At 62.1% G+C, this 347883-nt stretch carries 311 protein-coding genes and 12 pseudogenes (1 of these 323 cut by a window edge); 146 read left to right on the top strand and 177 right to left on the bottom strand.

The window, feature by feature from the left end; all coding sequences use genetic code 11:
- The 5 genes from K6N12_RS02400 to K6N12_RS02380 all read right to left on the bottom strand — a co-directional run.
- A partial coding sequence (locus K6N12_RS02400; protein WP_246645361.1) for a molybdopterin-dependent oxidoreductase occupies nt 1–470 on the bottom strand: 470 nt, incomplete at its 3' end.
- 190 nt (nt 471–660) lie between these two features.
- Entirely contained in the window at nt 661–1332 is a 672-nt protein-coding gene (locus K6N12_RS02395; protein WP_183778248.1) for a DUF938 domain-containing protein, read from the bottom strand.
- Between the two features lie 254 nt (nt 1333–1586).
- Entirely contained in the window at nt 1587–2687 is a 1101-nt protein-coding gene (locus K6N12_RS02390) for a D-TA family PLP-dependent enzyme (RefSeq protein WP_183778250.1), read from the bottom strand.
- On the bottom strand, nt 2688–4163 hold the full coding sequence (locus K6N12_RS02385; RefSeq protein WP_097629739.1) for a M81 family metallopeptidase: 1476 nt from the start codon (nt 4161–4163) through the stop codon (nt 2688–2690).
- A 30-nt stretch (nt 4164–4193) separates the two neighbouring features.
- Nucleotides 4194–4676, bottom strand: a complete 483-nt coding sequence (locus tag K6N12_RS02380) for a hypothetical protein (RefSeq protein ID WP_183778252.1) — start codon at nt 4674–4676, stop codon at nt 4194–4196.
- 111 nt (nt 4677–4787) lie between these two features.
- On the opposite strand from K6N12_RS02380, the gene K6N12_RS02375 reads away from it, so the two are divergent.
- The 5 genes from K6N12_RS02375 (at nt 4788) to K6N12_RS02355 (ending at nt 9571) form a co-directional block, all read left to right on the top strand.
- The gene (locus K6N12_RS02375; RefSeq protein ID WP_054184612.1) at nt 4788–5177 is read left to right on the top strand and encodes a RidA family protein; all 390 of its coding nucleotides are present in this window, start codon (nt 4788–4790) and stop codon (nt 5175–5177) included.
- A 21-nt stretch (nt 5178–5198) separates the two neighbouring features.
- The gene (locus tag K6N12_RS02370; RefSeq protein ID WP_097629737.1) at nt 5199–6062 is read left to right on the top strand and encodes a MurR/RpiR family transcriptional regulator; all 864 of its coding nucleotides are present in this window, start codon (nt 5199–5201) and stop codon (nt 6060–6062) included.
- 25 nt (nt 6063–6087) lie between these two features.
- Entirely contained in the window at nt 6088–6864 is a 777-nt protein-coding gene (locus tag K6N12_RS02365; protein ID WP_183778254.1) for an SDR family oxidoreductase, read from the top strand.
- A gap of 205 nt (nt 6865–7069) precedes the next feature.
- Nucleotides 7070–8293 (top strand): MFS transporter, encoded by a 1224-nt coding sequence (locus K6N12_RS02360; protein ID WP_183778256.1) that lies wholly within the window; start codon nt 7070–7072, stop codon nt 8291–8293.
- Between the two features lie 75 nt (nt 8294–8368).
- The gene (locus K6N12_RS02355; protein ID WP_097629734.1) at nt 8369–9571 is read left to right on the top strand and encodes an ROK family transcriptional regulator; all 1203 of its coding nucleotides are present in this window, start codon (nt 8369–8371) and stop codon (nt 9569–9571) included.
- A 13-nt stretch (nt 9572–9584) separates the two neighbouring features.
- On the opposite strand, the gene K6N12_RS02350 is transcribed toward K6N12_RS02355, so the two are convergent.
- On the bottom strand, nt 9585–10607 hold the full coding sequence (locus K6N12_RS02350; RefSeq protein WP_183778258.1) for an SAM-dependent methyltransferase: 1023 nt from the start codon (nt 10605–10607) through the stop codon (nt 9585–9587).
- A gap of 304 nt (nt 10608–10911) precedes the next feature.
- On the opposite strand from K6N12_RS02350, the gene K6N12_RS02345 reads away from it, so the two are divergent.
- On the top strand, nt 10912–11580 hold the full coding sequence (locus K6N12_RS02345; protein ID WP_183778260.1) for a haloacid dehalogenase type II: 669 nt from the start codon (nt 10912–10914) through the stop codon (nt 11578–11580).
- Nucleotides 11581–11754: 174 nt separating this feature from the next.
- On the opposite strand, the gene K6N12_RS02340 is transcribed toward K6N12_RS02345, so the two are convergent.
- The 6 genes from K6N12_RS02340 to K6N12_RS02315 are packed head-to-tail and all read right to left on the bottom strand — an operon-like array spanning nt 11755 to nt 19174.
- Nucleotides 11755–13776, bottom strand: coding sequence for a beta-N-acetylhexosaminidase (locus tag K6N12_RS02340; protein WP_222148660.1), 2022 nt, complete (start codon nt 13774–13776; stop codon nt 11755–11757).
- Nucleotides 13777–13828: 52 nt separating this feature from the next.
- Nucleotides 13829–14773, bottom strand: a complete 945-nt coding sequence (locus tag K6N12_RS02335; protein ID WP_131710797.1) for an ABC transporter ATP-binding protein — start codon at nt 14771–14773, stop codon at nt 13829–13831.
- A complete protein-coding gene (locus K6N12_RS02330; protein WP_131710796.1) occupies nt 14770–15585 on the bottom strand; it encodes an ABC transporter ATP-binding protein in 816 nt (271 codons plus the stop codon). The genes K6N12_RS02335 and K6N12_RS02330 overlap by 4 nt, the downstream gene beginning before the upstream one ends.
- A complete protein-coding gene (locus tag K6N12_RS02325) occupies nt 15582–16484 on the bottom strand; it encodes an ABC transporter permease (protein ID WP_097629729.1) in 903 nt (300 codons plus the stop codon). The genes K6N12_RS02330 and K6N12_RS02325 overlap by 4 nt, the downstream gene beginning before the upstream one ends.
- Nucleotides 16484–17464, bottom strand: a complete 981-nt coding sequence (locus tag K6N12_RS02320; protein WP_097629728.1) for an ABC transporter permease — start codon at nt 17462–17464, stop codon at nt 16484–16486. The genes K6N12_RS02325 and K6N12_RS02320 overlap by 1 nt, the downstream gene beginning before the upstream one ends.
- Before the next feature lie 18 nt (nt 17465–17482).
- On the bottom strand, nt 17483–19174 hold the full coding sequence (locus tag K6N12_RS02315; RefSeq protein WP_246645359.1) for an ABC transporter substrate-binding protein: 1692 nt from the start codon (nt 19172–19174) through the stop codon (nt 17483–17485).
- A gap of 337 nt (nt 19175–19511) precedes the next feature.
- On the opposite strand from K6N12_RS02315, the gene K6N12_RS02310 reads away from it, so the two are divergent.
- The 3 genes from K6N12_RS02310 (at nt 19512) to K6N12_RS02300 (ending at nt 25574) form a co-directional block, all read left to right on the top strand.
- Nucleotides 19512–20420, top strand: a complete 909-nt coding sequence (locus K6N12_RS02310) for a flagellin N-terminal helical domain-containing protein (RefSeq protein WP_097629742.1) — start codon at nt 19512–19514, stop codon at nt 20418–20420.
- A gap of 211 nt (nt 20421–20631) precedes the next feature.
- Nucleotides 20632–22170, top strand: a complete 1539-nt coding sequence (locus tag K6N12_RS02305; RefSeq protein WP_222148659.1) for a DHA2 family efflux MFS transporter permease subunit — start codon at nt 20632–20634, stop codon at nt 22168–22170.
- A gap of 101 nt (nt 22171–22271) precedes the next feature.
- Complete coding sequence (locus K6N12_RS02300; RefSeq protein WP_222148658.1) at nt 22272–25574, top strand: cellobiose phosphorylase; 3303 nt, start codon at nt 22272–22274, stop codon at nt 25572–25574.
- Between the two features lie 4 nt (nt 25575–25578).
- Here the strand turns inward: K6N12_RS02300 and K6N12_RS02295 are convergent, their stop codons facing one another.
- The 5 genes from K6N12_RS02295 to K6N12_RS02275 form a co-directional block, all read right to left on the bottom strand.
- Nucleotides 25579–26325, bottom strand: a complete 747-nt coding sequence (locus tag K6N12_RS02295) for a FadR/GntR family transcriptional regulator (RefSeq protein ID WP_183778267.1) — start codon at nt 26323–26325, stop codon at nt 25579–25581.
- A gap of 178 nt (nt 26326–26503) precedes the next feature.
- Nucleotides 26504–27268, bottom strand: a complete 765-nt coding sequence (kduD, locus tag K6N12_RS02290) for a 2-dehydro-3-deoxy-D-gluconate 5-dehydrogenase KduD (protein WP_343228856.1) — start codon at nt 27266–27268, stop codon at nt 26504–26506.
- Nucleotides 27265–28101, bottom strand: a complete 837-nt coding sequence (gene kduI / locus K6N12_RS02285; protein WP_097629723.1) for a 5-dehydro-4-deoxy-D-glucuronate isomerase — start codon at nt 28099–28101, stop codon at nt 27265–27267. Before kduI ends, kduD begins: the two co-directional genes overlap by 4 nt.
- Before the next feature lie 605 nt (nt 28102–28706).
- The gene (locus tag K6N12_RS02280) at nt 28707–28853 is read right to left on the bottom strand and encodes a DUF1127 domain-containing protein (RefSeq protein ID WP_011428254.1); all 147 of its coding nucleotides are present in this window, start codon (nt 28851–28853) and stop codon (nt 28707–28709) included.
- Between the two features lie 189 nt (nt 28854–29042).
- Nucleotides 29043–30023, bottom strand: a complete 981-nt coding sequence (locus K6N12_RS02275; protein WP_131710790.1) for a 3'-5' exonuclease — start codon at nt 30021–30023, stop codon at nt 29043–29045.
- Between the two features lie 115 nt (nt 30024–30138).
- On the opposite strand from K6N12_RS02275, the gene K6N12_RS02270 reads away from it, so the two are divergent.
- Together K6N12_RS02270 and K6N12_RS02265 are read left to right on the top strand one after the other, a co-directional pair.
- Nucleotides 30139–31407 (top strand): flavin monoamine oxidase family protein, encoded by a 1269-nt coding sequence (locus tag K6N12_RS02270; RefSeq protein WP_222148657.1) that lies wholly within the window; start codon nt 30139–30141, stop codon nt 31405–31407.
- Between the two features lie 227 nt (nt 31408–31634).
- Nucleotides 31635–32666 carry an aldo/keto reductase gene (locus tag K6N12_RS02265; protein WP_097629720.1) on the top strand — a complete coding sequence of 344 codons (1032 nt, stop codon included), beginning with the start codon at nt 31635–31637 and terminating at the stop codon, nt 32664–32666.
- A gap of 98 nt (nt 32667–32764) precedes the next feature.
- Here K6N12_RS02265 and K6N12_RS02260 read toward each other — a convergent pair whose 3' ends face one another.
- Nucleotides 32765–34549 (bottom strand): trimethylamine N-oxide permease, encoded by a 1785-nt coding sequence (locus tag K6N12_RS02260; protein WP_097629719.1) that lies wholly within the window; start codon nt 34547–34549, stop codon nt 32765–32767.
- A gap of 252 nt (nt 34550–34801) precedes the next feature.
- On the opposite strand from K6N12_RS02260, the gene K6N12_RS02255 reads away from it, so the two are divergent.
- The 4 genes from K6N12_RS02255 (at nt 34802) to K6N12_RS02240 (ending at nt 38650) form a co-directional block, all read left to right on the top strand.
- The gene (locus K6N12_RS02255; RefSeq protein ID WP_183778271.1) at nt 34802–37171 is read left to right on the top strand and encodes a trimethylamine N-oxide demethylase; all 2370 of its coding nucleotides are present in this window, start codon (nt 34802–34804) and stop codon (nt 37169–37171) included.
- A gap of 294 nt (nt 37172–37465) precedes the next feature.
- Nucleotides 37466–37675: a cold-shock protein gene (locus K6N12_RS02250; RefSeq protein WP_003548109.1), complete on the top strand. Its 210-nt coding sequence runs from the start codon at nt 37466–37468 to the stop codon at nt 37673–37675.
- A gap of 225 nt (nt 37676–37900) precedes the next feature.
- Complete coding sequence (locus K6N12_RS02245) at nt 37901–38125, top strand: hypothetical protein (protein WP_097629716.1); 225 nt, start codon at nt 37901–37903, stop codon at nt 38123–38125.
- Between the two features lie 144 nt (nt 38126–38269).
- Nucleotides 38270–38650 (top strand): DUF6481 family protein, encoded by a 381-nt coding sequence (locus K6N12_RS02240; RefSeq protein WP_183778273.1) that lies wholly within the window; start codon nt 38270–38272, stop codon nt 38648–38650.
- A gap of 41 nt (nt 38651–38691) precedes the next feature.
- Here K6N12_RS02240 and minE read toward each other — a convergent pair whose 3' ends face one another.
- From minE to K6N12_RS02180, 12 genes and pseudogenes are all read right to left on the bottom strand, one after another.
- Nucleotides 38692–38952: a cell division topological specificity factor MinE gene (minE, locus tag K6N12_RS02235; protein WP_097629714.1), complete on the bottom strand. Its 261-nt coding sequence runs from the start codon at nt 38950–38952 to the stop codon at nt 38692–38694.
- A complete protein-coding gene (gene minD / locus K6N12_RS02230; RefSeq protein ID WP_003594851.1) occupies nt 38949–39764 on the bottom strand; it encodes a septum site-determining protein MinD in 816 nt (271 codons plus the stop codon). The genes minE and minD overlap by 4 nt, the downstream gene beginning before the upstream one ends.
- 77 nt (nt 39765–39841) lie before the next feature.
- The gene (gene minC, locus K6N12_RS02225) at nt 39842–40564 is read right to left on the bottom strand and encodes a septum site-determining protein MinC (RefSeq protein WP_183778275.1); all 723 of its coding nucleotides are present in this window, start codon (nt 40562–40564) and stop codon (nt 39842–39844) included.
- 210 nt (nt 40565–40774) lie between these two features.
- On the bottom strand, nt 40775–41377 hold the full coding sequence (locus K6N12_RS34615) for a methyl-accepting chemotaxis protein (RefSeq protein WP_097629712.1): 603 nt from the start codon (nt 41375–41377) through the stop codon (nt 40775–40777).
- Nucleotides 41378–41503: 126 nt separating this feature from the next.
- The gene (locus K6N12_RS02215; RefSeq protein WP_183778277.1) at nt 41504–42841 is read right to left on the bottom strand and encodes an NAD(P)-binding domain-containing protein; all 1338 of its coding nucleotides are present in this window, start codon (nt 42839–42841) and stop codon (nt 41504–41506) included.
- A gap of 50 nt (nt 42842–42891) precedes the next feature.
- A complete protein-coding gene (locus K6N12_RS02210) occupies nt 42892–43932 on the bottom strand; it encodes a heme-dependent oxidative N-demethylase family protein (RefSeq protein ID WP_018448675.1) in 1041 nt (346 codons plus the stop codon).
- Nucleotides 43933–43963: 31 nt separating this feature from the next.
- Nucleotides 43964–44929: a PDR/VanB family oxidoreductase gene (locus tag K6N12_RS02205; RefSeq protein ID WP_183778279.1), complete on the bottom strand. Its 966-nt coding sequence runs from the start codon at nt 44927–44929 to the stop codon at nt 43964–43966.
- Entirely contained in the window at nt 44926–45531 is a 606-nt protein-coding gene (locus K6N12_RS02200; RefSeq protein WP_183854420.1) for a dimethylamine monooxygenase subunit DmmA family protein, read from the bottom strand. The genes K6N12_RS02205 and K6N12_RS02200 overlap by 4 nt, the downstream gene beginning before the upstream one ends.
- Nucleotides 45532–45542: 11 nt before the next feature.
- Nucleotides 45543–46676, bottom strand: a complete 1134-nt coding sequence (locus tag K6N12_RS02195; protein ID WP_222148656.1) for an aminomethyl transferase family protein — start codon at nt 46674–46676, stop codon at nt 45543–45545.
- 114 nt (nt 46677–46790) lie between these two features.
- A pseudogene (gene purU, locus K6N12_RS34990) lies at nt 46791–46877 on the bottom strand (formyltetrahydrofolate deformylase); the annotation flags it as partial.
- Nucleotides 46878–46932: 55 nt separating this feature from the next.
- Nucleotides 46933–47895 (bottom strand): helix-turn-helix transcriptional regulator, encoded by a 963-nt coding sequence (locus K6N12_RS02185; protein ID WP_222148655.1) that lies wholly within the window; start codon nt 47893–47895, stop codon nt 46933–46935.
- Nucleotides 47896–47940: 45 nt separating this feature from the next.
- Entirely contained in the window at nt 47941–48528 is a 588-nt protein-coding gene (locus K6N12_RS02180; RefSeq protein ID WP_097629706.1) for a TetR/AcrR family transcriptional regulator, read from the bottom strand.
- A gap of 98 nt (nt 48529–48626) precedes the next feature.
- On the opposite strand from K6N12_RS02180, the gene K6N12_RS02175 reads away from it, so the two are divergent.
- The 5 genes from K6N12_RS02175 to K6N12_RS02160 all read left to right on the top strand — a co-directional run bounded on the left by K6N12_RS02175 (nt 48627) and on the right by K6N12_RS02160 (nt 54690).
- Nucleotides 48627–49742 (top strand): efflux RND transporter periplasmic adaptor subunit, encoded by a 1116-nt coding sequence (locus K6N12_RS02175; RefSeq protein WP_222148654.1) that lies wholly within the window; start codon nt 48627–48629, stop codon nt 49740–49742.
- Nucleotides 49742–52852 carry an efflux RND transporter permease subunit gene (locus K6N12_RS02170; protein WP_222148653.1) on the top strand — a complete coding sequence of 1037 codons (3111 nt, stop codon included), beginning with the start codon at nt 49742–49744 and terminating at the stop codon, nt 52850–52852. Before K6N12_RS02175 ends, K6N12_RS02170 begins: the two co-directional genes overlap by 1 nt.
- 18 nt (nt 52853–52870) lie before the next feature.
- Entirely contained in the window at nt 52871–53272 is a 402-nt protein-coding gene (locus K6N12_RS34775) for a TetR/AcrR family transcriptional regulator (RefSeq protein ID WP_343228855.1), read from the top strand.
- The gene (locus K6N12_RS34770; protein ID WP_343228854.1) at nt 53236–53505 is read left to right on the top strand and encodes a hypothetical protein; all 270 of its coding nucleotides are present in this window, start codon (nt 53236–53238) and stop codon (nt 53503–53505) included. The genes K6N12_RS34775 and K6N12_RS34770 overlap by 37 nt, the downstream gene beginning before the upstream one ends.
- A gap of 363 nt (nt 53506–53868) precedes the next feature.
- Nucleotides 53869–54690, top strand: a complete 822-nt coding sequence (locus K6N12_RS02160) for an oxidoreductase (protein WP_097629702.1) — start codon at nt 53869–53871, stop codon at nt 54688–54690.
- Between the two features lie 118 nt (nt 54691–54808).
- Here K6N12_RS02160 and purU (K6N12_RS02155) read toward each other — a convergent pair whose 3' ends face one another.
- From purU (K6N12_RS02155) to K6N12_RS02125, 7 genes are all read right to left on the bottom strand, one after another.
- Nucleotides 54809–55693 (bottom strand): formyltetrahydrofolate deformylase, encoded by an 885-nt coding sequence (gene purU / locus K6N12_RS02155; RefSeq protein ID WP_131710783.1) that lies wholly within the window; start codon nt 55691–55693, stop codon nt 54809–54811.
- A 96-nt stretch (nt 55694–55789) separates the two neighbouring features.
- Complete coding sequence (gene glnT, locus K6N12_RS02150; RefSeq protein ID WP_222148652.1) at nt 55790–57097, bottom strand: type III glutamate--ammonia ligase; 1308 nt, start codon at nt 57095–57097, stop codon at nt 55790–55792.
- 80 nt (nt 57098–57177) lie between these two features.
- A complete protein-coding gene (locus tag K6N12_RS02145; protein WP_097625746.1) occupies nt 57178–58506 on the bottom strand; it encodes an FMN-binding glutamate synthase family protein in 1329 nt (442 codons plus the stop codon).
- Nucleotides 58507–58520: 14 nt separating this feature from the next.
- A complete protein-coding gene (locus K6N12_RS02140; RefSeq protein WP_054184585.1) occupies nt 58521–59207 on the bottom strand; it encodes a GltB/FmdC/FwdC-like GXGXG domain-containing protein in 687 nt (228 codons plus the stop codon).
- 68 nt (nt 59208–59275) lie between these two features.
- Nucleotides 59276–60181, bottom strand: a complete 906-nt coding sequence (locus tag K6N12_RS02135; RefSeq protein ID WP_222148651.1) for a class II glutamine amidotransferase — start codon at nt 60179–60181, stop codon at nt 59276–59278.
- 89 nt (nt 60182–60270) lie between these two features.
- A complete protein-coding gene (locus K6N12_RS02130; protein WP_245500015.1) occupies nt 60271–60996 on the bottom strand; it encodes a helix-turn-helix domain-containing protein in 726 nt (241 codons plus the stop codon).
- Nucleotides 60997–61025: 29 nt separating this feature from the next.
- Nucleotides 61026–61985, bottom strand: coding sequence for a GlxA family transcriptional regulator (locus K6N12_RS02125; RefSeq protein WP_222148650.1), 960 nt, complete (start codon nt 61983–61985; stop codon nt 61026–61028).
- Between the two features lie 87 nt (nt 61986–62072).
- On the opposite strand from K6N12_RS02125, the gene K6N12_RS02120 reads away from it, so the two are divergent.
- The 5 genes from K6N12_RS02120 to K6N12_RS02100 all read left to right on the top strand — a co-directional run bounded on the left by K6N12_RS02120 (nt 62073) and on the right by K6N12_RS02100 (nt 68701).
- The gene (locus K6N12_RS02120; protein WP_222148649.1) at nt 62073–63323 is read left to right on the top strand and encodes a sarcosine oxidase subunit beta family protein; all 1251 of its coding nucleotides are present in this window, start codon (nt 62073–62075) and stop codon (nt 63321–63323) included.
- 11 nt (nt 63324–63334) lie between these two features.
- Complete coding sequence (locus K6N12_RS02115; protein ID WP_097625742.1) at nt 63335–63616, top strand: sarcosine oxidase subunit delta; 282 nt, start codon at nt 63335–63337, stop codon at nt 63614–63616.
- Nucleotides 63613–66570, top strand: a complete 2958-nt coding sequence (locus K6N12_RS02110; protein ID WP_222148648.1) for a sarcosine oxidase subunit alpha family protein — start codon at nt 63613–63615, stop codon at nt 66568–66570. The genes K6N12_RS02115 and K6N12_RS02110 overlap by 4 nt, the downstream gene beginning before the upstream one ends.
- Entirely contained in the window at nt 66563–67108 is a 546-nt protein-coding gene (locus tag K6N12_RS02105; RefSeq protein WP_183777799.1) for a sarcosine oxidase subunit gamma, read from the top strand. The genes K6N12_RS02110 and K6N12_RS02105 overlap by 8 nt, the downstream gene beginning before the upstream one ends.
- A gap of 462 nt (nt 67109–67570) precedes the next feature.
- Entirely contained in the window at nt 67571–68701 is a 1131-nt protein-coding gene (locus K6N12_RS02100; protein ID WP_222148647.1) for a T4 RnlA family RNA ligase, read from the top strand.
- A 293-nt stretch (nt 68702–68994) separates the two neighbouring features.
- Here K6N12_RS02100 and K6N12_RS02095 read toward each other — a convergent pair.
- Nucleotides 68995–69528, bottom strand: a pseudogene (locus K6N12_RS02095) (AAA-type ATPase lid domain-containing protein); the annotation flags it as partial.
- Between K6N12_RS02095 and K6N12_RS02090 the strand changes: the two are divergent.
- Nucleotides 69519–69692 (top strand): annotated as a pseudogene (locus K6N12_RS02090) (RtcB family protein); the annotation flags it as partial. The pseudogenes K6N12_RS02095 and K6N12_RS02090 sit on opposite strands and share 10 nt — an antisense overlap.
- A 75-nt stretch (nt 69693–69767) precedes the next feature.
- On the opposite strand, the pseudogene K6N12_RS02085 reads toward K6N12_RS02090, so the two are convergent.
- Nucleotides 69768–71079: pseudogene (locus K6N12_RS02085) on the bottom strand (TadA family conjugal transfer-associated ATPase).
- A gap of 472 nt (nt 71080–71551) precedes the next feature.
- Here K6N12_RS02085 and K6N12_RS02080 point away from each other — a divergent pair.
- The 11 genes from K6N12_RS02080 to K6N12_RS02030 are packed head-to-tail and all read left to right on the top strand — an operon-like array spanning nt 71552 to nt 81854.
- Nucleotides 71552–71755, top strand: a complete 204-nt coding sequence (locus tag K6N12_RS02080; RefSeq protein WP_003563674.1) for a hypothetical protein — start codon at nt 71552–71554, stop codon at nt 71753–71755.
- A gap of 13 nt (nt 71756–71768) precedes the next feature.
- Complete coding sequence (locus tag K6N12_RS02075) at nt 71769–72332, top strand: A24 family peptidase (RefSeq protein WP_222148646.1); 564 nt, start codon at nt 71769–71771, stop codon at nt 72330–72332.
- A gap of 5 nt (nt 72333–72337) precedes the next feature.
- Nucleotides 72338–73135: a TadE/TadG family type IV pilus assembly protein gene (locus tag K6N12_RS02070; RefSeq protein WP_097625735.1), complete on the top strand. Its 798-nt coding sequence runs from the start codon at nt 72338–72340 to the stop codon at nt 73133–73135.
- Nucleotides 73132–74775: a TadE/TadG family type IV pilus assembly protein gene (locus K6N12_RS02065; RefSeq protein WP_131710773.1), complete on the top strand. Its 1644-nt coding sequence runs from the start codon at nt 73132–73134 to the stop codon at nt 74773–74775. Before K6N12_RS02070 ends, K6N12_RS02065 begins: the two co-directional genes overlap by 4 nt.
- Nucleotides 74747–75427: a TadE/TadG family type IV pilus assembly protein gene (locus tag K6N12_RS02060; protein WP_222148645.1), complete on the top strand. Its 681-nt coding sequence runs from the start codon at nt 74747–74749 to the stop codon at nt 75425–75427. The genes K6N12_RS02065 and K6N12_RS02060 overlap by 29 nt, the downstream gene beginning before the upstream one ends.
- A 1-nt stretch (nt 75428) precedes the next feature.
- Nucleotides 75429–76346, top strand: coding sequence for a hypothetical protein (locus K6N12_RS02055; protein WP_222148644.1), 918 nt, complete (start codon nt 75429–75431; stop codon nt 76344–76346).
- On the top strand, nt 76343–77281 hold the full coding sequence (gene cpaB, locus K6N12_RS02050; RefSeq protein WP_183854778.1) for a Flp pilus assembly protein CpaB: 939 nt from the start codon (nt 76343–76345) through the stop codon (nt 77279–77281). Before K6N12_RS02055 ends, cpaB begins: the two co-directional genes overlap by 4 nt.
- A 20-nt stretch (nt 77282–77301) precedes the next feature.
- Nucleotides 77302–79200, top strand: a complete 1899-nt coding sequence (locus tag K6N12_RS02045) for a TadA family conjugal transfer-associated ATPase (RefSeq protein ID WP_097625730.1) — start codon at nt 77302–77304, stop codon at nt 79198–79200.
- Between the two features lie 10 nt (nt 79201–79210).
- Nucleotides 79211–80074: a type II secretion system F family protein gene (locus K6N12_RS02040; protein ID WP_049735009.1), complete on the top strand. Its 864-nt coding sequence runs from the start codon at nt 79211–79213 to the stop codon at nt 80072–80074.
- Nucleotides 80074–80976 carry a type II secretion system F family protein gene (locus tag K6N12_RS02035; protein WP_183854776.1) on the top strand — a complete coding sequence of 301 codons (903 nt, stop codon included), beginning with the start codon at nt 80074–80076 and terminating at the stop codon, nt 80974–80976. Before K6N12_RS02040 ends, K6N12_RS02035 begins: the two co-directional genes overlap by 1 nt.
- 2 nt (nt 80977–80978) lie before the next feature.
- The gene (locus tag K6N12_RS02030; RefSeq protein WP_183777805.1) at nt 80979–81854 is read left to right on the top strand and encodes an FHA domain-containing protein; all 876 of its coding nucleotides are present in this window, start codon (nt 80979–80981) and stop codon (nt 81852–81854) included.
- A gap of 183 nt (nt 81855–82037) precedes the next feature.
- Here the strand turns inward: K6N12_RS02030 and arsK are convergent, their stop codons facing one another.
- The 7 genes from arsK to K6N12_RS01995 are packed head-to-tail and all read right to left on the bottom strand — an operon-like array spanning nt 82038 to nt 86736.
- Nucleotides 82038–83243 (bottom strand): arsenite efflux MFS transporter ArsK, encoded by a 1206-nt coding sequence (gene arsK, locus K6N12_RS02025; protein ID WP_183777806.1) that lies wholly within the window; start codon nt 83241–83243, stop codon nt 82038–82040.
- Nucleotides 83240–83965: an arsenical resistance protein ArsH gene (gene arsH, locus K6N12_RS02020; protein ID WP_165503883.1), complete on the bottom strand. Its 726-nt coding sequence runs from the start codon at nt 83963–83965 to the stop codon at nt 83240–83242. Before arsH ends, arsK begins: the two co-directional genes overlap by 4 nt.
- Nucleotides 83940–84362: an arsenate reductase (glutaredoxin) gene (gene arsC / locus K6N12_RS02015; protein ID WP_097625723.1), complete on the bottom strand. Its 423-nt coding sequence runs from the start codon at nt 84360–84362 to the stop codon at nt 83940–83942. Before arsC ends, arsH begins: the two co-directional genes overlap by 26 nt.
- A 4-nt stretch (nt 84363–84366) precedes the next feature.
- Nucleotides 84367–85407, bottom strand: a complete 1041-nt coding sequence (gene arsB / locus K6N12_RS02010) for an ACR3 family arsenite efflux transporter (RefSeq protein WP_222148643.1) — start codon at nt 85405–85407, stop codon at nt 84367–84369.
- A gap of 5 nt (nt 85408–85412) precedes the next feature.
- On the bottom strand, nt 85413–85856 hold the full coding sequence (gene arsN2 / locus K6N12_RS02005) for an arsenic resistance N-acetyltransferase ArsN2 (protein ID WP_131710761.1): 444 nt from the start codon (nt 85854–85856) through the stop codon (nt 85413–85415).
- Nucleotides 85853–86383, bottom strand: coding sequence for an arsenate reductase ArsC (locus tag K6N12_RS02000; protein ID WP_183777808.1), 531 nt, complete (start codon nt 86381–86383; stop codon nt 85853–85855). The genes arsN2 and K6N12_RS02000 overlap by 4 nt, the downstream gene beginning before the upstream one ends.
- On the bottom strand, nt 86380–86736 hold the full coding sequence (locus tag K6N12_RS01995) for an ArsR/SmtB family transcription factor (protein WP_131710759.1): 357 nt from the start codon (nt 86734–86736) through the stop codon (nt 86380–86382). The genes K6N12_RS02000 and K6N12_RS01995 overlap by 4 nt, the downstream gene beginning before the upstream one ends.
- 41 nt (nt 86737–86777) lie before the next feature.
- Here K6N12_RS01995 and K6N12_RS01990 point away from each other — a divergent pair, with 41 nt between their 5' ends.
- From K6N12_RS01990 to K6N12_RS01980, 3 genes and pseudogenes are all read left to right on the top strand, one after another.
- On the top strand, nt 86778–87299 hold the full coding sequence (locus tag K6N12_RS01990) for a DUF6428 family protein (protein WP_222148642.1): 522 nt from the start codon (nt 86778–86780) through the stop codon (nt 87297–87299).
- Nucleotides 87300–87537: 238 nt separating this feature from the next.
- Nucleotides 87538–87796: pseudogene (locus tag K6N12_RS01985) on the top strand (FHA domain-containing protein); the annotation flags it as partial.
- 149 nt (nt 87797–87945) lie between these two features.
- Complete coding sequence (locus K6N12_RS01980; RefSeq protein WP_097625717.1) at nt 87946–89727, top strand: adenylate/guanylate cyclase domain-containing protein; 1782 nt, start codon at nt 87946–87948, stop codon at nt 89725–89727.
- Nucleotides 89728–89927: 200 nt separating this feature from the next.
- Here the strand turns inward: K6N12_RS01980 and K6N12_RS01975 are convergent, their stop codons facing one another.
- Nucleotides 89928–91856, bottom strand: coding sequence for an adenylate/guanylate cyclase domain-containing protein (locus K6N12_RS01975; protein WP_222148671.1), 1929 nt, complete (start codon nt 91854–91856; stop codon nt 89928–89930).
- 297 nt (nt 91857–92153) lie between these two features.
- On the opposite strand from K6N12_RS01975, the gene K6N12_RS01970 reads away from it, so the two are divergent.
- Complete coding sequence (locus K6N12_RS01970) at nt 92154–92924, top strand: SDR family NAD(P)-dependent oxidoreductase (protein ID WP_097625715.1); 771 nt, start codon at nt 92154–92156, stop codon at nt 92922–92924.
- Nucleotides 92925–93276: 352 nt separating this feature from the next.
- Here the strand turns inward: K6N12_RS01970 and K6N12_RS01965 are convergent, their stop codons facing one another.
- Both K6N12_RS01965 and K6N12_RS01960 read right to left on the bottom strand, forming a co-directional pair.
- Nucleotides 93277–94443, bottom strand: a complete 1167-nt coding sequence (locus tag K6N12_RS01965) for a sulfite oxidase (RefSeq protein WP_222148641.1) — start codon at nt 94441–94443, stop codon at nt 93277–93279.
- Nucleotides 94444–95330: 887 nt separating this feature from the next.
- Complete coding sequence (locus K6N12_RS01960; RefSeq protein WP_222148640.1) at nt 95331–96215, bottom strand: LysR family transcriptional regulator; 885 nt, start codon at nt 96213–96215, stop codon at nt 95331–95333.
- Between the two features lie 126 nt (nt 96216–96341).
- On the opposite strand from K6N12_RS01960, the gene K6N12_RS01955 reads away from it, so the two are divergent.
- Nucleotides 96342–96527: a 4-oxalocrotonate tautomerase gene (locus K6N12_RS01955; RefSeq protein WP_003594927.1), complete on the top strand. Its 186-nt coding sequence runs from the start codon at nt 96342–96344 to the stop codon at nt 96525–96527.
- A gap of 221 nt (nt 96528–96748) precedes the next feature.
- On the opposite strand, the gene K6N12_RS01950 is transcribed toward K6N12_RS01955, so the two are convergent.
- Nucleotides 96749–97657, bottom strand: a complete 909-nt coding sequence (locus K6N12_RS01950) for a LysR family transcriptional regulator (protein ID WP_183854762.1) — start codon at nt 97655–97657, stop codon at nt 96749–96751.
- Nucleotides 97658–97808: 151 nt separating this feature from the next.
- On the opposite strand from K6N12_RS01950, the gene K6N12_RS01945 reads away from it, so the two are divergent.
- Together K6N12_RS01945 and K6N12_RS01940 are read left to right on the top strand one after the other, a co-directional pair.
- Entirely contained in the window at nt 97809–99299 is a 1491-nt protein-coding gene (locus K6N12_RS01945; protein ID WP_222148639.1) for a GMC family oxidoreductase, read from the top strand.
- Nucleotides 99300–99337: 38 nt separating this feature from the next.
- Entirely contained in the window at nt 99338–101842 is a 2505-nt protein-coding gene (locus K6N12_RS01940; RefSeq protein WP_246645358.1) for a CoA transferase, read from the top strand.
- A gap of 167 nt (nt 101843–102009) precedes the next feature.
- Here K6N12_RS01940 and K6N12_RS01935 read toward each other — a convergent pair whose 3' ends face one another.
- Nucleotides 102010–102201 carry a DUF6494 family protein gene (locus tag K6N12_RS01935; protein ID WP_097625710.1) on the bottom strand — a complete coding sequence of 64 codons (192 nt, stop codon included), beginning with the start codon at nt 102199–102201 and terminating at the stop codon, nt 102010–102012.
- A gap of 331 nt (nt 102202–102532) precedes the next feature.
- On the opposite strand from K6N12_RS01935, the gene K6N12_RS01930 reads away from it, so the two are divergent.
- The gene (locus K6N12_RS01930; RefSeq protein ID WP_183777818.1) at nt 102533–104305 is read left to right on the top strand and encodes an adenylate/guanylate cyclase domain-containing protein; all 1773 of its coding nucleotides are present in this window, start codon (nt 102533–102535) and stop codon (nt 104303–104305) included.
- A gap of 76 nt (nt 104306–104381) precedes the next feature.
- Here the strand turns inward: K6N12_RS01930 and K6N12_RS01925 are convergent, their stop codons facing one another.
- Nucleotides 104382–106085: an adenylate/guanylate cyclase domain-containing protein gene (locus K6N12_RS01925; protein ID WP_222148637.1), complete on the bottom strand. Its 1704-nt coding sequence runs from the start codon at nt 106083–106085 to the stop codon at nt 104382–104384.
- A 489-nt stretch (nt 106086–106574) separates the two neighbouring features.
- Here K6N12_RS01925 and K6N12_RS01920 point away from each other — a divergent pair, with 489 nt between their 5' ends.
- From K6N12_RS01920 to K6N12_RS01910, 3 genes are read left to right on the top strand one after another with little or no spacing between them, the layout of a single operon-like run.
- Entirely contained in the window at nt 106575–106889 is a 315-nt protein-coding gene (locus K6N12_RS01920) for an ArsR/SmtB family transcription factor (RefSeq protein ID WP_012555415.1), read from the top strand.
- Nucleotides 106886–107245: an SRPBCC family protein gene (locus tag K6N12_RS01915; protein ID WP_183777820.1), complete on the top strand. Its 360-nt coding sequence runs from the start codon at nt 106886–106888 to the stop codon at nt 107243–107245. The genes K6N12_RS01920 and K6N12_RS01915 overlap by 4 nt, the downstream gene beginning before the upstream one ends.
- Nucleotides 107246–107288: 43 nt before the next feature.
- Entirely contained in the window at nt 107289–107900 is a 612-nt protein-coding gene (locus tag K6N12_RS01910) for an ATP-dependent Clp protease proteolytic subunit (protein WP_088940766.1), read from the top strand.
- Nucleotides 107901–108049: 149 nt separating this feature from the next.
- On the opposite strand, the gene K6N12_RS01905 is transcribed toward K6N12_RS01910, so the two are convergent.
- From K6N12_RS01905 to K6N12_RS01875, 7 genes are all read right to left on the bottom strand, one after another.
- On the bottom strand, nt 108050–108361 hold the full coding sequence (locus K6N12_RS01905; RefSeq protein WP_183778300.1) for a DUF982 domain-containing protein: 312 nt from the start codon (nt 108359–108361) through the stop codon (nt 108050–108052).
- Between the two features lie 228 nt (nt 108362–108589).
- Nucleotides 108590–110995, bottom strand: coding sequence for a protein kinase domain-containing protein (locus K6N12_RS01900; protein ID WP_222148636.1), 2406 nt, complete (start codon nt 110993–110995; stop codon nt 108590–108592).
- A 44-nt stretch (nt 110996–111039) separates the two neighbouring features.
- Nucleotides 111040–112221 carry a serpin family protein gene (locus K6N12_RS01895; protein WP_222148635.1) on the bottom strand — a complete coding sequence of 394 codons (1182 nt, stop codon included), beginning with the start codon at nt 112219–112221 and terminating at the stop codon, nt 111040–111042.
- Between the two features lie 14 nt (nt 112222–112235).
- Complete coding sequence (locus K6N12_RS01890) at nt 112236–114764, bottom strand: trypsin-like serine protease (protein ID WP_222148634.1); 2529 nt, start codon at nt 114762–114764, stop codon at nt 112236–112238.
- Nucleotides 114761–116377: a caspase family protein gene (locus K6N12_RS01885; RefSeq protein ID WP_222148633.1), complete on the bottom strand. Its 1617-nt coding sequence runs from the start codon at nt 116375–116377 to the stop codon at nt 114761–114763. The genes K6N12_RS01890 and K6N12_RS01885 overlap by 4 nt, the downstream gene beginning before the upstream one ends.
- Nucleotides 116378–116399: 22 nt before the next feature.
- A complete protein-coding gene (locus K6N12_RS01880; protein WP_183854750.1) occupies nt 116400–118331 on the bottom strand; it encodes a DUF4384 domain-containing protein in 1932 nt (643 codons plus the stop codon).
- A gap of 211 nt (nt 118332–118542) precedes the next feature.
- Nucleotides 118543–118920: a hypothetical protein gene (locus tag K6N12_RS01875; protein WP_097625702.1), complete on the bottom strand. Its 378-nt coding sequence runs from the start codon at nt 118918–118920 to the stop codon at nt 118543–118545.
- Nucleotides 118921–119470: 550 nt separating this feature from the next.
- Here K6N12_RS01875 and K6N12_RS01870 point away from each other — a divergent pair.
- Nucleotides 119471–119990: pseudogene (locus tag K6N12_RS01870) on the top strand (HupE/UreJ family protein); the annotation flags it as partial.
- A 106-nt stretch (nt 119991–120096) separates the two neighbouring features.
- Here K6N12_RS01870 and K6N12_RS01865 read toward each other — a convergent pair.
- Nucleotides 120097–120602: pseudogene (locus tag K6N12_RS01865) on the bottom strand (hypothetical protein); the annotation flags it as partial.
- Nucleotides 120603–120788: 186 nt separating this feature from the next.
- The gene (locus K6N12_RS01860; RefSeq protein ID WP_054183992.1) at nt 120789–121379 is read right to left on the bottom strand and encodes a hypothetical protein; all 591 of its coding nucleotides are present in this window, start codon (nt 121377–121379) and stop codon (nt 120789–120791) included.
- 180 nt (nt 121380–121559) lie between these two features.
- Here K6N12_RS01860 and K6N12_RS01855 point away from each other — a divergent pair, with 180 nt between their 5' ends.
- A complete protein-coding gene (locus K6N12_RS01855; RefSeq protein WP_222148632.1) occupies nt 121560–123164 on the top strand; it encodes an NHL repeat-containing protein in 1605 nt (534 codons plus the stop codon).
- 224 nt (nt 123165–123388) lie between these two features.
- On the opposite strand, the pseudogene K6N12_RS33945 reads toward K6N12_RS01855, so the two are convergent.
- From K6N12_RS33945 to K6N12_RS01830, 5 genes and pseudogenes are all read right to left on the bottom strand, one after another.
- Nucleotides 123389–123738: pseudogene (locus tag K6N12_RS33945) on the bottom strand (methyltransferase family protein); the annotation flags it as partial.
- Between the two features lie 19 nt (nt 123739–123757).
- Complete coding sequence (locus K6N12_RS33940) at nt 123758–124420, bottom strand: tail fiber domain-containing protein (protein WP_246645357.1); 663 nt, start codon at nt 124418–124420, stop codon at nt 123758–123760.
- A 24-nt stretch (nt 124421–124444) separates the two neighbouring features.
- The gene (locus K6N12_RS01840) at nt 124445–127027 is read right to left on the bottom strand and encodes a caspase family protein (RefSeq protein ID WP_222148631.1); all 2583 of its coding nucleotides are present in this window, start codon (nt 127025–127027) and stop codon (nt 124445–124447) included.
- A 245-nt stretch (nt 127028–127272) separates the two neighbouring features.
- The gene (locus tag K6N12_RS01835) at nt 127273–128550 is read right to left on the bottom strand and encodes an L-fuconate dehydratase (RefSeq protein WP_183777831.1); all 1278 of its coding nucleotides are present in this window, start codon (nt 128548–128550) and stop codon (nt 127273–127275) included.
- Nucleotides 128551–128630: 80 nt separating this feature from the next.
- A complete protein-coding gene (locus tag K6N12_RS01830; RefSeq protein WP_097625697.1) occupies nt 128631–129365 on the bottom strand; it encodes an SDR family oxidoreductase in 735 nt (244 codons plus the stop codon).
- Nucleotides 129366–129668: 303 nt separating this feature from the next.
- On the opposite strand from K6N12_RS01830, the gene K6N12_RS01825 reads away from it, so the two are divergent.
- The 3 genes from K6N12_RS01825 to K6N12_RS01815 all read left to right on the top strand — a co-directional run bounded on the left by K6N12_RS01825 (nt 129669) and on the right by K6N12_RS01815 (nt 132136).
- Nucleotides 129669–130454 (top strand): IclR family transcriptional regulator, encoded by a 786-nt coding sequence (locus K6N12_RS01825; protein WP_097625696.1) that lies wholly within the window; start codon nt 129669–129671, stop codon nt 130452–130454.
- Nucleotides 130455–130692: 238 nt separating this feature from the next.
- The gene (locus K6N12_RS01820) at nt 130693–131529 is read left to right on the top strand and encodes an amidohydrolase family protein (RefSeq protein ID WP_097625695.1); all 837 of its coding nucleotides are present in this window, start codon (nt 130693–130695) and stop codon (nt 131527–131529) included.
- A gap of 202 nt (nt 131530–131731) precedes the next feature.
- The gene (locus tag K6N12_RS01815) at nt 131732–132136 is read left to right on the top strand and encodes a helix-turn-helix domain-containing protein (protein WP_097625694.1); all 405 of its coding nucleotides are present in this window, start codon (nt 131732–131734) and stop codon (nt 132134–132136) included.
- 112 nt (nt 132137–132248) lie between these two features.
- Here K6N12_RS01815 and K6N12_RS01810 read toward each other — a convergent pair whose 3' ends face one another.
- The 13 genes from K6N12_RS01810 to K6N12_RS01750 form a co-directional block, all read right to left on the bottom strand.
- Nucleotides 132249–132515 carry a hypothetical protein gene (locus K6N12_RS01810; RefSeq protein ID WP_003594963.1) on the bottom strand — a complete coding sequence of 89 codons (267 nt, stop codon included), beginning with the start codon at nt 132513–132515 and terminating at the stop codon, nt 132249–132251.
- Nucleotides 132516–132580: 65 nt separating this feature from the next.
- Nucleotides 132581–133324, bottom strand: a complete 744-nt coding sequence (locus K6N12_RS01805) for a TfuA-like protein (protein ID WP_222148630.1) — start codon at nt 133322–133324, stop codon at nt 132581–132583.
- The gene (locus K6N12_RS01800; protein WP_222148629.1) at nt 133321–134583 is read right to left on the bottom strand and encodes a YcaO-like family protein; all 1263 of its coding nucleotides are present in this window, start codon (nt 134581–134583) and stop codon (nt 133321–133323) included. Before K6N12_RS01800 ends, K6N12_RS01805 begins: the two co-directional genes overlap by 4 nt.
- A 13-nt stretch (nt 134584–134596) precedes the next feature.
- Nucleotides 134597–134740 carry a hypothetical protein gene (locus tag K6N12_RS01795; RefSeq protein ID WP_164918697.1) on the bottom strand — a complete coding sequence of 48 codons (144 nt, stop codon included), beginning with the start codon at nt 134738–134740 and terminating at the stop codon, nt 134597–134599.
- A gap of 104 nt (nt 134741–134844) precedes the next feature.
- Nucleotides 134845–136797, bottom strand: coding sequence for an AfsR/SARP family transcriptional regulator (locus K6N12_RS01790; RefSeq protein ID WP_222148628.1), 1953 nt, complete (start codon nt 136795–136797; stop codon nt 134845–134847).
- 246 nt (nt 136798–137043) lie between these two features.
- On the bottom strand, nt 137044–137940 hold the full coding sequence (gene nadC, locus K6N12_RS01785) for a carboxylating nicotinate-nucleotide diphosphorylase (protein WP_222148627.1): 897 nt from the start codon (nt 137938–137940) through the stop codon (nt 137044–137046).
- A 1-nt stretch (nt 137941) separates the two neighbouring features.
- Nucleotides 137942–139501, bottom strand: a complete 1560-nt coding sequence (locus tag K6N12_RS01780; RefSeq protein WP_222148626.1) for an L-aspartate oxidase — start codon at nt 139499–139501, stop codon at nt 137942–137944.
- Complete coding sequence (nadA, locus tag K6N12_RS01775; RefSeq protein ID WP_131710745.1) at nt 139498–140469, bottom strand: quinolinate synthase NadA; 972 nt, start codon at nt 140467–140469, stop codon at nt 139498–139500. Before nadA ends, K6N12_RS01780 begins: the two co-directional genes overlap by 4 nt.
- Before the next feature lie 69 nt (nt 140470–140538).
- Nucleotides 140539–141468, bottom strand: a complete 930-nt coding sequence (locus K6N12_RS01770; protein WP_210298596.1) for an NUDIX hydrolase — start codon at nt 141466–141468, stop codon at nt 140539–140541.
- A gap of 367 nt (nt 141469–141835) precedes the next feature.
- A complete protein-coding gene (locus tag K6N12_RS01765) occupies nt 141836–142648 on the bottom strand; it encodes a 3-methyl-2-oxobutanoate hydroxymethyltransferase (RefSeq protein WP_222148625.1) in 813 nt (270 codons plus the stop codon).
- A 42-nt stretch (nt 142649–142690) separates the two neighbouring features.
- On the bottom strand, nt 142691–143914 hold the full coding sequence (locus tag K6N12_RS01760; RefSeq protein WP_222148624.1) for an NAD(P)/FAD-dependent oxidoreductase: 1224 nt from the start codon (nt 143912–143914) through the stop codon (nt 142691–142693).
- 11 nt (nt 143915–143925) lie between these two features.
- Nucleotides 143926–144240: a MocE family 2Fe-2S type ferredoxin gene (locus K6N12_RS01755; RefSeq protein ID WP_012555387.1), complete on the bottom strand. Its 315-nt coding sequence runs from the start codon at nt 144238–144240 to the stop codon at nt 143926–143928.
- Nucleotides 144241–144261: 21 nt separating this feature from the next.
- Nucleotides 144262–145350 (bottom strand): fatty acid desaturase family protein, encoded by a 1089-nt coding sequence (locus tag K6N12_RS01750; protein WP_222148669.1) that lies wholly within the window; start codon nt 145348–145350, stop codon nt 144262–144264.
- Nucleotides 145351–145482: 132 nt separating this feature from the next.
- Here K6N12_RS01750 and K6N12_RS01745 point away from each other — a divergent pair, with 132 nt between their 5' ends.
- Together K6N12_RS01745 and K6N12_RS01740 are read left to right on the top strand one after the other, a co-directional pair.
- A complete protein-coding gene (locus K6N12_RS01745) occupies nt 145483–146511 on the top strand; it encodes a LacI family DNA-binding transcriptional regulator (RefSeq protein ID WP_183777841.1) in 1029 nt (342 codons plus the stop codon).
- Nucleotides 146512–146675: 164 nt separating this feature from the next.
- Nucleotides 146676–147488, top strand: a complete 813-nt coding sequence (locus K6N12_RS01740) for a TIM barrel protein (RefSeq protein ID WP_183777842.1) — start codon at nt 146676–146678, stop codon at nt 147486–147488.
- A gap of 58 nt (nt 147489–147546) precedes the next feature.
- On the opposite strand, the gene cobM is transcribed toward K6N12_RS01740, so the two are convergent.
- Together cobM and cbiE are read right to left on the bottom strand one after the other, a co-directional pair.
- Complete coding sequence (gene cobM, locus K6N12_RS01735) at nt 147547–148305, bottom strand: precorrin-4 C(11)-methyltransferase (protein ID WP_183777843.1); 759 nt, start codon at nt 148303–148305, stop codon at nt 147547–147549.
- A 4-nt stretch (nt 148306–148309) separates the two neighbouring features.
- The gene (gene cbiE / locus K6N12_RS01730) at nt 148310–149542 is read right to left on the bottom strand and encodes a precorrin-6y C5,15-methyltransferase (decarboxylating) subunit CbiE (protein ID WP_183777844.1); all 1233 of its coding nucleotides are present in this window, start codon (nt 149540–149542) and stop codon (nt 148310–148312) included.
- On the opposite strand from cbiE, the gene K6N12_RS01725 reads away from it, so the two are divergent.
- Nucleotides 149541–150311 carry a cobalt-precorrin-6A reductase gene (locus K6N12_RS01725; protein WP_222148623.1) on the top strand — a complete coding sequence of 257 codons (771 nt, stop codon included), beginning with the start codon at nt 149541–149543 and terminating at the stop codon, nt 150309–150311. The two genes, cbiE and K6N12_RS01725, sit on opposite strands and share 2 nt — an antisense overlap.
- Here the strand turns inward: K6N12_RS01725 and K6N12_RS01720 are convergent.
- From K6N12_RS01720 to cobF, 5 genes are all read right to left on the bottom strand, one after another.
- Nucleotides 150275–151039 (bottom strand): precorrin-3B C(17)-methyltransferase, encoded by a 765-nt coding sequence (locus K6N12_RS01720; RefSeq protein ID WP_183777846.1) that lies wholly within the window; start codon nt 151037–151039, stop codon nt 150275–150277. The genes K6N12_RS01725 and K6N12_RS01720 overlap by 37 nt on opposite strands.
- Nucleotides 151036–151767, bottom strand: coding sequence for a precorrin-2 C(20)-methyltransferase (locus tag K6N12_RS01715; protein WP_097625678.1), 732 nt, complete (start codon nt 151765–151767; stop codon nt 151036–151038). The genes K6N12_RS01720 and K6N12_RS01715 overlap by 4 nt, the downstream gene beginning before the upstream one ends.
- Nucleotides 151764–152396, bottom strand: coding sequence for a precorrin-8X methylmutase (locus tag K6N12_RS01710; RefSeq protein WP_183777847.1), 633 nt, complete (start codon nt 152394–152396; stop codon nt 151764–151766). Before K6N12_RS01710 ends, K6N12_RS01715 begins: the two co-directional genes overlap by 4 nt.
- Before the next feature lie 2 nt (nt 152397–152398).
- Nucleotides 152399–153781 carry a precorrin-3B synthase gene (gene cobG / locus K6N12_RS01705; protein ID WP_183777848.1) on the bottom strand — a complete coding sequence of 461 codons (1383 nt, stop codon included), beginning with the start codon at nt 153779–153781 and terminating at the stop codon, nt 152399–152401.
- Between the two features lie 73 nt (nt 153782–153854).
- Entirely contained in the window at nt 153855–154619 is a 765-nt protein-coding gene (cobF, locus tag K6N12_RS01700) for a precorrin-6A synthase (deacetylating) (protein ID WP_222148622.1), read from the bottom strand.
- A gap of 201 nt (nt 154620–154820) precedes the next feature.
- Here cobF and repA point away from each other — a divergent pair, with 201 nt between their 5' ends.
- From repA to K6N12_RS01680, 4 genes are all read left to right on the top strand, one after another.
- A complete protein-coding gene (gene repA / locus K6N12_RS01695) occupies nt 154821–156017 on the top strand; it encodes a plasmid partitioning protein RepA (protein ID WP_183777850.1) in 1197 nt (398 codons plus the stop codon).
- On the top strand, nt 156014–157009 hold the full coding sequence (gene repB / locus K6N12_RS01690; protein WP_183777851.1) for a plasmid partitioning protein RepB: 996 nt from the start codon (nt 156014–156016) through the stop codon (nt 157007–157009). Before repA ends, repB begins: the two co-directional genes overlap by 4 nt.
- Nucleotides 157010–157163: 154 nt before the next feature.
- Nucleotides 157164–158378 carry a plasmid replication protein RepC gene (gene repC, locus K6N12_RS01685; RefSeq protein ID WP_183777852.1) on the top strand — a complete coding sequence of 405 codons (1215 nt, stop codon included), beginning with the start codon at nt 157164–157166 and terminating at the stop codon, nt 158376–158378.
- A 181-nt stretch (nt 158379–158559) separates the two neighbouring features.
- Nucleotides 158560–159693, top strand: coding sequence for an RHE_PE00001 family protein (locus tag K6N12_RS01680; protein WP_183777853.1), 1134 nt, complete (start codon nt 158560–158562; stop codon nt 159691–159693).
- Nucleotides 159694–159834: 141 nt separating this feature from the next.
- Here the strand turns inward: K6N12_RS01680 and K6N12_RS01675 are convergent, their stop codons facing one another.
- From K6N12_RS01675 to K6N12_RS01665, 3 genes are read right to left on the bottom strand one after another with little or no spacing between them, the layout of a single operon-like run.
- The gene (locus tag K6N12_RS01675) at nt 159835–160545 is read right to left on the bottom strand and encodes a Bax inhibitor-1/YccA family protein (protein WP_097625671.1); all 711 of its coding nucleotides are present in this window, start codon (nt 160543–160545) and stop codon (nt 159835–159837) included.
- 20 nt (nt 160546–160565) lie between these two features.
- Entirely contained in the window at nt 160566–161333 is a 768-nt protein-coding gene (locus tag K6N12_RS01670) for an anti-sigma factor family protein (protein ID WP_097625670.1), read from the bottom strand.
- Nucleotides 161320–161859: a sigma-70 family RNA polymerase sigma factor gene (locus K6N12_RS01665; protein ID WP_183777854.1), complete on the bottom strand. Its 540-nt coding sequence runs from the start codon at nt 161857–161859 to the stop codon at nt 161320–161322. Before K6N12_RS01665 ends, K6N12_RS01670 begins: the two co-directional genes overlap by 14 nt.
- Nucleotides 161860–162013: 154 nt before the next feature.
- On the opposite strand from K6N12_RS01665, the gene K6N12_RS01660 reads away from it, so the two are divergent.
- A complete protein-coding gene (locus K6N12_RS01660; RefSeq protein ID WP_183777855.1) occupies nt 162014–162295 on the top strand; it encodes a hypothetical protein in 282 nt (93 codons plus the stop codon).
- A gap of 28 nt (nt 162296–162323) precedes the next feature.
- Here the strand turns inward: K6N12_RS01660 and cueR are convergent, their stop codons facing one another.
- From cueR to K6N12_RS01635, 5 genes are all read right to left on the bottom strand, one after another.
- Nucleotides 162324–162713, bottom strand: a complete 390-nt coding sequence (gene cueR, locus K6N12_RS01655) for a Cu(I)-responsive transcriptional regulator (protein ID WP_097625667.1) — start codon at nt 162711–162713, stop codon at nt 162324–162326.
- 9 nt (nt 162714–162722) lie between these two features.
- Nucleotides 162723–165248, bottom strand: coding sequence for a heavy metal translocating P-type ATPase (locus K6N12_RS01650; RefSeq protein ID WP_222148621.1), 2526 nt, complete (start codon nt 165246–165248; stop codon nt 162723–162725).
- Nucleotides 165249–165367: 119 nt separating this feature from the next.
- A complete protein-coding gene (gene treY, locus K6N12_RS01645) occupies nt 165368–167977 on the bottom strand; it encodes a malto-oligosyltrehalose synthase (protein WP_222148620.1) in 2610 nt (869 codons plus the stop codon).
- A 162-nt stretch (nt 167978–168139) separates the two neighbouring features.
- Nucleotides 168140–170221: a penicillin-binding protein 1C gene (gene pbpC, locus K6N12_RS01640; protein WP_222134853.1), complete on the bottom strand. Its 2082-nt coding sequence runs from the start codon at nt 170219–170221 to the stop codon at nt 168140–168142.
- Complete coding sequence (locus tag K6N12_RS01635) at nt 170218–175686, bottom strand: alpha-2-macroglobulin family protein (RefSeq protein ID WP_222148619.1); 5469 nt, start codon at nt 175684–175686, stop codon at nt 170218–170220. The genes pbpC and K6N12_RS01635 overlap by 4 nt, the downstream gene beginning before the upstream one ends.
- A 199-nt stretch (nt 175687–175885) precedes the next feature.
- Between K6N12_RS01635 and msrA the strand changes: the two genes are divergently transcribed.
- The 4 genes from msrA to K6N12_RS01615 all read left to right on the top strand — a co-directional run bounded on the left by msrA (nt 175886) and on the right by K6N12_RS01615 (nt 180030).
- Nucleotides 175886–176587: a peptide-methionine (S)-S-oxide reductase MsrA gene (gene msrA / locus K6N12_RS01630; protein ID WP_222148618.1), complete on the top strand. Its 702-nt coding sequence runs from the start codon at nt 175886–175888 to the stop codon at nt 176585–176587.
- A gap of 668 nt (nt 176588–177255) precedes the next feature.
- Nucleotides 177256–177702 (top strand): hypothetical protein, encoded by a 447-nt coding sequence (locus tag K6N12_RS01625; RefSeq protein WP_097625660.1) that lies wholly within the window; start codon nt 177256–177258, stop codon nt 177700–177702.
- A complete protein-coding gene (locus K6N12_RS01620) occupies nt 177703–178929 on the top strand; it encodes an HlyD family secretion protein (protein WP_222148617.1) in 1227 nt (408 codons plus the stop codon).
- 660 nt (nt 178930–179589) lie between these two features.
- Nucleotides 179590–180030: a response regulator gene (locus K6N12_RS01615; RefSeq protein WP_183777862.1), complete on the top strand. Its 441-nt coding sequence runs from the start codon at nt 179590–179592 to the stop codon at nt 180028–180030.
- A 23-nt stretch (nt 180031–180053) separates the two neighbouring features.
- Here the strand turns inward: K6N12_RS01615 and K6N12_RS01610 are convergent, their stop codons facing one another.
- Nucleotides 180054–180791: a TetR/AcrR family transcriptional regulator gene (locus K6N12_RS01610; RefSeq protein WP_183777863.1), complete on the bottom strand. Its 738-nt coding sequence runs from the start codon at nt 180789–180791 to the stop codon at nt 180054–180056.
- Nucleotides 180792–180961: 170 nt separating this feature from the next.
- Between K6N12_RS01610 and K6N12_RS01605 the strand changes: the two genes are divergently transcribed.
- Nucleotides 180962–182161 carry a multidrug effflux MFS transporter gene (locus K6N12_RS01605; protein WP_222148616.1) on the top strand — a complete coding sequence of 400 codons (1200 nt, stop codon included), beginning with the start codon at nt 180962–180964 and terminating at the stop codon, nt 182159–182161.
- 140 nt (nt 182162–182301) lie between these two features.
- Nucleotides 182302–183594: an MFS transporter gene (locus K6N12_RS01600; RefSeq protein WP_097625655.1), complete on the top strand. Its 1293-nt coding sequence runs from the start codon at nt 182302–182304 to the stop codon at nt 183592–183594.
- Between the two features lie 6 nt (nt 183595–183600).
- Here K6N12_RS01600 and K6N12_RS01595 read toward each other — a convergent pair whose 3' ends face one another.
- The 5 genes from K6N12_RS01595 to K6N12_RS01575 all read right to left on the bottom strand — a co-directional run bounded on the left by K6N12_RS01595 (nt 183601) and on the right by K6N12_RS01575 (nt 190523).
- Entirely contained in the window at nt 183601–184638 is a 1038-nt protein-coding gene (locus tag K6N12_RS01595; protein WP_222148615.1) for a LacI family DNA-binding transcriptional regulator, read from the bottom strand.
- Between the two features lie 201 nt (nt 184639–184839).
- A complete protein-coding gene (locus tag K6N12_RS01590) occupies nt 184840–185880 on the bottom strand; it encodes a LacI family DNA-binding transcriptional regulator (RefSeq protein WP_222148614.1) in 1041 nt (346 codons plus the stop codon).
- 150 nt (nt 185881–186030) lie between these two features.
- Nucleotides 186031–186348, bottom strand: a complete 318-nt coding sequence (locus tag K6N12_RS01585; protein WP_097625652.1) for a hypothetical protein — start codon at nt 186346–186348, stop codon at nt 186031–186033.
- A 95-nt stretch (nt 186349–186443) separates the two neighbouring features.
- Nucleotides 186444–188342 carry an ABC transporter ATP-binding protein gene (locus tag K6N12_RS01580; RefSeq protein ID WP_183854720.1) on the bottom strand — a complete coding sequence of 633 codons (1899 nt, stop codon included), beginning with the start codon at nt 188340–188342 and terminating at the stop codon, nt 186444–186446.
- Nucleotides 188343–188561: 219 nt separating this feature from the next.
- Nucleotides 188562–190523 (bottom strand): ABC transporter ATP-binding protein, encoded by a 1962-nt coding sequence (locus K6N12_RS01575; RefSeq protein WP_183854718.1) that lies wholly within the window; start codon nt 190521–190523, stop codon nt 188562–188564.
- A 122-nt stretch (nt 190524–190645) separates the two neighbouring features.
- Between K6N12_RS01575 and K6N12_RS01570 the strand changes: the two genes are divergently transcribed.
- The 3 genes from K6N12_RS01570 to K6N12_RS01560 all read left to right on the top strand — a co-directional run bounded on the left by K6N12_RS01570 (nt 190646) and on the right by K6N12_RS01560 (nt 194965).
- Complete coding sequence (locus K6N12_RS01570; protein ID WP_183777869.1) at nt 190646–191263, top strand: flavodoxin family protein; 618 nt, start codon at nt 190646–190648, stop codon at nt 191261–191263.
- A gap of 297 nt (nt 191264–191560) precedes the next feature.
- Nucleotides 191561–192967, top strand: coding sequence for an FAD/NAD(P)-binding protein (locus K6N12_RS01565; RefSeq protein WP_222148613.1), 1407 nt, complete (start codon nt 191561–191563; stop codon nt 192965–192967).
- Nucleotides 192968–193036: 69 nt separating this feature from the next.
- A complete protein-coding gene (locus tag K6N12_RS01560) occupies nt 193037–194965 on the top strand; it encodes a hybrid sensor histidine kinase/response regulator (RefSeq protein WP_183854714.1) in 1929 nt (642 codons plus the stop codon).
- Nucleotides 194966–195037: 72 nt separating this feature from the next.
- Here the strand turns inward: K6N12_RS01560 and K6N12_RS01555 are convergent, their stop codons facing one another.
- The 6 genes from K6N12_RS01555 to cyoA all read right to left on the bottom strand — a co-directional run bounded on the left by K6N12_RS01555 (nt 195038) and on the right by cyoA (nt 201385).
- Nucleotides 195038–196207, bottom strand: a complete 1170-nt coding sequence (locus K6N12_RS01555) for an acyltransferase family protein (RefSeq protein WP_183777872.1) — start codon at nt 196205–196207, stop codon at nt 195038–195040.
- Nucleotides 196208–196316: 109 nt separating this feature from the next.
- Nucleotides 196317–197075, bottom strand: coding sequence for an SURF1 family protein (locus K6N12_RS01550; protein ID WP_183777873.1), 759 nt, complete (start codon nt 197073–197075; stop codon nt 196317–196319).
- Nucleotides 197076–197121: 46 nt separating this feature from the next.
- Nucleotides 197122–197523, bottom strand: a complete 402-nt coding sequence (gene cyoD, locus K6N12_RS01545) for a cytochrome o ubiquinol oxidase subunit IV (RefSeq protein ID WP_183777874.1) — start codon at nt 197521–197523, stop codon at nt 197122–197124.
- Nucleotides 197520–198140: a cytochrome o ubiquinol oxidase subunit III gene (cyoC, locus tag K6N12_RS01540; RefSeq protein ID WP_097625753.1), complete on the bottom strand. Its 621-nt coding sequence runs from the start codon at nt 198138–198140 to the stop codon at nt 197520–197522. Before cyoC ends, cyoD begins: the two co-directional genes overlap by 4 nt.
- A gap of 5 nt (nt 198141–198145) precedes the next feature.
- Complete coding sequence (gene cyoB / locus K6N12_RS01535; RefSeq protein ID WP_183777875.1) at nt 198146–200149, bottom strand: cytochrome o ubiquinol oxidase subunit I; 2004 nt, start codon at nt 200147–200149, stop codon at nt 198146–198148.
- A 42-nt stretch (nt 200150–200191) separates the two neighbouring features.
- On the bottom strand, nt 200192–201385 hold the full coding sequence (cyoA, locus tag K6N12_RS01530; RefSeq protein ID WP_183777876.1) for a ubiquinol oxidase subunit II: 1194 nt from the start codon (nt 201383–201385) through the stop codon (nt 200192–200194).
- A 378-nt stretch (nt 201386–201763) separates the two neighbouring features.
- On the opposite strand from cyoA, the gene K6N12_RS01525 reads away from it, so the two are divergent.
- Both K6N12_RS01525 and K6N12_RS01520 read left to right on the top strand, forming a co-directional pair.
- Nucleotides 201764–203095: an MFS transporter gene (locus K6N12_RS01525; RefSeq protein ID WP_183777877.1), complete on the top strand. Its 1332-nt coding sequence runs from the start codon at nt 201764–201766 to the stop codon at nt 203093–203095.
- 80 nt (nt 203096–203175) lie between these two features.
- Nucleotides 203176–203703, top strand: coding sequence for a dienelactone hydrolase family protein (locus K6N12_RS01520; RefSeq protein ID WP_246645367.1), 528 nt, complete (start codon nt 203176–203178; stop codon nt 203701–203703).
- A gap of 615 nt (nt 203704–204318) precedes the next feature.
- Here K6N12_RS01520 and K6N12_RS01515 read toward each other — a convergent pair.
- From K6N12_RS01515 to K6N12_RS01455, 13 genes are all read right to left on the bottom strand, one after another.
- Nucleotides 204319–204786, bottom strand: a complete 468-nt coding sequence (locus K6N12_RS01515; RefSeq protein WP_003563501.1) for a cyclic nucleotide-binding domain-containing protein — start codon at nt 204784–204786, stop codon at nt 204319–204321.
- Nucleotides 204787–204884: 98 nt separating this feature from the next.
- On the bottom strand, nt 204885–207599 hold the full coding sequence (locus K6N12_RS01510; protein ID WP_183777879.1) for an ABC transporter ATP-binding protein: 2715 nt from the start codon (nt 207597–207599) through the stop codon (nt 204885–204887).
- Nucleotides 207600–207977: 378 nt separating this feature from the next.
- A complete protein-coding gene (locus tag K6N12_RS01505) occupies nt 207978–208430 on the bottom strand; it encodes an EVE domain-containing protein (protein ID WP_222148612.1) in 453 nt (150 codons plus the stop codon).
- A 3-nt stretch (nt 208431–208433) separates the two neighbouring features.
- Complete coding sequence (locus K6N12_RS01500; RefSeq protein ID WP_183777881.1) at nt 208434–208808, bottom strand: VOC family protein; 375 nt, start codon at nt 208806–208808, stop codon at nt 208434–208436.
- A 66-nt stretch (nt 208809–208874) separates the two neighbouring features.
- On the bottom strand, nt 208875–209570 hold the full coding sequence (locus K6N12_RS01495) for a helix-turn-helix transcriptional regulator (protein WP_222148611.1): 696 nt from the start codon (nt 209568–209570) through the stop codon (nt 208875–208877).
- A 111-nt stretch (nt 209571–209681) separates the two neighbouring features.
- On the bottom strand, nt 209682–210830 hold the full coding sequence (locus K6N12_RS01490; protein ID WP_097625637.1) for a glycosyltransferase family protein: 1149 nt from the start codon (nt 210828–210830) through the stop codon (nt 209682–209684).
- Nucleotides 210827–212071, bottom strand: a complete 1245-nt coding sequence (locus K6N12_RS01485; protein ID WP_222148610.1) for a glycosyltransferase — start codon at nt 212069–212071, stop codon at nt 210827–210829. The genes K6N12_RS01490 and K6N12_RS01485 overlap by 4 nt, the downstream gene beginning before the upstream one ends.
- A gap of 9 nt (nt 212072–212080) precedes the next feature.
- Nucleotides 212081–213286 carry a glycosyltransferase family protein gene (locus K6N12_RS01480; RefSeq protein WP_097625635.1) on the bottom strand — a complete coding sequence of 402 codons (1206 nt, stop codon included), beginning with the start codon at nt 213284–213286 and terminating at the stop codon, nt 212081–212083.
- Between the two features lie 97 nt (nt 213287–213383).
- Nucleotides 213384–214556, bottom strand: a complete 1173-nt coding sequence (locus K6N12_RS01475; RefSeq protein ID WP_183777885.1) for an ABC transporter permease — start codon at nt 214554–214556, stop codon at nt 213384–213386.
- Nucleotides 214556–215554, bottom strand: a complete 999-nt coding sequence (locus K6N12_RS01470; RefSeq protein WP_088940698.1) for an ABC transporter permease — start codon at nt 215552–215554, stop codon at nt 214556–214558. Before K6N12_RS01470 ends, K6N12_RS01475 begins: the two co-directional genes overlap by 1 nt.
- Before the next feature lie 3 nt (nt 215555–215557).
- A complete protein-coding gene (locus K6N12_RS01465) occupies nt 215558–217465 on the bottom strand; it encodes an ABC transporter substrate-binding protein (protein ID WP_183777887.1) in 1908 nt (635 codons plus the stop codon).
- Nucleotides 217459–219354 (bottom strand): ABC transporter ATP-binding protein, encoded by a 1896-nt coding sequence (locus tag K6N12_RS01460; RefSeq protein WP_222148609.1) that lies wholly within the window; start codon nt 219352–219354, stop codon nt 217459–217461. The genes K6N12_RS01465 and K6N12_RS01460 overlap by 7 nt, the downstream gene beginning before the upstream one ends.
- Before the next feature lie 154 nt (nt 219355–219508).
- Complete coding sequence (locus K6N12_RS01455) at nt 219509–220852, bottom strand: adenylate/guanylate cyclase domain-containing protein (protein WP_222148608.1); 1344 nt, start codon at nt 220850–220852, stop codon at nt 219509–219511.
- A gap of 577 nt (nt 220853–221429) precedes the next feature.
- Between K6N12_RS01455 and K6N12_RS01450 the strand changes: the two genes are divergently transcribed.
- Complete coding sequence (locus K6N12_RS01450) at nt 221430–222767, top strand: nucleotide sugar dehydrogenase (protein WP_222148607.1); 1338 nt, start codon at nt 221430–221432, stop codon at nt 222765–222767.
- Here K6N12_RS01450 and K6N12_RS01445 read toward each other — a convergent pair.
- Complete coding sequence (locus K6N12_RS01445) at nt 222757–223932, bottom strand: DUF3095 domain-containing protein (protein WP_183854695.1); 1176 nt, start codon at nt 223930–223932, stop codon at nt 222757–222759. The genes K6N12_RS01450 and K6N12_RS01445 overlap by 11 nt on opposite strands.
- A gap of 124 nt (nt 223933–224056) precedes the next feature.
- Between K6N12_RS01445 and K6N12_RS01440 the strand changes: the two genes are divergently transcribed.
- The 10 genes from K6N12_RS01440 to K6N12_RS01395 all read left to right on the top strand — a co-directional run bounded on the left by K6N12_RS01440 (nt 224057) and on the right by K6N12_RS01395 (nt 232364).
- Nucleotides 224057–224536 carry a class I SAM-dependent methyltransferase gene (locus K6N12_RS01440; RefSeq protein WP_222148606.1) on the top strand — a complete coding sequence of 160 codons (480 nt, stop codon included), beginning with the start codon at nt 224057–224059 and terminating at the stop codon, nt 224534–224536.
- A gap of 293 nt (nt 224537–224829) precedes the next feature.
- Nucleotides 224830–225276, top strand: a complete 447-nt coding sequence (locus K6N12_RS01435) for a DUF805 domain-containing protein (protein WP_131710720.1) — start codon at nt 224830–224832, stop codon at nt 225274–225276.
- Nucleotides 225277–225433: 157 nt separating this feature from the next.
- Nucleotides 225434–225685 (top strand): DUF805 domain-containing protein, encoded by a 252-nt coding sequence (locus tag K6N12_RS33935; protein WP_222148605.1) that lies wholly within the window; start codon nt 225434–225436, stop codon nt 225683–225685.
- Entirely contained in the window at nt 225672–226115 is a 444-nt protein-coding gene (locus K6N12_RS01425) for a DUF805 domain-containing protein (protein WP_222148604.1), read from the top strand. The genes K6N12_RS33935 and K6N12_RS01425 overlap by 14 nt, the downstream gene beginning before the upstream one ends.
- Nucleotides 226116–226118: 3 nt before the next feature.
- Entirely contained in the window at nt 226119–226874 is a 756-nt protein-coding gene (locus tag K6N12_RS01420) for a hypothetical protein (protein ID WP_131710719.1), read from the top strand.
- On the top strand, nt 226867–228132 hold the full coding sequence (locus tag K6N12_RS01415) for a hypothetical protein (RefSeq protein WP_222148603.1): 1266 nt from the start codon (nt 226867–226869) through the stop codon (nt 228130–228132). The genes K6N12_RS01420 and K6N12_RS01415 overlap by 8 nt, the downstream gene beginning before the upstream one ends.
- Nucleotides 228119–229075: an AAA family ATPase gene (locus K6N12_RS01410; protein ID WP_222148602.1), complete on the top strand. Its 957-nt coding sequence runs from the start codon at nt 228119–228121 to the stop codon at nt 229073–229075. Before K6N12_RS01415 ends, K6N12_RS01410 begins: the two co-directional genes overlap by 14 nt.
- Complete coding sequence (locus K6N12_RS01405; protein ID WP_183777897.1) at nt 229076–230395, top strand: DUF58 domain-containing protein; 1320 nt, start codon at nt 229076–229078, stop codon at nt 230393–230395.
- Nucleotides 230395–231471, top strand: coding sequence for a stage II sporulation protein M (locus K6N12_RS01400; protein WP_222148668.1), 1077 nt, complete (start codon nt 230395–230397; stop codon nt 231469–231471). Before K6N12_RS01405 ends, K6N12_RS01400 begins: the two co-directional genes overlap by 1 nt.
- Nucleotides 231468–232364: an RDD family protein gene (locus K6N12_RS01395; RefSeq protein WP_183777899.1), complete on the top strand. Its 897-nt coding sequence runs from the start codon at nt 231468–231470 to the stop codon at nt 232362–232364. Before K6N12_RS01400 ends, K6N12_RS01395 begins: the two co-directional genes overlap by 4 nt.
- A gap of 163 nt (nt 232365–232527) precedes the next feature.
- Here the strand turns inward: K6N12_RS01395 and K6N12_RS01390 are convergent, their stop codons facing one another.
- Nucleotides 232528–233421, bottom strand: coding sequence for a LysR family transcriptional regulator (locus K6N12_RS01390; RefSeq protein ID WP_222148601.1), 894 nt, complete (start codon nt 233419–233421; stop codon nt 232528–232530).
- Nucleotides 233422–233490: 69 nt separating this feature from the next.
- Here K6N12_RS01390 and K6N12_RS01385 point away from each other — a divergent pair, with 69 nt between their 5' ends.
- Nucleotides 233491–234462 carry a quinone oxidoreductase family protein gene (locus tag K6N12_RS01385; RefSeq protein WP_222148600.1) on the top strand — a complete coding sequence of 324 codons (972 nt, stop codon included), beginning with the start codon at nt 233491–233493 and terminating at the stop codon, nt 234460–234462.
- A 35-nt stretch (nt 234463–234497) separates the two neighbouring features.
- On the opposite strand, the gene K6N12_RS01380 is transcribed toward K6N12_RS01385, so the two are convergent.
- Nucleotides 234498–235376 (bottom strand): FkbM family methyltransferase, encoded by an 879-nt coding sequence (locus tag K6N12_RS01380; protein ID WP_222148599.1) that lies wholly within the window; start codon nt 235374–235376, stop codon nt 234498–234500.
- Entirely contained in the window at nt 235376–237094 is a 1719-nt protein-coding gene (locus K6N12_RS01375; RefSeq protein WP_183777903.1) for an adenylate/guanylate cyclase domain-containing protein, read from the bottom strand. Before K6N12_RS01375 ends, K6N12_RS01380 begins: the two co-directional genes overlap by 1 nt.
- Before the next feature lie 180 nt (nt 237095–237274).
- Here K6N12_RS01375 and K6N12_RS01370 point away from each other — a divergent pair, with 180 nt between their 5' ends.
- Complete coding sequence (locus K6N12_RS01370; RefSeq protein WP_183777904.1) at nt 237275–238369, top strand: glycosyltransferase family 4 protein; 1095 nt, start codon at nt 237275–237277, stop codon at nt 238367–238369.
- Entirely contained in the window at nt 238366–239118 is a 753-nt protein-coding gene (locus tag K6N12_RS01365) for a polysaccharide deacetylase family protein (protein WP_222148598.1), read from the top strand. The genes K6N12_RS01370 and K6N12_RS01365 overlap by 4 nt, the downstream gene beginning before the upstream one ends.
- Nucleotides 239119–239151: 33 nt before the next feature.
- On the opposite strand, the pseudogene K6N12_RS01360 reads toward K6N12_RS01365, so the two are convergent.
- The 3 genes and pseudogenes from K6N12_RS01360 to K6N12_RS01350 form a co-directional block, all read right to left on the bottom strand.
- Nucleotides 239152–240044: pseudogene (locus tag K6N12_RS01360) on the bottom strand (alpha/beta fold hydrolase).
- Nucleotides 240041–240415 carry a GFA family protein gene (locus tag K6N12_RS01355; RefSeq protein ID WP_222148597.1) on the bottom strand — a complete coding sequence of 125 codons (375 nt, stop codon included), beginning with the start codon at nt 240413–240415 and terminating at the stop codon, nt 240041–240043. The pseudogene K6N12_RS01360 and the gene K6N12_RS01355 overlap by 4 nt, the downstream one beginning before the upstream one ends.
- A gap of 116 nt (nt 240416–240531) precedes the next feature.
- Nucleotides 240532–241362, bottom strand: coding sequence for an MBL fold metallo-hydrolase (locus K6N12_RS01350; RefSeq protein WP_222148596.1), 831 nt, complete (start codon nt 241360–241362; stop codon nt 240532–240534).
- Nucleotides 241363–241859: 497 nt separating this feature from the next.
- On the opposite strand from K6N12_RS01350, the gene K6N12_RS01345 reads away from it, so the two are divergent.
- The gene (locus K6N12_RS01345) at nt 241860–242528 is read left to right on the top strand and encodes a GntR family transcriptional regulator (RefSeq protein WP_054184068.1); all 669 of its coding nucleotides are present in this window, start codon (nt 241860–241862) and stop codon (nt 242526–242528) included.
- 38 nt (nt 242529–242566) lie between these two features.
- Nucleotides 242567–243241 carry a GntR family transcriptional regulator gene (locus K6N12_RS01340; protein ID WP_012555316.1) on the top strand — a complete coding sequence of 225 codons (675 nt, stop codon included), beginning with the start codon at nt 242567–242569 and terminating at the stop codon, nt 243239–243241.
- Nucleotides 243242–243266: 25 nt separating this feature from the next.
- On the opposite strand, the gene K6N12_RS01335 is transcribed toward K6N12_RS01340, so the two are convergent.
- Complete coding sequence (locus K6N12_RS01335; protein WP_222134874.1) at nt 243267–245162, bottom strand: bifunctional sugar phosphate isomerase/epimerase/4-hydroxyphenylpyruvate dioxygenase family protein; 1896 nt, start codon at nt 245160–245162, stop codon at nt 243267–243269.
- A 220-nt stretch (nt 245163–245382) separates the two neighbouring features.
- On the opposite strand from K6N12_RS01335, the gene K6N12_RS01330 reads away from it, so the two are divergent.
- From K6N12_RS01330 to K6N12_RS01300, 7 genes are all read left to right on the top strand, one after another.
- A complete protein-coding gene (locus tag K6N12_RS01330; protein ID WP_183777912.1) occupies nt 245383–246213 on the top strand; it encodes a transporter substrate-binding domain-containing protein in 831 nt (276 codons plus the stop codon).
- Nucleotides 246214–246520: 307 nt separating this feature from the next.
- Nucleotides 246521–246970, top strand: coding sequence for a type II 3-dehydroquinate dehydratase (locus K6N12_RS01325; protein WP_097625750.1), 450 nt, complete (start codon nt 246521–246523; stop codon nt 246968–246970).
- Nucleotides 246967–247635 carry an amino acid ABC transporter permease gene (locus K6N12_RS01320; RefSeq protein WP_012555312.1) on the top strand — a complete coding sequence of 223 codons (669 nt, stop codon included), beginning with the start codon at nt 246967–246969 and terminating at the stop codon, nt 247633–247635. Before K6N12_RS01325 ends, K6N12_RS01320 begins: the two co-directional genes overlap by 4 nt.
- 9 nt (nt 247636–247644) lie before the next feature.
- Entirely contained in the window at nt 247645–248286 is a 642-nt protein-coding gene (locus K6N12_RS01315) for an amino acid ABC transporter permease (protein WP_222148595.1), read from the top strand.
- A 56-nt stretch (nt 248287–248342) separates the two neighbouring features.
- Entirely contained in the window at nt 248343–249107 is a 765-nt protein-coding gene (locus K6N12_RS01310; protein WP_281424295.1) for an amino acid ABC transporter ATP-binding protein, read from the top strand.
- A gap of 42 nt (nt 249108–249149) precedes the next feature.
- Nucleotides 249150–250217: a Gfo/Idh/MocA family protein gene (locus K6N12_RS01305; RefSeq protein ID WP_183854675.1), complete on the top strand. Its 1068-nt coding sequence runs from the start codon at nt 249150–249152 to the stop codon at nt 250215–250217.
- A 4-nt stretch (nt 250218–250221) separates the two neighbouring features.
- Nucleotides 250222–251052, top strand: coding sequence for a shikimate dehydrogenase family protein (locus tag K6N12_RS01300; RefSeq protein ID WP_183777916.1), 831 nt, complete (start codon nt 250222–250224; stop codon nt 251050–251052).
- 18 nt (nt 251053–251070) lie between these two features.
- Here the strand turns inward: K6N12_RS01300 and K6N12_RS01295 are convergent, their stop codons facing one another.
- From K6N12_RS01295 to pcaD, 5 genes are all read right to left on the bottom strand, one after another.
- Nucleotides 251071–252117: a 3-carboxy-cis,cis-muconate cycloisomerase gene (locus tag K6N12_RS01295; RefSeq protein ID WP_222148594.1), complete on the bottom strand. Its 1047-nt coding sequence runs from the start codon at nt 252115–252117 to the stop codon at nt 251071–251073.
- A 195-nt stretch (nt 252118–252312) separates the two neighbouring features.
- Nucleotides 252313–252924: a protocatechuate 3,4-dioxygenase subunit alpha gene (gene pcaG, locus K6N12_RS01290; protein ID WP_131711581.1), complete on the bottom strand. Its 612-nt coding sequence runs from the start codon at nt 252922–252924 to the stop codon at nt 252313–252315.
- Between the two features lie 2 nt (nt 252925–252926).
- Entirely contained in the window at nt 252927–253676 is a 750-nt protein-coding gene (pcaH, locus tag K6N12_RS01285; RefSeq protein WP_222148593.1) for a protocatechuate 3,4-dioxygenase subunit beta, read from the bottom strand.
- 9 nt (nt 253677–253685) lie between these two features.
- A complete protein-coding gene (gene pcaC / locus K6N12_RS01280; RefSeq protein WP_183777918.1) occupies nt 253686–254087 on the bottom strand; it encodes a 4-carboxymuconolactone decarboxylase in 402 nt (133 codons plus the stop codon).
- Entirely contained in the window at nt 254084–254887 is an 804-nt protein-coding gene (pcaD, locus tag K6N12_RS01275; RefSeq protein WP_222148592.1) for a 3-oxoadipate enol-lactonase, read from the bottom strand. Before pcaD ends, pcaC begins: the two co-directional genes overlap by 4 nt.
- Nucleotides 254888–255291: 404 nt before the next feature.
- Between pcaD and pcaQ the strand changes: the two genes are divergently transcribed.
- The 3 genes from pcaQ (at nt 255292) to K6N12_RS01260 (ending at nt 257474) form a co-directional block, all read left to right on the top strand.
- A complete protein-coding gene (pcaQ, locus tag K6N12_RS01270) occupies nt 255292–256209 on the top strand; it encodes a pca operon transcription factor PcaQ (protein ID WP_222148591.1) in 918 nt (305 codons plus the stop codon).
- Between the two features lie 72 nt (nt 256210–256281).
- Nucleotides 256282–256806 (top strand): MbcA/ParS/Xre antitoxin family protein, encoded by a 525-nt coding sequence (locus tag K6N12_RS01265; protein WP_222148590.1) that lies wholly within the window; start codon nt 256282–256284, stop codon nt 256804–256806.
- Nucleotides 256803–257474, top strand: a complete 672-nt coding sequence (locus K6N12_RS01260) for an RES family NAD+ phosphorylase (protein WP_222148589.1) — start codon at nt 256803–256805, stop codon at nt 257472–257474. The genes K6N12_RS01265 and K6N12_RS01260 overlap by 4 nt, the downstream gene beginning before the upstream one ends.
- On the opposite strand, the gene K6N12_RS01255 is transcribed toward K6N12_RS01260, so the two are convergent.
- Nucleotides 257471–258109: an alpha/beta hydrolase family protein gene (locus K6N12_RS01255; RefSeq protein WP_222148588.1), complete on the bottom strand. Its 639-nt coding sequence runs from the start codon at nt 258107–258109 to the stop codon at nt 257471–257473. The genes K6N12_RS01260 and K6N12_RS01255 overlap by 4 nt on opposite strands.
- A 70-nt stretch (nt 258110–258179) precedes the next feature.
- Between K6N12_RS01255 and K6N12_RS01250 the strand changes: the two genes are divergently transcribed.
- Nucleotides 258180–258362, top strand: coding sequence for a hypothetical protein (locus K6N12_RS01250; protein ID WP_222148587.1), 183 nt, complete (start codon nt 258180–258182; stop codon nt 258360–258362).
- A 471-nt stretch (nt 258363–258833) separates the two neighbouring features.
- Nucleotides 258834–259535: a DUF899 family protein gene (locus tag K6N12_RS01245; RefSeq protein WP_222148586.1), complete on the top strand. Its 702-nt coding sequence runs from the start codon at nt 258834–258836 to the stop codon at nt 259533–259535.
- A gap of 12 nt (nt 259536–259547) precedes the next feature.
- Here K6N12_RS01245 and K6N12_RS01240 read toward each other — a convergent pair whose 3' ends face one another.
- The 6 genes from K6N12_RS01240 to hutI form a co-directional block, all read right to left on the bottom strand.
- Nucleotides 259548–260177 carry a J domain-containing protein gene (locus K6N12_RS01240; protein WP_183777926.1) on the bottom strand — a complete coding sequence of 210 codons (630 nt, stop codon included), beginning with the start codon at nt 260175–260177 and terminating at the stop codon, nt 259548–259550.
- Nucleotides 260178–260353: 176 nt separating this feature from the next.
- On the bottom strand, nt 260354–260929 hold the full coding sequence (locus tag K6N12_RS01235; protein WP_222148585.1) for a HutD/Ves family protein: 576 nt from the start codon (nt 260927–260929) through the stop codon (nt 260354–260356).
- Between the two features lie 5 nt (nt 260930–260934).
- Nucleotides 260935–262608 carry a urocanate hydratase gene (gene hutU, locus K6N12_RS01230; protein ID WP_183854660.1) on the bottom strand — a complete coding sequence of 558 codons (1674 nt, stop codon included), beginning with the start codon at nt 262606–262608 and terminating at the stop codon, nt 260935–260937.
- Nucleotides 262609–262632: 24 nt separating this feature from the next.
- Entirely contained in the window at nt 262633–263439 is an 807-nt protein-coding gene (gene hutG, locus K6N12_RS01225; protein WP_183777929.1) for an N-formylglutamate deformylase, read from the bottom strand.
- A 156-nt stretch (nt 263440–263595) separates the two neighbouring features.
- On the bottom strand, nt 263596–265131 hold the full coding sequence (gene hutH, locus K6N12_RS01220) for a histidine ammonia-lyase (protein WP_183777930.1): 1536 nt from the start codon (nt 265129–265131) through the stop codon (nt 263596–263598).
- The gene (gene hutI / locus K6N12_RS01215) at nt 265128–266390 is read right to left on the bottom strand and encodes an imidazolonepropionase (protein ID WP_183777931.1); all 1263 of its coding nucleotides are present in this window, start codon (nt 266388–266390) and stop codon (nt 265128–265130) included. The genes hutH and hutI overlap by 4 nt, the downstream gene beginning before the upstream one ends.
- Before the next feature lie 122 nt (nt 266391–266512).
- On the opposite strand from hutI, the gene K6N12_RS01210 reads away from it, so the two are divergent.
- Nucleotides 266513–267859: a formimidoylglutamate deiminase gene (locus tag K6N12_RS01210; protein ID WP_183777932.1), complete on the top strand. Its 1347-nt coding sequence runs from the start codon at nt 266513–266515 to the stop codon at nt 267857–267859.
- A gap of 60 nt (nt 267860–267919) precedes the next feature.
- Nucleotides 267920–268642 (top strand): histidine utilization transcriptional repressor HutC, encoded by a 723-nt coding sequence (gene hutC, locus K6N12_RS01205; RefSeq protein WP_183777933.1) that lies wholly within the window; start codon nt 267920–267922, stop codon nt 268640–268642.
- A gap of 38 nt (nt 268643–268680) precedes the next feature.
- On the opposite strand, the gene hutC (K6N12_RS01200) is transcribed toward hutC (K6N12_RS01205), so the two are convergent.
- On the bottom strand, nt 268681–269436 hold the full coding sequence (hutC, locus tag K6N12_RS01200) for a histidine utilization transcriptional repressor HutC (RefSeq protein ID WP_183777934.1): 756 nt from the start codon (nt 269434–269436) through the stop codon (nt 268681–268683).
- Between the two features lie 194 nt (nt 269437–269630).
- On the opposite strand from hutC (K6N12_RS01200), the gene K6N12_RS01195 reads away from it, so the two are divergent.
- The 5 genes from K6N12_RS01195 to K6N12_RS01175 all read left to right on the top strand — a co-directional run bounded on the left by K6N12_RS01195 (nt 269631) and on the right by K6N12_RS01175 (nt 274311).
- Complete coding sequence (locus K6N12_RS01195) at nt 269631–270473, top strand: transporter substrate-binding domain-containing protein (RefSeq protein WP_183777935.1); 843 nt, start codon at nt 269631–269633, stop codon at nt 270471–270473.
- Between the two features lie 105 nt (nt 270474–270578).
- Nucleotides 270579–271304: an ABC transporter permease gene (locus K6N12_RS01190; RefSeq protein WP_183777936.1), complete on the top strand. Its 726-nt coding sequence runs from the start codon at nt 270579–270581 to the stop codon at nt 271302–271304.
- A gap of 10 nt (nt 271305–271314) precedes the next feature.
- Nucleotides 271315–272019: an ABC transporter permease gene (locus tag K6N12_RS01185; protein ID WP_097625545.1), complete on the top strand. Its 705-nt coding sequence runs from the start codon at nt 271315–271317 to the stop codon at nt 272017–272019.
- A gap of 25 nt (nt 272020–272044) precedes the next feature.
- Entirely contained in the window at nt 272045–272821 is a 777-nt protein-coding gene (locus tag K6N12_RS01180) for an ABC transporter ATP-binding protein (RefSeq protein WP_003595156.1), read from the top strand.
- Nucleotides 272818–274311, top strand: coding sequence for an HAL/PAL/TAL family ammonia-lyase (locus tag K6N12_RS01175; protein WP_183777937.1), 1494 nt, complete (start codon nt 272818–272820; stop codon nt 274309–274311). Before K6N12_RS01180 ends, K6N12_RS01175 begins: the two co-directional genes overlap by 4 nt.
- A gap of 12 nt (nt 274312–274323) precedes the next feature.
- Here K6N12_RS01175 and K6N12_RS01170 read toward each other — a convergent pair whose 3' ends face one another.
- Nucleotides 274324–274866, bottom strand: coding sequence for a hypothetical protein (locus tag K6N12_RS01170; RefSeq protein WP_183777938.1), 543 nt, complete (start codon nt 274864–274866; stop codon nt 274324–274326).
- Nucleotides 274867–275024: 158 nt separating this feature from the next.
- On the opposite strand from K6N12_RS01170, the gene K6N12_RS01165 reads away from it, so the two are divergent.
- Nucleotides 275025–275762, top strand: coding sequence for a phosphatase PAP2 family protein (locus K6N12_RS01165; RefSeq protein ID WP_183777939.1), 738 nt, complete (start codon nt 275025–275027; stop codon nt 275760–275762).
- A 56-nt stretch (nt 275763–275818) separates the two neighbouring features.
- On the opposite strand, the gene K6N12_RS01160 is transcribed toward K6N12_RS01165, so the two are convergent.
- Genes K6N12_RS01160 through K6N12_RS01140 form a run of 5 tightly spaced genes read right to left on the bottom strand, consistent with a single transcriptional unit; the run spans nt 275819 to nt 279370 of the window.
- Nucleotides 275819–278380, bottom strand: a complete 2562-nt coding sequence (locus tag K6N12_RS01160) for a GcvT family protein (RefSeq protein WP_183777940.1) — start codon at nt 278378–278380, stop codon at nt 275819–275821.
- Between the two features lie 12 nt (nt 278381–278392).
- A complete protein-coding gene (locus K6N12_RS01155) occupies nt 278393–278524 on the bottom strand; it encodes a hypothetical protein (RefSeq protein ID WP_222148666.1) in 132 nt (43 codons plus the stop codon).
- A gap of 12 nt (nt 278525–278536) precedes the next feature.
- A complete protein-coding gene (locus K6N12_RS01150) occupies nt 278537–278776 on the bottom strand; it encodes a hypothetical protein (protein WP_097625540.1) in 240 nt (79 codons plus the stop codon).
- A gap of 9 nt (nt 278777–278785) precedes the next feature.
- The gene (locus K6N12_RS01145) at nt 278786–279046 is read right to left on the bottom strand and encodes a hypothetical protein (protein WP_088940643.1); all 261 of its coding nucleotides are present in this window, start codon (nt 279044–279046) and stop codon (nt 278786–278788) included.
- A gap of 3 nt (nt 279047–279049) precedes the next feature.
- Entirely contained in the window at nt 279050–279370 is a 321-nt protein-coding gene (locus K6N12_RS01140; protein ID WP_183777943.1) for a helix-turn-helix transcriptional regulator, read from the bottom strand.
- 441 nt (nt 279371–279811) lie between these two features.
- Here K6N12_RS01140 and K6N12_RS01135 point away from each other — a divergent pair, with 441 nt between their 5' ends.
- Nucleotides 279812–280873, top strand: a complete 1062-nt coding sequence (locus tag K6N12_RS01135; protein ID WP_183777944.1) for a class I SAM-dependent methyltransferase — start codon at nt 279812–279814, stop codon at nt 280871–280873.
- A gap of 18 nt (nt 280874–280891) precedes the next feature.
- On the opposite strand, the gene K6N12_RS01130 is transcribed toward K6N12_RS01135, so the two are convergent.
- The gene (locus K6N12_RS01130) at nt 280892–281734 is read right to left on the bottom strand and encodes an AraC family transcriptional regulator (protein WP_131711579.1); all 843 of its coding nucleotides are present in this window, start codon (nt 281732–281734) and stop codon (nt 280892–280894) included.
- A gap of 245 nt (nt 281735–281979) precedes the next feature.
- Between K6N12_RS01130 and melA (K6N12_RS01125) the strand changes: the two genes are divergently transcribed.
- The 6 genes from melA (K6N12_RS01125) to melA (K6N12_RS01100) all read left to right on the top strand — a co-directional run bounded on the left by melA (K6N12_RS01125) (nt 281980) and on the right by melA (K6N12_RS01100) (nt 291050).
- Nucleotides 281980–283446 (top strand): alpha-glucosidase/alpha-galactosidase, encoded by a 1467-nt coding sequence (gene melA, locus K6N12_RS01125; protein ID WP_183777945.1) that lies wholly within the window; start codon nt 281980–281982, stop codon nt 283444–283446.
- A gap of 124 nt (nt 283447–283570) precedes the next feature.
- The gene (locus K6N12_RS01120) at nt 283571–285658 is read left to right on the top strand and encodes an ABC transporter substrate-binding protein (protein ID WP_183778308.1); all 2088 of its coding nucleotides are present in this window, start codon (nt 283571–283573) and stop codon (nt 285656–285658) included.
- Between the two features lie 172 nt (nt 285659–285830).
- Nucleotides 285831–286838, top strand: coding sequence for an ABC transporter permease (locus K6N12_RS01115; protein ID WP_183777946.1), 1008 nt, complete (start codon nt 285831–285833; stop codon nt 286836–286838).
- A gap of 1 nt (nt 286839) precedes the next feature.
- Complete coding sequence (locus tag K6N12_RS01110; protein ID WP_183777947.1) at nt 286840–287979, top strand: ABC transporter permease; 1140 nt, start codon at nt 286840–286842, stop codon at nt 287977–287979.
- Between the two features lie 10 nt (nt 287980–287989).
- Nucleotides 287990–289657: an ABC transporter ATP-binding protein gene (locus K6N12_RS01105; RefSeq protein WP_222148584.1), complete on the top strand. Its 1668-nt coding sequence runs from the start codon at nt 287990–287992 to the stop codon at nt 289655–289657.
- Between the two features lie 22 nt (nt 289658–289679).
- Nucleotides 289680–291050, top strand: coding sequence for an alpha-glucosidase/alpha-galactosidase (gene melA / locus K6N12_RS01100; protein WP_222148583.1), 1371 nt, complete (start codon nt 289680–289682; stop codon nt 291048–291050).
- A gap of 90 nt (nt 291051–291140) precedes the next feature.
- Here melA (K6N12_RS01100) and K6N12_RS01095 read toward each other — a convergent pair whose 3' ends face one another.
- Complete coding sequence (locus K6N12_RS01095; protein WP_183777950.1) at nt 291141–291968, bottom strand: DUF4274 domain-containing protein; 828 nt, start codon at nt 291966–291968, stop codon at nt 291141–291143.
- Between the two features lie 416 nt (nt 291969–292384).
- Between K6N12_RS01095 and K6N12_RS01090 the strand changes: the two genes are divergently transcribed.
- The 4 genes and pseudogenes from K6N12_RS01090 (at nt 292385) to K6N12_RS01075 (ending at nt 297885) form a co-directional block, all read left to right on the top strand.
- The gene (locus K6N12_RS01090) at nt 292385–294346 is read left to right on the top strand and encodes an elongation factor G (RefSeq protein ID WP_222148582.1); all 1962 of its coding nucleotides are present in this window, start codon (nt 292385–292387) and stop codon (nt 294344–294346) included.
- A gap of 228 nt (nt 294347–294574) precedes the next feature.
- Nucleotides 294575–296692, top strand: a complete 2118-nt coding sequence (locus K6N12_RS01085; protein ID WP_222148581.1) for a carboxy terminal-processing peptidase — start codon at nt 294575–294577, stop codon at nt 296690–296692.
- A 137-nt stretch (nt 296693–296829) separates the two neighbouring features.
- Nucleotides 296830–296988 (top strand): annotated as a pseudogene (locus K6N12_RS01080) (type II toxin-antitoxin system TacA family antitoxin); the annotation flags it as partial.
- A gap of 150 nt (nt 296989–297138) precedes the next feature.
- On the top strand, nt 297139–297885 hold the full coding sequence (locus tag K6N12_RS01075; RefSeq protein ID WP_183854631.1) for a hypothetical protein: 747 nt from the start codon (nt 297139–297141) through the stop codon (nt 297883–297885).
- A 69-nt stretch (nt 297886–297954) separates the two neighbouring features.
- Here K6N12_RS01075 and K6N12_RS01070 read toward each other — a convergent pair whose 3' ends face one another.
- The 7 genes from K6N12_RS01070 to K6N12_RS01040 all read right to left on the bottom strand — a co-directional run bounded on the left by K6N12_RS01070 (nt 297955) and on the right by K6N12_RS01040 (nt 306481).
- Entirely contained in the window at nt 297955–298767 is an 813-nt protein-coding gene (locus K6N12_RS01070) for an ABC transporter ATP-binding protein (RefSeq protein WP_183854629.1), read from the bottom strand.
- Nucleotides 298764–299753, bottom strand: a complete 990-nt coding sequence (locus tag K6N12_RS01065) for an ABC transporter ATP-binding protein (protein WP_097625512.1) — start codon at nt 299751–299753, stop codon at nt 298764–298766. Before K6N12_RS01065 ends, K6N12_RS01070 begins: the two co-directional genes overlap by 4 nt.
- Before the next feature lies 1 nt (nt 299754).
- Nucleotides 299755–300612, bottom strand: a complete 858-nt coding sequence (locus tag K6N12_RS01060; protein WP_222148579.1) for an ABC transporter permease — start codon at nt 300610–300612, stop codon at nt 299755–299757.
- A 3-nt stretch (nt 300613–300615) separates the two neighbouring features.
- Entirely contained in the window at nt 300616–301620 is a 1005-nt protein-coding gene (locus K6N12_RS01055; RefSeq protein ID WP_131711530.1) for an ABC transporter permease, read from the bottom strand.
- Between the two features lie 119 nt (nt 301621–301739).
- On the bottom strand, nt 301740–303644 hold the full coding sequence (locus K6N12_RS01050) for an ABC transporter substrate-binding protein (RefSeq protein WP_222148578.1): 1905 nt from the start codon (nt 303642–303644) through the stop codon (nt 301740–301742).
- Nucleotides 303645–303838: 194 nt separating this feature from the next.
- Entirely contained in the window at nt 303839–305347 is a 1509-nt protein-coding gene (gene arfA / locus K6N12_RS01045; protein ID WP_097625508.1) for an arabinosylfuranosidase ArfA, read from the bottom strand.
- A gap of 210 nt (nt 305348–305557) precedes the next feature.
- On the bottom strand, nt 305558–306481 hold the full coding sequence (locus K6N12_RS01040; RefSeq protein ID WP_097625507.1) for an ArsR/SmtB family transcription factor: 924 nt from the start codon (nt 306479–306481) through the stop codon (nt 305558–305560).
- A 144-nt stretch (nt 306482–306625) separates the two neighbouring features.
- Here K6N12_RS01040 and K6N12_RS01035 point away from each other — a divergent pair.
- A pseudogene (locus K6N12_RS01035) lies at nt 306626–306943 on the top strand (alkaline phosphatase family protein); the annotation flags it as partial.
- A 48-nt stretch (nt 306944–306991) separates the two neighbouring features.
- On the opposite strand, the gene K6N12_RS01030 reads toward K6N12_RS01035, so the two are convergent.
- Nucleotides 306992–307750, bottom strand: a complete 759-nt coding sequence (locus K6N12_RS01030) for an IclR family transcriptional regulator (RefSeq protein WP_183777960.1) — start codon at nt 307748–307750, stop codon at nt 306992–306994.
- 153 nt (nt 307751–307903) lie between these two features.
- On the opposite strand from K6N12_RS01030, the gene K6N12_RS01025 reads away from it, so the two are divergent.
- From K6N12_RS01025 to ligD, 12 genes are all read left to right on the top strand, one after another.
- The gene (locus K6N12_RS01025) at nt 307904–308611 is read left to right on the top strand and encodes a 3-oxoacid CoA-transferase subunit A (RefSeq protein WP_183777961.1); all 708 of its coding nucleotides are present in this window, start codon (nt 307904–307906) and stop codon (nt 308609–308611) included.
- The gene (locus tag K6N12_RS01020) at nt 308608–309297 is read left to right on the top strand and encodes a CoA transferase subunit B (protein WP_183777962.1); all 690 of its coding nucleotides are present in this window, start codon (nt 308608–308610) and stop codon (nt 309295–309297) included. Before K6N12_RS01025 ends, K6N12_RS01020 begins: the two co-directional genes overlap by 4 nt.
- Before the next feature lie 10 nt (nt 309298–309307).
- Nucleotides 309308–310513 (top strand): 3-oxoadipyl-CoA thiolase, encoded by a 1206-nt coding sequence (gene pcaF, locus K6N12_RS01015; RefSeq protein ID WP_183777964.1) that lies wholly within the window; start codon nt 309308–309310, stop codon nt 310511–310513.
- A gap of 40 nt (nt 310514–310553) precedes the next feature.
- Nucleotides 310554–311036 carry a GNAT family N-acetyltransferase gene (locus K6N12_RS01010; protein WP_183777966.1) on the top strand — a complete coding sequence of 161 codons (483 nt, stop codon included), beginning with the start codon at nt 310554–310556 and terminating at the stop codon, nt 311034–311036.
- A gap of 128 nt (nt 311037–311164) precedes the next feature.
- Complete coding sequence (locus K6N12_RS01005; RefSeq protein ID WP_183777968.1) at nt 311165–312379, top strand: MFS transporter; 1215 nt, start codon at nt 311165–311167, stop codon at nt 312377–312379.
- 234 nt (nt 312380–312613) lie between these two features.
- Nucleotides 312614–313738, top strand: coding sequence for a hypothetical protein (locus K6N12_RS01000; RefSeq protein ID WP_183777970.1), 1125 nt, complete (start codon nt 312614–312616; stop codon nt 313736–313738).
- Between the two features lie 290 nt (nt 313739–314028).
- Nucleotides 314029–315102, top strand: coding sequence for a hypothetical protein (locus K6N12_RS33930; RefSeq protein ID WP_246645355.1), 1074 nt, complete (start codon nt 314029–314031; stop codon nt 315100–315102).
- Nucleotides 315103–315116: 14 nt separating this feature from the next.
- On the top strand, nt 315117–315527 hold the full coding sequence (locus K6N12_RS00990) for a hypothetical protein (protein ID WP_183778323.1): 411 nt from the start codon (nt 315117–315119) through the stop codon (nt 315525–315527).
- Between the two features lie 179 nt (nt 315528–315706).
- On the top strand, nt 315707–316501 hold the full coding sequence (locus K6N12_RS00985; protein WP_183777972.1) for an SDR family NAD(P)-dependent oxidoreductase: 795 nt from the start codon (nt 315707–315709) through the stop codon (nt 316499–316501).
- Between the two features lie 102 nt (nt 316502–316603).
- The gene (glgX, locus tag K6N12_RS00980; protein ID WP_183777974.1) at nt 316604–318760 is read left to right on the top strand and encodes a glycogen debranching protein GlgX; all 2157 of its coding nucleotides are present in this window, start codon (nt 316604–316606) and stop codon (nt 318758–318760) included.
- A 15-nt stretch (nt 318761–318775) separates the two neighbouring features.
- Entirely contained in the window at nt 318776–319780 is a 1005-nt protein-coding gene (locus K6N12_RS00975) for a DNA topoisomerase IB (RefSeq protein ID WP_097625498.1), read from the top strand.
- Nucleotides 319777–320655, top strand: coding sequence for a non-homologous end-joining DNA ligase (gene ligD / locus K6N12_RS00970; RefSeq protein WP_222148577.1), 879 nt, complete (start codon nt 319777–319779; stop codon nt 320653–320655). The genes K6N12_RS00975 and ligD overlap by 4 nt, the downstream gene beginning before the upstream one ends.
- Nucleotides 320656–320667: 12 nt before the next feature.
- Here the strand turns inward: ligD and K6N12_RS00965 are convergent.
- The 3 genes and pseudogenes from K6N12_RS00965 to K6N12_RS00955 all read right to left on the bottom strand — a co-directional run bounded on the left by K6N12_RS00965 (nt 320668) and on the right by K6N12_RS00955 (nt 322060).
- Nucleotides 320668–321393, bottom strand: a pseudogene (locus K6N12_RS00965) (glutathione S-transferase).
- Between the two features lie 6 nt (nt 321394–321399).
- On the bottom strand, nt 321400–321690 hold the full coding sequence (locus K6N12_RS00960; RefSeq protein WP_097625495.1) for a DUF3175 domain-containing protein: 291 nt from the start codon (nt 321688–321690) through the stop codon (nt 321400–321402).
- 55 nt (nt 321691–321745) lie between these two features.
- Nucleotides 321746–322060, bottom strand: coding sequence for a plasmid stabilization protein (locus tag K6N12_RS00955; RefSeq protein ID WP_131711522.1), 315 nt, complete (start codon nt 322058–322060; stop codon nt 321746–321748).
- A 156-nt stretch (nt 322061–322216) separates the two neighbouring features.
- Here K6N12_RS00955 and K6N12_RS00950 point away from each other — a divergent pair, with 156 nt between their 5' ends.
- Complete coding sequence (locus K6N12_RS00950) at nt 322217–322597, top strand: hypothetical protein (protein ID WP_183777978.1); 381 nt, start codon at nt 322217–322219, stop codon at nt 322595–322597.
- Nucleotides 322598–322634: 37 nt separating this feature from the next.
- Here the strand turns inward: K6N12_RS00950 and K6N12_RS00945 are convergent, their stop codons facing one another.
- The 4 genes from K6N12_RS00945 to K6N12_RS00930 form a co-directional block, all read right to left on the bottom strand.
- A complete protein-coding gene (locus tag K6N12_RS00945) occupies nt 322635–322808 on the bottom strand; it encodes a hypothetical protein (protein ID WP_165503953.1) in 174 nt (57 codons plus the stop codon).
- A gap of 11 nt (nt 322809–322819) precedes the next feature.
- Nucleotides 322820–323002: a hypothetical protein gene (locus K6N12_RS00940; RefSeq protein ID WP_183777980.1), complete on the bottom strand. Its 183-nt coding sequence runs from the start codon at nt 323000–323002 to the stop codon at nt 322820–322822.
- A gap of 139 nt (nt 323003–323141) precedes the next feature.
- On the bottom strand, nt 323142–323396 hold the full coding sequence (locus tag K6N12_RS00935) for a DUF2934 domain-containing protein (RefSeq protein WP_003574663.1): 255 nt from the start codon (nt 323394–323396) through the stop codon (nt 323142–323144).
- A gap of 142 nt (nt 323397–323538) precedes the next feature.
- Entirely contained in the window at nt 323539–324180 is a 642-nt protein-coding gene (locus tag K6N12_RS00930; protein ID WP_246645354.1) for a UdgX family uracil-DNA binding protein, read from the bottom strand.
- 161 nt (nt 324181–324341) lie between these two features.
- On the opposite strand from K6N12_RS00930, the gene K6N12_RS00925 reads away from it, so the two are divergent.
- The 5 genes from K6N12_RS00925 to K6N12_RS00905 all read left to right on the top strand — a co-directional run bounded on the left by K6N12_RS00925 (nt 324342) and on the right by K6N12_RS00905 (nt 328338).
- Nucleotides 324342–325805, top strand: a complete 1464-nt coding sequence (locus tag K6N12_RS00925; protein WP_183778314.1) for a phospholipase D-like domain-containing protein — start codon at nt 324342–324344, stop codon at nt 325803–325805.
- 180 nt (nt 325806–325985) lie between these two features.
- Nucleotides 325986–326801, top strand: coding sequence for an endonuclease/exonuclease/phosphatase family protein (locus tag K6N12_RS00920; RefSeq protein ID WP_183777982.1), 816 nt, complete (start codon nt 325986–325988; stop codon nt 326799–326801).
- Nucleotides 326802–327036: 235 nt separating this feature from the next.
- Complete coding sequence (locus K6N12_RS00915; RefSeq protein ID WP_222148665.1) at nt 327037–327342, top strand: hypothetical protein; 306 nt, start codon at nt 327037–327039, stop codon at nt 327340–327342.
- Between the two features lie 149 nt (nt 327343–327491).
- Nucleotides 327492–327875, top strand: a complete 384-nt coding sequence (locus tag K6N12_RS00910) for an EF-hand domain-containing protein (protein ID WP_183777986.1) — start codon at nt 327492–327494, stop codon at nt 327873–327875.
- Nucleotides 327876–327969: 94 nt separating this feature from the next.
- Entirely contained in the window at nt 327970–328338 is a 369-nt protein-coding gene (locus tag K6N12_RS00905; protein WP_183777987.1) for a hypothetical protein, read from the top strand.
- Between the two features lie 188 nt (nt 328339–328526).
- Here the strand turns inward: K6N12_RS00905 and K6N12_RS00900 are convergent, their stop codons facing one another.
- The 7 genes from K6N12_RS00900 to K6N12_RS00870 form a co-directional block, all read right to left on the bottom strand.
- Nucleotides 328527–328814 carry a copper-binding protein gene (locus K6N12_RS00900; protein WP_183777989.1) on the bottom strand — a complete coding sequence of 96 codons (288 nt, stop codon included), beginning with the start codon at nt 328812–328814 and terminating at the stop codon, nt 328527–328529.
- Nucleotides 328815–328828: 14 nt separating this feature from the next.
- On the bottom strand, nt 328829–329317 hold the full coding sequence (locus K6N12_RS00895; protein ID WP_183777991.1) for a cupredoxin domain-containing protein: 489 nt from the start codon (nt 329315–329317) through the stop codon (nt 328829–328831).
- Nucleotides 329318–329351: 34 nt separating this feature from the next.
- The gene (locus K6N12_RS00890) at nt 329352–330698 is read right to left on the bottom strand and encodes a multicopper oxidase family protein (protein WP_183777993.1); all 1347 of its coding nucleotides are present in this window, start codon (nt 330696–330698) and stop codon (nt 329352–329354) included.
- Between the two features lie 14 nt (nt 330699–330712).
- Nucleotides 330713–332176, bottom strand: coding sequence for a TolC family protein (locus K6N12_RS00885; protein ID WP_183777996.1), 1464 nt, complete (start codon nt 332174–332176; stop codon nt 330713–330715).
- Entirely contained in the window at nt 332173–332400 is a 228-nt protein-coding gene (locus K6N12_RS00880) for a hypothetical protein (protein ID WP_183777998.1), read from the bottom strand. The genes K6N12_RS00885 and K6N12_RS00880 overlap by 4 nt, the downstream gene beginning before the upstream one ends.
- Before the next feature lie 92 nt (nt 332401–332492).
- Nucleotides 332493–332891, bottom strand: coding sequence for a hypothetical protein (locus K6N12_RS00875; RefSeq protein ID WP_183778316.1), 399 nt, complete (start codon nt 332889–332891; stop codon nt 332493–332495).
- A 124-nt stretch (nt 332892–333015) separates the two neighbouring features.
- On the bottom strand, nt 333016–333519 hold the full coding sequence (locus K6N12_RS00870; RefSeq protein ID WP_222148664.1) for a cytochrome b: 504 nt from the start codon (nt 333517–333519) through the stop codon (nt 333016–333018).
- Nucleotides 333520–333712: 193 nt separating this feature from the next.
- On the opposite strand from K6N12_RS00870, the gene K6N12_RS00865 reads away from it, so the two are divergent.
- Complete coding sequence (locus K6N12_RS00865; RefSeq protein WP_222148576.1) at nt 333713–334252, top strand: cytochrome c; 540 nt, start codon at nt 333713–333715, stop codon at nt 334250–334252.
- 65 nt (nt 334253–334317) lie between these two features.
- Here the strand turns inward: K6N12_RS00865 and K6N12_RS00860 are convergent, their stop codons facing one another.
- Both K6N12_RS00860 and K6N12_RS00855 read right to left on the bottom strand, forming a co-directional pair.
- Complete coding sequence (locus K6N12_RS00860) at nt 334318–334887, bottom strand: hypothetical protein (RefSeq protein ID WP_183778004.1); 570 nt, start codon at nt 334885–334887, stop codon at nt 334318–334320.
- Nucleotides 334888–335205: 318 nt separating this feature from the next.
- Nucleotides 335206–335703, bottom strand: coding sequence for a DUF995 domain-containing protein (locus K6N12_RS00855; RefSeq protein WP_183854606.1), 498 nt, complete (start codon nt 335701–335703; stop codon nt 335206–335208).
- A gap of 218 nt (nt 335704–335921) precedes the next feature.
- Between K6N12_RS00855 and K6N12_RS00850 the strand changes: the two genes are divergently transcribed.
- The 7 genes from K6N12_RS00850 to pepT all read left to right on the top strand — a co-directional run bounded on the left by K6N12_RS00850 (nt 335922) and on the right by pepT (nt 343497).
- Complete coding sequence (locus K6N12_RS00850; protein WP_049732927.1) at nt 335922–336644, top strand: FadR/GntR family transcriptional regulator; 723 nt, start codon at nt 335922–335924, stop codon at nt 336642–336644.
- Entirely contained in the window at nt 336641–337813 is a 1173-nt protein-coding gene (locus K6N12_RS00845; protein ID WP_183778008.1) for a PLP-dependent transferase, read from the top strand. The genes K6N12_RS00850 and K6N12_RS00845 overlap by 4 nt, the downstream gene beginning before the upstream one ends.
- Before the next feature lie 30 nt (nt 337814–337843).
- The gene (locus K6N12_RS00840) at nt 337844–339103 is read left to right on the top strand and encodes an ABC transporter substrate-binding protein (RefSeq protein ID WP_012555219.1); all 1260 of its coding nucleotides are present in this window, start codon (nt 337844–337846) and stop codon (nt 339101–339103) included.
- Between the two features lie 233 nt (nt 339104–339336).
- Nucleotides 339337–340272, top strand: coding sequence for a carbohydrate ABC transporter permease (locus tag K6N12_RS00835; RefSeq protein WP_183778009.1), 936 nt, complete (start codon nt 339337–339339; stop codon nt 340270–340272).
- 4 nt (nt 340273–340276) lie between these two features.
- The gene (locus K6N12_RS00830) at nt 340277–341107 is read left to right on the top strand and encodes a carbohydrate ABC transporter permease (RefSeq protein ID WP_097625486.1); all 831 of its coding nucleotides are present in this window, start codon (nt 340277–340279) and stop codon (nt 341105–341107) included.
- A 4-nt stretch (nt 341108–341111) separates the two neighbouring features.
- On the top strand, nt 341112–342170 hold the full coding sequence (locus K6N12_RS00825; RefSeq protein WP_097625485.1) for an ABC transporter ATP-binding protein: 1059 nt from the start codon (nt 341112–341114) through the stop codon (nt 342168–342170).
- Nucleotides 342171–342264: 94 nt separating this feature from the next.
- Complete coding sequence (gene pepT, locus K6N12_RS00820) at nt 342265–343497, top strand: peptidase T (protein WP_183854604.1); 1233 nt, start codon at nt 342265–342267, stop codon at nt 343495–343497.
- Between the two features lie 40 nt (nt 343498–343537).
- Here pepT and K6N12_RS00815 read toward each other — a convergent pair whose 3' ends face one another.
- The 5 genes from K6N12_RS00815 to K6N12_RS00795 all read right to left on the bottom strand — a co-directional run.
- Nucleotides 343538–344404 (bottom strand): cell wall hydrolase, encoded by an 867-nt coding sequence (locus tag K6N12_RS00815; protein WP_183778015.1) that lies wholly within the window; start codon nt 344402–344404, stop codon nt 343538–343540.
- 156 nt (nt 344405–344560) lie between these two features.
- On the bottom strand, nt 344561–345601 hold the full coding sequence (locus K6N12_RS00810; RefSeq protein WP_222148575.1) for a sulfate/molybdate ABC transporter ATP-binding protein: 1041 nt from the start codon (nt 345599–345601) through the stop codon (nt 344561–344563).
- A 10-nt stretch (nt 345602–345611) separates the two neighbouring features.
- Nucleotides 345612–346484 carry a sulfate ABC transporter permease subunit CysW gene (gene cysW, locus K6N12_RS00805; RefSeq protein WP_222148574.1) on the bottom strand — a complete coding sequence of 291 codons (873 nt, stop codon included), beginning with the start codon at nt 346482–346484 and terminating at the stop codon, nt 345612–345614.
- Nucleotides 346474–347331, bottom strand: coding sequence for a sulfate ABC transporter permease subunit CysT (gene cysT, locus K6N12_RS00800; RefSeq protein ID WP_097625482.1), 858 nt, complete (start codon nt 347329–347331; stop codon nt 346474–346476). The genes cysW and cysT overlap by 11 nt, the downstream gene beginning before the upstream one ends.
- Before the next feature lie 8 nt (nt 347332–347339).
- Nucleotides 347340–347883 carry the 3' portion of a sulfate ABC transporter substrate-binding protein gene (locus K6N12_RS00795; RefSeq protein WP_183778023.1) on the bottom strand. It continues 482 nt past the right edge of the window, so the window shows 544 of its 1026 coding nt (coding positions 483–1026); the start codon falls outside the window, past its right edge — the gene reads right to left on this strand; its stop codon occupies nt 347340–347342.

Genomic DNA, 347883 nt, shown 5'->3' with positions numbered 1-347883 from the left:
AAAGCGATGGGGCCCGGAGAAGCCGTTTTCTTGCTCGTGTCGACGACGCCGCTGTCTGCGCCTACGAGCAGAACCTCACGTGCGGTTCGCTTAACGCCCGCCATTTCTAAAATCTCGCGCAGAGGAACACCTGTCCACGCGGCATTGCCGACGGCTCCGTTCTGCCACTGCAAACCCTCCTTCGGCGGCACATAGTAGACGCGCCCGTTCCCTGCGCACTCAACGACGGCAGTCAAAGTCGTGCTCCGCATCGCCTTGATGCTGTCGAGGTCAAGTTCGATCGGCCGCTCCACCGCCCCGCTAACGCGCAATCTCCAGTCTCGGGCATCGAGGTCCGGCGACGGGAAATGGTTTCGCACGAAGAACAGCTCGGTTGGGATCAGCCAATCGGAGAGCGACGCAAACGGAAACTCGATATTCTCAGGGGATTTCTGTCGAACTATTAGGCTGGGCCGCTCTGGTGTCGGCATCGTCCTCGTCTCCCTTCCAAGAGGTCGCGCGAATTCCGGTGCGATCACACCGCCCCTCGCAGTGCATCTGTCGCATTCCGCCTTCGACCGCATTCTAGCAAATACCGCAAGTTCCTCGGATCAACCTCGAACGGCAGCAAGTGCCCGAATGCTGCAATAGGCCCACTCTCTGTCGCGCCCCGCTTACCGTTCACGCAATACCGCTGGAGAAGACCAGCAACATATTGTTGGTAGGCATCTCGATCGTCTCGCGGAGACTAAGTCCAGCGGCCTCACCCACTTTTTCAAGATCAGCCATATCACGCACCCCCCAGGATGGGTTGCGCTCCCTTAGAGCCGCATCGAAAGCAGCGTTCGAGGGGGCGTTGTGTGCCCCGTCGCGCATGAATGGGCCGTAGAGAAGAAGAAGCCCACCAGCGTGAAGCAAACGGCCAGCTCCTGCGAACAATCCTAAGCTTGCCCCCCATGGCGCGATATGGATCATATTGATCGACACGATGGCGTCAAAATGCCCCGTTTGTTCGACGCCCCATTGTCCCGAGCACACATCAATATCCCGCGGTGCCAGCACATTCTTCAGTCCTGCAAATTTGATCCAGCTAGACGTGCTGGTGCGGGCGTCGGCATCCGGATCGCTCGGCTGCCAAGTGAGGTCGGGCATTGCTCCCGCAAAACACACGGCGTGCTCGCCGGTCCCACATCCAATCTCCAGCACGACGCCATGAGTTGGAAGGACACGTTTTAGGACCGCGAGGATCGGCACCGAATTTCGCGCAACGGAAGGTGAGAACATGCGCTGGTCGGCGCTTACGTCGCGCTGTTCCAGCGCGACAGACGAACGGTCCTTCTTCTCTGGGGGCATTGGCCTTTCCCCTTTGGGCGATGTCTCCCACCCTATAGCTGAAATGATGAGACTGAAACCAAGAATTTCGGACTTACGAAGGGGGCGTCGACTCACCTGTCCACCTATCCTAGGCGCAATGAAGTCATCCCGCAGCGCGCACGTTTTTGCGATATCAGCAACTGCATCCTTGCTGATACCGAGATCGCCAACAAGTCACGAATACAGCGCCCTGCGCCGCTCAGAGGCATTTCGCCCTCAACCGCAGCCGCCCCCTACCAAACCAGCCCGCGGGCCGCGACTTCCTCGACCCGAGTCACCACCCCACCCCGATGAAACACCATCGTATCGAACAGGTTGGAAACCACGCAGGTGTGGTTCGGGACGATGAAGAGCTTCTCGCCAATCTGCGGCCGGGGGCCGATGCAGTTTGCAAGATCGATCACGCCGTGTTCTTCCGAGAGGCTGGTGATGCGCGCTTGGGGATAGCCGACGATCAGGCCGTAATCGCTGAACCCCTGGAGGTCCGAGGTCAGCGCCTTCGAGCCGGCGTCGATGACGGCGCGGTCGGCGGTCGGGCGGGAGACGACGGTGGCGAGCACGTGCATGGCGCAATCGTCCTCGCTGCAATGGCCCATGCGCACCATCTGGCGGTCGTTATAGATATAGGTGCCGGCGCGGTGTTCGGTGGCGGAGGTGACGAGATGCGCCTCGAACAGGCTCGGCGTTCCGCCATTGCTGACGATCGGGCAGGCGATGCCGTCGGATTGCAGGAGGTCCAGCGTCTCGGTGATGAAAGCTTCGACGGCGGCCGCCGCTTGCGGCTTGGGATAGGTGACGATGCCGCCGAAGGTGAGGCCATCGGCAGCGGCGATGCGCCGGGCGAGCGCGACGGCTTCCTCCGGTGTCTGCACGCCGCAGCGGCCGCCGCCGGTGTCGCATTCCACCAGCACCGTCAGCGCCTTGTGGCCGGAGAAATGCGCGGCGAGCCCGTCGACCGTCGTTTCGCTGTCGGCGACGACCTTCAGCCCCGGGATTTTCTCGTTCAGCTTTGCCAGGCGCTCGAGCTTCTGCTGTCCGAGAATATTGAAGGTGATCAGGATATCGCCGAAGCCGGCAGCGGCGAAGACCTCGGCCTCCGTGACCTTCTGACAATTGATGCCCTTGGCGCCGGCGGCGACCTGGGCGACGGCGAGCGCCGGGATCTTGTGCGTCTTGATATGCGGGCGGAAGTTCAGGCCGTGCTCATCCATATAGGATTGAACGCGGGCGATGTTGGCAGCCACCCGGTCCTCATCGATCACCGGGCGCGGCGTCGAGAGATCGGCGATCCTGTCGCCTGCCTTGGCGACGACGGCAAAGCTGGCATCAGGCATCTAGGCGGCTCCGCGTTCTCTTCTATGTGGATCGGCGACGATCGGCCATATCGTCTTCGGCGCCCGCCGATACGGCGTCGTCGCCGGATTATTGGGATAGGGCGTTCCGGCGGAGCAGTAAAGGATCTCGGCGGCGATCCTGGAGAAGGAGGCGAAGAAGTGATTGGTGGATTTGATCACCAGGATCTTCTGCTTCTCGGGATCGATGCCCATCACCGAAAACAGGCTGGGATCGAAGCTCTGGGCGCGCGTCGAATTGAGGATGATGTCGATGCCGTCGAGCACGATATGGGCGGCATCGCCGAAGGGGGCGAGGCTCTCGCCGAACTGCATCTCGGCATTTTTCACCAGCCTGACGACCTTGACCGTGCCGTCGATCGGATTGCCGGTGCCGGGCGCCGACTTGGCGCCGAAGCGCAGCGGAATTTCCGCCCCCTCGCCCGCCGCAAAACAGATCTGCACCGCCATCGGATCCCAAATGGTGCCGATCGCGGCACTCGTGACGCCGCGGGCCATCAACTCGGCGAGGATGACGGTCGCGTCGCCGGCCGTGCCGCCGCCCGGATTGTCCCAGACATCGGCAATGACGACCGGCCATGCGGTCGCAGCCATCGCGCGCGCGACGGCTTCCTTCTCGTCGATCTGCGGCACCATGAAAGTGCCACGTTTCGAAAACAGTTCGAGGCCGAGGTCGCGCGCCAGGGCGGCGCCCTTTTCCGGCTTGTTGTCGGTGACAACCAGCAGCTTCGTTCCCATTTCGGGAACGTCGCCGACCATGAAGCCGTGGATCACTGAGATCGACAGGATATCGGGATCATCCTTCTCGATCCGCATGATCTTGTCGACGAAGGAGCGCATCGGCTCGCGCGAGGTCGGGAAGACGTCGATCATCCGGCAGTCGAACACCGAGATCACAGGCTTGACCCGGCCTTCCAGCGTGTCGACGGCGATGCGCCAGAGATCCTCGGCGCGGTCGACGAAGTCCGTATGCGGAAACTCCTTGAAATAGACGGCGAAATCGAGGGCGGCGACGCGTTTGGCCGTCAGGTGGCTGTGCGGATCGAGCTCGGCGCAGATGAGAACATCGGGACCGACGATCTCACGCATGCGCTGGAGAAGATCGCCTTCCGTATCCTCATATCCGGCCGCCACCATGGCGCCATGCAGACCCATGACGACGGCATCGACCGGCATTGCTGCTCTCAACTGGTCGAGGATTTCATCGCGCAATTCCTCATAGGTCGCCCGGTTGACGAGGCCGGCAGGATCGGCCCAGGTGGCGGTTCCCTCGATCAGCTGCCAACCTTTTTCTTTGGTGACGCGCCTGCCGACGGTGATCGGCGCGGTGCAGAGCGTCGGCGTTTCCGGATGCTCGCCGGGCGGCGCATAAAGCGAGGCTTCGAATGCGCGGCGATCCACGCAGATCGGGGAGAAAGTATTGGTCTCGGTCGCCAATGCCGCCGTGAAAATGCGCAAGAAAGTGGCCTTCGTGTTGTCGGCCCCGCGTCACCCCATCGGGTTCGGCAGGTAGCCGGTGAAACCTGAGATCTTCCAGCGCCCCTGGTGCAGCCGGCAATAATAGAGCGTCTGCCATTGCAGGACGTCGCGGGTGCCGTCAGCCTTGGTAATGCTGCCGTCGAATTTCTTGCGCACCAGCGCCATCTCGCCTTCGATCTCGATATCCTCGAGCGTCGTCGTGGTGAAGATCGCCGTGCGCGCATCTTCTGCGAGGCGCTGCTCGGCAAAATCCTTCGCCTGTCTCAGCCATTCCTGGCGATAGGCCGACAGCGTCGGAAAGGCCAGGCGCCACCTGTCGGGGCTGACCTGCTTCTGGGCGTCGATGCCGATGAAACCCTCTTCGACGAAATCATGCTCGACCTTCGACCAGTCGGCGGCGAGAAAAGCATCGATATCGCGCGGAACGAGCATTTCCCAGATCGCCTGCCGGGCGCTGTCGGAGGGGAAGGGATTCTGGAAAGGGTCGCGCATATTAGCCCCGGATTGAAATTCTTTTCATAATCCATGTTTTTCACTGGTCAAATTCTGCTTTCTATGGTCATTTGTCAACTTATCAAGAAAATAATTTGCAAGGACTTCAGCATGCCCATCAAGCGCTATGGCACTGTTCAAACGGGGGCCGGCGGCAAGGCGCTGCCCTTCGCGCGTGCGGTCGAGGCTGACGGATGGCTCTATGTTTCCGGCCAGGTTGCAATGGAAGATGGCGAGATCATCGACGGCAACATCATCGCCCAGACCCACAAGACGATCGCCAACGTGCTGGCGATTCTCGATGAGGCCGGATACGGCGTCGAGGATGTCGTGCGCGTCGGCGTATGGCTCGATGATCCGCGCGACTTCTGGACCTTCAACAAGATCTATCAGGAGTATTTCGGCGAACATCCGCCGGCGCGCGCCTGTGTGCAATCGTCGATGATGGTCGATTGCAAGGTTGAGATCGACTGCGTGGCCTATAAGAAGAAGGGTGCATAGAGAATAAGGGCGGGAGCGGCTTTGGATATCTTTTCGACATTGCAGGAAGACAAGGGCCGGCTCTCTCCCTCCGAAAGCCGCATCGCCGAGATCATCGTCAACGATTTCGAGTTCGCCGTGAATGCCTCGATCATCGAGCTGGCCGAACGCGCCGAGGTATCGCCACCGACCGTCACCCGCTTTTGCCGGCGGCTGGGCTGCGAGAGCTTTTCCGATTTCAAGGTGCAGCTCGCCCGCACCGCCCATATCGGCGTGCGCTATCTGAAGCCAGAATCGAAAAGCACCGATCCGGCCGATGTCGCCCAGGATATCATCACCAAGGCGCAGAATGCGCTGTTTCTGCTGCACCGGTCGCTCGATCTGGCCGCGATCGAAGCCGCCGTTTCGTTTATCGCCAAGGCCGATATGATCTACGCCTTCGGCTCGGGCGGCAATTCGTCGATGATTGCCGACGAGCTGCAGAACCGCCTCTTCCGTCTCGGGCTTCGCATCACCGCCAGTTCCGATCACAGCATGCAGCTGATGATGGCGGCTGCGGCCCGGCCGGGCGATGTGCTGATCGGCTCGTCCTTCTCGGGGCGCAATCTGGAGCTGGTGCGGGCCTTCGAGCTTGCCCGCGGCGCCAAGGTGAAGACGATCGCGCTGACCCAAACGGCAAGCCCGGTTGCCAAGGCGGCCGAAATCGTCGTGCCGATCGACCTGCCCGAAGGCAACAACATCTATCGCCCGACTTCGACGCGCATCGCCTACATCGCAACGGTCGATATCCTGTCGAGCTTGGTCGCCTACGCCGTTCAGCCGAAGGCGACGACCACGCTGCGGCGTATCAAGCAGCAGCTCGTCATCCACCGCGACGGCGACGACCGGCAATTGCTTGGAGATTGAGGCTCATGAACGGGAGCGACGGAAAATGACCCAGTCGATAGCCATCGTCACCGGCGCGGCCGGCGATATCGGCGCGGCGATTGCCGCCCGCCTCGCCGATGACCATGATGTCGTGCTGCTCGCCGATATCGATGCCGCGGCGGCGGCGGCCGTCGCTTCGAAGCTCGGCCCGGCCGATCGCTTCGTCGCTGCCGGCTGTGATGTGACCAGCGAGGCGAGCATAGCGGAATTGGTCAGCCGCGCCGCCGAGGCCGGCGTGGTGCGAACCGTGGTCAACAATGCCGGTGCGGCGCGGGCCACCAGCCTGCACGAGACGACGCCGGAGATCTGGCGGGCGGACAATGCCCTCAATCTCGAAGCCGCCTTCCTGTGTTTCCGCGCCTTCGAACCGATGCTGAAGGCGTCGAAGGGCTCCGTCGTCAACATCGCCTCGGTCAACGGCATGAATGTCTTCGGGCACCCGGCCTATAGCGCCGCCAAGGCCGGCCTGCTGCATTTCACCCGGCTGGTCGCCGTCGAATACGGCAAGTTCGGCATCCGCTCGAATGCGGTCGCGCCCGGCACGGTGAAGACGCAGGCCTGGGAGAAACGCGCCGCCGCCAATCCGAATGTTTTCGAGGAAGCGCGCCGCTGGTATCCGCTGCAGCGGGTCGTCGATCCCCGGGATGTCGCCAATGCCGTTGGCTTCCTGGCCGGTCCGCTCGCCGCCGCCATTACGGGCGTCTGCCTGCCCGTCGATTGCGGCCTCACCGCCGGCCAGGCCGAACTGGCGCGGACCTTCTCGCAATCGGAGCATTATTGAAATTCAGGGCTGCGATCTCCGAGCCGAAACGACAGCATGTCGCGCAAAAGTGGGCCGCGGTTTTGCGGCAACGACATGCGGAAAAACAAAGAGCTAAAGCGCGACAAGCGAATCTGACAGATTGAGACGCGCTTTAGCATGACATGACCTTCCGGACTGCCCGCCGCGGCTGCGCCTGCCGATTTCCCTGACGATTGATGACTCCATGAGCCGCCTCTTTCCTGATGTCTTTCGCAATCCGGCGATCCGCGCCAGCATGATCGCCATTTTCACCTTCGGGATGGCGGGGGCGATGACCGCACCCTATCGTTCGATCGTCGGCATCCGCGAACTGGGCTTGAGCGACAGTCTCTATTCCTTCCTGGCCTTCGCCTCGGCGGCGGTAAACGTCGTCATTAGCGTTCTGCTCGGCAACCTCGCTGATCGGCTCGGCGAGTATCGTTCGGCGATGATCGGCGCCTGCATTTTCGGCATCGTCGGTTACGGCATGGTCTATGCCTTTCCAAGTGCGGCGATCTTCGCCATCAGCGGGCTGCTGCCGCTGCCGATCTTCGGAGCGCTGAATTCGCTGCTGTTTGCCAATGCGCGCGCCGCGATGCAGGGCATGAACCGCAATGACATGGTGACGGCCAACTCGGGCGTGCGCGCCATGATCTCGCTCTCCTGGGTATTGATTCCGGGCATTACCGGCCTTGTGCTCTCCGGTGCGTCGAGCATGCTGCCGGCCTATCTCTTCGCCGCCATCGCCTGCCTTCTGTGCCAGGGCATCATCCTCTTCGCGCTGCCGAAACGGGCCGGAGCGAAAATGGCCGCGGCTCATCACCTCACCTATTTCGGCGCGCTCAGGCAGGTGGTTTCGCCGCGGATTTCGGCGCATATCGCAGGCGTGGCGCTGATCACCAGCACCCTGCATCTGAACGACGCGCTTCTGCCGCTGATCGCGACCGGCGCCGCCCATGGCCGGCTCAGCGATGTCGGTATTCTGGTCGGAATCGTCGCCCTGCTGGAGGTCGTCTTCATCATCGTCTGGTCGCGGATTGCGCGGAAGACCGGCCAGATGACGGCGCTTGCCGCCGGCACCATCATCTATGCCTTATTCCTCAGCCTTCTCGGCCTTGCCTCCGAGCCATGGCATCTTTATGCGCTGACCTTGCTCGCCGGCATCGGTGCTGCGGCGATCATCAGCTTTCCGATCACCTATCTGCAGGATCTCATCGCCGATCGGCCGGGGCTCGGCAGCGCGCTGATCTCCGTCAATATCTTCGCGAGTGCAGGGATCGGCGCATTGGTTTTTGCCGCCGGCACTTGGGCGACCGGTTATTCCGGAACCGCCATGCTGAGCGCCGTAACCGGCCTCTCGGGCATCGCCATCCTCGGCCTCCTGCAGCGGCGCAATGCCGTTGCGCCCGCCGATGCCGAGGTTCAATAGACCTGACGAAGAATGTGGCTTTCATCACTATCGGTCTTATGACAAGGGTGAGGCACCATTTCCTTTGAAGGCGACATGAAGGCGATCTCCGGCACCAATCTCGAGCAGGCCAAGTCTCACAACCGGCGTGTGGTGATCGAGGCCGTGCGGACCAACGGTCCCTTGTCGCGTGCGGCGATCGCCCGGATGACGGCGCTGACCGCCCAGACCGTGTCGAATATCGTTGAGGAATTGGAACGGTCGCATCTGCTCGTTCCGGCCGAGGCGCAAAAGCTGGCGCGGGGACAGCCGATCATTCCCTATTCCATCAATCCCGCCGGCGCCTATTCGATCGGTCTCGAGCTTGGCCGCCAGCGCGCCAGCGGGGTTCTGACGGATCTCTCCGGCGCCGTCCGCGCCCGTATCGAGCGCCCTATCGAACATCCCGATCCGCAGCGGGCGATGCCGGTTCTGCAATCGATTGTCGAGGACATTCAGCAGGCCTTCACATTCGACCGAAACCGGCTGCTCGGCGTCGGCATGGCCCTGCCCGGCCGCTATGCCGACGGCGGCATCACCTCTCTCAGCCCGCAGAACCTGCCGGGCTGGCAGGATTTTCCGGTCGGGCATGAGCTGGAACAGCGGGTCAAGGTACCGGTGCTCGTCGAAAACGACGCAACAGCAGCCGCGATCGGCGAGCGCCTTCACGGCGTCGCGCGCGGTTTGAGCAGCTTCGTCTATTTGTTTCTTGCCGGCGGCGGCGGCATCGGCGCCGGCATGTTCCTCGACGGCCATCTCTACAAAGGCAGCCGCAACAATGCCGGCGAGATCGGCCATATCATCGTCGAGCCGCACGGCAAGCTCTGCAGTTGCGGTAAGCGCGGCTGCCTCGACCGCTACATCTCGCCGACCGTCGCTTACGAATTCATGGGCATTGCCAACGCCGAGGAACTGTCTTCAGACGATCTCGACACGCTGATCGCTGAGGGCGGCGAAGGTCTGGATGCCTGGCTCGATCAGGCCGTCCAGCCGCTGCGGCAGACGCTCGACTTCCTCGAACTTGCCTTCGATCCGCAGACCATCGTGCTCGGCGGCAGCATATCGACATCGCTGATGCGCCGGCTGGCCGAACGGCTGGAGCCGCTGCACGTTCCGATCGATCCCAACCGGACGCGTAGTCTGCCCCGTGTGATGATCGGCATGACCGGCAAGGACACGGCCATCCTCGGCGCCGCCGCCCTGCCGATCTTTTCCGAAACCAATCCGCGCTTCGACGTTCTGCAAAAGCCGGTCGGCTAAGCGACGGTCGCGGCTATTCAAACAGAATGAGACTTGCCGGCGTTGGCGGCATCGGTTTGACTGTGACGCCGGCAAGACCGGCCAGTCTTGCCATCTCGCTCAGCTCATTTCGCGTATAGGCCTGGCCCGCCGGCGTGCTGGCGAGCATCTCCCAGGAGAAGGCCGCCGGGAAAGGCGGCGACACCCGATCTTCGTTCGGCACGAAATCGACCGCGACGATCCTGCCGCCCTCTACAAGGCTCGCGATGATCTTTCGCAGCAGCCCTGCGCATGTCGGCAGATCGAAGTGGTGCAGGAAATTCGGCAGCAGGACGAGATCGTAATCCGTGCCCCAGTCGACATCGAATGCACTGCCGGCGATCGTCCGATACCTGTCAGCGACGCCCGCTCTTTCCGCATTCTGCCGCGACAGCTCCAGGACCGCGGCCCAATCGACGGCGACGATCTCCGCCGACGGAAGGGCCTTTGCAATTTCGATCCCAAACAAGCCCGGACCTGCCGCAATGTCTAAAACCTTTTTGAAGGGCTTTCCCAAGCCAGAGATTTCGTCAGCCAGTAATTTGGCGCTGAGGCCGGTAAAGGAGCCCATGCCGCGCGCAAACTTCAACCAGACGGGATTGTCCGGCGACATGTTCGCGAGCCCGGGCGAACCGCCGTTTCGCACGACGGCGGCCGGATCGCGCAGGAAATTATCCAGTATTTCGGGTGCGGCGACGAACTCGACTGCGGAGCCCATATAGCCCGGAGAATTGCGATCGAGGAACATTCTGGTCGCCGGGGTCATCCGGTACTCTCCGCTCTCCTTTGTCAGGAAACCGTGGACCACGAGGTAGTCGCAGAGGATGCGCACCCCCCGCTCCGCAGCACTTGTTGCCGATGCCAGCAAGGCTGCCGTTTTGCCCTTGCCGATATGGGTAAAGAGATCGAGCTCGATGGCCGCCCTGATCGCTGCCGTCTTGCGGCAGGCAAACAGTGCATCGACCACGAGTTCGGGTGACACGACGCCAGCATCGGCGTCTTCGGCGATCGTTTCCATGGTATCCCCCAACAGCCCTCGATCGGTCTTGCCTGGCAGCGCCAGCCGCGGGAATTATGCGTGCATTCGCATATTCTACAATACTTACCGCGTTAACCCGATCGGGTGCCCCAACGGCCGACCGTCACCGACAGTCAGGGCCGGAGATTCACTGTCCATCGCAATCAAAAACGCATTCGGACCTGCAAATTCAGAATTTCCTGCTCAAGACGTCGGGGAATTCAGCCTTCTCAGCGACCGACGCTGACCTATGCTTTCTCTCGAAGCAGACGGCTTTCCCGAAGCCAAATCAAGGACGAAGCGCATGGCTATTTTCCGCCCGAAATACATCACGTTCGACTGCCACGGCACGCTGATCAACTTTCAGATGGCGGAGGCCGCACGCGACCTTTATGGTGACCGCATGAACGAGCAGAAGATGCTCGAGTTCATCAAGGACTTCTCCGCATACCGACTCGATGAAGTCATCGGGGATTGGAAGCCCTATGCCGACGTGGTCCATAACGCGCTCTCAAGAACCTGCAAACGCAACGGCATCGACTTCAGGGACGAAGACGCAAGGCTCGTATACGAACGCGTACCGACCTGGGGACCGCACGCCGACGTTCCGGCTGGTCTTGCCAAGGTCGCCAAGGAAATTCCGCTTGTCATCCTTTCGAACGCCATGAACGCGCAGATCATGTCCAACGTCGGAAAGCTCGGCGCCCCCTTCTACGCAGTTTATACCGCCGAAGACGCTGGTGCCTACAAGCCGCATTTCCGCGCCTTCGAATATATGCTGGACATGCTCGGCTGCGGTCCGGAAGACATACTCCATTGCTCCTCCTCGTTCCGCTACGATCTGATGAGCGCCCATGACCTCGGGATCAAGAACAAGGTTTGGGTCAATCGCGGTCATGAGCCGGCCAATCCCTATTACGGCTACACCGAGATCGCCGATATCTCGGAATTGCCAAGTGTCGTCGGGCTCTAACGAGGGCCGAACCTATCTCGTCTCGCAGCTCAATTTGCAAGCCATGGAAGGCGCGCTTCAGCAGGCCGTCGCGAACTGACCGCCGGGATTGACCAATAGTTCAGCGTCGTCGTGCGCGCACCTTTCTCGGCGCGCGCGACGATCCTCAAATTCCATGGCGGTGCCAGGCCCGGTTTACGACTCCTGCAACCCATAGAGCAGCGGCATCAGCCCGGCCAGCGCCTTGAAGCGCTCCCATGACTTCGCCGACGGCTTCGTCCAGCCGGTTTCGGCAAGCCCGGAAAGACGCGGGAAAACGAGGCGGTCGAAAACGGCGCGATCCGTCATCGGCTCGGACCAGATGCAGGCCTGGATGCCGAGGAGCTTGCCTTTCTGCGCGGCTGTCCAGCCACCGACCGGATCGAAATTATAGAGTTTTTCCGCGTCCGACGTTCCCGCCCAGCTGGCGCCCGGCTCATCCCAATCGGGCCTCAGCGCCATGTCGAGGTAATAGACCTGGCCGGGGCAGACGACCATGTCATAGCCGCGTTCGGCAAGTTCGGCCGAGACTTCGACATTGCGCCAGCTGCAGAGATAGCTCTTCGCTTTGTCGATGACATCGCCGTGGGCCGCCTCTTCCCATCCGCCGGTGATGCAGCCCTTGCTCGCCAGGAAGCGCTGGACCCGCTCCAGGAATTCCGCCTGCAGGATGGCCGCGCCCGAGCCGTGGATATCGTCGGCGCCATGGGTATTGGTCACGACGTTCAGCCGCTTGGCATGGGCGTCGGCAACCGCGTCGCCGGCGACAGCGCGCAGCCGGTCGAGCGCTGCCGGCGAGCCGGACCACGCGCCGAGCGGCACTTCGTCGGCGCCGAGATGGATTGTCTTGAATGGAAAGAGCTCGATGAGTTCGGTCAGGATGGTCTCGACGATCTCGTAGGTCTTCTCGAGGGCGGGATTGATGCAATTGTCGGGAAAGCCCTGAACCGAATAATAGCTGCCGACCTCGGCCGGATCGCGCAGTTCGGGTATCGCCTGCTGCATGGCGTAGCAATGGCCGGGCATGTCGATCTCCGGCACGATCTCGACGCCGAAGCTCTTTGCCTCAGCCACAATCTCGCGGATGACCGATTTGGGATAGCAGCCGCCTGTGCGGGCCGGGCTCGAACCGAGGAGTGGCGGCACCGCAAGGCCGTGGCCGCGCCAGGCGCCGACCGCGGTCAGCGCCGGATAGGCGTCGATCTCGACGCGCCAGGCCTCGTCGTCGGAAAGGTGCCAGTGGAAGCGGTTGAGCTTGTTCCAGGCAAGCACCGCGATCAGCTTCTTGACCTCGGCCGCGCCGTAGAACTGGCGGGCGACATCGAGATGCAGTCCGCGCCAGCCCATCGCCGGCTCGTCGACGATCTCGCCGGATGCCGGAAACTGGAAGACGCCGGGATGCAGCCTTGCACCGCGCCAAATCTGGCCGAGGGTGACGAGGCCGTAGAGAAAGCCGGTCCGGCTGCTCGCCTCGACCGTCAGCCTCTCCTCGTCAAAGCTCAGCCGATAGGCCTCGGGGGCGAAGCCGGCGGCATCCTTCAGGGCGACGGGCACGGCACCTTCCGCTTCGGTGCGCACGATGCCTTCGACGGCGAAGAGATGGTCCACCAGTGCCGCGAAGCTCTGCGCTGCCGCCTCCCCTTCGGCGCTCTGCGCCCGCGGGGCAAAACCGGCCGGCAATGGACTGCGCGCGGCGACCGCCACATGGTTCGGCCAGGGAATGATCGACACCTGAACCGGCGCATTGACGGGAACCGGATAGATCTCGGCGCCTCGCTTCAGGGCCGCGTTGCTGACCGAAGAGCGCGTCGGCTCGATGCCGAGCACGATGGTGCCGCCGTCGGAAAGCGCGAGATAGGCGCTTGTCGCGCCGTCCGTCCAATGGCGGAACTGCCAGCTCAGCGCGTAGACCGAGATCGTCCAGGTCTCGCCGGCGGCGAGAACGAAATCGGCCGGGGGCTGGAATTCGGTGAAATTGGAGAGCCGCTTTGAGACCGTGGCGCCTTCGACCCGTCCGGCCGGATCGACCCGGCCCGGACCGCTGATGCAAAGCGAGAAGCCCGAAATCGGCGCGCTGCCGAGGTTCTTGAGACGCAGAACATAGGAGAACTCCTTGCCGTCGGCCGGCGGGTTCCAAAGGGTTTCAAGCCGCAGGGTTTTCGGTCGCGGTGTGGACATGGTCACTCTTTCCTTTTGAACATTGGCCTCTTGAGAAGCGGGCGTTTGAAAATCAGCTCTTGGGCAGTCTGGCATTGGAAACGCCGAGCGCGCGGATGAAGTGGTTGGGGCCGACCTGCTCGATGTCAGCCGATTCAGGGCGGCTCAGCGACCGCACCTTTTCCGCCTGTTCGAGGAAACGCGCGCTTCCGCCGGTCACGAACGGCCTGCTGCCGTCCGGAACGGCGGACAGCAGCAGCCTGGTATAGGGATGGCGCGGGTCGGAAAGAACGCTTTCGGTGTCGCCCCATTCGACCATCTGGCCGGCAAACATCACGACAATCTCCTCGGCCACATGCGCCGCCGTTGCGATATCGTGGGTGATATAGAGCATGGCGAGATCGTTTTCCCGTTTCACCCTGGCGAGCAGATCGAGAATATCCTTGCGGATGGAAACGTCGAGCATCGAGGTCGGCTCGTCAGCGACCAGCACGCTCGGTGCGACGGCTAACGCCCGGGCGATGTTGACACGCTGGCGTTGCCCGCCCGAAAGTTCATGCGGGAATTTCTGCCGGGTCACTTCGGGTTCCAGCCCGACGCTTGCGAGCAGCCGGGTAATCTCCTGGGCGAGATCGGCCTTCACGCCGCTCTGCCGATGCAGTTGCAGCGGCCGCGCCAGATGATGGCTGACGGTGAAGGCCGGGTTGAGCGACGAGAATGGATCCTGGAAGACCATCTGCACTTCCCGGCGGTAACTGCGTTCAGCCCCAGCCTCGCCGCGGGCGGTCAGCTCCTGCCCGCGGAAAAACAGCCTGCCGCCGGTCGGCTTGTCCAGCCGCGCGATGATGCGGGCACAGGTCGTCTTGCCGCAGCCGGATTCGCCGACGAGCGCCAATGCCCGGCCGGGAAAAAGCGAGAAGGACACGCCTTTCAGCGCCCGCACCGGGCCGAAATCGCGCTTGATATCCTCGAGCCGGATCACCGCTTCGGCGATAACGGGATTTGCCTCCGCTTTCATGCCACGACTCCCGATAGATGCCGATTGTCCGGAAGCTGCGGAATGGCATTCCATAGCTTCTGCGTATATTCGTGCTTCGGCGCATGAGCGACCTGGCTGACATCGCCCACTTCGACGAGCTCGCCCTTCAGCATGACGCCGATGCGCCGGCAGAGCTGTGCCATCAGATGCAGGTCGTGGGTGATGAAGAGCACGGAGAAGCCGTAGCTGCGCTGCAGGTCGACGACCTGTTCGAGGATTTCCCGCTGCACGACGACGTCGAGCGCCGTCGTCGGCTCGTCCATGATGATCAGTTCCGGTCTCAGCGCTAGGCAGATCGCGATGACGATGCGCTGGCGCATGCCGCCGGAGAACTGGTGCGGGTAATCGCCGAGGCGATGGGTGGAAATGCCGACGAGGCGGAACATCTCCTCGGCCCGTGCCCGGGATTCCGCCTGCGAGCAGCCGGTATGCCGGCGCAGAACGTCGTGGAACTGCGCCTCGACCCGCATCAGCGGATTAAGCGAATTCATCGCGCTCTGGAAGACCATTCCGATGCGCTTCCAGCGGATTGTCTGCAACTCGCGTTCCGGCAGCTTCAAAAGATCCTGCCCGGTGAGCCGGATGCTGCCGCCGCTGATCCAGGCGGGCGCCTTGGAAAGACGGGTGATGGCATAGGCGATCGTGCTCTTGCCGCAGCCGGATTCACCGGCAAGCCCGAAGATCTCGCCGCGGCCGATGGTGAAGGAGACGTCCTTCACGGCGCGGAATTCTCCCTTGTCGACGAGGTAATCGACATTGAGTTTTTCGATTTCCAGAAGATTGTCGCTCATCGGCCAAGCTCCAGTTCCCTGTTGCGGGCGCGGTTGAGGCGGAACCAGCGGCTCAGCGCCGGGCCGGAGCGGAGCTGCGGATTGGCGATCTCGTCGAAGGTGAAATTCAACAGCGCAAGGCCAAGGCCGGTCAGGGCGATGCCGAGTGCGGGCACCCCGATGTCCCACCAGGCGCCGACCATGATCGCGGAGGAATTCTGGGCGTTGTAGAGCATCGTGCCCCAGGAAACTTTCAGCGGATCGCCGAAGCCGAGATATTCGAGCGTCGTCTGGGCAACGATGGCGTAGATGATGCTGCCGACGAGGTTGATGCCGATCAGCGTCGTCAGGTTCGGCAGGATCTCCACGAAGATGATGCGCCAGGCCGGCTCGCCGATCATCTTCGAAGCGGTGACGAAATCGCGATTGCGCAGCGCCATCGTCTGCGACCGGGTCATGCGGGCGCCCCAGGGCCAGGAGGTCAGCGCGATGATCGTCATGATCGTCATCGGCCCCACCGTGCCGGCGAAGGAGGCGAGCAGGATGAGAAGCGGCATGTTCGGGATGACGAGCACGGCATTGGTCGCAAGGTCGAGACAGGCATCCGTTCTGCCTCCGGCATAACCGGCGACCAGCCCGATCGCCGTACCGAGAACGGTGATGGCAATGCCGGTGGCAAAGCCGACGGAAAGGGAGCTGCGGGCGCCCCAGACGAATTGGCGATAGACGTCCCGCCCCATTTTGGTGGTGCCGAGAACATGTTCGATCGACGGCGGCTGATGCGAGCGTCCGACACGCGCTCCGGGCTCTCCGGGAGCGACGAGCGGCGCAAACAGCGCCATCAGCCACAGGGCGGCGATGATGATCAGGCCGGCGAGCGCCTTCTTCTGCTTGAGGATCGGCCACAGCGTAAAGCTCATCACGCCGCCTCCCGCAATCTCGGATCGACAAAGCCGTAGATGATGTCGACGAGGAAGTTGGCGCCAAGGGTCGCAAGCGTCATCAGCAGCAGCTGCCCTTGGATAACAGGGTAATCGCGGGCGATGCTCGCGGTATAGAGCGTCAGCCCCAGGCCGGGATAGTTGAAGACGATCTCCGTGACGATCGAGCCGCCGAAGACGGCGCCGAGCATCAGCGCCAGATTGGTCAGAACAGGAAGCATCGCATTGCGCGCGCCATAGCCGAACATCACGGTGAGGTGGCTAAGCCCCTTGGCGCGGCCCATGGTCACATAATCCTCGCCGAGCACCGAGATCATCGACGATCGCATCGTCGTCTGGAACTCGCCGATCAGAAACGGCGAAAGCGTCAGCACCGGCAGGATCGCATGGGCGAAAACGCTGCCGATAAAGGTGAAATTGAAGGCGGGATCGAGATTGGGATCGTAGGCATAGCCCACTGGAAACCAGCGCAGCGAGACCGCGAAGACGAAAAGCGTCGTCAGCGCCACGATGACCGGCGGCACCGAAATCATGATCACCGAGAGCGGCGAGACGATCGTGTCGAAACGCCCGCCGCGGCGCCAGGCCGACACAGCGCCGAGCACGACACCGACACAGAGGGAAAAGACAATCGCTGTGGTGACAAGGAAGATGGTCCAGAGCGTCGAGCGGCCGAGCACCTGGACGACGGTCTGGGGGTAATATTTCACGGAGACGCCGAGATCGAGGGTCACGAGCCCCTTCAGATAATCGACGAATTGCCAAAGCATCGGCTGGTCGACCGCGCCGAAGCGCGCCTTGATCGCCTCGACGGCCGCCGGCGTTGCCCGCGGACCGAGCTGGGCAACCATGGCATCGACCGGGCTCCCCGGCATCAGCCGGGGAAGGATGAAGTTCACCACGATGGCAAAGGCCAGCGCGACCGCATAGACGCCGAGGCGCCGGCTCGAAATGCGCATTTCAGTCCCTCGCTGGGTTTAGCTGACCGGCTTGAGACGCAGCAGATGCATCAGGCGCATGCGGTTGTTGTCGTGATCCTCGGGATTCATCACCGGATCCTTATCTGTGACCCAGCCGGTGAAGCGCTTGCTGGAGAACTGATACCAGGTCGGCCCGTTGAAGACGGGCACGACGGGGAAGTCGTCGGCGATCAGCAGCTGAATGTCGTTGAAGATCTTCTTGTGGTCGTCGTCCGACGTCGCCTGCAGGTATTGATCGAAAAGCGTGTCCAGTTTCGGGTTCGAATAGCGCGAGGGGGCGCCGGTGATGCGTCCGCCATAGGCAGTCGACAGGCTCTGGTAGTAGCCGCGGAACGGCGTTGCGCCGTCGGCGCGGGAGTTCATGACGACCTCGAAGCTGCCGTCGATGATCTCTTTGCGCCATTGTTCATATTCAGGCGTGGCGACCGACGCATTGATGCCGGCGGCGCGCAGGCCTTCGACCGCGATCTGGACCGCATCGATCCAGTCCGTCCAGCCGTTCGGAACAATGATCGGGAAGGCGATCGGCTTGCCGCTCGGCGTCGTGCGGAAGCCGTCAGCACCCTTCTTGTAGCCAGCATCGTCGAGAATCTTACCGGCCTTCTCGGTGTCGAAGCCCATGAAGGCGTCCTTGCCGCCCTCGGCATCCTTGTTGCGCCAGCTTTCGAAGCGCGGCGGCAGGCCGGTCGCATGCTCGTTGACGACGGGATAGCCGAAGCCGGCAATATCGACCATGGACTTGCGATCCATGGCGAGGCTGAAGGCATGGCGGAAGTTCAGGTCCTTATAGGCTTCGAGGTTGCCTTCATTGCCGCTCTTGAAGTTCATCTGGAAAGCGACGGTTTCGGCCGGCGGCTGCCAATAGCCGTTATGGTCGGCATCGAGTGAGACGAAGGTCTTGTCGATCTGTGGAATGAAGGATCCGATCCAGTCCATATTGCCCTCCGGCAGGATGGCGAGCATCTGGTCGTTGCCGGAGATCTGCGGCAGTCTCAAGCAATCGACATGCAGCGAGGCGGCATCCCAATAGTTCGGGTTGCGGCACTGCTCGTAGACCTGCGGCGTGAAGCGGCGCAGCTCGGTCATCGGGCCGGAACCGACCGGCTTCTCGTTCTTGAAGGCAACAGGATCGGAAACGTCCTTCCAGATATGCTCGGGAACGATCGCGAGGTCCGCCAGCGTTTCCGGGAAATCGGAGTTGACGGCCTTGAGATCGATCTTCACCTCGGTCGCCGACGGCGTCTCGACGGAGGCGACGGTCTCGCCGACGCCGACCGTGTCGAGGGCGGCGTTCTTCAGCATCAGGTCGATCGTATATTTCACATCGGCCGAGGTCAGCGGCTGGCCGTCAGACCATTTCACACCGGGTCGCAGGGTGTAGGTGACCGATTTCATGTCCTCGGAGAATTTATAGCCGGTCGCCAGACGGAAGACGGGCTTGCCGCCATCCTCGGCATTGAAGATGACCAGCGGCTCGTAGATGAAATCCATCGTGCTCTGCCGGCGGCCGGCAAGATCGAACGGATTGAAATTTTGAACCCAGCTGGTCTGCTCCTCGATGTGCATCGTCAGCACCGATTCAGCGGCCGCACTGCCCGCCCCGAAAGCGACGAGCGCCGTCAGCGCGGTTGCCGCTGCCCAGCCGGCGTGCACGGAAATGCTGTGAAACATGCGTTTGCTCGATCTCATTCCAACGTTCCCTCGTTATTTATTTTTGAAGTCAATCAAATTGATTTAATATTGATAGTCAGTTTCCCGCCTTTGCGTCAATTGCCGATCTCAAATTTTTGCAGGCGGCAGCCTGAGCCGTTTTCGCAGGCATTGAGAGGCGCAATTTCATGGTGAACAAAAAAACAAGGGCCGGGCTCGCCGCGTTAACGATTAAGGTACTTTTAAGTACGATAATTAATCCAACGATGGCGAATTGATCGGAAACTCCAGGTCGATAAGCATGAGGCTGCTCGCCACGGCCGGGATGTTTCCCCGGGTTTCACCATATGCAACCACCGAAACAGGCGAATTTCCGATGACGAGCATCAATACCAACAACTCCGCGATGGCTGCCCTTCAGACGCTGCGCAGCATCAATTCCAATCTCGAAACGACACAGAACAGCGTCTCCACGGGCTATCGGGTCGATACTGCATCCGACAATGCCGCCTACTGGTCGATCGCCACCACGATGCGCTCTGACAACAAGGCGCTGTCTGCTGTCTCCGATGCGCTCGGCCTCGGTGCGGCAAAGGTCGATACGGCTTACACGGCAATGGACAGCGCGATCGACGTCGTCGACGAGATCAAAGCCAAGCTGGTGGCAGCGACCGAAGACGGTGTCGACAAATCAAAGGTCCAGGAAGAAATCAGCCAGTTGCAAGAGCAGCTGATGAGCATTGCCCAGTCGGCGTCGTTCTCGGGCGAGAACTGGGTCGCCGGTGCCGACGGCACGAAGAACGTCGTATCCTCCTTCGTTCGCGACGGCTCCGGCGCCGTTTCCGTCAAGATGACGGATTACGTTCTGGATACCAGCTCCGCCGGCAATGTGCTGTTCGGCATGAGCAGCGGTTCGATCGAAACCTCGACGGGTATCCTCGGAACGGCCGATGCAAACGGCGATTCCGTCTACTCGCTCGACATTACCAACTTTACCACCGGTCAGATCCAGTCAGCGCTGTCGACCATCGAATCGGCGCTGTCGGCGATGACATCGGCCGGTGCACAACTGGGTTCGATCTCGACACGCATCGATCTGCAGGAAGACTTCGTCGGAGCGCTGTCGGATTCGATCGACTCGGGCGTCGGCCGGCTGGTCGATGCCGATATGGAGGAGGAATCGAGCAAGCTGTCCGCCCTGCAGACGCAACAGCAGCTGGCGATCCAGTCGCTGTCGATTGCCAATTCCTCGTCGCAGAACATCCTGTCGCTCTTCCGCGGCTAGTCGCAATCAAAGACGCAAAGGGAGCCCGGCGCATAAAACGCCCGGCTCACCCCCGCCGATCAACGATCGAGCCTGGCCTTCCCGGTCAGGCTCGATCGCATTTGGGACCCCTCTTGCCCCGACATGCCGGTTGACATGTCGATCGTCTCCACAGCAAACATGATCGATCTTCTCAACCGCGGCAGAATTGCCGCGCGCGCGGGACCATCGCATGGAACGAGTTGAGCCTGCCCATCCCGATGCAAGGCCCGCCATCGTCTGGCTCGGCTTCCTCGCCATGTGCATCGGCATGTTCATGGCGATCCTCGACGTTCAGGTGGTGGCGACGTCGCTGCCGACCATCCAGTCGGCGCTGGGTATCGATCCGGATCAGATGAGTTGGATACAGACGGCCTATCTGATTGCCGAGGTGGTGGCGATCCCGCTCACCGGCCTGCTGACGCGGCTTCTGACCATGCGGTGGCTGTTCGTTACCGCCATCGGCCTGTTCGTGACGGCTTCCGCCGGCTGCGCGGCCAGCGGCAGCTTCGGCGAGCTGGTCGCCTGGCGGGTGCTGCAGGGTTTTTCCGGCGGAACCCTGATCCCCTCGGTGTTTTCGGCCGTTTTCATCCTGTTCCCGAACGAGCGGCAGGCGCTGGCGACGACGATTGCCGGCGTGCTGGCGGTGCTGGCGCCAACGGTCGGGCCGATCGTCGGCGGGTGGCTGACCGAGACCTATTCCTGGCATTGGCTGTTCCTGATCAACATCCTTCCGGGCATTGCCTCGGCAATCCTGGCGGCATTCTTCCTGCCGCGGCAGCCGGCCGACCCGTCCGAACTCAGGCATCTCGACGGTCTGTCGCTTCTCCTGATGGCGACCGCGCTGACGACGCTGGAACTCAGCCTGAAAGAGGCGCCGACCAGCGGCTGGACCTCGGCCTATGTGCTGAGCCTGCTGGCGATCTGTCTTGTCTCGGGCGGTGTGTTCATCGCTCGCACGCTCAGCCGGCGCTGGCCGATTGTCGATCTGGGCAATTTCGCCGATCGCAATTTTCTCGTCGGCTCGACCTTAAGCTTCGTGCTCGGCATCGGCCTGTTCGGCTCGGTCTATCTGATGCCGGTGTTTCTCGCTTTCGTCAGAGGCCACGACGCGCTGGAAATCGGCATGACGATGCTGGTCACCGGCATCGCCCAGCTGGTGACGGCGCCGATCGCGGTCGCGCTGGAGAAGCGCATGGATGCACGGCTGCTGTCGGCCGCCGGTTTCGCGCTGTTTGCGATCGGCGTCGGCATGAGCGCCTTTCAGGATCCGCGTTCGGATTACGATGCGATGTTCTGGCCGCAGATCGTGCGCGGCGTCGCCATCATGTTCTGCCTGCTGCCGCCGACGCGGCTGGCACTCGGCACGCTGCCGGCCGATCGCATTCCCGATGCGAGCGGGCCTTTCAATCTGATGCGCAATCTCGGCGGCGCCATCGGCATCGCGCTGATCGACACTATCATCTACACGCGCTCCGAACCGCTGGGCCAGGGCCTCTGGGCGCGTCTGCGGGCCGGCGACATCGATGCCGCCACATTCATCGGCGCACCTCTTCAGGCCATATCGGGCCACAATGGGGAATTCGATGCGGATACCGCGGCGCTGCTCGATCCGCTGGTCCAGACCGCGGCCAGCGTCCAGGCGATCAACGAAGCCTGGATGGTCGTCGCCATCCTCACCGGCTGCGCCCTGCTCTGCGTGCCCTTCGCCAGGCGGCCGGCGTCAACGTGACACATGGCGATATGTTGCCGATCGGTCGGCCGCCGGTAAGATTTCTCTCAATCTTTTTGCGTCATCCTTCGATTCCCCTCTGATCAATCGACGAGATCTCAATGGCCCCGAACCTTGACCGCAGCTTTCAAATGCCCCGACGCGAAGATCTCGGCCTGTTCACGATCAGCAACGGCTCCGGCCTGTCGATATCGGCGCTGCCGAACGGCACGCTGTTTGCCATCGAATATGCCGACGACAAGGGCTCGGTGCAGATCAATCAGATCCAGGGTTCGCCGCTCATCGGCGGCATCGGCCGCCTTTATCTGCGCATCGGCGGCGCTCGGCCTGATGTCGTCGAGATTGTCGGCCCGCGTGCCAATGGCAGCTTCGGATACGATGCGACGAGCTTCTCTTGGAACGGCAAGACAGGCGATATCGGTTATGACGTCCGGCTCGAACTCCATCCCTCCGAAACGGCATGGTTCTGGCGCACCTCCCTCCGGCATCCGGAAAAGAAAACCCTGCCGGCGGATCTGGTGCTGATCCAGGATGTCGGCCTTGGTGATCGCGGCTTCCTGATGAACAGCGAAGCCTATGCCTCGCAATATGTCGATCATCATATCGCCGATCATCCGGCATTCGGGCCCGTGGTGATGAACCGGCAAAATCTCAAACAGGGTGGCGCCCGCAGTCCCTGGCTCGCCCAGGGCTGCCTCGACGGGACGGCGGCCTATGCCACGGATGCAATCCAGCTGGTGCAGGCGAAAGACCGCCTCGGCGATCGGCTGGTCGGCCCCTTCGGCGCCAGCCTGCCGAGCGAACGGCGGCAGCAGGAAACGGCCTGCCCGGCCATTCAATCGAAACCGCTCGCCATTTCCGCAAGCGGTGCTGGTGCGACGTTCTTTGCGGTGTTTGCCGCCGATCATCCCGAGGCGTCGAGCGATGCCGATCTTGCGCGGCTCGACGGGCTTGCAGCTGCGGAAAGAGTTGCCGCCGGTCTCGAAGAGGTGACGCCGGTCCGCAGCCTGTTGCAGGACGCGTCGCTGTTGGAGGTCGAAGCGCTCGACAAAAAGGCGATCGGCCGGCTCTATCCAGAGCGGAGCCTGGAAGAGCGCGCCGGCGGAAAGCTGCTGTCGTTCTTCACGCGGGACGGCGTCCTTAACCGCCACGTCGTGCTGCGCGAGAAAGAGCTTTTGGTGGCCCGCCGTCACGGCGCGATCGTCCGAAGCGGTGAGAATATGCTGCTCGACGATTCCACCCTTGCCGCCACCTGCTGGATGCAGGGCATTTTCGCCGCGCAGCTGACGATCGGCAATACCTCGTTCCACAAGCTCTTTTCTGTCTCCCGCGACCCCTATAACCTCACGCGCGCCAGCGGGCTGCGCATCATGGCGGATATCGGGGCGGGTTGGCAGTTGCTTGCGGTGCCGTCCGCATTCGAAATGGGGCTCAACGACTGCCGCTGGATCTACCAATGTTCGGAACGCACGATCACCGTTGCGGCGGTCGCCTCCGGCGAGGATGCGGCCATGCAATGGACCGTCTCCGTTGAGGGCAAGCCGTGCCGCTTCCTGGTGTTCGGTCATGTCGTCCTCGGCGAGCGCGAATATGACGCGGGCGGGCAGATCGCGGTCGATGCCGCACGCAAACGCATCGCCTTCCGGCCGGATCCGGCCTGGCTCTGGGGCGAGCGTTATCCCGATGCTGGCTATTGGCTGGTGAGTTCGACGCCAGATGCCATCGAGGAGATCGGCGGCGACGAACTGCTCTATACCGATGGCATTGCACGCCACGGCGCCTTCGTCGCTCTGTGCTCCCGGCCGACCCAGGCCTTCTCGTTCGCCGTGGTCGGCTCGATGACGAATGCTGAAGAAGCCGAGCGGCTGGCGCAGCGTTATGAGGCTGGCGTCACCGATGCAGCCATGCTCGCGCCGGCCTCGAAATTCTGGCGGAACGCCGTTCGTGGTTTGACGATCGATAGCCCTTCGCCGGACCTGGCCGCGCAGACGACGCTGCTGCCCTGGCTCGCGCATGACGCCATCGTGCATCTGAGCGTTCCGCACGGCCTCGAGCAATATACCGGTGCCGCCTGGGGCACACGCGACGCCTGTCAGGGGCCGATCGAATTCCTGCTCGCCTATGAGCATGACCGCGAAGCCAAGGAGGTGGTGAAAACGGTCTTCAGCGAGCAGTACCTTGAGAAGGGCGACTGGCCGCAATGGTTCATGCTGGAGCCCTATGCCAATATCCGGGCGGGCGACAGCCATGGCGACGTGATCGTCTGGCCGTTGAAGGCGCTCTGCGACTATATCGAAGCGACCGGCGATCTCGCCATTCTTGGCGAGAAGGTCTCCTGGCGCGACGAAAAGACCATGCAGAAGGCGCCGAAGGCCGACAGCATCGCGATCCATGTCGACAAGCTGCTCGATACCGTCCGCGGCCAGTTCATCCCGGGAACGCATCTGATCCGTTATGGCGAGGGGGACTGGAACGATTCCCTGCAGCCGGCCGATCCGCATCTGCGCGACTGGATGGTCAGCAGCTGGACCGTCGCCCTGCTTTACGAACAGATCGTCCGTTATTCCGCGATCCTGCGCCGACTCGGCCATGGGAAAAAGGCCAGAAATAACAAGGCAAAATCGCTGAGGAAAATCGCAACGGCGATGCGGCGGGATTTCAACCGCCATCTCGTGCGAGACGGTATCGTTGCCGGTTACGGCATTTTCGATCCCGCCCATGATGGGGTCGAATTGCTGCTGCACCCGAGCGACCGGCGCACCGGTCTCTCCTACTCGCTGATTGCGATGACGCAGGCGATGCTCGGCGGGCTGTTTTCGCCGGATCAGCGACGCGATCATATGAAGCTGATCGAAGAGCATCTGCTCTTCCCAGACGGCGTGCGGCTGATGGAGAAGCCGGCGACCTATGCCGGCGGTCCTGAGACGCTGTTTCGCCGGGCGGAATCCTCGTCCTTCTTCGGCCGCGAGATCGGGCTGATGTATGTGCATGCGCATCTGCGCTATTGCGAGACGCTTGCTTTGGACGGCGAGGCGGATGAACTCTGGAAGGCGATTTCCGTCGTCAACCCTATCGCGGTCACCACGGCCCTGCCGCAGGCGTCGTTGCGCCAGCGCAATACCTATTTCAGCAGCAGCGACGCGGCCTTCCATGACCGCTATGAGGCGGCGGCGCAATGGGCGCGGGTCAAGGCCGGAAAGGTCGCGGTCGACGGCGGCTGGCGCATCTATTCGAGCGGGCCCGGGCTCTATGCCAGGAGCTTCGTCGAAAATATCCTCGGCTTCAAACGACGCTTCGGCCGGCGCAGACGCAAACCGTTGCTGCCCGAGGCTCACGCTTCCGTCGAGCTGCGGACGGATCACGCAGGCTGGCGGCGGCTGATGAAGGCGAATCCAAAGGTCTAATACTTCAAGAGGAAGTGCTGGCGTCGCGCAGTTCTTCGAAGCGGGCGGCGCTCTTCGACAGGTGAGTTCGAATAGCGCGGCGGGCGGCGGCTTCCTCGCCGTCGCGGATCGCCGCGAATATCGCATGGTGCTCCCGGCGCATGCGGGCCGCATGGCGCTTGCGCTCGGCCGCCTTCATCTTGTCCAGGCGCGCCCATTGCCGCGGCACCATGAGGTCGCCGAATGTATCGAAGAGGCGGCCGTAATAGGAGTTCTGCGTCGCGACCAGGATCGACCGGTGGAAGGCGTAATCCTCCTGCGCGCCGTATCCGCCCTCCTCCAGCGCCTTGTCGAGCGCATCGAGCCGATCCTGCATGCGGTCGAGATCCTCGGGCGTGCGCCGCAGCGCGGCAAGACCGGCGGCTTCGTATTCGACCCCCATGCGCAGTTCCAGCACCCGCAATATCTCGTCGATCGACTGCAGGTCGTTGGGAATGATCGAGAAGGATCGCGGATTGGGATCGTTCGAAACGAAAGCTCCAAGCCCCTGCCGCGTGGTGATCAGGCCCTTGGCGCGCAGCGTAGCGAGCGCCTCGCGGACGATCGTCCGGCTCACGCCGGTCGTCCGCATGATCGCCTGTTCGGTCGGCAGGCGCTGGCCGGGCTTCAGATCGCCGGACTCGATCTGCGCCATCAACGTATCGGCAAGGCCGCTGCGCAGGTTCGACGGCTGGCGAATGGTGTTGAAGACCGCGTTGTCCCTGTCCGTCATTTGTGTCGAATCCTGCCCTCGATGCGGCTGCGCTGGCCTCATGTCCTTTTGCTAACGCATGCCGGCAGGAAAGGCAAAACGACCTCGATAACGGCAGCTCTATGCGACAGCGCCGCGCGTCTCTTCAGGCGCGCGGCGCTTAGTACTTTGAATTATGCAGTCATCGTTCTGGGACAGATCACCGCGCCAGCCAGCCGCCATCGACGGGCAGCACCGTTCCATGCACATAATCGGAGGCCGAGGATGCCAGGAACACGGCGGCCCCTCCAAGTTCGGCAGGCGTTCCCCAGCGCCCGGCCGGAATGCGCGAAAGAATCGCGGCGTTGCGGTCGGCATCCTCGCGTAGCGCCGTGGTGTTGTTGGTGACGAAATAACCGGGCGCGATGGCGTTGACGTTGACGCCCTTGCCGGCCCATTCGCAGGCAAGCAGCTTGGTCAGGCCGGCAAGGCCGCTTTTCGAGGCGGTATAGGACGGGATGCGGATGCCGCCCTGGAAGGAGAGCAGCGAGGCGATATTGATGATCTTGCCCCTGCCCTTCTCGACCATGTGGAGGCCGGCCGCCTGCGATAGGAAGAAGGCCGTCTTCAGGTTGACGTCGATTACCGCGTCCCAGTCTTCCTCGGTGAAGTCGAGCGCATCGGCGCGTCGGATGATCCCGGCATTGTTGACGAGGATGTCGAGGCCGCCGAAGGTCTGGATGGCCTCGGCGACGATACCCTTGACCGGTTCGATGGTGCCGAGATCGGCCTTGACGACATGAAAGCGGCTTCCCGCCTGCTTCACCAGCGCCTCGGTTTCCTCCATCGAGGATCGCCCGACCGCGACGATCGAGGCGCCGGCCTCGGCAAACGCTGCCGCGATGGCCTGGCCGATGCCGGTATTGGCGCCGGTGACGACGGCAGTCCTGCCTGTGAGGTCGAAGGGATTTGCCACGGCGCTCACCTCAGATCCGCAATGGCGATGTGATCCATGTCGGTGAAGCTCTTATTGTCGCCTGCCATTGCCCAGATGAAGCTGTAATTCTTGGTGCCGGCGCCGGAATGGATCGACCAGGGCGGCGAGATGACCGCCTGCTCGTTGGCGACCAGCATATGCCGGGTCTGCTGCGGCTCGCCCATGAAATGGAAAACGCGCTGCTCGGCTTCCAGATCGAAATAGAGATAGGCTTCCATGCGGCGGTCATGCGTATGGGCCGGCATGGTGTTCCAGACGCTTCCGGCTTCGATCATGGTGAAGCCGAGGGTGAGCTGGCAGGACTGGCAAACCTCGGGATGGATGAACTGGTAGATCGACCGCTTGTTGGCCGTCGCGGCGTCGCCGGGTGTCAGGTGGCGGGCCTTTTCGCGGGTGAGCAATACCGTCGGATGTGTCTGATGAGCCGGCGTCGAGACCAGATAGAACTTGGCCGGATTGGCGGCATCCACGCTCTCGAACCGCACGTCCTTGGCGCCCTTGCCGGCATAGAGGCAATCATATTTGGCAAGATCGTAGCTCGTGCCGTCGACGATGATGCGGCCGGCGCCGCCGATGTTCAGCGCGCCGAGTTCACGCTCGGCGAGAAAGGTTTCCTGGCCGATCGCCGTCGGCGCCGTCAGCGGCAATCCATCCGCCAGCGGTGTGGCGCCGCCGATGACCATGCGGTCGTAATGGGAATAAGTCAGCCGGATCTCGCCGCCCGCAAAGACGGTTTCCACCAGAAAGTGACGCCGCAGCGTCTCGGTGTCGTAATTGCGCACGGCCTCGGGATGGGAGGCGTGCCTCACGTCGATCTGCATGTCAAAATTCCTTCAGTTGCGTTGTCGTCAAGCGTCGTGCTCCAGCGAAGCCGGATCCGTTCGGCGATCCGTTTCGCTCGGAAGTGAACCGAATGGTTACATAGTTGTACGACAAATTCGGAGTCAATATGTTTCTGCAGCACGCAGCCACAACCGGCGGCGATCTCGGAAATCACCAGCAAAATCAGGGATAAACAGGAAAGAGCCACCATCGCCCGATAACGGATGGCGAGCCGCGGTTTTCGGCGCTATTGACCAAAAACGAAAAAGCCTGCCGCGGGAGGAGGTGCGGCAGGCTTTCGAAAAAAACCGAACGACAGCTGGGAGGAGGAGTGCTGCCGTTCCCGCAGACGACCCTGGGAGGAGGATGGGGCGCCTGCATCTCGAAGGGATGCGGGAGGAGGTGCATCGCTTCGATAGAAATAATCATACTTATTTCTTGCTTAGTTGGTAGGCATTTCTTTGCAGGGCAGCTATGCGTTATGCGAAAAGCGGGCGGCTTGATCACGCGGTGCAGGCCCGACTGAAGCACAAAAGCAAAGCGCCCGCTTCTGAAGAAAGCAGGCGCCGGCCAAACTCTTAATAAATGCTCAGTCTACAGGCCGTTAGCGGGCGATGGCAGCGCGCGCGACGTTGCGGATGTCGCCGCGGCCGATGCCGAGGTCGTCCAGTTCGCGCGTGGACATACGGCCCAGTTCAGCGACCGTCTGACGGTACTTGCGCCAGTTATTGAAAGAGCGTGCTACGTTCATGATGATCCCCTTTCCGCGGGCTTTCGAAGCCTAGCTGCCAGTCCTTGGCGCTTCGTTCGCTTCGATGAGAGGTATATAGTACGAGCCCTTCGATAGTTGCAGCGCCAATGCATCACTGCACCTATGCGACATTTGCATGGGTCGGCATATTTGGGTGTATTTTCGATCAGGGTCCGAACCGCTTCGCGGTCAGAGTTTGAAGCGGTCGAAGGCCGTCAGCCGCACGACTGGCGGCTCCGCCTCTTTCCACCGGTAAATTTCCGAGCGCAGATAGGAAAGCTCGTCGTCGAGATCGTCTTCGCCGACTTCGATCCACCAGGACTTCAGCCGGCCGTCGCTGCCATCCGACCAGCGATAACCCCTCGCCTTCAGATGGTCCTTCATCTCGAACGGGCTGTGTTCGGCGAAGATGCGAATACGCGAGCGCTGGCTGGCGCGGTAAAGCTCGGCGAACGGGCTTTCACCGTCGCCCTGCTCCCGATCGAGGATTTCCAGCAGCGCGTGGCAGTCGTCCACCGCGCGATGGCCGTCATGAAAATAACCGGCCTGGCCGACGAGATAGCCGAGCTTGGTGCCTTCGAAGCCGCGGGCGCTCCAGTCGATCTCCGACACCGAGCACGCCCAGGCCTTGCCGGCGAAAATCCTTGAGAAGGCCTCGCAGAACGGCCGGTCGAAACCGGCATTGTGGGCGATGATCAGATCGGCCGGCTCGATCAGGGCGCTCAACGGCCTTATATCGATGACCTGGCCTTCTACCATCGCATCGGTGATCCCCGTCAGCCGGGTAACCTCCGGCGGTATCGGCCGCGACGGCTGTTGCAGGCCGCCATAAATGCCGACGATATCGCCGATCGCGCCGTCATCGTCGAATGTGAAGGCGACGGCGCCGATTTCGATGATCTCGTCGTTGCGGTGGTTGAGACCTGTTGTTTCCGTATCGAGAATGACGCCAAGCCGCGAAAATTCCGGCCGTCTGACCGTTGCGATCGGCCGGGCTGTCAGTTTCCGCAGGACGCGGTAGTTGCCGCTTTCTTCAAGCGTACGCGCCATGTCCTCATCGGAACTGGCGGCCGGCTGCGACGTCGGCCGGCGCGAGGGAGCGCGCGCCCTGGCGACTGCCGGCGACGGCTTGGCAAACATGTCGAGTTGCGAATCTCTCTGCACGCTCATCGAACCTGTATGTCACGCAGACGCGGTTTAATCCATCGCGCGCGGCTCTATCCCCAGCCCTTGCCTTTCCTGGACATGCAAGCTTAGCTGAGCGCGAGCAGCCAAAGGAAAAGCCATGCCCGGTGACAATGCTACGAGTGTCGAACAGGACGTCGTCATCATCGGCGCCGGCGCCGGCGGCGTTGCCGCCGCCCGGCGTCTGCAGGCGATCCGTCCGGATCTGTCGATCCTGCTTCTGGAGGCCGGCGACCGTCTCGGCGGCAGGGCCTGGTCGGTCGGACTGCCGGGAGCATCCGACATCGCGCTCGATCTCGGCTGCGGCTGGCTGCACGGCGCGCGAACCAATGCCTGGACCGGTATTGCCGACGAGGTCGGATTGAGGGTCGACCGCACACCGGCGCCCTGGAACGGCGGCCGGCGGCTGCAGCGCGACGATGCGGTAACCCAGGCCGCGCAACAGGCGATCGGCGCCTATTTCGACCGGCTCGACAGTCATGAAGGCGATGACACAAATCTGGCCGCGATGCTCGAACCCGGCAATTCCTGGAACGGCCAGATCCGGGCGATCGGCACCTATATCACCGGCGCCGAGCTGGAACGCTCGTCGGTCGTCGACTACACGAGATACGACCCCGGCCCTGGCCCCGATTGGCGGGTGCGCGAGGGCTATGGAACATTGATCTCCCGTTACGGCAGGCCGGTGCCGGTAAGGCTTGGCGTCGAGGTCACGCGCATCGACCACCGCCATGCCCACCGTATCGACATGGAGACGAGCCAGGGTGGGCTCAGCGCCCGTGCGGTGCTGGTGACTGTTTCCACTAATGTCCTTGCCGCCGGCAAGATCGCCTTCGACCCTCCCTTGCCTGAGAAGATCGAGGCGGCGGCGCGCCTGCCGCTCGGGCTCGCCGACAAGCTCTTCCTCGGGCTTGCAACACCGGAGGCGCTGCCGGCCGATACCCATATGCTCGGCTCTATCAGCCGTGCTGCCACCGGCACCTATCAACTCCGGCCGCTCGGCGCTCCTGTCGTCGAGGCTTATTTTGCCGGCGACCTCGCCCATGATCTCGAGCGTGAGGGCAGCGAGGCCGCCTTTTCCTTCGCCGGGGATGAACTGGCGGCACAATTCGGCGCAGATATCCGCAAGCAATTGTCGGTCGCGGCGATCTCGGCCTGGGCCGCGGCACCCCATATCGGCGGCTCCTATTCCTATGCCGAGCCGGGCGCCTCCGATCTGCGCGGGGTCCTCGCAGCACCGCATGATGAACGGATCTTCTTTGCCGGCGAAGCCTGTTCGCGTTCGCGTTATTCGACGGCGCACGGCGCCTACGAGACCGGCGTTGCCGCAGCCGATTTGATCGCCGGTTCGTTTTCGACAAAAGCGTAAGCCGCAGTCCGCGACGGCCTGCGGGAATATCTTTTCCCACTTGTGGCACGGGCGGGATTGGTTATGCTGCCCTCGCCCCTGCGCCAGATTGAGCCCAGGGCGCCAGACGTCATCCGGCGGCACGCGGCCGCCTCAAGCTCGATATTGTCATTAGATTGCGGAAGCCCCGGCTTCTACCCAAGGCGATTTTGCGCGTCGGCTGCGGGCATCCGCATGAGGAGGAAGAAATGGATTATCGCAAGCTCGGTCCCAGCGGGACCGTCGTCACCGCCTATTGCCTGGGCACCATGACCTTCGGCGCGGAGGCCGACGAAGCGTCCTCGCACAAGCTGCTCGACGATTATTTCGCCTGGGGCGGCAATTTCATCGATACCGCCGATGTCTATAGTGCCGGCAAGTCGGAAGAGATCATCGGACGCTGGTTGAAGGCCCGACCGACCGAAGCCCGCCAGGCGCTCGTCGCCACTAAGGGCCGCTTTCCGATGGGCGACGGACCGAACGATATCGGCCTGTCTCGCCGGCATCTCGGCCAGGCGCTCGACGATTCTCTGCGCCGCCTCGGCCTCGAGCAGATCGATCTCTACCAGATGCATGCCTGGGACGCGCTGACGCCGATCGAGGAGACGCTGCGCTTCCTTGACGATGCGGTTTCCTCAGGCAAGATCGGCTATTACGGCTTTTCCAACTATGTCGGCTGGCATATCGCCAAGGCCTCGGAGATCGCCAAGGCGCGCGGTTATACGCGCCCCGTGACGCTGCAGCCGCAATATAACCTGCTGGTGCGCGACATCGAGCTTGAAATCGTCGCCGCCTGCCAGGACGCCGGCATGGGGCTGTTGCCCTGGTCGCCGCTTGGCGGCGGCTGGCTGACCGGCAAATACAAGCGCGACGAGATGCCGACCGGCGCCACCCGTCTCGGCGAAAATCCCAATCGTGGCGGCGAATCCTATGCGCCGCGCAATGCGATGGAACGAACCTGGGCGATCATCGCCGTTGTCGAGGAAATCGCTAAGGCGCACGGCGTCAGCATGGCGCAGGTGGCGCTCGCCTGGACGGCGGCACAGCCGGCAATCACCTCGGTGATCCTCGGCGCCCGCACGCCGGAGCAACTGGCCGACAATCTCGGCGCCATGAAGCTCAAGCTCTCCGATGATGACATGACGAGGCTCAACGAGGTCAGCGCCCCGCGGCCCTTCGACTATCCCTATGGCAAGGGCGGCATCAACCAGCGCCATCGCAAAATCGAAGGCGGCCGCTGAGCTTCGGTCCATAAGCAACAAGCTGTCTCAGATCTGCAGCCACCAACGCAAAAAGCCGCCATGTTTTTTCATGGCGGCTTTTCTGCTTGGGAGACGATTTAGGCCGGAAGCTGGAAGATCACGTTGGCGATCAGGACGATTGCCAGGCCGCCGGCGAGTGCCAGATAGGGCAGCATGCCGGCTTTCTTGACGCCGAGATCCTGGCCGACGAGGCCGAGATCCTCCATTGCGCCTGCCGGGAATTTGCCGCCGTCGCGCACATAGTGGCGATAGGCGAAGACCGGCAGGATCAAGGCGGCGAAGATGAAGCCGACCCAGAGTGCGTTGGAATAACCCCAGACCTTGGCGCCGGCGCCGAGGAACAGCGCGTTGACGAAGGCAAGCACGGTGTTGAGGCCGATCAGCCAGGTCGGCGCCTTCCATGGGCGTTCGATATGGCCGGAATCCATCCGGTGGATCCAGCCGGAATTGAGGTTCAGGAAGTTGAAGATGATGTAGCCGACATTCGAGACGGCGAGCACGAAGAAGTAACCGCCGGTATCCGAGGCGATGGCCAGCAGGAAGAGGTTGAAGGCGAAATCGGTCCACATCGCCCGTGTCGGCGCACCGTTTTCGTTGACGTGGTCGAGATATTTCGGCAGCCACCCGTCCTTCGAGCCCTGGTAGAGCGTGCGCGAGGAACCGGCCATCGCCGTCATGATGGCGAGGAAGAGCGCCATGATCATCAGCACGACGAGCAGCTGGGTGATCACCCGGCCGGCGCCGATCAGGCCGCCGAGCGCTTCGGCAACGCCGGTGCCGTCGACGATGCCGGGCGCGAGCATGCCCGCATGACCGAGAACGCCCTGGAAGGCGAAGGGCACGAGGAAGAAGAACAGGCAGCAGGCAAGGCCGGAATAGAAGATCGCCTTGAAAGTGTCGGTCTTCGGGTTTTTGAGTTCGCGGGTGTAGCAGACGGCGGTCTCGAAGCCGTAGGTCGACCAGGCGGCGATATAGAGGCCGCCGAGGAAGAGCGTCCAGCCGCCGTTGCTCCAGCTGCCGTCGGCGCCGGAATAGGCGGCCGTCGGCGGCACGAGGCCGGTGACGTTGGCGGCAAGGATATGACCGCTGACGATCGGGTAAAGGCCGATGATGAGCAGCGGCACCAGCACGATGATCGCCAGCCACTTTTGCACGCTGGCGGTTTCGGAGATGCCGCGATGCTGGATCGCGAAGATGATCAGCATCAGGATGCCGCCGATGAAGAAGGTGGCATTGACGTTGGCGGTGGCGAGGAAGGGAATGCTGAAGCTGACGAGCGACCAGCTGCGGATCCACGGCGTCAGCGCGGCGACGCCGTCGGTGCTCAGCAACGCCTTGACGGCGTCATCGGGCGTCGTGCCGGCATGGGCAGCAATATATTCGGCGACGCGGGGGCTATCGGCCGTGATGGACGCGGCATGCGCGGAGATCCAGTCGAGGACCATCTGCGAATCTGCCGCCGGAATCGGGAAGAATGCATTAAGAATATAACCGGCGGCGATGGCGCAGCCGAGCGACAGCACGGGCGACCAGGCAAACCAGTTGCACCAGACCGACAGCGGCGCGATGAACTTCGAATAACGCAGCCATGCGGTGGCGCCATAGACCGAGGCGCCGCCGGATTTGTTGGCGAACATGCCGGCGATTTCGGCGTAGGTGAAGGATTGCAGGAAACCCATCACCATCGAAATGATCCAGACGACGAAGGCGAGCTTGCCCGTCGTGCCTGCAATGCCGCCGATGGAGAAGAGAACGAGCGGTGGCACGCCCGCCGCCACCCAGAATGCGCCCTTCCAGTCGAGCGCGCGTACAAGCTTACCTTCGGTGCCGGATGGAATCCCGGCCTCCACAACGTCTGTCATCGGTGAAATTCCCCATTCGATTTGTTCCCGGACGTATCTTTGTACGTCTCCCTGAACGTGTCTCCCTGACAGTCTCAAGCCCGCCCGGATGATTTTGGCGATCCGTGTCCCGACGGATTCCCGAGTCTCGACCCTTTATGCATAGTGAAGATATTTTCTTTCTAGTCAACTCGACTTTACTTTCCCTCGCCATTTTGTAACCTGTATGGGTGGGCGCCGAGGGGCATCCCGATCCTCCCCAATGAGGGCAGAATGCGAGAACTTCATCCTGTTATGACGGGCCTGCGGCCCGCGGCTCCGAGCCTCGTGCGTTATCCCGGCATCCCTGCCCTGCCGGAGGGGACGGAACGCTACAGAGCAAAGGGCGGCGGATCGGTCGTCGTGCGTGTCGAGTCCGGAGATGGCGTCAGCGTTATCGACAGCGAGGGCGGACAGGTTTGCGAGATCTCCTTCCTCGATGAGAAAGGCCGTTTCCTGGCGGCAGGCCTCGGAACAACATTCAGCAATTCAGCCGACGGGTTAAAGGCCATTCTTCAAGAAGAGGATGAAAGTGCCGCCCGCACGCGCGCAGCGCTTGAGCGGCGCGGCGCCGATCTTGCGGCGGCTGGAGCGCTCAGCATTTTCGGGACGGGATCGAGCCCGGGCAACCGGGCGGATTTCACTGTTGCCATGAAGGGACTGCTGATCGTCGCAGCCCCCGCCGGTGCGATGTCTCCGGAGGCGCAGGATACGGCGACGCCGATCGAGGTGAGGATCAAGCGCAGCCTGCTGATCCGCGATTATGCCTCCGCCCTGCCGGAACCGGCCGCCGACCCCATCGAGGATATCCGCATCCGGGCGGCGACCGCCGCAGCCTATTTCGTGCGTGCCGGCGAATTCATCCAGATCATTGATGTTTATGGACGCCAATGCACCGATTTCCAGGCTTTCGCCGCCCGCAAGGTCGACAAGGGCCTCGATCTCGCGCTGGATTCCACGGTGACCCGCACGCTGCTCAGCCGCAGCTATCCGATGCCCGGCCTGCCCTCCAAGGCCTTCGACCGCGACTTTGAGCCGCTGGTTGAGATCGTCCAGGATACGGTCGGGCGCCACGATGCCTTCGCGACCGCCTGCAATTCGCGCTATTACGATGACATGGGGTATCCCGGCCACGTCAACTGCACGGACAATTTCAACGCGGTGCTGGCGCCTTACGGCATTGCCGGCCGCAAGGGCTGGGAAGCGCTGAATTATTTCTACAACACCAATATCGACCACAACAACCAGCTCTACCTCGACGAGCCCTGGTCGCGCCCAGGCGATTACGTGCTGATGCGGGCGCTGACTGATCTCGTCTGCGTCTCTTCGTCCTGCCCCGACGACATCGACGCGGCGAACGGCTGGGATCCGACGGATATCCACGTCCGCACTTTTTCCGGAAAAGAGAAATTCTCACGAGCGGTGGCCTATCGCATGACCCCAGACGCCGACGCCGAATTGACGCGCGAAACCGCCTTCCATCCCCGTCTCTCCGCCTTGACGCGGGACTATGCCGAATATCGCGGCTACTGGCTGCCGAACCGCTTTTCCGCCGAAGGGCCGGTCGAGGAGTATTGGGCCTGCCGTGAGCGCGCCGCCGTCATCGACCTCTCGCCATTGCGGAAGTTCGAGGTGACGGGGCCGGATGCAGAGGAGCTCCTGCAGTACTGCCTGACGCGCGACGTGCGCAAACTGTCGACCGGCCAGGTCGTCTATTCCGCCATGTGCTATGAAAACGGCGGCATGATCGATGACGGCACGCTTTTCCGGCTCGGCGATAAGAATTTCCGCTGGATCGGTGGCGATGATTTCAGCGGCGTATGGCTGCGTCAGCAGGCCGAGAAAAAGGGCTTCAAGGCCTGGGTCCGCTCGTCGACCGATCAGATGCACAATATCGCCCTGCAGGGCCCGAAGAGCCGCGATATCCTGAAGGACATGATCTGGACGGCGCCGCGCCAACCGACGATCGGCGAACTCGAATGGTTCCGCTTCACCGTCGGCCGCATCGGCGGTTTCGAGGGCGCCCCGGTCGTCGTCTCGCGCACGGGTTATACCGGCGAGCTCGGCTACGAAATCTTCTGTCATCCGAAGGATGCGCTGACGGTGTTCGACGCCGTCTGGGAAGCAGGGCAGCCGCACGGGTTGAAGCCGATGGGCTTGGAGGCGCTCGACATGGTCCGCATCGAGGCGGGCCTGATTTTTGCCCATCACGAATTCACCGACCAGACGGACCCGTTCGAGGCCGGCATCGGCTTCACCGTGCCGCTGAAATCCAAGCAGGATGATTTCATCGGCCGCGAAGCGCTGATCCGGCGCAAGGAGCATCCGCGCCATCTGCTCGTCGGCCTCGACATTAAGGCCAACGAGGCCGTCGGCCATGGCGATTGCATCCATATCGGTCGGGCCCAGATCGGCGTCGTCACCAGCGCCACCCGCTCGCCGATCCTAGGCAAGACGATCGCGCTCGCCCGCATCGACGTGATGCATGCAAACCCCGGCACCGAGGTCGAAATCGGCAAGCTCGACGGTCACCAGAAACGCCTGCCGGCGACGATCGTGCCGCTGTCGCATTATGATCCGCAGAAGACGCGCCCGCGCTCGTAACGCATGCATTGGTGACGCCGATCCGTTCCGGGCCTTGCCGATGACGCGTCACGCACCGGCGACAATGTAAAGCGGCGGCGATGCAACCTTTTAGAGAATATAGTGTTTCAAAAAACTGAAAGTTGACAAATTCGGGTTGAGTGATTATACCGGCATTGTCGATATTGCTTGTTTGACTTTTGTTATCGCACGCCGACAACGTGCCCTGGACGAACTTCCCTCTTCAAAATCGAGATTATCATCCGTCGTGCATTCCGCACGTGCGGCCTGTCAATTGCTATGAAAGGGTTTGTTATGACCACTGGCACAGTTAAATGGTTCAATTCCACCAAGGGCTTCGGCTTCATCCAGCCTGATGACGGCGGCGCTGACGCCTTCGTTCACATCTCTGCCGTCGAGCGCGCCGGCATGCGTGAAATCGTCGAAGGCCAGAAGATCGGCTACGAGCTTGAGCGCGATAACAAGTCGGGCAAAATGTCCGCTTGCAATCTTCAAGCTGCCTGAAATTGATATCGGCTTTCCTTTGACCACGGATGTACTGGCACTGTTGAAAGCGTGATACCGGCGAGGTCAGGCAAATTGCCTGGCCTTTTTGCTGCGCTCGAGCGGGCCACTGCACCATTCCTTAAATCGGAATCGATCTAAGGAATTATGCAGCAAGTCAAAGTGTTCCAGCGTCCTTTGCACGTCTTGAGACGGGCGGCGCTGTCACGAAAATCCAGGACTGATATGACAGACACACACAGCAAATCGCGCCAGCGGGCGGAAATCGCCTTTGGAAACGTACAGTCGCAATTCCTGGCGCGCAGCCGCGCGGTCGAAGAGATCGATCAGACCGTGCGCGCCCGCGAGGAAAAGACCTTGAGATTGCGCGAAGCCCGTGAGGCCAAGGAATTGCAGGATCGCTTGATGGCGGCCGCCGGCACAGCCGTGAAGCGAAAAAAGAAAAAGTGATTCAAGATCTAGATGATTTCAAGCCGGATTGGCATAATAGCATTCGGATCCCAATCGAATACATAGAGCATAGGGTCATGCGAAAGCCGCACAGTTTTCGGCAATCATGCTCTAACGTCGCAGCCAAACAGTCAGGTAACAGAATTGAAAAACGCCAGAAACAATGAGCTTTCCGATCGTCGCAGCGCCGCTGCCGAAGCAAAGGCCGCTCTCCTCAATGCGTATCGTGACGCCAAGGATAAGGCTGAGCCGACTCGGCTGGCAAAGCAAGCGGAGCGTCAGGCCGTCGCTGCCGCCAGGGAAGAACGCCGCGCCGAGCGCGAACGGGTAAAGCGTGAGGAAGTGGAGCAGGCGAAAGCCGCGGAAGCAGAACGCCAGGCCGCCGCGGAGGCTGCAGCACGCGCCGACGCCGACGCGCGCGAAGCAGCTGACAAGGACCGGATCGCTCGCGTCATTGCCGACGAAGCCGCCCGGAAGGCCGCACGCGACCTGCGTTACGCCAATCGGAAAGCCAGAAAGTCGTGACTGTCAGCGCTGCCTGTCGTCATAACAGGCAGCGCCCTCTTTCAAGCGGCCTGCACGGCTGCGTTCAGCGGGATTTCGACATCGATCTCGAGCGTCGAGACGAATTCGTTGCGATCGATCGTCACCTGCACCTTGTCATGATCGAGTTCGACATGCTTGGCGATCACCGCAAGGATTTCTTCGCGCAGCAGCGTGACCAGGTCCGACCCGGCCGAGGAACGTTCGTGGGCAAGAAGCACCTGTAGGCGTTCGCGAGCGGCCGGTGCGGTTCTCTGCTTGTTGAAAAGACGGAAAATACTCATGCCGCCCTCCGTCCGAAGATCTTGCCGAAAATATTGCGCTTTTCCTCAGGGATCGCCATCGGCACCAATTCGCCGGCGAGCCGGCGGGCGGCATCGAAATAGGCCATCGCAGCCGGGCTGCGGCTTTCTGCCAGCGTGACCGGCGCACCGATATTGGAGGCGCGCAGGACGTCCATGCTTTCAGGCACGATGCCGAGCAGCGGGATGGACAGGATTTCCAGCACGTCATCCACCTTGAGCATGTCGCCGCGCTCGGCGCGGTTGGCGTCGTAACGGGTGAGAAGCAGGTGCTTTTCCATCCGCTCGCCGCGTTCGGCCTTGGCGGTCTTGGCATCGAGCAGGCCGATGATGCGATCGGAATCGCGCACCGACGAGACTTCGGGATTGGTGACGACGACGGCAACATCGGCATGGCGCATGGCAAGCGTTGCGCCGCGCTCGATCCCGGCCGGGCTGTCGCAGATGATCCAGTCGAAATAGCGCTTCAGGTCGTTGATGACCCGTTCCACGCCCTCGGCCGTGAGATTGTCCTTGTCGCGCGTCTGCGAGGCCGGCAGCAGGAACAGCGTCTCCAGCCGCTTGTCGCGGATCAGCGCCTGGGTGAGCTTGGCGTCGCCCTGGATGACATTGATCAGGTCGTAGACGACCCGGCGCTCGGCGCCCATGACCAGGTCGAGATTGCGCAAGCCGACGTCGAAATCGACGACGACGACTTTTTCATTGCGTTGCGCCAGCGCCGCTCCCAATGCGGCGGTCGAGGTCGTCTTTCCGACCCCGCCCTTCCCTGACGTGACGACGATCACTTTCCCCATGTCTCTCTCCTTTGCCGCAGTAATTCGAAGTGTCTCAGCATCCTTCACGCGTTTCTCAAAGCCGCGCGGCGCTGTCGTCAGGTCATTTTTTCCGCCATGATCGCATCTTCTTCGAGCCAGAGCTGAACAGCCTGTCCACGAAGATTGGCGGCCATGTCTTCCGCCATTTTGTAAACGCCGTCGATTGCGACCAGCTCGGCTTCCAGCTTGCGGCAAAAGATCCGCGCCGATGCGTTGCCGATGGACCCCGCCATGGCGCGGCCACGCAGCGCCCCATAGATATGGACCGACCCGCCGGCGATGACCTCGGCGCCGGAGGCGACCGATCCGATGACCGTGACGTCGCCTTCCGGGAAGATCACCGATTGCCCGGAGCGCACCGGCTCCCTGATGACGATCGATTGCGTCGTTGCCGGGCGGATCGCGGCGACTTCAGGTTTCACCGGCGAACCGGCAGGCTCATTGGCCTGAACCTCGATGTCTGAAGCGGAGCGGCCGCCTTTGAGCGCCGGCGGCATGCCCGCGCCGAGAATGGAAGGCCGTGCGCCCTCGATGCCCATGATGCTGACATTGCGCTTGGCCAGTTCGGCAATCAGCTCTTTCAGCTGCGGCCGGTCGATTTGCAGGTCCGTCAGATCGAGCACAACAGGCCGTCCGAGGAAGAAGCCGGCCGAACGCGCGGCCAGATCGTCGAGCCTCGCCAACCAATCATCGAAAGGAAGGTCCGGAGACAACATGACGGCCAGAAAGGAGCGGCCCTTGATGCGGATAGAGCGAGCGTCTGTTAGCACTTTGGTCATCTATGTGAAGAAATCGTTGACCATATCTACCGCTGCTATGGTTAACAAAAGGTTAACGCGACCTTAATATTAGCGGCAATGACAAGCGTTTTTTCAACCGCGAAATTGAAGCAAGTCATTGAAAATACGTGGTCATATTTGATATGGCCGCACGGTTAACAACTGCGTTTTCGACCTGAGCCGTAAATATTTCCTTGCTAGCGGAAACGCTCAGCCTTCGGCCTTGCGTTGCGCCTCGGAAATGGCGCGCGCGGCCTCTTCGGAGGAGTTGGCAAGCATGCGCATCTCGGCGGCAAGCACGGCAAAGCCCGATCCGGCGGTGCCGGCGCGGGCTGCTTCGATGCCGGCATTGACGGCAAGCAGCTTCAGGTAGCGCAGCGATTGCAGGATCTCGTTGGTCTTCGAAGCGGTGACGCGCATGTCGGCGGTCCGCTCGTCGATTCGCTGATAGAGCGATTCGATGTTGATGATGCTGCCTTCGAGGTAGAGAAGCTCGCCCTTGGGGTCCCATATGCCGCCGCCGGTCTCCGTCACCCAGATCAGATGGCCCATCGCATGGCGGATGCGGTATTCCATCGTCCAGTCCGCGCGCTTCTCCAGCGCCCGGCCGACGATTTCGTCCATCAAGGGAACGTCTTCCTCGTACATGATCGAGGTGAAGGTCCGCGCACGGTTGCCGATGATGTCGTCGGCGGGGTAGCCGAAAATGCGCTCGATGCCGTTGGTCATCTCAAGCATCGTATAGTTTTCATCGGCACGGCAGCGATAGAGAAAACCGCTCATGCGTCCGAGGATGCTCGTTTGAAAATCCATGAGGGCCACGTTCGAAGAGAAGAGTTGCGGATGGATTTATGTCGGCTCGTTTAAAAAGGCGCCGGCCATACTATGCCGGACGAAAATGTACGAACACCTTCGTCCGGCCAAGCACTCGCCGTCCGATCAGTTGCGCAGATATTCCTCCTTGGAATCGTCTAGCGCCTCGACCCAGGGCGTGTGGTGCGTCGGCGACATGTTGCCGGTCATCAGCGATCGATAGGCGTGGTCGCGGAAGCCCATGATATTGTCCGCCTTGTGGTGTTCCCACTCCATGAAGGTCCGGTTGGTGCCTTCGATGTCGAAGGAGGGATAATCGGTCTCGGCAAGCAGTTCCTTCACATAGTCGCCCTGATACCAGATCATCTGCTCGGCATCCTCAAGCGTCTCTTCGCGGGCCCGCCACATGTCGAAATTGGCCTTCAGCTCCTCTTCCGGCGGCAGGGTGATGCGGCCCATCATCACGTCGCGTGCCCACCAGGCCTGTACGTCGAACATGTTGAAGGTATAGAATTGGTCCTGCATGCCGATATAGAAGAGCTGCGGGTTCTTATCGAAGATCACCCCCTTGTAGAGGCTGTCGGCCCAGAGGCGGTTGGCGGTCTTCAGCCGGAGATCGTCGGGCAGGAAGGGGAAATGGTGCTGGTAGCCGGTGCAGAGGATCAGCGCGTCGACCTCCTTGCTCGATCCGTCGAGGAAATACGCCGTGCGGTTTTCAAGCCGGGTCAGCAGCGGCCGTTCCTCGAAATTCTCAGGCCATTTGAAGCCCATCGGCTTCGAGCGGTAGCTCGTCGTCACCGACTTTGCGCCGTATTTCCAGCATTGCGAGCCGATGTCTTCGGCCGAATAGCTGCGGCCGACGATGAGGATATCCTTGCCCTTGAACTCCAGCGCGTCGCGGAAATCATGGGCATGCAGGACGCGGCCGTTGAAGGTCTTCACGCCCTCGAAATAGGGCACGTTCGGCGTCGAGAAGTGGCCTGATGCCACGACGACATAGTCGAATTCCTCGTCATACATCCGGTCCTCGACGCGGTTATGCGCCGTCACCGTGAATTTCTCCGTCTGATCGTCGAAGCGAACCATGCGCACCGGCGTGCTGAAGCGCACCCAATGGCGGACATTGGCCTTTTCGACGCGGCCCTTGATATAATCCCAGAGCACGGCGCGCGGCGGATAGGAAGCGATCGGCTTGCCGAAATGCTCCTCGAAGGAATAATCGGCGAATTCGAGGCATTCCTTCGGGCCGTTCGACCAGAGATAACGATACATGCTGCCATGCACCGGCTCGCCATATTCGTCGAGCCCGGTGCGCCAGGTATAGTTCCAGAGCCCGCCCCAGTCCGACTGCTTTTCGAAGCAGACGATCTCCGGGATCTCGGCGCCCTTCTGGGCAGCCGATTGAAAGGCGCGCAGCTGCGCCAGCCCGGAAGGACCGGCACCGATGACGGCTACTCTTGTCATGAAGCATTCCCCTCTTGATTATATCGTTTTATCTCGCACATCGCTGCGCCTCAGTCCGGATAGATGCCGGGGCTGGTCGGCGCCCCGTCGTCATATTTGGAAAGCCAGTCGATCGTCGTCTCGCGGAAGCGGGTGAGGCCCTTGTAGTCGATGAGCTCGGGCGGCAGCGTCTTCAGCACGCGCGGAAAGCGGCGCGCCCATTTCGGCACGGTGACGAGCTCTTCCATGTTCATCAGGTAGCAGCGGATGACGAAGAGGATGGCGTTCGAGCGCGGCAGGCGCCAGAGGCTTTGCAGCTCGACGCGAAGATGCACCTTCTCGCCGACATTCTCCGGCGTCACCGTCGTGCGGTCCGGACCCCATTTGTGATAATTCTCCGGGCTGGTGTCGAGCCGCGGATTGATCGTCATCGTCCAGTTGAAGCGTCGTGTCGGCTTGCCCTGCTGCAGGTTCAGCAGGAATTTCAGCGCACGGTCGAAGACGCCGATCTGGTGGGCGAGCGGCACCGGCCCGTGCCATTCCATGAAGTTCATGCCGATATCGAAATCGAGCGACCAGTCGGCCTGCGTCGTCACCATGCCGGCGTCCATCCAGAGATTGCTGTCGCGCTGGTCGACGATGCAGAAGTCGCCCTGGGCCTGGCGGGTGATATATTCGAAGGGCTCATAGGGCAGCGTCGAGGCATCGCCGAAGGTGAAGCTGTCGTCGATGCCGAGCGGGCGGTTGATCCAGCGCCACTGGTCGCCGTTGCGGATCAGCGTGAAATGATCGGGATACCCTGCCGCCTGCTCTTCCATCAGCAATTCGAGCGTGTCCCACTGCGCGCTCATCATATGAGGCAGCGCCTGGTAGCGCAGCGGATCTTCCTTCAGGACCAGGGCCCGGTCGTGCATCTCGGCGACATAATGCTCGTCGACGTCGATCAGGCTTTCGTAGACGGTTCCCGCCCGGCCGTGCACATGAGGCTCCATGTTGACCGAATACATGTATTCGTCGCGGTCGAAGGGAAACGGGAAACGCCGGATGTTTTCGGGGCTGTTCCGGTAGCTGAAATCGTTCCGGAAGGTTTCCTGCTTGAAGACGATTGCCATGTCCGGTCTCCTTGTTCCGCTTCCGATGCCGCTAAAGATCAAGATGCAGCGTGTTTCCCTCGAAGCGGGAAACGCAGATCATCACCTTGCGGCCGGATGCTTTTTCTTCGCTCGTCAAATAGACGTCATGGTGCAGCAGCTTGCCGTCGCAAGTGACGACCCCGGTCTCGCATTGACCGCAGGCGCCGCCGCGACAGAGGAAGGGCGCGTCGACGCCCGCCGCCTCGATCGCCTCCAGCATGCTTTCGTGATGGCCGACCTTCACGGTCTTGCCGGACCGCAGGAGCTCGATCGCGAAGGGCTTGCCGGGCAGTGACGACAGGAACCGTTCCGAATGCAGGTTCTGTTCCGGCCAGCCGGCGTTGAGGCCGGTTTTCAGCACGCCGTCGATCATGCCGGACGGGCCGCAGACATAAAGATGCGTGCCGAGCGGCTGGGTGCCCAGCAGGCGCGTCAGGGGGATGGCGTCGCCTTCGGCGTCGCAATAGATCTTGATCCGATGTCCGCCATAGCGCTCGACAAGTTGCTGCCAATAGGCGCCGCGGTCGCGCGTGCGGATGGCATAATGCAGCTCGAAATTGGCGCCCTCGCGGGAAAACTGCTCCATCATCGCGATGAAGGGGGTGATGCCGATGCCGCCGGCGATCAGAAGGTGCTTGCGCCCGCGCCAGTCAGGCTGGAACAGGTTGACGGGATAGCTGACCTTCAGCTCGTCGCCTTCGCTGAGCTTCTCATGCATGAAGGTGGAGCCGCCGCGCGAATCCTCGACATGCAGCACGCTGATCTCATAGGCTGCGCAATCATGCGGCGGCGACATCAGCGAATAGGCGTTGCGGCGCATATGGCCGCCATCGTTCATCAAAACGATGACGTGCGCGCCGCCGGAGAAATAAGGCATCAGCTTGCCGTCAAGGCGCTCGAAACGGAAGCGCTTGACGCGCTCGGCGATCGGCGTGATCCGCGTCACGCGGACAGGAATTTCAGTGCCACCGCTCAAAGGAACAACTCCTCCGGATCAGGCGCGCTGCCCGGTTCTTCCGCATCGATATTGACGCCCTGGAAGGCGGCGAGCCGACGCGAATAATGGTCGCGCACCAGAAGCGGCAGCCCGCAATGGCTGCAGGCAAAGGGGCTGGTGGTGACGTCGTCGGTAATGCCCTTGCAATGGACGCATTGCACACGCCGGGCCAGCGAACCGCGATGCTCGGTGATGACGGACGCATGGTCCATGCCGTAGTCGAGGCCGACAAGCATCGCCTGGCCGATGAAACCTTCCGTGCCCGAGATATAGAGCCGCGTGCCCATATGAGCGGTGGCGAGCGAACCCTTCAGCCGGAAGAGCAGTGTGGCGATCGTCGGCGCCGTGAAGAACATGTCGGCGCCGAGGCGGCGCAGCGCCTCGTCGAGGCCGGACCCTTGAGAGCCGCGGGCGACATAGAGGATTTCGCTGCGGGCAAGCGCCGTTTCGTCAAGCGCCGGCTGCTGATCGAGGAGAGCCTTGGCGCCCTCCCCTTCGAGCGCGAAAATGTGCCGCCGGGCGCGCGGCTGGATGGTCAGGCCCGTGTAGACTGGTCGGCTCTTGATGCCTGCAACGAGCATTCGCGTGCTCCTTAACCTACGGCGGTCCTCTTCTTCTTCTCCGGATCGTCGAAGGGGAGCGTATGGGCGGTGGCGCCTGCCATCACGGTCTTGCCGCGGACTTCGAGTTTCGTCCCATGCACTGCCTTGTCAACGTCCAGACGAGCAATCGCCATGGATTTCTGCGTCAGCGACGAATAGCTCGGGCAGGTAATGACGCCGACCTTTTTGCCGTCGGCAAAGACTTCGTCGCCGAGATCGGCCGGTCCGTCGGCATCGATCAGCATGCCAAAGATCTTGAAGCGTTCCTTGCCCTTCAGGCGAGCATGTTCCTCGGCGCCACGGAAGCCCGTCTTGCCGGGGCTGACGGTAAAGTCGAGGCCGAGTTCCCAGAGGCTGTCGCCGGGCGGCTGATCGGCGAAGGGATACATCTGCGAATTGTCATAGGGATAGAAGAGCAGGTAGCTTTCCACCCGCAGCATGTCGAGAACGGAGAAGCAGCAGGGAATGATGCCCATCTCCTTGCCTTCTTCGACGATCCGGTCCCAGACCATGACCGCGTCCTGGCCGCGCACGAAGATCTCGTAGCCGCGCTCGCCGGTATAACCGGTGCGCGAGATCATCACCGGCGCGCCGAACAGCGTCGTCTGCATGTGGTGGAAATATTTGAGATCGCGGATGCCAGGCACATATTTGGCAAGATAGTCGACCGCGATCGGACCCTGCAGCGACAGGTCGTGCAGGTCGTCGTCGAACAGCACGGCGCAATTGCGGCCCGCTGCCTGCTTGACGACCTCTTCATGCCCGGAGCCGGAGCCATGCACCAGCATCCAGGAATTCGGGCCGGTGCGATAGACGATGCAGTCGTCGGTGAAGTGGCCGCGGTCGTTCAGCATGGTCGCATAGACCGAGCGGCCGGGATAAATCTTCGTCAGGTCGCGGGTGGTGATGGCGTCGAGCACGGCGATGGCGTGCGGGCCGACCAGATGCACCTTTTTCAGGCCCGAGACATCCATGATGCCGGCCTTGGTGCGGATGGCGACATGCTCTTCCGACATGTCCTTGTCGTAGGTCCAGGCGGTTCCCATACCGCTCCAGTCCTCGAGCTTCGATCCCAGAGCGCGGTGCCGATCCGCCAAGACGGAGAAACGCCATGATAATGCCATTACCGTTCCCTCTTATTTCCTCTACGGAATATTTATTTCTTGACTATATAAGTCTTTCGCGCCGTGGCAAGCCCGTCCGACATGCATTTCCCCAAAACTTCTGTAGCCGCCGGGATCGGCGGTGACGTAATGCGCGGTTGCCCCGATCAGCTTGACGCCGCGGCCGTAGGCCTGCTTGTAAGGGTTGGCGCTCGAAGCTGAGAGCATTCCCGGACTTCTACGCCACATGGAGAAACTCAGGTCAGCTGGCTTCAGATTAGGTTTCCCGCGGACTTTCACCGTAGACCGACCCGTATAGTGCAGAAAAGCGGCCGGGGTGGACGAAACCCCATTTCAGGCAGATATCCCTGATGCTCTGCAGGTTCGACCGATCCAGAAGGTCTTTTCTGGCGGCGCGTAGTCTTAGGGTTCTCAGGTAGCTGCCCGGTGTCGCGCCTTTGAAAGTCCGGAAGCCGGTTTCCAAGGAGCGAACCGAGACGTTGGCGGATCGAGCGATCATCCCGATCGTGATCGGCGCAGCAATATTTGCGTGCATGAAATCGATTGCCCGGCGAACGTGCCGTGGAGCGGGTGTAAACGCAGCCTGTTCCAGTCGCTGAGCGTAGCGATGCGGCACCAGTCTGATCAGTAAATCAGCGAGAGCCTGGGTGAGGTTGGCCATGGCTATCGGCGAATGAAGCAAGATACCGTCGCCGAGCATGCCGGAGATTATCGTCTCGACAAGGTTCTTGACGAGATATCCTGAGGGGGTCGATCCCTCAACGAGGGGTGACAGGTCCAGCGATCCGACAAGGGGGGCTTCGAACAGCTGCCCGAACGTCTGGCAAATCTGACCCCAATCCAGGAAGAGTTTCTGCGACCGATGCAGCGTCCCCCGCACCAGGAAGCGATCCGCCTCGCGACTTTGGCCAAGCAGTATCTGGCCCGGTGACGCTGTTATCGTGGTTTGCCGTCGCGTCATGCCGGAGAGACCTTCGCGCGGCACGTGAATGGTAAGCCATTCCGGTGTCTCTGCGGTTGCCCAGAGGTTCCACTCCCCGTTGCATTCCAGATCGGCAACCGTCACCGCACCCTGAGATCGTGCATCGGCGGACCAACGAAAGCCACCAACCCGATGATCAGGCGATGCGTCGAAGTGGGCTGGTCCGAGGAAGGTCTCCTGCATTCCGTCGAAGTCGGCGCCGGACCATCGTGGAGTGCGTGCGGTGTTATGGATCATGAGAGTTTGGTGAACTCATAGGCGAGAGGCTTGAGAAGCGCGATCTCATTCTTCGTCTGCACCGCCCGCAATGCGCTTGACGGCACCGGTCGCGGTTTCGAGCACACGCTCCGACATCTCTTGATCGGTCATGATGCGGGAGATGGTCACAGCGCCCACCATCAAGGACAGGATGACCATCGCCTTGTCATAGGGTTTCGAGCCGGCCGACGCGGGGATTAATTCGTCGAGAATCTGAAGATGGGCTTCAATGCCGTTCTGGAATGGAAGGCGTACCTCTTCGCTCTGACGCGCCGCGTCGGAGCCCAGTGCTGCCAAAGGGCAACCATCCCCTTTCTCCTCCCGGTGGCCGGGGGAAAGATATAGGTCGACAACCGCTTCAAGCGGATCCGGACTTCCGGCGGCAACTCTCGACCATCTGCGGACCGCGCTTTCCATGGCTCGCCCCGATGCCAGCGCCACAAGATCGTCCTTCGATTCGAACTGCTTATAGAATCCGCCTTGCGTGAGGCCGGCTCCTTTCATCAGGTCCTTCAATCCGATGCCGTCGAAGCCATGCTCCCGAAAAAGCCGGCTTGCGACATTGATCACGGTTTCACGATTGGCCTCGGCCTGAGCGCGACTGACTCTCATAGCGATCTCCAATTAGATTTCATTTGACATCTATATGCCAATTAGAGTTAGATCGCAATCTAAATAAATAGCTGCGCCCGTCAATAAGGCTTACTGATATGAACCGCAAAATCCTCCTCGCCTCTTTCTGCCTTCTGGCGGCTGCAGGCGCCACGGCATTCGTCTTTGTCGGGGCCTCCTCAGAAAAAAGCCCGCAAGCCGCCGATCCACGAATGGCAGCGCCATTCGTCAAACTGGTCGAGGCAAAGAAGCCGGAGACAGCCGAGCGCAGCTTCACGGGCACGATCGCCGCGCGGGTGCAAAGTAACCTTGGTTTTCGTGTGCCCGGCAAGATTGTGCAGCGTTATGTGGACGTCGGGGTGCATGTCAAGGCCGGGCAGCCGCTGATGCGCATCGACGAGACCGATCTGCGTCTCGCGCTGACTGCGAAACGAAACGCGGTCGCTGCCGCTGGGGCGGTGCTGACCCAGGCGCAGGCAGACGAGAGACGCTACGCCGCCTTGGTGAAAAACGGATTGGCGGCGACGCCGCAGCGCTACGAGCAGGCCAAGGCAGCGCTCGACACCGCCACCGCGCAGCTTGCCGCGGCGGAAGCGGACGCCAAGGTCGCGGAAAACGAAACGGTCTATTCCGTCCTGGTTGCCGATACCGATGGAACGGTCGTCGAAACGCTGGGCGAGCCGGGGCAGGTCGTGACGGCGGGGCAAACCGTGGTCCGGCTCGCACAGGCCGGCCCGCGTGAAGCGCTGGTATGGCTTCCGGAATTCCTCAGGCCGCAGCTCGGCGATATCGCCGATGCCAGTCTCTACGGAAACGAAAGCCGGCAGGACAAGGCGCAGCTTCGCCAGATCTCCGACGCTGCCGATCCGCAAACCCGCACCTACGAGGCGCGTTGGGTTCTGGATGGCGCTGCAGCGTCGGCGCCGCTGGGCGCGACGGTAACGATCAGGATCGCCAACGGCAGTGGCCAATCGCATGCCGCGGTGCCGGTCGGCGCCGTGTTGGACGATGGCAGCCGCACCGGCGTCTGGGTTTTCGATCAGACATCGTCGACCGTCCACTTCCGGCACGTGAAAATCGAACGGATGGGTGAGGAGGTCGCGGTGGTTTCCAGCGTCAAAGCAGGCGAGCCGGTCGTCGCTCTCGGCGCCCATCTGCTGCAGGACGGCGCCAGCGTGCGCACCAAGGTTGAACAGGCAGAGGCGGCAAACTGATGAACTTCAATCTTTCCGCGCTCGCCGTTCGCGAGCGGGCCGTCACCCTGTTCTTCATCGTTCTGCTGGCCGCCGCCGGCGCCTATGCATTTGTCAAGCTCGGGCGCGCCGAAGACCCCTCCTTCACCATCAAAACCCTGACCGTGACAGCGGTGTGGCCGGGCGCGACAGCGCGTGAAATGCAGGATCTGGTCGCCGAGCCGCTCGAGAAGCGTCTCCAGGAACTCACCTGGTACGATCGTGTCGAGACGACAACGCGGCCCGGCTACGCCTTTTTGACCGTCACTTTGAAGGACAGTACGCCGGCCACGGCCGTCGAGGAGGAATTCTATCAGGCCCGGAAGAAGCTCGGAGACGAGGCCGGCAACCTGCCCAGGGGCGTGCTCGGTCCCTTTGTCAACGACGAGTACTCCGATGTCAGCTTCGGGCTTTATGCCCTGAAGGCCAAGGGCATGCCGATGCGCGAGCTTGTGCGCCAGGCCGAGGTGATCCGCCAGGATCTTCTGCATGTTCCTGGAGTCAAGAAGATCAACATCCTCGGAGAGCGGCCCGAACAGATCTTTGTCGAATTCTCCTATGCCAAGCTCGCAACACTCGGCATTTCGGCCCAAGACATCGCGGCCGCCTTGCAGCGGCAAAACACCCTGACGCCGGCGGGGTCGATCGATACGCGTGGGCCCCAGGTGTTCATTCGCTTCGACGGCGCCTATGACAGCATCCAGGCGATATCAGACACGCCGATCGTTGCGGCCGGGCGGACGTTAAAGCTCTCGGATTTTGCCGACGTGCGGCGCGGGTATCAAGATCCGGCCACCTATCTCATTCGCCATGACGGCGAGCCGGCGATCATGCTGGCTGCTGTGATGCAGCAGGGCTGGAACGGTCTGGACCTCGGCAAGGCGCTGGAAGAAAGATCCGCCGCGATTGCAAAGACCTTGCCGCTCGGCATGACGCTTGCCAAGGTCAGCGACCAGGCCGTCAACATCGAGGAAGCCGTCGGCGAGTTCATGCTGAAATTCGCCATGGCGCTCGGCGTCGTGTTGTTCGTCAGCCTTGTCAGCCTCGGCTGGCGTGTCGGCATCGTCGTGGCTCTGGCCGTTCCTCTCACCCTTGCCGTCGTCTTCCTCATCATGCTGGAGACCGGCCGGTTCTTCGATCGCATCACCCTTGGTGCGCTCATCCTGGCGCTCGGCCTTCTGGTCGACGACGCCATCATCGCCATCGAAGTGATGGTGGTGAAGATGGAAGAGGGGATGGATCGCATCAAGGCGGCTGCCTATGCCTGGACCCATACCGCGGCCCCGATGCTGTCGGGCACGCTCGTGACGATCATCGGGCTGATGCCGGTCGGCTTTGCCAGGTCGACCGCCGGCGAATATGCCGGCAACATCTTCTGGGTCGTCGGCTTTGCCCTGATCGTCTCCTGGATTGTCGCGGTGGTCTTCACGCCCTATCTCGGCGTCAAGATGCTGCCGGCGATCAAGCCGGTCGAAGGTGGCCATTACGCTATCTACAACACCCTGAATTACAGGCGCCTGCGGCGGCTGATCGAGTTGACCGTGCGCCACAAGTTCCTCACTTGTGCGGTGGTCGGCATCGCCATGGGGGCCTCCGTCGTTGGAATGGGATCGGTGAAAAAGCAGTTCTTCCCGACGTCGGACCGTCCCGAAGTCCTCGTCGAAGTCCGCATGCCCGAAGGCACCAGCATCGAGACGACGACGGCGACCGTTGCGAAGCTCGAAGGGTGGCTGCAGAAACAGCCGGAGGCAAAGACCGTGACCAGCTATGTCGGCCAGGGCGCTCCCCGCTTCTTCTTTGCCATGGCGCCGGAATTGCCGGATCCGTCTTTCGCCAAGATCGTCGTGCTGACCCCCGACGCCCACACACGCGAAGTCTTGAAGCTTCGGCTGCGCGCGGCCGTTTCCGACGGGCTCGCGCCTGAAGCCTATGTCCGCGTCACGCAGCTGGTCTTCGGTCCTTACACGCCGTTTCCGGTCGAATTCCGGATCGCCGGCCCGGATCCTGAGCAGCTGTACCAGATTTCCGACAAAGCCCTCGAGATCATGAAGAGCGTGCCGGATGTGCGCCAGGCAAACCGCGATTGGGGCAACCGCACGCCGGTGCTGCGCTTCGTTCCCGACCAGGATCGGTTGGGCCTAATCGGCCTGTCGCCGGCCGAGGCAGGTCAGCAACTGCAATTGCTGCTGAGCGGAATTCCGGTCACGGAGGTTCGCGAGAATATCCGCAACGTGCCTGTCGTTGCCCGCAGTGCCGGCGGCAACCGGCTTGACCCTTCACGATTGGCAGACTTCTCGCTGATGAGCCGGGATGGGCGGCAGATTCCGCTGGATCAGATCGGCCACTCGGAAATCCGCTTTGAAGAACCGATCCTGAAACGCCGCGATCGCACGCCGGTCATCACGATCCGCTCCGATATCAACGAGGCGTCACAACCGCCCGAAGTATCAGAGCAGATTCTCAAGGCGCTTCAGCCGCTGATCGCCTCGCTTCCCGTGGGATATCGGATCGAGATGGGCGGGAACATCGAGGAATCGCTCAAGGCCAATAACGCCCTGGTGAAAATCTTCCCGACGATGATTGCCGCCATGCTGATCGTTATCGTGCTGCAGGTTCGTAGCCTGTCGACGATGACCATGGTCATGCTGACGGGGCCACTCGGTCTTGCCGGCGCGGTCCCGGTCCTGCTGCTCTTCGACAAACCCTTCGGCTTCAATGCCATTCTCGGATTGATCGGGCTGGCCGGAATCCTGATGCGCAACACCCTGATCCTGACGGAACAGATCAAGGAGAATAAGGCCGCCGGTCTCGACGATTATCACGCCGTTATCGAGGCGACAGTGCAGCGGACGCGCCCGGTGATCCTGACCGCCCTTGCCGCCGTGCTTGCCTTCATTCCTCTGACGCACTCGGTGTTCTGGGGATCGATGGCATACACGCTGATCGGCGGAACGGCGGTCGGCACGGTGATGATCCTGCTCTTCCTTCCCGCTCTCTACGCCACCTGGTTCCGCATCAAGCCGACGAAAAACGAGAGCCATGAAAATTCATCGAAGGAGGTGGAGTTACCGACGGCAATTGCTGCCGAGTGATATTCTCCGGAGGCGGCGATGACTTTTGCGGATCCGATAGCAGGTGATCTCGAGCAGTCACGGACGCGGATTCTCGAGGTGGCGGAAAGATATTTTCGGCGGATCGGCTATCATAAGACGTCGGTCGCCGACATCGCCGCCGAACTCGGCATGAGCCGCGCCAATATCTATCGCTTCTTTTCCTCGAGGACAGCGATCAACAGTTCCGTCTGCGGACTTGTGGTCAAAGAGGTTGCTGAAATCGCTCTGGCGATTGCACGATCGGATGCGCCGGCGAGCAAAAGGCTGGCTGATCTTTTGGTCGCCATTCACCGGCACAGCACGAGAAGGCTTGCGGAGGACAGACCGATGCACGAGCTGCTCGTCGCCGCCATGGATGGAAGTTGGCAACGATCAGCGCGCATAATGAGCAGATCCTAGCAATCCTCAAAGCCCTTGTCCGCGAGGGTCTGCAGACAGGAGAGTTCAATGTCGAAGACGTTGACGAAGCCGCGCGCGGCATCATCACCGCCTTCCTGCCGTTCTTCCATCCGCTTCTGGTTGAGCAGCGCGTCCAGGAGGGTGATGCCGCCGCAGTCAGCCTCCACGCCCAAATCCGCTTCATCATGAAAGCGCTCGGCACAGCGGACCTCGAGACGTCCCTGAAGGCGTGAAACCCTGCGTGACGGGCTTTGGGACGAAATGGTCGCGCGAAACCGAGCGGGGACCGCCGCTCCGAAATCCTGACCTCGTTGAGGCTCATGCTGCTCCGAGCCGTAATGTCGGCGGGCCGTCCGGCTCGGCGCCATGCCCTTGCGCGCTTGGAGGCGCGATCATCGGAAAAAATCTCCGTAAAGCAAAAAAACACTTGATTTTATATTTCGATTGACATCTAAAGCACGAATAGATGGCGATCGAAATCTTACGTGCTGAAATGCCAGGTTCTGAGGAACTGCCCCTTGGCGACAGGGGTGAAAGTTCCAACCTACTGTTGAAGTACGTCATCAACCAGTCGCGCCAAAAGCCAAGGAGCATGCATGTCCCAAAACAGAGTTGTCGTTATCACCGGAGCATCCTCCGGAATAGGTGAAGCGTCAGCCCGCCTTCTCGCACAACACGGCTTCCAGGTCTTTGGGGGCGTACGCAACCCTAACCGTGTCAACGCCATTCCCGGTGTGCGCTATGGGACTGTCGACGTGACCGATGACGTCTCGGTTTCAAATTTTGTTCAATGGGTTTTGTCCGAGGCAGGCAAGATTGACATCCTGGTCAACAATGCCGGCGTTTCGCTGGTCGGCCCTGTCGAGAACACGTCGCCTTCCGAAGCGCAAACGGTATTCGATGCCAATGTTTTCGGCCCTTTGCGCATGATCCGCGCTGCCTTGCCCTCCATGCGCGCCGCCCGCAGCGGGCTGATCATCAATATCAGCTCGGTCCTCGGATTCCTGCCGGCACCGTTCATGGGAATATATGCGAGCAGCAAGCATGCGCTCGAAGGATTGTCGGAGTCGCTGGATCATGAGATTCGTGAGTTCAACGTGCGCGTCGTGCTGGTTGAGCCGACCTTCACAAACACCAAACTCGATGTAAACGCGGCACAGACCGAGGCACCCTTGGGAGCCTACGCAGCGCAGGCGGACGCGACCATCAAGACGGTGCAGGCCCAGATCAAAACCGCGCCGTCGCCTGTAAAGGTTGCGGAGAAGATATTGGCGGCAATCAACGGACCATACAAAATGCGTCAACCGGCCGGCGGCCAGGCGACGCTTCTAAGCCGGTTGCGCAGGTTCATGCCGGCAAACGCGGTCGACAGCAGCCTGCGCAAGACGTTCGGCTTCGGAAAGCGTACTGCGTCCTAAGTCTTGCCCAAACTTGCGGATGTCGTCGGCCGGCCTCCTTTACCAAGCTCGAAAAGTTCAGCGCGCCCGAGCGACTGGCGGAATAGGCTTGCATAAATTTTCGGCTGGCCGGCGGCGCTCAACCCATGCGTTCGGAAGCGTAGCTGCCGGGGCTTGCCGGGAAGACCACGGTTCTATTGCCGTTGATAAAGGTGCGATGGTGGATATGGGCGTGGATGGCGCGGGCCAGCACCTGGCTTTCGACGTCGCGGCCGATCGAGACGTAGTCGTCGGGCGACTGCGCATGGGTAATGCGCGCCGTATCCTGCTCGATGATCGGGCCTTCGTCGAGGTCGGCGGTGACGTAATGGGCGGTGGCGCCGATCAGTTTGACGCCGCGGCCATAGGCCTGCTTGTAGGGGTTGGCGCCCTTGAAGCTCGGCAGGAAGGAATGGTGGATGTTGATGATCTTGCCCGACATCTTCTGGCACATCTCGTCCGACAGGATCTGCATGTAGCGGGCAAGCACGATCAGTTCGGTGCCGGTCTGCTCGGCCACCTCCATGATATGGGCTTCGGCCTGCACCTTGTTGGCCTTGGTGACCGGAATATGGTGGAAGGGGATGTCGTGGTTGACCACGACCTTCTGGTAGTCGAAATGGTTGGAGACGACGCCGACGATGTCGATCGGCAGCGCGCCGATCTTCCAGCGGTAGAGCAGGTCATTGAGACAATGGCCGAAGCGCGACACCATCAACAGCACCTTCATGCGGCTTTCGCTGTCGTGGAATTCGTATTCCATCGAAAAGGGCGCGGCGACGGCGGCAAAATCGGCGCCGATCTCTGAGCCGGAAAGACCTTCTTCGGAGATGAAGGAGACGCGCATGAAGAACTTGCCGGTATCGAGATCGTCGAACTGCGAGCTGTCGATGATGTTGCAGCCCTTTTCCGCCAGATAGCTCGAAATCGCCGCAACGATGCCGCGCGTGGATGTGCAGGATACGGTCAGTACGATGTTTTTCATGCTGTCTCTTCCTTCGAGATCAGGTGCCGAGGATGCGATCACGCCGAAGCTTGTCGCTCCGGCATGTCGGCGGTCTTAAAGACATCCGTCGGCCGCTCAGATGTCGAGCGTGCTGTCGCGTTCCCATTGGGTGAAATGCGAGCAGTAGGCATTCCATTCCCGATGCTTCAGCTTCAGATAGGCGGCGGAAAATTCCGCCCCCATCGCCTGCTTCAGGCCCTCGTCGTCATCATAGGCGCGTAGCGCATCGAGAAGGTTGAGCGGCAGGCGCGGCGCGTCCTTCACCAGATGGCCCTCGGCATACATGTCGATATCGTAGTGCCGGCCGGGGTCTGCCTGGCTGCGGATGCCGTCGAGGCCGGCGGCGATGATGATCGCCTGCAGCAGGTAGGGATTGACCGCCCCATCAGGCAGGCGCAGCTCGAAACGTCCCGGTCCCGGAACGCGCACCATGTGGGTGCGGTTGTTGCCCGTCCAGGTGACGGTGTTCGGCGACCAGGTAGCGCCCGATGTGGTGCGCGGCGCGTTGATGCGCTTGTAGGAATTGACCGTCGGATTGGTAACCGCGGCAAGTGCGGAGGCATGCTTCATGATGCCGCCGAGGAAGGTCTTGCCCTGAGCAGAGAGCCCGAAAGCCATCTCCTTGTCCGCGAAGGCGTTGACTTTGCCATCGAGGTCCCAGACCGAGATATGGGCGTGGCAGCCGTTTCCGGTCAGTCCCTTGAAGGGCTTCGGCATGAAGGTAGCGCGAAGCCCGTGCTTTTCGGCGACCGACTTGACCATGAACTTGAAGAAGGAGTGCTTGTCCGCCGTCTTCAGAACATCGTCATATTCCCAGTTCATCTCGAACTGGCCGTTCGCATCCTCGTGGTCGTTCTGATAGGGCTTCCAGCCGAGTTCGAGCATATAGTCGCAGATCTCGGCGATGACGTCGTAGCGGCGCATCACCGCCTGCTGATCGTAGCAGGGCTTTTCGGCGGTATCGTACTGATCCGAGATCACTGAGCCATCGGCGGAAATGAGAAAGAATTCCGGCTCGACGCCGGTTTTGACCCGCAGCCCTTCTTGCGCAGCCTCAGCGACCAGTCTTTTCAGCAGCACACGCGGCGCCTGTTCGACCGGCTGATCGTCCATGACGCAGTCGGCCGCGACCCATGCGACGTCCTTCTTCCATGGGAGCTGGATGACGGAGGAGGCATCGGGAACCGCGAACAGGTCGGGATGGGCGGGCGTCAGGTCGAGCCAGGTGGCAAAGCCCGCAAAGCCGGCGCCATCTTTCTGCATATCGGCAATGGCTTCGGCGGGGACCAGCTTGGCGCGTTGGCCGCCGAACAGGTCGGTATAGCTGATCATGAAATATTTGATGCCTTTGTCTCTGGCAAAAGCAGCAAGGTCCAGTGTCATTCTCGTTCCCCTTTGGATTTCTTGGAGACACCTTGGTTATGGATACGGAACGGCCGGGACGTTTGCCCGGCCGGTAGAAATCAAAAGCCCCCTTTGCCGGGGATCCAGTTGGTGCCGGCGAGCGGCACTTGCGCCATGGCGGATGCCTCGATCGTCAGTGCGACGAGGTCTTCCGGCTCGAGGTTGTGCAGATGGTTCTTGCCGCAGGCCCGCGCAATCGTCTGCGCCTCGAGCGTCATCACCTTGAGGTAGTTGGCAAGGCGGCGGCCGGCCGCAACCGGGTCGAGGCGCTTTGCGAGCTCCGGATCCTGGGTGGTGATCCCGGCCGGATCCTTGCCTTCATGCCAGTCGTCATAGGCGCCGGCTGTCGTGCCGAGTTTCTGATATTCCTCTTCCCAGTGCGGATCGTTGTCGCCGATGGCGACAAGTGCCGCCGTGCCGATCGCGACTGCATCGGCGCCGAGCGCCAGCGCCTTGGCGACGTCGGCGCCGGAACGGATGCCGCCCGAAACGATCAGCTGCACCTTCCGATGCATGCCGAGTTCCTGCAGCGCTTGGACGGCCGGGCGAATGCAGGCAAGTGTCGGCATGCCGACATTCTCGATGAAGACGTCCTGGGTGGCCGCGGTGCCGCCCTGCATGCCGTCGAGCACGACGACGTCGGCGCCCGCCTTCACGGCAAGGGCGGTGTCGTAATAGGGACGCGCGCCGCCGATCTTGACGTAGATCGGCTTTTCCCAATCGGTGATCTCGCGCAGCTCCATGATCTTGATTTCAAGATCGTCGGGGCCGGTCCAGTCGGGATGGCGGCAGGCCGAGCGCTGGTCGATACCCTTCGGCAGGTTGCGCATATTGGCGACGCGGTCGGAGATCTTCTGACCGAGCAGCATGCCGCCGCCGCCGGGCTTGGCGCCCTGGCCGACCACGACTTCGATCGCATCGGCGCGGCGCAAATCCTTCGGGTTCATGCCGTAGCGCGACGGCAGGTACTGATAGACCAGCGTCTGCGAATGGCCGCGTTCCTCATCGGTCATGCCGCCGTCGCCAGTCGTGGTCGAGGTGCCTGATATCGTCGCGCCGCGGCCGAGCGCTTCCTTGGCATTGCCGGAAAGCGCGCCGAAGCTCATGCCGGCAATGGTGATCGGCGTCTTGAGCGTGATCGGCTTCTTGGCGAAACGCGAGCCGAGCACCACCGTCGTGTCGCACTTCTCGCGATAACCTTCGAGCGGATAGCGCGAGATCGAGGCGCCGAGAAACAGCAGATCGTCGAAATGCGGAACCTTGCGCTTGGTGCCGGCGCCGCGGATGTCATAGATCCCGGTCGCGGCCGCCCGGCGGATTTCGGCGAGCGTATAATCGTCGAAGGTCGCGGACTTGCGGGGCGGGGTATAGGGGTTGTGATAGCTCATGGGGATCCCTCGCCTCAATACGCGTCGGCGTTGTCGATGTTGAAATTGTAGAGCTTGCGGGCCGAGCCGTAGCGCTTGAACTCTTCGGGCCTGACGTCGGTCACCCCTGCGCGCTCGAGCAGCTCGGCAAGCTTCTCCAGATGCTCCCGCCGCATCTCTTTCTCGATGCAATCGGAGCCGAGGCTCTTGACCTCGCCGCGGACGAAAAGCTTGGCTTCGTAGAGCGAATCCCCCAGCGCATCCCCGGCGTCGCCGAGCACGACGAGATGGCCGGACTGGCCCATGAAGGCCGACATGTGGCCGATGCTGCCGTGAACGACGATGTCGATGCCCTTCATCGAAATGCCGCAGCGCGAGGCCGCATTGCCCTTGATGACGAGCAGGCCGCCGCGGCCGGTGGCGCCGGCATACTGGCTGGCGTCGCCTTCGATGACGACGGTGCCGGACATCATGTTTTCGGCAACGCCCGGACCGGCCGAACCATGAACCGTCACCCTGCCGCCATCATTCATGCCGGCGCAGTAATAACCGACCGATCCTCTGACGGAGACCGTGACGGGGCTGTCGATGCCGACAGCGACGGCATGGCTGCCGCGCGGGTTGATGACTTCGAATTCGGTGTCGTTGGCGCCTTTCGAAAGGGCGTGCAGGGCGCTGTTCAACTCGCGAAGCGGGGTGTTGGAAAGGTCGAATATGGGCATTGAATCCTCGTTGGAATCCTCGTTTGTCTGGGAGACGGTTTCAGCCGTCTCCTGTTTTCAGGCGCCCCTCAGGCGGCCTTGTCGTGATCCCAGAAATAAACGGTCGCCGGCTCCGGCTCCCAGACACGGGCATTCTCGATGCCGGGAAGGTTGACCAGCGCGCGGTATTCCGAGCCGAAGGCGACATATTGGTCGGTCTCGGCCATGACGGCGGGCTTGCAGGCGATCGGGTCGCGCACCACGCCGAAGCCGGATTTGGTGCCGACGACGAAGGTGAAGAAGCCGTCGAGATCGTCGAGCGCGCCAGTCAGCGCCTGGCCGAGATCCTTGCCCTTGGCCATTTCGGCCGTCAGATAGGCGGCGGCGACTTCGGAATCGTTCTGCGTCTCGAAGGTCATGCCTTCGCGGATGAGTTCGCGGCGCAGATTGTTGTGGTTGGAGAGCGAGCCGTTGTGCACGAGGCACTGGTCGGCGCCGGTCGAGAACGGATGGGCGCCGAGCGTGGTGACGGCGGATTCGGTCGCCATGCGGGTATGGCCGATGCCGTGGGTGCCGCCCATGGCGCGGACGTCGAACCGCTTCACGACGTCTTTCGGAAGGCCGATTTCCTTGTAGATCTCGACGCTTTCGCCCGACCCCATCAGACGGACCGCCGGACGGATCTCTTCGAGCGCCTTGCGCACGGTTCCAAGCTTGGAGGCATCAAGCTCGATGACCGCATGCGTGCTCTTGATCGATACCTCGGCTTTGATGCCGGCCTTCTCGAGGTCGGCGGCGAGGCCTTCGAAGTCCGCGCTGGGATTGGCGGACTGGATGGTGATCTTCGCCCTGCCCTCGGCAGCACCGCCATAGATCGCGATGCCGGCCGAATCCGGTCCGCGATCCGTCATGGTGATCAGCATATCCGAGAGCAGATTTCCCAGCTGAGATTCAAGGCTCTTGTCCTTGAGGAACAGTCCAACAATGCCGCACATAGCGCGTGCCTCCGTTCATGTTGAGAAAGGAGTAGCAGGTCTGTTTCAGAGCATCAACTGGGAAGAATAAATTTTTCTTTTAAGGCAAGTCAGCTTCTGGAGTTCTGTTGGGGATAACTGATGATCGAGAGGTACTTGCTCGGCAGCTTCACCAGCTGTTCCGGCCCATGCGGCGCATCGGCATCGAAGAACAGGCTGTCGCCCGGCTGCATCTGGAAAAGCTGGTCGCCGTGGCGGTAGATAACCTCGCCTTCGAGCATATAGAGAAACTCCATGCCTTCGTGCTGGAACGTCGGGAAGACGTCGGAATCGGCGGTCAGTGTGATGAGATAGGGCTCGACGATGACGCCACTGGTATTATTGTCGATATGGCCGAGCAGATTATATTGATGGCCGGCCCGCGTGCCGCGCCGTTCGAGCTCGATACCCTGCCCCGCCTTGACGAAGACGGCGTTGCGCGGCTCCTCATAGCGGCGGAAGAAAGCGGTCATCGGCACGCCGAGCGCCCGTGACAGCGATTGCAGTGTCGTCAGCGAGGGCGAGATGTTGCCGTTTTCGATCTTCGACAGCATGCCGAGCGAAATGCCGGTCGCGGCCGCGAGATCGGTGACGGTGATGCCGAGTTTTTTGCGGTAGGCGCGCACCTCATGGCCGATCGCCATTTCGAGGTTGTTTTCCTTCGGTTCCCGAACTGCGTGCGGATCCTGGGAAAAGGGCGTGCGTCCGCCATGCGCCTCGTCCGGTTGAGTTGCCGCTTCACGCTTGGTTTTCATGCTGCCGCCTTCGCTTTTGACCGAGGCCAACCCTATCGTCATAGTGAAATTTTCTCAACCGTGAAGAAAACCTATTCCCGCCGCGCCTCGCGCGGAGCGATGCCATAGGCGGCGCGGAACATCCGGGAAAAATGGCTGAGATTGGAAAAGCCGGTGGCGACCGCGATCTCCGAGACGGAAAGCGGGCTCTGTTTCAGCAGGCGATGGGCATGCTGCAGCCTGATCCGATGGTATTGATCGAGAAAGGTGGTGCCGAGATGGGCTGAGAAGAGCCGGTCGAGATGGCGGGTGGTGACGCCGGCGATGCGTGCCATGGCGGCGCGGCCGAGCGGCATCTCGATCGTCTCCTCCATGCGTTCGAGAACGCTGAGCAGCCCGGGATGATGGACGCCGTAGCGCTCGGCCAGCGAGGCGCGCTGGGGGGCGGCAGGCTCGTTGACCTCGGTGTGAAGATACCAGTCGCTGACGCGTCGGGCGAAGTCCGGTCCCATGCGCTCGGCGATCAGCACATGCATCATGTCGAGCGGTGCGATGCCGCCGCCGCAGGTGATGCGGTTGCCGTCGATCATGAAGCGCGCCTGGTGTGGCGTGAGGTCCGGGAAGGCCTCGAGAAGGGCGGCGGCATGTTCCCAATGGATGGTAAAATCGCGGCCGGCAAGCAGTCCGGCGGCCGCCATCAGATAGGGCCCTCCCGAAATGCCGCCGATCCTGACACCTTCGCGCGACAGCTGCCTCAGGCAGGCAAGCACGCCGGGATAACGCCAGTCGCGCGGCAAGCCGCCGGCGCAGACGAAGGCCGTGCCGAGGCCGGAACCCCTTGCCGGAAGCGGTTCGGCCGGCACGCTGACGCCCGAGGACGAGAGCACCGGCGCGCCGTCCGGCGAGAAGACCGACAGGCGATAGATCTCTCGTCCGGCCAAAAGGTTTGCCGCTCTGAGCGGCTCGGTCGCCGAGGCATAGGACATCAGCGCAAATCCCGGGATCAGGATGAAGCCGATCTCCTGGACATTTCTATTATCGGATGAGGACATGTCTCTTTTCTAACCATTCATGTCCTAATTGCGCAAGTCGCGCGTCGCCTTTCTGGCATCATGCGGTCGTTCCATTCGGATTGACCCATGCGCTACTCCGCTCTTTCGATTTTCCTCAACGGCCTTCGCGGCAACAAAAGCTGGGCGCCCGCCTGGCGCGACCCGGCGCCGAAGCCGCATTATGATATCGTCATTGTCGGCGGCGGCGGTCACGGCCTTGCCACCGCCTATTACCTCGCCAAGGAATTCGGCATCACCAATGTCGCCGTGCTCGAAAAGGGCTATCTCGGCTCCGGCAATATCGGCCGGAATACCACGATCATCCGCTCGAACTATTTGCTTCCCGGCAACAATCCCTTCTACGAGCTGTCGATGAAGCTTTGGGAAGGGCTGGAGCAGGACTTCAATTTCAACGCCATGGTCTCGCAGCGCGGCGTGCTCAACCTCTTCCATTCCGATGCGCAGCGCGATGCCTATACGCGCCGCGGCAACGCCATGCGGCTGCACGGTGTCGATGCCGAGCTTCTCGATAGGCAGGCGGTGCGCACAAAACTGCCCTTCCTCGATTTCGACAATGCGCGTTTCCCGGTGATGGGCGCCCTGTTCCAGCCGCGTGGCGGCACGGTGCGCCACGATGCGGTCGCCTGGGGTTATGCGCGCGGCGCCGACAGCCGCGGCGTCGACATCATCACCCAGTGCGAGGTCACCGGCATCCGCACCGAAAACGGTCAGGTCACCGGCGTCGAGACCAGCAGGGGCTTCATCGGCTGCGCCAAGCTGGCGCTGGCGGCGGCCGGCAATTCCACCGTCGTCGCCGATATGGCGGGCCTCCGTCTGCCGATCGAAAGCCATGTGCTGCAGGCCTTCGTCTCCGAAGGGTTGAAGCCGTTCATCGACAATGTCGTCACCTTCGGCGCCGGACATTTCTACGTCTCGCAGTCCGACAAGGGCGGCCTTGTTTTCGGCGGCGATATCGACGGCTATAATTCCTATGCCCAGCGCGGCAATCTGGCGACCGTCGAACATGTCGCCGAAGCCGGCGTGGCGATGATCCCTTCGCTGTCGCGGGTGCGTTATCTCCGTTCCTGGGGCGGGGTGATGGACATGAGCATGGACGGCTCGCCGATCATCGACCGCACCCATATCGACAATCTCTATCTCAACGCCGGCTGGTGCTACGGCGGCTTCAAGGCAACGCCCGCCTCCGGCTTCTGCTACGCCCATCTGATCGCCCGCAACACGCCGCATCAGACGGCCCGCGCCTTCCGGCTCGACCGTTTCGCCCGCGGCTATCCGATCGACGAAAAGGGCGTCGGCGCCCAGCCCAATCTGCACTGAGGACACTCAACATGGCGAGCCTGATTTCCTGTCCCCATTGCGGCGCTCGGCCCAAGGAGGAATTCTCGATCCGCGGCGATGCGAGCCTTGTCAGGCCGGCGCCGGATGCCGGGGCGGATGCCTGGTTCGACTATGTCTATCTGCGCGACAATCCGCGTGGCCGCCACAGCGAATATTGGCACCACTCCTCCGGATGCCGCCGCTGGCTGATCGTCGAACGCGATACCATTACCCATAAGGTCCATCACGTCAGGGATGCCGCACTTTCCAAGCTCGGCGGAGAACCGGCATGACGAGCTTCCGTCTTTCCTCCGGCGGCCGGATCGACCGCGCCACGACACTCGGTTTCAGTTTCGACGGCAAGGCGCTGGAAGGCCATCCGGGCGATACGCTCGCCTCGGCGCTGCTTGCCAACGGCATCCAGCTCGTCGGCCGCAGCTTCAAATATCACCGCCCGCGCGGCATCCTGACGGCGGGTGCGGCCGAACCGAACGCGCTGGTGACGACAGGCAGCGGCGGGCGCACCGAACCGAATTCGCGCGCGACCATGATCGAGCTCTACGAGGGGCTGACGGCAAAGAGCCAGAACCGCTGGCCTTCGCTCGGCTTCGATATCGGCGCGGTCAACGGCCTGCTCTCGCCCTTCCTCAGCGCCGGTTTCTACTACAAGACCTTCATGTGGCCGGCGTTGCTCTGGGAAAAGCTCTACGAGCCGGTGATCCGCAAGGCGGCCGGCCTCGGCAGAGCTTCCTATGAGGCCGATCCCGATATTTATGAGAAATGCTGGGCGCACTGCGATCTGCTGGTGATCGGCGCCGGCCCCGCCGGTCTTGCCGCAGCACTGACCGCCGGCCGCGCCGGAGCGCGCGTCATCCTTGCCGACGAAGGCGCCGAACTCGGCGGCAGCCTGCTTTCCGAGAGCGGCGCTGTCGAGAGCAAGCCGGCGGACACGCTTCCCGCTGAGCTGCTGGCCGAGCTCGAAGGGCTGGCGAATGTGCGCCGCCTGCCGCGCATGACCGTCTTCGGCTGGTACGACGACAATGTCTTCGGCGCCGTCGAACGTGTGCAGAAGCATGTGGCGCTGCCCGATCCGGACCGCCCGGTCGAACGCTTGTGGCGCATCGTCGCCCGTCAGGCAATCCTGGCGACGGGCGCCGAGGAGCGGCCGCTGGTCTTCGGCGGCAACGATATTCCGGGCGTGATGATGGCGGGCGCCATGCGCAGCTATCTCAACCGGCAGGCTGTCGCGCCGGGCAGAAGTACGGTGGTCTTTACCACCAATGATGCCGGTTACCGCACCGCCGCCGATCTTGAGGCCGCCGGCCTCGCCATCACGGCGATCGTCGACAGCCGCGCGGACGGGGGAAAGACCTGGCAGGGTCGCGCCGACGTGCTGAGGGGCGCCCGGATCGTTGATGCCCATGGCGGCCAGCGCCTCAACGGCGTCAGCGTCGAAACCGCAAGCGGCACCCGCCGCATCGAAGCCGATGCGCTGGCCATGTCGGGCGGCTGGAGTCCGGTCATCCACCTTGCCTGCCATCGCGGCGCAAAGCCGCAATGGTCGGACGAGGCCGCGGCGTTTCTGCCGCCGGCTGCGCAGGAAGGCCTTGCCGTTGCCGGCTCGGCTGCCGGTCTTGTCGAAACCGCTGCCTGCCTTGGCGATGGTGCGGCAAAGGCGGCTGCCGCCCTGAAGGCGATCGGCTTTGCGGCGGCGGAACCGGCCTTTGCCGCCGCCTCGGAAGCGGCGCGAGGCTCAAAGCCCCTCTGGTCAGTCAAGGGCTCGAAGGGCAAGGCCTTCGTCGATTATCAGAACGACGTCCATCTCAAGGATCTCGGCCTCGCGGTGCGAGAAGGCTACGGCCATGTCGAGCTCGCCAAGCGTTACACGACATCAGGCATGGCGACCGATCAGGGCAAGCTTTCCAACATCAACGCTATCGGCATTCTGGCCGAGGCGCGCGGCGTTTCGCCCGCCGAAGTGGGAACGACGACCTTCCGGCCTTTCTATACGCCGGTCTCCTTCGGCGCTCTGACCGGGGCATCGCGCGGCAAGGATTTCCAGCCGGCGCGCAAATCGCCGCTGCACGGCTGGGCTCAGAAGAACGGCGCGGTCTTCGTTGAAACCGGCCTCTGGTATCGTTCCTCCTGGTTCCCGCGAGCCGGCGAGGCGACATGGCGCGACAGCGTCGATCGCGAAGTGCTGAATATCCGCAAAAATGCCGGCCTCTGCGACGTCTCGACCCTCGGCAAGATCGAAATCTTCGGCAAGGATGCCGCGATCTTCCTCGACCGGGTCTATTGCAACGGCTTCGCCAAGCTTGCCGTCGGCAAGGCGCGTTACGGCATCATGCTGCGCGAGGACGGCTTTATCTATGACGACGGCACCACCAGCCGCTTCAGCGACGAGCATTTCTTCATGACGACGACGACGGCGCTTGCCGCCGGGGTGCTCACCCATCTCGAATTCTGCGCCCAGACGATCTGGCCGGAGCTCGACGTCTGCTTCGCCTCCTCCACCGATCAATGGGCGCAGATGGCCGTTGCCGGGCCGAAGTCCCGCGCCATCCTTTCCGAGATCGTCGACGAGGATATCTCCGATGCCGCCTTCCCCTTCATGAGCGCCCGCAAGGTGTCGCTATTCGCAGGCCGTCTCGAGGGCCGGCTGTTCCGGATTTCCTTCTCCGGCGAACTCGCCTACGAATTGGCCGTGCCGGCCGGCTACGGCGAGAGCGTTGCCGACGCCATCATGGCGGCCGGGGAAAAACATGGCATCTGCGCCTACGGCGCCGAAGCGCTCGGCGTCCTGCGCATCGAAAAGGGCCATGTCACCCATGCCGAGATCAACGGCACGGTCACCCCGGGCGATCTCGGTTTCGGCCGCATGGTGTCATCGACCAAGCCGGATTTCATCGGCAAGGCGATGCTTGCCCGTGACGGCCTGCAGGATCCCGAGCGCCCGCGCCTTGTCGGCGTCAAGCCGCTCAACCCGGCAAGTGGCTTCCGCACCGGCTCGCATATCCTTGCCGAAGGCGCTGCGGCGACGCTCGAAAACGACCAGGGTTACGTTACATCGAGCGCCTTCTCGCCGAGCCTCGGCCATACGATCGGCCTGGCGCTGGTCCGGCGCGGGCCGGAGCGCATCGGCGAAAAGATGACGGTCTGGAACGGGCTGCGCAATGAATTCACCGATGCGGTGCTCTGCCATCCTGTCTTCATCGATCCCGAAAACGAGAAGCTCCATGCCTGATCTTCCCCAGCACAAACCGGTTCTTGCCGGAACGGTATATAGTGGCATTTCCGGAGCAGGCATCCGGCTGGAGGCCCTGCCGGAAGGCCATCTCCTGCACGTGCTCGGCACGATCGAGTCGGCGGCACTTGCCGCGGAATTGGCCAAAGCCGGCTTTACCAATAGTTCGATCCGCAAAGCCGGCTTCCGCCAATGGTTCGTCGCCGGCAACGAGCCGCTTTCCCCCGCCAGCCTTGCCGCCCTTGCGGCAGTACTCGCGGGAAAAGCCGTCGTCATGGACCAGAGCCACGGACGCGTGCGCATCGGCATATCAGGCCGCTCCTCGCGGCTGCTTCTCTCAAAAGGCACCGCCATCGATCTCGATCCCGCCGTTTTCCCGGAAGGCAGTTCGGCGATGACCATGATGGGTCACATCTCCGTACAGATCGTCCGCACCGGCGATGACAGCTTCGAACTCACCGTTCTGCGCAGCTTCGCCGAAAGCCTCTGGGACGAACTCAGGCATATGGCGGCGAGCGCTGAAAAGGAAGGCGCGTGAGGGCCGTGCCGGCACAAGATCGACGATTAGGGGAATAGCTGGAAGGCTCAACTTTCCGGCGCGGTGGCACCCAGCCGTTGACCGTCGAGCCAACACGAGAATTCGCTACAGCGGAGAGGATGGCGGCGAAATTTTTAGGGACTGACGATGGAGCAGATGGCAAGCGGTGCCCCAATCACACTTCGTGGCAGCCTAGATAATGCCGCGAGATGAATTCTTTGAGCATGATTGATCGAACCGTTATCTCGAATCGGATTCACGCTTCAACGCGGGGATCGCGAACGCCAGTAGCGAAATCATTGGCAAAGGCTGTGTTGGGTCCGAACCCAATGGCGTTGCACCCATCAGAGCGGACAATCAAATCTGTTAGTAAATCGCGTTTGACGGCGTGGAACGGCTGAACAATTGATAAATTCAGCCAAAAATAATTCTGAAGGCGATAAAAGAGGGTGCTGTGAAAAGATGAACGACCCGATACACCCTGCACGCCAAATCCCGTTTCCCGACCTTATCGCTGGCTTGAAGCGAGCCCAAGGGCTCGGCCATGTCCATCGCCGTCAGAACGCAACCGGTACTTTGCAGCTCTACATCTATACCCCCCGGTGCGTATATGAGGATGGTTGGGATCAGTTTTCGCTGATCGCTCGCGGTCTCATTGTGGACGAGGGCGCTGGTCGGGTCGTTGCTACGCCGTTTCCGAAGTTTTTCAATGTCGACGAGCGGCATGGCAAAGTACCCGATCTGCCGTTTGAGGCGTTCGAAAAGCTCGATGGTAGTCTGATAATCATGTTCAATGATGCTGGCCGTTGGCACGCAGCCACCAAAGGCGCGTTCGACTCCGAACAGGCCCTATGGGCTCAAGCACGCTTGGATGCCCACGATCTCTCAGGTCTGTCGCCGGATACGACATATCTGTTCGAGGCGGTATATCCGGAAAACAGAATGGTCGTGCGATATGCGGAGCCTGCCATGGTGATGTTGGCGGCCTACCACGCTTCAGGTCTTGAAGTAACCTACGACGAGGTTCGAACGACCAGCCAAGCGTTGGGATGGCGTGCGGCCGAACGCCATGAGTTCGGGAATATGGCGGACATGATGCTCCATACTGCAACGCTCCCACGCGACAACGAGGGATTTGTCGTTAGATTCACAAATGGCTTGCGCCTCAAACTCAAAGGCTCCGAGTACCGTCGTATCCATGCGTTGATCTCACGCTGCACGCCATTGGCAATCTGGGAAGCAATGGCCGCAGGGGACGATATGGCCGCGATTCGTCGTGATCTGCCGGAAGAGTTTTGGAGCGATTTTGACAACATCGTACTCCTCCTGACGAAGGAATACGCGGCGATGGAAAGGAAGGTCGCTGAACTGGCAGCATCTGTCGCCCATCTTTCCGATAAAGAGTTGGGATTGTCGCTCAATTCACTGCCTGCTGACGTGGGTCCTTACGTTTTTGGCTTGCGAAAAGCAGGTGCAATCGTAGGCAAGTCCCGAGACGCGTTGATGCGTTCCATCAGACCCACTGGCAACGTGTTGCCAGGTTACCAGCCGTCATATGCCATGGGGCGTGTGATTGATGAGGCAACATCGTAGATTTGCAGCGTACAGTAGCTCTGGCGTGAATGCAGGATTGGAGAAGGTCTCGGCTGAGAGGTTCCTTCCGCTGTGACATTGAAGCAATAATGCGTTAAATAGCGGCATCAGTGGAACGTGTGCTTTGCTTCAGAAGGTTTTCGATAGGTGAACCTCACGCCCAGACTTTCTGGTCGTGAAAACCTCCAATGTACTCTCCATGGAGAAACTCCCGTTGCTCGTCCATGGAAAGCCGATCACAGATTAGCCCAGACAGGGCAACGTGGGAGTGAAACACCGGTTACCACAAGCCTTTATCCGGCTTTCCGAATGTCCTCGAATCTGAGACTGAAGCGCGCGAGATATTTACTCAGGCGGTCGGCGTCGTTGCTGCTCTTTTTCTCAAGTCGCGTGATCGCAAACAAGGCTCTGCCCGCAGCACTTGCCGTGGCATGTTGACGGCAGGTATGAAGAACAGCGGCAAGCTGGGCTGCGTCAAAGTGATCGAGGCGAGTAGCAGCTTCTGCACCCAGCACGTCTTCGATGATTAGGTCCATCTTGCCGTCGTCACTCGAACCGCGCCAAAACGCATTCAGCCGTCGGACTTCATCATCGACGACGTCAATCGTGATGCGTCCATGCGGCGCGAGGGTCGCCATGCGGGTCACCGAAGCCGACAGGTCGCGAAAGTTGGCACTCCAGACTGCTTGCGGGCCAGTTGCGAAACTAAGATAGCGTTCGCGTGCTTCCTTGTTGAACGTAACATTTTCGCCTTCTCGTTCCAGATAGCGCCTGAGCTCGAAGTCGAGATTGGGCTCTATGTCCTCCTTGCGCTCGCGCAGGGCCGGCCGATGTGTCGGAACTGCCGAGTGCCTACAAGAGCGCTGCGAACGTGCGGGCGCAGATCGAGCACTACGGTCTCGCCGAAGTGGTCGACGAGGTGATCCCCTACGGGAGCATCATGGCCGGCGACTGGCAGCAGAATGCGCCCTGGCGTAAAAAGCGCCGGTAAACAACCGGGGAAGGCAAACACGCTTGCCTTCCCTTCCCTCGAAGGCACCAGATTCCGAACGTCTGCCAATAGGCTTCAAGCCGTTTCCCGCGCGGCAGGCGTCATCCATTCGGCGCGCTCTGCACCTTGCAGCTCTTCCACCGCATCGGCGGCAAAGCTCGGCACGACACCGGTCCACAGCAGTGCGCCATCGGGATTGGAATGTCCGTCGCCCTCGAGCTTGTAGATGCTCTCGACGATATACTGGCCGTCCTCGTTGAGGCCCTTGATCTCGGAAATCTCGATCACCCGGCGTCGTCCGGTGCGCTTGAAACGGGCGATTTGCACGACGACGTCGACGGCAGAGGCGATCTGGGCGCGCAGCGGTCGGAGCGGCATGTCGATATCCGACATCAGCGCCAGCGTTTCCAGCCGGTGCAGGGCGTCGTAGGGCGTGTTGGCATGCACCGTCGACAGGCTGCCGCTATGGCCCGAGGTCATCGCCTGGATCATATCGAGCGCCTCGCCGCCGCGGCACTCGCCGACGATGATGCGGTCGGGCCGCATGCGCAGCGACGAGCGGAACAGGTCGCGGATGCTGGCGCCGCCGCGGCCGAAACGGTCGGGCTTCGTGACTTCGAGATAGACCACGTGTTCCTTACGGATCTGCAGTTCCGAGGTGTCCTCGATGACGATGATGCGCTCGTGATCGGCAAAGGCTTCCGACAGCGCGTTCAGCATCGTCGTCTTGCCGGTGCCGGTGCCGCCGGAGATGATGACGTTCTTCTGCAGCCCGACGGCCGCCTGCAGCAGCGTCAGCGACTGCTCGGTCAGACTGCCCTGGGTGACGAGATCGCGAATGCTGCGATGTTCCTTCAAAAAGCGGCGGATGGAGATGCAGAGCCCGGTGCGGGCAGCCGGCGGCTGGATCATCTGCACGCGCGAACCATCCGGCAGGCGCGCCTCGACGCTCGGCTCCTCCGGCGTCAGCCGTTTGCCGGAGAATTGCGCGATGCTGCGCGCGGCCGATTCCAGATCCTCGCGGCTGGCGAACCGCGTGTCGGCGCGTTCGAGCTTGCCGCGCCGTTCGACGAAGATATCGGATGTCCCGTTGATCAGGATTTCGGAAACGCTCGGATCGTCGAGCAGGAAGCGGATCGGACCCAAGAGCTTGTCCAGCGCCCGGGTCAGGACCTGGAAGGTCGCCTGTTCGGCGGCGTCGTCGGAAACGGCCTTCATCAGAGCGGCATCCCCACCAGAACCGTGCTCATGCCGAACAATGTCGCCATCATTTGAACTGCGGTTGGAAAGAACATCATCAATGGAATGAGGACCAATGCAAGTATCAGGATGCTGCTCATCGTTTCCATGGTTCGTTTCTCCGGAACGACTGAAGGGCGAGGCCCATAATGTCGGTGAAGCTTAATCCAGATCGCCAAGCAACGCCATGGTCGCGTCCCGCGCGAGCGGCCGATAGGACGTGCGCCGTGTCGTCTATTCTATCGCCTTGAAAGAATTGACCAATTATGGGGCAGTCGGAGACAGTTGGCAAAGCCGCCGCCAAGTTGCTTCTTCGGGGTAAAACTATAACGTCTTCAGTCGGTTAGTTTAAAATTACCGCCGTCAACTCCGTTTCATCAAGAGAGGCCTCCAAGACAATTGGAACCCTTCGTTCCGTTTGCTTGACGGAGGGCTGGCCTTGGGCGCACTCTTGGGTCTTAATGGTGTTGCTCAACAAGCGTTGGCCGCCGGGGAAGAAAAGCTGAAGCAGAACATATCATTGGAACGAGCAACGTGCTGGTTCGGATCGATGCCGTATGCTTGGTAATCTTCTCTCAGGTCTTCGATCCGAAACAAACCTAGGAACGAGGAATACGCAGATGTTTGGAAAACTCAAGACTCTCGCAATTGCACTTCACCAGGACGAGCGCGGCGACATGGCCCAGATCGTCCTCGCCGTCGCCCTGATCGTCATTCCGCTGATGCTGCTTCTGCTCGCATTCGGCAAACAGATCGGCGAATGGTTCAACGAAAAGAACACGGCGCTCTCGGATGCCGAGAGAATTCCCGAGCCGGGTCAATAAGCGGGCCGGGATCATGGATACGACCTATGATCTGACCCTGATGCCTGCGGCGGCGGCTCTTGCCGTCGCCTGCGCCACGACCGCGGCGGTGCTCGATCACCGCCAGGGTCACATCCCGAACGCCGTGACCTATCCCTGCCTGCTTGCCGGCTTCATGCTGGCGGCAGCCGGCGGAGATCTCGCAGGGATCGGCCTTGCCTTTGCCGGCCTCATTGCGGCCGGCATGATCTTCATCATCGCCTTCGCAGCCGGCAGCTGCGGCGGCGGCGATGTCAAGCTGATGGCGGCGCTCGGCGCCATTCTCGGCCTCTGGCCCGCCATCGATGTGACGCTCGCAGCGCTGATGGTCGGCGGCGTGATCGCCCTGTTCTCAATGGCGCGGCGTGTTCAGTGGAGCGTGCTGGCTAGGAACGTCGGACTGTTCGCTTTGCTTCTGCCTGCCGGTTTCCGCGATGCCGCTTCGGTGCTGAAGCCGCGCGAGACACATCATACCGTCCGCTTCGGCGTTGCCGCCGCTCTCGGACTTTTCTGGTGCCTGTTCATGCCCGATTTCACCCCTCTTTCACTCGTGAGGTAACGGCAATGCGCGCGGAACTCGAACGCCCCCTCTTCGACGGTGCCTTCTGGAGTTCGATCCTGCACTCGCGGACCTTCTGGATCCCTGAGGATCACGGCGCGCTCTTCGGCACCTTTGCGATCGCGATGATCCTGCTTGCCTCGATGCTGCTGCTGCCGCGGCTTTCCGCCCGCCGGCGCCGCATATCGGAGCTGCACGGCGATATCTCCGGCAGCACGACGATGATGGATTTCGTGCTCGTCACGCCGGTCTTCGTCTTCTTCATGTTCGTGGTCTTTCAGTTCGCGATCCTGGCGAAAAACCACCTCTTCACCCATTATGCCGCCTATGCGGCAGCCCGCAGCGCCCGCGTTTATTTCTGCCCGGCCCTGCCGATCACCATCCGGAGCTTCATTGACGTCAAGACCTGCGATGACGATGCCGCGCCAGGGAAAGCCGATCTTGCCGCCCGCCTGGCGCTGATCCCGGCTGCCCCCTACGACCAGCTGAAATGCGTCGGCGCCTGCCAGCCGCCGGAAGAGGCGCTGAAAAGCCTTGCCGATGCCTCCGGTCTTTCGAAGAACTGGCGGGCGATGCGCAACCAGGCCCGCTACATGTTCGACCCGCAAAACGTCACCGTGACGGTCGATCGCGCGCCGATGGCGCTCTATGCCGCCATCAACCGTTCGCCGCATGTGCCGGTGACCGCCAAGGTCGAAGCGCGCTTCCTGCTGCTCGAATATGCCGGCTGGGTCTTTGCCCGCGGCCAGAGGAAAGACGGCCGCTACTACACGATCTCGAAGGCGGAGGTGAACCTGCTATGACACCGACCCTCATCAAGCGCCTGCACCGCGACGAACGCGGCTTCCTGTCGCCGATCATTCTCTACATGACGATCGCGCTCGCGTTGATGATCGTCTGGATCCTGAACACGGGACAGATGATCTACGACAAGCAGCGTACCCAGGACACGGCCGACGCCGCCGCGCTCGTCCATGCCGATTGGGAAGCCCGCTATCTCAACATCATGGCGATGAACAACGTCGCCTCCTCGCAGGCCACCGTCGTCATGGCGACCTCGGTCGCCTTCCAGCTGACCACGGCGGAACTGGCCCTGCGCTCGACCGCCATTCTGGCGAAACTCGCCGAATACTCCTTCACCGAGGGCTTCGGCCCGGCGTCCCTTCTGCCGCCGATGCCGCCGATGCCCTATTGCCCTGGTTGGCAGAAGGTCCCGATCGTCGGCGGCATCATTTACGGCGCTTGCCTGGCGTTTCAAGGGTTCCGGGCGACGGAAGCCACCATCGCCATCGCATATACGGTGAAAGCACAGATCGATTATGATCCCTGGGGCCTGATCAACAAGTCCAGCGACATCATCGACGGCATGAACGATCTCAACGACTACCTCGTCGAGAGCTTTCCGCAGCGCGTCGGCAACGAAGCCCTGCATCTGGTGCGCTTGAACAAGTCGGATCATGTCGTCTTCCATCCGCCGTGCGAATCCTGCAACGACGCCGGAGAAGGTGCCGGCGGCAACCTGCCGGTCGATCGCGACGGCGTCAATCCTGCCGCGGCCTATGCTGAAATGTGCCTTGCGATGAGCAGGGGTACGGAGGGGCAGGACCCGTTCCTGATGCGCGGCGAATTCGCCAATCGCGGCTTCCCCAACGGCAAGGGTCCGCTGACCGCAGGCGGCGTCGACGGCAGCCATATCCGCGACTTTGTCAACCACGAAAGCGGCATCGACAGCACGCTGGTGAATTTCTACATCTTTTACGAAGCCTTCGGCCCGGCCTATCTGAGCAAGGTGCCGTTCAAGGCGATCGTCGAACAATATGCCGGCGATCTCAGCTGGCTGGAAGAAGCAGCGCTCGATGTCAGCTTCTGGCTGGCGGATAAGGTCTTCGGTGTCGGCTTCGGCGTCACCAACCCCTTCCAGCTGCCGATCGACGTGCCGCCGCGCTATTCGGACTCACAGACAAAAGACGAGAACGATTTCACCCGCAAGTTCGACATGATCTGGAACCAGGTCTGCGGGCCGGCCGGTGGGGCGATCTCTGTGGCGGGTGCCGCCCTGCCGGTCATCTCCTTCCCCAAGCCTTACTGGCTGAAGGGCCGTATCCCCTTCAACTTCACGCCCTTCGGCGGCGAGCAGCTCGACGACTACCAGACGCTGGCGATCGTTTCGCGTGCCCCGCGAGCCCGGCTGCAGATCCGCATCTTCAAGGACAAGACGCCGTCCGCCTATGCGCTCGCGCAGAGCTGGGTTCATAATTACACGGCCTTCGATCTCTATACGCAGGACTGGCTTGCATCGCTGGCGCCCGCCACGCTCGCCGACAATACCGGCGAGGTTTCGAACACCATCAAGCAGAGCCCGGCCGCCGATAGTTTCACCGGCCTGACCCGCGTCTTCGACCAGGGAGGAGCCAATGCCTGGGCTGCCGTCAACACACATTGAGACGACCGGCGGCGCTCCGGCCGGTGGCCTGATGATGCGGCTGCACCGCGACAGCCGCGGCCTGGCCTCGATCGAATTCGTGCTCGCCGCACCGGTCATCCTGCTGATCGTGATCTTCATGATCCATGCCAACAGGATCTCGACCAAGAAGGTGGGCACCATGCTGGCCATGCGCAACGCCGCCTTCGCCGAGGCGAACGGGCTGGACTGCACGTCGGATTTCTCGAATGTCTTCCCGCTCCCGGCCTTGCCGGCGCTGCCCGGGCGCGACGCCATGAGCTGCTCGCGCACGCCCTCGCACGAAGGCGGCGGCGAGCCGCAGCGCACCTTCGTCTGGGACGACGTCCAGAACACGCTGACAAGCGACGGCCGCGACTTCGGCGATATGGTCGGCGACCTCGCCAATGAAAAACCGCAGCTGGTCACCGCGACGGCCGACCGCGTCTACAAGTTCAGGGATTCCGACGATCTCGACACGATCAGGAGCCTCCGCTGGAAGGACGCCTTCACGGTGGATGACGCAACGCTCTTTGCCTCGCACAACAACGACACCACGCGCCGCGGCTACGACCCGACGCTGCGCCGGGAAATCCGCGATGTGGCCGACGATTCCGGCGATCTGTTCGACGGCGTCTTTCCGGGAGCGAAATAAGATGAGACAGGGCGCGCGCATCTCCGTTCATCTGTTGGCCACCGCTTTCGGTATCGGGCTTGTCGCCATGGTCGCGGTCACGCCGGGCCGCGCCGAGGTCTACAAGGATTTCCGGGCGACGCTGAATTCGACGTTGGCGGGCATTCTCGGCGCGCCGGAGCGGGCGCCGCGCGATCTGGTCATCAACGGCCAACCGCTCGAATTCACGCCCTACCAGAGCGATCGCAGCATTTCCGAGATCACCGACGAATGGCTGCGGGTGCTGGCCGTCAATACCCGCCCTGCCCTGCCGAAAAGCAACGACAGGGAAGAGCTGACGGCCGTCATCGCCGCCAATATGCTCATCGTCCCGAAAACCAGCCGCATCCGCGACGATCTCGCCGTGGTGGTCCGCTTCTTCGATGGCGACGGTGAGGCAGCGCTCGATTATCTCCGACGGCAGGACCCGGCCAATCCTTCGGCAAGGGCGCCGATCCCCGGCGTGTCGATTATGATCCGCCGCCCCACCGGTGCGCCGGTGACCGAGGTGCTGATGACCCGCTTCGAGGACGTGGCGTCGTCGCTGCCGGCCTTTGCAGCACCCGCCGATGCCGGCAAGCTGCCGCCGTCGCTGCGTCCGCCGGCCGGCGTCGAGGTGCTGAGCGATATCGGCGACCGCGACAAGGGCCATACGTCGCGCACGGTCGTCTCGAAAGGCTCGCTGTCTGCGGTGCGCTGGGCCGATGCGCGCGCCGAGCTTCTCACCCGTGACGGCTTCACCATCGAGGCGCCGCCGGCTCAGCGCGGCGGGGTCACTGCCCTTTACGGCCGGCGCGGCAGCGTCGAGGCCAATGTTCTCTACACCAGCAGCAAGAGCGACGGCCGGACCGTCGAGGTCATTCAAATCAGGCAACCCTTCGTCGAAGGAACAACACCATGAACTGGAAGCTCATCGCGGCCGTCATCGTCGGGCTCATCACCGGCGTTCTGCTCTACTTCTGGACCGAGAGCGTCAAGAATGAGCAGGTTGCCTATGCCTTCATGCGGCTCCAGCCGGACCGGAAGGTGACGCGAGGTCAGGCGATCACGCCTGACATGCTCGCCGAACCGGTCATGCTGCCGGAAAGTTTCGGGGCGCTTGCCAAGCTTGCCGTTCCTGCTGCCAGCGCTTACCAGGAATGGCTGAAGGACAGGACGGCCGCCGCCGACATTCCGGCCGGCTCGGTGCTGCTTTTCCAGTACTTCGACGATAATGACGGCGGACGCCTGACGACGATGATTGCGCCCGGCAAACGGGCGCTCACCCTTCCCGTCAACGCGGCCGCGGCCGTCGGCCATTTCGTCGAGCCGGGCAGCTATGTCGATATTCTCGGCACGGTCGATGAGCCGGTCGAACCTGTCGCACCGGCCGCCGCGACCCAACCGGGAACCCCCGGCCAGGCTCCGGCCGTTCCCGGACAGGCGCCTGTTGCAACCGGGCAGCCGCAGGCTCCGGCCCAGCCGCACTCGCCGGTCGAGCAGATGCTGAAGAATTACCTCACCCAATATCCGGGCGCCGACGAGAATGATGTCAACGCCTACCGCAAGCAGGCGCAGGATTATAAGCTCGGCATCAGTTCGCGCACCCGCGTCGTCACCCGCACCTTCCTGCAGAATGTCAAAGTGCTGGCCGTCGGCGCCGCGACGACGGCGGAAGGCGCGGTCACCAAGGCCAACAGCACCTATAACAACGTCACCGTCGAAGTGACGCCGGCGGAAGCGGAGATGCTGATTTTTGCCATGGGCCAGTCGAACGGCAGCCTGAACCTCGTGCTGCGCAATCCGGCCGACAATACCGTCGAGGAACTGCCGAGCATCAACTGGACGCGTATGTGAGCGTTGCGGGGGAATAAGCCATGCTGTTGAAGATTTCCTATGAGGACGGCAGCGGCCGGGAGGTGATCCCGCTCTCGGCAAACGAGACCTATTTCGTCGGCGAAAGCAGTACGCTGACGCTGCCGGCTGGCGCCGGGGTTGTGCGGCTGCGCGGCAGCCACGTCTCCTCGCCGCAATTCGTGCTGCGCAAATCCGGCCAGGGCTGGTCGGTGCAGCATCATGGCCGCAACCCGACGCGGGTCGACGATCAGCCGCTGCGGGCCGGTACGCCGGTTGCGGTCTCGGCCGGCATGTCGATCTGGGTGCCGAACGTCACGATCGAACTGGTCGAACCGGCCGCGGCGGCCGAGGCGGTGACGCAGTTTCCGGACCAGGAGCGGGTGCTGGCGCTGCAGATGGAGATACATGAGCGACTGCTAAAAGACACGCAATATGACCGTCTGGTCAAATCCTCCGATTTCGGCCGCGAGGACACGCGCAACCGCATCCGCGAACGGCTCGACATGTTCATCAAGGAGGCCCTCGACGCCGCCCCGCAGGATCTGGTCATCCTGGTCATCAAGAACGCTGTCTACCGCTGGCTGGCAAAACGCATTGCCCGCACCGGGCGGCGCGATGCCTCGTCGACGGCCGCCAGCCTGTCGCGCGAGGAGCAGGACAACCGCCGCCTGTTCGATGTCGGCAAGGCGCTGATTTCGGCACTGCAGCTGAAGCTGAACTTCGAATCCACCCGCGCCGACTTCGCCCAGCTCGACACGCGCTTCAGCGCCGCCTTCCAGTCCCGCCAGGCGCTGTTCAATGCCGGCGACCGCTACGAGATCGCCCATATGCACCTGCGCTCCAACATCGAGGAGTTGATGTATCGCTGGGGCACGATCTCGGAGCTGATGGATCTCGACGTCATCTCGGAAATCATGGTGACGCGCTACGACGAGATCTATGTCGAAAAATTCGGCCTGCTGGAACGCTATCCCTTCGCCTTCGCCAATGAGCGGCAGCTGATGAAGGTGATCGAGCGCATCGCCGTCGATTCCAACCGCTCGATCAACGAGAGCGAGGCGATGGCCGACTTCCGCATGCCCGACGGTTCGCGCGTCAACGCCGTCATTCCGCCGCTGGCGGTCAAGGGCGCTTGCCTGACCATCCGCAAATTTGGCGGCAAATCTCGGCTCGACATCTCCAAGCTGGTGACGGCCGGCGCGCTCAGCGAGCCGATGCGCGCCTTCCTCGAGGCGGCGGTGCGGGCCCGCAAGAACATCGTCGTTTCCGGCGGCACCGGCTCCGGCAAGACGACGCTCTTGAACAGCCTGTCGCAGTTCATCCCGATCGGCGAGCGCGTCGTTGCGGTCGAGGATACGTCGGAACTGCAGCTCGACGGCATCCATGTGGTCTATCTGCAATCGCGGCCGAAAACGGCAGAGTCCGAAACCAGCGTCACCATCCGCGATCTGGTGCGCAACGCGCTGCGCATGCGCCCCGACCGCATCATCGTCGGCGAGTGCCGCGGCGCCGAGGCGATCGACATGCTGCAGGCGATGAACACCGGCCATGCCGGCTCGATGACGACGGCGCATGCCAATACGCCGCAGGACATGATGACCCGCCTGGAGGTGATGGTGCTGCAGGGCCAGAGCTCGCTGCCGGTGATGGCGATCCGCCAGCAGATCGTCGCCGCCGTCGAGCTCGTCGTGCAGCTGAACCGCCTGGAAAGCGGGCGGCGCGCGGTGACCGAAATATCCGAGGTGATCGGCATCGATCCGGATACCGGCCTCGTCATCGTCGAGCCGATCTTCCATCTCGTCGGCCGCGCCGGCGGCCAGGCGGTGCATGCCTTCACCGGCTATCTGCCGAGCTTCGTCGCCGAACTCGTCGAGTTCGGCGAAGACGGTGAAATCGAAAAACTCGATATGTTCGTCTGAGAGAAAAGCCATGGATATCAGCATTCTGCAGATTTTTACGGTCGCCCTCGGGGCGGTGACGGCGGGGTTGCTCGTCTGGGGCGCGCCGGTGCGCTGGCCCGCACCGCTTTTGCGCGCCACCGAACGCGATATCGCGCTCGCCAGCGAGGCGGCGCAGGTCTTTGGCCGCGATGCCGTGCCGCCCTATACGATGATCCTCGCCTACGGCATCACGGCAATCGTCGTCTTCCTGTTGATCTCGCTGATCTTCGGGCCGATCTTCGGCATCGTCATCGCCATTCCCGTCGCCTTCTTCCTGCCGAAGGCGGTCATCCGCTATTTCCTGCAGCGGCGCTGGCTGCAGATCGAATCGCAGCTTCCCTATGCCGTCGACCAGATCGTCTCGGCGGTGCGCACCGGCAAGCCGCTCGCCGTCGCCGTCAATGCGGTGGCCGACACCGGCCAGATGCCGGCCTCGCGCGAGTTCGAGCGCATCGCCCGCGAACAGAAGCTCGGCATCGGCCTGGTCGAGGCGCTCGACCGCCACGGCCGCACCGTGCCGAGCCTGCACTTCAAGATGGTCGATGCGGCCCTCGGCCTCTTTGCCCGCCAGGGCGGCGATATTTCCGAGCCGCTGACCGAGATGTCGAAATCCTTCAAGGAGATCTGGAAGCTCGATCAGAAGATCACCACCTCGTCGTCGCAGGCGCGCATGAACTTCCGCGTCGTCAACGGCGGCGCGCTGTTCATGATCCTGATGATCTTCTTCGGCCAGCCGGAGCTGATCGACAAGGTGTTCGGCAACGCCATCGGCATCGTCATCGCCATCGTCGGCGCCATTCTCTATGCCACCGGTTTCTTCTGGATGCGCTCGATGATGAAGGTGTCGGTCTGATGTCGGCGATCCCTCTTGGCCCCCTTGCCATCGTCTTTGCCGGCATCGCCGCCGCCCTCTTCGTCTGGTGGATCGGCGATCTGCTCGGTAGCATCCAGGTGGTGCGCCGCTCCCGCGGCGGCGACGGCCCGCCGCCCAATATCGTCGACAGCGTCGGCATGCGCACGCCGGTCGAATTCGTGCTGCTGCATTTCGAGCCGTGGCTGGCCGACTACGGCGCCCAGCTGGAGCAGAAGCTGATCTATGGCGGCCGGCCCTTCGGCGGCGTCACCGGGCGGGAATATATCGCGCTGCTCGTCGTCATGAGCCTCTTCGGCTTCATCCTGCTCGGGGTGCTGTTCGGCATTGCCAGCGGCAGCATCATCGGCGGGCTGGTCGCCGGGCTGATCCTCGGGCTGATCCCCGCCATCTATTTCTGGGTAGTCGCCGACGACAAGATGCAGGACCGCAAGGAGCGCATTTCGCGCGAATTTCCCTATTTCCTCGATCTCGTCGTCATGACCCAGCAGGCGCAGGCGACCCTGCCGGAAAGCCTGAGGCTTTATGCCGAGGCTGCACCCGGCACGGTGATGAGCGAAGAGATCGACCAGACGCTGAAGGACGTGGCGCTCGGCACCGGCATGGTCGAGGCGCTGCAGCGCCTGGAGCGAAGGATGACCGCCGAGGAGGTCGTCCGCGTCATCCGCGCGGTGATCCAGGGCGAGGTCGAGGGCAGCAACCGTGTCGAGCTGCTGCGCGAACACGCGCGCGACCTTCGTTTCCGCCGCTGGGAAAAAGCCGACAGGGCCAGTGAAAAGCTGAAAGCCAAGATCGTCATGCCGGCGATGATGATCGTCGTGTCGATCCTGCTTCTGGTGCTGGCGCCGGCAATTGTCGAGATGATGTCGAGTGGGATGTTTTGATCATGGCCTTTTCCTTCTTCCGCGGAAACAAACCAAGCCTGCTGCAGACCGGCCCCGGCGGCCAGAGCCGCAGCCATGCGCTCGACCGGCCCGAAATGTCGATCGGCCGGGCTTCGAACGCCGATATCGTCGTCGACGATCCCTTCTTGGCGCCTATCCATGCGCGCATCGAAAAGCAGACCGACGGCGGCTTCATCATCCGCCGCATGGGGCTGAACCCGATCATGCTGCGCGGCGAGGCGCTGCTGCAGACGGCCTCGCTGAAATCCGGCGACAGCTTTCGTCTCGGCAAGGATGTCGAATTCCAGTTTCTGGAGAAGGCGCCCGCCAAGGAGGCGCCGAAGAAGGAGGCGGCCAAGACTGGTGACGACAAGCCGAAGAAGCCGCTCTTCAAGCAGCCGGCCTTCCTCGCCGGCATGGGTCTCGCCTATCTCGCCATTGTCGGCGTCATCGGCTACGTCATCCTGTCGGACAGCGGCAGCACCGAGGGTGGGCCGACGGCCGAGCGCATCAACGCCGAAGCCGCCCGCATCCCGACCTGCATCAAGAATGCGCGGCGCATGCGCCAGGTCTCCGAAGCAAGCTTCAACGGCGCCGTCGGCGGCCGCGTCGGCCGCGATGGCGACGCCACCTATGCCGCGCTTTCGCTGGCAGCCGAGCCATCGGACGACGCGGCACTGGCAAAGGCTGCCGAACCGATCATCGAGGCGTACAAACGCACCGCACTTGCCGCGCTCGCCTCGGAAAGCCGCGGCAACAAGACGCTGGCGCTGAGCCTGTACCAGCAGACCTACGATCTGGTTCCCGACATCAACTGCCCGGCGGCGCGCTTTGCGCTGCAGCGGCGGGCGGCCGTGAAACCGCCGGCGCGGCGATGAGCACGGTCCTGCCGGCTGCACTAAAGCGCGTCACGATCTTTCAGATACGCTTCCTATCGCACACTTTTACGCGACATGCTTTAACATGCACGCCACAGCGGTGGAGCGCGCCGACCTCGGTGCCCATGCTCGACCAAGTCCGATTGATTTGCCGATGAGGTCGTCCGAGCGGGACTGGAGATTTCATCCTGCGCTGACGGCAGTGCGGCCTGTCCGCTGCATGACCAGGATCAATCCGAACATGACGATCGCCAGGCAGCTTAGCGTTGCACAGATAGCCAGCGATGCCGGAATGCCGATCTGAGCCATTGCCAGCGCCAGGACGAACGGCGCAATCGCGGACAGGATCAAGCGGGCCGCCATCATCTGACCCTGCCGCTTGCCATAGCCGTCACTGCCGAACAAATGCAACGGCAGCGTACCGGTGACGATGCTCAGCAAGCCGTTACCCATGCCAAAGATCATCGCGAATATCATGGCGCCCGGCACGGACGGTGCCAGAAGCAGCAGGATTAGCATGCCGCCGGGTATTAGAAGAGCCGCGAACAAGGCCAGATGCAGCGCCGCAAGATTCTTGCCGAAGATCATGTTGATGAGACGGCTGGCGACCTGGGAGGGCCCGAACAGCGTCCCGACCAAGGCAGCCGTGGTGCCGAGGCCGAGGCCAGACAGCAGTGGCACCATATGAACCAGCACCGCCGAGCTGGAAAGCGACATCAGCGAGAACCCCGCTACCATCAACAGGAACCCCAGGCGACGACGCTCTGATGGCAGGATACCCTCGACGCGCGGCGGGGCAATTTTTGCTGTTTTCCGTTGCACTGCTGCGCCGTGAGAAAGCCACGCATGGATCGGCAGGCAGATGAACAGGTTGAGGGCGGCAAATATCACATACACATTCTGCCAGGACATCTGCGCCTGCAGCACTGCCGTGATCGGCCAGAACATTGTCGAGGCGAACCCCGCAATCAGCGTGAGGTAGGCGATGCTGCGCGATGCCACTTCCGGCCGGAGCTGCACGAGAAACGCGAACGCCGCGCCGTACTGCACCAGATTGGCTGCGACCTCGATCGCGATCAGGGCGGCGACAAAGGACGTTCTCCCCGGCGCGTAGGCGCAGGCGAGCAAGGCTGCGGCGGCGACGGCCGAGCCTATGGTCATCACCCGCCCGGCACCAATGCGATCAAAAAGGCCGCCAAGCCACGGCGCCGTCAGCCCGCCGATCAGCAGCGCGACCGAGAGGGCGCCGAAGATCCATTCGGTCGACCACGCGAAATGGGTCGCCATATCAGGCGCCAGAATACTGAAGCTGTAGTAGAGCGTGCCGTAGCCGATATTTTGCGTGATGCCGAGGGCAACGATGGCAGTGACTGGGATCCGCCCGCTCATATGGATTTCAGTCTCGTGCGCTGCTCCAGCTTTTCCGCTTCTTCCTTGCGCTCGCTGTAGCGATCCGTGAGATAGGCAGAGGCGTCCCGGGTCAGCAGGGTGAATTTCACCAGCTCCTCGCAGACGTCCACGACGCGATCGTAATATGACGAGGGCTTCATGCGGCCGTCCGTATCGAATTCCTGAAAGGCTTTCGCCACCGAGGACTGATTGGGGATGGTAATCATGCGCATCCAACGGCCGAGGACACGAAGCTGGTTGATCGCGTTGAACGACTGCGAGCCGCCCGACACCTGCATCACCGCCAGCGTCTTGCCCTGGGTCGGCCGCACCGATCCGACCGAAAGCGGGATCCAGTCGATCTGTGCCTTCATGATGCCCGTCATGGCGCCGTGCCGTTCCGGACTGACCCAGACCTGGCCTTCCGACCAGGCAGAGAGATCACGCAATTCCTGTACTTTGGGATGGTTGACCGGTTCCGCGTCTGGAAGTGGCAGGCCAGCGGGATCGAAAATCTTCACTTCGCACCCGAAATGCTTCAGTAGCCGGGCGGCTTCATGAGCCAGCAGGCGGCTATATGATACAGCCCGCAGCGAGCCGTAGAGGATCAGAATGCGCGGCTTGTGGCTAGAAAACGCCGGACGCAATGCGTCGAGATTCGGCTGGCGCAGATGATCGAGGGATGCGCCAGGCAAGTCAGACAATGCGCCTGCCCTCGGCATCGAGAACTTGCTCGCCATCTTCCTTGGTGAACGCCCCCTTGTGGGTGGCCGGCAGAATGTCGAGCACCAGTTCGGAAGGACGCGACAGCCGTGTGCCGATGGGTGTGATCACGAAAGGCCGGTTGATCAGGATCGGGTTTTCAAGCATGGCATCAAGCAGCTGATCGTCGGTCAGCTTCGGATCATCGAGGCCAAGTTCCGCATAAGGCGTGCCCTTCTCGCGGATCGCCTCACGCACGGTAAGGCCGGCATCCGCAATCATTCTGACGAGCTGGTCGCGGCTGGGCGGTGCCTTCACATACTCGATGACTGTGGGCTGAATGCCGGCATTGCGGATCATCTCAAGCGTGTTGCGCGACGTGCCGCAGTCGGGGTTGTGATAAATTGTGACGTCCATGATGTTAGACCCTTTTGATGGTGGTGGCGCTGGTCTGGACGGCGCCGCCGCGCTCATACCAGCCCTTGCTGCGGTTGACGATCCAGACGACCGACAGCATCACCGGCACTTCGATGAGGACGCCGACAACGGTGGCAACCGCCGCCCCGGAGTTGAAGCCGAACAGGCTGATGGCCGCAGCCACCGCCAGTTCGAAAAAGTTGGAGGCGCCGATCAGCGCCGAAGGCCCGGCGACACAGTGCTCCTCCCCGCTCATGCGGTTGAGCAGGTAGGCGAGGCCCGAATTGAAGTAGACCTGGATCAGAATCGGCACGGCCAGCAGCGCAATGACCGCCGGCTGTGCGATGATCTGTTCGCCCTGGAAGCCGAACAGCAGAACCAGGGTTGCGAGAAGTGCCAAAAGGGACACCGGCTGCAGCTTGGCGCCGAGACGGTCGGCGTCGGTCAGACGGCGCAGCATCTGCGCGACGATCACCGGCAGGACGATGTAGAGCAGGACCGACAGGATCAGCGTGTCCCACGGCACCGTAATGGCGGAGAGACCGAGCAACAGGCCAACGATCGGTGCGAAGGCAACGACCATGATGGTGTCGTTCAGCGCCACCTGAGAGAGCGTGAAGTGCGGCTCGCCTTTGGTCAGGTTCGACCACACGAAGACCATCGCGGTGCACGGCGCGGCCGCAAGAATGATCAGCCCGGCAATGTAGCTATCGATCTGGTCAGCCGGCAGGTAAGGCCGAAACAGATAGCCGACGAACAGCCAGCCGAGCAGCGCCATCGAGAACGGCTTGACGGCCCAGTTGATGAAGAGCGTGACGCCGATCCCGCGCCAATGGCGCCCGACCTGGCTCAGTGACGCAAAGTCGACTTTCAGCAGCATTGGAATGATCATCAGCCAGATCAGCACTGCGACCGGCAGATTGACCTTGGCGACTTCGGCTGCGCCGATCGCCTGGAAGACGCTGGGCAGGACATGACCGAGAGCGACGCCGACGACAATGCACAGGAAGACCCAGATCGTGAGGTAACGTTCAAAACTAGACATGGATTTTACCCTTGGACTATCTTGGCCAGCAGCGCCGCCGAAGCCGGGCACAGGCTTGCAGCCTGGCGGGTTTGCAGGATCGCCGCAGGAGCCGTCGCACGATCCACCTTGGCGAAACCGAAGCGCTCGAAAAACGAGGTTGCCGAATCCGTCAGCAAATAGACCGTGTTGGCACCGCCACGCGCAGCCTGGGTAAGCAACTGCCGGGTGATGGCTTCGCCATAACCGTGCCCGCGCTGCTGTGGCAGGACCACCAGCGAACGCAGGAGCGCGCAGCTGCCGTAGTCTTCCAGGCCCCCATAGCCGACGGTCGCGTTCCGATCCGTGAACCGGAAGAAGCTGCGGCCGTCTTCGTCGAGGTCATCGATTGGAAGTTTGGCAGCCTGCAGGGCCGTCCGCAGATCCTCATCTGCGCCGCTCACCGGTCTTCGATCCAGCTCCCAGCTCATGCGACGTCGCCCCGGCTACTGGTCGTGCCCTCCATCGTGCCGATGGCGCGCAGCTGTGTTTCAAGCGCCAGCTTGTCAATTGATGCGAGCGGAAGGCTCACGAATGCGACAATGCGGTTCTTGAGGAAACGCGCGGCTTGTGAGAAGGCCTGGCCTTTCTCGATCAGCGTACCTTCGACGGCCGCCGGATCCTCGATACCCCAGTGCGCCGTCATCGGGTGGCCGATCCACACGGGGCATGCCTCGCCCGCGGCGTTGTCGCAGACGGTGAAGATGAAATCCATCTGCGGCGCGCCGGCTTCGGCAAACTCGTCCCAGCTCTTCGAACTGAACCCGGTGCTTTCGTAGCCAAGGGCGCGCAGCGTATCCAGCGCCAACGGGTGGACTTCACCTTTGGGCCGGCTTCCCGCCGAGTAGGCGTTGAAGCGACCCTTGCCTTCGCGGTTGAGGATGGATTCGGCCAGGATCGAGCGGGCGGAATTGCCCGTGCAGAGGAAAAGGACGTTATAAACGCGATCGGCGGTCATAGCAGGTTTTCTTTCGGAGCTGGGGCGCAGCAAGCGGCGACTTCGGCGACCGGCGCGCAGATCTCGGGATGGCCGCCGCAGCAGTCTTCCATCAAGAAGCGGATGAGCGCGCCGAGGCCTTCGTAGTTGGCGGTGTAGATGATCGAGCGGGATTCCCGCTGTTGGTTGATAAGTCCTGCTCGCTCCAGTTCCTTCAGATGGAACGAGACGTTGGAGGCGGAAACCTCCGCCTTCTCAGCGACGGCGCCGGCAGGCATCCCATTCGGCCCGGCGACGACAAGCATGCGGACGATGTGCAGCCGGGTTTCCTGCGACAGTGCCGCAAATGACATGAGGGCTTGACGTTCTTCCATATTTCTACAATCCTTGAAATATTGAAACAGGAGTAGCCGAAATGAATGCGATCGACAAGCCCCTTCTCGAGACCGACATCAGCCTGGGTCACCTCCTTGAGACGATCGACGGCGTCCGTGAACTGCCGCTGATCTTCTCCTATGACGGCCGACCGGTGAAATCCGGTTACCATGTAACTGAGGTCAAGGCCGGGCAGTTCGCCGCGCTTGACTGCGGTGCCAACCCCGAAGCCTGGTCGGAAATCTTCGTGCAGCTTTGGGATGTCGACGAGGAAAATCGTACGCACATGGCGGCCGGCAAGTTTGCGGCGATCATTCGCAAGGTGTCGGAGCACGTACTGCTCGATGGTTCTGCCAAGCTGACCTTCGAAGTCAGCGACGGCATCCGGCCGATGCAGCTTTATTGTGCCTCGATGCCGACCGTGCAGGGCGGTGCTCTGCATGTCGAGCTGACGCCGCGTCCGGCAAGCTGCAAACCCCGCGACCGATGGCTGAAAGAAGAAAACCGCAAGTCATCTGCCTGCTGTGGCCCGTCAACGGCACAAAGCGCCTGCTGCGGCTAAGCCGCCGTTGTCGGAAGATCCGGCGACTAAGCCGGCAAGTTCACGGGGAGAAAAGCAGTCGCTACGGAGGGCCGCTCGCCGGCACCGGGGCGCGGTGCGTTGCAGGGCTGTTGTATGGCTGGCCGAGAGGCCTCGTTTCCCCACCACGCATTGCGGCAGTCGCACAGGTTTGGTTTGCCAGCGCTTAGGGCTTGGTGCATGCCGGGAAGCTGGCGAGCGGCATTGTCTCTATCAAGCGGTTGCGCTCGATGGCGATGCAGCCTATGCGGCGGCCGAGCCGTCGGACGACGCCGCGCTGGCAAAGGCACTCGAACCGATCGTCGAGGCGTACAAACGCACCGCACTTGCAGCACTCGCCTCGGAAAACCGCGGCAACAAACGCTGGCGCAGACGCTTTACCAGCAGACCTATGATCTGGTTCTCGACATCAACTGCCCGGCGGCGCGCGCTTTGCGCTGCAGCGGCGGGCGGCTGTGAAGCCGCCTGCCAAGCGTTGACAGCCGGTCTCGTGTCGCTGCTCGGGACCTCGCGCGCCGCTGACCACTGTCGGCCTAAGCAGATGTTGCCACCAAATCCCAAGCGGTAGAGCTTGACCTCGGCGCAAGTGAAAAACGCGGCATGCTCGCACACCGTTTGGAGTCGGTGTATGATCTCCGCCGAAGGGAGATGGGGGGTGCCAACGGGTCAGGCCAAACGCAGGCTTTGCGCTATTTTCGCCGCCGATGTGGCTGGCTATAGCCGCCTTGTGGGTATTGATGAGGAGGGCACCCTTTCCCGGCTGACCATGCATCGCCGCGACGTTCTTGATCCGGTTATCCTGAGGAATGGCGGCGGTATTGTCAAAACCACTGGTGATGGATTGCTCGCACAGTTCGCGAGCGTCATTGATGCAGTTCGATGCGCGGTCGAAGTGCAAACTCTTATGGCCAGTCGCAACGCCAGCGAGGCCGAGGGTATGCGCATGGATTTCCGTATCGGCATCAATGTCGGAGATATCCTGGAGCAAGATGGTGACATTTTCGGTGACGGCGTCAACATCACCGCACGGCTCGAAGGCATAGCCGAACCCGGCGGTATCTGCGTTTCGGCCCGCGTGCGGGACGATGCGGCGGGGAAAGTTGACTATGCCTTCGACGATATGGGTGAGCAGGCACTGAAGAACATCGAGCATCCGGTCCGCGCTTTTAGGGTGCGGGTTGTGAACCCTCCCACAGTCGGCCCATCCGGGCAGGCCACGTCACTCGGCAAACCGTCGATTGCTGTTCTGCCATTCCAGAACATGAGCGGCGACCCGGAACAGGAGTATTTTGGTGATGGCATAACCGAAGACATCATCACCGCCTTGTCGAAGGCGCGAGGCGTCCTCGTCATCGCGCGCAATTCGACCTTCGCTTTCAAGGGCAAGGCAGTGAGCAGCCGTCAGGTCGCTCGTGAACTTGGCGTTCGCTACGTCCTGGGAGGCAGCGTTCGCAAGGCAGGGGATCGTCTACGGGTCACTGGTCACCTTGCTGACGCGACCAGCGACAACCACATTTGGGCGGAGCACTACGATCGGCCTATCTCCGACATCTTTGCGCTGCAGGACGAGATCACCGCCAATGTTGCCGCAGCGATTGAGCCACAGCTCTACGCCGCCGAGAACCTTCGCCTGCAGAGCAAGCCGCCGGAGAGCCTCGACGCCTGGGGCTGTGTCGTGCGAGCAATGCCCTATATCTGGACATGGGTTTCGCAAAAAGACGACACGGGGATAGCACTGCTGAAGCGGGCTATCGAACTTGACCCCGGTTATGCGCGGGCGCGTAGTCTGCTCGCTTGGATTTTCGCCACGCGGGTTGCACTCGGCAATATGGATTTCGAGCGCGGCGTATCTGACGGATTGATTCTTGCCCAACGGGCGATCGACCTCGATCCAGACGATCCCTGGGGACATCTGGCCGCCGCCTATATCTTTACCTTTACGCGGCGCTTCGGCCCAGCAGTTGAAGAACTCAATGAATCTTTGCAACGCAACCCGTGCTTCGCACTGGCGCGCGTCATTTTGGCCGTCACCTACGCTTATGCAGGGCTTGCGGAAGAGGGTTATCGCCAGCTGGAAATCGCGAGTCGACTGAGCCCCCGCGACTTCGCGCAGCCCGCGAATTTATCGATCGAAGGCCTATGCCATCTGATCGCGGGCCGCTACGCCGACGCGGTTACTGCCGAGCGGCGTGCTGTTCAACTACGGCCCGACTTCGGTACTGCCTGGCGGACGCTGACGGCAGCCGCGGGCCTCACTGGTGATTTGGAAGTTGCACGACAGGGTCTCGCCGAGTGCAAGCGCCTGCAGCCAAACCTCAGCATCGCCTGGGTCGAGAAATACCACCCGCTAATCCGAGCGGAGGACCGCGCCAGATACATCGAGGGCTTGCGACTGGCGGGCCTGGAGTAAGTCAGGCTCGGCGATTATTGGGGCGCGGCATCCTCCAACGTCCTCATGCTTGAGGTGCGCAGCCCGAAAGGGCGAAGCCTCGAAGCAAGCAGCAACGCTGCTTCTTGCGTGTATCAACGCCTGACCCGCCCTCCATTCGAGGCCCTGTGGGACACCTCAGGATGGGGCTCTCTTGGAGTGGCGCGCGTTGCAGAGCTGTTTTATGGCTGGCCGAGAGGCTTCGCCTTCGCCTCGCATTCCAGCAGCCGCACCGGTTTGGCGAGGTTTGCCAGTGCCTCGGGCCTGGCGCATGCCGGGAAGCCGGCGAGCGGCATTGTCTCTATGAAGCGGTTGCGCTCGATTGCGCTGAGGCCGGGTTCGTTGATCATGCTTTCGACGGTCACCTCGGGGTGCTGTTTGAGAGCTTCCGTGGCCGAAGCCTTCGCCTCGTCGGCTCGGCCCAGCGCCGCAAGCGAGCTGCTGCGCACCACCCAGGTCCATCTCTGGTAGTTGTTGGGCGTCATGCGCTCCAGCATCGTCACCGCGTCCTGATACCGCCCCGCCATGAAATAGGCAGGTGCGAAGAAATTGGACGCCCACATCGGATAGTTCGGGTCGAGCCGCATAACCTTGTCGACCATTTGAGCACCGCGTTCCGGCTCGTTGAAGCGGGCGGCAAAGCCGCTGTAAAAGGTCAGGATTTCGGACGAGCCCGGAGCCAGGCGAAGGGCCGTGTCGAATTCGGACTTGGCGCGGCCCATGTCGCCCTTGTTGGCAAGGCTCATGCCGAACACCGCATGGGCTTCGGCGTCGCTCGGATCAAGCCGCACGGCGCGTTCGGCCACATCGGCGGCCAGCTTGCGGTTGCCCTCGGGATCGGCGCCGAACACGCCCATCAGATCATGAGCGTGGTAAAGCTCTACCCAGGCCCGCGCCAGCCCGGGGTCCAGCGCGACAGCGCGGTTGAGAAAGGTGATCGCCTCCTCGTCATCGGCTTTGGTGAGCTTTTCGATCTTCTCGGAGCCGAGCAGATAATAATCATAGGCATTCAGGTTTTCAGGCCGTTTGCGTTTGGCGGCGGCCCGCCCGGCCTCTTGAATCAGCCCTACGCCGCCGCCGAGGCGGTTGGCGACCTGCTCGGCGATTTCGGTTTGAACGGCGAACACGTCCTCGGCGGGCCGATCCCAATTCTCCGACCAAAGATGATGGCCGGTTTTTGCATCGATCAACTGTGCGGTGATCCGCACCCGGCCGCTCTGCCGCTGGATCGAGCCTTCCAAGACGAAGCCGACATGGAGCGCAGTTGCGACCTGGCGGGCATCCACCGGCTTGCCTTTGTAAACTTCCGTCGAATTCCGCGCCACCACCTCGAATTCGGGAAACCGCGCGAGGTCGGTGATGATGTCCTCGGTCAGGCCATCGGCCAGACGCCCGCTCGCCTCGTCGCCGCCGAAATTGTCGAAGGGCAGCACCGCCACCGACGGCTTGCCGCTCTGAGGTTCGGGCTGGAGAAACCACCAGGCGGCCCCGCCGCCTGCAAGAGCCAGCGCCACGATCGCTGCCGCAGCCATCCTGGTCCAGCGCGGCATCATGGCGCGGAGCGGGCGACGCGCCCGTTTGCCGTCGAGCCTCAGCCGATACATCCGCACCGGGCGGCTGATGTTCTTGACCTGCTGCTCGCCGGCGAAATCGAGCGGCCAGTCGAGTTTGCCCTGGAGATGATCGTATGCCGTGCCTGACACCACCACCCCGCCAGGCTCGGCCAAATGCTCCAGCCGCGCGGCGACATTCACCCCATCGCCATAGAGATCGCCATCCACCAGGGCGACATCGCCGAGATTGATGCCGACGCGGAAGATGATGCGCTCCGGCTGCGGCAGCTCGGCGTTGCGCGCCGCCACGGCATTTTGAAACTCCGCGGCGCAGGCAACCGCATCCACCACGCTGTCGAAGGCGACGAGCGCGCCGTCGCCCATCAGCTTGATAATGGTGCCATGGCGCGCAGAGATAGCGGGATTGATCAGCTCGGCGCGGATCGCCTTCAGCCGCTTGATGGTGCCGGCTTCATCGGCCTCCATCGCTTTGGAGTAACCGACCATATCCGCCGCGAGGATCGCCAGCAGCTTCCGGTCGAGCGCGGGGGTGCCCATCATCGTTGCCTTGCATGACCATGCAATCGTGCCGGCAGTCTACACCCATCGAAGCGCCGCAACTAGCAAAGCTGCCAAAACGGCATGTCTGCTTGTGGGCGAAGCCGGCAGCGATTGGGTTTGTTGCGCCTGATGTCGGCACACCCGCCTCGTCCTTCGAGGCCCCTGCGGGGCGCGTCAGGATGAGGGCTCTCTTGAACCCTGGCGCTGCATTCTCCGACCCCCGTGATTTGTGGAATATCTGGCATCCGCCCGGCGACCCTGTCATAAATTGATGTCATCGAGGGAGGCACGATCATGCAGAAGAATGCGCCGGACTTCAGCCTTGAGGGCAAGGTGACTTTGGTGACGGGAGCGAGCCGTGGGATCGGTCGAGCTTGCGCGCTTGCCTGTGCCGCAGCGGGCTCCGATATTGTTCTGGGGGTCCGCGATGTCGCGGCGTCGGCGGGACTGGTTGCCGAACTCGAGGGGCTGGGACGAAAAATTCTCGCTGTTGAACTGGATATTCCCAACAAGGCCCATATCGCCCAAGCCGTCGATGCAGCGCTTGGTACATTCGGCCGGATCGACGTCCTCATCAACAATGTCGGTGTGGCTCCCGGCAATCTTGCGGAACTCGTTGAGGAGAAGGACCTTGACGAGATCCTCGATGTCAACATCAAGGGCACCTTTCTGATGACGCAGGCAGTGGGGCGTCAGATGATCAAGCGCAATGGCGGCCGGATCATCAACATCAGCTCACAGGCCGGCACCGTGGCGCTGCGCGGCGAGGCCATCTATTGCATGAGCAAGGCGGCAATCAATCACCTGACGCGCTGCCTTGCCGCCGAATGGGCAGCCTATAATATCACCGTGAACACCGTATCGCCGACCTTCATCCACACCGATGGTACAGCACCTTTTCTCTCCGATGCCGACAATCGCAAAGCGACGCTCGATCACATTCCACTCGGCCGGATCGGTGAAACCGATGATGTGGTGGGTGCCGTCGTCTTCCTGGCATCGCCGGCTGCGAGCCTGATTACCGGCGCCAACCTGCTGGTGGACGGTGGATGGTCCGTCGCCTGAGGCCGAGGCTGCTGTGGTGCAAGTCTTATCCGGACGATAACGACAATTTCCCAGATTGGGATCACCTTCCATCACCGGCAAATGCGATGGCTATCCGCGATTTCTATCGGTATGACCTGGAGAACAATGGGTGTGCCCGCTTCGGGCACTTTCCGCCGAGACAATTCGTCGCTTTCGGCCCAAGGAAGCCATCCAAGGTTGGATCACTTAAAGACTGCTTCGCGCCTAAAAGCGGAAGTTCGTCCCGCGCACGCGAAATACGCTTGCTCGACAGCAATGACGAAATGACCCCATGTTCGGCATGAGGTCAAATCGGTCCTCCTTGAGGTGTATGGCCGGCTCGTAGACCTTCTCAAGCAATGCCGATGCGGCGCGTGACCTGGCCGTTGCTTTCCCAGTAAGTATGTTTCTTGGTAATCCAGGGATCATCCATGGCAGGCTGGATTTGTCCCGCCATGTCAGTGGCGCGCGAGGTGACCGTGTGCTCGCCCTTTGATGGGTCTTTCCAGTCGAGATACCACACCTTCCAAGCGAATTCAGCTTCTTCACCATGGTCGATCGTCGCTTCAAGCCATGGGCCATCATCAACCTTCACTTCGACCTTGGCGATTGGAGCGCCCCACGCTGCACCGCTGATCCGGTATCCGCCATCGCTACGCGTCACTCTGGCAGGCGCGGACTTCAGCAATGCACGGCCGACCGAGGTCTCGGCCCACACGGTCTCACCATTGTGCTCTTCTTCGCGGATGGTGACATAGTCTCGTCCCATCAACAGACTCATGAAGCGCGTGTTGCGTATCTCGATGCGCTTGAGCCACTTGACGTTGGCTATGCCATACCAGCCGGGTGCGATGAGCCGCACCGGGGAACCGTTGGGTGGCGGCAGGGCGACCCCATTCATCTCGTAGCAGAGGATGTTATTGGGGCTCATCGCATCGGCGAGCGACATGCTGCGGGCGAAATTCTGATGCATCTTGACGTCGCGATTATCGTCCTTGAGAGCGATGTCGCCGACATCAGTGCCCCAAAAAACAACTTCGATGCCGTTTTCCTTCACGCCTGCCTCTTCAAGTATGGCGGCGAGCGGTGTGCCAGCCCAGCGGGCATTGCCAATGCCGCCGGTAAAAAATGGAAAACCGTGATTGCCCGAACATTCCACCGTGAAAACCACCTCCTGGCGCGGCCGTGCCTTGAGGTCGGCAAGCGACAGGCTTAGAGGCTTCTTCACTAACCCTTCGATTTCCAGTTTCCAGGCATTCGCATCAATGGTTGGCCGATCAAAATGGGCGATGCTGAAGAACTTCTCATTTGGTGTCACCCATGAATCCATATCCTCCCAGACAAGCTGGCTCTGGATGACCGCCGGAACGGGATTGGGCTGCGGCTGGTCTAGCCACGGGATCACGGTCTCACCCGCCCGGCTTGGAAAGGCTTGGGCAAACTGTGAAGTGAAGACCGCCAGTGCGGCGACGGCTGCGCTGCCTTGAACGATGAATTCGCGGCGTGCAAGATCATACATGATGGTTTCTCCTCCAGTGTGAAAGGCTGATTTCTCCTCCAGGCATAAAAGTCACAGCGGCCGGAATCGCACAAAGGAGAGGCCGGCCGAGGCGGGCAGTCTTGAGAGCGCTCGGAACGAGGCGAGTTAGAAGCACGCCATGTCTTAAGGCGGCGCCTCCCGCTCTCAGTCGCTGGCTCCATCAGGTCCCAGCCAGCGACCTGCAAACGTACGCCTTATGTGCGTTCGTGGCGAGGGCAAACATCAGGATTCGCTAATGAACGCCCGATAGCTACAGTCAAAGATAGACGTATCCGCCGATAGCGGTCTTGCCGTTCGGTGAGAGAACGCTCGTTTGTTGCTAAACTTCCCGACCGGGAAGACGACCGACGGTATGAGCACCAGCTATTCTGGAGAGCCGCCTGGTTACATCACCGATCTCGCCACCACTCGCCCCTGCGCCGCAGCACACTGCAAGACGCCCTCCCGCGCGCAGCGGGTTCATTCTTCGGCCACAAATCGGTCACCCCTCGAGCGAGAGCCACATCCGCTTCTGGCGCGTAAAGCGGAAATTGCCCGCAGCCGTCTGTGGCGTGTAGTGGCCATAGCCCCGCAATGCCACTTGATCCCGAATCTCGAAATGATGCCGCCCCGGTGTATGCGGCATTCCGCTTTCCCGTTCCGCTCTCACCCTTCGGATCGTTCACGCAATTCGGCGGTAATCCGGAAGATGCCGCCGCCGGACGTGCTCCAGCGAATAACTTCCTGCCGGCACTGTCTCGAAGGCAAATGTCCACGAAGCCGTGCGCCGACAGCGCCTCGAGATCAGAAAAGATCGACTTGTAGGCTGAGAGCGCGAGCTTATAGGCCTCCGCACTGTAACGGCCGTCGGCCTCGACCGAGCTTCACTAGCCAAACCGTTCCACCAGGAAATCGATCACCGTCCGCAGCATCGCTGTCGGCCGGCGGTTCGGCGCGTAGACGAGGGACATCGGAACAGGCTTGTAGGACCATTCCGGCAGCACCTGCTCGAGCCGTCCCTCGGCGATATCGGTGGCGAGCAGCAGTTCCGGCTGGAGAACGATTCCTGCGCCGCTGAGCGCGGCCATGCGAAGGGCTGCCCCCTGGTTGGTGGAGAATTTTCCGGAGATTAACACGTCACGCAGTTCGCCTCCCGGCCCGACCAGATGCCAGCGATCCTGCATACGCCAATAGGAATGGCCGAGGCAGAGATGGTTGGTCAGTGCCTCGGGCGAAGCCGGCCGGCCATGGCGGGCAAGGTAATCCGGCGAAGCAGCGAGAATCCGCCGGTAGGGCGTGAGCGGGCGGGCGACCAGGCTGTCGTCGGAGAGCGGGCCGATGTGGATGCCGAGTTCGAAGCCCTCGCCGACGAGGTCATGGACATTGTTGTCGAGCGACAGCTCGATGCTGACGTCGGGATAGGCGTTCTGGTAATCGATCAGCGCCGGCACCAGGATCTGCGTCCCGAAGCTGACGGGTGCCACCACGCGAAGCCGGCCGCGCGGCGCCGATTGCAGCTCGCTCGCCGAAGCCTCGGCCAGCGCCACTTCGGACAGCGCGCGTTTGCAGCGCTCGTAATAGAGCTGGCCGACCTCCGTCAGTTGATGGCGGCGCGTGGTGCGATGGATCAGCTTCGCCCCGAGCCGGGTCTCGATGGTCTTGATGTGCTTGGCGACCATGGCAGGCGACACTTGCGCGATCTCCGCGGCGGCCGCGAAACTGCCGTTGTCGATGACCCGGACGAACATCGCCATGCCGGCCAGCTTGTCCATGATTGCCTACCTGTTGGTTTTGAATGACGATACCCAGAGCCTATTTATCAACCTCAGCATTTGCAACATGGTGGTCATGCCCGCGCCAAAGGCGACGGACATTGCCAACATGACCAAGGAGAAAACATGCCTATTCTTCACCTGCAGATGCATCCCGGCCGCACCGACGATCAGAAACGCGCCTTCGCCCGCGAAGCGACCAAGGCCGCCGTCGAAACGCTGGCATGCCCGCCGGAATCGGTGGAAATCCTGATAACGGAGATCGCCAAGGATTCCTGGGCGGTCGGCGGCAAGTTGAAATCCGAGGCTTGATTGACGACCCGCAGCATCGAAGGCTCGAGCTGCGGGACGCCGCCATGCTATTGGACAGGGAGCCGGCACGCGGCTTCCGTGTTGACCGCGTCGGGCGACCGGTTGACCTACTGGCTGCTGCGAATCCACCGCCCGCAAGCTGGGGGCACCTGGCTTCGCCCGGACTTAGGCTTTCGGCGCATCTGAGCCATGGCGGAGTTATCCCCTAAGCGGACATTTAGCTACGGTCGCTTGAAGTGATATGTCAAGCCCGCTGTCAGTGCCGCCAGCAGCCTGGCACCAATGCGCGAGTTGAAGAAGGCGGCCGGTCCTACGAGGTAATAGCCCCTGTCAGAGACGAGAGGTTCGTCGTCCAGTGTGACTAACAGTCCATTGGCGAGCAACTCATCGATGACACCCTTCCATCCGAGCGCTATGCCGTGGCCCATGAGCGTCTCGTGGATTGCGATGCCGTGATTTGTCACCTCAATTCCACCGTCGATGACGGCGGAGCCCGGAGCACGCGCCTCGCGCCAGTCTTGCCAGCTGAACCACCTTTGATCGCGGTCCTCCAAGTGAATAAGCGGACCATTCTCAAGTAGCGCTGATCGTGGCTGGTCCAGCAGTCGACAGGCGAGTGACGGCGCGGCGACTGGCACTACCACTTCCGGCATGAGCAGGTGACTTGTCTGGCCCGCCCAGTGTCCATCACCAAAGAGAATGGCACAATCGACATCATTGAGGGGAATGTCGCTGTCGCGTTCCGCCGTCGTCACCCTGACAGCAAGGTCGGGTTCGCTCTGCTTCAACTTCGAGAGCCTGGGCATCAGCCAGAACATTGCGATACCGGGATAGGTCGAGAGAGTAAGGCCGGGTTTGCGGGCTTTCTGCCGCAAGGCACCCGTAGCACGAGAGATATCCTCTAGTGCAACGGATATTCGGTTGTAATACGCCATACCCTCAGGCGTCGGGGTCGCAACCGTGGCATTGCGGTCGAACAGCCTTAGACCGATATCTTTCTCCAATGTCTGAATCTGATGGCTGACTGCCGGTTGGCCAACATTCATTTCGCTGGCAGCCTTCGTGAAGCTGCGCAGGCGCACGCAGCTTTCGAACACTCGGAGCGCTTTTAGAGGCGGGAGGTCTCGCATTGTTTATGCTCCAATCCGGGGACCGGCTACTTTAACAAACTCATCGAAAAAAGTAATGACCCCATGAAACTTTCCGGCCTTTTCGGAGGTGGCCGTTTCGTGCGATCCAGAGCGCATGGAGAGACGCGTTTGCGACGGCAGGATGGGAAGAATGGACGACCGGACTTTCGATTACATCGTCATTGGCGGCGGCACTGCCGGATGCCTGCTCGCCAACCGCTTGAGCCGCGATCCGTCGCGCCGCGTCCTCCTTCTGGAAGCAGGCAAGAAGGACAACTATCCCTGGATACACATCCCCGTCGGCTATCTTTATTGCATCGGCAATCCGCGCACCGACTGGCTCTACAAAACGGCTCCCGATCCGGGTCTGAACGGCCGTTCACTGCGCTATCCCAGAGGCAAGACGCTTGGTGGAAGCTCATCGATCAATGGAATGATCTATATGCGGGGACAGGCACGGGACTACGATGCCTGGGCTGCAGAAACTGGAGACGCCAGCTGGTCATGGGATCAGGTTCTGCCCTATTTCAAGGCCCATGAAGACCATTACCGCATGGATGGCGGCGCGGACCCCGAAACGGGCGGCAACAGCCGATTTTCCGACACGCATGGTCACGGTGGTGAATGGCGGATCGAAATGCAGCGCCTTCGCTGGGATGTGCTGGAGGCCTTTGCCGATGCTGCAGGTGAAGCAGGGTTTCCAAGAACCGACGATTTCAACAGCGGCGACAACGAGGGTGTCGGATATTTCGAAGTCAATCAGCGATCCGGCTGGCGCTGGAATGCCTCCAAGGCTTTCCTACGCCCCGTACGCAAACGGGCCAATCTGACGATCCTGACCGAGGCGCATGTCGAACGTCTTGTGATCGATGCCAAGGCAGCCGGAAGGAAGGTCTGCAAAGGTGTGACGGTTCGTCATCGCGGGCAAAAGGTCGAGTATGCGTCCCGCCGTGACGTCATCCTCTCGGCGGGAGCCGTCGGCTCTCCACAAATCCTGCAACTGTCCGGCATCGGGCCGGGTGCGCTGCTGCGCAAGTCGCAGCTGGGTGCCTTTACCCGGTCCGATCCGTCTCAAGCGCATGCTAATGTGGAATACCATGTGCAGCCATTGAGCCTCGATGCCTTTGGAGAACCGTTGCATGGATTTCCGGCCCTGACCGCCAGTGTCTGCAATCTCAATCCCACGAGCCGCGGCAGCGTTCGGATCACCTCAGCACGGATGGAAGACGCTCCGGAGATCGCGCCCAATTATCTGGCGACGGCAGAGGACCGGAAGGTGGCCGTGGACAGCCTGAGACAGGTTCGCGTCATCGCCAGCATGCCAGCACTACAAAAATATAGGCCGCAGGAATGGAAGCCCGGACCGCAATTCCAGGATTATGACGAACTGGTCAAGCTCGCGGGTGACATTGCCAACACGATCTTCCACCCTGTGGGTACGGCGAAAATGGGCTCGGACAGCGATCCGATGGCCGTCGTGGACAACCGTCTGAAGGTACGCGGTATCGACGGACTACGCGTGGTCGATGCCAGCGTCATGCCCACCATCGTCAGTGGCAACACCAATTCGCCGACACTGATGATCGCCGAGAAGGCGGCGTCCATGATCCTGGAGGACGCCCGCAAAGTGGTGGCGTCCTGAAACTCGGCCCTGTTTGCATAATGAAGCGAGACAAAACCATGAACCGTCAAGCGCTGCCCTTCCACGGCATCAAGGTCGTCGATTTCGGCCAGTATATTGCAGGTCCCGCCGTTGCCATGATTTTTGGTGATTTCGGCGCGACGGTCGTTCACGTCGATCCACTGTCCGGTCCGCTGTGGGACAATCCGGCGAACGCGACATTGAACCGAAACAAGCTTCTCGTGAAGCTCGACCTCAAGTCCGATGAGGGCCGTCAGCAGGCGCTGGCGCTGGTGGCTGAGGCCGATGTGGTCATCGAAAATTTCAGGCCCGGCGTGATGAAGCGGCTCGGAATCGACTTCACCGCCTTGCGTGCGGCGAGACCCGATCTGATCACCGTGTCGATCCCAGGGTTCGCATCCGACGACGAGCTGCGGCGCGACTGGCGTGCGTTCGAGGCGGTCATTGCAGCCTCATCCGGCGTCTTTACCGACATGGGGCTGAACCGCGTACTTATGGGCGTGAACCCGTCGTTCTCTCCCCTCCCGCTCTCATCGGCCTACGGAACGATGATCGCTGTTTCGGCAGCCGCCATGGCGCTGCAGGCCCGACAGGGTACCGGCAGAGGCGACCATATTGAAGTCCCGCTGGCGAGCGCCGTGATGGAGGGGCTAACCTACAACTCCATCAAGATCGAGGACTATCCACTCCGCTACCAAACGCAGCGCGAGCAGGAGATCGAACGCCGCCGGGCTGCTGGGCTGGCGATGGATGTGTCGTATGACGATCTCCAGGCCTTTCTCGATCCGTTTTACCGGAGCTACCCATGCAAGGACGGTCGAAGCTTCTACGTCGTCTGCCCGAGCCACAAGCAGCATGCCAAACGCTGTCTCAAAACCCTCGGCATCTATGACGAACTAATCGCCGAAGGTCTACGGGAAGAACCGGACACCTATCTGCCAGTTGACGAATGGACTTCAGACGTGTCGCTGGGCGTGTATCCCCTACCGAAATACTGGGCCGACAAGATCACGGCTAGAATGAAGGGCGTCTTCGTGACGCGGACGGCGGCGGAATGGGAAATAATATTTGGCGAGGGCCAGTTTCCGGGCGCACCGCATCGATGGCTTAAAGAGTGGATCGGCGATGAGCATGCCAAAGCGGCCGGACTGATGATCGAAGTCGACGACCCGGTCTATGGCCGCATGACGCAGCCGGGGCCGATGGCGTGGCTTGAGGAAAGCGGTGAAGCGATGCTGACACCGTCCCCGCGCCGGGATGTTGCGTTTCCTGCGGCGCTGGCGGCATTGAGGGACATCGAGCCGACCCATCCGGACCCAATGCCAGTACCTGCTGATAAAGCGGGCTGGTTGGAAGGTGTCAGGGTACTCGACCTTTGCAACGTGATTGCAGGGCCGCACTCGGTCTCCTATCTCTCGCGTTTTGGTGCCGACGTCATCAAGATCGATCCCGCTACGCCGTTCTTCGATTGCTGGAACACGGTGATCTTCGGCATGACCCACATGCGGGGAAAGCAATCGGTTCTTCTGGATATAGGCTCAGCCGACGGCCGCAAGGTATTCGAAGCGCTTGTCCGGTCCGTGGACATCATCGTGTGGAACGCGACAGACCGGCAGGTAAAGTCCATGGGACTGGACGCCGAAGGCCTCCGCAGTCTCAACCCCGATGCCATTTTTTGCCAGCTTGATTGCTTTGGCGGCGTGCGTCGCGGGCCGCGCACCGATTACCTCGGCTATGACGATCTCGTGCAGGCGGCAACGGGCATCATGTTGCGTTTCGGCGGCTCGATGCAGACGCCGGAAGAACATGCCCATGTCGGCACAATCGACGTGATGTGTGGTTTCGGTGCGGCGCTCGCGGTTGCTGCGGCCCTCTACCAGAAGCGCAAGTCCGGGAAGGCTGGACGAGCGCGGACGTCGCTCTCCGCACTCAGCGCTCTCGCCCAGATGCCGTTTTGTTACGATTATGCCGGACGAGCGGAGTTCAACGAACCGTCCGGACCTGCAGCACGCGGCTATGATGCCTTGCATCAGCTCTACCAGGCAAAGGATGCCTGGATCGTGATTGCCGCCTCACGGAAAGACCTGACCCGTTTTCAGCATGTGGCCGGGCTCGAAATGCTACCTGGCCTGCCGAGCGGCGAATGGGAACGAACGCTTGAGACCGTCATTCCGACCGTTTCTGCGGCCATATGGATCGAGCGCTTCCATGCCGCAGATATCGGCGCGTCGATCTGTAATAACATTGAGACAATTCGCGCCTCGTCGACCCGGTCAGCTGACGGTCAGCCGGGAATTGATCGCGGCACTTACTCCTTCTCGACCTACAAAGACCATCCAAGCGGTCATGTGGTCACGTATCTCGATCCCTATGGTGTCAGACCGGCGGATGCAAAAGTCTTTGCGTTGCCGCCAGCAGAAAAGTACGGAGGGTCGACGCGACAGATATTGTTGGCACTGGGCTATAGCGAAACAGACATTGGCCAGTTGTTCGCAAGCGGGGACGTCAGCGAGAGCTGGAGCCGGGAATATCTTCCGAGCTGAACGGAGCATCAGTAATGCTCACCACTTGTTTGTATGACCAGTTCTGGCCGCTTGTGGCGCGAAGGGGAAAACCGCAGTCGGTCCAGAGCGGCCATGCTTCGATTGCGCGCGGGCGTGGGCCATGAACTTGGGGCAGCCGGACGGTTCGCACGATCGCTTCGCCCGGCCTACGGAAGTTCAATTTCGCCGTCCACCACGTGGTTGAGGCCGGTGCCTTCCGCCGTTAGCGTCATGCGGACCTTCAACGTCTTGCCATCGAACTGCCCCTTGCGCACCGTCTCCTCGATCTTGCGCTGCGAGGTGACGCCGACTTCCTTCAGGAACTTGCGGATCGACATGTTGAAGGCGTCTTCGCTCATGGCGGAACTCCTCTGTGTGCGGAAGGGATGTTAATGGAAGGTAAATCGTCAAGGAAGCAGCAATGACGCCACATGCCCCAGAATCTGACGTAAAAAATTTCGGCTACCTAGATGGGCGTTAGGGGCCGCTTCGGGTCGAGGCGCGACATTTGCGACATCAGTGGCAAGGCGACAGCGACAGTTGACCGCTCCCGGCCCGAAAGCAGACATCGTCGACGGACACGCTGTAGGTCGCAAATGCACCAGAGAACTTGATCTCAGCCGAGATCGCTCTGGGCAGAAGTTCCCCTGTCTCTGTCTTCCTGCTATCGTGGAGATGGGGGACGGCTCTATGAGCGAGAATCGCAAGCTGGCCGCAATTCTGGCCGCGGACGTAGTCGGATACAGCCGGCTCGCCAGCGAGGACGAAGATCGCACCCTGGCAAGGTTGCGGGCACTGCGCAGCGACCTGATCGATCCAACCATCGCAGTGCACAACGGCCGTGTCATCAAGCGCACTGGTGACGGAGCGCTGGTCGAATTCCGCAGCGTTGTCGATGCCGTGCGCTGCGCCATCGAGGTGCAGAACGGCATGGTCGAGCGCAACGCCGGCGTTCAGCAGGATCGGCGCATCGAGTTCCGGATCGGCATCCATCTGGGGGACGTCGTAGAGGAATTCGATGGCGACCTGATGGGCGACGGCGTCAACATCGCCTCGCGTCTCGAGGGTATCGCGGCCCCCGGCGCTATTTGCCTGTCCGAGGACGCCTATCGCCAAGTCAGGGCGAGACTCGATCTCTCCGTCAGCGATCTCGGCAACACGCAACTCAAGAACATTGCCGAGCCGATCCGGATCTATTCGCTCCAGGTCGGCACCGCCGCGGAGGTAAAGCCAGGAGTGCCCGCCGCCGCCGTTGCTCGTGCGCCGGCCGCATTGCCGTTGGACCTCTCGATTGCCGTGCTGCCATTCGTCAACATGAGCGGCGATGCCGAGCAGGAGTACTTCGCTGACGGCATCTCGGAAGACATCATCACAGCTCTATCGAAGCTGTCGCAGCTGTTTGTCATCGCTCGCAACTCGTCGTTTACCTTCAAGGGCCGGAATGTGAACGTGCAGGAAGTGGGCGACAGTCTCAAAGTGCGCTACGTGCTGGAAGGAAGCGTTCGCAAATCCGGCAACAAGGTGAGGATCACCGCGCAGCTGATTGATGCCACCACCGGCGGGCATCAGTGGGCGGAGCGTTTCGATCGCGACCTGACCGATATCTTCGCAGTGCAGGATGACGTCACGCAGCAGATCGTCGGCGCTCTGGAACTCAAGCTGACGGCCGGGGACCACCTGCGGCTCGCGACCGAGCAGACGCAAAATCTGGAAGCCTATGACTGCTTCCTGCGGGGCCGTGAACACATGTGGCAGCTGACGAGAGAGCAGAACATTCAGGGCCGGCAATTGCTGCAGCGCGCCGTCGATCTGGACCCGAAATTCGCCCCGGCGCACGCGTTCCTCGCCGTCACGCACGGGCTGGCCTACGTTAACCAGTGGAGCCGATCGCCGTCGAAATCGCTGGAACAGGCGACCGAGGCTGCGACGCTGGCGGTGGCGCTCGACGATCGGTATCCGTACGCACATTGGGCGCTGGCCGTCGTCAACTTGTACCTGCGACGACTTGACGTGGCCATCCGCGAGGCTGAACGCGCGATTGCGCTTGCTCCCAATCTTGTCGAGGGCCACGAGAGCCTCGGAAACGCGCTGCACTATGCGGGCAGATCCGACGAGGCCCTCGTCTGCTTCGAGCGGGCGATCGCCCTGAATCCATATTATCCAGACATTTTTCTGCACTTCCATGCGCAGGCGATGTTCCAGTTGGGCAGGTACGAGGAGGCCGTTGTCTTCCTGAAGCGACGACTAGTCCGCAATCCAGCCACCGACATCTCACGTGTGTTGCTGGCGGCGAGCTATGGTCACTTGGGCTGCTTGGCGGAGGCTCGCGGGCAGTGGGAGGAAGTCTTCCGGATCAATCCCGATTATTCCCTGGAGCACAGGCGCAAAGTGCTGCCCTACAAGAACCCCGCCGATTTCGAGCGCATTGTGGATGGACTGCGCAAAGCTGGCCTCACCGAGTGATTGCATTCCATCGCCGGCAGTCGTCCCACAGCTTCCGGAGGCTCCACAAAATCCAATGCCTGAGAGACGTCCCGCATCACTCAGGCAGGCCGGCCTTTCGGAAGCCGTCGACAAAGTGGTCTCGTACAGATGCATCGCGCAGCGGCTGGGAGCTGAGCCAATGGCCGATCGTGAAATGAGGGTGGGCGATCAGGAACAATTCTGCTTCTCGCCGCGCCTCCTCACCGTGGCCCAACTGCGCAAGCGCAGCAGCCAGGAATTTGCGTGAGTTGGTACGATACGTGTCTTTCCTGCGGAGCGTAGCGGTTGCCGCCTCATAGTCACGCGCGGCGTATTGCGCCTGCCCAAGATGGCAAAGATACCAGCAGGGTGGGTAGGGATTGAGCCGCAGAGCTTTTTCGATCTGCGCCAGTCCTTCGGCAACCCTGCCGTCCAGCACTGAGATATCAGACATGGCGGCCCAGGTGTCGGCGTGGTTGGGGTCCAGCTCCAGGGCCTTTGCGAAGGCGGCCTCCGATTCCACCCATCGCCGCTCATAGGCCAGAATGGTCCCCAGAACGTAACGGCAGCCGGCATCGTTTGGATCCAGCTCGACCGCCTTCTGCGCCGATGTCGTCGCCATCTCACGGTTAGGATCTTCGGGCTCGCCGAAATGAGTCCAGGCAAGCCAACGGTTATAGGCGAGCAGACCGAGCGCCTCGGCATAGGATGGCTCGAGCTTAACCGCGCGCTGGAGCAGCATATAGGCCTCACGCTCGGTTTGCGGCGACTCTTCCGTCAGGAGGCGGGCGCGCACACACAGGTCGTAGGCCTCAAAGTTCTTCGGCCGATTGCGCGGCGTCGGGATGGTCAGCCGGCCGACGAGGGCTTCGACAATCTTGGCGTTGACTTCATCCTGCAATTCGAAAACATCTTCCACCGTCCTGTCGAACCTCTCGGCCCACAAGTGCCCGCCGTCAGCCGTGTCGACCAGTTGGGCGTTGATGCGGACACGGCCCATTGCGCGTCTGGCGCTCCCCTCCAGGACGTAGCGGACGCCGAGTTCCTGGGCGACCAGCTTTACGTTGACCGGCTTGCCCTTGTAGCCGTAGACGGAATTGCGCGCGATGACGAACAGGCCGGCCGTACGGGAAAGGTCGGTAATCAGGTCTTCAGTCAAGCCGTCGACGAAAGGCGCGTCAGCTTCATTCCCACTCATGTTCGTGAACGGCAATACAGCGATCGACGGACAGTCGGGCAGCGGCAATATGCTTTCCAGCGCATCCGGCCAATGCCACACGTGGACGGGGCGAGTCAGGTTCTTCAGGTAGCGTTCGCCTGCGTCGAAGAACCGGTCGCCGATCTTGCCGACGATCTCGTCGTGAACGCCGGCTGAAATGCAGATACCTCCCGGCGCGGCCTGCGTCTCCAAGCGCGCCGCGACATTTACCCCGTCGCCGAGGACGTCTGAACCATCGTCAATGACATCTCCCAGATTGACACCTACACGTAAAAGTAGTCGTCGATCTCCGGAAGCCCCGACAGTCGTGATGGCCCGCTGCATTTCCAGCGCTGCTTCGACCGCGTCCACCGCGCTGCCGAATTCGATCAGGAAGCCGTCGCCCATGACCTTGAAGATGCGACCGTTGTGGCGCGTCACAGCCGGCTCGATAACGCCAGAACGGAGTTCCCTGAGGTTCGCCAGCGTTGCGACTTCATCAGCCTCCATCAGGCGTGAATATCCCACCACATCGGCAACGACGATGGCAGCGAGACGACGCTGAAGAAATTGATCTGTCATGTGAGGACAAGCCCAACGACCAAATTAGCAAGTTATTGTTCAACTGCGGGTGAGTCAACAAGCCGCAAGAGGTAATGTCCAAGCGGTCTCCACCTCCATTGACTCGGTAGCCTTCTTTGTGACTGGCGGCGTCGAGGTGGACGACACGGAAATCTGTACCACGGAAAGCAGACGGTTCTTGAATGTCTGTTGATGGGGTCGAGCGGGGCTTCGGCGGAAGTGCCCAGTTCTGTTCGCGAAATGGCACCGGGGGAGACCCGAACTGCACTGCGCTAAGCCTGCATTTCTGGCTAGCTCTCCAGACGCGGCCAGTCTCCTTCGGCCCCAACTCGGACATACGTCGCTTATGAACTGACGTCCGCTGTGGGCGCAAACGTGATGTCCAAGGCGGGTTTGCCCCTCGACTGACGAGCTATCTTCGCAGCGACACCAGAAAGCCGCCACGAAAAGAAGCTTGCAAATCAGATAAGTGTATGCTTATGTGTCGGCATGATCGAGAATGACTTTTTCCGGGCTTTGGCAGACCCGACCCGCCGCGCGATCTTTGAGAAGCTGGCGGCAGGGAGCATGAACGCCAGCGCCTTGCGCAACGGCATGGAGATCAGCCAGCCGGCAATGTCGCAACACCTTGCGGTTCTGCGGAGTGCAAAGCTCGTGAGGGAACAACGGCAGGGGCGTTTCGTGAACTACGAAGTCGATCCGGAGGGGCTGGCTCTGATCGCTCAATGGCTGGCGAAGTATCGCGCCTATTGGCCCGACCGCATCGCAGCTCTTAAGGTCTTGCTGAAGGACATGGATCAATGAACAAACAAAAGATCGAGGAGCAGGATAGCGGCGTCGAGCTGGAATTTGACTTGGGCGATCCGCCGCACAAGGTCTGGCGCGCGCTCAGTATTCCCGAATTTCGGGAAAGGTGGTTGCCAAAGGAGGCATTGGCCGATTCCGATGCGATCGCCGTCACCCCCGGCCAAGAAGTCCGCTACAAGCTGCGCGACGACAGCCCACCATTCCTTGAAAGCACCGTGACGTTCACGATCACCCCGAATGCCACGGGCGGAACCTGCCTTCGGATCGTCCACGTACTGACGGATGCAAGACTCGATGGAATGACAAGAGCGCCGGCGAACAGCAACAGTCCGCCCCTCATGCTCGCCGCCTGACGCGGCGAGCCTCACCCTAAAAATCTGGAAGTGGAGGTCGCCGATGCGCGAAGCGATGCAGCTCGTCCCTATGGTCGTAGAACAGTCCAGCCGGGGAGAACGATCATTCGATATTTATTCCCGGCTTCTGCGCGAGCGGATTGTCTTCCTCAATGGCGAGGTGAACGACACCGTTTCGGCCCTCGTCTGCGCACAGCTCCTGTTTCTGGAAGCAGAAAACCCCAAAAAGCCGATCTACCTCTATATCAATTCGCCGGGCGGCGTCGTGACCAGCGGCCTCGCCATGTACGACACCATGCGCTACATCCGCGCGCCGGTTCACACGCTCTGCATGGGCACGGCTCGCTCCATGGGATCGTTTCTCCTGATGGCGGGCGAGCCGGGCGAGCGGGCCGCCCTGCCAAATGCAAGCATCCTGATCCACCAGCCATCAGGCGGCTTTCAGGGGCAGGCGACCGATATGCAAATTCACGCCGAGGAAATCCTGAAAACAAAGCAGCGTATGACGCGGCTTTACGCCGAACATTGCGGGCGCTCCTATGAGGATTTTGAACGCGCCATGGACCGCGACCGCTTCATGACGTCGCAAGAAGCATTGGAATGGGGCTTGATCGACAAGATCATGCAGATCCGCGAAGCCCCGGCCGATCAGTAAGGGATATGGCCTTGGTGTCGCTAAAATCGCTGGAGATAATGAAAGTCGTACCGTGTGGCCCCCTCATCCGCCCTACGGGCCGGCGACAACGGTGATGAATCCATCCTTGGATGTCGGCTGCTGGCGCAAACGTGAGGTCCCAATCGGGGCTATCTTTGCGCCTTCGACGGCAGGTCCGGTCGTCGCGCTGCCACACCCTGCGGGACCAGACAGAGAGCGGCGATACCGGCCTCTTCGGCCGCGCGCAGAAGCGCTTCGCGGAATTGTTCCGGGGCAATTTTGCCGCTGATGGCGTCGACGCAGGCTTTCACGGCAGCCACATATTCTTCGCCGTCATCGAAAGGCCAGTCGTTCATCAGGAGACGCGCCGCGTCTCCAAGCGTCCATACGATCTTGCGAGATGCCCGACCTCGCAAAGCAAAACCGACCGGCGTGAATGTTGCTGATGTGTTCCAGCACATTATCCTCGACCCCTCAAGGCGGGAATACTGCAATCCCCACTTTTTATATACGCGCATTTTATGAAAGTTGGAATTGAAATTTCGTGAAGCGTACCGCTTGAGCGCGAGGCTGCCGAATGAGGAAAAAGGGCGCCCTGCAACCTCATTTTCAAACGCTGCGTCGACACGTGTTGCACCGATTGAGGCATGCGGGATTTCTTCCCTTTCGATCTCCACCCGTCGGTTCAGTCACCGCAATTCGGCGGTGACCCGGAAGATGCCGCCGGCCGATGCGTCGGAGCAGACGACAAAGGTCGACCCTTCCTGCGCCATGAAGGCGACGTTGCCGCCGGCTTCGCAGGGGGTGGCGCTCCATTGCAGGAGGATGTCGCCATTGTCGGGCAGTTTTTCCGTTTCCATCTTTGTCGCACTGGCCATCCATTCGGTTGCCGACGGCAGGTGAACGGGGGCGTTCAGCTGTTTCGACAGCCAGGCGGTATAGTTCTGCGCCACGGCAAGCGGCACGTCGTCAGCCGGCTGCTCGGGGTTGTCGGCATAGGCCTGTGCCGAGGCGGGATCGGAGTTGGCGGTGTAATAGGCCGCCATCTCGGCGCGGGTGACGGCCTTTGCCTGCATGCAGAAGGATTTTTCGACCTTCACGGCGCCATTGGCGACGCCGAGCATGCCGCCGAGCTCCTTCATCGAGGCGGTCATCAGCCGGACATTCTCCAGCGAATAACTTCCTGCCGGCACTTGCTCGAAGGCAAGGGTCGGCGAAACCGGGCAGAAGCCGCGCGCCGACAGCGCCTCGAGATCGGCAAGGATCGGTTTGTACGCGACGACGGCGAGCTTATAGGCCTCGGCGCTATAGCGGCCATCGGCCTCGCCGATTTTCGGCGCGAGTGCGGCAAGCGTTGGATCGGCCGCGCCGGCGCGGGTGGCGATCGAGGCGTTGAGATCGGCGACCTTCAGCTTCAGCGCCGTCGCCTCGTCCTTTGCCGCCATGACGTCGGCGATGAGGGCGTCGAAAAGTTTGGCGGCGTCGCCATAGCCCGAGGTCGCCGCCGGCATCTGCCATTGCTCGGCCTTGGCCTTGGCATCGGTCATCAGGCCGCTCGCCTTGGCGACGTCGGGGCTATCGCCGGCGCCGATGCGATTGACGGTTTCGCGTTTTGCCGCCGCGTTCTTTTCGGCTGCCGCCAGCGCGGTCAGCGCCTTGGCAAGATCGTCGAAAGCGGTTTTCGATGCGTCGTAATTGTCGATGGCGCCGTGCATCTGCTTGGCGGCGGCACTCTCGGCGGCAGTCTTCATCCGGGCGTCGGCCTCCGCAAAGCTCGGCGCCTTGTCGCCGCCGGCAGCCGAGGCTGACGCTTTCGCCTTCTCGGCATTCTCCTTCGAAATGGCGATCAGCGCATTGCCGAGATTGATGGCGGCAGTTTGATAGCCCGGAAGGGCCTTTTCATAGTCTTCATCCTTGAGCAGCGCATCGGCGGAGGTCAGAGCCGCCGCACCGGTGTCGTAGGAAAGCTTGGCCTGGTCGCTGGCCGGGCGTTCCGGCGCCTTGGCGGCGATCGCCTTCTGTTTGCGGCTTTCGGCTTCCTTCTTCCAGGTGCTGACATCAGCGACGAGTTTCGGATCCGGGCGGAGCAATTTCGGGATCGTGACGACGCCGACGCCGATGCAGATCAACAGCAGCGCTGCGATCATCGAAATTTTGACAGGCGTCCATTTTTTCGGCTTCGGCACCTCCGGCTGCTGCGGCATGCCGCCGCGCGGATCCCAGGACATCGGCTGAATGCCTGTCGTCACCCTCGTGTATTCGCCGAGCGCATCGGCGCCGGTGCGCGGGCGCTGGGCCGGGTCGCGGCTCAGCATCCTTTCGATCAGGCTTGCAAGACCCTCGGGAAAGCCGGGGATCAGCACGTCGAGCCGGGGAAAGATGTTGGAGGGATCGAGATGGATGTTCTTCCAGCTCTGCTCGCGCTGGTGCTCGTCTTCCCAGACCATGACGCTGTCGAAGACGCTATTATAGGTCTGGCGCGGCAGGAAGAGCTTGTAGGCGATCATGCCCATTGCATAGATGTCGAGGGCCGTTGAGGCCGAGAAGGTGCCGCTGGCATAGATCTCCGGCGCGCCGAACTCCGGCACATAGGGCGGGATGATGTGCTCGCCGATCTTCGAGATCAGGTGCAGATTGCCGATCCGGACCGACAGGCCGGAATAGTCCTCGGAAACATAGATGCACTGGTCCGTCAGGGCATTATGAGCGTAACCGGCGCCGTGCAGCGTCGCCAGGCCCTCGAGGATGTGGCGGCCGATTTCGGCGGCGCGCTCATAGGCCACCATTTCGGTTTCGTCGAGATACTGGTGCAGCGTCTTCGACGGCCGCTTCTCGACGATATAGAAATTGTCATCTTCCGGCGACGGCGGGATCAGATCCTCGATTTCGACGAAGCGCCGTGCGGTCAAGGATTTCGCCTCGTTGATGGAGGTCCAGACCCGCTCGAAACGCGCCTTGTCCAATTTCAGCGCCACATCGGGGGCGACGATGAAGACCGCATGATCCATCCGCTTGTCCTGGGCGGGATAGACGATGAACTCGTTCTCATAGACCGGCTCGCCGATCGTGTAGCGGGCGATCAGATCACTTCTCATGCACATGTCCCCCTGCAATCATTGGCATTCCATGAAACCGCATTTTATTCGCCTGCCAGAAGCGGATCGCCGATCAGACCTGCGGCGAGCACCAGGCCGGTTCTTGTATCCCTGAGCGCGAAGGCAAAACGGGCATCGGCGACGACGCGAACGAGTTTCGGATCGATGCTGCGTTCGGTGATTGCTGCCGTGGCTGCCGCCGCCTCCGTGCCGTTTTCGTCGAGCTTGATCATCGTCTTCTGAAGAACGCGCGACAAGCGAATGTTTTCCTTGGTGAAACCCGGGAAAGCCGCATCCTTGGCCTTCCCGGCCGCCAGGCCCATCTGATTGAGCACCGGCATCAAATCACGCCCGTCGCTCAGGGAAAAGCGGGGAAGGAAGATTTCACCCTTGGCAGGTTCGAATTTTTCCCCCTGCAGCCAGGAGGTCAAGGCATTCAGGTCGGCTCCGCCGACCCCCTTGCCGGAGCGCGCCGCCACCACGACCATGCTGTAGCTTTCGCCCGCATAGGCAAGATCGACGGCGGCGAATTTCTCGTCGAAGCGGAATTTTTGCCCATCGCCTGTAAGATGCATCATCGGCACCGAAATCGTCGAACCGTCCGGCCGCTTAAAGGGGCTTGCCGGGCTTTCTTTCTCGAAGGAGGTCTTCCAGCGCGCCTTGAAGGAGAGTGCGCCCAGGCTGACGAAGCCGCCGCCGGGCGGCGCGTCGAGCATGAGGGGAATGGCGCCCCGCGTCGTCTCTTTGACCCAGCCATTGATATGCTCGACCGAGGCCGGTCCGTCGAGATCTTCGATCGAAGGTTTGATCCGGTGGGTGGCGAGCATGGAAAGCGCGTCGGGGGCGAGCGCCAGCTTGTCGTCGAAGACGATGGCAACCGCCGTCGCCAGAGGCGCATCCGCGGCTGCCGGCTTCTCCGGGCTCATGGCGGCAAGCACCGTTTCCGGCCCCTTCACCTCGCTGCCGAAGCCGAGGCCCTTGGCGATTGCGGCCTTGCCTTCGGCGGAGGCGCCGAGGCTGGCAAGGCCGAGGGCTGCGGCAAGGCTTGCCGGCGACACCATGATATTGGCGGCCCCCTCCTTTGCCAGCGTGCGGTCGATCAGTTCGGCGGCAAGCCCCGCCTGCGCGGCGAGCATCGCCTTGCGGTCGCCGGAGTTGTCGGCATGGGCTGGGGCAAGCGTCAGCAGCGAAGCGGCAAGGCCCGCCAGCAGAGTGGATTTCGGCATGGGTTCCCTCCTCTTCAGCGGATGCGGTAGAATTTGGAATCGAACGACCACTTGCCCTGGGCGCCGGTCTCGTCGTCGCCGACGATCCTCAATGTTCGGGCGAGATCGTAGACATAGTTGAAGGCGGCGCGCTGGCCGACGAGCGGCGTCGGCACATCCGGCAGGTCGAGCACTTCGATCGGCTTGTCGCTGAGAATGGCGACGACCATGCCGACGCCGGCCGGCCCCTCCACCACATATTCGAAGCCGGTATAGGGATTGCGCGCATCCGGCACGACGACCGGACGGGCCGGATCGAGCCGGTTGTCGCCGCTCTTGGCGGTCGGTTTCAGCCCCATCGAGCGCTTGTTCGGGTAAAGCTGGGTCAGCTTGCCGGAGGCGTCGATATCGACGAGGATCAGGTAACCGGACTTCTTCGTGGAGACGCGCATCGCCACCTTGTCGCCGATGCCGACCGAGGTGCCGGGCAGCACGTCGACGGCGACGCCCGCCTCATTGTCCGTCTTCAGCGTATTCTCGACGGCGGCGACCGGGGTTTTCGCCTCCTCGCCGGTGATGACATCGCGGCCGAGCGCATCCGGCTGGCCATAAAATTGCGGCACCGGCGTGAAGCGGCAATCCTGCGCATGCGTCCGGCAATATTCGTCGGATTTGCGCCTTACATAATCGAGCAGGGCGGCGTTGCTGACATTCGGCTTGTCGGCGGCCCGCGCCACGCCATCCTGCACACCTTCGATGAAGCGGCGGGTGAAGACGCCGACGGGCGGCCTGGCCTCGCGGTCGACGAGCGCCCATTGGCCTGAGTTGACCGCCGACCAGACCATGGCGTTTTCGCCGCCGAAGGAGAATTTCGCCTCCTTGCCGGATTTGTTCGGCGGTTCGAGCTCGGCCAGCGCCGGGCCGAGGCAGCGCACGGAGCCGGAGGGGGCGGCCACCGCGCTGCGGCTGCCGGGCCCGACATGGCAGGCGTCGATCAACAGCGTGACGCGGCGGTCCTTGAGGCTGTTCAGCCGCGCGGCGATTTCCGTTTCGCGGATCTGGTTGGTGACGGTCACCTTGCCGGCCTCGCGCACCAGCTTGGCGTCGGCTGCGACAAGCGTCGGGCTGGTTGTTTCGTCGGCGCCCATTTCCTCCGAGCCCTGGCCGCTGAAATAGAGGAAGACCCGGCTTCCAGGCGTCGACTGGCGCACCAGCCAGTCGTCGATTTCGGCAAGGATCGCCTCGCGGGTGGCCTTGCGATTGGTCAGCGTGTGAATCTGTTCCAGGCGGTAGGCGAGCGTCTTCACCAGGAAGAGCTGCATCGCCTTGACGTCGCTGGCGGAGCCGGTGAGTTTTGCCTCGCGCATCTCGTAATCGTCGATGCCGATCAGCAGCACGCGGTCGCCGGGGGAGCCTTGGATGCCGGGTGCCTGGAGAGCGGGTGCCTCGGCAACAGGTGGCTGGACAGCGGGTTCTTCGGTGGCAGGCTTGGTGGTCGGCGCGGTATTGTCGGCGGGCGTTTCGCTCGTGGCGGCAGGAGCGGTATCGCCGGCGGGCGGGGTGGTGATGGCGAGGTTCGCCAGTTTCTGGCCGGATTGTCTGAGCTTGCTCCCGGGACCGGTGGTGGTCGAGGCGACCTGATCGGCGGCCGGCGTTTCGACATTCGGCACGTCGCCATCGGTCTTAGCGGCGATCCAGTCGCGGAAGGCGGCGACGCGGGTATAGACGCCGTAGTGCTCGGCCTCGGCGCAGCCGGCACCCCAGCTGACGATGCCGAGCTGGATCCAGCTCTTGTCCGGGCGCTGGGCCACCAACGGCCCGCCGCTGTCGCCCTGGCAGGCATCCTTGCCGCCTTCGGCATAACCGGCGCAGACATTGCGTTCGTCGATCGGGTTCATCCGCATCGAGCTGTCGCGATAGGCGGCACGGCAATCCTCGCGCGGGACTATCGGCAGCTCGACTTCCTGCAACTCGGTCGGCAGGTATTTGTCGTCCCAGCCGTGATCGGCCTTGGTGTAGCCCCAGCCGGTGACGACAGCCTTATGGCCGGCCGCCTCCACCTCGTCATCGGAGGCCGAGGCGAGGACCGCCGGCCTGGAGACGGCGGGTTCGGCAAGTTTGATCAGGGCGATATCGTTGGCAAAGACCTTGCGATCGAAATCCTCGTGAATGACGACGTCTTCGACGGCAAGGCCGGGTTTATCCGGCCCGTCGACCGAGATGACCTTGTCGATCTTCGACTTGCCCTCGACGATCAGCAGATCGCGGGCGAAGAGATCCTGCTTGCCGGAGCGGCCGCTGGTGACGCAGTGGGCGGCGGTCAGGATCCAGCGCGGCGCAATCAGCGAGCCGCCGCAGTGGCCGCCGAAGCGGCCGCGCTGTTCGGGATCGGGCGCCAGAATTTTTACCTGCCAGGGCCATTGGCCCTTCTTTGCCGCCTGGCCGCCGATGACGCGGCCGCCATCCTCGCCGGCAAAATCGGTATCCTGCTGCGCAAGGACCGGTGAGGCCAGCAGAAGCATGACGGCCGCAACGTTGAGGATGCTGCTGATCGACGCGCTCATAGCTTGGCTCCGGCGGAGGTATAGAGGACGGAAAATCCGACGCGGGCGCCCTCGGGCAGGACATCGCCGAGCCGCCTGGCGATATTGCCGGCGGTGCGGCGCCTGTCGTTCTGCTTCAGGAATTCGACGAGTTCGGGCATCGGGGTTTCGGAGGTGACGGCGACGAGCAGATCGGTGCCGAAGGGGGCGACGACCGACAGATCGAGGTCGAAATTCGCAGGCATCTCAGCCTCGGCATCTTTCTCGCCGGGATAGAGGAACTGCACGGTTCCATCGCCGGTGACGTCGAAGAGCATCAGCTTGCGGCCGGCTAGATCGGAGACCGTGACGCCGACGCGCTCGCCCTCGCGGTGGACGGTGTCGGACGGCGTGACGCGCACGGTCTGCGGATTGACCTCCGACAGCCGCTTCAGCGTGTCGAGCGCGGCCATCCGGTCGACGACGAAAGGCATGTCGCCGGCGCCGATGCCGGAGGCGACGACATCGCCGCCGGCAATCGCCTCGTGCTTTTCGGGATCGAAGACCAGTTCGGCATTGGCACCATCCGTCAGCTTGAACGGCGTGACGGCCGGCTCGATGCCCTGCAGCACCGCTTCGGCCCCGAGGGCGGCAATGCTGATCGGCGCGGGCTCGACGGGCGGCGGAGCGTTCGATTTCTCCGCCGCCGCCTGCGCCCCTGCCCCCTGGTAATCATAGACGACGGCGCGGTCGAGATCGGTTCCGGGCGGGCTTTGGGTGAAGATATTCTGCCGCTGGTCGGTGAACTGATAGACCGCCTGGCGCACATATTCGAAGAGTTCGCGGCGGCTGACGGCGCCGTCGCCGTTGCGGTCGGCCGCCCCTTCGAAGGCGCGGGCGGTGGCATAACTCAGCGCGCCGCGTTTCTGCGGGATGCCGGGAATGGAGATTTCGGGCGATTTGGTGTTGTCGTCAACGGCGGCGAGGAAGGTCAGCCGCTTGAAATCGAAGCCGGTGGAGAGCGCGTCCGCCGTCGTCGAGATCGGCGCGAGGTCGTCCTCCTCGATCGTATAGGACGGCGCCTGGCGCCAAGTGATCTCGGCGCCGCGCGGATCGACATCGCGGGTCATGCCGCCGGCATGGCAGGTATCGGCGATGAAGACGACATCGGCGCCCTTGGCCTCCAGTTTGTGGATCAGCACCTTGAACTCGTCGCCGAAGATGCGCTCGCGCGATCCGGGCAGGCGGGTATCGAAGCCGGCGAGCACATAGACCTCGTCGCGGCCGCTCGGTTTCGAGCCCTTGACGCGCTCCGGCTCGCTCGAGCCGTGACCGGCGATGCCGAGAACGACAAGATCGCCGGTCCCTGCCCGTTCCGTCACGGCTTCGATCGCATGGAAGATGCCTTGGCGGTCGGCCTCGCCGTTTTTCAACAGCGTCATGTCCTCGACGCCGACCGAACGCAGGGAAAGGGAAAGGTCCTCGGCATCGGCGACTGCGCCGTGCAGCGGCGGAACGTTGCGGTAAAGGTCTATGCCGATCAGGACTGCCCGGACGGCGCCGCGCTCCGGCGCCTCGATGGTTTTTGCCAGGGTCTCTGTCGCCGCCAGACTGAGGAGGGCGAATGCGGCGGCCATGGAAACGGATGCGGACATGGCCAAACTCCCCTCGCCCCAGCTATTCGCGGCGCCATTCGACGCGGCGGTTCAGCGCGTCGACATCGTCTTCGGTGAGGTTTGCCGTTGCCGTCACATCCACCGGCTCGGAGGCGCCCCGGCCTTCGGCGTCGATCGAGGCATCGATGCCGTGGCTCTTCAGGAAATCGGCCACCGCCTGGGCGCGGCGTTCGGAGAGCTTCTGATTATAGTCGTCGCCGCCGCGCCGGTCGGTGTGGCCGATCAGGATGATGCGGCCGGGCTTCTGCTCCTTCAGCGCCTCCAGCAATTCCTCGGCGGCCTCGGTGCCGATCGAGGTGAAGCTCGACTTGTCGAAGTCGAAGGTGATCGGCACGGGAATGGACACCGGCACGATGCCGCGGACATTTTCGGAATAGATGCCGCCGAGCACGCCGCTGCGGTGATCCTTCTCGGCCGGCACGAAGCTGCCTTCAGGGTTGTCGCTCGTCGGGTTGGCGGCCAGGATGCGGGCCTGGGCGGCACGCTGGATGAGGTCGGAGATCGTGTCGGCCGGCGGCGCCTTGGGGGTGCGGGTCTCGTTCTTGATGATCTCGATTGCCTGCTGGTAATCGGCGGCGGCATCGGCAAAGCGGCGGGCGGAGAAATAGATCTCGCCGAGCGTGGCGGAGGCCTGCCAGAGCACCTGCGGACTGTCGGCGGCGACCAGCAGCGGCTCGTAATCGGCGACCGGCTGGTTGGCGGCCATCATCTCCTGGGCGGCGGCGAGCCTGAGGGCTGCAACGCGGCGCTGGGCATTGACCTGGAACTGGCCGCATTCGGCGCTGACGGCGATCGCATCGGCCTCGGAGGCGGCGGCATTGATATCCTTGGCGGCGACGGCGGTGTTCAGCTTGTCGAGAAGGGCGGTGCAGGCAGGTGTATCGGCATTCGCCACTTCGATATCCTCGCCGGCCTGGCTGGGTTCGGCCGAGCGGCCGAGGTTGAGCTGCGGCATCTTGATGCTGAAGCCGCCGGGAAGTTTGAATTGCGGCATCTTCAGCTGCGGCATCGGCAGCTTCGGCATTTTCGTCTGGGACGTCTGGGCTGGCTGCTTATACTGCGTTGGCCGGGTGGACGAGGTGGTGTCGGCGGGGCCGATCAACTGCAGCTCGTCGGCGGCAAGCTCCTGGCCGGGCGCCAGATTGGTGACGATCTTGTATTTCTTCGGCGGCTGTTGTGCGGCCTGCTCCACAGGCTTCGGCGCGACCGGTTTTGGCGCTGCCTTCGGTTTGTCGACCGTTTCCGGCTTCTTGGCGGCTTCCTGTTTGATCACCGGTTTCGGCTTCGGAGCGGCTGCCGGTTTCGGCGGCTTGGCTGCCTGTTCGACCGGTTTTGCTGCGGGGGCGGCTGCGACGGGCGGGGCGGCCACGGGCGGCAGAGCCGCCGGGCTGTCGACCGTCGTCAGCATCAGCGTCTTGCTGCTGATCTTGGTGCCGAGGCTGCGGGCCTCTTCCAGGCTGCGGGACACGGCATCCATGCCGCCGTCGACCGAGCGGAACATGCCGCTGCCGCTGCCGCCGAGATCGGCGAAGATGGTCAGCGGCTTGGAGGAATAGAAGACCTTGATCTGCTCCTGACCCACGGGGCCGGAGACCTGCAGCCGGGCGCCGCTGGCCGGATCCGGCACCTGCACGCGCTTGCCGGGGCCGACGAGGGCATCGGTCTGATATTTGTTCGGGAAAAGCTTGATGACGGAACCGTTCGGCGAGACGTTCAGTACCGTGACATAGCTGTTCTCAGTCGACTGGATGAACAGGCCGACGACTTCGCCGATGGCGTATTTGGCCTCGGCGCGATCGAAGGTGATGCTGACAGGGCCGGTCTGTGCCGGCGCCTCGGTCAGTGTGCGTTCGTTCTGCGCCTCGACGGCGGGAACCACCGCAAAGAACGAGAGGAAGGTGGCTGCGGCTAGGATGGCTTTGCGGTGCGACATGGGAAAACCTCCTCTTCGAACAATCTCACACTGTGTTGAAGATGAGAATAGCACCGACCGGCGAAATTGGGATGGCTTTGCCTGTCTTGCTTGAGGGAGGGTTACAAATTATTTGGAGCCGCGAAGAAACCGTCCCGGAAAAGACGTGCGCAAGACTCTGGATCGGCAATATCAGCCGCCGGATCTCGTCTTTTCGACTTTGGACCTGCGTTTAGTTCTTGGGTTTCTGCCCGGCTGATTTCAAAATCGAGATCAGGTCGCTCATCCCTTCGGGCGAGGAATTATAGAGCCAGAGAATATCCGGATTATCGACCGTGAATTCCTTGCCGGGGCCCGAGCCCATGTCGCGGCCGGGCGAGGTCGCGTCCGGGAGTTTGCCTTGACCGGGTGTCAGCCCCTTGGCGCTTTCGTGTTCTGCGATGATCGCAGTGGCTGCGGCAAAGGCCTTTTCGTCATGCTGGCGCAGCGCCGCAAGCGCGGGGTTGCGCGCCGCCAGCGCATCCTCGGCCGGGCCGGCATGGCCAAGCTGAGGCATCTGCAGCGCCAGCAGCAGGCCGATCGACAGGGGTATGAGCCGGGATTTCGTCATCGTCGTCACATCCGTCTTATGGGCGCTACCGCGCGCGACATGCTTGCGGACAATAGGCAGAGGCCGGAAAGATGGCAACGGCGCTCAGTGCCAATCGGTTGGGAGGGGTGAAATAGGCTTGGGAGCGTCCGCGGGACAGATCGCACATTCTGCTGGCGCCGGCTGTGGCCGGCGTCATCGCAGACAAGCACATCGGATCGGAACGATGTTCGCAGGGATAGCATTCTCCCGCGGATTAGTCGGTGTCATCAGGTAAAATTTTCTAATCAAAATTGTCGTCTAGCTTATCCCCCGGCTTCTTAACAATATAGCTGGAAGGAAGCAGGTGAGGCCGGCAACCAAAGGGCACGGTTGGCGCGCCGTTGCGACGGCAACAGGCCCGAGTTCCAGGCTTTGATTTGTATCAAGGACACGAGAGGGCTCGCCAGTCCATGTAATCGTAGAAATGTTTGGCTTTTACATAATTCCGGGGGAGGAAAATATGATGAAGTCCCGTTTCATGGCTATTGCAGCGGCTTCGCTTGCGGCGTCGTTCATTGCTCCGGCAGGCTACCTGCTCTTCGTGCTTGCGCTCATCCTGCTAATCCGAAACCGCTGGATGCTGCTCAAGACCATCACGGCGTTTACGATCGCCCACAGCATCACACTGGCTGGAAGCGTCGCTTGGATATTTCAGCCTGCCCCAAAGGCCGGTGGAAGCCACGATCGCGCTCAGCATTGCGTTTGTGGCGCGCGAACTGGTCAAGACGGAACCGGGCGGGAGGCGGCTGTCCGAGAGCTATCCCTGGCTCGTGGCCTTCGCGTTCGGACTGCTGCACGGCTTCGGCTTCGCCGGCGCATTGAAGGAAACCGGCCTGCCGCAATCGGACGTGCCGCTGAGCCTCTTGACGTTCAATCTGGGCGTTGAGGCGGGGCAGCTCATCTTCGTTGCGGCGATCCTGGTCCTGTTCAGGATCGGAGCCGCTCTGGTCGCCTTGCCGCTGGCGCCGACCCGCCGGCTCGGCGCCTACGCGATCGGCACGGCGTCAATGTTGTGGCTCGTTCCCAGGATCGCCGGTCTCGGGATATGAGAGATGGCGCGGAACAAGGATCGGCTGGAAACCTGCCGCGCTTTAGCTCTTCGTTTTGATGCATGTCGTTATCCCGGAACCGCTGCACACTTCCGGGCGACATGCATTAGAAGTGTATCACCAGCCCCAACATCGGGCCCTGCTGGACGACGTCGAAGACAAAGTCGTCGTTGCTGTAATCCACCCCGAGCGCGCGGTACCCGGCAACGGCCGAGACGTTGTCGGCGAACCGGTAGCCGATCGCAGCGGCAACGTCCCAATCGAGGTCAGCGCCGCCGGCGCCGACGAGTCCCCAGCCGGTCAGGTAGACCTCCGGGGTAATGGCGTAAGTGCCCTTGAAGCCGACCAAGCCGTCCACCCAGGTTGCGTTATCCGTTCTGGAGCGCCCGTCCAGAATGCCGCCGTGGAAGGAAAGCTCGCTTTCCACGGACCAGACACGCAGGCCGCCGACGACATCCAGCCGCGCGGAACTGTCTTCGAAACGGCATAACCGGCGCCGAGGAAGCCTGCGAAGGTCTTACTCGAGAGCTCGACATCGGTTGCCAGAAACCCTTTCGGGGTACCGGCTTGACCCGAAATCTTCGTGTACATCACATCGCCAACAATGCTGTAGTTCGCCAAACAATTTTCGAGACGCCGTATCATAGCGTGCTGTCGGGCTACAGGTTTCCTGATTTTTCCTGGTTTTGCACTATCTTCGACAATCGAAGGGGCGCGTTACTTGACCGAGGCGCCGGTCGATCCTGCGGGCTCCTTTTGCGCCAACCGAATGCTTCAATCCGTTGCTTTGGCGCCGGGTCAGAGGATCTTCAATTGCTGCAGGCTGAGGCGCAGATCCCGCAGCATTTCGCCGAAGATCTCCTCGATCGTTCCCGTCGACCAGACGACCATGGTGCCATAGGGCGAGCGCTTGCGCTGCATGAAGCCGGCGGTCTCGAAATCGATCAGCGTCTTGCGGCAGGTCTCGCTCGACATCACCGCCACCAGGAACCGGGCGAGATTGGACTGGTCGATGGCGCCTGATTTCTCCGCCCAGTTCTGGATCAGCCGCGGCTTGGTGTCGGCGGTGAACATCGAGGCGAGCGCGCGATCCTGCGACAGCCCCAGGCGCTGCAGCTTGGCCGGATCGCGGGTCAGCGAAACCACGTAATCATTGTGCAGATCGGCGAAGCGCTCGATATCCTCGGCCGTGTTGATGCCGAAGACCTTCATCGAGTAGAGAAATTCGGCCATCAGATAGGTCGGCTCGGAGCGCAGTTGCGCCAGATGCTTGTCATCGGTGCTTTGCGAGGCGGCGCAGACGCGATCGGAGAAGCCTATCCTTGCGGCGCGCACCTGCTCCAGCAGGCTGATATCGAGCGCCAGTTCGTCACCGTTCCATTCCAGCATAAGCATTTCCCGCCAGCAAATCTTCGAGACGATGTTCTTGTACTATCGCCGGCGCCAATCTCCAAATCGTTTGGAAAGCAACGGCTTGCTGACAAGGCGCATCTATCTTACCATTTCGAAGACTTGACGGTCAGAGAAGGCCGAGCCGGCCTGACATCGTCCTGTTCGGGGGTCGAGGACATGCGTAGTTTTGGGTCGCATATTCTGATTGCCGCGGCACTTGCGGTCGCCTCGCCGGTTTTTGCCGAAGACACGACGATTATAGAGCTTCGCAGCGGCGATGGCGGCCGCTCGGTTGGCATTATTTCCGCCAGTGAGGAAGTCGAGGCATCGGGACCTGCGGCGATCACCGTCGGCGACGACGGCACCATCTATATTCTCGACCAGAACAATGGCCGCGTGATCGCCATCGACGCCGAGCGCTCGCAGGCCGAGCCCGAAATCCTGCCGCTGCCGGAAAATGCCAGCCCGGAAGATCTGGCCGTCGTCCACAACGAACTCTACCTCTGGTCGGAGGGTGTCGTGCCCCTCGAACGCTCCACCGAGGCCGATGGAAGGTCGCAGACGCTGCGCGCCGTCGATGGCGGCGATGCCGACGATTACACCCGCTCGGTCTTTGCCTCGATGGGCTCGGTGCCGCCGGGGCCGCTGAACAGCATCGTCGATGAGATCGGGCGCAGCACCAGCCGGCCGGCGCCCCGCCCGCCGGTCATTCAATATGTGCCGAGCCGTGGGCTCGGCGATATTGTCGCCGAAGTCTCGGCTGCAAACGACAAGGCGGAGATCCTGCTGCGGCGCAGCAGCTCGGAGGAGAATTTCCTGTCGCTGCCGCTGACTGCCGAGGGCCGCATCGGCACCGTCGAACTTCTCGACATCGACACGACGGGCAGGCCCTATGCGCTGGTCGAACTCGTTCCCGCCGATCAGCCAGAGCGCACCGGCATGCTGGTGGTGCGCTTTACGCCCAACGGGGCGATCGACCGGGTCTACGACCTGCCGATCGACCCCGGCACGGTCTTTTCCCGGCGTTTCGTGGCGATCGGTCCGCGCGGCGACGTGCTCTATCTCAAATCGCAGGAAAGCCGGGCGCAGGTGCTGCGGCTCGACGGCCGCGACCCTGGCCGAAAGCTTGCCGTCGCGCGGCCGGCAAAACCGCTCAATGCCGGCAAGCCGGGCAAGGCGCCGAAACTGGCGATCGTGCCGAAGTCGCGCAGCGACGTCATCGAGCGGGCGATCGGCTTCGAGACACTGAACTGGCTGGTGACGTCATCAGCCTACGGCAAGGACCCAGGCCCCGGCTGCATCAACATGAACCGGCTGCGCCGGCCGATCTACCTGATCGGCAAGCGCGGCCAAACGGTGAAGGGCGTTCCTTATTGCTGGGGCTGCAAGACCCGGCTCGAGGATTTCATGGACGGCGTCGAAAAGGGCCAGACCGCCGGCAATGTCTGCACCAAGAGTGCGCCGCAAACCAATATTCTCGGCGTCGACTGTTCCGGTTTCGTCAGCGACGCCTGGGGCCTGAAGATGCATGTCTCGACGCGCGCCATCCCGGGCATCACCAAACGCGTCGCCGACCCCTGGTCGATGCGGCCGGGCGACGCGCTGAACAAGCCCGGCTCGCATGTGCTGTTGTTCATGCGCTTCACCGACGACCGCAAGGTCGAGGTGATGGAGGCCTCGCCCAACGCCTGCAAGGGCCGCGTCTGCCGCAACACCTATTCGCTCGGCAGCCTCTTGATGCGCGGCTACCAGCCGGTGCGCTTCAAGGGGCTGGATGGGTGAACGGCGGGAGCGTCGCCACTCCATCCTCCGTTACACCAGGCCTTGAGCCGAGCATCCACATGGCACCACCAGCAGCTGCGGCATAGGTCCTCGGGTCAAGCCCGAGGACGACGGAGAGTGGGGGATGCGCTTCCGCCAAACTCAACCTGGTCAGGAGCAATGCCAGGCAAAACGCGAAGCATTCCGTGAAAAGCTGAGCCGCTCCGCGTCCTTTGCAGGTATTTTCAGACGCGCGGCGCGGTCGGCGCCAGCCGCCGTTTCGCCATCGCCAGAAGCCCATTTGCGGCGACAGTCTCGGCGTAGTCCCGATAGGCGGGATCCTCGCTCAGCATGCGCTCTTCGGCCCGCGCGCGCAGCAGATAGATCAGACTGACGATCGCCAGCATGCCTGCCCGCGCCAATCCTTCGGCAAGACCGCTGGCGACGAAGCTCGGGGTCGCAAACAGCGACCAGGAAATGTTCTTCGAGACATAGGCCGGATGTTTGATGAAGCGGTAAGGGCCTGAGGTGATGATGCCGCGATGGGTCGAGTTGGAAATCGCGGCCCGAAGGCAATGGTCGCCCAGACGTAGATCTGGGCGAAATATCGATGATCATATAACAGGCAGGACGGTACCTTGCGAAGTTACCGATTTTCTCTGTTGTCGGCGGTTCCCGGCATCAACGGAGAGTGCGATGGCTGCATCACGAGATTCCGATGTAGCCAGTGAAATACCGTCGTCTATAGACATCATTTTGATATCGAGCTTCGCGTAATTCACCATGTAGTATCCTGACGCCGTCTGCATAACCGCCTCAGGCCTGATCAGAAGGAGATCTTGAGCCATGGTACCGATAAAAAGCGGGCCACCCCATACATATCTGAATATGTAAACTGGAATTCCTGAAGGCGAAGTACCTATCCGGCGAATTTCCGTTTTCAAGCGACGATCTGAGCCATCCCAACCTCCAGAAGGACCGCCGCCGGAGTCGCCACTGTCGCTTGATGAAGAGCCGCCCATACCAGAAGAGTTACTTGCGCTGGAACCGGATCCTGAATCGTTGCCCGAACGGCCGAATGCCGTTTCGTTGCGAGGCGCGGCTACCTTTTTGACGGTTGGTGTTCGTTTCACCGTCGACTGTTTGTTGACTGCCGGCTCTTCGCTGGCGAATAGTGTCCTAGCGCCGGGATCGAAGATGCAACTCTGTAATATTGCGCCTGAGCCTGCGATGATTGTCGTGCACATGAGAACACGGATGATTGGATTACTATTCATGTAGGGCGCCCCCATGTCGCCTTTTTAGAAGAGATCGTACCTCGGATTTCGCTTGACCCATGTCGCTTTGGCGAGCTTGACGAGCCTGTCATCCAGCGACTTTGACTTGGAAATTGCTTTTTGCTCCTGAGCATCTAGCTCGGCGACAAAGCTTGCCTCTGCTTTCTTCTTCGCAGCGGTAGGTAGAGCCTTGAGTCCTGCTAGAGCTTGATTCTTCGGATCGCCTGTTCTCGGCATGTTGACGGCAGTTGCGAGCGCAAAATAGCGCGCCGCGGTTGCCATGCTCTCCGGGTCTTCAACCTCGTCCTTTGCGAGTCTGGCGCGGTCGAGCGCCCCCCAGTAATCACCGCGTTCGGCGCCCATCTCCAGCCACTTCACCGCTTCCGCTTGGTCGACGGCAACGCCGATGCCGTCTCTGTACATGCGCCCGAGGTTGGTCGGAGCATAAGGTTGCCCACCTTCCGCTGCTTTGGTGAAAAGCTCCAGCGCTTTGCCGAGATCCTGAGGCACGGCTTTTCCGAACCGGTAAACCAACGCTAGATTATTCATAGAATAGATATCGTTGCGTTCGAGGCCTGCCTCGTAGAAGCGAATGCCGCGCTCTGGATCGGCGGGAACGTTGACTCCATTGAGGAAAATATAGCCAAGCTCGTTCATCGCAAACGTATGGCCGAGATCGGCTGATTGCAGCATCAGCTTGAGACCTTGCTGGGTATCGGCCTTGATCCCGCGTCCGTAGAAGAGGCTCTTGCCATAAGCATATAGTGCGTAAGGGTCGTTCTTCTTGGCCCCTGCCTGGACAATTTCGGTCGCTTTCGCGGGGTCGGCTGGTACAGAGGCTCCCACGATATATAGGCTGGCAAGTTGCTCGATCGCCCGAACATGCCCGGCATCCATCGCCTTCTTGATCGTGGCGAACGCCGTCTTGGTATCACGGTTGGCGAGCTGGGCGCGGCCGAGCTGGTAGACGAAGCGGGCAACCTCGGGATAGGCCTTCACCGCTTCCGTGCAGGCAGGCAGGGCCACATTCGGGTCGATCTCGTTCGGCAGCTTGCCTGCGGTCACGCCCTGCAGGTCGAGGGGTGCGGCGGCTGATGTGTCGCAGGCGTCGAGCACCGGCTTGAAGGTGACGGTCGCTGCCGGCAGGTTGTCATTGGCCGCCTGCAGCGTCAGGGCGAAAGGCTGGTTCTCCGTGCCGATCTGCGGCTCGTAGGAAAGGCCCGGAATGTCGGCTGCCTCAAGCACATGGCCGAGCCCGATCACCCGGTCTCCGGCCCGCAGCGTGCCCTTGTCGGGCAAGGCTGCGACCTTGAAGGTCATTTCGGCGGCCGATGCCGGAACGACCGGCAGGCTTGTCTTGACGGGGCCGACGCCGATCGGCGTGTCGACGTCGCGCGGCAGCGTTTTCAGATAGGCATCGGCGTCGGCAAGCCGCACCTGCTTTTGCTGCTCGAGCTGGGCGAGCTTGGCCCCGGCATCCGCCGAGACGGTGATCGCGACGACGCCCTGCGTCGCCTGACCATAGGGATCGCTGACGGTGTAACCGATCAGGCCGACGGTTCCGGCGCTAACGCCTGAGGAATCATAGGTGAGTGCCGTGAGCGCCGCGGCCGGCATCTTGGCGCCCTGCTCGACCGGCTTGCCGTCGAAGCTGAGCTTGCCGGTCTGCGGAAGCTGGTTGAGGGTGACGAGCAGCGCCGAGCCGGTCTCGTCATGCGGCGGAGCGATCGGCAGCTTGGTGGCGGCAGCCCCTTCCGGCACGCTCACCTGCTGCATCGGCTCGACGCTCGGCGGCGGCGGCGCCGGAATGAAATAGAAGCTGTCCATCAGCGAGGAGTTTTCCCAGGGGACCTGCTTGCCGCCGGTCATGGCGATCACGTCGCGGCGCACATCGGTCAGCACCTGGCGGATTTCCTTGTTGGGTTCGCTGGCGCGTTTGATGAAGGATTCGGAATAGGGGCTGAGCGCCCCGGTGCCGTCGAGCGCCACCTGGCCCGGTTCGGTGGAGAAGGCGATCAGGCTGCCGAGATCGCTGTCGATGCGCGCAAGGCCGCGGGTGGCGCCGACCGGCTCCAGTTTTTCTGCCATCCAGAATTTCTGGGCGTTGAAGGGATTGTTGCGGCAGGCATCGAGGAAGATCAGTTGCACCCGCGAATTCTGCTTGAGGTGATTGAGGATGAGGTCGAGCGGCATGGTCTGAGTCTCGACGTCATAGGGTGTCTCGAGCGTCGCATCGACCGGCACGAGGAAATTCTGCCCGCCGACCTGGATGCCGTGGCCGGAATAATAGATCAGGCCGGCCTCAGCATTGCTGGTCGAACGCAGGAAGCGGCGCACTGTATCCTCGAGCCCGATGCGGTCGACATTGACGCCGATCGTCACGTCGAAGCCGGCCGCCCGCAGCGTGGTCGCGACCTCTTCGACATCATTGGCGGGATTGGGAAGCGAGGGCAGTGTCTTATAGACCGAGTTGCCGATGACCAGGGCGACGCGGCGTCCGTTCTCACCTTCGGTGATGGCGGCACGTGCCGTGCCGATCGACAGCAGCATTGCCGCAGCAATCAGCAGATAGGCGCACAGTCTCTTGACGTAGTGAAACTTGGGCATGGCTCGATCGCAAACATTCTATTGTTTAAGTTCAATAAAATTTGCTGGCCTGCTGGTGCTGGGCCCCCTCCGCATTCACCCTTTGAAAATATTCCTCACTGCTAAAAAAAGCAAGCTTCGCCCGCCTCCAAGTGAATTGGAGCAGTCCCGTCAGATTGGAAGCCCATCGGCGTCAGGAAAGACTGTCGAAAACAGGAAATTATCCTGCGGCCGACCGCGGATACGTCGGCGCTGGCGAAGTTTTCTTAGCTTGGAAACGTATAGTTGCTGATCGAGGCCGGTTTCATCTCGATCGAGAAGCCCGGCTGAGTGGGCGGCATATAGGCGGCGTTCTCGATCCGGCAGGGGTCGAGGAAGTGTTCGTGCAGGTGATCGACATATTCGATGACGCGGCCTTCCTTGGTTCCGGAGACGGCGATGTAGTCGATCATCGACAAATGCTGGACATATTCGCAAAGCCCGACACCGCCGGCATGCGGCCAGACCGGCAGGCCGAACTTGGCGGCGATCAGCAGCACGGAGAGAACTTCGTTCAGCCCGCCCATCCGGCAGGAATCGATCTGGACGATGTCGATCGCGCCCTCGGCGATGAACTGCTTGAACATGATACGGTTCTGGCACATCTCGCCGGTCGCGACCTTCACCGGTGCGATCGCCTGGCGGATCTTGCGGTGGCCGGCGACATCGTCGGGGCTGGTCGGTTCCTCGATGAAGAAGGGCTTGGCCGGGGCAAGCGCCTTGACCCAGTCGATCGCCTGGCCAACATCCCAGACCTGGTTGGCGTCGATCATCAGGTAACGATCGGGACCGATCACCTCGCGGGCGATCCGGAGGCGGCGGATATCGTCGTCCAGGTCGCGGCCGACCTTCATCTTGATATGGTTGAAGCCGGCATCGATCGCCTCCCGGCAAAGGCGGCGCAGTTTCTCGTCTTCATAGCCGAGCCAGCCGGCCGAGGTGGTGTAGCAGGCATAACCCTCCTTTTCGAGGATGGCGATGCGTTCGGCCTTGCCGGTTTCGGCGCGCTTCAGGATCTCGACCGCCTCCTCACGCGTCAGCACGTCGGTGAGATAGCGGTAGTCGACGATATCGGCGATCGCCTCCGGCGACATCTCGGCGACAAGGCGCCAGACCGGTTTTCCCGCCTGTTTGGCAAGCAGGTCCCAGACGGCGTTGACGACGGCGCCGGTCGCCAGATGAATGGCACCCTTCTCCGGGCCGATCCAGCGCAACTGGCTGTCGCTGGTCAGATGCCGCCAGAATTTGCCGGGATGGGCGAGCACCTCGGCAAGCTCGGCGCCGACGACGAGATGGCGCATCGCTTCGATCGCCATGCAGCAGATGTCGTTGCCGCGGCCGATGGTGAAGGTCAGGCCGTGGCCGGCAAGATCGGGCGTATCCGTATCGAGAATGACATAGGCGGCCGAATAATCCGGATCGGGGTTCATCGCATCCGACCCATCCAGACTTTGCGACGTGGGGAAGCGGAGATCGAAGACACGAAGGTCGGTGATGCGGGTCATGGTGTATTCTCCGTTAACGCGGTCGGCTGCCGGCGGGGCCGGATTGGCCGGCTGCGTGCCGGCCACATCGCTGAATGGGCTCAGATCGTCCAGCCGCCGTCGATGGCGATCGCCTGGCCCGAGGTGTAGGTGGCGCCGGCAAGATAGACCGCGAGATCGGCGATCTCCTCGGGCGAGCCGAGCCGGCCCATCGGCTGGCGGGCGATGAAGGCGGCGCGGGCGGCGTCATAATCGCCCTGCGCGCGCATGCGGTCCTGCAGCGACGGGCTCTCCACCGTGCCGGGGCAGATGGCGTTGCAGCGGATGCCTTCGGCGACATAATCGGCGGCGACGGATTTGGTCAGCCCGATGACGGCGGCCTTGGTGACGCCGTAGGCGAAACGGTTCGGCACGCCCTTGATGCTGGAGGCGACCGAGGCCATGTTGATGATCGACCCGTCCTTGCGCTCCAGCATGCCGGGCAGCACGGCGCGGATCGTGCGAATCATCGCCTTGACGTTGAGGTCGAGGGCAAATTCGAAATCGGCATCCTTCATCTCCAGGATCGAGCCGGCATGAACGAAGCCGGCGCAGTTGAACAGCACGTCGACAGCGCCGATCTCGGCGACCAGAGCCTTGACCGCATCCTCTTCAAGCACGTTCAGCTGATGGGTGGAAACGCCGGTTTCCGCAGCTAAGGTCGCCAACGCCTCGGTATTGATGTCGGTCGCGTGGACCTTGGCGCCGGCCGCGGCAAAGGCTGTCGCCGTTGCACGGCCAATGCCCTGGCCGGCGGCGGTGATGAGAACGGTCTTGCCGGAAAGTCTGTTTGTCATGTCACGGGGCCTTTTCTGGAATTGTCTGCGCGGAACGATGGAATGCGTTTTGTCTGACGAAGGCGGGCTCACCCTTTCCCATTTTGCGCGCTGTGACCGCTCTGCGGCAAGAGAGTGCTGGCCGCCTGCCGCCTGGTTTCGTTTCGGAAGCGCGCGAGATCTCACCGGATGTCAAGCTGCGTCTTCAGCTATGATTTGTCTGTTTATAGACAAACAGACGATTAGCCAAGGGTCAAGCGCAAACTTTTCCTTTTCCGGCTGCTCTTCTGCGTATATGCAGAGTGATATTCACAGGAGGAAGGAATGGAGACCGAGGAGTCAGACCGCTATCGCGCTCCGGCGCTCGACAAGGGCCTCGATATCCTGGAATTGCTCGCCGGCGTCGACAGCGGCCTCACCCAGGCCGATATCGCCAAGCGGCTCGATCGCAGCCCCAACGAATTCTACCGCATGCTCGACCGCCTGGTGCGCCGCGGTTACGTCACCCGGCTGGACGGCGACCGCTATTCGCTGACGCTGAAGCTGTTCGGCCTGGCGCAATTGCATACGCCGGTCCGCCGGCTTGCATCCTATGCGACGCCGCTGATGCGCGATCTCGCCCAGCGCACGCGCCAGGCCAATCACCTCGCCGTCTTCGACCGCGGCGCGGCTGTCGTTATTGCCCAGCAGGAGGCGCCGGACTATTGGGGCTTCTCGATCCGCATCGGCGCCCATATCAGCCTGTTCGACACCGGATCGGGGCATGTGCTGCTCGCCTTCCGCAGCGCGGAGGAGCGGGAGATGATGATCTCGGAACATGTACGCAGCCGCGCGGAGATCGAACTCGGGCCCGATTTTTACGATCGTCTCGACCAGATCCGCGAGCGCGGCTACGAGATGATGGCAAGCGCCCAGACATCAGGCGTCTACAATCTTTCCGCGCCCGTTCTCGGGCCGGACGGGCGCTGTATCGCCGCCCTCACCTGCCCCTTCATCGCGCTTGTCAATGCACCCACCGCGCCGGATATCAGCCAGGCGACCATGCTGGTGCAAAAGGCGGCCAACCAGCTGTCGCTGCTGGCCGGTGCCGACGTCGCCAATTCTGGCTGACGGGTTACTGCGAGAGCGGCCCCTCATTCCGCCTGCCGCCACCTTCTCCCCGTAAACGGAGCGAAAGGGAATAGCCGCAACCCCTCCGTTCGACACGAATGTCTCGCATGGCACGTCCCCGCGCCCCGTTTACGGGGAGAGGGTTAGAGTGAGGGGCAGCTATGGGCCGGCAATTTTTATTTGAACAATCCATTCACCAGGGATAGCTTGCGCACAGCCTGTCCTGGAGGAGAAAAGCGTGCTCATCGACACCCATCTGCACATTATCGATCGCTCAGCGCTACCCTATCCCTGGCTTTCCCAGGTGGCCGATCTCGATCACGATTTTCTCTATGAGACCTACGCGGCCGAGGCGCGGCGCTGCGGCATCACTACGGTGCTGCATATGGAGGTCGACGTCGATCCCGCCGCCATGCAGGCCGAGACCGACCATATCGCCGGCATCGCCAAAAAGACAGGCAGCCTGATTGCCGGCGCCATCGTCTCCTGCCGGCCGGAGGAAGAAGGCTTTGCCGCCTATCTCGAGCGGCAGAAGGCCGATCCCTTCGTCAAGGGATTCCGCCGCGTGCTGCATGTCGTGCCCGACGACGTGTCGGAAGGTGCTTTGTTTCGCGAAAACATCCGCCGCATCGGCGGCAGCGGCCTGACCTTCGACCTTTGCACATTGCCGCACCAGGCGGGCCGCGTCACAGCCCTCGTCGATCTGGCGCCGGATGTGCAGTTCGTGCTCGACCATTGCGGCGTGCCCGATATCCGCTCCGATGCCTACGAGCCGTGGAAGGCCGGCATCTCGGAGATCGCCCGGCGACCGAATGTCGTCTGCAAAGTCTCCGGCGTCGTTGCCTATGCCGACGCCGAGACATGGACGGCGCAGACGCTCCGGCCCTATATCGAGCATGTCATAGCAAGCTTCGGCTGGGATCGCGTCGTCTGGGGCAGCGATTGGCCGGTGTGCACGCTCGGCGGCGGCCTTTCCACCTGGGTTGCCGCGACCCATGCCGTGCTGTCCGGCAGCAGCGAGGCGGAGCGCTCCGGGCTGCTTTTCGCCAATGCCCAGCGCCTCTGGTCGCTTTGACGTCACAAAATCACATGATGTGCTGTGGCTTGCAAAAGTGCTACTCTGGCATGTCTTTTGCTTCTGTAAGGATGAAGCGACGCAGTGTATCGGTTTGGGACGACTTACCGCCGGGCAATTGCTAGCTTTAGCCATCTCAGGTAAAAGTTGTCAGACACGGATTTGGCGAATAACTTCAGTCCGTGTCCTCAGGAGGGAAAAAATGAAAGAAGAACCGCATTCCGTCGACGTTCACGTCGGAAAGACTATCCGTATTCAGCGTCTATTGAGGAAAGTATCTCAGACGGAACTGGGCGACCGCGTCGGCGTGACGTTCCAGCAGATCCAGAAATACGAAAAGGGTTCCAACCGCGTTTCCGCCAGCATGCTGGTTGAAATCGCCGGCGCGCTGAAGGTCGACGTCAGGACATTTTTCGACGATCTGTCGGCCCCCGATACGGCCAACGACAACCCGGCTCCTAGCGAGGAATTCATTATCTCGCGCGAAGGCGTGCTTCTCAATGCGGCGTTCTTTTCGATCAAGAACGAAGCTCTTCGCAAGAAGATCCTGAAGCTCGTCCAGGCGATTGCCCACACCGAACAGGTGGAAGGCGAAGCAGCCGAATAAACCAGGTCTCCTTCACGCGAATCCACTGGGCCGCATGAGGATAAATAGCGATCGGGATCAATTCGACCGGGATCGATGGTGATCGACCGGGATTGATATCCATTGATCCGGATTAATGGCGATCGATCAGGATCAGATTCTCGCTGGCGTCCTTCATTGCGATCTTGGCTTTGCTGCCGAGCAGTTTCTCGAGATTGACGTCTAGTTCCCTGTCGGGATCTATGCCGTCCCAATCGATCACGACCTGCAGCAGCGCCATGTTCGTCAGGTGCATCAGATTACGCAGCTGAAGCTTTTCAGCCTCCTCCTTGGCTGCCGACAGCAGCCGGAAGATCCTTGCGTATTCGCTGCCTGTACCTTCGTTGCGTTGTTCAAACATCGTTCCCGCCCCTTTGGCCGTGAAACCGTACGATTCCATTACCAATGCATCTTCCGCGGTGACCGTTATTCGAGCGTTACAGCAACTGCATTGCGCGTGACTTCGGCGTGCAGCAGCTCCCAGTGCGAGGTCGCGGCAAAGCGCCAGTCACGGTTGACGGGCAAGAATTCGTCCCGGCGCAGCCAATCCAGCACCAGTCGGGCGTCGTTGCGCTTGCGTTCGACACGATGCTGGCGGACCGCGGCGAGGATCTGGTCGCGGCGCGGCTTGCGGAAATGGCACTCGTCGACGACCTTGGCATAGGTGCGCTCGGAAAAATGCAGGAAACGGCCGGCAAGCAGCAGTTTCTTGCGCTCGCTGGACGAGATCTCACCACTGGTCAGAAGCGCCTCGATCGTCGGCTCGAAATCGACCCAAGGCACGGAGAGCGGCAGCCAGCCGAGCGCCTGCGGCGCGTGCACCAGCGCGACGGCCTCATCGTCGAGCAGCCGCCCGGCCTCGTAATCTTCGAAGATCGAGCCGAGCCCGACCATGCCGAAAGGCGCGCATTCGGCCGCCCGCAGCGCGCCCATGCTGGCGCCGCCGGCAACGGCGACATCGTGCTCGAGCGCGAACAGAATTTCCTTGTGCCAGACCGAAGGCAGATCGCCGAAATATCCGTCGACGAGACCGATGGCGGTGGCGCCGCCGTGAACGGCCTTGAGGATGTCGCCGCAGGCAGCCGGCGGCCGGAAATCGATGCGAGGGGATGTGGCTCTTGCCGCGGCGAGATCGCTGCCAAGGCTCGGACCGACGAACAGCACCTTCATGACTGGGCTCCCCTCATGGTGTTGACCGCCCGCATGCCGAGCTGGATGTACTGGCCGGAGATATCGACCTCCAGGCCCGGCACGATGACCCTGACGACGGAGACCGGCAGAGTCCGGTGCGCAAACGGCACGACGATGATCTGCTCGATGCCGGTCGCCGCCAGCCGGCCGGCGATATGGCCGATGGTTTCCTGGATCGTTGCCGGGCGGCTCTGACGCGGCTGGAAGGCGCGCATGCGGCCGCCGCCCTCGCAAAGTTCGACCACCTGCTGCATCGCCGCGCTCTGGTCGAGCCGCTGATAGACGCGCGGCGAAAAATCGTCGCGGCTGCCGGCAATTGCGGTCAGCCGGCTCTGCGCCGCTTCGGTGATGGCGCGCAGCGCGGCGCGAACGGGATCAGGATGGCAGCCGCAGCCGCCGCAAACATGGGCCCAGCGCGCATCGACGCGGTCGGAAAGATTGCCGGGCATGATGACGGCGAGAAAGGCGGGAACGCCAATATCGGTGGTCATGTCGAGGAGCAGCAGCCGCATGCCGGCGCGTGCGATCCGGTCGGTCATGACATCGATGACTGCGTCGCCGAAGGAGGCAGGATCGATGCGGCTCTCCTTCAGCCGCTCGGGCGATTTCAGCTGGGTCAGGGCCCAGGCGTCGCGCTCCACCAGTTCGCAGAGCCCGTGCAGGACGGCTTCGGATGGCGTGTTGCCGGAGGCCAGCCCATCGCTCGACTGCTCGAAACCCGGTGGCCTTTCTCCGCGATGGTCGAGGCCGACGAGCCACCAGGGCACGAAGACGCTGCTGCCGGAAAGGATATCGAGCCCGGAGCACCAGGGAATGGGTCCGCTGCCGATCTCGTCGGGCGCGCAGCGGGCGACATTGTCGAGATCGATCATGGCGGCATTTTCCGCCCGCATGCCGGCGACAGTCGCCTCCGTCAGGTCGGCGGGCGGGATTTCGGCGATCCGCGTCTCGATCGCTTCCATGGCGGCCGAGGTCATGGCGGCATCATTGTCGATGCCTTTGCCCTGGAAAACCGAGAGCGTATGGCTGTTCGGCCGCGTCGCGAATGCGACGGGGATGTTCAAAACGTCGAGCGCGGTCAGCAGGCCGACGCGCGTGATGCCGAATTCGCGCAGATGCGGCCTGATAGCTGCAAGTGTCTGAGCCGGCGTGACGGCGCGGTCATGATAATCGCTGACGCCGGCCGATGATCGTTTGAGGTCACCGGCAAGCGTTTCGAGATCGGTGAAAACAGACATCCGTTTCTGTTCCTTAGCGGAACCTCAGCGCATGCGTCAGGCTCTCGAGCGCATTGGCGGAAACGCTGAGTTCATCTTGTTTCATCGCTGCTCTCGCAGCTGCAGAGAAGCGCAGGGACTGGGTCTGAACTGCGGTGGTTTCAGCATTCGTCTTCATGTTCCATCTCCGATTGGTTGGGCAGCGCTTGCTGCCGTTAACCATCGGAGGGAAACATTGCCTGCGTCATTTAAGCGTTACAGGCTTCGTTAAAAGGCGATGCATCAGGGAAGACCGGCGAGTTGCAGGCCTTTTATCAGCGGTTCGGTGAAGGCGGGATCGCGATCGGGGACAAAATGACGGATATCCTCGCTGCGGAAATCGGGGAAGTTTTCGAGCACCGTCCTGGCATAGCTCTGGGCCTTGCCGGTCTCGCCCGCCATCGCATGCGAGGCGGCGAGCAGACGCGCCGTCGCCTGTTTGGTCTTTACCGGTTCCAGCGCGTCGATCGCCTTTTCATACTCTTCACGCATGAAATGGATGCCGCCGAGGTTCCAGTAATAATAATCCGGCGGCAGCGGGTTGAGCTTGAAGGCCGCCCGGTTGAGCTCCAGCGCGCGGTCGAAATCGCCGTCATGAGAAAGTGCGTCGGAGAAATCGGCGAGGATGTCCGCATCATTGGGATTGAGATCCTGCGCCTGCTGGAAATATTCCAGGCTTTCGTCGAAGCGGCGGCGATAAAGCGCCACAAAACCGAGTTCGCGATAAGCCCGGCCGCTGTTCGGATCGGACTGTTGCGCCTGCCGGGCAGCACCATTCGCCTCGTCGAGCAGTTCCTTGTCGCGCATGCCGCGGATCAGCCATTCCATGCCGAGCGCCCGCGACACGCCCGCATGCGCGGCCGAGAAATGCTCGTAGCGATTGAGCGAAGATTTAAACCATTTGCGCGCCTGGCGCAGGTGCTGCAGGTCGGTTTGGGCAATCAGCCGCTTGCCTTCGAGATAAAGGCGATAGGCGGAGGCCGGCGCATCGCCGATCGGCATTGCCAGTTCGTGGCGCTCGATCGTGTCGGCGAGCGAGGAGACGATCCGCCGCGTCAGATGCGCGAAGGATTCGCTGATCTTCTGCATCACCAGCGGCAGTTCCAGCGCCCAGATCACCTCCGACGTCGTCGTCCGCGTCAGCCGGCAGGTGGCAAAAACATCCTCGTCGCGGCCCTGGATGGTGACATAGACCGCATAGTCGAAACTGAGGTCGAGCGGGCCGGGCACGGCGCGCGCCGGATCGATCGAGCGGCTGAGGATTTCGAGGCTCGTATGCGCGGCGATCACCTTGAAGCCGCGCTGCTGGCTGAGGCCGATGGTGACGTCTTCGAGAAGCGCCCTGCCGACGCGCTCCATCAACGGATCGGTGAAGATGCTTTCCGGCGGCAGGATGATGATGCGCGGCTGGCCGAGCAGATTGGCGAACATGCCTGATGCAGACGGGCGCTCCGGCACGGCTGCCTGTGCGGCCGGGATCAGGCCGAGTTCGCGGGCAAGCGCCGTGGTGCTTTCCTCCGGCTCCGTATCGAAGTCGTCCTTCAGCTGGCTCTTGCACTTCAGATAGGCCTGACGGGCCGCGGCCGCATCGTTCATCCTGACATAGGTGCGCATCAGGGTGCGATAGGCCGTCTCGCTGGCAGGATCGAGTTCCAGCAGGCGCCGGGCAAACGCCACCTGCTCGTCATCCGATCCGTCTTCCGATTTTTCGATCAGCCGAGTGAGATGGGCCGAGCGCAATTCGTCGATGCGCTGGCGCTCAAAGGTCAGCCAGTCCTCGGCGCCTTGCGTCGGCGATTTGGCGCCTTCCAGCAGTTCGCCGTTCAGCATATCGCTGTCTTCGGAGGCGAGCGGCCCTTTCTGTTTCAGGATATGAACGTCGACCTCCCAGCCATCCGCGAGCCCGATATGGGTTCGGGTCGCGGCAAGCAGCGGCGGAAGATCGGCGGGAATGCTCTGCTCGATACGCGACAGCAACTGGCGCAGGCTGCCGGCGCGCTTTTCCGGCAGTTCCGATTGCCAGAGCTGCCGCCTGACGGTTTCGCGGTCGAGTTCGAGATTGGCTTCGGCGGTCAGCATGGCGAGGAGAAAATAAGACTTCTCCGGCAAGGGGAGTTCCCTCCCCGCTGCCAGTAGCCTCGGTCTTCCGAGCAGGCACAGCCTGTTCTTCGACATCTGTCCGGATGTCCGTTGCATCCCGGTCTCACCCCTGAAAGCCAAGGCGCGCAAACGCAGCCGCCGCTTAAATCATGTTAGAGCTAGAAGGGCGCCGCGCATAGCGGTTTTGCTATAAAAAGAAGAAATTTCAGCGAATATTTGCATTTTCGCCTGCCGCTCGCCAAGAAGATGCTTCGCCAACACTTGCCGATAGCATGCTGTGGGCCTTCTGTAGCGGGAGTTGTTTGAACAATCGCCAGTTTCAAGACCCAGCCGTCAAGCCGATTACAGCACGTGTGCAACCCGTTTCGGGCTCGTTTCCGTCGCGGCGGCCTCGATGAAGTCGAGGCCGATATCCAGTACCGGCGCGCTGTGCGTCAGCCAGCCGACGGAGATGAGATCGACGCCGGAGGCGGCGATTGCTCCCGCCGTTGCCGGGGTGACCCGGCCCGAAGCCTCGGTGATCGCCCGGCCGGCGACGATGGCGACGGCTTGGCGCAACTGATCCGGCGTCATGTTGTCGAGCAGAACAGCGTCGACGCCGGTCTCCATCGCTTCGCGCAGCTGATCAAGCGTATCGACTTCGACCTCGATCTTCACCAGATGGCCGACGCCGGCCCGCGCCCGGCGGATCGCCTCGGCAACGCCGCCTGAAATGGCGACGTGATTGTCCTTGATCAGTACCGCGTCATAAAGCGCGAACCGGTGGTTCATACCGCCGCCGGCCCGCACTGCATATTTTTCCAGTGCCCGGAGCCCCGGCGTCGTCTTGCGCGTGCAGGCGACAGAGGCTTTGGTGCCGCGGATGGCGGCGGCAATCTCGGCCGTCACGGTGGCGATGCCGGAGAGGTGGCCGAGGAAATTCAGCGCGGTGCGCTCGGCCGTCAGCAGGCCGCGTGACGGGCCTTCGATGGTGGCGATCGCGTCGCCGGGCTTGACCGCATCACCGTCCTGGAGATGCCGGCGCATGGTGATCTCCGGATCGACGAGGGTGAAGGCGAGTTCGGCCGCATCGAGGCCGGCGATCACGCCCGGCTGGCGGGCGGCCATGACGACCGTCGAGCGATGGTCGTTTGGGATGACCGATGCCGAAGTGATATCGCCGGCAAGACCGAGATCCTCGAGCAGGGCTGCGCGGACCAGCGGTTCGACGATCAGGCGCGGAAGCGGAACGAGGTTCATCTCAGGCACTCCTTGCAAGAGTATAGAGCGGGGCAAGGGCATAGGGCGATGTGGCACGGGCGATTTCTAGCGCTTGGGAAAGGCGCATCTGGCGCCGGTCGGCAGCGCCGAGCTTCAGCGGAAAATCGGTGCGGGCATGGGCGCCGCGCGATTCCGTCCGCAGGCTGGCAAAGACGGCGATCAGCAGCGCGACGATGGCAGGATCGGCGGCGGGGCCGTCGCCTTCGGCAAGCGGCAGCAGCGCGGCGATCGCGTCCTCAACGGCGCCGGCATTGCGCAGCACGCCGAGATGGCGTGAGACGATCGGCCGGACGAGCGATGCATCGGCTGGCACCGGCAGTCTCTCGCCGAAGAGGGTGCCGGGACGGCTCGCCGGCATGGAAGCGAGGTCGCGCGCCGCCCGCATGCCCATCACCGCCGCCTCCAGCAGCGAATTGCTGGCGAGCCGGTTGGCGCCGTGCAGGCCGGTCGAGCCCGCTTCGCCCACGACCCAGAGTCCTGGAACCGAGCTGCGGCCGTTGGCATCCGTCGCAACGCCGCCCATGTGATAGTGAACGGCCGGGCGCACTGGAATGAGGTGCTTCGCCGGATCGATGCCGGCCTCGCCGCAAAGGGCGGCGATGACGGGAAAGCGGGTGGCAAAGCGGCTGCCGAGCGCATCGCGAGCATCGAGGAAGACCCTGCCGCCGCGGGTGATTTCGGCGCTGATGGCGCGCGCCACCACGTCGCGCGGCGCAAGCTCGGCGCCCGGGGTGCGGGCCATGAAGCGTTCTCCGCGTTCGTTGACGAGCAGAGCCCCCTCACCGCGCACTGCCTCGCTGACGAGCGCCAAAGGCCTGCGACGGGAATCGAGCGCCGTCGGATGGAACTGGACGAATTCCATGTCGGCGAGATCGGCACCCGCCCTTGCGGCGAGCGCAATCCCTTGGCCGAAATTGCCCATCGGATTGGTGGTCGAATCGTAAAGCCCGCCGATCCCGCCGGTGGCAAGCACCACTTTCGACGTCGGCAGGATGGCGACGCCGTTGGCGGTCGCGCAGAGCAGGCCGGCGACACGCTCGCCATCCATCATGATCCGCCGCGCCTCAAAACCTTCGAGCACGGATATGGAAGGTATCTGCTTCAACGCCCGCACCAGCGCCGCGACGATCGCCGCCCCCGAACCATCGCCTTCGGCGTGGACGATGCGGCGGCGGCTATGGGCAGCCTCCAGCCCGAAAGAGAGTTCGCCGGCGGCATTTCGGTCGAAACGGACGCCGGCCTGCTCCAGCGCTGAGATTGCCGCCGGCGCTTCGGTGATGATGCCGGCGGCGACTGCGGGATCGCAGAGGCCGTCGCCGGCGACAAGCGTATCGGCAAGATGCAGCGCCGCGCTGTCGTCGGCGCCCATGCCGGCAGCGATGCCGCCCTGCGCCCAAGCGCTCGACGTCTCGGTGCCGAGGACGGCGCGCGTGACGATGACGGAAGGTTCCGGCGCCAGTGTCAGGGCGGTCATCAGCCCGGCAAGGCCGCTGCCGACGATCACCGTGCGGCCAGTGAGATTGTGGAGAATCTCGGTCATATCGCCAGCATCCTTTCGACGGCGCGGCGCGCCGCCACGGCAATCGCCGGATCGACGGTCACCTCGTGGCGGTTTTCCTCAAGCGCTGAACGGATATTGCCCAGGGTGATCCGCTTCATATGCGGGCAGAGATTGCAGGGGCGAATGAATTCGACCTCGGGATGATGCACGGCGACATTGTCGCTCATCGAGCATTCGGTGAGCAGCACGACGCGCGCCGGCTTCTGCCGCCCGACGTAATCCGACATGACAGCGGTGGAGCCGGCAAAATCGGCCTCGGCCACCACCTCGGGCGGGCATTCGGGATGGGCGAGCACTGTCACGCCGGGATGGTTTTCGCGCAGCTGGCGGACATCATCGGCGGTGAAGAGTTCATGCACTTCGCAATGCCCGTGCCAGGCGATGATCTCGACATCGGTCTCGCGGGCGACGTTGCGCGCCAGATATTCGTCCGGGATCATCAGCACCTTCGGCACGCCGAGCGATTCCACCACCTGTTTGGCATTGCCCGAGGTGCAGCAGATGTCGGAGGCAGCCTTCACCGCCGCCGAAGTGTTGACATAGGTGATGATGGGCACGCCGGGATGGGCCTGGCGCAAGAGCGCGATATCTTCAGGCGTGATCGAATCCGCCAGCGAGCAGCCGGCGCCAAGATCGGGGATCAGCACGGTTTTCTCGGGATTCAGCAGCTTGGCGGTCTCGGCCATGAAGTGCACGCCGGCCAGCACGATCACATCGGCATCGACCTCGATCGCCTTGCGGGCAAGCGCCAGGCTGTCGCCGACGATATCGGCGACGCCGTGGAAGATCTCCGGCGTCTGGTAATTATGCGCGAGAATGACGGCGTTGCGGCGGCGCTTGAGTTCGAGGATAGCGTCGACATCGTTCTCGAACGACATCCATTCGGCTTTGGGAATGACGCGGCTGACGCGCTCGTAGAGCGAGGATGCGGAAACAGAATGGTTCATGACCGGCTCCTTATTATGCTCTATTTGAGCATATCGTGGGCAAATAGATATTCTCACGGTGAGCATATGTCAATTGCGGGAGAGCGGTAATTTTGTTCCGGCGAGCGCCCGTTCCTCGAGCACCGTGTGGCGGAAGCGGAACAGCTTGGCCGGCCGGCCGCCGGTTTCGCTTTCCGTGCCGCCGGTTTCCTCGACGAGTTCCTGCTGTTCGATCAAGCGGCGAAAATTCTGCTTGTGCAGCGTCAGCCCCGCCAGGGCCTCGATGGTGCGCTGCAGCCGCAGAAGCGTAAAACTCTCCGGCATCAGTTCGAAGACCACCGGACGGTATTTGATCTTGGCGCGCAGTCTTGCGATCCCGGTCGCCAGAATCCGGCGGTGATCGGCAAACATCGCCCGGCCGAGATTGGCTTCGCTTGTGCATCCGGCTTCGGCAACGAGCCCCGCTTCATAAAGCAGTTCGTAGCGCTGCAGCGCCAGATCCTCGTTCCAGCCGCCGCCGTCGAGGCCGAAGGTGAAATCCGCCCGGCGATGTCGGTGGCCGCGCCTGAAAGAATCGGCATCGGCCCAGTGGCTCAGCCGCGTCATGATCTCATCCAGCACGGCCGGCCGGCCCTTCCGGTGGTCTTCCCAGGGAAAATATTCGTACCAGCCATGCCATCCCGGCCGGCCGGCGCCCGACTGCTCGTTGACGAGGCCGAGATAGCTGATCGAGATCGTCCGCCCGCCCGGGATGTCGTTGTTCCGGTCGCGGTCGGCGAAGGTATAGAGCTGCTCGAGATAGCCGACCGGGTGTTCGGTCTGCTCCTGCACCCATTCGCGCAGGCCCGATTGCAGGGTGCGGTGGCCCATTTCGAAGGGGCCCGACGGCAGCGCATTGCCGGAACGGATCGTCATCACACGCGGCTCGTCCCCCGTCACCGCGACGAGCACCGCAATCAATTCCGCATGCGCAAAGCCGATCGTCACAGGGGACCGAATACTCCGTTCCGAATGGATCATTCCTGACACAGGCTGGGATGGAAGCCAATGGAGCGCCAACGAGTTCGGGGTGTTGCCCACATCATCCAGTGGATGCTGGGGTGTTTATGTTTTTGTCTCTGGCGAAAGATGCTTTTCGCTTGCCGCTCAAGGCGTTCGTCGCTGGCGCTCCTCACCCCCTCATCTGCGCTGACCGGCATCTTCTCCCCGCTGGGGAGAAGGGGGAGCAAGCCGTACGGTGCCATTCCTACAGCAAAGGTCTCAAGAGGAGTGAGGCGCCGCCACACCCCCTTCTCCCCAGGGGGAGACGATGCCGGCAGGCAGATGAGGGGGTGAGCGAAGCGAATGCGCTGAGCGTAAGCGAGGGCAAAGAATAGGTGGGACTACTTCAACGATCCCCCGTCTCGCCGGCCAGTCCATCCAGGAAAATCTTCAATTCCGCTTCGTCGATACCGACGAGATGGCGCTTTTCCGGATAGGCGCCGGTCCGGACATCCTCGGCGAATTCGGTGAAGGCGGCGATGCGCTCTCGCTGCAGCCGGTCGTGTTCGGCGGCGAAGTTGCGATAGACCTTGGCATGGCGGGGATAGTGGTCGCGATTGGCACCGAGCACGTCGTCGGCGAAGAGATATTGGGCGTCGCAGCCGCTGCCGGCCCCCATGGAAATCATCAGCATCGAGGTGTTGCTGCTGATGGCGGCAGCGACATCCCCAGGCACGACTTCGATTTCGGCGGCGAAGGCGCCGGCCTCTTCGAGCGCCTTGGTCTGCCGCCAGATCTCGGCGGCACTTGCCGCCGTCTTGCCGACGGCGCGGAAGCCGCCGGTCCAGGTCGCCTTCGACGGGATCAGCCCGAGATGGCCGCAGACCGGGATGCCCTCGTCGCGCATGCGCCGGATCGTCTGCAGGCTTGCGGCGCAATAGACCGCATCGCCGCCGGCCTTCAGCGCTGCGAAGGCGGCACGCAGATAATCTTCAGCCGAGACAAGATCGCCATATTCGAGCCCCGGAATGGCAAAAGGCGTCGGCGCGATTTCGCGAAAGAGCGGGCCGAGCAGCGAGGGCGGCACCGAGACGATGTCGATCCCGGCTTTTTCAGCCGCTTCTGCCTCCTCCAGCGAGGTGACGCGCAGCATGGTGAGCTGGCGCTTGCCCTTTTCCGCCAGCAGATCGGCGACGGTCGCGCGCTTGTGTTTTTTCATCGTCAATTCCTGTGAGTACATCGGGTGAATATATCGGGCGGCTCAGGCGGCCAGCAGGGATTTCAGTTTGACGTCATTGGCTGCGAGCGCCGCCGGGTCGGGATGGGCGCGGGCTGCGATCAGCATTTCGGCGAGGCGGATGTCGCGCGCCACCGCATTGCCCGGGCCGATGCCGCTTGCGGCGATCAATCGGCCGTCGGCATCGAGGTGGAACAGAATGAAGGCGCCGGCCCCGAGATCGCGGCGCTGATGCGTGGCGGCGCCTTCGGCAAGGCCGGCAATTTGCAGCGTCATGTCGTATTGATCCGACCAGAACCACGGCACCGATGAAATGGCTTGCTCGAGGCCGAGCATGTTGGCCGCGGCCAATGTGCCCTGCTCCTGGGCGTTGCGCCAGGATTCGAGCCGCACTCGCCGGCCGCCATAGATCGGCAAAGGAAAGGAGCAGCAGTCGCCGGCGGCAAAAACATTCGGCGCCGAGGTCTGGAGATAGCGGTCGACGGCGATGCCGTTTTCGATCGTCAGCCCCGCTTTTTCGGCGATCTCGACATTCGGCCGGGCGCCGATGCCGACAAGGGCGAGATCGGCTTCGATCGCCTCGCCGGCCGACAACCGGATCAAGGCCTTTCCGCCTTCCTCGCTCAGGCTCTCGATCGAGACGCCGCAGCGGATATCGACGCCCTCGGCGCGGTGGCGCTCGGTCAGGAGGTGAGCGATTTCCTCAGGCACGCCGCGCTTCAGTACGCGTTCCAGCCCCTCGATGACGGTGACCTCGGCGCCGAGCAGGCGCGCCGTCGCCGCAAGTTCCAGGCCGATGAAGCCGCCGCCGATGATGGCGATATGCTTGCCGGGCTTCATCACGTCGCGCAGTGCGGCTGCATCGTGATGCGTCCGCAGCGAGCGAATATGGGCGCTACCTTCAGGCGCGCCGGGGAACGAACGCGCCGCTGCGCCCGTCGCCAGCAGAAGCTTGTCATAGGAAAGCGTCGTCCTGTCGGAAAGCGTGACGGTCCTGGATGCCGTGTCGAAATCCCTGGCTTCAAGGCCGGTCAGCAATCGGATGCCGCTGTCGGCGTATTTTTCCGACGCAGCGATGAATTTCGGATCGCCTGCATCGGCACCCGCCTTCGACAGCGGCGGCCGTTCATAGGGATGAAGGGGCTCGGCGCCGACAAGCGTTATTTCGCCGTCAAAACCCTTTTCCCGCAGGGCGAAAGCGGCGCGCGCACCGCATTCGCCGGCACCCAAGATAACGAAATGGGCCACATCAGCCTCCGTCAGAGCGAGATGAAGACGGCGCCGCCTTCGATCTTCACCGGATAGGTCTTGAGATTGACGCAGACCGGCGCGCCCTTGGCTTCGCCCGTCTTGTAGTTGAAGCGGCCGTTATGCTTCGGACATTCGATAATCTCATCCATCACGAGCCCGTCGGCGAGATGGATATGTTCATGCGTGCAGAGCCCGTCGGTCGCGAAGAATTCGTCGTCGGGGCTGCGGTAGACCGCGAAGGTGCGCCCGCCATGATCGAAGCGGATGACATCCTCTTCGTCGATCTCGTCCTTGCCGCAGACTTCGATCCAGTTTCCGCTCATCTTATCCTCCCTCGATCGTGATTATTGCGCGGCCGGAGCCAGCTCGTTGTGGAACTCTTCGCGATAGGGCCGCGCGGTGGCCGGCAATTCGCGCTTCAGGAAATAATCCTCGTTGCGCAGCTGGCGCAGGAAGGCCGGGATCATCTCGCGATAACCCGACCAGATCGACGGGTTCGGCGCCGGCAGGTCGTGCTTGATCATCGCGTGCAGCCTGGGCAGCGCATGGTAAGGCACCATCGGGAACATGTGATGTTCGACGTGGTAATTCATGTTCCAGTAGATGAAGCGGCTGACCGGGTTCATATAGACCGTGCGGCTGTTCAGCCGGTGGTCGATGACGTTGTCGGCGAGGCCGCCATGCTGCAAAAGCCCGGTCAGTACATGGTGCCAGGCGCCGTAGAGGCGCGGCAGGCCGATCAGCATCAGCGGCAGGATCGAACCCATGGCGAGTGCTGCAGCGATCGTGGCGACATAGATCGCAAGCCAGATGCGGGCGATCCGGATCGCTTTCGGCTGCTCCATCTCCGGAATGAAGGTCTTTTCCGCCGCGCTCACGACACCGAAGGCGTTGCGCAACATGTCGACGACAGCATGCCAGACATCGAGGATGCCGAAGAAATTGAGGACCAGCCGGACGAGATCGGGCGGGCGCATGACGGCGATTTCGGGATCGCGGCCAACGATAACGGTATCGGTGTGGTGGCGTGTGTGACTCCAGCGCCAGGTCACCGGATTGCGCATGATCATGAAGCAGGCGATCTGATAGACGGCGTCGTTCATCCAGCGCGTCTTGAAGGCGGTGCCGTGGCCGCATTCGTGCCAGCGGCTGTCGGAGGCCGAGCCGTAGAGCACGCCATAGGCAAGGAAGAAGGGCAACGCGACCCACGAACCCCAGAAATAGACGCCGAGCCCGGCCAGGGCCACCATGCTGCCGAGCCAGATGACGGTGTCACGGATCGCCGGGGCGTCCGAGCGCTGCATCAGCGCCTTCATCTCCTTGCGCGGAATATCCGTGTGGTACCATTGCGCTGCCGCCAGCCCCGTCTCGACAGCGGTGCGGCCGCTTTCGCCGAGCAGGTCGTAGTCCCGTTTCTTTGCCTGGATCGTCATCATCCGCCTCCCGTTATGCAATGCTTGGGAGGATAGGTTGACTTTGTAAGGCGCTCAATGCAGGCTTGATATAATCTATCAAAAGCCATCATAAATGGCTTGCATTCATGATCGAATCTATCAGGAACGCCGATGCGCCGACCCACCATCTCCGATCTCGCCCGCGCCTCGGGCGTCAGCGTTGCCACCGTCGACCGGGTGCTCAACGGTCGCCACCGCGTGCGCGAGGAAACGGCGCGGCGGGTTTATGACGCGGCCCAGTCGATCGGCTACCATGCCGTCGGCCTCATCCGGCAACGCGTCTTCGAGGATCTGCCGCAATACCGGCTGGCGTTCCTGCTGCAAAAGCCGATGCAGCCCTTCTATCAGGCTTTCGCTCGCGAGATCGAAGTGGCGGCCCGCGCCGTGACCACCGCCCGTGTCCAGATCCAGATCGACTATCCCTCCGCTTCGACACCGGCGGCGATCGTCGAGAAGCTCAGGGCTCTCGGCGCCCGCAATCAGGCCATCGCTCTGGTTGCTCCAGACTATCCTGCGGTGACGGCGGCGATTGAGGAACTGAGGGAAAGAGACATTCCCGTCTTTTCGCTGCTTTCCGACTTCGCCTCAGGGGTGCGCAATGCCTATATTGGCGTCAACAACCGCAAGGTCGGCCGCACCGCCGCCTGGGTGATTGCCAAGACTGCCCGTGTGCCGGGTAAGGTCGCCTGTTTCGTCGGCAGCCACCGTTTTCACGGACATGAGCTGCGCGAGATCGGCTTTCGTTCCTATTTTCGTGAAAACGCGCCGGAATTCGACGTCATCGATACATTGATCAACCTGGATACTCCCGAGATCACCCATGAGGCGACGCTGACGCTGCTGCAGAAGCATCCCGATCTCGTCGGCATTTACGTTTGCGGCGGCGGTATGGAGGGCGCGATCTCGGCGATCCGTGAGGAAAGTCTCGGTGGCAAGATCGCCCTCGTGGTCAACGAGTTGACGCCCGACAGCAAAGCCGGGCTTGCCGACGATATCGTCGCCATGGCGATCGGCACCCCCCTGCCCGCACTCTGCAAAGAGCTGATGGGGCTGATGATGAGTGCGATCGAAAACAGCGAAACGGCCGTTCCCGGCCAGTTCTTCCTGCCCTTCGATATCCATATCTCGGAGAACATCTAGAAATGACGGAAATCTATCATTGTGGTTGAAATTCTTTCAGCAATGAGAGCGGGGCGGCGGCGATGGCCGATGGATTGCCACGGAAATTCCGATAGAGATTCGCAGCCCCATTCACGAGAAACTGCTCCGCTTGATGTCGCGGAGACGAGGAGGATATATCCGTTATGACTTCCATCCGCTTTGCGCTCAACCATATGGCCGCGCCGTCGCTCGCTATCGATGATTTCTTCGCGCTGACAAAGTCGCTCGGCATCGACGCGGTCGAGATCCGCAACGACCTTTCCGGCAATGCCATTCTCGACGGCACCAAACCGGAGGCGATCAAGCAGGCTGCCGAGCGCCATGGACTGACGATCATCTCGATCAACGCGCTGCAGCGCTTCAACGAGTGGAATACCGCAAGGGCTGCTGAAGCGCAGGAACTGATCGATTATGCCAGCGCCTGCGGCGCCAAGGCGCTCGTCCTCGTTCCGAAGAACGACGGCACCGGCTGCGCCGACGGCGAACGCCAGGCCAATCTGCGCGAGTCCCTGACGGCGCTAAAGCCGATGCTCGATAAGGCCGGCATTATCGGCCTCGTCGAGCCGCTCGGTTTCGAGATCTGCTCACTGCGCTCGAAGACCGAGGCGGCCGAGGCAATCAAGGAACTCGGCGCGCAATCGACCTTCAAGCTCGTCCACGACACCTTCCACCATCACCTCGCCGGCGAAGCCTCGACCTTCCCTGAACTGGCCGGTCTCGTGCACATTTCCGGCGTCAGCGACCCCGCTGTATCCGTTGCCGATATGCGCGATTCCCACCGCGTGCTCGTCGATGGCGACGACCGGCTCGACAATGCCGGGCAGATCAAGGCGCTGCTGCAGGCGGGCTACAAGGGTCCGTTCTCCTTCGAGCCCTTCGCGGCCAAAGTGCATGCGGTCAAGGACCCGGCCGCAGCACTTCGCGCCAGCATGGATTATCTCACCGCGCGGGTTTGAAGCCTCAGCGAAATGTAGCGTGACGAGCGGCCGCCGGCGAGCGGCCGATCGTATCGATCTATTCGCGGCCTCTGAACCGGCGCTGATAGGCGGGGTCGTAGAGTGAACTCTCGCGAAAATCCTCTGCGGCAAGCGATGGGCCGACGAAGATGATCGCCGTGCGTTCGATTGGTTCGGCCGCAACCTTTGCCTCGATATCGGACAGCGTGCCGCGCAGGACGCGCTCGTCCGGCCAGGAGGCCTTGACGACGATGGCGACCGGGCAGTCGCCGCCGTAGAGCGGGGTCAATTCCTCCACCACCTGCTTCAGCGCATGGATCGCCAGATGGATCGCCAGCGTGGCGCCCGTCGCGCCGAATTTCGCAAGTGTTTCGTCGTTCGGCATCGGCGACGCGCGGCCGGAAACGCGGGTGAGCACCAGGCTCTGGGCCACGGCCGGGATCGTCAGCTCGCGCCCGAGCGCCGAGGCAGCGGCGGCAAAGGCCGGAACACCGGGTGTCATCGTATAGGCGATGCCGTGCTTCTCAAGCCGGCGCACCTGCTCGGCGACCGCGCTCCAGACCGAGAGATCGCCGGAATGCAGCCGGGCGACATCCTGGCCGGCGGCCGCGGCGCTGAGATATTCCGCCTCGATCTCGTCGAGCGACATCGGTGCGGTATCGACGATAAGCGCATCCGACGGGCAATATTGCAGCAGTTCCAGGGAGACGATCGAACCGGCATAGAGACAGACCGGGCACCGGGCGATGAGATCGCGGCCACGCACCGTGATGAGATCCGCAGCCCCCGGCCCCGCGCCGATGAAATGCACCGTCATTGCGTCATCCTTTCGTCCAACACCACTGCGTCACCGGCATGGCCGGCCGCCAGCCGCTCATGCCGCCGACAGGCCCCGCACGCGCTATTTCGATGCGCGTCAGCGAGCCGCCGCGTTTTGCGTGTTCTGAGAGCAGCACGGCCTCCATTTCCAGCGTCACGGCATTGGCGACGAGCCGCCCTCCCCGCTTCAGCGCGGCGATCGCGGTATCGATGACGTCGGGCGCGCTGCCGCCGCCGCCGAGGAAGATCGCGTCCGGTTCCGGCAGGCCGATCAGCGCGCGGGGTGCTTCGCCTTCGATGACGGCAAGATGCGGCACGCCGAAGGCGGATGCGTTGCGGGCAACGCGCGCGGCCCGCTCCGGCGCCTGCTCGATGGCGATCGTCTTCAGGGAGGGATCGGCCAGCATCCATTCGATACCGATCGATCCGGAGCCGGCGCCGATATCCCAGAGCAGCTGACCGTGATGCGGCGCCAGCGCCGACAGGGTCACCGCCCGGATTTCGCGTTTGGTGATCTGTCCGTCATGCTCGAACAGCGCGTCCTCGATCCCGGCGGCGAAAGGCAGAATGCGCGCCCCCTCCCCTGACGCGATTTGCAGGGCGCAGACGTTGAGAGAATCGATATCCGTGAGATCGAAATCCGCGGCCAAGGCATTTCTTTGCCGTTCGTGTGCGCCGCCCAGCGCCTCGAGCACGGTAAGCTGCGACTGACCGAAACCGGTGGCGGCAAGCAGCGCAGCCAGCTCGGCAGGCCCCTTCTCGTCTGAGGTCAGCGCGAGGATGCGCCGGCCGGCGTGCAGATGCGGCCGGATCAGGTCGATCGGCCTGCCATGCAGCGAAATTGTCGCGATGTCCTGCAGCGGCCAGCCGAGCCGCGAGGCGGCAAGGCTGAAGGCAGAGGGCGCCGGGATGGTACGCATCTCTTCCGACGCCACGTGGCGGGAAAGCGTTGCGCCGACGCCGTAGAGGAAAGGGTCGCCGGAGGCGAGCACGACGACGGGCGTGCCGCGCCTCTGGAGGATGGCATCGACCGAGCGCTCGAACGGGCTCTGCCAGGAAAGTCTTTCGCCTGATATCAGCGACGCCGCAAGCGCATGATGGCGCGCGCCGCCGAAGACGGCAGGTGCAGTGGCGATCAGCCTCTTCGCCTCTTCACCGAGCCCTTCTGGACCATCTTCGCCGATGCCGATAATAGTCAGCCAGCGCGGGCCTGCAGCAGGAGAGATATCAGACATGGGAAGACCTCGCATTCTGATCCTCGGCGGCACCGGCGAGGCGCGGCTGCTTGCCGCAGCACTGGCGATGCGGGGAAATGGCGATGTTCTTCTGTCGCTGGCCGGGCGCACCGAAAAACCGGCCGCGCAGCCGGTTCCGGTTCGCGTCGGCGGTTTCGGCGGTGCCGCGGCGCTCGCCGATTTTTTGAAAGCGGGTGGATATCACCTGCTGATCGACGCCACGCATCCCTTCGCCGAGCGCATTTCCGCCAATGCTGCCTTTGCCGCCGAGGCCAGCGGCATAGCTGCGATTGCTCTGCGCCGTCCGGAATGGCAACGCCTGCCGGGCGATTGCTGGTATGATGTGCAGAGCATACCGGCTGCAATCGAGGCGCTCGGCCCCTCCCCTCGCCGGGTCTTCCTGGCGACCGGCCGGCAGGGCGCCCATCATGCGGAGGCGGCGCCGCAGCATTTCTATCTCATCCGCAGCGTCGATCCTGTCGAGCCGCCGCCGGCGCTTGCCAATGTCGACTATGTGATTGATCGTGGCCCCTTCACGCTGGAAGGCGAATATGCCTTGCTGAAGCGCCACCGGATCGACGCCATCATTGCCAAGAACAGCGGTGGCGCCGCCACCTATGCGAAGATCGAGGCAGCCCGCCTGCTCGGCATCGAGGTGATGATGGTCGCGCGCGCGCCGGCGTCCGCAGTCAAAACGGTCGAAACTGTCGAGGCGACGCTGGCGGCGATCGATCACCTCTTCCCCCCTGCCATGAAGCGCGGGGTATAGACGAGGTCCGGCCGGCCGGGCCGCGTGACGATCCGGGTCTCGGCCGAGCCGATGATGACGCAGGTCGCCATATCGGCTATCGAGGCATCCGCCTGCGACAGCGGCTGCACTGCGATGCGTTCGTCCGGCCGTCCGGCCGCCCGGCCGAAAATGACCGGCGTCGTTGCCGGTAGATGGTCGAGCAACAGCTTGAAGGCTTCCCCGAGTTGCCACGGCCGCGCCCGGCTGATCGGGTTATAAAGAGCAATGACGAAACCCGCCCTGGCAGCCAGTTCGAGGCGGTTTTCTATTGTATTCCAAGGCTTTAGATTGTCAGAAAGCGAGATGGCGCAGAAATCGTGACCAAGCGGCGCCCCGGCTCTTGCCGCCACCGCAAGCATCGCGGTGATGCCGGGCAGGATGGTGAGATCGACGGCGCGCCAGGCTGCCGGCCCGTTCTCGATCGCCTCGCAGACGGCGGCAGCCATGGCGAAAACACCAGGGTCGCCGCCGGAGACGACGCAGACCTTGGCGCCATCGGCGGCCATCGAAAGGGCTGCCCCTGCCCTGTCGAGCTCTTCGCGATTGTCCGAGGCATGCCGCAGCTGATCGTCACGGAGCTGCAGCCTGTCGAGATAGGGTCCGTATCCGAAGAAATCGCTCGCGGCCTCGACTGCCGCCAGCGCTTCCGGCGTCATTTGTTCGGGATTGCCGGGACCGGTGCCGATTACGAAAAGCGCTCCGCTCATCGGCTGCTCTCCCATCCCGGCACCAGCACCAGCGAAAAATACGGCGCCTCGCCGTCAGATCTGTCGGCAAGCTTTTCCAGCGCCGCATTCGCCATGGTGCCGCGCTCGACATAGACGGCTTCCGCCAGCCGACCGGCGGCTTCCAAAGCCCGGCGGATTTTCGGCAGGTTGCGGCCGACCTTCATGATGACGGCGGCCTGGGTATCGGCCAGGCGGCGCGTCAGCTCGGTCTCGGCCATCGTACCGGGCAGTACGGAAAGCACATCATCGCCCTGGACGATCGGCATGCCGGCCAAGGACCAGCAGCCCGACATAGCGCTGATGCCGGGGATCACTTCGGTCGGATAGCGCTGGGAGAGCCTGACATGCAGGTGCATATAGGAACCGTAGAACAGCGGATCGCCTTCGCTGAGTACGGCGACGGTCAGCCCGGCATCGAGATGGCCAGCGACGCTTTCGGCAGAGCGATCATAGAACTGGGTGATCAGGCTCTGGTAGCGTTCGTCGTTCTTGTCGATCTCTGTGGTGACGGGATAATAGAGCGGCAGCAGCGTCACGCCGGATTTCAAGAGCGGCTCGACAATCGCCTTGCCGTTGCCGCCCCTCCCCTGCTTGGCGAAATAGGCAATGACGTCGGCGCCTTCGATGGCGCGCACGGCTTTGAGGGTCAGAAGCTCCGGGTCGCCGGGACCGGTGCCGACGCCGATAAGACGGCCGCTTGTCGTCATAGGCCCGGCCTCGCCAGCGCGTTCAGCGCCGCAGCCGTCATGGCGCTGCCGCCGAGCCGGCCGCGGACGATGGCAAAGGGCACACCGTAGGAATTCTCCGCCAGCGCATCCTTCGATTCCGCCGCGCCGACAAAGCCCACCGGCATGCCGAGGATGGCTGCGGGTTTAGGGGCGCCGTCGCGCAGCAGTTCGAGCAGATGGAAGAGCGCGGTCGGCGCATTGCCGATCGCAACGACGCTGCCGCCGAGCCGGTCGAGCCAGAGATGCATGGCGGCGGCCGATCGCGTGTTGCCGGTCTTAAGCGCCAGTTCCGGTGTGGCGGGGTCGCGCAGCGTGCAGATCACCTCGTTCAGCGCCGGCAGCCGCGCCCGGGTCACGCCCTGAGAGACCATTTCCGCGTCGCAGAAGATCGGCGCCCCGCCCTTCAGGGCTTCGCGCGCGGCGCCGACGAAATCGGCGGAAAACAGGAAATGCTCGGCCGCCTCGACCAGCCCGCAGGCATGGATCATGCGCACGGCGATGTCGGCCTCATCTTGGGTGAAGCGCGAAAGATCGGCCTCGGCGCGGATGATCGCAAAGGAACGCTCGTAGATCGCGTCGCCGCTGCGGATATAATCGTAGTCTGGCATTCTTATTCCTGTCGCAGCGCCTTCGAAACGCCGATTGCGCCAAGCCGTGTAAGGCAGGCGGCGGCCGATTCGCCAGCGTCTCTGTTGTCTTCGATGGACCGGGCGAGCCTCTCTATAGCGAAATCGATCCGACCGCCAGCGATCCGTTCATCCGGCCGATCCGCGGCAAGCCCGTTGAGGATCAGCTCGTAACCTTCAGCCGTGCCCGTCAGCGTCAGCGCCGGCCGGGCATGCGCGCAGCCCTTGGCGCAGCCGGAGAGATGCAGCGTCAGCGAACCGTCGAAGAGGGCAGGTGCTGCGGCAAGGACGCGGCGCGCCAGCGTTCGCGTCCCGTAGAAGGCGGAGCCGCAGGCGCCGGCGCCGGCACAGGCGGCGATATGCTCGCTGTTGTCGCCGGGCTGCGCGCCGAAGCCATGCCTGGCGGCAGCGATCTGCATAGCCGGCACTCTATCTTCCGCCAGGCCGATAAGAAAGAAACCGCGCTCGGGCGCCAGCCGGACGGCGGTTGCACCGTCGGTCGTGGCGAGATCAAGCAGGGCGGTCAGATCTGACGAGCGCATCTGCCCGAATTCCGGCCGGACGCCGAGCACGGTTTTGCCGGCCGCCAGTCTGTGCAGGCCGGTAAGCGGCATCTTGGCTGCGCGAGATGGGAGGGAGCGAGTGGCGCTTAGAGCGGGAAAATGTGCTTGCAGAAGCGCCGGATCGATATCCCGTGCCCGGCTGCCCTGCCCGAGAGCCGCCAACAGGCTGAGGACTTCGCCGACGGCTGAGATTGCCGCCTCGGCGGGACCGACCGCGACCGTCGTTGCCGTCGCACCATCGCCGTTGATGGCGACAAGCCAACCTGTGTCCGGTTGCGCGACGACGCGGATATCGGCGGAAAGTGCCGATAGGCCGAAGGCACCGCCGCCGTCGATGACGATCGACAGTTTCGGCGCAAGCCGCGGCGAGGCGAGCAGCGCCTGAAGCGTGCTGCGCAGGGACAGTTCCATTGCGGCGGGATCGCTCACCTCTTCCGGGTCGAGGCCGTGCAACGGCGAGATTTCGATCGTCGGGCCGTCCGGCACGGTAATGCCCGCGGCTTCGATATCGGCGGCGAGCTGTCCGACGGTCTCGGCCCGCAGCCCGCGGATCTGCAGATTGCCGCGTGCCGTGATCTCGAGAATGCCGTTTCCGTGTGCCGCGGCTGCGCGCGCCAGTGCTCTAAACTGCGGCAGCGTCAGCGCACCTCCGGCCGGCCGCAGCCGCACCAGCAGGCCGTCTCCGGTCGACATCGGTGCGGCCAGGGCGGGGCAGGCGCCGCGCGCGCGCATCTTCGCCGCAGCGCGGACTTGCAGCTCCGTCTCGGCTCTCCTGTCGACCGCCGTTATGGCCTTAGTGCTCATTCCCAATCCTCTGGGCTCTTCTTACATGATCGCAGCCGGCGCGGCAAAACATGATGGAAATGGGCGACCCCGGTTATTCCTCGAAATCCCGCCCCTTGCGCAGGAGATAGATGTCCATGATCCAGCCATGTCGCTGCCTGGCTTCGGCCCTCAGCGCCACGATGTCGGCCGCGATATCGCCGAGCCGCCCGGATCTGACGATCTCGTCCTCGGTGCCGAGATAGGCGCCCCAGAAGATCTCGGCATCGGGATCGTCGATCTTCGCAAAGGCCTGTTCACCGTCGAGCATGACAATCGTCGTGGGCGCCTGGAGCCCCGCCAGCGCCAGTCTGCGCCCCGTGCTGATCTCAATCGGCTTTCCCACCAAGTTGACCGGGATCCTGTGACTGGCGGCCAATGCCTGGATGCTGGTGATTCCGGGAATGACACTGTAGTCGAAATCCACACCGGCATCCTGCCGGGCGCGTTCGATGATGCGGATGGTGCTGTCGTAGAGGCTCGGATCGCCCCAGACGAGAAAGGCGCCGCGGCCGTCATGGGGGAGGTCGGCGATCAGTTCTTTATAGATGAGGGCGATCTCGGCATGCCACGTATCGACGCTTTGGGGGTAGCTTCTGTCGGCGGTCTGCCTTTGCGGCACCGCGAATTCTGAAATCCGGATCCCCGGCCGGGTGACATATCGTTCGCAGATGTCTCGCCGGACCTCGGCAAGCTCTTCCTTGGCCGCGCCCTTCAGCGGCACGAATATCACGTCCGCGGCGTTCATCGCGTTGATCGCCTGTATGGTGACGTGCTCGGGATTGCCCGTGCCGATGCCGATGATATGGATATGTTTCAAGCCGATACTCCCATGAGTCTCGGCGGTCTTGCCGAAAAAGCCGCCCCGCCGCAAGGGCGATGGCGAAGAGTTGGCCGCGGCCAACCGGGCCGGAATGGGCTCCTGGCCCCCATTGTTGCCGGAAATCCCGAATCGTGTCACCTTCGATACGCTTTTTGACGCTATGTTGACAGAAAAGCGCATCGAAAAGGATTGGGTGTTTTGGACAACATTAGCGTATCGACGACAGATGTGCGCATCGAGCGGCATGCGAACCAGCTTTCGCGGCAATTGAAGCTTCTCCGCGACAAGCTGTTTCCGCCGCTCTCGCAAAAGACGCTGCGGACATTTTCTTCAGGCGAGGCCGCCCAGATGATCGGCGTGTCCGACGGCTATCTTCGCCAGCTTTCCCTCGATGGCAAGGGGCCCCAGCCGGAGCTTTCTCAGAATGGCCGGCGCTCCTATACGCTCGGCCAGATCAATGAGTTGCGCCACTATATGGCGAAGCTGAAGCCGAAGGACGCGCTATCCTATCTTCCCTGGCGGCGCCCCGGCGAGAAGCTGCAGACGGTTGCCGTCACCAATTTCAAAGGCGGCTCGGCCAAGACGACGACGACGCTTTATCTGGCGCAGTATTTGGCGCTGGCGGGTTATCGGGTGCTCGCCATCGATCTCGATCCGCAGGCCTCGCTTTCGTCCATGCTGGGCGTCCAGCCCGAATTCGATCTTTCCGATGGCGATACGCTTTATGGCGCCATCCGCTACGATGCCGGCCGCAAACCGCTGAAAGACATCGTCCGCAAGACCTATTTCGACGGGCTCGATCTGGTGCCGGGCAATCTCGAACTGATGGAGTTCGAGCATGAAACGCCGCGGGCGCTCAATGATCGGCAGAAACCGGCCGAGCTGTTCTTCCGCCGCGTCGGTGTCGCCATTGCCGAGGTCGAGGCCGAGTACGACGTGGTGGTGATCGACTGCCCGCCGCAGCTCGGTTACCTGACCCTTGGCGCCGTCTGCGCGGCGACATCGCTGCTCATCACCATCCATCCGCAGATGGTCGACGTCGCCTCGATGTCGCAATTCCTGCTGATGACCTCGGATCTGCTTTCCGTCGTCCGCAAGGCCGGCGGCGATCTGCAGCACGACTTCATCAAATATGTCGTCACCCGTCACGAACCCTTCGATGCGCCGCAGTCGCAGATCGTTGCGCTGCTGCGCAGCCTGTTCGGCGACGACGTCTTGACGGCGACCATTCTCAAGTCGACGGCGATCGCCGATGCCGGTCTGACCAAGCAGACGCTGTTCGAAATCGAGAAGGGGCAGGTGCGCCGCTCGACTTACGACCGGGCGCTGGAATCGGTCAACGCCGCCAACGGCGAGGTTCTCGCCGGCATTCACAAAGCCTGGGGCCGGACATGAGCAGACGCGATCGCCTGAAAGGTCTTTTCGACGACACGGCGCAGGAGTTGGCCGCGGCCAACTACGAAGAACCGTCTTCGCGCGGTTCGGCTGGGCCTGTCCGGACGATGGCGTTGACCCTCGGGCGCATGGAGGAAGAGAGCAGGGCGATGCACGAAGCCCTGCTTTCCGGCGAACGCATCGTCGAACTCGATCCCGATCTGATCGATTCCTCCTTCGTCCGCGACCGCCTCGCCGACCAGCCGCTCGATATCGACGACGAGCTGGTGCAGTCGATCGCCGAAAACGGCCAGGAAGTGCCGGTTCTCGTTCGTCGCCATCCCGATGATGAGAGCCGCTACCAGATCGCCTACGGCCATCGCCGCCTGCAGGCCGTCAAGCTGCTCGGCCGCAAGGTGCAGGCGATCGTCCGCAGCCTTGACGATACCGATGTCGTCATCGCCCAGGGCATCGAAAATTCGGCGCGCCGCAACCTTTCCTATATTGAGCGCGCGGTCTTTGCCCTCAATCTCGAACTTAAGGGCTTTGAGCGTCCGGTCATCATGAAGGCGCTGTCGACCGACAAGACGGAGCTGTCGAAGCTGCTCTCCGTCGCCAGGGCCATCCCGGCCGAGATCGTCAGGTCGGTGGGTGCCGCGCCCGCCATCGGGCGCCGCAGATGGATGGCGCTTGCTCAGGACTGGAACGGGATGACGGCGGCGCGGCTTGCCAAGCTCATCGGCTCGGAAAAGTTCATGGGCGAGGAAAGCGACCGCCGCTTTGAACTTCTGGTGGCCGAGCTCGCCAGGAAAGAGGCGAAGCCGGAAGCCACGGAATATGACTGGAAGCCGAAGAGCGGCGGCAAGATTGCCGGCCGAATCAAGAGCGCCGGCAATTCCTTCACGATCGCGTTGAAGACCGGCGATGCGCCGGATTTCGGCGCTTACATTTCACGCCGTCTCGATGAGCTTTACGAAGCCTATCGGGCCGGCAGGTTGCAAGCAGGAGAATAGGCCGCAAAAGAAAAAAGCCTCCGAACGTTGCCGTCGCGGAAGCCTTTCTCATATCTGGACAATCTGAGAATCGCACTTCCTCGAATCACTGTCAAGCATCTTCGGCATCCTTTTGGGTGGTAGATTTCTTTTGCCTTGAAAAAAGGTGAGAGACATGGAGCCTCAATACGTATCGACGCCCTTTGGGCGCCGATCGATGACGCTTGGCATGCTGGCAAGCCAGGAAAGCGCCAGCAAGGTCGAACCGGACGCATCGGTCGATAAGTGGAAGATTTTTCGCGCGCTCTGCGAAGCAAAGGACATGGTCGGCGTATCCGATCGTGCGCTCGCCGTTCTCAACGCGCTGTTGACCTTCTATCCAAAGAACGAGATTGCCGAGGCCAACGGCTTCGTGGTCTTTCCCTCGAACGAGCAGCTATCGCTGCGCACGCATGGCATGGCCGGAACGACGCTGCGGCGGAACCTGGCGATGCTGGTGGAAGCCGGGCTGATCATCCGGCGTGACAGCCCGAACGGGAAGCGGTTCGCTCGCCGTAACGGCGAGGGCGGGCTTGGCGAGGCCTTCGGCTTCAGCCTGGCGCCGCTGCTGGCGCGTGCCGGCGAGATCGAGGCACAGGCGGCTCAGGTGCTCGCCGACAAGCTCGAATGGAAGCGTCTGCGGGAGCGGCTGACGCTCTGCCGACGCGATATCAGCAAACTCATCGAGATCGCCCTGGAAGAGGAAATCGCCGGCGAATGGATCGAGATGCAGAGGCATTTCACGCTGCTTTCGGCAAGCCTGCCGCGCCGCCCGTCGGCCGCCGAGATGGAAAGCCTGCTGACCGATCTCGAAGCCTTCCGCGAATTGATCGTCAAGACGCTGGAACTGAAGGCGAAAACAGAAAAATCAGACGCCAATGACAGCCAAAACGGTCGGCACATACATAATTCAAACCCACACCCCTTATCTGAACTTGAACCAAGCTTCGAACCGAAGCAGGGGGCAAAGCCGGAGGAAGAACCGCGGCCGTGGCGGGAGCCGCCAAAATCCTTCCCACTTGCGATGGTGCTGCAGGCCTGCCCGGAGATCGTCGCTTATGGGCCGGGCGGCGGGATCGGCAGCTGGCGGGATCTGATGGCGGCGGCCGTCATCGTCCGTTCCATGCTGGGCGTCAGCCCGAGCGCCTATCAACTGGCCTGCGATGTCATGGGGCCGGAAAACGCCGCGACGGTGATCGCCTGCATCCTGGAAAGGGGCGGCCATATCAACTCGGCCGGCGGCTATCTGCGTGATCTGACACGGCGGGCCGAGCGCGGCGAGTTCTCGCTTGGGCCGATGCTGATGGCGCTGATGCGGGCAAATGGTCCGGCAGCGAGGAAAACCGGATGAACGGCGATGAAATAGGTTCGCGCCAGTTGCGACAGCTAGAAGATATGCGGCGCGTCGCTCAGCCGTCTCGACCGCTTCCTTCCCTGACCATTCTGTTTGAAATGCGCCGTTAACCATGTCATAGATGGCGGAAGGAAACGTTTGCTTTGCTTCCATTTGTAAAAAACCGTAAAGCTTAACAATGCGCTACGAAATCGACAGTGCGATGCTTCAAACCCTGCTTCCGTCCTTTGCCGCAGCAGAGGATGCGCTGGCGCGGCTGGACGAACGGGTGGTGCGTTCACCGGTCGGCGAGGGGTTTGCCGAACGCAGTCATTTCTTCGATGCCGCCGGCGCGCTGTGGGTGGCCGGCGAACTCGTGCATGTCGAAGATCTGGTTTTGCACGATGCGCATATGGACAGCCGGGCGCCCAGCCACGAGCTGACGATCGCCCATTCCGTGCTGCGGGCCCGCCGGCGCATCTGGACCGGGGAGCCTGCCTGGGCGCTCGGAGCCTCGGGGCTTGCGACGCTGACGGCGACGCTCGGGGAAGGGGAGGGGACGGTGCCTGAAGTAAAGAGCCCCGCAGTCCCGGTCGAGACCGACGAAGAGGGCGGGGATGAGGACGGGCCGCTGGCTGCCGAGATGGCCGAGATCGATGCGCTGCTTGCCCGCTCGCAGAAGCTGCTCGACATCCATACAGGCAAGGCGCCGGCAAGCGAGACGGTCGCCGCTGCCCCGTCACGGCGCAATGACGATCCTCTCGGCTTGCTGGGTGACGACGAATGGGACGAGGAACAGCGGCTTGCCGAGTGGCGCAGCCTATTGCCATTGGCTGACAGCTTGCCGCCGGTTCTCGGCGCCATCATCCTTTTCGAAGCCTGGGAACGGATCGAGCCATTGCGGCGTCAGCATTGGCTCGGCGGTCTTCTGGTCGCAGGCCACCTGCGCGCCCGCGGCAAGGTCGCCTCGCATCTCTTTTCTTTTTACGGCGGGCTGAAGCTGGTGCGCCATGAACGTCGCCGGGCGCGCGATCGGGCGACGCGGCTGCAGGCCTTCCTGGAGGCGATGCATCTGGGGGCTGCGGCCGGGCTGAAGGAACTCGACCGGTTGTCGCTCGCCCGCACCCAGATGGAGCTGCGCTTCCGCGGCCGCCGCTCGAATAGCAGCCTGCCCGATCTTGCCGATTTCATCCTGTCGCGGCCGATGGTCTCGGCGGCAATGATTGCCCGGCATCTGCGCATTACGCCGCGGGGCGCGCTGAACCTCGTCAACGAGATCGGCATTCGTGAAATCACCGGCCGCGGCCGCTACCGCGCCTGGGGCATCATCTGAAACGAAAGCGGCCGGGTCGACGACCCGGCCACACTGGCTCTATGTTATCCATGTATTTAAAGTGAGCACCCGATCCGCCATCCTGTCACAGAGTGCAGACCAGGCGCTCTTGCGCTTCCATTGCCCCCAGAAGCGCAGTCCCTATTCCCGCTCGCCCGTGAAGTTGAGCAGAAGCTGGAAGATGTTGACGAAGTTCAGGTAGAGCGAGAGCGCACCGAAAACGGCGAGCTTCTGGTTCGATTCCTGATCGTAGTTTTCCGAATACTGTTCCTTGATGTTCTGTGTGTCGTAGGCGGTAAGGCCGACGAAGACGACGATACCGATCACCGAGACGGCGAACTGCAGCGCGGACGAACCCAGAAAGATGTTGACGATGCTGGCGATGACAACGCCGATGAGACCCATCATCAGGAACGAGCCCATGCGCGACAGGTCACGCTTCGTCACATAGCCGTATAGGCTCGTCGCGCCGAACATCGTGGCGGTGATGAAGAAAGTCCGCGCAATGCTCATCCCGGTGAAGACCAGGAAGACGGAGGCGAGCGACAGACCCATCACGGCGCAGAAGGCCCAGAAGGTGATCTGCGCGGTGCTGGCCGACATCGTCTGGATGCGAAACGAGAAGAAGAAGACGAAGGCGAGCGGCGCCAGCATCACCACCCACTTCAGCGGCGAGCCGAAGATCGGCACGTAGAGAGCTGGCGTCGAGCCAACGACGAAGGCGACGAGGCCAGTGATGACGAGACCGAGAGCCATGTAATTATAGACGCGCAGCATATGCTGGCGCAGGCCTTCGTCGAAGGCGGCCTGGGTGCCGGCCACGGCGCCGTAGCGGGAATTGATCGGGTTCATGCTGATCTCCTCGGTTTGAACTAATAGAGCGAACGGGCGAGCCGTTCGGCCGCCTGATCGAGATTGAGGCCGCTTTCGTCGGCGATCAGCGCATAGGCGACCTCGCCGATCTGCCAATAGGCGGCTTCTGCTTTCTCAAGTGCGAGATGGCTGACCGGCTTGACCTCGAATGCCCCCGGGCGAACGGCGAAAAGCGACAGCCGTTTTCCATCCGACTGCTCGATCGCCATCTCGACACTGGGGCCGAATTCGGATGGGAAGATCTGCACGTCGGCAACCTTCCAATCCGCAGGCAGTTCCGGCATCACGATGGCGGTAGCGGCGCGAATATCGTCAGCGCTGTAGGTGGTCGGCGTCTGCGGGGGCATCGATTGCCGCAGGGCCGCGGTCTGATAGGCACGGACGGCATCCTCGACATAGGCGGGTGCCGGCACCGATGCCGATACCTCGGTTGCCGAGAAAGCGCCGAAGGAATTATGTGCCACCCAGCCGGCGGTCACCAGAATGCCGACAGCGGCAATGCGCTGCATGGAATGGAAGATGCGGCCATAGGAAAGGCCACGTTCCAGCCGGCGGGCCGCATCGCGGGTCTCCGGGCGGCCAAAGGCGCTTTCGCCGGCGAGCGCCAAGCGCAGCTCGCCCTTGACGCTGAGGTCGGCCATGACCTTGGCGGCAATCGCCGGATGGTCTGAGAGATAGGATTCCACCTGGATGCGGCGGGCGACATCGAGTTCGCCATCCACATAGGCGTCGAGATCGGCATCGAGGATCGGATCAATTGCTTTCATTGCCGTCTCCTCCGATCAGTCTCAGATGCGACTTGCGCGGCGTGTTCTCCTCGAATTCGCGCAATTGCGCGCGGGCGCGGGAGATGCGCGACATCAGCGTCCCTATCGGAATGCCGAGCGCATTGGCGGCTTCCTGGTAGGAAAGGTCTTCGATTGCAACAAGATGCAGCGCCTCGCGCTGTTCCTCCGGCAGGCCGAAAAAGGCGTCGCGCACCTGCTGCAGGCGCACGGCATGTTCCTGGCCGGCCGGCAGCGACTGCTCGGCCTCGACAGCCGCCTCGTCATGGCGGCGGGTCAGCGATCGGTTCTGGCGCAGGCGGTCGATATGAGCGTTGTGCAGGATAGAGAGCAGCCAGGTGCGCAGATTGCCGCCGCTGCGGAAGCTCTTTTTCTTCTCGAGCGCACGCACCAGCGCATCATGCACCAGATCCTCCGCCTCGTCCGAATTGCGCACCAGCGAGCGAGCATAGCGCCTGAGCGCTGCAAGCTGTCCGATGACGTCGAAGGGGCGTTCTTTGCGTTCCATGATTGAGTATACGCAAGCGCGGCCGATTTTATTCCCGGCGCGGCTAAAAAAATCATGCGGGCCGAAGATGCCGTTGCCGCACCTCAAATCCGCGATTGTTTATGACAATTATATGACAGATCATGACGCCGCTGATTTGAGGGGAAAATAAAGAATGAAAGATAAGAAGCGGGTCTACGAAGCTCTCGTAGACGGCGCCATGGAAGGGCTGACGGATCAGGCGCTCTATGATTTCGTCAAAGCGCGTTGTCCAAACGCCACCAGCAAGAAGATCGTCCGGGCCTCGCTTCTCGCCTTGATCGATCCCCATCTGAGAGACCGCAATATTCTCGACGTGATCTACGCGCTTGCGATCAAACATCGGCTGGATGACGGCGAGGGAGAGGGAGCTCCATCGGCGCTGGCAGCCAATCAGAACATGCCGCAGCTTTCCTGAACAGCGCCATCTGCGTTTCCCAACATGGTCAGCCGCCGTCCGAAAGTCCTTCGAGGATCGGACAGTCCGGCCTGTCATTGCCGTGGCACGCATGCACAAGATGCTCCAGCGTGCGGCGCAGTTGCGAGAGTTCGCGGATTTTGCGGTCGATCTCGGCAAGCTTGGTCTCGGCGATATCCTTGACGTCGGCGCTTGCCCGGCTTTTGTCCTCATAGAGCGCCAGCAACTGCCGGCATTCCTCGACGGAAAAGCCGAGACCGCGCGAGCGCTGCAGGAAGCGCAGCTTGTGAATGTCGGTCGCGGCATAGTCGCGGTAGCCGTTTCCGCCCCTTTCGGGGCGGATCAGGCCGATATCCTCGTAATAGCGGATGGTCTTTGAAGGCAGGCCGGACTGCTCGGATGCTTCGCCGATATTCATCGCCATCTCCTATAATTTTGCAAAGCGCAGTCTCAGCGCATTTGAAATCACCGAGACCGATGAGAGGCTCATCGCCGCTGCCGCGATCATCGGCGATAGCAGCAGCCCGAAGATCGGATAGAGCACACCGGCTGCGACCGGCACCCCGAGCGCGTTGTAGCCGAAGGCGAAGCCGAGATTCTGGCGGATGTTGCGCATCGTCGCCTCGGCCAGCCGCCGCGCCCTGACGATGCCGGTGAGATCGCCCTTCACCAGGGTAATGCCGGCGCTTTCCATCGCCACGTCGGCGCCGGTGCCCATGGCGATGCCGACATCGGCAGCAGCGAGCGCCGGCGCGTCGTTGACGCCGTCTCCGGCCATGGCGATGACGGCGCCCTTGGAGCGCAGTTCGTCGATCAGCGCGCTCTTGCCCTCCGGCAGCATGTCGGCGCAGACCTCGTCGATCCCCAGGCTTTTTGCCACCGCCCGCGCCGTGCGCTCATTGTCGCCCGTTGCCATGATGATCTTCAGACCGCTGTCGTGCAGCGCCTTGATAGCGGCTTGAGTGGTCGGCTTGATCCGGTCGGCAACGGCGACGAGACCGGCAAGCGCGCTGTCGACCACCACGAACATCACCGTCTTGCCATCGCCGCGCAGGGCTTCGGTCTTCTCGGCAAGCGCCGAAGCATCGATGCCGAGATCGGCGAGCATCGCCGCATTGCCGAGCGCCACCATCGTGTCACCGGCAAGACCCTGAACGCCCTTGCCGGTCTTTGCCTCGAAGCCGGTGACCTCGACGAAGGCGACGCCGCGCTCCTCGGCGCCGGAAACGATCGCTTCGGCCAGCGGATGTTCGGAGCCGCGCTCCAGGCTGGCGGCCAGCGACAGCAGCCGGTTTTCGTCGGTTCCACCGAAGGCGACGATGTCGGTAAGCTTCGGCTTTCCCTCGGTCAGCGTGCCTGTTTTGTCAACGATCAGCGTATCGACCTTGGAGAAACGCTCCAGTGCTTCGGCGTCCTTGATCAGCACGCCTTCTCCAGCGCCGCGCCCCGTCGCGATCATGATCGACATCGGTGTGGCAAGACCGAGTGCGCAGGGGCAGGCGATGATCAGAACGGCGACGGCGGCCAGCAGCGCATTGGCAAGGCTCGGCTCAGGTCCGACCGCTGCCCAGACGATGAAGGCAAGGATGGCCGCGGCGACGACCGCCGGCACGAAGAAGGCCGACACCCGGTCGACCGCCCCCTGGATCGGCGCCCGCGAGCGCTGCGCCTTGGCGACCATGTCGACGATGCGCGACAGCACCGTGTCGGCGCCGACCTTCTCGGCCGACATGACGAGCGCGCCGTTCTTGTTGATCGTGCCGCCGGTCAGTCCGTCGCCTTTCGACTTCTCCACGGGCAGAGGCTCGCCTGTAATCATCGATTCGTCGACGGTCGACTGGCCCTCGAGGACGGAGCCATCCACCGGCACACGCTCGCCCGGGCGCACGCGCAGCCGGTCGCCGGTCTCAATCTCGTCCACCGGCACGTCACTCTCGCTGCCATCGGCACCAATGCGGCGTGCCGTCTTCGGCGCGAGATCGAGCAGCGCGCGGATCGCCGAACCGGTGCGCTCGCGTGCCTTCAATTCCAGCACCTGGCCGACGAATACGAGAGCGACGATGACGGCGGCCGCCTCGAAATAGATCGGCACGGCGGCGCCATGGCCGCGAAAGCTCATCGGGAAGATCCCTGGCGCGAGCGTGGCGACGAGGCTGTAGACATAGGCGGTGCCGACGCCGAGACCGATCAGCGTCCACATATTCGGGCTGCGGTTGACGACGGACGCCCATGCACGCCGGAAGAAGGGCAGGGCCGCCCACAGCACCACAGGCGTTGCCAGCAACAGCTCGATGTAACTCGCCTGCGGTTCGCCGATCGCTTCGCGGAGCGGCAGGCCGAGCATCGGTCCCATGCCGAGGGCGAGCAGCGGCAGAGCCAGGATGGCGCTGACCCAAAGCCGTCTGGTGAAGTCGACAAGTTCCGGGTTTGGGCCTTCGCCGGCTGGCGGAATGCCCATCGGCTCCAGCGCCATGCCGCATTTCGGGCAGTCGCCAGGCCGGTCGCTGACGACCTCCGGGTGCATCGGGCAGGTATAGAGCGTGTCCTTCGGCGCCGGCTTTGCCGCCGGGCGGTTGCCGTCGCGATAGGCGGAGGGATCGGCTTCGAATTTTGTCCGGCAAGCGGCCGAGCAGAAGTAGAATTTCTCGCCCTCGACTTTCAGAAAATGTTTCGCCGTCGAGCGATCGACGGTCATGCCGCAGACGGGATCCTTTGCCGTCAGGTAATCCTGCGGCGCGGCCGCAAATTTCGTCCGGCAGCCCTCGGAGCAGAAATGATAGAGACGGCCGGCGTGATCGAGCGATGACTTGCCGACCTCCGGATCAACGGTCATGCCGCAGACCGGATCGCGGGTCATGACGCCGGCAGTCTTTTCCGGGCCATGGCTGCAACAGCTGTGATTGTCATCAAGGATGTGACCGTGATGGTGATCGTGGTCGTGTTTGATATTCATGACTATCTCCTATGCCCTGGGGCAGTTGGAGATGCTTATCCACCTTCCAGCAACTGGAAGGTCAAGCGCTAATTTTGACAAGGCCCATTTTTTGAAGCTGGCGCTCTGTCGCCCGATCCTCAGATCGGGCTGATCAATCCGACCGGCTGGCTGCCGAGCAGGGCGGCGACCGCAATGCTGCCGCCGGGTTCGATCGTCTTGCCGGTCACCAGATCCGCCTTCAGCCCATGGAGAGGGGAGGGGACGGCGATCGCCGTATCCTCCCAGAATTCCGGGCCGGCAAAGAGCACGCCGGGGTCGAGCCAGCCGAACATCAGCCGGGGTGCGGCGACGATCGCGAAATTGTCCTTGTGCACCCGGGCAAACGCCAGCAGGTGCTCGCGCCGGCTGCCCGTCACTTTCAGCGGCAGATAGTCACCCCTGGCAAAGAGTGCCGGGTGCCGCTGGCGCAGCTGCAGGCCGATCGCGATGATGCGCTGCTTCAACGCGGCCGCCTGAAGCTTGGCGATCGGCCCAGCTTCAGTGAGCCAGGCGGTGAGCCGTTCATGATCGGCCGGCCGGCGGTTGTCGGGATCGACGAGGCTGAAATCGAAACCCTCGGAGCCCTGGTAGATGTCGGGAATGCCGGGCGCCGTCAGCTTGAGGAGCGTTTGCGACAGGCTGTTAAGGTAACCGGCGGCGATGAAGGGCTGCAGCACCCTTTCGAAATCCTCGAGGAAGGCGTCGTTCTCGGGTGAAATCAGCGCCGCCGCATAGGCCTTCACCGCGTCTTCGTAAGCGGCATCCTGTTCGATCCAGCCGGTGTGGAGTTTCGCCTCGCGCACCGCCTTGACCGCGTAATCGGTAAAGCGCTCGGCAAGCTCGGCCGTCTGAGCTCGGCCGAAATCCTCCGGCCAGATGCCGGCCAACGCCTGATAGAGCATCCATTCGACATTCGGCTCCGGTGCTGCTCCATCCGGCAGCTCCGTCAGCCATGGCCGGTTCATCTCACGCCAGCGCGCCACCGCCTGCGCGAAAACATCGGCGCCCTCGCTCAGCGCATAAAGCCTGGCGCGCGCATCCTCGCCGCGTTTGGTGTCATGAGTGGCGCTTGCCGACAGCCCGTGCGGCTGCAGCCGTGCCCGGTCGGCCATGCGGCGATGAAAACCCTCCGGGCCATCCGGCGCCTTGCCGGGTTCACCGCCGACTTCGTTTGCGGCAAGCAACCGGTTATAGCGATAGAACAGCGTATCCTCAGTCGCTTTCGCCATCACCGGCCCGCTCAATTGCTGAAAGCGGATGCGGAACTCATGGGCCGCATCACCGTCGACCTTGCCTTCGAGAAGCCGCAGCACATGATCAAGGGCCCGCCGATCATCGAGCCGGGCCATGGCTTGCGATGCGGTTGCGGCAAGGACGGCTGAATCCTGCCAGGCGAGCGGACCGCCGTCGCCATAGGTGCGGTAGACCGGGAAGGCGATCAGCAGCTCGGTCAGCGCCGTGGCGATCTCGTCTCTGTTTATCTCGGGAAAGATCCCCACCGCGATCGCTGCCAGCCTGCTGGTCTCGCCGGCGAAGTTGCGCTCGACCATCAGCCGCTTGGCAAGTCGCCGGCCTTCCTCGAGATCGCCGGTCTCGCCGGCGAGGCTGCGATAGGCATCATCCAATCTGCGCAGGCCGCTGCCGTCGACGAAGAGTTCGCTGAGTGCCGCGATGAATTCATATCCCGTGGTGCCCGAGACCGGCCAGCTCTCCGGCAGCGCTTCGCCGCCCCCGAGGATCTTTTCCACGACGATATAGGTGTCCGGCCCAACCGCGTCCCTGAGCCGGTCGAGATAGGCCTTGGGTTCGGCGAGCCCGTCGACATGGTCGATGCGCAGGCCCTGCACCTTGCCATGGTGCACCAGCTCGATCGTCAGCCGGTGCATGTCCTCGAACACGGAGGGATTTTCGACCCGGGTTCCCACAAGCCCGGTGACCTCGAAAAAACGGCGATAACTCAAATGCCGCGCCGCTTCCTTCCAATGGGTGAGCCGCCAGTACTGTGCCTCATGCAGGCCTTTGACGAAGTCGCGATCGGCGGAGATGTCCTCGAGCTTCTGCCTGAGCACCGCCCGGTCGCCGCCTTCGAAGAGGATGTCGCGCATGGTGCGGACAATGTCCTCGCCGGACGTTATGGCCGCAGCCTCCGCCATTCTCGTTGCCACCGGATCGTCGAGTCGGTTTGCGATCGCGCCGTAACTGCTGGGGTTGAGCGGCAGCAGCGTTTCGAAATAGGCGAAGGCGAAATTGCCGCGCGTTTCGTCGAGCACGATCCGCAGCTCGCCGGCGGCAAGTGCCGCCTCGAAATCCTGGCCGAGCTGCGGCAGGGTCAGCGGCTCGCTCCAGTCGATGTCGAAGTGGCCGGCATAGGCGCTCTGCCGGCCGAATGCCAGCACGTCGCGCCACCAGCCGTTTTCCGGCGAGGCGGCCATGTGGTTCGGAACAATATCGAGGATGAGGCCCATGCCCGCCGCGGCAAGGTTTTCCGTCAGCCGTTCGAACCCCGCCCGGCCGCCGAGCGCCGGATCGATGTCGTTGGCATCGGTGACGTCATAGCCGTGGGTCGAGCCGTTAACGGCGGTGAAGATCGGTGAGGCATAGAGGTGGCTGATGCCGAGGGTCTTGAGGTAGGGAATGAGGCCGCAGGCACGATCGAAGGTCATGCCGTTGCGGAATTGTATCCGGTAGGTCGCGGTCGGAAGTGTCATGAGGCCGTCTGACGTTGGAGGGAGACCCTTTCCAACGGTTGTACCGGGGGTTTGGTTCCCTTACAGCGCCGCGCGTCTTTTGAGACGCGCAAAGGACGCTGTAACATTTTTGAATCTACGCATCGTGCTTTCCGAAAAGCGATTCCGATTTTCGGGCCGATGCTAGTCGATGAAAACGCCCACGCTTGCGGCGCGTCCGGCCGAGTCGATAACAGTCAATTTCGAGTAGCCGCCGCCATCCGGAAGCCACTGCTGCGTGCGCCGGCGCGAGAGATCGGGCAGCGGCTTGCCGTTGGCAAGCCAACGGAAGGGGGCGCGGCCGCCCTGCAGCTTCAGCATCAGCGGCGACAGGTCGCCTGCGCCTGCCCCGAGATCGATATGAGCACCCTCGGGCGGATAGACGATCTGAGGCGCGGCTTCGCGGCCGGAGGCGACAAGCAGGCCGCTGGCATTCAGCGCAAACCGCCGCTGGCTGATCGGCAGCTCGGACTGGGCGATGCGCACGGCGCCGGCGGGCGGTCGGGGCAGCGGCGTTGTCGCGATGCCGGACTTGGCGAAACCTTCGAACAGGATGGGTGCGGCGGTGCCATAGCCGGTCAAACCAGGCACGGCGCTGTTGTCGGGCCGTCCGACCCAGACGCCGAGGACATAACGTCCGTCATAGCCGACCGACCAGGCGTCGCGATAGCCGTAGCTCGTGCCGGTCTTGTAGGCGATGCCGCGCTGCGGCGCGCCGGTGGGGGGAATGACGCCGGAAAGAATATCGGCGATATTCCAGACCGCCACCGGCTCCAAAAGCGGTTCGCCGTCGAGCTTATCAGGCGTTCCGGTGATGCCGTCGCCGAGCCTTGCCGGCTGGCCGCGATTGGCGAGCGCCGTATAGAGCTGCACCAGATCCTTCAGCGTGAGCCCAACGCCACCAAGACCGATCGCCAGCCCCGGCGTCTCGTTCGGCGGCAAAGCCGGCCGCACCTCGGCGCGGCGGAAGCGCACCAGCAGCCGCGACGGTCCGACGGCGTCGAGCAGTTTGACGGCCGGCACATTCAAGGAGAGCTGCAAGGCCTCACGGACGGTGACGTCGCCTTGATAGCTCATGTCGAAATTGCGCGGCCGGTAACCGAAGAAATCGGCCGGCCGGTCCTCGATGATCGTCTCCTGAGAGACGAGACCCTGCTCGAAGGCGAGCCCGTAGATGAAGGGCTTCAGCGTCGAGCCGGGCGAGCGGTTGACGCGCGTCATGTCGATCCAACCGGAGCGGCTGGCGTCGAAATAATCGGCGGAGCCGACCTCGCCGACGATCGCGCCGGTCTGGGCATCCGCCATCACCATGGCGAGCGAAAGCTTCGGCCCGAGTTTCATCGCCGCTGCCCGGGCGACTGCCTCCAGCCCCTGCTGCACCTGCTTCTTCAAGGTCGTCTGATGCTTGAGGACCGAAGGCTCCTTGCGCAGAGCCGCTTCGCCGACATGGGCGGCCAGTGCCGGCAATTGCATGCGCCGCGACGGGATGGCGACAATCTCGGCCCGCGCCGCTTCGCCGTCGCCGACGGCCTCAGCCACGGCGACGCGCTCAAGCACGCGCTTGCGCGCCTCATGCGCCGCCTGGAGATTGCGGTCCGGCCGGCGCCGTTCGGGCAATTGCGGCAAGGCGACGAGCAGGGCGGCCTCGGCGACGGTCAGGCGCCGCGGCTCCTTGCCGAAATAGGCAAGGCTTGCGGCGCGCACGCCTTCGAGATTGCCGCCATAGGGCGCATGGGTGAGATAGAGGTCGAGGATCTGCTCCTTCGACAGCCGCCGCTCGATCTGCACGGCGCGTGCGAGCTGCAGCAGTTTTGCCGAAAGCGATCGTCCCGCCCGCGGCTCAATGAGCCGCGCCACCTGCATCGACAGTGTCGAAGCGCCGGAAACGATGCGGCCGTTGCGGATGAATTGCAGGCTCGCGCGCCCAAGCGCCCAGGCGTCGACGCCGCCGTGATCGTAAAAACGCTGGTCTTCATAGGCGATCAGCATGCGCAGGAATTGCGGATCGACGTCGGCGACTCCAGTCTTCAGCCGCCAGCGGCCTTCCGAGGTCGCGAAGGCGCGCAGCAATTGGCCGTCGGCATCCAGCACCTCGGCGGAGACCAGGTTCGCCTTATCGAGCGGCGGCGGAAAGGCCGTGTCGGCGGCGTCGAGCGCGAAGAGGGCCGCGCCGGCAAGAAGGATGCCGGCGGCGGACCCGATCGCGATCTTGCGCCACAGCCTCATTGTTGTGCTGCCACGACCTCCATCTTGCCGGTCGCGGTACGGGCCGAAAGCTCCGGCCGGTACATGTCCTCGACGCTGGCGGCCGGATGGTCGTAGGTGCCGGGGGTGACGGCGCGCACGACATAGGCGACGTTGAATTCGCGCTCGTCGCCCTGGGCGCGGTTGAAGGCAGCGACGAAGCGGTCGTAACGGAATTCGGTATGGGCGGCCGCTATCTCGCCGATCCAATCGAAATTCGTCATCTGGGCGCTATCGACCAGGTTCGGATTGTCGATCTCGAAACCGGCCGGCAGAAGGTCGGTGACGACGATGCGCGACGGCCAGTCGTTGGTCTCGCGCACATGGATGACGACGACGTAGCGTTCGTTCTGCCTGGCTTCGCTGACATTCGCCTCTTCGCCGTCGAGCGTGTAATAGCTGCGCTCGATAATGAAGCCGTCGCCGCCGGCCGGCAGAGGCACCGTCGGGGCGGCTACGGTGGTGACGACAGCCGAGACCGCGTCGCTCGTCTGGTTGGTCAGCGTCAGCGGATGGTCGGCGAGTGCATCGCCGCTCATGCGGGCCATATAGGCGCCGGTATGGGCGGCGCCGTTGACGTCGACCTTCAACCCGTCATCGCCGCCCTGAATGGCGCGTGCGGCAAGCAGCATCCAGGTCTCTTCCTGGGTGCTCTTGTATTTGCTGCGACTCCATTCCTTGGCGACGGCCTTGGCAAGATCCGGGATGACGGGCGGCACCGGCCGGCTTTCCGCAGCGAGCGCCAGGATCGCCGCGCCATCGCGCAGGATGGTGCCGTAGTCGGTGCGCGACAGGTTCACTCGCGACACCATCGATTGCTGCGACATCTGCAGCGCGTCGACGAAGATGTTCTTCGAACGCTGGGCGTCGCCGTAGAGCGCCAGTGCGGCGGCGATATGCGCCTTGGCAAGCGGCGTCGGGAAATCGTTGATCATCGTATCGGCGTAGTAACGCAGATCGCTGATCGCCGCCTTCTTGTTGCGGGCAAGCACATAGATGGCATAGGCGATCTGGTCGCCCTGGCCCTTGATGTCGGTGGTGTAGGAGAGGGTGTTCTGCAGGTTTTCGAGCGCCTGCACGAAGGCCTTTTCCGGCACGTCATATTTCATTTCGCGGGCCCGCGTCAGGAAATCGGTGACGTAGGAATCGAGCCAGACGTCGCCCGAATCCGGTCCCCAGAGGCCGAAGCTGCCGGCCGAAGCCTGGTAGGAGAGGACGCGGTAGATCGCGTCCTGCACGCGCTTGTGCACATCGTCGTCATTTTCAATGCCGGCCTGCTTGGCCACTTCGGCGAGATAGAGCAGCGGCAGCGCCCGGCTGGTGGTCTGCTCGGCGCAGCCGAGGGGATAGCGATCGAGCGTCATCAGCAGGGCGGGAATGTCGAAGGCGGCCGAACGGGTGACGTTGACGCTGATCGAGGCGCCGGGCAGCACGCTGTCGGCAAGCAGGTTCTTGTCGACGGTGAGCTTGGCGCCGGGTTTCAGCGCCAGTACCCTGCGTTCGGTGATCGGCAGGGATGACGGACGCACCGGCACGTCGACGGTCTGGTCGAGCGAGAGGCCGGAGGAGTCGGAGAGGTTGATCGAGACGCTGCCGGCGCCCGGCTGTTTGCCGATGAGCGGCAGCGTCAGCTCGGATTTCGCCCCGGCTTCGAGACGGATCGTCTGGGCGGCGGAGGCTTGGTCGATGCCGACCGCGTCATTGCCGGTCAGCTGCAGCTTGTAGTCGCCGGCCGGTGCATCGGTGTTGGCGATGTCGAGGCGCAGATTGGCCTTGTCGCCGGGGGCGAGGAATTTCGGCAGGCTCGCGGTGACGACGATGGGATCGCGGATGATAACGTCCTTGACGCCGTGGCCGACACCGGTCTTCGACCATGCCACAGCCATCACACGCGCCGTGCCGTTGAATTGCGGAATGTCGAAGGAGACATTGGCCTTGCCTTCGGCGTCGAGCTTCACCGGTCCGGAGAAGAAGGCGACGAGCTTCTGCGTCGGCGGGCTCGCCTGCAGCGCAATGGCGCCGCCGTCGCCGCCGGTTCTAAGCTTGCCGGTCGCACCCAGCGAGCCGTCGATCAGCCGGCCATAGAGGTCGCGGATTTCCAGGCCGAGCTGACGCTGGCCGAAATACCAATCCTCCGGGTTCGGCGGTTCATAGCGCGTCAGGTTGAGAATGCCGACATCGACGGCGGCAACCGTGACATAGGCATCTTCATTGGCGCCGGCGCCCGCCACCTGCAGGCCGATGTTGAGCGGTCCGCGCGGCAGCATCTTTTCCGGCGTGTCGAGCTTGACCTGCAGCGCCCGCTGCTCGGGATCGACCTTCAGCCATTTGATGCCGATCGAACGCATCGGCATGTGGCTGTCCTGGGCGTCGCCGGGGCGGAAGAGCGTCGCGGTCACATAGGCGCCGGCCCCCCAATCCGCGGTGACGGGGATGTCGACCTCGCCGCCGGTCTCGCCCATCGTCGCATTTTGCACCGCGACCAGTTTTTCGGTTCCGGCCATGACCATCAGCTCACCGCGATAGCGCGAGGTGACTTTCAGCTTGGCGGTGTCGCCGATCTTGTAGCTGTCCTTGTCGAGGGCGATTTCCAGCCCGTCCGGTGTTTCGGTCGAGGTCGAGGCCACGAACCAGCCGGCGTCGAATTCGACGCTGGAGGTCGGGCCGTCGGCATCCGGGCTTTCCACTTCGAGGCGATAGCGGCCCCATTTCACCGGCACGGAGATCTTGCCGCCGTCCGTCGTCGCGTCGACGCCGCCATTGGCGATCTGCTCGGCGGTATAGACCGGCTCGTATTTCCATGCCGTCCCCTCGCGATACCATTGGTACTCGCGGTTGAGGCTGTAGAATTTCCAGCGCAGGCCTTTGGCCTCCTGCTTCTGTCCATCGGCATTGACGCCGATCACCGTGAAGTTGGCGATCGAATTCTCGGGCAGATCGCTGGAAAATTCCGGCTTGATGCCGATCGAAGCGCGCTCATTCTTCACCGGAAGGGTCAGCGAACGCTCGATGGCGCGGCCGCCAGCCTCCTGCATGCTGATATAGACGGTGGCGTTGAGCAGCTGCGTCGTTGCCGGCAGGTCGCCGACGGTCAGATCGGTCGAGGCTTCGCCGTTCTCGTCGAGTTCCGGCAGGCCGTCGATCGGCAGGCGCGAATCCTCGCTCGCCTCCTCGTCGGCAAGCCCGAAGAGGAAGCCCTTGTAGGCGGCGCTCTCGCGGGTCGGCTTGACGACGACATTGCCTTCAAGCGTCTGGCCGGCGGCCGGGGCGCCATAGAGATATTTGCCGGAAATATTGATTGTCGCCGGCGTATCCGGGCCGATTTCCTTGGCCTCGGTCTTGATTTCCATGTCGGTGCGATCCGGCACGAAATCGTCGACCAGGAAACTCTTGCTGGCGATCGCGCTGCCCTTGGGATCGGTATAGATGTTCATCGTCCAGGTGCCACGCATGGCATTTTCCTGGGTCGGGAAATCGATGCTGTAACCACCGAGATTGCTGGTCTGGCTGACGATCCGCCGGTCTTCGACCCCGTCGGGTCGGCTGAAGATGAAGGTGAGCGGCAGGTTCTCGATGGCGTTGCCGTCGGTGTCGCGGGCAAGCGCCTGCGCATGCACCGTCTCGCCGGCGCGGTAGATGCCGCGTTCGGTGAAGGTCAGGACGTCGATCGCGCCGGGTGCGGCGCGGCCGGTGACGCCGCGGTCGGAGAGGTCGAAGCCGGCCCGCGTCATGTCGAGGAAGACGTAGTCCGAGGTGCCGTTCTTGGCGGTTATGACGGCGGGCGTCAGCGCCGCCGTGCCGCGGATCAGGCCGGCGGTGAAGGTGGCGCGGCCGTTTTCGTCTGTGGTCGCGGTGCCGAGCACTTCGTTGTTCTTGGCGAGCAGCTGCAGCTCGACGCCCGATATCGGCTTTGCCGATGCGAGCGAACGGGTAAAGACATTGAGCCCGTCGGTACCGGCATAGGTGGTGATGCCGATATCGGAAACAAGGAACCACTGCGTCGCCTGTGAATCCCACTCCTGCGTCGGTCCGTTCGGGCCGGTTGCCGTCATGACGTAGATACCGGGCTTGCGCTCGGGCAGCGCCTCGTCGACCGGGAAGCTGGTGACGATATCCTTGTTGAGCTCGTTGGCGATGTCGATCGAACCCTGCCAGACGAGTTCGCCGTTCTGATCCTGGATGTTCTGGGCGCTATAGCCGTCGAGCTGGCTCAGGAACTGCGAATTGGTCAGCAGCGGCGCGATGGCGCGATCGCCGATGCGGTAGAGCTTGAGGTTGGCCGAGGCCAGGTTGACCGAGACGATCGGAATGCCGCGGCGTGCCGTCGAGGGCAGCACGAAGCTGTCGCCGGTGAAGCGCACCATCTGGCTGCGGTCCTTGATATAGACGTCGATGCTGACCGGTGCTTCGAGCGCCTCATCGACGGATGACGGCAAGCCGGTGCGGAAGGCGATCTTGTAGGTCTCGCCATGGGTCAGCCCCTCGACGCAAATCTGCTTGTCCTTGGTTTCGAGCGCCTTGGGGGCGGCGCCGTTCAGCGTCACGAAGGGCGTGTAGTCGGTGGTCTTGACGAGTGCCTCGGAGAAGGTGACGCAGGCCCGCGGCGTGGCGCTGTCGGCATCGACCGTGTGTTCGGTGATGCGGAATCCTTGCGTCGATTTCAGCTGCAGATAGGCCGCCTGCACATCGTCGGAGGCAACCAGCGCCAAGCTCGCCTTGTAGGCGTCGAGCGCCGGGCGGTAATTGGCGTTTCGGTCCAGGGCGTCGGCGAGGACGGCGAGCGCTTCGGCGCGCTTGGGTTTGGTGCGCGTCAGCTCGTAGCCGTTCAGCGCGTCGAGCACGGCCTGGCCGCTCGTACCGCTCTCGGCGGTGCCGAGCGAAGCTGCGGCGCGGGCGGTTTCGAGCCAAAGATCGGCGTCGTCAGGAGTGATCGACAGCGCGCCATGGAAGGACTTGAGCGCGTCGGCCAGATTGTTGGCGGTGAGGTCGAGACGGGCATTGGCGGTCAGGCTGTCAGCGCCTTGGCCCTGCTGGTCGTCGGTCAGCTCGAGATTGTCCTTGAAGTCGTGGGCCTGCTGGATCAGGTCGTTGGTCAGGAAGGTCAGGCGCGGCGCGGCGCCGAGGTCCGGCTCCTTCTGGGCGGCGGTTTCGACGATCTTGCCGGCGATGGCGCCGGGGAAGGCGTTCATCGTCTTGAAATCGGATTTCAGGAAACACCATTTCACCTTGGGATTGTAGGTGAAGGCCTTGCAGCTCTTATCGCCGATGCAGGAGGTCTTGCACTGATCGAGCGAGACGTTCTGCTCGGTGCGAAGATCGAAGCCGAAGAAATCGGCGTCCTTGATCGTCTGGATGTCGCGCTTGGTGTCCGCAGCGGCTGCGGGAAAACTGACGGCGATCATGGAAAATGCGATTGTCGCGAAAGCGAAGAACGAGCGCACGGACATAAGGTTCCCCCCGGAAATGCAGGCTCTAACCGGCGGCACTCTCCTCACTCCTCACGGGATTGTCAACTCAGGTTGTAGGCTGTTTCAACTTCACACAGACGCTTTCGTCTGGCTGTCACATCGGCGTGAGTGATCGCCTTGTGATTTGCGGCCTCTCAAGGAATAGGCAAGGATTTGGACCATCGCAGGGAGTAGCACCATGTCCATGTCTTATCGCCGCCGGAGCCTTGCCGCGCTCCTGGCCGCCACGATTTTCTCAATCGCTGCGGGTGTTGCAAGCGCGGCCGAAGACGCTGTCGTCATCCCGCCGCCCGATGTCGACGAGGCAGCCGGACCGGGCACCGAGACCGCCATTTTCGCCGGTGGCTGTTTCTGGGGTGTCCAGGGCGTTTTCCAGCACGTCAAAGGTGTCAAGAGCGCCGTCTCCGGTTATGCCGGCGGCAAGGCTGGAACGGCACGGTATGAAACCGTCAGCACCGGCTCGACAGGTCACGCCGAATCCGTCGAGGTAACGTTCGATCCGAGCAAGGTCAGCTACGGCAAGCTGCTGCAGATCTTCTTCTCGGTGGCGCACAACCCGACGCAGCTGAATTTCCAGGGGCCGGATCAGGGAACGCAGTACCGCTCTGCGCTGTTCGTCGCCGGTCCCGAGCAGCGCAAGGTCGCCGAGCGCTATATCGGTCAGCTCGATAAGGCCCATGTCTTCGCCCAGCCGATCGTCACCAAAGTATCCGACGCCACCGGCTTTTATCCGGCCGAAGCCTATCATCAGGATTTCCTGACGCTCAATCCGACCTATCCCTATATCGTCTACAATGACCTCCCGAAAATCGAGAACTTGAAGTCGCTGTTTCCGGCCGACTACCGCAGCCAACCGGTGCTCGTGAAGGCCAAGGGCTGATTGACACGACCGCTTATAGCCCAGCGTTGGCCGGAGCGGCGGTCGCAAATCTCCAACTGCGCATTGGCGGCCCAGCGATTCAGAGTGAATCGCCGCCGTCCCGTGCGGCAATGGATGCGAACGGTGCGGTTGATGAAAGGCAAACGTTATTGGTCGCAAAGTGGGGACGACGGTTCTTTATGCCGTCGGCGCCAGAGCGGCCGTAACGGCGCTGAACCCTACAGTTTGATCATGATCGGCGGGTTGCTAATTCCCTATCCGTGAAGGGCATTGAGCAGGAAATCAGGTCACATTCCAACGAACTCCCGGTTGTCGGTGCCTCGTCGGCGCTCCCAATCCCCCTGGGGACAGTCATCGTGAACCCGTATAATACAGTAACATACTCCACAACCCCGCCAACGTCTCCCTACATCAGAGAAGCAAACGTGTCTGTGTCGTGGCCTTGGGAGTGAAATGTGGACGAGGACGTGGGCGCTGCTACGCGGCAGTTTCCGGCACATGGACTTTTCGGAAGCAAAACCCGAGTTCGCCAGATGGGAGGCCTCGATAGATCCGATGCGTGGCGAGCGCCGTAGGATGTACGAAGAGTTGGTCGCGGCGCTGGCAAAAGAATTCGAAGACGCTCTCGACGACGGCGCATTTCACTCTTTTTCTCTTAGGTGGTAGCAATGGAGCAATCAGTTCATCCAGCGGCAATCGAGCACCTGCCGATTTTCATCACTCCGCCCGGACAAACGGACTACCTTTTCGTTGTCGTCGTTGTCTTTCTGCTGGTGGCCGTGCTCGCGGTTGGAAATCTGTACTTCCAATTGCACGCCCTTCCCGAACGCAGAGCCCACCGTACGAACAAGGTGCAGATGGAGATCGTGGCCGTCCTGGCGCTCATCTCACTGTTCACCCATAACCATCTTTTCTGGATTGCCGGGCTGCTTTTGGCCTTCATTCAGATTCCCGACTTCTCAACGCCGCTTTACTCAATCGCCCAGTCCCTCGGCAAACTCTCCGGCCGCCAGGCTGAAACGACAGGCGATCCTGCTCTGATAGTGGAAGATACTGGGGAAGCAGAGCCAATACCGTCACCGTCCAAGACCAGCGTACACGGAGAGGATATCTGAATGTTTGAGTTGCTTCTCTGCTCAATACTGACGATCCTCCCCGACTATCTGTTCCGGCGCTACGGTCAGGGAAAGCGGATCGGCCGCGACATCACGCTTTATACAGTGTGGTACGAACTCCGGTGGGGTATCACCGCCTGCCTTCTTCTGACCGTTTCCCTGATCACGATGATTTTCTACTTCCATCCGTCAGCCCGGACTGCCACCGCGATATTCCGAACCGTCACGATCATGCCGGAGGCAACCGGACGTGTAGAGGAAGTTTTCATCGGGCTGAACCAGAAGGTCGAGGCGGGATCGCCACTGTTCAGGCTCGATAATTCCGAACAGCAGGCGGCGCTGGAGACGGCCCGTCGGCGCGTCGCAGAAGTCGAGGCTGGAATAAAGGTGACCCAGACCGAGCTTATAGGGGTCGATGGCCAGATCAAAGAGGCGCAAGGTGCCTACCAGACGGCGGTCGACGAATACGAGATGAAGGCGCAGCTCCTGACGAACAACGCTGTCGCCAGGCGCGAGGTCGAACGCCTGGCAACGACGATCGACGGCCGCAAGGGAGCGCTGGATGCGACGGTCGCGAAAAAGCTGACCCTGGAGACACAGATCGCCGTGCAGTTGCCGGCTCAAAGAGCAAGCGCCGAAGCGGCCCTGGCGCAGGCGCAGGTCGAACTCGACAAGACCATCGTAAGGGCCGGCGTCGCGGGTACTGTGCAACAGTTTACGCTGCGTCGCGGGGACGTCGTCAATGCAATGTTGCGTCCTGCCGGGATCCTTGTGCCAGAAGGCGCTGGACAAAGCACGCTGGTCGCCGGCTTCGGCCAGATCGAAGCGCAGGTTATGAAAAAGGGGATGATCGCCGAAGCAACCTGCATCGGAAAGCCGTTTACGATCATTCCGATGGTCGTGACCGACGTGCAGGAAGTTATCGCGGCCGGACAATTGCGCGCGACGGATCAACTCATCGACGTTCAGCAGACGGCGCAGCCTGGCACCCTGACGGTCTTTCTGCAGCCACTTTATCCGGGAGGGCTCGATGGCGTGCCGCCTGGAAGCAGTTGCATCGCCAACGCCTATACCAACAATCACGACGCGCTCGCCGATCCAAACATTGGTACGGTTAGGTGGTTTGCCCTGCATATGGTCGACGCCGTTGGACTTGTACATGCGATGATTCTGCGAATTCAAGCGCTGCTCCTGCCGGTTCAGACGCTCGTTCTGTCGGGTCATTGAACGCAGACCAATACGGGGATCGTTTCATCGACGACTTCAAGAAGAGACTTGGTGTGGGCGACTCGTCGGGCAGACGGATCACCGTCGTCCGTTCGGTTGTCAATCCAAAAACGTCGGCGGCGTCCTGCGCAAAGCCAACAAGAGGAACGAACGAAAGGATGGCCACAAGAAGGAAAACCGGAACGGGAAGTGCATGTGCGGACTGGCGTTGAGGGAGGCGGACCGACATGCGCCGAAAAACTTGCTCGGCGGCCATGCAATTACGTGTATTAGAACACCACAGCGCGCATTCTTCGAAACAACATGACCCCTTCTCCGCAGGAGACTGGAGGTTCGAAATACGCCCCGAGGGCTTAAGACTACCAAAGAATTGGTATCCACCCGGCAATGCGCTTCAGATTCTGACCCCACATGGGAGAAATAATTATATCGTCCTTGTCACGCTCCCATCGAGCCGGCTGGCGTGAGATTGAGCACGATTCAGTTTTTCCCCAGCCAATTTAAGAATTTATCAACGTTAACAATACTTTAATTCCAACGAATCACGTTCCGCCGCGGAACATATTGTGGAATTGCCCGTTACCACCGTGAGTTTCGCGCGGGATAGGCTCCCGCAGCGGATCCCTCTTTAGAAGTATGGGCGTAACAAGGGGACGTATCATGGCCACCAATGTCGTGCGGCACTGGCAACGAGATGATCTCATGAAGCAGAGAGTATTGATCGTCGAAGATGAATTCCTGATCGCCCTGGATCTCGGGGCGACCGTCGAAGGCATGGGGATGCAGGTGGCGGGACTTGCGAGCGATCGCGAGCAGGCGCTGCGGCTGGCGCCGCTTGCCGATATCGCCTTCGTCGACGTCAATCTCGCCGACGGCCCGACCGGGCCGGAGATCGGCCGGCGGCTGGCGCAAGAGCACGGCATTGCAGTGGTCTTCATGACCGGCAATCCGGAAGTTATCGCCGATGGCGTCAAAGGCGCGGTCGGCGTTGTGCAGAAGCCGGTCATGCCTTCTGTCGTTCAGCAGCTGGTGAATTATCTTGCCGCACGCCGCGTCGGCATGTTCGCGGTCGTGCCCTCGCAAATGACGGTCTTTGCCTGATCAGGAGGCTGACCGAGACCCGGTCAGCCGGCTATGGCTGCAAGCTCCGGCGGCCGGCCGGCAACATCCGCGGGCCTGCCATAGGCCTTGAGAAACGTACGGACGGCATTGCGTGCCGCCCCTTCCAGTTCTTCATCGCTGGGTGTTTCGCCGAAAAGCGTCATCATCTGCAGGTCGGCATTGCCGAGCGCCACGAACTGCCGGGCGGCGACGTCGAAATCGTCGATGACGAGCGCGCCCTTATGAGCGAGCCGTGCGAGAAGCGCGGAGAGGGCAGTGGTCAGCTTGCCTGGGCCCTGCTGGCGCCAGCTTTCGAACAGGTGCGGATAGCGCTCACCTTCCGTCTGCACCAGCTTGCGCAGGAATTTTCCGTCGTGATTGCAGATGCAGTTCTTGTTGAGGCGTACGGCAAAGGCGGTGAGCCCGTCCTCCAGATTGTCGGCCTTTTCAGGGAAGCTCGACAGCACGGAGAATAGCATGGCGTTGGCGCGGGTCATGACGTCCTCGACGACGGCGACGAACAGCGTCTCTTTTTCACGGTAGTGATTGTAGATCGTCTGGCGGGAGACGCAGGCGACGGCGGCGATCTCGTCAATGCTGGCGCCGGCAAAACCCTGGCGGCAGAAGACGTCGGCGGCGGCATCGAGGATCGACATGCGCTTGGCGCATTGCCCGCGCTGCGTATGCCCACCCATCCGGATTGCCGGTGTCATGCGATCTTTCATGACAAAGAAGATAAGGCGTCTTGACGTTTTAGACAATGGCGTCTAATTTTACATCCGTGTCCAAATTTATTGACGCGTCTGTTTCAACAGAAGATATGAGCTACCGCCTCCGTCTTCGCGAGAACGATCATCATTGAACCCCTTAAGAGCACTGCGGCGGAGCGACGGTCCGGCGCCTTCGCCGCGCTTTACGAAAGATCACCCTTATGACGGCTTCCTTCTTTCGCATGGCCCTCATTCTCGGCCTTCTCTCGGCCATCGGGCCTTTCGCCATCGACATGTATCTTCCCGCGCTGCCCTCCATCGGCCAGGACCTGCATGCCGATAACAACGTCACCCAGCTGACACTTCTCGCTTTCTTCATCTCCTTTGCGCTTGCTCAGCTCGTCTACGGGCCGCTGTCGGATATGTGGGGCCGCAAGCTGCCGCTCTATCTCGGCATCGGCGTCTTCGCCGTGGCCTCGATCGGCTGCGCGCTCTCGACCGACATCGAAACGCTGATCGCCTTCCGCTTCGTCCAGGGCATCGGCGGCGCTGCCGGCATGGTCATCCCCCGCGCCATCGTCCGCGACATGCATACCGGCGTGCAGGCCGCGCGGCTGATGTCGCTGTTGATGCTGGTCTTTTCGATTTCGCCGATCCTGGCGCCGCTGACCGGCAGTGCCGTCATCGAATTCTACGGCTGGCGCGGCGTGTTCTGGGCGGTGACGATTGCCGCCTTCATCGGCCTTGTCTTGCTCGCCACCCAGCTTGAGGAAACCCGGTCGGCCAAGGAGCGCAGCGGCAGTGGCCTCAAGAGCGCCATGACGGCCTACCGGCTGCTGCTTTCCGATCGCAATTTTCTGACGCTGACCTTCATCGGTGGCCTCGGCATTTCGAGCTTCCTCGTCTATCTCGCCAACTCGCCCTTCGTGCTGATCCAGCACTACGGGCTGACGCCGACGCAATACAGCTTCGCCTTCTCGATCAACGCCGTCTCCTTCTTTGCGGTGTCGCAGGCGACCGGCTGGCTCGGCGAGCGTTTCGGCCTGGTGCGCGTCATGCGGATCGCGGTCAGCGCCTTCGCGCTTGCCATGGTCGTCATGGCCGTGGTGATGGCGGCGGGCTTCAACCAGCTGCCAGTCATGGCGAGCTTCCTGTTCATCGGCTACGGCTTTCTCGGCCTCGTCATTCCGACGAGCGCCGTGCTCGCCCTCGAGGATCACGGGGCCATCGCCGGCACTGCCTCGTCGCTGATGGGCACGCTGCATTTCGTCATCTCCGCCGTTGCCATGGTGATATCGAGCCTGTTCTTCGACGGCACCGCCGTTCCGATGGCCGCCGGCATCGCCGTCTGCGCCTTCGCAGCCTTCGTGCTGACCCAGGCAACGATCGGCCGCCGTGCCGCGGTTGCCGCCGCCGAATGATCAGGACAGGCCGCATCCGGGTTTCGGGTGCGGCCACCAATCAGGGTTGCGGCATCGGAGAAAATACCTCGCGCAATTGAATATTGACGGGCGGCGCTATCTACGTTCCGACGTAGCAATGTCATTCCGGAGAATACGCAATGGTCGATGAGAAGCGGCTGATCTCGAAAATCACCTGGAAGCTGATGCCGTTTCTCGGCATCCTTTATCTCATCGCCTATATCGACCGGCAGAATGTCAGCTTCGCCAAGCTGCAGATGGTCGATGCGCTGGGCATGAGCGAATATGCCTACGGCCTCGGCGCTTCTCTGTTCTTCATCGGTTATTTTCTTTTCGAGGTGCCGAGCAACCTCTTCCTCGACCGGCTCGGCGCTCGCGTCTGGTTCGCCCGCATCCTGGTCTCCTGGGGCATCGTCACCGTGGCGCTCGCCTTCACGCAGAACGCGACGATGTTTTATATCCTGCGCTTCCTGCTCGGTGTGTGCGAAGCCGGCTTCTTTCCGGGCGTGCTCTATCTGCTGACGCTGTGGTTTCCTTCGGTGTATCGCGGCAGGATGGTCGGGTTGTTCATGATCTTCAGCGCCATCGCCAATGCCGTCGGCGCGCCGCTCGGCGGCGTGCTGCTCGATCTCGACGGTCTCTACGGCTTTGCCGGCTGGGAGTGGGTCTTCCTGGCGACCGGTATTCCCGCTATCATCGCCGGCATCGTCACCTTCTTCTATCTTCCCGGCCGGCCGGAAAATGCGAGCTTCCTGACCGGTGAGGAAAAGGACTGGCTCGAACGCCGGCTCGCCGCGGAAAATGCCGGCATGGGCGAACATGCCGGAAACGGCTTCAAGGCGCTGATCGACCCGCGCGTCCTGCTGATGGCGCTTTGCTATATCGCCTTTCCGCTGTCGGCCTACGGGTTGAGCTATTGGCTGCCGACTATCGTCAAGGCCTTTGGTGTCAGCAACACGGTCAACGGTTTCCTCAACATCATTCCCTGGCTGCTGGTGGCGGTGGCGCTCTATGCCGTGCCGGCCATGGCCGACAAGGCGCAATCGAAGACGCCCTATATCGTCATTCCCGCCTTCATCGGCGCCGCCTGCCTGCTGCTCTCGGCGCTGATCCCGAACCACGCCCTGCAGTTCGCCTTCCTCTGCGTGGCCGCCGCCGGGATCTTCGCGCCGCAGCCGGTGTTCTGGAGCCTGCCCTCGCGCTTCCTGAAAGGTGCGGGGGCCGCCGCTGGCCTTGCCGCCATCAATTCGGTCGGCAATCTCGGCGGTTTCGTCGCCCAGAACGTCGTGCCCTGGATCAAGGATCAGAGCGGCAGCACGATCGCGCCGATGTTCTTCCTGGCCGCCTGCCTTGCCGCCGGCGCCCTCCTGGTCTTCTTCGTCACGCGTCAGCTGTCCAGCCGGGAGCCTCCGGCGGCGCCGAGCCGGGTCTGAGGGGCGTCAGCGCGAATGCGTGAAAGCATCGCTTTCCCCGGGAACGAGTTCCAGCGGCCAGATCCGGTTGCGGGCGCCCTGCGGATAGTGCTCGGCATAGGCCGGCATGCTGGCGAGCAGCGTTTCGCCGAGCTGGGCGCCGAGATCGCGCAGCGACATGCGGAAGGAGGTCAGCGACGGCTGCAGGAAATGCGTGCGCGGCTCCTCGCGGAAACCGACGACGGCAAGGTCGCGGCCGGGCACGATGCCGGCCTCGGCAAGCCGGCGGTAAAGCCCGATCGCCATCAGCTCGTGGATCAGAATGATCGCCGTCGGCCGATCTTCGATCATCAGCAGTTCGTGGCCTGCCTGATAGCCGCCCTGTTCGCTCGACTTGACGCGGATGACGAGGGCGGGGTCGAAGGCGATACCGTGGCGTTTCAGCGCCTGACGATAACTGTCGAGGAAGATGTAGCCGAGGTTGATGTCGGAGGAGGGGGCTGCCACCGCGATCCGTCGATGGCCTTTTGCGACTAGCCGGTCGACGCCGCGGGCCGCCACACCCTCGAAATCGAGATCCATCCAGGTATAGCTGCCGCCGGACGCGCTGCGGCCGAGCGCCACGAAGGGAATGCGGGCCTTTTCCAGGAGCTCGATGCGCCGGTCGGTGCGCCGCGTCGCCGAGATGATCATTGCGTCGACGAGCCGGCGCGCCACCATGCGCTTCAGATATTCGTGCGGATCCTCGTCATCGGGGCAGGGCAGCATGACCAGATCGAGCTTGTGGCGGGAAAAGACGCTCTGCAGCCCGTCGGTGACGCCGAGGAAGAAGTCGTCGCTGTTTTCGACCGTCTCGCGGCTGACCTCGAGCATCAGCCCGATGACGTTGGTCATGCCCTGGCGAAGGCTGCGGCCCGACTGGTTGGCGACATAACCGAGTTCTTCGGCAGCAGCGAGCACGCGCCGGCGCGTTTCGTCATTGACGTCGGGCTTGCCGTTCAGCGCACGCGACACGGTACCGATCGAAATATCGAGATGCTCGGCGAGCTGGCGGATTCCCTTCATCTCTGGCGATCTTCCTCCCATGCAGCGCCTAGAACGGGATGATTTTAGGCCCGGTTGGCCTAAAATCTGAATCCTGTCTACATTTAAAGAATTAGAGCATGATGTCGCCCGAAAACCGCTCACACTTTTCGGCATCCTGCTCTAGTGTCATGACCCTTCTTGCCACAGGATGACCTCTGCGAAAAGCCATGAGGGAAGAGCTTACGGTTGGAAGCTTCGGCGGATGACCAGTTCGGGAATGACGCGCTCGTAAGCCGGCGGCGAGTCCGGATTTTCCAGCCGCCGCTCCATCAGCGCGACGGCGCGTTGCGCCATGATCAGCGGGTCCTGGCGGAAGGTGGTCAGCTGATAGCTCAGCCAGGCGGATTCTGGTACGTCGTCGAAACCGGTGACGGCGACTTCCTCGGGAATGCGCAATCCTGCTTCCAGGCGCACCACATCCATCAACCCGAAGGCGATCTGGTCGTTGGCGCAGAAGACGGCGTCGGGCTTGATTGTCTGCGAAAACAACGCCCGCCCGGCGGTGACGCCGCCGTCATAATCAGAATCGCCGCCGGGGGCGACGGTGACGGATGCGCCAAGCGTCTCTGCCGTCGCCAGGAAGGCGTTTTCACGCTCGACGATGGCAGGCGTTCCGGAGTTGGAGCCAATGACCGCCAGCCGCCTCCGGCCACTGTCGTAAAAGGCGGTCGCAGCCTTCCGTGAGGCTTCGGTGTTGCCGGCGCGTACATGGTCGGCGTCGGGCTCCGACCGGCCGATGACGACGAGCGGCTGGCCGTTTCGCTGGGCGAGTTCGAGGAAACTTGCCGGCGGCGAGCCGGAGAGGATGATGATCGCCTCAGCGCGGTGACCGATCAGCATCTTCTGGGCGGCAAGCAGCTCCTCTTCCGTCTGGCCGGTGTTGACGAGGATCGGAATGCTGCCGCGGCGGATCAGCGATTTAGCAAGGGCTGCGGCCAGATGCGCGCGAAAACCGACTTCCGGCCGCGTCGCGACGATGCCGACCAGGCGGCTCTGATTGGCAAGTACGCCGCGCGCCAGATCATTGACGTGATAGCCGAGCTCTTCCGCCGCCCGCAGCACCTTTTCCCGCGTTGCCGGCGCAACGCTTGCGCCCGGCGTGAAGGTACGCGACACGGCGGAGCGCGAAACGCCCGCCCGTTGCGCTACCTGCTCGGCGCTGACAAAACGCATGCGCTCTTTTTTTGGCACTTTGCCGTCGTTCGCGGGACCATCATTCATTGGCTCTCAGCTATTGCTCGTCTCTGACAGTTGCATGACAGGCGGTGCGGCGGGCGGAATTTTTGCAGAGAAAAGCCGAGGCTGTGGAAGGCAGCCCCGGCTGAGGGTCGAGCGGTGATGACGAGTTCAACACCGCTTCAGACTTCAGATCTACTCGCAGACCCGCACGGTTTCGGCGTGGTAGCCGCCATCATAGCGGTTGCGAACATCGCGGTCTTCATACCAGCACCTCGGCTGGGGCTCGACATAGCGGGGGCTCTCTACGTAACGTGGGCCTTCATCGACGTAGCGAGGGCCACCATTCGCGATTGCGCCGCCGATCAGGCCGCCGACCACTCCTGCGGCGACGCCGCCGGCGATGATGCGGCCGGTATTATCGTGATGGTGGTGGTCACGCGCGGCAGCGGGCTGAATAGCCGATCCAACAAGGGCCGTCGCGATCAACAGGCTGCTAATAATTCTCTTCATAACGCTCTCCTCAGTGGGCACTCGCCCCGGATAAAAGGAAAATGCGGCAGCAAGGCGTTTGTTCGTTCAAACTTTGCGACAGTCGGTAACGCACGTCAGGTTGCCGATTGCGTCGCCGTCGTCTCCTCCAAGACATCTTCGGGAATATCGTCGAAAGAGGCGTAATTGAGGTTGTAGAGCCTGGAGTATAGCTTGTTGTTTTTCATCAGCTGGCGATGGTCGCCGCTCTCGATGATTTCGCCGTTCTGCAGCACGATGATGCGGTCGGCCTCGCGGATCGTCGCCAGGCGATGGGCGATGACGAGGCCGGTGCGGTTTTCGAGCAGCTTCACCAGCGCCTTCTGGATCAGCATCTCGGTATAGCTGTCGATATTGGCCGTTGCCTCGTCGAGCACCAGGATCTTGGCATCCGCCACCAGCGCGCGGGCAAAACTCAAAAGCTGGCGCTGGCCGAGCGAAAGATTGCCGCCGCGTTCGCCGAGAACGCTGTCGTAACCATCGGGCAGGCGCATGATGAATTCATGGGCGCCGACCGCCTTGGCCGCCTCAATCACCTGTTCGCGCGTCGCCTCAAGCTTGTGGTAGCGGATGTTTTCGAAGACGGTGCCGGTGAACAGAAAGGGTTCCTGCAGCACCATGGCGATCTGCGCACCAAGCGAATCCTGGGTCAGATCACGCACATCGTGGCCGCCGACCAGCACCTGGCCCTGCTGCACGTCGTAGAAGCGGTGGATCAGCGACATGCAGCTCGATTTGCCCGACCCCGTCGGCCCGACCAGCGCCACCGTCTCGCCGGGATTGACCTTGAAGCTCACATGTTTCAGCACCGGATGTTTCGGATTGTAGCCGAAGACGACATCCTTGAATTCCACCGAGCCGTCCATGTCACGCGACAGGGTCTTTGCGCCGGGCGCGTCCTTGATATCGACGGGCACATCGAGCACCTCGGTCAGCCGCTGGCCGGAGGCCATGGCGCGCTGCATCACCGAATATTGCAGGGTCAGCGAACGGATCGGGTCGAAGAAGCGCTGGATATAGAACAGGAAGGCGACAAGCACGCCGACATCGAGCGCTTGGTTGAGAACGCGGGCGCCGCCGACGACGATGACGAGCGCCATCGCCACGCCGGTCAGGCTGTCGACGATCGGCACCATCACCTGGGCATAACGCGCCGCCGTCAGATGCGTCCTGAGGTTCGCATGCGCCTTGTCGTCGTAAAGCGTGAAGTTGACGCCCTGCCGGTCCATGCTCTGGACGGCGCGCACTCCGTGGATGGCTTCGGCAAGCGCGCCATTGGCCACCGAATTGGTCTCGTGCGCGGCCATAAAGGACTTGCGGGCGAGCGGCAGCCAGAACAGCCGGACGATGAACAGCACCGGCAGCACCGAGAGCGTCAGCAGCCCCAGCTTGAAATCGAGATAGAGCATCACGAAGACGATGCCGAAGAGCAGCACGATGTCGCCGACCGAGAGAACCGAGGTTTCGAGGAATTCCTGCATCGAGTTGACGTCGCCCTGCAGGCGCGACATCAGCCGGCCCACCTCGGTCTTGTCCATGAAGGACAGCGAGACGCGCTGGAGATGCGAAAACATCGCCCTGCGTATATCGAAGAGCACGTCTTCCGCGACGCCGCCGACCAGCGTTTCCTGCGCGTAGCTTGCCGCATAATTGATTGATATGGCGACGGCGAAGGCGGCGATCGACCAGATCAGCGCCGAAGGGCTGCCGCCCGGCGACATGCCGTGATCGATGGCGTAACGGATGATCAGCGGGATCAGCAACTGCATCATCGTGAAGGTCAGGACGGCGACGACCGACCAGGCGACCTGGCGGCGATAGGGGTGAACAAAAGCCCAGATGCGCCTGACGATATTGCCGTCGAAGGCCTTGCCGAACATCTCCTCCTCGACGCGATGCGAACCGACGACTGCCCGCGGCGGGCGACGTCCATCCTCGCGAACGTCGGGACGCTCGGTTTCCAGTTCCTCGGCCATCTCATTCCTCCTGCGGCCATGACGTCGGTGGCCTGCATCTCATTGCTTTTCCTCTTCTCCCCAGCGGGGAGAAGGTGCCCGGAGGGCGGATGAGGGGGCCGCACGGCGCGCGCCCTTATTTGCCCTTCGCTTCCGCTCGGCGCACTCGTCGCTATCGCTCCTCGCCCCTCATCGCCTCGCTTTGCTCGGCACTTTTCCCCGATGGGGAGAAGAGGGGAGTCACGCGCTCAACACCTCATCGCCCGGCCGCACCTGCAGGTCGTAGAGCGCCTTGTAGCGTCCGCCAAGCGCCAGCAGCGCCGCATGCGTTCCGCGTTCGACGATCCGGCCGTCTTCGACGAACAGGATCTGATCGGCATGCATCAGCGAGCTCAGGCGATGGGCGACGATGATCGTCACCCGGTCGGCGGCATAGCGGCGCATGGCGCTGCGGATGCGCTGTTCGGTGGCCGCGTCGATCGCCGCCGTCGAATCGTCGAACACCATTACCGCCGGCTTCAGCATCAGCGCGCGGGCGATCGAAAGACGCTGCCTCTGGCCGCCGGACAGCGAAACGCCGCGCTCGCCGACGACGGTGTCGTAGCCGATGGGCAGGCCGAGCACGTAATTGTGCAACTGGGCGCTTTCGCTGGCGCGTTCGATGCGGCCTTCCTTCGCCCAGGGGTCGCCATAGGCGATATTGTTTTCGATCGTCGTGGTGAAGAGGAAGGAATCCTGCTGGACGACGGCAACCGCCCGGCGCAGCGATTGCAGCTTCGCCTTGCGGATATCCTGGCCGTCAATGGTGATCTTGCCGCCGCTAACGTCGTAGAAGCGCGGGATCAGATGGGCGATGGTCGACTTGCCGCTGCCCGGAGGCCCGACGATGCCGATCGTCTGGCCGCGCCTGGCTTCGAAGGAGACATCGTGGAGCACGGTGCGCTTTTCCGAACCGGGATAGGCGAAGCTGACATTCTCGAAGCGCAGCACGCCGTCGGTCACCGCCAAATCCCTGGCATCCGGCGCATCCTTGATCGCGATGTCGAGGTCGAGCAGGTTGAAGAGGCGTGTGCCGCAGGTGGAAGCGCGGGCGAAAGCATTGACCATCAGGCCGAGCTGACGCACCGGCATCTGCAAAATGGTCATGAAGGTCAGAAAGGAGGCAAGCGTGCCGACGGTGATCTCGCCCGACATCACCTTGCCGCCGCCGACGAAGAGCACCAGGCCCATCGCCGCGAAAAAGGAAAAGGTCATGGCGCTGGTATTGGTTACACGGATGCCGACGCGCTGATGGGCGAGCGCCAGCGCGTTTTTCGACGCCGCCTCGAATTTCGACATTTCGTGGTCCTGCGCGGCAAAGGCTCGCACGACGCGGATGCCGCCGAGGTTTTCTTCCATGATGCGGGTCAGCACCGACAACCGCTCCTGCAGGTCGAGCCAGGTGGCGCGCAGCCTGAGCTGCGTCACCGAGGAGCGCCAGCCGACAAAGGGCACGAAGGAGAGCGCCAGCAGGCCGAGCACTATATCGGTCGACAGCAGCATATAGGCGCCGATGCCGATCAGGATCGACAGCAGGATCATCCGGACGAGCGCCGTGGAAAAATACATGCGCACACCTTCGAGATCGAGCAGGCCGATGGTGATCAGGTCGCCGGAATGCACGGTGTCGTGGAAGCTGAAGGATAGCCGCTGGATCTTTTCGTAACAGGCCAGCCGCAATTCGTAGCCGATGTGATGGCCGACGGCCTCGCTGTAATAGTTCTGGATCATGGTGAAGAGGCCGCGCAGCACGCTGGCGCCGAGCAGGAGCAGCGCCGTGGTCAAAAGCGCGTCCTGCGCCACCTGGCCGGCCGCGCCGCCGCTCATCGCCATCTGCGTGTGGTCGACCGCCTGGCCGAGAAGGCGGGGGATCATCAGCTGGAAGGTGGAGGCAACAAGCGTGGCGCCGATCGCAAAGCCCGATTGCCAGGGGTGACGGAAGGCCATCATGGTGATGCGCACCAATGTGAAGAGGCCTCGGCCCCAGCCTGCCGCAGTTGCAAGCGCCATCGAAGCCGAAGGCTTCGTCGCGCGTATTAACGCATCGCTGCTCACGGTATTTTTTCCAATAGATGTGTGATCGGACGCTGGCCCGAAAAGACGGCAAATCCATGAAAGGATTGATAGCACCTTCACTTTTGCCGATTCCATTTGGGGGTTCAAGTAAAGAATTCACCAACTGGTTATTTTTACGTGAGGTCCCCTCGCATCCCGAAGGGAACAATCGGCGCGCGGGTGGGTTGCGGCAGACAACCCCGTCAGGCAATCATTTCCGGAGAGAGATCATGCCGCTGAAAGCCCTCGCTCTCAATGCAACTTTGAAATCCAGCGATGCCAAGGAGCCGTCTTCGACCGACCGGATGATCGGCCTCATCGACAAGGCGCTGTGGGCCTATGACGTCAAGACGGAGGTGCTGCGGCTTGCCGATTTCAACGTCAAGCCTGGCGTCACATCGGATGAGGGCAAAGGCGATGACTGGCCTGATATTCGCGCCAGGGTGCTCGCCGCCGATATCCTGATCATGGCGACGCCGATCTGGCTCGGCCAGCCTTCCAGCATCTGCAAACGGGCGCTGGAACGCATGGACGCCTTCCTCGACGAGACCGACGATCAGGGCCGCATGGCCTCTTACGGCAGGGTCGCGGCCGTCGCCGTCGTCGGCAACGAGGACGGCGCCCATCATGTGTCGGCCGAGATCTACCAGGCGCTGAACGACGTCGGCTTCACCATACCGGCCAATGCCGTCGCCTACTGGGTCGGCGAAGCGATGGGCTCCACCAATTTCGTCGATCTCGACAAGGTCCCGAAAGTAGTGACCAAAGCCGTCGATATGCTGGCCCGCAATACGGCACATCTGGCGGGCCTTCTAAAGGCTAAGCAATATCCGGGCGAGGGCGGCTGAAGCCGAAAAAACGCCTCGATTCTTCTAAATCCCGTTATCTTTCAATGGCTTGAATCGCCACGGCAAGAAAGCTCTTGCCATGCGTGAGATTTAGCGCTTTGATACACGACTAGTTTAATAGACTATAGACCGAGCGTGATTACTCCGCTCGGGCACTGTCGAGGCCTCCGGCTCGGACCTCGATGCTGCGGCAGATGTTCGTAAATGGCCGCATGAACCTCATCAACGCATGATCCGCTTTTATGCGTTGAAACCTCGATCGACACACGGTGCGGATGAAGCCGCAAAGGAGTTGCGATGACGGTTCAGGGACTTTTTTCCGCCAGAGCCAATGCGGCGGCACAGATATCGGCCGTGCCGCGTATCGCGATCGTCGGCCGCGGCTTTTCCGGCATGATGGCGGCCATCGCCTTGATGAAAACGCTGCGCGCGCCTTTCCATTTGCAGCTGTTCGATCCGAATTCGTCGGTCAGCGGCGGGCAGGCGCTGGCGTCAGCGCGGGCCTCGACGATCCTCAACACCCGCGTGCGCGATCTCTCGGTGTCAGTCGGCGACAATGACGATTTCAACGACTGGCTCTGCAGCAATGCCGCCTTCCGCGCCGCGGTGCCGGCCGCCATCCCCGGTTTCCGGCAGATCTTCGTGCCGAAGGAAATCTTCAGCGATTACGTCTATCAGCGTTTCTCGGAAGCGCTTGCCGCGCGCAGGGACATTACCGTCCAAGTCTGCAACGATCCGGTCGTGGCAATCCGCAGGAGCCATGGCAACCGCTTCCTGCTCGAGAGCGCCAATCCTGCCAATCCGCTATTCGATACGGTGATCCTTGCAACCGGCTACGGACTGAACGATCCCGATGCCGGGGAGCGGCAGGCTTCGCCGGTCAGGGCCCAGCGCCTCGTGGCACGGCCGCATGCAGTGCTGCTCGGCAGCGGCATCCGCGTCGTCGACCAGCTGCTGCAGCTGCGCGATTCCGGTTATGCCGGCCAGGTGACGATCATTTCCCGGCGCGGCTTCCTGCCTCAGAGCCATACGCCGAATTCAGCCGATCCGGTGTTTCCGGCCGAAGCGCTGCCCGAGAGCCTTCCCGACATCGTCCGCTTCATCCGCCAGGCCTGCCGCGAGGCTGAAGAAGAGGGTCGTAGCTGGCAATCTGTGATGAACGGCCTAAGGAAACATGCCCGCTCGCTTTGGCGATCGTTGCCGGCCCGCGACAAGCACCAGTTCAACCGGCATTTGCGGGCAATCTACGACAGCCATCGCAACCGCCTGCCGGAGGCGATGCACTTGCGCCTGGAACGCGAGCTTGCCGAAGGCCGCACGGTGCTGCGCCGCGGGCGGGCCGGCCGCCGAGGCCTGAGCGGCCTATTTTTCACGCCGGCCGGTTCCTCCGCCGAGGAGATCATCCATGCCGAGCGCATCATTGATTGCCGCTGTCAGGCGCCGGATCTTTCGGCGCCGCTGATCCAGAGCCTGTTTTCCGCCGGCCTTGCCATGCCGGACGAGCTCTCGCTCGGGCTGGCGGTGAACGCGCGCGGCGAGCCTTTTTTCGAGGACGGCTCGGCAATCGCCGGGCTGTTTGCCATCGGCCCGCTCGGCCTTGGCAGCTTGCCCGATATCGATCTCGTGCCGGAAATCGTCTCGCAGGCCTATGCCGCTGCCGAGCGGGTCGGTGAACGGTTCTATCCACAGGTCAGGGCGGTCTGAAAATTGAAGCCGCTTCGGAACCATCCGGCCGCCGCCGCGTTATACAGCGCTGGTGATCAAGAGGGGCTGATGGAAGCGCTGAATCGACAAGACCCGTCTCTTAACGACGAGGGACGCTTTCGCCTTTTGGTCGATGCCATCACCGACTACGCCATCTACATGCTCAGCCCCGAAGGCATCATCACCAGCTGGAATACCGGGGCTCAGCGTTTTAAAGGTTACAAGCCTTCCGAAATTCTCGGCGAGCATTTTTCCCGTTTCTATTCGGAAGAGGACCGCGCCGCGGGCATTCCGGAGCGCGCGCTCACCACCGCGAGGGAGCAAGGCCGGTTCGAAGGGGAGGGCTGGCGCCAGCGCAAGGACGGCAGCCGCTTCTGGGCGCATGTGATCATCGATCCGATCCGCCGTCCCTCCGGCGAACTTATCGGTTTTGCCAAGATCACGCGTGATTTGACGGAACGCCGGGCCGCTGAAAACGCAATCCGCCAGAGCGAGGAACAGTTCCGCCGGCTGGTCCAGGGCGTCTCCGACTATGCGATTTACATGCTCGATCCCGACGGTAATGTCAGTAGCTGGAATTTCGGCGCCGAGCGGATCAAGGGTTACCGGCCTGATGAAATCATCGGCCGGCATTTCTCGACCTTCTATACCCCAGAGGACCGCGCCGCCGGCGTGCCGCAGACCGCGCTGGGCATCGCCCGCGCCGAAGGGCGGTTCGAGAGGGAAGGCTGGCGCGTGCGCAAGGATGGCACTCGTTTCTGGGCGAGTATCGTCATCGACGCCATCCGCGACGATGACGGCCAGGTTCTTGGTTTCGCAAAGATCACCCGCGATATCACCGAGAAGATGGAGACTCAACGGGCGCTGGAGCAGGCACGCGAAGAGCTGTTCCAGTCGCAGAAGATGGAGGCGATCGGCCAATTGACCGGCGGTATCGCCCATGATTTCAACAATCTGCTGATGGCCGTGCTCGGCAGTCTCGAAATCCTGAAGAAACGCATGCCGCAGGATCTGTCGCTGACATCGCTTGTCGACAATGCCATGCAGGGTGCCCAGCGCGGCGCGGCGTTGACGCAACGCATGCTGGCCTTTTCCCGCCGGCAGGAACTGCATATGGAGCCGATCGACGTCTCCGGCCTGGTGCGCGGCATGATGGATATGCTGAGCCGTTCGCTCGGCCCCCTCACCAGGATCGAGACCTCCTTCCCTATCCGGCTGCCGACCATCCTTACCGATCCGAACCAGCTGGAGATGGCAATCCTCAATCTCGTCGTCAACGCCCGCGACGCCATGCCGTCCGGCGGGCGGATATTGCTTCGCGCGGCCGAGGAATCAGTGCCGCCGGGCAAGGGGCCGCTGCCGTCCGGCCGCTATGTCCGCATCGCGGTGATCGATGATGGCGAGGGCATGGATGCAAAGACGATGGAGCAGGCAATTACGCCGTTCTTCACCACGAAGGGTGTTGGCAAGGGCACCGGTCTCGGCCTTTCCATGGTGCAGGGTCTTGCCTCCCAGTCCGGAGGCCGCCTGATGCTGAAGAGCCGCCTCGGCGAAGGCACGACAGCTGAATTGTGGTTCCCGGTCGTCACGCTCGAGCAAGCGGCCGAGGTCACCGCCGACCCGGCGCAACGTGCGGAAAATACGCCACGCGGGCTGCGCATCGTCGCCGTCGATGACGATGGTCTGGTCCTGATGAATACGACGCTGATGCTGGAGGATCTCGGTCACACCGTGTTCGAGGCGATGGCAGGTCCCGAGGCGCTTGAAATCATGCGCAAGCAGCCGGTCGATCTGGTGATTTGCGACCACGCCATGCCGCGTATGACGGGTGCGGAGCTTGCCGAGGTGATCCGCGAGGAATGGCCGGAGATGCCGATCATTCTCGCAACGGGTTACGCCGAGCTCCCGGAAGGCACGCGCATTGCAAATCTGCCCCGCCTCGGCAAGCCCTTCTCGCAGGCGCAGCTCGCCGACGCGATCAGCCGGGTCGCTTCTTAGCAGTTCCAGAAAAGTGTGAAGCGGTTTTCCGTCCGGGAGTTGCGAAAAGCGAAAAAAGCTAGAGCGGCTGTGCTATGCGCGACGCTTCTGGTCGCCTCTATCCCCGTCGTGGTCGGCTCCCTCCTGGAGTTCAACCGCTGTGTCTGCCGGCGCGCTGCTCAGCAGGCGCTTCTCGGTCTCTTGCAGGTCGAGGATCGCCTGTTCGATCCGCTCAGCCGGAATGTCGCGTCCGGTGACGCGCCACCGATGATGCTGCCATAGGCCGACGAGCAGGCGTCGGCCTGGGACTTCTATCGTCTCGTGCAGGAACCATGCTCCTCCCACGGCGATGACAAGCGCGACCGCGATCAGCGACGCTTCCGGCATCAGAGATTCAAAACTCCGATGCACGAGGAACATTATCGGCACGTGGAAAAGATAGAGTGAGAAGCTGATCGTGCCTAGAAACCGCATAGGTGCAGCTGCCAGGACATGGACTGCGATGGGAGGTTGTCGAGCAACGAGCGCGACAATGACGGCTGCGGCGAAGGCGCTTTGCAGGCTCCAGAATTCGGGGGAAAAACCAAGTACGAGATGCCTGTACGTGAAGAACGCCGCCAGAAGAAAGAGCGTGAAAATTCCGGTGAGGGCGGATGGCGTCCAATTATCCCCGTAGGAATGCATCTTCCCGGTAAGGGCGCCGAAAAGAAAATAGGGGAGCTTGGAAAGGAGCATGATTCCCGGCCCCGGCAAGTCGAGCAGACCATCGACGACGACGACCACCGTGAAGCCGACGATCATCCCGCGGTAGCGCTGCGGGCGGGCCAAGCAAAGCCACAGGATCGGGAAGAGCAGATAGAATTGAATTTCGGGTGGAATTGACCAGAAAACGCCACTCGAGCCCAGAAGAAGGACATGGCGGATAAAGTCGATGCCGCCGGTGATCGGTTGGACGAAGTCTAGATTCTGCATGCCGGACAGTATCGCCACAAGCAGAACGGCAGCCAGATAAACCGGATAGATGCGGGCAAAGCGGCTGACCAGAAAATCCAGGACGTTTTCCTTGGTCACCGGGCGCGAACCGTAGAGATGGGCCATCAGAAAGCCGCTGAGGGCAAAAAACAGGCCGACCGCTTCGCTGCCCATGGTGGTCAAATGCGCGGATGCAGTTGGAAAGATAAGTCCGACATGCGCCAGAACGACCAGCAGCGCGGCGATACCGCGCAGGCCATCGAGACTGGGAATGTAATCCGGCCGGTTCATGGGCAGCTTCTAAATATTCTGTTCCGGTAAGCAGTATCGGACATCGCTTTACACGGTGTTAATCCGGTTGCGCGCAAGCGCCCGGCGCAACCGCGTGCCGGAGCTCTGACTATTGGCGGCGGCCTCTTCCGATCTCGCCGCGAAGGATAAATACCAGCAAGGCGACCGCCATCGTCGCCAGCCCGTACCAGGTGATCGCATAGACGAGATGGTTGTTGGGGAAATGGATGACGGTCAGGCCGCCGACGGGCAGACCGCCCGGATTGGAGGTTGCATCGGCATCGATGAAATAGGGCGCGACCGCGCCGACGCCGCGCTTTTCAGCGATCGCCGCGACATCGCGCGAATACCAGCGGTCGGCCGCGGCATCGTTGGATTGCAACAGCGATCCCTTCGGTTCGGTCATCCTGATCAGACCGGTAATCTCGATCGGGCCTGACAATTCGCCCGCGCGGCGCGTGGCCGGATCGCGTCTGTCCATCGGTACGAAGCCGCGATTGACGAGAATGGCAGTGCCGTCGGAAAGGGTCAGCGGCGTCATCACCCAATAACCCGGGCCGAGCGCGGTCGACGCATAGACCAGCGTCTCCTTATCGTTTGCCAATGTCCCGGTCGCACTCACCCGCCGATACTCGTCCTCGGCGGCATTGACCTTATCCCAATCGGCCTGCCCCGGCGCCGGAACCGGTGCCGCATGCACACGCTGATCGACGCGGGCGATAAGGTCGCGCTTCCAAGAGAGGCGTTGCACCTGCCAGGTGCCGAGCGCTGCGAGGGCTGCGGCAAGCAGCACCAGGCAGACGCAGAAGATTGCCCGTTTTGCCTGGGAAGGCCGTCTTTCAGGTTGGTCCGAAGGAGCCACGCTCATGGGCTGAACCGATGCCGGCGGCGCTGCCGCCGGCGCTCCGTGAACATCACGGCATGTTCTTCATCATCTCGGGGCTCATCGGCATCATATTTGTGTTGAGATGATGCATGACCCAGAGGGAACCGGAGAGCGCGATGGCGACGATGATGATGGTGAAGATCAGCGCCATCATTGTCCAGCCGCCCTCGCTGCGCGGGTTCATGTGCAGGAAGAAGACCATATGGACGACGATCTGGATGGCGCCGATGGCCATGACGAGCACCGCCGTCACCAGCGGGCTGGCGAACACGCCTGCCATGACGAGCCAGAAAGGAATGGCGGTCAGGACGACGGAGAGGGCGAAGCCCGCCATATAGCTGCGGAAGGTGCCGTGGCCGGCCTGATGGCCGTGGCTGTGGCCGTGGTGGGCCTCGTGGGCATCCTCATGTGCGGGTGCTTGCGAACTCATCCGAGAACTCCCAGGAGATAGACGAAGGAAAAGACGCCGATCCAGACGACGTCGAGGAAGTGCCAGAACATCGAAAGGCACATCAGCCGACGGCGGTTGGCTTCGACCAGCCCGTGCATCGACACCTGCACCATCAGCGTGATCAGCCAGATGATCCCGAAGGTAACGTGCAGCCCATGCGTGCCGACCAGGGTGAAGAAGGAGGAGAGGAAGGCGCTGCGCGTCGGCCCGGCGCCTTCGTGGATCAGGTGGATGAACTCATAAAGCTCAAGCCCGATGAAGGCCGCGCCGAACAGACCGGTGACAGCAAGCCAGAACAGCGTTTCCGCCTTGGCGTTGCGCTCCATCTGCAGCATGGCGAAGCCGTAGGTGATCGAGGAGAGCAGCAGCATCGAGGTGTTCAGGGCGACGATCGGCAGATCGAAGAGATCGGCCGGCGACGGGCCGGCGGCATAATTGCGACCGAGCACGCCGTGGGTGGCAAACAGCACCGCAAAAATCAGGCAGTCGCTCATCAGGTAGAGCCAGAAGCCGAGATTGGTGCTGTTCTCCGGATGATGATCTTCCGTCAGGTAGAATTCAGGCTTTTCTGATGTGTCGATGGTCTGATCGCTCATGGTCATTACACCTGCTCGGCAAGCAGGGCGGTGCGCTTGCCTTCCGTTTCGGTCACCTCTTCGGCGGGGATGTGGAAGTCGCGTCGGTAGTTGAAGGTATGGCCGATCGCCACGACCAGCAGACCGATGAAGGAGACGACGACCAGCCACCACATATACCAGATCAGGCCGAAGGCCAGCGCGACGCTGATGCCCGAGAGGATGGCGCCGGTGCCGGTATTCTTCGGCATATGGATCGGCCGGAAGCCTTCCAGCGGACGCGCATAACCACGGTTCTTCATGTCGTACCAGCTGTCATGGTCATGGACGACGGGCGTGAAGGCGAAGTTGTAATCCGGCGGCGGCGAGGCGGTCGACCATTCCAGCGTGCGGCCGTCCCAGGGATCGCCCGTATCGTCACGCAGTTCATCGCGCTTCATGAAGCTGACGACGATCTGGATCAGGAAGGCGGCGATCCCCAACGCGATCAGACCGACGCCGAAGGCGGCGATGATGAACCAGATCTGCAGCGACGGATCCTCGAACTGGCTCATGCGGCGGGTGACGCCCATCAGGCCAAGCACATAGAGCGGCATGAAGGCGAACCAGAAGCCGATCTGCCAGAACCAGAAGCTCAGCTTGCCCCAGAAGGGGTCGAGCTTGAAGCCGAAGGCCTTCGGGAACCAGTAGTTCACGCCGGCGAACATGCCGAACAGAACGCCGCCGATGATGACGTTGTGGAAATGGGCGATGAGGAACAGCGAATTGTGCAGCACGAAGTCGGCCGGCGGCACGGCAAGCATTACGCCGGTCATGCCGCCGATGACGAAGGTCACCATGAAGCCGACCGTCCACAGCATCGGCACCTCGTAGCGGATGCGGCCGCGATACATGGTGAACAGCCAGTTGAAGATCTTCGCGCCCGTCGGGATCGAGATGATCATCGTGGTGATGCCGAAGAAGGAGTTGACGGAAGCACCCGATCCCATCGTGAAGAAGTGGTGCAACCAGACGATGTAGGACAGGATCATGATCACGCAGGTGGCGTAGACCATCGAGGCGTAGCCGAAGAGGCGTTTGCCGGAGAAGGTGGCGACGACTTCGGAGAATATGCCGAAGGCCGGCAGCACCAGGATGTAGACCTCCGGATGGCCCCAGATCCAGATGAGGTTGATGTACATCATCGGGTTGCCGCCGAGATCATTGGTGAAGAAGTTCGTGCCGGCATAGCGGTCGAGCGACAACAGGGCAAGCGTTGCAGTCAGGATCGGGAAGGAGGCGACGATCAGCACGTTGGTGCAAAGCGCCGTCCAGGTGAAAACAGGCATCTTCATGAAGGTCATGCCCGGCGCGCGCATCTTGACGATGGTGGCGATCAGGTTGATGCCCGACAGCGTCGTGCCGACACCGGCCACCTGCAGGCCCCAGATATAATAATCGACGCCGACACCCGGACTGTAGGCGGCGCCCGATAGCGGCGGATAGGCGAGCCAGCCGGTCTGGGCGAATTCGCCGATGAACAGCGACAGCATGATGATGATCGCGCCGGCGGTGGTCATCCAGAAGGAGAAATTGTTGAGGAACGGGAACGAGACGTCGCGCGCGCCGATCTGCAGCGGCACAACGAAGTTCATCAGGCCGGTGACGAAGGGCATCGCCACGAAGAAGATCATGATGACGCCGTGGGCGGTGAACACCTGGTCGTAATGGTGCGGCGGCAGGTAGCCTCCGGAGCCGTTGAAGGCGATCGCCTGCTGGATGCGCATCAGGATGGCGTCGGAGAAGCCGCGCAACAGCATGATGACGGCGAGGATCACATACATGATGCCGATCTTCTTGTGATCGACGCTGCAGATCCAGTCGTTCCAGAGCGGGCCCCAGAACTTGAAATAGGTGATGGCGCCGAGCACGGCGAGACCGCCGATGACAACGCCGATGAAGGTCACGACCAGGATCGGCTCGTGATAGGGGATGGCATCGAGGGTCAACCGGCCGAAGACGAACTTCAGGAGGTCAGGATTGGAAAACATGGAACAACCCGTTCATTATGTCTTGCGACGCAAAGCGCCAGGTTAATTGTTGTTGTTGAGCTGCGCCGGCGCCGGATCGGCGCCGTTGTTCATGCCGGGCATGGAATGGCCGTCATGCCGCATGCCCGCACCGGGCGTGCTGTCCATGCCCTGCATGCCGGGCATGTCGTGCTGCATGCTGTTGCCATCGCTTGTGTTGGCCGGTTCGCTGCGCGCCGGAGCACCCGTCGCCGGCACGGTGGCGGCAGGCGCCACGATGCCTTCGTCGGCATGGCGATTGTCATATTGCAGCTTGTCGTGATTCTCGGCACTTTCCTTGCCGCCGCCGCCCGTCATGTCGATGTGCATCATCTCGTTCATGCACATCTTGCCCGGCGTGGCGCACATGTTGAGGATGGCCTCGTAGAGATCGGCATCGGCGCCGGCATAATAGCGCACCGGCTCCTTCTCGCTCGGCTTTTCGAGCTTCAGATAGGCGTCGCGGTTAAGCATGGTGCCCTGCTGCTTGACCTTGGCCACCCAGGCGTCGAAGCCTTCGCGGGTGAGGCCGTGGAACTTGAAGCGCATATGCGAGAAACCCGAGCCGCTGTAATTGGCGGAGAAGCCCTCATACTCGCCCTCTTTGTTGATGACCGCGTGCAGCTTGGTCTCCATGCCCGGCATGGCGTAGATCTGGCCGGCAAGGGCGGGGATATAGAAGGAGTTCATCACCGAGGAGGCGGTAATCTTGAAATTGATCGGCATATCCACGGGCGCGGCGAGCTCGTTGACGGTGGCGATGCCGAGTTCGGGATAGAAGAACAGCCACTTCCAGTCGAGCGCCACGACCTCGACGGTCAGCGGCTTGGTATCGGCCGGGATGGCGCGCACCGCATCGAGGCGGTCGAGCGGGCGGTAGGGATCGAGCTTATGGGTGGAAATCCAGGTGACGGCGCCGAGCGCGATGATGATCGCCAGGGGCGCAGCCCAGATGACGATTTCGAGGCGGGTCGAATGGTGCCATTCCGGCGCATAGGTTGCGGCCGTGTTGGAGTGGCGGTAGCGCCAGGCGAAGAGCAGCGTCAGGAAGATCACCGGGATGATGATCAGAAGCATCAGCACCGTCGAGATGACGATGAGATCACGCTGTTGCACGGCGATGTCGCCGGACGGCGCCATGACCACCATGTTGCATCCTGCCAGGAAAAGCAGCGGCAAGACGGATAGAAGGCGGGAAAACTTCATGAGTTTTGGCACGTCTCTAAGCTCTTGTTGTTTCGTTTGTTCCGCGACTAAAGCACTGAACCAGATCGCGACATGAGGTGTTTGGTCGCAGTGCAGCAAGCATGCCGCACTGCGGCGTAAATGCCGTTGTCCTATAGCGTTGAAATCCTGAGGAAATCCAGAAGGATTCTTTCGCCAGCGCATGTTTCAACTCAATATATCCGCAAGAACCGGCCAGGCCAGCATTTGCAGGGGAAATCACCGTCCGGATCACGCAAATTTTTCCCATCCACGCTTCATTTGCGCCGCGATGATCAACTATTTCAGTCTTGCGGACTTGATAAGCCTGCGGGTTTGATCAAGATCACGCTTGGGGCGCCTTGCCGGAAGCGCCTTAACGAGGAGGCGTTTATGGCAACAACATCGCATTACGGACCGTCGTCATCGTCGCTGGAACGCGACGCGCGGCGTATTCACGACGACAAACCGGTTTCGCCAGGCAGCATCGCCATCGGCGTGGTCATCGGCCGCATGTCGGAATTCTTCGATTTCTTCGTCTACGGCCTCGCCTCCGTCCTGGTCTTTCCACAGCTCGTCTTCCCATTTGCGCCCGACCGGCTGACGGGCACGCTCTATTCCTTCGCCATCTTCTCGCTCGCCTTCCTCGCTCGTCCCGTCGGCTCCGTCGTCTTCATGACGATTGACCGGATGTACGGGCGCGGCACCAAACTGACCATCGCGCTCTTCCTGCTCGGCGGCTCGACGGCCTCGATCGCCTTCCTGCCGGGTTACGAGGAGATCGGCGTCTGGTCGATCGCGCTCTTGGCGCTCTTCCGTCTCGGCCAGGGTTTTGCGCTCGGCGGCGCCTGGGACGGTCTTGCCTCGCTGCTGGCGCTCAATGCGCCGGCCAATCACCGCGGCTGGTATGCGATGATCCCGCAGCTCGGCGCGCCGATCGGCTTTGCGCTGGCAAGCACGCTGTTCGGTTATTTCGTCGCCAATCTTTCCAGCGAGGATTTCCTCTCCTGGGGCTGGCGTTATCCGTTCTTCGTCGCCTTCGCGATCAACGTCGTGGCGCTGTTTGCGCGTCTGCGCCTGGTCATGACCAAGGAATTCGGCACGCTGCTCGAACAGCACGAGCTCGAAGCCGCACCGATCCTCGACGTTCTGCGCGTTCACGGCCGCGACATCCTGATCGGCGCCTTCGTGCCGCTCGCCAGTTTCGCCATGTTCCACCTCGTCACCATTTTCCCGCTCGGCTGGATGAGCCTTTACGGCAACCAGCCGATCGGCGCCTTCATGGTGGTGCAGGTGGTCGGCGCCATGGTCGGCATCGTCGCCATCGTCGCGTCGGGCCTGATCGCCGACCGCATCGGCCGGCGCGCCCAGCTTGCCATCTGCGCGGTCATCATCGCCGTCTTCAGCTTCGTCGGGCCGATCCTGATCGCGTCGGGCAACAGCGGCCATGACGCCTTCGTCATCATCGGCTTCGGCGTGCTCGGCCTGTCCTTCGGCCAGGCGACCGGCTCGATCTCCTCGCGCTTCGGCCGCGGCTATCGCTACACCGGCGCTGCCTTCACCTCGGACCTCGCCTGGCTGATCGGCGCCGGCTTCGCGCCGCTGGTAGCGCTCAGCCTCTCCAGCCGCTTCGGCCTGACCTTCGTCGGCTACTACCTGCTCTCCGGCGCCATTTGCACGCTGGCCGCACTCGCCTTCAGCAGGGCACTGGAACAGCGCGAATAGTGTAAACTGCAGCAGCACGCCGGAAAGTCCGGCGTGCTGCCTCATTCTCTATGGTATCGAAGAGCGGCGCCGCCAAATTGATGAAGCACTTGTTGGTCGTGAGCGATATCCACGGCTTTCCCGAAACTTTCGCCGAACTCTTGGATGTTGGGTGCCCTGAGCACCGCTTACTACAGCTGGCCGACCTGAGCGGTCGCGCCGGTCTGCGCGGAGACGAGCTTCACCACCATCTTTTCAACGAAGACGGCATGCGGCATGCGGTTCGGGCACTTCGCGAGATGGACGGACGCACGTGCTTGGGGATCGGTTTTAGCGCCGGTGGAACTGCTTTGTGGAATGCGGTCAAAGAGGGGCTGGAGCTTCAGGCCCTGATCTGCGTGTCATCAACCAGATTGCGCTTCGAAACGTCTCCATTGCATATACCCACAATGGTAGCCTGGGGAGAACTCGATCCATATCGGCCGCCTGAAAGCTGGAACAACATTGTTCCCAAGCGTTGGAAATCCTATGCCGGCAAGCAGCACGATTTTTACCGTACCGACGCGCTGACAGCTGGATCTCCGTTACGGGCAGAGATTGCCGCTTTCATCGAAGGCCTCTTCGCATAGCGCATATCTGCGTCACTTCGGCTGACCTTAGTAGGCTACTCCGCCGGGTCGCCAGCCCCTCATCGGCCTGCCGGCACCTTTGTAGCTTCCCTTTACCCGCTATTGGCGTAGTACTGCCTATTGCAGTGGCGGATGGAAGACCGTTGCACCCTTTGGGACACCAAGCCCGTGGGAAAGCCCAGGTCTCCGTCCGCCGTTCCATTGAACCCGAACAGTCGCCGGGGCCGCTTGCGAAAGCAAAGCCCGCTTAGGCAAGGGTGGGATGAGATGGAAATGAATGAGAGCGTGATTTCAATCCGGCGCAGGTGCGCGCCTTTGCCAACGCGCTCGGCCGCGGGGCGGATCCTCGTCGCGAATCGGGCAACATGGCCTGTGCCTGTTGCGCAGGTTGCAGATCTTGGGGCAAGCCTGAGCATGACGGGAGGGTAGGGGAGCTGATCCGAAGGCGGTCTGGATTCCGCACGAAGTTGTTGAAGAAGATGGCGCGCGAACTGGTCATTTCAAGCACATCGTTTTTCGTGGTCTATCGTGTCCGCCAAAAACTCAAACATGTGGAAATATTGTGCCGTGGTCCACGGCACGCAAAAATGGCCACCGAAATCTTGATCTGCAATCTTATTGCGCCATTTGCGGCTGCTTCGCAGCTCGGGCCGCCGTCAGTTCCGCGGTGGTGTGGTTCAGGCGGTCGGCGAGCACGCGCATGATTTCAACGGCCATTTCGGGGAAGTCGCTGAGCAGCTTCAGGAAGTGTTCCTTGCTGATGCGCAGCACCTCGAGCGGCGAGGTGGCGCGCACCGTTGCCGTGCGCGAGACATCGCAGAGGATGGCGATTTCGCCGACGATGGAATTGAGTTCGACATCGGCGACCTTGATCTCGCCGGCCGGCGAGGAGACGATGATATCGGCGGTACCGGAGAGGATGACATAGGCGGCGTCGCCCACATCGCCCTGATGGAAGAGGTTCTGTCCGGCCTTGTAGGTCATGCGGTCGGAGGTGAAGGCCAAAAGCTTGAGCTTGGCTGGCGCGATCCTTGAAAAGATTGGCACGCGCCTCAGCATTTCCACTTCGTCTCTCAACAGCATGAGCGTTTCAATCCCCTGACGCAGGGTTCTTGGAACCTGGCGCCTTCAATTCCTGGCGTCCCCCCGGGAACGCCTACCATCGCCGCCCCTATAGAATATTACGATAACAGTTCCTTGAACATCCCGTTTTTCTCGGAAAGTTCGGGATAGTTTCCGGCTTCGGCCAAGCCGCCGCGGTCGAAGAGCAGGATCCGGTCGAACATCTCGGCAAGGCGCGCATTGGAGAGCACCCAGATGATCGACGGCCGCTTGCCTTCCTCGTGCAGGTCCTGGACGATGTTGCGGGTAATCTGGTCCTGAACGCGCTGGTCGAGCGCCGACAGCGGCCGGTTGAAGATGAAATAGTCCGAGCGTTTCAGCAGCGCACGGGCCAGGTTGAGCTTCTGCCGCTGCACCATGGTCAGCCGCTTGCCGCCGGAGCCGACGTCGAATTCCAGCCCGATCGACAGGACATCGTCATAAAGATCGAGCGCGTCGAAGAGTTCGCCCATGATGGCGCGGATGCGATCGGAGGCGTCGGCCTGCTGGTAGGCGATGCGGCCGAAGAGCACATTGTCCATCAGGCTTGCCGACGGGGTGAAACGCTCGGCGTCGTAGCGCTCGATCAGCTCGCCGAGATCGGCCGGGATATGCTCGTGGAACTGCTTGCGGGCGCTGACGATCTTGTCCATCAGCTCGTCGGTCAGCAGACCGAAGCGGTGACGGGGTTCGATATAGGCAAAGCTCAGCCGGATGATGGCCGAGCGTTCCTCGGGTGTGGCGTCCTCGAAGCGGCGGCTTTGCAGCTTCTGCAGCAGCGCCTGGTAGGTCGGAATGTCGTCCGCCGTCATGAACGTCAGTTGCTGGAAGAACGGATGGTCCGGCGGCAGGTCGTGGAAGAGTTCGACGGCGTTCTCTGCAATCTCCAGGCCCATGGCGTAGAGATCGGTGCTCAAGCCCGTCTCGCGGAACAGCTGCTGGAAATAGGGATGGGCGGCAAGCCGGCGATTGGTCATCAGCGGCCGCTTCATGGTGCCGAAGAGCAGGTTTTCGCCGACCGTTGCCTGGGCGTTATAGGCGTCGAAGTCGAATGGCACGACGATGCCGTCGAGCCCTTCGTCGCGCAGCCGGTCTCTCAGCGAAGCGCGCAGGGCGACGACATGGTCGCTGACTGCAACATGCACGTGGGTATTGACGGTCGAGCGCAGCGCCAGGTCGAGGATGTCCTGCGAGATCAGCACGGCGTCGAGCACCGGCCGGATGGCTTTCAGCAGATCCTCCGGCCCGCTGGCGCCGGCCGCCTGGTAATCCACCCAATCGCTGTTGAGATCGAGCGTCGGATTGCCGGCCTTCACTGCCTCGACGGAATGCCATTTATATTCGAGCGCTTCCTTCTCGTCGTAGACGGGATCGGTCATCGGCGCGTGTTTGAGGCCGTAAAGCAGATTGCTGGCGAGCGTGCCGTGGAAGAAGAAGGTATCGGCCGAGGCATAGGAGATCCGCCGGCCGGTGATTGATTCCGGCAGATCCAGCAGGTCGCGGCCGTCGATAGTGATGCGGCCGGAATCGGGCCAGACCATGCGGCCGAGCGCTTCGGCGAAGGCTTCCGCGCCGCTGCCGTTCGGGCCGACGATCGCTACCGTCTCGTTCGGCTTGATCTCGACGGAGACGTGGTCGACGAGGCGGGCGCCGCTGTCGTCGGAGAGTGAGAGATTGGTGACGACGAGCGCACTCGTTAGCGCGCCGACGGGGGCGGTGGCCAGCTCCTGGATGCGGCTGTCGATCAGCGGCTCGACGTTGAACTGCTCGTAGACCTGCTGGTACTTCACCTGCACGTCCTGGCGCATCTGGTCCCAGTCGATCAGCTCCTTCAATGGCCCGGGCAGGTCCTTGTAGGCTGATATGACGGCGACGAGCTGGCCGATGTCGAGCCGGCCCTGCAGCGCCAGATAACCGCCGATCGCGTAGAACAGGAAGGGTGTCACCTGGGCAAGGAAGTTGTTGATGAACTTCACCAGGAACTTCCACTGGTAAAGGTCGTAACGGATCGAAAAGATCCGGCCGAGCCGCGAGGCAATGTCGGCGCGCTCGAGGTTGGAGGTGTCGTTGCCGTGGATCGTGCCGATGCCGTCGACGATTTCGCCGACACGGCCGGAAAGCTCACGCGCCGTCAGCTGCCGCTGGCGGCCAAGGTCCAGCAGGCGCTTGCGCATGCGGGGAATGACGACGGCCTGCACGCCGACGATGCCGGCGGCGATCATGCCGAGCCAGAAATTCTGGACGATGATGAAGGCGAGGGCGGTGATCGCCTGGCCGCCGAGAAGGGCAGGCGAGACGAAGGCATCACCGGTGAAGCCGCCCATCGGCTCCACCTCGTCCTTGATCATCGTGGCGATCTCGGCCGATTTCACCCGCTTGAAGTGGATAGGCGGAAAACGTAAGACCCGGTCGATCAGTTCGAAGCGGATACGGCGCAGCATGCGCTCGCCGAGCCGGCCCTTATAGGTGTTGATATAGAACTTGAAGAGGCCGTTCAGCACCACCAGCGCAAGGAACACCAGGCTGAGGGCCATCAGCATCTGGAAACGGTTGAGCTGCAAGCCTTGAAAAAATTCGACATGGCCGATCAGCGGAATGTCGTAGGCGATGTGCATGAAGGTCTGCCTTGCGCCTGGACCTTCGAAACCGTCGCCCTGGATCGGTCCGTTAACGATCTGCTTCGGCAGGTCGAAAGACAGGAAATAGGGCACCATCGAGGCGGCGACGACAGCCAGAATCCACAGCTGCTGCAGCCGCGTGTTCTTCCAGATGTAGCGGGCGAGGCTTTTTTCCATGGCTAACCGTCAGCGTGCTGGGAAATTCCGGGGGCCGGGATGGGGAGCAATTCTGAGAACAGGACCATGCAGCCGGACCGCCGATATCGCAATGAAAACAAGGCGAAGAGACCGGCTGCAGAAAGGCCGATTCTCGCCGGAACTTTGCTTATATCACAGGAATTTTGGATTGCAGCGCCGTGCGTCTGAAAAGACGCGAAAAGGACACCGTAGCACTTGGAATTGCTGAATAATTTTATCCTTGAATCGATTCCGATTAACGGAAATGCGGGGCAGCAGGCGGCTCGGCGATCATCCCGAGATCGGCGCTGCGAGCAAAAGAAACCCCCGGAAAAAATCCGGGGGCTCGTCAATTGCAGATCTCAAGAGAGGTCGCGCTCAAGCCGCGACTGCTCGCAGCATGGCGTTTGCAGTGGAGCAGCTCATCGCTTCCGCGATCATGTCGGCATCCTCATCACTGATGCCGAACAAACCGAAGCGAAGCTGATAGCCCCAATTGGGGCCGACCCGTGTGAAGGCCAGCCGGTCAAGCAGGGGCTGGATCGGGGTTTCCTCTGCCGGCTGCCAATCGACATCGCGACGCCAGGGCCTGAAACCGCTTTCCATCTCCACCTGGTATGGCGCGCCGTCACGAGCCGCGCCGATCGCGGTGAAAGCCTGCAGGCGGTCCTTGCCGCCAAAGACGACGGTGGGCGAGTAGTAGATCACGCGATCCCCAGGCGTGATGCGCCTGAGGGGTGATGCCTTGCCGTGACAGACCTGCATGAAGCCGGCTTGACGGCCGATGCGGACATGCTCTGCGGAAGCGACGGCGATCCAGGCTCTGGCCATGGCTCAACCCTCCTCGGTCACGGTGTAGACGCGCAGGCGATGCCCATCGGGATCGGCGGCGACAAAGCTTCGGCCGAAATCGAGATCGGTCGGCGCCATGACGATATCAGCGCCCTTGGCCCGCCAATCGGCGTGGGTCGCATCGACGATGTCTGATGTCGCGACCTTAAAACCTATGTCGCAGCCGCCGCCCGCTGCTGCCGGCGCGGGCTCCACGCCCGCTTTGCCCCAGAGACCGAGCCCCAGGCCGGAGGGCAAGATGAACATGGCGAAGGTCGCGCTCGCCTCCACGGGCTCCTTCCCGAGCAGGCTGGTGTAGAAGCGGGCGCTTGTCGGGGCATCGGTCACGTAGAGAAGAATGCTGTTGCTGGCGGTCATAAGGCGCTCCTGTTGTTCGTTGGACAGTAGAAGCTTATGACCAGACACTGCCAATTTCTGGCAGTATCATGCGTCACGATGCGATATTCCCTGGATCTCCCGCCATTGTTTCAGCAGCGCCTGCCTGCGCTTGGGATACCGTGCGTCGAGCACCTGCGCATGAACAATTCGATCCGTGCGAAACGAGCGGAAATCCTGGCGGAGTTCGCACCAGCCGAGAAGGAGGCGCACCTGGTCGAAAAAAGCCAGCGCGAACGGCCACACCACACGCTCCGATGCCACGCCGGCCCCGTCGCTATAGGAGATCAAAAGCTTGCGTTCGGTGCGGATCGCCTTGCGCAGAAGCGCCGGATCGACCTGGTCGACAGGGAGTTTGACCCCAGGCCCCACCAGGAGGGCGGATGCATCCAGTGCGTCGCGCAGTTCGGGCGGCAGCACGGCGGCAATCCGCGCCAGCGCATTTCGCGCCGCATCGCGCAAATGATCGTCCCCTCTATCCGCCACCCATCGGGAGCCAAGGACGAGCGCTTCGATCTCCTCCGGCGGAAACATCAGCGGCGGCAGGAGAAATCCGGGTTTCAAAATATAACCGACACCCGGTTCGCCCTCGATCGCTGCGCCTTGGGCCTGAAGGCTGGCGATATCCCGATAGAGTGTGCGGATACTGACGCCGATCTCGTCAGCCAGCACCTCGCCACTGACCGGCCGGCGGTGGCGGCGCAATACCTGGAGAAGGTCGAGAAGGCGTTCGGAACGGGACATGCGGTAAGCTTATACAGGCTTGCTGCTGCCAGATACTGGCAGGATCAGATTTGCCCGGATTTGCCGAAACCGTGCGCCCACTTCTTTAGCCGCCTGCGCTCATTGAGATACTCAAGACTTCGAATTGCCGACCAGCATGGAGCGGATGATGCCGGCGGTCTTCTCAGCGCCGTCGAGATCGAGCGAGACTGCTCCGCGGCGCGGCGCGGCGAGCGCTTTTTCGACCGCCTCCTTCACATGGCCGGGCGTCAGTCCCGTTTCCGGCAGTATGTCGGCGAGATCAAGCGCCTGCAGCCGCTCGGCGCGCACCGTCTGTTCGGTTTCGCCGCCGGTGACGAAGGGGATGAGGATTGCCCGGCATTCGGTACGCAGGAGATCGCCGACCGTGTTGTAGCCTGCCTGCGAGATCGAGACCTTGGCGCCGCGCAACAGCGAGGGAAAATCCTTGCGGAAGCGGACCAACGTCACGTTTGGTGCTGCATCCTCAGACAATGCCGCGAAATCGGCTTCCGGCAGATTCGGGCCTGCTATCAGCAGCCAGCGAAGATTGCCGGGCAGGAGGGCGGCCGCGTCTTTTGCCGCGCCGATCAGCGCGGCGCCGACCGCGCCGCCGCCTGCCGATGCGATAATGTCGAAGGTTTCAGTCGGTTCCGGCGCCGGCGGCGCTGCAACGAGGCCGGTATAACGCAACCTGTCGGCGATCTCTGCCGTCAGCGGAAAAGTATCCTCAAGCCTGGTGAAATCGGGATCGCCATGGACGAGCACCGCATCGAAATGATCCTTGACCAATGCTGCCGTCTCCGCGTCGCGGCCGGCCTTGCGGTTTTCTTGCAGGATGTCGCGCACCGAGCTTAAGAGTTTCGGCCGCGGTTCGGTTTTGTCGATCGCCGCCAGCAGCGGCAGCAGTTCGAAGCGCATCTGCCGCCGGCCGAAGGGGAAGGCTTCGATGATCACGACATCGGGCCTGGCGGCATGGAAGGCCTCAAGCAGCAGATCGCGGCGGGCATTGAGGAAATCCTCACCGGCGGGGCGGCCATCGGCGTCGGCGAGGCCGGAAAAGCCGGCATTGCTGGCGACGACCGGCGGCAGGGCCACGGTCTTGACGCCGTCGCCGGGAAAACCCGGCACCGGCAGGCCGCCGGTGACCACCGTGACGTCGAAACCGTCCTTGACGAGCGCATTGGCGATGCGGCTGGCGCGGGCGATGTGGCCGATGCCGAGCAGGTGCTGGACGTAGAAAAAGATGCGCGGTGCCGTCATGACTTCTGCCATTCGGCCTCGAACAGGCCGGTGAGCTGCCGAATGCTGGAGTGATAGTCGAAATCGTCGCGCACCCGTCTTTCAGCGGCGTCGCCGAGGCGCTTGCGGAGCGCCGGGTTGCGGATCGCCGTCTCCAGCGCTTTGGCAAGCCTACCTGGATCCTCCGGCGGCACGACCAGGCCGTTTTCGCCGTCGTCCAAAAGCTCCGGCACGCCGGATACCGCCGTCGAGAGGCAGACGAGGCGCTGGCTCGAAGCCTCCACAAGCACGTTCGGCAGGCCGTCGCGGTCGCCATTGGCGGCGATCCGGCAGGCGAGCGCGAAGAGGTCGGCGCGGCGGTAGTGATCGAGCACGTCTTCCTGCGCCATGGCGCCCTTCCAGACGATGCGGTTGGAGAGTCCGAGCTCGCTGGCGAGCGCCTTCAGTTTGGCAAGCTCCTCGCCGCCGCCGATATGGTCCATGCGCCAATGAAGGTCATGGGGTAGCAGGGCGAGCGCGTGCAGCAGCACGTCATAGCCCTTCTTCTCGACGGCCCGGCCGACGCTGAGGATGAAGGCGGGATCGTCAGGGTCGCTGCCGGTTCTCTGCGAACGCTCGCCGGCAAAATGGCCGAAACGGGCAAGATCGAGACCGTGGTAACTCAGGTGCACGGCATCCTTGCGGGATGTCAGGGCGCGCATGTGCTCATAACCTGTCTTGGTGCAGGTGACGGCCCAGCGGGCGCTGCCGAGTTTTTCCTGCAGCTCCCAGTCGGGCGACGTCCAGATATCCTTGGCATGGGCCGAACAAGTCCAGGGTGTGCCAGTGAGGATGCTTGCATATTCCGTCACCGAAGCCGGCGTGTGGATGAAATGGGCATGCAGCCATTCGCCCCTATCCGGCCATTCGCGTCCCAGCACCAGCGCCTGGCCGAGACGGCGGAAGCGGTTGCGGGAGATGTCGCGCTTGAGGTCGGCGAGGAAACGTTTGATCAGGACCTTGAAGCCGGGTTTTGAGAAGCCGGCAACCAGGCCTTTCAGCACGCGGATCGGCTCCTCATGCAGATATTCCGGCAGGTAGACGACCCGCGCCCTGATCTCGTCATGCACGGGATGGCGCTTCTTGTCGGTCGGCCGGCGCATCGAAATCAGCGTCAGGTCGAAGCCGGCCTTTTCCAAGCCGAGCAGCTCCTGGGCGATGAAGGTTTCCGAAAGGCGGGGATAGCCTTTCAGCACGACGAGGATCTTGCGGCGTGGCGGCAAGGCTGTGCCCTATTCCGCGACGAGGGAAAGGTGGCTGGCGCGGCCGTCGATCCATCGCCCGACCGTCTGCGAGATGTGGTCCAGCCCTTCAAGATGCATGTTGCTGCCGCTCTTCGACGGCGGCAGGCGGGAAGGCAGACGTTTCAGAGCCTCGGACATGATGGTGGGATCGGCCGATTGTTCCGGCAGCAGCATATCGACAAGGCCGAGCGCGCTTGCCCGCTGGGCACGAAGCAGCTGTTCCTCGCGCGGCTTGACGCGCGGCACGATGAGGGCCGGTTTGTCGAAGGAAAGGATCTCGCAATAGGTGTTGTAGCCGCCCATGGCGACGACGCCGGTGGCGCCGTCGATCAGCTCTTCCATGTGGTTGTCGAACTCGATCACCTCGATATAGGGGATGGCTTCGCCCTTCTGCACCAGCTTGGCCCGCTCGGCGGCCGGCATATAGGGCCCGAGCACGACAAGCGCTTTCTGCGTCAGCGTCGGATCGGCCTCGTAGGCGTTCATCACGTCGTGCACGAGATCGGAGCCGTCGCCGCCGCCGCCTGTGGTGACCAGGAGGTAATTATCCTTGCGGGCGTTGATCGAGCTCTTGCCCTTGGAGACGCTGCGCTGCAGGAAGCCGACGAAATCCATCTTTCGGCGCAGGCTGGCCGGCACGTCGAGACCCATAAGCGGATCGTAGAAATCAGGCGGGCCATAGACCCAGACGCTGTCGTAATATTGGTCGATCTTCTGCATGATGCCGTTCCGCTTCCACTCGGCGTCGAGCAGATGCGGCGCGTCCATGATTTCGCGCAGGCCGAGCACCAGCACGGTGCCGCGGGCCTTGAGATAGGCGAGCGTATCCTCGACCTCGCCCTTCAATCCCATCGGCTCCTTGTCGACGATGAAGATGTCGGGCTGGAAGGTCTCGGCGGTGTGGCGGATGCTCGATTCGCGCATCTTCAGCGTTTCGTGCAGGTCGATATGGCTGGCAAGCGAGGTATATTCCCCGTTGCGCAGCTTGATGACGCTCGGGATCTTCACGAAGTCGACGCGCGCGCGGTAGTCGAAGGCGCCGGCGATCGTCGCGCCCGAAATGATCAGGATGTTGAGGCCGCGATAATCCTCGACCAGCGCATGGGCAATGGCGCGACAGCGCCTGAGATGGCCAAGGCCGAAGGTGTCGTGACTGTACATGAGGATGCGCGCATCTTCGAGACGTCTGGCCATGGGTGTTCCCTCCGGGGTGAACAGCATGCGTTAGTACCCCCACCGTCCGGAGGCCACGTGGCGGGGGCGGTGCCATAAGGCGCCGCCGTGTTTTCTGCTATTTGTAGGGATCTGCCGCATCACGCAAGCCGTCTCCCAGAAAGTTGAACGCCAAAATGACAAGAACAACAGGAATGATCGGATAGAGCAGCCAAGGATAAAAGGCGATGACGCTGACGCTTTTTGCCTCGGTCAGCAGAATGCCCCAGCTGGTGATCGGCGGGCGAAGGCCGAGGCCGAGGAAGGAGAGCGCGGTCTCGCCGAGGATCATGCCGGGGATCGAAATCGTCGCCGAGGCAATGAGATGCGACATGAAGCCCGGCACCAGATGCCGGCCGATGATGCGCGGCGTACTGGCGCCCATCAGCTGTGCCGCCTGGACGTAATCCTCCTCGCGCAGTGCCAGAAGCTTGGAGCGCACGGCTCGCGCCAGTCCGGTCCAGTCGATGATGCCGAGGATGACGGTAATGCCGAAATAGATGACGATCGGGCTCCAGGTCACCGGCATGATGGCGGCCAGCGCCATCCATAGCGGCAGGCTCGGCAGCGATTGCAGCACTTCGATCAGGCGCTGGACAACGAGATCGAAAATGCCGCCGCGATAACCGGCAAGGCCGCCGATGACGATGCCGAGCAGGAAGCTGATCGAAATGCCGATCAGGCCGATCGTCAGCGATATCCGCGCGCCGTAAAGAATGCGCGAGAGAACGTCGCGGCCGAGCCGGTCGGTGCCGAGCAGGAACATCTGCCCGCCGATCGCCGGGCAGACCAGATGATAGTTCGAGGCCGCAAAACCCCAGAATTTATAGGCATCGCCGCGGCAGAAAAAACGGATCGGCTGCACGTCGTTCGGCCGGTCGGTATAGACGCGGTGCAGCGTGTCGAGATCGAGCGTCATGCTGCGGCCATAGACGAAGGGGCCGACGAAATTGCCCTTGTCGAAGAAATGGACGCGCTGCGGTGGCGCATGGATGAAATCGACATTGCGCGAATGCAGGCCGTAGGGCGCCAGGAACTCGACGATCAGAATCATCGCGTAGACGGCGGCGAGAAAGATGCCGGAGATCAAGGCCAGCCTGTGCTGCTTGAACTTCCACCACATCAGCTGTTTCTGCGAAGCGAGATGGATGCGCGATTGCGCCGCCGTCATCGTTTCGGTCGCCAGCGGATCGAAGGGCGCGGTCGAGACGTAATGGGGAAGCGGCGCGCCGGGCGCGGGAAGGGGCGACATTATTTGGTGCTCCTGCCTTGCAGACGGATGCGGGGATCGAGGAAGCCGAGGGCGATGTCGGAGATCAGAACGCCGATGACGTTGAGGAAGGCGAGGAACATCAGGAAGGAGCCGGCGAGATACATGTCCTGGCTTTGCAGCGCCTTGATCAGCATCGGTCCCGTCGTCTCCAGCGACAGCACGATCGCGACGATCTCGGCGCCTGAAATGATCGACGGCAGGATCGAGCCGATATCGGCGACGAAGAAGTTGAGCGCCATGCGCAGCGGATATTTCAACAGCGCCCGCATCGGATGCAGGCCCTTGGCGCGCGCCGTCGTCACATATTGCTTCTGCATCTCGTCGAGCAGGTTGGCGCGCAGCCGCCGGATCATGCCGGCAGTCCCCGCCGTGCCGACGATGATGACGGGAATCCACAGGTGGGAGAGGATCGATCGCGCCTTCTCCCAGCTCATCGGCGCCGAGATATATTGCTGGTCCATCAGATGGCCGATCGAGATGCCGAACCAGATATTGGCGAAATACATCAGGATCAGCGCCAGCATGAAATTCGGAACGGCGATGCCGAGCAGGCCGAGGAAGGTCAGCCCGTAATCGCTCCAGCTATACTGGTGCGTGGCCGAATAGATGCCGATCGGAAAGGCGATCAGCCAGGTGAGCAAGATGGTCGTGAAGGAGACGAGGATCGTCAGCCACAGGCGCTCGCCGACCACGTCGGAAACCGGCATCTGGTATTCGAAGGAATAGCCGAAATCACCGTGCAGCATGCCGCCGACCCAGTAGAAATAGCGCACGATCTCCGGCTTGTCGAAGCCGTATTGCTGGCGCATCTCCTCGATTTCCTGGAGGTTGGCAGTCTCGCCGGAGGCGCGCAGCTCGGCGATCTGGCTCTCGAAGAAGTCGCCCGGCGGCAGCTCGATGATGGTGAAAACCAGCGCCGAAATGACGAAGAGCGTCGGCACCATGGCGGCGATGCGCCAGAGAATGTATCTGAGCACGCCTCAGGCCTCCTTGTACCAGAATGTATCCGGCATGTAGATGCCGAGATAGGAGGTGGGATCGAAGCCGTAGAGGGCTTTCTCCGGCAGGTTCTGCAGCTTGGCGGCGCAAAGGACCGGCTGCAGCGTGCTGTTGATCAGCCCGATCGAGAACACCTGCTGCGTATAGAGCGACAGCATCTTGTGCCAGATCACCTGGCGCTCCTCGAATTTCGCCGTCGAGCCCCACTGGCCGAGCAGGTCGACCAGTTCGGCCGCCTCCGGCAGGTCGGGAGCGGCGCCCTCCTGGCCGGCGGAGAGGTAATGCATGCCCCAGAGCGGCCATTGCAGCTGATCGTCCAGCGTCGGCGCCAGCCCCGAGGGCGACATGTCGGCGGTGGGAACACCATTGTCGAGGCCGTACCAGATCGACATCATGATCGAACCGCTCATGGCGCGGTTGCGGAAGACGTCGCGCTGCGACGTGCGTGTATAAAGCGCAAGGCCGATATTAGCCCAGTGATCGTGCACCAGCTCCAGCACGTCGGTATCGAGATTGCTCTCGCCGGCGGTCTCGACGGTGATCTCGGCGCGCCGCCCGTCCGGCAGCAGCCTTATGCCGTCATCGCCGCGCTTGGTCAGGCCGATCTCGTCGAGCAGCCGGTTGGCCTCGTCGGCATCGAACTTCACGAAGGCATCGGCATATTCCTGCTTGAACAGCGGGCTGTCGGGCAGGACGGTATCGGCGCTCGGCGTGCCCAAGCCGTAGAAGGCGACCATGTTGATCTCGTGCCGGTCGATCGCCAGCGACAAGGCGCGGCGCAGGCGCACGTCGCGGAAAAGGCCGCGCCATACCTCGTCGGCGCAGTTGAGGTTCGGCAGCAGCGTGATGCGCGAGCCGCGCGCCACCTTCCAGAGATTGACCTTCACCGGGAAGCGCTTCTCAGCTTCTTTCAGAAAGGTGTAGTCGTTGAAGTCGATGCCGGTCGCCTGCAGGTCGGCCTCGCCGGCACCCGCCTTGGCGGCGATGATCGACGAGGAGGAGACGTTGAGGATGAACCGGTCGAGATAGGGAAGCTGCCTGCCGGTCTCGTCGACGCGGTGGAAGAACGGGTTGCGCTCGAAGACGAACTGCTCGGCCGGCAGTGCCGTCGTGTTGCGCCAGGGATCGAGCGTCGGCAGGTTGGGATTCTCAGGCCGGTAGGAGCGGGCCATCTTGATGTGCAGGTCCTGCCATTTCTTGACGCGGTTGGTCTGCATCATCTGTTCCATCTTCGCCTGGTCGGGCTGGAACTTCTTATGGAATTGCTTGAGATAATGCGCCGGCCCGACGATGACGAGCGGGATCGGTCCTGCCAGCGTGGGCAGGAACATCGGGTTGGGTTTTTCCCAAGTGTAGCGCACCGTCAGCGGATCGAGCACCTCGAAACGCGGCAGGCTGCCGTGCGGGCGAAGCTCCAGCGCGCCGCCGCCCGGTGTCAGCTTGTCGTTCAGGATGACGTCTTCCCACCAGTAGCGGAAGTCGTCAGCCGTGAACGGCTCCCCATCGGACCATTTATGGCCTTCGCGCAGCCTGAAGGTGAAGACCGTGTCGTCTTCCGAGCTGAAATCAGCGAGGATATCCGGCTGGAACTGCAGGTGCTTGTTGTAGCCGATCAGCCGGGCATAGCCGTAGATCGTCATGAAGCGGATGTCGCGCTGGCTGCCGATGATGGTGCGCACCGTGCCGCCGTAGCTGCCGGGGGCAAGCCCCATCTCCTTCAGGTTGACGATGCGCGGGCGGGCGGGAATGCGCCCGGCCATCGGGGGCAGGCTGCCCGATGCCAGCCGCTCCTTGAGAAACTCAGGCTCGCCGGTCGGCTCCGCCCGAAGCACTGCAGGGGCGATTGCAGCGCCGACAAGGCCGCCCAGAAAGGTGCGACGCGTCACCATCCTCGCAACTCCTTGGCATCGGCGCCTTTGCGGGCGCGCACCAGATGGCCGTCGCCGAGATCGGCATAGGCAAGCTCGGCCGCGTCGTCATGCTCGGCGGTGAAGGTCACACCCCAGTTTTGCTTGTCTGCTGCGCCGTTTTCCCGGAGCGCCTTGAAATCGAGCGGCCGATCGAGATCGGGGAAGGGGACGGCGGCGAGCAGCGATTTCGTATAGGGGTGCACCGGATCGCGCAGGATGATCTCACGCGGCGCGATCTCGACGATACGGCCCTTGCACATCACGGCGATGCGGTCGGCCATGTAGTCGACGACGGCGAGATTGTGCGAGATGAACAGATATGTCAGCCCCAGTTCCTTCTGCAGGTCCTTCAACAGGTTGAGGATCTGCGCCTGGACGGAGACGTCGAGGGCCGAGACCGGCTCGTCGAGGATGATGAGCTTCGGGCCGAGGGCAAGCGCGCGGGCAATGCCGATGCGCTGACGCTGGCCGCCGGAAAAACTGTGCGGGTAACGGCTGAGGTAACGCTTGTCGAGGCCGATCGCCGCCATCAGCCCTTCGACCTTGCGCTTGTGCTCGTCACTGTCGCCGCGGTCGTGAATCTCCAGCGGTTCGCTGAGGATGTTGCGCACCGTCATGCGCGGCGAGAGCGAGGAGACCGGATCCTGGAACACCATCTGGATCTTGGTGCGCATGTCCTGCAATGCCTCGCCGCGTACCGAAAGCACGTCGATCACGTCCTTGCCGTCGTTGAACACCACCGCGCCGCCGTCGGGTGTGATGGCGCGCATCAGGATCTTGCTGAGCGTCGTCTTGCCGCAACCGGATTCGCCGACAAGGCCAAGGCATTCGCCGCGACGGATGTCGAAGCTGACGTCGTCGACGGCGTGCACGACGGCGGCTTCGTGCTTGCCGAGAAAACTGCGCTTGCGCGTCTTATAGGTTTTCGAGAGGTTGGCGACCGAAAGCAGCGTGCCTGGCGCCTCCGCCTGCAACGGCTTCTTCTTGCCGACGAGGGTTTCGAGATTGACCGGCACGTCGCGCAGCGCCTTCAGCCGCTCGCCGGGTTTCATGTCGAAATGCGGAACGGCGGCCATCAGCGCCTTCAGATAGGCATGCTGCGGATTGCGGAAGATCGCTTCGACCGGCCCGGCTTCCATGATCTCGCCGTGATAGATGACGACCACCTCGTCGGCCATGTTGGCGACGATGCCGAGATCGTGGGTGATAAGCAGCATCGCCATGCCGAGCTTGGCCTGCAGTTCGCGCAGCAATTCGAGGATCTGCGCCTGGATCGTCACGTCGAGCGCCGTCGTCGGCTCGTCGGCAATCAACAGCGCCGGCTTGCAGATCAACGCCATGGCGATCATTGCGCGCTGGCGCATGCCGCCGGACAGTTCGAACGGATACATGTCGTAGGTGCGGTGCGGATTGGTGAAGCCGACGAGGCCGAGCATTTCCTCGGTCTTCTCACGCGCTTCCTGCTTGTCGATCTCGGTATGGATCAAAAGCACTTCGCTGATCTGGTTTCCGACCGTATGCAGCGGCGAAAGCGAGGTCATCGGCTCCTGGAAGATCGTCGCCATGCGCCGGCCGCGCAGGTCGCGCATTTCCTCACTGTCGCGCGAGAGCGACAGGATATCGGTCGTGCTGCCGTCGAGCGGATCGGTGAAAAGAATGCTGCCGGAGGCCTTGGCCGGGTTGGGCAGGATGCCCATCACAGACTGGCTGATCACCGACTTGCCGGAGCCGGATTCGCCGACGAGAGCGGTAACCTTGCCCGGGAGGATGCGAAGATTGGCTTCCTTTACGACACGCAGCCGGTCGCCGAAAACCGAGAAGGAGACGTCGAGATTTTCAATACGCAACAAATCGGCTGCAGACGCCATACCAATGAAATTCCCCAGTCTTCTATGTTCCCGTTAAGGCACACTATCGTACCGCAAACGGGGTGTCTAGTTGATGACAATCAAGGGAAAACCACCACATCGCGCCGAAGTTCCCCAGGCGAGAAGCGCAGATTCATAGCAGGCGTTCGAGGCTTTACTGGATGAACTTCTCCGTGGTTGTGCGCTCGACGTGTTTCTTCGCGTCGCGGTGCAGGAGAATAACTTGCTCGGCTTCGGACAGCCCGTTCTGCACCGCCTCGCGGAAGCCATCGTCGACGTTGATCTCGGGGGCCGGCGCCCGTGGCTGCAGCACCGTCACCTTCTGGCGGATGCCGCGCAGCTTCTCTTCGCCGAGCGTCGTCCATTCGCCGCCGCAATAACCGGCAAAAGCCTGGCTCGCGACGACCTCACGGCCATATTTCTTGGTCAGGATCTGCAGCCGCTGCACCTCGTTGACGGCCGAGCCGAAGGCGGAGAAGGTCAGCCGGTCTTTCAGGCCGACATTGCCGAACATGACGTTGCCAACATGCAGGCCGATGCCGTAGCCGACCTTGCTGAGGCCCTTCGCCTCGCGGTCCTTGTTGAGCTCGGCGACCCGCGCCTGCGCCTGATGGACGGCGGAAAGCGCTGCCTCGCAGGCGATTTTCGACGGGTCCTTGTGGCGCCCGCAGGGATAGACGGCGAGGAAGCCGTCGCCGAGGAAGCTTAAGATCTCGCCGCCGTTGCGGTTGAAGGGCGCGGCGATCGCGTCGAAGAACTGGTTCAGCGTGTCGATATAGGCCTGGCGGCCTTCCTTTTCGGCATACATGGTGGATTCGCGCATGTCGCCCATGACGAGCGCGGCACGGATCGTCTCGCCGTCGCCGCGGCGGATCTGGCCGTTCAGCACCCGCTTGCCGGCATCGCCGCCGAGATAGGTGGTCAGCATGTTGTTGGCGAGCTTGCCGAGCACGGCCATCTTGGCGGCAACCGCCAGATGGTTCTGCATCCGGAGAAGCGCGTCGATCATGTCGTCGGAAAAGCCGTTATGATGGTCGGTCGACCAGGAGCCCATCATGCCCTGCACCGAGCCGTCGCCGAAGGGCTGCACGAAGGCGAGGTAATCGGTGATGGCGTCCTTGCGCAGGTCCTCGAAGATCGGAAATTCGGCCGGCCCTTCCTGCATCAGCCGGCGGCGGATGTGCTGCAGGTTGTTGTCGAGCAGGTAATAATAGGGGCTCTGCAGAAAACGGTCCGGCTTCTGCCCGGCCGGCATGCGGAAGCCCTCGATGGTGACGCCGCTGGCGCGCCGCCAGGTAAAGCTCAGCGCGTCATAAAGCGGATGCAGCATCGAAAAGGTCAGATGCACGCGCGCGATCGGCAGGCCGGCCGCCGCGATCCTTTCGCAGAAACCGCGCACGATGTTTTCAAGCTCGTCTCCGGCCAGCGAAGAGTTCGTCAGCCATTCAGCGACCCGGTCCAACAGGATGGAGGACACGCTGGATTCGATCGTGCTCATTCTCGGTATGATCCTCATAAGGCACGCCATCCCCAAGAGCCAAAAATCCCTCGGCCGGCACATTTTTATGCGCAGGTCACAAGGAAATCAGGATGTACGAGCGGTATTATTTGTCAACGATCTGCCGAAAGCCCGACAGCGGCACCCCTCTGCGCCCCTAGAAGACCGGACGGGCAGTCCTTTCACGGCAGTTTATTGTTGAAAGTCAAAATAGGGATGCTGCAAATGCGAAACAATGGGAGCGGAATTTTTTTGTGCGCTCAAGTTGCAACAAAGGATTGTGCCGGGGCATTTTGGCCACACCCGGGTAAGGATCTTTGAGCAGCCCAGGACCCTCCCCACAAGGGAGGGGCTTAGCTTGCCGCGTCGTCCTACTCAAAATTATCGCCGAGAACGCTGGGGCTGAAAGACGGCAGGCCGGTGCCGCAGGTTGGCCCTCCCCTTGTGGGGAGGGTTGGGGAAGGGTCTTGGTCGCCAACCGACGCTATTGCCGCCGGGGAGAAGAGCCCCCCGGGTTTAATTCACCGCGATCATGCATTAGATCAGCTTCCTCTTCCCCGTTCCGAAAGATCCCGCCTTGGCCATCTCCACCTTCGACACGCTTTTGCAGAAGATCGAAACCCGCAACGCCCGTGCCGGCGTCATCGGGCTCGGTTATGTCGGCCTGCCGCTGGCAATCGCGGTGGCGCGCAGCGGCTTTGCGGTCACCGGCTTCGACATCGATCCCTCCAAGATGGTGGCGCTCGATGCCCGCCGCTCTTACATCGATGCCGTCACCAATGAGGCGCTGTCGGCCGAGATCGAGGCCGGGCGCTTCCAGGCGACCACCGATTTTGCCGGTCTTGCCGAGTGCGACGTCATCATCATCTGTGTGCCGACGCCGCTCACCAAACATCGCGATCCCGATCTCTCCTTCGTCGAGGCGACGTCGCGCTCGATCGCCCAGCATCTGCGGCCCGGCCAGCTCGTCGTGCTGGAATCGACCACTTATCCCGGCACCACCGACGATATCGTCAAGGTCATCCTCGAAGGCACGGGACTGAAATCCGGCGCGGATTTTTACGTCGGCTTCTCGCCGGAGCGGGAGGATCCCGGCAATCAGCATTATCACACCGCCACCATCCCGAAGGTCGTCGCCGGCGACGGGCCCGAGGCGCTGGCCCTGATGAAGGCCTTCTACGGTGCGGCCGTGTCGACCGTCGTTCCGGTCTCCTCGAATGCGACGGCCGAGGCGGTGAAGCTCACCGAAAACATCTTCCGCTCGGTCAACATCGCCCTCGTCAACGAGTTGAAGACCGTCTATGCGGCGATGGGCATCGACGTCTGGGAGGTGATCGACGCGGCCAAGACCAAGCCCTTCGGCTACATGCCCTTCTATCCCGGCCCCGGCCTTGGCGGCCACTGCATCCCGATCGACCCCTTCTATCTCACCTGGAAATCGCGCGAATACGAGCTGCCCACCCGCTTCATCGAGCTCGCCGGCGAGATCAATTCGGCGATGCCGCGTTACGTCGTCGGCAAGCTTGCCGAAGCCCTCGATATCCGCGCCGGCAAGGCGCTGAGCCGCAGCAAGGTGCTGGTGATCGGGCTCGCCTACAAGAAGAACGTCGCCGACATAAGAGAGAGCCCATCGCTGCGGCTGATCGAGATCATCGAGGAACGCGGCGGGCGGGCCGATTATCACGACCCCTTCGTCGCCGAGATCCCGCCGACACGTGAATACCAGGCGCTGAAGGGCCGCCAATCGGTGGCGCTGACGCCTGATACTATCGCCGGCTACGATGCGGTGCTGGTCGCCACCGACCATGACAGCGTCGATTATGCGACGCTGGCAAAAAGCGCTGCGCTGATCATCGACACCCGCAACGTTTTCAACCGGCTCGGCCTTTCGGCCGATCACGTCATCAAGGCGTGACGGCAACGCCGGAAAGCGATTTTCCGGTCATCCGGCTGGCAGCCACCGCATAACCGCCTGACGCGCCGTCGATGAAATGCATATGGTCGCGCGAAATCGGCGTCGGCACGAAGCAGGTCATCAGCGCCGAGGCCTGCCGATGCAGGCCGTAGCGGGCAATACCCTTGGCGCGTGCCGCTTCCAGCAGCGTCTCGATCCGTTTCAGATGTTCGGCGTCGACGTCGACCGTCATTTTCAGCCCGTCGTCGAACTTGCGGAAATCGGAATTGCCGGCGACGTCGCGCTTGTAGCGGCGTGCGTCGAAGCGGCCGAGCGGAATGCCGAGCCGATAGCAGACCACGGTGATGGCGAGCTGCAGGAAGATGATCAGCTTCTGGCGCAAGCGCCGGCCGGCGGGGGCTGTGGCCTTGGCCTCGCGATTGATGCCGTGCAGCGAGAAGGCAAGCTCCGGGCCATCGGCCGGCACCGGATGGCTGCCGCGGTTCTGTTCGCCGGTGATCGCGACGATGCCGTTGACGAGGTCGCGGAATTCTTCGCCCGGCCGGCCTTCGCCTGGAACCGCGATGATCGAGACGATCTCGCCGTTCTGCGCATCAATCGGGCTCCAGCGGCAGGAAAGGCCGGTCAGATCCGGGCGTGTTCCGGCCGCCGCGCGCCCGACCGCGTAATGGCCGAGCTTCATCTGTCTCTCCGCCCAACTGGTGCCGCCGCCCCAAAACATCGCATAGGTGACATGCGGGCTTGCCGAGTAGCGCGCGACGCGCACGTCAAGGCCCTCGGCGCGGGTGTCGGCGACCGGAACGATGGCGACGCGCAGCATCAGGCCGAGATCCTCCTCGACCCAGATCTGCACGGCGGCAAGGGCATCGCGTGCCGTCTGCTCCAGCGAGCCCGGAAGCGCGATCAGCGCGCCGTCGCCGCCGAAGACGAAGGGATAATCGCCCTTGCCGACGGCATTCAACACAGCCGAAATGACGCTGGCGCCGGCCATGTTGACGTCCTTGTAGCGGCCGCTGGCGATTGCCTGCGTCGAGCCGACGATATCGGCAAGCGCCAGCACCCACCCATCCGGCAGCGGCCGGTAGTTTGCGGCATCGGTCACGCCCTCGAAGGCGCTGAACAACGGCACGGCGGCAAAGAATTCTTCGTCGGTCACGGTTTTCATGTCATCCAGCTTAGCACAGACCCATGTTGCCACTGCAACGCCATTTCCCATTTACGGCAATCGACTTGGCAAGGTTTCATGTGTTAGCACGCGCTCACGATATTTCATGACGGATATGGATTAGATGAGCCGCCTCGACAGCTTCATTCGCCGGTTGACGGCCCAACGCGACATTTTGAACGCGATCATCGATCTGGTCGGCGAAATCGAAGGCCCGGTGCTGGAATTCGGTCTCGGCAACGGCCGCACCTATGACCATCTGCGCGAAAATTTCCCCGGCCGCCGCATCGTCGCCTTTGACTGGGAGGTCCGCTCCTATTCGGCCTCGACACCGGCGGCGGAAGATATGGTGACCGGCAATATCCGCGAGTCCGGCCAGGCCTTCCTCGGCATCGGCGCGGCACTCGCCCACGCCGATATCGGCACCGGCCATGACGAGATCGATGCGGTGACGCTGACCTGGCTGCCGCAGCTGATGGCCGGCGTGCTCACCCCCAACGGCATCGCCGTGAGCGGCCTGCCGCTGGATCATGCCGAGCTGGTGGCGCTGCCGTTGCCGGAGGGGATCAAGGAAGGGCGGTATTTTTTGTATCGGAGGACATGAGCCGCAGCAGAAGGCGGTTGTGGCGACTGCCGTTCGACAGAAGCGAGGCGTTGCCACGATCCCCTTCTCCCCCGGGTAGGGCGTAAAGCACCACATCGTATGATCGCCCTGGCAGGTCGCGAACCAACCCATCTCGTGGTCCTCGAAGTCAAAAATCTCACTGCTCACGCTTTTCAATGCAGAAACGACGCAACTGCCTCATTGCAATTTATGCGTTTGAATTGTAGCTGGTTTCTTCGAGTCGATAGGTGAGATCGCCAAAAACTCTCAGCTGGCAGAGATGGGGCATTAAAGTGGGGTTTACAGAAGCTGCCGGCACGGTTCTGGTGCAGAAATATGCTACTTTCTTCGGAAGAGCTTCCCGCGCGGAATATTGGTGGTATGTCTTATTTTATGTTCTAGTACTGCTTGCGATGGGCATCTTGTGCAATGTAGTCGCCGGCTTTTCCGATTTCCGGGACGGAGTTCCCCCACCACTCGCCCTCCTCTTCTTCCTCGGCGGATTGATTTGGCTCGCGATGTTTTTGCCAGCGATAGCAGTTCAAGTACGCCGCTTCCATGATCGCAACATTTCCGGTTGGTGGTACCTCGCGCTGTGCATTGCTAATTTCGTTCCCTACATCGGTCTGATTGCAGTTATTGCGATCCTCGTGATCAACGTGCTTCCGGGCACCGAAGGTCCGAACAAGTTCGGGCCCGATCCGTTGCGTCCTGAAGCGCGCGCAGAGGTCTTTGCCTAAGAGCTGGGATCCTCAACTTTGTGCTAGCGCCTGTTTGAAACAACTGACTTATTGCAATTTATGCGTTTGAATTGTAGCTGGTTTTCATCTGATATTTCGGCCATTCCAAGGCGATGGTCAGTGATCGCCGCGCCAGTAAGCAGAAATGAGCATTTCAATGGCGTTTACTGAAGCCGTTCGGACGGTTTTCAAGGAGAAATATGCGACCTTCTCCGGCAGGGCTTCACGATCGGAGTTTTGGTGGTCTTATCTTCTCTATGTGCTGGGGCTGATTGCATTTGTGATTGCAATTAGTGGAACCCTCGTCGCCGCTCTTAGCGACATTGCATCTTTGTCGCTAATGATTGCCGTCCCAGTCACCTCGCTTGCAGCAAGCGGAAATGGGGGCATTTCAAATGGGGTTTACTGAAGCTGTTCGGACTGTTCTGAAGCAGAAATATGCAACCTTTTCCGGGAGGGCCTCTCGCTCGGAATATTGGTGGTTCATGCTATTCTGCGTACTGGCGCTGGTCCCGCTTGCAATTCTAGCCTTTGTGCTCGCCTACGCCACCAGTGGCGGCGGAGTCCCGTCACCGGTTAGCTATACCGTGGTCATCTGGATATTGTTCGCGCTCGCAATCCTTTTGCCAGGGATATCCCTGCAGGTTCGCCATTTCCATGACCGCAATATTTCCGGTTGGTGGTATCTCGCGCTGTTTGTCTGCGGTTATATTCCTTATGTCGGTATCGTCACGGGCCTCGTGATCTTTGTCATTTCCGTGCTTCCGGGCACCGAAGGTCCGAACAAGTTCGGTCCGGATCCGTTGCGTCCCGAAGCGCGAGCAGAGGTATTTGCCTAGAGCATGAGCAGTCGCAACGCCGGCCTGCTGGTGGCCTTGTTCCTGGCCGCCTCGGCTCCCTTTCCTCCTGCGCAAGCGCAGGACAGCACCAGTCAGCAGGCCGAGGGCGGTGATCTTCAAAGGAGCACCGCTGGGGCCGAATATACTTCGCAGTGCCAGCAGAACGGCTTGCGCTGTACGCTCATCTATGGCGACGCCTCTGCGAAAGATGCACCGGCATCGAATACGACGACATCGTCACCGCAACGCAAGCCGTTGTTTATCCCGCGCGAGCCGGTCGTCAGCGGGCCACTGGCGGTTGCCGTGGTGCTCGTCGGTCTCATCGTGGTTATTGGACTGTTGATACGCTTCGGCAATGGCGGTGTCTTGCTCTCATCGGCTCCCCGCGACATGAAGCGGCAAGGCGAGGCGCCGGAAAGCTGGCGCACGTCAGTTGCGGAGGCTGAGGGAAAGCCGAGCGATTTCCTGCAGCGCATTGCGGCCATGGCGGATCGAAGGCAGGCGCTTGTCCTCTTGCTCAGGCATTGCCTGCTGCACGCGGCGGATATTACCGGAACACGGCTTTTCCGCGCCGATACGGAACGGGCGGTTTTCGCCCGGCTGCCGAAGAATATGCCCGACCGCGAGCGGCTTGCAAATTTCCTGACTGCGGTGGAACTTGTGCATTACGGTGGCCGCAGCGTTGCGGAAAACCATTTCGGCGTCCTTCTCACGACGGCGCGCGACCTGCTTGCAACGGGCAGATTGGCCCATGCGTAAGTCGGCCCCCGTTTTAATCCTGGTTCTGGTGCTTGCGCTGGCAGCGCTGGCACTTTTTTGGCTGCCGCGGGGCAACGATTTCGACCGCTCGCCGCTCGGCAACAAGGGATTGGAATTGTGGCTGCAGGCCAAGGGAATCCCTGTCATCCGATCCGACCCGCATGTCGCCCGAGCGAGTTCGGAAATCTCGCTGCGCATCGTTCCCCTGTCGATACGCCAAGGCGAGGCTGTTGCCCCTCGGCCAGACGAGGATGATGGCCCGGCAAACCCGGCTGAGGAGGCAAGCCGATACGCCCTGCCGACGCTGATCATTTTGCCGAAATGGCGCGGCAGCGTGTCAACGGATGGTATTGCCAGCAAATCGGGACTGGTTGACCTGATCGATATCAGCGGCGAACTCGACAAGATCGGGTACTCGGATTTCGGCTTCGCCCGCAGCAAGACGGATTTTGAAGAGGCGCAAACCCAGCTGAACCCGGGCCAGCCAATCAAGATCGACCTCTATCAAGCACAGACCTTCGAGCGGTCGAGCCTCCCGAGCGGCTGCAAAGAGATTGCCGGCACGCCGTTGGGTGCGCTGCTCCTGCGCTGCGCGCAGGAGCCCAATGTCTATCTGCTTTCGGATACCGACCTGTTGAACAATCATGGATTGGCTTTGGCCGACAACGCCGTCTTTGCCGTGTCGCTGATCCAGCATCTGCGCGGCGCCGGCGAGACGCGGCCGGTCTACCTGGATACGGCCGGCCAGCCTCTGGACAGCGAAAAACCGGTGGACGAGGGCAAGTCTTATGAGCGGTCGGCCTCCGATCTCCAGCGGTTTTTCGCCTACCCGCTCTCCGTCATCTGGGGGGCGCTGCTTGTCGTCGCGGCGATCTGCTTCTGGCGGGGCGCCTATCGCTTCGGGCCGCCTTTGCGGGAGGCATCCGCAAACATCGAGCTGTCGAAGACCGCCGCGATCGATGCTACGGCGCGGCTCTTGCGCCTGTCGGGCAATGACGGGCGGATGGCCGGCCAGTTCGTGCTGCATCTGCTTGCCGACAAGGCGCAGCTGCTCTTCGGCTCCGGAGCCGGCAATCAGGCCGGCATAGCGCGGCTGTTTCAACGCCTGGCGCGACAGGACAAGGCAGCCGCGCAGGCCCTGCACGCCGTAGCCGAGGCGCTGATCGAACGCGGACATGTGATGACGCGGGCGGACCTGCACCGCAATCTCGATACATTCAGAAAATCGCTGGGGAGCTTTGACCTTGGATCTAGGTGAATTACGCAATCTTATCGCCATCGTTCGCGGCGAAATCGGCAAAGTGGTGCAGGGTCAGGATGCGATCATCGATCTCGTCCTCATCTCGATCTTTGCCGGTGGTCACTGCCTCGTCGAAGGCCCGCCCGGCACGGCCAAAACCCTGCTGGCCCGCTCGGTTTCCGCCGCCATGGCGCTGGATTATCGCCGCATCCAGTTCACGCCCGATTTGATGCCCGGCGATGTGCTCGGCGTCAATCTGTTCAACTTCCAGACCAATCAGTTCCATCTGACCAAGGGGCCGGTCTTTACCGATATCCTTCTGGCCGATGAGATCAACCGCGCCCCGCCGAAGACGCAATCGGCACTTCTCCAGGCGATGAACGAGCGGGTGGTGACGCTTGACGGGACCGATTACTCCCTGGGACCGGATTTCTTCGTGCTTGCGACGCAGAACCCGATCGAACAGCAGGGCACCTATCCTCTGCCGGAAGCTCAGCTCGACCGCTTCCTGTTCAAGCTCGTCGTCGATTTTCCCGACCGCGATACAGAAATTGCCATCCTCTCCAAACACGCCAGGCAGGCGCTGCAATCGGATATGCGCAATGCCGGCATCCGCCCGCTCGTCACCAGCGCCGCGCTTGCCGAGGGACGCGCGCTGATCGATGCGATCCATCTGGATAGCACGATCCTGACCTATGTCGTCGACCTGGTGCGCGCCACCCGCTCCGATGCCGATATTCTCTACGGCGCATCGACGCGCGCCGCCGACGCTCTTGCCTCTGCCGTGCGCGTGCGTGCGGCCTTCGAGGGCCGGGATTACGGTTTGCCGGATGATGTTCAGGCCTTGCTGGTGCCGGCGCTTCGCCATCGCATCATTCTCTCGCCTTCGGCCGAAATCGACGGCCGCACACCGGACGAGGTGCTCCGCAACATCATGAACCGCGTGGACGCGCCCCGTTAAATGCGGCCATCCCGGTATCTGATCGCGCTTGTTCTGATTTTGGCGGCGGTGACGGTTTTCGTCAGCGTGTGGTGGCACGATATGGGCTACCTCCTCATCGGCCTGTGGGTCGCGGTCGCGGCATTGACGGCAGGCGATCTGGTGATGTCGGCCCTGTCTGGCCGGATGACGGTGGAATTCGATCTGCCGCCGCAAGGCTTTGTGGGCCACACCGCCGCGTTTACACTCGCCATCCGGCCGCAGAAGGGTGCGGTGCCTCGGAGTATAGAGAGCCGCCTCGATTGCGCGCCCGAGCTTGCCATCGGCGAAAGTAGATTGGCGAGTGGCACATTGGGCGCGGGAGAAGAACAGACCAGTGCCGCCTTCGATCTTCATCTGACGCGGCGGGGACGATACGCGGTCCATGAGCTGTGGCTGAAATGGCCGTCGCGGCTGAAGCTGCTCGATATGGTCGCGCGCATGCCGGTGGGAAAAGAGATCGCCGTGCTGCCCGACATATCGCCGGTGCTGTCGGGAGCGGTCAAGACCCAGATCCTGCCGCTGGAAGCCGGCCAGAAGGATCTGCGGCTGCGCGGCGAAGGATCGGAATTCCATCAGCTGCGTGAATTTGCCAGCGGCATGGATCCGCGCAGCATCGATTGGAAACGGTCCGCCCGGATGCGCAATCTGGTCGTGCGCGAGATGCGGGCCGAAAGAAACCACCAGATCATCCTGTGCGTCGATTCCGGGCGGCTCATGGCCGAACAGCTCGGCGGCTTCACCAAGCTCGATCGCGCCATCAACGCGGCGCTGGCCATGTGCTGGGCCGCGGGACTTGCCGGCGATCTCGTCGGTTTCTACAGTTTCGACAGCCGCCCGCGCCTGTTCGTGCCGGCTCTGCCCGGAAGAGCGGCCTTTCCGCGGCTGCAGACGATGTGCGCAGAGCTTCGTTACGAGACCCAGGAGAGCAACCATACGCTGGGACTGACGCATCTGTCCGGGCGCCTGAAGCGACGGTCGCTGATCGTGATATTTTCCGATTTCGTCGACAGCATCACCGCGGAACTGATGATCGAGAACATCCAGGTGCTCGCCCGGCATCATTTCATCGTCTACATCGCCTTGCGCGATCCGACGCTGGCGAAGCTGACGGAACCCGACGAAGTGACAATGGACGCCGTCGCCCGCTCCGTGGCCGCGCGCCAGATCCTGCAGGAGAGGCGCACCGTGATGGAAAAGCTGGCGCGTCTCGGCGTACTCTGCCTCGACAGCACGCCGGAGGCACTGACTTCGGATCTCATTGCGCGTTACATCGAAATCAAATCCCGTGAGATGATATGATGGATATCGGTATTGGCGACAGGGGAGATACGGGCGGGGTGGTCAACGTCGGCGCCATCCAGGCCGATATGCTTCGCTCGGCGCGCTTCCGGGTGGAGCGTGAAGCGCACTGGCGTCAGCTTGATGACCTCGTGACACGGGCCGAAAAGGGTGGCGCGGCAGCGCTTGGTTATGACGAGGTCCGCAATCTCGCCGGCGGCTACAGGCAGGCGATGAATTCGCTGAGCGTGGCGCGCGACATTTCCCTCGACCGCGCGCTGATCGCCTATCTCGAAAGCCTCTGCGCCCGGGCCTATCTGGTCGTCTACGCGCCGCAGGAAAGCCTCGGCGGCCTGCTCACCCGCCTGCTGGTGCAGGGCATCCCGCAGGCAGTGCGCCGATCGGCGCTGCCTCTGTTCATCGGTTTCCTCGCGCTCGTTCTGGGCGCGCTTGCCGGCTACAAGCTCTGCAACAGCGACCCGAGCTGGTTCTATGCCTTTGTGCCGCCGGACCTCGCTGACCAGCGCACCCCGGACGCATCGGCAGAATACCTCCGCTCGACGATCTATGGCAATGAGGGGCATAACAGCGACAGGCTGGCCGCCTTTTCCGCCTTTCTCTTTTCCCACAACACGACCATCGCCGTGCTGATTTTCACGCTCGGCATTTTCGTGTCGCTGCCGAGCTTCATCCTGACCTTTTACAACGGCCTGATCCTGGGCGCCTTCTATGCGATGTTTGCCCGCAAGGGCTTGGGTTACGAGGTGTTCGGCTGGCTTTCGATCCACGGCGTGACCGAGCTTGCGGCCATCGCCATTGCCTGCGCCGGCGGCGCAAGGCTCGGGCTTGCCGTTCTTCTGCCGGGTGAACGAACGCGCAGGGAGGCGTTGCGCCACCAGGGACACGATGCCGTCAAGCTCGCGATCCTGGCGGCGCTGATGCTGATCGTGGCCGCCTTGATCGAAGGCTTCCTGCGCCAGCTGGTACAGGATCCGATCTGGCGCCTTACCATCGGCTGGGGCATGGGCCTCTTTTGGGTGTGCTGGCTGCTGTTTAGCGGCCGGGATAAAACCGTTTCGCGTGAGCCTGCGCGATGAACCAGGCAGTTCAGCACGGCAAACGCGTCGAACAGTTCATCCCGCCGGAGGGTGTCCCGATCACTTTCGCGATCGGCTCCATCGGCAGCCGCCTCGGTGCGCAAATCCTCGACATCATCTTCACCGGTATCCTCATCTTCATCTGCGCCTTCGTGATCGGCTTTACGGGAATCCTGCCTTCGAACGTCGAGGCGATGCTGATCGTCCTGCTGGGTTTCTTGGTGCGCACCCCCTATTACATTCTCTCGGAATTGATCTGGAACGGACGCACGCTCGGAAAAAAGATAACCGGCATCCGCGTCATCAACGCTAGCGGACGGCGACTGACGCCACACCAGGTGACCGCGCGCAACCTGATGAAAGAGGTCGAGATCTTCGGCCCGATGAGCCTTCTGGCGTCGATAGAATATCAGTCAGCGTGGGAAAACGGTTTGACGAGCATCTGGCTTCTGGTGGTCGTGATCGTTCCGCTCGCCAACCGGCGCCGGCAACGGCTTGGCGATATCATCGCCGGCACGCTGGTGATCGACAATCCCCGCTCCGTGCTTTTGTCCGATCTCGCCCTGTCCGCGCCTGCCGCCGCCGCGCAGCCGGAATTCGAATTCCTGCCCGAGCATCTCGATGTCTACGGCAAATATGAGCTGCAGACGCTGGAAGACGTGCTTCGCGACACCACAAAGAACGCCCAGAGCGAAGAAATCGTCCAGATCCTGCGCACCATTATCCGAAGGATCCGATATCCTGACACCGTCAAGCCCGGCCAGGAACTGCTCTTCCTCAATGAATTCTACCGCGCCCAGCGCGAGCATCTGGAGAGCTTGAAGCTATTCGGAACGCTGCGGGAGAATAAGTATCACGAGCATACGCGGACGGAGGCGAAGAAACTTGTTTAAGGGCCTGAATGCGCAGGCCGGAATATCGAGTATCGTCTCCTCCTAACCGGCCGGGCGCGCGCGGCTTGGCGGAGATCCGGTTCCGCTGCCTTGACGGTACCGTTCCTGCCAACGCCGCGAAGTGCAAAAGGTCGATCTCCCGCTCCTGGCCGATATCGTTGATTTACTCGGACAAATAGGGCGGGCCGGCATCAGGCTTCTTTTTGAACGCCCTCTTGAGCGCATCCAGGACGACACGAATAGACGGAACGTCCTTGATCTCCGAGTGCACGACCAGCCACAGCTCCCTTACGAGAGCATGTCCGCCCTCGATGCGCTGGAGATCTCCGGAGACTGCGAAATCGGGCAGCATGACGACACCCCCGTCAAGCCTTGCGGCCGCGACCTGAAACTCCAGAACGGATGATCGCAACGCAATTTGGCGACCGGCGGCCACTTCCTTGAGACGCAGCTGCTGCGGCGAGGAATTCATCGGTTCATCGTAGCCGATAAACGTCCATTCGGACGGCGCAACGGTTTCGAGGTAACGCTTCGAAGCGAAGAGGTCGAACGTCAGCTCCTGGAGCTTGGTGATCGAATAGTCGCCATCTTCCGGTCTAGACAGTCGTATCGCGATGTCTGTCTCGCGCCTGTTCAACGACGTAAACCGCTTCTCGCCAACAAGCGTAATCTGCACACCCGGATGATCTCGCCGGATGGCCACGATCGGTTTTGCCAGAAGCGCGCTCGAAAGAGCGGGAGGGGCGCTGATCCTCACATGGCCGCGCACTTCCGTCGCGCTGCTGCGCCCAATCTGCTCGACCGCGGCTGTCTGCAACGCGATGACAGCGGCATGCCTGGCAACCTTCTCGCCTTCCGGAGTGAGAACGACGCGACGCCCGCGGCGGTCGATGAGCTTGCGTTCCAGCGTTGCTTCAAGCGATGAGACGCGCCGGCTTATGGTTGCGTGTTCGACGCCGAGCTGCTTCGCCGCGCCGAGAAACGTTCCTGACTGCGCCAGCGCCAGAAAATGCCGCAAATCGTCCCAATCGAGGTGTGTGAATTTGTTCCCATTCATTGTGCAGCAATAGGGAATTTTCACCCGCTTGGCCAGCCGCTAGCCTGTGCGCATCATGGAGATCCAACGATGACAGATCAGATCGTAATGTTGAACGCCCCAGGCGACGTCACTCGGTTTCAGGTACAGGATCACCGCTCCGCTGCTCCCGGCCGGGGCGAGATAAAAATTCGTCATGAAGCGATCGGGACCAACTTCCTGGACATCTATCATCGGAAGGGCATCTATTCGATGCCCTCTTATCCGGCCGTGATCGGTGTTGAGGCTGCGGGTGTCGTGGCAGCGGTCGGCCCAGACGTGACCGACGTGAAAGAGGGCGACCGGGTGGCGTATGCCGGGCCGCCGGTCGGAGCCTATTGCACGACAAGGACCATTGCCGCTGAAAGAGTGATCAGGCTTCCCGACTCGGTTTCGGCGAAAACGGCTGCGAGTTCGCTGCTCAAAGGCATGACGGCCTACATGCTGCTGAAGAAGACGTGCGATGTTCGGGATGGAAGTCGTATTCTGATCCACGCGGCCGCAGGTGGGCTTGGGAGCATCCTCGTTCGTTGGGCCAAGTCGCTCAATGCCACGGTGATTGGCACCGTCAGCACGCCCGAAAAGGCGGTGCTCGCCAAGTCCTTCGGCGCGGATCATCTCATCGTCGGGCGAGGGGCCGATATCGTCGCGGAAGTCCAGCGGCTTACGAATGGCAATGGCGTTGACGTCGCCATTGACGGAATTGGCGGCGATATGCTGGTCAACAGTCTTCGTTCGGTCCGAGCCTTCGGGATGGCTGTGACCATCGGGCAAGCCGCCGGTCCGGTTCCTCCGGTTCCGGTCGAGGAGCTTCGGCCGGGCAAGTCGCTCTCTCACCCGAGCATCATGGCCTGGTGCGCCGATGTCGAAAGATACCGCGAGGCGGCGCAGGCGGCAGTTCAGGCCATGGAAGCAGGGATCGTCTGCCAGATCGCGGCCGAGTTCAGCTTGGCAGATGTTGCAAGAGCGCATATGGAAATGGAGTCGGGGCGGGCCGCAGGCAGCATTTTGCTGATGCCTTAGAGCATGGCGCGCAGAGGATGGCTCCGCAGCCGTCTCTACGGCAGAAACAGCACGTTATACTGATCGAATTCCCCCGGCAGATCCCGCACCTTCATCTCCTCCTCGCGGTCCTCGAAGAGGACGAGGCAGTCCTCGTAGTAGCCGGCGAGCATGGAGATGAAGGCTCTTGTTCCTTCGGCTCCGTAGAAGAGCGGGGTGAATTCCATATGGAGCGGCACGCGGCGGCCAAGCAGGGGCTGCATAGAGCGGCAGGCGATCGGCTCGTAGCCTTCGATATCCATCCAGACGAGGCCGATTGCTCCAGGGTCGATCGACAGGCCGGCGAGGATTTCGGACACCGGCTTCACCGGCACGCTAATCTTCCTGTCGGTCGGGCTCTGGCGGATGGCGCTGCTCTTGCCGTGATTGTTGCGGTTGAGGAAGAAGTCGATCTCGCCTTCGCTCTCGCCGGCGGCGCAATTGACGAGATGGACCTTTTCCGTCAGCCGGTTCTGGCGGATGTTGAGTTCAAGCAGCGGGAAATTGCGCGGGTCGGGCTCGATGCTGACGATCCGGGCGTAGGTACCGCTCAAGGCGAAATAGACGGTCTGGGTGCCGATATTGCCGCCGATCTCGAGCAGCGTCGCATCCTTTCTGAGGAGACCGCGCTCGCGCAGGATGACGATCAGCCGGTCGACCGCGTCGCGCTCGAAATGACCCTTTCGAAAGACCTTGCGGCCGATATAATCCGAAGGCGAAAAGGTCATCAGATGATCGCCGGCGTCGACCGTCATCGAGACGACGCGCGGGCCGATATTTTCTATCAGCAGGCGGCGGCCGAAGCGAGTGCCGAAGAAGCGCGAGGCCGAGGCATTGCGCGCCTTGCGCAGCCGGCGGCTCCAATATTTGGCGGTGAGCCAGGGCTTGCCGGGCATCAGTCTTTTCCTTCGAGCGGTTCTGCCGCTTTCTCTCTCGGAATGACATAGACTTTCAAGGGCAGGGCGCGGCCGCGCACGCTGATTTCACGGCTTTCGATGCCCGAAAGATCGGCGCCGGAGAGGCTCGCCACCGGTTCGGAGATGACGATCGCCGCTTCGAATTCCTTGGCCGCACTTTCCAGCCGGCTCGCGACGTTCACGGTATCGCCGATCGCCGTCATGCTGCGCACCCGGCCATAGCCCATCGTACCGACGACGGCCGGGCCGGTGTGGATGCCGATCGCGATGCGCAGCGGCAGCGCCAGTTCCTCGGCCAGTTCGGCGGCGAGCTTCTCGATCTCGGCGACGATCGCGGCAGCCGCCTTGAGCGCTTGGCGGCAGGCTTCCTCAGGCGCGGTGTTGAGGCCGAATAGCGCCATGGCGCCGTCGCCGATGAACTTGTCGAGCCGCCCGCCCGCCTGCTCCACCGCCTTGCCGATGATGGCGAAATAGCGGTTCAACAGGAAGACGACGTCGAAGGGCAGGCGCGTTTCCGTCAGCGTGGTGAAATGGCGGATGTCAACGAAGAGCACGGCGATCTCACGTTCGCGCCCCGGGCTGGTCTCCTGGCTGTTGGCGGGAAGGGCGGCTTCGAGCGCCGGCACGAGCAGCGGCGCGACCGCGACATCGCGGTTCGGGCGAAGCTGGCAGGCAAGCCGCACGTCCGGGCCGGCATTGATGCGCCTCAGCGTCGTCTTTTCCATCTTGTCGGGGACCGGCAGGTGCTCGTAGTCGCCGAGGATCTGCACCCGGCAGGTGGAACACTGGCCCTTGCCGCCGCAGACGGAATAATGCGGCAGGCCGCCGAGCCGGCTTGCCTCCAGCACCGAGAACCCGCGCGGCACACGGATCACCTCGCCGCCCGGATAATGCACGGCCACCTGGTCGAGGGCCTCCTTCAGCCTGCGCCGGGCGCGGGCTGCGACGACGATCAGCAGCGCGGCTGAGAAAGCGCCGTAAAGCCCGGCGCGGATCGTCGAGACCTGGCGGAGAACCTCCGGGTTCGAGGCGTAACGGGTGTTGACCGTCGCCTTATAGGGGCTGTTGGCGACCGCCTGCTGATAGGAGGGGTCGGCCAGCGTGCGACCCATTTCAACGAAACCGAGCAGCGAGAGCACCGGCACGAGGATTGCCAGCGCCAGCAGCAGCGGCGCCAGGCCGGCGTACCAGGGGCGGTAGCGCAGCCAGAAATGCAGGCCGATGCAGCCATGGATCCAGACGGCGAGGAGACCGAACGCCTGCCGGAGGCCGTTTGCCGGCGCCCGGATCCACAGCGAGCCGACGACCGTCTCGTAATCATCAATATAACCGTAGAGCTCGTGGGCGATGCGCGTGCCGATGACATGATCTATGAGAAGCAGCGGGATCAGCAGACCGAGCACGATCTGCGCCATCTCGCCCTTTGGCATGACGAGGCTGCGGCGCATATAGATGGCGCGCAGCACCAGCGCTATATGGATCAGAACCGACGAATAGAAGATGGTCGTCCCGACAGGATTGCGCCAGATCGCCATGAACAGGCGGGCAGCCTTATCGGCGGCGGAGACGGAAATCAGGCCGATCGCATGGTTCGACAGGTGCAGCAAGACGAAGATGAAAATGACCAGGCCGGAACCGAGCCTCGCCCTTCTGATCATACGCTCCGAAAAAATCCCTGTGGCCGAGACCGTCGTCATTCATTCCCGTTCTTGTCGATGCAACCGCAGGCTCATAGAGATTGAGAAAGAGGCGGAATTGCTTCCATCGCGATCACATTCCATCTGTTTATGCGCAAGTTTTAGGGAAATGGACAATAGCGGAGTTTCGCCACCGGGCATGACGGCCGGAAACACTGTGTCTTCATATGAGGGTTGTGCATGCGGGTGGCTTTTTACGCGCCGATGAAATCGCCGAACCATCCGGTGCCGTCGGGCGACCGGCTGATGGCGCGGCTGCTGATCCGGGCGCTTGAAATGGCCGGGCACGAGGTCGAGGTCGTCTCCGAATTCCGCACCCATGCCGCGACACCGGAAGCGGCAGCCGACCTCGAACCGGCGATCGGTGCCGAACTGCAGCGGCTGCGGCAAAAATGGACATCCACGCCGCGACCCGAACTCTGGTTCTGCTATCACCCGTATTACAAATCGCCCGACCCGTTCGGGCCGGTGATCTCCGCCGAATTCGCCATCCCCTATGTCACAGCCGAGGCGTCCTATGCGGCGAAACGCGATAGCACCGGCTGGGCAGGCGTGCAGAAACGCGTGGGCGAGGCGATCCTGCAGGCGGCCGTCAGTATCAGCTTCACCGAACGCGACCAGGCGGGCCTTTCGGCCGCCTTTCCGCAGGCGCGGCTTGCCGGCCTGAAACCCTTCATCGACACGGCGCTGTTCGAGAGGGTGTCGCCGGCCCCCGATCCGCTGCGGCTGATGACGGTGGCGATGATGCGGGCCGGCGACAAGATGGCAAGTTATGCCATGCTGGCAAAAGCGTTGCGGCTGATCGAAGACCGGCCCTGGACGCTTGCCGTCATCGGCGATGGCCCGATGCGGCACGAGGTGGAGGCGCTGTTTTCCGCCTTTCCCGCCCGCCGCATCGAATGGCTGGGCGAGCGGGATGCGGCCGAAATCGCCGGTCTGCTCGGGCGCGGCGGCATCTATGTCTGGCCGGGCTGCGGCGAGGCTTACGGCCTTGCCTATCTGGAAGCCCAGGCCGCCGGCCTGCCCGTCGTCGCGCAGGAGACGGCGGGGGTGCCCGCCGTGGTCGAAGCGGGGGTGACCGGCCTGCTGACGCCGGATGGTGATGTCGCCGCCTATGCCGCGGCCGTGGCTGCCCTGCTGGACGATGGGGAGAGGCGCGACGCCATGGGCCAGGCGGCGCGCCGCTTCGTGCTCGGCCAGCGCTCGCTGGCGATGGCGGCCGAGCGGCTGGACGGAATTTTGCGAGCCAATGCGGCAACAGGAGTAAGGCGATGACCGACATGACGAGCTGGGAGCCGCTGCGCCGTGAGCTCGACCGCTGGCAGGCCGCCGGCCGTGTGGCCCGCTTGTGGCTGCGCGACGACGATGCGATCGAGCCGACGCCTGATCTGGAGAGGCTGCTGGCGTTAACCGGCGAAAGCAAGGTGCCCCCGACGCTGGCCGTCATTCCTGGCCTGACGGGCGAGCCATTGGCGGCGCGGCTGGCGGCAGAGGCCGGCGTGACGGTTGCCGTGCATGGCTGGTCGCATAGCAACCATGCGGGGCCGGAGCGGAAGAAGCAGGAGCTTGGCAGTGACCGGCCGGCGGAGATTGTGCTCGGCGAGCTGGGTGACGGGTTCCGGCTGCTGCAGCGGCTCCATCCGGCCCGTTTCCTGCCGGTGCTGGTGCCGCCCTGGAACCGGATCGACGCCACCCTCATCCCGGCGCTGCCGGATCTCGGCTTCGCAGCGCTTTCGGTCTATGGGCGGGCAAGGCAGGGCGGGCCGATACCGCTTCTCAACACCCATGTCGACATCATCGACTGGCACGGCACCCGCGGCGGACGGAGCGAGGCGGAGCTGGTGGCCGAGTTGGTGGCGGAATTGCGCGACCGGTTTGCCGGCAGCGACGAACCGATCGGCGTGCTCACCCACCATCTGGTGCACGACGCCGCCGCCTGGGATTTCCTGTCGGCCTTGTTTGCCGCAACGGGACGGCATCCCGCCGTCCACTGGTCGGCGGCATCGGCACTTCTCAAGCCGTGAGGCTTGCCGGTCGATGGCCGATCAGTTGGCCGATCACCTGGAGTGAACGCGCCCGAGAAAATCTCGCATCAGTGCGGTGACTTCATCGAGATGCGTCTCGAGCAGCCAGTGTCCGCCGCCGAGCAGATGCAGTTCCGCATCCGGCAGATCGTGGAGATAGGCGCGCGCCGATTGTTCCGGCATGTAGTGGTCGTTGGGACCCCAGACGATCAAGGCCGGAGGCCGGTTTTCCCTGAGGTATGTCCGATGCTGCGGAAACCACGCCCGGTTCTCTTTCAGCCCGGCGATCAGGTCGATGGCGATTTCCTTGCGCCGCGGCGTCATCAGCGACCAGTGCAGCGTCCAGAGATCCGGCGGGATGGCGGCGGCCAGAGGCGGCGGCAGGTCGTTGAGGAATTCCTCCTTGAAGGTCTCCTTGCTGATCGCCTCGGCCAGCACCTTCCTCATCTCCGATCGCGGCAGCGACCACGTCGCCTCGATATCCGCATATTTCGGCCCGAGCGCATCCTCGTAGGGAATATCGCCGTTCTGGATGATCAGCGCCACGATGCGCCTGGGATCTTTGATGGCCAGTCGCGCACCGATGGGCGAGCCGAAACGTGGAGGTAAAGGGCGAAGCGGTCGATCTCCAGCACGTCGACGAAAGCTTCCAGCCAGGCGGCGTAGCCATCGAAGCTGTAGTCGAAATCGTCGGGCGTGCCGCTATAGCCGGCACCGGGGAAGTCCGGCGCAATCAACCGCCAGCGGTCAGCCAGGCGCGGCATGAGATTGCGGAATTCATAGGAGGAGCAGGGATATCCATGCGGCAGCAGCAAGACAGGCGCATCGCGTCTTCCGGCTTCGCGATAAAACGTCTCGACGCCGGCAACGGTGATCCGGCGATGCCGGACGAGGGCCGCCGTCGGAGCGTCTCCGGCGGCGCTCACTTTCGGTCTTCCTCAAACTGTTCGGCGCCCTCGACCGGCCGCAGCCACGCTTCCCGGCGCTTGATCCAGAGTTCGTAGCGCGGCACGAGCGGCGTCGGCGCTTCGGAGAGAATGCCAAGCTTGATTTCCGCCTCTTCGTCATTGACGGAAAACAGTCGCGAACCGCAGCTGGTGCAGAAATGCCGGCCTTGGAACGCGCCGGTTTCCCCCGCATGTTCGAATTGGCCCGCGGGCCAGATCCCATAGAAGGTGAAGGCCGAACCGCTTTCCTTTCTGCAGTCCATGCAATGGCAGATCCCAACGCGGCTGGGTTCGCCGGCAACAGAGATGCGCACCTGCCCGCATAGGCATTGTCCGGAAAGTACGGTCATGGCTGACACCCGTTTCGAGGATCTTGCGATGCCGAGAAAACGGTCCGGCTCGGGATCGGTTCCGTAGCAAGCTCAAGCGCGACCGACTGCGGCGGGCGAAAGCGGCCTGCAGCCTGTCAGATCACCACGGTCTGATTGTCGCGGGCGGCAAAGGATTCTGGGAACGCGGCCTGCGCCTGGGCTTCCATCTGCGCCAGCTGTTCGTCGGTGCGCGAGGGGGCGTGGTGGAAGAGGGCGAAGCGTTTGGCGCCGGCGATCTTTGCCAGCTCGGTGCCGTGCTGCCAGGTCGAATGGCCGAAGCCCTTGAAACGCTGCATCTCGTCTTCATTGTAGGTGCAGTCGTAGACGACGAGATCGGCGTCCTTCATCATCTCCAGCGTGACCGGGTCGTGGCTGCCGGGAATATGCTCGATATCGTAGATCAGAGCGACCGACCGGCCCTGCCATTCGATGCGGTAGCCGATGGCGCCGCCCGGATGGTTGAGCATGAAGGTCTTGATCTCGATGCCTTCGTGAGGCGTCAGCGCCTGGCCGGGATGGAAGTCGCGGAAGTTCATCGTCGCCTGACAGATATCGGTCTTCACAGGAAACCAGGGCGGGCTGATGAACTGCTCGACCATCTCACGCGTGCTCATCTTGCCGTCGAGATGGCCGGACCAGATGTTGACGTTGATCGAGGGGTAATAGATCGCCTTGAAAAAAGGCAGGCCGATGATGTGGTCGTAGTGGCAGTGGCTGAAGAACAGGTCGACATCGCTGACGCCGTCGGCGAGCAACGACAGCCCCGCCTCGCGCAGGCCGGAGCCGGCGTCGAAGATCATCCTGCGTTCTCCGCAGCGAATTTCGATGCAGGAAGTGTTACCGCCGTAGCGGTCGAATTCGGGGCCCGAAACGGGAATACTGCCGCGGACGCCCCAAAATTTTACCTGAAACAGTTCTGTCGTCATCGTTCTTCAAACCGGCCTTCCCGCACCGCCATCGTAAACATAGTTTATCCCGATGCGAAGCAGCAGAATTCCACGGGTTTGCCTGTGTCCCCTTTCATTCTCCTAACCGCTAGCGGAAGAAGAAGTAGATTTTCCTAAGCAATCGGCTTTCGCCTCGGAAAGCAACCCAGTATGGTTGGTTTTCGGTAAACGTGCTGTTGGGGCGGGGACATTTTCCCGTAATTCATGCCTATTAGATGGTTGCGCGCGATCGAAAAAACAATTGCCGCCCATCCGACCCTGATTCCGCTGTCACCCGCTTGCGCTAAAACTCTCTAGGCGGCCGAAAGGCAAGGCATGCACGGCTGCGGCGGGGCCGGATTTACATCCAGGGTCAATCTCGGCAGAAAATAGCATCCTCTGAGAAAATTGTGCACGCCGCGGCACGAATGTTTCCTTGATCGCTATCGCCGAAAAGCGATATATCTGATGATACGAAAAATATAAGAGATTCGGTAATGCTGCAGCCTGTCGTAAACGAGACCATCGCCGAGAGCAGTTACCGGCGCATTCGGGCTGACATTATTTTCGGGCGGCTGGCGCCCGCCCAAAAGCTCAAGCTGGAAAGCCTGAAGGAGTCCTACGAGACCAGCATCAGTACGCTGCGGGAGGTGCTGAACCGGCTCTCCTCCGAAGGGCTTGTCGTTGCCGAAGGACAGAAGGGGTTCGAAGTCTCCCCGGTGTCGGTTTCCGACCTCAAGGAGACGGCGGCGATGAGACTGCTCCTCGAGAGCCATGCCTTGGAGCAGTCCCTTGCGCGTGGCGACGTGGAATGGGAGGCGCCGCTGGTTGCGGCCCACTACAAACTGGCGCGGATGGAGCAGGTCATGTCATCCGGCGATACCAGCAGGGCCGAGGACTGGAAGCGTTACGACTGGGAGTTCCACCAGGCGCTGATTTCGGCCTGCGGATCGAAACTGCTGATGCAGACCCATTCGGTCATCTTCGACAAATATCTGAGATATCAGATGGTCGCCCTGTCCTACCGGGGCGATGTCGCCGCCGAAGAACATCAACAGCTTTTGGATGCGGCCTTGCGGCGGGATGCGGAGACCGCCAAGCGGGTGCTTGCCTTCCACATTCAAGGCGGGGTCGAGCATGCTTTGGCGCGGGGGACGTTGAAATGACGACGGATGCTCGCCGGGCCATAACATCAGGAAGAGCCATGCTCAAACAGATCCACGACCCGGCTGAAACGGTAAGCGATGTCGTTTTCCGGCAGATCCGCGAGGATATCATCTCGGGGGTATTGCCGCCGGGGGCGAAGATCAAGCTGGAGCAGGCAAAGGAGCGCTACTCCATCGGCATTTCGTCGCTGCGCGAAATTCTGAGCCGCCTGACCACGGAGAACCTTGTTCTGGCCGAAGGGCAGCGTGGTTTCGAAGTCAGCCCGGCTTCGCGCCGCGAGCTGCTGGAGCTTGCCGATCTGAGGATCGTTCTTGAAACGCATGCGATCGGCCTTGCATTCGCTGCGGGAAATCTCGAATGGGAAGGGCGCATCGTCGCGGCCCATCACCGCCTGGCTGCCGCGGAGCGCAAGCTGCTGGCGGGCGACACCTCGCGCACGGTCGACTGGGTTCGATATGATTGGGAGTTCCATCAGGCAATTGTCTCGGCCTGCAATTCAGAGACGTTGATGGCGACCCTGTCGTCGGTCTTCGACCGCTTTCTCCGTTATCATATGCTGGCCGAAAGCTTTCGCGGAAAACCTGTCGTCGACGACCACCGGCTGTTGTTCGAACTTTCCATTCAGCGTGACGTCGCCGGTGCGACCGAGGTGGTCAAACGGCACGTCCATAGCGGCGTCGAACATGTGCTGAAGAGCGGCCGCATTCTCTAGAGCGCATCGCTTTGAAGCCAGGAAATTAATCGACGTCTTTCGGAATTCCCTCCGGGCGCATCTGTCTTTTCAGCGCGGCGATCCGGAAAATTGCGTTCGGCGCGCCATAGCCGCGATAACCACGGCGCTCAACGATCTCGAAAAAGAAACCCTCTCCATAGGTGCCGCTGTAGAGCTGGAAATACTCGCCGTGCTCGTCCCGGTCATAGAGGATGTTCTCCGCTTTCAGCCGCTCGGTCATGACGGGATCGAGCCCGAAGCGGGCTTCGACGTCTTCGTAATAGTTCGGCGAAATATGCAGGGAACTGAAACCGCAGCTGCGAAGTTTTTCGGCGGTTGCAAAGATGTCGTCGGTCGAAAATGCCAGGTGTTGGATGCCGGAGCCGAACTTCTCGGCAATGAAATGTCCGGCCAGGGTGCGGCGGTTTTCGGCTCCGTTCATAGTGATGCGCAGCCCGCCCGACTGGTTCTCGACGACCTGGCTGCGCACCACCCCGGCTGGATCGATGATGTCGACCATCGGGGTCTTATGGGTCTCGAAGATCGACGTATAGAATAAAAGCCAGGTGAGCATTTCATCATAGCCGACCGTCTGGGCGACGTGGTCGACGCGGAGAAGGCCGGCAGACGCCGTGTCGGTGTCGTCGGTGACCGGGCGAAAGTCGATTTCGGAAAAGCGGCCGAGAGCGCTCTTGTCGTCGATCAGATAGACGATGCCGCCGCCGACGCCCCGAATGGCGGGCAGCTCGAGTTCACCCTCCGCCACCGGCTGGGCAAAGGGCTCGGCATCGAGAGCAAGCGCACGCGCAAAAGCCATTGCGGCATCGTCGACGACCAGCGCCATGGCATAGGCAAACGTTCCATGTACGGCATAGGCCGCATTGGCAAATCCCGCTTGATCGACATTGACGAGGATGCGGATCTCGCCCTGCTCGAACAGCGAGACTTTCTTGGTGCGGTGGACGGCGGTCTGTTTGAAGCCGAGGGTGCGCAGCAAGGCCACCAGTTCGACTTCATCCTGTTCGTCCGTGGCAAACTCCACGAAGCCGACGCCCTTGACGGCCGCCCGTTCCGGCATCGCCGCCCCGGTCATGCTGCCAGAGCCGAGATGGCGGCGCACCTGATCGCCGAGATAGATCAGCGAGCGGTGGCCATCGGCGGCGATCGGCCGCGACAGGCCGCCTCGAAACTGGTCGTTGAAAATCTCCAGGGAGAAATAGCCATCATAACCTGTGGCGGCGACAGCTTCGGTAAAGGCCGTGACGGGAAGGTCTCCTTCGCCAGGCATATTGCGGAAGTGGCGGCTCCAGTAGAGTAGGTCCATGTCGATCAGCGGCGCATCGGCAAGCTGGACGATAAAGATCTTCTCTTTCGGAATCGAGCGGATCGAGTTGACGTCGATCTTGCGTGACAAGGTGTGGAAACTGTCCAGGATGAGGCCGACATTCGGATGATCGGCGCGCCGCACGATCTCCCAGGCGTCGCGGTGGTCGCTGATATGGCGACCCCAGGCGAGCGCCTCGTAGCCCACCCTCAGACCACGCCGGGCGGCTCGTTCGCCGAGCTCCCGGAAATCCTCGGCCGCCCGGTCGATGCCGCCGATGGCGGCCGGCGAGACGTTCGAGCAGACCAGCACCAGATCCGTTCCAAGCTGCTGCATCACGTCGAACTTCCGTTCGGCACGGTCGAAAGTGCGGCTTCTAAGCGGCTCCGGCATGCCCTCGAAGTCGCGAAACGGCTGGAACAGCGTAATCTCCAGTCCATGGTCGCGCACCAGTTTACCAACATCGGCCGGGCTTCCGTCGAAGGCCAGGAAATCGTTCTCGAAGATTTCGACGCCGTCGAAGCCCGCCCGGGCGATCGCCTCGAGCTTCTCCGGCAGTTCGCCGCTGATCGTCACAGTCGCAATCGAGGTCTTCATGTCAAAGCCCTTTCGGCATCCACCGCCAGCTGCGAAAAATCGCTCTCACCTATTATCGCTAATCTCTTGAGGAATTCAAATAGATTGATGCATTATAAAATCTCATATGATTTTAAAAAACTCTGTTGATTTACACGTTCGTCTCTGGCAATCATTCTTCCCACAGTCAAAAGGTGAGGTGGCTGTCCGGTCGAACGACCGCCAAAGAGGAGGAAACATAATGTTCAAATCTATGCTGACGCGTCGAAACGCGATACTCGGAGCCGCGGCCCTGGTGGCTGCCGTCACCTTGGCGCAACCGGCCGCCGCCATCACGCCCGACGAAATCAAGGCCCGCGGTAAGATCATTGTCGGAATTCAAGGCGACAACCCGCCCTGGGGCTTTGTGACCAGCGGCGGTAAGCAGGACGGCCTCGACGCCGACATCGCCACGCTGTTCGCCAAGGAACTGGGCGTTTCCGTCGAGTTCGTGCCGCTCGAAGTCAACAACCGCATTCCGGCGCTGACGGCGGGGCGTGTCGACGTTCTGTTCGCGACCATGGCAATGCTGCCGGATCGCGCAAAGGCCGTGCAGTTCAGCAAGCCCTATGTGGCCAATGCCATCGTCCTGATCGGTCCCAAATCGGCGGAGATCAAGACGAATGCCGACATGGCCAAGTTCAGCGTCGGCGTCGCCAAGGGTGCAGCGCAGGATACGCAGGTGACGAAGAACGCGCCTGAGGGCACGACGATCCGGCGCTATGACGGAGACGCTGCGAGCGTTCAGGCCCTGGTTTCCGGCCAGGTCGATACGCTGGGCGGCAACATCTTCTACATGGACCGGGTGAACAAGGCGCGCCCGGGCGAATTCGAAAACAAGCTTGAATTCCAGAAGCTCTACAACGGCGCCTGCACGCGTCTCGGCGAGAAGGAAATCAATGCGGCGCTGAACAGCTTCATCGACAAGATCAAGACAAACGGCGATCTCAAGGCCGTCTACGACAAGTGGATGAAGGTGCCGGTCCCGGAATTCCCGGAAAAGCTGGAAGGCATTCCGTTCGCGGCGAACTGAGCGAGCGTCGGTTTGCGTCGGTGGCTGCCGATTGCCCCTCACCCTAACCCTCTCCCCGTAAACGGGGCGAGGGGACTTGCCTCACGAAACGCTGGTGAGGGATTGAGAGGATGCGGCATATCCCCTTCGCCCCGTTTACGGGGGTCCGAAGGACGGGTCGAGACCCGCGGCTCGACCCCGGTCGGTGGCGGCAGCCGGATGAGGGGCAGGCGGCCGTCTCCAGACGAATCTTATCCATGAAGGCTGGCAGCCATGCCCGTCAACACAACCGCCATGCTTGTGGCCCGGCCCGTTTGAGGTGCGCGACATGACCAGAACCATTTTTGTGCTCAACGGACCGAATCTCAACCTGCTGGGGGAGCGCGAGCCCGCGATCTATGGCTCGACGACGCTGGCCGATATCAGGGACAGGTGCCTGGCAAAGGCTGAGAGCCTCGGCTTTGCCGTCGACTTCCGCCAGACCAATTTCGAGGGCGAGCTTGTGGAAAGCGTGCATCAGGCCCGCAAAGAAGCCTGCGGCATCATCATCAATCCGGCCGGCTATACCTTCACCTCGATCGCCCTTCTCGATGCGCTGAAGATGTTCGATCCGCCGAAGATCGAGCTGCACATCTCGAATGTTCATGCGCGCGAAAGCATCTACCACAATTCGCTGATCTCGCGCGTCGCCACCGCCATCATGATCGGCTTCGGCGCCCGCGGTTATGAGCTTGCCATCGAAGCAATGGCCGACATGGCGGGAGCAGCGAAAGCATGAATTACAAGCTGGATTTCACCCCTGTCATCGATGGGCTGCCGAGCCTTCTGCTCGGCTGTCTCGGGACCTTCCTGCTTGCCATTTGCGGAATGCTGCTGGCGATCGTCATCGGGATCGGCGGGGTTGCCCTGCGCGATTCCGCGCTCAAACCCTTGCGGTGGCTGGTCATCGCCTTCGTCGAACTGATCCGCAACACGCCGTTCCTGGTGCAGATCTTCTTCATCTATTTCGCGCTTCCGCTCACCGGCATCCGGCTGGATCCGACGCCGACGGCGATCATCGCGCTCGGCATCAACGGCGGCGCCTACGCGATCGAGATCATTCGCGGCGGCGTCCAATCGATCCCGAAGGGGCAGATGGAAGCCGGCCTGGCGCTTGGCCTGCACAAGGCGCAGGTCTTCCGGCTGATCATCCTCAAGCCGGCATTGCGGGCGATCTATCCGTCGCTGACCAGCCAGTTCGTGCTGTTGACGCTGACCACCAGCATCGCCTCGGCGATCTCGGCCTATGAGCTGACCTCCGTTTCCCAGCGCATCGAATCGGAGAGCTTCCGGAGCTTCGAGGTCTACTTCACGGTCACGCTTTTCTATTTCGTGATTTCCTGGGTGATGATGCGCCTATTTGCGGCGTTTTCCGCCCGCTACTTCAAATATCCCGTCAAGTAGGAGGATTCCATGGGTCACGACGAGTTCGTCTTCCTCCTGATCGGTCTGAAATGGACCGTGCTTCTGTCCGCCGTCGGCTTTGTCTGCGGCTGCATTGCCGGGCTCGGCGTCGCTCTCGCCCGCGTCTCGGGCAACCCGCTCTTGGAACGCCTGACCGCCGGCTATATCGCCGTCTTCCAGGGAACACCGCTTCTGATGCAGCTTTTCGTGGTCTATTACGGCCTGGCCCTGCTCGGGCTGATGCTCGATTCCTGGGTGGCCGTCGCGATCGGCCTGACGCTGCATGCCAGCGCCTATCTCGGCGAGATCTGGCGCGGATCGATCGAAGCGGTTCCGCGCGGCCAGACGGAAGCGGCAAAGGCGCTCAGCCTCAGATACGTCTCCCGCATGAGGGATGTCATCCTGCCGCAGGCGCTGCGCATCTCGCTGCCTGCGACGATAGGCTTCCTGGTGCAGCTGATCAAAGGCACTTCGCTTGCCTCGATCGTCGGCTTCACCGAGCTGACGCGGGCCGGCAACATCATCTCCAACCAGATTTTCCAACCGCTGACGGTCTTCGGCGTCGTCGGCATCCTGTACTTCCTGATGTGCTGCCCGCTGACGATCCTTGGCGCGCACCTCGAGCGAAAGTTTGCCGCTTCCGCGCGCTGATCCGCATCCCCTTGTTCTTCGATGCGGCCTTGCCCGCCAATTGTGGAGTTCTACCGATGACCAGCCCCATTCCCGCCCAGGCCGCGGAAACCATGATCACCATGGCGCAGGTGGAAAAGTGGTACGGCTCGTTTCAAGCCCTTCACGACATCAACATGACGGTGCGCAGCGGCGAGAGGATCGTCCTGTGCGGGCCTTCCGGCAGCGGAAAATCGACGCTCATCCGCTGTATCAACCATCTCGAGACCTACCAGAAGGGCGAGATCCGGGTTGGCGGCATCGTTCTCAGCGACCAGGCCAAGACCATCGACGCCATCCGCCGGGAGGTCGGCATGGTCTTCCAGCAGTTCAATCTGTTTCCGCATCTGACCGTGCTGCAGAACTGCATGCTGGCGCCGATGAAGGCGATCGGCGTCGGCAGGGCGGAGGCCGAGGACCGGGCGCGCGGGCTGCTTGAGCGGGTCAAGATCCTGGAACAGGCCGACAAATATCCGGTCCAGCTCTCGGGAGGCCAGCAGCAGCGCGTCGCCATCGCGCGCGCGCTCTGCATGCGGCCGAAAGTGATGCTGTTCGATGAGCCGACCTCGGCGCTCGACCCGGAGATGGTCAAGGAGGTGCTGGATACGATGATCGCGCTGGCCGACGAGGGCATGACGATGATCTGCGTCACCCACGAGATGGGCTTTGCCCGCCAGGTCGCCGATCGGGTGATCTTTATGGCGAGCGGCGCGATCGTCGAGGAAGCCCCGCCCACCGAATTCTTCACAAACCCACGGCACGAGCGAACCAGAAAGTTTCTCGGAGAAATCCTGCGGAAATAAGCCGTTTCAAGGCCGACACCTCGTCAAATTCTGGAGCCGATGATGAAGCCATTGAAGATTGCAGTCATGGGAGCCGGCCTGATCGGCAGACGCCATGCCGAGCGCGTGATCTCCGAGCCCGGAACGCTTCTCTCCGCCTTGATCGATCCGTCCCCAGTCGGTCGCGATTTCGCCGGCAATGCCGGCATCCAATGGTACCCGTCGTTCCAGGACATCGGCCCCGAGGACAGGCCCGACGGCGTCATCGTGGCAACGCCGAACCAGCTTCACGTCGAGAATGCGATGGAGATTATCGCCGCCGGCATTCCCGTCCTCATCGAAAAACCGATCGCCGACGACGTCGACGCTGCCGCAGCGCTCGTGATCGCCGGCGAAAGCGCAGGGATACCGCTCCTCGTCGGTCATCATCGTCGCCACAACCCGATGATCCAGGTGGCCAAACAGATCGTCGACAGCGGCAGGCTTGGGCGGATCGTCACGGTGCACGGCACCTTCTGGGTCGCCAAGCCGGACGACTATTTCGACATCCCCTGGCGGCGGGAAGCCGGCGCCGGCCCGATCTTCGTCAACCTGATCCATGATGTCGACCTGTTCCGATTTCTGTTCGGTGAGGTCGAGGCCGTGCATGCGATGGAATCGCACGCCGTGCGCCACCACGCCGTCGAGGATACATCAGTCGTCGCATTGCGGTTCGCAAACGGCGTTCTCGCCACGCTGACCGGCAGCGATGCGGTGGCCGCACCCTGGAGCTGGGAGGCGACGACGGGCGAGAATCCTGCATTTCCCCGCTATGCCGGACATTGCTACCAGATCGGCGGCACGAAGGGTTCGCTCGGCATTCCCGATCTGACGCTTTGGACAGCGACGGCGAAACCGGATTGGCTGGAGCCGCTTGCCGAAGAGCGCGTGGCTTACGAAGCCGCCGATCCGCTTTGCCGTCAGCTCAGCCATTTTTGCGATGTCATTCGCGGCGAAGCAGCACCTCTCGTGAGCGGGCGGGAGGGCCTTGCCACCCTCAGGGTCGTCGAAGCGATCAAGAGATCGGCGCGCTCGGGGCAGATGATCCACCTCTCTGACGCCGGCGCCTGTGCCGATCCCCAGAAAGTCTAGCCACATGATCACCGGGACGACCAAACTCATCGCCCACCTCGGCTACCCCACCGAGTCCTTCAAGGCGCCTCTGATCTACAATCCCTATTTCGAGAAGAACGGCATCGATGCGGTCGTCGTGCCGATGGGCTGCAGGCCGGAAGACTATCCGGCGTTCCTGAAGCTTGTCTTCCGGCTCTCCAATATTCACGGCGCGCTCATCACCATGCCGCACAAGATTGCGACGATGGCACTGCTCGACGAAGCCTCGACCAACGCCAAAGTCGCGGGCTCGTGCAATGCGGTGCGTCTCGATCCGAACGGCAGGCTGATCGGCGACATGTTCGATGGCGAGGGCTTTGTGCGGGGAGTTCTGCGCAAGGGCAAAAAAGTCGAGGGGGCAAATGCGCTGGTCGTCGGCGCCGGCGGCGTCGGCTCGGCGATCGCGGCATCCCTAGCGAAGGCGGGCGTCGCCCATCTGGCGATCGTCGACGCCAACGAGGCGACCGCGGCGGCGCTGCTCGACCGGTTGAAGACATATTACCCCCACCTCCACGTCACGATCGGCTCTCTCGACCCGACGGGCTTCGACATCGTCGTCAACGCGACACCGCTTGGAATGCGGCGGGGTGACCCACTGCCGATCGATGTCGACCGCATCTCCCCATCGACCTTCGTCGGCGAGGTGGTGTTGAGCAAGGAGATCACCCCTTTCCTCGAGGCGGCCCGGGCGCGCGGCTGCACCTTTCAGGTCGGCACGGATATGCTGTTTGAACAAATCCCCGCCTATCTTGAATTCTTCGAATTCCCGACAACGACGGCCGACAATCTGCGGGCCATCGCCAAGCTCGGTTGATGCCCGTTTCGCGCGGCTTTAGGCAGTTCCGAGCCGCTTGATATTGCCTGTCAGTTCCCCCGCCAGCCGCAGCGAAGCGGCGGTCGCCATCGTCATTTGCGGCAGCAGCAGCCATTCGAGCGTCCAGGCGGCACCCGAGCGTTCCTGTTCATGGACGAGGGACTGGTGGATGCCCGACAGCGCCGTGGCGTTGAAGCGGGCGAGCGCGACCAGGGTTTCGGCGGCGACCGGGTTCTGCTTGTGCGCCATCGCCGACGAGGTGCCGCCGCCTGCGATTTCGATTTCGCCGCCGGCCTGGGCAAGCAGAGCGATATCCTGGCCGATCTTGCCGAGGCTGCCGGAGATCGAGACAAACAGGCCGGCGATATCGGCGATCGGCAGACGCGCGCTCTGCCATTGCCTGCAATCGGTCAGGCCAAGTTCCTGGGCGAGCGCGGCGCGGATGGCCGGGCCTTGCGGTCCGAGCTTGTCGAGGGTGCCGGCGGCGCCGCCGAACTGGACGGGGAAGCTCTGCTCGGTCAGCCGGTCGCGACAGATCTCCAGTGGCGCGCGCCACGCAGTGAGGCGGTCGCTGACGGAAATCGGGATGGCTGACTGCATGCGGGTATGACCCATCAGCCGGTTGCGGCCGAACCGGCGATCGAGCCCATCGAGCCCGGCGACGATGGCGGAAAGCCGGCCGGCAAACAGGAAGACCACCGCCTTCAAGCGGATCATCAGGCTGGTGTCGATCACATCCTGGCTGGTGGCGCCGAGATGCAGGCTTTTGGCCGCTTCCTCGCCGACTTTGGCGCGCAGCTGCTTGATAAGCTCTGGAACGACGACGCCGTCCCTTGCCGTTGCCGCACGCAGACGATGCAGATCGGCGGAGAAGGCGGCGCAGATTTCGGCGATCCGCCTTGCGGCTTCGGCGGGGATCAGGCCATGCGCGGCTTCGGCCCTCGCCAACGCAGCCTCGATGGAGAGCATGGCACGGATGTCGGCCTCGGCGGAGAAATAGGGCGCGATTTCATCGTCGCCGAGCAGGCCGGAGAGGAAGGGGTGGTCGAAGGGCGATGCGGTCATGGGTTGCTCGTTCGTGGTCGTGGCCCCCTCATCCGGCAGCCGCCACCTTCTCCCCGAGGGGAGAAGGGATTTGGAGGCAGCGCCGGCGCCTATGGGCTGTCATCTCGTATGGCACATCCCCTCTCCCCTCGGGGAGAGGGAAGGGTGAGGGGGCTACGGGCGCCGGGCTCTCCGTACAAGCCGCTGGCCAGCCCCTCAAATATCCAAAAACACCGTCTCGTTGGCACCCTGCAGATAGATGTCGAAATGGCAGGTGGCGCCGTCGCGGGTGGCGATCATGGTGGCGACCCGCTCGCGATGTTCGATGCGCTGGAGCAGCGGGTCGGCGGCGTTGGCTTCCGTCTCCTCCGGGAAGTACATGCGCGTATGCAGGCCGATATTGATGCCGCGGGCGACGATCCAAAAGGTGATGTGCGGGGCTTGTCTGCGGCCGTCCTTGAAGGGGACGCGGCCGGGCTTGATGGTTTCGAAGCTGTAGACGCCGTCTTCAGCGCGGGTTGGGCAGCGGCCCCAGCCGGTAAAATTGGGATCGGCGGCGCCGCGCATTTCCGAGGGGCTATTATAGAGGCCGGCGCTGTCGGCCTGCCAGATCTCGACGACGGCATCGCGCACCAAGGCGCCGGCGCCGTCGAGAATGCGGCCGGTGACGGTGATGCGTTCGCCAAGCGTCTTGTCGTTGACCATCGCCGTGCCGAGATCGCTGTCGTAGACACCTGTTATGTCGCAGAAATTCGGCGTCAGGCCGATATGAACATAAGGCCCTGCCGTCTGCGACGGGGTTTCCTTGAGATAACCGAGCTGCTGCATGGTCAATTGCCCTCCAGCCTGTTTTCGAACATCGTCGAGCGGCGGCCGCGCAGCACGATATCGAATTTATAGGCGCGTGAATCCATCGGGATGGTGTTGCCCCAGTCGAGCGGCGCGATCAGCTGTTCGATCGCCGCCTTGTCGGGGATGGTGCCGACGATCGGACATTTCCAGATCATCGGATCGCCCTCGAAATACATCTGGGTGATCAGGCGCTGGGCAAAGCCGTGGCCGAAAACCGAGAAGTGAATATGCGCCGGGCGCCAGTCGTTGATCCCATTCGGCCAGGGATAGGCGCCGGGCCGCACCGTGCGGAAATGGTAGCGGCCTTCCTCATCGGTGACGGCACGGCCGCAGCCGCCGAAATTCGGATCGATCGCCGCCAGATAGCTTTCCTTCTTGTGGCGGTAGCGCCCGCCGGCATTGGCCTGCCAGAATTCGACCAAGGCGCCCGCAATCGGCTTGGCGCGCTCGTCGAGCACCCGTCCATGGACGATGATGCGCTCGCCGATGGCGCTTTCGCCGGGCCGCGCATAATTCAGGATCAGGTCGTTGTCGAGCTCACCAATCATCGAATGGCCGAAGACCGGGCCCGTTGTTTCGGAGATCGTGCCGTCGAGCGAGAGCAGCGCGCGCTGGGGCGCGCGCAGCACGGAGGTTTTGTAGCCGGGGGTCAGCGCCGGCGCGTGCCAGGCACGGTCGCGGGCGAAAAAGGCGCCGGTCTCCGGCTTGCGGTTCGGTAGTTCGGACATTTCTCCCCCTCAGGCCGCCTTTTCGGCGTCCATTTGTGCAAAGGTCTGTTTGGCGATCTTGATCGCATGATTGGCGGCGGGAACGCCGGCATAGATCGCCACATGCAAGAGCGCCTCGCAGACATCCTCGCGGCTCGCACCTGTGTTGGCGGTGGCGCGCACATGCATGGCGACCTCGTCGTCCTGGCCGAGAGCAGCGAGCAGGGCGATGGTCACGATCGAGCGCTCGCGCTTGCTCAGCGCCGGCCGCGACCAGACATGGCCCCAGGCGGCTTCGGTGATCAGCTCCTGGAAGGGGCGGTCGAATTCGGTCGCCGCAGCGGCGGCGCGGTCGACATGGGCGTCGCCGAGCACGGCGCGGCGGGTCGCCATGCCCTGCCGGTAGCGCTCGGAGGAGGCGGTCTCGTTCATCGGTTGGCTTCTCCAGGAGTTGTCAGGAAGGCGCGGATGATCGCCGTCAGCGCTTCCGGCTGCTCGACGCAGGGAATGTGGGCGCAGTCTGGAATGACCTCGTAGCGGGCACCGGGGATCAGCTTCGCTGTGGAAAGCACGAGATCGGGCGGCGTCGAGCCGTCCTGGTCGCCGACGATGCAGATCGTCGGCACTGCGATCCTCTTTGCCGCTTCGGTGAAATCGGCATCGCGGATCGCTTCGCAGGCGGCGATATAACCTTCGACCGGCTGGCGCGTCAGCATGTTGCAATATCCTGAATAGGTGGTGTTTTCGGGCCGGCGGAAGGCAGGCGTGAACCAGCGCTCCATGATGGCGTCGACGATGCTGCCGATGCCGTTTTTCTCGACCGCGGCGATGCGGGCATTCCAGCTTTCCGCCGTGCCGATCTTGTGGGCGGTGTCGCTGAGGATGAGGGCGCCGACGAGATCCGGCCGGCGCTGATAGAGCGACTGGGCGATGAGGCCGCCGACGGAGAGGCCCAAGATGACGGCGTCCTTGACCGAAAGCAGATCGAGCAGGCCGGCGAGATCGGTCGCATGATCCTCGATCGACGAGGGGAGCTGGCCGACATCGGAAAGCCCGTGGCCGCGCTTGTCGTAAAGCAGCATGGCGTAATCCCCGGCAAGCCGCACGACGACATCGCGCCAGATGCGGAAATCCGTGCCGAGCGAATTGACAAAGACGATCACCGGCCGGTCGGCGGGCGCGCCGATGACCTGATAGTGGATCGTTACGTCGTTTATGCGGGCGAACTGCACGTCAATCTCCTCAATTCAGCCGGGGCGGCCCCTCATCCGGCTGCCGCCACCTTCTCCCCGCCAGCGGGGAGAAGGAGATATGCCGCACCGTCTCCGTCAACCTAAACGCCACGTTTGTCACGTCCCCTCGCCCCGCTTGCGGGGAGAGGGTTAGGGTGAGGGGCATTGGCGCCCTCCGTCATGCTCGGGTTTGACCCGAGCATCCACGCGACACCCACCGGCAGCCGCGGCATGGATCCTCGGGTCAAGCCCGAGGATGACGGAATGCGGGGGTCGCTTCTTGCCAAGCTCGCCTTTGAAGCCCATCCAACCGCACACACTCCTAATCGCAAAACTGACCGGTTGATCAGGTTAAGTAAAATGATATTTATAGGCCTTTCGATAACCCTGGAGTTATGTGAACGATGATCGACAGCCGCGTCAAGTTTCGCCACCTGCAGACCTTTGTCGAGGTGGCGCGGCAGAAGGGCGTCATGAAGGCGGCCGAATTGCTGCATGTCAGCCAGCCGGCGGTGACGAAGACGATCCGTGAGCTGGAGCAGGCGCTGGGTGTCGACGTCTTCGAACGTGACGGCCGCGGCATCAAGATTACCCGCTACGGCGAGGTCTTTCTGCGGCACGCCGGGGCGGCGCTGACGGCTTTGCGCCAGGGTCTCGATTCCGTCTCACAGGAGCAATTCGCCGACGCGCCGCCGATCCGGATCGGCGCGCTGCCGACAGTGTCGTCGCGCATCATGCCGCGGGCGATGGAACTCTTCCTCAAAGAGCGGACCTGGAGCCGGGTGAAGATCGTCACCGGCGAGAACGCCGTGCTGCTGGAGCAGCTTCGTGTCGGCGATCTCGACATCGTCGTCGGCCGTCTGGCGGGGGCCGAGAAGATGGCGGGCTTTTCCTTCGAGCATCTTTATTCCGAGCAGGTGGTGTTTGCCGTGCGCGCCGGCCATCCGCTGCTGGACGGCGGCCAATCGCCCTTTGCCGGTTTCGGCGATTACACGGTGCTGATGCCGACGCGGGGGTCGATCATCCGGCCGGTGGTCGAAAATTTCCTCATCGCCAACGGCGTCTCCAGCCTGCCGAACCAGATCGAGACGGTGTCGGATTCCTTCGGCCGAGCCTTCCTGCGCTCGAGCGACGCGATCTGGATCATTTCCAACGGCGTGGTCGCCGATGACGTCGCCGACGGGCGGCTGGCGCTGCTGCCGGTCGATACCAGCGAGACTAGAGGGCCGGTCGGGCTGACGATGCGCGCCGATGCCGTACCGTCGGTGCCGCAATCGATCCTGATGCAGACGGTCCGCGAGGCGGCCGGCGAGCTGTCCTGAGCCTCGGCTCTTTAAATCTGCTTGTGAATTGCCCAGATTTGAACTATGTCTAATTCAAGACAGGAGGCTGTTATGCAGCATGTACGACACAGGGCGCAACGGGAAAGCCTGGAGCCGCAGCGGCTGGAAACCAGCCGGTTTGCGCCGGCGAACCGCAAAAGGCTGAGTGCACCGGCCTTGCGAACCTTCCTGGCGATCGCCGATCTTTGGGGCTTGAGCGAAGAGCAGCGTCTGCTCGTGCTCGGCTACCCCTCCCGGTCGACCTATCACAGCTGGGCCAAGCAGGCGCGTGAGCATGGGGCCTTCACGCTCGATGTCGATACGCTGACCCGGATCTCCGCCGTGCTCGGTATCCATCAGGCGCTCGGCGTGCTGTTTGCCGACGAACGCGCTGGCGTTGCCTGGCTGCGCATGCCGCATCAGGCGCCGGTTTTCGGCGGGTATCCGCCACTCGATATCGTGACCAACGGAACCCAGGACGGGTTGATGACCGTGCGCCGGTTTCTCGATGGCGCAAGAGGCGGTGTCTACATGCAGCCGAATAGGCTTGACGAGGCCTTCACACCTTACGAAGACGCGGACATCGTCTTCCGGTGAGCGCGCGTTTTGCCGAAGCGCCGCGTCCCTCCTACCGGCTCATCCCATCGCAATTTCCGCCGATCGGACTTTTCGATACGGTGACGCGGGCGGCCGATCTCGAAGCCGTAATGGACCTCGTCGGCTGGACCAATGATCGCCTCGTCGCCGATCGCATCCAGCGACTTCCCGAGGATGAATGGGTTTACGGCACGCCGAATGCCAGCATCGTGATGGCGGCGTTCCTGCACGTCGCTCCCGGCGGCATGCGCTTCAACGGCCCCGATCTCGGCGCCTGGTATGCCGCCGATGCTCTGACGACAGCCGCCGCCGAGGTCGGCCATCATTTGAGGCGAGAGGCAGTCGCCCGCAGCGTGGCGACGATGGCGCGCACCTATCGAAGCTATGCGGCCACGCTGATCGGCGCCTATCTCGATATTCGCGGCGAGCAGACAATGCGGCCCGATGTCTATGACGGCGCGAGCTATGCGGCGTCGCAAGTGCTTGGTGAAGAGGTGCGATTGAGTGGCGGCGCCGGCATACTCTATGACAGCGTCCGGCTGAGGGGTGGCGTCAACATCGCCGCGCATCGGCCGCGCAACATTCGCGATGTGCTGCAGGCCGACCACTTCGAAATCACCGTTTTCGCCGCCGACCGGCGCATCGATGTCAGGAAGCTCGCGGCCTAGATCACAACACGCTCCGCCCAGGCCTTTGCCGTCTTCGCCATCGTGGCGAGGTGATCGCCAGCGGAGAAGCCGGAGATTTTCTTGCGCGGCTTCAGGTCGTGGTCGCCGTCCTCGAGCCAGAGGATTTCGATCCGGTCAGAGAGATCGTAGCCCGGCACCTCGTCCCGCGTGCCGAATTCGTCGCGCGTTCCCTGGCAGATCAGCGCGGATGTTGTCAGCCCCTTGAGGTGAGCGGTGCGCAGTTTGGTCGGCTGGCCGGGCGGATGGAAGGGATAGCCGAGGCAGAGCAGGCCGGCGATCTTGCCCCTGCCATGGAGATCGTCGGCGATCATGCTGGCGACCCGGCCGCCCATCGACTTGCCGCCGATGATCAGCGGGCCGCTGACGCCGAGTTCGGCAATCGCCGCTTCATATTCGGGATTGAGCGTTTCGGCCCGCGGCGGCGGCTTGCGGGCTCCGGTACGGCGGGCGGCCATATAGGCGAATTCGAACCTGATTACCCTGAAGCCGACGCCGGCAAGCGCTTCCGCCGCTGCTGTCATCGACGCCGAATCCATCGGCGCGCCGGCGCCATGGGCCAATAGGATGGTGAAGCGCGCATCCTGCGGCCCCTGGAGCAGAAATCTGTCGAGCATCGGCAATCCTCCATAGCGTCATCGGAACCATCTCTACGACCGTGACTTCTTGCCTGAAAGGAGACAGACAATGTCGACGAATGACGAAAACGTAAAGCCTGAGCAGCGCCGCCCCAAAGATGTCAGCACTGTTCCCGACAAGCCGGAGCCTGCCGATGCAGAATCGCTGGCGCCACCGACGGTGCAGCCGGCTGGGGCGGCCGACAAAAGCGAACGGCCGGTCGTCAACCCCGTAACCGGCGTCGCTTTTTAGGGATCGCAAAATTATGATGCCGATCGGCCCTTGAAACCGCGGCGGAGAGGGCGCATATACCAGCCCTGCCTGAAAAATGGATGCGTGGGTATCGACGTCGTCGAACCCTTTGCTGTCCGACAGGATAAGGGCGCTCCCCGCAAGGGTCGAGCGCCCTTTTTGCTTTTCAGACATGCGTTCGCGGAAGCGTTTGTGTCGATCCGGGCGACCGTGACGAACTCCCACCATACTCTATATAGCACTTCGGAATCCCGAAATTGGTTGGCGCATTGAAATCATTGCCTGTTTTTCCGCAGTGCCTCCGTGAAAAGCCCGGCGGATTTCGGAATCCCGAAGCGGCAGTCCTTCGGGATTCCGAAGTGGGATTTTTTCTTGCCGCCGTTTTTTCGCCGGCGCTGTCGATTTTCGCATCCGCCGATCGTCATCCTAACGATGTGCTGCAATCGTGCGGCAACAGAAGGAGGAAATGTCATGGATCATCAGCATCTCGTCCCCGCCGCTGTGCTTGCGGCAAAGAACGGCGTCCGCTTTCCCAATGAGAGCCAGGAATATCGCAGCGCCCGCGACGCGCTGCTCGCCGAAGAGATCGAATTGCGCCGCCATATCGAACGTGTGGCCGTCCAGCGCCGGGCGCTGCCGCCGGGCGGCGAGGTGAAGAAAGACTACCGTTTCGAAGGCGTCGACGGGCCGATCGGTTTCAGCGAACTCTTCGCCGACAAGGAAACGCTGGTCGTCTACAGCTATATGTTCGGGCCGCAGCGGGAGCGCCCGTGCCCGATGTGCACCTCGCTGCTGTCGGCCTGGGACGGCGAGGTGCCTGATATGCTGCAGCGCGTCGGGCTTGCCGTCGTCGCCCGCTCGCCGCTCGAACGGCTGCTCGCCTTCAAGAAGGAACGCGCTTGGCATCACCTGCCGCTTTATTCCGACACGACGGATGAATACAGCCGCGACTATCACGCCATCGGCAAAGACGGCAGCGATGACGCCGCCTTCAACGTCTTCACCCGGCGCGACGGCACCATCCGCCATTTCTGGAGCGGAGAGATGGGCGGGGTGACGGCCGACCCCGGCGAGGATCCGCGCGGTGCTCCGGATCTGATGCCGCTCTGGACCGTGCTGGATTCAACGCCGGAAGGCCGGGCGCCGGATTGGTATCCGAAGCTGTCCTATTGAGGTCGTGGGCCGTCAGCCAGTGGAGCGGTTTCTCGACGTTTCGATCCATTCGAGATTGGCGACCGAAGCCTCCGGCAGCGGTGACGGATCGACCTCGTAGACATAGCCGGCGAGCATGTCGGCGGCGCGTTCGGCTGCCTTGATCTTCGCCTCGGTTTCCGCGACCGCCTTGCCAATCGCTTCGATGCGGGCGCGGAACATGTGAGCGAGCACATCGCGGCCGGACTGTTTTTCGAGCCGTTCCAGATGCAGGCCGATGCGCGAGGCGTGGCGTTCCAACTCGCTCTTGCTGAACCGCGCCTTGCGCAGTTCCTCGGAAAGGCTTTCCTGCATGACGGCGACGGGATCGAAACTTCCGGGCACGCGCTCGTCGAGCACGGCGTCGGTGACGAGCTTTTCGATCATGACGAGCGCCTGCAACTCGGCGGCGTCGGCGAGTTCGACGTCATAGCCGGTATCGTCATAAACCTTGCGGCGGACGGGATCGAGAAGCAGCCCATAGGCTTTCTGCAACTTGTCGAAAGCCTCTGTATCCCCGCCCGAATCGGGGTGGGCGACCTTGGCCAGACGCCGATAGGCGGCCTTCAGCTGCGCTTCGTTCGCATCGCGTTCAACGCCGAGAATATCGTATGGATCCGTCACGCCTGCTCCCCTGCTGCCCCTGGGTATCGCGGGCAGTCTAGGTCTTCTTCTGCATCAGAAAGGCGAAGTTTAGACCGAAAGCAGGAATGACGTCCATGGCCCGAAATAGCAACGGTTCACGCGAATACCCGGGCCGTTTTTCGATTGTCCATGTTTTTCAAGCTGTTGGACCAAGATCAGCCGGCGGCGATCGAAGCGACATAACATGTCGCGTCACCATCGATTTTGAGTTCGGTTCCCGCCGCATCCGTCATCAGCAGCGCGTCGCCGACCGCAAGCCTGCCGGTCTCGTCGCCCTGCCGGAACGACAGGCTGCCGCGGTGGCAGAGCAACAAGCATGTCGACGCCGTCAGCGGCAGGGTCCTGCCGCCATCGATTTCGAGCCGCACCAGCGTGTGAACAAGCCCCGCGCGGCGGGTCATGACATTGAGATCGGTGATCGCGCCGTCCTGGAGGCTGGCCGCGACCGGGATATCCGCCGGGAAGGCGAGGGGATCGCTCGCCGTCGTCAGCAGCGCCGGCGCCCTGCCTTTGATGTCGAGCGTCATGCCGTTGCCGTTAAGGATCGCCAGCGTGCGGTCGATGCCGGGAAAGATCGAGAACGGCCCGTCCGTTGCAACAGTCGCCATGCTGACGCGCCAGTCGAAGCCGGCAAGGCCGGCATCTTCGGGCGAAACGGCGATCTCCACCGTTTCGCCGCCACCGTTTTTCCACGGCATGCGCTTGTGGTCGCCGGCGCGCAGGATCCGCATGAGGCTCAGTTCCCGAGAATGCCGGGCAGGCGCAGGCCCTTGTCCCTCGCGCAGTCGAGGGCGATGTCGTAGCCGGCATCGGCGTGGCGCATGACGCCGGTCGCCGGATCGTTCCAGAGCACCCGCTCGAGGCGCTTGGCCGCATCGTCGGTGCCATCGGCGCAGATGACGACGCCCGAATGCTGGGAGAAGCCCATGCCGACGCCGCCGCCATGATGCAGCGATACCCAGGTGGCGCCCGAGGCGGTGTTGAGCAGCGCGTTCAGCAGCGGCCAGTCGGAGACGGCGTCCGAGCCGTCCTTCATGGCTTCGGTTTCGCGGTTCGGCGAGGCGACGGAACCGGAATCGAGGTGGTCGCGGCCGATGACGATGGGGGCGGAAAGCTCGCCATTCCTGACCATTTCATTGAAGGCCAGAGCCAGGCGGTGGCGGTCGCCGAGGCCGACCCAGCAGATGCGCGCCGGCAGGCCCTGGAAGGCGATGCGCTCTCTGGCCATGTCGAGCCAGTTGTGCAGGTGGGTATTGCCGGGGGTCAGTTCCCTCACCTTGGCATCGGTCTTGTAGATATCCTCCGGGTCGCCCGACAAGGCGGCCCAGCGGAAGGGGCCGATGCCGCGGCAGAACAGCGGTCTTATATAGGCCGGCACGAAGCCCGGGAAGGCGAAGGCGTTTTCCAGGCCTTCTTCCTTGGCGACCTGGCGGATGTTGTTGCCGTAGTCGAGTGTCGGAATACCGGCGTTCCAGAAGGCGATCATCGCCTCGACATGCTCGCGCATCGAGGCGCGCGCCGCTTTTTCCACGGCCTTCGGATCGCTCTCGCGCTTGGCCTTCCATTCGGCCATCGTCCAGCCCTTCGGCAGGTAGCCGTTGATCGGGTCATGCGCCGAGGTCTGGTCGGTGACCATGTCGGGGCGGATGCCGCGGCGGACCATTTCCGGCAGGATTTCGGCGGCATTGCCGAGCAGGCCGACGGACTTGGCTTCGCCTGATTTGGTCCAGCGGTCGATCATCTCGAGCGCCTCATCAAGCGTCTCGGCCTTGGCGTCGAGATAGCGGGTGCGCAGGCGGAAATCGATCGAGTCAGGATTGCACTCGACGGCGAGGCAGCAGGCGCCGGCCATGACGGCGGCGAGCGGCTGGGCGCCGCCCATGCCGCCGAGGCCGCCAGTCAGGATCCACTTGCCCTTGAGGTTACCGCCATAATGCTGGCGGCCGGCCTCGACGAAGGTCTCGTAGGTGCCCTGCACGATGCCCTGCGTGCCGATATAGATCCACGAGCCGGCCGTCATCTGGCCGTACATGGCAAGGCCCTTCTTATCCAGCTCGTTGAAATGATCCCAGGTCGCCCAATGCGGCACGAGGTTGGAATTTGCGATCAGCACGCGCGGCGCATCCTTGTGGGTGCGGAAGACGCCGACCGGCTTGCCGGATTGGACGAGCAGCGTTTCTTCTTCCGTCAGCGTCTTCAGCGTCGCGACGATGCGGTCGAAGTCCTCCCAGGTGCGGGCAGCGCGGCCGATGCCGCCATAGACGACGAGCTCGTTCGGATTTTCCGCCACGTCGGGATCGAGATTGTTCATCAGCATGCGCAGCGGCGCTTCGGTCATCCAGCTCTTGGCATTGAGCTCGTTGCCGCGGGGCGCACGGATTTCGCGGATATTGTGGCGTGGATTGCTCATGGCGGTTCCCCTGTCGAGTGATCGTTATCGTTTCAGGCCTGGCGCGATCTGTTCGATGCGCACCAGAATGTCTTTGAGATGGACGCGAAGCCTGTCCGCTTTCGCGGTATCGTAGGCAAAGGGTGGTGCTTCGGCCTGCAGATGGGTCGATTGCGCAAGCTCCATCTGGATCGCATGCACGCCGGTCTCCGGCCTGCCATAATGGCGCGTCGTCCAGCCGCCCTTGAAGCGGCCGTTGAGCACGCTGTCGTAGCCTTCCGCGGCTTCGACGACGGTGAGCGTCGCCTGCTCGATGGCGCCGGCGCAGGTCTTGCCCATATCGGTGCCGATGTTGAAATCCGGCAGCTTGCCTTCGAAGAGGAAGGGAATGTGCGAGCGGATCGAGTGGCAATCATAGAGGACCGCCACGCCATGCATTGCTCTGACGCGCTCGATCTCGGCGGCAAGAGCGGCGTGGTAGGGCGCATGAAAATCCCGCAGCCGGGCGGCGATATCGGCCTCGTCGGGCGCCTGCCCATCCTTCCAGATCGCCTTGCCGTCGAAATCCGTCTCGGGAACGAGGCCGGTGGTGTTCTGGCCGGGATAGAGGCTGACGCCCTCTGGATCGCGGTTGGCGTCGATCACATAGCGGTGGAAGGTGGCGCGCACGGTCGTGACATCATTGAGCAGCCCGTCATAGAGCTCGTGGATGTGCCAGTCGGTATCGGCGAGAATCCGGCCGTTGTCGTTGAGGCGGTCGTAGATCTCGGGCGGGACCTCGGTGCCGGTATGGGGGAAAGCGAGGATGACGGGGGAGGTGCCCCGATGGATTTCGAAGACGGGATTGGTCATGGCAAAAACCCCTCCCCAACCCCTCCCCACAAGGGGGAGAAGCTAGAGCCAGCCGCATGGTCTGCGTTCAAGATTGAATGCAGCCGGGGCCGCAGGTTAAGCCCCTCCCCATTGTGGGGAGGGGTTGGGGAGGGGACTTTCTTCTTCACTATCATTTCAACCCTCCAAAACCGGCAGAATGCCATTCGAAACCGAAGCATTCAGTGCGCCCGTCGCCACCAGCTCGGCCGCCGCGGCGAGGTCGTTCGCCATATAGCGGTCGCTGTCGAGGCTCGGCACCTGGCTGCGGATTGCGGCGATCGCCTTCAAAAGCTCCGGGCTGGTGGCAAGCGGTGCGCGCAGCTCGACCCCTTGCGCAGCGGTCAGCGCCTCGATGCCGATGATGCCGAACAGGTTCTCGGTCATGCCGAGCAGGCGCCGGGCACCGTGGCAAGCCATCGAGACATGGTCTTCCTGATTGGCCGAGGTCGGGGTCGAATCGACCGAGGCCGGGTGCGACATTTGCTTGTTCTCCGACATCAGCGCCGCCGAGGTGACCTCGGCAATCATCAGGCCGGAGTTCAGGCCTGGCTTTTTGGCGAGGAAGGCCGGCAGGCCGTAGGAAAGTACCGGATCGACCAGCAGCGCGATGCGTCGCTGCGAGATCGCGCCGATCTCGCAGACGGCAAGGGCTATCTGATCGGCGGCGAAGGCGACGGGTTCGGCGTGGAAGTTGCCACCGGAGACAACCGAGTTGTCCGACAGCACCAGCGGATTGTCGGTGACAGCATTGGCCTCGATTTCAAGGGTGCGGGCGACTGAACGCAAGAGGTCGAGGCAGGCGCCGTCCACCTGCGGCTGGCACCGGATGCAATAGGGATCCTGTACGCGCTCGTCGCCCTCGATATGGCTCTGGCGGATGACGGAGTTTTCGAGCAGGCCGCGAAGCGCGGCTGCGGTATCGATCTGGCCCTTGTGGCCGCGCAACGTGTGGATATCGGCGTGGAAGGGCGCCGAGGACCCCATGGCTGCGTCGGTCGACATGGCGCCGGTGATGAGCGCCGACTGCGCGGCGCGATGGGCGCGGAAGAGGCCAGCGAGCGCCAGCGCCGTCGAGGTCTGTGTGCCGTTGATCAGCGCCAGGCCTTCCTTGGCGGCGAGCACGATAGGTTTCAGTCCGGCCTTTTCCAGGGCCACTGCACCGGAAAGTCGTTCGCCGGCGAAGAAGGCTTCGGCCTCGCCCATCATCACCGCCGCCATATGGGCGAGCGGGGCAAGATCGCCGGAGGCGCCGACCGAGCCCTTTTCCGGGATCAGCGGAATAACGCCCGTATCCAGCATGCCTTCGATCAGCCGCACCAGCTGCAGCCGGACGCCGGAGGCGCCGCGCCCGAGCGAAACAAGCTTCAGCGCCATGATCAGCCGGACGATATTTTCCGGAAGCGGCGCGCCGATGCCGCAGCAATGCGACAGGATGAGATTGCGCTGCAGCGTGGCGACGTCGGCGCTGTCGATCTTGATCGAGGCGAGTTTGCCGAAGCCGGTATTGATGCCGTAAACCGGCGCATTGCCGGCGGCGATCTCGGCGATGCGGGCGGCGGCCTTGGCGATGCCGGCATCGAAGGCGGGATCGAGCCTGGCCGGCGCACCGGTCCAATAGATGGTCTCGAGATCCTTGAGCGAGACGGAGCCCGGGTGGAGCGTGATGGTCATCGACCGTTCCTTTCGCCCTTGAAGACGCGTGCGTGAAGCGGATTGAAGCCGATGCGGTAGACGAGCTCGGCAAGGCTCTCGATATTCCAGACGGCGAGATCGGCGGATTTGCCGGCTTCGAGCGTGCCGGTCTCGCCGATAAGGCCGAGCGCACGGGCGCCTTCGCGGGTGGCGCCGGCGATGCATTCCTCGACGGTGAGGCCGAACAGCGTCGCCGACATGTTCATGGTCAGCAGCATCGAGGTGAGCGGCGAGGTGCCGGGATTGCAGTCGGTGGCGATCGCGATCGGCACGCCCGCCCGGCGCAACGCTTCCACCGGCGGCTTCTGTTTTTCATGGATGGCATAGAAGGCGCCGGGCAGCAGCACGGCGACGGTGCCGGCCGCGGCCATTGCGGCAACGCCCTCCTCGTCGAGATATTCCAGATGATCACAGGACAGCGCGCCATAGGCGGCAGCCAGCTTGGCGCCGCCGAGATTGGAGAGCTGCTCGGCATGCAGCTTGACCGGCAGGCCGAGCATTTTGGCCTTGTCGAAGACGCGGGCGATCTCGACTGTCGAAAAAGCGATGCCTTCGCAGAAGCCGTCGACGGCATCGGCAAGGCCGAGGTTGTACATGTCGTCGAGCCCGGGCAGCACGACATCGTCGAGATAGTCGCCGTTGCGGCCCTTGTAATCCACCGGCGTCGCATGCGCACCGAGATAGGTGGTGGCAACGCGCACCGGCCTGATATGGCCGAGCAGGCGGGCGCTCTGCAACATCTTCACTTCGCCGGTCCGGTTGAGGCCATAGCCGGATTTGATCTCGACAGTGGTCACGCCTTCGGCAAGCAGCGTATCGAGCCGCGGCAGTGCTTCGGCGACGAGTTCCTCGACCGACAGCGCATTGGTCGCCTGAACCGAGGAGACGATGCCGCCACCGGCCCGCGCGATCTCTTCGTAGGTCGCGCCTTCAAGGCGCATCTGGAATTCTCGAGCACGATTGCCGCCGTGAACGATATGGGTGTGGCAGTCGACGAGGCCGGGTGTCACCCAGCGGCCTTCGAGATCGACGATGTCGGAGCGTTCGATAGCCGATGCCGGCAGCTCGCGTTCGGCGCCTGAGAAGGCGATGCGGCCGTTTTCGATCAGAACGGCGCCCTTTTCGACGATGCCGAGCCCGGCTTTGTCAGGCGCGAGCGTCGCCAGGCGCGCATTGCGCCACAGCGCCGGCCTGACCTCGGCGGATGCGGTTCCTTCAGAAAAATTGTTCCCGGTCATCAGCTTTGCGCCTTTCCTTATGCTGAAACATGTATATACATAATAAGCAGGTGACAAGAGAAATTTTGCGCGCTCTTCTGGAAAAGAAAGATCGGCGGCGCGGCAGAAGGGGAGAAAAGGCCATGACCGTACTTCACGCGAGGACTGCTCTGACGCCGCAAGGCTGGCAGAAGGACCTGCGGCTGACGCTCGAGGCCGGGCGCATCGCCCGGCTCGAGGTGGGCGTTGCCTCCGCGCCCGGTGATGAGCGCCATGCTCTGATCGTTCCGGCCATCGGCAACCTGCACAGCCACGCCTTCCAGCGGGCGATGGCCGGTCTTGCCGAAGTGCGCGGCCCGGCAAACGACAGCTTCTGGAGCTGGCGCACGGTCATGTACAAGTTCGCTTTGGCGATGACGCCTGAACATGTCGAGGCGGTTGCCGCCAAGCTTTATGCGGAGATGCTTGAGGCTGGCTTTTCCCGCGTCGGCGAATTCCATTATCTCCATCACGACAGGGATGGCGGCACCTATGCCAATATCGCCGAGCTTGCCGAACGTATCGGTGCGGCAAGCGAAGAGACCGGGATCGGTCTGACCCTCCTGCCGGTCTTCTACGCCCATTCCGGTTTCAGCGGCGCTCAGCCGATCGACGGCCAGCGGCGATTCATCAATTCGCTCGAAAGCTTCGAAAGGCTGATGGAGGGATGTCGGGCAGTGACTGGCCGGCTCGACGGCGCCGAACTCGGTGTTGCGCCGCACAGCCTGCGCGCCGCAACACCGGAGCAATTGGCGAAGCTCGTGCCGATGGCGGGCGATGGCCCTATCCATATTCATGTCGCCGAGCAGGTGAAGGAGGTCGAGGACTGCGTCGCCTGGTCGGGCGCGCGGCCGGTCGAATGGCTGCTCGATCATATGCCAGTGGATGAGCGCTGGTGCCTGATCCATGCGACTCACATGACCGAGGACGAGACGCGGCATATGGCGAATAGCGGCGCGATCGCCGGCCTCTGCCCGATCACCGAGGCCAATCTCGGCGACGGCGCCTTTGCTGCGCCCCTTTTCCTTCAAGAGGGCGGCCGTTACGGCATCGGCTCGGATTCCAACGTGCTGATCTCCTTGCCGGAAGAATTGCGCCAGCTCGAATATTCGCAGCGCCTGGCGCTGCGCGCCCGCAATGTCGTCGCAGCACCCGGCGGTTCGACGGCGCTTTGCCTGTTCAACCAGGCGCTTGCCGGCGGCGGTGCGGCGCTGAAAGCCCCGGCCGGTATCGCCGAAGGCCATCACGCCGATCTCGTTTCGCTCGATATGTCAGCCGTTCCCTATCTCTCCGGCGATCAGATCCTCGATCACTGGCTGTTTGCCGGCGGCATTTCCATCGATTGCGTCTGGGCGCGCGGCCGCAAGCAGGTGGCGGGTGGGCGTCATGTCGGGCGCGAGGCCATCGACCGGCGGTTCCTTGCCGCGATGGGCGAATTGCTGGCTGGCTGAAAAAGCGCTTTTCATAAGCAGGCATTCGATCTAGAGCGGGAGATCAATGGGAACGTGGCGATGAACCAAAGCAGGGATCCCACCTTGCACCAGCGCATCCTCGGCGAGATCGAGGGCCGTATCGTCTCGGGCGAATGGCCGCCGGGACACCGTATTCCCTTCGAGGTCGATCTCGCTACCCAATATGACGTCTCGCGCATGACGGTGAACAAGGTGCTGACCCAGCTCGCTAAGGCCGGCCTCATCGAGCGCCGCAAGAAATCCGGCAGCTTCGTCACCCAGCCGCAGGCGCAATCGGCCGTTCTCGAAATCCACGACATCAAGGCCGAGGTGCAGTCGCTGAACCTGCCCTATTCCTACGCGGTGTCGAAGACGGCGAGCCGCAAGGCCAAGGCTGAGGACAGCCGCCGGCTGGAGCTGCCTGTGGCGTCCTCGGTCGTCGAGGTGGTCTGCATCCACAATGCCGGCACGCGGCCCTTCTGCCTGGAGGAGCGGCTGATCAGCCTTGCGACCGTACCTGAGGCCGCCGATGCCGATTTCCTGACGGTGGCGCCTGGGCCGTGGCTGCTCAACCAGGTGCCGTGGAGCACCGCCGAACACCGGATCCACGCCGTCTCCGCCAGCGCCGAGGTGGCGGCGGCCCTCGACATCGCCCGCAACACCGCCTGCCTGGTGGTCGAGCGCCGCACCTGGAGTGGCGCCGGGCCGGTGACCCATGTGCGCTTCACTTATCCCGGCGATCGCCACGCCCTGGTGGCGCGTTTCACGCCGGCGTCGCAATAGCAGTAGCCGGAGGTTCCATATACAATGTCGCGGGTGTTTTAGTCTTCGAACATCTTGCCGCTGCGCGCCTCGAGCCGGTAGCGATAGCCGGGGTAGACGAGGCGGGCTGTGGAGACCACCTGTTTTGCCGACCATGTGCGCCGGCGGATCGTCAGGCAGGGTTCGGTCTTCAGGATGGTCAGGAGCTTGCATTCCCAGGCCTGCGGCATCGCTGCCTCGACGACGTGCTCGGAGCCGCTGAGCGGGGCGGCCGCCGTCAGATAGGCGTTCGGCGTCAAGGTGGTGAAATCCTGGTCGAGATATTCGGGGGCGGCCTCCGGATGGACGAAACGGTCCTCGATCTGCACCGGAACACCGTTTTCGCTGTGCACGATCAGTGAGTGGAAGACTGCCGCGCCGATCGCAAGTTCGAGCGCGTCGGCGATCTCCGGAGAGGCCGTTTCCTGGGCGAGAACGACGACGGAGGCCTCATGGACATGGCCGCGTTCGGCGATTTCCTCGGCGATGTTGCGCACCTCGAACAGCGCCGAATAGCCCTTGCGTTCAGCGACGAAGGAGCCGACGCCCTGGATGCGGACGAGTTCGCCTTCATTGGCAAGTTCGCGCAGCGCCCGGTTGGCGGTCATCTTGCTGACGCCGAGCTCGACGACCAGCTCGTTTTCCGACGGCACGCGGTATTTCGGCGGCCATTCGCCGCTGTGGATGCGGTCGAGGATCACCTGCTTGACGCCGGCGTAAAGCGGCGTGCTATCATTTTCCGCCAGTTCGCGCTTCATCTCGCCGGAACGCTTCATTGCCTATTCCTTTTGCACGAATGGAATTCGCCACCTAAATCGACTTTCCTCTTGCATATCACAAAATATCTCATATGGTACCATATACAACCTCTCAATCGGTCCTGGACACAGAAATAGGACGGAAAGGGCAAGCCGGCGAAGATCGGCGTGGTGCCGCAAGGTCTGTTTCAACTCCAGAGGAGAATTCATCAATGAAATTCAGCACAATCCTGTTTTGCGGCGTCGCCGCTCTTTCCGCCTTCGCAGCACCCGCTTTCGCCAAGGACTGGACGAAGGCGACGATCACGCTCGAGGGCGCCTATGCGCCGTGGAACCTCACCAATGCCGACGGCACGCTCGGCGGCTTCGAGCCGGAGCTCGCCAAGGTGCTCTGCGAACGCGCCAAGATCGAATGCACGCTTGTTGCTTCCGATTGGGACGGCATGATCCCGGCGCTGAATGCCGGCAAGTTCGATGTCATCATGGACGCGCTGTCGATCACCGAAGAGCGCAAGCAGGTGATCGATTTCACCATTCCCTATGCAGCCACGCCCGCTGCCTTCGCCACCGCCAAGGACAGCCCGCTGGCGAAAGCTGCCGGCACTGGCTCCACGATCAAGATGACGCCCGGCCAGACCGGCGTGAAGGAGATCGACGCGCTGAAGGAGGCTTTCAAGGGCAAGACGATCGGCATCCAGGCGGCCACCGTCTACGCCAAGTTCGTCTATGACAATTTCGGCGATATTGCCGAGATCCGCGAGTACAAGACCGGCGCCGACCGCGACCTCGACCTGCAGAACGGCCGCATCGACCTCGGCTTCGACGACGCCGTCTATTTCGCCAATGCCTTCAAGACCGCCAACGGCGCGCTCGACTTCACCGGTCCGGAGATCGTCGGCTCGATCTGGGGCGAGGGCGAAGGCCTCGGCGTCCGCAAGGCCGATACCGATCTGCGCGACAAGTTCAGCGAGGCGATCAAGTCCGCGCTCGCCGACGGCACCGTCAAGAACCTCTCGATGAAGTGGTTCCAGGTCGACGTCAGCCCGCAGCAGTAAGCGCTTCGGCCTTTTGGCCGCAGGCGCCGGTCTCCGGCTTTGTCGCCGGAGACCGCGTGTTATTCTCGATCCAGAAAATACTGCCACGGACGGGGAACGGACGATATGGCAAGCTTGGAACTGCTTGGCTTCGGCTCGACGGGATGGGGCGCGCTGCTCATTCTCGCCACCTTGATGACGCTCGCCGTCACCGCGACGGCGTTGGCGATCGGCGCGGTGCTCGGCGCGATCGTCGCGGGGGCGAAGCTCTCCGGCAATCCCTTTCTTGTGGCGCTCGGCAATGTCTATACGACGGTGTTTCGCGGCGTGCCGGAACTGCTGATCATCTATCTCATCTATTTCGGCGGCTCCTCGGCGGTCACCGCGATCGGCAAGGCGATGGGTTTCGAGGGTTTTCTCGGCCTGCCTTCCTTTGCCGCCGGCGCGCTGGCCGTCGGCATCATTTCCGGCTCCTATCAGGCGGAGGTGTTCCGCGGCGCCTTCCTCGCCATCTCCAAGGGTGAGCTCGAGGCGGCCTCGGCGATCGGCATGCATCGCGCCATGCGCTTTCGCCGCATCATCATGCCGCAGGTGCTGCGGCTGGCCATTCCCGGCCTCGGCAATGTCTGGCAGCTCAGCCTCAAGGATTCGGCGCTGATCTCGGTCACCGGCCTTGCAGAACTGATGCGCACCAGCCAGGTGGCGGCGGGTTCGACCCGGCAATATTTCCTGTTCTTCATCGCCGGCGGCTGCCTCTATCTGATCCTGACCAGCCTTTCCGACCGCATCTTCAACGGTGCGGAACGCCGCGCCAACCGCAGCATGCCGGCATCCGCCATGGGCCAGGCGTAAGGAGGCGATGATGGATTTCACCTTTCTCGCGTCAACCATGGTTACCCTGCTCAAGGCCGTGCCGACGACGCTGATCCTGTTTTCGCTGTCGATCTTCTTCGGCGGCCTGCTGGCGCTCGTCATCGTCTCGATGCGGGTCAGCGGCAACCGCTATCTGTCCGGTTTCGCCAAGGGCTACATCTTCGTCTTCCGCGGCTCGCCGCTGTTGATCCAGATGTTCCTGGTGTTCTATGGCCTCGGCCAGTTCGGCGTCATCCGCTATTCCTTCCTCTGGCCGTTCCTGCGCGAGCCGATGGTCTGCGCCGTGCTGTCGCTGGCGCTCTGCACCGCCGGCTACACGGCTGAGATTTTTCGCGGCGGCATTCGCGCCGTTTCGCCGAAAGAGATCGAGGCGGCGCGCTCGATCGGCATGTCCGGCTTCCTGCTGGTGCGCCGCATCCTGGCGCCGATCGCCTTTCGCCATGCGCTGCCGGCCTATTCCACCGAGATCGTGCTGATGATGAAATCGACGGCGCTCGCCAGCCTCGTCACTGTCTGGGAGGTCACCGGTGTCGCCCAACGGCTGATCTCGCAGACCTACCGCACGATGGAAGTCTTCCTCTGCGCCGCGATCATCTATCTCGTGCTGAACTTCATCATCCTGCAGGGCATGGCCCTGCTCGAATATTCGCTGTCCCGACACCGCCGCGCTGCGCCGCAGCCGCTGAAGGCGTAAGCGGTTTTTGAAGATTGGAGCAATCATGCCAGGCGTTACCCGACTTTCGGTCCGCAATATCCGCAAGAGCTTCGGCACACACGAGGTCCTGCGCGGCATTTCCCTCGATGCTGAGGACGGCGATGTAATTTCGCTGCTTGGCGCCTCCGGCTCCGGCAAATCCACCTTTCTGCGCTGCATCAACATGCTCGAAACCGCAAGCGACGGCGAGATCTGGGTCGATGGCGAGCACATCGAGATGGTGCACAAGAACGGGCGTAGCAAGCCGGCGAGCCAGAAGCAGGTGGACCATATCCGCTCCGAGCTCGGCATGGTGTTCCAGTCCTTCAATCTCTGGTCCCATATGACGATCCTGCAGAACGTCATCGAGGGCCCGATCCATGTGCTGAAGCGGCCGCGCGCCGACTGTATTGCCGAGGCCGAAGCGCTGCTCGAAAAGGTCGGGATCGCCGATAAACGCCATGCCTATCCCGCCCATCTCTCCGGCGGCCAGCAGCAGCGCGCCGCAATTGCCCGCGCTTTGGCGATGAAGCCGAAGGTGATGCTCTTCGACGAGCCGACCTCGGCGCTCGATCCGGAACTCGTCGGCGAGGTGCTGCGCGTCATGCGCGCGCTTGCCGAAGAAGGCATGACCATGCTCGTCGTCACTCATGAGATGAGCTTTGCCCGCAACGTCTCCAACCGCGTCGTCTTCATGCGCGAAGGGCTGGTCGAAAGCAGCGGCAAGCCCGACGACATGTTCACCGGCGGCGCCACACCCGCCTTCCGCCAGTTCATCGGCCATTTCGGAAGCGGTCAATGACGATCACCATCGAGACTGTGCTGACCTGGCGCGGTGTCGCGCGCGTCGGGGCAGGGGAAGCGCTGGCGCTGTCGCCGGCCGCCTGGGCGCGGGTCGAGCAGGCAAGCCGCATCGTTGCGCGCATCGTCGAGACCGGCGTGCGCGCCTATGGCGTCAACACCGGCGTCGGAGCGCTCGCCGATACCGTGGTCGATCGGGCCTCGCAGAGCCTGTTGTCACGCAGCATCGTGCTCAGTCACGCCTGCGGCGTGGGACCGCTGCTGGCGGCTCGCGAAGTGCGCGCCATCATCGCCGCCCAGATCGCCAATTTTTCCCATGGCCATTCCGGTGTGCGGCGCGAGATCGTCCAGTATCTCACGGCCATGCTGGAGCATGACTGCATTCCCGACGTGCCGTCGAAGGGCTCGGCCGGTTATCTCACCCACAACGCTCACACCGCGCTCGTCCTGGTCGGCGAAGGCAGTGCCACCGTGGCCGGGCGGCGCATGAGCGGCCGCGAGGCGCTGGCGGCGATCGGCCTGCAGCCGTTGGTGCTCGGCGCCAAGGAGGGCCTGAGCCTCGTCAACGGCACGGCCTGCGCAACCGGGCTGTCAGCTATCGCGCTTTCGCGCGCCGAACCGCTGCTCGACTGGGCCGATGCCATCGCGGCCCTGACGCTTGAGGCGGCAGGCTGCCAGATCGCCGCCTTCGACGAGGCGGTGCTGGCGCTGCGCCCATCTGCCGGGATCGACAAGGTCGGAGCCAGCTTGCGCGCCCGCCTCCAGGGCAGCGGCCTCGTCGCCGCCGCCTTCGGCCGGCGCACCCAGGATGCCCTCAGCCTTCGCTCGGTGCCGCATGCCCATGGCGCCGCCCGCGATGTCTTCGACAATTCCGCCCGCATCGCCGATCAGGAACTCGCTTCCGTCACCGACAACCCGGCTGTGTCGGGCACGCCGGAGAACCCGATCGTCTCCTCCGAGGCGCATGCCGTCGCCCCGGCGCTCGGGCAGGCGGCCGATAGCCTCGCCATTGCGCTCGCGCAGATCGGTGCGATCAGCGAACGGCGCATGGACCGGCTGGTCAATCCGCTGGTGAGCGGCCTGCCGCCGTTTCTTGCGAGCGATGCCGGCAGCCATTCCGGCTTCATGATCGCCCAATATACCGCCGCCGCCCTCAGCAACGAGAACCGCCGCCTCGCCGCACCCGCGGCGATGGACGGCGGCCTGACCTCCGGCCTGCAGGAGGATTTCCTTGCGCATCCGACAGCCGCCGCCGGCAAGCTGCTCGCAGTGATCGACAATGCCGAATATATTCTGGCGATCGAGCTGATGGCGGCTGCCCAGGCGCATGATTTCCTGGCGGCGACCGCGCCGCGGGCGCCAGGTACGGATCTCGTCTATCAGGCGGTGCGGCAGCGCATCTCCCATTATGGCGACGAACGGCCGCTGAACGGCGATATCGAGGCCGCGCGCAGCCTGATCCGCGAGACCGCGCCGCCGGCGATCGTTTGAACCAGAAAATTGTCAGAACGGCTTGCTGGTGGCGGAATCCTGCTTGGGCTTTTCGCCGGCCTCGAGCCGCTTGAGGCACTCACGATACGTCGGGTAGAGCTGATCCACCCGCGACAACGGCAGCGTCCAGTCACCTTCGTCGCCGGCAAAGGTCAGCTGTACGTCAGGGGTTCCGGCAAAAGCGTTCTTGATAATCTTCTTCAGGCCGCCGCTTCCTTTGCTGGCTGGCGGCCAGAGGCGAAGCGTGGTCTTGTCGAAGAATTCGGCGGCGACGACTTTCGTCATCGAACGATCGGTCAGCGTCACCTCGGTCGTGGTGCCGGCCGGAATATCCCAGCTGTCCTTGGTGACCAGCCAGAAGGTTTCTGTGACGGTCTGGCGGAATTCCATGGTCTTGCCGAGCTCGCTGTTCCACAGCAGCCGGCAATAGGCAGGGCGCTCGCTTGAGAAGCCGACCGACCATTGTCTTGCGCCACCCATCCATTCGGTCTCGCCCAAGGCGGCGACCGGCTGCAGGACAGCCGCCATCAGAACCATCGCTGTCAGAATTTTCATCGCCGAAATCATCTCCAGGACAATCCGCTCCAGCCATAACAAAAGAAGGTTGAGCTTTTGCTACCGGCTGGCTTCGAATGCCGCAAGGGCTTGAATTTGCGGCTCACCTTGCCGATCTGGCGTAGATCGACATGAAGTGAAGGAGCGTGGCGGCGGGCATGAGCGAGGTTGAACGACGCGGATTTTTGGCGAGGCTCACCGCATATGAGCCGCTGACGCTCATCATGCTGGCATCCGTCGCGGGCGGGCTGTTCGTGCTGCAGCGGCTGACGAGCGAGGTTCTCGAAGGCGAGACGCTCCGTTTCGACGAAACGATCCTGCTGGCGTTGCGACGGCCGGGTGAGCTTGGCGTGCCGATCGGCCCCGGCTGGCTGACGCATGCCGTCGGCGACATCACCAGTCTCGGTGGCATCACCGTTCTCTCGCTAATGACCGCTCTCGTCACAGTCTATCTCTTGCTTGACCGGCGCTGGCCGATCGCGATCTTCGTCTTTTCCTCGGTACTATCAGGCTGGTTGGCAAGCACACTGCTGAAGATTCTCGTCGCCAGGCCGCGTCCAGACATCGTCCCGCATCTCGTCGAGGTCAGCGATCTCAGCTTTCCCTCCGGCCACGCCATGGTCTCGGCCGTGACCTATCTGACGCTCGGGGCACTGCTGGCCCGCACGCAGCGTTACCGTTCGACGCGGATCTTCGTCATGGCCGCCGGTGTCTTCCTGGCCGTCATCATCGGCCTGAGCCGGATTTATCTCGGCGTCCATTACCCGACTGATGTCTTCGCCGGATGGTGCGCCGGGGCCCTCTGGGCGCTCGGCTGCTGGCTGATCTCGAAACGCTTCGTTCCGAGCCGAGCCCCGGGCGATGGCCTCGAAAACGGCAATGGCGACGGTGACTAGAACATAGGCTTAGAACGACTGTGGCGCCCGAATGGGGCGCCACAAGTGCTTGAGCGCTACGTACGCGGCTTCAGATTTTCCGGGTCGTAGATAGGCTTGTAGCCGACGCCGACGACTTCCACCGGATAGGTCTCGGCAAAGTATTCGACATTCAGCTTGCGACCGACCTGGCAATGCGACCAGGGCAGGTAGGCGAGCGCAATGTTCTTGCCGACTGTCGGACCGTAAGCGATCGAGGTCGTGTAAGAGCGGCGGCCGAGTTCGTCGACCAGGACCTCCCCGGTGGCGGGATCGACGACCGGCAGGTTGCCGAGCGGATAACGCTTGACGCCCGACTTGTCGGTATTCTCCGTCATCACGAGCGTGCAGAGCATGGCCGGCTGGTGCTCACGCGCCTTGTATTCCAGATGTTTTGCCTTGCCGCGGAAATCGGCTTCCTTGACCTTTGGACGGGCGAGATCGGCTTCGATCAGGTTGTACTGGGTCAGCAGGTCGGCGTTTTGCAGGCGCAGGCTCTTTTCCATGCGGCGCGAGTTTGCATAGGTCTCGACGCCGAAGGCCATCACGCCGGTCGAGCGCAGCGCATCCCAGACGGCGAGGCCGTCTTCGTATTTCATATGCAGTTCCCAGCCCTGCTCGCCGACATAAGAGATGCGGAAGGCGGTGACCGTCTTGCCGGCGATTTCGATCGGCTTGATCGCTGCGAAGGCGAAGTTTTCCTGATCGAGACCGGCCGGATCGGCCACGACCTTCTTCAGCGTGTCGCGGGCGTTCGGACCCCAGATGCCGACCGTCACGAATTTTTCCGAGACGTCGGTGATGGTGACGTCGAGGCCGCGATCTTCGGCGACGCGCTTCATATAGTGCAGGTCGCGCGGGCCGGCATCGGCGCCGTTGACGAGACGGCAGCGGTCGGCCATGCGGAAGACGGTGAAGTCGGCGCGGACCATGCCTTCGTCGTCGAGGAAGTGGGTGTAGACGCCCTTGCCGATGTTGGCATCGCCGCCGACCTTGGCGGCGCACAGCCATTCCATCAGTTCGACATGGTCAGGTCCCTCGATATCGACCATGTGGAAGTGGCTGAGATTGACGATGCCGCAATCCTCGCTCATCGCCAGATGCTCGGCATTCGACACGCGCCAGAAATGGCGGTTGTCCCATTCGTTCTCGCGGACCGGCACGCGGTCGCCATATTTCTCCAGCAGGTGCTCGTTGGCGGCATAGCCGTGTGCACGCTCCCAACCGCCCAGTTCCATGAAGTAACCGCCCAGCTCCTTTTCGCGCTCGTAGAAGGGCGAGCGCTTGGCGTTGCGGCCGGATAGATAGGGTTCGCGGGTGTGAACGGCCGGGAAATAGATCTTCTGAGCGGCTTCGTAGCAGCGGCCTTCGATGAATTCTTCGGTCAACTGATGCGGATAGAAGCGGGCGTAGTCGATGCTGTTGTGGTCGATTTCGGTACGGCCGTCGGTCATCCAGTCGGCGATCAGCTTGCCGTAGCCCGGGCCGTCCTTGACCCAGATGGCAACGCAATACCAAAGACCCCTGACCTTCTGGCTCTCGCCGCAGGACGCGCCGCCGCCGGCGGAAACCTGCAGCAGGCCGTTGAAGGAGTGACCCTCGTTATAGCCGAGTTCGCCGAGGATCGGCGTCAGTTCCATGGCGCGCTCGAGCGGCTCGATGATCTGTTCCATCTCGAGGTCACGCTGCGACGGCGAAAGGCGGGCTTCGTGCTTTTCGAGAAGTTCGCGCGGATGGCACATGCGCGGATTGTTGGCTTCGTAATAGCCCCACTCGATCTGACCGCCCTCGGTCGTCGCCGGGTCGCCGGTATCGCGCATATAGGCAGAGTTGCCCTGGTCGCGCAGCAGCGGGAAGCCGATTTCCTTGCCGGTGCCTTCGAACTCGTTATAGGGACCGAAGAAGGTGAGCGGATGATCGACCGGCATGACCGGCAGGTCTTCGCCGACCATCTCGGCGATCAGGCGGCCCCAAAGGCCGGCGCAGACGATGACGTGGTCGGCCATGATCGTGCCGCGATGGGTGACGACGCCCTTGATGCGGCCGCCTTCGACGATCAGCGACTTGGCCGGCGTATTGCCGAACACCTGCAGCTTGCCGGCCTTTTCGGCGGCATCGACCAGCTTGCCGGCAACGGTCTGCGAGCGCGGAATGACCAGGCCGGCATCCGGATCGTAAAGGCCGCCCATCACCTGATCTTCCTCGATCAGCGGGAACTTTTCCTTGATCTCGGAAGGGCTGACATAATGGGCGCGCGTGCCGAAAGCGCGGGCCGAGGACAGCTTGCGCTTGATCTCTTCCATCCAGGCATCGTCGCCGGTGCGCGCCACTTCGAGGCCCCCGATGCGGGCGTAGTGGCCCATCTTCTCGTAGAAATCGATCGAATATTGCGTCGTCCAGACCGAGAGATAGTCGTGGCTGGTGGTGTAACAGAAGTCCGAGGCATGGGCTGTCGAGCCGATATCGGTCGGGATGCCCGACTTGTCGATGCCGACGATATCGTCCCATCCGCGCTCGACGAGATGATGCGCGATGGAGGCGCCGACGATACCGCCGAGGCCGATAATGACGACCTTTGCCTTTTCCGGAAATGCTGCCACGTGCTGTTCCTTCTACTGATCGGACGAACTAAATTTTGCCAGCCGCCCTCGACTTGCGACGCGGGCATTATGCATCAGGCTGACGACCGTCATTGGTCCTACGCCGCCGAGGACCGGCGTGATTGCGCCAGCGGCGCACGCCAGCCGCCCCGGGGATCACGGCGCTGAAATCGCCTGTAGCCGGTCGATATCGACCAGCACGATGTCGTCGGAAACAGGCTCGCGATTGTGCAGGCGGAACCAATCCATCGCTTCGCGCACGCGGTCTCCATGCGGGCCTGGATAGGCGCCAAGGCCGAGGACCCATTCGCGCACAGTCTCGCGTTCCATTCGCCCGGCCCGGTATCGGTCGCAGACGGTTTTCGCAGAGGCGACCAGATCATTGATGCTTTTCACGACGATTCCTCAGTGAACGGACGGCTCTTCATCGTCGAGAAAGGATCGAATGCCATCGCGAGCGACAGTGGCGAGGAATTCGTCGAAAGCTTCCCGGTCAGTGGCAAAGGGTTCGTCCCAGCGGATCAGATCCTCGGCCTGGGTGACGACTTCCATCGTCCAGTCTTCATTGCTGCCGGATGTGCGGAAGATATCGACGAGCACGGTGATCCCGTCATCGGTGAATTCTCCGGCCAATTCCGAGTGTTCCAGCTTTTCTTTCTTTGTCATTAGTCAGCCACCCGCGCCGGGCGGCGCGTCGTTTTCGAGATACTCTTCATATTGAACCGTTTCGGCCTCGTTGGTGTCGATCGAATTTGCGCGTTTGGCAAGGCGCACACCGGCCCCTCCACCGTTTTCCGGGATGAAAACGACGCCGCCTGCTTCCAGGGCCTGCTTCATATCCTGAAGGGTCCGGTCATAGGGCGAGCGTTTGCCCGCCTCGAAATTGGCGATCGTCGCCTTGGCGACGTTTGCGGCCGAGGAGAGATCGTCCTGCGACCAGGCCAAGAGGGCGCGCGCGGCGCGGCATTGGGCGGATGACAGGTCCGTCATGATAGCCTTGCGTCGAAAGTGTCGTGGGACGGATTATATAAAAAATGCAATCTTGCACAAGCGATGATGAGAGCATGGATGGTGAGCACGGCTGTCAGGTTCGCGATTGGCCAAGACCCCTCCCCACAAGGGGGAGGGGCTTATATGCCGCTCCCGACGCTTTTCACTTCAACGTTTCATCTGCAGAAAGGCTGATGTTTTTTGCAGGCGGATGCTGCGGGTTGGCCCTCCCCCTTGTGGCAGGGGTTGGGGAGGGCTTTACAAACCCGCCTGCACAACGCTCCGGTTGCGTCTGACAGCTACCCCGCGTGTTACTCCACCCCCCCGCATTCTTTCGACCCTTAATACTTCAGATTTATGCCCTGAAAGGGAAGGTTGATTGACTGAATATTATTAAAGTCTAATTTTTAAATTCCTGAAACACGCGCGTGGGAGGAAACAATGCGTGAGCCGGATATGCAGAAACTCGATGCACTCGTCGGCCGGCTGGTCGGTGATGTCGGCGCCGCCATGTCGGGCGCCTTGGTCGTGCTGGGCGACAAGGTGGGAATTTTCAAGGCGATGGCCGATGGGACGCCGATGAACGTCCAGCAGCTTTCGCAAAAGACCGGGGTGAAGGAGCGTTATCTTCGGGAATGGCTGAGCGCCCAGGCTGCGGCTGATTATATCGTCTATGACGAAAAAACCGATCGTTTCAGCCTGACGCCGGAGCAGGCGATGGTCTTTGCCGAGGAAAACAGCCCGGCCTTCTTCGTCGGCGCCTTCGAGGTGGTGCAATCGATGTGGATGGACGAGCCGAAGGTCGCCGACGCCTTCCGTACCGGCAAGGGCCTCGGCTGGCACGAGCACAGCACCTGCCTGTTCCGGGGAACCGAGCGCTTCTTCCGCCCGGGTTATAACAGCCATCTCGTCGCCGAATGGATACCCGCCCTGTCCGGGGTCGAGGAAAAGCTCAAGGCCGGCGCCAAAGTCGCCGATGTCGGCTGCGGCCATGGGGCCTCGACCATCCTGATGGCGCAGGCCTATCCCGCCTCCCACTTTACCGGCTTTGATTACCACGGCCCGTCGATCGATAAAGCCAAGGCGGCTGCGAAAGAGGCAGGTGTCGGTGACCGTGTGACGTTCGAGCAGAGCCGGGCGGCGGAATTTCCAGGCCGCGGCTATGATATGGTCGCGATGTTCGACTGCCTGCACGACATGGGCGATCCGGTCGGCGCCGGCCAGCATGTCAAGGAAACGCTTGGACCGAACGGCACCTGGCTGATCGTCGAGCCCTTTGCTCATGACCATCTCAAGGACAATCTCAACCCCGTCGGCCGCGTCTATTATGGCGCCTCGACGATGATCTGCACGCCGGCATCGCTCTCGCAGGAGGTGGGACTCGGGCTCGGCGCCCAGGCGGGAGAGATGAAGCTTCGCAAGGTGGCGCTCGACGCCGGCTTCACGCATTTCCGCCGCGCCACGGAAACCCCGTTCAACATGGTGTTCGAGGTGCGCGCTTGAGATAACCCCGGCTGGCGGCTATCTCAGCTTGCCGATGCTGGCATACATGCCGGTGGTGCGGAATTCCGTCGGGTTGGTGCCGTAGACTCGGCGGAAGACCTTGGAGAAATAATTCGGATCCTCGAAGCCGCACATGATGGCGACTTCCTTGACCGGCAGGAAGTCCGCTTTGGTGAGAAGCTTGACGGCGCGCTGCAGCCGCTGCTGGAGCACGAATTCGGCCGGCGGCATGCCCTCGCTCTCGGCAAAGCTGCGCGAGAAATGTGCGCGGCTGAGGCCGACGATGCCGGCAAGTTCGCTGACCGGCAACGGCTTTTCGAGATTGGCGTTGATATGGTCGATCACCGGCTGCATCAGGCTGAGTTCGGCGGCAAAGGCCGGCGAGCCGAAGACGTCGTCATAGAGCGCCATCGCCGCTTCATAGGCAATCGCCGAGGCAGCCCCCGGCGAGGTCGCGCCGGTGACGAGGCGCAGGCTGCAGTCGGCGAGGTGATCTATGGTCGAGGGCTGCAGTTTCAGCACCGGGCCGGCAGTTGATAGCACCAGCTGGTGAATGCGCAGCGTCTCCTCGCCATTCATCGAAATCCAGAAATATTCCCAGCGGTCGCCTTTCTCCAGCCAGTAGCGATGATTGTGCGGCACGAGCACCAGCAGCGTATCGCCGCCCTGAAGCCGATAATTGCGGTTCTGGTAGCGCAGCCGGCCGGTGCCGCTGATCGTGTGCTGCAGCACGGTGAAGGGCGTCTGGCCGCGCCTGCGGCCATCCCAGTCATAGGGTTCGTTCTCGCGCACTTCATAGCCGGAGCTCGTCGGCATGGCATGCAATCGCTGGCGGCCGCGGGGCAGCGAAACCGTCCTCATCGACTGTCCGTTGGCAATCAAATTCTGCAGCACAAAATTACCCCTGAAAGCATAATCCTTCTCTGGTCGGCTTGCCGATTTCGGGCATAATCCCGCTCGACAAACAGGGAAGAGACCACGGCCGAAAGAGCGGCCGGGAGGAAAACAGACGGTTTTTCGGCTTTTTCAACCGCATGCGCTAGCATGCGGCCTGATCCTTCATGGCCGTCTTTTCTGTAGCATTCGATTGGGTCGAGGTGAAGATCATGAGTTTCAAAATCGCTATCATCGGTGCGGGCAGCGTTGGTTTCACCAAGAAGCTGTTTACCGACATTTTGTGCGTTCCGGAGTTTCGCGACGTTGAATTCGCGCTGACCGATCTCAGCGAACATAATCTGGAGATGATCAAGGCGATCCTCGACCGGGTCGTCGAGGCGAACGGATTGCCGACCAAGGTGACGGCGACGACCGACCGGCGCCAGGCACTGACCGGCGCGCGCTACATCATCAGCTGCGTGCGCGTCGGCGGCCTTGAGGCCTATGCCGACGATATCAGAATCCCGCTGAAATACGGCATCGACCAGTGCGTCGGCGATACGATCTGCGCCGGCGGCATCCTCTATGGCCAGCGCAACATCCCCGTCATCCTCGACTTCTGCAAGGATATCAGAGAGGTCGCCGAGCCCGGCGCGAAATTCCTGAACTATGCCAATCCGATGGCGATGAACACCTGGGCGGCGATCGAATACGGCAAGGTCGATACCGTCGGCCTCTGCCACGGCGTCCAGCACGGCGCCGAACAGATCGCCGAGGTGCTCGGCGCCAAGTCGCTGGGTGAACTCGACTATGTCTGCTCCGGCATCAACCACCAGACCTGGTTCATAGACCTGCGCCTCAACGGCCGCAGGATCGGCAAGGACGAGCTGATCGCCGCCTTCGAGGCGCATCCGGTCTATTCGCAGCAGGAGAAGCTGCGCATCGACGTGCTGAAGCGGTTCGGCGTCTATTCCACCGAGAGCAACGGCCACCTTTCGGAGTACCTGCCCTGGTACCGCAAGCGGCCGGAGGAAATCACCCGCTGGATCGACATGTCCGACTGGATCCACGGCGAAACCGGCGGCTATCTCCGCCATTCTACCGAAACCCGCAACTGGTTCGAGACCGAATTCCCGCAATTCCTGGAATCCGCCTCAAAGCCGATCGACCCCGCCAAGCGCTCGAACGAACATGCGAGCCACATCCTCGAGGCGCTGGAGACGAACCGGGTCTATCGCGGCCATTTCAACGTCAAGAATAACGGCGTCATCACCAACCTGCCCTCCGATGCGATCATCGAATCGCCCGGCTTCGTCGACCGCTTCGGCATCAACATGGTCTCGGGCGTCACCCTGCCGGAAGCCTGTGCCGCTACCTGCATCGCCTCGATCAACGTCCAGCGCATGTCGGTGCATGCGGCGATCACAGGCGACATCGACCTGCTGAAGCTTGCCGTGCTGCACGACCCGCTGGTCGGCGCCGTCTCGACGCCCGAGGAGGTTTGGCAGATGGTCGACGAGATGGTCGTTGCCCAGGCGCGCTGGCTGCCGCAATATGCCGATGCCGTGCCGGCCGCCAAGGAGCGGCTGTCGAAATCCAAGGTGCAGACCCGCGACTGGGCGGGCGCTGCACGCCGCAACGTTCGCTCGATCGAAGAGCTGCGCGCGGAAAAGGCGGCGCTGAAACAGGCCGTCTGACATTTCGTGAAGGCTGGTCGTCATGGGTTTCCGGGAGGGAAATCCATGACACCGGGCCCGCCTTCATATCGTTCGAGGAGAAGAGAGCCGCGTGACCCGCGCTCCGGAACAAAAGGGAGAAACGATCATGAATTTCCGCAACGCAAGCATTCTGGCCGGACTGGCGCTCGGCGTCTCGGTTCTGGCGGTGAATGCCTATGCCTCCGAGGCAACCGTGCCGCCGGTGCCACCGGATTTCCCGGCCGAAGGCAAGATCAACTATGTGGCGCGCGACTCCATCCTCGAGTTCAAGGCGCTGCCCGAATATCACGAGCCCGACTGGGTCACGAAGAATTTCGTCTCCGCCGGCAAGCTGCCGCCGGTCAAGGACCGTCTGCCGAAGGAGCCGATGGTCTTCAAAACCGGCAACATGCCCGACGGCATCGGCGTCTACGGCGATACGATGCGCCACGTCATCGGCGGCCGGCCGGAAGGCTGGAACTACGGCGCCGGCCAGACGCAGGGCTGGGGCGGTATCGATATCGGCCTTTCCGAATGCCTGACGCGCACCGCGCCGCTGTTCCAGGTGAAAGCCCAGGACACCGAGCCGCTGCCGAACCTGGCCAAGAGCTGGGATTGGTCCGCCGACGGCCACAAGCTGACCATGCACCTGGTCGAAGGCGCCAAGTGGTCTGACGGTGCGCCGTTCAATGCCGACGACATCATGTTCTACTGGGATGACGAAGTCATCGATCCGAACGTCTCGCCGCTCGGCGGCGGCGCCTCGCCGGAGGCTTTCGGCGCCGGCACGACGCTGAAGAAGATCGACGATTACACCGTCGAATGGACCTTCAAGGAGGCCTTCCCGAAGCAATATCTCTACACGATGTCCTACCCGAACTTCTGCCCGGGTCCGTCGCATATCCTGAAACCCCAGCATCCGAAATATTCGAAGAACACCTACGACCAGTTCAAGAACGCCTTCCCGCCGGAATACATGAACATGCCGGTGATGGGCGCCTGGGTGCCAGTGGAATATCGCTCCGACGATATCATCGTACTGCGCCGCAACCCCTATTACTGGAAGGTCGACGAGAAGGGCAATCAGCTGCCTTATCTCAACGAGCTGCACTACAAGCTCTCGACCTGGGCCGACCGCGACGTGCAGGCGGTGGCGGGATCCGCCGACATTTCCAACCTCGAGCAGCCGGAAAACTTCGTGGCGTCGCTGAAGCGTGCCGCCGAGAAGACGGCACCCGCCCGCCTGGCCTTCGGGCCGCGCCTCATCGGCTATAACCTGCGCATGAACTTTTCCGCCAACGGCTGGGGCAGCCCGGACGAGCGCGGCCAGGCGATCCGCGAACTGAACCGCAACGAGGACTTCCGCAAGGCCGTCACCATGGCGCTCGACCGCAAGGCGATCGGCGACTCGTTGGTCAAGGGACCGTTCACGGCGATCTATCCGGGCGGGCTTTCGTCCGGCACCAGCTTCTACGACCGCAACTCCACCGTCTACTATCCCTTCGATCTCAAAGGCGCCAAGGCGGAACTCGCCAAGGCAGGGCTGAAGGATACCGACGGCGACGGCATCGTGAACTTCCCCGCCGGGACGGCCGGCGGCAAGAATGTCGAAATCGTCATGCTGATCAACAATCAGTACACGACCGACAAGAGCCTTGCCGAAGGCGTCGTCGGCCAGATGGAGAAGCTCGGGCTGAAGATCGTCCTCAACGCGCTCGACGGCGCCAAGCGTGACGATGCGCATTATGCCGGCCGCTTCGACTGGCTGATCCAGCGCAACACGACGGAACTGTCGTCGGTGGTGCAGAATACCGAGCAGCTCGCCCCCGTCGGCCCGCGCACCAGCTGGCAACATCGCGCCGGCAAGGATGACAAGCTCGATCTGATGCCCTTCGAAAACGAGCTTGTCGACGTCGTCAACAAGTTCACGACAAGCCAGAGCAACGACGAGCGCGTCGATCTGATGAAGCAATATCAGAAGATCTCGACCGAGCACGTCAACACGGTGGGCCTGACCGAATATCCGGGCGCGCTGATCATCAACAAGCGGTTCTCGAACGTGCCGCAGGGCACCCCGATCTTCATGTTCAACTGGGCTGAAGATTCGGTCATCCGTGAACGTCTGTGGGTGGCCGCCGACAAGCAGGGCAAATATGAGCTGTTCCCCGAGCAGCTGCCCGGCAAGCCCGGCGACAAGGGCCCGATCAACTGATCGATGTCATCAGGACAAAGAGCTGAGCGCGTCGCATCCGATGCGGCGCGCCGGAGAACTCCCTCCCAGCTGAAATGAACTTCCGGCCGCGCGTGGCGCGCGGCCGGATATGACCAACGAGCCGGCCGCGCCGACAAGGAGCGACTGGCGGCAAGGAAAAGCGGACCGTCCGATGTTACGATTCCTGCTCGTGCGCATAGCCTCCGCGATCCCCGTCCTCTTCATCCTGAGCGTGGTGACCTTCGCGATCATCCAGGCTCCGCCCGGCGACTACGCCGACTATATAAGATCGCAGCTGATCAACCAGGGCGGCGCTTCCTACGCCCAGGCCGACGCCCAGGCACAGGCCTACCGGGTCGAACACGGCCTGGATAAGCCGATGGTCGTGCAATACGTCAACTGGATCGGCGGCATCGTCACCCGCGGCGATTTCGGCTACAGCATGTTCTACAACAAGCCGGTCGCCGATGTCGTTGCCGAGCGGCTGCCGCGCACGCTGCTCTTGGCGCTCGTCTGCCACATCTTCGCTTCCGTGCTCGGCATCGGCTTCGGCATCTGGGCGGCGACCCGCCAATACAGCTGGATCGACAGCACGCTTTCGGCGGTTTCCTTTCTCGGCATGACGGTGCCGCGCTTCCTGATGGCGCTGATCATCGTCTATCTGCTGGTCTTCCAGTTCAACGTGTCCGAAATCGGCAGCTTCTTCTCGCCGCAATATGGCGGGGCGCCGTGGTCCTGGGCGAAATTCGTCGACCTCGTCCACCATGTCTGGCCGGTCGTGGCGATCGCCACTTTCGGCGGGCTCGCCTACAATATGCGGGTGATGCGCGGCAACCTGCTCGATACGCTGAATGCCCAATATGTCGAGACGGCCAGGGCCAAGGGGCTCTCCGGCGGGGCGGTGGTGATGCGCCACGCGGTGCCGAATGCGCTGCACCCGCTGGTGATGTATCAGGGCGTCGTGCTGCCCTACATGCTGACCGGCGAGATCGAGACCGCCATCATCTTTGCGCTACCGACCGTCGGCCCGGCGATCGTCGGCTCGATGGCGATCGGCGACGTCTATGTCACCGCCACCTTCATGCTGGTGCTGTCGGCAACGCTGATCGTCGGCAATATCATCGCCGACATGCTGCTGGCGCTGCTCGACCCGCGTGTCCGCCAATATGAAGGAGCCTGAGATGCTGGCTTTCGACTCCTCGCCGCCACCGCCGACGACGACCGAACCTTCGGTCAGCAAGCCATCGCGCGGGCATGAGAGCTATATCGCCCTGGTCTGGCGCCGGCTCAGGCGCTCCTGGACCGGCATGGCCGGGCTCATCCTCGTCGGGCTGCTGCTGCTCATGGCGATCTTTGCCGATTTCGTCGCGCCGATGGATCCGAAGGCGACCGATGTCGGCTTCGCCCCGCCGCAGGTGATGAGCTTCCACGACAAGGACGGCAATTTCGTCTTCCAGCCGCGCGTCTATGCGCTGTCGGATTCCGAGGAACTCGACCCGGTCACCTTCCAGCCGATCGTCGGAATGGATTACGACAATCCGAGGCTGCTTGGCTTCTTCGTCAAGGGCGCCGAATACAAGCTGTTCGGCCTGATCCCGGCCGACCGCCACTTCTTCGGCTCGACCGATGGCCAGCCGGTGCATTTCCTCGGCACCGACAAGTTCGGCCGTGACGTGCTGTCGCGCGCCATCATCGGCTCGCGCATCTCGCTGATGATCGCGCTGACCGTCGTCTTCATCGTCACCCTGATCGGCACGACGGTCGGCATGGTCTCCGGTTATTTCGGCGGCACCTTCGATATCTGGCTGCAGCGCTTCGTCGAGCTGGTGCTCGCCTTCCCGCAATTGCCGCTCTATCTGGCGCTGACCTCGCTGATCCCGGTGACGGCGCCGACCAATGTCTTCCTCGCCTTCGTCATCTTCGTCATGTCGGCGCTCGGCTGGGCGCAGATGTCGCGCGAGGTGCGCGGCAAGACCTTAGCACTTGCCCGCATCGATTATGTCCGGGCGGCAATGGCGGTCGGCGCCACCGACAAGCGCATTATCATGCAGCATATTTTCCCGAACGTGATGAGCCATGTCATCGTCGCGGTGACACTGCACATACCGAGCGTCGTGCTGCTCGAATCCTTCCTCGGTTTCCTCGGCTTTGCCGTCAAGCCGCCACTGATCTCCTGGGGGCTGATGCTGCAGGATACGGCGACCTATTCGGTCATCGGTTCCTATCCCTGGATTCTCTCCCCCGTCGGCTTCGTGCTCGTCACCGTCTTCGCCTTCAATGCGCTGGGCGACGGACTGCGCGACGCGGTCGATCCTTATTGAGGTGATTGATATGGCTCTTTCCCTGGTCAATTCCTTCGCCCCGCTTGTCCGCCACGACCATGACGGCCGCTTGGAAGCACCAATCATCGACGCCCGCAATGTGGCGGTAAATTTCAAGGTCGAGGACGGCATGGTCGAAGCCGTCAAGGACGTCTCCTTCCAGCTCTATCGCGGCGAGACCATCGCCATCGTCGGCGAATCCGGCTCCGGCAAATCGGTGACCGCAAGAACGGTGATGGGGCTTCTGTCGAAGCGCGCCGTCGTCTCCGGCAAATCGACGGTTTCCTATGACGGCAGCAATATTCTCAAATTCTCCGAGCGGGCCCGCCGCAAGCTGCGCGGCGACCGCATCTCGATGATCTTCCAGGAGCCGATGAGCTCGCTGAATCCGATCTATACGATCGGCAGCCAGATCGTCGAGGCGATCCGCGTGCATCGCCGCATGAGCCGCAGGGATGCGGAAAAGCGGGCGCTCGAACTGCTCGAACATGTGCAGATCCCCGACCCCGCCGCACGCATCCGGCAATATCCGCATCAGCTTTCCGGCGGCCAGCGCCAGCGCGTGATGATCGCCATGGCGCTCGCCAACGATCCGGACGTCTTGATCGCCGACGAGCCGACGACGGCGCTCGATGTCACCGTGCAGGCGCAGATCCTCAACCTGATCCGCAACCTGCAGAAGGAAATGGGGATGGCCGTCATCCTCATCACCCACGACCTGACGGTGGTGCGGCAGTTTTCCGATTACGTCTATGTGATGCAACATGGCGAAGTGCGCGAGCACAACACCACGGAAGCGCTGTTTGCCAATCCGCAGCACGCCTATACAAGGCATCTGCTTGCCTCCGAGCCGCGCGGCGAGGCCAACCCGCTGCCGGCGGGATCGGATGTCATCCTCGACGCCAAGGGCGTGCGCGTCGCCTTCATGCTGCGCCACGGTTCCTTCCTCAAGCCGGCGATGCGCGAGCTTGTCGCCGTCGACAGCCTCGATCTGACGCTGCGCCGTCACGAGACGCTCGGCCTCGTCGGTGAATCCGGCTCCGGCAAGACGACCTTCGGCCAGGCGATCCTGCGGCTGAACACGCCCGACAGCGGCGAAATCCATTTCGACCATCAGCCGATCCACGGGCTTTCCCGCGCTGAGATGCGGCCGCTACGGGCCCGCATGCAGGTGGTGTTCCAGGACCCGTTCTCCTCGCTCAACCCGCGCATGACGATCGGCCAGATCATCGAGGAAGGCCTCGTCGTCAACCGGCTGGGCGCCACCAGGGCCGAACGGCAGGACCGGGTGCGCGAGGCGCTGATTTCAGCCGGCATGCCCGGCAATATCCTGTCGCGTTTCCCGCATGAATTTTCCGGCGGCCAGCGCCAGCGCATCGCCATTGCCCGCGCCATCGCGCTGGAGCCGGAATTCATCCTGCTCGACGAGCCGACATCGGCGCTCGACCTTTCCGTCCAGGCCCAGATCATCGAACTGCTGCGCAAGCTGCAGGACGAGCGGGGTCTGAGCTACCTCTTCATTTCCCACGATCTCAAGGTCGTCCGGGCGCTTTGCCACCGCGTCATCGTCATGCAGCATGGCAAGATCGTCGAAGAGGGGCCCGTCAACGAAGTCCTATCCCATCCCAAGACCGCCTACACCGAACGGCTCGTCAAAGCCGCTTTCGAGGTAGCATGATTGCCGAATGCCGGAGGTTATAATGGCAGCAAATCCCAAGATCACATTCATCGGAGCTGGCTCCACCGTTTTCATGAAGAACATCATCGGCGACGTGTTGCAGCGTCCCGCGCTGTCGGGCGCGACGATCGCGCTGATGGATCTCAATCCGCAGCGGCTGGAGGAAAGCGCCGTCGTCGTCAACAAGCTGATCTCGACGCTCGGCGTCAAGGCCAAGGCCGAGACCTATTCCGACCAGCGCAAGGCGCTTGCCGGCGCCGATTTCGTCGTCGTCGCCTTCCAGATCGGCGGCTATGAGCCCTGCACCGTCACCGATTTCGAGGTGCCGAAGAAATACGGCCTGCGCCAGACGATCGCCGATACGCTCGGCGTCGGCGGCATCATGCGGGGCCTGCGCACCGTGCCGCATCTCTGGAAGATCTGCGAGGACATGCTCGCCGTCTGCCCCGAGGCGATCATGCTGCAATATGTCAACCCGATGGCGATCAACACCTGGGCAATCGCCGAGAAATATCCAACCATCCGCCAGGTCGGCCTCTGCCATTCGGTGCAGGGCACGGCGATGGAACTGGCCCACGATCTCGACATTCCCTACGAGGAAATTCGCTACCGCGCCGCCGGCATCAACCACATGGCCTTCTATCTCAAATTCGAGCACCGCCAGGCCGACGGCTCCTACCGCAACCTCTATCCCGATCTCTTGCGCGCCTACCGCGAGGGCAGGGCGCCGAAACCCGGCTGGAACCCGCGCTGCCCGAACAAGGTGCGCTACGAGATGCTGACGCGGCTCGGCTATTTCGTCACCGAAAGCTCGGAGCATTTCGCCGAATACACGCCCTATTTCATCAAGGAGGGCCGCGACGACCTGATCGAGAAATTCGGCATTCCGCTCGATGAGTATCCGAAACGCTGCATCGAGCAGATCGAGCGCTGGAAGGGCCAGGCGGAGGCCTATCGCAGCGCCGACAAGATCGAGGTGACGCCCTCGAAGGAATATGCCTCCTCGATCATCAACTCGGTCTGGACCGGCGAACCCTCCGTCATCTACGGCAACGTCCGCAACAATGGCTGCATCACCTCGCTGCCGGAAAATTGCGCCGCCGAAGTGCCTTGCCTGGTCGACGCCTCAGGCATCCAGCCGACCTTCATCGGCGCCCTGCCGCCGCAGCTGACCGCGCTGATCCGCACCAACATCAACGTCCAGGAACTGACGGTGCAGGCGCTGATGACGGAAAATCGCGAGCACATCTACCACGCCGCGATGATGGACCCGCACACCGCAGCCGAACTCGACCTCGACCAGATCTGGTCGCTGGTCGACGACCTGCTCGCCACCCACGGCGACTGGCTGCCGGAATGGGCCCGCACATCCAACAAAGTTAAAGCCGCCTGACCTTTTTCTCCCGGGTTAGGCGTCAAAGAGCCCCGCGGTGTGGCAACGACCGCGGGGCTTTTGCGTGTGTTGGGATGAGGCGGTTTGCTACTAGCGGGCCGCTAGTTTCTCAGTCTTCCGTTTCATTTCAGATCGCACCATCCAGAATGTCATCGGCCCGAAGTGCAAGCAGCAGATGATCATCAGCGTATATACGAACCTCGGAGGGTCAAAGACATAGATAAGTCCCCATCCCGCCGCAACGAATGCGAGGTAAAGGTACAGCGGCGTGAAAGCCGAACTGCGCAACGTCGCTATTCTTTTTCCGACGTTGAGTTGCTGCGCTGGCTGCGGCATACTTCTTGGAGGCGGATCTGCCGCCATCAGGCTTGCTGGAATTAGTCCGGAACCTGTCCCGAGCCCGGCAAAGAGCTTTTGGAGTTCTTCCGATTTAAGGGGATCTTCTTCATCTAAGATGCGAACTGCGCGGTGCCCGAACGGCGGAACCAGCGCCTCAGGTAAAGTCCAGGGAAGATTGGAAGCCCCATGGGCGCGGGCGAACTCTCGCAGGTCTTCGGCTTCTTCAACCGTCCAACTGCACACCTCTTCGCCTTCCCACAGCTCTTGGCCCCCATAGTAAATTTCCGACCGGCTATAAAAGCCCGCATTGACGCGGTCTATTAGCCGCTGCACCGTCAAGCTATCTTCATTCCTGGAGTCAGAATTTTCGAGAAGGTCGGATGGTTCTGTTCGCCAGAAATAGCTCGCGGCAGTTGCCAGATCGCAGTCCGGCTGCGTCAGGATCCACTCGAACACATCTTCAGCGAAGTCGAAGTTCAGATTTTCTGCAATGGCATGGCGAGCATCAGGAGACCGGCCGGTCAACCAATCGATCATGGCCCGTTGTTCGGCATCATAACTGTCAAATGTGTCGGCCATCGCTCTCCCTCTGGGAATGATCGATCGCCTATTAGCCTTCAAAGCAATTCTCAGCAATTGCGGGCCGTGGGACTGTTGGGTTGAGCATCTGTAACAGCCTGCCCATCTCCCGGTGTGAACCGAGCAACGCGATCGAGATTTCGATTCCCTTCAAGGCAACCTCCTCCAATTATCCTGGAAGTTTTCACCCGGTCATGGTCGTTAAGTAGCTTGGCTCGATGACCGCGCTTTTCCATCATCCATCCAGATTTGCAGAGAGCGGACGAGAAAGAACACTTCAGACCGCCCAGTTCACATGACGATAAACGCAAGTCCAGGTCAAAGCGCTGTCAAACTGAACACCTCTGGCGCCTTGCAGCGGTTCAGGGCATCCTATGATGGCTGAAATTGTGTTTATGGCAGTTGGAGGAATGCTGATGCGTTGCTTTACCGTGCTTGGACCCTCGCAGACCGGAAAATCGACAGTCGTGGAAAAGCTCGGCTCGCTGGAGGGGACGCCGAGAAAATCCAGCTCCCCTTATGGATTGAACCTCACAGAGTTCATCTTCGGAAACGAGGCGTGGTGTGCACTGGATGCGCCAGGACCCAACGAAGCGTTGGCGCATGCGCAGCACGCGCTTCTTGCCAGCGACGCCTGCATATTGTGCGTTTCATCGGCACCCGAGGAGGCTGTGCTCGCCGCGCCCTATCTCAGGATAATCGAAGCCTCGGGGACGCCTTGCATCCTCTTCGTCAACCGGATGGACGAACCGAGGGGGCGGTTGAGGGATGTGATCGCCGCGCTTCAAGACTACGCCAACCACACGCTTTTGCTTCGCCAGATCCCGATCCGCGAGGGGGACAGGATCGTCGGCAGTTGCGATCTGATTTCGGAACGGGCGTGGCGCTACCGGGAAGGCCAGACTTCGGCGCTGATCGCCATCCCCGAAAGCACTGCCGAACGTGAGCACGAAGCGCGCACCGAACTCCTGGAACATCTGTCCGAATTCGATGACTGGCTTCTCGAGGAACTGATCGAGGACCGCGAGCCACCCAGCGACGCGCTCTATGCCATTTCATCGCGGGTTCTCAGGGAAAACAGGATTATCCCGGTCCTGATCGGTGCTGCAAGTCACGGCAACGGCATGATGAGGCTGATGAAGGCGCTGCGCCACGAGGCGCCGCCGGTCGGGATTCTCAGGCAGCGTCTCGCTCATACGGGAACTGTCGATGAAGGCAAGCTGGTGGCCGTGAGCTTCCATGCCTATCATCGCCAGAATGTCGGCAAGACGGTGCTCGTGCGCGCACTTGGCGAGGGACTGCGGCAAGGCGCATCACTGGGCGGCTCCAGCCTCGGCGCCGTCCAAAATCTCGCAAACGGGCGGTCCAATTCGGCGGTTCTGCCGGCGCCGGGGGATGTCTTCGCGACCGTCAAGTCCGACCATCTGCGCGTCCCTTCGCTATTGACCCCCGGCGCGGTGATCGCCCCGCCTGAGTGGACGGAACCACCCACGCCGATGCTTGAAAGGATCCTGGTTCCGGGCAGCGAGCGCGATGAAAACAAGCTTTCCGAAACGCTGGCAAAACTTTCCGAGACGGATCGCGGCCTGAAAGTCTTGCAGGAGGAAGGCACGGGCGCTCAACTCGTCCGCGCCCAGGGGCCGGTACATCTGCGTGAACTTTGCCGAACGCTGGCGGAAGTCTTTCACATCTCCGTGACCGACCGAACGCCCAGCCCGATCTACCGCGAGACGATCACGAAACCATCGGAGGTTCATTACCGCCATCGCAAACAGACCGGTGGTGCCGGGCAATTCGCGGATGTGAAGCTGAGCATTCACCCCAACGAGCGCGGCCAGGGTTTCACCTTTGGCGAAACAGTCAAGGGCGGCGCCGTTCCGCGCAATTACTTCCCCGCCGTCGAAGCGGGCGCGCGCGAAGCGATGGAGAAAGGACCGCTAGGCTTCGAGGTCATCGATGTCGGCGTAACGCTGCAAGATGGTCAGCACCATGCCGTCGACAGTTCGGAACACGCCTTCCGGACTGCGTCGAAAATGGGGGTGCGTCAGGCGCTTGCCGAGGGATCGACCGTCTTGATGCAGCCGGTCTTCCGCAGCGAGATTCACATTCCGTCGGTCTATTCGGGCAGCCTCGTCCAGATCGTCTCTGCCCTCAACGGCCAGGTTCTCGGCTTCGACCGGGATGAAACCGCCAAGGGTTGGGACATCTTCCGGGCGCTCGTTCCGGGCGGTGCACTTGAGGAACTGGCGCGGGCGCTGCGCTCGGCGACGCAGGGCATTGGTTATTTTTCCAAGACCTTCGATCACTTCGAGGAGCTATACGGCAAGGAAGCGGACGCCATTGTGAGGGCAAAGGAGAAACCAGGCACCGCACACTGAAACGTTCGCGCCACCTCATGCTCGCGCGCAGCTATGCTGCCGGACGTCCGGTACGAGCCGTTCTCGCTGAACGATTTCGCTCCGGTACGCTTCAGTGCCTCCTGACCGATCAGCTCGGATAGTTTTGCGGCTGCCCAGACGAAGTTCCTCCCTGCTTGCCAAAAAACCACAATTGCCTCACTTAGTTCACACATCCACCCTCGGCATGAAGAATTGGATCAACGCTGCATGCGCATAGCTTACGTTTTTCTCGGTGCATTTCTTGCACTCGTACAGTCCGCCTCCGCTGAAGTCGCATCGCCGCCGGTTTTGGCGCCGCTGGAGCGACAGGCGGAAGCTGCTCAGTTGAGCGCGCAATTTCTCTCGCGCTATAGCTACAAGCCGGTTCCGCTCGACGATGCCTTGTCGGCGCGGGTCATGGATGGCTTCATCAAGTCGTTGGATCCGGACCGCATGCTTTTCCTGCAGGCCGATATCGACAAGTTCATGGCTGAGCGCAGCGAGATCGACGATGCGATCGAGCGGAAGGATTTGAAGATCCCGTTTGCGATCTTCAACGCCTATGAACAGCGCGTCGTCGACCGCATGACCTATGCGCGCAGCCTGCTGAAGCAGGATTTCGATTTCAGCGGGCAGGACAATTATTCGGTGCTGCGCGAGAAAGCGCCCTGGCCGCAGTCGCAAGCAGAAAGCGATGATCTCTGGCGCAAGCGTGTCAAGAGCGACTGGCTGCGGCTGAAGCTTGGCGGCAAGGCCGATGCGGCCATTCGCGAAACGCTCGACAAACGCTATGAAAACACGCTCGAGCGCGCTTACAAATTCAAGAGCGACGACGTTTTCCAGTCGTTCATGGACGCCTATTCGAATGCGATCGATCCGCACACGGATTATTTCGGCGCGGCCGCTTCGGCCGATTTCGATGTATCGATGAAGCTTTCGCTGTTCGGCATCGGGGCGGTGCTGCAGGAGCGCGACGACTATACGACGATCCGTGAGCTGGTGCCCGGCGGGCCGGCTGAGCTTTCCGGCAAGCTTGCGGTCGGCGACCGCATCACCGGCGTCGGTCAGGGCAAGAATGGGCCGATCAAGGAAGTGGTTGGCACGCGGCTGGATGAAGTCGTGCAGATGATCCGCGGGAAAAAAGGCTCCGTCGTGCGCCTCGACATCCTGCCGGCCGATGCCGGCGCCGATGCCACGCATCGCGTCGTCAGCCTGGTGCGCGACAAGATCAGCCTGGAAAAGCAGGCCGCCAGGAAGACCGTGCAGACCGTGAAAGTCGGCGATACCGAGCGCAAGATCGGCATCATCACCCTGCCGGTCTTCTATGAGGATTTTGAAGCCAAGGCCAAAGGCGACAAGGATTACAAAAGCGCCAGCCGCGATGTCGCCAAGCTTCTCGGCGAGTTGAAGGATGAAAAGGTCGACAGCGTTCTCGTGGACCTGCGCAACAATGGCGGCGGTTCATTGGAAGAGGCGATCGATTTGACCGGCCTCTTCATCGGCAAGGGTCCGGTCGTTCAGCAGCGCCGCAGCGACGGCAAGATCGAGGTCAAAAGCTCGGATCTTGCCGAGCCTGTCTGGTCAGGCCCGATGGGTGTCTTGATCAATCGCGGCTCTGCCTCGGCCTCGGAGATTTTTGCCGCGGCCATCCAGGATTACGGCCGCGGCGTGATCGTCGGGGAGCCGACCTTCGGTAAGGGCACGGTGCAGACGGTCGTCGATCTCGACCAGATGGTTCACAACAGCAAGCCGGAATATGGCGAGCTGAAAGTGACGATCGCCCAGTTCTTCCGGGTCAATGGCGGCACGACGCAGCTGCGCGGCGTCACCCCCGATATCAGCCTGCCGGGACTGTCTGATCCGACAAGCTTCGGCGAGACCAGCTATGACAATGCCCTGCCATGGGCGGAGATCAAGCCGGCGAAATACGCGCCCGAGGGCAATGTCACGGCCTTGCTGCCGGCATTGCAAAGCCGCCATGATGCGCGGGTCAAGGGCGATCCGGATTTCCAGCGCCTGGTGAAAGACATTGCCGATCTGAAGGCGCAGCGCGAGAAAGGCATCGTCTCCCTGAATGAAGCCGAACGCCGCAAGGAAGCGGCGGCGCGCGAGAAGCGCTTCAAGGAGCGGGCGCAGGCGAGCGATGGCGACAACCCCGCCGGGGATGATGGCCTGGAGGCGGGCGAGCGCAGCCTGAGCGCCGATATCGCCCTCGAAAACGCCCGCAAGAACGCAAAAGACGTCCTGCTCGACGAGGCCGCTGCCATTCTTGCCGACGAGGTGGGTTTGCAGGACGGCGTGCTGAATGCAGCCACGAAACCAGCGGGACAGGCGGACGGGAAATAGGCACACCGGCTGGGTGAGAGATAGCCGACAAAGCGCGTAGCGACGCCATCTTTACAGCGCTTGTAGAGATGAGCATCGTTGCGCTATGTGTCTGCTCCAGACAGGAGTTTCCCATGCCCTCCTCGCCCAGGAACAAAAGTGCGGAAGTGCTGCTTGAGCGGACCATATTCACGGTCAGCCCCGAGATCTATGCCGAATACCTTGCCCGCCTCGACGCGCCAGCAAAGCCCAATGACCGCCTGAAACGAACCATGTCGACCAAAGCGCCGTGGGATGAGCCTGCATCGCCGGGCTGACATCCGCCGCCAGCCGCGACGTCCCTTCTGACGTTCGAAATCGCAAATGAAAAATCCGATCAAAGAAATATCACCGCGTCCTCCGTGTCGGCACCTTCGAGACCATTGCCGGTATTCCGCCTAATCCTGCTCTGCGGCTGGTGCTCCTTGATGGCAGGGATTTTTCTCTGGTCAGTCCACCCGATCGCCTACTACGATTGGGACCTCACCACTGTCCTTATGTGTCTGTTGTGGTTTTCGGGTCCGCTTGTGGCTTTTGCCATTTCGGTCGGTGCCCTTATTCTGGATCAACCGGCTTCTCGCTTAATGAGGCGAGCCGTCGCTGTGCACTTCGGGATGAATCTGGTTGTTGCTCTAATGGTATGGGTGACGGATCAGTTTAGTCCCGCCATCTGGTTGTTTGTATTGCTGGCGGGCCTGGTCGATCTGCCGATCCTTGCGCTCGCGCCAGGCAGGATCGATAGCGCGCGGGCGGTCAAACTGCTGCATATGGTGGTGATATCGTCGGTTGCTGGGCCTATTGCCGGCCTATTTCTTTGGTCGGTCCTCAACATCAAGATTGTGGAATGGCGTGCACTCGCGGTCGCCGGTTCACATCCCTATTGCGTGCAGGTGCCCAAGGATTATCTCGGGCGGTACAAGGCAGTCAGCCGATGGACTGAATTGGCGGGTTTGAGGATGCAGACACCGTTTACAAACGGCGGCGGTTCCACCGACTACCAGTTCGCGTTTCACGCAGTGCTCGTGGTCAGGCAGGGTGGTGGGGACCAGTTCTACAACTGGTCCTACTTCGCCCAGAGCTTCGTCCCCGTTTCCGAGCGTGCGATAAGCGGACTCGCTCTTCTTCGCGCTGATTGTGAGCCAATCGTTGCTTTTTTCGACGAGCTTAATCGTTAGCGGTTGCCATGGAATTATAGAAAACGCCCCGAACAGGTCATGCCTACACCAAGGCGCCGTGGGATGAGCCTACATCGCCGGGCTGAAATCCGCCGCCAGCACCGCCTCCTTGAGCGCGCGCGAATAGGGATGCTGCGGATTATCCAGCACGGGGCGGGCCGGTCCGCGTTCGACGATCTCGCCCTTGCGCATGATGATGATGTTGTCGCTGACGTAGTAGGCGGTGGCGAGATCATGGGTGATGTAGATGATCGACAGGCCGAGTTCGTTTTTCAGCCGGCCGAAGAGGTTGACGATCGCCATGCGCAGCGATGCGTCGACCATCGAGACCGGTTCGTCGGCGACCAGCAGGCGCGGCTGCGGAATCAGCGCGCGGGCGATGGCGACGCGCTGGAGCTGGCCGCCGGAGAGTTCGTGGGGGAAACGGCCTTTCACTTCTTCGAGGGTGAGGCCGACATGCGTAAGCGCCGCATCGGCCATGCGCTCGGCTTCTTTCCGGTCTATGCGTTTTCCCGGGCCCGACAGATTGCGGGCCGTTTCGAACAGGTAACGGTCGACCCGCTTCAGCGGATTGAAGGCTTCGAATGGGTTTTGCAGAACCGGCTGGACCTCCTTCATGAAGGCCTTGCGTTCGGAGCGGCTATGGATCGAGACGGTTTTGCCGGAGAATTCCAGCCGCCCTTCCGTCGGTGCGGTCTGCCCGAGGATCATCGCGGCGATCGTCGATTTGCCCGAGCCGGATTCGCCGACGATCGACAGGATCTCCGGCTCCTCCCCAACTTCGAAGCTGACATCCTTGACCGCGGTGATCAGGCGCCGGCCGAGCATGCCGCCCTGGCGATAGACTTTGGTGACATGCGAGAGGTGAAGCAGAGCGGTCAAACCTGATCTCCCGTAACTGCAAAACAGGCGACGCGACGCCCCGGCTCGACGGTGACGAGCGGCGGCACCTTTTGCGAGCAGATGTCCATCCGCTTCGGACAGCGCGGGTGAAAGCGGCAGCCTTCGGGCGGCATGGCGAGGTTCGGCGGGCGCCCCTCCAGCGACGGCCTAGTTGTCGCATCGCCGATGCGCGGCAGGCTGCCGACCAGATGCTGCGTATAGGGATGCAGCGGCTTGCTGAAGAGTTTGGCGGTCGGCGCTTCCTCGACCAGACGCCCGGCATAAACGATGCCGATGCGGTCGGAAACCGTCGCGTGAACGCCCATATCATGGGTGACGAACAGAAAGGACGAACCCATCTCGCGCTGGATTTCGCGGATCATCGACAGCACGTCACGCTGAACGATGACGTCGAGCGCAGTGGTCGGTTCGTCGGCGATGATGAATTCAGGCGTCAGGATGGTGGCGAGCGCAATGGTCATGCGCTGGCGCATGCCGCCTGAGAGTTCGTGGGGATAGGCGTCGAGCAGATGCGGATCGAGCTTCAGCCGCTGCAGATGGGTTGCGACCTTCTCAAAGAAGACCGGCTTGCTGACAGCCATGTGGCGAAAGGCGAAATCGGTGAAGGAATGGCGGATCCGGCGCACCGGATTGAGCACGTTCATCGAGCCCTGCATGATATAGGACAGATGCTTCCAGCGCAGCGCCATGCGCTCCTCCGGCTTCATCGCGTAAATATCCTGCGTGCCGCCGGCGAAATGGAATTTGACGCTGCCCGAGACGACCCTGAGCGGCGGCCGGATGGCGCCGGCGATGGTTTTGATCAGCGTCGTCTTGCCACTGCTCGATTCCCCGGCAACGCCATAGACCTCGCCGCGGCCGATCGTCAGGCTGATATCGTCGACGGCGCGCACTTCGCGGTCGACGCCGAAAAGGAAGGCGCGGTAATAGGCTTTCAGGTTCTCGATTTCGACCAAAGGGTCCATGCTAACTTCCCATCCGGTTCAGCCGGCTGCGCGGATCATTGTATTCGTTCATCGACATCGACAGCAGGAAGAGCGCCAGGAACAGAATGACGATGACGGCGACGGGGGCGGCCACCCACCACCATATTCCGGCGATCAGCGCCGAATGCGCATTGGCCCAGTAGATCATCATGCCCATGGTCGGCGTCTCGATATCGGTGAAACCGAGCACCGAAAGGGTGATCTCCATGCCGATCGACCAGATCATGTTGTTCATCGTGGTGGCGAAGACGATCGGCAGCACATAGGGCAGGTGCTCCTCGACCAGGATCTTGCGCATGCTCATGCCGGAATAGACGCTCTGGGTGGTGAACGGCCTGGTCTTCAGGCCGATCGCCACCGAGCGGATGAGGCGCGCATCGTAGGACCAGCCGAGCGAAGCCATGATGACGATCAGCACCGTCCAGGTCATGCTGTCCTTCAGCACGAAATAGAACAGGATCAGCAGCGGAAATTGCGGGATGACCATGATGCTGTCGTTGATCGCCATCAGCACCCGGTCGACCGTGCCGCCGGCATAACCGGCGACGAGGCCGACGACCAGCGAGATGATGCGCGAGAGAAAGGCGACGCCGATGCCGAAATACAAGGTGTTGCGAAGGGCGGTCGTCAGCTGCCAGAAAACGTCCTGTCCGCGCGATGTCGTGCCGAGCCAATAGTCGCGGTCGGGCGGCATGTCGGGCGGCAGAAGATAGATGTCCGTCGGCGCGTAGGGCGAGAAATAGGACAGGATGATGAACCCGACGATGACGGCAAAGAGCAGCAGGCCGCAGAGAAATTCCAGGTTCTGACGTGCGAGGTCGCGGATGATGGTAAACATGGCCTATTCCACCTTGATGCGCGGGTCGATCAGCGGGCTCAGAATGTCGATGATGAAGACGGCGGCGGCGACGCCGACGATCGACAAGGCGCTGAGGCCGAGCACCAGGCTGTAATCGCCGGCATGCACCGCCGAAATCAGCAGGTTGCCGATGCCGGGATAGCCGAAGACGATTTCGGTGATGACGGTGCCGTTGAAGATCGCCCCGAGCGACATGGCAAGCCCGGTGAATTGCGGCACCATGGCGTTGCGGGCGATGTAGGAGCGAAGAATTTTCCGCTTCGGAACGCCGCCGAGCTCGGCGAAGACGACGTAATCATCGGTGATGATGTTGGACACTAGCGCCCGCATGCCGATCAGCCAGCTGCCGGCTCCCACCAGGATCAGCGACAGGGCCGGCAGGATCGAGTGTTCGAGGATATCGAGCACCAGCGCGAAGGAGAGATCCAGATTGGCGTTCATCTCGTAGCCGCCATTGATCGGCAGCACCGGCCAGAGATAGCCGAACAGGATGAGCAGCACGAAGGCCAGGATATAATAGGGAATGGGAAGCAGGGCGATGCAGACGAGGCTGACGGCCTTCAGCACCATGTTCTTCCGGTAATAGCCGGCGAGCGCGCCGAGCGCATTGCCGAGCACGAAGGTGATCAGCGTCGAGACGGTCATCAGCCCGATCGTCCAGGGCAGGGACCGCAGAATGATCGTCGAAACGGGTGTCGGAAAGGCCGACAGTGAAGGGCCGAGATCGCCGGTCGCAAGCCGCAGCCAGAAGTGCAGATATTGCTGCCAGATCGAGCCCTCCATGCCGTAGAGCTCGCGCAGCGACTGGCGCATCAGTTCGATCGCATTCGGATCGGACTGCCCCATCTGGGTGATGGCTCCTATGCTTTCTTCGACTGGATCGATCGGGGTCAGGTGGGTGACGAAGAAGGTGATGCTGACGCCAAGAAAGACGACGAGCAGAAACTGACCGAACCGCTTCAGCACAAAGATCAGATAGGGCGTCATAAGGCAGTGGTTCCTCTCTGGTTCCCTTCATCGCCGGGAAAGGATCGAAGGAAAGGATCGGCGGGCAGGGCCCGCCGACAAGGAGCCGGCGCGTGGCTAAAGCGCCGGCGTTGGGAGGATTATTTCGGTTGGGCCGGCTTCAGCTTGACCATCATCAGCCTGGAGTTGGCCCAGTTCGGCACCGGGTCGGTATAGGGGTCCTTGATCGTCGGATAACCGGTCCAATACGTCGTATCCATCGAGGTGAAGACGTTATAGGACATCAGCGGGATCGTCGGCATTTCGCGGGCAACCAGCTTCAGATAATCCTTGCCGAGCTCGATGCCCTTGGGATCGTCGGCGCTGATGCCGCGGATGATCTCGATGATCTTGTCGAGCTCCGGATTGCTCCAGCGCTGCCAGTTGCGCGGCGGCTGGTTCTCGCCCTTCTTGGCCACGAACTGCGAGTGCCAGCTGTCGAGGAAGAACGACAGGTCGGGATCGCCGCCCCATGTCTCGACGCTCCAGGCAATCGCCACCTGGAAATCGCCAGGCTGCAGTGCAACCTGCCAGAGGTTGGTCGTCGGCACGGCCTTGGCATCGATGCCGAAGGCAGCCCATTGCTGGGCGATCAGCGTGCCTGCCCGGGTGAAGACGGAGCGCGTGTCGCCCTCGACGGTCATCCGGATCCTGAACGGCTGACCATCAGGGGTCATCCATTTGCCGCCGCTCTTCTTGAAGCCTGCCTTTTGAAGCAGCTCGGCGGCTGCCTGCGGGTTCGGCTTCCACCAGCCATAGCCGAAGGCCGTGCTGATGGCCTCAGGATCGGTCGGGATCTGGTCCTTGAACTTCGGCTGCTTGCGCAGGAGATCGGCGACCTGCTGGCCGATCGTCGGGTCATAGGGCTTGATCTTCTGCTTGCCGGTGTCGATCTCGAAATCCTTCAGCCAATCCTGCATCGGCGCCTGATAGTCTTTCATGGCGATCGCCGTCGGCGGCACACCGAGTGCCGAGAGCGTCGCGGTGCCGCGATAGCTCGCCATGTCGACGGCCTTGATGTCGATCAGCAGGGCAAGCGCCCAGCGCACGTCGGGATTGTTGAAGGTCGGGTCCTGGGTATTGAAAATCACAGCCGGCAGCGTCGGATCCGGATGGGCGAAGGGGAAGCCCGGGAACCAGGTCTCGATCGACTTGGATTTCTCCTTCAGCGTGAACATGCCCTCCGGCGTATTGTCGTGGATGATATCGAGATTGTGCTCGAGCTGGGCGATGGTGCGTTTATCCGGCGGGCCGGGATCGACGTAAGTCACATATTTCGGGGCCGGCTCGCCGAAGCGGGCAAGCGACGTCTTCTGCCAGTCGTCGCGCTTCTCCCAGGTATACCACTTGCCCTGAGGGTCGTAGGCCTTGAGCTTGTAGGCGCCGAGCGAGACGGGATTGGCGAAATCGTAGCGAAGCGGATCGGCGACCTTTTCGAACACATGCTTGGGCATGATCCATGCGCCGTTCCAGCGAACGGTGAAAAGGGCGTGGAAGCGCGAATTGGGCTTCTTCAGCTTGAACACCACGGTCTGAGGATCGGTCGCCTCGACGCTTGCCACCTGCACCGAGAAGGCAGCACTCCAGACCATGCCGGGATGATCCATCTGGGTCTTGACGGTATAGACCACGTCGTCGGCCGTGAACTCGACGCCGTCGCTCCAGAAGAGCCCCTTGCGCAGTTTCACGGTCATTTCGGTAAAGTCGGCATTATATTGCGGCTTGTCGGCGGCCAGCGAATTGTCCCAGGTCGCGCCGCCAAGCCCTTGCTCGGGGTCGATATACCATAGCGTATCCATGGTCAGCTGCTGCAGACCGGTGGAGACACCGGCGCCGGCATTGACCCAGATATTGAACCAGCCGGGATTTTTGATCGTCCCTTCCGGATTTTCGACGATGAGCGTCTCCTTGCGCGGCAAGGAGGTATAGTCATCGGCTTTGGCCGCCGCCGTCAGGCCGAGTGCGGCCAGCGCGACGCCAAATGCGAGCCTCTTCAACTGTTGCATGAACTCCTCCCTAGAAAGCGACGATACGGCGGCCGCAAAGGCAGCATGGGCACGTCGCGGTTGTCGGTTTGCAGAGACGTCGGGACTTCAGGTCCAGGCCGCCTCTAGCGAACCATCCCTCCGGCCGTCTGCCTCCTCGCAGTCGAGCCGAACCTCTTCAGCCGGGGCCAATGGGCCTTACCCGGCGGCGGCTGTCATACCGACAGCCGAATGACGTTGTAGGACAGCGGCTTCAGCGCCGCCCGCAACCGTCCGTCCTCGATCTTGGCGCTGTCGGCTTTGACAGGCGCGACCGTATCTTGCCGCCCTGCCGTGTTGACGGCTTCGAGATCGCTATGGGTCATTTCCACCTGCTCGACGACGCTCGCGGCCCCAAAACCTTCCAGCCGCACATCGAGATCGAGCGCCGTGTTCGGATGGCGGTTGACGGCAAAAAAGGTCAGCGTCTTGCCATCCTCGGAATGGACCGCCGAGACGTCGAGATAGGGAACGTCGTTCTCCTCGTCGCTGTCATAGGTCGGGCCATCGACGACCAGCTGCAGCGCTGCGCCGCGGCCATATCGGGAAGCGTAGTAGAAGGGGTAATAGATCGTCTGGCGCCAGGCGGCACCGCCGTCGTCGGTCATGATCGGAGCGATGACGTTGACGAGCTGGGCGATACAGGCGATGCGCACCCGGTCGGAGCGGCGGATGAAGGTGTTCAGGATGCCGCCGACCTGCAGCACGTCTTCGAAATTATAGACGTCCTCAAGCAGATGCGGTGCATCCGGCCACTCGTCGCGTGCCAGGATCTCCTTGTCCTGCTGGTTGGAATGGTACCAGACGTTCCATTCATCGAAGGAAATACCGATCGTCTTCTTCGAGCGCTTTTTTGCCTTGATATAGTCGATTACGCCGCCGATCGTGGTGATATACCGATCGAGCTTAGTCGCGCGGGAGAGATAATTCAGCGTATTCTTCTCGCGGTTGGCGAAATACATATGCAGCGAGATATGATCGGCGCTGTCGTAGCACTGCTCGAGGACTTGAGCCTCCCAATCGGGATAGGTCTTCATATCGGAATTGGACGAGCCGCAGACCACGAGTTCCAGCGACTTGTCGAAGCCGCGCATGGCCTTGGCCGTCTCGTCCGCCAGCCGGCCATATTCATAGGCCGACTTGTGGCCGACCTGCCAGGGGCCGTCCATCTCATTGCCGAGGCACCACAATTTGACGTCGTGCGGATTGGTCCAGCCGTGCTTGCGACGCAGATCGGAATAATAGGTGCCGCCCGGATGATTACAATATTCGAGGAAATTACGGGCCGCATCCAGGCCGCGCGAGCCGAGATTGACGGCGAGCATCGGCTTGGTATTGGCCTTCTTGCACCAGTCGACGAATTCGTTGACGCCGATCTGATTGGCTTCGCGGGTGCGCCAGGCCAGGTCGAGGCGAACCGGGCGCTCCGAACGCGGGCCGACGCCGTCTTCCCAATTATAGGCGGAGACGAAATTGCCGCCGGGATAACGGCAGTAGGGCGTGTCGAGATCTCGCACCAGATCGAGCACGTCGCGGCGGAATCCGTCCTCGTCGGCCGTCGGATGTCCGGGCTCATAGATGCCCCCGTAGATCGCTCTGCCGAGATGCTCGAGAAATGAACTGTAGAGCCTGGCGTCAATGGTCGCGATGCGGAAATCGCGGTGGGCAACGACATTGGTCTTCAACGGATCCTCCCGTTTATGTATCAGAAATTTTGTTTTCTTGCCTCCAACTTGATATCAGGAATGTCGTTCTGTCAACCAACTTGCGGATTTTATCATACTAATCTGATTTTCGGAAAATATCACGTAATTTCATAATGTTAATAGACTTTCTATTTCGTAGAACTCGGAAAATCGCGTGATTTTTAAATCAGCATTTCCGATATCGATTGATCACACGTGCAGCCGCATGATGATATCGCGGCCGTGATTTCCGAAGCCGCGGCCGAAAATATTGACGCCGCCGGTATGGCCGGCATTTTCGGCGATGCCGACGCGCAGCCGGATGGAAGAGTGCTGGCCGAGTGCCAGATCGGCGAGCGTGACATTCGAGGCGGCGACGCCATCGATGAAGGTCCCGCGCGTCGAGATGCGCCAGGTCTTCATCATCCCATATTGCGAGCCTTCGAGCTTCCACCAGGCCGGCGTGAAGGCGCCGCGCTTGTCGCCGTAATCGCCTGGAGACGTCCAGGTGCCGATCGCCATGCCGTTGACCCAGAGCGTGATGTCGGAGGGCCAGTCCGCATTGGTGCCGGGCACCTCCGACGACAGCTCCAAAGAGAATTCGATAGCGCGGATATCCTTGTTCAAGACCTTGGCATTGTTGGGGAATTTATACTCGACATAACCCCTTCCGAACCACACGAGCCCGGCCTGCATACGCTGTGGATCAAGGAAATAATCGGGAACGTCGAGAGGGCCGATGACGCTTTCGCTGGAGCAAAGACCGCAGGGCGCATGCACATCGCAGCTGGTGTAGAGCCCCACCGGCATCTCGACTTCGATGATATTGTTGGCCCGTTGCGCCGCACTTTCCTCGAAGCTGATCAGGATTTCGCTATAGACCGCCGAGCAGATCTTCTGGTTCCCCTTCCGCGCCTTGGCCAGCCGGGATTCGACTAGGCCGGCCTCTTCCAAAATCTGAATGCCGGTGGCGACAGTCGATTGCGGCAGGGAAAGCGCCTGCGCGATATCATTGATATTCATCGGCCCTTTAGCGCAGAGCAGCTTGAGCATCTCGACCCGCGCCGGCGCCGAAAGCGCCCGGATTGCCTCAGTATTCTCCCCGGCCGCAATCGTTAAAAACGAACGTTCCATTATATCCCCATCGTTCCCGATGGAATGATGTATATCGAGAATTGTGATACATCAAGTGGGATGCCTGCGCCGACTGTGATAATGTGTGCGATTGGGAATTCTAGGAGGCGGGTAACGGTTTTCCCACGGATTGATGATCTGCAATCGAGCGGCGACCAGCATCTTGCCGATATCGTCTCCCATCTCGAGAAGAGCCCGGGGCGACATGCTCGTCATCGTCACCTATGACGAAAACGGCAGCTTATGGGATCACGTCGCGCCGCCGAGGCCGATCGTTGGGGCCGGGCAACCGAATTCCGGCCTTCATCATCTCGCCCTTCGCCAAGGACGACATCGTCGATCACACCCAATAACACGTCATCGATCATCCGCTTCATCACCGCGCATTACGATCTGCCGGTGCTGCCGGACGGCCAGCCGCCGATGGGTGACCTCACGGCCGCGCTCGACCTGACGCATTGACAATTGCCCCGGCGCTGACCGGGGCCGCCCCTTTTTCCGTGCTTGCCGTTACCGGCGCAGCAGCGGCCGCAACGTCGCCTGGGTTTCCTTCAGCAATGGCAGATAGCGCTCCTTCATCTCCGCCGCCGGGACGAGGGCGGCCGGGGCGCCGATATTGATTGCCGCAACCGTTTCGCCGCGGTCGTTTTCGACGGGCACGGCGATCGAGCAGAGGCCGATCTCCAGCTCCTGGTCGATGATCGCATAACCCTCGGCGCGCACGCGGCGGAATTCGGCGACGAGATCCTCAGGGTCGGTTCGGGTCTTAGGCGTATTTTGTTTCAGCTCGCTACGGGCAAGGACGGCACGCGCCTCGTTTTCGGGGAGCGCCGCGAGCAGCACGCGGCCCATCGAGGCGCAATAGGCGGGCAGGCGGCTGCCGGGGGTGAGATTGATCGACATGACCCGGCGCTGCGAGGCCCGGGCGATATAGACGATTTCGGTGCCGTCGAGCACCGAGGCCGAGGCGCTCTGGCCGGCGCCTTCCGAGAGATGATCGAGATGCGGCTGCAGCAGCGCCGGCAGCGGCGTCGCCGCGAGATAGGCATGGCCGAGCCGCAGAATCTTCGGCGTCAGGGTGAAGAACTTGCCGTCATAATCGGCATAGCCGAGCTCGGCGAGCGTCAGCAGCGAGCGGCGCACGGTGGCGCGGTCGAGCTCCGTCAGCTTCGAGGCCTCGGCAATCGACAGCCGCTGCCGCGTTTCCCCGAAAGCTTCGATGACTTTCAGGCCGCGGGCGAAGCCGCTGACAAAGTCCGTTTCGCGCATGTTCGGTCCCCTAATCGATTTACCGAATATGTGCGATATACGAACAAAAGTCAAATAACGCACAAATTTCTTGCCGCGCGTGCCGTCCCGCTTTATGCCTGACACTGGAGGACGGGAGGAACCAGTTCTCGATCAGCCAAGGAGAAATCCCGCATGGACAAGACAGTCGGGAGCACGGCCGAGGCCGTCTCCGAGATCGGCGACAGCGCGATCATCATGATCGGTGGTTTCGGCGGCTCGGGCGCGCCGATAGAGCTCATTCACGCCTTGATCGACCGCGGGCCGAAGAACCTCACCGTGATCAACAACAATGCCGGCAACGGCCGCATCGGCATCGCGGCGATGATCGATGCCGGCATGGTCAGAAAAATGATCTGCTCGTTCCCGCGTTCGTCGGATCCGCGCGCCTTCACGGACAAATATCTGGCCGGAGAAATCGAGCTTGAGCTGGTGCCGCAGGGAACGCTTGCCGAGCGCATTCGCGCCGGCGGGGCCGGCATTCCGGCTTTCTACACGCCGACGGCCTATGGCACGGAACTCGCCAACGGCAAGGTCATCGCAGAATTCGACGGCCGCCATTACGTGCAGGAACGCTGGTTGAAAGCCGATTTCGCCATCGTCAAAGCCGAGATCGGCGATAACCACGGCAATCTCACCTACAACAAGGCCGGCCGCAACTTCAATCCGCTGATGTGCATGGCCGCGGCAAAGACCATCGCCCAGGTTTCATCCATCGTGCCGGCCGGCGGCATCGATCCCGAGCATGTGGTGACACCCGGCATCTTCGTCGACCGTGTCGTCACCGTCCCCCGCCCGCAGCAGGAAGAAGAGCTCATTCGAGCCGGAGTCGCCTACCTATGACCGTCGATATTAGAGAAGACATCAAGCTCTCCAATGCGCAGATCGCCTGGCGCGCCGCTCAGGATATCGCCGACGGCGCCTATGTGAACCTCGGCATCGGCTTTCCCGAAATGGTCGCCCGCTATCAGCCGCCCGGCCGCGAAGCGATCTTCCACACGGAAAACGGCATCCTCAATTTCGGCGAGCCGCCGCCCGAGGGTGAGGAGGACTGGGACCTGATCAATGCCGGCAAGAAGGCGGTGACGCTGAAACCGGGCGCGGCCTTCTTCCACCATGCCGACAGCTTCGCCATGGTGCGCGGCGGTCATCTCGATGTCGCGATCCTCGGCGCCTATCAGGTCGCCCAGAGCGGCGATCTTGCCAACTGGCGGGTGGGCAGCAAGGGCGTGCCGGCGGTCGGCGGCGCCATGGATCTGGTGCACGGCGCCAAGCAGGTCTGCGTCATCACCGAGCACGTCACCAAGACCGGTGAGCCGAAGCTGGTGGAGAAATGCACCTTCCCGCTGACCGGTGTGGCCTGCATCACCCGCGTCTATACCAGCCATGCCGTCATCGACATCGTCGACGGGCGCTTCGTCCTGCGGGAGAAGCTGGCCGCGATGTCGCAGGAGGAATTGCAGGCGATGACAGGTGCGCTGCTGCACGTCGTAGGGCCGGTTGCCGACCTCGTCGTCCCGAAACTCTAAAGGAAAAGCCATGACCGAAGCCTTTATCTGCGACTATATCAGGACGCCGATCGGCCGCTTCGCCGGCTCGCTCGCCCCGGTGCGCGCCGACGATCTCGGCGCCATTCCGCTGAAGGCGCTGATGCAGCGGAACGGCGGTGTCGACTGGGAAGCCGTCGACGACGTGATCTTCGGCTGCGCCAACCAGGCAGGCGAGGACAACCGCAATGTCGCGCGCATGTCGGCGCTGTTGGCCGGCCTGCCGATTGCCGTTCCGGGCACGACGATCAACCGGCTTTGCGGCTCCGGCATGGATGCGGTGATCACGGCGGCGCGCGCCATTCGCGCAGGCGAGGCCGAATTGATGATCGCGGGCGGCGTCGAAAGCATGTCGCGCGCGCCATTCGTCATGCCGAAGGCCGAGACGGCCTTTTCGCGGGCGGCCGAGATTCACGACACGACGATCGGCTGGCGCTTCGTCAACCCGCTGATGAAGAAGCAGTACGGCGTCGATTCCATGCCGGAGACCGGCGAGAACGTCGCCGAGGACTATAAGGTCAGCCGCGAGGACCAGGATAGCTTTGCGGTGCGTAGCCAGGCGAAGGCCGCCGCCGCCCAGGCGAGTGGACGTCTGGCGAAGGAGATCGTCACCGTCACCATCCCGCAGCGCAAGGGCGAGCCCGTCATTGTCGACAAGGATGAGCATCCGCGCGCGACGACGATCGAGACGCTGGCAAAACTCGCCACACCTTTCAAGAAGGAAGGCGGCACGGTGACGGCCGGCAATGCCTCCGGTGTGAATGACGGGGCGGCGGCGCTGATCGTCGCTTCGGAAGCGGCGGCGCGAAAATACGGCCTGACGCCGATCGCCCGCATCCTCGGCGGCGCCTCCGCCGCCGTTCCGCCACGGGTGATGGGCGTCGGGCCGATCCCGGCCTCGCGCAAGCTGATGGCCCGGCTCGGCATGGCCCAGGAACAGTTCGACGTCATCGAACTCAACGAGGCCTTTGCCAGCCAGGGGCTGGCGGTGCTGCGGGCGCTAGGCATTGCCGATGACGATCAACGGGTCAACCGCAATGGCGGCGCGATCGCGCTCGGCCATCCGCTTGGCATGTCGGGTGCCCGCATCACCGGCACGGCGGCGCTCGAGCTTGTCGAGACCGGCGGAAAATATTCGCTGTCGACCATGTGCATCGGTGTCGGGCAAGGTATTGCGATCGCACTCGAAAGGGTCTGAGAGCGTTGCGCCCGGTGACCGGCTTCTGTAGAAATCGGGCATGCTGATCCGACTCGCAGAAAACGACGATCGAGACGCCATCTGGAGGATCATCGGCCCGACGATCCGCGCCGGTGAGACCTATGCGCTCGATCGCGATCTCTCCGAAGCCGATGCGCTCGCCTACTGGATGGGGCCGGACCGCGAGACCTTCGTCGCCGAAGAGGATGGCGTCATCCTCGGCAGCTATTACATCAAGGCCAACCAGGCCGGCGGCGGCCGGCATGTCTGCAATTGCGGTTACATGACCGATCCTGCCGCGGCCGGCCGCGGCGTTGCCCGCCGCATGCATGACCATTCCCTGCAGCACGCTCGCGCCCGCGGCTTTCGCGCCATGCAGTTCAATTTCGTCGTCAGCAGCAACCGCCGCGCCGTTGAGCTCTGGCAATCCCTCGGCTTCGAAATCGTCGGCCGCCTTCCCGGCGTTTTCCTTCATCCGAGTGAGGGTTATGTCGACGCACTGGTGATGTTTCGTACCCTATAGGACTGCACGGGAAAAAAGATGTGAGCGCGCTGTCGAAATCGCAGCAGTCCGAACGTCTTTAGATCGCGAGGAGTGCGGCGGAAGAGCCGTGTGTCGCAATCACTCTGTCGGCATGGAGGTTTGAAGCCATGGGTGTTTCCTATCGTTGGGTCATCGTTGCCGTCGGCGCGTTGATGTCGTGCGTGGCCATCGGCGCGATGTTCTCGCTGGCGATTTTCCAGGAACCGATCGCCACCGCCACCGGCTGGTCGCATGTCGGTATTGCCAGTGCGATGACGCTGAATTTCATCGTCATGGGCGTCGGCGGCTTCCTCTGGGGGGCGGCCAGCGACCGCTTCGGCCCGCGCATCGTCGTGATGATCGGCTCGGTGCTGCTCGGTCTGGCGCTGGTTCTGGCGAGCCGGGCCGAAACGCTGCTGCAGTTCCAGCTGACTTACGGCATCCTCGTTGGCCTCGCCGCCAGCGCTTTCTTCGCGCCGATGATCGCGGCAACAACCGCCTGGTTCGACGAAAACCGCGGCCTTGCCGTATCGCTCGTCTCCGCCGGCATGGGCGTTGCGCCGATGACCATCTCGCCTTTCGCACGCTGGCTGATCTCGGCCTATGAATGGCGCCCCGCCATGCTGATCATCGGCATTGCAACCTGGGTGCTGCTTGTGCCGGTGGCCCTCTTGGTTCGGCGCCCGCCGGCCGAAACCGCCGATGCCGGCACCGAGTTTGCCGCGGAGGCCGCCCGGCCACAGCTGTCGAAAGTCTTCCGGTCGCCGCAATTCATCGTACTCGGCCTGACTTTCTTTGCCTGCTGTGCGGCCCATTCCGGCCCGATCTTCCATATGGTCAACTATGCGACCATCTGCGGCGTCGCCCCGATGGCGGCTGTAAGCATCTACAGCGTCGAAGGCTTGGCGGGCCTCGGTGGCCGGCTGCTCTATGGCACCCTTGCCGACAGGATCGGCGTGAAGCCGGTGCTGGTCGCCGGACTGCTGGTGCAGGCGGGCGCTCTTGCGACCTATCTCCTCGTCAGCGAGCTGACCCAATTTTATGCGCTCGCCATCGTCTTCGGCAGCGCCTATGGCGGCGTAATGCCGCTTTATGCGGTACTGGCGCGGGAGTATTTCGGCCAGCGCATCATTGGCACCGTCCTCGGCGCGGCGACGATGCTCTCCAGCCTCGGCATGGCCTTCGGCCCTCTTATCGGCGGCTGGATCTTCGACACCTTCGCCAATTATTCCTGGCTGTTCATCGGCTCGGCGATGGTCGGCCTCGGGGCTGCGGCGATCGCTCTGGCATTCCCGCCACTCGTGCGCCAGAAGCCGCAGCCGGCCGTCGGGGTCACGTCGTGATGAAGGTTGCATTCAGGGAACTCATCTGCCCAAGGGAAATACATCGTACGGTTGCCACTTATATAAATGTGTTTCAGAGTGGTCAGAATCGCCACACAGTTTAGTCGAGAATCCGGTTGAGATGCGCGTTCCTGACGCTCTTGCTGCAGCTTTAGGCCGTATCTCGTCTGTCTGTAAAACCTGTTGGGTGATCCGGATGCTGTGTCAAAATTGAATTAAGAGCAAGTTTCACTCATGGCAAACACGTCTGCCCCCTCCGGCAATACCGATTGGACGCTGGCCGATTTTCTCAGCACCTATCGCTATTGGGCTCTCTTTTTGTCCTCGCTTCTTTTGGCGATCGGTGGACAGGGGCTCAGCACAATCCTTCCCCTGATTTCGCAAATGACCGGCAGCAGCGCTCAGACGATCGGGATCTTCTATTCCGGATCCACACTCGGCTGGGGTGTCGGCGCCTTCCTGGCGTTTGTCGTCGCGAGCCGGCATGCGCGATCGGCTTTGATTTACCCGCTGGTTATCTGCGCCGTGGTCGCCATCAGTTTTCTGCCTGCGCCGGCACTTTGGGGCTCGCCGGCGTTTCTGTTTCTATTTGGTTTGGCATTGGGCACGGTTCGGGCCGTTTTTCCGCTGGCGATCGCCATCTTCCTGGTAAGCGGGCGGCCAGGCAAAATCGACTTCGGCTGCGCTCTCACTCTCCTGTCAACGACGATCCTGATCTCGGCCGTCGCTCCGATCGGCGCTTCGTGGTTGACCGAATTCGATCCAGGTGGTCTGCCCGTCGTTTTGGGTTTCCTCGCTTGCCTGCTCCTCGCTGTCATATTGCTGCTGCCGGCCGGGCACCTAACCTTCGATGAAGCTCCGCGCCCGCGACACCGGCCGCTGACGCCGCGCCGGCGATCCCCTCTCCTGGTCGCTTTCATCCTAAGCATCCCGCCGATCCTCGGCTTTCTGATGGGGCTCGGCATCTATCTGTTTCAGGCGAATGTTTTCGACGTCACTTCCTCCCCCATCACCTTGCTTCCAGCACTTCTCGCCATCGGCATTGCTGTCGCCGTCTTTATCTATTTTGCCTTTTGGGTCTACCGTATCCACGGGGAGCTGGCGGGTGCGGCGCAGTCTCAGCGTCTGGTCACGCCGCTTGCGGCCATGCTCATCGCGGTCCTTGTGCCGCTTGGATTGGCCGTCCTGGTCATGACCCTCGGTGATCTCCTCAACGATCGCGCACGCAATGCTGGCCAAGGACCGTTGGTTTCTATTGGCTGGCTCGGGATCTGGAGCTTTGTCTTTCCACCGATCGCCATGGCGATGATCCAGAATGCCGCCAACGACAGCTATGTCGCGGGCTCCGGCACGGCTTGACAGCAATAGCGCGCGTGCAGGAGGAGCCAGTTTCAATGCACGTTGAAGTAGATACAAGGTTATGATTGCCCTTTCCTTTTTGCACCGGCTTCATATCTAACTTGGCGGAAACGGCTCGCAGGAGAGAAATTTTTGAACATCATCGGGGCGACGAGTGGGGTGATCGATAGAAAGACGATTGCTCCTATGAGAGCCCGCGCCCGCCAGCTCCCTTCTGCGACGAGCGGCGTGGGGCGGATCAGCAGCCGTCGACCTGCTGCACTGTCCCTGGCTCCATGAGGATAAACACCATGTCGCGTCCTTCATTTGCCGGTGTCGCAGCGCTATCGCTTGCGATGGCTGCCTCGTTGCCCTCTTCGATCTGCGCACAATCTCAATCGGCCCCGGCGGGCATTGAAAAGCCGTCGCCGACATCACCGCCGAAGATCGCCGTGAGCCGTGGCGGTTTTGACATGAAGATGCTCGAACCGGTCAACGGCATCGACTACCGGACATACGGCCATATCACCTACGCGATGTTCCTCGATCCGGATGGCGATCACGAGGCGATCTTCAAGACATTCGGGACGGACAAGGCTGGCTATGAGGCGGCGGGCGCCGCCTTTACTGAGCGGATGAAACAGGATCAGACCTTTGCGATGATCGAGATGTTCGGCGCTTATTTTGCCGAGGACGCGCAGGGCACCTATGCGGCGCATGGGCGCGATGTTGCCCAGTCTGTGCTGAAGCAGGCGCCGCTTCGGGAGACCGAGCCGATGCCTGAGGAAAAATTTCGGGAGATACAGGTCTATTACGGCCGCAAGGTTTCGGTGGCCGGCACGGCGCTCGCGCAGCAGGATGAGATCCTGAAGCCCTATCACATCACCTTCAATGACTTTAACATCATCGGGGCCTGGTTCTCGCGCCGGCTGGCGCTGGAGACGGCCGATGCCTCGACACCCCGGGAAAGCCCGCCGGCGAGCGCCGACGGCACCCCGACGGAGCGACCGGAATGGGGAGGTCTTTGGCGATTCACCTGGAAGACCCTTCAGCGTACCGATACGGAAATGAAGGTCGTGGACGCCAGCCGCGACATTTGCATCAAGAGCGACATGACCGCGGACACGTTGCCGCTGATGCCCAAACCCTCGGGCGTCAAATGCGTACTGATCGACAAGATCCGCTTTTACGACAGCGGTGTTCAGATGAGCGCGCAATGCGACCACGGCGGCATCGGGACGTCATGGGGGCTCTATCTGCAACCGGAACATGACGGTGAAAGTTTCACCGGCCAGATCTCCTATAACGAGGTCTACGAAGGCGACAACGACATGCCGCAGCCGACAACCGACGTTCAGGTCAAGCGGATTGGCGAGTGCCAGTGAGGAGAGCGAAAACCATGATACGCTGTGTTCTCGCCGCCGCATTCGTCCTGACCCCGGCCGCGGCTCTCGCAGAGGAGGGCGGCCTGCCTACCGGACTTTGGCGGGTCAGGATCTTCACGCCGGTTCCCACGCCCGAACTGAAGAACGATGAGCAGGTCTTCCAGATCTGCTACGACAAGACGGCCGTGAAGAGCCACATGAACCCGGTGCTGCCCAAAGCGCAGGCCGCCAAATGCAAGCTGGATTTCACCGACATGGGTGACTTGGCCTATGACGCGAGCTGCAAGGACGGCGATCACCGGCTGCGCATTTCGGAAGCTGCGGACGGCTTGTGGCGCGGGACCTACCGCTTCGTCGGAAAGAAGGACGACGTCACTCTGGAGCCAGCCGTCGAACTGAAGAAGATCGCGGATACCTGCGACTAGAATTTTGCGGCCTGCGGCGTGTATTTAGCGCGAGAAGCCGGCCTTGGTCCGAACAGGGCATTGCGCAACGATGTTAATCTCCCGCTTTCGTGCATTGCCCTTCGCCGATATCGGCTGATAGACTTCCCCAATCTGTTTCATCACCTATGTCCTTGGTTTTTCGGGAGGCTGTCTTAGCCATGGTAGAACTTGCCCAATCGCTCGCATCGATCAAACTCCCGGATCTCGCCGGCAAGGCCGTGCTGATCACCGGCGCCTCGACCGGCATCGGGGCGGCGCTTGCTCGCGCTTTTGCGGCGCAGAGCGCCAAGGTCGGCGTGCATTACAATGCCAGCCGCGAGCCGGCGGAGGCACTTGCCGAGGAGATCAGGGCTGCCGGCGGTATCGTGCATCTAATCCAGGGCGACGTATCGCGGGAAGGCGAAACCGAGCGCGTCGTCGAGGAGACGGCGAAGACCTTCGGCCATCTCGACGGACTCATCAACAATGCCGGAGGCATGCTGGGGCGCAAGCCGACGTCGGAATATACCGATGCGCATTATGCCGCGGTCATGGATCTCAACGCCCGCTCGGTGCTGGCGGCAACGCGCGCGGCCCATCCCTGGCTGAAGAAGCAGGGCGGCTTCATCATCAACACCACTTCGATTGCCGCCCGCAATGGCGGCGGCAACGGGGCGATCCTTTATGCGGCATCGAAGGGCTTCGTCTCGACGATCACCCGCGGCCATGCCAAGGAATTTGTCGCCGACAGGATCCGGGTCAACGCGGTGGCGCCCGGTGTCATCGCCACGCCCTTCCACGAGCGTTATACCAATGACGAGCAGATGGAGCTGCAGCGCAAATCGATCCCGATGGGTTTCGTCGGCACATCGGAGGATTGCGTCGGCGCCTATCTCTTCCTCGCTTCGCCGACGTTGTCCGGCTACATCACCGGCCAGATCATCGAGGTCAACGGCGGCCAGCTGATGCCGTAGGACCTTCTTCCGGCGCGCGGCATCTGCCCTTTTCCCTTGGACGAGGGAACTTTCGAACCACCGTGACGTTTCCCGCTTGGTCTTTTCATTGAGCGGGGCATCATGAGCTTTTCATTTTCGGAACTCGACTTCCTCAAGCCGGAACTCGGCGCGGAGTATACGGGTTCCGGCACTCACTTCGCCATCTTCTCGGCGCATGCCGAACAGATAGAGCTCTGCCTCTTTTCACCCGACGGAAAAAACGAGATCGCGCGGATGCCGCTGCCGAAACGCGAGGGCGACATCTGGTCGGGCTATATCGCCGGGGTCGGGCCGGGCACCGTTTATGGTTATCGCGCCCATGGTCCTTACGACCCGGGCGCCGGCCACCGTTTCAATGCGAACAAGCTTCTGCTCGATCCCTATGCAAAACAGGTGACGGGCGACCTGAAATGGGACGACGCCCTGTTCGGCTATCAGATCGGCGAAGACGACCTGTCCTTCGACGAGCGCGACAGCGCGCCCTTCATGGTCAAGGGCGTGGTGCAGGATCCGGATTTCGACTGGGCGGGTGAAGAGGCGATCCGCCGCCCCTGGCCCGACACCATCATCTACGAGGCGCATGTGCGCGGCCTGACGATGACCCATCCGAAGGTGCCGGACCGGTTGCGCGGCACCTTTCTCGGCATGTGCAGCGATCCGATCATCGATCACCTCGTCAAGCTCGGCATCTCGGCGATCGAGCTTTTGCCGATCCAGTATTTCCTCGACGATCGTTATCTCCTGGAACAGAATCTCAGCAATTATTGGGGCTACCAGACGCTCGGCTTCTTCGCGCCGCAATCGCGCTACATGTCCGGCGACAAGATCACCGAGATCAAGACCATGGTGCGGAAGTTCCATGCCGCCGGCATCGAGGTGATCATGGATGTGGTCTACAACCACACCGCCGAGGGCAGCGAGAAAGGGCCGACGCTCTCCTTCCGCGGCCTCGACAATGCCAGCTATTACATCCTCTCGCCCGACGATCCCCGCCACACCTTCGATACGACGGGCACCGGCAATACGCTGAATGTCGCCCATCCGATGGTGATGCGCATGGTGCTCGACAGCCTGCGCTACTGGGTTGGAGTCATGCATATCGACGGCTTCCGCTTCGATCTCGCCAGCACACTCGGACGGCAGGATCTGGAATTCGACCGCCAGGGCGGCTTCTTCGGCGCCATCCGGCAGGATCCGATCCTCTCCGGCGTCAAGCTGATCGCTGAACCCTGGGATATCGGCGAGGGCGGTTATCAGGTGGGCGGTTTCCCGCATCCCTTCCGCGAATGGAACGACAAGTTCCGCGACGATGTGCGCCGTTTCTGGAAGGGCGATGGCGGCATGGTGTCGGAGGTGGCGGCCCGCGTCACCGGCTCGGCGCCGCAGTTCAACCATTCGGACCGGGGCGCCACCTCCTCGGTCAACCTTCTGTCGGCCCATGACGGCTTCACCCTGATGGATACGGTTTCCTTCGACGGCAAGCACAATGAGGCGAACGGCGAGGACAACCGCGACGGCCATTCGGACAATCATTCCGACAATATGGGCGCCGAGGGCGCGACCGATAATGCCGACATCAATGCCGCCCGGGCGCGGCGCCGGCGCAACATGATCGCGACCCTGATGCTCTCCCAGGGCGTGCCGATGATCCTGGCCGGCGACGAACTCGGCAACAGCCAGGGCGGCAACAACAACGCCTATTGCCAGGACAATGAAATCGGCTGGACGGGCTGGGATGGGCTCGACGATCCCTTCCTCGATTTCTGCCGCCAGGCTGTCGCCTTCCGGAAGGCGCATCCGGTGCTGCGCCAGGAGCGGTTCCTGACCGGGGAGACAAGTGAGGACGGCCGTATCGAGATCGCCTGGTACAAGCCGGACGGCAGCTTCATGGATGACGGGGCCTGGAACGACGATGGATTGCAGGTGCTCGGCGTCTATCTCTCAAGAAGCGTGCATGCTCCCGATACCGAGACGATGGACGACCTTTTCCTCGTCTTCAACGCCGGTGGCGACTGTCAGATCCACCTGCCCGAGGTGAACGGGCTGCAGCATTGGTCGCGGATTCTCGATACGGGGGCGGAGACCGATGCCTTTGCGGTGCATGAGCAGGATAACCCGGTCATCGTCTATGCCCAGAGCGTCGCGGTCTTTGCGCCGACAGGCCAGACCCAGCCGCCGGAGGGGGCGACCAAGGCCCAGCGCCGCCGATGGTTCCAGTTCGGGCGCAGGAGCAAGTAGCGGGTCGCTGAAAAGATGAATGCCGAAGCCATCACCGAACTTGGTCTCGTCTATGTCAGCGACGCCGAACCAGGCATCCGCAGGCGAAGGAAAGGCAAGGGCTTCAGCTATGTCATGCCCGACGGCACGACGCTTGCCGATGAATTGCAGCGGGCGCGCATCGGCGCGCTCGGGTTGCCGCCGGCCTACGAGAATGTTTGGATCTGCCTCTACGACAACGGCCATCTACAGGCGACCGGCATCGATGCGCGTGGGCGCAAGCAATACCGTTATCACAAGGACTGGCAGTCCTTCCGAAGCGCGGGAAAATTCCATCAGCTGATCGAGTTCGGCCGGGCGCTTCCGAGGATACGCCGCACCGTGCTGCGCCATCTCGACACCGGCGCGGAGGATATCGACGGCGTGCTTGCGGCGCTGACGACGCTGCTCGACGAGGCGCACCTGCGCGTCGGCAACCAGGCCTATGTCCGGGAGAACGGCACCTATGGTGCAACGACGCTGCTGAAGCGCCATCTGAAGATCGTCGACGGGCAGATCGAGCTGAAATTCCGCGCCAAGGGCGGCAAGCGCGTCCAGCGCAGCCTCAAACATCCCAGGCTGCAGAAAATCCTGGAGGAGATCGCCGACCTGCCCGGCCGCCAACTTTTCGTCTGGAAGGATGAAAGCGGCGCGCTGAAGCCGATCGATTCCGGCCGGTTGAACGCCTATCTGGCCGAGATATCGGGTATTCCCATCTCGGCGAAGACCTTCCGCACCTGGGCCGGGTCGCTGGCCGCCTTCGGCGCGGCGCGCGAGACGATTGTCGGCGGCGGCCGGCCGACGGTGAAGCAGATGTCTGAGGCTGCTGCCGAGGCGCTGCACAACACACCCGCAATTTCGCGCTCAAGCTATATCCATCCGGCAATCATTGCGCTTGCCGGCAACGATCATCCGCTGATCGAGAGCGCCGAACCACTGCGGGGCTTGCGGGCCGAGGAAAACAGGCTACTTGATTTCCTCACACGCGAGACCGAGGAATGAGCCCGAAAAATCCGCCCGCATCGGACGTCGTCCTGACCCATCCCGACCGGCTCTACTGGCCGGACGAGGGCGTGAGCAAGCAGGCACTCGCGGATTACTACGCGGCGGTTTGGTCGTTCATGGCGCCGTATCTCGTCAATCGGCCTCTGGCGCTGCTGCGGTTGCCGGACGGGATCAAGGGTCACCAGCGGTTTTTCCAGAAACATGCGTGGAAGGGCATGAATCCTCATATCGAGGAGGTCGCCGATCCTGAGGAAATAGACGGCGAAAAGCTGCTGCGGATTGTCGATTTCGACGGTCTGACAGCGCTGGTGCAATCGGCTGTGCTCGAAATTCACCCCTGGGGCACGACGACCGAGAATTGGGAAAGACCGGATATGATCACCATGGACCTCGATCCCGGCGAGGACGTGGCCTGGAGCGCGGTGATTTCGGCCGCGCTTGACGTCAAGGCGCGGCTGGAAGCCCGCGACCTTGCCGCTTTCGTCAAGACCTCGGGCGGCAAGGGGCTGCATGTGGTGGCGCCGCTTGCGCGGAAGGCCGGCTGGGCCGCGGTGAAGGATTTCGCCCATTCTCTTGCCGAAAGCATGTCGGCCGACGCCCCGGAAAAATACCTCTCAACCGCGACGAAGGCCAAACGCGGCGGCCATATCTATATCGATTATCTCCGCAACGGCCGCGGCAATACGGCAGTCGCCGCCTATTCGACGCGAGCGCGGCCGGGGGCTCCGGTTTCGATGCCGATCGATTGGACCGAATTGAACGAGGTCAGCGGCCCGGCCGCCTTCACCCTCGCCAATGTACCGCAGCGGTTGGCGACCCGTCCGAGCGACCCGTGGCGCGATTTCTTCGATGCGGCCGCACCGCTCGAATGAATGTCTCTCCGCTCATCCGGCGCTGTCGAGTTCGGGATAATGCCGGAAAATCCCGTCCTCGTTGAAGGCGAGGCGGCGTGGAGAAGCAAGATACCGGGCAATGTTCGAGCGCTTCGCCACCCGATCATGCAGCGCAAGCAGCGCCGGATATTCCGCCTTGCGCTTCGCCATGGCTTTCGGAAAAGCGTAGGTGAGGCCTTCGATCACCTGAAAAAGCGATAGATCGACATAGGTTAGCGCATTTCCGACGATATGATCGGGACCTGCAGGATTCTGCCGCAGCACACGCTCGAAATAACCAAGGAATTTCGGAATGCGATCACGGATGAAGGCGGCGGAGCGGGCTTTCGCTTCCGGCTTCTGGTCCTCGTAATAAAGCGATGTGTCGATCGGGTGATGCGTATCATGCACTTCGGCGACGAAATCGGTGACGGTCAGCTGCAGGCCGTTGGCGACATGGCGAAGGCCTTCATCTTCAGGCGCAAGGCCGAGCTTCGGGCCGAGATAAAACAGGATGTTGGCGACATGCGGGATAATGAGGTCGCCGTCCTTCAGGAAAGGCGGGGCGAAGGGAATATGCGGTTCGCTGTCGCTCTTCATGAGGGCGAACATGGCATCCGTACCGCGACCGGGCTAGCGAGTGATATCGACATAATCGGCGCCGGCCTCTTCAAGCGCCAACCGCACGAATTCGCCGCGGCCTTGAAGGCCGTCCCAATAATAAAGCTCGTATGCCATGGCTGATCATCCCTTCGGTTGACGACCGAAGTCTTTTCGCAATTCGTCCTTGGCCTTTTCAAGAGTGCCGCGCCGCTTTTTCGTCAGCTGGTCGCCGGCGCGGTTGATGTAGAAGGTCAGCATGGACATGGCGGTGCGGAACGGACTCGACTTGCGGCGATGGCTCTCCTCGGCCGAGTGCTTGACCGAGCGGGCGATCTTTTTTGGATCGTCCGATTTGAACACGCCTTCCTTCAGGTCCATCGCGTCGCTGTGTTCGGTGACATCCTGCGACCATTTCTTCTTCGATTTGGCCATCTCTGAAATCCTTTGCCGGATGCGGCCGCCGGCAGATCGCCGCCGTCGCATATTTTTAGTGGTGGCTGTGGTGCTCATGGCGCTTGCGCGTCGCGGCCGCCTTCTTCGCCGAAGCGGACCGTTCCTCCTTCGAGCGTGCGGCGGATGCAGCGCCGCCTATGCGGCCGCCCTTTTCAGAGGAGACATGCGTATCCTTCTTGCCGCGGCCGGAACCTGACTTATTGCCGCCGCCGCTTTCCTTGTTGACCGTCGCCCAGGCACGCCGTTCCGCCTCCTTCTCGGAGACGCCGCGATCCTCGTAGCCCTCCTCGATATGCTCGGCCTTCCGCTTCTGCTTGTCGGTATAGTCGGATTTGTCACCTTTCGGCATCGTCGCCTCCTTTGATGTGCAACGGGGTCAAACTGGTGCCGAGGCCGAAAGTTCCGGCCTTGGGATCACCGACCCGGATTTCGGAACAAAAAGCGCTTCCGCCCGGTTTTCGATCAGACAGTCTTGCATCAGCCCCGTCGGAAGGAGCCGAGAGCAATGGAAAACTACAGCGTCAAAGCTGATGGAAACGGCGCGATCGACGTCAATGGCCAAGTGTCGCCGGTGACCTATACGGTGAGCCTCAGGCAAGGGAAAGGGCAGTCCTACGAAGTCGATATCCGCCTGATGGCGCCGCGGGACTGGCTGCTGCAAAGAGGTTTCGAACGAGATGCCGTGCTGGTCAGCCAGGGCGGCGCGCGCATCCCCGTCTATCACGATGGTGTCAACCATCACGATGGTGTCAACCATCACGACAAAGGTCGCCTCGATCCCGTCGCCGCAATTTCGATCGAACTGACGGCGCGTGACGATAGCTGCATCAGCGAAGACGATCTGATGCGCAAATTTCCCGAATTGGACGGCGCCGGTATTGGTTAAGGTTAGGCGACAGGCGGCGCTCGAGGGTGCAGCGCTGCTATTTCCGATGGAGCTTTTGTGATGCGGCGAAGGCGCGGCCGATATTGAAGAAGGGCGGCTGCACCGACGCGCGCGGATCGCGGAAAACCAGCCCGACGAGATTATCGACGACAAGGATGAAACCCAGCGCGAGCCCGAGATAGAGTAGTGCGGCGATGACGAGGAGCGACATTTCCATCACCCCTAGACGATCGCGATCGAAGCGCGGCTGCCGGCTGCGACAAGCGGGACGGAAAGGATAGTGGAACGGCCGTCGTTCATGGCAACTTCCCCGGTTTTGCCATAAACACCCAGCGTATATTCTTGTTCCCGGTTGTCGCGCGAGGGCTCAACTTTTTCAGGAAGGCTCAAAGCTTGCAGCGTCATCCGGCCTCTGTTCACCCCCGCATGGAAGCCCGTCCTCCGGAAATCGATAACGCACAACTAATTCAAGCTTATGACAAACAGCATCAAAGGGCGCCGCGACGACGCCCTTTTTTAATTCGGTTGCTCGGTATTTCGGTAATCAGAGCGCCGTCTTGCGGCTCGCCGTCCGTTTCGGCGCCGGTGTGACGACGCCGTTCGTCTTGCTGCCGGCGACGCTGCGCTTCGCCTTGGGCTTGACTTCCTTACCGTCGGAAGAGGCAGCGGAGCCCTCGAGCGCTTCGCGCTCGTGCCGTGCCTGTTCCCAATGGATGGATTCTCGCCCTGTCGGATAGCCCTCTTCTTCCCAGAGAGCGTATGCACGTTTTTTGATCCACTCGTCCCGAGTTTCTGCCATCGCTGATCTCCAGTCACATGATGCCGTCGTTCGAACGCGATACTGCTTGGATGGTTCCAGAGGAGGGGACCTCTTTCAAGAGAAATCGTGCTGCAAACGCAAATATTTCGCATTGCAGCATATCAGGGTTGAGAATCGGCATTCATCGGAGCCGAAACTCGGCCGCCTTGTGCAGATCTGATACGAAATCCAGGCGCAGCCGCTGCTGCTCCACCTCGTCGCGGATGCGCAGGAGATAAGAGGGGTGGATGGTGACGAGGACAGGCGGATGGTTTGCCGGCTGCAGGATATGACCGCGCTCCGGCGTCAGCTTCGCCTTTGGTCCGAGCAGCGCATAAAGCGCGCTTGCGCCGAGGGTGACGACGAGTTTCGGCTTGAGGATGTCGATCTCGGCGCCGAGCCACCAGGCGCAACGCTTGATCTCGCCGGCATTGGGTTTGGCGTGCAGCCGCCGTTTGCCGCGTTGCGTGAACTTGAAGTGCTTGACGGCATTGGTGACATAACAGCGCCGTCGGTCGAGGCCGGCCTCCTCAAGGCAGCGATCGAGCAACCGGCCGGCGGGACCGACAAACGGCCGGCCGACCACATCCTCCTGATCGCCCGGCTGTTCGCCGACAAGGACAATCTCAGCTTTCCCGGGCCCTTCGCCGAAGACGATCTGCGTGGCATTCCTATAGAGATCACAGCGGCTGCAGCCTTCGGCCTGATGCCGCAGTTCGGCGATGCTTTCCGCCTCCGCGACGTCGAGCGCCAGGGCCGGCCCGACGTTTGCAACGATGTCCATGATGCGATCCTCATCTCTGCGGATCAATCGTCGGGCGCCGGGATTGTTCCCGCGGCGAAACGGGTGGCCGGCCAGCAAAATGATCACGGCGAGAAATTTCGCGTCATGGGAGAGAGCAGGCGCGATTGAACGCTGCCGTTTCGCGGCTATATTGGCCAGCGATGTTCTATCTCCTGTCGACCTACTGGCCGCATATCCTCTTTGTCGTATCGATCGCCATGGGGGCTGCGGCGGCGATCCATGCCGCCATGACCAAGGAGGAGGTGCGTGCGGCGATCGGCTGGGTCGGCGTCATCATCCTGTCTCCGATCATTGGTGCGATGCTCTATGCGATTGCCGGCATCAACCGCATCCGGCGCAAATCGCTGAGCATCCGCCGCGACGCACTGCTGCCGGCGGCCGAGATAGACGAACTGGAAACGTTCGACGCCGATGCCGAGACGGTGATCAGCCAGTTCGGCCGCCGCTTTGCGGCGCTGCAGACGCTCGGCGACCGGGTGACGCGCAATCCGCTGACCTCGGGCAATACGATCGACGTGCTGGAGACCGGCGACGAGGCCTATGCGGCGATGAAATCGAGCATCGACGAGGCGGCGCGCAGCATCCTGCTCGAAACCTATATTTTCGACCGCGACGCGATCGGCCTTCGCATCGCCGATGCGCTGATTGCGGCGGCCAAGCGCGGCGTGGCTGTGCGGGTGCTGATCGACGCGGTCGGCGCGCGTTATTCGGTGCCGAGCATTCTCGGCCATCTCCGGGATGGGGGCGTCACCGTCGCCGTCTTCAACGGCAATGTCATCATGGGCTTGCGGCTGCCCTATGCCAATTTGCGCACCCACCGCAAGATTTTGATCGTCGACGGGAAGATTGCGCTGACGGGTGGCATGAACATCCGCGCCGGTTTCAGCGAGGAGGCGACCGGCGAGAGCTTTGCTCACGACACCCATTTCAGCGTCACGGGCCCTGTTGTCGCCGATCTTTTCGACCTTGCTGCCGAAGATTGGCGCTTCTCCACGCAGGAGCTGTTGAATGGGGAGGCCTGGCGCATCGAACCGCCGCAGCGCAGCCCCGGTGATCCCATCCTGATGCGCATCGTCGCCTCCGGGCCGGACCGCAGCGTCGAGACCAATCACAAGATGCTGATGGGCGCCTTTTCCGTGGCGCGCCAATCGATCCGCATCATGTCGCCCTATTTCCTACCGGACCGCGAATTGATCAGCGCCCTGGTGACGGCGGCCCGCCGCGGCGTCGAAGTCGATATCGTCGTTCCCGCGGTCAACAATCTCGTGCTGGTCGACCGGGCGATGACGGCGCAATTCGACCAGATCCTCAAGGGTTACTGCCGCATCTGGCGCTCGACCGGCAGCTTCAGCCATTCGAAGCTGCTGACGATCGACGGCACCTGGGCCTATGTCGGCTCTTCCAATCTCGACCCGCGCTCGCTCAGGCTGAATTTCGAGGTCGATCTCGAAGTGCTGAACGAAGGTTTTGCCGGCGAGATCGACGAGCATATCGAGGAAACCCTGAAATCGGCGACGCCGGTGACGCTCGACGGTTTGCGGGCGCGGCCCTTCCCGGTGCGGCTGCTCGAAAAGGTGTTGTGGCTGGGTTCGCCCTATCTCTAATGCATATCGCCCAAAAGTGTGCAGCGGTTTTGGGAGGACGACATGCAAAAAACAAAAAAATCCGGCGCATTGCATGTCGATGCGACGCGCGTTTTTTTGGCGTTTGACATGGCAAGTTCCGCTTGCCCTCCTATACTGCCGAGAGAAGCCTTTTGATCAACGGAACGATCGCGCCTTCCGATGCACGCCAAGAAAGACAATCTTCCCTCCAGCATTCTCGCCTCGATCCGGAGCAGGAAGAAGCGGCTCGACCCGGCCTATACGGAAACACGGCCGCGCAGCGTGGGAACGCTGATCGCCTCCTACAACGTGCACAAATGCGTCGGCACCGATCGCCGCTTCGATCCGGAGCGCACCAGCCGGGTGATCCATGAAATCGGCGCCGATGTGATCGCGCTGCAGGAGGCCGATACGCGTTTCGGCGAACGCACCGGCATTCTCGATCTCGGCCGGCTGGAGCGCGAGACGGGGCTGATCCCGGTGCCGGTCGCCGGCATGGCCAAGGCGCATGGCTGGCACGGCAATGTCGTGCTCTTCAAGAAGGGGATGGTGCACGACGTGCACCAGGTCAAGCTGCCGGGGCTGGAGCCGCGCGGCGCGCTGGTGGCCGAGATCGAGCTGGAGCAGGGCGGCGTGCTGCGCATCATCGCCGCGCATTTCGGCCTGCTGCGCCACAACAGAGCCCAGCAGGCCCGCATGCTGGTCGAACTTATCAACGACAGACGGGAGATGCCGACCATCCTGCTCGGCGATCTCAACGAATGGCGGCTCGGCGACCGCTCCTCGCTCAACACCTTCCAATCCGCCTTCGGCCCGCTGCCCCCCGCCGTCCCCAGCTTCCCCGCCGGCCTGCCGCTCCTCGCCCTCGACCGCATCATCGCCAACCGCAAGGGGATCATTTCGGAGGTGGAGGCGCACGATACGCCGCTTGCCCGCATCGCCTCGGATCATCTGCCGATCAAGGCGCTTGTCGATTTGAAGACGGTCGGCGGCTAGGACTTTTCAATGCCGCGAATCTTGGTGTGCTGGTGAATTATACGAACGCAAGGCTGAAGCTGCAGGCGCTCTCGGCCAACGGCCGTGAACAGACTGTCTCGCCGCAACCCGGCATAGTTGCCATTCCCGTTCACAACCCGCGTCGTTTTTGACGTGGATCAACGACTTCGCCGGAGACCTGGCTTAGCGTCGTCGTGTGTTCATGCGGTATCAACAACTCCGAAGGAGAACCATGATGGCGAACACAGCTTTCCAGAGCCGCTCCGATGCGTCCACTGTGACGCCAGCGCAAGTTTCCGTTCCAGTTCTCGGCGCGACAGTGGCCGTATTTGCCGCCGTTTCGTTCCTGCTTTGCATGCTTCTTGGCTTCGTCGCGCCCGAATGCGGCCTCCACAAACCATGGCTGCAGTTCTTCCTGGGTCTTACGGGATTCGAGGTTAGGAGCTTGGCTTTAGGAACTGTTCAAAGCGTGATCTTCGGCGGCTACACGGGCGCATTGCTCGGGGCTATCTTCAATTTCATCAGCGCGCGTTTTGGCTGAATAGCTACGCCGTCTGGCTGCTCTCGCCCAAGCGATGCCGTTTGTCGATCAAGCAGTGCCCGGCGGCGCGGGCGCGCAGCAGATAAATTCGAATTCGTCCGGCTCCTGCCCAGCCGCCAGGACCTGTGACCAGCCAAAGGAGAAGGCATGTGAGAGTGACGATTATCAACGCTGTCCTCCTGGCCGGGACTATCACCGTGGGTGGGGCAGGCCTGGCGGCTGCTGAGGATCCGCATCATCCGACAGACTCGCAGCAGGCCGCCTCGCCTTCGGAAATGGAGGGAATGATTGGAAGCCAGGGGGCAATGTCCGGCCCTGAGATGATGCCGGGCGGCATGATGGGCGGCATGCCAATGATGGGCATGCGCGGTCCGATGATGAAGATCATGTTCGCAATCGCTGATACCAACGGCGACGGCGCACTTTCCTTCGAAGAGGTGACGGCGATCCACAAACGGATCTTCGGCAGCGTGGACGCCAATAAGGACGGAAAGGTCACGACCGAGGAGATGCAGGCGTTCTGGCGACCTTAATCAACCCTGCGGATCTGCGGCGGAGGTCCGTGAATGCTCGCGGGGCTTCACAGGATATGATACGATCCAGGCGCATTGACCGCGGGAGGGGTAAATGCGCCGAGTCCTTCTGACTTTGATCCTTTGCTCGCAGTCCGCATCGCTGTCAGCGGCGTCAGAGCTTTCAGTTTTCCATACAGCTTCGTTCGGCAGTAGCCGGTCGGTGAGCCTCAGCCTGGCGGAGGGCAGGCCCGCCCGCAATCCGGCCTTCGATTTCGACGTCGTCATCATGCTTTCGGAATCCGATGGTGGCGGGACGGTGCTCTATCGCGACAGAGGAAGACACGAGGTAAGTGTCCGCTGCGGTTCGCCCGCCATGGTGCGGATCAACTCCGCCGACTACGCGGTCGACCTGTCGGCGCGGATGGGGGCCGACTGGAAGCACGATCTCTGGGCAGCACTCTGCAACGCTCCGGTTTCCTGAGCGGCAGCATGACATGGTTCTATCGATCGAGGCCTCAGCCCTTCGGAGGGCGGACCTCTGTGAATGGCGGCGAGCATCCTTCCGTCAGGGAACGCAAGGGCGGCGGCGGCCATTGCGATGAAGCTTCTCGCATCGTCTCCACTCCTCGATGTGCTGCCGCCCGGCTCGATCCGGGCGGCAGCCGCTCACTATTTTACGTCGGTGACGGTCAGCTTGCCATTAACGCGTTCGGCGACGAACTCGATGCTTGAACCTTCCTTCAGCTTTTCGAGCAGAGCCGGGTCTTCGACCCGGAAGACCATCGTCATTGCAGGCATGTCGAGATTCTTCAGCTCTTCATGCTTGATGGTCACTTTCTGCGCCTTGGCGTCGACCTTGTTGACGACGCCCTTCGTAAATTCCTCAGCGAACGCACCGAAGGCTGCAGTAGCTGAGAGCAGGGCGGCCAGCCCGATTTTGATCATTGCGGATTTCATCTTCATGGCTCTTGCTATTGAGGGTACTTCCCAGCGACGGTGACGTCGCCGTGCATGCCGGCCTCATAATGGCCGGGGATCAGGCAAGCGAACTTGAACGCGCCGTCGGAGGTGAACTTCCAGGCGATTTCGCCGGATTGACCGGCCGGGAGGCGAATGGAATTGGCGTCGGCATGTTCCATTTCGGGGAACTTCTCCATGACCTTCTTGTGCTCCAGGATCTTGTCTTCCTGATCGAGCACGAACTCGTGGTCGACCGTCCCGGCGTTCTTGATCGCGATCTTGACCGTCTGGCCCTTGCGGACGGAGAAGACCGCCGGGGTGAACAGCATCTTGCCGTCGTCGGTTTCCGTCATCGTGACGCGGATCGTCTGCGTCGCCTTGGCCTTGTCGCCAGGCTCGCCGACGGCCATTTTCTCACCATGGCCGCCGGCGTGATTGCCGGAGGCGAAAGCCGAGCTTGCCAAGGCGGCGAACGCCAACGCCATTACAAAGTTCTTCATGCATATATCCTTTCTGGACGTGGGGGATTGAGCCTCAGCCCTTTGTCGGCTGCGGTGTGATTTGTGTCTTCGCGTCTTTGGCCTTGGTCGCGTCCGGCAGTTCGGCGGTCCACTCCCAGGCCTGCGTTCCAGGCGGGTTTTCGTACCAGCCCGGATCGGCGTAGTCGTCCGCAGAGATGCCCTCGCGGACTTTCACCACCGAGAACATGCCGCCCATCTCGATGGGTCCGTGCGGCCCCCAGCCTGTCATCATGGGAACGGTGTTTTCGGGGATGGGCATTTCCATCTCGCCCATGTCGGCCATCCCTTTGGTGCCCATGGGCATGTATTCCGGCTGCAGCTTCCTGATCTTCTCGGCTACCTTCGACTTATCGGCGCCGATGAAGGTCGGGATATCGTGCCCCATCGCGTTCATCGTATGATGCGACTTGTGGCAATGGATCGCCCAGTCCCCGAGGTATTTGGCATCGAACTCATAGGCGCGCATCGCCCCGACCGGGATGTCGATGCTGACCTCCGGCCAGCGAGCCTCCGGACGCACCCAGCCGCCATCCGTGCAAGTTACCTCAAAGTCGTAACCATGCATGTGGATGGGATGGTTGGTCATCGTCAGGTTGCCAACGCGCACACGCACCCTGTCATTCTTCGAGACGACCAGCGGGCTGATGTCGGGAAACACCCGGCTGTTCCAGCACCACATGTTGAAGTCGGTCATCTCCATGATGCGTGGCACATAGGAGCCGGGATCGATGTCATAAGCGTTGAGCAGGAAGACGAAGTCGCGGTCGACGCGCATGACCTTCGGATCTTTCGGATGGACGACGAAGAAGCCCATCATGCCCATCGCCATTTGCACCATCTCGTCGGAATGTGGGTGGTACATGAAGGTGCCGGATTTCACGAGGTCGAACTCGTAGACGTAAGTCTTGCCGACGGGGATGTGCGGCTGCGTCAGTCCGCCGACGCCGTCCATTCCCGATGGCAGGATCATTCCATGCCAATGGATGGTGGTGTGTTCCGGCAGCTTGTTGGTAACGAAGATGCGCACGCGGTCGCCTTCGACCGCTTCGATCGTCGGTCCGGGTGACTGGCCGTTGTAACCCCACAGGTACGCGGTCATGCCGTCGGCCATCTCACGCTCCACCGGTTCGGCGACAAGGTGGAATTCCTTGACGCCGTTGTTCAGACGGTGTGGCAGGCTCCAGCCGTTGAGAGTGACGACCGGCTGATAGTCGGGGCCCGAGGTCGGGTGGAGCGGCGGCTGCATGTCCGCCGATTCCATTGTCGGAGCGTCGGGGAGGCCCATGGCTGAGGTCTTGGTCCAGGCGCCAGCCGCCAGCAGGGTCGCGCTTGCTCCGAACAGTTGTCTTCTGTTGAACATGGTTGGATCCTTTTTCAATGGCCGCCGCCACCGCTGCTTTCGGAAGCAGCGGCGACCTCGGTTCCTGCCGACGCGTTCGTCCCGCCGCCGTAGATCGCCGGCGCGAGATTGGCTTCGGCCAGCCAGAAGTCGCGTTTCGCATTGACGGAGAGCAGGATGGAGTTGATCTTGTCGCGCGTGTCGGTGAGCAGTTCGAAGGTGTTGGTGATCATGCCGTTGTAGGACAGCAGAGATTCCTCCTCGACCTTGCTGCGCAGCGGCACGACATTGTTGCGGTAGTGTCGCGCGATGTCGTAGTTCGATCGGTACGCCTCGTAGGCGGAGCGTGCCTCCGAGCGGACGTTGACGGCTTTCTCCGCGAGTTGGTTCGCCGCCCGCATATAAGCCAGCTCAGCCTTGCGCATCCGGGCCTTTCCGGTGTCGAAGATCGGAATGGCGAACTCAAGCTCGACCTGGGCCGTCGTCCTCGTCTTCTTCTCGTCATCCTCGATTTCCCGTTCCGTTTCAAAGCCGGTCAGAATCTCGAGGTTGGTGACATAGCGTGTCGCCTCGGTCAGCCCGTAGGACTTGGCGGTGGCCTCGAGTTCGAGTCTTGCGACATGAAGGTCTATGCGGTTTTGGAGCGCCTCGGCCTCGATGGTGTCTCGTCTGGCGACGGTCTTGGGTAGCGCCGCAAGGCTGTTGGGTATCTGATAGTCGAGGTCGGTGCCCCACAGGCCCATGAGCCGCGTCAGTTCCTCCTTGGCAAGGCGTGCCGCCAGACGGGCCTTTGCCGTCTCTCCGGCAAGTTCGGCGACGAACACATGCTCGCGGGCCTGGGCGCCCTTGTTCATCGCGCCAGTTTCGCCCAGCTTCTCCGCCAGTTCGGAAGCGGCGTCCGCCGTCGCCTGGGCCCGCTGGAGCTGCCCGGCATTCTCCCAGGCCGCCACTGCTCCGATCCAGGCACGGCGGGTGTCGGCGGCAAGCTGAAGCGTCTTTACGGCTGCGGTCAGTTGCGCCTGCCGGAAGCGGGTGTCAACGATTGCCACGTCCCGGTTCCTGGTCGCGAGCGCTAGGATATTCGTCGTGATCATCCCTTCGATGGTCCTGAACGCCTCCACCTCCGGCGTGCCCATTCCCGTTGTGCCAATGGAGACGGTCGGGTTGACGAGCATTGTCGACTGCCAGGCGTCGGCGGCGCTGTCACCGAGATCGGCATAGGCGGCCTGGAGGCCCTTGTTGTTGAGCAGGGCGATCTGAACGGCAGTCTCGACATCAAGGGTCTTCTTTCGGGCGAGCAGGCTTCTGACCTGAGCGGAGACCGATCGGGCCTGGTTCTGGTTCTGTATCCAGACCGTCTGCTTCGTTGTCACGATCGCCGTCTGGTCGGCAACGGAAGCAAAGCCCGCTTGCTTGCTTGAATATTCGGCGCCCGTGACGCAGCCGCTCAAGATCAGCGGGAATGCCAGAATCGTGGCGAATCTTCTGAGGTCGATCATGAGGCGTCTCCCTTCTGAGGAGACTGGAGATCGTTCTGTCTGCGCCACGGCTTGGGATCGACCGGCTGCCTAGTGACATAGCCCGAAACTGGTGACCGGTAGGTGACCGGGCGCGCGGACGGCTCTTCGACCGCGGCGGAAGACGCCACCACGTCGGGAGGAAGCGTGGATGCGCAGCCGCCGACGACAAGCGGCAGCCCCACCACGAAAAGCGAGGGTTTCATTATGAAATTCCGAAAAAGAGATAGCCTACGGTGCTCTTGCCCGGATGCGGGCAGGCGACCGACTGGACCCGCTCAAGCGGGTGTATCCCTCATCAGATATTCGGTGGGCGATCCAGGAGCGGCAATTCCCCCAGCACGTGCTCGTCGTCGCTAAACTGCCGGATCGAGGCGACGACCGGGCCGCCTAAGCTTTGGCCCCCGCACAGAAGCACGAAGCCGCCGCAAAAATCCTTGCAGCATTCCTGTTTGGCGATTTTGGAAGGACCATCCTTGTCGGTCGCATCGCCATGCCCGTGCTTGTGGCTTGAGACGCCGGCCATGTCGTGGCCGCCGTGGGCCGCGGCACTCGATACGGTCTTTTCGACTTGCAGGGCAGGGCCGTGCATGGCGGCGTCGACGCTGGAAATGCTGTACCCAGCCAGCGATATGATGATCGCCAGCCGCACCAGGAGGAGAAGTCTGCTCAGTGCGATTCGGTACATATGACCCATAGTGTGTCGATTACATCGAACGCCGTCCATTATCAATTGCGACGAAGGACTGGCAGAGATTCCCGCCATTTCTGTGGCGCCAGCGCATCATGCGCCGGCAACCGGACACTCGGTGGATCTCAGTCTACAGCTTTTCGGAGGTTGGATTGCGGCGGGGAAAGATCATGCGATCAAGCGTCTCGTCCCTGATGACAAGTGTATGCCACGCCGCGGCGCCGAAGTGGAGAGCGACGATCGCCAGGATGATGTTCGCCAGGGCGACATGGTAGGCCGCGGTTCCGAACCAGAGATAGCTGGTGACGAAACCCAAGCCGGCTTGCATCAGAATTGCCACGTACAAAGCGTGGTGAAAGCCGGCCGCGGCCTTCTGCCACCACGAGGCCGGCAATTGCGGCGCCGGCGGGGTCTTGATGCGCAGAAGCAACCGGACGCCCATCAGAACTCCAATCAGCATGCCGGCGTAATTGTGGACGTTGTGCTGAAAGAGATCGAACGACGAAGGTGTGACGCCCATATGGGCGGCATGATGTGTGCGTTCGATGCTGCCGCCTGTGAGGTACTGGATCGGAAGAAACAGAGCGATCAGCCAATGAAGGCCTATCTGCGCCGTCGAATAGCTGCCTTTCATCATCCCCTCCGGATCTCCCCGCAAACTATCCTGCCGCAGTTAATGCTTCGTGCGCTGCCAGCCGTAAGACCGAGGCCCGCCGCGTGCAGGGGCATTACGCCCTCTTTTCGCTCGACTTCGCTGCGACAGGATCGGAGGATCGGTCAGCTCGCCAGACTTGGTGCGATCGGCTGGTCAACATGCGAGGTTCTCGATGATTTCAGGAGTGGCCCCCATTTTCGGCGCCATCGTCGCCGTGTCTACGCTGGTTCCACCGGCGAGGGCGGATATTATCAGCGACCGACAGGCCGACATGAAGGCCATGGCAGCGGCGGCGAAAGCCATAGCCGAGATGTTCCGAAACCCCGACGCTTACTCATCGAAGCAATTCGCGGCCGCCGCCGGTGCCATTGCCGAGAGGTCGGGCGAGATCCTTGCTGGACATTTCACCGATGGCGTCGAGGATGCAAGGTCGGAGGCGAAGCCTGACATCATCGAGGAGCGCGACCGCTTCGACCGCCTCGCCGAGGATCTTCGGGTCTATGCGCGCGCACTCGATGCGCAGGCGCAGGCCAATCCCGGGGCGATGACCGACCGCATGCGGATGCGGCCAGGAGAGCCGATGGGCGGCGGACCGCTCGGAACCCAAGTCACCAACGCGGCGAGCCTTTCGTCGCTTCCCGCCGAACACATTTTCCATTTGATGCTGCAGACCTGCACGACCTGCCATGCTCGGTTCAGGATGGAGCGCTGACGTCAGGTCTCCGTGCATGCGGCGGCACCACTCATTCGCCAGTGGTCCAAGGTCGAACGTCCCGCTCATCTCCAGCGAAACAGACCCGTGAGGCGGTCAAACCGCTTGGTCCACGTCATCGGATCGGTGATTTCAGGCGTAGACGGCCGAATCAGTCGCTCAAGACGGGGCAACAAAAACGCGGCCCATTCGTCGAGATCGCTTTTGCTGAAGTAGGGCAGCCAGACGTCGGAGGGACCATCCCACTGTCTTGGATTTGCCTTCGCCAGATCACCGAGTTTTAACAGGAGAGGTCCGCCGTCTCCGACGACCTCTATGTCCGGATCGGGATCAGGCCGGGGACGGCGGGCGATAATGTGCTCTTCCAAAGCCTTGCCAATGGCCCGGTCAGCCTCGTTCAAGTGGCGCAATATCCTTGTGTCGCCAGCGGCGCCGGAACCTTCGGAAACATTGAGTGTAAATTTGCCGCCGATCAGGCTGTTCGAAGATTGGGATATCTGAAGCCAGAAAACCCTTTTTCCACGGGCAAAGCTGCATTTGCCCGTTTGCGATTCCCAGCCGAGCTCCTGAAATTTGGAGGCCAGCAGTAAGCGCATATGTCGATGAAAACCTGCACTTTTCACATAGTCGCGCATGCTTCACAGCCTATACTTTGGGCCACAACCCTTTGAAGCGGTCATGGCAAGCTTGGAGGCACAATCCCTGGCGTGATGCTACCCAAGTCATCAGGGCTTTTGCTTCCCGCAACATACACTTCACCCGTCTATCCCATCAACTCGGCAAGGCGGATGACGTGGAGGCGGCAGAGCGAAGATGAGGGCACCGTGGGTTACACTTCGATGAAAGCGCCACTGGTAAAGCCGTCGGTGCTGTCGTTCGAGGGCTCAGGCGGTCGAGTTATTAGACGAGTTTCAAGTTGACGATCATTGTTGCCGCCGACCGCTGCTGTCATGCTATTTGGCCGACGCTTTTGCTGTATCAAACATTGCCGTCACCTTGTCACCCTTCGACATCTTCTTTATCTCGTTGTTATAAATGTCGCCGTTGTATTGATCGTCCCCGGAAACGTTTTTGGTCCATTTCTGTTTACCCACACGCCACCACGCTTTGCACGGTTGGTAGACATATACGACATCGCCGGCCTTGTTCTTCCAGTCGGATTTGAAGCAAAACATATTGCCCGTTACGGTCCACGTGCCGTCCGCATAACCGTATTCTCCCTTTTTCTTTCCAACCTTAACGCCTTTCAACGTCCCATCCGCTGACCAGGTGTAGTATACCAACCCGTCTCCGACATCATATTTGACCGAATTGCCGACGTAGAGATCTTTGACTTCCTGCTCGGACAATTCAACGGCGCCTTTCGGCAACTTACCTTCATCTTTAGCGAACGATATCGATGGACCAATAACCGTCACAGAAATAACTGCGAGCACTGACAGCTTATTCATGGCTGGTTCCTCCATTTTGACGATGTGACGGAACACCTTTTCGGAATGTTCGCCAATTCGCCTGATCGAGCTAAGGGCGTTAGCCCTACCGTTACGTCACTTAACAAGCCACTACCACTTTATCCCAAACATCGCTTGACGGATTTCGCGCTTTGATAAATGCTAAGATGTCAGACCAATTTGACGAACTGACTGCCTGACAAGAAAAATGGGGAACCATGAAGGCAAAGCTTAGCGACAGGCCGGTGATCCGGCCGCTTCCCGCCATGGACCGCGCGCGTCAGGTGACCGATGCGCTGGCGGATTATGTCGAGGATGCACGGCTCCAGGCGGGGGACCGGCTGCCGGCGGAGCGCGAGCTGATGGCGGCCCTTGCCGTCGGGCGTTCGACCATTCGCGAGGCAATCCGCCATTTCCAGGCGCTCGGGGTGATCGAGACGCGCAAGGGCAGCGGCACCTATCTGTTGAAGCCGGTGTCCCGGGCGACGATCCATATGCCGCTGTCCTTCGATGCGGTGCATCTTCGCGATGCGCTGCTGCAGACACTGGAGGTTCGCCGCGGCATCGAGTGCGAGGCGGGCATGGTCGCAGCTAGGCGGCGGACTGCGAAGGATCTTGTCGTCATCGAGGAAAAGCTCAACGAGATGGAGCGGGTGCATCTGGAGAAGGGCACCTCGGGGCCGGAGGATCTGGCTTTCCATCTCGCCGTTTACGACGCCACCCACAATCCGCTGTTTCGCCAGCTTCTCGAGCAGATGCGCGAGACCTTCGAGCGCTTCTGGGAACATCCGTTCGACCGGCAGGATTTCGCCCGCCGGTCCTTTCCCTTTCACCGCACCCTTTTCAACGCGATCGCTGCCGGGGATGCCGAGGCGGCGCGTGCGGAAACATTGAAGATCCTCGACATCGTCGAGGAAGACATCAAGGAAATGTCCAAATGAGCAGCGGCGAAGACCCGTTCGATCTTGCCTCCATCATCACCGCCCACGACGACGGCAATTTCGCCGACGCCGTCGTGCCGCCGATCTTCCAGACCTCGCTTTTCACCTTTTCCGATTATGACGAGATGATCACCGTCTATCGTGGCGAGAAGGTACGGCCGACCTATACGCGCGGGCTGAACCCGACGGTGCGCGCCTTCGAGGAGATGCTGGCCAAGCTCGAAGGTGCCGAGGATGCGCTGGGTTTTGCCAGCGGCATGGCGGCGATCTCCTCATCCGTGCTCAGCTTCGTCGAGCCGGGCGACCGCATCGTTGCCGTCAAACACGTCTATCCCGATGCCTTCCGCCTGTTCGGCACCATCCTGAAACGGATGAAGATCGAAGTGACCTATGTCGACGGGCGCGACGAGGAGGCGGTCGCCAAGGCACTGCCCGGCGCCAAGCTCCTCTACCTGGAAAGCCCGACGAGCTGGGTGATGGAGGCGCATGATGTCGGCGCGCTCGCAGCGCTGGCCAAGCGCCACGGCGTCGTCTCGATGATCGACAACAGCTGGGCAAGCCCGTTCTTCCAGCGGCCGCTGACGCTCGGCGTCGACCTCGTCATCCATTCAGCCTCGAAATATCTCGGCGGCCACAGCGATGTGGTGGCGGGCATCGTTGCCGGCTCGAAGGAAATGATCGCCCGCATCAAGGCCGAGGCCTATCCCTATCTCGGCGGCAAGCTTTCGCCCTTCGATGCCTGGCTGTTGATCCGCGGCCTGCGCACGCTGCCGCTGCGCATGCGGGCGCATGAGGCATCGGCGCTCGAGATCGCCAGGCGCCTGCAGAAGCTCGAAGTGGTCGAGACGGTCTGCCATCCCGGCCTCGCCAACCGACTGCCGGCCGGGCTCAACGGCACCTCGGGCCTGTTTTCCTTCATCTTCCGCGACGGCGTCGATATCCGCGCCTTCGCCGACCACCTCAAGCTCTTCAAATTGGGTGTAAGCTGGGGCGGTCATGAAAGCCTGATCGTACCGGGCGAAGTGGTGCTGCAGCAGAAGGCACAGCCGAATTCCGCGCAAACCTTTGGCATCCATGCGCGATCCGTACGCCTCCATGTCGGCCTCGAAGGAACCGAGGCGCTGTGGAGAGACATCGAGGAGGCGCTCGCCGCCGCCTCGCAATCCTGAAACCCAAGAACCTAAAAGGGGGAACTGAGCATGAAAAAACTAATAATCTCGACGCTCTTTGCTTCGATGATGGCGGGTACGGCCTTTGCCGATACGACGCTGAAGCTTGTCGAAGTCATCACCAGCCCGGAGCGCACCGAAACGCTGAAATCGATCGTCGGCAAATTCGAGGCCGCCAATCCCGGCACCAAGGTCGACATCATCTCGCTGCCGTGGAACGAAGCCTTCCAGAAGTTCGCGACCATGGTATCGGCCGGCGACGTGCCCGATGTGATGGAGATGCCCGATACCTGGCTGTCGCTCTATGCCAATAACGGCATGCTCGAAAGCCTCGAGCCCTATCTCGCAAAGTGGGAGCACACCAAGGAGCTGACGCCGCGCGCGCTCGAACTTGGCCGCGACGTGAAGAACACCGCCTATATGCTGCCCTACGGCTTCTATTTGAGGGCGATGTTCTACAATAAGAAGCTGCTTTCGGAAGCTGGCGTCGCAGCGCCGCCGAAGACGCTGGAAGAGTTCACCGCCGCTTCGGAAAAGATCTCCAAACTGCAGGGTAAATACGGCTACTGCATGCGCGGCGGCGCGGGCGGGCTCAACGGCTGGATGATTTTTGCCGCCTCGATGGCCGGGTCGAACAAGTACTTCAACGAAGACGGTACCTCGACGATGAACAGCCCGGGCTGGGCCAAGGGCATCGAATGGATGGTCGATCTCTATAAGAAGGGCTATGCGCCGAAGGACAGCGTCAACTGGGGCTTCAACGAAGTCGTCGCCGGCTTCTATTCCGGCACCTGTGCTTTCCTCGACCAGGATCCGGATGCGCTGATCGCCATTGCCGAACGGATGAAAAAGGAAGATTTCGGCGTCATGCCGCTGCCGAAAGGCCCGGATGGCAAGTCCTTCCCGACGATCGGCTATGGCGGCTGGTCGATGTTTGCGACCAGCGGCAACAAGGATCTCTCCTGGAAGCTGATTGCCACCCTCGAAGGGCCGGAAGGCAATATCGAGTGGAACAAGCGCATCGGCGCTCTGCCGGCCTATACGGCCGCCGAGAAGGACCCCTTCTATGCCGGTGACCAGTTCAAGGGCTGGTTCGAGGAACTGGCGGACCCGAACACGGTGCCGACCGTGATGCCGACCTACCTCGAGGAGTTCGCCTTCTTCAAGGATTCGCTGGCTATCAAGACCTCGCAGCAGGCGCTGCTCGGCGATATCTCGGCGAAGGATCTGGCCGACCAGTGGGCGGACTATCTGACCAAGGCGCAGCAGAAGTTCCTGAGCAAGAAGTAAGGGGTGATGGGGGCTTCGAGCCAGAAGCCCCCTCATCCGCCTTACGTCGAGCCGCCGGTCTCGACCCGTCCTTCGGACCCCCGCTGGCAAGAAGAGACTCGTGGCGGCGCCTCATTCCCCTTCTCCCCAGCGGGGAGAAGGTGGCCCGAAGGGTCGGATGAGGGGGCTCCGGTCTCTCCATTCAGAAACATCACCAATTCCCAACCGGGTAAGACGATGGAAACTGCAATCTGATGACCATTTCCGCCGATACGCTCGACATGCGTCGTGACCGCAGGCCATGGCTGCGTCGTCTTGCCGATGCTTCGCAGCCTTATCTCTACAGCGCGCCGTCGCTGGTCCTGATCATTGCGGTGATGCTGGTGCCGCTGACATTGGGCGTTTCCTACGCCTTTCGCGATATCCAGCTGCTCAATCCGTTTTCCGGCGGCTTCATCGGGCTCGATCATTTCCGTGAGCTTGCGGGCGATCCGGCCTTTTACGGAGCGCTGAGGAATACGCTCTGGTGGACCGGCGCCTCCGTCGTCCTGCAGTTTACCTTCGGGCTTATCCTGGCGCTTCTGCTCGACAAGCCCTTCCCGGGCAGGGCGATTGCGCAGGCGCTGGTCTTCCTGCCCTGGGCCGTGCCGTCCTTTCTTGCCGGCCTCAACTGGGCCTGGCTGTTCAATCCGGTCATCGGGCCGATCCCGCATTGGCTCTTCGGGCTCGGCCTGATGCATGAGCCGGGCAATATCCTTTCCGATCCCAATTATGCGATGTGGGGGCCGATCGTCGCCAATGTCTGGTGGGGCATTCCGTTCTTCGCGATCACGCTGCTGGCCGCCCTTCAGGCGATCCCGCGCGATCTCTACGAGGCGGCGTCGATCGACGGCGCCGGATGGTTCCAGCGCTTCCGCTCGATCACCCTGCCGTTTCTGGCGCCGACCATCGCCATCACCGTGCTCTTGCGCACCGTCTGGATCTCAAATTTCGCCGATCTGATCGTCGTCATGACCAATGGCGGGCCGGCCGACCGCACCCAGATCGTCGCAAGCTACATCTTCACCACGGCGTTCAAGCGGCTCGATTTCGGTTATGCCTCGGCGATCGCGCTGGTGCTGCTCGTGCTGCTGCTTGCCTATTCGATGCTGATCATCCTGCTACGGCAGACGCTGCTGAACAAGGATTGAGCCGATGAGACGATCCGCCATCCCCACCATCGCGCACCGCCTGGCAATCCTCTGCTATATCGCCTTCGCGCTCTTCCCGCTGTTCTGGCTGCTCAAGGTCTCGGTGACGCCGAACGACCTGCTCTATAGCGAAGGCGTGCGCATGTGGCCGTCGCGCACGACATGGGATCACTATGCCTTCGTGCTGCAGCACAGCGCCTTTCCGACTTTCTTCAAGAACAGCCTGATCGTCTCGGCCTCGACGGCGGTGACCGTGACGGTCTGCGCCTCGCTTTCCGGCTACGCATTGTCGCGTTTCAATTTCCGGGCGAAATACTGGATCGTCGCGCTGATGCTGCTGACCCAGATGTTCCCGCTCGTCATGCTGGTGGCGCCGATCTTCAAGATCCTGTCGCCCTTGCACCTGACCAACAGCCTGACGGGGCTCGTCATCGTCTACACCGCCTTCAACGTGCCTTTCGCCACCTTTCTGATGCAGTCCTTCTTCGACGGTATCCCCAAGGATTTGGAAGAGGCAGCGATGATCGACGGTGCGACGCAGTTCACGGCTTTTCGCCAGATCATCCTGCCGCTGACGCTGCCCGGCATCGCTGCCACACTCGGCTTCGTCTTCACCGCCGCCTGGAGCGAACTGCTCTTTGCGCTGATGCTGATCAACGGCAACGACGCGGCGACCTTCCCGGTCGGGCTTCTCACCTTCGTTTCGAAATTCTCGGTGGATTTCGGGCAGATGATGGCGGCGGGCGTCATGGCGCTCATTCCGGCCGGCCTCTTCTTCCTGCTCATCCAGCGTTATCTCGTCCAGGGCCTGACGGCCGGCGCGGTCAAGGGTTAAACAAATGGCATCGATCGATATCCAGAATATCCGCAAAGCCTATGGCCATGTGCAGGTGCTGCACGGTGTCGACCTCGAGATCAAGGACGGCGAATTCGTCGTGCTCGTCGGCCCCTCCGGCTGCGGCAAGTCCACGCTGCTGCGGATGATCGCCGGGCTGGAGGACGTCACATCAGGCGAGATCCGCATTGCCGGCGCCCGGGTGAACGAGCGGCATCCCAAGGACCGCGACATCGCCATGGTGTTCCAGTCCTATGCGCTTTACCCGCATATGAACGTTGCCGGCAATATGAGCTACAGCCTGAAACTGCGGAAGACGGCGAAGGAGAAGATCGCCAGTGCCGTCTCCGCGGCCGCCTCCAAGCTCGGTCTCGATCCGCTGCTTGAACGTCGGCCGAAGGCGCTCTCCGGCGGCCAGCGCCAGCGCGTCGCCATGGGCCGCGCCATCGTGCGCCAGCCTAAGGCCTTCCTGTTCGACGAGCCGCTGTCCAATCTCGATGCGCGCCTGCGCGAACAGATGCGTGCCGAAATCAAGAAGCTGCACGGCGACCTGAAGGCGACCTCGATCTACGTGACCCATGACCAGATCGAGGCAATGACGCTGGCGGACCGGATCGTCGCCATGCACGGCGGCGTGGTGCAGCAGGTCGGCAGTCCGCTCGAACTCTACGATCACCCCGCCAATCTGTTCGTCGCGGGCTTCATCGGCTCGCCGGGGATGAATTTTCTCGATGCGAGCTATGTCGACGGCGGCGTCAAGCTGCAGGACGGAACGATCGTTCCGCTGGCAAAGCCGCTGCCCCTTGAAGATGGTGCCAAGGTTACGCTCGGCATTCGGCCGGAGCATGTGCTGATGACGAATGACGGGGCGGGCCTTGCCACCGATGTCGAACTCGTCGAACCCACCGGCTTCGGCATCATCCTGCATCTTGCCCTGCACGGCCTGCCGTTCAAGATCTTCACGCTCGATCGCGAAGCGCTGAAGGCAGGCCCGAAGGTCAATGTGGCTTTCCCGGCGCAGTACCTGCATGTGTTCGACGACGAGGGGCTACGCGTCGATTGATCAGGTCAATCCTCACGCATTGCGAGCGGAAAAACCTTTTGCCGCATCGTCCGTGAGGATTATATCAACCAGGTGATTTGCTGGATTGGATGCCATGACCGACACTGTTCTCGACCGCTTTCTCCGTTATGTCGTTATCGACACGCAATCCGATCCTGCCTCGTCGACGCAGCCGACCACCGAAAAGCAGAAGGATCTCGGCCGGGTGCTGGTCGATGAACTGCTGAAGATTGGGCTGGCCGACGCGCATCTCGATGAACACGGTTATGTCTATGCGACCATTCCTGGAAATAGCGACAAGGCGGTGCCGGTCATCTGCTTCTGCTCGCATATGGATACCGCGCCCGATTTCAGCGGCACGGGTGTCAAGCCGCAGATCATCCGCAACTATGCCGGCGGGGACATCGAACTTGCCGGCGATTCGAGCCGGGTGATCCGCGTTTCCGAGCATCCCGAGCTGAATAACCAGATCGGCAACGATATCGTCACCACCGATGGCACGACCCTGCTCGGCGCCGACGACAAGGCGGGGCTGGCGGAAATCGTGACTGCCGCGCAGTTCCTGATCGACAATCCCGAGATCCGCCACGGGACGATCAAGATCCTGTTCACGCCCGACGAGGAAGTCGGTCGCGGCGTCAACAAGGTTGACCTGAGGAAACTCGGTGCCGACTTCGCCTATACCATGGACGGCGAGACGGCCGGCCATATCGAGGACGAGACTTTCTCGGCCGATGGCGTCGAGATCGCTATTTCAGGCGTGGCTATTCATCCGGGCTTTGCCAAGGACCGCATGGAAAACGCCATCAAGATTGCCGGCGCCATCATCGACCGGCTGCCGAAGGAGATGGCGCCGGAGACCACCGAGAGCAAGCAGGGGTTCATCCATCCCACCGGCGTGACCGGCTCGATGGAAAAGGCCTCGCTCAGCCTCATCATCCGCGACTTCACCGACAAGGGACTGGTGGAAAAGGAAACGATGCTCGAAGCCATCGTCAAGGAGGTCATGGCGGGCTATCCCGGCTCGACCTATCATTTTCAGGTCAAGGAACAGTATCGCAACATGAAGGTGGTGCTCGACCGGCACCCGGAGATCGTCGACAACGCCATCGAAGCCGTGCGCCGTGCCGGCATGACGCCGGTGCGCGGCAGCATCCGCGGCGGCACGGACGGCTCACGCCTTTCCTTCATGGGACTGCCATGCCCGAACATCTTCGCCGGCGGCCATGCCTTCCACTCGCCGCTCGAGTGGGTCAGCCGGCAGGATATGGAAAAGGCAGTTAAGACGATCGTGGAACTCGCCAAGGTGTGGGAAGACCGCGCGTGAGCGCCCTGCAATTTAACCCACAACCGGAAGAACGACGGGCTTAGCCGCCGTTCGCCGCGACGCTGCCGCGCAGCATGACGCTGTCATAGGCGGGGCGGGGGATGGGGATCGCGATCCGCATTCCCGGGTCCGGTTCGATCGAAGTTTCCGGCGCGGTCACCGGCGCCGTGATCTGCATCGGCATGGGATTTGCGATGGGCGCCATATGGGCGGCCGTGGGCGCCGCATTGATCGGGGACATCGTGCTCGCCGTCGGCATCGGATCCGGCGCCGGAAGCGGAACCGGAACGGCCGAGGGGATCAAAGCCTCGAACTGCGGCGGCAGCATGCTTTCTCCCGGCACATAGTTCATCGCCACCTCATAGGCGGGCAGCGGCGGCGGCGTTTGCAGCATGCCATCGGCGCCGCGCTTCTCGTAGAAGGCGTTGCCGCCGGCGACCGCCACATAATGCATGTTGTTGTAAGGGAATTTCAGCCCGTCGGTGTGGAAGAACATCGCATCCTTGACCGCGGGATGACGGGCGCCTTTGAGGATCGCATCGGCGGCGGTCGCCAGCTCGGTTTCGGCCTGCGGCTTGACTTCGCGCGTCATCACGCCCGGCGCAAACTGCTTTTCCTGGGCGACGACGCCGCAGATCGACGGCGGATAGGCGCCTGACGTCAGCCGGTTCATGACCACGGTTCCGACAGCCATATAGCCGTCCTCATCGGAGTGCTGCGATTCGAAATACATCGCACGCTGCAGGCAGTCGCGGTCCTTGTTCGTGTAGTTGAAGGTAACTTTCGCCGGTTGCTTTGTCTTCGCCGCCGTTGCCGCCGGTTTCGGTGTCGTCGTGCAGCCTGTAGCCGCCAGCCCTACGAACAAAATCCCGATCAGGGATATTCCAAAGGAAATCTCCGCCCTCAACGCAAGGTGCCTCCTGTGGGATTAGTCCTACTTATTAACGTGAAAATCTTTTACTCGTCATGTGACAAAAATACAAACAACCATAGATCACAAAAAGCCAAAGGGCCTCTCGCCAAATGAGAGTCCTGCAAGGAGTCGGGCCGTGACAACACCCCCTCAGCTGCGGAACAGCTTCCAGCGGGTCGGCTTGAAGGCCACGCGGTGGCGGTCGAGCCTGTCGGCCTCGCTCGGCGGCAGCTCGATCTCGATATGCGGGCGGTCATTGCCGATATCCAGTTCGATGTGGCGGGTGCCGGCGACGCGGCGGCTGGAAACCGGCTGGCCGGCGATGCAGTTTTCCGCTGATTCGCAGAGCCGCACGTCATGCGGGCGGAAATAGAGCTGCGCCATGCCGTCCGGCTCGCCCTCGGCATTGAGGCCGAGCGACCGGCCTTCGAAGCGAATATCGCCATCTGAGATTTCCACCTGCAGGCAGTTCGACTGGCCGATGAAGCCAAAGACGAAGGGCGAGTTCGGATTGTCGTAAACCTCATCCGGCGTGCCGACCTGCTCGATCGCACCCTGGCTCATGACGACGACGCGATCGGCAAGCTCCAGCGCCTCATCCTGGTCATGGGTGACGAAGACGGTGGTGTGGCCGGTGCGGTCGTGGATCTCGCGCAGCCATTTGCGCAGGTCCTTGCGCACCTGGGCGTCGAGCGCCCCGAAGGGCTCGTCGAGCAGCAGCACGTTCGGCTCGACGGCCATCGCGCGGGCGAGCGCCACACGCTGGCGCTGGCCGCCGGAAAGCTGCGCCGGGTAGCGTTTTTCAAGACCGGAGAGCTGCACGAGCTCGAGCAGTTCCAGCGCTCGCTTGCGGATATCAGCCTTGGCCGGCCGCCGCGCGCTGTTTCTGACTCTCAAGCCGAAGGAGACGTTGTCGAGCACCGTCATGTAGCGGAACAGGGCATAATGCTGGAAGACGAAGCCGATATTGCGCTGCTGCACTGATTTCTTCGAGGCATCTTCGTCGCCGAAGAAGATCTGCCCCTCCGTCGGACTTTCGAGGCCGGCGATCAGGCGCAGCAACGTCGTCTTGCCGGAGCCCGACGGGCCGAGCAGGGCGATCAGCTCGCCGGAGCGGATGCCGAGCGAGACATCGTGCAGCGCCGGAAAACGATCGAATTCCTTGCGGATGTTTTGAACGCGTACTTCCATTCCCAATCCTTCAGTGCCGCCGGCTGGCGGAGATTTCAGCGCTATAGCGCATTTCCAGCAGCGTCTTCAAAACAAGAGTGACGAGCGCCAGCAAGGCCAAGAGCGTGGCGACGGCAAAAGCGCCGGTGAAATTATACTCGTTATAGAGGATCTCCACCTGCAGCGGCATGGTGTTCGTCTGGCCGCGGATGTGGCCCGACACCACCGAAACGGCGCCGAATTCGCCCATGGCGCGGGCGTTGCAGAGCAGCACCCCGTAGAGCAGGCCCCATTTGATGTTCGGCAGCGTCACGTGCCAGAAGGTCTGCCAGCCGCTGGCGCCAAGCGAAAGGGCTGCCTCTTCGTCGGCGGTTCCCTGTTCCTGCATCAGCGGGATCAGCTCGCGGGCGACGAAGGGAAAGGTGACGAACATGGTGGCGAGGATCAGGCCCGGCACCGCAAACAGGATCTTGATGTCGTGGGCGCTGAGCCATTGGCCGAGCCACGTATTGGCGCCGAATAACAGCACGAAGACCAGGCCCGATATGACGGGCGAAACCGAGAAGGGCAGGTCGATCAGCGTCGTCAGGAAAGCCTTGCCCTTGAACTCGAACTTGGCGATCGCCCAGGCGGCGGCAACCCCGAAGATGAGGTTAAGGGGAACGCTGACCCCGGCAACGATCAGCGTCAGGCGGATCGCCGAGAAGGTTTCAGCATCACCGAGCGCCTCGATGAAGGGGCCGGCACCCTTGCGGAAGGCCTCGACGAAGACGGCGGCCAGCGGCAGCAGCAGGATCAGCAGCAGGAAGACCAGTGAGACGATGATCAGCGTGAAGCGCGCGATGCGGTTTTCGGTGGTGACCGAACGCAGCTTCACCGGTCGAGCGGTTGTATCAAGCGCCATAGCCGTACCTCCGCCTGCTCCAGCTCTGGATGAGGTTGATGACGAGCAGCATGGCGAACGAGATGATCAGCATGATCGCCGCGATGCCGGTCGCCGCCGCATAATTATACTCTTCCAGCTTGATGATGATCAAAAGCGGCGCGATCTCCGATTTGAACGGCAGGTTGCCGGCGATGAAGATGACCGAGCCGTATTCGCCAACGCCGCGGGCAAAGGCGAGCGCAAAGCCGGTGAGCACGGCGGGCGCCAGCCCCGGCAGCAGCACACGGAAAATCGTCTGGAAGCGGTTGGCGCCGAGCGTTGCTGCGGCCTCTTCCACTTCCTTGTCGATTTCTTCCATCACCGGCTGCACGGTGCGCACCACGAAGGGCAGGCCGACGAAGATCAGCGCGACGACGATGCCGGCCGGCGTGAAGGCGATCTTGATGCCGAGCGGCGTCAGGAACTGGCCGATCCAGCCGTTCGGCGCATAGAGCGTCGTCAGCGCGATGCCGGCAACGGCGGTCGGCAGCGCGAACGGCAGATCGACCATGGCGTCGATGATGCGCTTGCCGGGAAAGCGGTAGCGCACCAGCACCCAGGCAAGCAGGATGCCGAAGACGGCATTGACGATCGCGGCGATGAAGGCGCTGCCGAAGCTGATGCGCAGCGCGTTCAGCGTGCGCGGATCGAGCGCGATCGACCAGAATTTCTCCCAGCCGAGCGCGCTCGAGCGGACTGCAAGGCCCGAGAGCGGGATGAGAATCAGAAGGGTGAGCCAGGTCAAGGTAAAGCCGAGCGCCATTCCGAAACCCGGAATGACGCTCGGCCGTCTGAACCGCCACCGCGTGGGGCTATGTGCTTTCATGAAGTCTATTATTGGGCCGGCTTGTAGATCTGGTCAAATACCCCGCCGTCGCCGAAGAATTTCGGCTGCGCTTCTTTCCAGCCGCCGAAGTCTTCGATGGTCGCGAGCGTCAGCTTCGGGAAGCGGGCGATATCGGCGGGATCGGCGGCTTCCGGCTTGATCGGCCGGTAATAATGCTTGGCGGCGATCTTCTGGCCTTCGTCAGAATAGAGGTAATTGAGATAGGCTTCGGCGACCTTGCGCGTGCCCTTCTTGTCGACATTGCCGTCGACGACGGCGACCGGCGGGTCGGCACGGATGGAGAAGGTTGGCGTCACGATCTCGAACTGGTCTGGACCGAGTTCTTCGAGCGAGAGATAGGCTTCGTTTTCCCAGGCAAGCAGCACGTCGCCGAGGCCGCGCTGGACGAAGGTGGTCGTGGCGCCGCGCGCGCCGGTATCGAGAACCGGTACATGCTGCAGGAGCTTGGCGACATAATCCTGCGCCTTGGCTTCGTCGCCGCCATTCGCCTGCTTGGCCCATGCCCAAGCGGCGAGGAAGTTCCAGCGGGCG

Source organism: Rhizobium redzepovicii, assembly GCF_019793435.1.
In the GTDB taxonomy this organism is placed as follows: Bacteria; Pseudomonadota; Alphaproteobacteria; order Rhizobiales; family Rhizobiaceae; genus Rhizobium; species Rhizobium redzepovicii.
This window is presented reverse-complemented; position numbering and strand designations above follow the sequence as displayed.

What these genes read in the sequence shown, in the direction of transcription:
- melA (WP_183777945.1), top strand. Translation starts at nt 281,980, where the DNA reads ATGAGTTTCAAAATCGCTATCATCGGTGCGGGCAGCGTTGGTTTCACC.
- K6N12_RS00975 (WP_097625498.1), top strand. Translation starts at nt 318,776, where the DNA reads ATGAATGCCGAAGCCATCACCGAACTTGGTCTCGTCTATGTCAGCGAC.
- pbpC (WP_222134853.1), bottom strand. Translation starts at nt 170,221, where the DNA reads ATGAGGCTGTGGCGCAAGATCGCGATCGGGTCCGCCGCCGGCATCCTT.
- K6N12_RS01955 (WP_003594927.1), top strand. Translation starts at nt 96,342, where the DNA reads ATGCCTATTCTTCACCTGCAGATGCATCCCGGCCGCACCGACGATCAG.
- K6N12_RS01805 (WP_222148630.1), bottom strand. Translation starts at nt 133,324, where the DNA reads ATGAAGGTGCTGTTCGTCGGTCCGAGCCTTGGCAGCGATCTCGCCGCG.
- K6N12_RS02245 (WP_097629716.1), top strand. Translation starts at nt 37,901, where the DNA reads ATGACAGACACACACAGCAAATCGCGCCAGCGGGCGGAAATCGCCTTT.
- K6N12_RS01325 (WP_097625750.1), top strand. Translation starts at nt 246,521, where the DNA reads ATGACCAGAACCATTTTTGTGCTCAACGGACCGAATCTCAACCTGCTG.
- K6N12_RS02105 (WP_183777799.1), top strand. Translation starts at nt 66,563, where the DNA reads ATGCCTGATCTTCCCCAGCACAAACCGGTTCTTGCCGGAACGGTATAT.
- K6N12_RS01385 (WP_222148600.1), top strand. Translation starts at nt 233,491, where the DNA reads ATGACAGATCAGATCGTAATGTTGAACGCCCCAGGCGACGTCACTCGG.
- K6N12_RS01140 (WP_183777943.1), bottom strand. Translation starts at nt 279,370, where the DNA reads ATGACGGACCTGTCATCCGCCCAATGCCGCGCCGCGCGCGCCCTCTTG.
- pcaC (WP_183777918.1), bottom strand. Translation starts at nt 254,087, where the DNA reads ATGAACGAGACCGCCTCCTCCGAGCGCTACCGGCAGGGCATGGCGACC.
- K6N12_RS01520 (WP_246645367.1), top strand. Translation starts at nt 203,176, where the DNA reads ATGAAGCACTTGTTGGTCGTGAGCGATATCCACGGCTTTCCCGAAACT.
- K6N12_RS01330 (WP_183777912.1), top strand. Translation starts at nt 245,383, where the DNA reads ATGTTCAAATCTATGCTGACGCGTCGAAACGCGATACTCGGAGCCGCG.
- arsC (WP_097625723.1), bottom strand. Translation starts at nt 84,362, where the DNA reads ATGGACGTCACAATTTATCACAACCCCGACTGCGGCACGTCGCGCAAC.
- K6N12_RS02340 (WP_222148660.1), bottom strand. Translation starts at nt 13,776, where the DNA reads ATGTCCACACCGCGACCGAAAACCCTGCGGCTTGAAACCCTTTGGAAC.
- minD (WP_003594851.1), bottom strand. Translation starts at nt 39,764, where the DNA reads ATGGGGAAAGTGATCGTCGTCACGTCAGGGAAGGGCGGGGTCGGAAAG.
- msrA (WP_222148618.1), top strand. Translation starts at nt 175,886, where the DNA reads ATGTCCATGTCTTATCGCCGCCGGAGCCTTGCCGCGCTCCTGGCCGCC.
- K6N12_RS02200 (WP_183854420.1), bottom strand. Translation starts at nt 45,531, where the DNA reads ATGCTCGTTGCAGGCATCAAGAGCCGACCAGTCTACACGGGCCTGACC.
- K6N12_RS01305 (WP_183854675.1), top strand. Translation starts at nt 249,150, where the DNA reads ATGAAGCCATTGAAGATTGCAGTCATGGGAGCCGGCCTGATCGGCAGA.
- K6N12_RS01990 (WP_222148642.1), top strand. Translation starts at nt 86,778, where the DNA reads ATGAATGCGATCGACAAGCCCCTTCTCGAGACCGACATCAGCCTGGGT.
- K6N12_RS01875 (WP_097625702.1), bottom strand. Translation starts at nt 118,920, where the DNA reads ATGACGAAATCCCGGCTCATACCCCTGTCGATCGGCCTGCTGCTGGCG.
- K6N12_RS01030 (WP_183777960.1), bottom strand. Translation starts at nt 307,750, where the DNA reads ATGCGCGAAACGGACTTTGTCAGCGGCTTCGCCCGCGGCCTGAAAGTC.
- K6N12_RS01525 (WP_183777877.1), top strand. Translation starts at nt 201,764, where the DNA reads ATGGCAACAACATCGCATTACGGACCGTCGTCATCGTCGCTGGAACGC.
- pcaG (WP_131711581.1), bottom strand. Translation starts at nt 252,924, where the DNA reads ATGCAGCAGCTCGGTTATCTCAAGGAAACCCCGTCGCAGACGGCAGGG.
- K6N12_RS02110 (WP_222148648.1), top strand. Translation starts at nt 63,613, where the DNA reads ATGACGAGCTTCCGTCTTTCCTCCGGCGGCCGGATCGACCGCGCCACG.
- cobG (WP_183777848.1), bottom strand. Translation starts at nt 153,781, where the DNA reads ATGAGCACTAAGGCCATAACGGCGGTCGACAGGAGAGCCGAGACGGAG.
- K6N12_RS02080 (WP_003563674.1), top strand. Translation starts at nt 71,552, where the DNA reads ATGTTTGGAAAACTCAAGACTCTCGCAATTGCACTTCACCAGGACGAG.
- hutC (WP_183777934.1), bottom strand. Translation starts at nt 269,436, where the DNA reads ATGAAGCGTTCCGGCGAGATGAAGCGCGAACTGGCGGAAAATGATAGC.
- K6N12_RS01715 (WP_097625678.1), bottom strand. Translation starts at nt 151,767, where the DNA reads ATGACGACAAGCGGCCGTCTTATCGGCGTCGGCACCGGTCCCGGCGAC.
- K6N12_RS02345 (WP_183778260.1), top strand. Translation starts at nt 10,912, where the DNA reads ATGGCTATTTTCCGCCCGAAATACATCACGTTCGACTGCCACGGCACG.
- K6N12_RS01265 (WP_222148590.1), top strand. Translation starts at nt 256,282, where the DNA reads ATGCAGCATGTACGACACAGGGCGCAACGGGAAAGCCTGGAGCCGCAG.
- cysW (WP_222148574.1), bottom strand. Translation starts at nt 346,484, where the DNA reads ATGGCGCTTGATACAACCGCTCGACCGGTGAAGCTGCGTTCGGTCACC.
- K6N12_RS02055 (WP_222148644.1), top strand. Translation starts at nt 75,429, where the DNA reads ATGAGACAGGGCGCGCGCATCTCCGTTCATCTGTTGGCCACCGCTTTC.
- K6N12_RS01375 (WP_183777903.1), bottom strand. Translation starts at nt 237,094, where the DNA reads ATGACGACGGTCTCGGCCACAGGGATTTTTTCGGAGCGTATGATCAGA.
- K6N12_RS01390 (WP_222148601.1), bottom strand. Translation starts at nt 233,421, where the DNA reads ATGAATGGGAACAAATTCACACACCTCGATTGGGACGATTTGCGGCAT.
- K6N12_RS01770 (WP_210298596.1), bottom strand. Translation starts at nt 141,468, where the DNA reads ATGATCCATTCGGAACGGAGTATTCGGTCCCCTGTGACGATCGGCTTT.
- K6N12_RS01620 (WP_222148617.1), top strand. Translation starts at nt 177,703, where the DNA reads ATGTTTGAGTTGCTTCTCTGCTCAATACTGACGATCCTCCCCGACTAT.
- K6N12_RS02390 (WP_183778250.1), bottom strand. Translation starts at nt 2,687, where the DNA reads ATGCCTGATGCCAGCTTTGCCGTCGTCGCCAAGGCAGGCGACAGGATC.
- pcaF (WP_183777964.1), top strand. Translation starts at nt 309,308, where the DNA reads ATGACCGAAGCCTTTATCTGCGACTATATCAGGACGCCGATCGGCCGC.
- K6N12_RS01000 (WP_183777970.1), top strand. Translation starts at nt 312,614, where the DNA reads ATGGCAAACACGTCTGCCCCCTCCGGCAATACCGATTGGACGCTGGCC.
- K6N12_RS00990 (WP_183778323.1), top strand. Translation starts at nt 315,117, where the DNA reads ATGATACGCTGTGTTCTCGCCGCCGCATTCGTCCTGACCCCGGCCGCG.
- K6N12_RS01710 (WP_183777847.1), bottom strand. Translation starts at nt 152,396, where the DNA reads ATGCCAGACTACGATTATATCCGCAGCGGCGACGCGATCTACGAGCGT.
- K6N12_RS02185 (WP_222148655.1), bottom strand. Translation starts at nt 47,895, where the DNA reads ATGATCCATAACACCGCACGCACTCCACGATGGTCCGGCGCCGACTTC.
- K6N12_RS02320 (WP_097629728.1), bottom strand. Translation starts at nt 17,464, where the DNA reads ATGCGCATTTCGAGCCGGCGCCTCGGCGTCTATGCGGTCGCGCTGGCC.
- K6N12_RS01425 (WP_222148604.1), top strand. Translation starts at nt 225,672, where the DNA reads ATGGGGTTTACTGAAGCTGTTCGGACTGTTCTGAAGCAGAAATATGCA.
- K6N12_RS01800 (WP_222148629.1), bottom strand. Translation starts at nt 134,583, where the DNA reads ATGTCTGTTTTCACCGATCTCGAAACGCTTGCCGGTGACCTCAAACGA.
- K6N12_RS02270 (WP_222148657.1), top strand. Translation starts at nt 30,139, where the DNA reads ATGCCCGGTGACAATGCTACGAGTGTCGAACAGGACGTCGTCATCATC.
- K6N12_RS01105 (WP_222148584.1), top strand. Translation starts at nt 287,990, where the DNA reads ATGGCTCTTTCCCTGGTCAATTCCTTCGCCCCGCTTGTCCGCCACGAC.
- K6N12_RS02325 (WP_097629729.1), bottom strand. Translation starts at nt 16,484, where the DNA reads ATGAGCTTTACGCTGTGGCCGATCCTCAAGCAGAAGAAGGCGCTCGCC.
- K6N12_RS00810 (WP_222148575.1), bottom strand. Translation starts at nt 345,601, where the DNA reads ATGGAAGTACGCGTTCAAAACATCCGCAAGGAATTCGATCGTTTTCCG.
- K6N12_RS01675 (WP_097625671.1), bottom strand. Translation starts at nt 160,545, where the DNA reads ATGAACCCGATCAATTCCCGCTACGGCGCCGTGGCCGGCACCCAGGCC.
- K6N12_RS33940 (WP_246645357.1), bottom strand. Translation starts at nt 124,420, where the DNA reads ATGAATAGTAATCCAATCATCCGTGTTCTCATGTGCACGACAATCATC.
- K6N12_RS00955 (WP_131711522.1), bottom strand. Translation starts at nt 322,060, where the DNA reads ATGCCGAAAGGTGACAAATCCGACTATACCGACAAGCAGAAGCGGAAG.
- K6N12_RS01550 (WP_183777873.1), bottom strand. Translation starts at nt 197,075, where the DNA reads ATGAGCGTGGCTCCTTCGGACCAACCTGAAAGACGGCCTTCCCAGGCA.
- K6N12_RS01190 (WP_183777936.1), top strand. Translation starts at nt 270,579, where the DNA reads ATGGCAAGCTTGGAACTGCTTGGCTTCGGCTCGACGGGATGGGGCGCG.
- ligD (WP_222148577.1), top strand. Translation starts at nt 319,777, where the DNA reads ATGAGCCCGAAAAATCCGCCCGCATCGGACGTCGTCCTGACCCATCCC.
- K6N12_RS01965 (WP_222148641.1), bottom strand. Translation starts at nt 94,443, where the DNA reads ATGTATGATCTTGCACGCCGCGAATTCATCGTTCAAGGCAGCGCAGCC.
- K6N12_RS01010 (WP_183777966.1), top strand. Translation starts at nt 310,554, where the DNA reads ATGCTGATCCGACTCGCAGAAAACGACGATCGAGACGCCATCTGGAGG.
- hutH (WP_183777930.1), bottom strand. Translation starts at nt 265,131, where the DNA reads ATGACCATCACGCTCCACCCGGGCTCCGTCTCGCTCAAGGATCTCGAG.
- K6N12_RS02335 (WP_131710797.1), bottom strand. Translation starts at nt 14,773, where the DNA reads ATGAAAGCGGAGGCAAATCCCGTTATCGCCGAAGCGGTGATCCGGCTC.
- K6N12_RS01660 (WP_183777855.1), top strand. Translation starts at nt 162,014, where the DNA reads ATGAAAGATAAGAAGCGGGTCTACGAAGCTCTCGTAGACGGCGCCATG.
- K6N12_RS01895 (WP_222148635.1), bottom strand. Translation starts at nt 112,221, where the DNA reads ATGCCGAAATCCACTCTGCTGGCGGGCCTTGCCGCTTCGCTGCTGACG.
- K6N12_RS01650 (WP_222148621.1), bottom strand. Translation starts at nt 165,248, where the DNA reads ATGAATATCAAACACGACCACGATCACCATCACGGTCACATCCTTGAT.
- K6N12_RS01825 (WP_097625696.1), top strand. Translation starts at nt 129,669, where the DNA reads ATGGAGACCGAGGAGTCAGACCGCTATCGCGCTCCGGCGCTCGACAAG.
- nadC (WP_222148627.1), bottom strand. Translation starts at nt 137,940, where the DNA reads ATGAACCTCGTTCCGCTTCCGCGCCTGATCGTCGAACCGCTGGTCCGC.
- K6N12_RS01440 (WP_222148606.1), top strand. Translation starts at nt 224,057, where the DNA reads ATGAGCCGCCTCGACAGCTTCATTCGCCGGTTGACGGCCCAACGCGAC.
- hutC (WP_183777933.1), top strand. Translation starts at nt 267,920, where the DNA reads ATGAACCAAAGCAGGGATCCCACCTTGCACCAGCGCATCCTCGGCGAG.
- cysT (WP_097625482.1), bottom strand. Translation starts at nt 347,331, where the DNA reads ATGAAAGCACATAGCCCCACGCGGTGGCGGTTCAGACGGCCGAGCGTC.
- K6N12_RS02315 (WP_246645359.1), bottom strand. Translation starts at nt 19,174, where the DNA reads ATGAGATCGAGCAAACGCATGTTTCACAGCATTTCCGTGCACGCCGGC.
- cyoB (WP_183777875.1), bottom strand. Translation starts at nt 200,149, where the DNA reads ATGTTTTCCAATCCTGACCTCCTGAAGTTCGTCTTCGGCCGGTTGACC.
- K6N12_RS01590 (WP_222148614.1), bottom strand. Translation starts at nt 185,880, where the DNA reads ATGAATGATGGTCCCGCGAACGACGGCAAAGTGCCAAAAAAAGAGCGC.
- K6N12_RS00985 (WP_183777972.1), top strand. Translation starts at nt 315,707, where the DNA reads ATGGTAGAACTTGCCCAATCGCTCGCATCGATCAAACTCCCGGATCTC.
- K6N12_RS01455 (WP_222148608.1), bottom strand. Translation starts at nt 220,852, where the DNA reads ATGAGCACGATCGAATCCAGCGTGTCCTCCATCCTGTTGGACCGGGTC.
- K6N12_RS02215 (WP_183778277.1), bottom strand. Translation starts at nt 42,841, where the DNA reads ATGACAAGAGTAGCCGTCATCGGTGCCGGTCCTTCCGGGCTGGCGCAG.
- K6N12_RS02295 (WP_183778267.1), bottom strand. Translation starts at nt 26,325, where the DNA reads ATGACGGACAGGGACAACGCGGTCTTCAACACCATTCGCCAGCCGTCG.
- K6N12_RS01720 (WP_183777846.1), bottom strand. Translation starts at nt 151,039, where the DNA reads ATGAGCGGAGCGCTTTTCGTAATCGGCACCGGTCCCGGCAATCCCGAA.
- K6N12_RS01860 (WP_054183992.1), bottom strand. Translation starts at nt 121,379, where the DNA reads ATGCTGGAATGGAACGGTGACGAACTGGCGCTCGATATCAGCCTGCTG.
- K6N12_RS00960 (WP_097625495.1), bottom strand. Translation starts at nt 321,690, where the DNA reads ATGGCCAAATCGAAGAAGAAATGGTCGCAGGATGTCACCGAACACAGC.
- K6N12_RS02135 (WP_222148651.1), bottom strand. Translation starts at nt 60,181, where the DNA reads ATGTGCGGCATTGTTGGACTGTTCCTCAAGGACAAGAGCCTTGAATCT.
- K6N12_RS01005 (WP_183777968.1), top strand. Translation starts at nt 311,165, where the DNA reads ATGGGTGTTTCCTATCGTTGGGTCATCGTTGCCGTCGGCGCGTTGATG.
- K6N12_RS00920 (WP_183777982.1), top strand. Translation starts at nt 325,986, where the DNA reads ATGCACGCCAAGAAAGACAATCTTCCCTCCAGCATTCTCGCCTCGATC.
- K6N12_RS01065 (WP_097625512.1), bottom strand. Translation starts at nt 299,753, where the DNA reads ATGGACCCTTTGGTCGAAATCGAGAACCTGAAAGCCTATTACCGCGCC.
- K6N12_RS01480 (WP_097625635.1), bottom strand. Translation starts at nt 213,286, where the DNA reads ATGGCCAGACGTCTCGAAGATGCGCGCATCCTCATGTACAGTCACGAC.
- K6N12_RS01130 (WP_131711579.1), bottom strand. Translation starts at nt 281,734, where the DNA reads ATGAGGACGGTTTCGCTGCCCCGCGGCCGCCAGCGATTGCATGCCATG.
- glnT (WP_222148652.1), bottom strand. Translation starts at nt 57,097, where the DNA reads ATGACACTGGACCTTGCTGCTTTTGCCAGAGACAAAGGCATCAAATAT.
- K6N12_RS01095 (WP_183777950.1), bottom strand. Translation starts at nt 291,968, where the DNA reads ATGGCCGACACATTTGACAGTTATGATGCCGAACAACGGGCCATGATC.
- K6N12_RS01250 (WP_222148587.1), top strand. Translation starts at nt 258,180, where the DNA reads ATGTCGACGAATGACGAAAACGTAAAGCCTGAGCAGCGCCGCCCCAAA.
- K6N12_RS01370 (WP_183777904.1), top strand. Translation starts at nt 237,275, where the DNA reads ATGCGGGTGGCTTTTTACGCGCCGATGAAATCGCCGAACCATCCGGTG.
- K6N12_RS34775 (WP_343228855.1), top strand. Translation starts at nt 52,871, where the DNA reads ATGACTTTTGCGGATCCGATAGCAGGTGATCTCGAGCAGTCACGGACG.
- K6N12_RS01060 (WP_222148579.1), bottom strand. Translation starts at nt 300,612, where the DNA reads ATGTTTACCATCATCCGCGACCTCGCACGTCAGAACCTGGAATTTCTC.
- treY (WP_222148620.1), bottom strand. Translation starts at nt 167,977, where the DNA reads ATGACACTTCCGACCGCGACCTACCGGATACAATTCCGCAACGGCATG.
- K6N12_RS00855 (WP_183854606.1), bottom strand. Translation starts at nt 335,703, where the DNA reads ATGAATAAGCTGTCAGTGCTCGCAGTTATTTCTGTGACGGTTATTGGT.
- K6N12_RS01670 (WP_097625670.1), bottom strand. Translation starts at nt 161,333, where the DNA reads ATGAAAGCAATTGATCCGATCCTCGATGCCGATCTCGACGCCTATGTG.
- K6N12_RS02145 (WP_097625746.1), bottom strand. Translation starts at nt 58,506, where the DNA reads ATGAGCTATCACAACCCCTATACCCCGCCCCGCAAGTCCGCGACCTTC.
- cyoD (WP_183777874.1), bottom strand. Translation starts at nt 197,523, where the DNA reads ATGAGTTCGCAAGCACCCGCACATGAGGATGCCCACGAGGCCCACCAC.
- K6N12_RS01780 (WP_222148626.1), bottom strand. Translation starts at nt 139,501, where the DNA reads ATGACCGAGATTCTCCACAATCTCACTGGCCGCACGGTGATCGTCGGC.
- K6N12_RS02360 (WP_183778256.1), top strand. Translation starts at nt 7,070, where the DNA reads ATGAGCCGCCTCTTTCCTGATGTCTTTCGCAATCCGGCGATCCGCGCC.
- K6N12_RS01925 (WP_222148637.1), bottom strand. Translation starts at nt 106,085, where the DNA reads ATGACAGATCAATTTCTTCAGCGTCGTCTCGCTGCCATCGTCGTTGCC.
- K6N12_RS01170 (WP_183777938.1), bottom strand. Translation starts at nt 274,866, where the DNA reads ATGAAAATTCTGACAGCGATGGTTCTGATGGCGGCTGTCCTGCAGCCG.
- K6N12_RS02000 (WP_183777808.1), bottom strand. Translation starts at nt 86,383, where the DNA reads ATGACCGCCGATCGCGTTTATAACGTCCTTTTCCTCTGCACGGGCAAT.
- arsH (WP_165503883.1), bottom strand. Translation starts at nt 83,965, where the DNA reads ATGCCGAGGGCAGGCGCATTGTCTGACTTGCCTGGCGCATCCCTCGAT.
- K6N12_RS02280 (WP_011428254.1), bottom strand. Translation starts at nt 28,853, where the DNA reads ATGAACGTAGCACGCTCTTTCAATAACTGGCGCAAGTACCGTCAGACG.
- K6N12_RS01635 (WP_222148619.1), bottom strand. Translation starts at nt 175,686, where the DNA reads ATGTCCGTGCGCTCGTTCTTCGCTTTCGCGACAATCGCATTTTCCATG.
- K6N12_RS01515 (WP_003563501.1), bottom strand. Translation starts at nt 204,786, where the DNA reads ATGCTGTTGAGAGACGAAGTGGAAATGCTGAGGCGCGTGCCAATCTTT.
- K6N12_RS02365 (WP_183778254.1), top strand. Translation starts at nt 6,088, where the DNA reads ATGACCCAGTCGATAGCCATCGTCACCGGCGCGGCCGGCGATATCGGC.
- K6N12_RS01810 (WP_003594963.1), bottom strand. Translation starts at nt 132,515, where the DNA reads ATGTTTGAACAACGCAACGAAGGTACAGGCAGCGAATACGCAAGGATC.
- K6N12_RS01500 (WP_183777881.1), bottom strand. Translation starts at nt 208,808, where the DNA reads ATGACCGCCAGCAACAGCATTCTTCTCTACGTGACCGATGCCCCGACA.
- K6N12_RS01405 (WP_183777897.1), top strand. Translation starts at nt 229,076, where the DNA reads ATGCGGCCATCCCGGTATCTGATCGCGCTTGTTCTGATTTTGGCGGCG.
- K6N12_RS02170 (WP_222148653.1), top strand. Translation starts at nt 49,742, where the DNA reads ATGAACTTCAATCTTTCCGCGCTCGCCGTTCGCGAGCGGGCCGTCACC.
- K6N12_RS01945 (WP_222148639.1), top strand. Translation starts at nt 97,809, where the DNA reads ATGGACGACCGGACTTTCGATTACATCGTCATTGGCGGCGGCACTGCC.
- K6N12_RS02030 (WP_183777805.1), top strand. Translation starts at nt 80,979, where the DNA reads ATGGCCTTTTCCTTCTTCCGCGGAAACAAACCAAGCCTGCTGCAGACC.
- hutI (WP_183777931.1), bottom strand. Translation starts at nt 266,390, where the DNA reads ATGACCGGGAACAATTTTTCTGAAGGAACCGCATCCGCCGAGGTCAGG.
- K6N12_RS01180 (WP_003595156.1), top strand. Translation starts at nt 272,045, where the DNA reads ATGCCAGGCGTTACCCGACTTTCGGTCCGCAATATCCGCAAGAGCTTC.
- K6N12_RS00875 (WP_183778316.1), bottom strand. Translation starts at nt 332,891, where the DNA reads ATGGGTCATATGTACCGAATCGCACTGAGCAGACTTCTCCTCCTGGTG.
- K6N12_RS01680 (WP_183777853.1), top strand. Translation starts at nt 158,560, where the DNA reads ATGCGCTACGAAATCGACAGTGCGATGCTTCAAACCCTGCTTCCGTCC.
- K6N12_RS00840 (WP_012555219.1), top strand. Translation starts at nt 337,844, where the DNA reads ATGAAAAAACTAATAATCTCGACGCTCTTTGCTTCGATGATGGCGGGT.
- K6N12_RS02195 (WP_222148656.1), bottom strand. Translation starts at nt 46,676, where the DNA reads ATGGCATTATCATGGCGTTTCTCCGTCTTGGCGGATCGGCACCGCGCT.
- K6N12_RS00930 (WP_246645354.1), bottom strand. Translation starts at nt 324,180, where the DNA reads ATGGACATCGTTGCAAACGTCGGGCCGGCCCTGGCGCTCGACGTCGCG.
- K6N12_RS01995 (WP_131710759.1), bottom strand. Translation starts at nt 86,736, where the DNA reads ATGGAAGAACGTCAAGCCCTCATGTCATTTGCGGCACTGTCGCAGGAA.
- K6N12_RS02255 (WP_183778271.1), top strand. Translation starts at nt 34,802, where the DNA reads ATGCGAGAACTTCATCCTGTTATGACGGGCCTGCGGCCCGCGGCTCCG.
- K6N12_RS01345 (WP_054184068.1), top strand. Translation starts at nt 241,860, where the DNA reads ATGCTGCAGCCTGTCGTAAACGAGACCATCGCCGAGAGCAGTTACCGG.
- nadA (WP_131710745.1), bottom strand. Translation starts at nt 140,469, where the DNA reads ATGAACCATTCTGTTTCCGCATCCTCGCTCTACGAGCGCGTCAGCCGC.
- K6N12_RS01490 (WP_097625637.1), bottom strand. Translation starts at nt 210,830, where the DNA reads ATGACGGCACCGCGCATCTTTTTCTACGTCCAGCACCTGCTCGGCATC.
- K6N12_RS01930 (WP_183777818.1), top strand. Translation starts at nt 102,533, where the DNA reads ATGAGCGAGAATCGCAAGCTGGCCGCAATTCTGGCCGCGGACGTAGTC.
- K6N12_RS01890 (WP_222148634.1), bottom strand. Translation starts at nt 114,764, where the DNA reads ATGAGCGCGTCGATCAGCAGCATCCTCAACGTTGCGGCCGTCATGCTT.
- K6N12_RS33930 (WP_246645355.1), top strand. Translation starts at nt 314,029, where the DNA reads ATGTCGCGTCCTTCATTTGCCGGTGTCGCAGCGCTATCGCTTGCGATG.
- K6N12_RS00950 (WP_183777978.1), top strand. Translation starts at nt 322,217, where the DNA reads ATGGAAAACTACAGCGTCAAAGCTGATGGAAACGGCGCGATCGACGTC.
- K6N12_RS01790 (WP_222148628.1), bottom strand. Translation starts at nt 136,797, where the DNA reads ATGCAACGGACATCCGGACAGATGTCGAAGAACAGGCTGTGCCTGCTC.
- K6N12_RS02035 (WP_183854776.1), top strand. Translation starts at nt 80,074, where the DNA reads ATGTCGGCGATCCCTCTTGGCCCCCTTGCCATCGTCTTTGCCGGCATC.
- K6N12_RS01365 (WP_222148598.1), top strand. Translation starts at nt 238,366, where the DNA reads ATGACCGACATGACGAGCTGGGAGCCGCTGCGCCGTGAGCTCGACCGC.
- K6N12_RS00895 (WP_183777991.1), bottom strand. Translation starts at nt 329,317, where the DNA reads ATGAAGAACTTTGTAATGGCGTTGGCGTTCGCCGCCTTGGCAAGCTCG.
- K6N12_RS01940 (WP_246645358.1), top strand. Translation starts at nt 99,338, where the DNA reads ATGAACCGTCAAGCGCTGCCCTTCCACGGCATCAAGGTCGTCGATTTC.
- cpaB (WP_183854778.1), top strand. Translation starts at nt 76,343, where the DNA reads ATGAACTGGAAGCTCATCGCGGCCGTCATCGTCGGGCTCATCACCGGC.
- K6N12_RS01975 (WP_222148671.1), bottom strand. Translation starts at nt 91,856, where the DNA reads ATGGGCACCCCCGCGCTCGACCGGAAGCTGCTGGCGATCCTCGCGGCG.
- K6N12_RS01830 (WP_097625697.1), bottom strand. Translation starts at nt 129,365, where the DNA reads ATGACAAACAGACTTTCCGGCAAGACCGTTCTCATCACCGCCGCCGGC.
- repB (WP_183777851.1), top strand. Translation starts at nt 156,014, where the DNA reads ATGAGCAGACGCGATCGCCTGAAAGGTCTTTTCGACGACACGGCGCAG.
- K6N12_RS00835 (WP_183778009.1), top strand. Translation starts at nt 339,337, where the DNA reads ATGACCATTTCCGCCGATACGCTCGACATGCGTCGTGACCGCAGGCCA.
- K6N12_RS33935 (WP_222148605.1), top strand. Translation starts at nt 225,434, where the DNA reads ATGGCGTTTACTGAAGCCGTTCGGACGGTTTTCAAGGAGAAATATGCG.
- glgX (WP_183777974.1), top strand. Translation starts at nt 316,604, where the DNA reads ATGAGCTTTTCATTTTCGGAACTCGACTTCCTCAAGCCGGAACTCGGC.
- K6N12_RS00845 (WP_183778008.1), top strand. Translation starts at nt 336,641, where the DNA reads ATGAGCAGCGGCGAAGACCCGTTCGATCTTGCCTCCATCATCACCGCC.
- K6N12_RS01445 (WP_183854695.1), bottom strand. Translation starts at nt 223,932, where the DNA reads ATGAAAACCGTGACCGACGAAGAATTCTTTGCCGCCGTGCCGTTGTTC.
- K6N12_RS02275 (WP_131710790.1), bottom strand. Translation starts at nt 30,023, where the DNA reads ATGAGCGTGCAGAGAGATTCGCAACTCGACATGTTTGCCAAGCCGTCG.
- K6N12_RS00865 (WP_222148576.1), top strand. Translation starts at nt 333,713, where the DNA reads ATGATTTCAGGAGTGGCCCCCATTTTCGGCGCCATCGTCGCCGTGTCT.
- K6N12_RS01075 (WP_183854631.1), top strand. Translation starts at nt 297,139, where the DNA reads ATGGCAGGGATTTTTCTCTGGTCAGTCCACCCGATCGCCTACTACGAT.
- K6N12_RS01115 (WP_183777946.1), top strand. Translation starts at nt 285,831, where the DNA reads ATGTTACGATTCCTGCTCGTGCGCATAGCCTCCGCGATCCCCGTCCTC.
- K6N12_RS02160 (WP_097629702.1), top strand. Translation starts at nt 53,869, where the DNA reads ATGTCCCAAAACAGAGTTGTCGTTATCACCGGAGCATCCTCCGGAATA.
- K6N12_RS02180 (WP_097629706.1), bottom strand. Translation starts at nt 48,528, where the DNA reads ATGAGAGTCAGTCGCGCTCAGGCCGAGGCCAATCGTGAAACCGTGATC.
- K6N12_RS02330 (WP_131710796.1), bottom strand. Translation starts at nt 15,585, where the DNA reads ATGAGCGACAATCTTCTGGAAATCGAAAAACTCAATGTCGATTACCTC.
- minC (WP_183778275.1), bottom strand. Translation starts at nt 40,564, where the DNA reads ATGACCAAAGTGCTAACAGACGCTCGCTCTATCCGCATCAAGGGCCGC.
- K6N12_RS02075 (WP_222148646.1), top strand. Translation starts at nt 71,769, where the DNA reads ATGGATACGACCTATGATCTGACCCTGATGCCTGCGGCGGCGGCTCTT.
- K6N12_RS01085 (WP_222148581.1), top strand. Translation starts at nt 294,575, where the DNA reads ATGCGCATAGCTTACGTTTTTCTCGGTGCATTTCTTGCACTCGTACAG.
- K6N12_RS00945 (WP_165503953.1), bottom strand. Translation starts at nt 322,808, where the DNA reads ATGTCGCTCCTCGTCATCGCCGCACTACTCTATCTCGGGCTCGCGCTG.
- K6N12_RS01795 (WP_164918697.1), bottom strand. Translation starts at nt 134,740, where the DNA reads ATGAAGACGAATGCTGAAACCACCGCAGTTCAGACCCAGTCCCTGCGC.
- K6N12_RS01745 (WP_183777841.1), top strand. Translation starts at nt 145,483, where the DNA reads ATGCGCCGACCCACCATCTCCGATCTCGCCCGCGCCTCGGGCGTCAGC.
- kduI (WP_097629723.1), bottom strand. Translation starts at nt 28,101, where the DNA reads ATGCAGATCGACGTGAGGCACGCCTCCCATCCCGAGGCCGTGCGCAAT.
- K6N12_RS01400 (WP_222148668.1), top strand. Translation starts at nt 230,395, where the DNA reads ATGGATATCGGTATTGGCGACAGGGGAGATACGGGCGGGGTGGTCAAC.
- purU (WP_131710783.1), bottom strand. Translation starts at nt 55,693, where the DNA reads ATGAAAAACATCGTACTGACCGTATCCTGCACATCCACGCGCGGCATC.
- K6N12_RS01165 (WP_183777939.1), top strand. Translation starts at nt 275,025, where the DNA reads ATGAGCGAGGTTGAACGACGCGGATTTTTGGCGAGGCTCACCGCATAT.
- K6N12_RS01310 (WP_281424295.1), top strand. Translation starts at nt 248,343, where the DNA reads ATGACCAGCCCCATTCCCGCCCAGGCCGCGGAAACCATGATCACCATG.
- K6N12_RS00900 (WP_183777989.1), bottom strand. Translation starts at nt 328,814, where the DNA reads ATGAAATCCGCAATGATCAAAATCGGGCTGGCCGCCCTGCTCTCAGCT.
- K6N12_RS00825 (WP_097625485.1), top strand. Translation starts at nt 341,112, where the DNA reads ATGGCATCGATCGATATCCAGAATATCCGCAAAGCCTATGGCCATGTG.
- cbiE (WP_183777844.1), bottom strand. Translation starts at nt 149,542, where the DNA reads ATGTCTGATATCTCTCCTGCTGCAGGCCCGCGCTGGCTGACTATTATC.
- K6N12_RS00830 (WP_097625486.1), top strand. Translation starts at nt 340,277, where the DNA reads ATGAGACGATCCGCCATCCCCACCATCGCGCACCGCCTGGCAATCCTC.
- K6N12_RS01025 (WP_183777961.1), top strand. Translation starts at nt 307,904, where the DNA reads ATGGACAAGACAGTCGGGAGCACGGCCGAGGCCGTCTCCGAGATCGGC.
- K6N12_RS01415 (WP_222148603.1), top strand. Translation starts at nt 226,867, where the DNA reads ATGCGTAAGTCGGCCCCCGTTTTAATCCTGGTTCTGGTGCTTGCGCTG.
- K6N12_RS01210 (WP_183777932.1), top strand. Translation starts at nt 266,513, where the DNA reads ATGACCGTACTTCACGCGAGGACTGCTCTGACGCCGCAAGGCTGGCAG.
- K6N12_RS02355 (WP_097629734.1), top strand. Translation starts at nt 8,369, where the DNA reads ATGAAGGCGATCTCCGGCACCAATCTCGAGCAGGCCAAGTCTCACAAC.
- K6N12_RS02060 (WP_222148645.1), top strand. Translation starts at nt 74,747, where the DNA reads ATGCCTGGGCTGCCGTCAACACACATTGAGACGACCGGCGGCGCTCCG.
- K6N12_RS01910 (WP_088940766.1), top strand. Translation starts at nt 107,289, where the DNA reads ATGCGCGAAGCGATGCAGCTCGTCCCTATGGTCGTAGAACAGTCCAGC.
- K6N12_RS01175 (WP_183777937.1), top strand. Translation starts at nt 272,818, where the DNA reads ATGACGATCACCATCGAGACTGTGCTGACCTGGCGCGGTGTCGCGCGC.
- K6N12_RS01475 (WP_183777885.1), bottom strand. Translation starts at nt 214,556, where the DNA reads ATGTCGCCCCTTCCCGCGCCCGGCGCGCCGCTTCCCCATTACGTCTCG.
- hutG (WP_183777929.1), bottom strand. Translation starts at nt 263,439, where the DNA reads ATGACCAATCCCGTCTTCGAAATCCATCGGGGCACCTCCCCCGTCATC.
- K6N12_RS01970 (WP_097625715.1), top strand. Translation starts at nt 92,154, where the DNA reads ATGCAGAAGAATGCGCCGGACTTCAGCCTTGAGGGCAAGGTGACTTTG.
- K6N12_RS01625 (WP_097625660.1), top strand. Translation starts at nt 177,256, where the DNA reads ATGGAGCAATCAGTTCATCCAGCGGCAATCGAGCACCTGCCGATTTTC.
- K6N12_RS02310 (WP_097629742.1), top strand. Translation starts at nt 19,512, where the DNA reads ATGACGAGCATCAATACCAACAACTCCGCGATGGCTGCCCTTCAGACG.
- K6N12_RS02380 (WP_183778252.1), bottom strand. Translation starts at nt 4,676, where the DNA reads ATGCGCGACCCTTTCCAGAATCCCTTCCCCTCCGACAGCGCCCGGCAG.
- arsN2 (WP_131710761.1), bottom strand. Translation starts at nt 85,856, where the DNA reads ATGAGCTGGGAGCTGGATCGAAGACCGGTGAGCGGCGCAGATGAGGAT.
- K6N12_RS02350 (WP_183778258.1), bottom strand. Translation starts at nt 10,607, where the DNA reads ATGGAAACGATCGCCGAAGACGCCGATGCTGGCGTCGTGTCACCCGAA.
- K6N12_RS00925 (WP_183778314.1), top strand. Translation starts at nt 324,342, where the DNA reads ATGTTCTATCTCCTGTCGACCTACTGGCCGCATATCCTCTTTGTCGTA.
- K6N12_RS00870 (WP_222148664.1), bottom strand. Translation starts at nt 333,519, where the DNA reads ATGAAAGGCAGCTATTCGACGGCGCAGATAGGCCTTCATTGGCTGATC.
- cyoC (WP_097625753.1), bottom strand. Translation starts at nt 198,140, where the DNA reads ATGAGCGATCAGACCATCGACACATCAGAAAAGCCTGAATTCTACCTG.
- K6N12_RS02125 (WP_222148650.1), bottom strand. Translation starts at nt 61,985, where the DNA reads ATGTCCTCATCCGATAATAGAAATGTCCAGGAGATCGGCTTCATCCTG.
- K6N12_RS01235 (WP_222148585.1), bottom strand. Translation starts at nt 260,929, where the DNA reads ATGCGGATCCTGCGCGCCGGCGACCACAAGCGCATGCCGTGGAAAAAC.
- K6N12_RS00905 (WP_183777987.1), top strand. Translation starts at nt 327,970, where the DNA reads ATGCGCCGAGTCCTTCTGACTTTGATCCTTTGCTCGCAGTCCGCATCG.
- K6N12_RS01245 (WP_222148586.1), top strand. Translation starts at nt 258,834, where the DNA reads ATGGATCATCAGCATCTCGTCCCCGCCGCTGTGCTTGCGGCAAAGAAC.
- K6N12_RS01505 (WP_222148612.1), bottom strand. Translation starts at nt 208,430, where the DNA reads ATGGCCAGAGCCTGGATCGCCGTCGCTTCCGCAGAGCATGTCCGCATC.
- hutU (WP_183854660.1), bottom strand. Translation starts at nt 262,608, where the DNA reads ATGAGCAATCCACGCCACAATATCCGCGAAATCCGTGCGCCCCGCGGC.
- K6N12_RS01555 (WP_183777872.1), bottom strand. Translation starts at nt 196,207, where the DNA reads ATGAACCGGCCGGATTACATTCCCAGTCTCGATGGCCTGCGCGGTATC.
- K6N12_RS01145 (WP_088940643.1), bottom strand. Translation starts at nt 279,046, where the DNA reads ATGACAAAGAAAGAAAAGCTGGAACACTCGGAATTGGCCGGAGAATTC.
- K6N12_RS02395 (WP_183778248.1), bottom strand. Translation starts at nt 1,332, where the DNA reads ATGCCCCCAGAGAAGAAGGACCGTTCGTCTGTCGCGCTGGAACAGCGC.
- K6N12_RS02300 (WP_222148658.1), top strand. Translation starts at nt 22,272, where the DNA reads ATGGCCCCGAACCTTGACCGCAGCTTTCAAATGCCCCGACGCGAAGAT.
- K6N12_RS00880 (WP_183777998.1), bottom strand. Translation starts at nt 332,400, where the DNA reads ATGAAACCCTCGCTTTTCGTGGTGGGGCTGCCGCTTGTCGTCGGCGGC.
- K6N12_RS01920 (WP_012555415.1), top strand. Translation starts at nt 106,575, where the DNA reads ATGATCGAGAATGACTTTTTCCGGGCTTTGGCAGACCCGACCCGCCGC.
- K6N12_RS01980 (WP_097625717.1), top strand. Translation starts at nt 87,946, where the DNA reads ATGATCTCCGCCGAAGGGAGATGGGGGGTGCCAACGGGTCAGGCCAAA.
- K6N12_RS02265 (WP_097629720.1), top strand. Translation starts at nt 31,635, where the DNA reads ATGGATTATCGCAAGCTCGGTCCCAGCGGGACCGTCGTCACCGCCTAT.
- K6N12_RS01605 (WP_222148616.1), top strand. Translation starts at nt 180,962, where the DNA reads ATGACGGCTTCCTTCTTTCGCATGGCCCTCATTCTCGGCCTTCTCTCG.
- arsB (WP_222148643.1), bottom strand. Translation starts at nt 85,407, where the DNA reads ATGTCTAGTTTTGAACGTTACCTCACGATCTGGGTCTTCCTGTGCATT.
- pcaQ (WP_222148591.1), top strand. Translation starts at nt 255,292, where the DNA reads ATGATCGACAGCCGCGTCAAGTTTCGCCACCTGCAGACCTTTGTCGAG.
- K6N12_RS01585 (WP_097625652.1), bottom strand. Translation starts at nt 186,348, where the DNA reads ATGAAGAGAATTATTAGCAGCCTGTTGATCGCGACGGCCCTTGTTGGA.
- K6N12_RS00940 (WP_183777980.1), bottom strand. Translation starts at nt 323,002, where the DNA reads ATGACGCTGCAAGCTTTGAGCCTTCCTGAAAAAGTTGAGCCCTCGCGC.
- K6N12_RS02100 (WP_222148647.1), top strand. Translation starts at nt 67,571, where the DNA reads ATGAACGACCCGATACACCCTGCACGCCAAATCCCGTTTCCCGACCTT.
- K6N12_RS01185 (WP_097625545.1), top strand. Translation starts at nt 271,315, where the DNA reads ATGGATTTCACCTTTCTCGCGTCAACCATGGTTACCCTGCTCAAGGCC.
- K6N12_RS00885 (WP_183777996.1), bottom strand. Translation starts at nt 332,176, where the DNA reads ATGATCGACCTCAGAAGATTCGCCACGATTCTGGCATTCCCGCTGATC.
- K6N12_RS02115 (WP_097625742.1), top strand. Translation starts at nt 63,335, where the DNA reads ATGGCGAGCCTGATTTCCTGTCCCCATTGCGGCGCTCGGCCCAAGGAG.
- K6N12_RS01380 (WP_222148599.1), bottom strand. Translation starts at nt 235,376, where the DNA reads ATGCCCGGCAAGCCCTGGCTCACCGCCAAATATTGGAGCCGCCGGCTG.
- K6N12_RS02040 (WP_049735009.1), top strand. Translation starts at nt 79,211, where the DNA reads ATGGATATCAGCATTCTGCAGATTTTTACGGTCGCCCTCGGGGCGGTG.
- K6N12_RS01950 (WP_183854762.1), bottom strand. Translation starts at nt 97,657, where the DNA reads ATGCGAGACCTCCCGCCTCTAAAAGCGCTCCGAGTGTTCGAAAGCTGC.
- K6N12_RS01565 (WP_222148613.1), top strand. Translation starts at nt 191,561, where the DNA reads ATGACGGTTCAGGGACTTTTTTCCGCCAGAGCCAATGCGGCGGCACAG.
- K6N12_RS02120 (WP_222148649.1), top strand. Translation starts at nt 62,073, where the DNA reads ATGCGCTACTCCGCTCTTTCGATTTTCCTCAACGGCCTTCGCGGCAAC.
- K6N12_RS01835 (WP_183777831.1), bottom strand. Translation starts at nt 128,550, where the DNA reads ATGACCCGCATCACCGACCTTCGTGTCTTCGATCTCCGCTTCCCCACG.
- pcaH (WP_222148593.1), bottom strand. Translation starts at nt 253,676, where the DNA reads ATGTCCGAACTACCGAACCGCAAGCCGGAGACCGGCGCCTTTTTCGCC.
- K6N12_RS02175 (WP_222148654.1), top strand. Translation starts at nt 48,627, where the DNA reads ATGAACCGCAAAATCCTCCTCGCCTCTTTCTGCCTTCTGGCGGCTGCA.
- K6N12_RS01315 (WP_222148595.1), top strand. Translation starts at nt 247,645, where the DNA reads ATGGGTCACGACGAGTTCGTCTTCCTCCTGATCGGTCTGAAATGGACC.
- K6N12_RS01765 (WP_222148625.1), bottom strand. Translation starts at nt 142,648, where the DNA reads ATGAAAAAACACAAGCGCGCGACCGTCGCCGATCTGCTGGCGGAAAAG.
- K6N12_RS01755 (WP_012555387.1), bottom strand. Translation starts at nt 144,240, where the DNA reads ATGAGCGGAAACTGGATCGAAGTCTGCGGCAAGGACGAGATCGACGAA.
- cueR (WP_097625667.1), bottom strand. Translation starts at nt 162,713, where the DNA reads ATGAATATCGGCGAAGCATCCGAGCAGTCCGGCCTGCCTTCAAAGACC.
- K6N12_RS01570 (WP_183777869.1), top strand. Translation starts at nt 190,646, where the DNA reads ATGCCGCTGAAAGCCCTCGCTCTCAATGCAACTTTGAAATCCAGCGAT.
- K6N12_RS02210 (WP_018448675.1), bottom strand. Translation starts at nt 43,932, where the DNA reads ATGGCAATCGTCTTCAAGCAGGAAACCTTCCGGAACGATTTCAGCTAC.
- K6N12_RS01495 (WP_222148611.1), bottom strand. Translation starts at nt 209,570, where the DNA reads ATGTCCCGTTCCGAACGCCTTCTCGACCTTCTCCAGGTATTGCGCCGC.
- K6N12_RS01195 (WP_183777935.1), top strand. Translation starts at nt 269,631, where the DNA reads ATGAAATTCAGCACAATCCTGTTTTGCGGCGTCGCCGCTCTTTCCGCC.
- K6N12_RS01510 (WP_183777879.1), bottom strand. Translation starts at nt 207,599, where the DNA reads ATGGAAAAAAGCCTCGCCCGCTACATCTGGAAGAACACGCGGCTGCAG.
- K6N12_RS02045 (WP_097625730.1), top strand. Translation starts at nt 77,302, where the DNA reads ATGCTGTTGAAGATTTCCTATGAGGACGGCAGCGGCCGGGAGGTGATC.
- K6N12_RS01020 (WP_183777962.1), top strand. Translation starts at nt 308,608, where the DNA reads ATGACCGTCGATATTAGAGAAGACATCAAGCTCTCCAATGCGCAGATC.
- K6N12_RS00860 (WP_183778004.1), bottom strand. Translation starts at nt 334,887, where the DNA reads ATGCGCGACTATGTGAAAAGTGCAGGTTTTCATCGACATATGCGCTTA.
- K6N12_RS01395 (WP_183777899.1), top strand. Translation starts at nt 231,468, where the DNA reads ATGAACCAGGCAGTTCAGCACGGCAAACGCGTCGAACAGTTCATCCCG.
- K6N12_RS34615 (WP_097629712.1), bottom strand. Translation starts at nt 41,377, where the DNA reads ATGGATTTTCAAACGAGCATCCTCGGACGCATGAGCGGTTTTCTCTAT.
- minE (WP_097629714.1), bottom strand. Translation starts at nt 38,952, where the DNA reads ATGAGTATTTTCCGTCTTTTCAACAAGCAGAGAACCGCACCGGCCGCT.
- pepT (WP_183854604.1), top strand. Translation starts at nt 342,265, where the DNA reads ATGACCGACACTGTTCTCGACCGCTTTCTCCGTTATGTCGTTATCGAC.
- K6N12_RS01050 (WP_222148578.1), bottom strand. Translation starts at nt 303,644, where the DNA reads ATGCAACAGTTGAAGAGGCTCGCATTTGGCGTCGCGCTGGCCGCACTC.
- K6N12_RS01900 (WP_222148636.1), bottom strand. Translation starts at nt 110,995, where the DNA reads ATGAGAAGTGATCTGATCGCCCGCTACACGATCGGCGAGCCGGTCTAT.
- K6N12_RS01560 (WP_183854714.1), top strand. Translation starts at nt 193,037, where the DNA reads ATGGAAGCGCTGAATCGACAAGACCCGTCTCTTAACGACGAGGGACGC.
- K6N12_RS01340 (WP_012555316.1), top strand. Translation starts at nt 242,567, where the DNA reads ATGCTCAAACAGATCCACGACCCGGCTGAAACGGTAAGCGATGTCGTT.
- K6N12_RS01740 (WP_183777842.1), top strand. Translation starts at nt 146,676, where the DNA reads ATGACTTCCATCCGCTTTGCGCTCAACCATATGGCCGCGCCGTCGCTC.
- K6N12_RS01725 (WP_222148623.1), top strand. Translation starts at nt 149,541, where the DNA reads ATGGGAAGACCTCGCATTCTGATCCTCGGCGGCACCGGCGAGGCGCGG.
- K6N12_RS02250 (WP_003548109.1), top strand. Translation starts at nt 37,466, where the DNA reads ATGACCACTGGCACAGTTAAATGGTTCAATTCCACCAAGGGCTTCGGC.
- K6N12_RS01295 (WP_222148594.1), bottom strand. Translation starts at nt 252,117, where the DNA reads ATGACCGCATCGCCCTTCGACCACCCCTTCCTCTCCGGCCTGCTCGGC.
- K6N12_RS01135 (WP_183777944.1), top strand. Translation starts at nt 279,812, where the DNA reads ATGCGTGAGCCGGATATGCAGAAACTCGATGCACTCGTCGGCCGGCTG.
- K6N12_RS01750 (WP_222148669.1), bottom strand. Translation starts at nt 145,350, where the DNA reads ATGACGATCCAGGCAAAGAAACGGGACTACGACCTGCTCGGCGAAAGC.
- K6N12_RS01090 (WP_222148582.1), top strand. Translation starts at nt 292,385, where the DNA reads ATGCGTTGCTTTACCGTGCTTGGACCCTCGCAGACCGGAAAATCGACA.
- K6N12_RS01600 (WP_097625655.1), top strand. Translation starts at nt 182,302, where the DNA reads ATGGTCGATGAGAAGCGGCTGATCTCGAAAATCACCTGGAAGCTGATG.
- K6N12_RS01840 (WP_222148631.1), bottom strand. Translation starts at nt 127,027, where the DNA reads ATGCCCAAGTTTCACTACGTCAAGAGACTGTGCGCCTATCTGCTGATT.
- K6N12_RS01885 (WP_222148633.1), bottom strand. Translation starts at nt 116,377, where the DNA reads ATGTCCGCATCCGTTTCCATGGCCGCCGCATTCGCCCTCCTCAGTCTG.
- K6N12_RS01815 (WP_097625694.1), top strand. Translation starts at nt 131,732, where the DNA reads ATGAAAGAAGAACCGCATTCCGTCGACGTTCACGTCGGAAAGACTATC.
- K6N12_RS01420 (WP_131710719.1), top strand. Translation starts at nt 226,119, where the DNA reads ATGAGCAGTCGCAACGCCGGCCTGCTGGTGGCCTTGTTCCTGGCCGCC.
- K6N12_RS00890 (WP_183777993.1), bottom strand. Translation starts at nt 330,698, where the DNA reads ATGTTCAACAGAAGACAACTGTTCGGAGCAAGCGCGACCCTGCTGGCG.
- K6N12_RS00850 (WP_049732927.1), top strand. Translation starts at nt 335,922, where the DNA reads ATGAAGGCAAAGCTTAGCGACAGGCCGGTGATCCGGCCGCTTCCCGCC.
- K6N12_RS02260 (WP_097629719.1), bottom strand. Translation starts at nt 34,549, where the DNA reads ATGACAGACGTTGTGGAGGCCGGGATTCCATCCGGCACCGAAGGTAAG.
- K6N12_RS02140 (WP_054184585.1), bottom strand. Translation starts at nt 59,207, where the DNA reads ATGCCCATATTCGACCTTTCCAACACCCCGCTTCGCGAGTTGAACAGC.
- K6N12_RS01040 (WP_097625507.1), bottom strand. Translation starts at nt 306,481, where the DNA reads ATGGAACGTTCGTTTTTAACGATTGCGGCCGGGGAGAATACTGAGGCA.
- K6N12_RS02070 (WP_097625735.1), top strand. Translation starts at nt 72,338, where the DNA reads ATGCGCGCGGAACTCGAACGCCCCCTCTTCGACGGTGCCTTCTGGAGT.
- K6N12_RS01465 (WP_183777887.1), bottom strand. Translation starts at nt 217,465, where the DNA reads ATGGTGACGCGTCGCACCTTTCTGGGCGGCCTTGTCGGCGCTGCAATC.
- K6N12_RS01255 (WP_222148588.1), bottom strand. Translation starts at nt 258,109, where the DNA reads ATGCTCGACAGATTTCTGCTCCAGGGGCCGCAGGATGCGCGCTTCACC.
- K6N12_RS01320 (WP_012555312.1), top strand. Translation starts at nt 246,967, where the DNA reads ATGAATTACAAGCTGGATTTCACCCCTGTCATCGATGGGCTGCCGAGC.
- K6N12_RS01300 (WP_183777916.1), top strand. Translation starts at nt 250,222, where the DNA reads ATGATCACCGGGACGACCAAACTCATCGCCCACCTCGGCTACCCCACC.
- cobM (WP_183777843.1), bottom strand. Translation starts at nt 148,305, where the DNA reads ATGACGGTGCATTTCATCGGCGCGGGGCCGGGGGCTGCGGATCTCATC.
- K6N12_RS01350 (WP_222148596.1), bottom strand. Translation starts at nt 241,362, where the DNA reads ATGACGACAGAACTGTTTCAGGTAAAATTTTGGGGCGTCCGCGGCAGT.
- K6N12_RS02065 (WP_131710773.1), top strand. Translation starts at nt 73,132, where the DNA reads ATGACACCGACCCTCATCAAGCGCCTGCACCGCGACGAACGCGGCTTC.
- K6N12_RS01935 (WP_097625710.1), bottom strand. Translation starts at nt 102,201, where the DNA reads ATGAGCGAAGACGCCTTCAACATGTCGATCCGCAAGTTCCTGAAGGAA.
- K6N12_RS01335 (WP_222134874.1), bottom strand. Translation starts at nt 245,162, where the DNA reads ATGAAGACCTCGATTGCGACTGTGACGATCAGCGGCGAACTGCCGGAG.
- K6N12_RS01055 (WP_131711530.1), bottom strand. Translation starts at nt 301,620, where the DNA reads ATGACGCCCTATCTGATCTTTGTGCTGAAGCGGTTCGGTCAGTTTCTG.
- K6N12_RS01905 (WP_183778300.1), bottom strand. Translation starts at nt 108,361, where the DNA reads ATGTGCTGGAACACATCAGCAACATTCACGCCGGTCGGTTTTGCTTTG.
- repC (WP_183777852.1), top strand. Translation starts at nt 157,164, where the DNA reads ATGGAGCCTCAATACGTATCGACGCCCTTTGGGCGCCGATCGATGACG.
- K6N12_RS01960 (WP_222148640.1), bottom strand. Translation starts at nt 96,215, where the DNA reads ATGGACAAGCTGGCCGGCATGGCGATGTTCGTCCGGGTCATCGACAAC.
- K6N12_RS01580 (WP_183854720.1), bottom strand. Translation starts at nt 188,342, where the DNA reads ATGGCCGAGGAACTGGAAACCGAGCGTCCCGACGTTCGCGAGGATGGA.
- K6N12_RS01915 (WP_183777820.1), top strand. Translation starts at nt 106,886, where the DNA reads ATGAACAAACAAAAGATCGAGGAGCAGGATAGCGGCGTCGAGCTGGAA.
- K6N12_RS00935 (WP_003574663.1), bottom strand. Translation starts at nt 323,396, where the DNA reads ATGGCAGAAACTCGGGACGAGTGGATCAAAAAACGTGCATACGCTCTC.
- K6N12_RS01880 (WP_183854750.1), bottom strand. Translation starts at nt 118,331, where the DNA reads ATGTCGCACCGCAAAGCCATCCTAGCCGCAGCCACCTTCCTCTCGTTC.
- arsK (WP_183777806.1), bottom strand. Translation starts at nt 83,243, where the DNA reads ATGAGCGGGCGGATCCCAGTCACTGCCATCGTTGCCCTCGGCATCACG.
- K6N12_RS01665 (WP_183777854.1), bottom strand. Translation starts at nt 161,859, where the DNA reads ATGGAACGCAAAGAACGCCCCTTCGACGTCATCGGACAGCTTGCAGCG.
- K6N12_RS00915 (WP_222148665.1), top strand. Translation starts at nt 327,037, where the DNA reads ATGGCGAACACAGCTTTCCAGAGCCGCTCCGATGCGTCCACTGTGACG.
- K6N12_RS02130 (WP_245500015.1), bottom strand. Translation starts at nt 60,996, where the DNA reads ATGACGATAGGGTTGGCCTCGGTCAAAAGCGAAGGCGGCAGCATGAAA.
- K6N12_RS02375 (WP_054184612.1), top strand. Translation starts at nt 4,788, where the DNA reads ATGCCCATCAAGCGCTATGGCACTGTTCAAACGGGGGCCGGCGGCAAG.
- K6N12_RS02305 (WP_222148659.1), top strand. Translation starts at nt 20,632, where the DNA reads ATGGAACGAGTTGAGCCTGCCCATCCCGATGCAAGGCCCGCCATCGTC.
- K6N12_RS01110 (WP_183777947.1), top strand. Translation starts at nt 286,840, where the DNA reads ATGCTGGCTTTCGACTCCTCGCCGCCACCGCCGACGACGACCGAACCT.
- melA (WP_222148583.1), top strand. Translation starts at nt 289,680, where the DNA reads ATGGCAGCAAATCCCAAGATCACATTCATCGGAGCTGGCTCCACCGTT.
- K6N12_RS01855 (WP_222148632.1), top strand. Translation starts at nt 121,560, where the DNA reads ATGCGTAGTTTTGGGTCGCATATTCTGATTGCCGCGGCACTTGCGGTC.
- K6N12_RS01615 (WP_183777862.1), top strand. Translation starts at nt 179,590, where the DNA reads ATGGCCACCAATGTCGTGCGGCACTGGCAACGAGATGATCTCATGAAG.
- K6N12_RS01595 (WP_222148615.1), bottom strand. Translation starts at nt 184,638, where the DNA reads ATGAAGGGAATCCGCCAGCTCGCCGAGCATCTCGATATTTCGATCGGT.
- K6N12_RS01355 (WP_222148597.1), bottom strand. Translation starts at nt 240,415, where the DNA reads ATGACCGTACTTTCCGGACAATGCCTATGCGGGCAGGTGCGCATCTCT.
- K6N12_RS01460 (WP_222148609.1), bottom strand. Translation starts at nt 219,354, where the DNA reads ATGGCGTCTGCAGCCGATTTGTTGCGTATTGAAAATCTCGACGTCTCC.